The sequence below is a fragment of the Nocardioides sp. LHG3406-4 genome (assembly GCF_049897745.1).
GTDB lineage: Bacteria > Actinomycetota > Actinomycetes > Propionibacteriales > Nocardioidaceae > Nocardioides.
Map to the genome: position 1 here is coordinate 450975 of NZ_JAFCWV010000001.1, position 447440 is coordinate 898414.

A 447440-nucleotide genomic window follows, 5' to 3' on the forward strand; every position below is an offset into this window, starting at 1 on the left:
GGCGGGCGACCCGGACACCAGCGCACCCAGCTCCTCCAGCAGCTGGACCCCGGCCGACACGTTGCGCTTGTCCGGCGGCTCGACGAACGGGAAGCGGGCGATGTCACCGAGCCCGAGCGACGTCATCTGGAGGATCACCGAGGCGAGGTTGGTGCGCAGGATCTCGGGCTCGGTGAACTCCGGCCGCGCCCCGAAGTCCTCCTCCGAGTAGAGCCGGATCGCGATGCCCGCCTCGACCCGACCGCATCGCCCCGACCGCTGGTTGGCCGACGCCTGGCTGATCGGCTCGACGGGCAGGCGTTGCACCTTCGTGCGCACCGAGTAGCGGCTGATCCGCGCGACGCCGGTGTCGACGACGTACCGGATGCCGGGCACGGTGAGCGAGGTCTCGGCGACGTTGGTGGCGAGTACGACGCGGCGCACGGTGGCGGGGTGCGAGGAGAAGACACGGTGCTGCTCCGCGGCCGACAGCCGGCTGAACAGCGGCACGATCTCCCACTGGCGGCCGGGTGTGGACGGCAGCTCCGCGAGCGCGTCGGCGGTGTCGCGGATCTCGCGTTCGCCCGGCAGGAACACGAGTACGTCGCCTGGCCCCGCACCCGAGAGCTCGCGCACGGCGTCGACGATCGCCTCGGTCTGGTCGCGCATCACCGCCTCGCCCTCGTCGTCCTCGTCGGGCAGCTCGAGGAGCGGCCGGTAGCGGACCTCCACCGGGTAGGTGCGCCCGGACACCTCCACGACGGGCGCGTCGAAGTGCTCGGCGAACCGGTCCACGTCGATCGTCGCGGAGGTGATGATCAGCTTGAGGTCGGGACGCTTCGGGAGCAGCCGCTTGAGGTAGCCCAGCAGGAAGTCGATGTTGAGGCTGCGCTCGTGCGCCTCGTCGATGATGATCGTGTCGTACTTGCGCAGCTGGCGGTCGCGCTGCAGCTCAGCCAGCAGGATGCCGTCGGTCATCAGCTTGACGCGGCTCTCCCGCGAGGTGCGGTCGGTGAAGCGCACCTGGTAGCCGATCAGGTCGCCCAGCTGCGTGCCGAGCTCCTCGGCGATCCGCTCCGCCACCGACCGCGCGGCGATGCGCCGGGGCTGGGTGTGCCCGATGAGCTGGTCCTTGCCGCGGCCCAGCTCGAGGCAGATCTTCGGCAGCTGGGTGGTCTTCCCCGACCCCGTCTCGCCGGCGATGATCACGACCTGGTGGTCACGGATGGCCGCAGCGATGTCGTCGCGACGCTGGCTGACCGGCAGCTCGGCGGGGTAGGTGATCTTCACAACCCGCCCATTGTCGCGTACTCCGGCAAGGGGGTTTCATCGGCGCCGCGGATGGCGGGGCTCCCCGGGAGTCACCGGATATCCGGTGACTCCCGGGGTTAGTGGCCTGTGCAATGGGCACGAACCCCACGACTCGCCCACGAACCTCGGTCGCGAACCATCGGACTAGCCACTCGAGGGCAGCGGCCCGGTTACCCCGTACGTCTCGACGAGCGTCGTGGCCATCGACTCCCATGGCGCGCGTAGGCGTTGGGCGTTGGGCGTTGGGACAGCACGAGCTAGACGGCGTCGGCCGCGGGCATCTATTCCCAGCCCGAGACGTCGACGTCCCGCGGGTGGTGGACGTGGAGACCCCGAGGAAGGTTTGCGTCTGGAACGACACGACCGACGCACGGTGCCGGACCCGAACACGCCGTCGACGGCGAGGCCGGCGCCGTACGTGTCGAACTGGGTCTGTGCCGCCCGGGTGGTGGAGGTGTCGGTCGGCACCTCCGCCGACGGGTCTAACGGGTCAGGTGTTCGCGGGATGCGTACGCCGCAACGACGCCGCGCCGCGACCGTGCAGCCACCAGCCGGCGGCGACCAGCAGCGCGCCGAAGGCGAGGAAGCCCAGGTCCCAGGAGAGCGGTGCGCCCAGGTCGTCTCGCACGTGGTGCACGCCGAGGAGGTGGTGGTCGACCAGGCCCTCGACCACGTTGAAGACGCCCCACCCGGCGATGACCAGCCCGAAGTGGTAGCTCCAGCTCGGCGCCAGCCGGCCCTGCTGCCAGTGCGCGATCGTCACGACCGACCCGGCCAGGACGAGCAGCCACGCGGCGATGTGGAAGAATCCGTCGGCCATCGTGTTCACCTCCAGCCCCGCGACCGTGGTCACCGGGTTGCCGGCCGTGTCGCTGACCATGTGGTGCCACTGCAGGATCTGGTGCAGCACGATCCCGTCGACGAAGCCGCCGAGTCCGAGCCCGAGGAGCAGGCCGGCGCCTCGCGAAGGAGGCGCCGGCGCCGCATCCACGGGCCGGGCCGTCAACGACTGGTGGCCGTGGTGGTCTTGCCGCGCAGGGCCTGGCGACCCAGCAGGCCGAGGCCGATCATGCCCACGCCCAGCACGAAGTGCAGCCAGTCGTCGGCGGTGTTGAGCGGCACGAAGTTGGCCTCGCTCAGCTTGTCGATCACCAGACCGTAGAGCCACAGCACGAGGTAGATGATGCCGCCGCCGATCAGGTAGGACACGGCTCCCTTCGTGCTCCGGGCCAGCGCCAGGCCCGCCACACCGAACAGCAGGTGGACGACGTTGTGCAGGATGCTGATCTGGAAGATCCCGAGCAGCTCGGCACCGCTCTCATGCCCGGCGAACTCCATCGAGTCGTAGTTGGTCGTGATGCCCGGGACGAAGCCCAGGACTCCGACGAGCAGGAAAACGGCGCCCACCGCCGTGGCGGCCAGGCGGACGGTCTTCCCTGCGTCGGTGCGTGCTCTGCGGTCGTAGTCGGCCATGGGTCTCACGTCTCCTTCGGGAGTGGTGTCCACCGGTACCCCGGGACGTGGGACGCATGCCAGACCCGGGTCAGGCCTGCGGTCGCGAGATCGGGATGCTCAGGGGATGGATCCCCGGCCGGCGTGCGCGGTACAGCCCGGCAGGCCGGCCCGGCCCCTGCGAGGGCCGCATACGACCCGTCTCGGCCACGAAGTCCTCGGTCTTGGTGACCTTGCGCTGGAAGTTGCCCGGGTCGAGGGGATGTCCCCACACGACCTCGTAGACCGAGCGCAGGTCGGAGAGGGTGAACTCCTCGGCCACGAAGGATGTCGCCAGCGTGGTGCGCTCGAGCTTCGTGCGCACCCGCTCGACGGCATCGGTGACGATCTGCTTGTGGTCGAAGCCGAGCCGGCCCCGGCTGCGGAGCAGCGGCTCGACGGCGTGCCATCCTGCCTCGCTCGCGTCGTCGCCGGCCCGGGCCGAGAGTGGCTCCGGCACGATCGCGACGTGGGCCACGCTGACGATGCGGCCGCGCGGGTCGCGACCGGGGGCGCCGTACGACGCCAGCTGCTCGAAGGGCACGTCGGTCAGACCTGTCTCCTCCCGCAGCTCGCGCCGCGCGGCGTCGGTGAGATCCTCGTCGGGGTCGACGAAGCCGCCAGGCAGCGCCAGCTTGCCGGCGTACGGCTCGTTGCGTCGCTTGACCAGCAGCACCTGCAGCTCGTCGTCGTGCACTGTCAGGATCGCGACGTCGACGGTGACGTAGAAGATGGGATGGTCGCTGGAGTACTTCGCCATCTCGAGACCATAACTAGTCTGCTCGACAATTTGAAGGTCGCGCGACGATCGGTCCCGCACTCAGGCTGCTGTCAGTTGACCTGGGTCGCGACGTGCAGCAGCTCCCCGAAGCCCATCCGCTCGATGAAGCGCCGCTGGGCCTCCGCCATGACCTCGTTGACCCGCTCCACGCCGGCGTCGGTGAAGTCGACCACGGTGCGGAAGGGCCGCGTGCCCGGCTCCAGAGCGAGAACCCGGACGATCTCCTGGGCGACGGCCCGCGGGTGCGCGTCGACACCCGGGGTGAACAGCTGCTCGGTGGCCTCGACGTTGCGCTCGACCAGCGAGTCCAGCTCGGCGTAGCCCTTGTTCCGCTCGGGATCGCCGGCGTGGCTGGCGTTCGGGAAGTGCTCGGTGCCCTGGGTGAAGGGGCCAGGCATCACGATCGTGGTCTCGATGCCGAGCGGGTTGAGCTCGTACGACGTCACCTGCGCAAGCGCGTCTGCAGCGAACTTCGACGCGACGTAGGGGCCGAGGAACGGCGGTACGACGGCCGACGTGGTGCTGCCGACGTACACCAGGGTGCCGGCCCGACGCTCCCGCATGTGCGGGAGCGCGGCGCGGTTCACCCGCTGGATCCCCAGGGCGTTGATGTCGAAGAGGTGCGCGATGTCCTCGGCCGTGAACGCCTCGACGTACCCGACGAAGAGGTGACCGGCGTTGTGGACGACCGTGTCGAGGCGGCCCGCTTGGTCGAGGACGGTGGCCACTGCAGCGTTGGCGGACTCCTCGGACTGGACGTCGAGCTCGACGACACGCAGGTCCACCTCGTCGCGGCGGGCCTCCTCGAGAAGCTCCGCGACTCGCGGGGCGTTGCGGCCGCGAATGTCGCGCATGCTCGCGTAGACGGTGTGCCCGGCGTGGGCCAGGGCCCGGGCGGTGAGGTTGCCGATGCCCGTGCCGGCACCGGTGACGAGGACGACGGATGGCGAGGCGGGTGACTCTGGTGACATGGCTTGTTCCTTCTGCTCTGCTGGTCGGGATGGGGGTGGGTCAGTGGACGTGGGAGTTGAGCATCGCCGTGACCTGGTCCTTGGCGCCGTTGACCTCGGCGTAGCGCAGGGGCTTGACCCGCTCGACGAGGATCTCGGTGGCCTCGGGCTGGTTCTGAAGGAGAGCAATGGCCTCGTCGATGAACTCGTCGAGGGGGAGGAAGGCCTCGTTCTCGGACTGGCCGGGCATCAGCTCGGTGCGCAGGGCGGGTGGGACCAGCTCGATGACCTGGACGGTCGTGTCGGCGAGCTGGGTGCGGATGCTCTGGGTGAACAGGTGGATGAAGGCCTTGGAGCCGTTGTAGGACGGGGTGACCCGCAGCGGGATGTGGGCGAGCCCGGAGGAGACCGTGATGATGGTGGCGGCCTCGCGCGTCTGCAGGTGCTCGACGAACGCGGCGATCAGTCGCAGCGGGCCAAGGACGTTGGTCTCCACGGTGCGTTCGGCCTCAGCGAGGAACCCGGCGGTGTGCACGTCCTCGGCGACCATGATCCCGGCCATCGCGATGAGCACGTTGACCTCGGGGTGTGCGGTGAGGACCTGGTCGCGGGCGGCCAGCACGGAGTCGGGGTCGGTGGTGTCGATCTCGACGGTCGCGAGCCCGTGCTCGGCGGCGAGCTGCTCGAGGAGGGTCACGCGGCGTCCGCCGATGATGACGGTGTTGCCGGCCTCCTGCAGCCGCAGGGCGAGCGCCAAGCCGATACCGGAGGTGGCTCCGGGGATGAAGACGGTGTTGCCTGAGATGTTCATTCTGTGGTGCCTCTCGGTAGGTGTTGGCACCACCATGCGGGGGGGATCTTCAGCGGCGGGAGAGGAGCTGTTGTCCTGGGATCGGCGGTCCCTGGCTGCGGTTCCGCAAAGGCCGCATGATGGGGACATGGACCGTGAGCAGCTCGCCGACTTCCTCCGCCGTCGCCGCGACGGGCTCCGTCCCCCCGACGTCGGCCTGCCCGTCAGCGCACGCCGCCGGACCGTGGGGCTGCGCCGCGAGGAGGTCGCCGCCCTGGCGGGGATGTCGACCGACTACTACACCCGGCTCGAGCAGGCACGCGGACCCCAGCCCTCGGAGCAGATGCTCACCGCGCTCGCCCGGGCCCTGCGCCTGTCCACCGACGAACGCGATCACCTCTACCGCCTCGCCGGGCACCACGCACCACGACGTCAGCCGCTCGACACCCACGTGGCACCGGCCCTGCAACGCGTTCTCGACCGGCTTGACGACACCCCGGCGCTGATCTTGTCGAGCCTGGGCGAGACCTTGCTCCAGAACCGGCTGGCCGGGGCCCTGTTCGGCGACCACACCCAGTACGTCGGGATGGCTCGCTCGGCCGTCTACCGCTGGTTCACCGACCCTCAGTCCCGGGCGCTCTATCCGCCAGAAGACCATCCGCGACAGGGCCGCGCCCAGGTCGCGAACCTCCGCGTCGCCTATGGCTCCGCGGGCCGGTCGTCACCGGCCGGGGCCATGGTCCGCAAGCTGCTCCGCGCCAGTCCCGAGTTCGCGGAGCTGTGGGAGCGACATGAGGTAGCCACCAGGTTCGAGGACCACAAGACACTCCTCCACCCCCAAGTCGGAGCCATCGAGCTGGACTGCCAGGCCCTCCTCACCGAGGACCAGTCACAGGCCCTCCTCGTCCTGACCGCTCCCCCACGCACCGAAGCCTCCGAGAAGCTCGCCCTGCTGGCAGTCCTCGGCCACGAGCAGTTCACGGCCTAGCGACCCGTCGCCCTCCTCGCGCGACCCAGCCTCACGAATCCATAACGAACGCCGATCACGGCTCGGGCCAGCGGCACAATCACACCCATGCCGGGCACCGCGACCGCACGAGCGGGTCTGCTCCTGTGCCTGCTCGCGGCTGTCACCGCCTGCAGCGTCGGCGACGCGAAGCCCGGCGGCGTACCGGCCGAGTCGACGGTGGTGCCCATGCCGGTAGGCCCGCTTCCGCCGCGGCCCCTGCCCTCGCAGCCGGCTGCCCGGGACCCGAGGTGGCCCCGCAGTTCCCACCGGGTGGGCTGCTGCCCGCGGGTGCGACGCAGGTCCGCATCTGCAACCTCCGCGGCGATCGGTGGACCATCAGAGGGCGACCTGTGGAGCAGGACTTCGGGGCACCGCGCGATGCGCTGACCACGAACGTCGACCGGGTCGTGGATCTGGTCAACGCCGGCACCGAGGCTCAGGGGGAGCTCATCTGCGCCGGTGTGGGTGGGCCTACGCAAGTGCTGTGGTTCAGCTACCCGGAGACCGACCTGGCGGTCACGTTCCACGACGGCGCGTGCGAGGACCTCGACCGCGGCGGGACGGCCGTCACGGGTGGCGACGCTGTCGCCGCGGAGCTGAGTCGACTGCTGTGGGAGCAACGCACCACCCGAGCGCCGCCGACCCTGAACGTGCGGGCCGACTGCTCATCCGGCCAGAATCGCGACACGCCCCTCATCCTCGACGAACGAGTCGACGCCGTGGATGCGGTCATCTGCGAGTACACCGCGGACGTCCACCAGGCGCGTCTCGGCCCCGACGAGCTGGCCGCCCTGAACGCTGAATTCCACGCGGAGGAGCACTCCTCGCCCGGGCCAGCGTGCGAGACACGCATGCTGCGGGGCGTCACCGTCTGGGGGGATCGCTTCTCCTGGTTCGGGTCCTGCTGGGACTTCGAGATCCCAGGCGCCTATCCGCGGGATCTGCGCTGGCAGCCTGGCCCCCAGCTGCGGGCCGCCCTCGACTCGCTGCCGCTGGACCCGCCCAGGAGGTAGGACGGCTCCGCGAATCTGAGTGGCGGCGCCCTCACCCGCGTGCGAGCCTCCGGCCCATGGAAGCTGCTGAGTTCTACACGGGAATCGTCGTGGACGCCTACGCCAAGCTGAAGTCGTCGACGTTCGACCCTGGGCCGTACCTGGAGTTCGTCACGGCTCACGGCCAGCCTGCGCTGGAGATCGGGTGTGGCGACGGCCAGCCGCTCCTCGACCTGTGTGCCGCCGGGCTCGACGTCGATGGGGTCGACTCGTCCCTCGACATGGTCGAGCGATGTCGCGCGAACGCAGCTGAGCGTGGCATCACCACCGGCATCTTCCACCAACGGGCCGAGAGCCTGAGCCTGAGCCTGGACCGACGCTACGCGTCCATCTACTTCGCGGGTCCCACCTTCAACCTGCTGGCCGAAGACGAGACGGCTCTTCGCGCTCTCCGGGCCATCCGTGACCACCTCACCGACGACGGCACGGCGCTGATCCCGCTCTGGGTGCCGGGCCCCACACCAGAGGACGAGCTGGGCGTCACTCGGTCCACTGATGAGGAGTCAGGCGTCGAGCTCAGGTACACCCCGCTGTCGGAGACCTATGACCAGGAGCATCGGACGCGCATCACGGTGACGCGGTACGAGCGGGTCACCGCAAACGGGACCGAGGTGGCATCGCGGGACTGGATGATCCACTGGCACACGCCTGACTCGATGCGTCGCATGTGCGCCGAGGCCGGGCTGGACGTGATCGGCCTGGTCGACGACGACACGAGTCGGGACGCGTCCCACGAGTCCGAGAGCTTCACGGCCACCGTGCGACGTACAGGTCCGGCCCTCGCTCTCTGAGCCGTTCCACGGCGACCCAGGTCGTCACTGGTCACGAGCCGGCGCGCCGGATGGACGGTTGTGCCGCCGGCAGGTCGACCTCTCCGGCAGGACCTGCGGGGTCCGGCTCGGACCCCTCCTGTGCCGAGGCTGCGGCCCCGCCCGGGCCACGCTCCTCCTAGCTCTGGCGGGTGTTGGTGGCGGACCGGGGATCCGGTAGCAGGTCCTCGATCTCGCGCTTGAGGGAGTCGGTGGCCTGCACGACGCGGCTGACCTGGTCGCGAAGGCTCCCGCAGCTGCCCTGGCCGAGGGCGAGATCGCCGAGAAGGGGTGAGAGCGCGTCGACCTCGTCGTGGATCCTGGCCAACGCGATCTTCGCGATGACCACGTCGGTTCGCTCAGCCTCTCGCCTACGGGCTCGGCTGGCTCTGCGGCTGAGGTTCCTGCAAACCGTGCACAACAGCGCGCTGCCGACGACTGGGTGATCGCCCGCCAGACATACAGGCTTCTCGTCGAGCTTGCGCCGTTGGACAGGCAGTCTCCTGGGATCGAGGCGCAGTCGGTCCAACGGGATGTGCGCAACGTAGGGGTACTCGGGATCTGCTGCGAGATCGTCCCCGGTCACGACAGAGCGTGGCATGACGCCCGAGGCCGGGTGCCCCGGTCGCCGTAGGAAGGACATGTTCTCGACGCTAGTTGCGTGGGATGCGGTCGACCACGGTCTTGACGCGATCTTGACGGGAACCGCCAGCTTCTTGACGCCTCGGGCTGGAAGAGTCCAGACATGGCCATCGTTCACAACGCCGTGTACTGCGATGACGGTCGCAAGCTGTCACCCGAATCGCTGGAGGTCACCTACGAGCTGCTGCGCGACAGCGATGGGATGGGTTGGATCGGGCTCTATCGCCCGACGGTCGAAGAGGTCGAGTCGGTCGGTACTGAGTTCGAGATCCATCCGCTCGCGATCGAGGACACGGTCTCGGCCCATCAGCGGCCGAAGCTCGAACGCTACGGCAACGTGCTGTTCACGGTGCTCCGTCCCGCGAGGTACGTCGACGGCGAGGAGCGGGTCGAGCTCGGCGAGCTCCACGTGTTCACCGGCTCCGACTTCGTTGTGACGGTGCGCTACGCCGAAACCCCGGATGTGGCTGCGATCCGCGGCCGGATGGAGGCCGACCACGAGTTGCTCGGCTTGGGACCGGAGGCGGTGCTCTATGCAGTCCTGGACCAGGTCGTCGACGAGTACGTGCCGGTTGTCGACAGGCTCGAGACTGACATCGACCAGATCGAGGCTGAGGTCTTCGCCGACCACCCCGGCGTGTCTCGGCGTATCTACTCCCTGTCCCGCCAGCTCGGCGTCTTCCACCGGGCGACGCATCCGCTGCAAGCGATGCTGGCAAGCCTGACCGAGGGCTTCGACAAATACGGAGTCGACGAGGAGCTTCGGCGATCTTTGCGCAACGTCGAGGACCACGTGCTCCGGGTCGTGGAGCGGGTCGAGGGGCTCCGCGGCCTTCTGCAGAACATGCTCAGTGTCAATGCCACGCTGGTCGCACATCGGCAGAACCTCGAGATCGAGCGGCTGACCGTCGCGAGCCTGCGACAGAGCGAGGAGGTCAAGCGGATCTCCTCGTGGGGCGCCATCTTGTTCGCACCGACGCTGGTCGGCACGGTCTACGGGATGAACTTCGACCACATGCCCGAGCTGGGCTGGCAGCTGGGCTACCCGTTCGCGCTCCTGCTCATGGTCGTGGTGGGCGCCGCGCTGTACGCGGTGTTCAAGCGCGTCGGCTGGCTGTGACGACGCGGGAGCGGCTGCCTGGCACCCCGCGAGATCGTCCACGCCCGCAGCGGTGAGGTCTCGTCTGATGTGGAGGATCAAGCGGCTCGGGTGGCATGACGGGACGCCTCAAGCAGGCTGGCGGCGAGCGCGACACACAGACCTGCCGAGGTTCCATGGCTCGTCGAGCCCGGTTCCTGTATGCGCTGGACCAACCGCTCGAGCACGTCGATGAGCTCACAGCCGCAGAGCAGGTAGTCCGAGTCCATCACCGGCGTCGAAAGTCCGTCAGCCAGGTCGTTCAACCGGTGAGCCCCTGCTCGTCGCAGAGCGTCGACGTCCGGTTGGTCCGGGGCCGGCAGCGATTCGCGGTGGGCAAGGACCCGGCGGGCCAGGTGGATGAGGAGGTCCTCGATATGGCTGATGTCCGCGACCAACTGCAACGAGTTGAAGGCCTGGACGAGGCAGTGACCGTGGACCTCGCCGATGGCGACCTCGCGTCGTACGTAGGTCTGGGCGGCGCCCACGGCCGAACGTCTGGCGCGCGAACCGCGGAGAACGCGCCGCGCCGCGTCGGGGTCGCTGTCCAGAAGCGCGGCGAGAGCGTCGGACCAGGCCTGAGCAGTGAGCCGGAGGAGCTTCTCGGCAGAACGGCCCGAGGAGGTCTGGGAGTAGTTGTCTGGTGTCGTCATACGACCATGCTGGCCATGGGTGAGGTGGTCGCGACTGCCGCTGATGACACCTTGTCGCAACATTGACGCGGTCCTAGCTCTGGCCCCTTGGCTGCTTCCGAGACCGGCAGCCACACTCGAAATCCCGCGACTCCGTTGCCTCGACCAGGCCCGGTCCTCGCACGTCTCTGAAAGGATCTCAGTGTCAGGCTCGAGTCGTGTGGTGGTTCCCCTTCGCAGTCTCGATCGCGGCGCCCGCGTGCTTTGGACGGCTCGTTCTCCGGACGGCTCCCGCATCGGCGTCGCTTTCACATCCCGGCGTCGGCTCGAGGAGACGATGGGTCCGAGCTGGGCCAGCGATGAGCTGAGCCTGGGGGCTCTCCGTGCGCTGCTGGCCCCCCTGGGCATCGGTCTCGTGCAGGTGGACCCGAACCTGATCGTGCCCCGGATGCAGCCATGGCCGGCCGCGGCCGGAATCGGACCTGAGGTCTCTGAGGAGCCGCACGCCGTCCCGGGCCGGTGCGCTGTGACCGGCACCCCACGTGCAGCAAGAGCGCGTTAAGCGGCGCTAAGACGGCATCAAGAAGTCCGGTTCTGAGTCTTCGCGGGTCTTGGCTGGCTGCATGAACTTTGAAAGCGGTCTCTTGATCGTGGCGGTCGTCGCGGTGGCGATGTACCTCCTCGCGGCCCTGATCCTCCCGGAGCGTTTCTAGTGTCTGACACCGTCAGCGGCCTGCTGTCCATCGCGGCGCTGCTTCTTCTCCTCGCCCTGTTGTACGTCCCGCTCGGTGACTACATGGCTCGCGTCTACTCGGGCGTGAAGCACTGGAGGGTCGAGCGCGGCGTGTACCGCCTCACCGGCGTGAACCCCGATGTGGAGCAGAGCCCCAGGTCGTACGCCGTGAGCGTCGTCGGCTTCTCCGCGGTCGGCGTCGTGCTGCTGATGGCCCTCCAGATCGGACAGGCCCATCTCCCGATGGCCCGGGACCTTCCGGGCGTTCCGTTCTGGATGTCGTTCAACACCGCGGCCTCGTTCGTGGCCAACACCAACTGGCAGTCCTATGGCGGTGAGTCGACGCTGGGCTTCACGGTGCAGATGGCCGGTCTGGCGGTCCAGAACTTCCTTTCCGCCGCGGTCGGCATGGCAGTCGCCGTGGCGCTGATCCGCGGGTTCGTCCGGGTCCGCAGCGGTTCACTGGGCAACTTCTGGGTCGACCTGACCCGTGGAACGCTGCGCATCCTGCTGCCGATCGCGTTCGTGGGCGCACTCTTGCTCATCGCCGGGGGCGTGGTGCAGAGCTTCTCTGACACCGCCATGACCACCTTGGCCGGGCACAACCAAGTGCTGACCGGCGGACCAGTGGCCAGCCAAGAGGTCATCAAGGTGCTCGGCACCAACGGGGGCGGATTCTTCAACGCCAACTCGGCTCACCCCTTCGAGAACCCCAACGGGTTCACCAACCTTCTGGAGATCCTCCTGATCCTGGTCATCCCGGTCGCACTGACGCGGACGCTGGGCACCATGCTCGGCCACCGCCGTCAGGGGCTCGCGGTCCTGGCTGCGATGGGAACGATGTGGGCGATCTCGCTGGTCGTCGTCACCGCTGCCGAGGTCGGGGCCCACTCGAACGCGGCTCAAGCGGCCGGCGCAGCCATGGAAGGCAAGGAGACCCGGCTCGGCGAATGGGCCACGGCGTTGTTCGCGGTGGCCACGACGGGCACCTCGACAGGTGCGGTGAACGCCAGCCATGACTCGTTGACGCCTGTAGGGGGCGGCATGGTCCTGCTGAACATGATGTTCGGCGAGGTCTCCCCCGGCGGCGTCGGCACCGGCCTGTACGGCATCTTGATCATGGCGATCCTGGCGGTCTTCATCGCCGGTCTCATGGTCGGTCGGACCCCAGAGCTCCTGGGCAAGAAGATCGGGTCTCGGCAGATGACCTACGTCGCTCTCTACACCTTGACCACCCCGGCGCTGGTCCTGGTCGGGACCGGGGTGGCGATCGCCCTGGGCTCCACCCCTGACGCGATGGGCAATCCGGGCGGTCACGGGTTCAGCGAGGTCCTCTACGCCTACACCTCGGGCGCCAACAACAACGGCAGCGCCTTCGGCGGGATCACCGTGACGTCGGACTTCTTCCAGATCACCATCGGCTTGGCGATGCTCCTGGGCCGGCTGGTGCCGATCGTCATGGTCCTGCTCCTAGCCGGCTCCCTGGCCGACCAGGGCAAGGTCCCGGTCACCGCGGGCACCCTGCCCACCCACAAGCCCTTGTTCGTCGGGCTCTTGGTCGGCGTCATCTTGATCATCACCGGCCTGACCTACTTCCCGGCTCTCGCCCTTGGACCCATTGCGGAGGCACTCGCATGAGCACGACCACACCCACGACGCCGACCGAACCGGATCCCGGTCCCGTGGAGTCACCGGAGACGGTGGTGCGCCGACCGGCTACCGGAATGACGCTGCGAACGTTGACCGCTCAGAGTCTCGAGCAGCTCCCCGAGGCCATTCGGAAGCTCGACCCTCGCCACATGTGGCGATCCCCGGTCATGTTCCTGGTCTGGCTCGGGTCCGTCGTCACCACCGTCGCAGCGATCGCCGATCCCAGTGTGTTCAGCATCTCGCTGGCGGGCTGGCTCTGGTTGACGGCGATATTCGGCAACCTGGCCGAAGCTGTCGCCGAGGGCCGCGGCAAGGCTCAGGCCGCATCGCTGCGGGCCGCCCGAAGTGACACGATCGCCAGACGCCTCGATGAAGACGGCACCGAGACCGAGGTCCCCGGAACCCAGCTCAACGTCGGCGACCGCGTCGTGGTCGAGGCGGGTCAGGTGATCCCGGGCGACGGTGACGTGATCGAGGGCATCGCCTCGGTCGACGAGTCGGCCATCACCGGCGAGTCCGCACCGGTGATCCGGGAGGCCGGTGGCGACCGCAGCGCGGTCACCGGCGGCACGAAGGTTCTCTCGGACCGCATCGTGGTCCGGATCACCGCCGCATCCGGAGAGACCTTCCTGGACAAGATGATCTCGTTGGTCGAAGGCACCTCACGTCGCAAGACCCCCAACGAGATCGCGCTGTCGATCCTCCTGGTCAGCCTCACGCTGGTCTTCCTGGCTGCGGTCGCCACGTTGGCACCGATGGCCGCGTACGCCGGGGCCCCGCAGGACCTCGTGGTGCTGGTGGCGCTGTTGGTGTGCCTGATCCCGACCACCATCGGGGCGCTGCTCTCGGCGATCGGGATCGCCGGCATGGACCGCCTTGTGCGGGTCAACGTGCTCGCGATGTCCGGCCGCGCGGTCGAGGCAGCTGGAGACGTCAGCACCCTTCTGCTGGACAAGACGGGCACCATCACCTACGGCAACCGGCAGGCAGCCGGGTTCCTCCCCGCCCCGCGCACCGGCCAAGACGACCTGCGCGACTCGGCTCGGCTGTCCAGCCTGGCCGACCAGACGCCCGAGGGCCGCAGCATCGTCGAGCTCGCCCTAGCCCTCGGCGCAGATGACACCGACCTGCCTCACGGCGCGGCGTTCGTCGAGTTCACCGCCCAGACCCGCATGTCGGGAATCGACCTGTCCGACGGCACCCAGATCCGCAAGGGAGCCGCATCCGCGGTCGCCGCCTGGGTCGGCACCAACCCCCCGGCAGAGGTCACCGACACCATCGACGACATCTCCCGCCAGGGGGGCACCCCGCTCGTGATCGCCCGCAAGCGCTCCGTGGGCGAGGCGGAGGTGCTCGGCGTCATCCACCTCAAGGACGTGGTCAAGGAAGGCATGACCGAACGGTTCGCCGAGCTGCGCTCGATGGGCATCCGAACCGTGATGATCACCGGCGACAACGCCCTGACGGCGAAGACCATCGCCGAGGAGGCCGGGGTCGACGACTTCCTCGCCGAGGCCACGCCCGAGGACAAGATGGACTACATCCGCAAGGAGCAGGCCGGCGGCCGCCTGGTCGCGATGACAGGTGACGGCACCAACGACGCCCCGGCCCTGGCCGCCGCAGATGTCGGGGTCGCGATGAACAGCGGCACCGCCGCCGCCAAGGAGGCCGGCAACATGGTCGACCTCGACTCCGATCCGACGAAGCTGATCGACATCGTGGAGATCGGCAAGCAGCTGCTGATCACCCGCGGGGCCCTCACGACGTTCTCGATCGCCAACGACATCGCGAAGTACTTCGCGATCATCCCGGCCATGTTCGTCGTCGCGTATCCCTCGCTGGACGCACTCAACGTCATGGGCCTGGCGACGCCACAGTCGGCGATCCTCTCAGCAGTGATCTTCAACGCGCTAATCATCGTCGCGCTGATCCCGCTCGCCTTGCGAGGTGTCCGGTTCCGCGCCGCGTCGGCCACCGAGATCCTGCGCCGCAACATGCTGGTGTTCGGCCTCGGCGGAGTCGTGGCGCCGTTCCTCGGCATCAAGCTCATCGACCTGCTCGTATCCACCATCCCAGGAATCGGCTGATCATGCTCACTGACCTCACTCGCCAATCACTCGCCGCGCTGCGAATCCTGATCGTCTTCACCGTGCTCCTCGGCATCGCCTACCCCGTCGTGGTCTTCGGCGCCGGCCAGGCCTTCGGGGATCGTGCCGACGGCCAACCCCTCCGACACGACGGACAGATCGTCGGCTCGCGACTGCTGGGCCAGAACTTCGAGGGCGCGGGGTGGTTCCACTCCCGGCCCTCCGCCAACGACTACGACGCCCTGGCCTCCGCCCCCAGCAACCTGGGTCCGTCGAACGCCGACCTGATCGACCTGATCGCGCAGCGCCGCGCCGCCGTGGCCGCCACGGAGTCCGTCGATGAGTCCGAGGTCCCGCCCGACGCGGTCACCGCATCCGGCTCTGGACTGGACCCGCACATCTCGCCGAAGTACGCCCAGCTCCAGGCCGCCCGCGTGGCTAAGGCCAACGGTCTCGACCCGGAAGCCGTGAAGGAGCTGATCGATGAGCACACCACCGGACGGGCTCTCGGCTTCCTCGGCGAGCCTGGTGTCAACGTCCTCGAGCTCAACCTCGCGATTGAGCTGGCTGCACAGGAATGACCTGCAGCGCGTGAGCTCGGCGAGGGTACACACTGACCTCATGGATCGGGGCCGCATGGATCGAGGCAGGCTCCGCGTCTACCTCGGGGCGGCGCCGGGGGTCGGCAAGACCGTCGCGATGCTCGAAGAGGGCGGTCGCAGGGCGGAGCGGGGCACCGACGTCGTGGTCGGGTACGTCGAGACCCATGGCCGATCCAAGACCACGGCCGCGACGCAGGGCTTGGAGGTGATCCCGCGGCGCACGGTCGCCTACAAGGACACGATCCACGAGGAGATGGACCTGCGCGCGATCCTGGCCAGGCGGCCTGCGGTCGCCTTGGTCGACGAGCTTGCCCACACCAACGTCCCCGGCAGCGGGAACGAGAAGCGATGGCAGGACGTCGAGGCTCTGCGCGACGCCGGGATCGAGGTGATCACCACCGTCAACATCCAGCACCTCGAGTCCCTCAACGACGTCACTGAGGCGATCACCGGGGTCCGTCAACGCGAGACCGTTCCCGACCACCTCGTCCGGGCGGCGGACCAGATCGAGCTGGTCGACATGAGCCCCCAGGCGCTGCGGCGCCGGATGGCCCACGGGAACATCTACTCCGCCGACAAGGTCGACGCCGCCCTGTCGCAGTACTTCCGCGAAGGCAACCTGACCGCGCTGCGCGAGCTGGCGCTGCTGTGGCTGGCCGACCGGGTCGACGAGGGGATGGAACGCTATCGCCAGCAACACGACATCGACTCCACCTGGGCCACCCGGGAGCGGATCATCGTTCCGGTCAGTGGAGGTCCGGAGTCCACGACGCTGATGAGGCGCGCGGCTCGGATCGCGTCTCGGGTCTCGGGAGGTGAGTGGCGGGCCCTCTACGTCACCCGTCGTGACGGGCTGACCGGGGTCTCCCCAACCATGCTGACCAAGCTCCGCAACAAGGCCACGGAGCTCGGCGGCACGTTCCATACCGTGGTCGGCGACGCCCCCGCCGAAGCCATCTTGGACTTCGCTCGCGCCGAGAACGCCACTCAGGTCGTCATCGGCGCGAGCCGCCGAGGCCGCCTCTCCTCCCTGCTCCGACCCGGGGTGGGAGAACGCGTCGTCGCGGGGTCGGGCGACATCGACATCCACATCGTCACGCACGACTACGCACGCCGCAGTGCCCCGAGTGCGCGGGCACCCGACAGCCTGGGCCGCCGGCGCCGGATCGCCGGCTACCTCTTCGGGCTCACCGCGCCACTGCTCCTCAGTCTGCTGTTGTGGTCGACCGGTGACCTCCACGGCCTGCCCTCGGAGGCGATGGCCCTCATGGTTGTCGTGGTCGCCACCGCCCTCATCGGCGGCCTGATCCCAGCCGTGCTCTCCGCACTCGTCAGTGGCGTGCTGCTCAACGTCCTGTTCACGCCGCCGCTCTACACCCTCACCATCGAGGAGCCAGAGAACGCCTTCGCGATCCTGCTCTTCGTCGCGGTCGGCATCGCGGTGGCCACCGTCGTCGACAACGCCGCTCGCCGTACCACCCAGGCAGCCAACGCACGCGCCGAGGCCGACGCTCTCACGGTGCTCTCGCACAGCCTGCTCACCGCCACCGGCGACACCGACGGGCTCCTGGCGTCGGCGTGCGAGCTGTTCAACGCACGCGGGGCCGCCATCATCCGCCGCGACGACGACGGCACGGAGAGGTTCGTCGCCAGCTGCGGCACCCCACCCCGCTCGCTCGAGGCGGCCGACATGAACGCCGTGATCGACGACCGGACCGCTCTCGCGCTGTCCGGCACCAACCTGCCGGCCTCGCAGCGGGGTCTGCTCAACGCCTATGCCGCCTACGCCAAGGTCATCGCCGAGCGTCGACAGGCTACGGCCGCCGAGGTCGAGCGGCTGCGCCTGGCCGAGGTGGACCGCACCCGGACCGCGCTGCTCGCCGCCGTCTCGCACGACCTGCGCTCACCGCTCGCCGCTGTCAAGGCCGGCGTCGACAGCCTGTGCAGCCCCGACGTGGCCTGGTCGCCCGAGGACGAAGCGGAGCTCCTGGCGACGATCCAGGAGGCCACCGACCGGCTCACGTCCCTGGTCACGAACCTGTTGGACATGAGCCGCATCCACACGGGCTCGGTCAACGTCGCGATCACCGAGGTCACTCTCGCGCGGGCGGTGCGCACCAGCCTGGCTCCGCTGCCGAGCGGGGAACGGATCGACCTCGCCGTCGAGGAGGACCTCGTGGTCCTTGCCGACCCCGGCCTCCTGGACCGGGTTCTGGCCAACATCTGCGAGAACGCGCTGAAGTACACCCCGCCGAACGCTCAGGTGCGCATCGATGCCACGCCGATCAGCGGGCATCGGGTGGCCCTCCGGATCGCCGACACCGGGCCCGGGATCCCTGACCACGACCACGCCCGGCTCTTCACGCCGTTCCAACGGCTCGGTGACGTCCCCCAACAAGACGGAGTGGGACTGGGGCTCGCTGTCGCGCGGGGGCTGACAGAGGCGATGGGTGGCACCATCACCACCGAGGAGACCCCGGGTGGCGGACTCACGTTCATCCTGGAGCTGCCGAGCACCACACCTGACCCCGGACCCGCCGTGAATTTTCGACCTAGCACCACAACCGCTCGCAGCGGCCGAGAGGAGAGCCCGTGACCTTCGTCCTCGTCGTCGACGACGACCCCGCGATCCGCCGTACCCTCAGCATCAATCTGCGTGCCCGGGAGTACGACGTGGAGACCGCCGGAGACGGCCGTTCGGCCCTCCAGATCGTCGACGAGCGCATGCCGGACATCATCCTGCTCGACCTCGGACTGCCTGATCTCGATGGCGTCACCGTCCTCAAGCGACTCCGCAGCTTCTCCGACGTGCGCGTCATCGTGGTCTCGGCTCGCACCGACTCCGACGACAAGGTCGAGGCCCTCGACGTCGGAGCCGACGACTACATCACCAAGCCCTTCTCCCTCGAGGAGCTGCTCGCCCGCATCCGCGCTGCCACCCGTCGCGCGGGCACCCAGGAACCACCACTGCGGGTCGAGGTCGACGGTCTCATCCTCGACATCAGCGACTCGCGAGCCGAGCGAGACGGCCAGGAGGCCCACCTGACTCCGACCGAGTGGAAGATCATCGAGCACCTCGTACGCCGACGTGGGCACCTCGTGCGACAGACCGAGCTCCTGCACGCGGTCTGGGGACCGACCTACGGACGACAGACCAACTACCTGCGGGTCCACATGGCCAGCATCCGCCGGAAGCTCGAGCGCGAGCCGGCCAACCCCACCCTGTTCATCACCGAGCCCGGCATGGGATACCGGTTCGCGCCCACCGTCACGAGCACTGCCTAGCGGGCGCCCCCCGGCAGGATTCCTGTCCGGCGACGACAAGAGCTCGTCAAGACGCACTAAGGGCGCATCAAGAGCGGCAGCCTCAACCGGTCGCGGGGCTAGCGTTCCGTTGTGACCACGTCGCCTCCTCGACCTCTCGGTGATCCGATGCAGATCGGGCTCAACCAATGGGTTCTCGGTATGAGGACGTCGATCGGGTCGCGTCGTTCAGCCACGCCCAGCAGGCCCGGAGCACACGCTGCGTACTGGAGCCTGCTGGGCTGGCAGCCAGCACTCCTCGATCCCCCTCGGCGGAGTCGGTGAAGGACCCGGCGAGCCAGGCCACCTGCCGGCCACCCGCGAACTACGCAGGAAGGGGCGCCCGGCCTTCTCAGGCTGCCTCCGAACCCTCGCTGCTCGCCGAGCCGGGCATCCGGTTCGCGATCGCCAACACAGCTCTCGTCCTCACCCTCTTCGCCACCGCGGTGGGCAACGCCTCCCTGCTCGCAACCACGACCATCACGGCGATCGTCGCGACACTCGCGACTGCCGGCCTCGCGCTCCGCTGGCGACTGCCCATTGCAGTCGTCGCGTGGGCCCTGCTGACCGGGTTCGTCGTCAACAAGTACGGCGAGCTCACCTTTCACAGCCCCGACGTCACACGACTCGTCCTCTTCATGACCGTCGTACCCGCGATCGCCACCTTGATCCCGACCGCGCCACGAACAGCCCCCAAGACCGGCACCGTCACCGGCCTCCACGCCGAGGTCGGCGCCACCGTCACCCAGGGCGCCGTCATCTGCGAGCTCAAGGACTGACGAGCGCGACCAGCTGCGGCAGCGAGAGCGTCAGCGCCCGCAGCAGCTCGTCCCTAGGATCGATGGCATGAGCCTGAAGACCGTCACCGACAAGGTCGTCGTCATCACGGGCGCCGGCTCCGGCATCGGCCGCGAGCTGGCCCTCCGCGCAGCACGCGGCGGGGCGCTGCTGGCCCTCTCCGACTGGAACGCCGACGGCCTCGCCGAGACCGTCGACCTGGTCAAGGCCGCCGGGGTGCGCGACGTGCGAGCCGACGTGGTCGACGTCTCCGACCGGGCCGCGATGGCGCAGTGGGCCGCGGCGGTCGCCGACCAGCTGGGCCGGGTCAACCTGGTGGTCAACAACGCCGGCGTCACCGCGACGGGCGACTTCGAGCACCTGAGCTACGACGACTTCGACTGGATCGTCGGCGTCAACCTGATGGGCGTCGTACACGGCACCAAGGAGTTCCTGCCGCACCTCATCGCCTCCGGCGACGGCGCCATCGTCAACGTCTCCTCGCTCTTCGGCCTGGTCTCGATGCCCGGGCAGTCGGCCTACAACGCCACCAAGTACGCCGTCCGCGGCTTCACCGAGGCCCTCCGCGAGGAGATGCTCGTGGCCGGTCACCCCGTCACCGTCACGTGCGTGCACCCCGGAGGCGTCAGGACCGGGATCTCCCGCAACGGCCGGAAGAACCCCGGCGAGGACGCCGAGGCCATCGACCGGCTCTTCGAGAGGAGGCTGGCCCGGATGCCGGCTGAGAAGGCGGCGCGGATCATCCTCGACGGCGCGCTGGCCGGGAAGGCGCGCGTGCTGGTCGGCGCCGACGCCCATCTCCTGCACCATTTCGCCCGGCTCACCGGATCGCGCTACCAGGACGTCGTGGCCCGGCTGAGCAGCCGGGTCGTCCCGCCCAAGAAGTAGATTCGCCCGGGTGACCCTCTCCCCCGGCGACCTGGTCCGCTGCGAGATCACCAAGTGGGGCGACCATCCGCACTGGGCCTACCCCGGCGTCTACCTCGGGACCGACCAGCACGGCGACTGGATCGGCTTCCCCGAGGGCACCGAGTTCCACCGGCCGGGTGCGGACTACACGGCGCCGTACGACCAGGTCGGGCTCCTGCCGCACGTCGACCTGGCCGAGCGCGGCTGGATGGCGGCGTTCCACTCTCCGCAGGGCCCGGTGCAGGTGTACGTCGACATCGCGACGCCGCCGGTCTGGGACGGCTCGGTGGTCCGCTCCGTCGACCTCGACCTCGACGTAGTGCGTGGCGCCAACGGGCGGGTCTGGGTCGACGACGAGGACGAGTTCGCCCAGCACCGGGTGTCGCTGGGCTACCCGGAGGAGCTGGTGCGGGCCGCCTGCGCGAGCTGCGACCACGTGCACGCGGCGGTGCGCGACAGGCTGCCGCCGTACGACGGGAGCCACCTGCTCTGGCTGGCCCGGCTCAGCGCTTTGGCGGGGTAGTCCGGGGCAAAATGGGGCTGAAACGGCTTTGAGAGCCCTGAAATGCACCGGACTACCCCGCCCGGCGGCGGGTCAGCGGCGACCGCGCGTCCGCAGGGGACCCACCAGCCGCGGGCCCGCGAGGCGGTCCTCGAGGCGCCGCGCCTCCCGCCGGAGCGGCTGCGCGACGTACTCGCCGAGGATCACGCCGGAGGCCAGCGCGATCGCGACGCCCGCAGCCGTCACCATGGCCAGCAGGCCCAGGGACACCCGGCCGCCGCCCTCGGCGAGCAACGACAGGCCGCGATAGATGGAGAGCCCGGGGAGCAGCGGCACGACGGCCGACACCACGATCACCAGGGGCGGCACCCGCACCCGTCCGGCCACGAAGTAGCTCACCAGCCCGATCACGAACGCCGCCGAGCCCGCGGCCCACGTGCGGCCCAGGCCCGCCTCGTCGACGAGGCGGTAGACGCCCGCGCCCCCGGCGGCGAGAGCCGCGATCGGCAGCAGCGCCCGCATCGGGGAGTACGACGCGAACGCGAACGCCGCGGCGCACACCGCCGAACCGACCACCAGCACCCAGGTCGCCTCCCAGCCCGAGTAGCCGGGCTCCAGCCGGCCCACGTCGACCCCGATCGCCTTGCCCAGCGAGAGCCCACCGCTCACCCCGGCGATGATGCCGGCCGTCGCGAGCAGGGCCTCCATCAGGCGCGCGGCGCTGGTGACGTAGAAGCCGGTCAGCGCGTCCTGCAGGGCGCCCATGAAGCCCACCCCGGCGAGCAGCATGACGATGTTCGCGGTGACGACCAGCGATGGGTCGACGTCGATCTCGGTGGCCGCGGCCGCCAGAGCGAAGAGCGTCGCCACCACTCCTCCCGCGACCTGCAAGTAGAACGTCGGCAGCCGACGCCTCGCCATCACGAGCTGGAGCCGGTCGATGCTCATGGCGGCGAGGCTCGCGATGCCGGCGACGACCAGGCCTCCACCGAGGAAGAACGCGACGCTGGCGCACATCACGCCCCAGGCGAGGGTGATCAGCCAGCGCGGCGTCGGGTGGCCGACGGAGACGATCGTGGCCATCCGGGTGCGGGCGAGGTAGACGTCGGCCCGGTCGTCGAGGACGTCGCGCACCAGGTGGTCGACGGCGGTGAGGTCGCGGTAGTCGATGTCGCGGTGCTTGACGTTGCGGATCATCGACAGCGCGGGCTCCTCCTCGTCGTACTGATAGCTCATAGCCAAGGACGTGAACGTCACGTCGATCTCGGGGTTGCGCAGGCCGAGGTGGTGCGCGACAGAGCCCATGGCCGCGGTCACGTCGGCCGCGCCGGCACCCGAGGAGAGCAGCACCTCGCCGATGCGCAGGCACAGGTCGATGGTGAGGTTGAGTTCCTTGACGTCGCTCATCGGAGGCGACGCTACCGAGCCCTGCGTCGGCGGCTCAGTAGCCGCCCTCGGGCGGCACCATCTCCAGGCGTACGCCGAGCAGCCGGACCGGCTTGACCTGCTCCACCCGCTCGAGCAGCGACACCGCGACGTCGCCCAGGGCGTCCGGGTCGTTGGTCGCCTCCTTGAGCGTGCGGACCCGGGTGACGGTGAAGAAGTTGGGGTACCTCACTTTGAGGTGCACGCGCGCGGCGGGCCGGCCCTCCCGGTCGATGTCGGCGACGACGCGCGTCGTCAGAGCGCGTACGGCGTCCGGGATCTCCGGCCACTCGAGGTCGCGCTGGTAGGTCTCCTCGCGCCCGTGGGCGCGGGGCACCCACGGCTCGTCGCTGACCGGGCTGGTGTCGACACCCCGGCCCAGTCGGTGGAACCACGGCCCCATCGTCGGGCCGAGCTCGGCGGCCAGCGCCGCGACGTCGGTCTCGGCGAGCTGGCGCACGGTCTCGATGCCGAGCGGGCTGAGCCGCTTCGCGGTCTTCTTGCCGACACCCCACAGCGCCGTGACCGACCGGTCGCCCATCTCGTCGAACCAGGTCTCGCTGCTGATCCGGTAGGCGCCCCGGGGCTTTCCGAAGTCGGTGGCGATCTTGGCCTGCAGCTTGTTGTCGCCGATCCCGACGGAGCAGTGCAGTCCGGTGGCGGCGAGCACCTGCTCGCGGATCTGCCGCGCGAACTCGAACGGGTCGCGCCCACCGGTGGCCACCGCGCCACGGGCCGCCACGAACGCCTCGTCCCAACCGAGCACCTCCACCACGACCGAGTCGCCGTCCCAGGTGAGGGACTTCAGGGTCGCCATCACCCGGGCCGAGGCGACGTCGTACGCCTTGTGGTCGACCGGCAGGATCACCGCCTCGGGGCACTTGCGCGCGGCGATCCGCAGCGGCATGCCCGACCCGACGCCGTACTCCCTGGCCTCGTACGACGCGGTCGACACGACCGCCCTCTCGGTGGGGTCGCCCCGGCCGCCGACGATGACAGGCAGGCCGGCGAGCTCGGGACGGCGCAGCACCTCGACCGCGGCGATGAACTGGTCGAGGTCGACGTGCAGCACCCAGGACGCGGTCATCGCGGTGGCGGAGGCAGTGCGTCGGACGCCTCCAGGGGACCCATCCCCGTCAGCAGCAGCAGGTCAGCGACCACCGCCCGCAGCTGGGCCAGCACGACCTCGGCGGTGAGGATGTCGGAGCGCTCGACCTTGCCGGTCGCCTGACCGACCTCGAGCAGCGCCGGCCGGGCCGCCTCGGCCATCCGGTTGGCGGCCAGCTCGTCGGCGGCCACGTCGGCCGCCGCCGCCAGCTCGCGGGCCACGATGGCGTAGGAGCCCGGGACCGGTCGGCGGTGGTACGCCGCGACGGCGGTGTGCCGCACCAGCACCCGCGTCGAGCGCAGCGCCCGGTCGAGCGGGTCGACGAGGTCGGCCATCCGGCGTACCTGTCCCTTGTGGCGCACCCGGAACGGCGAGGACGCCACCACCGAGAGGCCCTCGTCGGCCGCCGACTGCAGCTCGTTGATGAGGTAGTCGGTGGCCCGCGCGTCGGCCAGCAGCTCGAGGGCCGGCTCGACCTCGCCGTCGAGCATGATGTCCGCCGACGCCCGGAGCAGCTCGGCGACCTTGCGCACCACCACGGCCGCTTGCTCCCGTGGGCGCCGCAACGGCGCGGCAGGCACCACGGTGGCCGCGACGAGTGCCACCGCACCGCCCACCAGCGCGTCGGTCCAGCGCGTCAGCGCCTGGCCGGGATCGGGCACCAGGGTGCTGATGACGATCGACTGCACCGCGGCCTGGGTGACGAAGAGCTGGCCGCCGTCGAGCAGGAACGCGGTCGTCATGGCGAGCGCGACGATCAGCATGAGCTGCCACCAGCCGGTGCCCAGCCAGGCGACGAGCAGGTCGCCGAGCAGCACCCCGAGCGCCACCCCGATGGTGACCTCGGCGACCCTGCGCAGCCGCTGGCCGTACGACGTGCCGAGGCTCACCACAGCCGCGATGGGGGCGAAGAACGGGGTCTGGTGCCCGAGCAGGTCGGCCGCGATGAGCCACGCGGCCCCAGCGGCCAGCGCGCACTGGGCGATCTGGAACCGCTTGGCGCGCCACCGGTCGACGCGCGTCCGGACCGAGGTGCGGCTGCGGCTCCAGGCCCGATCCAGCGGCGTCGCCTCCATGGGGCCGATCGTGCCAGACGGAGGAGGTCCTTGTGGCGCAACCACGTGGCCGCGAGGATCACAAGATGGTGACCCCGATCGACCCCACTGGCCTGGGCTTCCTCCTGGCCGAGAACCGTGCCATGCCGATGCACGTCGGCGGGCTGCAGCTGTTCCGCAAGCCGGAGGGCGCGGGCCGGGGGTACGGGCGGGAGCTCTACGAGCACATGAGCGGCACCGAGCGCATCGCCCCGCTGTTCCTCAAGCATCCGCACCGGTCGCTGCGCACGGCCGGTCACCTGGTGTGGGAGCAGGACGAGCAGTTCGACATCGAGCACCACGTGCGGCACAGCGCGCTGCCCAAGCCGGGGCGGGTGCGCGAGCTGCTGGACCTGTGCGGCCTGCTCCACAGCTCGCGGCTCGCGTGGGAGCGCCCGCTCTGGGAGGCACACGTGATCGAGGGCCTGCGTGACGGTCGGGTCGCGATGTACACCAAGGTCCACCACTCACTCGTCGACGGGGTCGCCGCCATCCGGCTGATGGCCAGCGTGCTGTCGCCCGACCCAGCCACGCGCGGGATGCCGCCGCCCTGGGGCTACCGCGAGGAGCCGGCCGCCGAGGCGGCCGACGTCGCCGACATCCCCGGCCAGGCCCTGCGTACGGCGCTGGGCATCACCGCCGAGGCCGCCGGCATGCCCGCCGCCCTGATCAAGACCCTCACCAAGAGCGTGCGCAACGAGGCGTCCGCGGTGTCCCTCTACGCCCCCCGGACGATGCTCAACCAGCAGGTCACCGGCTCGCGGCGCTTCGCCGCGCAGGACTGGCCGATCGAGCGGATCCGCGGCGTCGGGAAGGTCACCGGCACCACCATCAACGACGTCGTCATCGCCATGTGCTCCGGCGCGCTGCGGTCCTACCTCCTGGACTTCGACGCGCTGCCCGAGCAGAGCCTGGTCGCGATGGTGCCGGTCGGGCTCAACGCCAAGCAGTCGCACATCGCGTCGACTGAGGGCGGCAACGCCCTCGGGTCGATCATGGTCAGGATGGGCACCGAGCTCACCGACCCGGGAGCCCGGCTGCGCTCGGTGCACGCCTCGATGAAGGACGGCAAGGAGGCGTTGTCGTCGATGACGCCCGTGCAGATCCTCGCGATGAGCGCGCTCGGCCAGGCGCCGGCGATCCTGACGCCGCTCCTGCGCATGCAGGGCATCGTGCGGCCGCCGTACAACGTGATCATCAGCAACGTGCCGGGTCCGCGCACCACGCAGTACTTCAACGGAGCGCGGCTGGTGGGCACCTACCCGCTCTCGATCCCGATCCACGGCATGGCGCTGAACATCACGTGCACGTCGTACGCCGGCCTGATGTGCTTCGGGCTCACCGGCTGCCGCCGCACCGTGCCCCACCTGCAACGGCTGCTGGGCTACCTCGACCACGAGCTCGGGGCACTGGAGCGGGCGGCCGGGGTTTCGTAGTCGTCGTCGTCGTGATCCCCGGATATCCGGGGATCACCACGGTTTGCCAGCGTTGCGACGCCCACGAACCGCAAGGAACGACGGCAGAGGTGGCTGGCCGCAGCGTTCAGGTGGGCATCTTGTCGCGCGCCTCGACCAACCCACCACCGAGTCGTACGTCGACGGCGCGCAGCCGGGCGCGGGTGATGTCGGCGACGGTGGCGAGTCCGGCGAGCTCCGCATTGGAGCCGGGACGCGTGGGCTGCCCGACCTCGATGGAGATGCACTGGCGACGCCCACCGTCGTCGGTGTTGGCCAGCGCGACGGCGTGGCCGGTCGTGCCGCTGCCGGCGAAGAAGTCGAGGACCGTCGCGTCGGCCGGCATCGTGCCGAGGATCCGCCGGATCAGCCCGGTCGGCTTCGGCGACTCGAAGACGTGGCCGACGATCTCCTTGAGCTCCGCCACAGCTGTGTCGGTCGACCCGATCTCCTGCGCCAGCCAGATCGTGCGCAGCTTCTTGCGGCGGCCTCCCGGGACGTCCGGGTGCAGCCAGTCGCGCTGGAAGACGTCGACGCGCTCACCCTGCCGACCGCGGATGGTGCGGCACACCAGGTCGTCGGCACGCTCGTCGATGCGCGGGCGCGACCAGCGCCAGACCGCGGGCCCGCCGTCGCCGAAGACCGGCCAGACCTCGAGGCCGCCGTCGAACGGTGCGGTCGCGACCCGGCCGCCGTGCGGGTCGCCGTACACCGGGAAGTGGAGGGTGCGGGCCGTGACGGGGTTGAACTTCTTGTTGGTGTTGCGCAGCGGGAGGTTGCGGTAGCGGCGCCCGTCGGCTGCGGTCTCCGGGAAGTCGGCGGGGTCGACGGTGTCGGTGGTGCTGGCGTCGAGCACGCAGCGCCGGGCGTCGCGCGCGTAGGCGAGCAGGTACTCGTGGCTCGTCGCGAAGCCCCCGCCGAGCTGGCGTCCCTTGGCGTTGAGGTTGACCACGATCTGGGCCAGGAAGTTCGCCTCGCCGAACACCTCGTCTATCAGCAGGCGCAGGTGCGCGACCTCGTTGTCGTCTATGCTCAGGAAGATCGCGCCGGTCTCCGCCAGGGTCTCGCGGGCGGCCTCCAGCCGGGGCCGCATCATCGCGGTCCAGGCAGCATGGCCGCCGTAGCGGTCCGCGTAGGCGAAGTCGTTGCCCGTGTTGTACGGCGGATCGGCGTACGCAAGGTCGACCGAACCCGGCGCGATGGTCGCCAGCACGTCGAGGTTGTCACCCTCCACGAACACGTTCCACGGCCTCGGGTCCACGCGGCGACCCTACTGGCGACACACATGGTCCAGCGGTTGCCGGCGGTCGCCATCTGGGTTGTTTACTCTGGAGCGCATGCCTTCCCTCAAGCGCTTTGTCCTGCCCGCCCTCAGCCTGGCCACCACGGCCTGCGTCGTCGCTTCGCTCGGAGCGGCCGCCCCCTCGTCGGCCGGACAGACCACGCCGGCTCCGCCGACGGCCCTCGCCGACGGACAGCGAGCGCCCGGCACCGGCACGGCCGAGCACCCGAAGCACAGCAGTGACGGGATCGCCGGATGGGTCGCCCAGGACCTGCCCGCCGGCCGGCGAAAGGTCACGATCGCCAACGAGGTCTCGTGGGACATGGCGCCCGGCATCAACTTCCGCCAGTGGGACCAGATCGACGGACGACAGCCGGTCGGTCAGATCCGCGCCCAGCTGCTCACCATCGACATCAACAACCCCGCCAACGAGCTCGATCTCGTGGCCCCCGCGAAGGTGCCGGTCCGCAAGCCGGTGAGCGAGCTGGCCGCCAAGGCCGGCGCCGTGGCAGCGGTCAACGGTGACTTCTTCGACATCGGTGACACCGGTGCCCCGCTGGGAGTCGGCAAGGACCGCGAGCTCGGCATGCGCCACGCTCCCAAGGCCGGCTGGAACAACTCCTTCTACGTCGGCGCCGACGGCCACCCCTATATCGGCCCGCTGCCCTACAAGGGCAAGCTGAAGCAGCACCCGAAGCTGAAGTTCTCCAACCACAACTCGCCGAGCATCCAGGCCAACGGCATCGGCGTCTTCGACAAGAACTGGGGTCCCACCCAGGGCTCGTCGGTCACCGCCGGTCAGAAGCGGGTCCGCGAGGTCGTCGTGGTCGGCGGCCGCGTGCGGTCCAACAAGACCAAGGTGTCGGAGGGGCTGAGGATCCGCGGCAAGGGGCTGGTCTTCGTCGCTCGAGGCATGGCCACCAAGATGCTCAAGAAGGTGAAGGTCGGCGAGAAGGCCACCGTCGTCGAGTCGCTCGCGTCGTCGCCGACGATGGCGATCAGCGGCGACCGTCCGCTGCTGACCAACGGCTCGCGCGTCGTCATCAACGACGTGCTGGCCCACCCCCGCACCGCGATCGGCATCGACGCCGACGGCGGCAAGGTGCTCATCTTGGTGATCGACGGACGCCAGTCGTTCAGCCGTGGCTACACGATGGTCGAGCTGGCCAACATGATGGCGGCCCTCGGTGCCGAGAACGCGCTCAACCTCGACGGCGGTGGGTCGTCGACCATGGTCGGGCACACGCCGACAGGTCAGCTCGCCGTACTCAACTCCCCGTCGGACGGCCACGAGCGCCTGGTGCCCAACGGCATCGGCGTCTTCTCGCGTCCCGTCAGCTGACGATCGGGCCAAGCTTGACGGTGTCGACGACGAGGATCGCCACCGACGTCATCGTCGCGAAGCACTGCACCTGACGCTTCGACATCACCGGAGAGACCTGTACGGCGCCGTCGACCCGCTCGACCCGCAGAGCCGTGGGCCGGTCGCAGCCGATGACGAGTACGGCGCCGACCAGCGTCTGGTCGGCGTCGATCTCGGGCGCGGTCGCCACCGCTGCCCGGATGTCCTCGGCCATCCGGGCGCCGGTGAACTGGGACGCGAACTCCTCCACCGCCGCCTCCGAGTCGAGGGGCACGGGCGTGGTCGAGACCGTGCCCCCCTCCTCGGTGTTGGTCAGCATCGCGACCTGGCTGAACGGGACGGGACCGTCGTCGCCGATCTCGGGAGAGGGCTCGTCGGTGGGCTGCTCTGACGGCTCTGACGCCTCCGTGCTCGGCTCGCCCGCCTGGGAGGTCTCGCTCGACGGGTCGGTCGCCGAGTCGTTCGGGTCCTGGGCGCAGGCAGCGAGACCCAGCGTGAGCAGGGTCGCCAGGCCGAGGCTGGGGATGCCGAGATTTCGTCGCATGGTGTTCCGACGTTAGCGAGTCGCGTCGAGTTCCCGGACGGGCGAGTTGTCCACAGGGGAGCCTCGGACGGTTTAACCGAGGCGACTTTGACGCATATTCTCGGGATTCTGGTTCTGACTCTCGGGAAGCAGGTACTCATGACCCGGCCCTCGAAACGGCCCTCGGCACGGCCCTCGACACGGCGGAGACTCGCCGCCCTGGCGGCCCTGGCGCTCCTGTTCGCCGGCTGCGGCGACGACCCGGAGCCGAAGATGCCCCCCTCGTCGGATCCCTCTCCGAGTACAACGACGACTCCGTCGCGCACCGCCGACGCCGCTGTGGAGCCGACGCTCCCGCCCGAGGCCAAGGGGAACGACGAGGCTGCGGCGGAGGCGTTCATTCGGTACTACTGGTCCCTCGCCAACTACGTGCAGGCCACGGGGCACGTGAAGGCGTTCCGCGAAGTGGCACTGCCGTCCTGCGTCACGTGCTCGCGCTCCGCTGACTACTTCGAGAGGTCGTATCGCAAAGGTGGATACCTGCGCGGTGGTGAGTACTCGATCACCCGCGTAAAAGTCGATCCCGGCGCAGAGGGCGCGGGAGTCCGCTCCTTCGTCGCCGAGGTGAGCCTGACAAGCGCCCCTTCAACCGAGCGTGCGACGGCCTCAGCGTCACCCATCGAGCACGACGCGACCAATCAATCAATCGTGATGAGCCTCCTGAGCAGTGGCTCCGGTTTCAAGGTCGCAAGTTGGGAGGGGAAATGAGGGCGCTCATCCGGGGGCTTTGCCTACTTTTCGCGAGCGTGGCAATCCTGTGTCCAAGCGGGTCCATGGCCGACGACACTGGCACTGAAACAGGAGACGGAGGCGTCATCGCCAAGGGCAGGGAGGGCGGCGAGCCGGGCGATTCCTCAGACACGGACGCTTCGAAGACACCGCCCTCGCAAGAACCCGGGACGTGGTCCGAAGTAGGCAAGGCCTGCGAAACCTTTGGCGCCGCGACGTGTCACGAGGTCAAGCGTTGCGCTGATGGCTCGATCCCCGATCTCTGGGTCAAGACCTACCGTGACGAACTCTTGGACCAATACGAGCAGTGTCCGGGCGACCCCGACCCAACCAACACGCCGCCCGTCGATCCCCGCAAAGAGCTGGAGAGGGTCGCTCTCCCCGAGGCCGTGATCACGGTCCAGCCACCCGACGGCGAGACGTTGGTCAACCTGCCGACCATCTTCTCGACCCAGGCGCAGACCTATACAGCCCCGCCCCTCGACGTACTCGGCCAGCAGGTCGTCTTCACCCTCACTCCCGAGACCTTCGTGTGGCATCACGGCGACGGCACCCAGCAGACCACCGACACGGCCGGCAGGAAGTACCAGGACGGCGACGAGCCGACGGACCTCATCCACCACATGTACGTGAAGACGGCCCAGGACCTCCCGGTCAGCGTCGACATCACCTGGTCGGCCACCTGGACCCTCAACGGCGAGGCTCAGGGAGCAGTCGACGGCACCGTCACCAAGGTCGGAGCGGCCCAGCAGCTCGACGTGCTCGAAGCGAAGCCGACTCTCGTCAACTGAGCTATCGGGCCAGGTCCACGCCGGCGTCGGCGGCGAGCACCTTGATCAGCGCCGACGCGTTCTCCTCGCCCCAGCCGCTCTCGACCGCACGCTCGATGGTTGTCACGGTCGCCTCGGTGCCCGGGACCTTGACCTCGAGGTCCTGCGCGAACTGCTTCACGAGTCGCCCGTCCTTGAGCATCAGCTTGAGCGCGAAGCTGGGCGAGTAGTCCCCCGCCACAACCGCCGACCCGACGCCGTCGAAGATCGGCGAGCGGAAGTCGGTGACCTTCAGGACGCCGAGCACGTCGTCGAGGTCCAGGCCGGCCTTCTTAGCCAGCGACAGCGACTCCCCGAGCGCCTCCAGCTGAGCGGCGACGATGAGGTTGCCGACGAGCTTCATCTTGGCGCCGTTGCCGGAACCGCCCATGTAGTGCACCGTCTCGCTGATCGCATCGAGCACATCGCGGGACGCATCGAAGGTCTCGCGGTCCCCTCCCGCGACGACCCACAGCCCGCCAGCGGCGGCCTCGCCCTTCGACCCGAAGACGGGGGCGTCGAGGAAGCGCACACCCCGGGCGGCGAAGGCCTCCGCCTCGGCGGCACTCTGGCCGGGCGAGATCGTGGACAGGTCGATGACGATGGAGCCGGTGTCGACCGACTCTGCGAGGCCGCCGGGAGCCAGGACGACCTGCTGCACCGCCTCGTCGTCGGCGAGGCAGTAGAGCACGAAGTCGGCGCCGGCCACAGCCTCGGGCAGGCTAGCGGCGCGCTGGGCGCCGATCAGCTGGGCGTCGTCGCTCGCGACCGGGCTGCGGTTCCACACGGTGACCTGATGACCCGCGCGCACGAGGTTGGCCACCATCCCGCGGCCCATCGTCCCGAGGCCGGTAAACGCAATCGTGCTCACAGTTGATCTCCATTGATAGAGGTTGAAGGGCTCGGCCCGTCGGGCACGGCCACGCGGATGATCGGAATCGGGTAGTCGGCGGCGCGGATCGGGTCGAAGAGCTCGTCGGTGATCCCCGCGGTCATGTCTTGCAGCGAGAGGACCTCGAAGAGGGCCTGGCGCTCGAACTTGGAGCTGTCGGCCACCAGGAAGGACGACGTGGCGATCTCGTGCATGGCGCGCTTGAGGGCGACCTCGTAGCCGTTCGTGTTGGTGATGCCGTTGGCGTTCACCGCGTCGGCACCGAACACGGCGACATCCACCTTGAGCCGCTCGAGCTGCTTGATCGCGTTGTCCCCCCACAGCGTGTAGACCTGCGGCAGGAGCTCGCCGCCGAGGACGACGAGGTGGGAGCTGGCCTGGTCGGCGATCTCGACCCCGATGCGCAGGTCGTTGGTGATGATCGTGAGGCCCTGGTGGTTGGCCAGGTGGCGAGCCACCTCGAGCGTCGTCGAGCCGCTGTCGAGGAGCACGGTCTGCCCTGAGCCGATCCGGTCGGCCATCGCCGCGCCGATCGCTGCCTTCTCCGCTCGGTGCTGACCCTCCTTCACGCTGAAGGCGGTGTCCTGGCGGACGACGGGGTCCGCGGCCGACACACCCCCATGGTTGCGACGGACCAGACCGCTGGCCTCCAGCTTGCTCAGGTCGCGCCTGATCGTCGACTGGTCGACGCCGAACGTGTCGGCGAGCGTGGTCACGTCGAGGTACCCGGACTCCCGGATCTGCGTCAGGATCGCGCTCCGTCGCGGACTGTTCAAGGGGGCACCTCCTCATGGGCGTGGCCAGTGTAGGGGACGAATACGGGCACGCGCCTGCACGAACCTGCACGTTTAGCGCGCGTTCATGACCGAATTCCGTCAGAAACGTTGACATTCGGGCAACAGCGGGAGCACGCTACGAGTCCCTAGGAGCGCCCGCCTGGCGTCGTACGACGACACGACAGGTCGCGGGGAACGTCTGTCCACGAGCGGCACGCTCGCCCATGAAGGAGTCAGGAAATGATGAAGCGCACGGGCTACCAGGCCCTCGTCGTCGGTGCGGCGACCCTCGCCCTCGCCGCATGCAGTACGACGGGCGGCTCGGGTGGAGCAGCGGACACGTCGGGTGACCTCGCCCCCGAGGACATGTCGATGGTCACCGTCGTCAAGCTCACCGGCGTCGGCTGGTTCGACCGGATGGAGGAGGGGGTCAACGCCTTCGCCGACCGGACCGGGATCGACGCGCGGCAGCAGGGCGCGGACGACGCCAGCCCGGAGAAGCAGATCCAGATCATCCAGGACCTGCTCCCGCAGAACCCCACGGCCATCACGGTCGTCCCCAACTCCCCCGAGGCGCTGGAGAACGTGCTGGCCTCGGCTCGCAAGCAGGGTGTCGTCGTGGTGTCGCACGAGGCGGCCGGGATGGAGAACGTCGACGCCGACATCGAGGCCTTCGACAACGACTCCTACGGACGTCTCATCGGCGAGAACCTGGCGGACTGCATGGGCGGCAAGGGCCAGTACGCCGCCTTCGTCGGCGGGCTCACCGCCAAGACCCACATGGACTGGGTGGCCGGTGGGCTGGCCTACATGAAGGAGAACGCGCCGGGCATCACACGCGTCTCCGACCCGATCGAGTCCAAGGAGGACGAGGGTGTGGCCTACGACCGGGCCAAGGAGATCCTCGCCAAGTACCCCGACATCAAGGGCTTCCAGGGGTCGGCGGGCACCGACGTGGCCGGCATCGCTCGCGCGGTCCAGGAGGCCGGCAAGCAGGACTCCATCTGCGTGATGGGCACCTCGATCCCGTCCGTGGCGAAGAAGTACCTCGCTGACGGCTCCATCGACAAGGCCTTCCTGTGGGACCCGGCTCTCGCCGGCGAGGCCCAGCTCGCCGCGGCCGAGCTGATCGCCCAGGGCAAGAAGATCGAGGAGGGCACCGACCTCGGCGTCAAGGGCTACGAGTCCCTGAAGCCGATCGAGGGCACCACCAACGCCTTCAGCGGTGAGGCCACGTTGATCGTCGACAAGGACAACGTCGACGACTTCGACTTCTGAGCGCGCACGATCGAGTGGGGCCCACTGCCGTCGCACGCAGTGGGCCCCTTCCTTGAGGGAGCATTGTGATGAGTGCAGAAGAGCCGGCCTCGGGCCAGGCCGGGGCGCCTGTCCTGGAAGTCCGCGACATCGTGAAGACGTACGGCGGGGTGACGGCGCTCGGCGGCGTCTCGCTCGCCCTCACCGCGGGCCACGTCCACGCCCTCGCGGGCGAGAACGGGTGCGGCAAGTCGACGCTGATCAAGATCATCAGCGGAGCAGAGCGACCCGACTCCGGTGAGATCGTGATCGACGGGGTGTCGCACTCCCACATGGCGCCGAAGGATGCCATCCGACTGGGCATCCAGGTCATCTACCAGGACTTCTCCCTGTTTCCCAGCCTCACCGTCGCCGAGAACATCGTGCTGACGTCCGCGGTCGCGAACCGGCGCAAGGTCTTCTCGCCCGGCGCCAACCGCCCCGCAGCCCAGCGCATCGTCGACGAGCTCGGCCTGACGCTCGACCTCGACAAGGACGTCGAGCGCCTGTCGGTCGCGGACAAGCAGCTGACCGCCATCTGCCGCGCGCTGGTCAACGACGCCCGGGTGATCATCATGGACGAGCCGACGACAGCGCTCACCCACTCCGAGGTCCAGCGGCTGTTCGGGCTCGTCCGCAAGCTGCAGGATCGCGGCGTCGCGCTGGTCTTCGTCAGCCACAAGCTCGAGGAGGCGCTGCAGGTCGCGCAGGACGTCACCATCCTGCGCAACGGTCAGCTCATCATCTCCGGGCCCGCCGAGGACTTCGACCGCCGTTCGGTCTCGCGCTACATGACCGGGCGGGACATCGACGAGTCCCGGCTGGTGAACGAGCCTCGCTACGACCGCGACCCGGTCCTGAGCGTGCGCGACCTGTCGCTGCCGGGTGCCTTCCAGGACATCAGCTTCGACCTGCATCCGGGCGAGATCCTCGGCCTGAGCGGGCTGCTCGGCTCGGGCCGCTCGGAGATCGCCGAGGCCCTCTTCGGCGTCATCCAGGCGGAGTCCGGGACGACAATGGTCGACGGCCGGCCGGTGACCATCCGCAGCATCCCGGACGCCATCCGGGCCGGCATCGGGTACGTGCCCGAGGACCGGCTGACGCAGGGACTGTTCCTGGACAAGTCGATCGCCGACAACGTCATCGCCAGCTCGCTGAACCGGCACCGGCGGCGGGCCGGGCTGCTCGACCGCAGCCGGATCGCGCGCACCATCACCGAGCAGTTCCAGAGCCTGCGCATCAAGGCCCCCAACGTCGCCGCCCCGGTCCGGAGCCTGTCGGGCGGGAACGCCCAGCGGGTCGTCCTGGCGAAGTGGCTGGCGAACCACCCGAAGGTGCTGATGCTGAACGGCCCGACGGTGGGCGTCGACGTGGGCTCCAAGGAGGAGATCCTGACCATCCTCCGCGCCCAGGCCGCCGCCGGCATGGCGATCATCGTGATCTCCGACGACGTGCCCGAGCTCGTCGCGGTGTGCAACCGGGTCCTCGTGGTCCACCAGGGCAGGCTGTCCGCCACCTTCACCGGTGACGAGATCGAGCTCGACGCGATCCAGGGAGCGATGGCCGCATGAGCTCCCTGCGCTCCTTCCGCCTCACTTCGCTCCGGGGCGCGAACAACGAGGGCGCCCTGGCCCTGATCCTGCTGCTCATCGTCGTCGTGATGTCGATCGTGAGCTCCGACTTCCTGAGCGCCGGCACGATCTTCTCGATCCTGCGCTCCTCGATCGTGCCGACCGTGCTCGCGCTGGGCGTCCTGATCGTGATCATCTCCGGCGGCATCGACGTCTCGTTCCCGGCGATCGCGATCTTCGCCGCCTACACCACCGTCGTACTCGTGGAGAACGGGAGCGTCCCGGATCTGGGCGTGGTCGGGATCCTCGTCATCTCGCTGGGGATCGGGGCCCTGCTCGGGTTGGTGAACGGTGGACTGATCTCCCGGTTCAGACTGCCCACCCTGATCGTGACCCTCGGGACACAGGGCATCTTCAAGGGGGTTCTGCTGGCCTACGTCGGGTCCCGCTACATCGCCGACCTGCCCAGCGGCATGAGCAGCTTCTCCACGATGAGCCTGCTGAAGGTGCCCTCCGGCGGTGAGACCGTGTCGCTGCACGCGCTGGTCGTGCCGGTGATCGTGCTGTGCATCGCGGTCAACGCGATGCTGCGCAACACCATGTTCGGGCGCGGCATCTTCGCCATCGGGGACGACATCGAGGCGGCTCGCCGCGTCGGCTTCTCCGTGGTGAACGTCCAGCTCGCCGTCTGTGTCCTCGCCGGCGTCCTCGCCGCGTTCGGCGGCGTTCTGCACGTGACGCTCACCCGCAGCGCCAACCCGCAGGACCTCCTTGGCACCGAGCTCGACGTGATCGCGGCAGTCGTGCTCGGGGGCGCGTCCATCTTCGGCGGCCGCGGCTCGGTGCTCGGCACCGTGCTGGGTGTCCTCCTGGTCCAGCTGATCAACAACAGCCTCATCCTGGTGGGCATCCCGTCGACCTGGCAGCGCACCGCGGTGGGGCTGCTGCTCGTCATCGGTGTCGGCGTCCAGGCGATCAACGCCCGCCGTGCCTCCCGGAGAGTCTTCGTCCACAAGGAAGCGGTGCCGACGTGACGAACGAGCCCGGACGCCCACAGTCCGACTCCGAGGCGGCGACGGCGAGCGTCGACGCGCACCAGCGTGTCGACAACGCGGTCTCCGCGGCCATCGGCCGGTTCCACGTCCAGCACGGAGTCGTGCGGATGATCGTGCTGACGGTCGTCGCGTTCGCGATCTTCGCCATCGCCCGGCCCACGATCTTCCTCAACCCCCTCAACCTCCAGAACATCGCCATCGCGGCGCCTGAGATCGGTCTGCTCGCGCTGGCGATCATGCTGGCCATGCTCACCGGCGGCATCGACCTGTCGGTCGTAGCGATCGCCAACATGACCGCGATCACCATCTCCGTGCTGTCCACCGAGTTCGGCGAGTCCGCAGGTCCAGGCGTCGTACTCCTCATCGTCCTGGCTGGCCTGCTGGTCGGCCTGGCCGGCGGGCTCCTCAACGGACTTCTGGTGGCCAAGGTCGGCATCACGCCGATCCTTGCCACGCTCGGCACGATGCAGATTCTCAACGGCCTGGCCCTCGTGTGGACGGGCGGCAAGACGCTGTACGGCGCCCCGCAGGCGCTCACCACCTTCGGGCAGACCGCGGTCGCAGGGGTGCCGGCACTCTTCGTGGTGCTGGTGCTGGTGGCCGTCGTGCTGGCCGTCGTCATCAACCGCACCGCGCTCGGCTCGAGCATCCTGCTGCAGGGCGCCAACCCGGTGGCGGCCCGCTTCTCCGGCATCCGCACCGAGCGCACCCTGATGCTCACCTACCTTCTCAGCAGTGCCCTGGCCGCGGTCGCGGGCATCCTGTTCGTCAGCCGCAACCCCACGGCGAGCGCCGACTACGGGTCGTCGTACGTGCTGCTCGTCATCGTGATCGCCGTCCTCGGCGGCACCAACCCGAACGGCGGATTCGGCACGGTGCTCGGCGTCGTGCTCGCCACCTTGACGCTGCAGATCGTCTCCAGCGGGTTCAACATCCTCCGGCTCACGTCCTACGACTACGCCATCGCCCAGGGTGCGATCCTCATCGTCGTGATGGTGCTCGACCAGATCACGACGAGGCGCCGTCGTTCCGCCGTACCCAAGTCTCCGAAGTCCACCATGAACGTGCCGCTACAGGGGTTGAGGAAGTCATGAAGAAGATCATCAACAGCCCGGAGACCTTCGTCGACGAGTTCATCGAGGGCATCCTGCTGGCCCACCCGGACCTGGTGAAGACCCCGGGCGAGGACCGCCGGGTGCTCGTGCGCGCGGACGCCCCCGTCAGCGGCAAGGTGGGCATCGTCACCGGGGGTGGCTCCGGTCACCTGCCGCTGTTCAAGGGGTACGTCGGCGAGGGTCTCTGCTCGGGCGTGGCCATCGGCAACGTGTTCTCCTCGCCGTCCTCCGAGCAGGTCTTCGAGACCACGAAGGCGGTCGACGGCGGAGCCGGGGTGCTCTACCTCTACGGCAACTACGGCGGGGACGTGCTGAACTTCGACCTCGCCGCCGACCTGGCCGAGCTCGAGGACATCGAGACCGCGACGGTGCTGGGCACCGACGACGTGGCCAGTCAGCCGAGGGAGCGCCGGGCCGACCGCCGGGGCGTCGCGGGCATCCTGTTCGCCTACAAGTGCGCCGGGGCCGCGGCCGAGCGCGGCGACAGCCTCGCCGAGGTGGCCGCCATCGCGCAGGCCGCCGTGGACAACACCGGGACCATGGGGATCGGGCTCTCGCCGACCATCCTCCCGACTGCCGGGAAGGCCACCTTCGAGCTCCCCGACGGGGAGATGGAGATCGGCATCGGCATCCACGGCGAGCCCGGCATCCATCGAGGCCGTCTCGAGACTGCCGACGAGATCGCGGACCGGCTGACCCGGCCGATCTTCGAGGACCTGGGGCTGAGCTCGGGTGACCGCGTGGCGGTGCTCGTGAACGGCCTGGGCGCCACCCCGCTGGAGGAGCTCTACGTGCTCTACCGCCGCGTCAGCCAGCTCGCGGGCGAGGCGGGCGTGCAGATCGAGAAGAGCTACGTCGGCCAGTACGCCACCAGCCTCGAGATGGCCGGCGCGTCCATCTCCGTGCTCAGGCTCGACGACGACCGCCTGGCGCTGCTCAACGCGCGCGCCGAGTCCCCGTTCTTCCGGGAGGGCTGACATGCAGGCACCTGAGCTCAAGTCGGCGATCACCGAGTCGATGACGCAGATCGCCACCCACTCCGACGAGCTGCGCGACCTCGACGCCGCCCTCGGCGACGGGGATCTCGGCATCACGATCTCCTCCGGCGCCAAGGCGGTGGTGACAGCCCTCGAGACGCTGGACGACACCGTCACGCCCGCCGAGATCGCCAAGGCGTGTGCCAAGGCGTTCGCCAACGCCAACCCGTCCACGATGGCCGCGCTGGTCGCGGGAGCGCTGCTGGCTGGTTCGAAGGCGTGGGCCGACAAGCCCGAGATCGGCCAGGTGGAGGCAGTGGAGTTCGGCCGGGCCGCCGCGGAGAGCATCTCCAAGCGGGGCAAGTCCGAGGTCGGGGACAAGACGGTCCTCGACGCCCTGGTGCCTGCCGTCGAGGCGCTCGCGGCAGCGCCCGACGGGGTCGCCGGCCTGCGGTCGGCCATCGCGGCGGCCGAGAAGGGCGTGGTCGACACCAAGGGCCTCCAGTCCCGGCGCGGCCGGGCGTCCTGGCTGCAGGAACGCAGCATCGGCCTGCAGGACCCCGGGGCCACCGCGCTGCTGAGGTTCCTCGAGTCCTGGCCGACGCCCCGGGCCTGAGCCGAACGCCGTCAGCCGGCGAGCACCGGGTCCGCGACGCCGTCGGCGATCAACGCGCGGTCGCCGACGTAGAGGTGGCACCCGGGCGCACGCAGGTCCTTCACGATGTCCCAGTGCAGCGACGACTCGTTCGTGCCGCCGCACTGGGGGTAGGCGCGACCCAGCGCGATGTGCACGGTGCCGAGGATCTTCTCGTCGATCAGGAGGTCGCCGGTCACGGTCCTGACGGCGGCGTTGGTCCCGATCCCCAGCTCTCCGACGCGGGACGCGCCCGGGTCGGTGGCCAGCAGCTCGCGCACGAGCGCCTCCCCTCGCTGGGCGGAGACGCCGGTGACGACGCCGTCGGTGAACTCCAGGCGGAGCCCCTCGATCTCGGATCCGGCGAACCAGAAGAGGCCGGGGAACGTGATGTGGCCGTGCACGCCCGTCTCGAGCGGGGCCGTGGCGAGCTCGCCGTCGGGCAGGTTCGCCTCGCCGGCGAACACCACCCAGGTGCGGCCGCCCACGGGGAGCGTGAGGTCGGTGTCCGGGCTGAGGATGCGGACCGTGTCGCTCGCGCCGAGCTCGGCCGCCAGGGTCTCCCAGGCGCCCCGCTTGGTCGCCCAGTCGTCGATGCAGCCGGCGAAGAACTCGTCGAGGAGGTCGTCGTAGTCGACGCCGATGAGCGCTGCCCACCCCGGAGTCGGGACGCGGACGAGCGCCCAGCGCGTCTGCTGCCAGCGCAGCGCGGACACCTCGCCCTTGCCGCGCCGCTGCAGGGCCAGCCGCTCGGCGTCGACCGGGCCCGGCACCGGGACCGCCATCGAGCGGAAGGAGACGTGGACGTCGGCCCAGAGCATCGACGACACCTCCAGCGGAGCGGGGGTCGCCAGCGTCTCGGCCAAGGCGAACGCCACCGCCGAGCGGTCGAAGCGCTCGTCGGTCAGCAGCACCTGGGGGATGCCGCCCCGGCGGTAGACCTCGTCTACGAAGGCCTCCACCGCTGGCATGGCGTCGGGGTCGGTGAGGAAGATGCTCACCTTCGACCCGCTGGCGACCTGCGTGCCGTCGGCGATCTGGCTGGCGAGCTGGGCCCAGCGGCTGGTCACGAGTTCTCCCTGTTGCCTGCTCGAGCGTGGATGAGGTCACGGGTGGCTCGGTAGAGCGCCTGGAAGTCGGAGTGGTCGGCGCGCAGCGACTCGCTGTCGGGGCCTGGCGCGACGGTGCGACCCGTCCGGCACCAGGCCAGCACTGCCGCCCGGTCCTCCAGGAAGCCGACGCCGTACGCCGCGAGCAGCGCGTCCCCGAAGGCGGCACCGGTGGTGTCGGCGATGGTCTGGCTCGTCTCGGCGATGTCGCTGACGGTCTGCAGGAAGAGCGGGTTCTTGGTGCCCCCGCCGACGGCGAAGACGCGGCTCGGGCGCCGGCCCGCGTCGTCGTACGCGGCGAGTGCGTCGGCGACGGAATGGCCCACGCCCTCGATCACCGCCCGGGCGACGTCGGCCCGGGTGTGCTGCAGCGTCAGTCCGGCGATCACCCCCCGACTGTCGGGATCATGGAGCGGGGTGCGCTCTCCGCTGAAGTAGGGGAGCACGAGCAGGCCGTGCGCGCCCGGGACCGACTCCTCCGCGAGGGCCAGCAGCGCGGCGAACATCTCGTCGTTGCTGCGGGTCCCCGAACGCAGGTCCAGCAGGTCGGCGAGCCAGTGCGTCAGCGTGCCGGCGGTCGAGGTGCCGGCCGCGAGGACGTAGGTGTCCGGGAAGACGTGCGGCGCCGACCAGAGCACGTCGTTGGGCGCCGGCTCGTCGAGCATCTGGATCATGTACGTCGAGGAGCCGTACATGAGCATCATGTCCCCCGGCTCCACCACCGAGGAGCTGACCGCCTCGGCCGGCGCGTCGGTGGTGCCCACGATGACCGGCGTGCCGACGGCGATGCCCGTGGCCGCGGAAGCCGCCTCGGTCACCTGGCCGGCCACCTCCGTCGCCCAGGCCAGCCGCGGCAGGCGCGGCTCGGAGACGACGTCCTCGCAGCCGGTCAGGTCCCAGCGCCGGCTGCCCAGGTCGTAGAGCGGGTGGAAGTACCCCGCGGTGCCGTGATCCATGACGACCTCGCCGGTCAGCCGGGCGACGAGGAACGTCTGGCTGGTCATGAAGTAGGCGGCCCGCTCGTAGACCTCCGGCTCGTTCTCCTTGAGCCAGAGGATCTTCGGGCCCGCCGACTGGCTGGTCAGGTGGTTGCCGCTCCGCGCGAAGATGGCGTCCCGCCCGAGCCGCTCGGTGAGGCTGGCGATCTGCGCCGTGGCGCGCGTGTCGACGCCGTACAGGATGGCGGGTCGGAGGGGGACGAGGTCGGCGTCGGTCGGCAGCACGCACGGCCCGATGGCACTCACCCCCACCGCCGTCACCTTCACCGGGAGGTCGTCGCCGCGACCCGTCACGGCCGGGTCGGCCAGCAACGAGCGGGAGACCTCGCACAGGCCCCGCCACCACACCGTCTCGGCGTCGTGCTCGGCACGGCCGGGCGCGGGGGCGGACATGGTGTGGGGCAGCCGGGCGGTGGCCACGACCTCTCCGGTCTGGTCGACCAGCACGCCCTTGGTCTCGAACGTCCCCACGTCGATCCCGAGGAAGAGGTCGGTCGCCACGGCCGCCATGGCTAGAGAGCTCCGCGAAGCTTGTGGACCTCACCCATCAGCTGCTCGACCCGGTGGGCGTCGACCGGGTTCTCGAAGACCCCGGACTCCTTGAAGAAGGTGCCCACGATGGCGGCGTCGGCGATGGAGAGCTGCTCGGCCACGTTGTCGGCGTTCACGCCGGTGTTCACGATGACCGGGGTCTGCCCCGCGTTGTCCTTCACGGTCTGCAGCACGCTGCTGTCGGTGGCCGCGCCGGCGGTGAGGCCGGACACGCACAGCCCGTCGGGGCGGCAGTTGAAGACGGTCGACTTCGTCAGGGAGGCGATGTCGCGCTCCGCGAGGTAGGCAGCGGACTCCGGCACGATGTTGAAGAGCAGGCGTACGTCGTCGCCGGCGACCGCGCTGCGGTGGCGCGCCGTCGCGCCGACGTTGGTGTTCCACACGCCGAAGTCGGAGGCGTAGACGCCGGTGAAGATCTCCCGGACGAACGTCGCGCCGGTCGCGACGGCCAGGTCGATCGAGGCGGTGGCGTCCCACAGCACGTTGACGCCGAACGGGACGCGGATGCTGTCGCGCAGCTGGCCGATGATCCGGGCCATCGTCACGTAGGTGATCGGCTCGACCTTCGTGAGGTAGGGCAGGCTGAACTCGTTGGAGATCAGGATGCCGTCGACCCCGCCCGCCTGGAGGTTCTCGATCTCGCGGGCCGCGAGCTCGACCACCCGGTCGACCCCGCCCGCCCGGTCGTAGCCGGGGTCCCCTGGCAGGGCCTGGAGGTGGCACATGGCCACCACGGGCTTGGGGGCCGGGAACACATCAGAGAGCCAGCTCACGGTGGCACACATCCTTACCGTCACGAGGGTGCAGAAACGAACACAGAATTGATCGAATGCTACATTAACTGTGTTCGGCTGACCATTGCCTGGAGGACCGGAACGATGAAGAACCTCCGCCACGACCGCATCCTCGACATCCTCCAGTCCGAGGGTCGCGTCGAGGTGAGCGAGCTGTCGCGACAGCTCGACGTCTCCGAGATGACCACCCGCCGGGACCTGCTGGAGCTGGAGTCCCTCGGCTCCCTACGGCGCGTGCGCGGCGGCGCGGTGCGGGAGCTGGGCCGCTCGTTCGAGCCGGGCTACCGCACCCGCCAGCACCACGCGCTGGTCAACAAGAAGGCGATCGCCGCGGCCGCGGCCGAGCTCGTCGCCGACGGCGACGCGATCGCGCTCGACGTCGGCTCCACCGTGCTGCACATGGTCGACCAGCTCGTCGGCCGCAGTGGCCTGAGCATCGTCACGTCCAACCTCCGGGTGGCGTGGGCGGTGGCGAACAACCACGCCCTGGAGCGCTCGGTCCGGCTCATCCTGGCCGGCGGCGTCGTCCGCCCCGACGAGCTCAACATGACCGGCAGCTCCGCCCAGGAGCACTACCGCCGCCTGCGCGTGGACACGGCGTTCATCGGGGTGGGCGGGGTCAACGCCACCGCCGGCCTGACCGACTACAACCTCGAGGACGCCGAGCTCAAGCGGGTGCTCGTCGACTCCGCGCGACGCGTGATCGTCCTCGCGGACTCCTCCAAGCTCGGCCACGAGACCTTCGCCCATGTCGCCGACCTCGGACAGGTCGACGCCCTGGTGACCGACGCGATGGCCGACGCCGAGGCCGTCGAGGAGCTCCGCGGGACCGGCCTGCACGTGGTCCTGGCACCGGTCCCCGCCGCCTGAGTCCTCACTGGGCCGGCCGTGCTCGTCGGGCGGCAGCTAGCCTCCTCGCATGCCTCGCTTCACCCGCGCCGAGCTCGAGTCCTACCGCGGGGCGGAGGTCCCCGACCTGCTGGGACCGGGGCTGCGGCTGCTGTTCGTCGGCATCAACCCGGGTCTGTGGACCGCCGCCACCCAGACCCACTTCGCGCACCCGGTCAACCGGTTCTACCCCGCTCTGCTCAAGGCCGGCATCATCGACCGCCGGATGGACCCGGCTGCCGGGATGACCGACGCCGACCGCGACTACCTCCGAGGGCGCGGCATCGGCATCACCAACCTCGTACGCCGCGCCACCAGCCGCGCCGACGAGCTCACCGCGGACGAGCTCCGCGCCGGGGCAGCGGCGCTGACGGCGCTCGTGGAGGAGATGCGGCCCAGCGTCGTCGCGGTGGCCGGCATCACGGCGTACCGACAGGCCTTCGGCGACCGCAAGGCCACCGCCGGGCGTCAGCCGCAGCGGCTGGGTGGGGCGGAGCTGTGGGTCGTGCCCAACCCGAGTGGCCTCAACGCGCACCACACCGTCGCCACCCTCGCCGACGCGTACGCCGAGCCCGCTCGCGCCGCCGGGATCCTGTGAGGCTCACCCGGGGAACTGCTGGTCCTTGCCCAACACCGTGAGCCCGCCCTCGACGTGGAAGCCGCGCTCCCGGTCGAGCGCCTGGTCGACGCCGACCGTCTCGCCCGGCGGCACGACCACGTTCTTGTCGAGGATCGCGTTGCGTACGACGGCGCCGGGGCCGACGCGGACGCCGTTGAGGAGCACCGAGTCGTAGATCTCGGCGCCGGCGTCGACGTAGACCTCCGGCGACAGGATCGACTTGCAGACCAGTCCCCCGGTGAGGACGGTGCCGGGCGACAGCAGCGACTCCTCCGCGACGGTCTGGCGCCCGTCGGCGGCCGGCGCGAGCTTGACCGGCGGCTGGGGCCCGTAGGACGTCATGATCGGCCAGTCGAAGTTGTAGAGGTTGAAGACGGGCAGCGGTGACACGACGTCCATGTGGGCGTCGTAGTACGACGCGAGCGTCCCGACGTCGCGCCAGTAGCCGCGGTCGCGGTCGGTCGACCCCGGGACGTCGTTGTCCTTGAAGTCGTAGACGTCAGCCTCGCCGTTGCGGACGAAGGCCGGCACGATGTCGCCGCCCATGTCGTGCTTCGAGCCGTCGAGGGAGGCGTCGTAGGTCACCGCCTCGACGAGCGACTTCGCGTCGAACACGTAGTTGCCCATGCTGGCCAGCACCTCCCCGGGGCTGTCCGGCAGCCCGGTGGGATCGCTGGGCTTCTCGAGGAACTCCCGGATGCGACGCGGGTCCCCGGGGTCGACGTCGATGACCCCGAACTGGTCGGCCATGCCGATCGGCTGCCGGATCGCGGCGACGGTGCATCGCGCCCCCGAGTCGACGTGCTGGGCGACCATCTGGCTGAAGTCCATGCGGTAGACGTGATCGGCGCCCACCACGACGACGATGTCGGGCTTCTCGTCGCGGATGAGGTTCAGCGACTGGTAGATCGCGTCGGCACTGCCGAGGTACCAGTGCTTGCCCAGCCGCTGCTGCGCCGGCACCGGAGCGACGTAGTCGCCGAGCATCGTCGCCATCCGCCAGGTCTGCGTGACGTGACGGTCGAGGCTGTGCGACTTGTACTGCGTCAGCACGACGACCTTCAGGTAGCCGCTGTTGACGACATTGGACAGCGCGAAGTCGATCAGCCGGTAGATCCCGGCGAACGGCACCGCGGGTTTGGCCCGGTCAGCGGTCAGCGGCATCAGCCGTTTGCCCTCTCCACCGGCGAGCACGATCGCGAGCACGTTCTTCCGCAGCATGGCGTCACCGTCGCATCCGCTCCTCGTCTTGTCGAGAACGGGTCCGAGTACGTTGCACCCATGCGCGTCGACCTACTGACCAAGGAGTACCCGCCGGAGGTGTACGGCGGCGCCGGCGTGCACGTCGCAGAGCTCGCCCGTGCGCTTCGGCGACGTGGCGACCTGACGACCCGGGTGCACGCCTTCGGCAGCCCCCGCGACGAGGCCGGCACCGCGTCGTACCCCGACCTGGCCGAGCTCGCCGGCACCAACGGTGCCTTGCGCACCATGGGCGTCGACCTGGCCATCGCGGACGCCTGCCTCGGGGCCGACCTCGTGCACTCGCACACGTGGTACGCCAACTTCGCGGGCCACGTCGCGGGCCTGCTGCACGGCATCCCCCACGTCGTGACCGCCCACTCGCTCGAGCCGCTGCGGCCGTGGAAGGCCGAGCAGCTGGGTGGGGGCTACGCCGTGTCGTCGTGGATCGAGCGGTCCGCGTACGAGTCGGCGGCCGGGGTCGTCGCGGTGTCCGCCGCGATGCGCGACGACGTGCTCCGCTGCTACCCCGCCGTCGACCCGGCCTTGGTGCAGGTCGTGCACAACGGCATCGACACCGACGAGTGGGCGCCGTTGCACGACCCCGACCGGGTGCGCGAGCTCGGCGTCGACCCAGACCGTCCGTCGGTGGTCTTCGTCGGCCGGATCACCCGGCAGAAGGGGCTGCCGTACTTCCTGCGCGCCGCCGCCCGGCTGCCGCCCGACTGCCAGCTCGTCCTCTGTGCCGGAGCCCCCGACACCCCCGAGATCCTGGCCGAGGTGGAGGCTCTCGTCGCCGACCTGGCCGCCACCCGCACCGGCGTCGTGTGGATCCGCGAGATGCTGCCGCGCCCCGACGTGGTCGCCCTGCTGTCCGCGGCCACCACCTTCGCGTGCCCGTCGGTCTACGAGCCCCTCGGCATCGTCAACCTGGAGGCGATGGCCTGCGAGACCGCTGTGGTCGCGACCGCCACCGGCGGCATCCCCGAGGTCGTCGTACCCGGGGAGACGGGGCTGCTCGTCCCCATCGACCAGGCCACCGACGGGACGGGCACCCCGCTCGACCCCGAGCAGTACGTCGCCGACTTCGCCGCGGCCCTCAACGAGGTGGTGGGGGACCCCGGCCGTGCCGCGGCCATGGGGCGGGCCGGCCGCCGGCGCGCCATCGACGCCTTCAGCTGGGATGCGATCGCCGCGCGGACCGTGGAGATCTACCGCTCCCTGCTGCGGACGTGACCACTCGTTCGACCATGCCCCGGGCATGGTCGAACGAGTGGTCGACGGGCGTCAGCGCCCCGCCAGCTCGTATGTCGCCTCCTCCTCGACGGCCTCGTCGCGCCGGGGGCTGCGCACGGGCCACCACGCCCGCTCGCCGAGCAGCACCAGGATCGCCGGCAGCATCACCAGTCGGATGACCGTGGCGTCGATGAGGATGGCCGCGGCCAGGCCGACGCCCATCATCTTCATCTCCATCATGCTGAGGGTCGCGAAGATGGCGAAGACCGACACCATCACGGCTGCGGCGCTGGTGACGACGCCCGCGGTGTCGGTGATCCCGCGACGCACGGCCACCGGGGCCGGCACTCCCGCGCGCACGTGCTCTCGGATCCGGCTCACGACGAACACCTGGTAGTCCATCGACAGGCCGACGAGCACCACCATCACGAAGACGGGGACCCAGTCGATGACGAACCCCGGGCTGGTGAAGTCCAGCGCCCCGGCGAACCAGCCGTGCTGGAAGACCAGTGTGAGGACGCCGAACGCCACCCCGACCGAGACCAGGTTCAGCACGGTCGAGACCAGCGCGATCGCGACGCTGCGGAACGCCAGCCCCATGACGAGCAGGGTCAGCAGCAGCACCATGCCGATCACCAGGGGCAGCCGATCGCGCAGGAGGTCGACGAAGTCCAGCGACTCCGCAGCACCCCCACCCACGGCGTACTCCGCGTCCAGTCCTTCCAGCGCCGCCGGAGCCAGCTCTCCACGCAGCGAGCGGAGGGCCGCGTCGACCTTCGGGTCCGACTCCTCGTAGGGCATGGCCAGCTCGAGCACCGAGGTCGTGCCGTCGGCCGACACCTGGACCGGGTCCCGGCCGGACCCCACGAAGTCGCCGGACGCGATGGCCGCCTCGTTCACCTGCGCGAGCGACTCCGCGACGGTTGCCTGGTCGGAGACGGCTGCTCGGACCACGAGCTGCGCCGACGTGCCTTCGACGGGGAACTCCTGGGCGATCCGGTTGAAGGTCTGCACCTCCGGGATGGAGGCGGGCAGGGTCTCGAGGTTGGCCGTGTGCATCTTCATGCCCAGCGCGGGCCCGGCCAGCAGGATGACGGCCACGCCCGACACGACGAGGGCGGCGACCGGACGGCGTACGACGGGGGCGATCACGCGGCTGCTGATCCCGCCCCGTCCGATGCGCCGGTTGAGCCGCCACAGCAGCGGGACGCGCGGCCGGTCGACCCAACGGCCCAGCTTCACCAGCAGCGCGGGCAGCACGGTGATCGAGCCGAGGACGGCGATGGCCACCACCAGGATCCCGCCGGAGGCCAGCGAGTTGAACGTGGTGTCGCCCAGGACGAAGAGCCCGGCCATCGACGCGATGACCGCGCCACCCGAGACGAGGATCGAGTGACCCGAGGTCTCGGCCGCGATCTCCACAGCGTCCAGCGTCGTTCGTCCAGCAGCACGCTCCTCACGCTCTCGCTTGAGGTAGAAGAGCGAGTAGTCCACCCCGACGGCCATGCCGATCAGCACGATCATGCTGCTGACGGTCGGCTCGGAGTGGACGAGGTGCGAGAGCGGGGCGGTCAGGCCGATCGTGGCGGCGACGCTGGTGGCCGCCAGCAGCACCGGGATCCCCGCCGCGATCAGGGCGCCGAAGGCGAGCAGCATCAAGATCAGCGTGATCGGGAGACTGATGCGTTCGGCGGCGGACAGGTCGTCGGCCACCCGGTCGTTGATGCTCTCGTCGAGCGTGAGGTCACCCGCCTCGCGAACCTGCAGGCCCGGGTACTCCTCCTGGACCTGCGCGGTCACGTCGGTCAGCTGCGTCGTCTCCTCGTGGTCCTTGGCGAGCTGGACGGCGATCAGCATGGCCGACCGGTCGCCGTTCCACTGCGCCTCGGACACCTGGTCGACTCCCGCGACGGCGGCCAGGTCAGCGCGCAGGGCGATGCCGGCGGACGTCGCGTCCTTCTCGTCCAGGGCGGCGTCACCGGGCGAGGTGACCAGCACGTACTCGGTGGTGGGCGACTGTAGCCCGGCGGCCTCGATCATGGTGTCGGCACGGCCGGACTCGCCGAGGCGGTAGTCGGCGTCGGTGGTCTCGGCGACGGGGATCGCGACCGCCAGGCCGACGGCGACGACCACGAACGCGAGCCAGGCGAGGATCGCGCGCCAGGGATGCAGTGCGCTCCAGCGAGCGGCCCGGATGGGGACCGCGGTGAGGGGGTTGGACATGGCGTTCTCCTGAGGTCGAGGTCGGTACGCCGTCCAGCCTCGGGCGCGCACGGACGCCCGTCAGGGGCGCCAGGACCCGTTCACCGGTGGTGCCAGCACCACCGCGGGCGGCCCCGGACTCGGGGAGGATGGGTCCATGAGCGCCACCTGGACACCCCCGAGCCGGCTGCGGCTGACGGCGTACGCCGCCGCCCAGGTGCTGACCGGGCTCGGTGCCCTGGTGCTGCTCGTCCTGACGATCCTCGGCGGCTGCCTCGTCGTCATCGCCTGGGGGATCCCACTGCTCTTCGTCGCGATCCCGGCCACCCGGTGGCTCGCCAACAGGAACCGGGCCATCGCCGCGGACGTGCTGGGCAGCCCGATCCCTCCGCAGTACCGCCCCCGCCCGCCCGGTGGGCCGATCGCCCGCGTGGTGGCCTGGGCCTCCGACCCGATGACGTGGCGTGACCTCGTCTGGCTGCCCGTCGCGGGCACCGTGGGCCTGCTCGTGGGAGTGCTGTGCCTCGTGCTGCTCCTGCTGGTGGTCACCGGCCCGCTGTGGTGGTTCGGCATCCGGCCGATCATGCGGGCTCGGTGTGCCATGGACCGCTGGTTCCTCTCCTACGGCCACACCGAGTGGCTCGAGCAGCGGGTCCAGGTCCTCACCGAGACGCGTGCGGACGCCCTGGACCACTCGGCTGCCGAGCTGCGCCGCCTCGAGCGAGACCTGCACGACGGTGCCCAGGCCCGGCTGGTCGCCCTGTCGATGAGCCTGGGCTTGGCGGACGCGATGTTCGAGTCCGACCCGGAGCAGGCGCGGGCGATGGTCAGCGACGCCCGGGAGACCACCACCGCGGCCCTCGGCGAGCTCCGTTCGGTGGTCCGTGGAATCCACCCGCCCGTGCTCGCCGACCGCGGCCTGGGCAGCGCCGTCGAGGCACTCGCCCTGGACATGGCGGTGCCAGTGGAGGTGGCCTCCCAGCTGCCCGCGCGGCCGTCCCCACCCGTGGAGTCCGCCGTCTACTTCGCGGTGGCCGAGTGCCTCGCCAACATCGGGAAGCACTCCGGCGCCGAGCGTGCCTGGATCCGGCTCTCGCACGACAAGGGGATGCTGGCGGTGCTGGTCGGCGACGACGGCCGGGGCGGCGCCGACCTGGCGGCCGGCACCGGGTTGCGGGGGGTGATGAGGCGACTGTCGGCCTTTGACGGCACGATGGTCGTGTCGAGCCCGACCGGCGGGCCGACGCTGGTCCGGCTGGAGGTCCCGTGCGACTTGTCCTCGCCGAGGACCATGCCCTCCTCCGGGCCGGCCTGACCCAGCTGCTGGAGCTCAACGGCTTCACGATCCTGGCTGCGGTCGGCAACGCCGCCGAGCTCGACCAGGCCCTCCGCGACCCCGACGCCGAGGGCGCGGTGGTCGACGTGCGCCTTCCGCCATCGCACACCGACGAGGGACTGCGCGCCGCCGTCGCCGTGCGTGCCGCACGCCCGGGCTTCCCGGTCATGGTGCTCTCGCAGTACGTCGAGCATCTCTATGCCCGTGAGCTTCTCGCCAGTGGCGAGGGGGCGATCGGCTACCTGCTCAAGGATCGCGTCTCCGACGTGGCGGAGTTCGTCGACGGCGTACGCCGGGTGGCCGCGGGCGCCACCGTCCTGGACCCCGAGGTGGTCGCGACGATCATGGCCCGGCGGCAGGTCGAGCCGATCGACCGGCTGACCGCTCGCGAGCGCGAGGTGCTCGCGCTGATGGCCGAGGGCCGCAGCAACGCCGCGATCGCCGCCGGCCTCGTCGTGAGCGAGAAGGCCGTCGCCAAGCACATCAACAGCATCTTCGCCAAGCTCGACCTGCCGCCTGCGCCCGACGACCACCGCCGGGTGCGTGCGGTGCTGACCTGGCTCAAGGTCTGACTATCGCTCCCTGCTCTCACCGGCCGTCATGAGCACGGCGTCGGTGTGGACCCGGTTGCCGCGCACCGAGACGAGGTAGAACCGGTCCTGCTCCGTCTCGAACCACACCCGGCCCTCCACGCTGTGCTGGAACGTCAGTCCCAGTCGGGCCAGTCGGGCACGGCGGGCGGTCGGGCGGAGGAACGTGTGCACGAGGAAGCGCAGCCAGGCAGCGGCGGTCTCCACCGACTCGCCGTCGCGGATGACCAGGCAGCAGCCCTCGACGCAGGCCACCCACGGACTCCATCCGTGGGGGCGGCCGGGCCAGAGACGGCGTACCCGCGGTGCCGCCTCCGCCGCGCGGTTCCCGTCGTGACGGACCAGCGGCTCCCGACTGAAGCCGGCGACGAAGGCGACCTCGTCGGAGTTGAGCGGCGGGTGCACCTGCAGCCGGCCCACGGGCTCGAGCGGTCTGGTCATCGTGTCGTCTCCAGTCGTCGGTGTGCGTGGTGACACCCTTCCCAGCCTTCGGTCTCCCCGAATCCGCCGGACTGCCGACTGTGGATAACCTCGCCGGTCGCGCGCCGATCTGGTGCACCGTGTGGGCATGAGCAGCTACCGACCCCACATCAGGAACGAGTACGACCTCGAGCGGGCATGGCGCATCATCGCGCCGCCACAAGAGCCTCGACCGCACTCCCTCTGGATCATGCTGATCGGCGAGGGGCGCCGGGCCTTCACCCAGCTGACCCAGGTCGAGGATGCGTTCACGGTCCCGCCGCCGGAGAGCGGCCACGTCCTTCCCGACTTCGTGAGGGAGCTCGTCGACGCCGTCCCGGCCGCGGTCGAGCGCATCGCGTTCCTCCGCACCCGACCCGGCCACTTCGGGCCCACCAACGAGGACCTCGCCTGGGCCGAGTGCCTGTACGCCGTCGCCGGCGAGGTCGCCCTGCGCTGCGAGACGGTCTTCTTGGCGACCGACCTCGTCTTGGTGCCGATGCCGCCTGCCGAGCGATCCTCGCTGGTCTCGGCCTAGGTCCGCGGGCCACACTTGTCGGCGTGGACCCACGCGACCGGCAGCTCGAGGAGACGATCCTCGCCCTGCTCGCCCGGACGAGACCCGGCGGGACGATCTGTCCGTCGGACGCCGCTCGCGCCGCCGGGAGCGAGGCCGACTGGCGCGAGCTGATGGAGGCTGTTCGTCAGGCGGCCGCCCGCCTGGTCGATGCCGGGGAGGTCGAGGTCACCCAGGGCGGCCGCGTCGTCGACCTGGAGTCGGCGAAGGGACCGATCCGGATCCGTAGGGCCTGATGGCTCAGTAGGGCCAGCCCGCCGGCGCTGCCCGACGGTGACCGTGTGCGGCGCATGGGGACCACTTCCCGAGATGGAGGAGGCATGTCAGTCGTGACGCCCACGATGCCATGGAGGTCCCGGCTCACGCGGTGGGGGCGCTGCCGAACCACTTCTCGTAGACGGTGTCGTACCCGCCGTCGGCCCTCAGGTCCGCCAGCACGTCGTTGATGGTCCGGAGCAGCTCGACGCTGCCGTTCTTCTTGACGGCCATGCCGTACTGCTCGCCGGTGTCGAACTCCGCGGCCACGCCGAAGTCCGGGTTGGAGGAGACGGCGTCGCCCACGACGGTGTTGTCGTAGACCGCGGCGTCCACGTCGCCCTGCTCGAGGGCTGTGCCCATGGCCGCAGCGTCCGCGAACGGCACGATCTCGGCGTCACCGGGCGCATTGTCGGTGACGTAGAGCTCTCCCGTGGTGCCGCCCTGCACGCCGATCCTCCTGCCCTCGAGGTCTGACAGCGCGTGCACGCCCGACCCCTTCTCGACGACCAGGGCCTGCGAGGCGTTGAAGTAGGGACTGGAGAAGTCGACGACCCGGGCACGGTCGCCGGTGATCGTCATAGCCGAGATCGCGACGTCGCACTCACCCGAGTTGAGCGACTCCCCGGACTGGATGGCGTCGAAGTCGGTGTCGACGATCTTCGCCTCGACGTCGAGCCGCTGTGCGACCTGGCCGACCAGGTCGATGTCGAAGCCGACGGGCTTGCCGCCCTTCTCGAACTCGAAGGGCTCGTACGGCATGTCCGTGCACACGGTCAGTGAGCCGGCGGTCATGACGGCTGGAGCCAGGGCTGCCGCTGCGGTGCCGTCCTTCGCGCAGCCGGCGGCACCGAGCAGGAGGACCAGCGCGACAGCGCCGGCGTACGCATCGCGGGACGGCATGTCAGACCACCTTCGCTGAGAGCGACGAGGTGAGTCGCTGCAGGGCGTACTCGGTGACGCGCACGAGCGCCCGTTTGGCGGACTCGCGGTCCCGGGCGTCGATGCCGATGATCGGTACGTCGTCCGGCAGGGCCAGCGCGTAGGCCACCTCGTCGAGGGCGTGGCGCTCGGCGCCGTCGAACTGGTTGACGGCCACGATGAACGGCAGCCCCTTGGACTCGAAGTAGTCCAGCGGCGAGAAGGAGTCGTCGAGACGAGCGGTGTCGACGAGCACGATGGCGCCGATGGCGCCGAGGCACAGGTCATCCCACATGAACCAGAACCGGCGCTGGCCCGGCGTCCCGAAGAGGTAGAGCACGAGGTCGTCGGCGAGGGTCAGCCGGCCGAAGTCCATCGCCACGGTGGTGGTCGCCTTGGCGGGCACCGCCCCCAGGTCGTCGACGCCCACGGACTCGTCGGTCACCAGAGCCTCGGTGCGCAGCGGCACGATCTCCGACACCGAGCCGACCAGGGTCGTCTTGCCCACGCCGAAGCCGCCGGCGATGACGATCTTCGTCGACGCAGCGGCGCGCGTGGCGCTAGAAGGCGCGTAGTCCACGGAGAGTCCTCTCGATGAGCTCGATCCGCTCGTCCTTCGACGAGCTCTCGGTGATGGTGGCCTGGACCTGGACGAAACCCTGCTCGACCAGGTCGCTGAGCAGGACCCGCGCGACACCGATCGGCATCGCGACCAGGGCCGACACCTCGGCCACCGAGCGGGTGTCGCAGACCGTCAGGATCCGGAGGGCTCCCGGGCTGAGGTCCGCCTCGACGTCGCGCGGCTGGCGTCGCAGGGTCGCCTCCAGTGGGAGGTCCACGGTCGCACGGGTGCGTCCGGCCGTGATGGTGTACGGCCGGATGAAGCGGGCCGGCGACACGACCTGGTCGCCCGCCCTCTCATCAGGCGCCATGAGCACTCATGTCCGGCCTCATGTGGCCACCCGGGCTCGAGCCTGCACCATCTGGCCGACCCGCTCGACCAGCAGGGCCATCTCGTACCCGACCTGGCCGATGTCCGCGGCCTCGTGGGTCAGGACGGCGAGGTTGGAGCCGTCACCCACGCTCATCAGCATCAGGTAGCCGTGCTCCATCTCCACGACGGTCTGGAGTACGGCGCCCCCGTCGAAGAGTCGGGCGGCGCCCACGCCGAGGCTGGCGAGCCCGGAGGACACCGCCGCGACCCGCTCCGCGCGATCGAGCGGGATGCTGGCGCTGCCGGCCATCAGGAGGCCGTCGGCAGACACGAGGATCGCGTGCGCGACATCGGTCACCTCGTTCACGAACCGGGTCACCAACCAGTCGAGGTTGCGCTCGTCGGCCGGAGTCGAGGCGTCCTGGCTGTGGAGGTCGGTCATGCGGGGCCTGCTTCCGTCTGCTCGGGGTCGGGAGCGGTGGCAGCGGCCAGCCGGCCTCGTGAGACGCCTGCCGCGTGGGCCGTGAGACGCGCCCGGACGGCCTCCGGGTCGCGAGCGGTGGTGCCGGCTGGCCTGGTGACGCCGCCCGGCACGAGCTGGCTGCCGGGACGGCGTACGGGAAGACCGCCAGGGGTGAGCGCCGACTCGGTCGACGCCTCGGCCACCACGTCTGCGCGCTCCCAGCCGGCTTCGACCTCGGAGGACGACCACGTCTGGTCGCTGCCGCCGGCGCTGAGCCAGGCCGAGCGCATGGACCGGAAGATCGGGGTGTCGACCTCCGTGACCGGAGCGGCTACGGGGGCCTCGACCACCGCGAGGGCCGCGACGACCGGGGCGCTGGGTGCGGTGGCAGCGCTGGGTGCCGTGCTAGCGCTGACGGGCGTGGGCGTGGGCGTCGGTGTCGGCGCCGGTGCGGGTGCGGGGGCAGGGGCAGGCTCCGCGGGACGCTCCAGGGTCGCGCCGCGCTGGCGCCGCGGCAGGCCCGTGACGCCGTTGATCCTGGCCTCGATCGAGTCGAGCTCGGGCTGCGAGACCGGGGCCGCCACAACGGGGGCGGGCTCCTGCTTCTCAGGCACCGGTGGGCTGACCTGGCGCACCGCCGCCGCCTGCAGGCGAGGAGCAGCTCCCTGGGCAAGGTCAGGGAGGATGGCCGCGGGCAGGAACACCGTGGCCGTCGTACCGCTGCCGGGATTGCCGCGCAGCGACACGTCGACGCCGTACCGCTGGGCGAGCCGGCTGACCACGAGCAGGCCCATCCGCCGCGCGGTCTCGGGGGTGACGTCGCCACCGGAGTGCAGGGTCTCGTTGATCTGCGCGAGGTAGTCGGCAGGGATGCCGAGGCCCGAGTCGACGATCTCGACCGTGACGCCTCCGGCCGCCGTGGTGGAGGCCAGCGTCACCGAGGACGACGGCGGCGAGTACGACAGGGCGTTGTCCACGAGCTCGGTGAGCAGGTGTACGACGTCGGCCGCGGCCTCGTCGTCGATGCGCAGGCTGCTCGTCGCACCGATTCGCACGCGTTGGTAGTCCTGCACGCCGGAGGTGGCTGCCTGCAATGCGTCCCCGACGGTGAGGCGCTCCTCGCCGCTGCTGAGCGTGGGGGCGTCGGCGAGGATCAGCAGGCTGTCCGCCGTACGCCGCATGCGAGCAGCCAGGTGGTCGAGGCGGAAGAGGCTCTCGAGCCTCGTGGGGTCCTCCTCGTCCTTCTCCAGCGCCTCGATGAGGCCGAGCTGCTGGTTGATGAGCGAGGTGTTGCGGCGCGACAGGGTCACGAACATCTCGCCGACCTGGGCACGCAGCCGGGCCTCCCCGGATGCCAGCAGCACGGCCTGGCGATGCATGTCGTCGACGGCGCGGGCGAGCTGGCCGATCTCCTCGTGCGTCGTGACGTCGATCGCGACGATCTCGCCCGGGTCCTCACCGGCACGGATGCGGGCGACGGCCTCAGGGAGACGCTCGTGGGCCACGGCGAGCGCGCCCTCACGCACCCGGCGGATCGGCTTGAGCAGCAGACGGGAGACCAGGAGCGCCAAAAGGATCGCGGCGAGCAGCGCGCCGATCGTGATCGCTGCGTTGATCTCGGCGCTGCGGCGTGCGCTGCTCGCCGCGTCGGCCAGCTGCGTGTCGATGCCGCCCAGCAGCGAGGAGACGAGCCCGTCGTACTCCGCATAGGCCTGCTTGCCGCCGAGGTCGGACCCACCGGTGCGGATCGTGCGGAACCGCTGGGCGTTCTCGGTGCGCAGCGTCGAGATGCCGGACTCGGAGTCGCCCAGGGCGCTGGCCAGGCGGTCGATCGCGGAGCCCTCGACACCGAGCTCGGCGAAAAGCTCGAGCGAGCCGGTCCGGCCGGTCCGCTCAGTGGCGACCAGCGCCTGCTGCATCGCCAGGGAGAAGCGCCCGGCCAGAGTCTGCGACAGCAGCTCGAGTCGCGGCTCGGGGTCGATCTGGGCATTCACGATGGTGGTGATCAGCTGGGTCACGCCGGACTGCAGCTGCCGCAGCTGCGCGATCCACGTGCCCGGGCTGAGCGTCTGCGTGTCCTCGCGCAGAGCGCGACTCAGGTCGAGCACGACGTCGACCTGGTAGCGCTGCTCCTTCGTCAGGTCGGCTGAGTCCCGCGCGTCGGAGATGCCGACAGCGGCGTTCTGCAGGTCGATCAGCGCACCGCCGAGGTCGGCCTCGCTGGTCTCGGTCGCGGTCTGCGCGGCGACCATGGCCCGCTCCGCCGCGGTGAGGTAGTCGACGGCAGGACGCAGCACGGTGACCTGGGAGGCACTGGCGGACGAGTTCGCCGACTCCTGGAGGTCGCTGTTGACCCGCAGCCCGCCGAGGGTGGCGGCGAGCAGGAGGGGTACGGCGAGGGCCAGCGCCACCTTGCGGCGCAGCGGCCACGCGGAAACGGCGAAAGGCGACGACTGCCCGTGGCGTGAGGGGCGCTCTCTGCTCATCGTTCCCCAGATGACTCGAGTCAGGCGCCGCCACCGGGCGACGGGCCCCAAGGCGGGGTCGACCCAAGATAGGTTTGGCGACAGTCGCCACGCCGGGGAACCGCGATTTTGGTCCGTCCGGTCATCCGCACTAGTCCGAACGGGTCATGGCCAGACCACCCGTCCCCCAATTTCTGGACGCGCCCGAGCCCACGGCGCCCTAGCCTCCGAAGATGAGACCCCTGCTTGCCGTGCCATGCGCCATGCTGACCGCGAGCACGGTGCTGGTGGCCTGGCCGTCGTACGCCATCTCGTCCCCGCCTGGCTCGTCCCCGCCCGACTCGTCCCCGGCATCCGACCTGGCGTCCGACCTGCCGCGGGACATCCACGGCACGGTCACCATCCACGTCAGCGCCGTCAGCCCCGATGGCAGCGACGACCGGACGTTCCGCCTCACCTTCCTCGGCGGGATCGACTCCCCCGGCACCCTCACCGCGCCTGTCGACGTGGCCACCTTGGGCTTCAGCACGACCTACCCGAGCACCGATCCCGAGACCGGCGAGGAAGACGTGTGCCGTCAGCAGACCTTCGTCGGCTTCAGGGCGGGCGAGACGTCACCCGCCGGGCGCGGCTGGATCGACGTCTCGGTCCCGAGGATCGACCAGGGCACGGGCAGGGCCGACGCCTTCCTCTCCGTCGTGCCAGGAGAGCCGTACGGCGAGGTCGGCACCGGCCCCTGCGGCGAACCGGACGAGCACACCGACGTCGTCCCCCTCGTCGGCGCCGAGCAGCACATCGAGGCGGCCAGCCTGCTCGGCCACGGCATCGGCCACCAGACCCAGCAGGACACCGCTTCCCCGGGCGGCATCGTGCTCACGTACGTCGACGGCGCCTGGCGCTCGAAGGGCTCGCGCTCCTCGACCTCGACCGACTACGGCACCCGCACGGTCACCGTGTCGTGGGACATCTGGTCGAGCGAGCCCAGCACCACCTGCACCGTCCCCTCGAGGAGGATGGTGCGCGGCAAGACCGTGACCACGGCCCGCAAGGCGCTCAGGAGGTACGGCTTCACCAAGAGCCGGGTGACTCGCATCCCCGCGTCATCAGTGCCGTCGGGTCGGGTGCACGGCCTGAGGTCGGGACCGGAGCGCATGTGGAGGTGCGGGAGCAAGGTCACGATCTACGTGGCACGGTGACCGAGCCGGCGCCGCTGGCTTCTGCCACCGCGCACGCGTGCTGAGCGCCACCAGCAGGACGGCGGCGCCCGGGTAGAGTCTCACCACAGACTCCCCTGGCGACGGCGCCAGGACGCGCACCCATGGTGCGCGCACCGCCCACTCTTCGTCACGCCGACGGCCTCGGTCCTGCACGCACTGACCCGCCGTTCGACGGTCCACGAACGGAGCACGCCCGTTGAGCACCGCCCTGTCCCGACCGGAGACCCACGTCGAACCGACGGTGATGAACGCACTGCGATCCCCGAGGTTGCTGCGAACCGAGGTCCTGGCCGGACTCGTCGTGGCGCTCGCGCTGATCCCGGAGGCGATCTCGTTCTCCATCATCGCCGGGGTCGACCCGCGCATCGGTCTCTTCGCCTCGTTCACCATGGCGGTCTCGATCTCGTTCCTCGGCGGCCGACCGGCCATGATCTCGGCGGCCACCGGTGCCGTCGCACTGGTCATTGCCCCGGTGATGCAGGATCACGGCTACCAGTACCTGGTCGCGACCGTCATCCTCGGCGGCGTCATCCAGGTCTGCCTTGCGGTGGTCGGAGTCGCGAAGCTGATGCGGTTCATCCCGCGCTCGGTGATGGTCGGGTTCGTGAACGCCCTGGCGATCTTGATCTTCGAGGCCCAGATCGACCACCTGGTCGACGTGCCGTGGCTGGTCTACCCGATGGTCGCTGTCGGCATCGCCGTCATCGTCGGGTTCCCGCGCATCAGCAGGGTCATCCCGGCGCCGCTGGTCGCGATCGTCGCCCTGACCGGGTTCACGGTCCTGGGTGCCGTCAACGTGCCCAACGTCGGTGACGAGGGCGAGCTGCCCAGCAGCCTGCCCTCTCTGCTCCTCCCCGACGTGCCGTTCAACCTCGACACCCTGCAGATCATCGCGCCGTACGCCCTCGCCATGGCGTTGGTCGGGATCCTCGAGTCGCTCCTGACCGCGAAGCTGGTCGACGACATCACCGACACCCACTCCGACAAGACCCGCGAGGCCTGGGGGCAGGGCACCGCCAACATCATCACGGGGTTCTTCGGCGGCATGGGCGGCTGCGCCATGATCGGGCAGACGATGATCAACGTGAAGGTCTCCGGTGCGCGAACCCGGGTGTCCACGTTCCTTGCCGGAGTCTTCCTGCTCATCCTCGTCGTCGGCTTCGGCGACGTCGTGGCGCTCATCCCGATGGCCGCGCTGGTCGCGGTCATGATCATGGTCTCGGTCGGCACGTTCGACTGGCACTCCATCCACCCCGCCACGCTGCGTCGGATGCCGAAGTCCGAGACGGTTGTCATGGTCGCCACGGTCGTCGTGACCGTGGCGACCCACAACCTCGCCATCGGCGTCATCGTCGGCGTACTGGTCGCGATGACCCTCTTCGCCCGCCGGGTCGCGCACCTGACCGAGACGCACCGCGACATCACCGAGGCCGCCAACGGGGACCCGACCGCTGTGTACCGGGTGACGGGTGAGCTGTTCTTCGCCTCCAGCAACGATCTCTACACCCAGTTCGACTACGTCGGCGATCCGGATCTAGTCGTCATCGACCTCACCGACGCCCACATCTGGGACGCCTCCACCGTCGCCTCGCTCGACGCCATCACGACCAAGTACGCACGCAAGGGCAGGCACGTCGAGATCATCGGCCTCGACCGGGCCAGCGCAGACCGGCACGCGCGCCTCACCGGACAGCTGTCCTCCCACTGAGCGAAGCGTCTCCGGCTCCAGGTCGGCGATGCCGCCGGGTTGACGGGCTCGGCTAGGTTGCGAGGATGCTTCCCGGCCTCGACGACCAGGCGACCGCGCACGCCGAGCAGCGGCTGCTCTACGAGCAGGAGATCTGGATCACGACGGTGCGGCCTGACGGACGACCGCAGGCATCCCCGGTCGGCTTTCTCTGGGACGGCGCCAGCTTCCTCATCCTGAGCCAGCCTGAGAGCCAGAAGGTCCGCAACCTGCGCGGCAACCCCCACGTCGCGCTGCACCTCGAGATCGACAGGCAGGCCGAGCGTGATGGCGGCGTCGTCACGCTCGAAGGAGTCGCCGAGCTCGACCCCGAACCGATCGGCGAACGCGACCGCCGTGTACACGGAGAAGTACGAGCAGTCGCTGCGCTCGGCGGAGCTGACGCCCGATGACCTGTTCGCCGAGTACTCAGCGGTGATCCGGGTGACTCCCACGCGAGTCCGCACCTACTAGACACATCCGGCAGGGCTCCTGGCCGACCTGCTCAGCGACGGCGACGAAACGTCCGGACACTGACCCAGCAGCCGAGACCGCACACGATCACGCCTGATCCAACAGCGACGGGAGTGACCCAGGGCTGCTGCGGAGTGCTGGCATCCGCCAGCAGTGGAGCGGCACCGAGCGCGACGGCCACGATCATCATCGCCAGCACTGTCACGTAGCCGAGCACCACGCTGCCGGCCAGGCCGACGATCAGGACCAGCGTCCGTCCCAGGGTTCGCAGGGCTTCTCGAGCTGGTCGTCGGATTGCTCAGCGAGATCCTCATGCCCTGGCATTCTCCTCGTGTGTCGGGTGGATGAGGCCACGCTCCTCCCTTGCCTGCCTGCGCGCATGCGCCGCAGTACTCACCTGGGGGCTGCGCTTCATGTGATCAGGGCAGGCCGGGTGCCGCCACGGTGACGGGCCGGAGGCCGGCCGCGTCCCGGCCCGGCGTCATCCCGAACTCCCTGCGGTACTCCCGGGTGAACTGAGACAGGTTGTCGTAGCCGACGGAGTACGCCGCCCCGGTGGCGTTCTCAGCGCCGCTGGCGAGAAGCAGCCGGGCCTGCTGCAGGCGGATCCGCTTCTGGAACTGGATGGGGCTCATCGTCGTCACGGCCCGGAACTGCCGGTGGTACGCCGACGTGCTCAGGCCCGCCTGATCGGCGAGCTCCTCCACGCGGAACGGCTCGGCGTAGTGCGTGCGGATCCACCGAATGGTGCGGCCGACGTGGGTCAGGCTGCTGTCGGCGAGGCCGATCTGGCGCACGATCGCACCCTGCGGGCTAGCCAGGAGCCGCCACATGATCTCCCGTTCGACCAGTGGCTGCAGGACGCGCGCGTCTGCCGGCTCGTCGAGGAGCCGTACCCGCCGAAGCACCGCGTCGAGCAGCCCGGCAGGGGCGCGGGCGACGCCGATCCCCGGCCGGGCGGCGCCCGCACCTGCGGGGGCCGTCTGATCCAGCAGCAGCGACGCCACGATCTCGGGTCGGAGGTCCAGGCCGACGCCGAGGAAGGGTGCCTCCTCGCTCGCCTCGGCGAAGAAGCCCGTCACGGGCAGGTCGACCGTCACGACGACGTACTCGCCCGCGCCGTAGTCGAAGACCTGCTCCCCCACGGCCAGGCGCTTGACCCCCTGGGCGACGAGCGCCAGGACGGGCTCCGCGATCGAGGAGGTGGGCGCCGTCGGGGCGCGAACGACGCTGAACGCCAGCCCCGCGCCACCGTCGCCACCCTCGCTCCCGCGCGAAGCATGCCGCAGGATCAGCGTCCGCAGCTCCGCCAGCCGGGTCCCGATGTCCACGGTCCGAAGGTACCCAGCCTCAGTACCGGACGTCGCTCTGCAGGAGCGGGGGGTAGACCTCCGACGGTTCTCCGTCGACCGTCGCCCCGGCGAACTGGAGCATCGCCCGCAGAGCGCCGTGCATCGGGGCCGGGTAGTCGAGCGTGGGCAGTGACACCGAGTCGAGGCGCGCGACCTGCTCCTCCTCAAGCGCGACGTCGAGGCCCGCGAGGTTGCCCTCGAGGTGGTCGAGCCGACGCGCCCCGACGATGGGCACGACTGTGCCCGGCCGCCCGCGGAGCCACGCGAGCGAGACCGCCGCTGCGGTGGACCCGAGCTCGTCGGCGACCTCGCCCACGACATCGATGACGGCGTACTCCTCCTCCGTGGGTCCGCCCACGAAGGCGGTACGTGCGGAGTCGGCGACCTGGGCGCCGCGCTGGTACTTGCCGGAGAGGAAGCCGTTCTTCAGCGGGCTCCAGGGCGTCAGCGCCAGCCCCTGGTCGAGCGCGAGCGGGGCGATCTCGCCCTCGACGGTGCGCGCCAGCAGGGAGTACTCCACCTGCAGCGCGACCAGCGGCGTCCAGCCACGCAGGCTCGCCATCGTCTGGGCCTGGGCGGTCACCCAGGCGGGAACGTTGGAGAAGCCGAGGTATCGGACCTTGCCGGACCGGACGAGGTCGTCGAGCGCCTGCATCGTCTCCTCGATCGGCGTGTGCCGGTCCCAGTTGTGGAGCCAGTAGAGGTCCACGTGGTCGGTCTGCAGCCGACGCAGGCTCTCCTCGAGCTGGGCAACGATCGAACGGCGCCCGGCACCACCACCGTTGGGGTCGCCCGGGTGCATGTTGCCGAAGAACTTCGAGGCCAGCACCACCCGGTCGCGCAGCCCGGGGCGAGCGGCGAAGTAGTCGCCGAGGATCCGCTCGGAGTGGCCGTTGGTGTAGAAGTTCGCGGTGTCGACGAAGTTGCCGCCGAGCTCCAGGTAGCGCGCCAGGATCCGCTGGGACTCCTCGACACTGCAGCCGGCGCCGCCGGGGTCCTCGCCGAACGTCATGGCGCCGAGGGCGAATGGGCTCACCCGCAGTCCGGAACGGCCCAGGGTCACGTAGTGGTCGAGCGGCATGGGAACGCCTTCCGAAGGTTCTGGTCCGATGGGTCGGACCGACTTCCTCCAGCCAACATCCGGTGCGCCTGCACGACGTAGACACATCCGCGCTCTGACTTGCACATTCCTCTCGCGCAGGGGAGGCAACCGGGCCGAAGGGGTCCGGAAATCTCCGGAAGCCGCTGCGAATGGCTTAGTGCGCGAAATGCGGAAGGCACGCGGCTGTGAATCTCTGTCGCCGTCGACTTCGCAGCTCTTCGGATACTTCCGCGAAATTCCACCGGCCTGGCTATTCCTCTGGACGACCCGCTTTCAGCGCTTTCCTGTCGGGGCCAAGTTCAGCTATTGCCAGGAGCCTGCTTCGGTCTGCTGTCGAATTCCGCACGAGCCGCGTCGATGGCGGCCATATTGGCGAGACTCCACTGAACGACGGGTCGCGTGGCATCGAGCAGCGTCCTGCCCATCGGGGTGAGCTCGTAGGTGACGTTGGGCGGCATGACGGCGTAGACGGTCCGGGTGAGGACCCCGTCTCGTTCCAGACCACGCAGGGTGACCGTCAGCATCCGCTGGCTGATGCCCTCGATGGAGCGCTTGAGCTCCGTGAACCGCTTCGGGCCGGCGCCGAGAGTGTCGACGACACCGAGTGACCACTTGTTGGCGACCAGATCCAAGACCTCGCGCGCTCGGCACCCGGGGCCCCCATCGGAATCGAGACGAGGTGTCGGGAGAGCAGCAGGGGCCGCGTCGGACATGGTCTACCTCCGTGGTTACCTCCGAGGAACCGAGGCATTGAAAAGTGCCTGATTGACCTCGCTCCTGAATGCTCCCAAGATGCTTGTGAACGATAGCAACGCTGGCGCCGGCGCCCGAAGAAGGGCTTGACCGGCTCGAGATCGGGACGTCACGCACTTTATCCGAGACGCAAAACCGCCTCCGCCTGCCCAAGACAAGCCAGTTCGTCCAACGCCTCAGAAAGTAGCCCTCTTTGTCCTCGATCGCCTTGACCGCATCCCAGGATCATCCGTTCAAAGCCTGCACGAGACCCACGGCCGCGGAGGGCCTCGGGGCGCGGTCGGACAGACCAGAGCTCAGATGCAGCGCTGTGCTCGCTCTTCGCGTCGAAGCGGTGAGCTACGCGTGAGGTTCGAGCTCGGTGCCTACAGCTTCGGCGTTGCGGGACGCGACTCCGAGGGCACGATGGTCACCAGTGCGCAGGCGGTGCGGAACGTCCTCGAGCAGATACGCGTCGCCGAGCAAGTGGGTCTCGACTTCTTCGGGGTCGGGGAGCACCACCACGAGCAGGTGCCGGTGTCCGCTCCCCTGTCGGTCATCAACGCCGCGGCTGCGATGACGTCGACCATCGTGCTGTCGACCGCGGTCAGTGTGCTCTCAACCGACGACCCGATCCGGCTGTACCAGCAGGCAGCCACCGCTGCCATCGTCAGCGGCGACCGGGTCGAGATCATTGCCGGCCGCGGCTCCTCCACAGAGTCCTTCCCGCTGTTCGGTCACAACCTCGACGACTACGACCGCCTCTACGCCGACAAGCTCGGTCTGCTCCTGGCGATCAACTCCCAGGAACGGGTCAGCTGGGAAAGCCCGTTCCGGCCACCCCTGGAGGAGGCCTTGGTGGTCCCTCGCCCGGAGAAGCCGCTCAAGGTCTGGCTCGGCACCGGCGGGAACCCAGGTTCGACGGTGCGGGCCGGCACTGCAGGCCTGCCCGTCTCCTACGGCGCGTTGAGCGGCACGCCCGAGCACTGGGGCCAGCTGGGGACGATGTATCGCCAGAGCGCCGCTCAGGCAGGTGTCGACCCGCAACGCATGGAGATCTCCCTCGCCAGCCACGGGTTCGTCGGCCGTGAGGGCCGCGCGACCAAGCAGCGCTTCCAGCAGCACGAGATGGCGTCGTTCGCGCTCGCGGGCCGGTCCCTCCCGTCCAGGTGGGAGTCGGTCGAAGCGAACTACTCCCCCGGCGGAATGGTCTTCGCCGGCGACCCTGTCGAGATCGCCGAGCGGATTATCGACCTCCACCAGCATCTCGGTCATCAACGTCAGTTCCTGCAGATGGACATCGGAGGCATGCCACACCGAGACGTCCTCGCCTCGATCGAGCTGCTCGGCACAGAAGTCGCGCCACGCGTACGCGCTGAGCTCGGCGTCAGTGACGACCTATGACGCGCATGGCCGCGTCGTGAGTGACACCTCGGCTGGCCTTGTGGTTCGCGACTACCGACAGGCGCTGGGCCAGTATCCGACCGGGGTCATCGTCATCACGACGCGCGGCTCCACCGGGTCCCGGATCGGGGTCACGGCGAACTCGTTCACGTCCGTCTCACTGGATCCGCCGTTGATCTCCTGGAGCCCTTCGAGGACCGCCTCGGATCTCCCCCAGCTGACCCGCGCACCCTACTTCGCGGTGAACGTGCTCGCAGCCGAGCAGCGCCATCTCGCGCGCCGATTCGCCCTGTCTGCCACGCAGGTGCGGGACAAGTTCGAGGACGTAGCCGTGACCGACGGCATCGGCGGGCTGCCCTTGATCGAGGGCGCGGTGGCGCGGTTCGAGTGCCGCACCGTCCGTCACATCGAGGCAGGTGACCACCTCATCATCCTCGGCGAGGTGCGACGGTACGACGTGAGCGGCGGTACGCCGCTGGTCTTCCACTCCGGTGACTACCACGTCGTGACGTCACACCCCGGCCCGTGACCGCCGGGCCTCGCCGCGAGGAGGACCGCGGCGTACTCCAGCGACGCCGCGCCGCGGTCGCCTCGGCAGGTGGGCGATCTCGCGCTCCGGGTCAGTCCCACGTCATGGTGATGGCGCGCTCGAAGCTCACATAGCCGGCCCGGCTGAAGGCGGCCGCCATGGGTGTGTTGTCGACGTCTGTCGCGGCGCGGATGCGGGGCACGTCGTGGGCCGCCAGGATGCGGGTGCCTTCTGCGAGGATGCCGTCGACGTAGCCGCGGCCGCGGTGCTCGGGCAGGACGCCGAGGTAGGCGATCACGGCGTGGTAGGCGTTGCGAGCGGGTACGACGAACCCGACCGGGTCGCCGCCTTCGCCCAAGGTCGCCACGCGCCACCACTCCCGTGGACTGGTGTATCGGGCCAACTCCTCGTCGTGGTGCCGTCTCGCTGCCAGCGCCGGCGTACCGTCACGCAGGTCGGCGCGGCTTCGAACGTCGAGGGTGCCGGCCAGGGCACGCGCCATGAGATCGAGCAGCTCGTCACCCTCCACATCACGGAACGCCAGGCGCGCATCGCCCGCGGGCACCGGCGTCTCCGGCCGCCACTCAAGACGCAGCCGCTCGTTCGACGACGTAGCGCCGGCGCGCTCGACGATGCCCTTGAGCGACTCCACCATCGCCCGCTCCGAGGGGTCGTCGCGCCATCCGGCGGAGAGGTACCTGCCGTACTCCGGAGTCGGCGACGCCGGGTCCAGGACGGACGCCGCGGCGGCGAGGAGCAGCGCCTCTGCGACCGCGGCCGCGTCCTCGACACCGGGGTCGAAGTCGAGGACGTCGAGCAGCAGCGGGCTGGACTCGTCCGGACGGCCCCACCAAGCGACCCTGGCCACGAGCCGGCCGCCTCGCAGGGCTACCCACATCCAGTCCGGGCGGCGTCGCCCGGCGTCGAGGTCGTCGGGGAGCTCGTGGTTGAGGGTGTAGGGAAGCTGGTTGAACAGCTCCACCTCGTCCACCCCGGTCAGGGAACGCAGCACGAGGTCGTCGCGGTCGGTCGTGCCCAGCGCCCGCAACGCGGGTGTCGCCAGGCCCGGTGGGCCGTACATGTCAGTCATGCGGTTTGCCTCGGTTCCTCGCGGTGTCGCGGTCAGCCGATCCTAGAGATGACGGCCTGAGCGCCGGCGACAGCCTGGTGGCTCGTGTCGCCTGTGCGGAAGGACCCGCGGGCGTAGATGGTCGTGGGCGCGGTGACCTCGATGATCTGGCTGCCGTTGGTCTGCCCGGCGTTGTCGGCGGCGGGGTTGTCGGGCAGGTCTGCGGTGAAGAGCGTGCCGGGGATGTTGGTGGCTGATCCGCCGTCGGGGCCCCGGTAGAGGGTGACTACGCCGTAGTTCTCGGGGTGGGCGGGGTTCAGGCTGTAGAACTGCGCCGTCACGTCGACGAGGTACCGCCCGGCCGTGAGGTCGAAGGTCAGCAGGTCGACCTCGGAGTCACTACCTCCGTCGAGCTGGTCGCCCGGCAGCGGCACGACCCAGTACCCGCTGTTCTGACTGGCGCCCGGAGTGGTGGCATCAGTGATGGCCAGCGACACGTCGTTGACCCCCGGCGTGCCGTTCGTGCCGGCGGCGCCGGTCTCGCCCTTGTCCCCCTTGTCGCCCTTGTCGCCCTTCGGGCCTACGGCGCCCTGCACGCCCTGCTCGCCCTTGTCGCCCTTCGGGCCCACGGCGCCCTCCTCACCCTCGGCGATGGCCACGCGCAAGCCCGGCTTCAACTTGTGCATGCCGACGCTCTGCGGAGCGATGTTGCGACCGGTGATGGTCTGCTTCGCGATCTGATCGCCCGTGACGAGCTTGCCGGCGACGGCGCCGGTGGCGCTACCTGCGACGAAGAGTCCGGCAGCGGCAACCACGGACAGAGTGACCTTGGTCGAACGGTTCATTGGGTTCCTAGGATGGGCGAGGTGAACGACGTGGCGACGCTAGTTCTTCCGGACGCGCTCCGCCGGGGAATCGGACGAGAAGGACCTCGTTCAGGTGCCCATCGACCAGTGGCCTAAAAGAGATCACAGGCCGAGCATCACCGGCGGGTCCGGGACGTCACCGGCGATCAGCGCCGCCAGCGGTGTGGCGAGGTCACGGGGTGAGAACAGGTCGGCTCCGCCGTACTCGGCGATGTCGTCGTGCCGCCACCATCGCATCCCGCTGATGTGCTCGGCGGCGAGGTCGTCATCGGACAGCGCACCACGAGGATCGAAGCGCGTGGTGCGGATGAGGAAGTAGTCGTTGACCACCCCGTCGTACCCGTCCGCATGGTCGGGTACGGCGACCTCCTGGTGCCAGACGTGAGGCACGTGGGCGTCGACGTCGACGACAAGCCCCGTCTCCTCGTGCAGCTCTCGGCGCAGTGCCGCCAGCGGCAGCTCACCGGGCTCGATGCCGCCGCCGGGGGCCGCCCATACGCCCGGAGCGCCCGTCGGCACAGCCGGATGCGGAAAGCTGAAGCGGCACAACAGGACACGGTCATCGTCGGCCAGGATGATCGCCCGGACGGCACGTCTCAGCCTCGCCGTGACAGGCGTCTCGCTCATGGACAGATCCTCAGGGGACCAGCGGCCGGGCCGCAAGCCGGTCGCGCTCACTCGGGTCGGGCGTTCCGCTGCGGTCACCGATCGCGGCATGGGCGGACGAGTCCGATCCTCCCCGCGATATAGCGTGAAGTCATGTACACCCCAACGTTCAACCGCGCCGACGATCAAGCGGAACTGCGGACGTTCGTTGCCCGGGCGCGCGCGGGCTGGTTGGTGACGAATGGCAAGGACGCTGCGCCTTCCGCCACCTATCTCCCCGTGCTGTGGCGAGACGACCGAGTGATCGCGCACTTCGCGAAGGCCAACTCCCACTGGCGTGAGATCTCACCCGATACACCTGCACTCGTCATCATCACCGGCCCAGAGGCTTACGTGTCACCGTCCTGGTACGCAGCGAAGGCCGAGCACGGCAAGGTCGTACCGACGTGGAACTACAGTGCCGTCCACCTGGCCGGTCTGGCGCGAGTGCATGAGGACACAGAGTGGCTTCGCATGGCCGTGGAGGAACTGACCAATGAGCATGAGCAGAGCCGCGAGGAACGCTGGGACGTCACCGACGCGCCGAGCTCCTACATCGACGGACAGTTGCGAGGAATCGTCGGTGTCGAGTTGACGGTGACGCGCGTGGAGGGAAAGGCGAAACTCAGCCAGAACCGTTCGCGAGCCGACCGCGAGGGTGTCGTCGCGGGGCTACGTGAGAGTGGCCGCGCGGAAGAACAGGGGGTCGCGGAGCAGATGGCGTCGAGGCTCGAGGAAGGCTGAGGCCCCCACACGCTCATCGGCGGATCCGGATGCGCTGATGTCGACAACCCTGTCAGGTGAGGCACCGGCCCGAGACGTCAGACGACAGAGAATTGATCTGAAAACGACAGGTGATCGGACACGTGATCAGACAGGTGATCAGACAGGTGATCAGACACCGCGTGATCAGTTGAGTCACTCTGACTAGAACTTCAGCGTCGAACTGAGGCCCCGAGGGGCGATCCCTCGGGACCTCAGTCATCCGGATATGCCGAGGCGCGGGCACACGTCGCCGTAGCGCCTCTCCGCCCACCAACGGCGCTGCGCCCGTTCGTGTCGTCCACTAGGCACGGGTTGGCTGACCAGTACACGTTCTACAAATTCGCCTCCCTTGTCGCTCATGGCAGTGCAGGTGGAACGGTCGGCACCCGACGGTCACTCAATGCCGACGTCGTTACGCACCGAACAGGCCCCGCTCTCGCGCTCGCTCCCATCGCGCTGTGGGGAGGGGTCCGCGGACACCGAAGCCTCCTGTCAGCGGTCGAGGCTCGCAAGCCCGACCTACCCGCATCCGAGTTGGAAGACGCGCTCCTAGCCATAGACGGCGTGTGGCCCGACTACTACGCAGCACTGAGCGACCTCGATGCCGAACTATGGCCAGACACGCCAACACAGCCGCCCACAGCCGTATTCGCCTATACCCAGACCGGCAAGGAGCGGTGGTACCTCCACCTGCCACAGGCCGGGGTACTCATCGAATCGAAGCCGACCGACCCAGCCTGAACGACGCACAAGCGGAGGCTTGCCGACGACTCGTTGCAGACGCACCCAGCCACCCAGCCTTCACGCCTACCCAACGTTGGGTGACGGCCACCTTCTGGGAAACAGCGATCACACCCAAGCACGACGGTCGAGTGCTTCCTGACACCCGTTGCTCACGACGCACCCTGACGGCTGGGAACTCCGCCCCTACGAGGAAAGTGAGTAGCGGGCCGAGCGGCTCATCCGACCTGTCGTCCGATACGTCATCCGACTGTCGTCCGACACCCGAGAGACCCGTTCTCTCGGGCCGAACTGCGTTCAGCCAGTCCCTACTTCTCCTCTGAGCGCCTGACCGATTGCGGACCTACACTCGCTTTTGTGGGGGATGACATGACGACACCGACGGGCTGGGACCAGAGCGAAGATCCAACGCTTGACTCGCCCGCACTTGGTGCTATCTCACTCGTCATCGCCGTGCTGAGCGCCTTGTGTGCTCTCACGTACTTCTTCAGCGTCCTGTCTTACTTGGGTGCAGCGATGCTTTGCCCTTGGGCCTTCTCTCGCGCGGTGTGCCTCGGAGCCGAGGGCTCGGCACCGGCGCCGTTGTGCTAGCCGCCACGGCTTGCGTTGTCGCGACCGCCGTTCTGGTCACTGTGGATGGCTGGGGCTCGCCTCATCCGATGTGTCGTCCGATACGTCACCCGACTGTCGGCCGACAGAGAACGTAGAAGGGCCCGAGGCGTCGCGCCCCGGGCCCTTCTAGGTGTCATTCGCTTCTGAGAGTCGTGCGACTCACTCGCGAGCTCACATCCGCTGTCGATTCTCATCCGATTGTCACTCGGATTCTCACCGGTGACGCAACGGACGCGAGGCGACTGTGAGTGAGGTGTGATTGCGCCGAAAGTCGCGTCTCAAGGATGTCGCCGCGGACGGCGAGACGCACGCACATGCCGATGAGAGTGTGTCCAGAACTCGGCGGGTGCGTCCGCGTGCTGGGTTGTCCTCGGCGGTGTCAGGCGCGGTCTGGCGTTCGGCCAGCCAGCCAAGCAAACGTTCCCGCTGCTACAGCGGCGACCGTCGCGAGGGTGAGGCCGAGTTGCTCGATCTCGACGCGGCCGATGTTGGTCAGTACAAGCAGCACGGCCGGGCAGCACACGGCAGCGACACCCGCGGCCAGCAGTCGGGCGGTCGGGCGGTTGTAGCGGGTCGTCTCGCGACGGATCACGAACATCAGTACGGCGCCTGCGACGAACCCGGTAATAGTCCCCAACGTCAGGCCCAACAGCCCGCCGAGGACCGCCGCCCCGTCGGAGTTTCCGACGAGTGGACCGATGCCTTCGGTGGGCGTTGCCAGCCAGCCGGAGACCGCCCCCGATCACCGTTCCAACCAAGACCCCCGTTGCAGGACCGGCGAGGAGCCACCACGCATCTGGCCCAGTGCCCCGGTTGTCATTCATGCTCCGAACCCTAGCCTTGCGCAACGACGAGTGACGCAAACGCCGTCGGGACGTCAGACGCTCAAGAAATCGTTTGGATCTGCCGCAGTGCGCGACCTGACGAAACGCACTCATCTGCCGCTGATGGTGCGCGGATCATGTCTAGGAGGCCACCTCCTCTTCGTCGAAAGGCCCCGGAACCAAATGGTTCCGGGGCCTTTCGTTGCCTCAGGGCCGGGACTCACTCGCGCGAATCCGGGACTCAGTCATGCGAATCTAGGACTCAACCGTGCGAATCTCGGGACTCAACGGTGAGAACTGTCATCAGCTGCAGCCGCTGGTGCTCCCGCATCCCTCGCACACGTAGCAGGAGCCGGCGGGGCGCATCTTGGTGCCGCAGGTGAAGCAGAGCGGGGAGTCGACGGCGGTGCCGGTGATCTTCTCCAGTAGCTCAGCGGAGGTGTGGGCCTCCTTGGCGGGCTCCGCGGGTACGGCGCGCTGCTCGGCACCGTGGGTGTCCTTGGTCTCGACGACCTCGGCGTCCACGGGCTCGGTGTCGACGCGGGCCTGGCGGCTCTCCTCGACCAGCGGGTCGGGGGTGTCGGCCTTGAGCGACTCGGCCTCGCTGATCTCGGCGAGCGGCTCGTAGGAGCCGGTCTCGAGGTGACGGCGACGCTCCTCGGCGGAGTAGATGCCGAGCATCGAGCGGTCCTCGAAGGACAGGTAGTCCAGAGCCAGGCGGCGGAAGATGTAGTCCATGATCGACTGCGACATCCGCACGTCCGGGTCGTCGGTGAGGCCGGCGGGCTCGAAGCGGAGGTTGGTGAACTTCGAGACGTAGGTCTCCAGCGGGACGCCGTACTGGAGACCGATCGAGACGGCGATCGAGAAGGCGTCCATGACACCGGCCAGGGTCGAGCCCTGCTTGCCGAGCTTGAGGAACACCTCGCCGAGCTGGCCGTCGTCGTGGGCACCGGAGGTCATGTAGCCCTCGGCGCCGCCCACGGTGAACGACGTGGTGCGCGAGACGCGAGACTTCGGCAGGCGCTTGCGGGTCGGGGCGTAGACGACCTTCTCGACGACCGTGGGCTCCGCGGGAGCCTCGGCGGACTTGCCGTCGTCGGCCTTGCCCTTGTTCTCGCCCTTGCCGCTGGACATCGGCTGGCCGACCTTGCAGTTGTCGCGGTAGATCGCGGTCGCCTTCAGGCCGAGCTTCCAGCTCTGCAGGTAGACGTCCTCGATCTCCTCGACCGTCGCGGTCTCAGGCAGGTTGACCGTCTTGGAGATGGCACCGGAGAGGAACGGCTGGCAGGCCGCCATCATCCGCACGTGGCCCATCGGCTTGAGGGAGCGCGCACCCATCGCGGTGTCGAAGACCTCGTAGTGCTCGGTCTTGAGGCCCGGCGCGTCGATGACGTGACCGTGCTCGGCGATGTAGGCGACGATCGCCTCGACCTTCTCGGCGTCGTAGCCGAGCTTGGTGAGCGCCCGCGGGATCGTCTGGTTGACGATCTGCATCGAGCCGCCGCCGACGAGCTTCTTGAACTTCACCAGGGAGAAGTCGGGCTCGATGCCGGTGGTGTCGCAGTCCATCATGAAGCCGATGGTGCCGGTCGGTGCGAGCACCGAGGCCTGCGCGTTGCGGAAGCCGTGGGTCTCACCCAGCTTCTGCACGTCGGCCCACGCCTTGGTGGCGAGCTTGTGGACCTGAGCGTCGGGGATCGCGAGGGTGCGGACCGCGTCGTTGGCGGCCTGGTGCTTGCGCATCACGCGCTTGTGGGCCTCGGCGTTGCGGGCGTAGCCGGCGTACGGGCCGACGACGCCGGCGATCTCGGCCGAGCGCTTGTAGGAGACGCCGGTCATCAGGGAGGTGATGGTCGCAGCCATCGTGCGGCCGCCGTCGGAGTCGTAGCCCAGGCCCATCGCCATCAGCAGCGCGCCGAGGTTGGCGTACCCGATGCCGAGCTGGCGGTAGTCGCGGGTCGTCTCGCCGATCGCCTCGGTCGGGAAGTCGGCGAAGCAGATGGAGATGTCCATCGCGGTGATGATCACCTCGACGGCCTTCACGAAAAGCTCACCGTCGAAGGTGTCGTCCTCCTTGAGGAACTTCAGGAGGTTCAGCGACGCCAGGTTGCACGAGGAGTTGTCGAGCGACATGTACTCGGAGCAGGGGTTGGACGCGGTGATCCGGCCCGTCTCCGGGTTGGTGTGCCAGTCGTTGATCGTGTCGTCGTACTGGAGGCCGGGGTCGGCGCACTCCCACGCAGCCTTGCTGATCTTGGTGAACAGCTCCCGGGCGTCGACGGTCTCGATGACCTCGCCGGTCGAGCGCGAGCGCAGGCCGAACGACGTGCCGTCCTCGACCGCGCGCATGAACTCGTCGCTGACCCGGACGGAGTTGTTGGCGTTCTGGTACTGCACCGAGGTGATGTCGGCGCCGCCGAGGTCCATGTCGAAGCCGGCGTCGCGCAGCGCGCGGATCTTGTCCTCCTCGCGCGCCTTGGTCTCGACGAACTCGACGATGTCGGGGTGGTCGACGTCCAGGACGACCATCTTGGCCGCCCGGCGGGTCGCGCCGCCGGACTTGATGGTACCGGCGGAGGCGTCGGCGCCGCGCATGAAGGAGACCGGGCCGGACGCGGTGCCGCCGCTGCTCAGCAGCTCCTTGGAGGAGCGGATGCGGGAGAGGTTGAGGCCGGCACCGGAGCCGCCCTTGAAGATGAAGCCCTCCTCCTTGTACCAGTTGAGGATCGAGTCCATCGAGTCGTCGACCGAGAGGATGAAGCAGGCGCTGACCTGCTGCGGCGAGGGGGTGCCGACGTTGAACCACACGGGAGAGTTGAAGGAGAAGTACTGGTTGACCAGCAGCCAGGTGAGCTCGTGCTCGAAGAGCTCGGCGTCGGCGGGGGTCGTGAAGTAGCCGTGGTCCTCACCGCCCTTGCGGTAGGTCTTCACGACCCGGTCGACGAGCTGCTTGAGGCTCCACTCGCGCGCGTCGGTGCCGACGGCGCCGCGGAAGTACTTGGTGGTGACGATCGTCGAGGCGTTGACGCTCCAGAAGTCCGGGAACTCCACACCGCGCTGCTCGAAGACGGTCTCGCCGCTCTTCCAGTTGGTCTGGACGACGTCGCGACGCTCCCAGGTGAGCTCGTCGTAGGGGTGCACGCCCTCGGTCGAGAAGACCCGCTCGATGCGCACTCCCGCCTGCTTACGTGAGCCCTGACTCGATGAGTCCTGCGCGGCGCCGGTGTTCACCGTCTCGGTCATTGTTCTCCTCGTGATCCCGTGAATGGTTCATCAACTGTGACGGCCGTGACGCGGTCGCCGATGTGGTGCGCCCGGCACGCAGCTTCCCCACTACGTGCCGGGCAGTCTGTGGTCAGCCCGTCTCCACCAGGACCGCGTCTGCGGCCTCGGGTGCGGGGGGTACGGCGCGCTCGGCGCGCAGCATGGCGATCTCGTCCTCGAAGTCGTCGGCGGACTCGAAGGCGCGGTAGACACTGGCGAAGCGCAGGTAGGCCACCTCGTCCAGCTCGCGCAGCGGTGCCAGGATCGCCAGCCCGACCTCGTGGGCGGGCACCTCGGCGAACCCCTCGCTGCGCAGGGTGTCCTCGACGGCCTGGCCCAGGCAGGCCAGCTGGTCCTCGGAGACCGGACGGCCCTTGCAGGCCTTCCGCACGCCGGTGATGGCCTTGTCCCGGGTGAAGGGCTCGGTGGCGCCGGAGCGCTTGAGCACGACCAGCTGCATCTGCTCGACGGTGCTGAAGCGCTTGCCGCAGTCCTGGCAGGTGCGCCGGCGGCGGATCTGGCCGCCGTCGTCGGAGACGCGCGAGTCGATGACCCGGGTGTCGGTGGTGCGGCAGTACGGGCAGTGCATCTCGCGGCCTCCTCTCGCATGCGACGCGCTCGTCACCCGGGCGCCCTGAAACACCCTGATGTAGGTGTAACGCCTGTGGAAGACGGTCTGTTTCCTGTGGAAGAACTGGCACGTGCTGTGAGCCGGACACCCGGTGCCTGTGCACTAGATGTGGATAACTACAACGGTGTAAGTCCTAGATGTAGTGGTAACCGTACGTCGCGCGCCCAGGGTTGGCAAGAAGGACGCGCCGAGATTTCGGACATCTCCGACGGCGCACGAGAAGCCGCAGGTCAGGGGCCCGATGGGCACTCGTGACCGGTCTGGGACGGCGGCGTGTCGTGCGCCTCGCGGGCATCGGACACAATGGCTTCCGTGACGGGGAAGCGGGGCGGGTCGCGCCGGGCGGAGAGGCCCGCGCGGGCGTTCCGACCGGCCGTTCTGGTGCACTCACTCGCCATCACCCTCCTGGTGGTCGCCTGGGGCTATCTGGTCTACGTCGCCATCGACTTCGGCGGCTCCGCGCGCGCCGGGGAACGCTCCGCCTGGTGGCTGCTGGGCCTGGCCTCGCTGGGCGCGGTGGCCTGCCTGTTCGCCGGGCTGATGCTGGTCAGCCGCCTGCAGAGGGTGCTCGGGTGGTCCCGGGCCGACAAGGTGGACGACGAGCACGCTGCTCCGCGGCCGCCCGGCGGCCGGCGAGCCGCCCGCTGAGCCTGACGCGCCTGACCTGACGCGCCCGACCTGACGCGCCCGGACGCCGCGAAGGGCGGGCCGTGATGGCCCGCCCTCCGTCTTCCCCGGCCCACCAGCCGGGGTCGAAGCGGCTGGTGGAGTATTCAGTTGTAGGTCTGGGTGATCATCTGGAGGGTCAGTCGGAGGTGGGGACCCGCAGCTTCTGACCGGCGGTGACCATCGCGGTCTCGAGCGCGTTGAGCCGCTCGATCCTGGCGACCATGTCGCGGGTGCTGCCGTCGCCCGCCGCCTCAGAGGCGATGCCCCACAGCGTCTCGCCCTGACCCACCATGACGACGCGCGTCGGCTCGGGCGTGCCGGCCTCGTCGGTCGCCACCGAGCCGGACCCGAAGAGCACGCCGAGCATCAGCACCACGGCCAGCGCCGCCAGGAGGACGACGAGACGTCCGCGCCGGGTGAGGCGCAGGTGGCCGGCGGTGCGTCGTGACGGCGTACGCACGTCGCGGACCGGCGTCAGCGTCAGGGCCGGGCTCAGCGTGGTGGTCATGGTGCTCATCTGGACCTCCTGGGGAAGGGGGTGATCTGCCTGTCGTGATCTGCCTGTCGTGATCTGCCTGTCTCGTCTCAGTCGATGTCTAGTGGCGAGCACCGACACTCTCGGTGGCTCGATCAGACGTTCGATCGAACATGTGTACGACGTTAGAGCATGTGTTCGAACGAATCAAGCATCTGCCCGAACGAGTGTTCGAAGCGTGTCGCGGCGGGTCGAGGGCCAGATCACGACACGCCTGTTCGAACACTTGTTTGAAGTCGGGTCGGGATCGGTCTACGGTGAGGCGACCGGCGAGACGAACCACCAGCTGTCACCCAGGAGGACCCATGGCCAAGACGAGCGGCACCGGCAAGAAGGTGCTCGAGCTGCCCGACGGGCCCCCTGACGCCACCGGACTGACCCCCCGCCAGCAGCGCGTCCTGGCCACGATCAAGGACTCCATCGAGATGCGCGGCTACCCGCCCAGCATGCGCGAGATCGGCGAGGTCGTCGGGCTGACGAGCTCGAGCAGCGTCGCCCACCAGCTCAAGACGCTGGAGGAGAAGGGCTTCCTCAAGCGCGATCCCAACCGCCCCCGGGCCCTCGAGGTCTTCCTGCCCGAGGTGATGGCCGCGCGCCGGTCGATCTCCCACGTGGAGGAGACCGCTGTCGACGAGTCCGGCATCGGCGACGCCATGCCGGCGGCCACCTACGTCCCCATGGTCGGACGCATCGCGGCCGGTGGCCCGATCCTGGCCGACGAGCGCGTCGAAGAGGTCATGCCGCTGCCCCGTTCGCTGGTCGGCGAGGGCACCCTCTTCCTCCTCCAGGTGTCCGGCGACTCGATGATCGACGCGGCCATCTGCAACGGCGACTACGTCGTGATCCGTCAGGAGCAGACCGCCGAGAACGGCCAGATCGTGGCCGCCCTCATCGACGGGGAGGCCACCGTCAAGACGCTGCAGCGCAAGGACGGCCAGGTCTGGCTGCTCCCCCACAACGACGCCTACGACCCGATCGACGGCACCGACGCCAGCATCCTCGGCATCGTCACGGCGGTCCTGCGTCGGGTGTGACGCACCCTTCGGCGCCGGTACGCCGCGGCGTTCCGGCGGCTGTCGGCGGCTGCACATAGGGTGCCCTGGTGAGCGCTCAGGACGACATCTCGGACCACCCGGACAGCCGGGTGCGCGAGGTGCTGGCCCAGGCGGTCGCGGCGCTCGGCGGTGAGCAGCGAGACGGTCAGGTGCAGATGGCCGAGGCGGTCGTCGAGGCCATGGAGGGCGGCGAGCACCTGCTCGTCCAGGCCGGCACCGGCACCGGCAAGTCGCTCGGCTACCTGGTCCCGAGCCTGCTCCACGGCAAGCGCGTCGTCGTCGCGACCGCGACGCTCGCCCTCCAGCACCAGCTCGTCGAGCGCGACCTGCCCCGGCTGGTCGAGGCGGTCGGCGGCACCCTCGACACGTCGTACGCCGTGTTGAAGGGCCGTTCCAACTACGCCTGCCTCCACCGGATCCGCGAGGGCGTCCCCGACGACCAGGGCGTGCTCGTCGACGTGCCGACCGGGTCCCTGGGCGGCGAGGTGGTCAAGCTGCGCGAGTGGGCCGAGGAGGAGAGCAAGGCCGGCGGCAGCGGCGAGCGCGACAACGCCCCGCGGCACACCGACCGGGTCTGGCGGCAGGTCAGCGTCAACCACCGCGAGTGCCTGGGCGCCACCAAGTGCCCCTTCGCGCAGGAGTGCTTCGCGGAGCGGGCCAAGGAGAAGGCCCAGCGGTCCCACCTCATCGTCACCAACCACTCGCTGCTCGCGATCGACGCGATCGAGGGGGTGCCGATGATCCCCGACTACGACGCGGTGGTGATCGACGAGGCGCACGAGCTCACGGCCCGCGTCACGCAGGCCGCCACCGACGAGCTGTCGGCCAACGACGTCGAGCGCGCCGCCCGCCGGGCGCAGCGCCACATCGAGGGATCCCAGGCCGACGACCTCGCTGACGCGGGCGACGCTCTCGCCGACGCGCTCTCGCGCACCGAGCCGGGCCGCATCGACACCCTGGGCGAGCAGCTCGCCGACGCCCTCGCGCTGGTCCGAGACGCCGCCCGCGCGCTCGTCTCGGCCTTCCCGAAGGAGGCCGCCGGTGCCGGCGAGGCCGACGCCGGCCGCACGCAGGCCAAGGGCTTCGCACAGGACGTCTTCGCCACCGTCGAGCGCATGGCTGCCCACGTCGAGGCCGACGTGCTCTGGCTCAACGAGGCCCGCGACCGGATGCCGGCCCGGCTCTGCGTCGCGCCGTTGCAGGTGTGGGGCCCGATGCGCGACAAGCTGCTCACCGACAAGACCGTGGTCTTCACCTCCGCCACCTTGATGCTCGGCGGCGACTTCAGCGCGGTCGCCACGTCGCTCGGGCTCAAGCCCTCGGAGCGAGTGCTCTCCGAGCCAGTCGAGCGCGCCGACGGCGTGCTGCCCTGGCGCGGCATCGACGTCGGGTCGCCGTTCGACTACGGCCAGCAGGCGATCCTCTACGTCGCGCGCCACCTGCCGCCACCGGGCCGTGACGGCCTCGGCACTGCGCAGCTCGACGAGATCGCCGAGCTGGTCGACGCCGCGGAGGGCCGCACCCTGGGCCTGTTCTCCTCACGCCGGGCCGCCGAGGCCGCGGCGGAGGCGATGCGCGAGCGGCTCCCCCACCTCACGACCCTGGCCCAGGGCGACGCCCAGTTGCCCGAGCTGGCGCGGCAGTTCGTGGACGACCCGCACACCTGCCTCTTCGGCACCCTGTCGCTGTGGCAGGGCCTCGACGTGCCCGGCGAGACCTGCCAGCTCGTGATCATCGACCGGATCCCGTTCCCCCGCCCCGACGACCCGCTCATGTCGGCGCGCCAGCGGGCCGCCGACAAGGCCGGCGGCAACGGCTTCATGCAGGTCGCGGCCACCCACGCGGCTCTCCTGCTCGCCCAGGGGTCCGGCCGCCTCATCCGCACGACCACCGACCGCGGCGTGGTCGCCGTACTCGACCCACGACTGTCAACCGCACGCTACGGCGGCTTCCTCAAGGCGAGCCTGCCCCCGATGTGGACGACCACCGACCCGGCGGTGGTGCGCAAGGCGCTGTCGCGACTGGCGTCTGGCTGACCTGCCCACGCGCGTCGGCTCGGCACAGTCCGGGGGGTAGTCCGGTGCAGATCAGGGGTGCTGAGCTGCACACAGGCCGATTTTGCACCGGACTACCTCGCGGGCGCCGGCACCAGGGCGCGGGTCAGCGCTTGCGGTTGAGCTGCCGGTCGACGCGGCTCTCGGACTGACCGAAAATCTTCGCCAGGAGCGGCACGCGGAACTTCCAGGCCACGACTGCGCCCACGACGACGAGCAGGATGATGAGCAGGGTCATGGGAGGAGAGTACGCCGCGGCCCGAGCACAGAGGCTCAGATCACTGCGCCGGAGTCCTCGGCCCGGCGGGTCCGGCCTACCTTCGCGGCCCGCGACATCGGCCACCGCTCCTGGAGGTAGGTCACCATCGGGGTCGCGGTGAACACCGAGGAGTAGGTGCCGATCACGAGACCGAGCAGCAGGGCGATCGCGAAGTCGCGCAGCGAGTCGCCGCCGAGCACGGCGAGCGCGGCCAGGATGAACATCGCGCCGAGGCCGGTGTTGACGGTGCGCGGCATCGTCTCCACGGCGGCCTTGTTGGCCAGCATGCTGAAGGTCTCCTCGGGACGTGAGCCCTGCCAGCGCTCGCGGACCCGGTCGAAGACCACGACGGTGTCGTTGACCGAGAGGCCGATGATGGTCAGCGCGGCGGCCAGGAAGATGCCGTCGATCGGCTTCCCCAGCCACGCGAAGACGCCCGTGACGATCACGACGTCGTGGAACATGGCGAGCACCGCCGCCAGGCCGAAGGTCCACTTGAACCGGAACGCGAGGTAGACCATCTGCACCAGCAGCGCGATCACGAAGGCGATCAGCGCCTTGTCGCGCAGCTCGGAGCCGAGCGAGGCGCCGATCTGCTCGTCCCGCTCCTTGGTGGCCCCGTCGGCGGCCGAGCCGATCGCGTCCTCGATCGCGATGGCCTCGTCGTTGGTGATCTCGCCGGTGCGCACGCTGATCTTGTCGTCGTCCGACTCCTGCACGGTGGCCTCGGGATAGCCCGCGTCAGCGACCACCTCGCGGGCGCGGTCGGCGGAGATCGGGGTGCCGGTGGAGTACTCCAGCACCCGGCCACCGGTGAACTCCACGCCGAGGTTCAACCCCTGGCTGACGATGCCTGAGACCGCGAGGACGAGCGCCGCCCCCGAGAGAGCCAGCCACAGCCCGCGACGCGACATCAGGTCGGGGTCGCGCCGCTCGAGCCAGGTACGCACCCTGCCGACCGAGCCGATGCCGCTGAAGGCCGGACGCTGCTCGACCCAGCGGTTGGCGACGCCGATCTCGGTGAGCACGCGCGCGATGATCAGCGCGGAGATCATGGAGGCGATCACACCGATCGACAGGGTGACGCCGAAGCCCTTGATCGGGCCGGAGCCCAGCAGGAACAGCAGGCCGGCCGCCAGCAGGGTGGTCACGTTGGAGTCGATGATCGCGCTCCAGGCCTTGTTGAAGCCGATCATCAGCGCCCGTCGCAGGCCGGCCGACGGGTTGGCGGCGTACTCCTCCCGGGCACGCTCGAAGACCAGCACGTTGGCGTCGATGGCCAGCCCGATCGCCAGCACGAAGCCGGCCAGGCCGGGCAGCGTGAGCGTCGACCCGAGGCCGACGAGCATGGCGTACGCCAACAGGGCGTACGACGTCAGCGCGAGCGTCGCGAGGAAGCCGACGAAGCGGTAGACCAGCGCGATGAAGAGCCCGGTGACCAGCAGTCCGAGCAGTGCCGCCTGCCACGACGCCTCGATCGCCGCCGCGCCGAGGGTCGGTCCGACGATCCGCTGCTCGATCACCTCGACCGGGATCGGCAGGGCACCGCCCTCGATGAGTACGGCGAGGTCCTTGGCCTCGTCGAGCGTGAACGAGCCGGTGATGTCGGTGGACCCGGTGATGTTCCCGCCACACGGCACGTTGACGGACGGTGAGGAGATGATCTCGCCGTCCAGCACGATCGCGATGCGGTTGGGGTCGCCCTGGGCGCACGCGGCGGTGGCCGACAGCGTGCCGAAGGCCCGGGACCCGTCACCGGAGAAGTCGACGGCCACCGTCCAGTCGGCGCTGTTGTCGCGCCGCACCGCCTCGGCGCCGGTGATGTCGTCGCCCTCGAGGGCCGTGGGCCCGACCTCGATGAGCTCGCCGCCCTCACCCGAGAGGACCTGGTTGCCCTGCTTCGACGGCTTCGTCTGCGCCGGGAGGCCGCCCTTGACCACCGGGTGCACGGTCAGCTGCGCCGTGCGCCCGATCGTCTCGACCGCCTGGCGCGGGTCCTGCACGTCGGGCAGCTCGACGATGATGCGGTTCTCGCCGGCCCGCGTAAGCGTCGGCTCGGAGATGCCGAGCGCGTCGACGCGGCCGCGCAGGACCTCGATCGCCCGGTCGGTCGCCTCGGCGTCGGCCACGACGCCGGACGGGGAGTCGGAGGCCTGCAGGGTGATCTGGGTGCCGCCGCGCAGGTCGAGCCCGAGCCGCGGCTCCTGCGTCAGGGCCAGGACGGCGCACCCGCCGAGGAGGCCGATGACGAGCAGGAGTCGGACGAGCGCACCACGAGACATGGAGCGCATCCTTCCTCAGCGAGCGGGGCGGCTCAAACCACCACACGCACGCAATGAGGGGCCCGGCAGCCGCCGGGCCCCTCATCTCGTGAGGACTACCGCTTCTTGGAGACCACGCCTGCGGCGCCACCACCGCGGCGGACGGGTTCGGCGACCGCGGTGACCTTGCCCTTCTTACCGAACTCCAGCGCGGTCGCGGCCCCGATCTCGGCGGCGCTGGTCAGCGCGTCACCGGCGGGGACGAGCTTGTGACCCAACGGAGTGAGCAGCGCGCCGTACGCCGTGATGAAGGCCGGCTCGGAGCTGACGGTGGCGGTGTTGCGCTGGGTGGCTCGCGGTGCCGCGATCGCCTCCTGGATCGTCATGCCGCGGTCGACGCGGTTGAAGATCATCTGCAGCACCGTCGTGATGATCGTCGACCCGCCCGGCGAGCCGAGCGCGAGGAAGGGCCTCTTGTTCTTCAGCACGATCGTCGGCGACATCGACGAGCGCGGGCGCTTGCCCGGCTGGATCCGGTTGGGGTCGGCCGCGTCGTAGGTCGTGGAGAAGTCGGTCAGCTCGTTGTTGAGCAGGAACCCACGCTTGGGTACGACGATGCCCGAGCCGCCGGTCTGCTCGATGGTGAGGGTGTACTCCACGACGTTGCCGTCCTTGTCGGAGACCGTCAGGTTGGTGGTGGAGATGTTCTCGGTGTCGGAGTCGACGGTGCCGCGCGTGCCGGGGGCCGGCGAGCAGACGCCGTCGTACGACGCCACGTTGCCGGCCGCGACCGGCTTGGTGAGCGCCTTCGCCGGGTCGATCGCGCAGGCGCGCTCCCTGGCGAAGGTGTCGCTGAGGAGGTTGCCCATGGGCACGTCGACGAACTTGGGGTCGCCGACGTACTTGCCGCGGTCGGCGAAGGCCAGCGCGCTCGCCTCGAGGTAGCGGTGGAGCGCGTCGGTGTCGGACATCGAGGCGATGTCGAACTGCTCGAGAATGTTGAGCGCCTCGCCGATCGTCGAGCCACCCGACGACGACGGCGCCATGCCGTAGACGTCGTAGCCGCGGTAGCCGACCTTGCTCGGCTTCTGCGTGAGGGCCTTGTACTTCTTCAGGTCCGCGCGGGTCATCGAGCCGACCGGCACGGGCAGCTTGGTGGTGCTGGTCTTCGGCGGCGCGGTCACCGCCTTCACGATCTCGCCGGCGAGCTTGCCGCCGTAGAACGCCTTGATGCCCTTGTCGGCGATGGAGTCGTAGGTGCGGGCCAGCTGCTTGTTGGTGAACTTGGAGCCGACAGCCGGGGCGTCGCCGCCGGGCAGGTAGAGCTTGCGGGTGGAGGTGAAGGCGTCGAAGCGCACCTTGTTGTCGAGCGTCTGCTGCCGGAAGGTGTCGTCGATGCGGAAGCCCTTGCGGGCGACCTTCGTCGCCGGCGCCATGGCACCGGCCAGGTCGAGGGTGCCCCACTTGCGCAGCGCCTTGTCCCACGTCGCCGGGGTGCCGGGCACGCCGACGGAGACGCCGCTGGTGACCAGCTCGGGCGTGAAGTTGTAGGCCTTGCCGGTCGCCGGGTCGATGAACGCGTCGCCCTTCATCGCGCCGGGAGCGGTCTCACGGCCGTCGATCGTCGACACCTTCTTCGTCTTCGCGTTGTAGTAGACGAAGTAGCCGCCACCCCCGATGCCGGCGCTGTAGGGCTCCGTCACGCCGAGCGTGGCCGCGGCGGCGACCGCCGCGTCGACGGCGTTGCCGCCCTGCTGGAGCACCTTGAGCCCGACCTTGGTGGCGGTGGGGTCGACGCTGGTGACCGCGCCGCCGTAGCCGACGGCCGTGGCCTTCTTGGTCGCCTTGGCAGCCTGCTGGCCGGACGGCGCGACCGAAGAGTCGCGCTGGCCCGCGGCCGTGGCCGAGGACTGGACGGCGCTGAGGCCGAGCGATCCGGCCAGCGCCAGGGCCAGGCCGGGGACGAGAATGGTGCTTCGCATGGTGAGTGCCTTCCGAGTGGTGGTCCGTTCACCTTCCCGCTACGACGGGGGTTTGTCGAGGCAACCCTCCGTACGCCGGACACCGCGGGCCCGCGAGCTGGTCGTCGATCGGTGAGCTGCGGTCCCTCGTCACGCAGTGAGACGCACGGACGCCGAGGACCGGTGGCGCGACCCGGTCAGACGGCGTACGCCGCCAGCTCGCCCGCGAGGTCGTCGTTGGCCCGGCCCGTGACGTGGGTGCCGTCGGCGGTGTGCTCCAGGGTGGCGATCTCACCCTGCTGGTGGATGCGGTTGAGCAGGTCGCCGCGCTCGTAGGGCAGCAGCGCGTCGAAGGCGACGTCCGGTCGCGGCAGCTCGTTCTCGATCACCGCGAGGGCGTCGGCGATGCCGGCGCCGGTGCGGGCGCTGACGACGACCGAGTGCGGCTCCCGCTGCTGCAGCCGCGCGATCACCATCGGGTCGGCGGCGTCGGCCTTGTTGATGACCACGAGCTCGGGCACCCGGTCGGCCTTGATCTCCGCGAGCACCTCGCGCACCGCGGCCAGCTGGCCCTCCGGGTCGGGGTGCGAGCCGTCGACGACGTGCAGGATGAGATCGGATTCGGCGACCTCCTCCAGGGTCGAGCGGAAGGCCTCGACGAGCTGGTGGGGCAGATGCCGCACGAACCCGACGGTGTCGGACATCGTGTAGACGCGGCCGTCGTTGGTGGTCGTACGCCGCGTCGTGGGGTCGAGCGTCGCGAAGAGCGAGTCCTCGACGAGCACCCCCGCGTTGGTCAGCCGGTTGAGCAGGGACGACTTGCCGGCGTTGGTGTAGCCCGCGATGGCGACGCTGGGAATGCGGTGCCGCTCCCGCTCCTGGCGCTTGGTCTCGCGGGTCCCCTTGAGGTCCTTGAGCTCGCGGCGCAGCTTGGCGATCTTGGTGTTGATGCGTCGCCGGTCGGTCTCGATCTTGGTCTCACCGGGGCCTCGGCCGCCGATGCCGCCGCCGTCGGCGCCGACCCGGCCACCGGCCTGGCGGGAGAGGCTGCCACCCCAGCCGCGCAGTCGCTGCTTCATGTAGTTGAGCTGGGCCAGCTCGACCTGCGCCTGGCCCTCCTTCGACTTCGCGTGCTGGGCGAAGATGTCGAGGATCAGCGCCGTGCGGTCGATCGCCTTGACCTTGAGCTTGTCCTCGAGGTTGCGGAGCTGGCTCGGCGCGAGGTCGCCGTCGAGGATCACCGTGTCGGCGCCGGTCGCCTGCACGATCTCCCTGACGGCGTCGACCTTGCCGCGACCGACGTACGTCGCCGGGTCGGGCCTGCCGCGGCGCTGGTAGACAGCCTCCAGCACCTCGGAGCCGGCCGTCTCGGCCAGCAGGGCGAGCTCGGCCATGGAGTTCTCGGCGTCCTGCACGGAGCCCTCGGTCCAGACGCCGACGAGCACGACCCGCTCCAGGCGAAGCTGGCGGTACTCGACCTCGGTGATGTCCTCGAGCTCGGTGCGCAGGCCGGCGACGCGGCGCAGGGCATGGCGCTCGGCCAGGTCCTGGGCGCCGGTGGAGTCGTCGTGGGTGCGGGCCTCCGGGTCGGGCCCGTCGGCGGAGACGACCTCGTAGGCGTCGTCGTCCCAGCCCTCGGTGGCGGTCAGCTCGGTGTCGAGCGAGAAGTCAGGTGCGTTCGTCATATGTCGTCGAGTCTAGGCGGGCGACGGAAGCCGGGCGAGGGCATTTCGTCCCGTCACGGGAGCAGGGCCGCGAGCGCCGGCTCCGCGGCCTCGCGCGGCAGGTGCCCGAGCATGACCAGCTCGGCCATGCCGTGCACCGTGGCCCACAGCGCCGCCGCCAGCGCCTGCGGGTCGCGACCCACGAATCCCGGCTCCTGCACCAGAGCCTCCACCTCCCCCGCCAGCAGCTCCTCGTTGCGCGCGATCAGCGGTGCCATCTCGACCGACGGCTCGCCGGCGGCGCAGTACTCCGGGTCGAACACGAGCGAGAAGGCTTGCGGGTGGTCGGCGGCGTACGCGACGTAGGCGGCGCCCAGCGCTCGGACGCGGGCGGGCGGGCCGGTCGCTGCAGAGACTGCGCCTTCCTGCGCCGCCAGCAGGTCGGCCATGGCCCGCACCCCGAGGGCGCCGAGCAGCGCGGCCCGGTCGCCGAAGTGGTGGTAGGGCGCGTTGTGGCTCACCCCAGCCCGGCGCGCGACCTCGCGCAGGCTGATCTTCGCCGCCGGCTGAGTCTGCAGCAGCGACAGCGCGGCGTCCTCGAGGGCGGACTGCAGATTTCCGTGGTGGTAGCTGGCTCCGGATCTTGACACGCGCAACATTCTACCGCAGTGTGGTCACTGTCCAGATTGTTGACAGTGTCCAGATACCGCAAAGGAACCCGCCATGACCAACACCCTCGTGATCGACGGCCACCCCGACGCCGGCTCTCTCACCGCGGCCCTCGCGCAGCAGTACGTCGCCGGCGCCAGCGGACCGGACAGCGGCAGGGTCGCCACCTTGACCCTGCGCGACCTCGACATCGACCCGGTCCTGCACGGCGGCTACCGCCGCGGTCAGCTCGTGGAGCCGGACCTCGCCCGGGCCCGCGAGCTCATCGAGTGGAGCGAGCACATCACCGTGCTCACCCCCGTCTGGTGGGGCTCGGTGCCGGCCCTCCTCAAGGGCTTCTTCGACCGGGCGCTCGTCATCGGGTGGGCGTTCCGCTACCAGGACAACGGCCGACCCGAGGGGTTGCTCGGCAGCCGCACCGGACGCCTCATGGTCACCTCGGACTCACCGCGGTGGTACCTCCCGCTGGTCGGCGACACCACCGTGCGCCAGGTGAAGGGCAGGACAATGGAGTTCTGCGGGATCAAGCCGGTCAGGCTCACCCGCTTCACCGACGTGCGCAACGCCACCGACGCGCGGCGCGACGCGTGGCTCGAGCAGAGCCGAGCGCTGGGTGCGAGCGACGCGGGCGCGACCGCAGCGCTGGGCGCGCAGGTGCCTACGGCTGCCTGAGCCGGGTCACTTGGGGGGCATCCGGATGCCGCCGTCGACGCGCACGGTCTCGCCGTTCATGTAGGAGTTCGTCACGCACTCGATGACCATGCTGGCCAGCTCGTCGGGCTGGCCGAGCCGCTTCGGGAAGAGCACCGACTCACCGAGCCTCGCCTTGAACGCCTCGGCCTGCTCGCCCTCGCCGTAGATCGGGGTGTCGATGAGGCCGGGAGCCACGGTGTTGACGCGCACCCCGATCGCGGCGAGGTCGCGGGCCACCGGGAGGGTCATGCCGACGATGCCGCCCTTCGACGAGGAGTACGCCGCCTGGCCGATCTGGCCGTCGAAGGCCGCCACGCTGGCCATGTTGACGATCGCGCCGCGCTCGCCGGTCTCGGTGGGCTCGAGGGTGCCCATCGCGGTGCCGGCGACCCGGATGGCGTCGAACGTGCCGATCAGATTGATGGCGATGACCCGCTTGTAGAGGTCCAGGTCGTGCGCGGAGTCGAGGGTGCCGTCGCGTCCGACCGTGCGGGCGGCCGGGCCGATCCCGGCGGAGTTGACCAGCACGCGCAGCGGACCCAGCTCGCCGGCCCGCCTGACGGCGTCCTCGATCTGCTGGGTGTCGGTGACGTCGACATGGGCGAACACGCCGCCGATCTCGGCGGCGAGGGCCTCGCCCTTCTCGTCCTGCACGTCGGCCACGACGACGCGCGCGCCCTTCGCGGCCAGCTGCCGGGCTACGGCTGCGCCGATGCCCGAGGCGGCGCCGGTGACGAGGGCGGATGCTCCGGTGATGTCCATGCCGCAGAGATTAGTGGCGGCAGGCCTAGAGGTCGGTGGTACCCCGGGCCACCACGACGGCCGGGCCCGTCAGCAGCACGCGGTCGTCGGTCGTCCACGTGACGGCGAGCTCGCCGCCGGGAACGTCGACTCGGTAGGTCACGGGACGGTCCACCCCGTCCGCCAGGGCGCTGGCCACCATCACCGCAGCCGCGCCGGTGCCGCAGCTGCGCGTCTCGCCGGCTCCTCGCTCGTGCACGCGCATCGCGACGTGCCGGTCACCGCGGCGTACGACGAACTCCACGTTGACGCCGCGGGGATAGACCTCGCGGTCGTGCTCGGGCGGCGCGAGCAGGTCTCCGGCGTCGGCCAGGTCGTCGACGAACGCCACCGCGTGCGGGTTGCCCATGTCGACGTGCAGCGCCGGCCAGGCCCGCTCGCTGACGCCGACCTTCGTCTCGCCCAGCGTCCGCGGGCTGCCGAGGTCGACGGTGAGCAGGTCGCCGTCGCCGTGCACGGTCTTCACCCCGTCGCGGGTGCCGATCTCGACCGGCAGTCGCACCAGCCCCTCCTCGACGAGGTGACGGGCGAAGACTCGGATGCCGTTGCCGCACATCTCGCTCGTTCCGCCGTCGGCGTTGCGGTAGTCCATGAACCACTCCGGCCCGTCGAGGCCCAAGGCGGCCGACCGGACCACCCGGAGCACCCCGTCGCCGCCCAGCCCGGCCCGGCGGTCGCACAGCGCGCGCACCCGGTCGGCGTCGAGGTCGCCGTGCACGCTGCCGTCGTGGTCGGGCAGCAGCACGAAGTCGTTTTCGGTGCCGTGGCCCAGGAGGAAGGGATAGGTCACCCGCTCAGTGTCCCACCGTCACCTGACGAGGGTGTATCGGCCGCACACGAGCTCGCGGTTGCGCACCACCTCCTCCAGCTTCAGCTCGAGGCGACGCGGGAGCAGCGGCGCGCCGGAACCGAGGGTCACCGGCGCCCACTGCACCCACACCTCGTCGAGCAGCCCGGCATCGGCGAACTGCCCGACCAGCTCGCCCCCGCCGACGATCCAGACGCCCAGCCCGCCAGCCGCCTCGACCATCTCGCGGTGCACGGCGGTCACGTCGCCCTGGGTGAAGGTCACGTGCTCCGTGGGCTGGAAGTCGCGATGGGTGAAGACCCACGTCGGCTTGGCGGACCACTCGCCCGGGTCGTTGTCGAGGATCCACTGCCAGGTCGTGGCACCCATCGCGCACGCACCGACGAGGGGGCGGAACGTCTCGAACCCCATGTCCTTCTCGTGGTCGACGTCGCGGCTCAGGAGCCACGACAGCGAGTTGTCGGCGTCGGCGATGAACCCGTCCACGGAGGATGCCGTGTAGTAGTAGGTCGTCATCGCACCAGCGTGCACCACCCCACCGACAGTCCTGATCGGTCAGCCGAGCGCTGCCGCGACCGCGCGCTCGGCGCGATCCGGGTCGTCGTACCGGATCCAGACGATGCGCGGGTCCTTCCGGAACCACGAGTCCTGGCGGCGCGCGAAGCGACGGGTAGCGACGAAGGTCCGCTCCCGGGCCTCGGCCATGCTCAGCTCCCCACGGAGGTACGCCGACACCTCGCGGTAGCCGATGGCGCGGCTCGCGGTTCGGCCCTCGGCGAGGCCCTCGGCGAGGAGTCGCTCGACCTCCTCGACGAAGCCGGTCTCGAACATCTCGTCCACCCGCGCCGAGATGCGCGCGTCGAGGGCGGGCCGGTCGATGTCGACGCCGATCTGCACGGTGGCCGGGTCGGCGTACTCGAGATCCGGCAGGCTGGCGCTGTAGGGCCGGCCGGTGATGGCGATGACCTCCAGGGCGCGGACGATGCGGCGGCCGTTCTCGACGAGGATGCGTCCGGCCGCCTCGGGGTCGAGCACTCGGAGCCGGTCGTGGAGTGCGGCCGGGCCCGCTGCCGCGAGCTCTGCCTCGAGCTCGCGTCGCATCGACTCGTCGGTGCCCGGGAACTCGAAGCGGTCGAGGATCGCCCGGGTGTAGAGCGCCGAGCCGCCCACCAGGACCGGGGTCCGGTCGCGCGCACGGATCTCGGCGATGGCCGCCCGGGCCCAGCGCTGGAACTCCGCCACCGTCGCCGGGTCACGCACGCCCAGGGTGTCGAGCAGGTGGTGCGGGATGCCGCGCCGCGCGGCGACCGGGTGCTTTGCCGTACCGATGTCCATGCCGCGGTAGACCTGCATCGCGTCGGTGTTGACGATCTCGCCGTCGAGGCGCCCGGCGAGGTCGAGGGACAGGTCCGACTTCCCGGAGGCCGTCGCGCCGACGACGGCGACGGTCCGTCGAGAGTGCGCAGGGTGGGCCACGCTGGCTAGTCTCTCAAGTGCGGCGCCCATCGGGGCGACGCCGACACTAGGAGGGTTCATGGGATTCCTCGACAACGCCAAGGGCAAGCTGTCGAAGGCCGTCGACGACCACGGCGACAAGATCGCCGACGGGATCGACAAGGCCTCCGCGGCGATCGACAGCCGCACCGGCCGCAAGCACAGCGACAAGATCGCCTCCGGGGCAGCCAGGGTCAAGGACGCGCTCGACCGGCTCGACGGCAAGAACGACGACATCCGCGACACCACCACGCCGGGGCCGTCGGAGCCGCACGACCCCACCCTGCCGACCCACCCCGCACCGGCCGACCCGACCGACCCCATCCCGCCGGGCCCGCCCACCGACCCGTCCAACCCGACCGGGGCATCGCGCGGCCAGTAGGGCGTCTACCCTGCGCGGCATGCGCTTCGTCGTCGTGCCCGCCGCCTACGTCTACCTGCTCCGCGACATCGGCACAGGTCCCGAGGTGCTGCTCCAGCTGCGCCAGGGCACGGGCTACATGGACGGTCACTGGGCCGCCGCGGCAGCCGGCCACGTCGAGCGCGGCGAAACGGCGTACGACGCGGCCCACCGGGAGGCGCGCGAGGAGCTCGGGATCGACGGCATCGAGCTGGTCTTCGAGACGACCATGCAGCGCACCCGCCACGCCGACCCGATCGACGAACGGGTCGACTTCTTCTTCAGCGCGCGGTCCTGGGCCGGCGACCCGGTCATCGTGGAGCCGGACAAGTGCGCCGAGCTGCGGTGGTGCCGACTCGACGACCTGCCGGAGCCGGTGGTCCCCCACGAGCGTGTCGCGCTGGAGCATCTGGGTACCGGCACGCCGTACCTCACCCACGGTTTCTAACCCAAGGAGCAGTCATGGCAGACGACACGAAGCTCGGCCCTCAGCCAGATCCCGTGGTCGAGCCCGGGGAGCCCAACCCCGGCGGCGCCGACGCCGTCGACGAGACCCCTGCACCCCCGCTCCCCCGGGATCTGGGACCCGAAGGCAACCCGGCGGTCGAGGACGTGCTGCCGGAGGCGGTCGCCGAGCCCGACGACAAGTCCCAGGCACCCGAGGGAAAGGCTGCCGACCATGAATCCGGCACCGAGTCCGGCACCGAGTCCGAACCCCAAGCGGGCCAGGAGGCCGAGGACGGCTCGGTCGAGCCCCCGGCCTGACTCTCGTAGCCGAGCGGGAGCAACGACCCGTGCGAGCCCACCTCAGGCGGAGCGGCAGGCGTGGCAGAGCTGATACTCCCGCTCGGCTACTGCTGCCACCAGCACGGAGCGGACCTGCTCGGCGTCGAGCATCACGTCCTCCCACGTGAACCGGAGGACCAGCCAGCCTGCCACCGCCAGCGCGTTGTAGCGCCGTGCGTCGCGGACCAGCGCCGTCCGGCCGCCGTGCCACTCGAACGAGTCTGCCTCGATGGCCATCCGCAGCCGGGCGTCGACGAGGTCGGGCCGGCCGAGGAAGCGCCCGTCGCGGATCGGGACCTGTGGCTCCACCCGGAGGCCCTCGACCTCGTTGCAGATGGCCCGGAGCCCCGACTCGAACGGGTTGGCGGCGCGGCCGTCGGCGCCGCGCGCCGCGCGGCGCGCGGCGGAGCCTGGCCGACGCCGGTCCGCGGGCATCACGCGAGAGCGCCGCGAGGCGGCTAGGCGGGAAGCCGTCGCGCAGCGCGGAGTCGGCAACCGCCAGCGCCTCGGCGTAGGGCAGGGTGCGCAGGCAGTCGACGAGCGTCCGGTCGGCTGAGGTCACCAGGCCGTCGACGTCCTCCGGCGCGAGCCTCGACCAGTGCAGTGCGATGCCACGTCGCTGCTCCTCGGAGACCCGGCGGTTGCTGGCCACCGTGACGTGCGGGAGTGCCGGTGGGCGCAGGACCTGCCAGCCCAGGGCGAGTGCCGCGCTGAGGTGCGACACGGCCCCGCTCACCCGGTGCGCGGCGGCCAGCGATCGGTCGACCTGCGGGAGGGCGTAGCGGCCCCGCGCCAGCACGGACACGTCTCCGGCGGCGACCGCGGCGTCGACCTCCGCGCGGGGGCAGACGCGAAGGAGGGTGCCGCGCGTAGCTACGCCGCCCATCCGTTCGAGATGCTCCACGACCGGCATCGACCGAGCATGCCGCGAGGTCAGCCCGGTGCGTGCGCCTCATCCACAGGCGGGAGCGGCCGGCAGCGGCGTGGGTACGCCGAGCGCCGGCATGCCCAGCCCGACGGCAGCCGGGCCGGAGGGCGCCGAGGTGCGCGCCTCCCAGGCATCGCCCGATCGAGTACGACGCACGGCGAGCACCGCCCCGTCGGCGACCAGGTGGTGCGGTGCGGCCTTGGTGATCCGCACCTCGACCATGTCCCCCGGCCGGACGCCCTCAGCGCCCTCGGGGTTGAAGTGCACGAGGCGGTTGTCGGGGCCGCGGCCGGAGAGCCGATGCATGGCGGCGTCCTTGCGGCCCTCGCCCTCTGAGACCATCAGCTCGACGGTGGTGCCGACGAGCTTCTTGTTCTCGTCCCACGCGATGTCGTTGACGAGCTCGACGAGGCGGTTGTAGCGATCTGAGATCACCGCGGCCGGCACCTCGTCCGGCATCGTGGCCGCCGGCGTGCCGGGACGCTTGGAGTAGATGAAGGTGTAGGCGCCGGAGAAGCGGGCGCGGCGAACGACCTCAAGCGTCTGCTCGAAGTCCTCCTCGGTCTCGCCCGGGAAGCCCACGATGATGTCGGTGGTGATCGCGGCGTGCGGCATGGCCTCCCGCACCCGCTCGATGATGCCGAGGTACTTCGACTGACGGTAGGAGCGCCGCATCGCGCGCAGCACCCGGTCGGAGCCCGACTGCAGCGGCATGTGCAGCTGCGGCATCACCGTGGGCGTCTCGGCCATGGCCGCGATCACGTCGTCGGTGAACTCGGCTGGGTGCGGTGAGGTGAACCGAACGCGCTCGAGCCCGTCGATCTCGCCACATGCACGCAGCAGCTTGGAGAACGCCTGCCGGTCGCCGAACTCAACGCCGTACGCGTTGACGTTCTGGCCGAGCAGGGTGACCTCGCTGACGCCCTCGGCGACCAGGGCCCGGATCTCGGCGAGGACGTCGCCGGGCCGGCGGTCCTCCTCCTTGCCCCGCAGCGAGGGGACGATGCAGAACGTGCAGGTGTTGTTGCAGCCGACGGAGATCGAGACCCACGCGGCGTACGCCGACTGCCGCTTGGTCGGCAGCGTCGAGGGGAAGACCGACAGCGACTCGAGGATCTCGACCTGCGCCTCCTCCTGCACCCGCGCGCGCTCGAGCAGGGCCGGCAGGGAGCCGATGTTGTGGGTGCCGAAGACGACGTCGACGTACGGCGCCTTCTCGGTGATCGTCGCGCGGTCCTTCTGTGCGAGACAGCCGCCGACGGCGATCTGCATGCCGGGGCGGGCGGCCTTGACAGGCGCGAGGTGCGACAGGTTGCCGTAGAGCTTGTTGTCGGCGTTCTCGCGGACCGCGCAGGTGTTGAAGACGACCACGTCCGCCTGCTCATCCGGCGCAGCGGCGGCGTACCCCGCCTCCTCCAGCAGGCCGGTCAGCCGCTCGGAGTCGTGGACGTTCATCTGGCACCCGTAGGTGCGCACTTCGTAGGTACGCATCGCGCCACCAGAGTACGGCGATTGTGGATTCCCCTTCGAATCGTGCCGTGCGCTGCTACCTTGCCGCCTCACCACTCATCCGGAGGATCCATGCCACACTCCACGCCCACCGTCATCGGCGCGCTCCTGCTCGCTCTCACTCCGCTCGCGTTCGCGTCCAGCAGCGCATCGGCTGCGGCCGTGCGCTGCGACGGCAAGCGGGCGACGATCGTCAGCGGCGCCGAGCAGGTGACCGGTATGGCGAAGCGGGTGACCGGCACGGCGAAGGACGATGTGATCGTCGTGACCGGGCGCGGATCCGCCGTAGTCGCTGCGGGCGCGGGCGACGACACCATCTGCCTGCGGACCCGCGGCACCACGCTCGTGCGCGCGGGGAACGGCGACGACACCGTCCTCTCACAGGAGCGTCGAGGGCGTCCTGACGTTCTTCTCGGGCCGGGCGACGACACCTACTCCGGGAGCGGCGGCTCCGACCTGGTGCGCGAGACCCACGCCCGCGGAGGGCGTGCCGGCGGGGTCGACACCATCCGCACACGGGGCGGCGACGACTTCGTCATGATCGGCCCTCGCCGGGGAGCCAACCTCGACACCGTCGACCTCGGCAGCGGGGACGACTCGCTCATGGTCGTCGGCAAGGCCGGCAGCGGGGCGCGGCTGACCGGTGGTCCGGGCACGGACGTCCTCAGCCTGTACGTCGCCCGACGCGCCCGCCTGGCCGTCGACGCGCAGCATGGCACGGCGACGGTCGCCGACGAGTCGTACCTCCGCTGGTCCGCCTTCGACGCCTACGAGCTGTTCGCGAAGGGCACCCAGTCCTTCACCGGGAGCACGGGCGACGACACCGTCGGCTTCATCGGCCCAGGCTCGATCTCCGCGACCATGGGCGGCGGCGACGACACCGTCGCTACCTCGCCCATCATCGGCCACGCGGCAGGATTGGTCGACGGTGGCGAGGGCGACGACGCCTTGAAGTACCTCACCGAGTCCGACATCGTCGGCGACACGACGACCGGACAAGTCACGGCCGGTGGGACGACGTTGACAATGGCGTCGGTCGAGCGCCTGGCCGCGCGGACCTCGGGCAGCGTCTCGCTGACGGGCTCCGACGGCAACGACGACCTCCGCGCAGAGGGGTGCGCGGTCACGCTTCGTGGCGGGGCCGGCAACGACCACCTCGTGTCCGGGCAGGACCCGGAGGACGACGCATTCACCATCGCCTTCAGCTCAGCCGAGCCCCAGCGGTGCACGGCACCCACCAGCAACGTCCAGGGGGAGGCCGGCGATGACGTCCTGGTCGGCAACGACGTCTACTCCTCCTGGTCCGGACGCCGCTCCCGCCCGAGGCAGACCGTGCTCGACGGAGGGGACGGCGTTGACGTCGCCGTGGGCATGACGTCGCGCGGCCGCACCACCTGCATCGCCGAGACCCGTGTGTCCTGCGGTCCTGAGCGCGCGCAGTCTCTAGGCCAGGCGCCCGCGCCCACGACACCGTCGTCTCTCCCGCATTACCGCCGATACCTGGACTGACTCGTGGGGGGCGGGACGTAGGAATCCGGGGTGTAAGCGCAGGCCTGCACCCCCGGACCTGTCTCGAGTGCAATGCGCCCTCGCCGACCGCCGTGGAGTCTCGACGGAAGCGTCCGGATGGTCACGATTCGCACATGTTGACCGTGAGGAGATGTCCGATCGGGTCCCGTGTGGATAGGTTGCGGCCATGACTGTGCTTCAGCAGGAGCCGGCCGGCGCCGGCCACGGCGAACCCCTGGTCGTGCTCGAGGGCGTCGACAAGTACTTCGGGTCGCTGCGCGCGCTGGCCGACATCAACCTGTCCGTGAACCACGGCGAGGTCGTCGTCGTGATCGGTCCGTCCGGCTCCGGCAAGTCGACGCTGTGCCGCGCGATCAACCGGCTCGAGACGATCGACGCCGGCACGATCACCCTCGACGGCAAGCCGCTGCCCCAGGAGGGCAAGCAGCTCGCGGCGCTCCGTGCCGAGGTCGGGATGGTGTTCCAGAGCTTCAACCTCTTCGCCCACAAGACGATCCTCGAGAACGTCACCCTCGGCCCGATCAAGGTGCGCGGCCTCAAGAAGGCAGACGCCGAGAAGCACGCACACGACCTCCTCGATCGCGTCGGCGTGGCCCACCAGGCCGAGAAGTACCCCGCCCAGCTCTCCGGCGGCCAGCAGCAGCGCGTGGCGATCGCCCGGGCTCTCGCGATGGACCCGAAGGTGATGCTCTTCGACGAGCCGACCTCCGCGCTCGACCCGGAGATGATCAAGGAGGTCCTCGACGTCATGGTCGAGCTGGCCAGGGGCGGCATGACCATGATCGTCGTCACCCACGAGATGGGCTTCGCACGTACGGCGGCGGACCGCGTGGTCTTCATGGCCGATGGTGCGATCGTCGAGGAGAACACCCCTGAGGAGTTCTTCACCCACCCGACGTCCGACCGTGCCAAGGACTTCCTCGGCAAGATCCTCAAGCACTGACAAGTCGAACACATCAAGGGAGATGCACATGCGATTCACGAAGATCAAGGCCGCTGTGGCGGTAGCCGGGTTGGCCCTGAGCCTCACGGCCTGCGGCGGTGACGACGGCGGCGGCAGCGACACCGAGGTCGCCTCGGACACCGACTTCGAGTCCGGCACCACCATGGCCGACATCGCTGAGCGCGGCACCGTGACGATCGGCACCAAGTTCGACCAGCCGGGCTTCGGCCTGAAGAACCTCGAAGGTGACCCGGAGGGCTTCGACGTCGAGGTCGGCAAGATCATCGCGGGCGCCCTGGGCATCGCCGAGGACGACATCGAGTGGAAGGAGACGCCTTCCGACGTCCGTGAGCAGGTCATCGAGGACGGCGAGGTCGACTTCGTCGTGGCGACCTACACGATCAACGACGAGCGCAAGGAGCGGATCTCCTTCGCCGGTCCCTACTACGAGGCCGGCCAGATGCTGATGGTGATGTCCGACAACGACGCCATCACCGCTCCCGAGGACCTCAAGGCCAACCCCGACGCCAAGGTCTGCTCGGTCACCGGCTCCACCCCGGGCGAGAACATCAAGCAGTACCTCGCGAGCGAGGACCAGCTGGTGCTCTTCGACGTCTACGACAAGTGCGCCGACGCCCTCAGCAACGGCCAGGTCGACGTCGTGACCACCGACAACGTCATCCTCGCCGGCTTCGTCGGCGAGTCGGACGGTGAGTTCAAGCTGGTGGGCGACCAGTTCACCGAGGAGCCCTACGGCATCGGCATCACCAAGGGCGACACCGACTTCTGCGAGTTCATCAACGACACCCTCGCCGACAACGAGGACGCCTACACCACGGCGTGGGAGGAGACGGCCGGTCAGGTCGAGGGCACGGAGACGCCCACGCTCCCCGAGCCCGACCCGTGCGCCTGATCCATTGATCCACTGGTCGGGTGGCGCCTCTGGGCGCCACCCGACCTCCTCATGAAAGGCACGCGGTGGACGCGGTCACCGACAACCTCGACCTGTTCTGGTCCGGCTTCCTCCGGTCTCTGGGCATCTGCCTGTGGGCCCTGATCGGCTCGCTGGTGCTCGGCACGCTGATCGCAGCCTGCCGGGTCTCGCCGGTCTCGGCGCTGCGTGCCTTCGGCACGGCCTGGGTGACCGTGATCCGCAACTGCCCGCTCACCGTCGTGCTCTTCTTCATGGCGTTCGGCCTGCCGGAGGTGGGCGTCAACGCCTCGTTCTACCTCTTCGGCATCACCGCGCTGGTGATCTACACCAGCGCCTTCGTCTGTGAGGCGATCCGGTCGGGCATCAACTCTGTGCCGACCGGCCAGGCGGAGGCGGCCCGCGCCATCGGGCTGACGTTCACCCAGTCGCTCGGACAGGTGATCCTGCCCCAGGCGCTCCGCAGCACCGTTCCGCCACTCGGCAGCGTCCTGATCGCGATGTTCAAGAACTCCGCCGTGGTGGGCGCCTTCGGTGTGGGCCGGGACCTGTGGGCCGTCTACAAGAACCTGACCGGCGCCCAGGGCTACGACGGGCTCCCGGTCATGACCGGCGTGGCGATCGGCTACCTCTGCATCACCATCCCGGCCGGGCTCTTCCTGGCCTACGCCGAGCGCAAGGTGGCGATCGCCCGATGAGCAGCGTCCTGTACGACCAGCCCGGACCCCGAGCCAGGCGTCGCGCCCTGATCGGCACCGTCGTCGCCGTCCTGGCCCTGCTCGCCCTCGCGGCGCTGGTCGTGAAGCGTCTGGCCGACCGCGGTCAGTTCGAGGCAGAGCTGTGGTCGCCTCTCTTCAGCCCCTCCGACGAGAACTTCGACGCGGTCTGGCGGCTGCTCGGCCAGGGACTGGTGAACACCCTGGTCGCCGCCGCTCTCGCGATCAGCCTGTCGTTGGTGATCGGCACGCTGCTCGGCACGGCCCGGATGATGCTCGGCCGGGGTGTGCGCATCCCCCTCGTGGCCTTGATCGAGCTGTTCCGGGGCCTCCCGGTGGTCGTCACGATCCTCTACGTCTACGTGTTCATCCGCCAGCTGAAGCTCGACATCAGCGGCCTTCCCGGCGAGGACGGCCTGTGGTTCCTCGTCATCGCCCTGACGCTCTACAACTCGGTCATCATCGCCGAGATCATCCGGGCCGGGGTGGCCTCACTGCCCCGCGGCCAGGGGGAGGCGGCGCTGGCGATCGGGATGACGCAGCGCCAGGCGATGACCACCGTGCTGCTGCCGCAGGCCTTCCGGACCATGCTGCCCGCGCTGATCAGCCAGCTCGTCGTGGTCCTCAAGGACACCTCGCTGGCCGCGGTGGCCGCCGGCCTCTACACGGAGCTGCTGAGGCAGGGAAACCTGATCTCCCTCAACCTCGACAACCCGATCCAGGTGCTGCTGGTCGTCGCCGTCATCTTCATCGCGCTCAACTACGCGCTGTCGCGGCTCGCGACGTACGTCGAGCGGCGGCTCAGCAGGTCTCACGGTGCGCGGACGGCGATGGTCAAGGTCGAAGAGGTCGTCCCGCAGACCTGATCAGCCCAGCAGGGCCAGGTCCTCGCCGGTCAGCGTCAGGTCAAGCGCCTCGACACAGCCGAGCACCGACTCAGGCCTGCTCGCTCCCGGGATCGGGATGACGCACGGGTCGATCGCCAGCTGCCACGCCAGCGCCACCTGCTGCGGCGTCGCGTCGTACCGCAGCGCCACCTCGGCGAACGACGCGTGCTCGGAGCCGAGGCCCGACGCGTGCCGCATGCCGCCCAGCGGGCTCCAGGGCAGGAAGGCCAGTCCCAGCTCGGCGCACAGGCCGAGCTCGGGGCGCGAGGACCGGAAGCTCGGGGAGAACTCGTTCTGCACCGACACCAGGTGGTCGCCGAGGATCGCGTGCGCGGCCCGGATCTGGCCCGGGTCCGCGTTGGAGAGCCCCACCCGGCGTACCTTCCCGTCGTCCGCCAGCTCCTTGAACGCGCCGATCGTCTCCTCGTAGGGGACGGCGGGGTCGGGCCGGTGGTGCTGGTAGAGCCCGATCGACTCCACGCCGAGTCTGCGGAGCGAGCCCTCGACCGCCTCGCGGATCCACTCCGGCCGGCCGTCGACCGGCCAGTCGGCGCCGTCGCGCCGGATGCCGCCCTTGGTCGCGACGAGCACCTCGCTCGTGTCCGCGCCGTACGACGCCAGCGCCGCCGCGATCAGCTCCTCGTTGTGCCCCAGGCCGGTGCCGTCAGGTGCGTAGCAGTCGGCAGTGTCGATCAGCGTGATGCCGGCGTCGAGGGCGGCGTGGATCGTGACCTCGGCGCGGGCCGTCGCGTCGGGGCCCTGCGTCGAGAGCTGCATGCCCCCGAGACCGAGGGCGCTGACCTGGAGGTCGCCGAGGCGACGGGTGGGGAGGCTCATGGGCCCGACCCTAGCCACCCGGGCCGCTCGCTCATGTAACGCGTAGTTATGTGCATTGGGACCCCCGCACACCGGGCGCTCAGTGCACATAACTGCGCGTTACATGGAGCGGGGGGCGGCAGGCTCAGGAGCCGCGCAGCCAGGCCAGGATCCGGGCCGCGGTGTCGGCGGGCGAGAGCTCGCTGTTGTCGATGCGCAGGAAGCGGTGCCGGTCGAGGAGGTCCTCGGCGAGGGTACGGCGGCCGGGCACGGTGCTCATCACGTGGCGCTCGAGCTCGCGCACGTTCCCGTCGGACCACTCGACGTCGCGCTTGGAGGCCTTCGCCGCGAGGCGGTGCTCGGTGCGGTTGCGCTCCAGCCGGGTGTCGAGCGGCGCGGCCAGCTCGACGAACGCGACCTGCTTGCCCGCCACGACGTACGGCGCGATGTAGCGCTCGACCACGCGGAGGTCGCCCTCGTCGTCGAGCGGCCAGACGAACGTGAAGACCAGGTCGGTGTCGGAGGCGGCGGCCTCCTCGAGGATCCGCATGCGGAACTCGTCGTTGAGGACGTCGAAGGGCGGCGTGCCGTAGCCGAAGAGCTCCAGCAGCGGCTCGATCGTCATGTGGTTGTGGAAGAGCCGGAAGTCGCTCTGGTCGGCCACCGCGCGACCGACCGTCATCTTGCCGACAGCCGGCGGGCCGAAGATCACGAGCAGCATGCGCGCGATGGTGTCACGAGCGCTCCAGCACCTCGACCCGGTTTCCGTGGGCGTCGAAGGTGTGGATGCGGCGGTGCCCCTCGAACGTGTGCTCCTGGGACCGGTCGACGTCGAAGCCGAGCCCAGCCAGCCGTTCGGCGATCGCATCGAGGCGGTCGACCACGAGGGCGGGGTGCGCCTTGCGGGCCGGGGTGAACGGGTCCTCGACCCCCACGTGGATCTCGGCCGCGACGCCGCCGTGGTCGTCGTACGCACGGAACCAGGCGCCGCCGCGGCCCCGCAGGTCGGCCGGCTTCTCCACCTCGGTCAGGCCGAGCCCGTCGGCGTAGAAGCGCCGGGCGTCGTCCTCGCCCCCGGGCGGGATCGCGACCTGGACGTGGTGGAGAGCGATCACGCCGGCACCCGCGCCACCGCGAAGACGCGGCGGAAGGGCAGGGCCACGCCGTAGGGCCGCTGCGGGAACGCCTGCCGGAGACGCCTCTTGAACTCGGCGACGAACTGCTCGCGCAGGTCGTCGGGCAGCGCCGCGAGCACGGGGCGGGCGCTGGTGCCGGAGACCCAGTCGAAGACCGGGTCCTCCCCGGTGAGCAGGTGGAGGTAGGTCGTCTCCCACGCGTCGACGGTGCAGCCCAGCGCGGTGAGGGCGGCGACGTAGGTCTCGGGGTCGTGGCTCGCCGGCTCGGCGGTGCCCGCCGCGAGCTCGCGGTAGGGCTCCTCAGCGGCGAGCTCGGTCCGCAGGGTGTGGCTGGGCTCGTCGAAGTTGCCGGGGACCTGGAACGCGAACCAGCCGCCGGGGGCGACCTGCGCGACCAGACCGGCCAGCAGCTCGAGATGACCGGGCACCCACTGGAGCGTGGCGTTGGAGACGAGTACGTCGACCGGCTCGGCCGGCCGCCAGTCGCGCAGGTCGGCCACGTCGAAGTCGATCCCGGACCCGGCTGCGCGGGCCTTGTCGATCATCTCCGGGCTCGAGTCGACGCCGACCACGTGCGCCTCGGGCCAGCGGGCGACGAGCAGGGCGGTCAGGTTGCCCGGGCCGCAGCCGAGGTCGACGACGGTCCGCGGATCACGCGCTCCGACGCGGGCCAGGAGGTCCACGAAAGGTCGGCCGCGCTCGTCGGCGAAGGCGAGGTAGCGGTCCGGATCCCAGCGATAGGCCATGGCTCCATCGTGCGCGCAAGGTATCTTGATGTCAAGATTCTCGACGCATCTGGTTCAATGCACCAATGAGGGACGAGGTCGACACTCTGGTCGAGGCGTGGGCGCGTGAGCGCGGCGACCTCGACCTCGCCCCTGTCGAGGTGTTCAGCCGCATCGGCCGGCTGGCCCGCCGCCTCGACCTCGCCCGCAAGGACGCGTTCACCGCACACGGCATCGAGAGCTGGGAGTTCGACGTGCTGGCCGCCCTGCGGAGGGCCGGGGCGCCGTACGAGCTGTCCCCAGGACGGCTCCTGCGCGAGACCCTGGTGACCAGCGGCACCATGACCAACCGCGTCGACCGGCTCGTCGCGCGCAGCCTCGTCGATCGCCTGCCCGACCCCCGCGACCGCCGCGGCGTGCTGGTCCGGCTCACTCCCGAGGGCAAGACCGCCGTCGACGGCGCCTTCGAGGCGCTGCTCGAGGCGGAGAGCCTGCTGTTGGCCGACCTGTCCGCCCGCCAGCGCACCGAGCTCGCCGCCCTGCTGCGCGCCCTGCTCGCGCCGTTCTCACCCCCGGAGCCGTGACCGCGACAGCCGTCACCGTCCCGTCAACCGATCACTGCAGCGACTCGGAGGCCTCCAGCCACTCGTGCTCGACGCGCTCACGCTCGTCGTGCAGCGCGGCGCGCTGCTGGCCGAGCTCGGCCAGGCGCTCGTAGTCGGTGAGGTGCTCGGCCATCTCGAGCTCGAGCTTCGCCTCCTGCTCGGCAATCCGCTCGAGCTGGCGGTCGAGGCGGGCCAGCAGCTTGCGCGCCGTACGCTCCTCGGCACTGCCGGGCTTCGCCCGGGAGGTCGGCTGACCCTCCGTGACGCTCGGCGTGTACGACGTCTTGGCGGCCGCGGCGGCACGCAGACCGGCGGCCCGGCGCTCGAGGTACTCGTCGACGCCGCGCGGAAGCATCGAGATCTGGCCGTCACCGAGCAGCGCCCAGACGGAGTCGGTGACGCGCTCGAGGAAGTAGCGGTCGTGCGAGACGACCACCAGCGTGCCCGGCCAGCCGTCGAGGAAGTCCTCGAGGACGTTGAGGGTGTCGATGTCGAGGTCGTTGGTGGGCTCGTCGAGCAGCAGCACGTTGGGCTCGGTGAGCAACAGGCACAGCAGCTGGAAGCGCCGGCGCTCACCACCGGAGAGGTCGCCGATGCGCGCGGTGAGCCGGTCGCCGGTGAAGCCGAAGCGCTCGAGCATCGCGGTGGCGGTGATCTCGCCGTCGACCGTGCGGGTGACCCGGCTGATCGACTCGACGGTCGGCAGCACCCGCTGCTCCGGGTCGAGGTCGTCGAGCGCCTGGGTGAGGTGCTGGAGGGCGATGGTGCGGCCGTGCCTGACACGTCCGGCGTCCGGTGACAGGTCACCGGCCAGCAGCGAGAGCACCGACGTCTTGCCGGCGCCGTTGACGCCGACGATGCCGACCCGGTCGCCGGGACCGAGCCGCCAGGTGGCGTGCGAGAGCAGCTGCTTGTCGCCGCGGCTGAGGTCGGCGTCCTCGATGTCGATGACGTCCTTGCCGAGCCGCTGGGTGGCGAAGCGCTGCAGCTGGAGCCGGTCGCGCGGCTCGGGCACGTCCTCGATCAGGGCGGTGGCGGCCTCGATGCGGAACTTCGGCTTCGACGTGCGGGCCGGGGCACCGCGCCGCAGCCACGCGAGCTCCTTGCGGGCGAGGTTCTGGCGGCGTACCTCGGAGGAGGAGGCCTGGCGCTGCCGCTCGGCACGGGCCAGCACGAACGCGGCGTAGCCGCCGTCGTAGGAGTCGACCACGCCGTCGTGCACCTCCCACGTCGTCTCGCAGACGGCGTCGAGGAACCAGCGGTCGTGGGTGACGACGACCATCGCGGACGTGCGAGCCACCATGTGCTCGGCCAGCCAGGCGACGGCCTCGACGTCGAGGTGGTTGGTGGGCTCGTCGAGGATGACCAGGTCGTGGTCGCCCAGGAGCAGGGCAGCCAGGCTGCACCGGCGGCGCTCGCCGCCCGACAGCCCGAGGACGGCCCGGTCGAGAGAGACACCGGCGAGCAGCACCTCGACGATCTCGCGGGTGCGGGAGTCGGCGGCCCACTCGTGGTCGGCCTTGCCGCCGAGCACGGCCTCGCGCACGGAGTGGGTGTCGAGAAGCTCGTCGCCCTGGTGGAGGTAGCCGATGTGCAGGCTGCTCGCGTGCGAGACACGGCCCGTGTCGGGCTCCTCGAGCCCGGCCATGATCTCGAGCAGGGTGGTCTTGCCGTCGCCGTTGCGGCCGACGATGCCGATGCGCTCACCCTGCGAGATCCCGAGCGAGACCTCGGTGAGCAGTGGACGCACGCCGTAGGACTTCGAGACGCGTTCCAGGTTCAGGAGGTTGGCCATGTCCCTCCGATCCTGTCAGGGCAGCCGTGACCCCGCGGGGCCGGGGTTTGGTCCCACCCCTCCGAGGGTAGTTGCCGAGCACGGCAGAGGAGGTCCCGATGGCACTGGAAGTCGACGACGCCGAGCGCGTCGACCTGGCGACGGGCGACGTGAGAGACCTCCTCGACGTCCTGACGTTCCGCCCCGCCGATGCCTGAGCGTCTCCGGCTGCCGGTGGCGGCCGCCGTACTGGCCCTGGCGCTGGCGGGTTGTGGCGACGGGCCGTCGGTGACGGTCGAGCAGGCCACCACCGACTACACCGCGCTGGTCGACGACGTCGCGCAGGCGCTGGTCGACGACCTGGGCGTCACCAGCATGCCGCCGGCCGCCGGGAGCCTGGCGCCGGGGCCCGAGGAGGGCACCTGCTGGTTCAGGTCGCAGACCTACACCATCCCGGAGCGGCTCGGCATCGACGTGCCGATCGACGACGTCCGCGCCACGGTGGCCGACGTCGTCGAGCCCGAGGGCTGGGAGGTGATCGACGGAGAGATCCCCGGTGGCTACGAGGGACTCGACGCCGAGGGTCCTGACGACGCCACCCTGGAGCTGCGCGCCAAGAGCGTCACAGAGCTGCGGATCGTGGCGCTGGTCGACGGCGACTGCGAGCGCGAGGCGCTGCCGGTGGAGTGAGCGGGCCGCGGGTCAGTAGTCGACGAGGTGGGCGCCGGCCACGGGCCCGTTGGCGGTGAGCACCACCTCGCCGGCGCCGTCGAGACCGGCGGCCACCTCACGCGCGTGGTCGCCTGAGCCGCACAGGAACACGCAGGTCGGGCCGGAGCCGGAGACGATGCCGGCGAGCGCTCCGGCCCGCTCCCCCGCAGCGAGTACGTCGCGCAGCTCGGGCCGCAGGTCGAGGGCCGCGTCCTGCAGGTCGTTGTGGAGCAGCCCGGCGATCGCCTCGACGGGGTCGGCGAGGAAGGCGACGAGCCGGTGCGGCGGGGCCGGCTGCGCGGAGGCGTCGGGACGCAGCGCGTCGAAGTGGCGGTAGACCGACGGGGTCGACAGGCCCTCGTGCGCCGTGACCACCACCCACCAACGGGTGACGTCACCGCCGCGGACCGACTCGACCACCTCGCCTCGGCCGGTGCCGAGCGCGTTGCCGCCCATCAGCGCGAACGGCACGTCGCTCCCCAGCTCGGCGGCCAGCCGGAACAGGTCCTCGTCGGAGGTCTCGACGCCCCACAGCCGGTCGAGCGCGACGAGCGCAGCCGCGGCGTCGGCCGAGCCACCCGCCATCCCGCCGGCGACCGGGATGTCCTTGCGGATCACCACCTCGGCGTGGGCCGGACGGCCGTGCAGACCGGCGAGCAGGGTCGCGGCGCGGAAGACGATGTTGTCGTCGCCGAGCGGCACGTCGGCCGCGTCGACGTACGGCGCGGGCTCGAGGGCCAGCGACCAGGAGTCGGCCGGCCTCACGGTGACGTCGTCGTAGATCCCGATCGCGTGGTAGACGGTCAGCAGCGGGTGGAAGCCGTCGGCGCGGGGCGCGCCCACGCCGAGGTGCAGGTTGATCTTGGCGGGGGCGCGCACCGTCACCGAGGCCGGTGTCGCGGAGGTCACCGGAAGATCCCCTCGGCGATCCGCGCGAAGTCGGTCACGCCGATGACCTCGCCGCGCGCCTGCGGGTCCACACCGGCGGCGTGGAGCGCAGCCTCGGCGGCCTCGGCCGAGCCTGCGAGTCCCTTGAGGGTGGAGCGGAGCGTCTTGCGGCGCTGGGCGAACGCCGCGTCGACCACGGTGAACACCTGCTCCCGGGTGGCCGTGGTGACCGGCGGCTCACGTCGGGTCCAGGCGACCAGGCCCGAGTCCACGTTGGGCGCGGGCCAGAAGACGTTACGGCCGACGGTGCCGGCGCGGCGTACGTCGGCGAACCAGGCGGCCTTGACCGACGGCACGCCGTAGATCTTGCTGCCGGGGCCGGCCGCCAGCCGGTCGGCCACCTCGGCCTGCACCATCACCAGGCCGCGTTCGAGCGACGGCAGCAGGGTGAGCATGTGCAGCAGGACCGGGACGGACACGTTGTAGGGCAGGTTCGCCACCAGGGCCGTCGGGGGCGGGCCGGGAAGCCCCTCGACGCGCATCGCGTCGGCGAGCACCACCTCGAACCGGTCGGCCTGGTGGGGCGCGAAGTCGGCGATGGTCTGCGGCAGCAGGCCGGCCAACGCGGGGTCGACCTCGACGGCGACCACGCGGCGGGCCACGTCGAGCAGGGCGAGCGTGAGCGACCCTAGGCCCGGTCCGACCTCGACCACCACGTCGTCGGCGGTGATGCGGGAGTCCCGGACGATCCGCCGCACGGTGTTGGCATCGATCACGAAGTTCTGCCCGCGCTGCTTGGTGGGGCGCAGGTCGAGGCTGGCAGCCAGCGCACGAACGTCCGCCGGGCCGAGGAGTCTCGGCCCGGCGGAAGCGTCGTGGTTCACGCTGGTCAGGGTAGTGGTGAACCCTGCCGAGGCGTTGATCAGCGCGGCAGGCCGAGCTTCGCGGAGCAGCCCGGCCAGGCGCCGTACCCGCCGGAGGCGTCACGGAGCTTCGTGGCGATCGCGATCTGGGTCTCGCGGCTGGCCTGGCTGGGCAGCCCGCTGCCGCCGTAGGCCTGCCAGGTGCCGAGGTTGAACTGCAGGCCGCCGTAGTAGCCGTTGCCGGTGTTGATCGCCCAGTTGCCGCCCGACTCGCACTGGGCGAGGGCGTCCCAGACGGTGTTGCCGCTGGCGAAGTTGGGGCCGTCGGACCGGGTGCCGACGTTGACGATCGCGTCGGTGGGCTTGCGGGTCACCTCGGCGTCGACGACCTTGCGCGACACCAGCTCGCCGTTCTCGAAGCGCAGCTTGTAGGTGACGTCGCGCAGGCCGGGGCGGCCCTCACGCTCGGTCGAGGACTCGCCCTCAAGCATGGAGGAGTCGTCCTTCTTGATCGTGGCGAAGTCGATGACCTCGTCCTTGACCGCCTTCGTGACGACCTTGATGCGGGTGACCGACACCTTGTCGCCGTCGGTGATCTCCTTGCCGAGGGCCGGCTTGACCTGGTCGTCCGCGTCGACCGCGACACCGAGCTCGTCGAGGGCGTCCTCCACGGTGAGGGCGGTGACCCCGACCTCGCGATGCTTCTTGTCCGCGACCTTGACGGTGAGCTTCTTGGGGGTGATGACCTCGACGGCCATCCCACCGCGCTCGATGTCGGCTCCGCGGCTCACCGAGAGGTCGGCGCTGTGGAAGCTGCGACCGATCTGGCTGAGGGCCTCGCTGACGTTGGTCGCGGTCACCCAGTGGGTCTCCTCGTCGCCGTCCACGTTGAGCTCGAGTGGGCGGCCGAAGCGCACCGCGATCTCGGCACCGTCGCTGACCTGCTGGTCGAGCGAGGGAGCCACCACGTCGTGGGGGCCGACCTCGACGCCTTCATCGGCGAGGACTTCTCCGACCGTCCCGCCCATGGCGCTGACCTGCCGGGTCTCGCCGTCCAGGGACAGGGTCACCGACCGCGTCAGGGCTGCGTAGCCGACCGTCGTACCGGCGACCGCGGCGATCACGAAGCCGACCAGGACGGCCAGTACGGTCTTGCTCTTGCTGAGGTGTGCGATGCGTGAGCGCACGATTCTCCGAACGTCGAACTCCCCGGGCCTCGGGACCAGTGCTCCGCTCGTCCGACCGCGCGCAGCACTCACCGGTGGGGGAGTGGGGAAGCGAGCGGGGGTCTCGCGGAGGCGGCCGACTCATACTCCGAGCTCAACCTCGGGGCCACCTGGTGCACTGGCTGAAATCGTCCCGATCCCGGCCATCAGTCACAGAACGATAACGGCGAAGGGGTGGTATGCAAACTCGAACGCCGATACTCGTGCGCTGCGTCACGCCGCTCGGGCGGGGCGGATGTTCGCCCGGGCGGCACAGAACGTCTGCGGTTTGGGACCAATCCACGGCATTTCGGCGCCCAAACCTGCGGTTTGTGACCAAACCGCAGGTTCGCGGCCGCTCACCAGGTCCCGCCGAACGCCCTCTCGGTGTTGGCGTCCACGGCCGCGCACAGCTCGCCGAGGTCCCCGCCGCGGACCTCGGCCATCAGCCGCATCGTGTGCGGCACGAGGTACGACGCGTTCGGGCGGCCGCGATAGGGCACCGGTGTGAGGTACGGCGCGTCGGTCTCGACCAGGATCCGGTCCTGCGGCGCCATGGCCAGTGCCCCGCGCTGCGGGTCGGCGTTCTTGAACGTGACGGTGCCGGCGAAGCTGAGATGGGCGCCGCGGTCGAGACAGGCCCGGGCGAACGCCGCGTCACCGGAGAAACAGTGCATCACCCAGCGCTGCGGCGCACCCTCCTCGTCGAGGACGCGCAGGACGTCGGCGTGCGCGTCGCGGTCGTGGATGACCAGGGTCTTGTCGAGCCGTTTCGCCAGATCGATGTGGCGCCGGAAGCTGTCCTCCTGCGCGGCGAGTCCCTCCGGGCTGGTGCGGAAGTGGTCGAGCCCGGTCTCCCCCACCGCGCGCACCTTGTCGTGGGCCTGTGCGAGCCGCTCGATCTCGGCCATCGCGTCGTCGAGGCTGCCGGCCGCCGCGAGCTTGGGTGCCTCGTTGGGGTGCAGGGCCACGCCGGCGATCAGGGCGTCGTGGGTGGCCGCCGCGTCGACGGCCCAGCGCGCACCCGGCAGGTCGCAGCCGATCTGCACGATCCGGGTGACGTTGACGGCCCGGGCGGCCTCGATGGCCGCCGCGGGGTCGACCCAGTCGCCGTCGGCGATGTCGAGATGGCAGTGGTTGTCGACGACGGGATGAGGGAGGGGCTCGGGAGCCGGCGGCCGCTCCCGGTCACGTCGGGCGCCGGTCGTCTCCTCGGTCGCGGCGCGCTCGCGCAGCGGCCGGTCCTGGGTCCCGCTCATGAGCTGTGCACCAGGTTGTAGACCTCGCGCTTCGGCACCCCGGCGGCCCGGGCCACCTCCACGATGGCGTCCTTGCGACTCACTCCAGCCTCCTCCATGTGGGCCACGGCCGACCGCAGCGACTCCGGGTCGTTCGCGACGGTGGGTCCGCCCGGAGCCCCGGCCACCACGATGGTGACCTCGCCGCGCACTCCCCCGGCCGCCCATTCGGCGAGCTCGCGCAGGCCGCCGCGGCGTACCTCCTCGTGGGTCTTGGTCAGCTCCCGACACACGGCCGCGGGCCGGTCGTCGCCCCACGCCTGCGCCATCGCCGCCAGCGCCGCCTCGGTGCGGTGCGGCGCCTCGAAGAAGACGAGGGTGCGCTCCTCCGCGGCCAGCGCGGTCAGCCGCCGGGCTCGTTCGCCGGCCTTGCGCGGCAGGAAGCCCTCGAAGCAGAAGCGGTCGACGGGCAGGCCGCTGACGGCCAGGGCTGTCAGTACGGCGGAGGGCCCGGGCACGGCGGTCACCCGCACGCCCTGCTCGACGGCCGCGGCCACCAGCCGGTAGCCCGGGTCGGACACGCTCGGCATCCCCGCGTCGGTCACCAGCACGACCCGCTGCCCGGCCAGCAGGGCCTCGACCAGACTCGGGGTGCGGGCCGACTCGTTGCCCTCGAAGTACGACACGACCCGCCCGCTGATCGTGACGCCGAGGTCGGCGGTGAGCCGCCTGAGCCGGCGGGTGTCCTCGGCGGCGACGACGTCGGCGCCGGCGAGCTCCGCGGCGAGCCGGGCCGGGGCGTCCCCGGCCTGGCCGATCGGCGTACCCGCGAGCACCAGGACTCCGATCCCGCCCTCGTCGCTCATGCCCCCATCCTGCCCGGTCGGGTCCCGGCCCGCGGATACAGTGCCGGTCGTGAGCACCGGCGCGCCCCCTGAGCAGGAGACGGTCGCGCTCTCCCGGACGGTCTCGGGCGACGAGGTCCCGCTCGCGACCGAGCGCGCTCGGGGCTGGCGCTTCGCCGAGGACCCGATCGTCGGCTGGACCGGCGCCATCGCGATCACGGTGCTCGCCCTCTTCCTGCGCGTCTGGCGGCTCGGCACACCGCACCAGTTCTCCTTCGACGAGACCTACTACGCCAAGGACGCCTGGTCGATGCTCCACTTCGGCTACGTCCGCACCTACGTCGACGAGGCCGACCGCACGATCCTGAACGGTCAGACGACGGGCATCTGGAAGGACGAGCCGTCGATGATCGTCCACCCCGAGCTCGGCAAGTGGCTGATCGGGCTCGGCGAGAAGGCCTTCGGCATGGACCCCTTCGGCTGGCGCATCGCCGCCGCCGTGGTCGGGTCGCTGATGGTGCTGGTGATGTGCCGCTTCATCCGCCGGGTCACCGGCTCGACCTCTCTCGGCCTGGTCGGCGGCCTGCTGCTCTCCTTCGACGGCCTGCATCTGGTGCTCTCCCGGCTCGGGCTGCTCGACATCTTCCTGGCCTTCTTCCTGCTGTGCGGGGCGCACTGCCTCGTGGCCGACCGCGCCTGGTTCCGGCAGCGTCTCGCGCGTCGTACGACGTCTGCGTCCGGCTGGGGAGGCCGGGTCCTGTGGCGGCCGTGGCTGGTCGGCGCCGGGGTCTGCTTCGGGCTCGCGATCGGCACCAAGTGGACCGCGCTCTACCCGATGGCCGCGTTCGGCGTGCTGGTATGGCTGTGGAGCGCCGGTGCGCGGCGCAGCCACGGAGTGCGCTGGGCGACGGCGAGGTCGGCCCTGGTCGACGGCGTACCCGCCTTCTTCTCCCTCGTCATGGTCGCCCTCGTCGTCTACGTCGCGACCTGGGGCGGCTGGCTCGCCCACGCGGGAGAGTACGAGCGGTCGACGCTCAGCGACTCGCAGTACACGCAGTACGGCGGCGGCAAGCAGTGGCCCACCGCGACCGAGCCGGACGCCTCGGGCCTCGGGGAGGTGTCGCAGTCGCTGCGGTCGCTGGCGCACTACCACCGCGACGTCTACATGTTCCACGCGCACTTCCTCAACGACAGCACGCACGTCTACGCCTCCAAGCCGAGCGGCTGGCTGCTGATGAACCGCCCGGTGGGCGTCGACGCCCAGCTCGACATCAAGCCCGGCAGCCAGGGCTGCGAGGCACCGCCGGGCAGCGACTGCCTGCGCCAGGTGCTGCTGCTCGGCAACCCCGTGCTGTGGTGGGGCGGCTGTCTCGCGCTGCTCCTCGCGGTGGTCATGTGGGCCGGTGCGCGCGACTGGCGCTTCGGCGTGGCGGTCGTGGGCGTCGCCTCCACGTGGCTGCCCTGGCTGATGTACGACGACCGGCCGATCTTCATCTTCTACGCCATCTGCTGCCTGCCCTTCGTCGTGCTGGCGATCACGCTGGCCATGGGCAAGCTCATCGGCGCCTCACGCACGCCCTCACCGCGTCGTACGGCCGGGGTGATCGTCGCCGGCTCGTTCTTCGTGCTGGTGCTCGCGAACTTCGCCTGGTTCTGGCCGATCTGGACCGACGTCCTGCTCACCCACGACGAGTGGATGGACCGGGTCTGGTTCAAGCGCTGGATCTAGCGCCCACTGATTGGGAGCCGACTCCGAGCGGGTGCTATCTTTTCGGACGCACATGGGGCTGTGGCGCAGTTGGTAGCGCGTCTCGTTCGCAATGAGAAGGTCAGGGGTTCGAATCCCCTCAGCTCCACAGATTGCAGCAGAAGCGGCAGGTCCCTGACCTGCCGCTTCATGCATTTCCACACTCTTCGCCCTGCGAATCTCAGGGCGGCGATTCGCCGAGATCGCGGTTCCGTCCTGCTGCGGGCCTCGCCGAGCACACGCGTCCCGCACGCACGCGAGTTGGGGCAAGACATGCCCGCTCACCGCGTAAGACCGCCTTCGAGTCCGAACACAGGAAGATGTCCAGCTCGCGCCGACAGGGTGCGGGCGCATCGAGGAGGACCCCCATGTCTGCTGCACTTCCCACCACCCAGGCGTCTGACGGGGAACCGGTACCTGCCGAGGACATGCTCGCAGCGCTGACGAGCGCCGAGCTGGTGTACAGCGATGGAGCGACTCAGACCTTCGACCCGAACGGCTCGACGATCTACGTCGAACACGGTCAATCCACGACGGGCGAATGGGCCGTGGTCGAGGACGGTCGCTTCTCGTCGTTCTGGCCGCCCTCCTACCGTGCGACGTACGACGTGCGCTGGCTCGTCAAGGACGGTGGCGTCGTGGGCCTGAGCTTCACCGACGCCCACGGTCAACGCTACGACGGTCTCTACCGTTGAGCATGGCTGGAGGCTCGACGGTAGGTGACCGTCGCCCCTCTCACGTAGGAGGCCGGCGGGACCCGTGGCGCTCCCCGGCCCGGGACCAGAAGACGCAGAGGGGCGCCATGAGCTCCGGGGAGAGACGCATCAGCGACTGCACAGACCACCCAGGCCAGCGAGTCTCAGCCCGAATCCCGTCCACTGCCGAGGCGTCTCGCCGGCTCGCCGAAGCGTCCACCACAGGCACATCCAGGAGAGTGAGATGCACCATGCCATGACGCTGCAGGAGAGGTCGGCGGCGCGCGCCGCCGAGCTCCCCGGCGCGGAGCGGACCCAGCAGTCCACTGGGGACTGGGAGACCTGGAAGGTCGGCGGCAAGGTGTTCATGCTGCAGACCGCCATGCCGGGTGAACCGGTCGTGATCCTCAAGGCAGATCCCGCCGACGTGGTGTCGCTGCGCGTAGCTCACCGGGAGATCACGCCGGGCTACCACATGAACAAGATGCACTGGATCACCCTCCACCCTGGGGGCGGCCTGGCCACGGAGCTCGTCGACGACCTCGTGACCGAGTCGTACCTGCTCGTCGTCCAAGGGCTTCCCGCGCGGCACCGGCCCGTGGACCCCGAGACGTTCCGCCGTACTCTCCCGCGCAGCTGAACGGGGCGGCCCACGGTTGCGGCCGGACGTACGCCGGCACGACGCCCTCGACGGAGGAGACCACGGTCGAGGGTGCGGGCACCTGGCGGGTCCAGGTCAGCCTGCGTCGCAGCGAGTTCGAGAACCCCGTCGCCGTCGTCGCGTTCGAGGTGACGGACTGAGGATCGGGCTTCGAGGCCCTCACGATCGACCGCGACCGATCCCCGCGCCCGACTCAGGAGGCCACGGGTCCCGTGCTGTCCTGGTTGTGGAGCACCAGCCACTGGCCGCGCTCGCGGACGAAGGTGACACCGATCGCCAGCGGCTCGGGCGTGCCGCCAGGGGTCATCGTGAGCACGGAGTCGAACAGGACGAACGCGGTCTGGCACCGGTGCTTGACCGTCCGTACGACGTCGAGGGTCTGGGTCCAGGCGGGGTTGCCGAAGAAGGCCTCGACGAAGTCGGCGGAGGCCTTCTTGCCGACCAGGGTGGTGCCCTCCGCGAGCACCACGGTGACGTCGTCTGCGAGCAGGGCGTTGAAGCCGTCCGCGTCCTTCTCGAAGGTGGTCACCCGGTAGTCCTCGACCGCCGCCTCGAAGGAGCGCTCGCACCCCTTGGCGTGGTCGTGCGTGGAGGCCCCGGAGGCGGCGCCCGGGTTGGCAGCGACCACCGTGGTCGACAGGGCGGCGACGGACATCGTGGCGAGGGCGAGGATCAGCTTGGCGCGCATGTGGATCTCCTTGGGTGCGGGTAGTTTGCGGGACCCGACGAGGCTCGACCGATCCGGGGTCGCGGCGCGAACGATTCGACCTGGATCGAACCCTCGCGGCGTCCGGCGGCTTCCTCCTAGACTCACGGAGTGATCGAGGTGGAGCTGGACAGCGCGAGCCTCGCTCGCGTCTCCGTCCGCCCATCCCCGGTGCACGAGATCCTCGGCTGGCTGCGCACGGCCCGCCTCGGGGAGCGGCACCCGGTCCTGGGCCGTCCCCCGGACGCGACCAGGCGGCTGGTCGCGGACCCGGACGTCGCCCTCGTGGCGTCGATGATCTCCGGCACGGGCTACCGACCCGACTTCCTCACTCCACGGGCGCCGGCGCTGCTGGGTCAGCGGTCCGCGGGGCCGGTGGACCTCAACGTACAGCTGGAGCAGGTGGCGACCGCGCCCGCCGACCGGGTCGCGGAGCAGGTCGCGCTCTGGCTCGGGGCCGACCCGGCCGACGCCGGCCGGGTGCGCGCCGCGGCAGAGGACGGCACGCTGGCACGGCGCGCCGCCGAGGGGCTGGCGAGGTTCCGCGACGAGACGATGGCGGACTGGTGGGGCGATCTCCAGGGCCTGGTGCGCGACGAGGTCACCCGGGTCTCCAGGAGCGCGGCTCGCTTCGGCATGGGCACCGTCTTCGCCGGCATCCACCGACAGGTCAGCTGGGACGGCGCCTGCCTCCGGATCGACATGCCGTACGCCGAGCACGTGCGCTTCGTCGACCAGGAGCTGGTGCTCTCGCCGTCGGTCACGTCGTGGTCCCACCTGATCGTCCAGGTCTGCGGCGACGACGCCAGCCTGGTCTACCCGGCCAGCCGCGCGCTGCGCTCGGCCCGGGACGCCGCCGCGTTGGGCGACCTGCTGGGCCGTACCCGGGCGGGCATCCTGCGCGACCTGGTGGTCGAGCGGACGCCCACCGATCTCGCCTCCAGGCACGCCCTGGCCAAGCCGACCGTCTCCCACCACCTCGGCGTCCTCGTGCGCACCGGTCTGGTCTACCGGGAGCCCGACGGCAAGCAGGTGCACTACGGGCTCACCACCCGGGGCCGCTCCCTGGTGGATGGCTGAGTGGACGGCTGAGTGGACGGTTGATCCCCGGCCAACAGACCACTAGAAATCTTGACTGCCTCCAGAACGCGGGTCAGACTGCGGCGGTGGCCGCCACCTCCCGCTACGAGCAGATGCTGCGCGAGGCCGCCCTGCGGGTGACTCGTCCTCGCGTCGCGGTGCTGACGAAGGTGCACGGGAGCCCGCATGCCGACACGGACTCGATCATCCGTGCGGTGCGGGCCGATCTGCCCGACGTGTCACACCAGACGGTGTACGACGTGCTGCGTGCGCTCACGGAGGCTGGCCTCGTCCGGCGCATCCAGCCGGCCGGGTCCGTGGCCCGCTACGAGGCTCGGGTCGGGGACAACCACCACCACGTCGTGTGCCGTACGTGCGGAGCCATCTCCGACGTCGACTGCGCAGTCGGTGACGCGCCGTGCCTGACCGCCTCCGACGACCACGGCTACGCGATCGACGAGGCCGAGGTCGTCTACTGGGGCCATTGCCCCGAGTGCAGCCCGGCCGGCTGAGCAACCCGAGACAGACCCACCCATCCGGACCCAACCATCGAGACCCAACCATCCAGGACCACCGAGAAGGAGACGCACGACGTGTCTGAACACGGCAGCGAGAGTGAGAACCCGGTCATCGACTCCCCCACACCGAAGGGGACCCGGCCCCGGACCAACAAGGACTGGTGGCCCAACCAGCTCGACCTGCAGGTGCTCCACCAGCACTCGCCGGCGTCCAACCCGCTGGGCGCGGGGTTCGACTACGCCGAGGCCTTCAGCACGCTCGACGTCGAGGCGCTGAAGAGGGACGTCACCGAGCTGATGACCACCTCGCAGGACTGGTGGCCCGCCGACTTCGGCCACTACGGCGGCCTCTTCATCCGGATGAGCTGGCACTCCGCCGGCACCTACCGCATCGCCGACGGCCGGGGCGGGGCCGGCGACGGCGCCCAGCGCTTCGCCCCCCTCAACAGCTGGCCCGACAACGCGAACCTCGACAAGGCCCGCCGGCTGCTGTGGCCGGTCAAGAAGAAGTACGGCACGGCGATCTCCTGGGCCGACCTCCTGGTCCTCGCCGGCAACGTCGCCCTCGAGTCGATGGGCTTCAAGACGTTCGGCTTCGGCTTCGGGCGGGAGGACGTCTGGGAGCCGGAGGAGATCTTCTGGGGTCCCGAGGACGCCTGGCTCGGCGACGAGCGGTATGCCGGGGACCGCGAGCTCTCCGGATCGCTCGGCGCCGTGCAGATGGGCCTAATCTACGTCAACCCGGAGGGCCCGAACGGGACGCCCGACCCGCTGGCCGCGGCCCGCGACATCCGAGAGACGTTCCGCCGGATGGCGATGAACGACGAGGAGACCGTCGCCCTGATCGCAGGAGGACACTCCTTCGGCAAGACCCACGGGGCCGGACCGGCCGACCACGTGGGCCCCGAGCCCGAAGCCGCACCGCTCGAGGAGCAGGGCCTGGGCTGGCGCAGCACCTACGGCAGCGGCAAGGGCCCGGACGCGATCACCAGCGGCCTCGAGGTCACCTGGACCACCACGCCCACCCGCTGGAGCATCAACTTCTTCGAGAACCTCTTCGGATTCGAGTGGGAGCTGTCGAAGAGCCCCGCCGGGGCACACCAGTGGGTCGCGAAGGACGCCGAGGCCACGATCCCGGACCCCCACGACCCGCAGAAGAAGCGGCGCCCGACGATGCTGACGACCGACCTCGCCCTGCGCGTCGACCCCGCCTACGAGAAGGTCTCCAGGCGATTCCTGGAGAACCCCGAGCAGTTCGCCGAGGCCTTCGCCAAGGCCTGGTACAAGCTCCTGCACCGCGACATGGGACCCGTGTCCCGCTACCTCGGCCCGTGGGTGGCGGAGCCGCAGCTCTGGCAGGACCCGGTGCCCCCGGTCGACCACGAGCTCGTCACGGCCGACGACGTCGCCGTACTGAAGGAGAGGCTGCTGTCCTCGGGGCTGTCCGTCTCCCAGCTCGTCTCCACCGCCTGGGCCTCGGCGGCGAGCTTCCGGGGCACCGACAAGCGCGGCGGCGCCAACGGCGCGCGGATCCGGCTGGCGCCGCAGAAGGACTGGGAGGTCAACGAGCCGGCGCAGCTGGCCCGGGTGCTGCCGGTGCTCGAGCAGGTGCAACAGGACTTCAACGCCGCCCAGTCCGGGGGCAAGCGGGTCTCGCTGGCCGACCTGATCGTGCTCGGCGGGTGCGCCGCGGTCGAGCAGGCGGCCAGGAACGCCGGCGTCGACGTCCAGGTTCCGTTCACGCCCGGGCGCACCGACGCCTCGCAGGAGCAGACCGACGTGGAGTCGTTCACCGTGCTCGAGCCGCGGGCCGACGGCTTCCGCAACTACCTCCGGGTCGGGGAGAAGCTGCCGCCCGAGACGCTGTTGCTCGACCGTGCCTACATGCTGGAGCTGAGCGCGCCCGAGATGACGGTGCTGGTCGGCGGCATGCGGGCGCTGGGCACCAACGTCGACGGCACCCGGCACGGCGTCTTCACCGAGCGCGCCGAGGCGCTGACGAACGACTTCTTCGTGACCCTGCTCGACCAGGACACGGAGTGGAAGGCGTCGGCCTCGAGCGAGAACGTGTTCGAGGGCCGCGACCGCGCCAGCGGCGAGGTCACCCGCACCGCCACGGCCGTGGACCTGGTCTTCGGCGCGAACTCCCAGCTCCGGGCACTCGCCGAGGTGTACGCGAGCGACGACGCCGAGGAGAGGCTGGTGCACGACTTCGTCGCCGCCTGGGTCAAGGTGATGAACCTCGACCGGTTCGACCTCGCCTGAGCATCAGCGTCCAGGTCGGCCCTCGCGGCCGGCCTGGACGCGCGCGTGGGTGCGGGTTAGGAACCCACGGCGCGGTGGTCGTCGGCGGCAGCCTTGTCGGCCTTCGCCTGGTCCTCGGCCGAGCGCGCGAGGGCGGAGTCGACCTCGCTGCGACCCGAGCTCCACACGCCGGTCGAGTCGAGGTCGATGGTCTGCACGCTGCGTCGTACGGCGGCGGGCTTCGAGACGTAGGTCGGCAGCGTCACCGGCACCATGTCCCACATCGACGGGTCGGTTGACACCAGGGACGAGGCGGTGACGGCCTCCTCGGCGATGTCGGAGCCCAGGTCGGCACGCACGGGCGGGATGCCGGCCGAGGTGTCGTCGTCCTCGTCGGCCACCTCGGGCGCGGTCCGCGTGGCGGGGACGAAGGCGGCGCGCTCCCGCTTCACCATCAGCCGGCAGGCGACCAGCCAGGCCACGAGCAGGCCGGCCGGGATGGCGACGTACGCCCACGCGATGACGGACGCAGAAGCCACGGCGATCACGGCGAAGTTGACGAGCAGGATCAGGGTGAGCACGTTGCGACGGCGGCGGGCGGCGCGATTGGCGGCGGCGCGCTGCGTGTCGGCGGTGACCGCCACCGGCGGCTGGCCCTTGGTCTCGACCACGGGCACGGACACGGAGCGGCCGGGAGTGACGACCAGGCGGGCGTCGCGGCGGCCGACGGGCTCCCGCCGGGCCAGCACCCGCATGGTCTGGGAGAAGCGGTCGACCGAGCGGCTGCGCTGGACCTCGTCGTGGTGCCGGAGCGCCTTGGGGACGAGGTACACGCCCCACGCGACGGCAAGGGCCACGAAGATGAGAGCGCTGAGGTCCACGGTCTGAGGTTATGAGCGACAGCGCAGGTTGAGACGGATGTCAACAGGTGTGTCGCAGGGCAACCTGTGTGACTGATGTGATCGCGACCCTGGGTAGTCCGGTGCAGATCAGGGCTCCGAGGCCGCTCACAGCCCCGATTTGCCCCGGACTACCCGTCGGACAGTCGCGACAGCAGGCCGTGCGGGGCCTCCTCGACGGTCACCGCGTAGATGCGGTGGTCGCGCCAGTCCCCGTCGATGTGCAGGAAGCGCGGCGCGTAGCCCACCTCCCGCAGCCCGAGCTTCTCCACCACCCGCAGCGAGTTGGTGTTCTCGGGCCGGATGCAGATCTCGATGCGGTGCAGGCCCGCCGTCAGGAAGCAGTGGTCGATGACCATCGCGACCGCCTGGGGCATCAGCCCTCGCCCGGCGACCGCCTCGTCGATCCAGTAGCCGATCGACGCGAACTGCGCCGACCCGCGCACGATGTTGTTCACCGTCACCTGCCCGACGAACCGGCCGTCGACCTCGATCGCGAACGGCATCGCCATCCCGTCGCGGGCCAGCCTGCGCAGGCGACGCACCAGGGCACGGTACGACGACGGCCGGGCGCCGGTGGTCGGCCCGGGTGGCACGGTCGCCTCCCAGTGCCGCAGCCAGTCTGCGTTGCGCTCGCGCACCTCGCGCCATGCCTCGCCGTCGCCTCTGCTCAGCGGCCGCACGGTGATCGCGCCGTGCGTCAGCCGCGCCGGCCAGCCGGGAGCCACCGGGAGCTCACGCACCAGCCGCATGGTCGCTGCCGACTACCTGCTCGACAGCGTGCACCAGCACCGGCTCGAGCACGGCCAGGCCGTCCTTCACGCCGCCGCGCGACCCGGGCAGGTTGACCACCAGGCACTGCCCCGCGACGCCCGCGAGACCGCGCGACAGCATCGCCGTCGGCACTCCCTTCGCCTGCCCATGCGCCCGGATCGCCTCGGCCATGCCGGGCACCTCGCGGTCGAGCAAGGGCCGGGTGGCCTCGGGGGTGCGGTCCGTGGGGGTGAGGCCGGTGCCGCCGGTGGTGAGCACGACGCGGGCCCCGGCGTCGATCGCGGACCGGATCGCGGCTGCCACCGGTTCGCCGTCGGGCACCACCGCCGGCTCGCCGCACGAGAAGCCGGCACCGCGCAGGAAGTCGACGATCAGCGGGCCCGTCTCGTCGGCGTACACCCCGGCCGCGGCGCGGTTGGAGGCGACCACCACGGCGCCCGGCAGGGTCACCGGGACCAGTCCCCGGACGTGCCGCCGGTCTTGGTCTCGACGCGTACGTCGGTGATGACGGCGCCCTTGTCGACCGCCTTCACCATGTCGATGACGGTGAGCGCCGCGACCGAGACAGCCGTCAGCGCCTCCATCTCGACGCCGGTGCGGTCGGTGGTGGTGACGGTGGCGCGGATGTCGACGGACTCGTCGGTGACGACGAGGTCGACGCCGACCGACGAGAGGGCCAGCGGGTGGCAGAGCGGGATCAGCGACGGGGTCTGCTTGGCGCCCATGATGCCCGCCAGCCGCGCGACCGCGAGGGTGTCGCCCTTCGGCACCCCGGCGCCACGCAGCAGCTCCACGACGGCGGCCGACACCAGCACCCGACCCGACGCAGAGGCGGTCCGGGCGGTGACCGGCTTGCCCGACACGTCGACCATGCGGGCGGCGCCGGACTCGTCGACGTGGGTCAGCCGGTCACCCATCAGAACTCCTCGTCCAGTCGCAGGACCTGAACCATCTCACCTGCAGTCATCGACGTGGTCTCCTCGGGTACGACGATCAGCGCGTTGCTCGCGGCCAGGTCGCCCAGCAGGTGGGACCCGTGCCCGCCGACCGGACTCACGAACGGGCCACCGCGGTCGACGGCGTACGCACCGCGGACGAACTGCCGCTTGCCCGCCGGCGAGGAGAACGGGTGGGTGAGCCGGGCGCGTGCCGACGGACGGGAGTAGGGCAGCTTGCCCATCATCCGGCGCAGGGCGGGGAGCACGAAGGTCTCGAAGGAGATGTAGGCCGACACCGGGTTGCCGGGCAGCGTGAAGATCGGCGTGCGGTCCTCGCCGACGACGCCGAACCCCTGCGGCTTGCCCGGCTGCATCGCGACACCGCCGAACCACACCGTGCCGAGTGACGACAACGCCTCCTTGACGACGTCGAAGTCGCCTTCGCTCACCCCGCCGGAGGTCACCACGAGATCGGCCCGCACGAGCTGGTCGGTGAGCGCGTCGGTGAACGCCCGCGGGTCGTCCGGCACGATGCCGACGCGGTAGGCGATGGCGCCGGCCCGGCGGGCCGCCGCGGCCAGCAGGAACGAGTTGCCGTCGTAGATGGAGTCGTGGCCGAGCTGGGTGCCGGGCTCGCGCAGCTCGGAACCGGTGGAGATCACCACGACGCGGGGCCGCGGCCGCGACCGCACCGTGGAGCGCCCGACGGCGGCGAGCAGGCCGAGGTGCCGCGGGCCGAGCACGGTGCCGTGCTCGATGAGCACCTCGCCCTCAGCGACGTCCTCGCCGACGCGGCGGATGTGCTGGCCCTCGGTCGGCGCCTTGGTGATGACGACGCGCGCGACGCCGCGATCGGTCCACTCGTAGGGCACGACGCTGTCGGCGCCGGTGGGCATCGGCGCCCCGGTCATGATCTTGACGGCGGTGCCGGGCGACATCGCCATCAGTCGCGCCTGGCCAGCGCCGATCTCCCCCACTACCGGCAGGTGCACAGGGCTCTCGTCGCTGGCGGTGGCGACGTCGCGCACGCACACGGCGTACCCGTCCATGCCGGAGTTGTCGAAGCTCGGCAGCGAGATCGGCGCGACGACGTCCTCGGCGACCGCGAGGTCGAGCGCCTCCATCAGCGGCTGCGGGAAGTCCTGCAGCGGTGAGACCGTCGACAGGATGCGGTCGAGGAACTCCGGGACGGGGGTGAGGTCGGCCTGCGGCGTCACTCGGAACCCTGCCGCAGCTCGGTGCCGCCGGGGACGCGCTGGGCGGAATCGGCGTCGAGGCTGACGTCGCCGACGACCTTGACCCCGTGGCCGAAGGTGAAGTCGCCGTCGATCGTGAGGGACTTGGCGTCGCGCAGCGACGGGGCGCCGTCGGGGAACCGCTTGTCGAAGTCGCCGACCAGCTTGTAGAAGTCGCCGTCGAGCTCGACGTACGGCACGGCGTCGCTCGCCTGGTCGAGCACGAAGTCGCGGCCGAGGTCGTAGATGTCGGAGCGCAGCACCAGCAGGTCGTTGGTCGTCTTGACGGGCACGAACCGGTCGCGGCCCACCTCGATGGTGCGGGCTCCGTCGAACACCTCGATGGCGGCGCCCATGGCGGTCTCGATCTGGATCACCTCGGGGGTGCTCGGGTCACCCGGGTCGACGTGCTTGACGTTGCGGATCAGCGGCAGGCCGAGGATGCCGTCGCGCGCGTCGAGCGCCTCCTGCATGGCCCGCAGGTCGAACCACAGGTTGTTGGTGGAGGTGTACTTGTGCCGGTCGAGGTCGGCCAGCGCCTTCAGGTCCTTCGGAGGCGTCTGCGCGCTCTCGCGGAGCACGACGCGACCGTCGTTGAGGCGCTTGGCGAAGTGGCCGCCCTTGCGATCGGAGGGGCTGCGGCGAACCGCCTCGATCGCGAACGGCGCGCCGGACGTGGCGAACCAGCCGGCCACCCGGGCGTCCGGCACCGCGCCGAGGTTGTCGGAGTTGGACACGAAGACGTGGCGGTAGCCCGCCTCGATCAGCCGGCCGAGCAGCCCGGTGCCGCGCAGCGCGGTGTAAAGGTCGCCGTGACCGGGCGGGCACCACTCGAGGTCGGGGTCCTTCGGATAGCTCACGGGGAGCAGCCCGTCGACGAGCAGCTTGGGCTCCTTGTTCTGCAGGAACTCCAGTGGCAGGCCCTCGACGGGGAGATCCTCGTATCGACTGAGCGCGGCCATGGTGTCGCCGGAGGTGCGGAAGCTGTTCATGAAGATCAGCGGGAGCGGCGCGTCGTACTCGCCGCGCAGGTGCAGCACCTGGCGCGCGATGATGTCGAGGAAGGACAGGCCGCGGCGTACGCAAAGCAGCGACTTGGCGCGGTCCATGCCCATCGAGGTGCCGAGGCCGCCGTTGAGCTTGATCACCGCGGTGTGCTTGATCGCCTCCGCGGCGTCCTCGTCGGCGACGTCGACGTCGGCGAGCGACTCCATCTCCAGGGGCTCGATCGTCGACTCCGGGATCATCCCGGTCTCGCCGTGCTCGAGGAGCCGGTAGTAGTGCGCGAACGTCTCGATGGCGACCTCGTCGACGCCCGCGTCGCGCATCTTGGTGCGCGCGATCTCCAGGCCAGTGCTACCCATGCACTCGATCGTAGGCTGACCGCGTGAACCTGACACCCGGGCCCCCGTCGGCAGCCAAGGTGGCGCTGCGCGACCAGGTCCTGGCGGCCCGGCGACGCCGACCCCTGGGTGAGGCCGCCGACGACGCCGCCCGCATCGCGCGGCACCTGCTGGCCGCCCCGGAGGTACGCCGCGCGGCCACCGTCGCGGCGTACGTCGGCGTCGGTCGCGAGCCCGGCACCGGGTTGCTGCTCGACGCGCTCGGCGAGGCCGGCAAGCGGGTCGTGCTGCCGGTGCTGCTGCCCGACGGCGACCTCGACTGGGCCGTGTACACCGGCTCGGCGGAGCTGGTCGCGGCCGGGCGGGGGCTGCTCGAGCCCGTCTCGCCACCGCTCGGCGTCGACTCCGTCGCCACCGCCGATGTGGTGGTCGTGCCGGGGCTCGCCGTCTCCTCCACGGGCATGCGGCTGGGCCGCGGCGGCGGGTCCTACGACCGCGCGCTCGCCCGGGTGCCGGTCGGCACGTTCACTTGTGTCGTGGTGTACGACGACGAGGTCGGCCGCGACGTGCCCGCCGAGGCGCACGACCGCCGAGTCGCGGCGGCGGTGTCGCCGTCGGGGGTGGTGCGGTTCTGAGGCTGACCTCCCTATTGGGGTCACCGGATATCCGGTGACTCCCGGGGTTAGCGCCCTCTGCGTTGGGCACAAACCCCACGACTCGCGCACGAACCCCGGCGGCCAGCGCGTCAGTCGCCGGCCGACGGGACCAGCACCAAGGTGTCGTCGGCCGCCTCCTCGACCGCCTCCCGGCTGAACAGCCACGGCAGCGTCCGGCCCTCGACGAACAGCTCGGTCTGGTCGTCGTAGTGGTCGCTGGCCGGGTGGCCCGAGACGCCGGTGAGGTTGACCCAGCGCGAGTCGTCGAAGTCGGCCAGCGAGACGACCATCCGCATCGAGGGCGCGCTCGTGACGGCGTACCCGTCGGTGGCGTCCCAACCCGTCGCGTTGACGACGCTCGAGCCGCCGCCGACCTCGGCGCCGTCGCGGTTGACCAGCCGCTCGATCGCCCCGATGCCAGACTCCCCCAACGTCGAGCTGTGCAGGTTGAGCCGGTGCAGGTGGCCCCAGGTCCAGTCGTCGGCATTGCGGGCCTGCCGCTCGGTCATCTCGTCGCGAGCCTCGATCATCGCCTGGCGCAGGATGTCGTCGCGGGTCTCGACGTCGTCGGTGGTGAGGTCGTCCCACCACGGTCCGGCCGGCGCGGTCAGCAGGCCCTCCATCACACCGAACCAGCGGTCGCCGCCCGTGGGCCAGATCCGCTCGCGCAGCTCGTCGTGGAAGGTGAGCCTCAGCAGGTTGCTCCAGACCACGTTGAAGTACGCCGCCGCGCCGCTGTCGGCGTGGTCCTGGAAGTCCCACTCCCGCAGCAGCTGCTGGCCACGTGAGTAGTAGCCGCGGGGCAGCTCGACGTCGAGCAGGTACGGCACCAGCGTCGGCGCCAGCGGGTTGTGCTCGTCGAGCTGGATCTGCGCCATCTCGCTCACCGACAGGTCGCCCTCCGCCTCGATCAGGTCGCGGATGCGCTGCGAGCGGTAGCCGCGGTCCCAGTCCGTCGTCAGCTGGTAGGGGTAGTCGGACCCGACCACGGCCTGGTTGGCCGTCACCACGAACCCCTCGTCGGGGTCGAGCACGCTCGGCAGGGCCGTGAACGGCACGTAGTCGCCGGTCCAGTCGTTCTCCGGCAGCCAGCCCGGTGCGGGCAGCCGGCCGTCGTTTCCCGACTTGCGGATCGGCACGCGACCCGGCGCCTGGTAGCCGATGTGCCCCGCGCGGTCGGCATACACGAGGTTCTGCGCGGGTACGTCGAACCTGCTGGCCGCCTCGCGGAAGGACTCCCAGTCGCTGGCCCGGTTGAGGTCGAAGATCGCGTCGGCGGTCGGTCCGGGCTGCAGCGCCGTCCACTGCAGGGCCACGGCGTACCCGTTGCCCCGGTCGGCTGTGGCCTCCGGGTCTTCCGGGTCGGCGGGCGCGTTGGCGCCGACGCTGCTGATCTCCGGCGAGACGTCGGAGAGCAGCGGCCCGTGGTCGGTGGAGCGGACCTGGAACGTGAAGTCCTCGCCGTCGCGCACCTTGATCGTCTCGGTGTGCTGCTCGAGCGGCCGCCATTCGCCGTCGTACTTCCACTCGCCCGCCCGCACCTGCTCGAGATAGAGGTCGGACACGTCGGGACCCAGGTTGGTGAAGCCCCAGGCGATGTCGGCGTTGTGACCGATGATGACGCCGGGCACGCCCGAGAACGTGAAGCCGGCGACGTCGAGGGTGCAGTCCTCGTCGATCGTGCGGCAGTGCAGCCCGAGCTGCATCCAGATGCCCGGCTGGCTGATACCCAGGTGCGGGTCGTTGGCCAGCAGGGGCATGCCGGTGGCCGAGTGCTCGCCGTCGACGACCCAGCTGTTGGAGCCGATGCCGTCGCCCTTGCCGAGCAGCGCGGGCAGCGCGGCGACGTCGTCGCTGAGCCGCTCGAGCTCGTCGACGGCGGCCGCGGGGTACGCCGGCCGCTGCGGCTTGCGGGTGGCGTTGCGGGTCGCGTCCTGCTCGTAGACGCCGTCGACCACGGCGCCCTGGGTGACGATCGGGCGGTGGGCCTGCTCGTCGTAGGGCGGGTAGAGCTGGTCGACCTCGGCCGGGTCGTGGTCGAGGCCGGCGATGACCCGGTCCATCTCGTCGGCCATGTTGCCGCGCAGGTCCCAGGCCATCGCCTTGAGCCAGGCGAGCGAGTCGACGGCCGTCCACGGCTCCGGCGTGTAAGTGAGCCCGCCGAGGCGGAGGAGGGTGTACTCCACGGCGATGCCTGCCGGGTCGTGCTGGTCGAGGTAGGCGTTGACGCCCGCGGCGTACTGCTCCAGCGCCTCGCGGGTCTCGGGCTCCAGCAGCGCGACCTCCTCCTCGGCGACCGCCCGCCAGCCCATGGTGCGGATGAACTTGTCGGTCTCGAGCCCGGTCTCGCCGAACAGCTCCGAGAGCCGGCCGGCGGTGACGTGCCGGCGTACGTCCATCTCGAAGAAGCGCTCCTGGGCGTGCACGAAGCCCTGCGCGCGCATCAGGTCGGCGTCGGAGTCGGCGTAGATCTGGGCGATGCCCATGTCGTCGCGGACGACCTCGACCCGGGCCTGGAGTCCCGGCACCGCGAGCTCCCCGTCGGTCTGGGGCAGCGGCGTGCGGTAGAAGACCCAGCCGACGACCAGGCCCGCGACCAGGACGAGGACGAGCCCGAGCGCGACGTAGACAGCCCACCTGGCGGCCGTGGGCCAGCCGCGGAACACCCGCCACCAGGGCGTGGCGGACGGGGAGGCGTCGCTGCCGGGTGGGGTGGGGGGCGGGGTGGCCGCGTGCTGGGTCATCGCCGGACATTGTGCCCGGTAAGACGCCTGGTTCCGGTCACGTACGATGGACTGCCGTGCCGACATATCAGTACGCATGCACCGTCTGCGGTCACGCGTTCGAGCAGTTCCAGAGCTTCAGCGACGACGCGCTGACCCATTGCCCCGAGTGCGACGGGCGGCTGCGCAAGGTCTTCAACGCCGTGGGCGTGGTGTTCAAGGGCTCGGGGTTCTACCGCAACGACAGCCGTTCCGCCGAGTCGAGTACGACGAAGACGGCGGCCACCACCTCCTCCGACTCCTCGAAGTCGGACGCCAAGCCGGCCACGCCGTCGAAGTCGTCCGACTCCGGCTCCTCGAGCTCCGGGGCGTCCGGGTCGTCGGGGTCGAAGGCCACCTCCGACTGACCCCTGTGGACGAGCGCCGCCGGGCGAGGGCGATTCCGCCTAGCGTCGGGGCATGGCTGCCACGTTCACCGACCTGCGCGACCGTGGGGGCGAGCGCGCCCGCGGGATGCGCCGCCTCCTTCGCCGCCGGGTGCTGGCCCACCGCAGGCTGCTCGCGTTCCTCTGTGCCGCCGCGGCGGTCCTGGTCGGCGTGCTGGCGACCCGGCCCCCGGCGCCGCCGAGCGACGTCGTGCTCGTCGCCGCGCGCGACCTGCCGTCCGGCACGGTCCTCGCCGCCGCCGACCTGACCGAGGTGGCGTACGCCGACGGCACGGCACCCACCTCCCTCGACCCGCGACCACTCGGCCGCACTCTGGCGGCGCCGTTACGCCGCGGCGAGGCGGTGACGGACGTGCGGCTGGTCTCTCCCACGCTCGCCGAGGGCTACCCCGGCCTCGCGGCCTACCCGGTACGCATCCCCGACGCCGATGCCGTGGCACTGCTGCGGGTCGGTGACCGGATCGACGTCCTCGCCACCGACCCGGAGTCCGGGGAGGCCGACGTCGTGCTCACCGACGCGCCCGTGCTGGCGCTCCCGGCCACCGATCAGTCGACCCGCACCGAGGGCCTGGCCGGACGGCTAGTGGTGCTGGGGGTGCCCGAGACGCGACTGGCCGACGTCGGCGGGGTGGCGGCGACCCAGTTCCTCAGCGTGGTCCTGAGCCGCTAGCCTCCTGGTCGTCCTGCCTCGGCACGCTCCCACGGGGAGCGACTAGGAGCCCTCATGAGTGGATTCAAGAACTTCATCCTGCGCGGCAGCCTCGTCGACCTGGCCGTGGCGGTCATCATCGGCACCGCCTTCGGTGCCGTCGTGGCCAGGTTCACCGAGTGGCTGACCGGCCTGATGCCCAACGGTGCCGGGTCGGAGTACTTCAGCACGGGCGAGCAGACGTTCGGGGCCTTCCTCAACGCCGTCATCTCGTTCGTGCTGCTGGCCGCGGTCGTCTACTTCTTCGTGGTGCTGCCCTACACCAAGGCCAAGGAGAGGTTCTTCCCGAACGAGCCGGCCGGCACGCCCGCCGACATCGCCCTGCTCGAGGAGATCCGTGACCTCCTCAAGGCGAGCCGCAGCGTCTGACCGACCCCTGAGACTCGCGCGATCAGCCGTGGTGCGGCGGCACCTGGGCGCGCAGCCACTCCTCGGCGCTGGACTCCTGTCGCGGCGCCTCCGGCTCGCGCTCGTCGTTCGTGGTGTCCGGGAGGACGTCGCCGAACACCTCCGCCAGCCGCTTGCGGCGTGCCCACTCGGGCTCGGGGACGTCGTCCCCGGTCATGCGCAGAGGCCGTTCTCGGCGGCGTTCTCAGCAGCCTCCTGGGACTCCTGGTCCGACGGTGACGTCGTCCCCGACGGCGAGGTGGTGTCCGACGGCGACTCCGAGCCCGACGGCGACTCCGACCCGGAGGGAGACTCGGTCGACGAGGGCGACTCGCCCTTGCCCGGCGCGGTCGCGGCGTTGATCGCGCCGGAGGTGAGGCGCTTGCTGAGCGGCTCGTCGTTGCGGATCTTGCGCCACAGCGACTTGGCCTCCGGCGTCCAGACGACGCGGCCGCTGAACTCGGGCCGCTCGTCGTACTTGAAGGGGACGGTCAGGAACTGGATGTTGTCGAGGCCGATGCTCTGGAACTGGACGCCCAGGCCGCCGATCTTGCTGAGGTTCTTCAGGCCGGGATCGACGGTCAGTGACTTGGTGACCGCCCGCAGGAACCCGATCAACCGGTCGGGCCGGGCCAGGGTGCCGCCGGAGATGACCTTCTTCGCCATCGCGGCGATGAACGTCTGCTGACGCGTGATGCGGCTGATGTCGGAGCCGTCGCCGACCTCGTGACGCACCCGCACATAGCTCAGTGCCTCGGCGCCCTTGATGTCGCGCCTGCCGGCCGGGATGGAGATGTTGTGCGCGGGGTCCTCGATGTCCTCGGGGATGCAGACCGGGACGCCGTGGATGGCGTCGACCATGTCCCTGAAGCCGTTGAAGTCGAGGACGACGTAGTGGTCGATCGCGATGTGGGTGAGCTCTTGGAACTGCTCGATCGTGCAGGCCTGCTGGCCGAGGCTGTAGGCGGCGTTCCACATCTGGTCGGTGCCGCCGGCGATCTCGTTGTTCTTGCCGCAGTCAGGGCGGGTGACGAGCGAGTCACGCGGAATGCTCACGCCGTACGCCCGCGAGCGGTCGGCCGAGAGGTGCAGCAGGATCGTCGTGTCGGAGCCGGCCGCGCCCACCTCACCGTCGATCTGGTTGCCCTCGCCCTCGCGGGTGTCGGACCCCATCACCAGGACGTTGATCGGCTGCTTGGGTCCCTCGACCTTGACCTTCTCGGGAGTGTTGTCGACCTCGCCCATCACGTCGACGACGTTGAGGTTCCCGCTGAGGCTGCGGTAGAAGTACACGACGGACAGGCCGGTGACCAGCGCCAGCACCACGAGCGAGGAGAGCAGCACGTAGGCCACCGTGTGCTTCTTCTTGCCGCGCCCGCGTCTCTTGGGGCGTCTCGTGGGCGCGGCGGGACGCTCCGATGGCTCGTCTGTATGTGCGTCGGACACGCGGGTGCACCTCGGGCTGCTGACAGGCCGGAGAAGACCGGCGGGGCTGAACTGGGGTCGAACCTACGCGACCTCGGCAAACAGTGTGCTAGCCCGGCCGCCGTACGCCAATTCCGCCGTGCTATCGCTCGGTCAGCGCGAGCGAGGGTCCGCGGGGCCGGTGCCCCACGGACCCTCGTTCGGAGCGGCCCGGCCTCAGCTGGTGATCGCGGTCGGCTGGTCGCTGCTCTCGCCGATCTCGATCTTGCGGGGCTTGGCTCGTTCGGCGACCGGGACCAGGAGGCGCAGCACGCCCGCGTCGTAGCTCGCCTGGATGTGCTCGAGGTCGAGGTTGTCGCCCAGGACGAGCTGCCGGCTGAAGGCACCCCTGGGCCGCTCGGAGGCGAGCATCTCCCAGTCGCCGTTGCGGCCGACGCGCTCGGCCCGGACCGTCAGGACGTTCCGCTCGATGTCGAGGTCGATGGAGTCCTTCACGACCCCGGGCAGGTCGAACTCGATGACGAACTGGTCGCCCTCCCGCCAGGCGTCCATCGGCATCACCGCCGGACGATTGGTGGTGCCCAGCAGCTGCTGAGTGAGGCGGTCGAAGTCGCGGAAGGGGTCGGTGTTGCGAAGCAGCATGGGAAGCTCCTCTCGTCTTGGTGTCAGATGACCTGTAACATCTGATAGAGATTTTGTACCACTCACATGTGAGTAGTTCAAGCCCGGAGGAGATGCGATGTCCGAGCCGTACGTCGGGGTCTACGCCATCTCGGTCGCCGCCTCGATGGTCTCCATGGAGATCCAGAACCTGCGCGTCTACGAACGCCGGGGCCTGGTCACGCCCGACCGGACGCCGGGCGGCACCCGCCTCTACAGCCCCGACGACATCGAGGTCCTCACCCGGATCCGCGACCTGCTCGCAGAGGGGCTGAACCTGGCCGGCATCGCCCGGGTGCTCGAGCTGGAGGACGTCGTCCAGCGACTGCGCGAGCGCCTCGGGGACGAAGAGGCCGCATCCGCGTGAGCGCTCGAACAACGGCGCTCGAACGAGGTGGTGGTGCCCCAGGCCAGAGTCGAACTGGCGACCTTTCGCTTAGGAGGCGGCTGCTCTATCCACTGAGCTACTGGGGCCTGGCCGTCTCTCCGACCGGCCGAGGGAACATCTTGCCACGCAGCCGCGAGGTCGCCCGCGCGGACCCACGCCCCGCGGTAGTCCGGTGCAGAATGCGGCTCGCGGGGGTCCAGGAGCCCCGAAACGCACCGGACTACCGGGCGAGACCGGGTCAGGCGACGACCTCGAAGGTGATGCCGTCGGCCCGCAGGCGATCGATCAGCGCCTGGCCCATGGCCTGTGCGGTGGTGACCTGGCCGGCGGTGGGCGGCAGGTCGTCGAAGGCGAGGCACAAGGCGCTCTGCGCGAGCATCTTCGAGGTCTCGGTGTAGCCGGGGTCGCCGCCGGAGACCTTCGTGCGCACCGTCTGGCCGCCGGCCTCGCCGACGAAGTGGACGGTGAACCACGATGCGTCGCGCCGGGCCGCGTCGGGCCCTTCCCCGCGCGGCACCCGCCTGAGGGCCAGCTCGCGCAGCGGCCTCACCTGGGCGGCGAGGCCGAGTAGCCCGGCGCCGAGAGCGCCGCCGACGGCGTACGGCAGGGTGCGGGTGCCGGCGAAGTGCGAGTAGCGGAACCTCGGTCCGTACGCCGGCAGGGCGGCGCCGCTGCGCGCGACGATGATCGGGTCGATCGTCGGGAGCGGCAGGAGCCAGTAGCCCAGCACGGGGTCCCGGTGCGGCCGCGCGCCAGTCGGCTTCGACGACCGCCCCTCGGGGCGAGGCTCGGCGGAGCGGCGCGCGCTCCGGGCCTCCCTCATCTCCCCACGCCGGGAGAAGGAGTGCATCGCCGAGTGGAAGGTGCCGCCCGAGAACGTCGCCTTGAGCCGGACCACCCCACGCAGCGAGATCGCCTGGTCGTCGGGCAGATGGCCGACGGTGAAGAGCGCGCCGAGGTCGTGCGGCACCGAGTCGAAGCCGCAGGCGTGCACGAGGCGAGCGCCCGAGTCGACGGCCGTCTCGTGGTGGGCGGCCCACATCAGGTCGACGAACTCCGGCTCCCCGGTGAGATCGACGTAGTCGGTGCCGGCCGCCGCGCACGCGGCGACCAGCGGCTCGCCGTACTCGAGGTAGGGGCCGACGGTGGTGATCACGACGCGGGCGCGCTCGGCGACGGCCGCGAGGGTGTCGGGGTCGGTGACGTCGGCGTGGAGGAGCGGCAGCTCGTCCCAACGCTCGTCGAGGGATGCGAGACGGTCGCGCACGGTCTCCAGCTTGTCGGCGTTCCGGCCGGCCAGCGCCCACCGCAGCCCGGGGGGCGCGTGGGTGGCGAGGTAGTCGGCGGTGAGTCCGCCGGTGAAGCCGGTCGCTCCGAAGAGCACGATGTCGAGCTCGCGGGCCGCAGGCATCCCGTCATCGTCGCAGCCGCGGAACCGCGACGGCACCCCGACCGTCCGAGTGCACATGAGACGACGGGTGATCGCGGCAGTGACGGGTACGGCGGCCCTGGCCACTGCGTTCGGTGCGGGCGTGCTCGTGGCGACCGGTGATGCCGGAGTGTCGTCGCCCCCAGGTGTGCGCACCCCACCGGTGCAGCTGGTCAACGCCGATCTCACGGCGCCGGACTCCTGCGAGGACCTGCTCGACTCCTACGTCCAGCGAGCGATCGACCGGGTCGGGCCGTGGGGGTGGGGCGGTGGCGGCGTCGTCTACGCCGCCGAGGGCGAGCGCGCCGCCGCGTCCGACTCTCTCGGGGCCGCGCCGACGACCACCCGTGCCACCAACGGCGACACCGGGACCAACGTGCAGGAGGCCGGGGTCGACGAGCCCGACGTGGTGAAGACCGACGGCGAGCACGTCTTCCGGATCAACGACGACGAGCTCACGACGTACGACGCCACCGGCGAGGAGGTCGTCGAGCTCGCCAGCCTCGACCTCGACGGCATCGCCGATGCCGAGATGCTGCTCGTCGGCGATCGGCTGGTCGTGACCGGCGCCAACCTGCCGCGCCGCGACGGCGACACCCGCATGGTCGTGGTCGACGTGAGCGACCCGGCAGCGCCCACGGTCTCTGGGACCTGGGTGTACGACGCTGCGCTGGTCACGATGCGACTCAACGACGACGTGGTGCGGCTGGTGCTCAGCACGGGGTTGCCGGAGCTCGACTTCGTGACGCCCGAGGAGGACCGGGGCGAGCCGAGCGCGCGCCGCGAGAACGAGGCGGTGGTGCGCGACAGCACCCTCGACGACTGGCTGCCGAACGTCGTGGCGGTGACCGACGACGACACCGTCGACCCGGCGACCGGCGAGCTCGTCGCGGACTGCTCCGAGGTGGCGGTGCCGGCCGACGACGAGGCCGCCCTGGGCACGATGACCGTGGTCGCGCTGGACCCGGGCGGGACGACCGACCGGACGGTCTCGGCAGTCGCTACCGACGCGCAGACGACGTACTTCTCCGCGGACCGGATGTATCTCGCGACCAGCGCGGGCTGGGGCTGGTGCTGCGTGGAGAGCCTCACCAGCCCGTTCTCGGACTCCACCGTCCCTCAGGTCGACGGCACCACCCAGCTCTTCGCCTTCAGCCTCGACGGCGCGACCACCGAGTACGTCGCCTCCGGCGAGGTCGACGGCGAGATCCGCGACCGCTGGGCGATGGACTCCGCCGACGGGGTGCTCCGCCTGGCCCTCGGTGCCACGTCGGCGACCGGGAGCTTCAACTCCGTGGTGACCCTGCGCGAGGACGACGACGAGCTCGTCGAGGTGGGCCGTCTCGACGGGCTGGGGCCCCACGAGGACATCCGCTCGGTGCGCTGGTTCGACGACCTCGCCATCCTCGTGACGTTCCGCCAGGTCGACCCGCTGTACGCCGTCGACCTCAGCGACGTCGAGGAGCCCGAGTCGCTCGGGATGCTCAAGATCCCGGGCTACAGCGAGTACCTGCACCCGCTCGGCGCGGACCGGATGATCGGCGTCGGGCAGGACGCCACGCTGGCGGGCACGACGACGGGCGCCCAGGCCGCCCTCTTCGACGTCACCGACCTCACCGACCCGCGCCGCCTCGACACGGTGGAGTACCCCCGGATGTCCCAGGCCGGCGCCGCGACCGACCCGCGCCAGTTCACGTGGCTGCCCGAGCAGCGCATCGCGCTGACGGTCGTCTCGAAGGGCTGGGAGGGTCGCACCGGCTGGGTCTCGGTGCTGCGGCTGGGAGACGGCCGGATGGAGGGTGAGCTGCTGCCGGTGGAGTACGGCGACGAGATCGCCGAGGTCCGGATGGTGCCGTTGCCGTCGGGCCGGGTCGTGCTGGTCACCGGCGACGGGCTGTCTTTCCTGGACCTGTAGAGCCCTCGCTCCCGTCGTACTCTGGGGGCATGTGCCGCAACATCAGACCCCTCAACAACTTCGAGCCGCCGGCCACCGGCGACGAGGTGGCCGCCGCCGCGCTGCAGTACGTCCGCAAGGTCAGCGGGACCACCAAGCCGTCCCAGGCGAACAAGGAGGCGTTCGACGCCGCCGTGCACGAGATCGCGCACGTCACCCGGCACCTGCTCGACAGCCTGGTCACCACCGCCCCGCCGAAGGACCGCGACGTCGAGGCCGCCAAGACGCGCGCCCGGGCGGAGCTCCGGTACGCCCGGTGACACTCCCCCGGGTCGTCGACTTCCTGGCCGGCCGGCCACTCGTCGTACTCACCGGGGCGGGGCTGTCGACCGACTCGGGCATTCCCGACTACCGCGGCCCGGGCTCGGTGCCGCGGCAGCCGATGACCTTCCAGGAGTTCCGCTCGGGGCCGGCGGCGCGCCGCCACTACTGGGCGCGCAGCCATGTCGGCTGGGGGCGGATGGGCACCGCGGCCCCCAACGCCGGGCACCTCGCGCTGGCTCGCCTCGACCCCGAGCTGCTGATCACCCAGAACGTCGACGGGCTCCACGAGCGGGCCGGGTCGCAGCGGCTCGTCGCCCTGCACGGCCGGGTGGCCGACGTCATCTGCCTCGACTGCCGGGAGACGTCGCCGCGGGTCGCGATGCAGGAGCGGATGGCCGCCCTCAACCCGGGCTGGGCCGAACGGCACGCCGACGTCGCCGCCCGCCCGGACGGTGACGTGGACCTCGCCGAGACCGCGGACTTCATAGTGCCCGACTGTGCGGGGTGCGGCGGCGTGCTGAAGCCGGACGTGGTGTTCTTCGGCGAGAACGTGCCGCCCCCGCGCGTGGAGCGGTGCTATGCGGCGGTGGAGGCACTCGGCGAGGTCGGCGCCCTGCTGGTGGTCGGGTCGTCGCTGACGGTGATGAGCGGGCTGAGGTTCGTCAAGCGCGCGGCGAGCCGGGGCACTCCGGTCGTCATCGTCAACCGGGGGGCGACTCGCGGCGACGCGCTGGCGTCGTACACCGTGGAGGCGGGGTGCAGCGAGTTCCTGACCGCGCTGGTCGACCGCGCCGGCGAGCCGCGAGTGGGTGCCGCAGGACGTGGCCGGTCGGCGGAGCTGTCGGCCTGATCGCCGCGGCTCCGTTGGTGCTCCCGACCGCAGCCTTGCCGTCGTTCGTTGCGCTTTGCCGGCGTTGCAACGCCGTCGAAGCGTCGTGATCCCCGGATATCCGGGGATCACGACCACCGCGCTCGCCTCAGAGCGCCCGCACGAAGATGTGGTCGGCCGCCTCGAGGTCGACCTCGGCGGTCTCGCCGCCGGAGCCGACCAGGACCCCGCCGGCGGTGGCGATCACGGTGACCGTCTTGTCGGGCAGCGCGCCGACGCGGCGCAGCGCGCTCATCAGCACCTCGTCCTTCTGCATCTCCTCGGAGATCCGGCGGATGTGCACGCGCGACTCGGCGCCTCCGGCCGCGGTGGCGAGCGGCTGGACGCCCTCCATGAACTCCTCGCCGAGGCCGGACTCGCCGAGCTCGCTGAGGCCCGGGATCGGGTTGCCGTACGGCGAGGACGTGGGGTGGTCGAGCAGCTCGATCAGGCGCCGCTCGACCGTCTCGGACATGACGTGCTCCCAGCGGCAGGCCTCCGCGTGCACCAGCTCCCAGTCGAGGCCGATGACGTCGGTGAGCAGGCGCTCGGCGAGCCGGTGTTTGCGCATGACCCGGGTCGCGAGCCGCAGACCCTCGTCGGTGAGCTGGAGGTGGCGGTCACCCTCGACCGTGACCAGGCCGTCGCGCTCCATGCGGGCCACCGTCTGCGACACGGTCGGGCCGCTCTGGTGCAGCCGCTCGGCGATGCGGGCACGCAGCGGGACGATGCCCTCTTCGACCAGCTCGTAGATGGTGCGGAGGTACATCTCGGTGGTGTCGATCAGGTCGCTCACCAAGCCATTGTGTCCTATGCCCCCGCATCGGGTGGGCCCCCAGGTGGCAGGGTTGGGACCGTGACCGAGCTGATCGTGCCCACCCGCTACTGCGGCCCACCGTCGTCGGGCAACGGCGGCTGGACCGCCGGCGCCCTGGCCGCGCTGGTGGACGCCGAGCGCCGCGGTGCCCCCGCCGACGCGTGGCCCGCCATCGAGGTCTCGCTCCGCAGGCCACCGCCTCTCGAGACGGAGATGGCGGTCACCGTGCGTGACGGCGTCACGCTCGCCCTGCACGACGGCGCCACCGTGGCCGAGGCGAGACCGGTGGAGGCCGCCCTCGAGACCGTGGAGCCCGTCGAGGTCAGGCTCGCCCGGGCCGCCCGGGCGGCGTACCCGGGGCTGCGCTCCCATCCGTTCCCCACCTGCTTCGTGTGCGGGACAGCGCGTGAGGAGGGCGACGGGCTGCGGATCTTCCCCGGCCCGGTCGCGCCCGCCGGCGCTGCGACCCGCGTCGCGGCGACCTGGACGCCGCACCCGAGCCTGGCTCAGGACCAGCCCGCCGACCCCGACGACGTACGCCGTACGTCGCTCGCCGTGACCTGGGCCGCACTCGACTGCGTGGGCGGCTGGGCGGGTGACCTGGAGGAGCGCCTGATGGTCCTCGGCCGGATCACCGCGCAGGTCGACACCCTGCCGGTGGTCGGCGACGAGCACGTGGTCGTCGGCCAGGCCCGGGGACGCGAGGGCCGCAAGACCTTCACGGCGGCCGCGCTCTACGACCCCGACGGCCGGGTGGTCGCCCGGGCCGAGCACGTCTGGATCGCCATCGACCCGAAGGACTTCGCATGACTCCGCCCGACCCGACGGCAGAGCACCACCAGTGGTGGCGCGACGCCGTGGTCTACCAGGTCTACGTCCGCAGCTTCGCCGACAGCGACGGCGACGGCATCGGCGACCTGCCGGGCATCACGTCCCGGCTGCCGTACCTGCGGGATCTGGGGGTCGACGCCGTGTGGATCACGCCGTTCTACACCTCCCCCCAGCACGACCACGGGTACGACGTCGCCGACTACCGCGACGTCGACCCGCTGTTCGGCTCGCTGGCCGACGCCGACGAGCTGCTGGGCCGCGCCCACGAGCTCGGCCTCAGGGTGATCGTCGACCTGGTGCCCAACCACACGTCCAGTGAGCACGCGTGGTTCCGCGCGGCCGTGGCCGCGGGGCCAGGCTCTCCGGAGCGGGCCCGCTATCTCTTCCGGGCGGGCCGCGGTCCCGACGGCAGCGAGCCGCCCAACAACTGGCTGTCGGTCTTCGGCGGCCCGGCGTGGACCCGGCTGCCCGACGGGGAGTGGTACCTCCACCTCTTCGACGCCACCCAGCCCGACCTCGACTGGCGCAACCCGGAGGTGCCGGCCATGTTCGAGGAAGTGCTGCGATTCTGGCTCGATCGGGGCGTCGACGGCTTCCGTATCGACGTCGCCCACGGCCTGTTCAAGGAGGAGACGCTGCGCGACCAGGTCAGGCCGGCCGGCGAGACCGCCCCGGCACCCGGGTCCGCACCCGCGCCGGGCGACAGCATGGTGGCGCGCACCCTCGCCGACGAGCCGATGTGGGACCAGCCGGAGGTGCACGAGATCTACCGCTCGTGGCACCGGATCCTCGACGAGGCGGGGCCCGACAAGATGGCGGTCGCCGAGGCCTGGACCCAGACGCCCGAGTCGATGGCGCGCTTCGTGCGGCCCGACGAGCTCGACCAGGCCTTCAACTTCTCGTGGCTGCTGGCCGACTGGTCGGCCGAGGCCTTCCGCGACGTCATCACCGGCACCCTTGAGGCCGTGGCCCCAGTGGGCGCAGCCCCGACATGGGTGCTCAGCAACCACGACGTGGTGCGCCACCCGACGCGGTACGGCGGCGGTGCGCAGGGCCTGGCCCGCGCCCGCGCGGCGACCCTGACGATGCTCGCGCTGCCGGGGTCGTCGTACGTCTACCAGGGCGAGGAGCTCGGCCTGGCGCAGGTCGACGTGGCTCCCGAGCACCGCCAGGACCCGTCCTGGTTCCGGACCGGCGAGCCCGGGCGCGACGGCTGCCGGGTGCCGATCCCGTGGTCGGGCGCCGAGCCGCCCTTCGGTTTCGGGCCCGGGCCGGATCAGCCGTGGATCCCGCAGCCCGCGGGCTGGTCGGCGCTGACCGTCGAGGCGCAGACCCGTGCGGAGGGGTCGACGCTGGAGTTCTACCGGGCGGCGCTGGCGGCGCGGCGTACGTTCGCGGCCACCGCCGGTGAGGACGTCGAGATGATCGGTGACGACGAGGCGGTGCTGGCGTTCCGGCGCGGGCCGGTGACGGTCGTGCTCAACTGCGGTACGGCGCCGGCGGCGCTGCCCCCCGGGGACGTGTTCGCCGCGTCGGGTGACCTCCCGGGCGGGGTGCTACCTCCGGACACCGCGGTCTGGCTGCGCTGAGCCGACGAGCTCGGCCGCGTCGAGCGAGGCGTTGTAGCGCGCCATCAGGTCGGCGAACCCCTCGAGCTCCTCGTCGTCCCAGTCGCTCAGCCGCTCGTCGAGGAACTGGCGTCGCAGCGCGTTGACCTCGTGGTGCCGGCGGCGCCCCTTCGCGGTGACGCGCAGGATGCTGGCGCGACCGTCGTCGGGGTCGGGGCGGCGCTCGACGAACCCGAGCTCCACGAGGTGCTGCACCTGCCGGCTCACGGCGCCCTTGTCGATCGCGAACTTCTCGGCGATCGCCGAGGACCGCTGCGGTCCCAGGTCTGCGACGTACCCCAGGATGAGGTAGGCCGCCGGCTGGAGGTCGGGGTGCACCATCAAGGCACGCGCGGTGATGACCCGCCTGACCCGGCGGATCAGCACCCCGACCTCGCGCTCGATGCCCAGGAGCGCCTCAGTGCGGCTCATCGGCCCTGCAGCTCCGCGGTCGCCTCGGGGGCAAACTCGTCCTCGCGCAGCACCGTGGTGCGCAGCGGGACCTCCTTGATGAGCAGCACGAAGACGAACGCGGCCAAGGCGAAGGGCACCGACACCAGGAAGATGTGGCCGATCGCGGTGCCGAACGCGTGCTCGAAGAGCTCGCGCACCGGGGCGGGCAGCGTGGACAGGTCGGGGATCGAGTTGCTCTCCCCGGCCTCCTGCTCGATGCCCAGCTTGGCCAGGCCGCGCGCCACGGAGCCGGCCACCTGGTGGCTGAGCACCGCGCCCAGCACCGAGACGCCGACCGAGCCGCCCATCGAGCGGAAGAAGGCCACCACCGAGGAGGCGGCGCCCATGTCGGACTGCGCGGTGATGTTCTGCACGGCCAGCACGAGGTTCTGCATCGTCGCGCCCAGGCCGAGCCCGAGCACGGCCATGAAGAGGCCCACGACCACGAGCGGGGTGGTCTCGTCGATGCTCGCGAGCATGGCCAGGCCGGCCACGACGAGCACCATGCCGCCGACGAGGAACCTCTTCCACGCGCCGGTCTTGCTGATCAGCCGGCCGCTGACGATGCTCGAGACCAGCAGACCGCCGACCATGCAGATGGACATCAGGCCGGCGTGCGTGGGCGACATGCCCCGGGCGAGCTGGAAGTACTGGGACAGGTAGACGGTCGCGCCGAACATGGAGATGCCGATCAGCACCGACGCCGCGGTCGCGAGCGAGGTGGTGCGGTCCTTGAAGAGTCGCAGCGGGATGATCGGCTCCACGGCGTACCGCGCCTCGACGAGCACGGCGAGCGCGAGCACGATCACGCCGGCCGCGACGAGCGCGAGGCTGGTGCCCGAGCCCCAGGCGAACTGGCCGCCGGCGAGGGAGACCCAGACGAGCAGCAGGGACACGCCGCCCACAAGGAGGGTGGCGCCGGCGTAGTCGATGTGGACCTCGCGACGGATCACCGGCAGGTGCAGCGTCTTCTGGAGTACGGCGAACGCCGCGACCGCGACCGGCAGCGCCATGAAGAAGCACCAGCGCCAGCCGACGGTGTCGACGAGCAGGCCGCCGATGAGGGGGCCGGAGACGGTGGCCATCGCGAACGTGGCACCGATGTAGCCGGAGTAGCGACCACGCTCGCGCGGGGTCACCATGCTCGCGATCACGACCTGGACCAGGGCGGTCAGGCCGCCGACACCCAGGCCCTGGATGGCGCGGGCGCCGATCAGCACCTCCATCGACGGCGCGAAGCCGGCGATCAGCGATCCGATGGAGAAGATGACCAGCGCGGACTGGACCAGGATCTTCTTGCTGAACAGGTCGGCGAGCTTTCCCCAGATCGGGGTGGTCGCCGTCATCGTCAGGAGCGTCGCCACCACGACCCAGGTGTAGCCGGTCTGGCTGCCCCCCAGGTCGGTGATGATGCGCGGCAGCGCGTTGGAGACGACCGTGCTGGAGAGCATGGCGACGAACATCGCGAGGAGGAGACCCGAGAGGGCCTCGAGCACCTCACGGTGGCTCATCCGGCCCGCTTCCTCCGCCGGCTCGGGGGCCGGGGAGGGAGCGACTGATGCGGAGGACGGGGGTACTGCCTGGGACACGGGTTCTCGATTCACGATCTTGAGTACGGAGGCCTGACACCTGCAAAAAGGTTGTCGAGCGCAACTATATTCCCAAACCCCTGAAACACCCACTCGGCGACGTGTATACAAGGGCCCATGGCTGTCATCTCGGTCTGCGTCGTCGACGACGCAGAGATCATTCGCTTCGGGATCAAGGCGGTGATCGAGTCCGTCGATGACGTCAAGCTGATCGGCGAGGCCGCCACGGCCGCGGAAGGACTCGCCCAGATCCTGCGGCTGCAACCCGACGTGGTGATCATCGACGGCGACCTCCCCGACGCCAAGGCCTCCGACCTGGTCCGCGCCCTGCGCGAGCGAGCGCCGGACGTCGCGACGCTCGTGCTGACCAACGACAAGGACGACGACGCAGTCGTCGACGCGATCCTGGCCGGAGCGGCGGGCTACGCGCTCAAGCGCATCGGCGGCAGCGCCCTGCTGGGCGGGGTGCGCGCGCTGGCCGCCGGCCAGTCGATGCTCGACCCGCATGCCGTGACACACCTGCTCAACAGGATGAAGGGGCCGGTGCACACCACGGGTGAGCTGGCCTCGCTCAGCTCGCGCGAGCGCCGCATCCTGTGGCAGATCGGTCAGGGCCTGACGAACCGGCAGATCGGCGAGCAGCTGCACATCGCGGAGAAGACGGTCAAGAACAACGTCACCCAGATGCTGGCCAAGCTCGGGCTCGAGCGCCGCACCCAGGCCGCCGTACTCGCCTCGCGGCTATCGGACCAGTTGGAGGAGCAGGGCGCCTGACGGCTCGCCGACGCAGGGGCCGACCAGGGGCCGATCAGGAGTTCTTGCGCCTGGCGAGCGACTCCCGCAGCGAGGCGACGATGTCGTCGGTGGGCGACGCGGCCTGCTTGTTGGTCTGCTCGAGCTCGGCGAGCAGCTCGGCGCGGTGCACCTTCACGTCGCGGGGGGCGTCGATGCCGACCCTGACGATGTCGCCTCGGACCTCGAGGATCGTGATGGCGATGTTGTCGCCGACCACGACGCTCTCACCAATGCGACGGCTCAGAACCAGCATAGGTGCACGCTACGCCACCAGGGGCGCGGCGAGCTGCAGGGCCGGGTCGTCGAGGATGACCTGGGCCCCCTTCAGGGTGCGAGTGTTGACCAGGATGGGGGCAAGCAGGTTGGCCGTCGTGTCGGAGAGCGACGTGCCTGCGCTGAGAACGACGAGCACGAGCACGTCCTCCACCGCCTCGATGCCGAGCTCGGCGACGGTGGCGTCGTCGACGACCGGCGCGTAGTCGGGGAAGAAGCTCACGGCCGACACCACGAGGAAGCGCATCTGGGGGTCGTCGAGCGACCGCAGGGCGCAGAGCACGCCGTCGTCGTCGAGCTGCATCAGGGCGAAGCGGCTCAGGTGCGGGAAGCCCGGCACCGGCCGGCTCATCTCGATCACCGGCAACTCGGGCATCTGACTCCTCACCTGCTCGCTGACCTGCGTGCGCGCCATGATGGCACTCCTCATCGGAGGAAGTCGATCAGGCTCGGCTGCATCACCCGAGCGGTCGCGGCCAGGGCTGCCTGGTACGCCGTCTCCTGGAGCTTCAGCTCCATCAACGCCTTCGGCAGGTCGGTGTTCTCGACCTCCGACAGCGAGGTCTTGATGGAGAGCTCGGCGTCGAGCGCGGCCTGCTCGGCTGCCTCGACACGGACGGTGCGACTGCCGACGTCGGCCAGCGCGGTGGTCACCCGGCCCAGGCCGGTCTGCAGGGCGTCCAGGCCGACTGCGGTCGCGGCCGAGTCGCCGGTGCGGATGGCCCCGGCCAGGGCGCTGAGGTCGTCGAAGAGGTTGGCGCCGTTGGGACCGATGATGCTGGCGCCGTCGACATTCACGTCGATGCGTACCCCGGGAGCCACGGCACGGGTCACCCCGCCCGCCACGCCCACGAAAGCGCCGCTGTCGTCGTAGGCCTTGGAACCCGCGGTGATGCCGCCGAAGATCGGCCGGTCGAGGTACGTCGTGTTGGAGACCTTGATGAGGCTGTCGCGGATCCCCTCGATCTCCACGGCCAGGGCGTTGCGGGCGTCAGCGCTCAGCGCGCCGGTGTTCGCGCCCTGCAGCCCGAGCTCGCGGGCCTTGCGGATCTGGAGGCTCATCGAGGAGAGCGTGCTGTCGGCTGTGTTGAGCCAGGCCAGACCGTCAGCGGTGTTGCGCAGGTACTGCTGCTGCTCGCCCAGCTCCTTGCGCAGGTTCATGGCCGAGGCGGCGTCGATGGGCGAGTCTGAGGGCCGGTTGATGATGCGCCCGGTCGAGATCTGCTCCTGGACCCGTGCCAGGCGGGTCAGCCCGAGCTGCATGCCGGCGAGCGAACGCTGCGACATCATGGTCTGGGTCATCCGGGAGATCATCGGCCCACCAGCCCGGTGCGGTTGATGAGGGTGTCGAGCACGGCGTCCACGGTCGTGATCACCCGGGAGGCTGCCTCGTAGGCACGCTGCGCGGAGAGCATGTTGATCATCTCCTCGTCGATGTTGACCCCGGCGAGCTGCTCGCGAGAGCCGTCGACCTGGGCGGTGAGCACCTGCTGGTTGGCGGCCAGCCGGTGCACGGAGGCGACGCGCGCGCCGAACCCGCTCACCAGCGTCTTGTAGGCGTCCAGGCCGGCCGTCGCCTCGGAGAGCTCGTGGGCGTTCGAGCCGTCGAGCCCACCCCCGGGCAGGCCCGATGCCGCCAGCCCGCCAGGGGCGGTGATGGCGACGGTGAGCGACGCGGCCGCGTCGGCCGGGTCGTAGGAGAACAGGGGCTGGCCGGGGTTCCCGGCGGCGTCGAACCCCGCGGCGTGCTGGGCGTTGACCTCGTCGGCGAACGTCTTCGCGACCCCGTCGAGGCTGGCGAGGTAGTCGGGCAGCGTGACGTTGAGCAGCTCGGCGACGGCACCGGTCTCGCCGAGGACGGCGCCGTTGACCGGGATCGTGGTGACGCCGTCGGAGACCCGGAACGTCACGGGCGAGCCGTCGGCACTGCCGTCGGCAGCCACCCCGGACGCGATCTCGAGGCGGTTGGCCGTCGAGCCGGCGACCAGGGACACCCCGCCGACGGTGACGTCGACGCCACCGTCGCTGCGGATCTTGGCCGTCGCGCCGGTCAGTTCGGAGAGCCGCAGGGACAGCGCGTCGCGCTGGTCGAGCAGCACGTTGGCGTCGGAGCCCGTCAGGCTGGCGGTGGCGATGCTCTTGTTGGTCTCGGCCAGGTCGGAGGCGATCACGTTGACCTCGTCCACCGTGACCTGGAGGCGGAACCGCTGGTCGGAGGCCTCCTCGGTGATGTTGCCGGCCTGGTTGCGCAGCGCGGCGACCACCTCGGCTGCGCGCGAGAGCACCTGGGTGCGAGCCGCGTCCTGGTCGGGGTGGTTGGCGAGGTCCTGCCAGCCGGTCCCGAACTTGGCCATCGCGGCCGAGACACCGGCGTCACCGGGCTCGCCGATCCCCGACTCGACGCGGTCGAGCACGGAGGAGATGCGGTCCAGGTAGGCCTGGTTGGAGTGCTCGGTGCGAGCCCGCGCGTCGAGCAGCGGGTCGACCATCCGGCTGATGCTGTTGACGGCCACGCCGTCGCCGGAGCCGGCGTACCGCGACCACATCGAGAGCTGCGGCGGAGCACCGACCGAGCCCGCCTCGATGCGGCGGCGGGCGTAGCCCTCGGTGGCCTGGTTGGCGATGTTTCCGGCGGCCACGTCCATCGCCACCTGGTTGTAGCGCAGCGCGCTCAGGCCGGTGTTGAAGGACGAGAAGGACCCGGACACGTCACAGGGTCCTGTCGAGCAGTCGCGGAGGCGTGCTGGTGACCACCGCGGCGCCTTCGGGGGTGTAGCCGTCGACGGCCTCGCCGAGCGCCATGATCGTCTCGTGGGCGGAGCGGTAGCCCACCGTGATGAGCTCGCGGTTGGAGTCGGCGAGCGCGGTGATCTCCCGGGTCAGCGACTCGAAGGCGTCGCCGTGCTCGTTGAGGAGCTCGTCCCAGGGGGCGTCGGCGGCCCGCGCCAGCGCGCGGAGGCTCGGGTTCGACTCGAGCGCGACGGAGGCGGCGGCCTCGTCGGCCGCCACGGCTCGCAGGACCTCGGTCTCGCGCAGCGTGGTGAGGACGGCCTCGACCTCACGGGTCGCGTGCATCAGCCAGCGGGAGTTGCCCGTGACCAGGACGAGTCGCTCCACCTCGAGCTTGTAGAGCAGCGTGTCCAGGAGCTCGCGCTCACGCCACAGGATGAGCGACAGCTTCTCCACGGCGTTCTCCTCTCTCGGCGGCCCTCGTGGTTCGGGGGCGGGTGCACCCCTTCCATCGGGCACCGCGCGGCACTCCTGAGCACTTCCGCACCCGAGTTTCCTGCCCCACCCGGATCATGGCCGCCGGGACCTTGGGCCCGACCTTGTGTCCAGACTCCCTAATATTGGGTATTGCCCCTCGGCGGACCCCGGGCGTCCGGCAGCGTCTGCGCCTGTGACCGAGACGTTGGCCCAGCCGAACCCTTCCCCCGCGGCGTTGTCGACCGATGAGCTGATCACCGCCAACATGGCGGTCGTCGGCCACATCGTGCGCGAGACGATGGGCCGCCTCCCGTCGTACGTCGACCGCGACGACCTCACCTCTGCCGGGCTCACGGCGCTCGTCACCGCGGCCCGGTCCTTCGACCCCGAGCGGGGTGTCCCGTTCGCGCGCTACGCCGCGACGCGCATCCGCGGCGCCGTCCTGGACGAGCTGCGCGGGATCGACTGGGCGTCGCGCACGGTGCGCCGCCGGGCCCGCGAGCTCGACGCCACCCGCTCCGCCCTGGCCGTGTCCCTCGGCCGCCCCGCGACCCCCGAGGAGGTCGCCAGCGCCACAGGCCTGACCGCCCGCGACGTGGCGGCGAACGAGGACGACATCGCCCGGGCCCAGGTCCTGTCGCTCCAGGGGTCCGAGGACTCGACGCTGGACGACCTCATCCCCAACCACGGCCCGAGCCCGGAGGCGATCCTCGAGCACCGCGAGCGACTGACCTACATGGTCGGCGCCATCGCCGAGCTCCCCGATCGCCTGCGCGTCGTCGTGGAGGGCTACTTCCTCGCCGAGCGGCCGATGGCAGAGATCGCCGAGGAGCTCGGCGTGAGCGAGTCACGCGTCTCGCAGCTGCGGGCCGAGGCGCTCGTCCTGCTCCGTGACGCGATCAACCACGGCCTCGAGCCGGAGCTGGTCGTCCCCAGCTCCCGCCCGGGTGGCTGCGTCGACCGCCGCCGCCACGCGTACTTCGACGCGGTGGCCACCCGGCACGCGGTGTCCTCCGGTCGCCGCGCCGTACCCGCGGCGCTCGACGCCACGGCATGACCCGGCATCCGGAGGCGCTGCCCGCCGGTCCCAGAACGCGGCCGACGGATCCCGGCGAGAAATCTCCAGAAAACTTCTCATGGCCTCCCGCACCGGGCCGATGAGGTAGCCGGAGCCCACGGACGGGCTCCGCGAAAACATTCCAGGAAGGAAACACATCATGTCGCTCCGAATCAACCAGAACATCGACGCCTTCAACTCCTACCGCAACCTGTCGGTGACCCAGGGCCAGATGTCGAAGTCGCTGGAGAAGCTGTCCAGCGGATTCCGCATCAACCGTGCCGCGGACGACGCTGCCGGTCTGGCCATCTCCGAGGGCCTCCGCTCGCAGGTCGGCGGCCTCAAGGTCGGCGTCCGCAACGCCCAGGACGGCATCTCCGTCGCCCAGACCGCGGAAGGTGCCCTCACCGAGGTCCACTCGATGCTGCAGCGCATGAACGACCTCTCGGTGCAGTACGCCAACGGCACCCAGAACGCGGACTCGCAGGCTGCCCTGTCCTCCGAGTTCACCCAGCTGCAGAACGAGATCGTCCGGATCACCGACAACACCAAGTTCAACGGTGTGGACCTCTTCGCCGGCACCGACCTGAAGTTCCAGGTCGGCTCCGACGCCGCGGACGCCATCACGGTGACCGGTGCCGACGCCCTCAAGGCCGTCGACACCTCCGCCGCCGTGATCACGGACAGCGCCACCGTCCAGACCGCGATCACCGCCATCTCGACGCAGCGTGCCTCGCTCGGTGCCTACCAGAACCGGTTCGAGCACACCATCAACTCGGTGAACGTCGCGATCGAGAACCTGTCCGCGTCGGAGAGCCGCATCCGCGACACCGATATGGCCTCCGAGATGGTGAACTTCACCCGCTCGCAGATCCTGTCGCAGGCCGGTACGGCGATGCTCGCGCAGGCGAACCAGGCGCCCCAGGGCGTCCTCTCCCTGCTCCGCTGATCCTCGGTCGCCGCCTGAGGGTGGCGGCGGCTGAACCAGCGGTGTCCAGGCTTCGTGGGGAGCCGCGACACACCCGCAGCACCCGTTCCCGGCGAGGGGCCACTCGCCCCTCGCCGGGAGCCTGCATTTCAGCCCCTCCCCTGCAGGGGCGCAGCTCCGAGATCGCATCCAGAGACCACAGCCAGTGCCGAGACCCGGGAGGACGACATGCCAGCTGCGAGCATCGGCGGCCTGAGCAGCGGCCTGGACACCGCCGGAATCATCGCCCAGCTCATGCAGCTCGAGTCCATCCCGCAGGACCGGCTCAAGGCCAAGCTCACCACCGAGCAGTCCACGCTCAAGACGATCCAGGACCTCAACGCGAAGTTCGCGGCGATCACCACCGCGGCCGCCGACCTGACCAAGCCCGGCGCCTGGTCCCCGCTCAAGGCCACCAGCTCGCACGAGGGCGTCACCGTCAGCACGACCACCGGCACCGCGTCCGGCAACGTCAGTCTCCGGGTCGACCAGCTCGCCCAGGCGCACTCACTCCGTTTCGCGGGCGCCGCGACGACCAGTGACGTCGTCGTCTCCGGCGGCACCACCGTCGATCTCACGATCAACGGCGTGACCAAGACGCTCGACACCGGCGACGGCACCCTGGGTGGCCTCGTCAACTCCCTGAACGCCTCCGGCACCGGCGTACGCGCGAGCACGATGAAGCTCGACGACGGCACCTACCGGCTGACCGTGCAGTCCGCGGCGACGGGCGCCGCGTCGGCCTTCACGCTCACCTCCTCCGACGGCAGCGCCCTGCTCGGTGGGGCGACCGTCCAGGCCGGCCAGGACGCCGCGATCACCGTCGGGTCCGACGTCATCCACTCGACGAGCAACACCTTCCCCGGCCTGCTGTCGGGCGTCGACGTCACGATCAGCAGCAAGGCGCTCGGGCAGACGGTGACCCTCGACATCGCCGGCGACGCCACCGCCGCCCGCGACAAAGCCAAGGGACTGGTCGACAAAGTCAACGAGCTGCTGACGCAGATCGAGAAGCTGACGGCGTACGACCCCGCCACCAAGAAGTCCGGCGCGCTGGGTGGCAACAACTCGATCCGTGACCTGCGCAACCAGCTCCTCACCGCGGTCTACCCCGACTCCGGCAGCACGATGGCCGGCTTCGGCGTGCAGACCGACCGCTACGGCAAGCTCGTCTTCGACCCTGCCGCGTTCGACAAGGCGTACGCCGCCGACCCGGCCGCGACGTCCGCGTCGTTCTCGGACTTCTCCAGCCGCATCGAGGCGGTCGGCAAGGGCGCCAGCGACAAGTTCGACGGCAGCCTCACACAGATGGCCTCCGGCGCCACCCAGCAGATCGACCGCCTCCAGGACAGCATCGACGCCTGGGACAACAGGCTCGAGCTGCGTCAGCTGACCCTGACCCGCCAGTACACCGCCCTCGAGACGGCCCTGTCCCGGCTCGACAGCCAGTCCAGCTGGCTGTCCGGACAGCTCGGCTCGTCGTCCGGTTCCTCGGAATAAGGAAAGAGACATGACGCCCAACGCACGCGCGACCTACCTCGACGCGTCGATCGCCACCGCCAGCCCTGCGCGGCTGCTGGTCATGCTCTTCGACAGGCTGCAGCTCGACATCGGCCGCGCCCTCGAGGCCCAGGGGAACGGCGATCACCAGACCGCCCACCACGAGCTGCTGCATGCGCAGGACATCGTGCTGGAGCTGCGCGTCAGCCTCAAGCCCGAGCTGTTCGACGGCGGCCCCGCGCTGGCCCAGCTCTACGACTACCTCTACGCACAGCTCGTGCAGGCGAACGTGAGGCGCGATCCCGCTGTGACCGCCGAGTGCCAGCAGCTGGCCGGCCAGCTCGGTGACACCTGGCGCGAGGCCGCGATGCAGCTGGCGGTGAGCGCGTGACGGCCATGGCGCTCCACACACCGGAGATCGAGCTGACCTGGGCCACCGAGCTGGACCGGCTCGAGCTCGAGCTCTGCCAGATCGAGCGTCACCAGCTCGACAGCGCCACCGGCACCTTCGACCACCAACCCGCACTGGGGTGGGAGGAGCCGCGCGACCTCGGCCCCATCCCGCCGGCGCTGATGCCCCGTGCCCGGCAGATCCTCGTGCGCCAGCAGCAGCTCGCCGCCGGGCTGACCGACGCCCTGCAGCGCGTCATGCGCCAGCAGCGGTACACCGCACGGGTCACCCAGGCCGTCAACGCCGCACAGCTCCCCGTCTACCTCGACATCACTGCCTGAGACGTCGCCGGGACCTGCCGGCCAGCCGCCTCCGACCCCGGTCCGAGGCGGCTGGCCGGCTTCCGCACGTGCGAATGCGCCCGGGCCCGACCCCGACTTCGGGTGGATCCCGCGGGACCTTGGTCCCCTGCTTCGTCCGCCCCGGGCCATCTTCGGATGTTTACCCTCAATTGGGGATGAGCACGGCCGAAGATCCCAACTGAGCACGGATCGCTCACTCCCGCCGAAGGACCGGCACCCCCCTCGCTTCTCAGAGAGGTACGTCGTGTCCTTCGCGATATCCGATGCCGTCAGCCACGTGCTCAACAGCGCGCTGGACGGCGTCTCGCTTCGGCAGAACGTCATCGCCGACAACATCGCCAACGTCGACACTCCCGGCTTCCGCGCCTCCTCGGTGGACTTCGAGACCTCGCTGCGCTCGGCCATCGCGACCGGCGACATCGAGACGTCCCAGACCACGGCGACCGAGATGCCCACCGACACCCCGATCGGGGCCAACGGCAACAACGTCGACCTCCGCAAGGAGACGCTCGCCGCGATGCAGTCGCAGTTCCAGTACCAGATGATGAGCCGGGCCGTCTCCGACCGGCACAACCTCCTCCGCGCCTCCCTGAGCAGTCAGTGATGGGCGCCTTCGAGTCCCTGCGGATCGCCAACACCAGCCTGGGCATGCACCAGACCTGGCTCGACTCGCTCGCCGACAACATCGCCAACGCGAACACCATCACCGGCACCGACGAGGACGCCTTCCAGGCCCAGATGGTCATCGCCCGCGCCCGCCCCGACGGAGGCGTCGACGTGGCCGGCATCGCGGAGGGCGACCCGGAAGGCCGGCTGGTCTTCTCCCCCGACCACCCGTTGGCCGACGCGGACGGCTACGTCCGGTCGCCTGACATCGACCTCGGGTCGCAGATGTCGCAGCTGGTGATGGCCCAGCGGGGCTTCCAGGCGGCGGTCCAGGTCACCAAGACAGCCCAGGACGGCTACAACGCCGCCCTCCAGATCGGAAGGTCCTGATGAGTATCGGAGGCATCGAGGGTGTCGGCTTCACGCCGTTCACCGCTCCCGTCGCCGGCAGCGAGACGGTCACCCTCGGGAAGTCGTCGTCGGCCGAGGGCCCCAACAAGGCCTTCGGCGACATGCTGGTCGACGGCCTGCAGAACCTCGAGAACGTCACCGACCGAGCCGACGGCCTCGCGGTCCAGGCGGCCACCGGCGACCTGTCGAACATCCACGACTACACCGTCGCGGCCTCCGAGGCAGCGGTCACGACCCAGCTCACCGTCGCGGTGCGTAACCGCGCGGTCGAGGCCTTCAACGAGATCATGCGGATGCAGGTCTGATGCGCCACAACATCACGCGGTCCCTGAGCCGCTACCAGAGCACCTTCAACTCCTTCGCCCCCGGGCAGAAGGTCGTCGCCGTCGTCGGCACCCTCGGCCTGCTGCTGGCAGGCTTCATGGTGTTCCGCTGGGCATCGACCCCCGACTACAGCCCGCTCTTCAGCAACATGTCGTCGAAGGACGCCTCCGCGGTCATCGAGAAGCTCGACGCGGACGGCGTCCCCTACGAGATCAGCGGTGGCGGCGGGACCGTGATGGTGCCCCAGGACAAGGTCTACGCGACCAGGATCGCGCTGAGCGGCGAGGGCCTGCCCACCAGCTCCGACGGCGGCTACTCCCTGCTGGACTCGCAGTCGATCTCGGCCTCGCAGTTCCAGGAGCAGACGGCCTTCAAGCGGGCGATGGAGGGCGAGCTCTCGCGCACCATCGGCGCCATCGACGGCGTCGAGACCGCTGTCGTGCACCTGGCCATGCCCGAGAAGCAGGTCTTCGCCGACGAGCAGGACCCGACCACCGCCTCGGTGCTGGTCGCCACCGCCGCCGGAGCCACCCTCCAGCCCAACCAGGTGCAGGCGATCGTGCACCTGGTGGCCTCGTCCATCGACGGGCTCGACCCGGCCAAGGTCACCGTCGCCGACGCGACTGGCCAGGTTCTCTCCGTCGACGACGGCACCGGCAGCGGCAGCGCCAGCACCCGCAGCCAGCAGGTCGAGGACTACCAGGACCAGATGACGACGAAGATCCAGCAGATGCTTGACCGCGTCGTCGGCTCGGGCAACTCCAAGGTCACCGTCTCGGCCAACCTCGACTTCGACAAGTCGGTGCAGGAGTCCAAGTCCTACACGACCAAGGAGAACGCCAAGCCGCTCTCCGAGTCGGTGCAGACCGAGGAGTACAAGGGTCCCGGCGGATCCAGCATCGGCGGCGTCGTCGGCCCCGACGGCCAGATGGAGCCGACCGGCGGCGCCGGCAAGGACGGCGCGTACAAGAAGGAGTCGAAGACCTCCGACAACGCCGTCGACACCGTCGTCGAGCACCGCGAGTCGGCACCGGGCGCACCCGAGCTGGTCTCCGTCTCCGCGGTGCTCGACTCCGCCGCGGCCCGCGACATCAGCACCGAGGACGTCGCCGCGCTCATCGTCGCCGGCGCCGGACTCGACGAGGCGCGTGGGGACCTCGTGGAGGTGCAGGCGATGCCCTTCGACCGCACCGCCGAGGAGGCCGCGAAGAAGGAGCTCGAGGACGCCGCAGCCGCCGAGAAGAAGGCCAACATGAACGAGGCGATCCGCAACGGCGCCCTGGGCGGCGTCGTCGCGCTGATCCTGGCTCTGGCGTGGTTCAAGGGCCGCAAGCGGGCCAAGGCGCGCGACCAGGCCACCACGTACGTCGTCGAGCAGCTCCGCAACGAGTCGGCAGCTCGCACGGCGACCCCGGTCGAGCCGCCGCCCGCGGTGCTAGCGCTCGAGTCCACCGAGCAGGCCAAGGCCGAGGAGATGCGCGCCGAGCTGGCCGCCCTGGTCGAACGGCAGCCCGAGGAAGTCGCCTCCCTGCTCCGCGGCTGGCTGGTGCAGAACTGATGTCCGAGGGAACAGTCGCCGTCGCCAACGCCGGGGTCCGCAAGGCAGCGATCGTGCTGATCCAGCTGGGCCGCGACCGGGCCGCCTCCGTGATGGCGCACATGTCGGAGGCCGAGGTCGAGGCCGTGTCGGCCGAGATCGCCCGCCTCGACAACGTCAACGCCGCCGAGAGCGGCCAGATCCTCGAGGAGTTCCGCGACCTGCTCACCGCTCGCGCGCACATCCAGCAGGGTGGCCTGGCGTTCGCCCAGCAGATCCTCGAGCAGTCCCTCGGTGCCGAGCGCGCCGCGGAGATCATCGAGCGCCTCAACGCCGCCGTCGTACAGATGCCGTTCCAGTTCCTGCACCGTGCCGACCCGGCCCAGCTGCGCTCCTTCATCGCCGACGAGCACCCGCAGGTCATCGCGATGGTGCTGGCGCACATGACGGCCGAGAAGGCCTCGCTCCTGCTGTCGGGCCTGCCGCCCGAGCAGCAGGCGCAGGTCGCGCACCGGATCGCGGTCATGGACCGCACCTCGCCCGAGATCATCCGCACCGTCGAGGCCACGCTGGAGCGCAAGCTCTCCTCCATGCTGCAGCCGACCGAGACCTCGCGCGTCGGCGGCGTCGACCCGCTGGTCAACATCATCAACCGCTCCGACCGGGCCACCGAGCGGCAGATCATCGAGGGCCTCGAGAACCTGGACCAAGTGCTGGCCGAAGAGGTGCGCAGCCGGATGTTCATGTTCGAGGACATCACCATGATCGACGACCGCTCCGTGCAGCAGATCCTGCGGGGCGTCGACACCGCGACGCTGTCGCTGGCGCTCAAGGGCGTGGCCGAGGAGGTCCGCTCGAAGATCACCACGAACCTGTCCCAGCGCGCCGCCGAGGGCCTCGTCGAGGAGATCGAGCTGCTCGGACCGGTGCGGCTCGTCCAGGTCGAGGAGGCACAGCAGGCGGTCATCCGCACGATGCGCCAGCTCGAGGAGAAGGGCGAGATCTCGATCCGCCGAGCCAACGAGGAGGAGTACGTTGTCTGAGGCGCTGGCGGCTGACTTCCGTCCCACCACGACCGGCATCCCGCAGGACGCCGACATCTCCACGATCGCGACGGTCGCGACCCTGCCCGAGCTTCGCAAGGGGCACTGGACGAGGTACGGCAACAGCGGCGTGCTCGCCGACGAGGTCACCGAGCACGCGCTCGCCGCCCTCGCGGAGACCACTCGCGCCGCCGCCCGCTCGCAGGGTTACGCCATCGGGTGGACCGAGGGTCGTCGCGATGCCGAGGCATCGGCGTACGTCGCCGCGCGCCGGCACCAGGAGGAGGCCGACCTGGATCGTCAGCGCCACGAGGCCGAGCACCGCGCGGCCCTGGACGTGCTGAAGAGGACCACCGCCCAGCTCGTGACCGCCATCGACGAGTGCCGTCGCGACGTCGACGAGCGCGCCACCGACCTCGCCTTCGAGCTCACCCGCACGATCGTCGGCGCGGCACAGGAGCGCGAGACCGACGGAGACGTCGTACGCCGAGTGCTGGCCGCGACGCCGCAGCAGACCGGCGTCACGGTGCGGGTCAACCCCCGCACCGGCGCGCAGGCCGACCTGTCGGGACTCACCAGCCAGGGCATCACCGTCGTCGTCGACCCCACCCTGGACCAGGGCGACGTGCTCATCGAGACCGACGCTCGCGTCGTCGACCTGCGCGTCTCCACCGCCATGGCCCGCGTCGGGGAGGCCCTCCGGTGAGTGTCCTCACTGAGTCGGTGCGCCGGGCAGCGCTCGATGCCGCCCGGCCGATCGTGCTCGGCCGCGTGACGCGCGTGCTGGGCCTGCAGGTCCAGGTCAGCGGGCTGGCCGCCGCCATCGGCGACGTGGTCTCGATCGGTGAGCGCAACCCCGTGCTGGCCGAGGTGGCTGCCAGCGGTCCGGCCGGCCTCACCTGCCTGCCGCTCGGCTCGACGACCGGTCTCACGGCAGGTGTGTCCGTGCGGCACACCGGCGGCCCGCTGGCGATCCACGTCGGTGAGCAGCTGCTCGGCCGAGTGGTCGACGGCATCGGCCGGCCCGTCGACGGTGGTCCGTCCCTCACCGGGCTCGAGACCGTGGGCGTCAACCTCACTCCTCCCCAGGCGCTGCAGCGGCCCCGCATCGACCACCAGATCGGCACCGGCGTCCGGGCTGTCGACGCTCTCACCCCGCTCGGCCGCGGCCAGCGCCTCGGCATCATGGCCGGCTCGGGTGTCGGCAAGTCGAGCCTGCTCTCGATGGTCGCCCGCGGGACCGACGCCGACGTCTCGGTCATCGCCCTGGTCGGCGAGCGTGGCCGCGAGGTGCGCGAGTTCATCGAGAACGACCTGGGTCCCGAGGGCCTGGCCCGCTCCGTCGTGGTGGTGGCGACATCTGACGCACCGCCCGTCGAACGGCTGCGCGCGGCCTTCGTCGCGACCCGCATCGCCGAGTGGTTCCGCGACAGCGGACGCCACGTGATGCTGATGATGGACAGCCTCACCCGCGTCGCCATGGCCCAGCGCGAGATCGGGCTCTCGGCCGGCGAGCCGCCCGCCACGCGGGGCTACCCGCCCAGCGTCTTCGCCCTCCTCCCCCAGCTCCTCGAGCGGGCCGGCACCTCGCCGGAGGGCAGCATCACCGGCCTCTACACGGTGCTCATCGAGGGCGACGACCTCCAGGACCCCGTCGGCGACACCGCCCGGTCGATCCTCGACGGCCACATCGTCCTCTCGCGCCGGCTCGCCACCTCGGGCCACTTCCCCAGCATCGACGTGCTCGAGTCGATCAGCCGGGTCACCTCCGCCGTGACGACGGTCGACCAGCGCGCCGACGCGACACGGATGCGCCGCCTGATGGCCGCGCACCGCGACGTCCGCGAGCTCGTCGAGATCGGTGCCTACGTCAGCGGCGCCGACGCCGACGCCGACGCAGCCATCGCCGCGATGCCTGCCATGGACGCCTTCCTGCGCCAGGAGATGGGCGAGGCGAGCCCGCTCGCGACCACCTGGGCGCGGCTGCACGACGTCGTCGGCCATGGGCCCGGGGCAGCCCGATGACCGCGAAGCACGACGCCGGCCTCCGGGCCGTCGCGCGAGTCCGAGATGTCCGCGAGCGCGACAGCAGGCACGGACTGTCGACCGCCATCGCGGAGCACGCGGCTGTCGAGGCGGGAGTGCGCACTCTCGAGGGCCAGCTCGCCGCACAGGCGTCCTTCGTCTCGGGGACCTCGGTGACCTACCTGGCCGACCGCAGGCACGCCCTCGCGGTGGGCGAGGCGCTGATCGGCCGACGCGAGGACCTTCGCGTCTCGGCCTCCGTCATGGCCGCGGCCACCGCGCACTGGCGCAGCGACCGGTCCCGCCTGGAGGCGGTGACCATGCTGCTCGAGCGTCGTGCGGAGCAGCGTCGTGCAGAACGTGCCCGCATCGAGGCCCACCACCTCGACGACATCGCCGGCCAGGGCTGGCTGCGCCGCAGGCAGGCCATGGACGAGGAGGGCGACGCGTGACCATCAACGACGTGACCTCCCGGATCTCCCAGATCCAGTCGCAGATCAACCTGCTGACCCCGGCCAGCAACCCGGTGTCGAGCGCCGCCTTCGCCAACGCCCTCAGCGCGACGTCGCTGACGTCGACGGCGAGCGGCGGGATGGCCAGCGCCGGGGCCACCGCCGACGGGTTGGCCGTGGTCGAGGAGGCCAAGCAGTACGTCGGTGTCCCCTACGTGTGGGGCGGCACGAGCCCGACCGGCATGGACTGCTCCGGACTCGTGCAGCTGGTCTACAAGGAGTTCGGCTACGACCTGCCGCGCGTCTCCGCCGACCAGGCCAGAGCGGGCCGGCCCGTGGCGAGCATGGCGGAGGCCCGCCCCGGCGACCTGATCGCGTGGGACAACTCCAGCCGCAACAGCGGCGTCGACCACATCGCCATCTACATGGGCGACGGCAAGATGATCGAGGCCCCGCGCACGGGCCTGGACGTCCGCATCGTCGACGTGCCCTCCACGCCCGACGTCATCCGTCGCATCCTGCCCGACGCGGCCCCGGTGACGTCGACCTCGCCCACGACGACGGCGAGCGTCTCCGGTGGCGGCGTCCCCAGCTTCGTGCCGTACGCCGACGCCTTCAACACCGCGGGCCGCACCTACGGCATCGACCCGATGCTGCTGTCGGCGGTCGCCCGCCAGGAGTCCGGCTTCGATGCGGCCGCCGTGAGCTCGGCCGGCGCCCAGGGCCTCATGCAGCTGATGCCGGCGACCGCGAAGGGCCTGGGCGTGACCGACCCGTTCGACCCCACCCAGTCCGTGGCCGGTGCCGCGCGCCTCCTCAAGGACCTGATGAGCCGCTTCGGCAGCACCGAGCTCGCGCTGGCCGCCTACAACGCCGGGCCGGGTGCCGTCCTGAAGTACGACGGCGTCCCGCCGTACGCCGAGACCCAGAACTACGTCCGTTCGATCATGACGACCATGGAGGCCACCACATGAGCGGGATCTCGATGATGCCCGCGGCGCCAGTCGCCGTGCCCACCCCCGCGCCGGCGGCCTCGAAGGCGGGCGATGCCGCCGCGGAGCCGGGCGTGTTCGCCAGCCTGATGGCCGGGCTGCTCGGGGAGGACACGGCAGTCGCCACCGGCGACGCCGGAGGTGCCGGCGGTGCTGCGACCGACGAGACGGACCAGACCGTCGCGGACGCCGACTCGGTGCTCGTGGCCGCGGCCGTGCCGGTTGCCAACCCGGCGGCTGCCGCCATCGCGACGCCCGTCGCGGTCGCTCCGGCCGCGCCGGGCACGGCGGATTCAGAGGGCTCGACCGAGTCCACGACGTCGACCCTGCCCCAGGTGGCCGCCGACGGCGGGGTCGAGGTCACGCGCACCTACGGCTGCACCACCGGAATGGTCGTCAAGGGCGGCCCTCGGGCTCCCGAGCTGCCTGGCCTGCCGGGTACGCCGGGTCAGCCCGCGGCCTCGACCCAGCCGGGCCAGCCGGGCGGCGTACCCGCGACCGGACCGGCGCCAGAGGGCGCCGGCGACGGCACGGCTTCCCCGGGCACCGCCCAGGCCGTCCCCGCCACCGCGGCCACCGCCGTCCCGGCGCCCGCCACCGCCACCGACCCGGGTGCAGCCGCCCCTGCTACCGCGGCCCCGCAGCCCGTCGTGCCGAACGCGGCGGTGACGCCTCCGGCGGTCACCGCGCCGCTCACCGCGGCGGGGCCGGTGCATGCCGGCCCGCACCACATCCCCGACCAGGTCACGGCCCAGGTCTTCCCCGAGATCGGCCGGCTCGCGGTGCGTGCGAGCTCGGGCGGAGAGGGCATTCACCGGATCACCCTCAACCTGCACCCGGAGACCTTGGGCGACGTCCGGGTCACCCTGTCGGTGCGCGGCGGGGAGATGAAGATCAACATCCACGCGGCCACCGAAGCCGGGCGGATCATGGCCGAGGGCCTCCCCGAGCTCCGCCGGCTGCTCGGCCACGCGGGGGCCGACGCGATCGTCGCCGTACGCGACACCGGCGCCGGAGGCGCCACTTTGAGCACTGCCGACCAGGGGAGCAACCGCTCCGACCTGAGCCGCAGCGGGTACGACGCGCACCAGCAGCAGCGCGACGCCCAGGGCCGAGACGCACGGACGCGTGAGGGCCACTTCGCCACGGATGGCTCGAACAGCGGACCACGGGGCTCAGCCTCCGGTCCGCTCAACCAGGTCCGCGCCAGCCGCTCTGCGGGTGTCGACGTGACCGTGTGAGGAGCCACCGTGTCGATTCCCCCCGTGGAAAGCGTCACGACCGGCATGTTCGGTCCCGTCGAGAACGCCGGGACCGCCAGCACCGCCGGTGAGGACAAGGAGATGTTCCTGAAGCTCCTGGTCGCCCAGATGAAGTACCAGGACCCGATGAACCCCACCGACTCCAGCCAGTTCCTGGCCCAGTCTGCACAGTTCACGGCCCTGGAGAAGATGCAGGCCGTCGCCGACCAGACCGGACAGCTGCTGGCCGCCCAGGTGGCGTTCGGGGCAACCGGCCTCGTCGGCCGCCAGGTCACCTACCTGGACGAGGCGGGGGCGACCGCGTCCGGGCTCGTCTCCGGCGTCACCTTCGGAGCCGACGGTCCCGTGCTCGACGTGGCCGGCAAGACGGTTCCGCTCGGGTCCGTCCAGTCCGTCGCCACCGCCGGTACCGCGCCCACCACGCCGCCCACCACCCCACCCACCCAGACCATCTCCGCCTGAGCGGACAAGAAAGGAACCACCATGCTTCGCTCTCTCTTCGCCGGCATCAGCGGCCTCCGCGTGAACCAGACCATGCTCGACGTGACCGGCAACAACATCGCCAACGCCAACACCACCGGCTTCAAGGCCAGCACCACCGTCTTCAAGGACACGCTGAGCCAGATGCTCACCGGCGCGTCGGGCTCGACCGCCGACCAGGGTGGCACCAACCCCATCCAGATCGGCCTCGGCGTGCAGCTGGCCTCCACCAATACCAACTTCAACCAGGGCTCGGCCCAGAGCACCGGCCGCGCCACCGACTTGATGCTCCAGGGCGACGGCTTCTTCGTCGTCGAGTCCAACGGCCAGCAGGTCTACACCCGCGCCGGCGCGTTCAACTTCGACGAGACCGACTTCCTGGTCACCCCGGCCGGAGCCCGCGTGCAGGGCTACGCCCTGGACGCCACCGGCGTGCCCACCGGTGGACTCACCGATGTCACCCTCGGCACCGCCGGCCTCACGCCGCCCGTGCCCGCGGGCGTCGAGCTGAAGACGTACACGATCGGCGCGTCGGGCATCGTCCGCGGCGTCTTCTCCGACGGCGTCCAGCGCGACATGATGCAGATCGCGATCGCCGACTTCAACAACCCGATGGGCCTGGAGAAGGTGGGCGAGACGAGCTTCCGCGAGTCCGCCAACTCCGGCGCCGCGCAGCTCGGCGTGTCGGGCCAGGGCGCCCGCGGCACCCTGCTGGCAGGCTCCGTCGAGATGTCGAACGTCGACCTGGCAGCCGAGTTCACCAACCTGATCCTCGCCCAGCGCGGCTTCCAGGCCTCCAGCCGCGTCATCACCACCTCCGACCAGGTGCTCGAGGAGCTCGTGAACATCAAGCGCTAGCTCTCGGCGCCTCCTGGGGGCGCGGCCGGCTCCACGGGGGGTCGGCCGCGCCTCTTTTCAATTGGCTCGTCATCGTCTTCCGAGGACCCGTCGCACGCGGGCTACTTCGCGCTCAACGGCCCGCGTCGAGAGCCCGGTGACCGTCCACATTCCCGGACAGCGCGATCATGGGCGGTCGCTCGTAGTAGCCATCGAAGAAGTTGGAGTCGTTGTCCGTCGCGTAGCTCAACGCGAAACTGCCGTAGTGGTCGGCCGCCACAGCTCTTCATCCCCGTTCCGGGTGACCCTATTCGGAGCTGCGGCCGACGTTCTCCCGCTGCTCGCGTGCTCGCGCCCTGGGTCGCGGTCCGTGGCGCAGGGCCAACCAGATCGCGATCACCGCGGCGGCAAGCAGTGCGAACAAGAGCATCGTGAGGACGACGAGTTCACCGACAGTGGGAAGGAGGGGGTCTGGTTGACCGCTCTCGTCGGCGAGGATTCGCAGAGTCAGCATGGCGACGAAGGTACGGCAAGATGCCCGCCGAGCGGCGCAGCCGGATCCACGTCACGGGCAGGCCGTCGTACCAGCTGAGCGGGTGCTGCACCGTGCAGACCACGAGCGGGCAGCGACCGCGACCCGAAGGCGGCGGGTTCATCCGATCGGGCGTCGGGCGTTCTCCACGTTCGCCTGGTGAGGGCCGGAGAGCCAGTCCTGGTCCAGGCGCGCGTCGACCGGTTCCTGCCCTCGCCGCAACGCGTCGATGTAGGCATGGTCGGCAGCCAAGCGGGCAGCTACCTGGGGAGCCTCGGCAACGGCGCCGTGGCCGGGTACGACGACATCGACGTGCCTGGCAGCCTCACCCAGCCGGTCGAGCGCTGTCTCGTAGGCGCGCGCCTGATCGGGGCGGCGAGGGTCCAGGAGCGGGATCAGGACGTCGGAGAGCATGTCGCCGGCGAGCAGGACGCCGCGGTCCGCGAGGAGCAGCGCGGCGTGGCCGATGGCGTGCGCCTCATGCTCGACGATCGTGCCCGGCACGGGTCCGCCGGCCGCCGGCAGCGGGGTGACGAGCCCGATCAGCTCGAGGGGAACGCCCGAGGCGCTGCCCGCCGCCATCGTCTGCGCTCGCTCTCGCGCTTCAGTCGCAGCGTGGGCGCCGGCGGTAGTGGCGTAGCGGGGCGCGTCGCCAAACCGCGGATGCCAGAGCAGGTGGTCCCAGTGGGGGTGGGTGGAGAACCCGGCGACCACCGGAAGGTCGAGCCGGTCGAGGTCATCGGCGAGCTCGTCCAGATCGGACCCGTCGATGCCGGGATCGACCAGGACCAGCCCATCCTCCACGCGCACTACGACGGTATTGCTCCAGACCCATGCGCTCTGACGGACCCAGACGCCGTCGGCCACCTGACTCAGCATCGATGGATGCTGACAGGTGCGTGCACCCAGGCGCAATCACGCTGGGTCGTGAGAGCGCCCCGGCCGCTATGGCTAGGAGACGAAGGACGTCGCCGCGTCACCGAAGTCGACCGTGCGGACCTCCCTGCCCCCGGCGGCGAGCTCGGCCGAGGCACGTGCGACTGCCGTGCGACACCGTTCGGCCGCTGCGTCCAGGCCCAGGTGATCGAGCATCATGCCCGCGGACAGGATCGCTGCCGCCGGGTGCGCGCGACCGGATCCTGCGATGTCGGGCGCCGAGCCGTGAACGGGCTCGAACATGCTGGGGAAGGCGCCGTCCAGGTTCAGGTTCGCGCTGGCTGCGAACCCCAAGCCACCGGCGATGGCTGCACCGAGGTCGGAGAGGATGTCTCCGAAGAGGTTGTCGGTCACGATGACGTCGAAGGTGTCTGGTCTCTGGACCATGTGCAGCGTCATCGCGTCGACGTGGGCGTAGTCGACCTCGACGTCGGGGAAGGCAGCGCTCTCCGAGTCGCTCACCGACGACCAGATCCGGCCGGCGTCGACGAGGATGTTGGTCTTGTGGCACACGGTGACATGCCGTCGCCGGCTCGTGGCGAGACTGAAGGCGTAGTTGATGGCCGCCCGGGTCGCGGCGTGCGTGGTGACCGAGGTCTGCACCGCGGTCGCGTACGGCGTGCCGGTCTGTGCGGCACTGGAGCCGCCGGCGTACAGACCCTCGGTGTTCTCCCGGACGATGACCATGTCGCAGCGGTCGGGCGTCAGGTCCCGTAGCGGACTGGCCACTCCCTCGAGCAGCTTCACCGGGCGGACGTTGACGGACTGGCGGAAGTGACGGCGGATGCCGACGATGACGCCCCGCTCGAGAATGCCGGGCGGCACGCGTGGGTCGCCCAGCGCGCCGAGAAGGATCGCGTCGGCCTTCGCCAGTCGGGCGAGGTCCTCGTCGTCGAGCACGTGACCCGACTCCAGGTAGCGTCGCGCTCCCAGGTCGACGGCCTCGGGCTCGAGCGTCACACCGTCGACCCGGGCCGCTGCCGTGGCTACCTTGAGTGCTTCGTCGGTCACCTCGGGGCCGATCCCGTCGCCGGCGATGACGGCGATCGTCCTGGTCGACATCAGGCGGCCCGATCCGTGGTGATGGTGAGCCCGGCCTGTTCCAGGTCGTGCGCCAGGCGGAGCAGCGAGCTCTCGGCGTACCAGCCTCCGACGAGCATCACGCCGACCGGCAGACCCCCGGGACCCGGGACTGGCACGGACAGTGCTGGGTGCCCGGTGTGGTTGTACGCGCAGGTGTTGGAGATGAGCGCCGGATCCAGGGCCATCCGCACCGATTCGAGGTCGGGAACCGTGGTCGAAGGCAAGGATGGCGCCTGGATGCAGGTCGTCGGCATCAGCAGCACGTCGACGTCCGAGAGCAGCGCGTCGTACTGCCTGCGCAACGCCACCGCCACGTTCTGGGCCCGCGCGTAGTAGGCGCCCCCGTACTTGTCCCACAGGTAGCCGCCGACCGAGGCGGCGAACTTCACGCTGGCGAAGAGCCGGTCTCCGCGCTGCTCGAGGCCTGCCGAGCCGACCAGGCCGATGCGCTCGTCGTAGAAGCCCTTGCCGATCGGGCCGACGCCGCCGGACCCGAGCATGTACTGGGCGGCGCCCTGCAGCAGCAGCGAGCCGTGCACGTCCATGGCACTGCTGTGCAACGGGACGGACACAGGGGTGACGTCGTGCCCGAGCTCCGCGACCGCTCGAGCGACGGTGCGGACCGTCTCGTCCACGTCGGGATCGGACAGGTCCTGACGGTCGAAGCCCTCGGCGAGGATGCCCACCCGCAGGGGCCCCCGGGTCTCGCCGAGCCGGCTGACGTAGTCCTCGTCATCGTGGTGACTCTGCCGTGGGTCCAGCCCGTCGAAGCCGGCGATCGCTGTGAGCAGCCTGGCCACCGCCTCCACGCTGCCCCCGATGGGGCCGAGGTGGTCCAGGCTCGGGTCGATGGGTGCGCACCCGGTGTAGGGAATCAGCCCGTACGTCGGCTTCATGCCGTAGACGCCGCACAGACTCGCGGGGATGCGGATGCTTCCGCCCTGGTCGGCGCCGATGCCCGAGTGCACGGCACCGGAGGCCACCAGTGCCGCTACGCCGCTCGAGGACCCGCCCGCCGAACGCGACGGGTCGCGAGGATTGCGGACCTGTCCCGTGGCCGCCGAGACGCTGGCGCCCGAGAGGCACATGTCCTCCGTCGTGGCCAGGCCCCGGATCCGGCCTCCTGCGTCGAGCACCCGGGTCACGACGGTGGCGTCGAAGGCGGCGGTGTTGCCCTCCAGGATGGTCGAGCCTGCGGTCATGGGCTGACCGGCCACGGGGATGATGTCCTTGAGCACGATGTCGTGCCCGGCGAGGACCCCGTTGTCGGCGCCCTCGACGTCACAGCGCCACACCCAGCCGTTGTGCTCGTTCTCCGACGCTTGGGGCCGGGCCCCTGCGGTGCGGGGATAGCCCGACGGCAGCTCGAAAGCCTCCACGCCGCCCAGTCGGTCGCATCCGTCGAACGTCCCGCGTCCGAGGGTCGCCAGCAGCTCGGCCTCCTCGTCCGAGAGTCGCACTCCTCGGCGGGCGGCGGCATCCAGCAGCTCGCGCGGATGCGGGTCGTAGATCACCATCGTTGTCTCGTCCTTCGTCTGAGCAGGGAAAGTGCCGGAGCCTCGTGTCACATGGGCGGGGTGTAGCGCCCGTCCTGGGCGGTCCACCCGCCGTCGACGGTCAGCATCGAGCCGGTCACGAACGTGCTGGCGTCGCTCACCAGGTAGACGACCGCGCCGGTGAGCTCCGACGGCCTCGCCCAGCGCCCCAGGGCGGACTTGGCCGCATAGGCCCGGTTCCAGTCCTCGTTCGCCCGCAACGGCTCGGTGAGCGCGGTCTCGACCACGCCCGGACGGATGGCGTTGGCTCGCACGTTCTGCGGCCCGAACTCGCAGGCGGCCGTCCGGAGCAGCATCTCCAGCCCGGCCTTGGTGGCGGCGTACACCCCTTGCCCCTGCTCGACCGTCGTGGCCCGGATGGAGGAGAACCCGACGATGCTGCCGCCGCCGTTGGCGGCCATGCGTGGTCCGAAGGCGCGAAGCAGACGGAAGGAGGCGCCGAGATTGAGCTCCGTGACGCGCTGGAAGTCCTCGTCGGTGTAGTCGCTGATGAGCTTCCGCACGTTGATCGCCGGGGTGAACACCAGCGCGTCGACGGCCCCGACGCGCTCGGCGAACGCGTCGACGGCCTCACCGTCGAGGAGGTCCACCGCGTGCCCCTCGCTGCCGTTGCCGAGGGTGGGAGCCAGCTCGTCGACGGACGACTGGTCGCGGTCGGCAGCAAGGACGCGCGCCCCGTGAGCGGCCAGCGCGTAGGCACACTCCCGCCCGATGCCGCTGGCCGCGCCGAACAGCACGACCGTCTTGCCGGTGAGGTCGAACAGGCTGCGGTACGCGTCGATCTCCCGAGCCTGCGTGGGACCGCCCACAGCAGACGTGGTCATGACCGGATCACCGCCATCTTGGTGACGGTGAGCTCCTCGATGGCGTAGCGAGGCCCTTCGCGTCCGATGCCCGAGTCCTTCACCCCTCCGTACGGCATGGTGTCGGACCGGAATCCTGGAACCTCGTTCACGATCACTCCTCCAACTTTGAGGCGGCGGATTGCCGTCATTGCGGTGCTCAGGGACGCGGTGAACACGCTCGCGTGCAGGCCGTAGCGAGAGTCGTTGACCACGTCGAAGGCCGTGTCGAGGTCCGGCACCGACCGCGCCACGACCACCGGCCCGAACACCTCCTCGCTCCAGACGACGTGGTCGGTGTCGACGTCACGCAGCACGGTCGGCACCAGCGCGTCCACAGCACCTCCCGCTACGACGCTCGCACCGTGCTCGAGGGCGTCTCCGATCCACTCGCGCACCCGCGTCGTGGACGTCTCGTCGATGAGTCTGCTCACCTGGGTGGCCTCGTCGCGGGGGTCACCCACGCGCACCTCCGTCGCCCGGTCGGCCACCAGCTTGAGGAAGTCGTCGTAGACCGGCTCCTCGACGATGAGTCGCTGCACCGAGATGCACGCCTGGCCGGAGGCGTAGAAGCCACCGTTGACTGCAGCGTCGGCAGCAGCCTCGAGGTTCGCGTCGGCGGCCACCACCAGCGCCGCATTGCTGCCCAGCTCCAACAGCACCTTGCGAGGAGCCGCGGCACGAGCGATGCGGTGCCCGACGGCAGCCGAGCCGGTGAAGGAGACCGCGCCGATGCGCGGGTCCGTGGTGAGCGCCTCACCCACGTCGACGCCCCCGGTCACCACCTGCACCAGGGCCGGCGACGCGCCCACCGCGCTCGCGGCGTCGCGCAGCACCTTGGCGAGCCACAGCGTGGCCAGCGGGGTCTGCGGCGCCGGCTTGCAGATGACGGGACAGCCGGCGGCCACCGCCGGTGCGACCTTGTGCATGGCCAGGAGGAAGGGGTAGTTGAAGCCGGCGATCCCGACGACCACCCCGATCGGCACACGCTGGTAGTACGCGACGAGCCCGTCGCCCGAAGGCAGCAGGTCGACCGGCACGGTCTCGCCGTGGAGGCGCATCGACTCCTGGGCCGAGAGAAGGAGGGTCAGCAGCGCCCGCTGGACCTCGACGCGGCAGTCCCGCAGGGGCTTGCCGGTCTCGAGGACGAGCAGCTGCTCGAGCTCGGCTGCCTTCGCGGCGATGGTTGCGTGAGCTCGCATCAGCAGCTCGTGCCGCAGCCGGGCCGGAAGGTCGGCTGCCTCGTCCTCGACCGCCAGCGCCGCCTCGATGGCCTTGCGTGCCAGGTCGGCGGTGCCGGTCGGGGCGCGCGAGATCTCCGACCCGTCGTACGGGAAGTGGACGGGCTCGGTGGTCGGTGTGTCGATCCAGTCGTCGCCGATCGGGAGCCCGGTCGGGACTTCAAGCGGAAGGTGCATGGGGAGCGTCTCCTGACGGATTCGTCGAGAAAGTCGGGTGGTGGTCTGTCGGACGGTCGTCGCGCTTGGCCGGGCGGAACTTCAGGACGGGAGACGCGGCGAGCAAGGCCTGGGTGTACTCGTGGCGCGGGTTGCCGTAGACGTCGACGGTGCTACCCGTCTCGACGATGGACCCCTCACTCAGGACAGCCACGGTGTCGCACACACGGCGGACGACCGCCAGGTCGTGCGAGACGAAGACCATGCTGACGCCGGTCTGCTCGGTCAGCTCGTTCAAGAGGTTGAGGATCTGGGCCCGGACGGAGACGTCGAGCGCGCTCACCGGCTCGTCGGCGACCAGGACGGAGGGGGCGGGCGCAAGCGCCCGGGCGATGCTGATGCGTTGGCGCTGTCCTCCGGAGAACTGGTGGGGGTAGCGGTCGGCGGCGCGCTGAGGGAGCCCTACGGCGTCCAGCATTTCCTTGACCCGCCGGTCGACGGTGGCCCGGTCCCGCCCGATGAGCGCCTCCGCGATCACGGCGCGCACGGTCATGCGGGGGTCCAGGGAGCTCATGGGGTCCTGGAAGACGAACTGGAGGTTGCGTCGCAGGGCCTTCAGCTTGCGTTCGGGCTGCGACGAGATGACCTGTCCGTTGAAGAGGACCTCGCCCTCGGATGGACGGTCGAGCGCCGCGAGGATGCGGATCAGGGTCGACTTGCCGGAGCCGGACTCTCCGACGATCCCGAGCTTCTCCCCCTTGTATAGGCGGAAGGAGACGCCCTTGAGGGCGTGCACGCCCTGCTTTCCACCCCGGAGGCTGCCGCTCCTGCCGTAGACGCGGTGCACGTCTCGCACCTCCACCACAGGGGCGTCATCGGTCGACATCAGTTGGCACCTTCCCGGTCCGTCGGGTGCCAGCACGCGACTTCCCGTCCCATCGTGATGGCGCGCGGTGGCATCTCGAGACACCGCTCGGTCTCCCGCGGGCAACGGTTCCGGTACACGCAGCCGGCGGGGAACTGCCCAGCCGCCGGCACGTTGCCGGGAATCGTCGACAGCACCGGGCTGTCGACGCTGTCGCTGAGGTCGGAGCACTCCAGCAGACCCAGCGTGTAGGGGTGCTGCGGGCGGGTGAAGACATCCTCGATCGTGCCTGCCTCGACGATCGTGCCGCCGTACATGACGAGCACGCGGTCGCAGATGCCCGAGACGACCGCCAGATCGTGGGTGATGAACAGCAACCCGCTGTCCTGAGCGACGACCTCGGCGGTGATCAGGTCGAGGACCTGGGCCTGCACCGTGACGTCGAGCGCGGTCGTCGGCTCGTCACAGATGAGCAGGGAAGGTCGGTTGGCCATCGCGATCGCCAGGACGACCCGCTGGCGTTGTCCCCCCGACAGCTGGTGGGGGTAGGCGTCCGCGGCCCGCGTCGGGTCGGGGAGCCGCACCTCGCCCAGCATGCGCACGGTCTCTGCGCGCGCATCCCTGCGGGACATCGAGCGCTGGTGCAGCCGCAACACCTCGGCGACCTGCTTGCCGATCTTCTGGGTCGGGTTCAAGGCGGTGAGGGGTTCTTGGAAGACCATCGAGATGCGATCGCCGCGAAGGCTCGCGAGCTTCTTCTCCGAGACGTCCAGCAGATCGACCCCCGCGTCGGACAGCTCGGCCGAGCCGGTGCTCGTGAGCCCCTCGGGGAGGAGGCCCATCAGAGCCAGGCTCGTGAGCGACTTGCCCGAGCCTGACTCGCCGATCAGCGCGACCCGCTCTCCGCGGTTGACCGCAAAGCTCACGTCCCGGACCAGGCTGAGGTCGGGTGTGTTGATGGCAAGTCCACGGACGTCCAGCACGCGATCGGCGTCCCGGCCGGTTCCTGCCTGGCGCCGTGTCGAGTCGCTGCTCAAGGAGGTGCTCACCTTCGGTCGTCCAAACGGGGGTCGAAGTGGTCTCGAAGACCGTCACCCAGCAGGTTGAAGCCCAGCACCGCCACGCAGATCGCCCCTGCCGGCCAGAGGCTGAGCAGTGGGTGGCTCGACAGCGCCGTCTGCGCCTGCTGGAGCATGAGTCCCCACGAAGGGGTCGGTGGCGTCGTTCCGAAGCCGAGGAAGGAGAGGCCGGACTCGGCCAGCACGGCGACGCCGTACACGACCGATGCCTGCACCAGCAGGATGCCCGAGATGTTGGGGAGCACGTGGCGGACGACGATCGACAGGCGACCGTGACCGGCCACACGGGCCGCCATCACGTACTCGCTGGACAGCACCTGGAGCGTGCCGGCCCGCGCCAGCCTGGCGAAGCCTGGCGCCACGGCGATCCCGATCGCCAGCATGGCGGTCTGGGTGCTGCTGCCCCAGATCGAGCCGAAGGCGATGGCGAGCAGCAGCGCCGGGAACACGAGCAGCAGGTCGATGACCTTCTCAGCGACCACCGAGACGAAGCCTGAGCTCATCGCTGCGAAGACCCCGAGCGGAACTCCGATCAGGCCTCCGACGCCGACGGTGATCAGACCGACCAGCAGGGCGATGCGGGCGCCTGCCAGCAGATTGCTGAAGACATCGCGCCCCAGCGCGTCGGTTCCGAGCCAGTGCTCGCCCGACGGCGACAGGAACCGGGACGCAGCATCCACCTGCACGGGGTTGTAGGGGGTCCAGACGAACGAGAGCAATGCCGCCACGACGACGGCGGCGACGATGGTGCCGCCGATCATGGCGCTCAGGGACAGGGAGCGGCGCTTGCGGGTGGCCGAGCCGCCCAGCTCGATGCTGCCGCCTTCGGAGATGTTGGCAGAAGTGACGCTCATGTTGCTTTCCTCAGTCGCGGGTCGACGCAGACGTAGAGCAGGTCGACGATCAGGTTGACCGTGAGGATCACAGCGACGATCAGCATCACGATCCCCTGCACCAACAGCTGATCCCGGTTCGTCGCCCCGGTCAGGAGCAGGTCGCCCAGGCCAGGAATCACGAAGACCTTCTCCACGATGATCGTGTCGACCAGGAGCGCCGCCACCATCAGCCCCAGCACCGTGAGGACCGGAACGAGCATGTTCCGCAGTCCGTGTCGCAGGAAGGCGCGCCCCCGGGTCAGGCCCTTGGCCCGCGCCGTTCTCATGTAGTCCTGGTTGAGAACCTCGAGGGTCGCGGATCGCACGTAGCGGCTGAGCAGTGCGGCCTGGACCAGGCCCAGCGTGACGATCGGCATGCAGATGCTCTTCAAGAACGGCACGAGGCCCTCCGTGGGCACCGTCCACCCGCCTGAGGGCAGGACACCCAGCTTCACGGCGAAGATCGTGACCAGGACGATCGCGAGGACGAAGCTGGGTACGGCGATGCCGATCACCGAGCCGGCGACGAGCAGCGTGCCGGTGAAGTGCCGGCGACGGACCGCTGCCAGCACGCCGATCGGGATCGCCACCAGGACCGAGAGGATGAGGCTCAGCACCACCAGCCACATGGTGACCTGTGCCCGCTCGGCGATCTGCGGGCCGATCTCGGCACGGGTGATGTACGACGTCCCGAAGTCACCGCGTGCGACTCCCGAGAACCACGTCGCGTACTGCTGCACGAGAGGCTTGTCGGTGCCGAACTCCTCGCGGGTCTGGGCAAGCGCCTCCGGCGTCGCGTTCACGCCGAGCGCGACCTGTGCAGGATCGCCCGGCACCACCGCCATCAGCCCGAAGATGAGGACGGACGCGACCCACATGGTCACGACGAACGTCGCGATGCGCTTGCCCAGACGAAGGATCACGACATCAGCTCCAAGCCAGCTTGCTGACGTCGAGGCCTTCCGAGATGGCGTTCTTCGGCATGCCCTCGAGGTCGGAGCTCACGATGCTGACGTTGGCGGCGAGGTAGAGCCAGTCGGAGACGGCGTCGTCGGAGAGAAGCTGCATCGCTGCCGCGTAGTCCTCCACCTGCTCCTCCGAGGTCCCGGTGTCGCCCTTCTTCATGAGCTGCTGGAACTCCGGGCTGTCGTACCGGAAGTAGTAGTCGGGGTCTGCGTAGATGGCCAGGTCGCGCGACTCGACGTGTCCGATGATCGACATGTCGTAGTCGGCCTTGGTGAAGACCTCGTCCAGCCACGTAGCCGGGAACTCCATCGTCTTGATGTTGGCCGTGATGCCGATGTTCGCCAGGTCGGACTTGACCACCTGAGCGGCGGACACGGCTGCCGGCAGCGTGGGCACGTCGAAGTCGAAGCTCGCGTTCGACACCCCCGCCTCGGCCAGCAGCTGCTTGGCCTTCTCCGGGTCGTAGGGATAGTCGCCCGAGAGGTCCTTGAACCACGGGTCGGTCGGCGGGACCATGCTTCCCGTGAGCTCGCCGTACCCGTTGGCCACTGCAGTCCGCAGCGCGTCCCGGTCGACGGCGTAGTTGACCGCCTGGCGGACTCGCTTGTCGGCGAAGAGACCGGTCTCGTTGTTCATGGACAGCACCCACTTGGTGGTGCTCGTGCCCTCGACGATGTCGAGCTCGTCGTCGTCCTTGAACTGGTCGATGACGTTGTAGTCCGGGATGTTGTAGATCACGTCGAGGCCGCCGGACTGCAGCGCGGCGATCTGGGCGTTGACGTCGTCGAAGTACTTCAGCGTCACCGTCTTGACCGCCGGCGCATCGCCCCAGTAGTCGTCACGGCGCGTCAGCGTGATCGACGTGTCTCGGTTGAAGTCGCTCATCTCGAACGGCCCCGTGCCGATCGGGGAGTTCGCGAGGTCGTCCACACCTTCGCTGTCGAACATCGCGCCGACGCGCGTGGCCATGTTGTAGAGCCAGTCGTTGCTGGGATTCGCCAGCGTGACGGCGACCTCGGTGGGTGAGACCACCTCGACCTTGTCGACGACGTCCATCTTGTTCTTCAACGAGATCGTCCACGCGTCGCTCTTCACCCGCTCGATGCTGAACTTGACGTCGTCGGCGGTGAAGTCGGCGCCGTCGGAGAACGTCACGTCCGGCTGGAGGTGGAACGTGTAGGTCTTGCCGTCCTTGGAGAGGTCCCAGGACTCGGCGAGCGCAGGCACGATCTCACCGTCGTCGTTCAGGGCCACGAGGCCCTGGTACACGTTGCCGAGCAGCGCCTGGGGGATGGCTGCCCCGTCCGTCTTCGTGAAGTCCAGGTTCGCCGGGGCGCCGATGTTGAGGGCCACGGTGACGGTGTCCTTCTCGCCATCGCCGCCGGCGCTGCTGCTGGAGCCGGCGCCCGCCGAACATCCGGCAAGGACGCCGAGGGTGAGGACGGTGATCCCTGTCGTAACCCAAGATCGCCTAGTCGCCATGACACGCCTTTCGCTCGTGCTAACTGGTCAGGCCAGCACACTTAGTGGTGCACATCACCCTGACATGGCGATCGGTGCCGGTCAATGAGTTGACCCCGAAAACTTACTACTGGTCTGTCCAGTGAACTAGCCGTACGCTGTGTCGACGACCGACAGCGGATAGCCGAGGAGACGGGGAGGCTGGTTGGTGGTGACGCACTCTCTCGACCTGGCCTATCTCGATGCCCTGACGATGGGCGAGCGGTTCCGCTCCCGTGACCTCTCCCCGGTCGAGGTCGTCGACGCCGTGCACACGGTGGTCGAGGCTCGAGAGCCCTACCTCAACGCGTTCCACGTCCGATCGCTCGAGGACGCTCGCGCCTCAGCCGAGGCGAGCGAGCAGCGGTGGAGGGACGGCACGCCACTCAGCGCCCTCGACGGGGTTCCGATCACTCTCAAGGAGAACATCGCCAGGGTCGGCGTGCCGATGGCGTTCGGGAACGCGGGCGTGACCCCGAAGACGCCCGACCGGTCCGCGCCGACGACCCTGCGAGTCGAACGGGCCGGCCTGGTGCTGCTGGGTTCGACGGTGATGCCCGACTGGGGAATGCTGTCCTCCGGCGTCTCGAGCCTGCACGGCGTCACGAGAAGCCCCCTCGACCTCCGGTGGACCACGGGTGGATCGAGCTCCGGAGCGGGAGCCGCGGCAGCCGGTGGGTACGGGCCGATCCACATGGGGACCGACATCGGCGGATCGATCCGTCTGCCCAGTGCTTGGCTGGGACTGTGCGGCCTCAAGCCGAGCTTCGGCCGAGTCCCACTCGACTCCCCCTATCTCGCCCGGGTCGTGGGACCGATGGCCCGCACGGTCCGCGAGCTGACGGCCATCATGGAGATCGTCGCGGGATTCGATCCCGTCGACTACACGGCCCTTCCTCCTGCGGAGATCGACTGGAACGAGCGCGACTGGGATCCCCAGGGCCTTCGCGTGGGACTGCTGCTGGACGCCGGATGCGGCGGACCGACCGATCCCGTCGTGCGCGCCGCGGTGGAGGAGTGTGCCCGCGTCTTCGAGGGGGCCGGCGCCGTCGTGGAACCACTGCTCCCCTTCATGTCGCAGGAGCTGCTGGACGCCCTCGACCTGTTCTGGCGGGTGCGTTCGTGGGTCGACCACCGCGCCCTCGGCCCGGAGGCGCGGAACAGGGTCCTGCCCTACGTCGCCAACTGGTGCACGGCCGGCTCGGACACCTCCGGGGCCGACGTGATGCGCTGCTACCAGGCGATCATGGAGATCCAGCAGCTGACCACGCGCGCGACGGAGCGCTTCGACGTCGTCCTCTCCCCGGTTGCGCCCGTCAATGCCTTCGCGGCCGAGGAGCCGATGCCGTACCACGGCGACCAGGCGACGATGCATCACATCGGGTTCACGGCGCCCTACAGTCTGTCCGGGCAGCCCGCGGTCTCCGTCAACTGTGGCTTCACCGACGACCGTCGGCCCATCGGGGTCCAGCTCGCAGGTCGCAGGTTCGACGATGCCGGCGTGCTCAGAGCCTCGGAGTGGTACGAGCAGGCTCGACCCCCAAGCGCGGCTCCCGCCTGGCCCAGCGATCAGGTCGTACCGTCCCATTGGTCCGCGCACCACGCACAGACACAGGAACGCCGATGAGCACTCACAAGAAGTTCGAGCAGGTGAAGTCGGTTCGGCTGTATCAACGGATCGTGGAGCAGATCGAGGACGCGATCGCTCGCGGGGAGCTGCAACCCGGCGCCCGCCTTCCCAGCGAACGTGAGCTGGTCGTCCAGTTCGGGACGAGCCGACCGACCGTCCGGGAGGCGCTGCGCGTGCTCGAGAGCAACGGGGTGGTGCGGTCGCGTCCCGGGGACCCCAACGGTCCCGAGATCCTCCCCTTCTCGCCTGTGACTCTGCAGAAGCAGCTGACCCGCATGCTGAACTCCGAGGGCCTGAACACCGCGTCGCTCATCACGTTCAGGATGATCCTGGACGGTTGCGGCAGTCAGCTCGCCGCGCAGCTGCGCACGGATGCCGAGCTCGAGGTGATGGAGCAGCGGATAGCTGCGATGGCCGATGCGATCGACGCGGGGTACGAAGCCTTCGGCGAGGCCGACATCGCCTTTCACGACGCGATCGCGGCCGCTACCCGCAACGCCCTGCTGCCGGTGTGCAACGACGTCGTGCGCTCGGTGGTCGTCACCCTGATCTCCGACAAGGTCGCGAGCTCCCAGAACAGCAAGGCCCTGATGCTGGAGTCGTTGGAGCACCACCGCGAGGTGCTGGCCGCCATCCGGGACGGGGACGGCACCGCGGCGTCCCGCATCTCGTGCCGCAACCTCTACGACTACTACAACGGATATGTCTCCGCGGAGGATCGGCCGGCCCTCGGGGCGATGCTGCATCCTGACGATCTCGCGGAGAGGCAGGGCACGACCGGAGGCTAACCTTGAGCTCGGCCCCAGCCGCGGTCTGGCCGACGCGCTTCATCCGGTCGACGACCACGGGTTGCGCCTACGCGGACAGCATCGCGTTGCTCGGATCCGCAAGGATCTCACCGGTGCGGACGAGCACGGCGGACCCCAGCTGGCCGTCCACCAGGCGATGGTCGAACGACAGGGCGAGCTGAGCGACCTCGCGGATCTGGATCTCGTCGTCGACGACCCAGGGCTGCCGCCGGACGGCACCGAACGCCAGGATCGCGGACTCCCCGGGGTTCAGGATCGGGGTGCCGCCGTCGACGCCCAAGGCGCCGATGTTCGTGATAGTGACGGTTCCGCCCCTCAGGTCGCCGGGCTGCGTCCTGCCCGCCCTCGCCGTCTCGATGAGCTGCTCGAGAGCATCGGCCAGCGCCGGGAGCCGCAGTGCGTGCGCGTCCTTGATGTTCGGCACCAGCAGGCCGCGCGGCGTGGCGGCCGCGATGCCGAGATTGACGAAGTCCTTCCGCACGATCTCGTGCGTGCTGTCGTCCCAGCTCGCGTTGATCTCGGGGTAGGCCCGTACTGCCAGCACGAAGGCGCGGGCGACCAGCAGGAGCGGGTTCACCCGCACCCCGTGCCAGGCACGATCCTTCTTGAGCCGACGCACCAGCTCCATCGACCGAGTGACGTCGACGGTCAGCCACTCGGTCACATGGGGAGCGGTGAAGGCCGACCGCACCATCGCCTCGGCGGTCGCCTTGCGCACCCCCTTCACGGGGATGCGCGTCTCCCGCGGATCCTCGTCCTGGCGAAGCAATGCAGGCTGCTCCGGGCTGGGCGCGGAAGCGCGTTCCACATCCTCTGCCGTGATCAGAGCCCCGGGGCGAGCGAGTGCCTCGAGATCGACGCCGAGGGTGCGCGCGAGCATCCGCACGGGCGGCGTGGTCCGCGCGCGGTTCCCTTCGGCGCCGTCGGTCACAGCACCGGGAGAGCCGGCGGGCGACGGGCCGCCGGCCGCACTGCGCGTCGCGCCGAGCCGCCGTAGCCGACCCGCTGCCTCCTTCGGCCCCGGCCCGACCAGCACCTGCGGCTTCTCGTCCGGCTCGGTGGCGTCGGCCGGAGCCGTCGGCGTGCCATCACCGATCACGATGAGGGGCGTGCCCACGTCTGCGGTGGCGCCGGCGTCGACCAGGATCTGCTCCACGACTCCCGCGAACGGGGACGGCAGCTCCACGACCGACTTGGCGGTCTCGATGTCGACGAGCACGTCGTTGATCTCGACCTCGTCCCCGACCGCGACGTGCCACGCCACGACTTCTGCCTCGGTGAGTCCCTCACCGACGTCGGGCAGCTTGAATGCCTGCGATTCGCTCATGCTCGTGCCTCTGTTCGGGAGAGGAGGTGCGTGGACACGACGTCCCGATCAGAACGACAGTGCTCGGTCGATCGCATCGAGCACGCGGTCGACATCGGGGAGGAAGTCGTCCTCGACCTTCGCGGGTGGGTAGGGCAGGTTGTAGGACCCGACCCGCAGGACCGGTGCCTTGAGGGCGTAGAAGCAGGCCTCCGTCACCGTGGCGGCGATCTCGGCGCCGATCCCCAGATAGGTCGATGCCTCGTGGACCACGACCATCCGGCCGGTGACCTCGGCACACCGCCGCAACGCCGGGACATCGAGTGGGGCGAGCGTGCGCAGGTCTACGACTCCCACCGAGAACCCGTCCTCCGCGGCAGCGTCGGCGGCGGCCAGGGCGGTCTTCACAGTGGGGCCGTGAGCCACGAGAGTGACATCGGTGCCGGTCCGCCAGACACGGGCGCGATCGAGCGACGCGGGCTCGGCCTCGAGGTCCACCTCGCCCTTGTCCCAGTAGCGACGCTTCGGCTCGTAGAAGATCACCGGGTCGTCACTGCGGATCGCGGCGCGCATCATGCGGTAGGCGTCCGCCGGGCTCGAGCAGGAGACCACCCGCAGCCCGGCCGTATGGGCGAAGTAGGCCTCGTTGGACTCACTGTGGTGCTCGACCGCGCCGATGCCGCCCCCGACCGGGATCCGGATGACCACGGGGAGCTTCACGCGCCCGGCAGACCGCGCTCGCATCTTCGCCAGCTGGGACACGATCTGGTCGAAGGCCGGATAGACGAATCCGTCGAACTGGATCTCGCAGACGGGCCGGTATCCCCGAAGAGCGAGCCCGATCGCCGTGCCGACGATGGCGGACTCCGCGAGGGGCGAGTCCACGACCCGATCCGCTCCGAACTCCTTCTGAAGCCCGTCGGTCACCCGGAAGACGCCACCGAGGGCACCGACGTCCTCTCCCATGACGATGACGCGATCGTCCTCGGTCATCGCCCGGCGCAGACCTGCGTTGACGGCCTTGCCGAGGGTGAGCGTGGTCGTGGTCGTGGTCGACGGACCCTGGGTCGCCGCGGTCACGTCAGGCCCCCGCCATCGACTCGAGGTAGCGCCGTCGCCCCGCACGTTCCTCCTCGACCATCGGATGGGGCTCCGCGTAGGCGTGGGCGAACGCGGCGTCGAGGTCGGGGTCCTCGATGGCCCGGCACGCGGCCCTGACTTCGAGCGACAGCTCCTCGAGCTCGTCGTCGAGGTCGGTGAAGTAGCTCTGAGGGACGCCGAGGCCGTCCATCAGCGTGCGGACCCGGCGCAGGGGGTCCTTGGCCTCCCAGGCCTCGAACTCAGCCGGGTCCCGATAGCGGTTCGGGTCGTCGGACGTGGAGTGCCCAGCCATCCGGAAGGTGACCGCCTCGATGAGCGCCGGTCCCTCGCCCGACCTGACCAGCTCGGCCGCCGCCTGCGTCACGGCATGGACTGCGAGGACGTCGTTGCCGTCGACATAGAAGCTGCGCAGCCCGAACCCTGCCGAGCGCTGGTGCAGCGGTGCGGCGTACTGGAGCTCTGTGGGGGTCGAGATGGCCCACTGGTTGTTCTGGCAGATGAAGAGGACGGGCAGGCTGCGGGCCGCCGCCCAGTTGAACGCCTCGTTGACGTCGCCCTGGCTCGCGGCGCCGTCGCCGAAGTAGGTGGTGACGACGTGCTGGCCACCGTCCAGCTTGGCGCCCATGGCGTAGCCGGTGGCGTGCAACGTCTGGGTGCCGAGGACCAGGGAGTAGAAGTGGAACCGGTGATCCTCGGGGTCCCAGCCCGCGTGCGTAGCCCCGCGCCACTGGCTGAGCAGCTCGGCCGGCGTCACGCCGCGGACCATCGCGGCCGGGTGCTCGCGGTAGGAGGGGAAGACCCAGTCGGCCTCTCGCAGTGCGCGCATGGAGCCCACCTGGGCCGCTTCCTGGCCCCACGACTGGAGCCACAGGCCGAGCTCCCCCTGCCGCTGCAGGGCGAGCGCCTCCTGGTCGAGGCGCCGGGCACGGGCCATGTCGCGGTAGAGCACCTGCACCAGGTCCAGGTCCATCTCGTAGCGGCGGCCCAGCTCGGTGAGCTGGCCGTCCGGCGTCACGAACTGGACCGCGTCCACCCGGCTCGGCGTCCACTCGGTCTCGAGCTCCTGCGCGGTCAGGGGCGGCCGAAGGCTTCGTGCTGTCCGGCTGGGCGCGGCGTCGGCCACGACCTCGTGCTTGAGATCGGTCATCGGGGCTCCTTGTGCCTGTAGGCGGGATCTTGTCTCCGCGCGCCCCACCGCGGCGGGGTCTCCGACCGCAGGGGAACGACCGGCGTCGGCTGGGCAGTCGACGAGGGCGGCGCGCGCAGTGGGGCGGGGCTCTATCCGGCGGACTCGTGCACGACTGCGCTCAGCCTGCGCACGGGCACCAGCTCGACGTCGGTCACGTGGATGAGGTTGCCGAGGGTCGCGGCCACGGTCCTGGCTTGTCGAGCGGTCGTCGTGATCGTCGCGTCGAACCGCCTGCTGTCGGCGACGGGCGCCGTCAGCTGGGCGGTCAGCACCTCCACCCCCCGTCGATGGAGGACGGAGACCAGGGCGAGGAGGACCGACGGATCTCGGCCGCACAGCGTCACCGCGACCGAGTAGGACGCCTGTGCCTCGACGCCGGCGCCAGCGCCAACTCCAGGGCCAGCTCCAGGGCCAGGGCCAGGGGAGGTGTACTGCGGAAGGTGCACAGAGACGCTCCGATCGGGCCAGGAAGTGACAGTTGTTCGACATTAGTCGTGCTAGTTGCCATCCAAAGTCTCTGAGAGCGTGGCAAACTCGTCAAGTCATCCTCATACAACGTTACGCTTTGCCAAGCTAGCCACCCTGAAACGAGCCGGAGGTCTACACAATGCCAACGCTCGACCGGCTGGACGTCGAGCTGTTGTCGAGGCTCATCGACAATGCCCGAGTGGGAGTCGCCGAGCTCGCCTCGGCGCTGGGGGTGAGTCGCGCCACCATCCAGCAACGGATGCGTCGGCTCGAGGAGGAGGGCATCCTCATCGGCTTCCAGCCGATCATCGACCTGTCGGTCGTGGGCATGTCGGTCCAGGCTCTGGTGAGCCTCGAGATCGACCAACGCGAGATGCCCGCCATCATCGCGGGACTGCGCCGGCTGCCGGAGGTGCTCGAAGTCAGGATCCAGGCCGGCCGGGAGGACCTGCTCGTCCACGTCGCCATCGCATCACTCGAGGAGCTGCAGCGCCTCACAGCTGCGATCGTGGACCTCGACGGGGTGCGCAAGACCACGTCCACCTTCACGGTCTCGACCCCGATCCGTCACCGCGTCCTGCCGCTGCTGAACGAGATCACGAAGGACGCCGGCTGGGGTCGGTCGACGCCGGCGCCTCACTAGCCTCGCGGTGCGCAGCGCGGGCCGAGCACGGCGGCAAACGCGACCGGTCGCCCCCGAGGACGAGCCCAGGTCGACCCCGGATTCCCTCAAGTGCCCCGCGCCCCTGCCGATGGAAGCGGTGCGAGGGAACCACGGACGGTTCCTGGTACAGCACAAGGATGGTGCACCCGATGATCACGCTCACGCGTCTCTCCGGCTCCGAGTTCGCCCTGAACTCCGACCTGATCGAGCGCGCCGACTGCACGCCGGACACGGTCATCACCATGATCGACGGCAAGAAGTACGTCGTGTGCGAGTCGCTGACCGAGGTCGTGGCCGCCATCCGGGCGCACCGGGCTGAGACGATCGCGCTGTCCGCCCTCGTCGCCGAGAACCCGCACGCCCTGCTGGCCGGCCGGATGGCACCGGCCCCCGCACCCGGGTCGGCGCCGCCGCACCTGGCCGCGGTCGCCGTACTCCCCCACCCTGCCGCAGAGGGCGATGACCACGACTCCGACCGCGACGAGGCCGGGGAGCTCTGATGGACCCGGCATCCGCGGTCGGCATCGGCCTGGCCTTCGTCGTCATCATCGTCTCGAACATGCTCGAGGGTGGAAACCCGATGAGCCTCATGCTGCTGCCCCCGCTGCTGCTCGTCTTCGGCACGACGCTCCTGATCAGCATGGCCGGCAGCACCATCCCCGACACCAAGCGCTCGATGGCCGCGCTCAAGACCGCCTTCACCAGCAAGGTGCCGCCCGCCCACGAGGTGGTCCCGACCGTGGTCGCGCTGGCCGACAAGGCCCGCCGCGAGGGCCTGCTGGCCCTGGAGGAGATGACCGCCGAGATCGACGACCCCTTCCTCGTCCGGGGCGTGAGCATGGCCATCGACGGCACCGATCCCGAGGAGGTCCGCGAGATCCTCGAGTCGTCGGTCTACGCCAAGCGCGCCGCCGACAAGCAGGCAGCGAAGTTCTTCGCCGACGCCGGTGCCTACGCGCCGACCATCGGGATCATCGGCACCGTCATGGGCCTGGTGCACGTGCTGGAGAACCTCGCCCAGCCCGAGGAGCTCGGTCACCTGATCGCGGCCGCCTTCATCGCCACGCTGTGGGGCGTGATGTCCGCCAACGTGCTGTGGCTGCCGATCGCCAGCCGGCTCAAGCGCCTCAGCGAGCTCGAGGTCACCCGCATGGAGCTGGTGATCGAGGGCGTCGCCGCCATCCAGTCCGGCTCCAACCCGCGCGTCGTCGCGGCCAAGCTCTACTCCCTGCTGCCCGAGGGCGCCGAGGACCAGGCCGGCAAGTCGGCTGCGAAGAAGGCGGCCTGACATGGCCAAGAAGCGCGTCATAGAGGAGGAGCACGACAACCACGAGCGCTGGCTCGTCACGTACGCCGACATGGTCACCCTCCTGATGGTGCTGTTCATCGTGATGTTCGCGATGAGCGCCGTCGACCAGCGCAAGTTCAACGAGCTCAAGAGCGGCCTCGCCGCGGGATTCGGCCAGCCCGAGGCGATGCTCGACGGCGGAGCGTCGATCCTCGAGCAGCCCGGCTCCGCGGCGGCCGAGTCGATCGTGCCGCAGGCCCAGGCGGCCGACATGGCGCCCGAGGCACGAGACGCGGTCACCCGCGCGGTGGCCCAGAGCGACCGCCTCCAGGAGCAGCGCAAGTACGCCGACGCCCAGGCCGAGGTCAGCCGGCTCGAGGAGGTGCTCGAGCGCCTCCAGAAGGCCCTTCGGGCGCATGGCCTCGAGAACGACGTCCGCACCACCATCGACGAGCGCGGCCTGGTCGTCAGCCTGGTGTCGCGCCACGTCGTCTTCGCCCCCAACGTCGCCAACCTGACCGCACGCGGGCAGAAGGTCGTCGACACCCTGGCTCCGGTGCTCAAGGACATCCCGGACAAGCTCCAGATCGACGGCCACACCAACCAGGTGAAGGTGAAGCCGGCGCTCTACCCGACCGACTGGGAGCTCTCCGCCGCCCGCGCCGTCACCGTGCTGCGACGGCTCGGTGAGAAGTGGCGGATCCCCGGCCAGCGCCTCACGGCGTCCGCGTTCGGCCACGAGCGCCCGCTCGTCGACCCCTCGAAGCCCGGCTCCCAGGCCGTCAACAAGCGCGTCGACATCGTCATCCTCACCTCACTGCCCGCCGAGACCCGGGAGCTCATCCGCGAGGTCGTCGACAAAGATCCCGATCCAGGAGCCCAAGGAGCACAGTCATGAGCGTCACCAACCTGGCGCCCAACGCCACGTCCGCGGCCGCACCCGAGGACGAGCCGAAGAAGAAGGGCGGCAAGAAGAAGAAGCTGTTGATCCTGCTCGCGCTGGTCGTGGTCGGCGCAGCCGCCTGGTTCTTCCTCCTCAAGCCACCCGCAGCCGCCCCGGCCCCCGAGCCGGGCGAGACGGTGGCCCTGGAGCCGATCCAGCTGAACCTCGAGGGCGGCCACTACCTGCGCCTCGGGATGGCCCTCCAGCTCACCGCCGACGTGCACGAGGAGGTCGACGGCAGCAAGGCGCTCGACGCCGCGATCGACCTCTTCAGCGGCCGCGAGGTGGCTGAGGTCAACACCGGCAAGCAGCGGGAGGACCTCAAGACCGAGCTGCTCAAGCGACTCAAGGAGGCCTACCACCACGACGTGCTGGACGTGTACTTCACCGAGTTCGTGACGCAGTAGGGAGGTTTCTCCTCAGGTCTAGTCCATGGGGGCCGATACGGCCTCCGTGAACCCCTCAGCGCCCGCTCCCGCGAGCACGCCCGTCGGCTCTCGCGCGCGCCGTCGCGCCCGCACGGTGCCAGCCGTGGCGTACGACTTCCGGCGTCCGATCCAGCTCTCCCGAGAGCACTCCCGCATCCTGCAGCTGGGCTTCGACGGCTTCGCGCGCCAGGCGACGACGGTCTTCACCTCGGCGCTGCGCACCGTGTGCCAGGTGCAGCTGCTGACCATCGACCAGCGCAGCTACGCCGAGTACGTCGACTCGCTCAACGCCCCGACGTACCTCACGAAGTTCTCGGCCGACCCCATGCCCGGGCACGGTGTCCTCGAGATCCCGCTCCCGGCGACGATGGCCTGCGTCGACCACATGCTGGGCGGCCCGGGCATGGACCACCAGCCGGTCCGCCCGCTGACCGACATCGAGGGCGCGATCGTGCGCACGTTCGTCGAGCGCCTCCTCGGCGAGATGACCTACAGCCTCGCCGGCATCCTGGAGCTGGCGCCGACCGTGACCGGCATCGAGTACAGCCCCCAGTTCGCCCAGGTGGCAGGCGCCGCCGACGTGATGGTCGTGGGCACCTTCTCCCTGCGCATCGACACCCGGACCTCCCCGATGACGATCTGCCTGCCCTTCAACGGGCTGCAGCCCCACCTGGCCCGGGCGGCCGCGCCGGCGCCGGTCTCCGACCGCGAGCGCACCCAGCGCGCGCACGCCGCCGAGCTGCTCGCCGAGGCCTTCAACGACGTCCCGGTCGACGTGGCGGTGCGTTTCCGCAGCACGCGCCTGGATCCCGGTGCCCTCAGCAACGTGGCGGTCGGCGACGTGCTGCGGCTGACGCACCCCGCGTCGGCGCCGCTCGACGTGGCCGTCGACGACACGCCCTTCGCCCACGCCACTGCCGGCGCAACCCGCAACCGACTCGCGGCGCTCATCGTCGCGACCCCCAAGGAGAACCGATGACCGCGCCCACCACCGAGGCCCCCGCAGGTACGGCGACCGCCGCGGCCGTCGCCGCCGCCACCGCAGCCGCCGGCGTACTGCCGTCGGTGCACCCCCTCGTCGCCGGTGAACCGCATGTGGGTGACGACGCCGTCGCCGCGTCCTTCGCAGGCGGCGCCGTGGCCGGCGTCTCCGGGGGTGGCCGCATCGGCATCCTGGTGGGTGCCGACCTGGTCGACGCCCTCTCCTCGAGCCCGGTCGCGGGCCTCGACCTGGCGGCCGCCGTACAGCCCGCGTTCGACGCCGCGGCCACGTCGCTGGGCCACCGTGCCGAGGTGGGGCGCCAGCTGTCTCCGGCGGAGGTCGTCGCCGACCTCGGCGAGCCGTTCACCGTCGTCAGCCTGGCCGCCTCCGACGACGTCATCGCCGCCCTGCTCGTCCCGACCAGCCTGCTGAAGGGTGCGGCCGAGCCGGGAACCGCTGCCGTGCACCCGGTGTCGGCCGCCGCCGACGTCCCTCCCCGGGGCATCGAGCTGCTGCACGGCGTCGACATGGAGGTGACGGTGGAGCTGGGTCGCACCCGGATGACGGTGCGCGACCTGCTCGCGCTCGCGCCGGGCGCCGTGCTCGAGCTCGACCGCGCCGCCGGCAGTCCCGCCGACCTGCTGGTCAACGGACGCCTGATCGCGCGCGGCGAGGTCGTCGTGATCGACGAGGACTTCGGCCTGCGCGTCACCGAGATCGTCGACGAGAAGGCCGCGGTCTGAGTCGTGCTTGAGCTCGTTGTCCGGCTCGTCTTCTCCCTGGCGGTCGTGGTCGGACTCCTCCTGCTGCTCGCGCGCTTCAGCGCGAAGCGGTTCACCAGCGGTGCCAGCTCACCGATCCGGGTGCTGCACCGCCAGTCGCTGAGCCGCAACGGCTCGGTGGCGCTGGTCGCCGTCGGCGACCGGGTCCTGGTGCTCGGCACCACCGACCAGCAGGTCAGCCTGCTCACCGAGCTCGACCCCGACGAGGTCGACATCCCCGAGCCGACCAGCATCTTCCGGCCTAAGGCCGGCGAGGCCTCGATCGCGCTCGACCACGCGGATGACGCGGTCGCCGGCGGCCGTCCGGCCACGCCGGTCGCAGGCTCGATCCTCTCCCCGCAGACATGGCGGCAGGCCATCGAGGCTGCCACCCGGCGGGTGTCATGACCCGTCTGCAGCGCCTCGGGTTCCTGCTGCTCGTGGTGGTTGGCCTCTCCGCCCTCCCCCTCGCGATGTCCTCGCTCCTCGGTGACGCGGCCTCGGCCGCCGTGCCGTCGACCTCGGTCTCCGCCTCGACCCTCGAGACCGCGGCCGCCGCCCTGCCGATGGCTCCCGACGGACCCCGCGGCCCCCAGGGTCCCAACGACACGTCGGTGCGCATCGACCTCGGGGGCCTGACCGACAAGCCGAGCACCTCGGTGACCGTCGTGGTCGCCATGACGCTGCTGTCGCTCCTGCCGGCGCTGCTGCTCACCTGCACCAGCTTCACCAAGATCCTCGTGGTGCTGGGCCTGACCCGCAACGCGCTCGGCCTCCAGCAGATCCCCAACAACCAGGTGCTGGCCGGGCTGGCGCTGTTCTTGAGCCTGTTCATCATGGGGCCGGTGCTGTCGCAGATGAACGACGTCGGGCTCCAGCCCTATCTCGACGGCGACAAGGGCACCAACCAGGCCTACCAGGACGGCATCGAGCCGCTCCGCACGTTCATGCTCGACCAGTCGGGCGACGACGAGCTGAGGCTGCTCACGAGCGTCGCCGGCCGGGACCTGCCCGAGGACCGCTCCGAGGTCGGGATGAGCACCCTGGTGCCGGCGTTCGTGCTGTCGGAGCTGAAGCAGGCGTTCATCATCGGCTTCATCATCTTCATCCCCTTCCTGGTGATCGACATCGTCGTGAGCGGGGCGCTGATGGCGCTCGGCATGATGATGATGCCGCCGGTGATGGTGTCCCTTCCCTTCAAGCTGCTGCTGTTCGTCCTGGTCGACGGCTGGGCGCTGATCATCAAGTCACTCGTCACGAGCTACGGATAGGCGTGCCCTCATGACCGACACCGTCATCATCGAGCTCGCGCTGCGCACCATGCTCGTCTCGCTCAAGCTGTCCGCGCCGATCCTGCTGACCTCTCTCGTCATCGGCTTCGCCATCTCGCTGTTCCAGTCGATGACCCAGATCCAGGAGTTCACGCTCTCCTTCGTCCCCAAGCTGATCGGCGTGGGCGTGGCCCTGCTGATCTGCGGCAACTGGATGCTGCACACCCTCATCACCTTCACGCTCGACCTGTTCGAGGCGCTGCCCTCGATGCTCGCCTGACGGCCGGCGACCGATGACCATCACCCTCGACGGGCAACCCGCGCTGGCCCTGCTGCTGGCCTCGGTGCGCATCGTGGCCTGGATGGCCGTCGTACCCCCGTTCTCGTCGCGCTCCGTGCCGGCGATGGCGAAGGTGGTGCTCTCGCTCGGCCTGGCGCTGGCCGTGGCGCCCGAGCTGGCCGACTCCGCCATCCCGGTCGACACCTTCGGATTCATCGTCGCGGTGGTCACCCAGGTCGCGATCGGGGTGTCGATGGGCTTCGTGACCTTCCTGCTCTTCGCGGCCATCACCACCGCCGGCGCGCTGATCGACACGTTCGGCGGCTTCGCGCTCGCCGCCGCCTACGACCCGCTCTCGATGAACATGAACACCGTCTTCGGCAAGTTCCAGCAGATGCTCGGCACGATGCTGCTGTTCGCCACCGGCGGGCACCTGATCGTCGTGGGCGGCCTGCTCAGCACGTTCGAGATCCTGCCCCTGGGAGGCACGCCCGACGTGTCCAACGGGCTCGGCATGCTCACCACGGCGATGCGGATGTTCTTCGCCACCGCCGTGCAGATCGCGCTGCCGATGATCGCCGTGCTCTTCCTCGCCGACGTGGGTCTGGCGCTGCTCACCAAGGTCGCACCGCAGCTCAACGCCATCAACGTGATGTTCCCGGCCAAGATCGGGCTGACCCTGCTGCTCGTGGGGCTGTCCTTCCCGGTCCTGCCGGAGGCGGTCGCCCAGCTCGTCGAGCTCTCCAACGAGGCCATGGCCACGATCGCGGGAGCCACCTGATGAGCGAGGAGAAGACTGAGAAGCCCACCGACCGCAAGCGCAAGCAGTCGCGCAAGGAGGGGCAGGTCCCCCGCACCCAGGAGCTCGGCGGCTGGGCCTCGATGCTGCTGGTCGGACTGGCCCTGCCGCCGCTGATGAGCCGGGAGGTGGGCGCGCTGACCCACCTGATGACCACCGCCCTCACCGCGACCGCCGACGTCGACCGTGCGCTGGCGCTCGAGATCCTCGGTCAGGGGCTGTGGCACGTGCTCTTCACCCTGGTGATCCTCGGCGCGGCCGTGATGGTCGTCGGCGTCGCCGCCACGCTCTCGCAGGGCGGGTTCTACCTGGCGACGAAGTCGATGCAGCCGAAGCTCTCCAAGCTGTCGCTGCTGCAGGGCGCCAAGCGGATCTTCGGCGCCCAGGCGGCGTGGGAGGGCGTCAAGATGGTCATCAAGAGCGCCCTGGTCGGCGTCCTGGTCTACATGGCCATCCGCTCCCTCATGCCGCTGATCGGCGGCATGGTCCCGATGTCGATCGTGATCGACCAATTCTTCGGCAGCGCGCTGAGCCTGATCCGCAACATCGCGGTCGCCGGGCTGGTGCTCGCCGTCGCCGACTACGCGATGGCCCGGCGCCGGGTGGGCAAGCAGACCCGGATGAGCAAGCAGGAGGTGAAGCAGGAGCACAAGAACACCGAGGGCGACCCCCTCCTCAAGAGCGCCATCCGCTCCCGCCAGCTCGCCGCCGCCCGCAACCGGATGATGTCGGACGTGCCGACCGCAGACGTCGTACTCGTCAACCCGACGCATGTGGCGATCGCACTGCAGTACGACGCCGAGCGCGGCGCGCCCAGAGTGGTCGCCCGCGGCGCCGGTGAGGTGGCCACGAAGATTCGCGCGAAGGCGACCGAGGCCGGCGTGCCGCTGGTGCGCGACGTCCCGCTGGCACGCGCGCTCTACGGCTCCACCAAGGTGGGCCAGGAGGTGCCGCCCGAGCTGTTCAACGCGGTCGCCCAGGTGCTCGCCTTCGTCATCAGCCGTCGCAACTCCGGCCGGACCGGCGGGGAGCACAACTCCCCGCGCGCGGCCGGCGAGCTGCCCCCGGTGCCCCGGGTGAGGCCTCGTCGACCGAATCCCTCAGGTGGGTCCGGCAGCGGCCGATAGGAGTGCCGGACACACGGACGGTGTCTCGAACGCGCCATGGATGGCCGCCGTATCGGCGACTTGAAAGGCAGCCCCGTGCCCCGCAAAGGCTTGACCCAGCTCGCTGTCCCGGTCGGGATCGTCTTCATCGTCGTGATGCTGGTCGTCCCGCTGCCGTCCATGGTCCTGGACCTGCTCATCGCGCTCAACATCACCGCGGCCCTGCTGGTGCTGCTCACCGCGATGTTCGTCCACCGCCCGCTCGACTTCGCGGCGTTCCCCGCCGTGATCCTCGTGCTCACCCTCTTCCGGCTGGCCCTCAACGTCAGCGCCACCCGCCTGGTCCTGCTCGACGGCTACGCCGGCAAGGTGATCGACACGTTCGGCCACTTCGTCGTCGGCGGCTCCCTGATTGTCGGCCTCATCGTCTTCGTCATCTTGCTGATCATCCAGTTCGTGGTGATCACCAACGGTGCCGGCCGGGTGGCCGAGGTCGGCGCCCGATTCACCCTCGACGCGATGCCCGGCAAGCAGATGGCCATCGACGCCGACCTCAACTCCGGGCTGATCGACGAGAACGAGGCCCGGCGCCGGCGCACCGAGGTGCACCAGGAGGCCGACTTCTACGGCGCGATGGACGGTGCCTCGAAGTTCGTCAAGGGCGACGCGGTGGCCGCCATCGTGATCACGCTGGTCAACCTCATCGGCGGCTTCGGCGTCGGCATGGCGCAGAAGGGCCTGTCCTTCGGCGACGCCGTCCACACCTACAGCCTGCTCTCGATCGGCGACGGCCTGGTCTCCCAGATCCCCGCCCTGCTGCTCTCGGTCGCCACCGGCCTCATCGTCACGCGCAACTCAGGCGAGGACGACATGGGCTCGGACATCCTGCGCCAGATGGGCGCCAACAAGATGCCGCTGCGGGTGTCGGGCTTCGCCGCGTTCTCCCTGTGCCTGATCCCCGGCCTGCCCAAGATCCCGTTCCTGATCGCCGGCGGCATCATGCTGCTCTTCTCCACACGCGTCCCGGAGAAGCCCGACCCGGCGGCCGACGCTGCTGCTGCCGCCGCGGAGCTGGTGCCCTCCCCCGACTCCCCCGAGCTGCTGGCAGCGGAGATCCTGGTCGACCCGCTCGGCCTGGAGCTGGCCGCCGACATGATCGACCTCGTCGACCCGGCCGCCGGCGGTGACCTGCTCGACCGCGTCAAGGCACTGCGCCGCAAGGTCGCCGGCGACATCGGGATCGTCGTACCCCCAGTGCGCACCCGCGACAACATCGACCTGCCGATGCACCACTACGCCATCAGGCTCTTCGGCGTCGAGGTCGCGCGCGGAGAGGCGCCGGCCGGCACCGTGCTGGCGATCGGCGACATGCTCGGCGCGTTGCCGGGTACGCCGACGGTCGAGCCGGTCTTCGGCCTCGAGGCCAAGTGGATCCCCGCGTCCATGCGGCACCAGGCCGAGCTCGGTGGCGCCACGGTCGTCGACCGGGCGTCCGTCATCACCACGCACCTGGCCGAGATCGTCACCACCCAGGCGGCCCGACTGCTCGGCCGCGAGGACGTGCGGGTGCTGACCGACATGGTCAAGCGCAGCCACCCGATCGTCATCGAGGAGCTCACCCCCGTGCAGCTCAGCCTCGGCGAGGTGCAGCGAGTGCTGCAGTCGCTGCTCGACGAGAAGGTCTCGATCCGCGACCTGGTGCAGATCTTCGAGGCCCTCTCCCTGAAGGCACCCAGCACGCATGACCTCGACGCACTCGTGGAGGCGGCGCGCAACACCCTCGGGCCCGCCATCGTCGCGCCGTACGTCGCCGACGGCACCGTGCACGTCATCAGCCTCGAGCCGGCGCTCGAGCAGCGGATGCTCGAAGCCTTGCGCGGCACCGAGCACGGCCCCGTCATCGCCCTGGACCCGACCCTCGGACAGCAGGTGCTCATGGACATCACCCGGCTCGCCACCGAGGCAGAGAACCAGAACCTGCGCCCGGTGCTCACCTGTGCGCCGCAGATCCGCCCGGCTCTGCGGCGGATGGTGCGGCCCACCTTCGACCGGTTGCCCGTGCTCTCCTACCCCGAGCTCCTCGGGGCAGGCAACGTCCGCTCCCTCGGTGTCATCGCCGTCGAGGCGCACGCGGTGATGGCATGAGGACCTCATGAGCCCGCTGTCGCCGATGGTGCTGGGCGCCGCCGCCCTGGTCACCTCACCGGCCATCTACGACACGGTGGTCGAGCAGTCGCTGCCGCTGGACCAGGCGCTGATCCGCTACCTCGTCGCCGTGGCGATCTGCTGGGCACTGCTCAGCGTGCTCACGGAGTTCGCCCTCAAGCCGCCTCCCGCAGCACGAGCGGCCGGTGCCGACGACGCGGAGACCGCCGTGCTCGACATCGCGGCACCCGCGGAGAAGCCCGCCAGCTAGCGGAGCCCGCGAAATAGCAGCGACCCGCAGGCTTGTCCCTCTCCACCTGGATCGCCGGGAGGTGGGACTCCCCGGGGGATGAGCTCCGGGGACCTGCGGGTCGGGCAACTGCTTGTGGATTACCAGCGGCACCCTGCGAACAGGTCGCGCGCCTTCCACTGGCAGGCGCTGCTAGCGAGCAGTCACCTCACGCATCCGAAAGTTCTTCATGTCTCGGACCACCTCCTTTCCGTGTGGGACAACCGTACGGCGCGATGCCGACGAGGCCAAGGGATTTATCCCCACCAGGTGGTAGAACGGCCCGATGGCCCGCACCATCACCCGAGACAACCTCGGCGCCTGGCTCATCAAGGCCGCTCCGGACACCGGCATCGACCTGCCCGCCATCGTCGAGCGCGGTGGCCAGCGCGTCACCAGTCGGTGCGTGGCTCGCGGCTACCGGTCGAGGCTGATGGCCGAGGGCGACGTCGTCCTCTTGTGGGTCTCGGGCGACGGACGGCGGCTGGCTCGCGGCATCTGGGGCGTCGGCCACGTCGTGGGGCCGGTCCATGACGACGGCGACGACACCATCGGGGGCAGCGAGGTGCCGCTCGACATCCCTCTGCTCGCCGACGCGGTCCCGGCCGGCGCCCTGGTCGCCGCCGGCATCGACGACCTCGAGGTGCAGCGCATGCCCCAGGGCTCGAACCCGTCGTGGGTCTCGAAGGAGCAGCTAGCCAGGATCGCGCCCCTGCTGCCGCCTGAGGCCGGTCAGGTGGTCGCCGCGGCGAACTGGGCGTTGTAGAGCCGCGCGTAGGCCCCGTCGTCGGCCAGCAGCGACTCGTGCGTGCCCTGCTCGACGATGGCGCCGTCCTCCATCACCAGGATCAGGTCGGCGTCGCGGATCGTCGAGAGCCGGTGCGCGATGACGAACGACGTGCGGTCGCTGCGCAGGGCGGCCATCGCGTGCTGCAGCAGCAGCTCGGTGCGCGTGTCCACCGACGACGTCGCCTCGTCCAGGATCAGCAGCGCCGGGTCGGACAGGAAGGCGCGCGCGATGGTGACCAGCTGACGTTCCCCGGCCGAGAGGTTGGACCCCTCCTCGTCGATGACCGTGTCGTAGCCGTCGGGCAGGGAGTGCACGAAGCGGTCGACGAACGTCGCCTCCGCCGCTTCGAGGATGTCCGCCTCGGACGCCCCCGGACGGCCGTAGGCGATGTTGTCGCGAATGCTGCCCGCGAAGAGCCAGGTGTCCTGCAGGACCATGCCGACCTGGCTGCGCAGCGCACCCCGCGGCATCGACGTGACGTCGACCCCGTCGAGCAGGATCCGGCCGGCCTGCGGGTCGTAGAACCGCATCACCAGGTTGACCAGCGTCGTCTTGCCGGCCCCGGTGGGGCCGACGATCGCGACGGTGTGACCCGACTGCGCCACGAGCGACAGGTCGGTGATCAGCGGCGTCGCCTCGTCGTACGAGAAGGAGACGCCCTCGAACCGGACCTCACCGCGCCGCTCGCTCTCGTCCGCCGGTGCGCCGTGGGCGTCGGGGACCTGCTCCTCGGCGTCGAGCAGCTCGAAGACCCGCTCGGCCGAGGCCACCCCCGACTGCAGCACGTTGGTCATCGAGGCGACCTGCGTCAGCGGCTGGGTGAACTGGCGGGAGTACTGGATGAACGCCTGTACGTCGCCCAGGGACATCGTCCCGCTGGCGACGCGCAGCCCGCCCAGCACGGCGATCACGACGAAGTTGAGGTTCCCGATGAACATCATCACCGGCATGATCAGCCCGCTGACGAACTGGGCGCCGAAGGAAGCCTGGAAGAGCGCGTCGTTCTGCTCGTCGAAGGTGCGCTCCACCTCCTTCTGGCGACCGAAGACCTTCACCAGCGCGTGGCCGGAGAACGTCTCCTCGATGTGCGCGTTGAGGGCGCCCGTCTGCCGCCACTGCGCGACGAACAGCCCCTGGGACCGCTTCATCACCGCGCCGGTGACCCACATCGTGATCGGCACCGTCACCAGCGCGACCAGCGCCAGCAGCGGCGAGATCCAGAGCATCATCGCCAGCACGCCGACCACCGTCAGCAGCGACGTGAGCAGCTGGCTCATCGTCTGGCTGAGGGTCTGGGACACGTTGTCGATGTCGTTGGTGACCCGGCTGAGGAGCTCGCCGCGAGGCTGCTTGTCGAAGTAGCTCAGCGGCAGCCGGTTGACCTTGTCCTCGACGTCGCCGCGCATCCGGCGCACGGTGTTCTGCACGACGTCGTTGAGGAGGTAGCCCTGCAGCCAGGCCAGCAGCGACGCGGCGACGTACAGGGCCAGGACGAGCAGCAGCACCCGGCCGACGGCGTCGAAGTCGACTCCCCGGCCCGGGACCAGGTCGCGCATCGACTCGATCATGTCGGCGCGGCGGTCCTCGCCCTGGCCGCGCAGCGCCTGGACCGCCTGCTCGCGCGTGCTCCCGGCGGGCAGCTGGCTGCCGAGGAGGCCGGCGAAGATGAGGTCGGTGGCCCGGCCCAGCACCTTGGGGCCGATCGACATCAGGAAGACGCTGCCGATGGCGAGGCCGACCACCGCGAACGCCTTGGCACGCTCCGGGCGCAGCCGCCCGAGCAGACGTTTGGCCGACGGCTTGAACTCCGACGCCTTGCCGCCGACCATGCCGCCGCCGAACGGTCCGCGCCCCGGGCCACCCGGCCCGGCCTGCACGCGCTCGGTCTCCTTCAGCTTGCCGTCGCTCGTCATGCCGCCTCCTCCGCGCTCAGCTGGGACGCGACGATCTCCTGGTACGTCGAGCAGTCCGCCAGCAGCTCGTCGTGGGTGCCCCGGCCGACCACCTCGCCGTCCTCCATCACGAGGATCAGGTCGGCGTCGCGGATGGTGGACACGCGTTGCGCCACGATCACCACCGTGGCATCGCGGGTCTCGGGTCTCAGCGCCGCGCGCAGCCGGGCGTCGGTCGCCAGGTCGAGGGCGGAGAACGAGTCGTCGAAGAGGTAGATCCCGGGGCGCCGTACGAGCGCCCGGGCGATCGCGATCCGCTGCCGCTGCCCGCCGCTGACGTTGGTGCCCCCCTGGGTGATGGGGGCGTCGAGGCCCTCGGGCATGGCCTCGACGAAGTCGCGGCCCTGGGCGATCTCGAGGGCGCGCCACAGCTCGTCGTCGGTCGCGTCGGGCTTGCCGTGCAGGAGGTTGCTCCGGACCGTCCCGGAGAAGAGATAGGCCTTCTGCGGCACCAGTCCGAGCGCTCCCCACAGCACGTCGGGGTCGAGGTTGCGCACGTCGACGCCGTCGACGAGCACCCGCCCGCCGGTGGCGTCGAAGAGGCGCGGCACGAGGTTGACCAGCGTGCTCTTGCCCGCGCCCGTCGAGCCGATGATGGCCACGGTCTGGCCGGGCGTCGCGGCGAAGGACACGTCGCGCACGACGGGCACGTCGGCCCCCGGGTAGGTGAACTCGACGTGGTCGAGCTCGAGCCGGCCCCGCCCGCCCACGAGGGTCACCGGCTCGGCGGGCGGGACGACCGAGGTCTCCGTGCCGAGCACCTCCATGATCCGCTCGGCGCACACGGACGCGCGCGGGATCATCATCATCATGAAGGTCGCCATCATCACCGACATCAGGATCTGCACGAGGTAGGCGAGGAACGCGGTCAGCGACCCGACGTCCATCTGGCCGCTCGCGACGCGGTGACCGCCGAACCACAGGACGGCGACCGACGAGGCGTTCAGGATCAAGATGACGACCGGGAACAGCAGCGCCTGCCAGCGTCCGGCGCGCAGCGCGACCGCCGTGAGGTCGTCGTTGGCGGCGGCGAAGCGCTCGGTCTCGTGGGCCTCGCGCACGAACGCCCGCACGACCCGCACCCCGGTGATCTGCTCGCGCAGCAGCCGGTTGACCTCGTCGATCTTCTCCTGCATCGCGCGGAAGCTCGGCACCATCCGCACGACGATCAGCGACACCGAGACGAGCAGCGCCGGGATGCACACGGCGAGCAGCCACGAGAGCCCGAAGTCCTCGCGCATCGCCATGAACACGCCGCCCACCATCATGATCGGCGCGGCCACCATCAGCGTGCAGGACATCAGCACGAGCATCTGCACCTGCTGCACGTCGTTGGTCTCGCGGGTGATCAGCGACGGCGCGCCGAACTGCTGGAGCTCACGCTGGCTGAACGAGCCCACGCGGTGGAAGATCGCGGCGCGCAGGTCGCGGCCGAAGGCCATCGCCGTACGCGCGGAGAACCAGACGGCGGCGACCGAGCACGCGATCTGTGCGAGGGCGACGACGAGCATCACCCCACCGGTGCGCATGATGTAGCCGACGTCGCCCACGGCGACGCCCTCGTCGATGATGTCGGCGTTGAGGCTGGGCAGGTAGAGCACCGCCACCGTGCCGACGAACTGCAGGCCGACCACGGCCAGCAGCCAGGTCCGGTAGGGCTCGAGGTGCTCGCGCACGAGGCGCACCAACATGTCAGTCCTCCTCGAGGAGTACGCCGTGGAGCAGGGCGTCCACGATCTGGGTGGGGGTCAGCGGACGGCCGTCGGAGATGCCGTGGTGGCTGGCGCTGAAGGTCAGCAGGTTGATGAGGTGCACGACCTCGTCGACCGGCCGGCGGAGCCGGGCGGCGTCCGGCTCGAGGAGGGCGGCCAGGAGGGCGCGCAGCGTGCGGCGCCCGGCCTCGTGCGCCTCGTGGTCGTGCTGGGGTGGCGACACCATCCCCACGGCGGCCATCAGGCCGAACACCGCCAGGTAGCGCTGCTGCAACGCGGTGACGTAGGCGACCAGCTTCTGCTCGAGAGGCAGGGCGGGATCGATCCCCCGGACCCGTGCGGGCAGCTCACCCGGCTCGAAGGCCTGCGCGATGGCCGCCTCGACGAGCTCGTCCTTGGAGCCGAAGACCCGGAAGATCGTGCCCTCGGCCACGCCCGCGGCCTCGGCGATCAGCCGGGTCGTGACGTTGCGGCCGTGCTGGTAGAGCAGCGGCCGGGTCACGGCGATCAGGGCGGCGCGACGGTCGTCGGGCTCCATGCGGGGGGCGCGGGGGGTCACCCGCAGCACTATAAGTGAGTGAGTGCTCACTCACAACTGGTTTTCGTCGACGGACGGTCCTCAGGGGGCGAGCCGGTGGGTGGTCCAGCCGGTGCTGTCGGGAGTACGCCGGTAGACCAGGCGGTCGTGCATCCGCCCGGGACGTCCCTGCCAGAACTCCACCTCGGTCGGGTGCACGGCATAGCCGCCCCAGTGCGGGGGCGGCGGCACCTCGACGCCCTCGAACCGGGCGGTCACCTCGTCGTAGGCCGCGGCGAGCTCGTCTCGCGAGGCGACCTCCGACGACTGCTGCGAGGCCCAGGCGCCGAGCTGCGACCCCCGTGGCCGGGTCGCGAAGTACGCCGCCACCTCGGGCTGCGGCAGCGACCACGCCTCGCCGGTCACCCGCACCTGGCGCTCCAGCGCATGCCAGGGGAAGAGCAGCGCACAGCGCGGGTTGCCGGCCAGGTCGACGCCCTTGGCCGAGAAGCGGTTGGTGAAGAAGTGGAGGCCGCGCTGGTCGAGGCCCTTGAGCAGGACCATGCGCGAGGAGGGCTGGCCCTCCCTGGAGACCGTCGAGACCACCATCGCGTTGGGCTCGTGGACCCCGGCGGCCATCGCCTCCTCGAGCCACCGGCGGAACATCTCCATCGGGTCGGCGGCCAGGTCGGCCTCGGCGAGCCCGCCGGCGGCGTACTCCGCGCGCAGCGCGGCCAGGTCCAGGTTCATGCCCTCAACCCTAGGGTGCCGTGCATGCCGGCCACGGGGGGCGCGTGCCAGGGTGGTGGACATGGGCAGCGACGACATCGGCCGCTGGGACGCCGAGGCGGCCCGCTTCGACGAGGCGCCCGATCACGGCCTGCTCGACCCGCAGACACGCGACGCGTGGCGAGAGCTGCTCCTCGAGCTGCTCCCGCCGGCGCCGGCGCGCATCGCCGACCTCGGGTGCGGCACCGGCACCCTGGCGCTGCTGCTGGCCGCCGAGGGGTATGACGTCGACGGAGTCGACTTCTCCCCCAGGATGATCCAGCAGGCACGCGCGAAGGCCGGCGTCACCTCCGGCGTGCGGTTCGTGGAGGGCGACGCGTCCGCGCCGCCGCTGGACCCCGCGTCGTACGACGTCGTCCTCGGCCGACACGTCCTCTGGGCGATGCCTGCACCAGAGGACGCGCTCGGTCGGTGGGCCGACCTGCTCGCACCGGGCGGCCGGCTGGTGCTGGTCGAAGGCTCATGGCACACGGGTGCCGGCCTGACCGCACGCGAGACGGAGGCCCTCGTCTCGTCGCTCGGCCGCACCGCCACGACCAGGCGCCTGACCGAGTCGGTGCTCTGGGGACGGGAGATCGACGACGAGCGCTACGTGGTGGTCAGCCCCGCAACCGGGTGACCAACTCTCACGGGCTACCCCGGCCCGAGACCCGACTCGATCGCGAAGACGACCAGCTGCGCCCGGTCGCGGGCGTGCAGCTTCACCATGGCACGGCTCACGTGGGTGCGGACGGTGTCGGGGCTGACCACCAGCTCCTCGGCGATCTCCTGGTTGGACCGGCCGGTCGCCACCCAGCCCGCGATCTCCCGTTCCCGCTCGGTGAGGTCGTCGAGGCGAGGATGCGGCTGGGCGGGGCGGCGCACCGTCCCGAAGTGCTCGATCACGCGCCGGGTCACCGATGGCGCCAGCAGGGACCCGCCGTCGGCCACCACGTGGATCGCCTCGAGCAGGGCGGCCGGCTCGGCGTCCTTGAGCAGGAAGCCGCTGGCCCCGGCGCGCAGGGCCTCGAAGACGTACTCGTCGATCTCGAAGGTGGTCAGCATGACCACTCGGACGGCGGTCAGGTCGGCATCGGCGGTCACCTCGGCGAGCAGGCCGAGCCCGTCGAGCACGGGCATCCGGATGTCGCAGAGCACCACGTCGGGACGGGTGCGGCGCAGCATCTCCAGCCCCTCGCGACCGTCGTTCGCCTCGCCGACGAGCTCGAGGTCGGGCTCGCTGCCGACCAGCGTCGCCAGCCCCATCCGGACCAGCGGCTGGTCGTCGACCAGCGCGACCCGGATCACGGCGACTCGATCCGAACCGTGGCCCGGACGCGAAATCCCTCGGCCGAGCCGCCGGCCTCCAGAGTGCCGCCGAGTGCCTCGACGCGGGAGCGCATGCCCGAGATGCCCATGCCCCCATCCTGCCCGGCCGTGACCGTGCCGTGGCCGTCGTCGACAACGGTGACGACGAGCCGGTCGCCCCGTCGCCCCAGCGCGACAGTGGCTCGGGTGGCCCGTGCGTGGCGGAGCACGTTGGTGAGCGACTCCTGCACGACGACGTACGCCGCATGGTCGATTGCCGCCGGGAGCTCGCCCGGATCGGTCGTCAGGTCCACTGCCAGCCCGCCCGCACGCACCCGGTCGACGAGGGCGGGGATGGCGTCCACGCCCGGGAGCGCCCGCCGGGGCGCCCGCTGGCCCGACATCCGCGCCAGCTCGGACCGGAGCTCGTCGAGCGCCTCCCGGCTCTGGTCGCGGATCGCCTCGAGGCTGGCGCGGGCTCGGGCGGGCTCCTGGTCGAGGACGTGCAGCGCCACGCCCGCCTGCATCGCGATCACGGCGAGTCCGTGGCCGACGCCGTCGTGCAGGTCCTGCGCCATCCGGAGCCGCTCCTCGGCGGCCGCCCGCTGGACGCGGTCGGCGCGCGCCTCCCGACGGGCGCGAAGGGCCGTCCCGACCGCTCCACTGGCCGCCACGAGGGCCGCCTCCCCCAGCATCTGCCACGCCGTCTGCTGCCAGTCGACGTCGCTGCTGGCCGCGCGCACCCCCTGGCCGACTGCGATCAGCGTCACCGCGGCAGCTGACCACGACCACCACTCGCGCGGCGGGCGGGCGTTGGCGACGACGAGGGTGGTCAGGGGCACGGTGAGGTAGATCGGGCCGTCTGAGTAGCCGAGCGCGAAGTACGTCGCCACGATCAGCCCGTTGCCGCCGATCGCGAGCGCCGGCCACCGGTGCAGCAGCAGGGTCAGCGCAGCCAGGACCGCGACCGTCACGGCGGGCACCAGCTGGCTGCGCCCGGTGCCGTCACCGGCCCCGTTGGCGCCTGCCGTGCCGGCTGCGACCAGCACGGCCAGCGGCAGCACCCACCACGAGCGCGTCAGTCCGGTCATGCCACGAGGCTAGGGCGGATCGGGGCCGGCGGCGTCAGCGCTGCCGCCGACACGGCGTACGCAGTCCTGCGTACGCGGGTGCCGCCTCCGGGCGGACGCGCCGCACCACGAGGGCGACGACGGTGGAGCCATGACCGATCTAGTGGTGGAGACAGACCGACTGACGAAGAAGTACGGCGACCGTCTGGCGGTCGACTCCGTCAGCATGACCGTGCGGTGCGGCGAGGTGTACGGCTTCCTCGGTCCCAATGGGGCCGGGAAGACGACCACGCTGCGGATGATGCTGGGGCTGATCCGACCGACGTCCGGCACAGCCAACATCCTGGGGCGGCCCGCGGGTGGGCCTGAGGTGACCAGCCGGGTCGGCGCGCTGATCGAAGGGCCCGGCTTCTTCCCCTACCTCTCCGGACGCGACAACCTCCGAGTGCTCGCTCGCTACGGCGGTCTCGCCGAGTCGGAGGTCGACGAGGCGTTGAGGCGCGTCGACCTGACCGACCGCGCAAACGACCGGTTCAAGCGCTACTCGCTCGGCATGAAGCAGCGACTGGGCGTCGCCGCGGCGCTGATGGGCGAGCCCGAGCTGATCGTGCTCGACGAGCCCACCAACGGCCTCGATCCCGCCGGCATGGCCGACATGCGGGCACTGGTGGTCGAGCTCGCGCGGGGCGGCCAGACGGTGCTGCTGTCCAGCCACCTGCTCGCCGAGGTCCAGGAGATCTGCGACCGGGTGGGCGTCATCAACGGCGGCAGGCTGCTGCGCGAGTCGACCGTGGCCGAGTTGCGGGGCGACACGACGCTGCGGATCCGCGCCACCCCGGACGACCGGGCGCTCGCGATCGCGATGCGCGTCGCCGGCGACGACGGCGTGCGAGTGACCGCTCAGGGGCTGATCCTCGACCTGCCCGCCAGCGCTGCACCCGACCTCACCCGCCAGCTGGTGGCCGCCGATGTGGACGTCCACGAGGTGGCACCCATGGAACGAACCCTGGAGGAGGTCTTCTTCGAGATGACCACCGCCGTCGTCGACGAGATGGAGACCGTGTCATGACTGCACCGATCACTGCACTGACCACTGGGCTGACCACTGGGCCCTGGTCGAACCTGGCCCGCAGCACCCAGGCCGAGCTGCTGCGGATGCGCAAGTGGCCTGCCGTCTGGGTCACCCTCGGGGCCTGGCTGGCCCTGGCGCTGATGTTCGGCTACCTGTTCAGCTACCTGTCCTACAAGACCGGCGACCTGACCTTCGCCGACGAGGGTTCCACGCGGGCGGCCCTGCTCGCCGGCCTGCTCCCCGGGGCGGTCCCCGACGTGCTCCTCCGGGGCATGCCGATGTTCGGTGGCGCCCTGATGATGGTGCTGGGTGCGATCGTCGCCGGCAACGGCTACGGCTGGGGTACCTGGAAGACCGTCTTCACCCAGGGCCCGTCACGCACCTCGTCGGTGCTCGGCTCCCTGGCTGCGATGAGCATCTTCATCGTGGGGACCGTGCTCGCGACGCTGGCGCTGTACGTCGGCGTATCGCTGCTCATCGCGACCACCGAGTCGCAGGCCGTCGTGTGGCCTGCCGCCTCCGAGCTGGCGCAGTCCGTCGGCGGCGGGCTGCTGGTGCTCGAGATGTGGGCGCTGGCCGGCTTCGCGCTCGGCACCCTCGCACGTGGACCGGCGCTCTCGGTCGGCCTGGGGCTGGTCTGGGCGCTGGTGCTCGAGAACCTGCTCCGTGGCGTCGGCGCCCTGCTGGGGCCGGTGGAGTCGTTCACGACCGTGCTCCCCGGCACCGCGGCCGGGTCGCTGGTCGGCGCCTTGATCGGGGGAGGCACCAGCTCGGCCGACACCCCCGGTGTGCTCGACGTCCTGTCCGGCACCCAGGCCACGATCACGGTGCTGGCGTACGTCGTGGTGCTGCCGCTTGTGGCGCTGGTCCTGGTGCGCCGTCGCGACGTGACCTGAGGTGCGTCGTGGTCAGCCCGGCGGCTGGGTGAGGTACCAGCTGGTCCGTGCCTTGCCGCCCTGCCTGCTCAGCGAGAAGTGCATGTGGTCGCGGTGCCGCAGGGTGTCCGAGCAGGTGCGCACCTTGCGGCACGACGAGCTCTTGTAGCGCTTGGGCTCGAAGGCGTCGTACGACGCGTACATCCGGTCGTTCCAGATGATGTACATGATGCCCATCTCCCGAGCCAGCGCGTGCGGGTTGCCCTCCGCGTCCGGTGCGAGCAGCGCACCGAGGATGGCGTCCGCCAGCGCCACGTCGGCGGGGTTGCTCGCGGAGAGCACCCAGTCGAAGGCCCGACCCTCCGAGTGCTCCGAGACGCCTCCGCTGCACGGTCGGCTGATCGCGCCCCAGCCACCGCCGTGCGCCGTCAGCCAGGTCGCGAGCGCGACCGCCCCCGGCTTGTCGTGGTGCGAGCAGTTGCGCTGCGGCTGGTAGCGCGCGTAGTCGTCGATGACCCCGGCATGGGCCGGCGTCGCGAGCCCGGAGAGCAGCGTCGTCACCAGAGCCGTGACGGCGATGCTCAGGGCGCGCGTGATCTTCCCCTGGTGCATGGTGGTCCTTCCTGCAGCCGCTTCCCAACGGCAGCCCAGAACCTACGAGCCCGTGGCGCTCCCCGCCCCCGGAACGGCGGAATTCGGACCGATCGGACCAGTCCACGCCCCGGGTGACACAATGGAGTCTGCTGACAGCGTCGTCAGATGACACCCGATCCCGACCTGCAAGGAATCCCGGTGACCGACGCCATCACGATCCCCGACAGCCTCAAGCCCTCCGACGGCCGCTTCGGCTCAGGGCCCTCCAAGATCCATCCCGCCCACCTCGACGCCCTCGCCGCGACCGGCACGTCCCTGATGGGCACGTCCCACCGTCAGGCCCCGGTCAAGGACACCGTCGGCCGCGTGCGCGAGGGCCTCGCCGCCCTCTTCAGCCTCCCCGAGGGCTACCAGATCGTGCTCGGCAACGGCGGCGCGACCGCCTTCTGGGACATCGCCGCGTTCGGACTCGTTCGCGAGAAGAGCCAGCACCTCGCCTTCGGTGAGTTCTCCACGAAGTTCGCCGGCTCGACCAAGGCGGCGCCGTGGCTCGCCGACCCGTCGGTCATCAAGGCCGACCCGGGCTCGCTGCCCGAGCCGGTCGCCGAGGACGGCGTCGACGCCTACGCCTGGGCGCACAACGAGACGTCCACCGGGGTGATGGCGCCGGTACGCCGTCCCGCCGGCATCGCCGACGACGCCCTCGTCCTGGTCGACGCCACGTCCGGCGCGGGTGGCCTCCCCGTCGACCTGAGCGAGGTCGACGCCTACTACTTCGCCCCGCAGAAGTCCTTCGCCTCCGACGGCGGCTTGTGGCTCGCCGCCATGTCGCCCCGGGCCCTGGCCCGGGTCGAGGAGATCGCCGCCACCGACCGCTACGTGCCGCCGTTCTTCGACCTGCCGACCGCGATCGACAACTCCGCGAAGAACCAGACCTACAACACCCCGTCGGTCGCCGCGCTCTTCCTGATGGCCGAGCAGCTCGACTGGATGAACGCCAACGGCGGCCTGAGCGGGATGGTCGAGCGCACCACCGCCTCGTCCGACGCGCTCTACGGCTGGGCGGAGAAGCAGCCCTTCACCACGCCGTACGTCGCGGAGCCGGCCCATCGCTCCCTGGTCGTCGGCACCATCGACTTCGACGACGCCATCCCGGCGGACGCGGTCGCCAAGACGCTGCGCGCCAATGGCATCGTCGACACCGAGCCCTACCGCAAGCTCGGCCGCAACCAGCTCCGCATCGCGATGTACCCGGCCGTCGACCCGGCCGACGTGCAGGCTCTCACCGCCTGCATCGACTACGTGGTGGAGCGCACCAGCAGCTCGTAGGCCTCGGCACCGAAGGCGACCATCCGGGCCATCTCCACATCAGTGGGGGTGGCCCGGAGCGTCTCCACCGCGGCGTCGACGGCGTCGTCGAGCGGCCAGCCGTAGATGCCCGCGCTGACCAGCGGGAAGGCGACGGTGCGGGCCCCGAGCTCGTCGGCGACGGCGAGCGCGCCGGAGTAGCAGCTCGTCAGCAGCCCCCGGTCGGTCTGGCCTGCCCGTCGGTTCGGACCGACCACGTGGATGACCCAGCGGGCGGGCAGGTCCCCGGCGGTGGTCCACCCCGCGCGGCCGGTGGGGAGCCCGTCGGGGAATCGCCGCACGCAGTCCTCCAGCACGGCCGGGCCTCCGGCAGCGTGGATCGCTCCGTCGACCCCGCCGCCACCTCGCATCCGTGAGCTCGCGGCGTTGACCAGCGCGTCGACGTGCTGCTCGGTGATGTCGCCCTGCACGACCTCGATCCTCATCGCAGCAGGCGCAGCACAGCGCGCTCCAGGGCCGCCTGCCGCTCGTCCGGGCTGTCGAAGGTGCGCCGGGTGGTGCCGGAGAGGGTCCGTCCCTGCTCGTAGGCGTCGATCACGCGCGGGTCGACGTACGCCGACCGCGCCAGGGCGGGCGTGTTGCCGAGGAAGGACGCCACCTCCTTCATCGCCCCCGCGACGGCCCGCTTCCGCGACGCCTCGCTATCACCGAGCTCGGGGGTCTCGGCCAGCGCGGCGGCGGCCAGCACGGTGGCGTGCCAGGTCCGGAAGTCCTTCGCCGTGACCTCGAGTCCGGTGCTCGCCCGGACGTAGGCGTTGACCAGCTCCGGCAGCAGGGAGCGCCACGACCGGCCGTCCTTGTAGGACAGCAGCCTCGGGTCCTCACCACGGCGACGGCGCATCACCTCGATGGTCTCGATCACGACCCGGTCGTCGATCTCGATCTCGTGGTCGACCCCGGACTTGCCCATGAAGGCGAAGACGAGCCGGTCCTGGCGGCGGCGGACGTGGCGGCGCTCAAGGGTGGTCAGGCCGAAGCTGCCGTGGGAGTCGGCGTACACGTCGTTGCCGATGCGGAAGTAGCCCAGGTCGAGCAGTCGTACGGCGGCGGCGCACGCACGCTCCAGCGGCATGCCCTCGCGGCCCAGGTCGGCGACGACGAGCTCGCGGGCCCTGGCGAGGGCCTTGCCGAAGAGCTGCATCCGCTCGAACTTCTCGGCGTCGCGCCGCGCCCGCCACTGCGGGTGGTAGAGGTACTGCCGTCGTCCGGCGTCGTCGGTGCCGACCGCCTGGAGGTGGCCGTTCTCGTACGGCGTGATCCACACGTCCTGCCACGCCGGCGGGATCACCAGGTCCTTGGCCCGCTGCGCGTCGTCGGCGCCCAGCCGCTTGCCGTGCTCGTCGACGTAGGCGAATCCCCGGCCCGCGCGGCGCCGGGTCCAGCCCGGCTGGTCGGGCGACGTCCTACGCAGCCGAGTCATGAGGTCAGGATATTGGGCCGACCAGCTGGGTCCCGATCAGCGCGGCCGTCGCGAAGCGCGAACGCCTGCGAAGACGACCAGCCCGAAGAGCACGAACCCCGTCACCCAGGGCAGCACCGGCCGACCCTCGGCCGCCGGGGCCGTGGCGTCGGCCTCGGACGCGTCGCTGGGCGACGCGCTCGGACTGGCCGCAGGAGCCGCCATCGCGCGACGTACGTCGTCCGGCAGGGTCACCTTCAGCACCGGCGCGCGCTGGCCCTCCGAGCTGACGAAGACCTCGCCGTCGGGTGACACCGCGATGCCCTCACCCTGCTGTTGCCGCGGCAGCTCGAACGAGCCGACGGACTCCAGCGATGGCCAGCTGTAGACCAGCGCCTGCGTGTAGGTGCGCACGATCAGGTGGCGGCCGTCGGGGAAGAACGCGGCGTCGGTGACGATGCCGGTGACATCGCCGACGGCGGCCAGCCGGTTCGGCCCGTCGGCTGTCAGCTCGCGCGGGGCGGCGTACAGCTGACCGCCGAACACGGCCTTGCTGATCACGAACAGCTGGCCGGTGCGCGGGTGGGTGACCAGAGCCTCGGCGTCGCGGGCTCCGTCGGGGTAGCGAAGCTCGTAGCCCTCGCCGGGCGACCCGTCCAGCGGCACGCGCCGCACCGAGACGCTGCTCCGGGAGTTGGTGTTGTCGCCGATGTCGCCGACCCACACGGCGTCCCGGCCGGCAGGGGCCACCGCCTCGACGTCGTCGGCCTCCCCCGGCCAGGTGACCTCGTCGGTGGTGTCGCCCGTGGCCGGGTCGACGACGAAGACCCGCGCGGAGTCGCCGCTGTCGTTGACGGTGACGAACCTGTCCCCCACCAGCGCCAGCCCGCTCGACTCCACGATGTCGGGGTCGGTGAAGTGGAAGACCACGTCTCTCTCGTCGGCCTCCGGGGGCCCGCCCGTGGTCGCGAAGCCGAGTACGAAGGGGATGGCGACGGCGAGTGCCGCCGCCCCGCGCTGGAGCGCGTCAGGCACGCGCATCGAGGAGTACGGCGAGCCGCGGGTCCAGTCCCCACGTGGCCACCAGGTCGTCGTACTCGTCGCGGACGCCGCCGCCCTTGACCGGGGAGCCCGCCCGCACCGCGCGGAGCATCGTGTTGCGCGGCGTGTGCTTGCTCTCGACGAACTGCATGACGTCCACCCGGTAGCCCTGGATGCGCATCAACGAGGCCCGGATCCCGTCGGTGAGGGTGTCGGCCAGCCGCTCGCGGAGGATGCCGTGGCGGGTCAGGGCGGCGTACGGCGCCGGCGTGGGCGTGCGGCGCAGCTGCGCCGCGACGTCGTGGTGGCAGCACGGTGCGGCGAGGACCAGCGAGGCCTGCCACTCCACGGCTCGTGCCAGGGCCTCGTCGGTGGCGGTGTCGCAGGCGTGCAGGGCGAGCACCACCTCGGGAGCCGGATCGAGCTCCGCGCCGAGGATGCTGCCCACGACGAAGTCGGCGTCGACGCCGAGACCCTCCGCGAGCTCCGCGTTGTGGTCGCGCGACTGCTCGCGGACGTCGACGCCGGTCAGCCGCACCGGCAGCCCGCGCACGTCGGCGAGGTAGCGCTGGGCGGCGAAGGTGAGGTAGGCGTTACCGCAGCCGAGGTCGGCGATGCGCAGGGGGTCCTCCGCCGTCGGGCGTCGGAGGTGCCCCTTGGCGAGCGCGTCGGTGATCGAGGTGTCGAGCAGGCGGAGGAACTCCTCGACCTGGCGGTACTTCGCCTGCCGACTGGGCTTCATCCGCCCCGATGCGTCGGAGAGCCCGAGCGCCACGAAGACGGGGTCGTCCTCGGCCAGGAGCCGGTCCTTGTCGCGGTCGTGGTCGCGTTCTGGTGCGACCGCTTCCACCCGGTCGGTGGTGTGCACCACGGCCTCGAGCCGCTTGGTCACCCGCACCTGGTGCTGCTGGGTCGTGGTCTCGACGTGCCAGTTGGCGAAGGGCTCGTCGAGGAGGTCGTCGACCGCGTCGCGGGCGGCGTCCCCCGCCGGGTGGTTGGCGGTGTGCGCCTGGGTGTCGTCGTAGGAGGTGACCTGGAGGTGCCGGCCCCCCTTGAGGTCGACGTAGCGGAACTCCACCCGCCGCCAGCGCGGTGTGGTGCCCTTCTGCCGACCCGAGGCGACCGCCTTGACGAGGACGTCGGGGTCGAGGATGTGGCTGCGCATCCGGGCGAGCACGCGCAGCAGCGGCTCGCTCATCGGTTCAGCACCGCCGTGACCACGACGACGACCAGCAGACTGACCAGCGCCAGCGGGATGAGGAGGCGGCGATGGCGGGGGTTCACCCGACGATTCTAGGGCCGTGGGTGGTCTCCTCGGGATTCCACCACTGCCGGAGGCGTCGCCGACGCCCGCGCGACGAAGCGCCGCGAGAACCTGCACTCACGGGCTCACTCACCGGGCAGCCGCTTGTAGAAGCGCATCCTCAGCACCGTCGCCACGACGAAGCCCACGACGAACAGCGCCAGGAGCAGCAGTCCCCAGGGCCACAACGACGGGGTCGGGTCCTCGGCCACCACCATCGTCAGGACCGAGACGGCGGCGAGCAGCAGCATCACCAGGGCGCCGAGGTGGTACATGTCGTCCTGGAGCCGTCGTCGCGCCACCCGCTGGTTCTCGGGGCGCTCCCAGAAGTCCTGGTCCGGCAGGGTCACCATGCTGAAGGGCAACCGCCAGGCCGACATCGCGAGGGCGAAGAACAGCACGCCCACGCCGATGCCCACCGCACCCATCTCGAGCACGGCACGAGTCGGCGTACCCCAGCGGTCGGGCGTGCCGTCTGCGCCGAAGTGCAGCGGCACCAGGTCGGGCAGCACGAACCACTCGACCACCAGACAGGCTGCCCAGATCGTGACGGCGAGCCAGTAGAAGCGCCGACCCGTCACCAGTTCTCCATGGAGCCTCGGAAGATGCCGGCCAGGTCGTCGGCGCCGGCCTCGCGGGGTGCGGTGGCCAGCAGCCTCGTCTGCTGCAAGGTGCCGTCGACCAGGTCGTCGACGTCGGCCTCCCCGTACCCGACCTCCGCCAGGCCACTGGGGAAGCCGATGTCGCGCATCAGCGTCCGGAGCACGTCGGGAAGAGTGCCGCCGTCACCGGTGGTGACCGTGGGATCGAGCAGCGCGGCGGCGCGCAGGTGACGGTCGGGCGCGGCCTCGAACGTGAACCCGAACGCTGCCGGCGCGGTCAGCGACACGGCCATGCCGTGCGGCACGAGCGGCTCGGCGTCGGGGTACCCCTCGGGGCGGAAGTCGCGGACCCGCCCGGCGATCGGGTAGGCGTTGGCGTGCGGGAGGTGCACGCCGGCGTTGCCGAAGCCGAGCCCGGCGAAGGTCGCCGCCATCGCCATCTGCTCCCTCGCCGGCCGGCCGGAGTCCTGGGCACCGTCGCGTACGGCGATGCGCAACGCCCCGGACAGCATGGCCAGCGCCTTCTCCGACCACAGGTCCGCGATCGGGTTCGCCCCGCAGTAGGGCACCCGCTGCTCCGGTGACTTCGCGTCGAAGTCGGAGTACCAGCGCGCGGTGTAGCTCTCCAGGGCGTGGCAGAGGACGTCCATCCCCGCGGCGGCGGTCACCATGGCCGGCTGGGTCGTGGTGAGGTCGGGGTCGACGACCGCCAGGGTCGGGCGCAGCCGCGTGTGGCTGATCCCGGTCTTCACCCTCAGCGAGAGCACGTCGAGCACGCAGATCGCGGTCGCCTCGCTCCCGGTGCCCGTCGTGGTCGGCACCGCAACCAGCGGCAGCAGCGGTCTCGTCGGCACCCGGCCCTCGCCCACTGGCGCGTTGAGGTACTCCGACAGCTCACCGTCGTTGGTGGTGAGCAGGTTGACCGCCTTCGCGGTGTCGATGCTGCTGCCGCCGCCGACGGCCACGATCGCGTCGAACGGGCCGGTGTCGCGAGCCGCGGCCACCGCCTCCTCGATCGAGGCGTCCGTCGGCTCCACGTGCACCCGGTCGTACGTCGTCACCTCAAGCCCGGCGGCTGACAGCTGCTCCGCGATGCGCGCCGGGTGCCCGGTCGCCGCGACCCCGGCATCGGTCACCAACAGCACCCGGCGGACGGCGTACTGGCTGAGGTCGAAGGCGATCTCGGCGGAGGCCCCCGAGCCGAACTTCAGCGCCGGTGCGGCATAGGTGAAGACCGTCTCCCTCATGCGCTCAGTATGCCGACTCCGGGTCCCCGCCCAGTCGCAGCGCGTGCTGCACCACGTCGAGCACCGGCACCACCCCCGACTCGATGTCCGCGAGCGGCACCCACGCGACCGCATCGGTCGTGCCGCCCACCTCGACGACGTGCGGCTCCACGCCGTCGGCCACGCTGGCCTCGAAGATGAGGTGCACGCCGTGGTAGTCCTCGAAGCGGCCCGACGGCGCGACTCCGGAGAAGTGCAGGTCGTGCACGTCGAGCAGCTCTCCCACCTCGCACGCCACCCCGCACTCCTCCTGCACCTCGCGCGCCAGGGCCGCGATCGGGCGCTCACCGTGGTCGATGCCACCCCCCGGCAGAGCCCAGCGGCCGGGAAACGCTGCGCGGTCCGAGAGCCGGGTCAGCAGCACCTCGTCGTCGGTCGAGCGGGCCGAGACCCGGCGGATGAGCGCGTACGCCGCGACCCGTTGCAGCTGGAACGGCTGGTGGTCGGCCAGCGCCTCGAGCACCATCGGCACGACCGGCACGGCTCCCGACATCACGTCGGCCAGCGGCAGCCAGGCCGCCTCCACCGTCGACCCGTCCACCTCGACCACGCGCGGCTCGGGTGCGTCGGGGGCGACCCACCCGTCGTAGACGATCCGGATCGCCTGGGCGTTGACCAGCCGGCCCTGGCGGCGTACTCCCTGCAGGTGCGCGGAGTAGACGTGCGAGGTGCCACTCACCTCCGCGTCGAGGCCGGTCTCCTCGTGGATCTCGCGCAGCACCGCCGCCCGGGGGTCCTCGCCGTGCTCGAGGCCACCGCCCGGCAACGTCCACAGCTCGTCGGGTGTGACGCGAGCCGCCAGCCGGCTCAGCAGGATGTCGTCACCCCGCAGGATCACGGCGTACGCCGCGACCCGTTGCACCTGCGGAAGATCCTCCATGTCGACGACCTTATGCCGTGACTACGCTGACCGGGTGGCAGCCGGCGACGGGCGTGACCCTTGGCTCGACAACGTGAAGATGGTGCTGGTCACCATCGTGGTGGTCGGGCACGCCGTCGTTCTGCTGCCGTCCAGCGACCTGGGTTCGCAGGCCTACGACTTCATCTACTACTTCCACATCCCGGCCTTCGTGCTCGTCACCGGCTACCTCTCGCGCTCGTTCCGCTGGAACCGGCGGTACCTCTTCAGCGCCGCCACCACGCTGCTCATCCCGTACGTCGTCTACGAGTGGGCGATGGTGAACTTCCGCGTCCACGTCACCCACGAGGTCGACAGCCTCGACCGGATGTGGCTCAACCCGCACTGGCCGATGTGGTACCTCATCGTGCTGCTGATGTGGCGCCTGCTGACGCCGATCCTCAAGCTGCACTGGGTGTTCGTGCCGATCGCGGTGGGCGTCAGCCTGCTCGCCGGGCTGCGCGACACCGAGCTGTTCGACATCAACCGGATGCTGGGCCTGCTGCCGTTCTTCGTGCTGGGCCTGCACCTGCCGAAGGCGGCCCTGAGCGCCGCGAAGGCGAGATGGACCGGTCTCCTCGGTGTCGTCGTGCTCCTGCTCATCTGGCAGCTCGCCGCCCAGACCGACGACCACTGGGGCACCCAGTGGCTCTACTACCGCGCGTCGTACGACGATCTCGGCGCCACCGCCGGCGACGGCATGTGGATCCGGCTGCGCCTGATGCTGATCGCCGTGGCCGGCGTCCTCGCCGTGCTGTCACTGGTCCCGCGCCGGCGCTCGTTCCTCTCCGCGATGGGCGCCTGGACGATGGTCGTCTACCTGCTGCACGGGTTCGTCATCAGGTACGTCGAGGCGCAGGACTACCAGGACTGGCTGCCCGCCCACGAGTGGGCGAGCCTGCTCGTCACGGTCGCGCTCGCCGTGCTCCTGGCGATGCTGCTGGCCTCGCCGCTGCTGGCGCGCCGCCTCAACTTCCTCGTCGACCCGGTCAACGCCGTCCTCGCGCTCAGGCGAACGGCGGACGAGCGTCGCGCGCCAGCGAGCGACGCCCCGCCCAGCGCCACACCCGCGCCGCCCGGTCGCGATCCTCGTCGGTGACGAGGTTGCCCATCCAGCGCAGAGCGAGTGTCATCAGCCAGTCGGAGCGCATCCCGGCGGGACCGAGCGCGGGCAGCAGTCTCGGCACGGTGACGAGGCCGGCGAGGCGCCGGGCGATGGAGAACGACTCGCCGTAGTGCTCGCGCAGCAGGACCGGCCACACGTCGCCGAGCTCGTCGCCTGCCGCCAGCACCTCGGCCACCAGCCTCCCGCCCTCGAGGCCGTAGTCGATGCCCTCGCCGTTGAGCGGGTTGACGCAGCCGGCCGCATCGCCGACCAGCGCCCAGTTGCGGCCCGCCACGTGGGACACCGCGCCACCCATCGGCAACAGGGCCGAGGTCGGCATCCGCAGGTCGCCGGTCAGCTCGAACTCGTCGCGGCGCTCGTCGGCGTAGAACGACATCAGCGGCTTGATCGCGATGTTGGCCGGGCGCTTGGCGGTGGCCAGCGTGCCGACGCCGAGATTCACCTCGCCACTGCCGAGAGGGAAGATCCAGCCGTAGCCGGAGAGGATCTCGCCGTCCTCGCCGCGCAGCTCGAGGTGGGAGCTGATCCACGGGTCGTCCGCCATCGCGGAGTCGACGTAGGCGCGGCCGGCGACGCCGTACACCGTGTCGCGGTGCCACTCGCGCCCCAGCAGCTTGCCCAGCGGGGAGCGCACGCCGTCGGCCACGACGAGTCGCCGGCACTGCACCTCGACGACCTGGCCGTCACGCTCGATCTCGACGGACCGCACCCGCTCGCCGTCCATGTGTACGCCGACCGCTCGGGCGCCGTCGACGGCCGCGGCGCCGGACTTGATGGCGGTGGTGCGCAGGTGGTCGTCGAGCTCCGTGCGGGCGACGGCGGAGCCCCAGTCGGGCAGTGAGCCACCCGGCCACGGCAGGAGCAGGGTCTGGCCGAAGCCGTGGGCGCGCAGGCCCTGGTTGACGGTGTGCGCACGCAGCCAGTCGCCGAGGCCCAGGCGCTCCAGCTCCCCGATGGCGCGCGGGGTGAGCCCGTCGCCGCAGGTCTTGTCCCGAGGGAAGACCGCGGCGTCGACCAGCAGGGTGTCGAGACCCGCGCGAGCCGACCACGCCGCCGCGGCGGAGCCCGCCGGACCGGCACCGACGACGAGCACGTCGGTGCTGAGCGGCAGGTTCGCGGTCACCCGCCGATTCTCTCAGCCGCGCCCCGACGCACCCAATCCAGCCCGCCCCCACTGCCGCCGGTTGAGGTGAGAAGCCGCCCCGCCACCGCCGCTGGTTGAGGTGCGAAGGCGCCCCGGCGCCGCCGCCGCTGGTTGAGGTGCGAAGGCGCCCTGGCGCCTGAGCCTCGAAACCAAGGCGGTGAAGTCCTTGGTTTCGAGGCTCGCTGCGCTCGCACCTCAACCAGCTGACCCCACCCGCGGCATGACACATGTCAGCACGACCGATGACAGCGCGCACTACTGCGGGCGTCCCGTGACCGGTTGGCTGGTGAGCATGAACCACGCAATCGACGTACACGAGCTGCGCCGGGTCTACGGAAGCGGCGCCCAGGCCTTCGAGGCCGTGCGCGGGGTCGACCTCCAGGTCGAGCCCGGCACCGTCCACGCCCTCCTGGGAGTCAACGGCGCCGGCAAGACCTCGGTACTAGAGGTCGTCGAGGGTCTCGCCAGTGCGTCCGGCGGCACAGTGCGCGTGCTCGGCCTCGACCCGGTCGCAGACCGTCGCGAGGTACGCCGTCGCGTGGGCGTCCTGCTCCAGCGCAGCGGCTTCCCGGGCGACCTCACCGTGCGGGAGACCCTGCGGATGTGGGCCGCCACGGTGACCGGCCCGCGACCTGTCGGGGAGTCGCTCAAGCTGCTCGACCTGGCAGGGCGTGCCGACGTACGCATGCGGGCCCTGTCGGGTGGGGAGCAGCGTCGCGTCGACCTCGCCTGCACGCTCACCGGTCGACCGGAGGTGCTCATGCTCGACGAGCCGACCACCGGCCTCGACCCCGAGAGCCGGCACCGTGTCTGGGAGCTGATCGAGTCGCTGCGCGACGACGGCGTGGCCGTGCTGCTCACGACCCACTACCTCGACGAGGCCGAGGCGCTCGCCGACCGGATCTCGATCATGCGCGCCGGCCGAATCGTGATGTCCGGCACGCGTGAGGAGATCGTGGCTGGGCAGCCCTCCGTCATCTCCTTCCGCACGCCGCCGTACGACCTGCCTCCGCTCGCCTCGGCCACGGTCCAGCAGGACGCCACTCGCACGACGGTGCAGGCCGACGACCTTCAGCAGACCCTCACCACCCTGCTCGGCTGGGCTCTTGAGCACGACGTCCGGCTCGCAGACCTCTCTGCCCGCACCGCCTCGCTCGAGTCGATCTTCCTGGGCATCGCCCAAGGATCCGGGCAACGCGCGACGGACGACACCCACGTCACCGAGGAGGTGGCCCGATGACTGCCCGAGTGCTGCTGGGTCTCGCCCAGTCCAACGCCCTGCTCATGGGCCGCAACATGCTCACCGTCGTCTACGCGGTGGTCGTGCCGCTGGCGCCGTTGGCCCTGCTGGTCGCCATCGGGGAGCGGACCGGTGAGGCCGGCGCCATCCCGGTCAGCCTGTGCCTGCTCATGGCTCTGCTCTTCCCGGTCTACTACAACCTGCTCTCGATGTTCGTGACCCGCCGCGACGAGCTCGTCCTCAAGCGACTGCGCTCGGGCGAGGCGACCGACGCCGAGATCGTCGTCTCGATGGCACTGCCGGGGGTGGCGCTCGTGTTCGTCGTGGCCGCCGTTGCGGCCGTCCTGGCCGGCGTACTCGGCTTCGGCCTGCCCGGCAACCCCATCCTCCTGGTCGTCGGGCTCGCGATCAGCTGCGGCGCCTTCGCCGCGCTGGCCCTCTGGACCGCCGCGTGGACGAGGAACGCGGAGGCGGCCCAGCTCACCAGCGCCCCCGTCCTGTTGCTCGCGATGGCCGGCACCGCCCGGGCGGCGTTCCCCGAAGATGCCCAGCCCTGGCTCGACCTCCTGCCCGGGGCCGCCCTCGAGGATCTCGTCCGGGTCGCCTGGTTCGGCCTCGAGCCCGGCATCTCCGGCACTGAGACGATCGCCTGGTCGGCCACCTGGGCGGAGGCCCTTCCGGCGCTGGGCTGTCTCGTCGGCTGGACCGTCGTCGGCGTCCTGCTCGCCGGCCGGGCCATGCGCTGGGAGCCACGTGACTGACGCGGTCCTCCCCGCACGGCCTGTCAGGATGGGCGTCGTGAGGACCGCAGGCTGGTGGGCGCGCCGTACCCAGGTCGAACGCGTCGTCGTCTACACCCTGGGTTCCGTCTACGTCCTCTACTGGTTCCTCCTGGCCCTGGCCGGGCTCGGCGCCGTCTCGGCGATGCGGTCGCCGCTGGCGGTGACGCTCGGGTCGGCGGGCACGCTGGCCCTGGGAGTGGCAGGCACGCTCGTGCTCCGCAGCTCGACCCGCCTGCACCCGCACACCGCGCCACTGCCGTGGCGCCCGATGTCACTGCTGCTGGCCCTGGTGCTCGTCGCGACGGGACTGAGCCTCCTGCTCCCCCAGGACCCACGGACCGGCTTCTCGCTCGTCATCGTGGCCGCGCTCGCGTGGGGGGCCGGCGGACTGCTCGATACCCGCATCCGCACCGGAGTCCTGCTCGCGTGCGCCGCCATCGCCGGCCTGCTCAGCGGCAGCATCGGCTTCGCGCTCTACGGCCTCGCCGCCTCCGCCTTCTTGGTGTTCACGGTCCAGAGCTCGCTGTGGCTGATGGGCGTGGTCACCTCTCTCGAGCGTGCCCGCGACAACGAGGCTGAGCTCGCCGTCGCCCGCGAACGGCTCCGCTTCTCCCAGGACGTCCACGACGTGATGGGGCGACGACTGTCGACGATCGCCGTCCAGGCCGAGCTCGCGGCCGCCCTCGCGGCCCGCGGCGACAGCAGGGCCACCGACCAGGTCCTCGAGATCCGCTCCACCGCCCACGAGGCGCTGCGCGAGGCCCGCGAGCTCGCCCGGGGCTACCGGCCGCTGCACCTGCCGACCGAGGTCGAGGGCGCGGTGTCCCTCCTGGGCTCCGCCGGCATCGCCGCCGAGGCCGAGCTGGACGGCGTACCTGCAGACCGCCACGAGCCGGTGGCCCGGGTGATCCGCGAGGCCGTCACGAACGTGCTCCGCCACTCGCGGGCCAGCCGCGTCGAGATGACGTACGCCGACCAGGAGCTGGTCGTCGCCAACGACGGTGTGATGCCTGAGCGGCCCAGCGGCGGTGACGGCAGTGGCCTCGCCACCCTGGCCGACCACCTGGCCCAGCACGGTGCCCGCGTCACCTCCGGAGCCGACGGCGACCGCTTCGTCGTCCGCGTCTCCTTCGCACCGGCCGCCAGCGAGGTCGAGGCATGATCCGCGTCCTGCTCGCCGACGACGAGCACCTCATCCGGGTGGCGCTCGCCCAGATGCTCGATCTCGAGGAGGACATCACGGTCGTCGGCCAGGCGTCCACGGGACCGGAAGCCGTCGCGCAGGCCAGGATGCTGGGTCTCGACGTCGCGGTGCTCGACCTGCAGATGCCGGACCTGGACGGCATCGCCGTCGCCGCGCGGATCGCCGACCTGCTCCCGGGCTGCGGCTGTCTCGTCGTCACCAGCCACGGCCGCCCCGGTCTCCTCAAGCGCGCCCTCTCGACCGGAGTCCGAGGCTTCCTGCCCAAGACCACCTCGGCGCAGACCCTGGCCGCCGCGGTTCGCGAGGTCGCCGCCGGCGGCCGCTACGTCGACCCCGGTCTGGCAGCCGAGGCGATGGCCCTGGGCGACTCGCCGCTCACCCCCAGCGAGACCGCCGTACTCGAGGCCGCCGCGGACGGTGCGCCCGTGGAGGAGATCGCCCGCCGGACCCACCTGGCCGGCGGCACCGTGCGCAACTACCTCTCCAGTGCGGCCACCAAGCTCTCCGCCGCCAACCGCCACGAGGCCGTCAACACCGCTCGACGGATGGGCTGGATCTGAGGCACGTGCCAAGACTGCCCCACATGACACCGACCCCGGCGCCCATGACGGGCGCCGGGGTCGGTGGTGGGACTGACTAGTTCTGGTACGACCCGAAGTCGAAGTCGTCCAGGGCGACGGCCTGGCCGGTGCCGGCGCCGAAGTCGTAGTCGTAGGAGTCGTAGCCGGTGACGGAGTACGCCGCGGCCCGGGCCTCCTCGGTGGGCTCCACCCGGATGTTGCGGTACCGCTCGAGGCCGGTACCAGCCGGGATCAGCTTGCCGATGATCACGTTCTCCTTCAGGCCACGCAGCGAGTCGCTGCGTCCGTGGATCGCCGCGTCCGTGAGCACCCGGGTGGTCTCCTGGAAGGAGGCCGCCGAGAGCCACGACTCGGTGGCCAGCGACGCCTTGGTGATGCCCATCAGCTCGGCACGACCCGAGGCCGGCTTGCCGCCCTCGGAGACCACGCGACGGTTCTCCTCCTCGAAGCGGGCACGGTCGACCAGGTCGGACGGCAGCAGGTTGGTGTCACCCGACTCGATGACCGTCACGCGACGCAGCATCTGCCGCACGATGATCTCGATGTGCTTGTCGTGGATCGACACGCCCTGGCTGCGGTACACCTGCTGGACCTCGTCGACGAGGTGCTGCTGGGCCCGGCGGATGCCGAGGATCCGGAGCACCTCCTTCGGGTCGGGGGTACCGACCGTCAGCTGCTGGCCGACCTCGATGTGGTCGCCGTCGGCGACCGAGAGGCGCGAGCGCTTGGAGACGGGGTACTCGATCGGCTCGCTGCCGTCGTCGGGAGTGACGATGACCTTGCGAGCCTTGTCGGTCTCCTCGATCTCGATGCGGCCGGCGGCCTCGGAGATCGGGGAGAGGCCCTTGGGCTGACGGGCCTCGAAGAGCTCGACCACGCGGGGCAGACCCTGCGTGATGTCGTCCGCGGAGGCCACACCACCGGTGTGGAACGTACGCATCGTCAGCTGCGTGCCGGGCTCACCGATCGACTGGGCGGCGATGATGCCGACCGCCTCGCCGATGTCGACGATCTTGCCGGTGGCCAGCGAGCGGCCGTAGCACTTGGCGCACGTGCCGGTCTTGGCGTCACAGGTCAGCACGGAGCGGACCTTGACCTCCTCGACGCCGGCGGCCACGAGCTCGCCGATCTTGACGTCGCCAAGGTCCTCGCCCGCCGCGGCGAGCACGTCGCCGGTGTCGGGGTGGGTGACCTCGCCCGCGGCCGAGCGGGCGTACGCCGAGGTCTCGGCGTTGTCGTCCTTGCGGACCACGCCGTCCTCACCGCGGACACCGATCACCTTGGGCAGGCCGCGCTCGGTGCCGCAGTCCTCCTCGCGGATGATGACGTCCTGCGACACGTCCACCAGACGACGGGTCAGGTAGCCCGAGTCGGCGGTACGCAGCGCGGTGTCGGCCAGGCCCTTGCGGGCACCGTGGGTGGAGATGAAGTACTCCAGCACCGACAGGCCCTCACGGAAGTTGGCCTTGATCGGGCGCGGGATGATCTCGCCCTTCGGGTTGGCCACCAGACCACGCATGGCGGCGACCTGGCGGATCTGCATCATGTTTCCGGACGCGCCGGAGTCGACCATCATGAAGATGGGGTTCGTCCGGTCGAACGTCGCCTCCATGGCCTTGGCCACTTCGTTGGACGCCTGGGTCCAGATCTCGATGAGCTCCTGACGACGCTCGTCGTCGGTCACCAGACCGCGCTCGAACTGCTTCTGCACCTTGTCGGCCTGGGCCTCGTAGCCCTTGAGGATCTCGGCCTTCTCCGGCGGCGTGGTGACGTCGTCGATGGAGACCGTGACACCCGAGCGGGTCGCCCAGTGGAAGCCGGCGTCCTTGAGGGCGTCGAGCGAGGCAGCGACCTCGACCTTGGTGTAGCGCTCGGCGAGGTCGTTGACGATCGCGCCGAGGGCCTTCTTGCCCACCTCGTAGTTCACGAAGGGGTAGTCGACCGGCAGGGTCTCGTTGAAGAGCGCCCGGCCCAGCGTGGTGTCGACGGTGAGGGACGTGCCCTCCTCCCAGTCGGCGCCGAGCTCGAGGTCGAGCGGCGGCACGACGCCGTCGAGACGGATCTTGACCTTGCTCTGCAGCGAGATCTCCCCCCGGTCGAAGGCCATGATCGCCTCGGCGGGCGACGAGAACGCGCGGCCCTCGCCCGGCTCGCCGTCGCGGTCGGTGGTGAGGAAGAACAGCCCGATGATCATGTCCTGGGTCGGCATGGTCACGGGGCGGCCGTCGGACGGCTTGAGGATGTTGTTCGTCGACAGCATCAGGATCCGCGCCTCGGCCTGGGCCTCGGCCGACAGCGGCAGGTGCACCGCCATCTGGTCACCGTCGAAGTCGGCGTTGAACGCCGTGCACACGAGCGGGTGGATCTGGATGGCCTTGCCCTCGATCAGCTGGGGCTCGAAGGCCTGGATGCCCAGACGGTGCAGCGTGGGCGCGCGGTTGAGCAGCACCGGGTGCTCGGTGATGACCTCTTCGAGGACGTCCCACACGACCGGGCGGGCGCGCTCGACCATCCGCTTGGCGGACTTGATGTTCTGCGCGTGCGAAAGGTCGACCAGACGCTTCATGACGAACGGCTTGAACAGCTCGAGCGCCATCTGCTTGGGCAGACCGCACTGGTGCAGCTTGAGCTGCGGGCCCGACACGATGACCGAGCGGCCGGAGTAGTCGACGCGCTTGCCGAGCAGGTTCTGGCGGAAGCGACCCTGCTTGCCCTTGAGCATGTCGGACAGCGACTTCAGCGGCCGGTTGCCCGGGCCGGTGACCGGACGACCGCGGCGACCGTTGTCGAACAGCGAGTCGACGGCCTCCTGCAGCATCCGCTTCTCGTTGTTGACGATGATCTCGGGCGCACCGAGGTCGAGCAGCCGCTTGAGGCGGTTGTTCCGGTTGATGACGCGGCGGTACAGGTCGTTGAGGTCGGAGGTGGCGAAGCGGCCACCGTCGAGCTGCACCATCGGACGCAGGTCCGGCGGGATGACGGGTACGGCGTCGAGCACCATGCCGATCGGCTGGTTGCCGGTCTTGCGGAACGCGTCGACGACCTTGAGGCGCTTGAGGGCGCGGACCTTGCGCTGGCCCTTGCCGTTCTCGATGGTGTCGCGCAGCGACGCCACCTCGGCGTTGATGTCGAAGTCCTGGAGGCGCTTCTGGATCGCCGTGGCGCCCATGTGGCCCTCGAAGTACTTGCCGAACCAGTTCTTCATCTCGCGGTACAGCAGCTCGTCGCCGAGCAGGTCCTGCACCTTGAGCGCCTTGAACGTGCTCCACACCTCGTCGAGGCGGGAGAGCTCGCTCTCCGAGCGCTTGCGGATGGCGGCCATCTCGCGCTCGGCGCCGTCCTTGGTCTTGCGGCGCTGGTCGGCCTTGGCACCCTCGGCCTCGAGGGCCGCGAGGTCCTCCTCGAGCTTCTTGGCGCGCTCGTCGATCATGGAGTCGCGACGCTTCTCGAGGCGGTCGCGCTCGAGGCCGACCTTGTTCTCGAGGGTCGACATGTCCTTGTGGCGGGCGTCCTCGTCGACCGAGGTGATCATGTACGCCGCGAAGTAGATGACCTTCTCGAGGTCCTTCGGGGCGAGGTCGAGCAGGTAGCCGAGGCGCGACGGCACGCCCTTGAAGTACCAGATGTGGGTGACGGGGGCGGCGAGCTCGATGTGGCCCATCCGCTCACGACGCACCTTGGAGCGGGTGACCTCGACGCCGCAGCGCTCGCAGATGATGCCCTTGAAGCGCACGCGCTTGTACTTGCCGCAGTAGCACTCCCAGTCCCGGGTGGGACCGAAGATCTTCTCGCAGAAGAGGCCGTCGCGCTCGGGCTTGAGCGTGCGGTAGTTGATGGTCTCCGGCTTCTTGACCTCGCCGTGGCTCCACCCGCGGATGTCCTCCGCGGTGGCCAGGCCGATCTGAAGCTGATCGAAGAAGTTCACGTCCAGCAAGGTGTGGTCCTTTGGTTGCTGTTTGAGTCAGTGGTTAGCGACTGGGTTCCCGGCCGGGCGCTGGTTGAGGGGTTGCGCCGGCAACCTCTCGAAACCACCGCCCGGCGGGGAGACACTCAGACTTCTTCGACGCTGCTGGGCTCGCGACGCGACAGGTCGATGCCGAGCTCCTCGGCCGCCCGGAAGACGTCTTCCTCGGCGTCCTTCATCTCGATGGCGGTGCCGTCCTGGGACAGGACCTCCACGTTGAGGCAGAGCGACTGCATCTCCTTGACGAGAACCTTGAACGACTCGGGGATGCCGGAGTCGGGGATGTTCTCGCCCTTGACGATGGCCTCGTAGACCTTCACGCGGCCGGGGACGTCGTCGGACTTGATCGTCAGCAGCTCCTGGAGCGCGTAGGCGGCGCCGTACGCCTCCATCGCCCAGACCTCCATCTCACCGAAGCGCTGGCCACCGAACTGGGCCTTACCGCCGAGCGGCTGCTGGGTGATCATGGAGTACGGGCCGGTGCTGCGGGCGTGGATCTTGTCGTCCACCAGGTGGTGCAGCTTGAGGATGTACATGTAGCCGACCGACACCGGGTCCGGGAACGGCTCGCCGGAGCGGCCGTCGAACAGGTCGGCCTTTCCGGTCGCGTCGATCATCCGGACGCCGTCTCGAGTGGGGTACGTCGCGCCGAGCAGGCCGGTGATCTCGTCCTCGCGGGCACCGTCGAAGACCGGGGTGGCCAGCTTGGTGCCGGGCGCCGCCTTGTCTGCGTGGATCGAGATCAGGCGGTCCTTCCACTCGGCCGAGCCCTGGTCGTCGTGCAGGTTGAGGTCCCAGCCCTGCTTGGCCAGCCAGCCCAGGTGCAGCTCGAGGATCTGGCCGATGTTCATCCGTCGCGGCACACCCAGCGGGTTGAGCACGACGTCGACCGGGGTGCCGTCCTCCATGAACGGCATGTCCTCGATCGGCAGGATCTTCGCGATGACGCCCTTGTTGCCGTGGCGGCCGGCGAGCTTGTCGCCCACCGAGATCTTCCGCTTCTGCGCGACGTAGACGCGCACCAGCTGGTTGACACCCGGGGGCAGCTCGTCGCCGTCCTCGCGGTCGAAGACGCGGACGCCGATGACCGTGCCGGACTCACCGTGCGGGACCTTCATCGACGTGTCGCGGACCTCGCGGGCCTTCTCGCCGAAGATCGCGCGGAGCAGCCGCTCCTCGGGGGTGAGCTCGGTCTCGCCCTTGGGCGTGACCTTGCCGACGAGGATGTCACCGGTGGTGACCTCGGCGCCGATGCGGATGATGCCGCGCTCGTCGAGGTCGGCCAGGCCCTCCTCGGAGACGTTCGGGATGTCCCGGGTGATCTCCTCGGGGCCGAGCTTGGTGTCGCGGGCGTCGACCTCGTGCTCCTCGATGTGGATCGAGGTGAGGACGTCCTCCTGAACCAGGCGCTGGCTCAAGATGATGGCGTCCTCGTAGTTGTGGCCCTGCCACGGCATGAAGGCGACGAGCAGGTTGGTGCCCAGCGCGATCTCGGCCTTGTCAGTGCACGGGCCGTCGGCGATCGGCGTACCGACCTCGAGGCGTGCGCCCTCCTTGACCAGGGGGCGCTGGTTGATGCAGGTGCCCTGGTTGGAGCGCTTGAACTTGGCCAGCTTGTAGGTCTCGTAGGTGCCGTCGTCGTTCATCGTCTCGATGAAGTCGGCCGACACCTGCTTGACCACGCCCGCCTTGGCCGCGACGACCACGTCACCGGCGTCGACGGCGGCGCGGTACTCCATGCCGGTGCCGACCAGTGGCGAGTCGCTGACGACCAGCGGCACAGCCTGACGCTGCATGTTGGCGCCCATGAGCGCGCGGTTGGCGTCGTCGTGCTCGAGGAACGGGATCAGCGCGGTGGCCACGGAGACCATCTGCCGCGGCGAGACGTCCATGTAGTCGACGTCGCCGGCCAGGATCTCGGAGACCTCACCACGCTTCTGGCGGACCAGCACGCGCTCCTCGAGGAACTTGCCGTTCTTGTCGATCGGCGCGTTCGCCTGCGCGATGACGTAGCGGTCCTCGTCGTCGGCGGTGAGGTAGTGGATCTCGTCGGTGACCTTGCCCTTGACGACCTTGCGGTACGGCGTCTCGACGAAGCCGAACGGGTTGATCCGTCCGTAGGAGGCGAGCGAGCCGATCAGGCCGATGTTCGGGCCTTCCGGGGTCTCGATGGGGCACATGCGGCCGTAGTGCGACGGGTGGACGTCACGGACCTCCATGCCGGCGCGGTCGCGGGAGAGACCACCCGGGCCGAGGGCGTTCAGCCGACGCTTGTGCGTCAGGCCCGCGATCGGGTTGGTCTGGTCCATGAACTGGCTCAGCTGCGAGGTGCCGAAGAACTCCTTCAGCGCCGCGACGACCGGGCGGATGTTGATCAGGGACTGAGGCGTGATGGCCTCGACGTCCTGGGTCGTCATCCGCTCGCGGACCACGCGCTCCATGCGCGCCAGACCGGTGCGGAGCTGGTTCTGGATCAGCTCGCCCACGGTGCGCATGCGGCGGTTGCCGAAGTGGTCGATGTCGTCGGCGGAGACCTTGATCGGCTTCGCGTCGGGACCCATCACGACCTTGCCGGACGGGTCGACCATGTCGACCGGCTCGGCGGGGGCGCCGCTGGCGTGCAGCTGCACGATGAAGCGGATGGCCGCGACGATGTCGTTGATCGTCAGCGTCTGCTTGTCGAAGGCCTCGGCGACGCCGAGCTTCTTGTTGATCTTGTAGCGACCGACCTTGGCCAGGTCGTAGCGCTTGGGGTTGAAGTAGTAGTTCTTCAACAGCGTCAGCGCGGCCTCACGCGTGGGCGGCTCGCCCGGGCGCAGCTTGCGGTAGATGTCGAGGAGGGCGTCGTCGGGACCCTGGGTGTTGTCCTTCTCCTCGGTCAGCTGGATCGACTCGTACTGACGCAGCTCGGCCATCGTGGCCTCGTAGTCGTACGGGTCGCCCTCGTAGCCCTCTTCGTTCGCCAGCGCCTGGAGCGCCTTGAGGAGCACGGTGACGTTCTGCTTGCGCTTCCGGTCCAGGCGTACGCCGACCAGGTCGCGCTTGTCGATCTCGAACTCGAGCCACGCACCGCGCGACGGGATCATCTTCGCGGTGTAGATGTCCTTGTCGGAGGTCTTGTCGGGGCTGCGCTCGAAGTAGGAGCCGGGCGACCGGACCAGCTGCGAGACGACGACACGCTCGGTGCCGTTGATGATGAAGGTGCCCTTGCGGGTCATCATCGGGAACTCGCCCATGAAGACGGTCTGGGCCTTGATCTCACCGGTGGTGTTGTTGGTGAACTCGGCCGAGACGTAGAGGGGGCGGGAGAAGGTGAAGTCCTTCTCCTTGCACTCCTCCTCGGTGTACTTGGGGTCCACGAAGACCGGGTTCTCGAAGGAGAGCGACATCGAGTCGTTGAAGTCCTCGATGGGGGAGATCTCCTCGAAGATCTCCTGGAGACCGGACTTGGACGAGACGTCCTCGCCGTTCGCCTGACGGCTGGCGACGGTCTCCTCCCACTGCTCGTCACCGATCAGCCAGTGGAAGCTGTCGGTCTGGAGAGCCAGGAGAGCGGGGACTTCGAGAGATTCTTTGATCTTCGCGAACGACATGCGGTTCGTCGTGAAGGTGTTACCAGCGGAGCTGCGCGCGGCCAAGAGTCGTCCTTCGAACAAGCTGGAAGGGTGAATGGCGCCGACCAACCACAACGACACCCCTCCGGACAGGGTGAAGCGCATTTGAGAGCAGGCGCAAAGAGGAATCGTAGCGCATCAGTGCGCGCTCCACAATCCCCGGTCCCGGCCGGGAGCAGGGAGCGCCGTAGCGCCACCAGCTCGACCGTCGGTCTCGCGTTGCCGACGATGATGAACCGCGGAAGCGGTCAGGTCAAGCACATCGCCCAAAACCGGCGCGAGCCGTCCGCTCAGCCCTGGGTCTGGAGCTCGTCGACGAGCCACTCCCCGTCGACGTCCTGCATGGTGACCGTCACGTAGTTCTGGTAGACCACGGGCTCGGTCGTCTCCTTGTTGGTCGTCTCCTGGTCCACGAACAGCACCACCTCGACCCGGTCGTCGCCCGAGCGCGCCAGGCCGCTGCTGACCAGCTTCGCGACCACCACGGGCTGCACTGACCCGGCGTTCTCCTCGACGATGGAGAACGTCTTGTCGTAGAGCGGCTTGTACTTCGAGGTCAGGTAGGACTGCGCGGCCGCGCGGTCCTGGTCGAGGTGGCGGTAGTCGTAGGAGAGGATCGGCACGATCGCCTCCTCGGCCGCCTTCTGCGCCGCCGCCGCGGACTCCTCGGAGTCGCTGCCGCCACGCAGGAGGAAGAGCGCCGCAGCCGCGCCGGCCACGGTCAGGACCGCTGCCGCGAGCGCGACGAGGAGCCAGCCCGACACGCCGGTCGAGGTGTGGGCACTCGCCGGGCCGCCGGTTGAGGTGCGAGGGCGCTCTGGCGCCTCCGGGCCGCCGGTTGAGGTGCGAGGGCGCTCTGGCGCCCGAGCCTCGAAACCAAGGTCCGGCTCCTCCGCCTCGGCGAGCTCGGCGTCGTACGCCGCCCGGCGGGTGGGGTCGAGCAGCACCTCGGCGGCCCGGTTGAGCGTCTGGAAGCGCCGGTCCGTGGGCTCGAGGTCGGCGATGGCCGCCTTCCAGGCCGCCCGGACCTCGTCGGCGTCGGCCGTCGGATCGACGTCGAGCACGTCGTACCAGCTGGGGCTCGCGCTCATGGGGTGGCCCCCGGCGAGGGCTCGATCGACTGGAACGACTCGGGCGGGGACTCCAGCGCACGGGAGGCGGTGTCCCAGTCGTCGACCAGCCACTCGCCGTCGATCTTCACCAGCTCGACGACGTAGCGGAACGGCACCGGCTCGGAGTCGACGCGCTTCTTGCCCTCGGCCAGCGACTGGTCGATGCGGCCGGCCACCAGGGCCTGCGCCGAGTCGGAGTCGATGTCGGCCACGCCGGTGGCGAAGACCTCGCCCTTGCGCGCGATGCCGGCCTGCACCACGGTCTGCTCGGCGATCGAGACGTTCTTGTCGAAGTCGGCGGCGAACTTGGGGGTCAGCAGCTCGCTGACCCCGTCGCGGTACTCGGGCATCTGCTCCTTGTCGTCGAGCAGGTCGGGCCCGTAGGTGTTGATCCGCAGCGCGAACTGCTGCGCGGTCGACATCACCTGCTCGCGCTCGGCCTGCACGTCGTCCTCGTCGCCGCGCAGGAGCAGCCAGACGAGGATTGCTGCGCTGACGACGAGCAGCACCGCGAGGACACCCGCCAGCAGCCGGCGGAACGTGGTCGCGGTGGGGCGGTCGTCGGAAGCGGGGGGCATCAGTCCTGGGCCAGCAGGGGCTGGAGGAACAACCACTTCCACGACTCCTCTCCGAAGGCCTGCGGCGCCACGCTACCGGTGGACTGCAGCCGTGCGATCTTTCGCTCGTCCCACGTCACCTGCCCGGTCTCCGGGTCGTACGCCGCGACTGCAGGCGCACGGTAGGCGGCCCCGGCGCGCGGGGCGTTCTGCGCCCCTCGGGCGTTGGACTGGCCGGCCGGCTCGGCACAGTGCGCCGACATGTTCATCGACCGGTTCTCGCCGTCCTGCGGCGGGCGGGTGTCGGTGCTCTCGTAGCCCGCGTGGCACACCGGAGGGTTCTCGGTGAGGACCATGCCGAAGTGGGCGTCGAAGTTGCCCGTGTGTGCGTCGCGCGACACGACGGTGAACCCGCCCTCCACGACGTACGGGTAGACGACCAGCAGCTGCTCGACACCGTCGAGGTGCTTGACGACCACCTCGCCGGTGGTGACGAGGTTGTTGATCAGCTCTGCCAGGTCGACGCGGTTCTCCTCGAGGAACGTGCGCAGCTGGTTGGCGGTGGCGCTGCCGTTGTCGATGACCGCGCGGAGGTCCTTGTCCGACCCGGCGAGGGCGCCGCTGAAGAGCGACAGGTCCTTGGCGAACGCGCGGATCGGGCCCTCGGATGCGATCTGGCCCTTGAGCACGGTGTTGGCGTCGCGGATCAGCGCCGTCGTGATGTCGAAGTTGTCGTTGGCCTCGTCGATGAACGCGGTGCCGGAGTCGATGATCGTCTGGAGGTCCTGCCCGGTGCCGCCGAAGGCGGTGCCGAACTCCGACACCACCGTCTGCAGCGACTCCTTGTCGACGCTCTCGACGGTGTTGGTGAGGTCGGTCAGCAGCGTGTCGGTGGCGATCGGGATCGCCGTGTCGTCTTGGGCGATCTCGGACCGGTCGGTCAGGAACGGCCCGTGGTCGACCGTGGGCTGGAGCTCGACGTACTGCTCCCCCACCGCCGACCGGTTGCCCACCAGCGCCTCGGTCTCGGCGGGGATGCGGTCGAAGTCCTTGTCGACGGCGAGGTGGATGTCGACGCCGTCGTCGGTCAGCACCATCTTCGAGACCTGGCCGACCCGCACGCCGCGGTAGGACACCTCGGCGCCCGCGAAGGCGCCGCCGGAGTCGGCGAAGTGCGCGACGACGGTGTAGGTGTCGTCGTAGAACACCCGGTCGAGGCGAGCGTAGCGAGCGCCCACGAAGGTGACGCCCATCAGGGTGATGACGACGAAGACGAGCAGCTGGAGCTTGGTACGACGCGTGATCATCGGCTGGCCGTCCTTCCGGGGCTCGTCACCATCGCCGGCACGAGGAGCCGGACCAGCGAGGGATCGTAGGTGGCCATCAGCTCACCGAACGTGGGGCCGGCACCCGGTGGGCGCTGCGGCCCGGCCGGCGGCCGGCCCAGGCCCGGCAGGCCGGGCAGGCTCGGCAGACCGAGGGTCGGAATCGGGAGCGTGGGAAGCGGCGGGAGCGGGCCGTTGGAGGGCAGGCCGGGGATCGCGTTGAGCTGCTTGCAGACGTCCTTGTTCTGGTTCTCCGGCTTCTGGCACTCGTCTCGCAGCTTGGTGAGGTCACGCAGGTTGTTCAGCACCTTCTGGCACTCCGGGCTGAGGAGGCTCCCGCTCTGGAGGCACGCCAGCACGTTGTCGATGATGATCGTCGGGTCGAGGATCGTCGGCAGGTTGGTGGGCAGGGTGGGCAGGTCGGTGGTGTCGCCGACCTGGAGGAGGTCGAGGTCGAGCTGGATGGACAGGTTGGTGTAGTCGCCCATGTGGAGGTTGCGGGCGACCTGCGGGTCCCGGCCGACGACCTCGTCGACGAAGGGGTAGGTCAAGAACACGTTGAAGGCGTTGGCGAAGTTGTCGCCCGACGCCGCGAACTGCGTCAGCACCGGGGCGAGCTGCTCGAGGGAGTTGACCGTCGACGCCTTCGACTGCGAGATCACCTGCACCCCGACCGAGCTGAGCTCGTCGAGTGCCTCGAGCATCCTGACGAGGTCGGCACGCTGCTTGTCGATCGAGTCGAGCGCCGAGGGCAGCTCGTCGAGGGCTGCGTCGATCGTCGGCTGTTCCTCGCGCACCGAGAGCGCGAGCCGGTTGAGGCTCTCGATCGCGTCGACGATGTCGGCCTTGTTGTCGTCGAGCTGGGTGACCAGGGTGCGGATCTGGGTGAGCACGGACCTGGCCGACCCCTCGCGCCCCTCGAGGGCGAGGTTCAGCTCGGAGGTGATGGTCTTGAGCTGGGCCACGCCGCCGCCGTTGAGGATCAGGCTCAGGGCACCCAGCACCTCCTCGACCTCGGGGTTGCGCCCGGTGCGCTCGATCGGGATGACGTCGCCGCTCTCCAGCGGGGCCGAGCTCGCACCGGCTGCGGGCGGCTCGAGGCTGACGAACTTCTCGCCCAGCAGGCTGGTCTGCCGGATCTGGGCCGTGGCGTTGGCGGGGATCTTCACGTCGTTGCGTACCTGGAGCGTGACCTTGGCGGCGTAGCCGTCGAGCTCGATGTCGGTGACCTTGCCGACGCTCAGGTCGTCGACCTTGACGGTCGACTGGGGCACCAGGTCGAGGACGTCGGTGAACTCCACGGTCACCGTCAGCGGGTCGTCGCCGACGTCGGGGCCGCCGGGCAGGGGCAGCTTGTAGACGTCGAAGTCGCAGGCCGACGTGGCGAGCACCATGGCCAGCAGGAGCAGCAGCGCCCGGACAGGTCGACCCAGCCTCGACGGAGTCATCGCTCCACCTCCACGAGGCCACCGAGCGTCGGGTCGGTCAGCGGCTGCGAACGGGTCGCCACACCGCCGAGCGCGGCCGACCTGGGGAGCGCATCCTTGATCAGGTCGCACACCCGGCCGCTCTTGTCGGCCTGGCCGGTGAGCCCGCAGAGCAAGGTGGCGGGATCGGCGGAGATCTGGTTGATCAGCTCGCCGATGTTGGCCCGGGTGTCGAGAGTGCCGGCCTGAGGGTTGTAGGTCAGGGCCAGGTTGTTCAGCGCCAGGGGCGCGGTGCGCAGCACCTCGTCGAGGGCGTCGCGCTGCTTCACGAGGACCTTCGACACCCGGTTGAGGCCCTTGATGTTGCGGCCCAGGATCTCGCGGTTCTCCTGCACGAACGACGACACCTGGGTGAGGGCGCCGGCGAGGTTCTTCAGCGATGCCTTCAGCTCCTGGCGCTCCCCCGCGAGCATGTCGGACACCTGGGCGATCGAGGTGTTGAAGTCGCGGACCGTCTGGTCGTTGTCGGCCAGGGTCTTGATGAAGGCCCCGAGCTGCGCGGTGCTGCCGAACAGCTCCTCCTTGTTGTCGTCGAGCGTCTTCGTCAGCTTGCCGAAGTTCTCGATCGTGGTGTTGAACGCCTCCCCCTGACCGCCGAAGTTCTCGGCCGTGGTGTCCAGGAGGTCCGACAGCGCACCCTGGCGGTTGGCCCCCGTCGGTCCGAGCGCGACCGTCAGGCTGTCGATGCTGCTGTAGATCTGGTCGAGCTCCAGCGGGACGGCGGTGTGCTCGACGTCGAGCTCGACGCCGTCGGCCAGCACCTCGCCGCCGGTGTAGACGGGGGTGATCTGCACGAACCGGTCACCCACGATGCTCGGCGAGATGACGGCCGCCTTGGCGCCGGCGGACAGCTTGGTGTCCGCGTCGTACTCCATCGTGACGACGACGTCGGTGCCGGAGGGCCGGACCTCGGTGACCGTGCCGACCGAGACCCCGAGCACGCGGACGTCGCTGCCCTCGTAGACCGAGATGACCCGCGGGAAGTGCGCCACCAGGGTCTTGTGCTTCTCGCCGCCGAACATCGTCAGCGCGGCCGCGACCACCAGGGCGCCGATGACCGCGGGCACCAGGAGCTTCCTCAGACCGTCCATGTCAGCCCACCTGCGGAACGGGAGGGAGGTTCTGGATGTAGGTGTCGAACCACGGTCCAGTGCCGAGCGTGTTCGCGAAGACGCGGTAGAAGGGCGCCATCAGCCGCAGGCTGTTGTCGAGGTTGTCCTCGTTCTTGTTCAGCACCGCGACGACGCTCTCCAGGTGGGTGAGGGCGGGCTTGAGGTCGGCCCGGCTCTGCTCGACCAGCGCGGTGAGCTCCCGCGACAGCGTCGAGGTCGAGGTCAGCAGGTTGTGCACCGACTCGCGCCGAGCGACCAGCGCCCGGAACAGCACGTCGGCGTCGTGCATCAGCCCGACGATGTCCTGGTCGCGCTTGTCGAGGACCGTCGCGACCCGGTCGAGGTTGGTGAGCAGGCTGTTGAGCTGGGTGTCCTTGGCGGCGATGTTGCTCGAGAGCCTAGAGACGCCGTCGAGCGCCGCCTTGAACTCGTCGGGGGTGTTGCGCGTCAGGTCGGCGAGCGTGGTGAGCGACTCGGCGAGCTGGTCGGTGTCGATCTCCTCCGCCGTGTCGGCCAGTCCGGAGAAGGCCTCCACCACGTCGTACGGCGAGGTGGTGCGCTCGACGGGGATCTCGGACTCCTCCTCCAGCTGCCCGGGGCCGGCCGGCTCGATGGCGAGGAACATCGCGCCGAGGAGGGTCTTCACCTTGATGGACGCACGGGTGTCGGCGCCGAACTCCGCGGCGCTGTCGACCTTGAAGGTCACCTGGACGTGGTCCCCGTCGAGCTCGACGCTGTTGACCTTGCCGACCCGGACCCCGGCGATGCGCACCTCGTCGTTGGGCTTGAGGCCTCCGGACTCGGAGAAGGCGGCGTAGTAGGTGTCGCCGCCGCCGATGACCGGGAGGTCGTCGGCGCGGAAGGCCGCCATGATCAGCGCGGCTATGACGGCCAGGCTGGCCGCCCCCACGATCACCGGGTTGCGCTCACGGAAGGGGATCATCGCAACGAGCACCTGTCCGATCCGGTGTTGTAGTCGACGGGCAGCTGCTGGCCCGCGGGCAGCTTGATCCGGCCCTTGAACTCGCAGAGGTAGAAGTTGAACCACGAGCCGTAAGTCGCGGTGCGGCCGATCTTCTCGAGCTTGATCGGCAGCACCTGCAGCGCCCGGTCGAGCTCGCCCTTGTTGCGGTCGAGGTTGCCGGCGAAGGCGCGCAGCTGCTTGATGTCCTCGACGAGGGGCGGGCGGATGTCCGACACCAGGCCGGCGGTCTCGACCGAGAGCGCCGAGATCGCGTCGAGCGAGCCGAGGATGGCCTGCCGGTCGTCCTTGAGGCCGCCCACCAGCTGACGGAACGAGCCGATGAGCTGGGAGAGCTGCTCGTCGCGGTCACCGAGGTGGTCGAGGACCTGGTTGAGGTTGTCGATGAGGGCGGAGATGACCTCGTCCCGGTCGGCGAGGGTCGACGTCACCGAGGCGGTGTGCTGGAGCAGGCCCTCGAGTGTGCCGCCCTCTCCCTGGAAGACCTGCACGATCTCGTAGGACAGCTGGTTCAGGTCGGAGGGAGACAGGGCCTGGAACAACGGCTTGAAGCCGTTGAACAGCACGGTCAGGTCCAGCGCCGGCGAGGTGCGGGAGACCGGGATGGTCGATCCCGGGGAGAGCCTGCCGGTGCCGCCGACCTCCTGGCGGAGGGAGATGTAGCGCTGGCCGACCAGGTTGCGGTAGCGGATCGCGGCGTTGGTGGCACCGGTGATCGCCGTGTCGGGCTCGACGGCGAAGGTCACCAGGGCCCGCGTCCGGTCGACGATCTCGACGTCCTTCACCACGCCGACCTTCACGCCGGCGATGCGGACGTCGTCGCCCTTGACGACGCCCGTCGCCTCGGTGAACTCGGCCTTGTACTCCTTGGTGCCACCGAAGGACACGTTGCCGATCGTCACGACCAGGACCCCGGTCGCGACGGTGGTCACCAGGATGAAGATCAGCAGCTTGGTCAGGTCGCCGGCGGTGCGCCGGTCGAGGAGCTTCATCACGGGCTCCCTTCGGCGAGGCCGACCTGCGCGCCGCGGGCCATCGGCCCGAGGAGGAGCACGCCGATGTCGGGTACGTCGGAGGCGGCCGAGCCGAGTGCCGGACCCATGAGCTCCTTGAGCACCGCCGACTCCTCCGGGCTCCCGGCGTAGCCGTAGCCACCGGTCCAGGTCGTTCCGTAGCCCGGCGCGACCCGCGAGATGCCCTTGCCCGTCGGCTCGTCGACGCCGTCGTCGAAGTCGGGCTGGAAGCGCATGGGATTGGCCTGGGAGAACGATGGAGCCGGCAGGCTCCCGCAGTGGGGCCCACTCTTGTCGGCGTACCGCGGCCGGTCCGCAGCGGTGTAGCCGCGTGGCTGGTTGGGCAGCAGCTCGAGGTTGATGTGCAGTGTGAAGTTGCGGAAGGCCTGGGCCTGCAGCGCACCGGCGCGGACGATGCCGTCGAGGAGGCAGGGGTACTCCGGGGCGTACTTCGCCAGGACGGTGAGCTGCTGCTCGCTGACCTGCCCCAGCCGGATGATGTTGTCGCCGTTCTCGTCCAGGAACGTCCGGGTCGTGTCGGAGAAGGCGCCGATGTCCTTGAAGAGCGCGTTCAGCTTGTCCTCGCGGCCCTCGAGCGTGCCGGTGGTCTTGATGGTGTCGCGCAGGATCGTCGCAACCTCCGGCAGGACGTCGCTGTAGATGTCGGAGACCCGGGAGGTCAGCCTGAGGTCCTCGACGAGCGGCAAGATCTGCGGGTTCATCCGCTTCAGGTACAGGTCGACGGTCTCGAGGCTCTCCCCGAGCTGGTCGCCCCGGCCCTCGAGCGCGGTCGCCAGCGCGTTCAGCGTCGTGTTGATCTCGGCCGGCTGGACCGTGCGCAGCAGCGGGTAGAGGTCGGAGAGGACCTCCTCGACCTCCGTGGACACGTGGGTGCGCGGGATGGTCTCGTCGATGCCGATCGGCTGGCGGACCGGCTGGTCGGGAACGATGAGGGAGACGTACTTCTCGCCGAACAGCGTCTTCGGCACGATCGAGCCGGTGACGTTGGCCGGGATGGTGTCGCGCTGGTCGGGGTAGATGCCCAGGGTGAGGCGGGCGCCGTCGGCGTTGCTGTCGAACGCCAGCACCTCACCGACCTGGACGCCGCGGATCTTGACGTCCGCGCGGGTGGGCATCTGGAGACCGATCTTCGAGGTCTGGAGGTAGACCTCGTCGTAGTCGGTGAACTTCTTCGTGAAGACCGCGTAGGTCAGCCACACCCCGCCCAGCAGCAGGCACAGGAAGGCGATGCCGAGCACCTTGAGGCTCCGCAACGGGTTCATCGGCTCACCCGGCCAGTCTGACGGTCGTCGTGGTGCCCCAGATGGCCATCGACAGCAGCAGGTCGATGACGTTGATCGCGACGATGCTCGTGCGGACGGCGCGGCCGACGGCCACGCCCACGCCGGCCGGGCCGCCCGAGGCGGTGTAGCCGTGGTAGCAGTGGATCAGGATGACCGTCACGGCGAACACCAGCACCTTGCCGAACGACCACAGCACGTCGCCCGGGGGCAGGAACTGGTTGAAGTAGTGGTCGTAGGTCCCGGCGCTCTGCCCGAAGAACTGGGTGAGGGTCAGCCGGGTCGCGAAGTACGACGACAGCAGGCCGACGACGTACAGGGGGATGATCGCGATGAGGCCGCCGATGATGCGGGTGGTCACGAGGAACGGCAGGGACGGGATCGCCATCACCTCGAGCGCGTCGACCTCCTCGGAGATGCGCATCGCACCGAGCTGCGCGGTGAAGCCGCAGCCGACGGTCGCGGCCAAGGCGATGCCGGCCACCAGGGGCGCGATCTCGCGGGTGTTGAAGTAGGCCGAGAGGAAGCCGGAGAAGGCGGCGGTGCCGATCTGGTTGAGGGCAGCGTAGCCCTGGAGGCCGACCTCCGTGCCGGTGAAGAAGCACATGGCGGTGATGACGCCGACCGTGCCGCCGATGACCGCGAGCGAGCCGGAGCCGAGGGTGACCTCGGCGAGGATGCGCAGGATCTCCTTCTTGTACCGCTTGATCGTGCGGGGGGTCCACGCGATGGCACGGAGGTAGAACGCCAGCTGGCCGCCCAGGTCGTCGATGATCTGGACGGGGCGCTCGTAGACGGACTTGATCGAGGCCATGGTGCTAACCCGTCTTCGGTGGCACGAGCTGGAGGTAGATGGCGCTCATCACGAAGTTGACGACGAACAGCAGCATGAAGCTGATCACCACGGACTCGTTGACGGCGTCGCCCACGCCCTTAGGACCACCGTCGGCGTTCATGCCCTTATAGGACGCGACGATCGCCGCGATCAGGCCGAAGACGAGCGCCTTAGCCATGCCCTGCCACAGGTCGGGCAGCTGCGCGAGTGCGGTGAAGCTCGCTAAATAGGCCCCTGGTGTGCCGTCCTGCAGCACGACGTTGAAGACGTAGCCGCCGGCGACGCCGACGACGCTCACCAGGCCGTTGAGGAACACCGCGACGAGCATGCAGGCCAGGACGCGGGGCACCACCAGCCGCTGGATCGGGTCGATGCCGAGCACCATCATCGCGTCGAGCTCCTCGCGGATCTTGCGGGCGCCCAGGTCGGCTGCGATCGCCGACCCGCCGGCTCCGGCGATGAGCAGCGACGTGGCGATCGGACCCGCCTCGCGTACGACGGCGAGCACCGCCGCCGAGCCCGTGAAGGACTGCGCGCCGAACTGCTTGATGAGCCCGCCCACCTGGAGCGCGATGACCGCGCCGAAGGGGATCGCGACCAGGGCGGTCGGCACGATCGTCACCGAGGCGATGAACCACGCCTGCTGCAGGAACTCCCGCAGCTGGAACGGCCGCCGGAACAGGCCCCGGCCCACGTCGAGACCGAAGGCGAACAGCTTGCCGGCGGTCCCGATGGGCGCAAGGGCCCGGGACGAGGTCATGGACGACACGTGGGTCAGCCCCTCTGCGCCAGGCCCGCGTTGAGCTCGAACGAGCCGGGGGGCGGCGTCACTCCGTTGTCGCGGCACCACTCGCCGGGCGCTCGCTGGCTGCGCCGCGGGATGCCGTTGGAGGGCTCGAGCTGCATCGGGATGGGTGGCAGTGGCGGCATCTCGAAGCCCTTCTCGGCCGCGAGCTCGTCGGCGTCCTTCTCCTCCGACATCCCGATCGGGCCGACGGTCTGGGCGTTGAGGAACTGGCGCACCACCGGCTCCTCCGACGACAGGAGCATCTCGCGCGGACCGAACATCGCCAGGTGCCGGTGGTAGAGCAGGCCGATGTTGTCGGGCACCGTGCGGGCGGTGTTGATGTCGTGGGTGACGATCAGGAACGTCGCGTCGATCTGGGCGTTGAGGTCGATGAACAGCTGGTTGATGAAGGACGTGCGGACCGGGTCGAGGCCGGAGTCGGGCTCGTCGATCAGCAGGATCTCCGGGTCGAGGACCAGCGCCCGGGCCAGCCCGGCGCGCTTGCGCATGCCGCCGGAGATCTCACCGGGCAGCTTGCCCTCCGCTCCGAGCAGGCCGACGAGGTCCATCTTCTCCATGACGATGTCGCGGACCTCCGACTCCGACTTGCGGGTGTGCTCCCGCAGCGGGAAGGCGACGTTGTCGTAGAGGTTCATCGAGCCGAACATGGCGCCGTCCTGGAAGAGGACGCCGAACAGCTTGCGGATCTCGTACAGGTCCTTCTCGGAGCAGGTCGCGATGTCGGTGCCCTCGATCAGGATCGAGCCGGCGTCGGGCTTGAGCAGGCCGATGAGCGTCTTGAGGAAGACCGACTTGCCGGTGCCGGACGGGCCGAGCATGACCGAGACCTCGCCGGCGGGGATGTCCAGCGTGACGTCGCCCCAGATGAGCTGCTTCCCGAAGGACTTCGTGAGGCCGTCGACCCTGATCTCAACGCCCATGGCGTCAAACTCCCTCTCGACTCGAACCTCACGGCGAACGCTCCCCCGACACGGTGCTCACCGGGAGGCTCCTGGTGCTGGCGACTGCGGCCCAGCGGTCCTACGCCGATCCCTCCTCAGCACAACGCCGACACCGCGGCGAGGTTACGCCGCATTTGGGTCCGCGTCACCGCAACGACACACAGTGTCGCGCCGGTTGACACGATCGCCTACCGACTGGTAACCACCCTGTGACCTGCGAAGAACCGGATCCGCGGCAGGCGGCAGGAGAGACGTCCGGGTACGCGACAGGGCGGCCACCCGGTGGGGTGACCGCCCTGCGGTGCCGCGAGTGCGCGGCGGGGTCCGACGGACCGACTAGCGGATCGTCACTTGACGGTGACGGAGGCGCCGGCCGCCTCGAGGGCGTCCTTCGCCTTCTCCGCGGTGGCCTTGTCGACCTTCTCGAGGATCTCCTTGGGAGCCGACTCAACGAGGTCCTTGGCCTCCTTCAGACCGAGCGAAGTGAGGGCGCGCACCTCCTTGATGACGTTGATCTTCTTGTCGCCGGCGGCGTCGAGGATCACGTCGAACTCGTCCTGCTCGGCGGCGGCTTCGCCACCGGCAGCGCCACCGGCGGCCGGGGCGGCGGCCACGGCGACGGGAGCAGCGGCGGTCACGCCGAAGGTCTCCTCGAACTGCTTCACGAACTCGGAGAGCTCGATGAGGGTCATCTCCTTGAACGCGTCGAGGAGCTCGTCAGTGCTGAGCTTCGCCATGATGGCGGTTCCTTCCATTCGGTGGCCGGTCCGCGAGTGCGAGCCGACCGGGTTTCAGGTGGTGGGTAACGACGTACGACCGGGTGCGGTCAGGCGTCGCTGGATTCGGCGGTCTCGGCAGCCTCGTCGGTCGCCTCCGCGGCGGGGGCGGCATCCTCGGTGGGAGCGGCCTCCTCTGCGGGAGCGGCCTCGTCGGCGGCCGGGGCCTCCTCGGCAGCGGCCGCTGTACCGGCACCACCTGCGAGGATCGAGGGGTCCGCCTCAGCCTTCGCCTGCAGGGCGCCGGCGAGCCGGGCAGCCTGCGAGAGCGGGGCGTTGAGGAGGTAGACGGCCTGGGAGAGCGACGCGAGCATGGCGCCCGCGAGCTTGCCCATCAGCACCTCGCGCGACTCGAGGTCGGCCAGCTTGGCCACCTCTGCCGCGTCGAGCGCGTTGCCGTCCAGGACTCCACCCTTGATGACAAGGGCGGGGTTTGCCTTGGCGAAGTCACGCAGACCCTTGGCAGCCTCGACGACATCGCCACTGATGAAGGCGATGGCGGTGGGGCCGTTGAGCAGGTCGTCGAAGCCGGAGATCCCCGCGTCCTTGGCGGCGATCTTGGCGAGCGTGTTCTTGACCACGGCGTAGCTGGCGTTCTCGCCGAGGGAGCGCCGCAGTTCCTGCAGCTGCTTCACGGTGAGACCGCGGTACTCGGTCAGCACAGCACCGGCGGCACCGTTGAACGACTCAACGATCTCCGCAACGGCAGCAGTCTTGTCTGGCCGCGCCATGGGTCTCCTTCCGGACGGAGAGACCACCGCGCCGACCCCGTGAGATGACGAACGCCCCGAGCACAGGCTCGAGGCGTGGACTTCGCAGCGGACTGCGGGGTCTTGCTCTCACCTGCGCAGGTCGTCCGCTCTCGCGGAACCTTCGGTCGGGCTGCATGCACAGCCTGACTACCGGCGGTCTCTGGTTTCGTCGAGAAGAGTACGCCGCGACGGTGGGCGCGCAAAATCCGGGCCGGCCGATCAAGTCTGCCCCATCAAATCCGCCGATCGGCCCCGCCGTACTCCCCGGCATGTTGAGATCGTACGATGGACCCGAAGCTGACCTCCCTGAGCCAGGTGCTCGAGCGGGTCGATGGACGGCTGCTCGACCCCGAGTCCGACGCGCAGGTGTGGCCGACCGGCTTCCCGCTCCTCGACCAGGAGCTCGGAGGCGGCTTGCGGCCGGGCACGCTCAACCTGCTCGGCGGCGCCCAGGGCGAGGGCAAGACCACGTTCGCGCTGCAGGTCGCGCGCAGCTGCGCACGGTCCGGACGGCCTGCACTCCTCCTGTCCTTCGAGCTCGAGGCCGAGGCACTGCTCCAGAAGGTCATCTCGGCCGAGGCCGCTGAGGCGGCGAGCAGCTCGATGCCGCTCAGCGTCCGCCAGGTGCGAGCGGCGTTCGAGGGGACCGACGGCGCCGGTGGACTGCCCGAGCGCCTGGGCGAGCACGCCGGCGGCCTCGAGGCCCTGGCGGCCGTGAGCGATTACGCCCCGCGCCTGCACATCCACCGGTCCACCACGACCCAGACGAGCCTCGACGTGATCGCCGCCGCCATCAAGGACGTGCTGGCTGAGCACGGCGTCCCGCCGCTGGTGGTCGTCGACTACCTGCAGAAGGTCAGGGTCTCCGAGCACCTCGACCAGGACGAGCAGGTCACGCAGGTGACCGAGCGCCTCAAAGACCTGAGCATCGAGTTCGAGTGCCCGGTGCTCGCCGTCTCCGCCTCCGACCGGGCCGGCCTCGAGCCCGGCACCCGGATGCGCGCCCGCAACCTGCGCGGCTCCACCGCGCTGGCCTACGAGGCCGACGTCGTGCTGATCCTGGCCAACAAGGCCGACGTGGTCGCCCGCCACCACCTCGTGTACGGCGCCAACAACGGCGAGCACTTCAAGGGCTGGTCGGTGGTGACCGTGGAGAAGAACCGCGGCGGTCGCACCGGCGGCGAGGTGGAGTTCCGCAAGCACTTCGAGTGCGGCCGGTTCGTCCCCGACGGCCGGGCCGTGACGGAGAAGCTGGTCGACGAGCGGGTCTTCACCGAGTAGCAGCGCCCCCGGCATGCCGACGGCCCGGCCACCGTGAGGTGACCGGGCCGCCGGAGGGTACGCCGGGCGTCAGGCCTGGGGCGCGTCGTCGTCGGAGGCGACGTTCTTGGTGCGGTTGGGGTCGACCTGGACGCCGGGGCCCATGGTCGTGGAGACGGTGACCTTCTTGATGTAGCGGCCCTTGGAGCTGGCCGGCTTGAGCCGGAGCACCTCCTCGAGCGCCGCGGCGTAGTTCTCGGCGAGCTGGACCTCGGAGAAGGAGGCCTTGCCGATGATGAAGTGCAGGTTGGCGTGCCGGTCGACGCGGAACTCGATCTTGCCGCCCTTGATGTCGGTCACGGCCTTGGCGACGTCGGGCGTCACGGTGCCGGTCTTGGGGTTCGGCATCAGGCTGCGCGGGCCGAGCACCCGGCCCAGGCGGCCGACCTTGCCCATCATGTCGGGGGTCGCGACCACGGCGTCGAAGTCGAGCCAGCCGCCGTTCACCTTCTCGATCAGCTCGTCGCCGCCGACGAAGTCGGCGCCGGCCTCACGGGCGGCCTCGGCCTTGTCGCCGTTCGCGAAGACGAGGACCCGGGCGGTCTTGCCGGTGCCGTGCGGGAGGTTGACGGTGCCGCGGACCATCTGGTCGGCCTTGCGGGGGTCGACGCCGAGGCGCATGACCACGTCGACGGTCTCGTCGAACTTCTTCTTGCTGCCGCCCTTGGCGAACTTGATCGCGGACAGCGGGGAGTAGAGCTCGTCCTGGACGAACTGCTCTGCCGCTGCACGGTAGGTCTTGCTGCGCTGCATGAGGTTCTTCTCTCTACGAAGGTGTGGTCAGGTGAGCCAGCGCGGCTCTGCCACAGGTGTTTGGTTTCGAGACGCGTCACGCAGCCCCTCGCTCCGCTCGGGTCTGCCTCGACGCTCCTCAACCTTCGAGCCTCGTCCTGGCCTTCGCAAGGTCAGGCGCGGGGCTCTCGCTGCTGGGGAAGGTCAGTCGGTGCGGACGCCCATGGAGCGGGCGGTTCCCTCGACGATCTTCATGGCTGCGTCGATGTCGTTGGCGTTGAGGTCGGGCAGCTTGGTCTGGGCGATCTCGCGCACCTGGTCCTTGGTCAGCTTGCCGACCTTGTCGGTGTGCGGGGTGCCCGAGCCCTTCTTCAGGCCGGCGGCCTTCTTGATGAGCTCCGCGGCCGGGGGGGTCTTGGTGATGAACGTGAACGAACGGTCCTCGTAGATGGTGATCTCGACGGGGATGACGTTGCCACGCATCGACTCGGTCTGCGCGTTGTAGGCCTTGCAGAAGTCCATGATGTTCACGCCGTGGGGACCGAGGGCGGTACCCACCGGAGGCGCCGGAGTCGCTGCGCCAGCCTGCAGCTGCACCTTGACGAGGGCAGCGATCTTCTTCTTGGGAGGCATTGCCTTCTTCTCTTTCTCTCACGTGGTCATGACGGGGCGTTCCCCTGCCACTGGTGTTGCTGGTTCTGTTGCTGGTCTATCTCTTGCCTGGTCTATCTCTTACTGGGTCTCTTGCCGGGTTTCGCGACGTGTCCCGCACCCTCGCTTCGCTCAGGTGTACGTCGACACTCCTCAACCTCTTCGTCCTGCGTGGCCCTCGCAAGCTCGGGCCACGGGACTCAGACTTTCTGAATCTGGTTGAAGCTCAGCTCGACCGGGGTCTCCCGGCCGAAGATCTCGACGAGGGCCTTGACCCTCTGGGACTCCGCGTTGATCTCGGTGATCGTGGCGTGGAGCGTGGCGAACGGCCCGTCGACGACCATCACCGAGTCGGAGACGTCGAAGTCGGCGACCTCCACCGGCTTGCGGGCGGCGGCGGTGGAACCGGCCGGCGTACCGGCGGCGGCCTCGGCCTCGGCCTCCGCGACCGCGACGGCGGCCGGGGCGAGCATGTCCTCGACCTCGCTCATCGACAACGGCACCGGGTGGTGGCTGTGGCCGACGAAGCCGGTGACCGACGGCGTGTGGCGCACGGCCGACCAGGACTCGTCGGTGAGGTCCATGCGGACCAGGACGTAGCCGGGCAGGACGGTGCGGGTGACCATCTTGCGCTGGCCGTTCTTGATCTCGGCGACCTCTTCGGTCGGCACGACGATCTCGTGGATGTAGTCGACCATGTCGAGCGCCTGGATGCGGTTCTCGAGGTTCTGCTTGACCCGCTTCTCCATGCCGGAGTAGGTGTGCACGACGAACCACTCGCCCGGCTTGGCCCACAGCTCCCGGCGGAACGCCTCGAGCGGGTCGTCGGGGGCGGGAGGCTCGGTGCTGGCGTCCTCGTCAGCCGAGTCGGCGTCCGTCTCGTCGCCCGTCTCGTCGGCGTTCTCGTCGACGGGGGCCTCGTCCACGGCGGCTTCGTCGGTCGCGCCCGCGTCGGCGTCCTGGGCGTCGGGCGCCTCGACGTCGGCGCTCGTGGGCTCCTCACCCTGCTCGCCCTGGTCGGCGGTCTGCTCGGTGGCCTCGGCAGGCTCCACGCCAGCGTCGACGATCTCCTCGACCGGCTCGTTCTGCTCCGACACGTGCTGCTCCGTCACTTGTTGACTCTCGCCCTCGTGGGCGAATGGGACTGCTGACTGGCTCACTAGTTGCCGCCGGCGAAGACGGCGAAGATGAGCCGGCCGAAGGCCAGGTCGAGGACCGAGACCAGCGCCATCATGAAGACCACGAACACCATGACCACGATGAAGTACGTGATCAGCTGCTCCTGGGTCGGCCAGACGACCTTGCGAAGCTCGGCGACCACCTGGCGATAGAACGTGGCCGGGCTCGTGCGCTGCTTGTCCTTGCCGCCACCACGTGGCTCGCGGACCGCGCTGCTCTCCGACACGTTGCTACCTCTCAGGTTGACCGTGACTCTGGGACTGACTCTCGGGACTGATTCACTGCGACTTCACTGCGACCAATGACTGCGTTGCAGGGCACGAGGGACTTGAACCCCCAACCTTCGGTTTTGGAGACCGATGCTCTGCCAGTTGAGCTAGTGCCCTCCGGATGTCCCCGTGGCCTTCGACCGCCGGATCCACACCGTGGAGAGGGCAGCGCGAAACCCTTGGGAAACCACCGAGGCAGAACTCTACCGGGGGGCTGAAGGAGAGTCGAACCGGCGTGCCCAGCCCTCGGCTCCCCCCGATGGGCGTCGGTCGGCCGGCCCTACGATGGTGCCATGAGCGAGCAGCCCACCAGCACCGTCAACCCACGCGACCGACGGGTCTCGACGCGCATCGGCGCGATCGCCGAGTCCGCGACGCTCAAGGTGGACTCGAAGGCCAAGGCGCTGAAGGCCGAGGGCCGCCCGGTGATCGGGTTCGGCGCCGGCGAGCCCGACTTCCCGACACCCGGCTACATCGTCGAGGCGGCCGTCGAGGCCTGTCGCGACCCGAAGAACCACCGCTACACCCCGGCCGGGGGGCTCCCCGAGCTGAAGAAGGCGATCGCCGCGAAGACGCTGCGCGACAGCGGCTACGCCGTGGACCCCGCGCAGGTGCTGGTCACCAACGGCGGCAAGCAGGCGATCTACGCGGCGTTCGCGGCGATGCTCGACCCGGGTGACGAGGTGATCGTCCCCGCGCCGTACTGGACGACGTACCCCGAGTCGATCCGGCTCGCCGGCGGCGTGCCCGTCGACGTGCTCGCCGATGAAACGCAGGACTACAAGGTCACCGTCGAGCAGCTCGAGGCCGCGCGCACCGAGCGCACGAAGGTGCTGCTGTTCGTCTCGCCGTCCAACCCGACCGGCGCCGTCTACACCGCCGACGAGATCCGCGCCATCGGCCAGTGGGTCGAGGACCACAATCTGTGGGTGCTCACCGACGAGATCTACGAGCACCTCGTCTACGACGGCGCCGACACCGGCTCCCTTCCGGTGCTCTGCCCGTTCCTCGCCGACAACTGCGTGGTCGTCAACGGCGTGGCCAAGACCTACGCCATGACCGGCTGGCGGGTCGGCTGGATGATCGGCCCGACCGACCTGGTCAAGGCCGCCACCAACCTCCAGTCGCACGCGACCTCCAACGTCTCCAACGTCGCCCAGCGCGCGGCGCTCGCCGCTGTGTCGGGCGACCTGTCGGCGGTCGAGGAGATGAAGACGGCCTTCGACAGGCGGCGGCACACCATCGTGTCGATGCTCAACGAGATCGAAGGCGTGCTCTGCCCGATGCCGGGAGGCGCGTTCTACGCCTACCCGTCGGTGAAGGGGCTGCTCGGCAAGGAGTACGCCGGACGTGTCATCGAGACCTCCGCCGAGCTGGCCGAGTACATCCTCGAGGAGGCGGAGGTCGCGGTGGTGCCCGGTGAGGCGTTCGGGTCGCCCGGCTACGTGCGGATGTCCTACGCCCTCGGCGACGACGACCTCATCGAAGGCGTGAGCCGCCTCCAGAAGCTCTTCGCCTGAGTTGATCCCCACCGCGCCCGACGAGCCGGGCATGGAGACCCGCGACGTCCGGACGCTGCCGAAGGCGCACCTGCACCTGCACTTCACCGGCTCCATGCGCCACGGCACCCTGCTCGAGCTCGCGGAGCGCGACGGCATCCACCTGCCCGACTCACTCGTCGAGGACTGGCCGCCACGGCTGTCCGCGGCGGACGAGAAGGGCTGGTTCCGCTTCCAGCGGCTCTACGACGTCGCCAGGTCGGTGCTGCGGACCGAGGGCGACGTACGCCGCCTGGTCCGGGAGGCCGCCGAGGACGACGTGCGCGACGGCGGCCGGTGGCTGGAGATCCAGGTGGACCCGAGCGGCTACGCCGCCAGGTTCGGGGGCATCACCGCGTTCACCGACCTCGTGCTCGACGCGGTCGCCGAGGCCTCGCGGGCCACCGGCCTCGGCATGGCCGTCGTCATCGCGGCCAACCGCACCCGCCATCCCCTCGACGCGCGGACGCTGGCCCGGCTGGCGGGGCAGTACGCCGGGCGGGGCGTGGTCGGGTTCGGCCTGTCCAACGACGAGCGGCGCGGGCGGACCTCGGAGTTCGCCGGCGCGTTCCGCATCGCGGAGCAGGCCGGCCTCCTGCTCGCCCCGCACGGTGGTGAGCTCCTCGGCCCCGACCACATCGCCGTGTGCCTCGACCAGCTGCACGCGGGCCGCCTGGGCCACGGCGTACGCGCCGCGGAGGACCCCGACCTGCTCGCGCGGATCGTCGACCGCGGGGTGGCCCTGGAGGTCTGCCCGGTGTCGAACGTGGCCCTGGGCGTCTACTCCGACCTGACGTCGGTGCCGCTGCCCGAGCTGCTGGCCGCCGGCGCCACCGTGGCGCTCGGCGCCGACGACCCCCTGCTCTTCGGCTCCCGGCTGGCCGGCCAGTACGCCACCATGCGGGTCGCCCACGACCTGAGCGACGCCCAGCTCGCCGAGCTCGCACGGATGTCGTTCCGGGCGTCCTGCGCGCCCACCGACGTCGTGGAGAAGGGCTTGGCAGACATCGCGACATGGCTGCGCTCTCCTGAGAGGATGGGGTCGTGACGCCACCCGACGAGCCCCGCAACCTGCCGGAGGACTACCTCCGGGAGAACCGGGAGGCGAACCAGCCTGCCCAGCCGGCCCAGCCAGCCCAGCCTTGGCCGCAGCAGAACCCGTACGAGCCGACGTCGCCGTACCCGCAGCAGGGCGCCTACGGCCAGCCACCGCGGGGCTACGTCGGTCCCGGCTACGGCCAGGCGCCACCGGTGCCCGGCTACGCGTACGGCGGACCGGTTACGGCCCCGCCGCACCCGTCGGCGATGACCGCGATGGTGCTGGGGATCATCGGCCTCGGCGGCATCATGTTCTGCGCCGGACTCACGCTCGTGCTGTCGCCGTTCGCGTGGGCGATCGGCCGCAAGGCGGTCCGAGAGATCGACGCCAGCCCCGGCACCCACTCCGGCCGGGACCAGGCCAAGGGCGGCGAGATCATGGGCATCATCGGCACGGTGCTGCTGGCCCTGGGCGTGATCGCGGTGACCCTGCTGATCATCGGCATCGTGGCGGCGACGGACTCCGACTTCGACCAGAGCCCGGTCTCGCCGGTCGACCCGTCCGTGCAGACCGACAGGTCTTAGAGCGTCAGCCCGACCAGGACCGGCTCGTTGACGAGCCGTACGCCGAAGCGCGCCTGCACAACGTCGCGCACCTCGCGGGCCAGGGCGACCAGCTCCGACGCGGTGGCGCCACCGCGGTTGGTGAGGGCCAGCGTGTGCTTGGTCGAGAGGCTCACCCGGCCGGTGCCGTGCCCCCTGGCGAACCCGGCGCGCTCGATCAGCCAGGCAGCGCTCGTCTTGAGCGTGCCGTCGGGCTGCGGCCAGCGCGGCGCGTCGGCGGGCAGCGCAGCCGCCTGCTCGGGGGTGAGGAACGGGTTGGTGAAGAACGACCCCGCGCTCCACGTGTCGTGGTCGGCGGCGTCGAGCACCATGCCCTTGCCTCTGCGCAGCGCCAGCACCGCCTCACGTACCGCATCGATCGGGGCGCGCTCCCCCTGGCCGATGCCGAGCCGCGTGGCGAGCTCGGCAAACCGCACCGGCGCTCCGAGGGTCCCCTGCGGGAGCTGGAAGGTGACGTCGAGGACGACATGGCGGCCGGGGTCGGCCTTGAACCGGCTGTGCCGGTAGGAGAAGCCGCAGTCGGCGCTGGCGAAGCTGCGGACGCCGTTGAGCCGGCGGTCCCACACGCGGACCCGGGCGATCGTCTGGGAGACCTCCTGGCCGTAGGCGCCGACGTTCTGGATCGGGGTGGCCCCGACCGACCCGGGTATCCCGGAGAGCGCCTCGATGCCCACCCACCCCGACTCGACGGCGTGCGCCACGACGGTGTCCCAGCTCTCCCCTGCAGCGACCGTCAGGGTCACACCCGAGCAGGACGGCGCGTCGCCCGGCTCCGCGTCGGCCACCAGGCCACGGGTCGCCACCTTGACCACCGTGCCGGGGAAGCCCTCGTCGGCGACGACGAGGTTGCTGCCTCCGGCGAGGACGAGGACCGGCTCGCCGGCGGCGTCGGCCGCGGAGACCGCAGCCACCAGCTCGGCCTCGCTCGTCGCCTCGACCCAGTGCCGGGCCGCGCCCCCGAGCCGCAGGGTCGTGTGGTCCCTGAGCAGCTCGGGCGCGTGCGGCTCAGCCACGCACGACCGCTCTGGGCATGCCGAGCACCTTCTCGCCGCCGCAGGTGACGGTCAGGGTCACCGTGGTGAGCCCCTCGGACTCCCCGCTGACGACTCCGGCGACCTCGATCTCGACGCCCGGATCCTCGGGTACGACGACGGGCTGGGTGAACTTGCAGCCGAAGCTGACGACCTCGGCGCTCGGGAACCACCGCTCGACGGCACGGGCAGCCAGCGCCATGGTGTACATGCCGTGCGCGATGACGCCCGGCAGGCCGACCTGGCGGGCGACGGCGTCGTCCTGGTGGATCGGGTTGTCGTCGCCGCTGGCCCGGGCGTAGCGCACCAGGTCGGCACGGGTGACGGTGAAGGTCTGGGTGGCGAGGCCGCTCATGCGTCCGCTCCTCTGTGCACGAGGGTGGCGCTGGTGGTGCAGACGAGCGCTCCATCGGCGTCGGTGACCTCGGAGGTGGTGCCGATGATGTCGGCGCCGCCGATGTGGCGCAGGCTGCTGACGGTGAGCGTCGCGGAGAGGACGTCGCCGGGGCGGATCGACCGCTCGTAGGCGAACTTCTGCTCGCCGTGGACGATCCGGAAAAGGTCGATCCGCTCAGCCTCGAGGAACGCGTTCATCGCGTCGAAGGCGAGCACGATCGGGTACGTCGCGGGCGCCGGGCCGCCGGCGTACGTCCCGCCGGTCGAGGCGACGAAGGTGGCGATGCCCTCCTCCGTCACCGAGAACGCGGGGGTGGGCGGGAAGCTGCGCCCGACGAGGGACTGGTCGACCGGCATGGCCGCCAACCTACCGCGCTGGAATTCAGTGCTGAAATGCGCCGACCCGCCGCGGACGCCGCGGCGGGTCGAGATGCTCGGGTGCGCTGGGTCAGCGGGTCTCGCGGTGCACGGTGTGCTTGCGGTCACGCGGGCAGAACTTCTTCATCTCCATGCGGTCGGGATCGTTCCGACGGTTCTTCTTGGTGATGTAGTTGCGCTCCTTGCACTCGACGCATGCGAGCGTGATCTTGGGGCGAACGTCAGAGCTCTTGCTGGCCACGGGAAGTCCTTCGTCGAATCGGGTGGTGCTGTGCCGGGGGTCCGGCTGCGGTGCGTCACATCTGTACTGAGTAGCGGGGGCGGGACTCGAACCCGCGACACCACGATTATGAGCCGTGTGCTCTAACCACCTGAGCTACCCCGCCACCGGGACGGGTGACTCGCCAACAATAGACGCGAACCCAACCCAGAGCCCCTTTACGGAATCGAACCGTAGACCTTCTCCTTACCATGGAGACGCTCTGCCGACTGAGCTAAAGGGGCAACGACGGAGAAGAATACACAGGCGCCACGGAGACATGAAATCGCACTCGGGGACGCCCGTCGAGCCCCCGAAGCCAGCCCCGGAGCCGGCCCTGGATCCGGCCCGGGAGTCAGCCCTGGATCCGGGCGAACGGACGTGCTTCCTCCAGCTCGTAGGCCAGCTGCAGCAGCAGGGCCTCGCGGCCCCAGCCGGCGCTGAACATCATCCCCTGCGGAAGCCCTGCGGCGGTCGTCTGGAGGGGCAGGGAGATGGCCGGGTCGCCGGTCGCGTTCTGCAGCGGCGTGAAGGCCACCCAGTCCTTCAGCGCGTCCAGGACGTCGTCGTACGGCCCCATCGGGTCGAGCTCGCCGACCGCGGGGGTCTGGGTGGCCAGCGTCGGCGTCAAGGTGACGTCGTACGTAGCGTAGTGGCGGGCCGAGCGGTACTTCGAGGCGCCGACCGAGGCGATGGCGAAGGGCAGCCGGTGCAGGTGCCGGCGGCAGTGGCGGGCCAGCCCGACGGTGAGGTTGTCGAGGTTGGCGGGATCCCAGGTGGGGCCGTAGGTGCGCTTGCCGCCGGCGACGACCGCCAGCGCGAGCATCGACCAGTAGAGGACGAAGTGGTCGGCGAACGAGTCGGGCACGGGCGGGTCGATCTCCTCCACCTCGTGGCCGAGGTCGGCGAGCAGGGCCGCCGTCTGGAGGGTGAGGTCCCGCACCTCCGGGCTGGCGGAGCGGCCGACGCCGGTGGTCGTCACCGCGACCCGCAGCCGCTTGCGGCCGGGCCTGGTCACGTCGCCGATGGGCGCGAGGCGGTGGTTGCGGAAGACCTTCTCGGCCTCGCGGTAGAACGCCGCCGTGTCGCGGACCGACCGGGTGACCACCCCGTCGGAGACGATGCGGACCGGCATGTCGCGCATCAGCTTGTCCTGGGCCAGCCGGTTGCGGGTCGGCTTGAGGCCGACCAGCCCGTTGACCGACGCCGGGATGCGGATCGAGCCGCCGCCGTCGTTCGCGTGCGCGATCGGCACGGCGCCCGCGGCGACCAGGGCCGCCGACCCGGCCGAGGACGCGCCGGCGTAGTGGTCGCGGTGCCACGGACCGCGTACCGGGCCCTGCCGGGGGTGGTTGACGATGCCGTTGAAGCCGAACTCCGAGAGCCGGGTCTTGCCGAGCGGCAGCAGGCCCGTGGCGAGGTACATCCGCGCGAAGTCGCCGTCGGCCGTGGCGGGGCCGGCCACGAACGCGTCGGTGCCGTGCTGGGTCGGCATCCCGGCCACGTCGACGTTGTCCTTGACGAACGTCGGGACCCCGGCGAAGAAGCCGCCGCGCGGCGCGAGACCCTCGGCGCGGGCCCGGTCGAAGGCCTCGTGGGCGACCGCGCCCACCTCGGGGTCGACCGTCGTCGTACGCGCGATGGCGGCCTCGACCAGCTCCGGTACGCCGACCGCCCGAGCCGCGACGGCCTGGGCGAGACCGACCGCGTCGAGGTCGGCGAGTGCGTCGTCGGCGAAGGCGTGCAGCGGGCGCATGGGGGTCAGCGTAGGGCGGGGTGGGTGGTGGTGATCCCCGGATATCCGGGGATCACCGCGCTTCGCCGGCGTTGCAACCCCCACGAAGCGCAAGGAGCGCCAGCAAAGATGCCGATCTCGGGCGCTAGCGCAGCAGCACGAGAAGCACCGGCAGCAGGAGGCTGGTCGCCAGGGCAGTGAGCCCCATGGAGAGCCCGGCGAAGGCGCCCTCGGTCTCGTCCTCCGCGAGCGCGCGGCTGGTGCCGATGCCGTGGGAGACCGCCCCGAGCGCCAGCCCTCGCGCACGGCGATCGCGGATGCGAGCCAGGGTGAGCACCGCCGGGCCGGCCACCGCACCGAGGACTCCGGCAGTGACCGTCAGCACCGCGGTCACCTGCGGCAGACCGCCCTGCTGCCCCGACAGCGCGATGGAGACGGGTGTCGTGACGGCCTTCGGCGCCATCGTCGTCGCCAGCAGGTCTCCCCCACCGCACAGCCGCACCAGCGTGTACGCCGTCACGACGGACACCACGGCCCCGAGCGGGATCGCCACGAGCATGGGCAGGGCGACGCCGCGCAGGCGTCGTACCTGCCGGTGGAGGGGTACGGCGAGGGCCACCGTCGCCGGGCCGAGCCAGAAGGACACCAGCTCGGTGCCGTCGCGGTAGTCGGCGTAGTCGACGCCGGTGACCAGCAGCACGCCGCCGACCAGCACGATGGCGACCAGCACCGGCTGGGCGAGGGAGTGGCCACCAGTGCGGTCGCGTAGCCGACAGCCGAGCCAGTAGGCGGTCAGGGTGAGGAGCAGGAACGACAGCGTGCTGGTCACGCGCGCCGACCCAGCAGCGAGACCAGGGCGCCGACCGTGAGCAGCCCGGCCAGCCACGAGGCGACGAGCGCCACACCGATCGGCACGGCATCGGCCCGGAGCAGGGAGAGGTAGGCGACGACGCCGACACCTGCCGGCACGAACAGCAGCTGGAGGTGGCGAAGCAGCACCCCGGACACTCGGACGACCCCTGCGTCGTCGGACGGCCTCCGCCACTGCAGCACGGCGAACAGGACCACCATGCCGACGACGGGACCTGGGACGGGGAACCCGGTCAGGTCGACCACGACCTGCCCGACCAGCTGGCATGCCAGCAGGGCGATGAGCCCGCCGAGCATCAGTCCGCGGAGGTGCCGCGGCGGAAGCAGCCGACCAGGTGGGGGTCGATGATGCCGACCGCCTCCAGGAGCGCGAACATCGTGGTGGGGCCGACGAACACGAACCCCTGCTTCTTCAGCGCCTTCGAGAGCGCCAGCGACTCGGGCGAGGTCGTGGTCATCTCCTCGGTCGTGGCGGGCGCAGGCGCGACGTCGGGCGCGAACGACTCGATGAAGGCGGGCAGTCCGCCGCGCTCGCGCAGCGCCACGGTGGCCTTGGCGTTGGTGATGGTGGCGGCGACCTTGAGGCGGTTGCGCACGATGCGCGGGTCGGCCATCAGGCGGGCCTCGTCGGCGTCGTCGTACCGCGCGATGACCTCGGCGTCGAACCCGGCGAACACCTCACGGAAGGCCTCGCGCTTGCGCAGGATCGTCAGCCACGACAGGCCGGACTGGAAGGCCTCGAGGGTGAGGCGCTCGAGGTATGCCGCCTCGCCGGAGATGCGCATCCCCCACTCGGTGTCGTGGTAGTCCCGGCTCAGGGTTTCTCCGGTGGCCCACGGGCAGCGCGCCAGGCCGTCCTCGCCCACGATCGGTCCGCTCACCCCCGCAACCTATCCGTTGAGTTGCGGCTCCGTCTCCGTCGAGTTGCGCCTGGGTCTCCGTCGAGTTGCGCCTGCGTCTCCGTCGAGGTGCGCCTCTCGCACGGAGCGGGGCACGCAGGCGCGACTCAACGGGAACGCGGGCGCGACTCAACAGGCACGCGGGCGCGACTCAACGGGAACGCGGGCGCGACTCAACAGGCACGCGGGCGCGACTCAACGGGAACGGAGGCGGGCGTTGGGGAGGGGCGGGGCCGGGATCGGGGGTATGTCGCTGACGACGCCGAAGCGGCCGTCGACGATGCCCGCGGCGGTGATCTGGGCCTGCCACTCGTCGCGGTAGCCGACGATCTCCTCGTGGGTGCGGCCGACGAAGTTCCACCACATGACGATCGACTCACCGAACGGCGGACCGCCGAGCACGATCACCCGCGCGTCGTCGTGCGCGGTCAGCACGAGCGAGGCGCACCCCGGGGCGGCGTAGGCGAGTTCGCCGGGCTTGACCTCCTGCCCGTCGAGGTCGACGGCCCCGTGGTCGACCAGGACCCCGTGCTCGAAGCCCGACTCCACGTCGAGGTCGAGCCGGGTCCCGGCGGCGAGGGTGACCTCGGCGCCGAGCAGCGGTGTGTACGTCGTCACCGGAGAGGTCTGCCCCAGCAGGGAGCCGAGGAAGACCTGAGCCGCCCACCCGTCGCCGTCGGCGACCGGCGGGACGTAGTGGTCGAACCCGGGCCCGACGTCGCGGGCGTCGTCGGGCAGCGCCACCCACAGCTGTACGCCGTGCAGCTCGCGGGTGTCCGGAGTCGAGATCTCGGAGTGGCTGATTCCCCGGCCGGCGGTCATCAGGTTGAGCTCGCCCGGTCGCACCATCGCCTGGTTGCCGGCACTGTCGCGGTGCTCGATCTCGCCGGTGAAGAGCCAGCTCACCGTCTGCAGCCCGGTGTGCGGATGCGGGGCGACGCTCATGCCGCCGGTCTCGGCGACCGGGTCGGGTCCGTAGTGGTCGGCGAAGCACCATGCCCCGATCAGCGAGCGATGCCGCGCCGGGAGGGTACGGCGTACGCGCATGGCCCGGGGGCCGCCCAGCGGCACCTCCCTGGGCGTCACCAGCTGGATGTGGCCGGTGGTGTCGCCGGCTTCGGCCCGGATCTCGGCGGGGTCCCGCTCTGGGTTCGTCATCAGCTCAGGTGGTGGGGGTCGTCGTCGCGGCGCGAGCCGGATCCCTGGTCGGGCGACCCCGCGCTCCCGGTGTCCGGCGGCGTGCCCGGCCGCTCGAGCCGCACGACGACCGCCTTGGAGGCCGGCTGGTTGCTGCCCTCGGCCGTCGAGTCGAGCGGCACCAGCGGGTTGGTCTCGGGATAGTAGGCCGCCGCACACCCGCGCGGCTGGTCGTAGGAGACGATGCGGAACGCGCGCGCCACCCGCTCGGAGCCGTCGCGCCACTCGCTCACCAGGTCGACGACGTCGCCGTCACGGTGGCCCAGCGCGGTGATGTCGTCGGGGTGCACGAACACCACCCGACGGCCGCCCTTGATGCCGCGATAGCGGTCGTCGAGGCCGTAGATCGTGGTGTTGAACTGGTCGTGCGACCGGAGGGTCTGCAGCAGCAGCCGGCCCTTCGGCACGCCCAGCACCTCGATCGGGGTCGAGGTGATCATGGCCTTGCCCACCTTGGTCTCGAAGATGCGGTTGTCGCGGGGCGGGTGGGGCAGCACGAACCCGCCGGGCCGGTCGACCTTCTCGTCGTACGACGCGCAGCCGGGCACGACGCGGGCGATCCGCCTCCGGATCTCGGTGTAGTCGTCGCGCATCGCCGCCCAGGGCACCGGGGAGTCGGGCAGCGTGGCCAGAGCCAGCGAGCAGACGATGTCGACCTCCGAGCGGAGGTGCTTCGACGCCGGCTCGAGTGGACCGTGCGAGGCGTGCACCGCCGACATGGAGTCCTCGACCGTGACGCGCTGTGCCCGGCCGCCGGTCAGGTCCTTCTCCGAACGGCCCAGCACCGGCAGGATCAGGGCCTCGCCGCCGGTGACGACGTGGGATCGGTTGAGCTTGGTCGACACGTGCACGGTGAGCGCCGCGCTGCGCATCGCCGCCTCGGTGACCTCGGTGTCGGGAGCCGCCCCGACGAAGTTGCCGCCCATCCCGAAGAAGACCCGCGCCTTCCCGTCGCGCAGCGCCCGGATCGCCTCGACGGTGTCGTAGCCACGCTCGCGCGGCGGCTCGAAGCCGAACTCGTCGCGCAGGGCGTCAAGGAAGTGGTCGGGCACCCGCTCCCAGATGCCCATCGTGCGGTCGCCCTGCACGTTGGAGTGGCCGCGGACCGGGCACAGGCCGGCGCCGGGCTTGCCGATGTTCCCCTGCAGCAGCGCGACGTTGACGATCTCCTTGATGGTGGCGACGGCGTTGTGGTGCTGGGTGATGCCCATCGCCCAGCAGGTGACGGTGGCGTCCGACTCGGCGAACATCCGGGCGACCTCGGTGATCTGGTCGCGGGTCAGCCCGGTCGACCGCGCCACCTTCTCCCAGTCGAGCGTCGCCACGTGGGCGACGTACTCGTCGAAGCCGGCGGTGTACCGGTCCAGGAAGTCGCGGTCGAGGGCGTTCCACTCGATGAGCAGCGAGCCGATGGCCTGGAAGAGGGCGAGGTCGCCGTTGAGCCGGATCGGCAGGTGCACGTCGGCCAGCGCGGTGCCGGCGCCGACGACGCCGCGGGGGCGCTGCGGGTTCTTGAACCGGACGAGCCCGGCCTCCTCGAGGGGGTTGACGGAGATGATCTTCGCACCGTGCCGCTTGGCCTCCTCGAGGGCGGAGAGCATGCGCGGGTGGTTGGTGCCGGGGTTCTGCCCGACGACCACGATCAGCTTCGCCCGGTGGATGTCGTCGAGGCTGACCGACCCCTTGCCGATCCCGATGGTCTCGACCAGGGCGGCCCCCGAGGACTCGTGGCACATGTTCGAGCAGTCGGGAAGGTTGTTGGTGCCGAACGAGCGCACGAACAGCTGGTAGGCGAAGGCCGCCTCGTTGGAGGTCTTGCCCGACGTGTAGAACACTGCCTGGTCGGGGTCCTCGAGGCGGTTGAGGTGGTCGGCGATCATCGAGAAGGCGTCGTCCCACCCGATCGGCTCGTAGTGGGTGCCGCCGGCGCGCCGCACCATGGGCTCGGTGAGCCGCCCCTGTTGGCCGAGCCAGTACTCCGTGCGGTCCTCCAGGTCGGCCAGGGAGTGCTCGGCGAAGAAGCGCCGGTCGAGCAGGGTCCGGGTGGCCTCCTCGGCGACCGCCTTGGCGCCATTCTCGCAGAACTCCGCGGTGTGCCGGTGGGACGGGTCCGGGTCGGGCCACGCGCAGCCCTGGCAGTCGAAGCCGTCGGTCTGGTTGAGCTTGAGGAGGGTCTGCGCGCTCCGGCGGACACCCATGGCCTTGACGGCCCGCTTCATGGACACCCCGACGGCGGTCACCCCGGCCGCGACGTGCGGGGCGGTCTCGACCTCGAGGTCGGACTCGTCGATGTCCTTGGTCGGTCCAGTGCGACTCATCTCACCATCTTCACTCCGATCCCTCCGGAGGTAAACGCGGGGTCGGAATACCCGGGACGTGAGGCGGTTGGCCACCATGTGTCCGCACTCTTCGAGCCCCTTGCCATCGGCGCGATCGCCGCGCCCCACCGGGTGCTGATGGCACCCCTCACCCGGCAGCGCGCGGCCCAGCCCGGCGACCTGCCCACCGACCTGATGCGCGACTACTACGTGCAGCGCGCGGGAGCCGGGCTGATCGTCTCGGAGGGCACGCAGATCTCACCCGAGGCCAAGGGGTACGCCGGCACCCCCGGCCTCCACAGCGACGAGCAGGTGGTGGCCTGGCGGCGCATCACGGACGCCGTACACGAGGCGGGCGGCCGGATCGCGGCGCAGCTGTGGCACACCGGCCGCGTCTCGCACCCGTCGCTGCACGACGGGGCGCTGCCGGTCTCGGCCAGTGCCGTGGCCCACGACGGTCGCACCTCGCTCTTCGACGGGGACGGCGCCGTGGTGCGCGTCGACTGCCCGACACCCCGGGCGCTGGCGACCGACGAGCTGCCCCGGCTCGTGGAGGACTTCGCGCACGCCACGCGGCAGGCGCGGGCGGCCGGCTTCGACGGGGTGGAGATCCACGCGGCGCACGGCTACCTCCTGCACCAGTTCCTGTCCCCGGTGTCGAACCGCCGCACCGACGGGTACGGCGCGACCACGACCGGCCGGGTCCGGCTGCCGCTCGAGGTGGTCGACGCGGTGGTCGACGCGTGGGATCCCGGGCACGTCGGCATCCGCATCTCCCCGCTCGGCGCGTTCCACGGCCTGACCGACGACGAGGGCGCGGAGACCGGCCTCCACCTCGCCGCCGAGCTGGCGCTCCGCGGCCTGGCGTTCCTGCACCTCTCGGAGCCCGACTGGGCCGGCGGAGCCGCGCTCGACGACGACTTCCGCGAGAAGCTGCGCACGGCGTTCCCCGGCGTGATCGTCGGGGCCGGGAACTACGACCGGCCGAAGGCGGAGCAGATGCTCGACCGCGGGTACGTCGACGCGGTCGCCTTCGGACGGGCGTACATCGCGAACCCCGACCTCCCCGAGCGGTTGCGGCACGGCTGGCCGCTCAACGACCTCGACAAGCCGACGGTCTACGGCGGCGGCCCGGCCGGCTACACCGACTACCCGGCGTACGCCGTCGACTGACGGCTGGGCTGCGGGTTATTGCGTCGCACGATGGGCGTGCGGCACCTAGTCTGGACCTTCAATGCAGGACTTCCCACCACGGATCGCGACGTTCTTCACCGGCACGGACGACGCCCCCACATCCGACCCTGACACCCGGTCGCCCGCGGCGTTCCTCAGGTGGATGGTGCGGCAGCAGTGGCAGGTGGTCCTGCTGGCGTCGCTGGCCTGCCTGCTGTGGCTCCTGCCGCTGACGTTCGGCCCCTACATCTTCGGACGCGCGGTCGACGAGGGCATCCTGGCAGGGTCGACGACGCACCTGCTGGCGTGGTCGGGAGCCATGCTCGCCGTGGTCGTGGTGGGCGGCATCTTCGGCGTGGTCTTCCACACCCTCATCGTGCGCACCTGGCTGATCAGCCTGTACGGCACGACCCAGATGGTCACCCGCAAGATCGCCCAGATGGGGCACGTGCTCCCGCGCCGCTCACCGACCGGGGAGGTGCTCAGCGTCGCGTCGAGCGACTCCGACGAGTTCGGCGCACTGACCGAGATCGTCGCGCGCGCCGCGGCGCAGTTCGTCTCCTACCTCACGGTCGCGGCGATCGTCTTGTCGATGTCGTGGCAGCTCGGCGTGCTCGTGCTGGTGGCCGCTCCGGTGCTGCTGGGTGCGGCTCTGCCGCTGCTCCGGCCGCTGCACCGCCGCCAGCAGGTCGAGCGGAGCCGCAACTCCGAGCTGACCTCGATGGCCACCGACATCGTGGCCGGGCTGCGCATCCTGCGCGGCATCGGAGGCGAGCTGACCTTCGGCCGCAACTACGCCAACCAATCGCAGCTGGCCCGCAAGGCCGGCGTCTCCTCGGGCATCTGGCAGGCGGCCGTCGAGGCGGTCGGCGTACTGCTGTCGGGCATCTTCCTGGTGAGCCTGGTCTGGCTCGGCACCCGGCAGGTCAACTCCGGCCAGCTCAGCGTGGGCCAGCTGGTGAGCTTCCTGGGCTACGGCCTCTTCATGGTCGGCCCGATCCGCACCTTCTTCGAGCTCGCCCAGAAGTCCACCCGGGCGTTGGTGAGCGCTCGCAAGGCGATCGCGATCTTCGAGCAGCGCCCGCCCTGGCGCGAGGCCGCCGAGCCGGTGCCGCTCGACGGCAGCGCCGAGATCGCCGACGAGCTCAGTGGCTTCACCGCACGACCCGGGCAGCTCACCGTGGTGGTGAGCGCGGTACCCGAGCAGAGCGCCGCCCTGGCCGACCGGCTCGGTCGCTACCTCCCGCCCGACACCGACCCCGTGGGCGAGGACGACGGCGCCGGCCTCAAGGGCCGGGCCGCGCGGCGGGCCCGTGCCGACCGCGAACGGCGCCGCGCCCGCATCGCCGCACGCGACGAGGAGGCCGCCACCCGTGAGTGGGGCGTGCGGCTCGGCGGCGTCGACCTGTCGGCGGCGCGCCTCGACGACGTACGCCGCCAGGTCCTCGTGAGCGACACCGGCAGCGGGCTGTTCGCGGGCACCCTCCAGGACGCCATCGACCCGCACGGCCGGCTGACCCGCGAGCAGGCCGAGGAGGCGCTGCGGGTCGCGAACGCCGAGGACGTCTACGACGCGCTGCCCGAAGGCTGGCAGGGCCAGCTCGACGAGCGTGGCCGCGGACTCTCCGGCGGACAGCGGCAGCGGGTCGTGCTGGCGCGCGCCCTCGCGGTCGATGCCCCGATCCTGGTGCTGGTCGAGCCGACCTCCGCGGTCGACGCCCACACCGAGGCCCGGATCGCCGAGCGGGTGAGCGAGCTGCGGCGCGGCCGGACCACGGTGGTGTGCACGGTCTCGCCGTTGTGGCTGCACCACGCCGACCGCGTCGTACTCCTCCAGGACGGCCAGGTCGTGGCCGACGGCGAGCACGCCGACCTCCTCGAGAACGACCCGGTCTACCGCGGCGTCGTGGCGCGGGCGCTCGACGAGGAAGGGGTCTCCCCATGACCGACCTCCTCGCCACCTCCCCCGACACCTGGCGCGACCGCGACCTCGACCCGCCGGCCATCCCACCCGAGCTGCGCCCGCCGGTCGACGCGAGGCCTCGGGAGCGGCTCACCGCGCTCCGACAGCGGCACGACCTGCGCCGACAGCGGGCGGAGGACGTCTACTCCGCCTCCCGCAACCCCGAGCGCGGCTGGCCGGTCTCGGGCAACCGCGCGGTGCTGACGTTCTTCCGCGACCTGCTGCGCAGCAGGCGCGGGCTCTTCACCGCCCTGGTCGCGTTCAACGCGCTCGCCGCAGCCACCGGACTGGTGGTGCCGCGGCTCCTGGGCGAGCTGGTCAACACCACGGTCGACGGCAGCGGCGGACTGCCACTCGGAGAGCTCGCCCTGGTGATCATCGGGGTGGTGCTGGCGCAGTCGGCCTTCACCTTCGTGGCGCAGCGCACCTCGACGCTGTTCGGCCAGGACCTCCTGTCGACGGCGCGCGAGTACATCGTTCGCACCATCCTGCGACTGCCGCTCGGTGCGGTCGAGACGGCGAGCACCGGCGACCTGGTCACCCGCGTGACCCGCGACGTCGGCACGATGAGCCGGTCGGTGCAGTTCGGCCTGCCCATGGCGATCATCTCGCTGCTGACCGTGACGCTCTCGATCGGCGCGATGCTCCTCAACTCCGTCATCCTGGCGGTGCCCGCGCTCGCGACGTTCGCCACCTCGACCTGGGCGGTGCGCAGCTACCTGCGACGCGCGCCGAAGGGCTACATCACCGAGGGCGCGACGTACTCCCGTATCAACACCACCCTGACCGAGACCGTCGAAGGCGCCCGCACCCTCGAGTCCCTGGGCCTGTCCGGCCTGCGGGTGCGCGCCGGCGACGACGACATCGAGGTGTCCTCGCAGGCCGAGCGCTACGGCATGACGCTGCGCAACATCCTCTTCATCTCACTCAACTTCGCCTTCCAGCTGCCGCGCGTCATCACCCTCCTGGTCGGCGCCTACGCCTACAGCCGGGGCTGGGTCGACCTGGGTCAGATCACCGCCGCCGTGCTGTACGTCGAGGCGCTGGCCGACCCGCTCGACCGGCTGATCGGCGAGGTCGACCGGCTGCAGGTCGGCGCGGCGTCGACGAGTCGGCTGCTCGGCATCGCGGAGGTGAGGCCCGACCGCGAGGCCGGGGACCGGCTGCCTGAGGGGGTCGAGCTCGTCGGCACCGACCTCCGGTTCGCCTACCGCCAGGGCCACGACGTACTGCACGGCGTGGACCTCAGCCTGAGCGTCGGGGAGCGGCTGGCCATCGTCGGTCCGAGCGGCTCGGGCAAGTCGACGCTGGGCCGTCTGCTCTCCGGCATCAACCGGCCACGCACCGGGTCGGCCACGATCGGCGGCGTCGAGCTGGTCGACCTGCCGCTGGAGGTGCTGCGCACCGAGGTCGCGCTCGTCACCCAGGAGCATCACGTCTTCATCGGATCGGTGCGCGACAACATCGTGCTGGCGCGGGAGGACTCCGACGACGACGCCGTGCGCGAGGCCCTGAGCGCCGTCGGGTCGCTGCTGTGGGTCGAGCGCCTGCCACAGGGCCTGGACACGGTCATCGGGTCCGGGCGCTACGCGCTCACGCCCGCCCAGGCCCAGCAGGTCGCGCTGGCGCGGCTGATCATCGCCGACCCGCACACGCTGGTGCTCGACGAGGCGACCTCGCTCATCGACCCGCGCACCGCGCGCACGCTCGAGGGCTCGATGAACAACCTCCTCGCCGGCCGCACGGTCGTCGCGATCGCCCACCGGCTGCACACCGCGCACGACGCCGACCGCATCGCGGTGGTCATCGACGGGCGCATCGTCGAGCTCGGCAGCCACGACGAGCTGGTCGAGCTCGACGGCGAGTACGCCGCGCTCTGGCGCGCCTGGACGTCGTAGGCCGCTCGCCGGGCACGTCGGTACTAGCACCAACGGACACTCGAGAACTGAACGCGACCGCGCCTAGCGTCGTATTGGTGAGTGGGGCCCATCCGGGGCTCCGTCTCCACCGACGAGAGGTAGGTCGCCATGGGAATCCGTCCTTACACCCTGAGCAGCCGACGGGGCCGCCACGGCCGCGGCCGCGGGCATGGAACGAGCACCCGCACGCGCACCGGAAGCCGCACCGGCACGGGCACGCGCACCCGCACCCGCACGGGGCACTGATCCCAGCTGCCCCCAGGGCCGGGCGGGAGCGCGTCGACCGCGCCCCCGCCCGTCCACCTGTCTCGATGTTCCGCCCTCCCAGGTTGGAGACCGCGTGACCACCCACGTCCCGGCGCCCGCGCCGGCCGCCCGGCTGCGCGAGATCGTGCGCGCCTTCTGGCCGTACGCCGCGCCACGGCGTCTCGGGATGCTGGCCGGCATGGCGCTCGCCGTCGCCGGCCCGCTGTTCACCGCTGCCGAGATCTGGCTCTTCAAGGTGGTGGTCGACGACATCCTCGTGCCGCGGGACTTCACGCTCTTCCCCGTCGTCGCGCTGACCTACCTCGGCCTGACGCTGGCCCAGGCGCTGGTCGGCGGGGCCGACCGGATGCTCTCGACCTGGCTCACCCAGCGGTTCCTCATCGACCTGCGGCAGAGCCTCCTGCGCCATCTCGGGTCGCTGCCCCTCGACTTCTTCTCCCGGAGCCGGGTGGGCGACCTGCTCGCGCGGGTCTCCGGCGACGTCTCCGCCATCGAGGGCTTCCTGGTCTCGGGCAGCACGCGGGCGCTGACCTACCTGGTCGAGCTCGTGGTGTTCACCGCCGCTCTGTTCTGGCTCCAGCCGACGCTGGCCCTCGTGTCGCTCTGCGCCGCTCCGCTGTTCTGGCTGTCGTCGAGGCACTTCTCCCGCCGGATGCGCGAGGTCTCTCGCGAGCGTCAGCGCCGCTCCGGGTCGATCAGCACCGCGATCGAGCAGACCATCGGCACCATGCCCCTGGTGCAGGCCTACGACCGGGTGGACGACGAGGTCGTGCGGTACGGCGTGGAGGCCGAGGCCAAGTACCGCGCCGAGATGGCCTCCGCGCGCCTTCGTTCGCTCTACGCCCCCACCGTGGACCTCATCGAGCTGGTCGGCGCGCTCGTGGTCATCGGCGTCGGCGCGTGGCTGCTGTCCCGGGGCCGGATGACGGTGGGCGAGCTGCTGGCCTTCCTCACCTATCTCAGCCGGCTCTTCGGGCCGATCCGCGGGCTCGGCAGCACCCTCACCTCGGCGTACTCGGCAGCGGCGGGAGCCGAACGCGTCCTCGAGCTCCTGCGCGCGGAGCCGCTGCCCGCAGACCGGCCCGACGCCGTGACCGTGCAGCGCAGCCGCGCCGACCTCGCCTTCGAGCACGTCACCTACGCCTACCCCGGATCGGACACCCCCGCGGTCCGGGACGTGACGTTCCGCGTGCGGCCGGGCGAGGTGGTGGCAGTAGTGGGCGCGAGCGGGGCCGGCAAGTCCACCGTGGCACGGCTGCTGACCCGCAGCGTCGACCCCACGGCCGGTCGGGTGACCCTCGACGGGCGCGACGTACGCGACGTCACTCGCACGAGTCTTCGCGCCCAGACGGCGGTGGTGCTGCAGGAGACCCTGCTGCGCGACGGCACGGTGCGCGAGAACATCGCGTTCGGACGGCCGGGCGCCGACGACACCGCGATCGAGCGGGCCGCCGTGCTGGCCGACGCCGACGAGTTCGTACGCCGGCTCCCCGACGGCTACGACACCCAGGTGGGTGACCGCGGTCGGCGGCTGTCCGGTGGTCAGGCGCAACGGGTGGCGATCGCGCGCGCCCTCCTGCGCGACGCGCCGGTGCTGCTGCTCGACGAGCCGACCTCGGGCCTCGACGCGGGCAGCACCGGCCGGGTCGTCGCCCCGTTGCTCCGGCTGATGGACGGCCGCTCGACGCTGATGATCTCCCACAACCTCACCACCACCCGGCACGCCACCCGGATCCTCGTCCTCGAGGATGGCCGGCTGGTGGAGCAGGGCACCCACGAGGAGCTGCTGCGGGAAAGCGGGGTCTACGCCGACCTGTGGCTGCTGGCACATCCGGGTGAGCTGTCCGCCCCCAGGGTGAAGGCATGAGCGCCGTCGACGTCGTCGCGCACGAGCCACCGGTGCTCTCGCCCGGCGCGGAGCTCGTGCCGGGGCTGCGGGTGATCGACCTGCTCTCGCGCGGCAGGGCGCTCGACGTCTACGAGGTGTTCTCGGCCGACCTGCTGTGCAGCGTCGTGGCGAAGACCGCGCGACCCGACCGGGCACACGTCCAGCGGGTGCGCGACCGGCTGCTCCTGGAGGGCGAGCTGCTGCTGCGCTTCGCCCACCCGCACCTGCCGCGCGCCTTCGGCGTCATCCGCGAGCCGGTGCCGGTCGTCGTACTCGAGACCATCGCCGGCCCGACGCTGGAGGAGATCGTCGACACCCGCTCCCGGCGGCTGCCGGTCGCCGACCTGGCGCACCTGGGGCGGCAGCTGTGCTCGGCCACGCACTACCTCCATCGCGCCGGCTACCTGCACCTCGACATCCGGCCCGGCAACGTCGTGGTGCGCGACGGGGTCGCCGTACTCATCGACCTCAGCATCGCCCTGCCGCCCGGTCCCGTACGCCGCGGCCTCGGGTCGAGGGAGTACCTGGCTCCCGAGCAGGCGCATGGTGGCGTGGCGAGTGCCGCGACCGACGTGTGGGGCATCGGGGCCACCCTCTTCGAGGCTGCCACCGGCGCGGCGCCGTTCGCACCACTCGACGAGGCGGAGGACACGGCGTGGGACGAGGGAGCCTTCCTCCAGGTGGCCCGCCCGGCGCCGAGCCTCGCCGCCTTCAGCCGTCGCCTGCCCGCCACCCTGAGCGGCGTCATCGCCGCCTGCCTGTCTCCGGATCCGTACGACCGCCCCACGGTGCCGGAGATCCACGAGCAGCTGGGCCTGCTCGTCACCGAGGGCTGAGCCTGCGGCACCCCGTTGAGTCGCGCGTCCGTACCCGCCGAGTCGCGCGTCCGTGCCCGTTGAGTTGCGCCTCACGCACCGTTGAGTCGCGCCTGCGTACCCGCCGAGTTGCGCCTCACGCATCGCTGAGTCGCGCCTGCGTACCCGGCCAGAACGATGACGCGACTCACTGGGCACGGAGACGCCACTCAACGGGTACGGGGGCGCAACTCACTGGGCACGGGGGCGCAACTCAACGAGCACTCAGGAGTTGCTGAAGACGGCGGGGCCGCCGTCGTCGGTCTGGTCGGAGGCGGACGGGCCACGGCCGGCCCAGGTCCAGGCGTAGTCCGGGTCCTCGCACGCGAGGCCGCCCTCGCCGAGCTCGAGCGGCGCGAAGGTGTCGACCATGACCGCCGACTCGTCGAAGAACTCCGCGCCCAGGGACGCCTCGATCGCCGACGGCTGCGGGCCGTGGGCGTAGCCGCCAGGGTGCAGCGAGATCGAGCCGATCCCGATGCCGGACCCCTTGCGGGCCTCGTAGTCCCCGCCGACGTAGAACATCACCTCGTCGGAGTCGACGTTGGAGTGGTAGTACGGCACCGGGATCGCGAGCTCGTGGTAGTCGACCTTGCGGGGCAGGAAGTTGCAGATCACGAAGTTCCAGCCCTCGAAGACCTGGTGCACGGGCGGCGGCTGGTGGATCTTGCCGGTGATCGGCATGAAGTCCTCGACGTTGAACGTGTAGGGGTACAGGCAGCCGTCCCAGCCGACCACGTCGAACGGGTGCGTGGCATACGTCATGGTGGTGCCGACCACGGCGCCCCCAGCTCGGTGCTTGACCAGCACCTCGACATCGGCGCCCTCGACGAGCAGCGGCTCGGTGGGGCCGTGCAGGTCGCGTTCGCAGTACGGCGCGTGCTCGAGGAACTGCCCGAAGCGCGAGAGGTAGCGCTTGGGCGCATGGATGTGGCTGTTGGCCTCGATCGGGTAGAGCCGGGACGGCTCGCTCGGCACCCACCGGTGCGTGGTGGAGCGCGGGACCACCACGTAGTCGCCGGTGCGGTACGGCACCACACCGAACACGGTCTCGACGGTGCCGGCGCCCGCCTCGACGTAGACGCACTCGTCGCCGATCGCGTTGCGGTAGAGCGGCGAGGGCTCGGTGCCGGTGACGACGTAGCCGATCCGCACGTCGTTGTTGCCGAGGATCATCCGCCGCCCGGTGACGGGGTCACCGCCGGCGGACCCGAGCTCGTGCAGCCTGAGGTGCCGCGCCTTCAGCGGGTGGTTGGGCGTGCGGGTCTGGTCGGGCAGCTCCCACACGACGCTGTCGACGAGCGCCGACGGCACCCCGCGGTGGTAGAGCAGGGCCGAGTCGGATGAGAAGCCCTCCTCGCCCATCAGCTCCTCGCGGTAGAGGTTGCCCTGGGGGTCGCGATGCTGGGTGTGCCGCTTGGGCGGGATGTCGCCGACGGTGCGATAGAAGGCCATGAGATCCTCGCATTCCGATTATCGGACGCTTGCGTCCGCTATCCGCGTCGAGGTTAGAGTAACTCTCGTGTCAAACCCTCCCCCGTCGCGTTTCTGGCCGTCGTGGTCCGGCCTCGTCGACGACGCTGCGACCTTCCCGCCGGGCAACGCCGCCCTCGACGACGCCGTCGAGGCGTACGCCGCCCGGGAGGGCGAGTGGTACGCCGACCTCGTCGGCTCGCTCGTCGTCAAGGACACCGACATCGGGTCGGTCGGCCGAGCCCTGCCGCTCTCGGTGGTGGTCACCGGGGGCGCGGGTGCCGTGGCCGGCGCCCTGAAGCTCGTGGAGCGCCGCGACCACCGGCTCAAGGGCCTGGAGATCGCCCTGCGCGACCCCGACGACCTGGCCGGCAACGCCCGCCGGGTCGTCGCCGCGGTCGACGCGGCCCGCGGCGAGGGGCTGCTGGACGAGGAGGCGCCGGTCTTCGTGGAGCTTCCCCAGGGCGAGGTCACGTGGGGCTGGCAGGCGGCCGCCGACGAGGTGGCGTCGGCCGAGCTCCGGCTGAAGTTCCGCACCGGCGGCGTCGAGGCCCATCTCTTCCCCACAGCAGCCGAGCTGACGACCTGGGTGGACGCCGCGCTCGATCGCGAGACCCCGTTCAAGTGCACGGCCGGGCTGCACAACGCCGTACGCCATCGTGACGACGAGACGGGCTTCGAGCACCACGGCTTCCTCAACGTCCTGCTCGCCACCCGGGCGCTGTTCGACGGCGCGACCACCAGCGAGGCCGTCGAGCTGCTCGAGTCGCGCGACGGCGCCCGACTCGCCGAACGAGCCGACGGCATCGACCTGGCCGGGGCCAGGCGATGGTTCACCTCCTTCGGCTCCTGCTCGGTGCGGGAGCCCCTCGACGACCTGCTCGCCCTCGGACTCCTCCAGGAGACGCCATGACCACCAGCTGGGTCGAGGGAGCCACGGGCTCCGGGTTCGACGTCGACCACCTGCCGTACGCCGTCTTCGAGCGGCCCGGCGAGGAGCCCCGCGTCGGTGCCCGCATCGGCGACTTCGTGGTCGACCTCGCCCCGGTCGCGGCCGGCGACATGCTGGCGGTCGGACACCTCTTCGAGGCCGCGTCGCTGAACCCGCTGATGGCCGGCGGCCGTCCGGTGTGGGAGTCGGTGCGGCAGTGGCTGACCGGGATGCTCACCGACGAGACCGAGCGCGACCTCATCGAGCCGAGCCTGGTGCCGGTGTCCGACGTGGCGCTGCGGATGCCGTTCGAGGTCGGCGACTACGTCGACTTCTACGCCTCGCTCGACCACGCCTCCAACGTCGGCCGCATCTTCCGTCCCGACCAGGACGAGCCGCTGCTGCCAAACTGGCGGCACCTCCCGGTCGGCTACCACGGCCGGGCCGGCACCGTCGTGCCGTCGGGCACCGACATCATCCGGCCGCAGGGGCAGCGGAAGGCACCCGCGGACGACCTCCCGACGTTCGGCCCGTCGATGCGCCTCGACGTGGAGGCCGAGCTCGGGTTCGTCGTCGGCACCGGCTCGGGGCTGGGCAACCGCATCCCCACCGAGGCGTTCGCCGACCATGTCTTCGGGGTGGTCGGGCTCAACGACTGGAGCGCGCGCGACATCCAGGCGTGGGAGTACGTCCCGCTCGGGCCGTTCCTGGGCAAGAGCTTCGCCACGTCCATCTCCCCGTGGGTCACGCCGCTCGACGCGCTGGACGCCGCGTGGGTCGACCTCCCCGGGCAGGACCCCGAGCCGCTGCCCTACCTCTCACCCGGCGCCACCCGCGGACTCGACATCGAGGTGGAGGTCGTGCTGAACGACGAGGTCGTCTCGCGGCCGTCGTACTCCTCGATGTACTGGTCGCCCGCCCAGATGCTCGCCCACCTCACCGTCAACGGCGCCTCCACCCGCACCGGCGACCTGTGGGCGTCGGGCACCATCAGCGGGCCCGAGCGTCACCAGCGCGGGTCGTTCCTCGAGCTGTCGTGGGGCGGCAAGGAGCCGTTCACCGCGGTCGGTCGCGAGCGGACCTTCCTCGAGGACGGCGACGTCGTGGTGCTCCGCTACTCCGCGCCCGGTGCGGCCGGCGGGCGCCTCACCCTCGGCGAGGTCGCGGGCACGGTCGTCCCGGCCCGCGACTGACTACGCTCGGCGCGTGATCCAGTACGGGCAGTACCCCGACCCCGGGCACGTCGTCGCGCACCTCTCCGATCCGCACCTGCTCGCGGGCGGTGTCCGGCAGTACGGCGCCGTCGACACCGAGGCGCGCCTGCGGGCCGCGCTGGGACGGCTCAGCCACCTGACCCCGGCGCCGCAGGCACTGGTGTTCACCGGCGACCTGGCAGACAAGGCGGAGCCCGCGGCGTACGCCCTGCTGCGCGAGATCGTCGAACCGCTCGCGGCCGACCTCGGCGCCGAGGTCGTCTGGACGATGGGCAACCACGACGAGCGGGCGGAGTACGCCGCCGGGCTCTTCGACGAGGACGGCGGGGACGGCGGGGACGGCGCCGGCCCGCAGGACCGCGTCCACGACGTGGGCGGCCTGCGCATCATCGCTCTCGACACCAGCGTCCCGGGCTTCCACCACGGCGAGCTGACGGGCGACCAGCTCGTCTGGCTGGCCGAGGAGCTGGCCACGCCGGCGCCGCACGGCACCCTGCTCGCGATGCACCACGCGCCGATCCCGGTGCCGATGACCCCCGCGGCGGGGATCATCGAGCTGCTCGACCAGGACCTCCTGGCCACCACGATCGCCGGCACCGACGTGCGGGGCATCCTCGGCGGCCACTTCCACTTCTCGTCGTACTCCACCTTCGCCGGCGTCCCGGTGAGCGTCGCGTCGGCCACCTGCTACACCTCGGATCCCGCCCCCGAGGGCCGGTTCATCTCCGGGGTCGACGGCCACCAGTCCCTCACGATGCTGCACGTGTACGCCGACCGCATCGTGCACTCGATCGTGCCCGTGGCCGCGGCGCCCGAGGTCAGCGGCTTCCCCTCCGACGTGTCGGCCCAGGTCGAGGCCCTGTCGGCCGACGAGCGGCGCGACCTGCTCTCCCGCAAGGACTCGCCCTTCTACGTCACCGACGCGGGCAAGGTGATCGAGTAGCGCGGTTCCGCTAGCCCTGGGTGGTCAGGGCCGCGAAGCGGTCCAGGTAGAGGGGCCAGCCGGCGTCTCCCTCGATGCCGTCGCGGACGGCCTCCCAGCCGGGTCCGTGCCGGTCGATGCCGCGGTGCTCCAGCTCGACGCGGGTCCGCTCGGGCCCGTCGGCCACGAACCTGACCTCGACCTCGCTGGCGTTCGCGGCGTCCGACTCGAGCTGCCAGGTCGGACCGATGTCCCAGCTGAACACCACCCGGCTCGGGGGCTCGTAGGCGAGGACCCGAGCCCACCGGCACTCGCTGCCGTCCTCGCCCACGTCGTAGATGTGTCCGTCCACCCGGGGCTCGAACATTGTGCGGGCGATCGGGACACCCAGCAGGTTGTGCTCGCGGGGCTTGAAGTCACCGAACCGCTCGGTGAACACGGCGAACGCCTGCTCCAGCGGGACGTCCACGACGACGTGCTTGCGCACCGATGCATCTGCGGCCTGGGTCATGTCTTCTCCTGGGTGGGTTCCTCGGTGGTCTTCACGTAGCCAGTCAGGGCCCTGCTCCAGAAGGTGTCGAGCTGGTCGCGCAGGGCGGCGACCCCCTCCGGGTTGAGCCGGTAGATGCGACGCGTGCCCTCCGCGTGCTCGGCGACCAGCCCGGCCTCCTTGAGCACCTTCAGGTGCTGGGAGACCGCCGGACGGCTCACGGGCAGCTCGTCGGCGAGCTCGCCGACCGCGCGCGGGCCCTCAGCCAGGCACTCGAAGATCGCCCGCCTGGTCCGGTCGCCCAGGGCACTCAGCCCGTCGACACCTTGGTTCGTGCTCACGAACGGTAAGTTACTGCTTACCTTCGCTCCAGCGCAAGGCCCTGGACCTACACGCCTTCCTCGCCGATTCCCGGGTGTGCCCACGCCTTGCCGGCCCGCATCTGCTCGACGGCGCCGGGGTGCACCCGCTCGAGGTGCGCGATCCCCCGCCGGCGGTAGCGGAGGATCTGGACGATGCCGAGGCCCCAGAACACGTACTGCACGGCCATCGCGGCCCGGAAGTCGGCCAGGACGTAGGCGTCCATGCCCCCCTCCTGACGCAGGTCGAGCACCACGCCGATGAGCGCCATGCACACCAGGGACGCGATGAAGCCACCGACGTTGACGATGCCGTTGGCCCGGCCCAGGGCATGCACCGGCGTGAACGACCGCGCAAGGTCGAAGGCGACCATGGAGGCCGGGCCGCCGGACGCGGTGGCGAAGGCGAGGAGCACGACCAGCCAGCCCGGAGCCGGCGACGCACGCATCAGGACGACGGCCCACACGGCCATCATCGTGAAGACGACGCCGAGCACGATCCACGACCGGTAGAACGGGAAGCGCGCCACCAGCGCGCCGAGCGCGAAGCCGCTGACGATGACCCAGCCGGTCATCGCCATCAGCAGCGTGCCGGCCGCGGCCTCCGACCAGCCCTGCCCGCGCACGAGGAACGGGAAGCCCCAGAGCAGCGCGAAGACGGTGACGCTGAACTGCGACGTGAAGTGCGACCACATGCCCAGCCGGGTGCCGGGGTTGCCCCACACCAGCCGCACTGACTGCGCCAGCGCGCGCAGCTTGAGGGTGACCACCGCGCTCCGGCGGTAGGGCGAGTCCTTGACGAGCATGACGACCAGCACCATCAGCACCACACCCATGCTCGAGGCGACCGCGAAGGCGCGGGTCCAGCCGAGCTCGCGCAGCAGGAACGACAGCGGCGCGGCCGCCACGATCGCGCCCAGCTGGCCGGCGATGCCGGTGACCTGGGTGACCATCGGTGCCTGGCGGACGAGGAACCAGACGGTCACGAGCCGGATGACGCTCACGAACACCACCGCGTCCCCGGCGCCCAGCACGGCGCGGGCCAGCAGCGCCGCGGGGAAGGACGTCGCCAGGCCGAACCCGAGCTGCCCGGCCGTCATGAGCACCAGACCCGCGAGCAGGAGCCGGCGCGAGCCGAAGCGGTCGAGCAGGACACCCACCGGCACCTGCAGGGCGGCGTACACCAGCAGCTGGAGCACGGTGAAGAAGGCGAGCTGGGTGGCCGCGACGTCGAAGCGCTCGGCCGCGAGCAGCCCGGCTACACCGAGCGAGCTGCGGTGGAACACGGCGAGCACGTAGACCGAGAGCGCAACGACCCAGATCACCCAGGCCCGGCGCCGGCCGATGTCGTGGACCTGCTCACGCTCCACGACCTCAGGCACGGCCACAGTCTCGCACCGGCGAGACCGCATCGACGCATGCACGTGCCCGGCTGGGGATGCCGGCGGTGGGCACTCCGTCGAGCCGCCCAATCCGGCCGTTATGGTGTGCGCCGAAGATGGAGCAGTCGCTGCGCCCGGCACTGCTTGTGGACGACGGCGACTGGAGCACTCTCGTGACCCGCCCGACCAGCCTGGCGCTCCCGGCGGCGAGGGGCTGGTTCCTGAGGCTGCTCTTCGTCACCGTGGTGATCCAGACGGCGGTGTACGTCGTGCGCCCGATGGTGTCCTACCAGGCCCTGGCCCTCGGGGCCGACAACACCCAGCTCGGTCTCGTCGCGGGCGCCTACGCCAGCCTGAGCCTCTTCGTGGCGGTCCCGATCGGTCGATGGGTCGATCGGTGGGGCGAACTGCTGTTCGTGTTCCTGGGGGGCGCGGTGATCGGCGGCGTGGCTCTCTCGCTGGTCTTCATCCACAGCCTCGTCGCGCTGGCCATCAGTCAGGCCGCCCTCGGCTTCGGGCACATCGCCTGCGTGGTCGGCAGCCAGACCCTGGTCGCCAACCAGGGTCCACCCGAAGAGCGCGACGCTCGCTTCGGCCTCTTCACCGTGGCCGTCTCGACCGGGCAGCTCATCGGACCGGCTCTCGGCGGCCTTCTGGGCGGCAGCGGTGGAGCGGGGTTCGACGGCACCTTGGTGTTCGGCACCACTGCCGCCCTCACCCTGCCGGGTGTGCTGCTGGCGATCTGGATGTGGCGCCGGACCGCTCGTCCTCCTCGCGCGCACCCCGAGCCCACGCGACCACGCGAGTCCTCCTGGCGGGCGACCCATCGGGTGCTCCGGATCCCGAGCATGCCGCACGCGATGATCGCCAGCCTGACCGTGCTCACGACGATCGACCTGATCGCGGTCTACCTGCCGGCGTACGGCGAGGCCCACGGCATGGCGGTCGAGACCGTGGGTCTGCTCCTGGCGGTGCGCGCGGCCGCCTCGATGGCCTCGCGCCTGCTGATGCTGCGGCTGATCCGATGGCTGGGCCGCAAGCGCCTGCTTCTGGCCAGCATCGTCCTGCCCGCCCTGGCACTGTTGGTGCTGCCCTTCCTGGAGGCGCCGGTCGCACTGGGGATCGTGCTGCTGGTGGCGGGGCTCGGTCTCGGTCTCGGCCAGCCCGTGACCCTCTCGTGGGTCGCGGACCGAGCGCCGCGCGACGTCCGTGGCCTGGCCATCGGGGTCCGCCTCAGCGGCAACCGCTTCGGCCAGGTGGTGCTGCCGCTCGGTGTGGGTGTGATCGCGGGCGGAGCCGGACTGACCGCCGCCTTCATCGCCATGGGGGCGATGCTCGGAGGCAGCGCCGCAGCGGTCCTCGGCGCGGACTTCGGGTCCACCGAGGCAGAGCTCTGAGCTCCCGGAGACGAAGAACACCCCCGGTCGGCGAGGACCGGGGGTGTCTCGTGGCAGGTGCAGGATTCGAACCTGCGTAGGCATAAGCCGACGGATTTACAGTCCGTTCCCATTGGCCGCTCGGGCAACCTGCCAGGGTGGTTGCGGCGGGGCCGTGTGGCGCCGCCGCGAGCAGGACGAAACAATAGCGCAGGCACGACGCCGAAAGAAAACAGCACCGGGAGGACACCCATGGCCGACTCGTCGTTCGACATCGTCAGCAAGCTCGACCGCCAGGAGGTCGACAACGCCCTGGGGCAGGCGGCGCGGGAGATCGCCACCCGCTTCGACTTCAAGGGCACCGGGGCCACCATCGAGTGGCAGGGCGAGCAGGCCATCGAGATCACCGCCTCCGCCGACGACCGGGCGACCGCGGTGCTCGACGTCTTCAAGGACAAGCTGATCAAGCGTCAGCAGAGCCTGAAGATCCTCGACGCCTCCGAGCCGCGTGCGTCGGGCCAGCAGTCGAAGATCTCCATCGCACTCAAGGAGGGCATCAGCTCCGAGGACGCGAAGAAGATCTCCAAGCTGATCCGCGACGAGGGGCCCAAGGGCGTCAAGGCCCAGGTCCAGGGCGACGAGCTGCGGGTGTCGTCGAAGAAGCGCGACGACCTGCAGGCCGTCCAGGCCCTGGTGAAGGCGCAGGACTACGACTTCGCGGTGCAGTTCACCAACTACCGCTGAGCCCGCAGGTCAGGCGCCGGTGACCTGCACCTGGCGATCCGCGAACGCGCCACAGCGCCAGGCTCGTCACGACATGATGACGCGCATGGACAACGTCGACCTGCACCTCTCTCAACTCGCTACGTGGCTGGTCCGGACCGTGGGGTCGGCCTTGCTCTGGGCCACTTTCATCCCGCTGGTGCTCGGTGCGATCGTGCTGGGAGTCAAGGCTCCCGAGATGCTGTGGTTGGCGATCATCAGCGGGCCGCTCGTCTTCGGCTGGCGGCTCGCGGCGGCAGAAGCTCCGATGCCCGCAGAGATGCCCGTGAAGATCCCTGACGAGTAGTCGTCGACGGTCCGCTGCTCACCCCACCGCCTTCATCCGGGGTACACGGAGCCGGGCAGGTGCGGGGCGGTGGCGATCTCGATGTTGTGAGGTCGCAGCGTCGCGCCTCCCAGGGGCGCAGGACTACGACTTCGCGGTGCAGTTCACCAACTACCGCTGAGCCGGCCCGGTCAGCGACCGGTGACGTACGCCGTCGCCGCCGCGTTCCAGCCGCGGCCGACGTCGTCAGGCTCGGGTCCGGCCCGGTCCGTACGGCGAGGAAGAGGTCGCCCTCCTCCGGCTCCGCTCCCGCCGACGTGCGGTAGTCGTTGAAGACCTCGAGGGTCGAGCCCCGCCCGGCGGCACCGACGGCGTCCAGCTGTGCGCGCAGCATGGGCCACAGCCGGCCGCCGTACTCCGCGGGCGTGAGCCGCCGCGGGGGCACGACGCCGGGCAGCCGGATCGTGGTGACACCGTTGACGACACCGGTCGGGAGCGTCGGGTCCAGCTCACCGGTCACGACGGGCCCGAGGGAGAGCTCGCGCACCTCGACGTCCGGCGCCTGATCGATGCTCGACGAGAAGGCGTCCCAGGCTGCGACCTGCTCAGGCGTCAGGGGGTTGCCGCCCAGCACCGCCACGGGGCCGTGGCCCCGCACCCGCTCGGAGTCCCCCGTGCTCACGATGGTGGGAGCATCGGCCACGAGGTCGCTGTGCAGGAGCGTGGTGGCGATCTCCCCGACCCGGACCGGGTCGAAGCCGGGGACCCTGACCTTCAGGTCCTGGTCGTGGTCGACGACGACGGTCGCGTCGGGCACCAGGCCGGCGGCCTCGACGAGCCAGGCCGCGCGTACGCTGATCGGTGCCTCGTCCGCGACCGCCGCCCCGGCCCGGACTCCCCACCAGACACCGGATGGCACGGCCTGGCCGGCGGCGGGAGAGCCGGGGTCGACCCATTCCGTGGTCCCGGCGCCCAGGTAGACCGCCCCGGCGACTGGGGCGTTCTCGCCCACGGCGTACTCCTGCTCGTGGTCGAGGACCTCGTCGACGACGGCGCTGATCTCCTCGGCGGTCGCGCCCGCCTCCGCGTCCACCACCACCTGCGTGACCTCGACGTCCTCCTCGACGCTTCGGCGCTCGATCGTGGCCGCGGTCATCCCGGGCAGCTCAGCGAGCCGCTCCTCGTCCGAGGAGGCTCCGGCTCCCTCCCCGGGTTCGCCGCCGGACCCGGCACACGCTGTCAGCGACACGGCGAGCGCCAGGAGGACGGCGGCGCGCCGTGATCCTGCCCGAGACATGCCCCATGCTTACCCCACCGCCTTCATCCGAGGTACGACGACCGCGCCGGCCGACGGGGTCAGCCAGACCGTGCCGCCCTCCTCGATGCCCAGTGAGCGCGCGTGGGTGCGCGTCAGCACGACCGTGACGTCGTCGCCGTCGACCGTCAGCACGGACGCCCGCACCTCGAAGCCGATGCGCAGCAGGCGGGACACCTCGCCCTCGACGGAGCCGGGCAGGTGCGGGGCGGTGGCGATCTCGATGTCGTGCGGTCGCAGCGTCGCGCCTCCCAGGGAGGTGACGTCGCCGAGGAACGACATGACGAAGTCGTTGGCCGGCTCGTCGTACAGGGCGTCGGGGGTGCCGACCTGCTCGACCCGGCCCTCGTTGATGACCACGATCTCGTCGGCGACCTCGAGGGCCTCCTCCTGGTCGTGGGTCACGAAGACCGTCGTCACGTGCACCTCGTCGTGCAGCCGGCGCAGCCACTCACGCAGCTCCTTGCGGACCTTCGCGTCGAGGGCGCCGAACGGCTCGTCGAGGAGCAGCACCTTCGGCTCGACGGCGAGTGCCCGGGCCAGCGCCATCCGCTGACGCTGGCCTCCCGAGAGCTGCGAGGGCAGCCGGTGCGCGAACTGCGAGAGGTGCACCAGCTTGAGCAGCTCGTCCACCCGCTCGGCCACCTCAGCCTTGGGGCGCTTGCGTATCTCCAGCCCGAACGCGACGTTGCGCGCCACGGAGAGGTGCTTGAACACGGCGTAGTGCTGGAAGACGAAGCCCACGTTGCGCTTCTGCGGCGGCAGCCTCGTGGCGTCGACCCCCTCGATCGACACGCTGCCGGCGTCGGCGGTGTCGAGGCCGGCGATGATCCGCAGCAGCGTCGACTTGCCGCCGCCGGAGGGCCCGAGCAGCGCGGTCAGCTGGCCGGTGGGCAGGGACACGGTGACGTCGTCGAGAGCGACGAAGTCACCGAACCTCTTGGTGAGGCCGGAGACGTCGATGGACATCAGTGTGACTCCTTGGGTCGGAGGAGGGAGACGACGACGATGCAGAGCACCGAGACGAAGGCGAGCAGGAAGGATGTCGCATAGGCCGACGACTGCTCGAAGTTCTGGTACTTCTGCTCGACGACGAGGGTGGCGGTCTGGGTCTGCCCGGTGAAGTTGCCCGAGACGATCTTCACCGCGCCGAACTCACCGAGCGAGCGAGCCAGGGAGAGCACGACGCCGTACACGACCGCCCACTTGATGCTGGGCAGCGTGATCCGCCGGAACGTCTGCAGCGCGTCGGCCCCGAGCGAGCGGGCCGCCTGCTCCTGGTCGTCGCCGATCTCGTGCAGCACCGGCACCACCTCGCGGATCACCAGCGGCAGCGCCACGAAGCAGGTGGCCATGATCATGCCCGGCGAGTCGAAGATGACCTGGAGGCCGTTGCTCTCCAGGGTCGGACCGAACCAGCCGGTGCGGCCGTTGTAGACCAGCAACAGGGCGAGGCCGACGACGACCGGCGAGACCGACATCGGCAGGTCGACCAGCGCAGAGAGGAGCCGCTTGCCCGGGAACTCGAAGCGCACCAGCAGCAACGACATGCCGACGCCGAAGACGAGGTTGATGACCACGGCCCACAGCGCGACCTCGCCGGTGAGCAGGAGGGCGCCCTGCACCGACTCGTCGGTCACGGTCTCGCGCAGGGTGGTGATGCCGTCCTCGAACGTGTGCCGGACGACGAGCGCCACCGGCCACGCGACGAGCAGGAAGACGTATCCGACCGCAAGCAGCCGCAGCGCCCACTTGACGGGGGCCGAGGCCCTAACCACGACGGGCCACCCGTCGCTGGAGGATGTCGAGCACGACGATGACGAACAGCGCGACGGCCAGCATGATCGTCGCCAGCGCGGCAGCGGAGGCGTTGTTGCCGTTCTCGATGAAGGTCAGCACGCGCACCGACACCACCTCCGTCTCGAACGGCAGGTTGCCGCTGAGCAGGACCAGCGAGCCGTACTCCGAGATCGCGCGGGCGAACGACAGCGCGGCACCGGCGGCGACGGCGGGCAGCAGGCTGGGCAGCACCACCCGCCGGAACGTCGTGAGCGGCGAGGCGCCCAGGGACGCGGCCGCCTCCTCCACGTCGTGCTCGAGCTCCTCGAGCACCGGCTGCACGGTGCGTACGACGAACGGCAGGGTCACGAACGCCAGCGCCAGCCACACGGCCCTGGTGGTGTTGGCCCACTCCAGCCCGAGCGGGCCGCCCTTGCCGTAGAGACCGAGGAGCACCAGGCCGGCCACGATCGTCGGCAGCGCGAAGGGGATGTCGATGACCACGTCGAGGGCGCGCCTGCCCCAGAACCGGTCGCGGACCAGCACCCAGGCGATGACGGTGCCCAGCACCGCGTTCATCGCGGTGACCATCAGCGCCTGTCCGACGGTCAGCCGGATCGCGGCCCAGGTCTGCGCGTTGCCCAGCGTGTCGGCGTACTGTCCCCAGCCGTTGCTGCCTGCGGTGACCACGATCGCCGACAGCGGGAGGAGCACGAGCAGGCTGAACCACGTCATGGCCAGTCCGAGGCCCAGCGCCGAGCCGCGACCGAGCGTGCTGTGGAAGGCAGACCCCCATCCCGGGCGGCTGCGCTCCGTCCGGGACGGGGTGAGGACCGCTGCGGTCATGCGGTCTTGCCCGTGTCCTGCTGCAGCTGCGGGATGATGCCGAGCGCGCCGCCGTCCTCGCCGTCGGCGAAGAACTTGGTGGCCGCGTCGGCCCAGCCGCCGAAGTCGTCGTCGATGGTGAGCAGAGTGCCGGGAGTCGGGAACGGGTCGGCCGGGTCGTTGGCGCCCTCGACCTCGGTCGCGACCCCGTCGATGACCGGGCGGAAGCCGCTCTTGGCGTACTCCTCCTGCGCGACCGGGCCGAGCAGGAAGTCGAGGAACGACTGGGCCGCAGGCTGGGCGTCAGTGGTGACGGCCCCGGGGTTCTCGATCAGCAGCGTCTCGGGCGGGATGATGTAGTCGACGGCCTCGCCGTTCTGCCGGGCCAGGATCGCCTCGTTCTCGTAGGACAGCAGCACGTCGCCGTTCCCGGAGGTGAAGGCCGTGGTCGCCTCGCGGCCGGAGCCCGGCAGGGCGATAGTGTTCTCGAGCAGCTTCCGGGTGTACTCGGTCGCCTCCTCCTCCGTGCCGCCGTCGGCGGTCACGTGGCCGTAGCCGGCGAGGATGTTCCAGCGTGCCGAGCCCGACGAGCCCGGGTTGGGCGTGATGATCTCGACCCCCGGCTCGACCAGGTCGTCCCAGGTCCGGATGTTCTTGGGGTTGCCCTCACGGACGACGAACACGACGACCGACGACGTGACGATGCCCTTGGTCGGGCCGTCCTTCCAGTCCTTGCCGACCAGACCGGCGTCGACGAGCCGGGTGACGTCGGTCTCGAGGGAGAAGTGGACGTAGTCGGCGTCGAGCCCACCTGCCACCGCGCGCGACTGGTCGCCGGAGGCGCCGTACGACGTCTTGAAGGTGACGTCCTTACCCGCGTCGGTGTCCTCGAAGTCCTCGAAGACGGGCTTGTTGGCGGCCTCGAGCACCGAGTAGCCGACCACGCTGAGCGGGTCGTTCCCGGAGGAGGCGCCGCTGCTGGCGGAGCACGCGGTGGTGGCGAGCAGGCCGACTACAGCCGCGGCGAGTGCGATCCGGCCGCGGCCGGTCTTGAGCTGGGTCTTCATGGCTTCCTCACGTCAGGGGGTCCGCCGAGTCCGGACCGATCTGTTCTAAGTCGCGTACTTTACTCGATAATGCTGGCTTACTCGTCATTGAACGTCGCAGTCTGAGACGTGTCGCGCATTACGCCACGCGGTCGTCCACGTCGGGAGACGATGGGGATCGGGTCGACAGCGGCGATATCGTGGGTGGTTGCACCACGACCGCAAGGACGAGAACCAGAGAGAAGGCGTCAGGTGACCCCGCCGTGACCAAGCAGGTCAAGCAGCTCGACCGCGTCATCATCCGGTTCGCAGGCGACTCGGGCGACGGCATGCAGCTGACCGGCGACCGCTTCACCCAGGAGTCCGCGGCGTTCGGGAACGACCTCTCGACGCTGCCCAACTTCCCGGCCGAGATCCGCGCCCCGCAGGGCACGCTCCCCGGCGTGTCGAGCTTCCAGGTGCACTTCGCCGACCACGACATCCTCACCCCCGGGGACGCCCCCGACGTGCTGGTGGCGATGAACCCCGCAGCGCTGCGCGCCAACCTCGGCGACCTGCCCCAGGGCGCCACGATCATCGTCGACACCCACGACTTCAGCGGCCGCAACCTCAGCAAGGCGGGCTACACCACGTCGCCGCTCGAGGACGACACGCTCGCGGCGTACGCCGTCCATCCCCTCGACCTCACCGGCATGACCGTGGCGGCGGTCAAGGAGTTCGGCCTGTCCCGCAAGGACGCCGCGCGCGCGAAGAACATGTTCGCCCTCGGCCTGCTCTCCTGGATGTACGGCCGGCCCACCGAGTCGACGCTGGAGTTCCTGAGCCGCAGGTTCGCCAAGGTCCCCGACATCCGCGACGCGAACATCACCGCGTTCAAGAGCGGCTGGAACTTCGGCGAGACCACCGAGGCGTTCGTGGTGAGCTACGAGATCAAGCCGGCGCCCATGCCACCGGGCACCTACCGCAACATCACCGGCAATCTCGCCCTGTCCTACGGCCTCGTCGCCGGCGGCGTGCAGTCGGGGCTGCCGGTCTTCCTCGGCTCCTACCCGATCACGCCCGCCTCCGACATCCTCCATGAGCTGAGCAAGCACAAGGCGTTCGGCGTCACGACGTTCCAGGCCGAGGACGAGATCGCGGGCGTGGGCGCCGCGATCGGCGCCTCCTTCGCCGGCACGCTGGGCATCACCACCACCTCCGGCCCCGGCCTCGCCCTCAAGTCGGAGGCCATCGGCCTCGCCGTCATGACCGAGCTGCCACTGGTCGTCATCGACGTGCAGCGCGGCGGTCCCTCGACCGGGCTGCCCACCAAGACCGAGCAGGCTGACCTGCTGCAGGCGATGTTCGGCCGCAACGGCGAGTCACCGGTGCCGATCGTGGCGCCGCAGTCGCCGGGCGACTGCTTCGACGCCGCCCTGGAGGCGGTGCGCATCGCGGTCACCTACCGCACCCCGGTGCTGCTGCTGTCCGACGGGATGCTCGCCAACGGCTCGGAGCCGTGGCGGGTCCCGGAGCTCTCGGAGCTGCCGGAGATCGACCCCGGCTTCGCGACGACGCCCAACCACGCGCTCGACGACGGGGCGGCCGACTTCTGGCCCTACCTGCGCGACGAGCAGACCCTGGCCCGGCCGTGGGCGATCCCCGGCACCCCCGGGCTCGAGCACCGCATCGGCGGTCTCGAGAAGGGCGACGGGCACGGCAACATCTCCTACGACCCGTCCAACCACGACTTCATGGTCCGCACCCGCCAGGCCAAGGTCGACCGCGTCGCCGACTCCCTGCCGCCCCTCGAGGTCGACGACCCCACGGGCGACGCCAAGGTCCTGGTGCTCGGCTGGGGCTCCACCTACGGCCCGATCGGAGCCGGCGTACGCCGGGTGCGCAAGGCCGGCTACCGCGTGGCCCAGACGCACCTGCGCCACCTCAACCCCTTCCCGCACGACCTGGGCGACATCTTGGGCCGCTACGACAAGGTGCTGGTGCCCGAGATGAACCTCGGCCAGCTGTCGATGCTGCTGCGGGCGAAGTACCTCGTCGACGTGGTCGGCTACAACCACGTCCGTGGGCTGCCGCTGAAGGCCGCGGAGCTGGCCGAGGCCATCGGCGAGCTCGTGGCGCAGGCCGAGGGCATCGACGTCAACCTCGCCACCACCGCCCCTGAGGAGGCGCTGTCGTGACCACCACCGACCTGCCGTTCCCCGGCCTGACGTCGGGCATCGACTCGGTCCCCACCCTGCAGCCTGGCGAAACCCCCCAGACCGGCAAGGACTTCACCTCCGACCAGGAGGTGCGCTGGTGCCCGGGCTGCGGTGACTACGCCGTGCTCAAGGCGGTCCAGGGCTTCCTCCCCGACCTCGGCCTGCGCCGCGAGAACATCGTCTTCGTCTCCGGCATCGGCTGCTCGTCGCGGTTCCCCTACTACCTCGACACCTACGGCATGCACTCCATCCACGGCCGCGCGCCGTCGATCGCGACCGGCATCGCCACCGCGCGCGAGGACCTCTCGGTCTGGGTCGTCACCGGCGACGGAGACGCGCTGTCGATCGGCGGCAACCACCTGATCCATGCGCTGCGCCGCAACGTCAACATGACGATCCTGCTCTTCAACAACCGCATCTACGGGCTGACCAAGGGCCAGTACTCCCCGACCTCCGAGCCGGGCAAGGTCACCAAGTCGACGCCGATGGGCTCGGTCGACCACCCGTTCAACCCGGTGTCGCTGGCCCTCGGGGCAGAGGGCACGTTCGTCGCGCGCACCATCGACTCCGACCGCAAGCACCTCACCTCGGTGCTGTCGGCGGCAGCCGCGCACCGGGGCACGTCGTTCGTGGAGATCTACCAGAACTGCCCGATCTTCAACGACGGCGCCTTCGACGCGATCAAGAGCCCGGACACCAAGGCCGACGCGATCATCCCGCTGGTGCACGGCGAGCCGATCCGCTTCGGCGTCCAGTCCGCCTCCGGGGAGGGCTCCAAGGGCCTGATCCGCGACACCGAGACCGGCGGGGTCAAGGTCGTGACGGTGGCCGACGTGCGCGAGGACGCCCTCCTGGTGCACGACGCCCACAACCCCGACCCGACGATGGCCTTCGCGATCTCGCGGCTGACCGACTCGGGCTACCTCAACCAGTCGCCGATCGGCATCTTCCGCCAGGTCGAGCGGGCGACGTACGACGATCAGGCACGCGCGCAGATCAGCACCGCCCGCGGAGACGCCTCGGGCGATCCGGCCCAGCGTCTCGGCGCCCTCATCGGCGGCGGCGACACCTGGACCGTCGTCTGAGCCGGCCGGCACCCGCGGACTCCCAGACATGACGAAGGCCCCGCCGAGCGGCGGGGCCTTCGTCGTGTCCTCAGCGTGGACGCGTCACTTGACGAACGTGGCGATGACGTCGCTGTACGACGCGGCGTAGCCGCCCTGCTCGTTGACCTTGATGCGCCACTTCCACTTGCCCTTGAGCGGCGCGTAGATCTTCGTGCTGTAGTTGCCGTAGGCGCTCGTCGTGATCTTGTCGACGGTCTTGAAGTCGCACCCACGGCACTTCTTCTTCTGCACGAGGGCCTTGCCGTTGGGGTAGGCCTCGATGTTCCCGGTGAGCTTGAAGGACTTGTAGGTCTTCGGCTGCGTGTCATGGGTGATGACGCGCTCCGGCAACGAGCCGGTGGCGCCGGCCGGAAGGGCCGACGAGCCGATCAGCACGGCAACGAACAAGGCGATCAGTGCGCGGACGATCCGCATGTAGCTTCCCCCTGGGAGTCGATGGTCGTGAGGGGCGGCCTGCAGCCGCCCGCCAGTAAGACCGCTTCATCGTAGAGGCATCACGCGACATATGCTCCGAGAGTGCTGGAATCGCGTCGAGGACTCGGCTTCGGCACCGGCGCCTACCTCCTCTGGGGCGCGTTCCCCCTCTACTGGCCACTGCTCGAGCCGGCCGGCGCCATCGAGATCCTGGCTCACCGCATCCTGTGGTCGGCGGTCACCATGGGCCTGCTCGTCGTGGTGCTCGGGCGCAGCGCCCACGTTGCCGCCGTGGTGCGCGACCGGCGACGACTGACGCTGCTGGCGCTCGCCGCCGGGGTGATCAGCCTCAACTGGGCGACCTTCATCTACGGGGTGAACAACCACCGGGTCGTCGAGACCTCGCTCGGCTACTTCATCAACCCGCTCGTGACGGTGCTCCTGGGCGTCTACGTGCTGGGCGAGCGGCTCCGGCGGGTCCAGTGGATCGCCCTCGGGATCGCCGTGCTCGCCGTGGTGGTGCTGACGGTCGACTACGGGCGACCGCCGTGGATCGCCCTGGTGCTGGCCGGCAGCTTCGGTGCCTACGGGCTCGCCAAGAAGCAGGCGGACACCGGCGCGGTCGAGTCGTTGGCGGTCGAGACGGCGATCTCGGGACCGTTCGCCGCGGCGTACGTCGGATGGCTCGTCGCCAGCGGCTCCTCGAGCTTCGGCAGCCACGGCGGGGGTCACGCACTGCTCTTCACCACCACCGGCATCGTCACGGCCATCCCGCTGATCCTCTTCGGGGCAGCCGCGACCCGGCTCCCGCTGGTGGCGATGGGTCTTCTGCAGTACCTCGCCCCGATCGTCCAGTTCGCCCTCGGCGTGCTGTGGTTCCACGAGGACATGCCGCCGGAGCGCTGGGTGGGCTTCGTCCTGGTCTGGCTCGCGCTGGCCATGTTCACCGTCGAGAGCCTGCGCCACCGGCGCCAGCTCCGGCTGGCAGTGGAGTGTGCCCCGGTCTGAGCGAGGGAGGCGGCGGGCAGGCCCCTGCGGGCCCACCCGCCGTTGCGCCTCGTGGACGTGGTCGGCGGCCTCTGCGGGACGCTCGTCACGCACCTCCTCGGCGCATCCCTCCCCCGGTCAGTGCCCGAGACCGGTCTTGTCCACCGCACGGTGGAAGCGCATCCCCGCCAGGCCGCCGAGGAGGGCGCCGCCCAGGGTGACCACGACCGCGACGACCAGGGCGATGACTCCCCCGGTCGTCAGGGTCCCCTCGTCGACAGGAAGGCGCGGGAAGCTGTTGAGCTCCTTCAGCACGTTGAACTCGGCACCTGCCAGCGCTCCCACCGCGGCGACGACGAGCGCGATCGCGATCGCCCACAGCCACACGGCAAGGCCCTGCTTGAGGCCGTTGAAGCGCGCCATCCGCCCTGCGACGTAGCCACCGCAGTAGTAGGCGACGAAGAGGACGACAAGCAGCACGATGCCTCCGACCAGGCCGACGGTGTCGGCCTGCGCCTGCGCGGCGTCGGCGGCCTGGCCCACCTCGGTCCCGGTGGCCACGCCGACGGCTGCGCCGGCCGCCGCTGCCAGGGCAGTGAGGAGGACCGCCATGCCCATGGCCGTCAGCCACCCGAAGAACGCGGAGCCGAGCTTGATCCCGCCGTGCTCCTCCTTCTCACGACTCAGAACCGCGCGCCGGGAGCCGGGCGTGGCCTCGCCGTCGCCGAAGGAGTCGGCGTGGTCGGGGCCGGGCTGCACCCGGTTGGCTCCGCCGGTGGTGCCCCTGTGGTCAGCCATCGGCGCGGCCGCCCTCGGGTCGCCTGGTGGCCTCGGTCTCGTCGAGCTCGATCTGCTCCTTGCGAACGGTCTCGTCGACCTGCTGCTCCTCGGTCACCGTGTCCTTGTCGACGCGGACGCGCTCGACGGGGACGGTCTCCTTGCCGACGACCACCCGCTCCTCGTTGAGGACCACCTCGTGCTCCTCGGTCGTGATGTCACCGCCGGACATCGCGTCGCCACGGTTGGCCTCGGTGATGGGCTCACGCTCGAGCCGCACCTCCTCGCGGCTGACCGGCACGGTCGTGGTGACGTCCTCGGTCACGACGTACTTGCGCAACCGGACCCGTCCCGCCTCCCGGGTCTCCTTGCCGACGTGGAGCTGTTCCTCCGAGCGGGTCATCGCCGAGTCGGTGTCGGCCCCCGAGGTGTCGTGGCCCGCCCCCCGGTCGACGGAGCCGTCGTACGACGTGCCGTAGTCGAGGTCGCCCCAGCCGTAATAGGCGTACAGCGCCCCCTCCTCCTCTTCGCTGAGGTGACCGTCCGAGTCGTCGATGCGCGGCGCGTCCTTGACCTTGTCCTTGTCGTAGGGGACGCGCAGGTCGTCGCCCGTCATCTCCGCTTCGCGCAGCGGGACGAACGACTCGCCGCCCCCGAACATCCCGGTCTTCACCGTGACCCACTCGGGCTGGCCGGTCTGGTCGTCGGCGAACAGCTGGCCGACGCCGCCGATCTTGTTTCCATCGGTGTCGACGACGTTCCCGCCGCCGCTGAGCAGTCGTTGAGCCTGGTCCGTGGTGAGCATGAGTCCTCCTCCGTCGGGTGTAGCAAGTCGGTGCACCGGTCGGTGTCACCGAGAGGCACTGCTGGGGTTTCAGTACTGCCGGGTGCCGTCCACCGGCTGGGCGCCGTACGCCGCCGGGTCGTAGCTGGTCGCACCGGTGGTCGGGCTGTCGTCCTGCGTGTACTCCCGCGCCCGGTCCGTGGCCTGCCGGGCCTGCTCCCGGACGCTCGGGGCCTTGGCTGCGTGCTCCTTGATGCGCGGAGCCTCCTCCTCGGCATTGCTGAGGTAGCCCTCCCAGCGCTGCTGCATGGGCTTGACCAGGCCGCCGCCGACTCCGACCACGATCACTCCGACGACCGCCGCCAGGATCGCGATCAGCACGGGCAGGGTCACGGTGGTGGCGACGCCGACCTGGTTGAGCGCGGCCACGACACCGAGGAACAGGATGAACACCGAGGCGGCGTTCGCCACGACCTTGCCGTAGGACAGGCCGCCGAGCGTGCCCTCGATCAGCACCTTCACCGCGGCCGCGATGGACGAGGCGACCACCACGATGATGATGGCGACGATGATGCTGGGCAGGAACGTGATGACCTGGGTGAGCAGGTCGCTGATCGGGTTCGGCCCGAAGACGCCGAACGCCAGCTGCAGCACGAACAGCATCAGCGTGTAGTAGACGAGCTTGGCGATGATGTCGCTGGCGTCCATCTTGGAGTTCTCGAGGGCCCTCTTGACCCCACCTCGCTCGACCGCGCGGTCGAAGCCGACCCGCTCGAGCAGCGCGCTCAGTGCCTTGCCGATCAGCTTCGCGACGATGATCCCCACGATCAGGATGATCAGGAAGAGCACGAGCTTCGGTACGAACTCGGCGATCGTGCTCAGGCCGTCACTCAGGCCGTCTTCTAGGGCGTCCATGAACTCTTCCTCCGTGTCTGCGGACCCGGCGGTGGCGGGCAACGGCCCGCGACCTGCCCGAGAGTGCTTCACCAGGCTGACGAGCGCGTCGCGCCACCGAGGTCCGGGGCGCCACGTTTGTGGCTTACGTCGTAAACGGAACCATAGCCCGATAATAAATACAACTGCATAAACTCCCGATAAACGGGTAGTCAGCAGCCCGGCGGGGAGGCCCGCCGGGAGATCGGCCGCTCAGGCCTCCACGTGCTCGCTGCGGATGAGCGTGAGGCGTCCCAGGAGCTCTTCGAGCGCCTCCTCGAACTCCGCAGCCGCGTGGTCCTCCGAGAGGCCGGGCCGCAGCCGCCGCACGGTGGGGAACGCGGCCAGGCTCATGGATCCGTCGGCGTCGTCCTCCAGCACGTCGAGCGGTCCGACGTCCGCCCCGTGGGTGGACACCTCGAGGAGCAGGTGACCGAGGAGGAAGCTGGTGAACGCCCGGTAGCCGGCGACGGCAGCCTCGTCGGTGAAGCCTTCGTCGGTCAGGCCCGACAAGAAGGCCTCCACCCAGTCGAGGCTGCGCAGGGGTGGCCGCAGCCACGGCGCCTCGGTCGGGCGCGACGCGACGAGCGGGAAGGCCTTCGGATGGCGCAGCGCCACCCGGCGTACGCCGTGGGCCAGCCGCTGCAGGAAGTCCTGCCAACCGTCGCTGGGTGCCTCGGGGACCTCGTCGTCGACCTGCATGCCGGCCACGAGCCTCTCGACGACCGCGTCGAGCAGCTCCTCCTTGCCGGAGACGTAGCGGTAGAGCGCCATCGCCTCGACGTCGAGCATCGCGCCGAGCCGGCGCATCGTGAGGCCGGGCAGGCCGTGCTCGTCGATGAAGGCGATGGCGGTGGCGACGATGAGCTCGTGGTCGAGCGGCCTCGACTTCGACGGCAGGGGCCTGCCCCGCACGAGTGCCGCGTCGACGTCCGTCGTGTCCTCGGTCGCTGCCATAGTCCTCCACCTCTTCGAGGCGAGCCTAGACCTCTCGGCCGGGAGGGGCAGGTCAGGCGGTGCGGTCGGCCACGATGTCCGCGAACGCCTCGAGGGCCTCCCGGACCGGGCCCTCGGGCAGGACCGAGAGCAGCGCCTTGGCCTCGGCCGTCCGGGCGGCGACGTAGGAGCGCGCCTGCTCCATGGCCGGATGCCGGCGCAGCAGCTCGAGCGCCTCGGCGTGCAGGGCGTCGTCGGACAGGTCGGCGTCGAGGAGCTCCAGCAGCCGGGCGTCCGCGGGGTCGGTCGACGCGCGGGCCATCAGCACGGGCAGCGTCGGGACGCCCTCGCGCAGGTCGGTGCCGGGCGTCTTGCCCGACGCCGCCGAATCCGACGCGACGTCGAGGATGTCGTCGCTGAGCTGGAACGCGGCGCCGACGATCTCGCCGTACTTCGTGAGCGCCTCCTCCGCCTCGGCACTCGCGCCGCCGAAGCGGGCGCCGTAGCGCGCGGAGGTGGCGATCAAGGCGCCCGTCTTCCCGGCCACGACGTCGAGGTAGTGCTCGAGCGGGTCCTCCCCGGGCGCCGGCTCGACGGTCTCGAGGATCTGGCCCTCGACCAGCCGGGTGAAGGTCTGGGCCTGGATGCGGACGGCGTCGGCACCGAGGTCGGCCGTCAGCTCCGACGACTTCGAGAACAGGAAGTCGCCGGTGAGGATCGCGACGTGGTTGTCCCAGCGGGCGTTGGCCGAGGCCGCACCGCGCCGGAGGTCGGCCTCGTCCATGACGTCGTCGTGGTAGAGCGACGCGAGGTGCGTCAGCTCGACCACGCAGGCCGCCCGGATCACCCGGTCGGAGTCGGTCGTGTCGCCCACCTCGGCTGCGAGCAGCACGAGCAGCGGGCGGAACCGCTTCCCGCCGGCGTCCATCAGGTGGCTGGCCGCCTCGGTGATGAACGGAGCCCGGCTGCGGACGTGCTCGGAGAGCGCCTCCTCGACCTCGCCCATGCGCCTCGCGAGCCGCTCGGCCATGGCCGCGTCGGTGACGGGCAGGGCGAGTCCGGCAGCTGCGTCGAGACTGGGGTCGGTGGTCACCTGATGAATTCTCCCGCACGTGCCGCGAGGTCCAGCAGCGGACCCGGCAGTACGCCGAGCATCAGGGTCGCCGCGGCCCCCACCGCGATGGTCGTGGCGGTCAGCACCGACGGGTGCGCCACGCTGGGACCGTCGCCGACGGGGTCGGTGAAGTACATCAGCACGATGACCCGGACGTAGAGGTAGATGGCGATGATGCTGGCCACCACGGCGGCCACCACGACCGGCCATGCCCCGGCGGCGAGCGCGACCGAGAAGACCGCCCACTTGCCGACGAAGCCGGACGTCAGCGGGATGCCGGCCATCGCGAGCAGGAAGAAGGCGAACACGCCGGCGACGACCGGCGACTCCTTGCCGAGCCCCGCCCAGCGGCTCAGCGCGGTCGCCTCACCGGCCGAGTCCCGCACCAGCCCGACCACGGCGAACGCACCGAGGGTGGCGAGGCCGTAGGTGGCCAGGTAGAACAGCACGGCCTGCAGCGAGCTGATCTCGCCGGGGCTGAGGTCGCCGGTCGCCTGGACGCCCAGGACGCCGGTGAGGATGAAGCCGGTGTGCGCCACCGAGGAGTAGGCCAGCAGCCGCTTGATGTCGGTCTGGGTCAGCGCGAGGACCGCGCCGACCATCATCGTCAAGATGGCGATGACCCACATCATCGGCTGCCACGACCAGCGGTCGGCACCGAAGGCGACGTAGAAGAGGCGCAGGATCGCGCCGAAGGCGGCGACCTTCGTGCCGGCCGCCATGAAGGCGGTGACCGGGGTCGGGGCTCCCTGGTAGACATCGGGGGTCCACGCCTGGAAGGGGGCGGCACCGACCTTGAAGAGCAGCCCGACCGCGAGGAGCCCGATGCCGACAAGCAGCATCGCGCGGTTGTCGACGTCGTTGCGCACGGCCTCGCTGATCTCGGCGAACTGCATGGACCCGGAGAAGCCGTAGATCAGCGCCGCGCCGTAGAGGAAGAAGCCGGAAGAGAACGCGCCGAGCAGGAAGTACTTGAGCGCGGCCTCCTGGCTCAGCAGCCGACGGCGCCGGGCGAGACCGGTCAGCAGGTAGAGCGGCAAGGAGAGGACCTCGAGCGCCACGAACATGGTCAGCAGGTCGTTGGCCGCCGGGAAGAGCAGCATGCCGAAGACAGCGAACATCAGCAGCGGGTAGACCTCGGTGTGGTCGAGGCCGCGCGTCGAGGCGGTGCGCTCCGCGTCGGTGCCCGGCAGCGCGGCGGCCTGTCCGGCGAACGCCGAGACTCCCCCGTCGAGGTGCCGCTCGGCGAAGAGCAGCGCGCCGAGGACCGCCAGGATCAGGATCAGCCCCCACAGGAACAGCGTCGGACCGTCGAGGGCGAGGGTCCCGCCGACGGCGAGCACCCCCCGGGCACGGCCGTCGGCGTACGTCGGCACCTCGCGGGCCACGAAGCCCACCATCACCAGCGCGGCGACGAGTCCGCCGACCGCGAGGATGCTCTGCGAGAGGTAGCGGTGTGCTCGCGGCACGAAGGCCTCGATGAGCACGCCGGCGCACGCGACGCCGAAGACGATCAGCAGCGGAGCCAGCTCGAAGTACTCGACGTCCGGCTTCACGAACTCGTTCACTGGTGCGCCCCCTCGGCGACGTCGTGGTCAGCGGCGGGCACGGTGGGTGCCTCGTCGGTGACACCGACCTGTGTCAGCGTCGTCTCGACGTTCGGGTTGATGATGTCGAGCAGCGGCATCGGGTAGAAGCCGAAGAGCACGAGCGCCAGGATCAACGGCGCCAGGGTGCCGACCTCGCGACGGTCCAGGTCTCGGAAGGTCTCGATCTCGGGACCGGCGGGCCCGGTGAACGTGCGCTGGTACATCCACAGGATGTAGACCGCCGACAGCACGATCGCGGTCACGGCGACCGCACCGGCCCACCACGCATGGCCGAAGGCGGCGATGATGACCAGCATCTCCGACACGAAGGGCGAGAGACCCGGCAGGCCGCAGGCGGCGAGGCCGGTGATCAGGAACAGCCCGGCCAGCACCGGCGCCCGCTTCTCGATGCCGCCCATCTGGCTGATCAGCGAGGTGCCGCGGCGGCGGATGAGGAAGCCGGCGACGAGGAACAGCGCCGCGGTGGCGATGCCGTGGTTGACCATGTAGAGGATCGCGCCGCTGCCGCCCTGGCTGGAGAAGACGAAGATGCCCAGCACGATCAGGCCGAAGTGCGACAGCGAGGTGAGGCCGATCAGGCGCAGGATGTCGTCCTGACCGATCGCCACCAGGGCGCCGTACACGATCGAGATCAGCGCGAGCACGACGACGACCGGCGTCGCCCACTGCGAGGCGTCGGGCAGCAGGCCGAGGCAGAACCGCAGCATGCCGAAGGTGCCGATCTTGTCGAGGATGCACACCAGCAGCACCGACGTGCCGGTGGTGGCCTTCTCGGTCGTGTCGGCCAGCCAGGTGTGCACGGGGAACATCGGCGCTTTGATCGCGAACGCGACGAAGAAGCCCACGAACAGCCACTTCTGGGTGTCGCCCGCGATGTCGAGCCCGGCGAGGTCCTCGAGCAGGTACGACGGCGTGCCCTGGTTGGCGGACACGACGTACAGCCCGATCACCGATCCGAGCATGACCAGGCCGCCGGCCAGCTGGTAGATCAGGAACTTCGTCGCCGCGCGGCCGCGACCGGCTCGGCCGAAGCCGCCGATCAGGAAGTAGGCCGGGATCAGCGTCGCCTCGAACACGACGTAGAAGAAGAAGACGTCGGTCGCGGTGAACACCGCGAGGCTCATGGCCTCCAGGGCGAGGGTCCACGCGAAGAACGCGCGGGTGTTGCCCTCGTCGGAGTCACGCCACGAGGCCAGCATCACGATGGGGATCAGGACGACGGTCAGCAGCACCATCAGCAGGCCGAGGCCGTCGACGCCGACGGCGTAGCTGGCGCCGAACGCGCCGATCCACTCGTGCTTCTCCTCGGCCTGGAAGCCGCCGCCGGCCGAGAAGTCGAGGGCCACGACCACCGCGGGCACCAGCGCCAGCAGGGCGAAGGCCACACCGACCTGCTTCGCCAGCGGGGCGCCCGGACGGCTCGGCAGGAACGCCGTGACGACGGCACCGACCAGGGGCACCAGGATCAGCGTCGTCAACCAGGGAAAGTCGTTCATTTTCTGGGTCCCCGTTCACAGCGGAGCGAAGCGAGCATTCGAATGGGGTGAATCATGCGAGGTTCACCGCCAGCAGTGCGAGCACGACGAGCAGGACGCCGCCGAGCAGTGAGAGTGCGTAGGACCGGACGTAGCCGTTCTGGACGCGGCGCAGGACACCCGAGAGCCCGCCCAGGGTCGAGGCGCCGCCCTCGACGACACCGTCGACGCCGACCCGGTCCATAGTGGTGAGCCCACCCACCAGCCGGTAGCCGGGACGCACCACGAAGGCGTCGTTGAAGGCGTCGCCGTAGACGTCGGCGCGCGCGGCCCGGGTGACGAAGGAGACGTCGCGCGGAGCGGTGCGCGGCACCTCACGGCGGCCGACCAGCAGCCAGGCGACGGCCACGCCGACAGCCACCACGGCCACGGCGAGCAGGGTGACGACGATGGGCGCCAGCGGCGGCTCGTGGTGCTCGGCGACGCCCGTCACCGGGCTGAGCCAGTCGACGATCCAGTCGCCGAGGAGCAGCACGCCACCCAGGACCGACAGTGCGGCGAGTACGACGAGCGGGATCGTCATCACCTGCGGGGACTCGTGCGGGTGCACGCCCTTCTCCCAGCGCTTCTTGGTGAAGAAGGTCATCAGCATCAACCGGGTCATGTAGAACGCGGTGATGCCGGCTCCGGCCAGGGCGGCCAGGCCGACCACCCAGTTGTCCGCGAGCGCGGTCTCGATGATCTTGTCCTTGGACCAGAAGCCCGAGAAGCCCGGGAACCCGATGATGGCGAGGTAGCCCATCGAGAAGGTCAGGAACGTCACCGGCATCGCCTTGCTCAGCGCGCCGTAGTGACGCATGTCGACGTCGTCGTTCATGCCGTGCATGACCGAGCCGGCGCCGAGGAACATGTTGGCCTTGAAGAAGCCGTGCGTCAGCAGGTGGAAGATCGCGAACGGGTAGCCCGCGGTGCCGAGGCCCGCGGCCAGCATCATGTAGCCGATCTGGCTCATGGTCGAGCCGGCGAGCGCCTTCTTGATGTCGTCCTTGGCGCAGCCGATGACCGCGCCCCACAGCAGCGTGACGGCACCGACGACCACGACCGCGGTCTGCGCGGTGGGCGCGAGCTCGAAGATGAAGTTGGAGCGGGTGACGAGGTAGACGCCGGCGGTGACCATCGTCGCCGCGTGGATGAGCGCCGACACCGGGGTCGGGCCCTCCATGGCGTCGAGGAGCCAGGCCTGCAGGGGCACCTGGGCGGACTTGCCGCACGCGCCGAGGAGCAGCAGCAGGCCGATCGCGGTGAGGGTGCCCTCGGAGGCGCCGCCCGCAGCCTCGCTGATGGCCGAGAAGTCGGTGGTGCCGAACGTCGCGAACATCAAGGCGATCGCCAGCGACAGGCCGATGTCACCGACCCGGTTGATGACGAACGCCTTCTTGGCGGCGGCGGCGGCGGAGTGCTTGTGCTGCCAGAAGCCGATCAGCAGGTACGACGCGAGGCCGACGCCCTCCCAGCCCAGGAACAGGCCGAGGAAGTTCGCCGACAGCACCAGCATCAGCATGGCGGCCACAAAGAGGTTGAGGTAGCCGAAGAAGCGGCGACGCCGCTCGTCGTGCTCCATGTAGCCGATGGAGTAGACGTGGATCAGCGAGCCCACACCGGTGATCAGCAGCAGGAAGAGGGCCGACAGCGGGTCGTAGAGCAGGTCCATGCCCACGTCGAGCCCGCCGGCCTGGAACCAGGTGTAGAGGTGCTGCCCGATCTGGCGCTCGCCCTCGTCCCGGCCGAGCAGGGTCACGAACAGCACCAGGCTGAGCGCGAAGGACGCGACCGCGGCGGCGACGCCGATCAGGTGCCCCCAGCGGTCCAGGGCGCTCCGGCCGCCAGGCCGGGTGAGCGCCCCGCCGACGAGCAGGATCACCGCTCCGGCCAGCGGCAGCGCGATCACCAGCCACAGCAGGGAGAGGACGCCGTCTGCCGAGCTCGGGTCGACCACCGGGATGGCGCCCTCTTCTAGTCCGATCAACATGTGTGCAAGCCCCTCAGTACTTCAGCAGGCTGGCGTCGTCGACCGAGGCCGAGCGACGGGTCCGGAAGATGGTCATGATGATCGCCAGGCCGACCACGACCTCGGCAGCCGCGACGACCATCACGAAGAAGGCGGCGATCTGCCCGTCGAGGTTGCCGTGCTGCTTGGCGAACGCGACGAAGGCCAGGTTGCAGGCGTTCAGCATCAGCTCGACGCACATGAACACCACGATGGCGTTGCGCCGGGTGAGCACCCCGACGCAGCCGATGGTGAACAGGATCGCGGAGAGGACGACGTACTCGGTCATCGCTCGTCCTCCTCGGTGTTGGCCGGGGCGCCGCCCTTGCCGCTCGTCTCGGGCATCGACGCCGGGTCGACGCCGAGCTGGCGCTGCACCTCGGTGATGTCGTCGGCCATCGCCGGCGCGGAGCGCACCGTGCCGCGCGCCGCGAGCACGCGGGAGACCGAGACCTCGGACGCGGTGCCGTCGGGGAGCAGGGCCGGGGTGTCGACGGCGTTGTGGCGGGCGTAGACACCGGGTGACGGCAACGGGCCGGGGTGCTTGCCGCTGGCGGCGTAGTCCTGCATGCGCTGGGCGGCGAGCGAGGCCTGGGTCGCCTTGGGCTCGAGGCGCTCGCGGTGGGCCAGCACCATCGCCCCGATGGCGGCGGTGATGAGCAGCGCGCTGGTGGCCTCGAAGGCGAAGACGTAGTGGCTGAAGAGGATGTTGGCGAGTCCCTGGATGTTGCCCCCCTCGTTGGCGTCGTCGAGCCCGACGACCGCGCCGAGCGAGATCTGGCCCAGCCCGACGACGAGCACCAGGCCGAGCAGGAGGCCGGCGACGACGGCCATCACGCGCTGGCCCCTGATCGTCTCGACGACCGAGTCGGACGCGTCAACGCCGACCAGCATGAGCACGAAGAGGAAGAGCATCAAGATCGCGCCGGTGTAGACGATGATCTGCACCGCGAAGAGGAACGGCGCGTCCAGCACGGCGTACAGGACGGCGAGGCTGATCATCACCACGGCGAGGAGGAGAGCCGCGTGCACGGCCTTCCGGACGAACAGGATGCCGAGGGCGGCGACGACCATGATCGGAGCGAGGATCCAGAAGGCCATCAGTGGGCACCTCCCGCGGGGGTCTCCTGCGCGCCGGGGCTGGAGAAGTTGCCGCGGTAGTAGTCGCCCTCGTCGCTGCCCAGACGCATGGGGTGCGGCGGCTGCTCCATGCCGGGCAGGAGCGGGGCGAGCAGGTCGCTCTTCTCGTAGATCAGGTCGGCCCGGTTGGTGTCGGCCAGCTCGTACTCGTTCGTCATCGTCAGCGCGCGGGTCGGGCACGCCTCGATGCACAGGCCGCAGAGGATGCAGCGCAGGTAGTTGATCTGGTAGACGCGGCCGTAGCGCTCACCTGGGCTGAACCGCTCGCCGCCCTCGCCGTCGGTGTTCGAGCCACCCTCGACGTAGATGGCGTCCGCCGGGCAGGCCCAGGCGCAGAGCTCGCACCCGATGCACTTCTCCAGGCCGTCGGGCCAGCGGTTGAGCTGGTGCCGGCCGTGGAAGCGCGGCGCCGTCGGCATCTTCTCGAAGGGGTACTGCTCGGTGACGACCTTCTTGAACATGGTCCGGAAGGTGACCCCGAAACCCGCGACGGGGTCCCAGAACTGCTCCTTGAACGTCTTGGACTCAGGCTCGGCCATCAGATCTCCTCACCATCGGCGCTCACGGAGGAGGCCGTCGTGGTCGTGCGGAAGGTGAGCGGGGCTGCGGCGCCTCGGACGGCGCCGCTCTCGGGCATGGGCGGGACGGGGAAGCCACCGGCGTAGGGGTCCGGCGGACCGGCCGGCGCCTCGTCGCGGTCGACGGAACGCCTCTTGTCCAGCACGTCGCCGAGGAAGAAGACCATCAGGAACACCGCGAACAGCACACCGATGGCACCCATCACGTAGCGCTGGTCGAGCGCATCCTCACCCGACAGCACGCGGATGGTCGCCACGGCGACGATCCACACCAGGGAGACCGGGATGAGCACCTTCCAGCCGAAGGCCATGAACTGGTCGTAGCGCAGCCGCGGCAGCGACCCGCGCAGCCAGATGAAGAAGAAGATGAAGGCGAGCACCTTGCCGAAGAACCACAGCACGGGCCAGTAGCCCTCGTTGGCGCCGTCCCAGATCGAGATCGGCCACGGTGCCCGCCAGCCGCCCAGGAACAGCGTGGTGGCGAGTGCCGACACGGTCGCCATGTTGATGTACTCGGCGAGGAAGAACAGCGCGAACTTCAGGCTGGAGTACTCGGTGTGGAACCCGCCGACCAGCTCGCCCTCGGCCTCGGGAAGGTCGAAGGGAGCGCGGTTGGTCTCGCCGACCATCGAGATCACGTAGATGACGAAGGACGGCAGCAGGATGAGCGCGAACCAGCCCGGCACGGGCACCTCGAGGCCGAGCACGTCGAGGGTGTTGGTGCTCGCCTGCGCCTCGACGATCCCGGACGTCGACATCGAGCCGGCGTAGAGGAACACCGCGACGAGGGCGAGCCCCATCGCGACCTCGTAGGAGATCATCTGGGCGCTGGACCGCAGGCCGCCGAGCAGGGAGTACGTCGACCCTGAGGACCAGCCGCCGAGCACGATGCCGTAGATGCCGACCGAGGCGATCGCCATCACGAAGAGCACCGCGACCGGCATGTCGGTCAGCTGGAGGGGCGTGGTGCGGTCGGTGAAGGGCAGCCCCACCTCCGGCCCGAACGGGATCACCGAGAACGTCACGAACGCGGGGATCACCGCGATCACGGGCGCGATCAGGAAGACCACCTTGTCGGCGGCCTTGGGGATGATGTCCTCCTTCAGCGCCAGCTTCACACCGTCCGCGAGCGACTGCAGCAGGCCGAAGGGGCCGTGCACGTTGGGGCCGATGCGGTGCTGCATGCGCGCCACCACCCGGCGTTCCCACCAGATGTTGAAGAGCGTCAGCAGCACCAGGACGATGAAGATGACGACGGCCTTGATGATGACCAGCCACCACGGGTCCTTGCCGAAGGCGGACAGGTCGTCGACCATCGGCAGGATCGAAGGCGTGGCGAGGATCGAGGTCGCGCTCATGCCCCTGCTCCCTTCACGGTGACCGAGCTGCCGGGTGACGCGAGGTCTGCCAGCACCCCTCGGCCCACGGAGTTGGCCGGCACCCACACGACGCCGTCGGGCAGGTCCGCGACCTCGACCGGCAGCGTGACCGAGCCGCGGTCTCCGGTCAGGGTCGCCTGCGGGACGGCGCCCGGGTCGAGCATGCCGAAGAGGTCGTCGTACGCCGTCTGGCCGAGGCGGGCGACCGGCCGGCGGGCGGTGGCGCGCAGGTGGGCGTCGGCGTCCTGCATCGAGCCGTTGTCGATCATCTGCTTCCAGGTGGCCAGCCTCAGCGAGCCCGCCTTGGCGCGCGGCACCTTCGCAGGCCTGCCCTGCTCGAACGCCGGCCGGGCACCGTCCCAGGGGCCGAGGGACGACATCTCCGCGCGGACCGCCTCGACGGTGCGGAAGCCGATCGGCGCGTCCAGCTCATCGGCGATGCCGGAGAGGATGCGCAAGTCGGGAAGCGACGCGGGGTTGCTGAACACGGCCTCGAAGGCGCGCACCCGGCCGTCCCACGTCACGAACGTGCCGGCCTTGTCGGTGACCGGCGCGACCGGGAAGACCACGTCGGCGGCCCGGGTCACGTCGGTCTCGCGCAGCTCGAGGGCGACCACGAACGCGGCCGCCTCGATCGCCGCGCGGGTGGCCGCAGGGTCGCGGGTGTCGTCGGGGTCGACGCCGCCGATGACCAGGCCGCGCACGTCACCGGACACGAGCCCGGCGACGATCGCGTCGGCGTCACGGCCGGCCTTGTCGGGCAGCGAGTCGACACCCCAAGCGGCAGCCGCGTCGACGCGGGCACGCGCATCGGTGACCGGTCGCCCACCGGGCAGCAGGGTCGGCAGGCAGCCGGCCTCGACCGCGCCGCGGTCACCGGCCCGGCGCGGCACCCAGGCCAGCCGGGCGCCGGTGCGGCCGGCCAGCTCCACGGCCGCGGCGAGCGCTCCCGGCGAGGTCGCCAGCCGCTCGCCGAGCATGATGACGCTGTGCGCGTCGACGCCGACACCGGTGCCGCTGGAGTCCAGGCCGGCCAGTGCCGCAGCCTCGTCGCCCGGCGCGGTGGGCACGAGCTGGCCGCCGAGCTTGGTCAGGCCGCGGGTGGTGTACGGCGCGACGGAGACGACGCGGGTCGTGCCCTTGGTCGCCTTGCGCAGCCGCAGGAAGATCGTGCCGGCCTCGTCCTCCGGCTCGAAGCCGACGAGCACGACGACCGAGGCCTTGTCGAAGTCGGCGTACGTGACGTCACCGGAGAGCGCGACGTGCGACCCGAGGAACGACGTCTCCTCCGCCGACAGCGGACGGGAGCGGAAGTCGATGTCGTTGGTGGCCAGCGCGACGCGGGCGAACTTCGCGTAGGCGTAGGCGTCCTCGGCGGTGACGCGCCCGCCGGTGAGCACGGCGCCGGCGCCGGCCTCACGCAGGCCGCGTGCGGCCACGGCGAAGGCCTCGGGCCACGACGCGGGACGCAGCTCGCCGGTCTCCTCGTCGCGCACGGAGGGGTACGACAGCCGGTCGGCCGCCTGGGCGTAGCTGAACGCGAAGCGGTCCTTGTCGGTGATCCACTCCTCGTTGACCTCGGGGTCGTTGCCGGCGAGCCGCCGCATGACCTTGCCGCGCCGGTGGTCGACGCGGATCGCCGCACCGCACGCGTCGTGCTCGGCGATCGAGGGGTTGGAGACGAGGTCGAAGGGCCGCGACCGGAAGCGGTACTCCGCCGAGGTCAGCGCGCCCACCGGGCAGATCTGGATGGTGTTGCCCGAGAAGTAGGACTCGAAGGGCTCCTTCTCGTAGATGCCCACCTGCTGGAGCGCTCCCCGCTCGATGAGCGCGATGAACGGGTCGCCGGCGATCTCCTCGGAGAAGCGGGTGCACCGGGCGCAGAGCACGCAGCGCTCGCGGTCGAGCAGCACCTGCGCCGAGATGTTGATCGGCTTCGGGAACGTGCGCTTGACGCCGTCGTAGCGCGACTCACCGCGGCCGTTGGACATGGCCTGGTTCTGCAGCGGGCACTCGCCGCCCTTGTCGCAGACCGGGCAGTCGAGCGGGTGGTTGACGAGCAGGAACTCCATGATCCCCTGCTGGGCCTTGTCGGCGCCCGGGGAGGAGATCTGGGTCCTGACCTCCATGCCCTCCGTCGCGACGATCGTGCAGGAGGCCTGCGGCTTCATCCGGCCGGGCGGGCCCTGCATCTGCTTGAGGGTCCCGTCGGGACCGGGCAGCGCGACCTCGACGAGGCACTGGCGGCAGGCGCCGACGGGCGCGAGCAGCGGGTGGTCGCAGAACCGCGGAATCTGTACGCCGACCTGCTCGGCGGCGCGGATGACCAGGGTGCCCGGCGGCACGCTGACCGAGATGCCGTCGATCGTCAGCGTGACCAGGTCGGTCTTCTCAGGGGTGGTCGTCATCAGGCAGTCGCTCCTGCCGGTGCGAAGAGGGTCGCGGCCGCCGGGTCGAAGGGGCAGCCACCGTTGGTGAAGTGCGCGACGAACTCGTCGCGGAAGTACTGGATCGACGACTGGATCGGGCTGACCGCACCGTCGGCGAGCGCACAGAACGAGCGCCCGAGGATGTTGTCGCACTGGTCGAGCATGATGTCGAGGTCGGCCTCGGTGCCCTGGCCGTTCTCGAGCCGGGCCAGCGTCTGCACCAGCCACCACGTGCCCTCGCGGCACGGCGTGCACTTCCCGCAGGACTCGTGCTTGTAGAACTCGGTCCAGCGCAGCGTCGCACGGACCACACACACGGTCTCGTCGAAGATCTGCAGGGCGCGGGTGCCGAGCATCGAGCCGGCCGCGCCGACACCCTCGAAGTCGAGGGGCACGTCGAGGTGCTCGGCCGTGAGCATCGGGGTCGAGGAGCCGCCCGGCGTCCAGAACTTCAGCTGGTGGCCGCCGCGCATGCCGCCCGCCAGGTCGATCAGCGTCCGCAGGGTGATCCCGAGCGGGGCTTCGTACTGACCGGGCTTGTTGACGTGGCCGGAGAGGCTGAAGATGCCGTAGCCCTTGGAGCGCTCGGTGCCCATGGAGGAGAACCAGGCGGCGCCCTTGTCGAGGATGCTGGGCACCGAGGCGATGGACTCGACGTTGTTGATGACCGTGGGGCTGGCGTAGAGACCGGCGACGGCCGGGAACGGCGGGCGCAGCCGCGGCTGGCCGCGGCGACCCTCGAGGGAGTCGAGGAGCGCGGTCTCCTCGCCACAGATGTAGGCACCGGCTCCGGCGTGCACCACCAGGTCGAGGTCGTAGCCCGAGCCGTGGATGTCCTTGCCGAGGTGGCCGGCGGCGTAGGCCTCCTCGACGGCGCTCTGAAGCCGGCGGATGACGTGGAGAACCTCGCCACGGACGTAGATGAACGCCGTGTTGGCGCGGATCGCGAACGAGCTGATGATGACGCCCTCGATGAGGGTGTGCGGGCTGGCCATCATGAGCGGGATGTCCTTGCAGGTGCCCGGCTCCGACTCGTCGGCGTTCACCACGAGGTACTTGGGCTTGGGGTTGTCCTGCGGGATGAAGCCCCACTTCATGCCGGTGGGGAAGCCCGCGCCGCCGCGGCCGCGAAGACCGGAGTCCTTGACCGCGGCGATGACGTCCTCGGGCGCCATCTCGAGCGCCTTCCTCAGCCCGGCGTAGCCGCCCTGGTCCTCGTAGGAGGAGAGGGTCCAGCTCCGGTCGGTGCCCCAGTTGTCCGTCAGCACGGGGGTGAGTACGTCGGTCACTGGGAGCCGCCTTCCTGCGCGGGTGGGGCCGTCGTGGCTGCGGAGTGGGGCGCCGTCCAGCCCTGGTCGCGAGCGATGCCCAGGCCGACCAGCGAGGCCGGGCCGGCCGACGGGCCCTCGTCGGCGAGGCCGTCGTTGAACCCGGCGAGGACGCGCTCGGCCTCACGCCAGGTGCAGATCCGCGGCCCACGGGTCGAGCGGACCTCGACCCCGGCGCGCAGGTCGTCGACCAGCTGCGTGGCGGACTCCGGCGTCTGGTTGTCCATGAACTCCCAGTTGACCATCACGACCGGTGCGTAGTCGCACGCGGCGTTGCACTCGATGTGCTCGAGGGTGATGGCCTGGTCGTCTGTCGTCTCGTCGTTGCCGACGCCGAGGTGGTCCTTGAGGCGCTCGAAGATCACGTCGCCGCCCATCACCGCGCACAGCGTGTTGGTGCACACGCCGACGTGGTAGTCGCCGACGGGCTTGCGCTTGAACATCGTGTAGAAGGTCGCGACCCCGCTGACCTCGGCCGCGGTGAGGTCGAGGATCTCCGCACAGGTCTCGATGCCCTCGGGCGTGATCCGCCCCGCCGCGGACTGCACGAGGTGCAGCATCGGCAGCAGGCCCGACCGCTTGTGCGGGTAGCGCGCCGCGATCTCCACCAGCTCGGCGTACGTCGTCTCGTCGATGCCCGACGCGAGCTGTCGGTCCTCGCCCGGCTGTCCGTCTGCCTGTCCGTCTGCCTGTGTCGAGGTCATCGGTCGACTCCTCCCATGACCGGGTCGATGGACGCGATCGCCACGATCACGTCTGCGACCATGCCGCCCTCGCTCATCACGCTGGTCGCCTGCAGGTTGGTGAACGACGGGTCGCGGAAGTGGGCCCGGAACGGGCGGGTTCCGCCGTCGGAGACCACGTGGGCGCCGAGCTCGCCGCGCGGCGACTCCACCGGCACGTAGGCCTGTCCGGCAGGCACCCGGAAGCCCTCCGTCACCAGCTTGAAGTGGTGGATCAGCGCCTCCATGGACTCGCCCATGATGTGCTTGATGTGGTCGAGGCTGTTGCCCATGCCGTCGCTGCCGATGGCCAGCTGGCTCGGCCAGGCGATCTTCTTGTCGGCGACCATGACCGGCGCGCCCTCCAGCCCGGCGAGGCGCTCGACGCACTGCTCGACGATCTTGAGCGACTCGTGCATCTCGGCCAGGCGCACCCGGAAGCGGCCGTAGGCGTCGGCGGTGTCCCACGTCTGGACGTCGAAGTCGTAGGTCTCGTAGCCGGAGTAGGGCTGCGTCTTGCGCAGGTCCCAGGCGTAGCCGGTGGCTCGCAGCGGCGGTCCGGTGAGGCCGAGCGCCAGGCAGCCGGCCAGGTCGAGGTGGCCGACGTTGTCGAGGCGGGCCTTGAAGATCGGGTTGGCGTTGCAGAGGGCGGCGTACTCGGGCAACCGCTTCTTCATCAGCGCGATGAAGTCGCGGATCTCGTCGAGGGCGCCGGGCGGCAGGTCCTGGGCGACTCCGCCCGGGCGGATGAACGCGTGGTTCATGCGCAGCCCCGTGATCAGCTCGAAGAGATCGAGCACCAGCTCACGCTCGCGGAATCCGATCGTCATCACCGTCAGCGCGCCGATCTCCATGCCTCCGGTGGCGATCGCCACCAGGTGGGAGGAGATGCGGTTGAGCTCCATGAGCAGGACCCGCATGACCTGGGCCTTCTCGGGGATGTCCGCCTCGATGTCGAGCAGCCGCTCGACGCCGAGCGCGTAGGTCGCCTCGTTGTAGAACGGGGAGAGGTAGTCCATCCGGGTGCAGAACGTGGTGCCCTGGACCCAGGTGCGGTACTCCATGTTCTTCTCGATGCCGGTGTGGAGGTAGCCGATGCCGCAGCGGGCCTCGGTGACCGTCTCGCCCTCGAGCTCGAGGATCAGGCGGAGCACGCCGTGGGTCGAGGGGTGCTGCGGCCCCATGTTGACGACGACCCGCTCGTCGGCGGAGTCGCCCAGGCCCTCGGTGATGGAGTCCCAGTCCTGGCCGGTGACGGTGAACACCTTGCCCTGGCTGGTGTCGGAGGGCTGTGCGTAGAGATCTTCGGTGGTAGCCATCAGTTGTATGACCTCCGCTGGTCCGGCGGCGGGATGCTGCCGCCCTTGTACTCCACGGGAATGCCGCCGAGGGGGTAGTCCTTGCGCTGCGGGTGCCCCGGCCAGTCGTCGGGCATGAGGATGCGGGTGAGCGCGGGGTGCCCGTCGAAGACGATGCCGAACATGTCCCAGGTCTCGCGCTCGTGCCAGTCGAGAGTGGGGTAGATGCTCACCAGCGACGGGATGTGCGGGTCGGTGTCGGGGGTGCTGACCTCGAGCCGGATCCGGCGGTTGTGAGTCATCGAGAGCAGGTGGTAGACGGCGTGCAGCTCCCGGCCGGCGTCGTCGGGGTAGTGCACGCCACTCACGCCCGAGCAGAACTCGAAGCGCAGCAGCTCGTCGTCGCGCAGCATCTGGGCGACGAACGGGAGGTCCTCCCGGCGCACGTGGAAGGTGATCTCGCCGCGGTGCACCACGACCCGCTCCACGGCCGCGTCGAGGTCGGTCTGGCCCAGCCGTGCCTCGAGGGCGTCGGCGACCTCGTCGAACCAGCCGCCGTAGGGGCGTTGGGTCGAGCCGGGGTAGACGATCGGCGAGACCAGCCCGCCGTACCCGCTGGTGTCACCGGTGCCGCGGGTGCCGAACATGCCGTGGCGTACGCCGACGGCCTGCTCGACGGTCGCGCCCTCCGGCACCAGGTCGGCGGCGCGGGTGCGGTCCTCGCGGGCAGGGCTTCGCTGGGCGCCGTCCTGCGGCACCGCGGGGGTGTCGGCGGTGGGGGCGACGGAGACGGGCTGCTCGTTCTTGGAGGCGGTGGTGGAGTCGGTCTTGCTCTCGTCCTTGTTTTCGTCGCTCACCGGAGCAGGCCCCTCATCTGCGAGGTCGGCAGCGCGGTCAGGGCTGCGGACTCCTGCTCCTCGATCTCAGCGCGGCGGTTGGCTCCGAGCTTGGTGTGCTGGACCTGGTCGTGGAGCTTGAGGATCGCGTCGATCAGCATCTCCGGGCGGGGCGGGCACCCCGGCAGGTACATGTCGACGGGCACGACGTGGTCGACGCCCTGCACGATCGCGTAGTTGTTGAACATGCCGCCAGAGCTCGCGCAGACGCCCATCGCGAGGACGTACTTGGGCTCGGCCATCTGGTCGTAGATCTGGCGCAGGACCGGGGCCATCTTCTGGCTCACCCGGCCGGCCACGATCATCAGGTCGGCCTGTCGGGGGCTGGCCCGGAAGACCTCCATGCCGAAGCGGGCCAGGTCGTACTTGGGGCCACCGCTCGTCATCATCTCGATGGCGCAGCACGCCAGGCCGAAGGTGGCCGGCCAGAAGGACGCCTTGCGCATGTAGCCCGCGACGCCCTCGACGGTGGTCAGGAGCACGCCACTGGGCAGCTTCTCTTCTATACCCACGATTACCTCAGTCCCATTCCAGCCCGCCGCGACGCCAGACGTAGGCGTAGGCGACGAACACGGTGGCGATGAACAGCACCATCTCGATCAGGCCGAAGAACGCCATCGCGTCGAAGTGCACGGCCCACGGGTACAAGAAGATGATCTCGATGTCGAAGACGATGAAGAGCATCGCGGTGATGTAGTACTTCACCGGGAAGCGCCCGCCGCCCACCGGCTGCGGGGTCGGCTCGATGCCGCACTCGTAGGAGTCGAGCTTGGCCCGGTTGTACCGCTTCGGGCCCACCAGCGAGCTCATGATCACCGAGAAGATCGCGAAGCCCGCCGCGAGGAGGGCCAACGCCAGGACTGGCGTGTAGAGCTCCATGCCGTGCGTTCCCTTCCGTCGTACCGCCCCGCCTAGGACCCCGGTCAGGTGACCCTGCAGATGACCTGCAAGCGACCGTGCAAGTCACGCTGCATGTGACCTTGTGAAAGTCTTCACGAGTGGCTCGGCCACAGTCTAGGCGCACGTCCGGGTTCCGTCATCCCGGGGTCCGCACCGCTCGAAAGCCCCGCTGACCTGGGCATTTTGTCAATGCCGCCGTTGCGTAATTGGCGGCGCGGAGGGCCCGCCTCAGGCGGTGGCTCGGTGCAGCGCGACCACGCCACCGGTGAGGTTCCGCCAGGCCGGATCGCGCCAGCCGGCCTCGGCGACCAGGGACGCCAGGCCGGCCTGGTCGGGCCAGGCGCGGATCGACTCCGCCAGGTAGACGTACGCGTCCGGGCTCGACGACACGGCGCGCGCGACGGTGGGCAGCGCCCTCATCAGGTACTCGATGTAGACGGTGCGGAACGGCGCCCACGTGGGGTGGCTGAACTCGCACACGACGAGCCGGCCGCCGGGTCGCGTCACCCGGTGCATCTCGCGCAGCCCGGCGAGCGGGTCGACGATGTTGCGCAGCCCGAAGGAGATCGTCACCGCGTCGAAGGTGTCGTCCGCGAACGGCAGCCGGGTGCCGTCTCCGGCGGTGAACGGCAGCGCCGGTCGGGCCGCCTTCCCCACCCGGAGCATCCCGAGCGAGAAGTCGCACGGCACCACGAGGGCCCCGGCGTCGGCGAACGGCTGGCTGGACGTGCCGGTGCCGGCGGCCAGGTCGAGCACCCGCTCCCCCCGCTGCGGCGCGACCGCGTCGATCACGTCGCGGCGCCAGCGCCGGTCCTGCCCGAGGGACAGCACGTCGTTGGTGACGTCGTACCGCCGGGCGACGGCGTCGAACATGCGACGGACGTCGGAGGGTTGCTTGTCGAGTTCTGCGCGAGCCACGGGCCGGAGCCTACGTCGACCGGCTCGACGACTGCCGAGGAGCAACCAAATGCCCGGCATCCGCGTCTACCTCAGTGACACTGGACGCCGACGAACACAGGTCAACGGATGGGAATGCGATGAGGGCGCTGCGCGCGCTGACGGTGACCGTGCTGACGGTCGCGGTGCTGGCGGCCACCACCGTCGGCGCCGCTCTCGCCGTGCGCTGGTACGCCGACCGGCAGAGCGAGCCGGCGGCCGCGAGCGACGTCGTACCCGAGCCGACACCCACGCCGACGACGCCGGTGGAGGTGCAGCCCGCCACCCCGACCGCCCCGACCACACCGCCCCCCGCCCCGGAGGCGCCCGAGCTCGTCCTCTCGCAGGGCGACGACGGCGAGCAGGTGCGCGAGCTCCAGCACCGCCTGTTCCAGCTCGCGTGGTGGCCCGAGCTGACCACCGGGCGCTACGACGGGGAGACAAGGGAGGCGGTCCGCGGGTTCCAGCAGAAGCGCGGCCTCGAGACCACCGGCCAGGTCGACGAGAGGACCTGGCGGCGACTCACGTCGATGACCGAGACGCCGACGCACGACGAGAAGTTCAACGTGCTGCGCCCTGGCCCGGCGCTCCTCGCGCCCGGTGCGAGCGGCGAGCAGGTGCGCGGCGTACAGGCCCGTCTCAAGCAGATCGCCTGGCTCTTCGGCGACGTGAGCGGCACCTACGACGACGCCACCGTCAAGGCCGTGCGCGGGTTCCAGGCCAAGCGCGAGATCCCCGCGACCGGCGACATCGACCAGCGCACGCTCGACCGGCTCACCGCGATGACCTACACGCCGACCTACGAGCAGCTGCACAACATCCAGCCCAAGCCCGCCGCCCTGGATCCGCGCTGCCGGAGCGGCCGCGTGCTCTGCATCGACAAGAGCTCGCAGTCGCTGCGCTGGGTGGTCGACGGCGAGGTGGTGGAGACCTTCGAGGTCCGCTTCGGCTCCGACGAGCTGCCCACGCGCGAGGGTGACTTCTCGGTGTTCTCCAAGTCCCGCGACCACGTCTCCAGCCTCTACGACACCTCGATGCCGTTCGCGATGTTCTTCTCCGGCGGCCAGGCCGTGCACTACTCGCCGGACTTTGCGGCCAACGGGTACGCCGGCGCCTCGCACGGCTGTGTCAACGTGCGGGACTTCGATGGGGTCGCCTGGCTCTTCGACCAGGTCCGGATCGGCGACCGGGTGATCGTCTACCGGTCCTGACGGGAGCTCAGGAGCGCAGGCGTAGGCTCTGGGCTCGTGACGAGCAGCGCGACCCCCGGCGACTCCGGGGCCGAGTCCACCGGCCGGCCACTCGTCGTACACACCGTCCGGGTCGACCCTGCGGCGGTGCCGCACCTGCTCGACCGGCTCCCCGAGGGCGACGCCAGCACGTGGCTGCGCAAGGGCGAGGGCCTGGTCGGCTGGGGTACGGCGGCCCGCATCCGCACCACCGGGTCGACCCGCTTCGCCGACGCCGACAAGTGGTGGAGCGAGCAGGTCGTGCGCGCCCAGGTGACCGACGAGGTCGGCGAGCCCGGCACCGGACTGGTCTGCTTCGGCTCCTTCGCCTTCGCCGACGAGCCCGGCGACTCGGTGCTGACCGTGCCCCAGGTCGTCTTCGGCCGGCGCGGTGAGACCACCTGGCTGACCACGGTGGGCCCGGCCGAGCTCGACGCCTTCGCCCCGATGGCTGCCGCGTCGGCGCCCGCCGAGGTGAGCTTCGCCGACGGCGCCCTCAACGGCGAGCAGTGGATGACGGTGGTCGCCGACGCGGTGGCCCGCATCAACGCAGGCGACCTCGAGAAGGTCGTCCTGGCACGTGACCTCATCGCGACGGCGACCGAGCCGGTCGACGTGCGCTGGCCGCTGCGCCGGCTCGCCGCGGACTACCCGATGTGCTGGACCTTCCACGTCGACGGCCTCTTCGGCGCCACCCCCGAGATGCTCGTGCGCCGCGAGCGCGGGCTGGTGACCTCGCGCGTGCTCGCCGGCACCATCCGGCGTACGGGCGACGACGGGCGCGACCTCGCGCTCTCCGCCACGCTCGCACGCAGCTCGAAGGACCTGGAGGAGCACGAGTACGCCGTGCGCTCGGTCGCCGACGCCCTCGAGCCGCACTGCTCCTCGATGAACGTGCCGGAGACGCCGTTCGTCCTGCACCTCCCCAACGTCATGCACCTGGCCACCGACGTGGCGGGCGTCGCGCACGACGCCGCCACGGTGTCGAGCCTGCGGCTGGCCGAGGCACTGCACCCCTCCGCCGCGGTCGGCGGCACGCCGACACCTGCGGCGGTCGCGCTCATCTCCGAGATCGAGGGCATGGACCGCGGCCGCTACGCCGGGCCGGTCGGCTGGATGGACGCCACGGGCGACGGCGAGTGGGGCATCGCGCTGCGCTCCGCGCTCCTCGACGGTGCCACCGTGCGGCTGTTCGCGGGCTGCGGAATCGTCGGCGACTCCGATCCGGAGGCCGAGCTCGCCGAGTCGCAGGCGAAGCTGGTGCCGGTCCGCGACGCCCTCACCATCCGCTGACCTCACAGCGCCTGATCCGTCGCGGTGCCCTTGTCGCAGCGGTGAGTCAGCCACATTCTGCGGACCTTCGAATGTGGCTCAGTCACCGCTGAGGCGCGGCGCCCCGTGCGGGGCGGTGTCGTAGCCACATTCGTCCGTCGCAGCGGTGGCCCAGCCACGTTCTGCGGCTCCGAGAATGTGGCTCAGCCACCGCTCAGCCACGAGTCCCCCGGCACCGGTGACCCAGCCACACTCCACCGCGCCACGAATGTGGCTCAGCCACCGCCGAGGCGCGTCGCCCCGGCACCGGTGTCGTAGCCACATTCGTCCGTCGCTGCGGTGACCCAGCCACACTTCACCACGCCACGAATGTGGCTCAGCCACCGCTCAAGGCGACGAGCCGGGAGACGTCAGGGCGAGCCGAGGTCCAGGTCCCGGCCGTCGCCGGGGCGGGCGTACTGCTGACCGGCGTCGCCGAGGAAGCGCCCGAGATGGGTGTCCAGGATGCCCAGCCCCACGGGCGAGTAGACGCGGTCGTGGATGGCCAGGTTGCGCGGCGCGCCCACGGCGAGGGCGAAGTCGATCGCCTCGGACACCTTCTGCCACGGCGCGCAGATCGGCGCGCACAGCACGTCGACGTCCTCGCCGGGCAGGGTGAACGCGTCGCCGGGGTGGTAGACCCGGCGGTCCCCGAGCGTCAGCACGTAGCCGGAGTTGTGGACGCGCGGCAGGTCGGAGTAGATGACGGCGTGCAGCTCGCCGACCGCGCGCACCGGCACGCCGGCCGCCTCGAAGCCGGACCCCGGGGCGACGACGGTCACCCTCTCGATCAGGTCCGGTGCGTCCTCCCGGATCCGGGCGGCCACCGGCTCGATCGTGAAGATGGGCGCGTCGCACGCACGTAGGTGGGCCGGCAGGTAGTGGTCAGGGTGCTCGTGCGTGAGGAGTACGGCGTCGGCGCCGTCGGTGGCACCGGCGTCGGTGAAGGATCCGGGGTCGAGGACCAACGACCGTCCGTCGTACTCGATGCGCACGCAGGAGTGACCGAGCTTCGTCAACCGCATGCCGCACAGTATGGCTCCCCCGATCCCAGCAGACTCGTCTCCCGGCGGCCTGGGCTCTCTGGAAGGCTGGGCGCATGCTCCATCCACCACCCGGTGTGAGCCTGCGGCTCGCCACGCTCGAGGACGTCGAGGCGTGCGCCCGGCTGCACCTGGAGTGCTGGCGGGCGGCGTACTCCCCCATCGTGGACAGCGCGCGGCTCGAGGCCGCCCTCGACCTCGAGCGCTCGGCGCGGAACTGGCGCACCCAGATCGAGGGCGGGCGGGAACGACTGATCGCCGTGCGGGACGACCGACCGGTCGGCTTCGTGTCGTCGGGGCCGGGCCGGGACGACGACCCGCCGACCGAGCTGGAGCTCTACGCGCTCTACGTCGCCGAGGCCGAGTGGGGCCGCGGGATCGGGCGGCTGCTGCTCGCGGAGGAGCTGGGCGGTGACTCCGCGTCGCTGTGGGTCTTCGAGGACAACGCCCGCGCGCGCGGCTTCTACGCCCGGCAGGGGTTCGCGCCCGACGGCGCGCGGAAGAAGGACGACGAGCTCGACGCCTGGGAGATCCGGATGGTGCGCCGGGTGGACCGGCCGGTTCGCGCCTGACCGATCGGACCAACTTTCGGCCGACTCCGGCCGGTGAAGCAAAGGGAAACCGGCCGGGCGGTTATGGTGGAACGCGTCGCCGCCACTGGTTCATGGGGCTGGCGGCCTGACCATCACCCAACGCCCGAACAGGACTCATTCATGTCTGGACGCCGACTCATCGTCGGGAGCATGGCCGCACTCTTGATGCCCGCCTCGCTGCTCCTGGCCTCGCAAGCCAACTCCGAGACGGAGCCCCCCGCACCGTCATCCCTGGCCACCAAGGCCCAGGCCCAGAAGGCCAAGACCCGCGTCGCCATCCAGGTGATGCCGCAGATCAGCCAGTACGGCAAGAAGGCCGCCAGCCCGGGCTCCGCCAGGGCCGCCGTCACCGTCAAGGTGAAGCCGCAACGCCCGGGCACCAAGGTGCTCCTGCAGGTGAAGGCCGGTTCGGCCTGGAAGAAGGCCGGCAAGGCCGTCACCAGCAAGAAGGGCGTGGCGAACTTCAACACCGCCGCCACCCGCAGCGGCAAGCCCGTCACGCTGCGCGCCAAGGTCGGCAAGGTCGCCACCAAGCCGGTGAGCAACGCGAAGTGGATCACCCCCCTCTTCTCCGACGGCTTCGACGGCACGACCCTGGGCACCCAGTGGTCCCACCGGATCCCCGACTACAACCCGGAGGGCTTCCGCGCCTGCTCGAAGGGCGGCCCCGAGGCCGTCCGCGTCGGCGGTGGCACCGTGCGCCTCAGCGTCATCAAGGACCCCACCCGCTCCGACCTGTGCACCGCCAAGCAGGACGGCCGGGTCCTCGGCAAGTACGCCTACCGCCTCAACGGCCACATCTCGACTGAGGACCAGGTCTCCTTCAAGTACGGCTTTGCCGCCGCGCGCATGAAGTTCCAGAAGATGCGCGGCCAGCACGCCAGCTTCTGGCTGCAGCCCGACACCGAGGTTCCGGGTGGCGCGGAGATCGACGTCATCGAGTGGTTCGGCAAGGGTGCCGCCCAGGGCGGTCTCACCAGCTTCACCTACCACCGCGACAGCAAGGGCAAGCTGATCAAGACCGGTGACTGGATCAAGGACTCCGAGAAGTTCCTGGCCAACAAGAAGGACGACTGGTTCAAGGCCTACCACGTCTTCTCCGTCGAGTGGACGCCCAGCGCCTACATCTTCCGCATCGACGGCAAGGAGACCTACCGCAGCACGAAGGGCATCTCCAACCAGCCCGAGTTCCCGATCCTGTCCCTGCTCAGCTCGGACTACGAGATCCCGAACATCGGCTCGGACAGCAAGCTCCCCCAGCACTCGTACGTCGACTGGGTGCGCATCTGGCAGTCCTGAGCCCCGGCTCAGCGGAGCAACACCTCGCACCACAGCGACATCGCGTCGCACCCTCGGGTGCGGCGCGATGTCGCATTCTGCCGCCGTCGCTCGAGCCTCAGAGGGCGGCGCCGTGGACGTGGACGCGCACCCCGCCGTGGCTCACCGTCTCGCGCTCGAAGGTGAGGCCGATCCTCTCCGCCACGCGCTGGGAGGGGACGTTGTCGGGGCGCGTGATCGCGATCAGTCGGCCGATCCCCCGGGCCCGCGCGAGGTCGCGGCACGCGGCCGCCGCCTCGGTGGCGAGCCCGCGGCCCTGGAAGGCCGGCAGGAGGTGGTAGCCGACCTCGAGGTGCTCCTCACCGTCGACCTGCTGCCAGGTCAGGCCACAGTCCCCCACGAATGCGCCCGTGCCGTCGTGCAGGATCCACAGCCCGAACCCGTCACGCGCATAGTTGGCCTCGTTCCACCGGATCCAGTCCAGGGCCTCGGCCCGCGTCTTCGGCCGTGGGTAATGCGTCATCACTGTGGGATCCCCCAGCAGGCGCGCCATGTCGTCCAGGTCGTCCGGCCGCATCCGGCGGAACGTCAGGCGCGACGACGTGGGCGCGTGCTCGGCCAGGCTCATGGTCAGGCGGTCTGGTGGTGCACGTAGCACCACCGCCACTCCTCGCCCTGCTCGGCGGTCTCCATCACCGGATGTGCCGACTCGTGGAAGTGGGCGGTGGCGTGCTGGCCGGGCGACGAGTCGCAGCAGCCGATCTCGCCGCACTCCAGGCACTGGCGCAGCGCGACCCACCTGGTCCCGTCGATCAGGCACTGGGCGCACATGGGCTCGGGCTCGGTCTCGACCGACGGGTAGGCCACGAGCTCGGGGCACTCCTCGTCGTGGATGCCGCCTCCCGGCAGGTTCCTGCGGTCGCTGCGCTCCTCGGTGGCGACGTCCAGCATCGACTCCTCGATGTCGAGCATCGACAAGACGTCAGCGACCACCTCGGAGGCGACGGTCCCGCCGGAGCGGATCTCCAGCACGCGCTCGCGCTCGGCCTCGATCATCGCCAGGCGCACGCGGGCGTACAGCTCGCTCGGCGCCTCGATCTCGGACGTCGTCGACAGCCGCTCCCAGGCGGCGAAGTTCCGTTGGTCGATGCGCTGGCGGATCAGGCCGACGACGTCGTGCGGGTCGTCGTACTCGAGATGCTCGAGCTTTTCGAACCCCGCCTTGGACGCCTGCTGCAGCAGGGTCGCGCGGGCCAGGGCGTCGGAGGCGGGATCGGGCGCGGGTACGTCGAGGCGCCTGGCCAGCCACGGGAGGGACAGCCCCTGGATGAACAGGGTGCCGGCCACCACGGTGAAGGCGACGAGCAGCAGGACCTCGCGGTGCTCGACGTCGGAGGGGATGACGAAGGCGGCGGCCAGCGTCACCACGCCACGCATGCCGGCCCAGCCGAGGATGAAGGTGTAGGTCCACGGTGGCCGGGCGTCGTAGCGGTCCGGCCCCGGGCGCACGAGGAGGAGCCGGGCCGGGAAGACCCATGCCATCCGCAGCACGATCACCGCGACCAGGGTGGCACCGGAGACGACTCCCACCCGGCCCCACGAGACCCCGCCGATGCTGACGTCGTCGATGATCCAGCGCGCTTGGAGGCCGATGAGCAGGAAGACGGCGTTCTCGAGCATGAAGGAGACGGTGCGCCAGTTCATCCGCTCGGCGATCCGGCTCTGCGCGGTCTGCACGATCGGCGCCTTGTGGCCCAGCAGCAGACCCGCGACCACCACCGAGACCACACCGGAGGCGTGCACGCGCTCGGCGCTGATGTAGGCGGCGAACGGCACGACGAACGAGATGGCCGTGTCCAGCACCGGGTCCTCCACCCGCTTGCGCATGCGGGCGACGACGTAGAAGAAGACGAACCCGATGAGGACCCCGCCGACCGCCGCTCTGATGAAGTCCTCCGCCACCTCGAAGGCCGCCACCCCGCCCGCGCCGGCCCCGATCGCGGTGCGCAGCGCGACCAGGGCCGTCGCGTCGTTCATCAGGGACTCGCCCTCGAGGACCGTGACGATCCTGCGCGGCAGGCCGATGTTGCGCCCGATCGCCGTGGCGGCCACCGCGTCCGGCGGCGCGACGACGGCCCCGATCGCGAAGGCGGCGGGCCAGCTGAGGTCGGGCAGGAGGGCGTGCACCAGGACGGCGACGCCGGTGGTGGTGAAGACCACCAGCCCCACCGAGAGCAGGAGGATCACCCGCCGGTTCGCGTTGAAGTCGACCAGCGAGGTCTGTACGGCGGCGGCGTAGAGCAGCGGCGGCAGCAGGCCCAGGAGCACGACCTCCGGGCCGAGCTGGATCTCGGGCAGCATCGGCAGGAAGGACCCGGCGATGCCGACGGCGATCAGGAGCAGGGGTGCCGGGAGGGAGAGTCGGCTCGCCACCGCCGTGCCGGTGAGGACGACGACTGCCAGGGCGACGAGCAAGAATGCGATCTCCACCGAGCCAGTGTGCCGGACGTCGGCGACCCTGACCGCAGGCGACCACCGCTCAGCTCAGGCGGGCTCCGCCACCCACAGCATCGGATCGCCCCAGCCGAGCTCATCGACCCCGTGCTTGCCGAACGCCAGCACCACCAGGGTGCGCCGGTGGGCGGCGAAGGTCAGCACGTGCGCGATCATCCCGCCGTAGGTGAAGACCTCGGCGGGCTCGCACAGCGCGTCCACGAACGTGTCGTCCAGCCGGGCGGAGTCGACGACGTCGCGCACGTGGGCGAGGTACGTCGGCCCCTCGGCCGCCAGCCGCTGCCGCAGCGACGACAGCGACTCGTGCTCCTCGACCGACCAGTCGTAGTCGCGGGAGGCCATCGCGGCGTTCCACATGCCCATCTGCCCGACCAGCCGTGACAGCAGCGAGCGGATGGTCTGCCGATCGTCGTCGACGCTGACCTCGATGGGCTCGTCGAGCTGCTCCTCGCTCAGTCGCTCGGCCAGCCGGATCATCTCGCCGGTCAGCCAGATGTGGTGCTCGACCATCTTCGTCATCAGTTCCATGGCAGTGACCTCGTCTCGCGCGGGCAGCCGCAGGCTGCCGGGTGGGTGGAAGTGGACGTCGCTCGGCGCCTCGATCTGGATGTGTCCCGGCTTGCGCCGCCACGACGCCGGCGGGACGCCGTACGCCTTGGCGAAGGCCCGCGTGAACGCCTCGTGGGAGCCGTAGCCCGCCTCCACGGCGATGTCGATCAGCGGCGCGGTGGTGGTGATCATCCGGTACGCCGCCCGCTCGAGGAGGATGCGCCGGCGGAAGGCCGTCGGCGGCTCGCCCGCGACCGAGCGGATCATCCGGTCGAAGTGGAACCGGGAGAAGCCCAGCCGGGCCGCCCACTCCGGACCGGGGGCGATCGCGGCGTCGTCGGACCCGGTCGAGGCGAGCGCCTCGGTCAGGTGGTCGACGAACCCGGCGAAGGTGTCGGTGGCAACGCTCATGGGATGAGGGTGTCGCGTCGTCGCGGCTGCGCCTTGATCACGCTTGCCCAGATCGCTCCCGGCCTGGTCATGCTGGGCCGGCGCGGTCGGGGGCCAGGGACCCGACACCGGACTTGTAGTGCGTCTCGTACCTGAAGCGCAGGTTCTCGGGCGACGGCGGAAGCAGCACCGAGGCGACCTGGCCCACGATGTCGCCCTCGAGGTGCACGCTCAGGTGCACGTTGCGGTCGGCCGGGACCTCGAAGGTCACCGGACCCCACACGACGACGTACTGCCGGCCGTCGATGCTCACGATCGGGCGGTACCTGCTGGCCACGATCGAGTTGCCGGTCGTGAGACCGACGGTGACGGTACGTCGCGGCCCGGTGTGCCACTCGACGTACGGGACGACGCCGGGCGTGGAGGAGAGGGACTGCGTGTCGGTCTGGGTCATGGGGCCATGATGCCCAGCCGGACGGGGGATCATGTGCGTCACGACCCCGCAAGGCTCGACGGCACCGCGTAGGTCAGCTCGACGCCGTCGGCCCAGGTGGAGCACGCGCAGCCGTCCGGGTCGGGCAGCGCCTCGATCGCGGTGCGGAGGATGCCGCCGAGCCTGTCGAGGTTCTGCTTGAACATCGCGAAGACCTCCTCCTGCCCGACGCCCTGGCCCGACTCGGCACCGGCGTCCATGTCGGTGACCAGCGCGATCGCGGCGTAGCACTGGCGCATCTCGCGGGCCAGCATCGCCTCGGGCGCACCGGTCATGTTGATGAGGTCCCAGCCCTGGTCGGCGTAGTGGCGCGACTCCGCCCGCGTGGAGAAGCGCGGACCCTCGATGACGACCATGGTCCCGCCAGGGGTGATGTCGGCACCGGCCGTGGCCAGGGCACCGCTCACACCGGGGCAGTAGGGGTCGGCGAAGGGGAGGTGCACCGCGCCCGTCTCGACGTACGACGAGACCCGGCGATGCGTGCGGTCGACCAGCTGGTCCGGCACGACGATGTCGCCCGGCTCGACGCGCGTGCTCAGGCCGCCGACGGCGCAGGGCGCGAGCACCTGACGCACGCCCAGAGAGCGCAGCGCCCACAGGTTCGCGCGGTAGTTGATCGCGTGCGGCGGGTGCTCGTGGTGCGGCCCGTGGCGCGGCAGGAACGCCACACTGCGACCGGCCACGGTGCCGATCGCGACGGACGCCGACGGGTCGCCGTACGGCGTCCTGATCCGGTGCTCGCTGGCGTCGTCGAGGAAGGAGTAGAAGCCGGTGCCGCCGATGACTGCGACGTCGGCGCGCTGGATCGGTGCGGTCACGCGGCCACTCTGCCAGGTGCGAGCTCGCGAGCCTCGAGACCTCTACGGCACCAGCGCGCGGATCCTGGCGTCGAGGTCGCGGCGGTTGTCGCGGCGCACCCGCACCTCGACGATCTCGATGCCGCCGTTGGGTGAGGCCAGCGCCTGCTCGAGCTCGGGCAGCGACTCGACGCGCCAGTGCGGGGTCCCGCTCGCGGCGCACAGCGCGGCCAGGTCGACGTGGTGCGGGGTGCCGAAGAGGCGGTCGTAGGCACCGGCGTACGCCGCGTCGCCCTGCTCGAGCATCGCGAAGATCGAGCCGCCGTCGTCGTTGACGACCACGATGGTCAGGTCGGGCCGCTCCTCGGCCGGCCCCAGGAACAGCCCGCTGGCGTCGTGCAGGAAGGTCACGTCACCCATCACGGCGAAGGCCCGGTCCGACGGCCGGCCCAGCGCCGCCCCGATCGCAGTGGAGATCGTGCCGTCGATGCCGGCCAGCCCGCGGTTCGCGACGACCTTGCGTCGGGCGCCGACGGCGTACCTCGGCACCATCAGGTCGAGGTCGCGGATCGGGCTGGAGGCGCCGACCACGAGCAGTCCGCCGGGCGGCAGGGCCGTGGCTACAGCCCCCAGCACCTCGTACGGCGTGAGGTCGGGCTCGGCGGCCAGCAGCGCGTCGAGCTGGGTGGCGACCGAGGCATCGGCCGCGTGCCACTCGCCGATCCACCCGGGCTCCCCCGGATCGCAGGCGAGCGCGTCGAACTCGACGTCGACCTCGAACGGCCGCTCGGCCCAGACCCCAGGTGAGCGCTGGGCCCACACCTCGACGTCCGAGCGAGCTAGCAGCCGGGTGACCGGGCGCGACAGCGTTGGGTGACCGTAGACGACGACGCGCTCGATACGGCCGCCGAGCTCACCGTCGAGCAGGAGCCGGTAGCAGCGCAGGGCGCTCTCGCCGGTGCGCGAGCCGCTGGACGGCTCGGCGAACAGCGGCCACCCGGCCCGCTCCGCCAGCACCCGTGCGGGCGGTCCGGCGTCGTCGCCGGCCACCACGACGGTGAGCGGCCCGGCCGGGATCGGGGTGCCGTCGCCGTACTTCGGCCACCGGCGCTCGCGCGCCGCCGGCACCTCGGGCAGCCAGCCGCCCTCGTCGTCGTCGGGCAGCAGCGGGTCGTCGAGCTGCACGTTGAGGTGCGTCGGCGCGTCGTCGGCAAGCTCGAAGTCCCCGGACCCGGCCGCGAGGTCCTGCGTCCGCACCAGCGGCCCGAAGACGCCCACCTGGTCGGTCGTCTGGTTGGCGTTGGTGCCGCGCAGCGAGGCCGGCCGGTCGGCGGTCACGGCGATCAGGCCGACCGCCGCGTGCGCCGCCTCGAGCACCGCGGGGTGGAGGTTGGCGACCGCCGTGCCCGACGTGCACAACACCGCGGCCCGGGCGCCGACCTTGCTCAGGCCGAGGGCCACGAACCCGGCCGAGCGCTCGTCGAGACGCGAGTGCAGCCGGAGCCGACCGGCCTCGGCGGCGGCGTACACCGCGAACGACAGCGGTGCGTTGCGCGAGCCCGGGGCGACGACGACGTCGGTGACGCCGGCCTCGACGAGGGTGGCGACGATGCCCCGGGCGAGATCGGTCGACGGGTTGCTCACGAGGGGCGATCCTGCCGTACGCCGCGCACCTCGCTGAGGCGGTGCTCCCAGTGCACTCGTCGGTCGGCAGCGGCGGCGAGCCGGGCCAGCGCCTTCTCGTCGACCACCGGGACCGTCACCGGCAGCCAGCCGTCGACGGGCAGCAGCGGCTCGACGACCACGTCCTCGTGGAAGAGCTGCACGGTCGCCAGGCCGCACGCGTGCTCGAGGCTCGGGAGCGCGGCGGCCAGCGCCACACCGGCGGCGATGCCGACCGACGTCTCGAGCGCGGAGGAGACGACGACCGGGAGCCCGATGTCCTCGGCGATCCGCAGGCACGCCCGCACCCCGCCGAGCGGCTGCACCTTGAGCACCGCGATGTCGGCGGCCTCGAGGTCCCGGACCCGGTAGGGATCGGTCGCCCGGCGGATCGACTCGTCGGCGGCGATCGGCACGTCCACGCGACGGCGGACCCGGGCGAGGTCCTCCACGTCGGCGCACGGCTGCTCGACGTACTCCAGCCCACCCGCGGCGCGGTCGAGCACCGGGATCGACGACACGGCCTGGTCGAGCGACCAGAGACCGTTGACGTCGATGCGGACCTTGCCGGCCGGGCCGAGCGCATCGCGCACCGCCTCGACGCGGGCCTGGTCGTCGGCGAGGGTCTGGCCCGGCTCGGCCACCTTGACCTTCGCGGTCCGGCAGCCACCGGCCGTGACGATCTGGTGAGCGCGGACCGCGTCGACCGCCGGGACGGTGACGTTGACCGGCACCCGGTCGCGCACGGCCGTCGGCCAGTCACCGGCCGCAGCCTCCTCGGCGCAGCGCAGCCACGGCTCGGCGACCTCGGGCGAGTACTCCAGGAAGGGGCTCCACTCCCCCCACCCGCCGCCCTCCCCGCGCAGCAGCACCCCCTCGCGGACGGTGATGCCGCGGAAGCGGGTCCGCATCGGGATAGAGAAGACGTTCATGCGAGCTCCCGCAGTGCTATCTCTCTGAGGGCGACCCGGTCGACCTTGCCGTTGCCGAGCAGCGGCAGCGCATCGAGTACGACGACCTGCCGCGGCGCCCACGACCGCGGGTGCTCGGCGGACACCCAGTCGCGGGCCTCGTCGAGCTCGATCCCTCCCGTGACGAAGGCGACCACGCGCTGGCCCCACTCGACGTCGTCGACGCCCAGCACCTCGCAGCTGCCCACGCGGGGGTGCGCGCGCAGCCGGGCGGCGACGGCTGGCAGCGGCACGTTGACGCCCCCGCTGATCACCACGTCGTCGAGCCGGCCGAGCACCTGGAGCCGACCGTCCTCGTCGAGTCGGCCGGCGTCGCTGGTGAGGTACCACCCGTCGACCAGGGTCTCGGCCGTGAGCGCCGGGTCGCCGTCGTACCCGGAGAAGAGCGTCGGGCCTCCGATCCGAACCCGCGAGTCGGTGCCGACGGCCACCGCCACGCCGTCGAGCGGCAGCCCGTCGTACACGCAGCCGCCCGCGGTCTCGCTCGCGCCGTACGTCGCGACGAGGCGCAGTCCTGCGTCCTCGGCACGGCTGCGCAGCGCCGGGTCGATCGGGCCGCCCCCCAGCAGGATCGTGTGCATGCCGCGCAGCGCGGCGACGTCGTCGGGCGAGTCGAGCAGCCGGTGCAGCTGGGTGGGCACGAGCGAGGTGAGCTCCGCGTCGCCCCAGCCGTCGAGCGCCGGCTCGTGCCCGGCGACCAGCGAGCGGACCACGACCTGGACGCCCGCGACGTACGACGACGGCAGGACCAGCGCCCACCGACCCGCGTGGCCGAGCCGGCGGGTCGAGGCGGTCACGGAGGCGAGCACGGCGTCGCGCGTCAACACCACGCGCTTGGGGGTGCCGGTGGAGCCCGACGTGGTGATGAGCAGCCGCTCGGGGTCGTCGGCGCCGAGCCAGCGCGTCAGCGCCGCGACAGCAGCCGCCGGGTCGTCGGGCGGGCGCAGGAAAGTCACGCGAGGCACGCTAGTCGCAGTGGAAGAATCCCCCGCGATGACCTCACGACTCCCGGGTTGGCTGGTGATCGCCGGCATCGTCGTCCTCGCGACGGTCGACATCCATCCGTCGGCGTGAGCCGCCGAGGGCCACCTTGCCCGGGCGAAGCCGCCTGCGAAGGCGGCGCCACCCGCCTGATTGGATACCCCGGTGACCACCACCGCCGACTGGATCGCCGGGGCGCGCCCGCGCACCCTGCCCGCCGCGATCGCCCCCGTGCTCGCGGGCACCGGCGTTGCGACGTACACCGACGGGCTGGTGTGGTGGAAGGCGCTGCTCGCCCTGGTCGTCAGCCTGGCCCTGCAGGTGGGCGTCAACTACGCCAACGATTACTCCGACGGGATCCGCGGGACCGACGACGCTCGGGTGGGCCCGATGCGACTCGTCGGATCTGCAGCGGCCACCCCTCGGGCCGTGAAGACCGCGGCCTTCCTGGCCTTCGCGGTCGCCGCCGCCGCGGGCCTGGCGCTCGCCGCCACCACGGCCTGGTGGCTGGTCGCCGTGGGCCTCGCGTGCGTCCTCGCCGCCTGGTTCTATACCGGCGGCTCGAGGCCCTACGGCTACCTCGGCCTCGGCGAGGTCATGGTGTTCGTGTTCTTCGGCCTGGTCGCGGTGGTCGGCACGGCCTACGTCCAGACCGAGGCCTGGCTCTGGCCCGCGCTCTACGCCGGCGTCGGTGTCGGCGCTCTCGCCTGCGCGATCCTGGTGGCCAACAACCTGCGCGACATCCACACCGACGTCGAGGCCGGCAAGCGGACCCTCGCCGTACGCCTCGGAGAGCGGCGCACCCGCTACCTCTACCTGCTGCTCGTCCTCGCCGCCGCCTTCGCGATCGTCGCTATCGCCGCTGCCACGACGTGGTGGGTGCTGGGCGCGCTGGCGTTCCTGGTCATCGTCCTCCCACCCGTGCGCGCCGTGCTCGGCGGCGCCAGCGGCCCCGCACTCATCCCCGTGCTCGCCCAGACCGGCCTCGCCCAGCTGTGGTGGGCCGCGCTCGTGGTGGTGTTCCTGCTGGTGCCGTGAGCGTGCTGTTGGGATACCCGGGTACCCGGGTATCCCGTCGCCTAGCGGGGGTTGCAACCCCCGTGAAGCGTCAGGACGCCCCGCGAAGTTTCGCTGTCATGCTCCCCGAGGAGTACGTCGTGCGAGCAAGCGTCGGATGCGCCCAGCGGTCGTCGCCGGCCGCGCCAGATCCGCCCACGTGATGCGGATGCACACCCACCCAGTCAAGAGGCAGACGCGCTCCTCGCGTCGCTTCTCCCGCATGAGGAACTCATCGAGGGTCTCGCCCTCGAGCCTGAACCTCTGATACTTCTCGCGCCCGTCGAACTCGAGGAACACGCCGTACTGCGGCCAGGCGAAGTCGAGTCGTGCAAAGAGTGCGCCGTGCTCGTCGTACACCTTGACCTGCGGAGTGGGCCGCGGCAGGTGCTGGCCCCAGCACATGAAGAGAGTGCGCGACTCCCCTACAGACTCGATACGTGGGTCAGCCAGGCGCATCACGATCTCGGCGGACAAGCTGTGCGGCCAGAACCGGAGATCCGAGGCGAGTGCCGTGACCTCGTCCACCGTGGTGGCTCCGGCGTTCAACAACCCGTTGACGACGACCAGAGCTGACTCGACGGACGAGACCGTCGTCATCTCGACCGCGACCCGGGACGCCATCGTCACGCGCACATCTCGCAGCTCGACGACGTGATCGTCGGGAAGCACGCCGCAGTGCCTCACGACGTTCGCCTCTCGTCGCCCGGTCTGACCGTCCGTGCGGGTGACGTGCACCTCGAGAAGGTTGGCGTTCCAGACCGGCACTCCCAGCTCGATCGCCGCCGAATGGTGGCTCAGGACCGTCGTGGGGTGCGACGCACGCAGCACAGCCCTGCACAGGACGCGATGCTGGTCGGCGTCCGAGAGCGAGCGCCACATCTCGCCGGAGCAGTAGGCACCGCGGCGCACCCGATGCCACACACCACCACGAACGAGGGCGCGAATGGCACGGTCGCTGTACCCCTCGGCCACTGCCTCGCGCCGTAGGAAGACCGCGTCTGTCAGATCCACGAGATCAGCGTTCATGGGCTCCACCGTGCCCAGATGGCCGTCGCCCGGCACCTGGCCGTCGTCGAACCTGTGGAAAACCTCCACACCAGCCCGAGCTTCACGGGGCGTTCGTGCGCCTTACGAGGGTTGCAACCCCCGTGAAGCGTCGCGATACCCGGGTACCCGGGTATCGCGACCGCAAAGCCCCTACTCCGCGTCCTCGCGCCCCCGGCGCGCCTCGAAGGCGGAGGTGGCGCGCTGCGCGCGCAGCTCGACCCGGCGGGCGAAGGCCTCGCGCTGGCGGTTGAGCAGGAAGTACGACGCGATGCCGGAGACGATGAACGCGAGGACCACCGACCAGACGGCGTTGACGCTGTCCTGGCCGGACACGAGCGACCACACGCCGATCACGACGAGCAGGGACGCGACGAACACGACGAGGCGCATGGCGGTGTAGACGACGAACTCCTTCACCCCACCAGCCTAGGCGGTGCCGCCCACCCCGCGCTCGGTGGAGCCGAAGGGGAGACCCCATCCTCACCAGACACGACATACATTGGTGGGGTGCTGAAGTTCCTGCTGATCGTCTTCATCGTCGCTCTCGCGGTGTACTTGCTGGTCCGCGTGATCGAACGGCGAGGCGTGCAGGGCATGCCCCAGCGCTCACGGAAGCCGCGCAAGCCGCAGCGGCCCGCCTCCCCCGACGACGACCCAGACTTCCTGCGCGACCTCGACCGGAAGAACCGGAAGAAGCGTCAGAGGGACGAACCGGACTCCACCTGAGCCACGACGCTCGAGGGCGGCGAGATCGGCGCCGCGCCCTCGGCGTACGAGTGCTGGGACGTCGTGGAGAAGTAGTTGATCCCGATGAAGTTGAACCACAGCGTGGCCAGCCCGAGCACCGCCACCCACGCGGCGTTGCGGCCGCGCCAGCCCGCGGTGGTGCGGGCGTGCAGGTACGCCGCGTAGACGACCCAGGTGATGAACGCCCAGACCTCCTTGGGGTCCCAGTTCCAGTAGGAGCTCCACGCCTGGTGCGCCCAGATCGGGCCGGTGATCAGCACCGCGAACGTCCACACCGGGAAGCCGAAGGCGTGCATCCGGTAGGAGATGCGGTCCAGCCCACGCAGGTCGGGCACCCGCGCGAGGTAGCCGGTGGCCCGGTCCTGGTGCTTGCTGCGTGACTTCAGCAGGTAGAGCAGCGACGCGATGCCGCCGAGGGTGAACGCACCGGTCGCGACCACCGCCGACACGACGTGGATGACCAGCCACGGCGAGTAGAGCGCCTCGGTCAGCGGGGCGACGGGGTCGTAGAGCCAGATCACGGCGGCCATCAGCACGCTCACGACGAAGCCGACGACGATCGGGGCCATCCACTCCAGCCGGAACCGGCGGTAGAGCACCAGGTAGAAGAGCGCGACGAAGAAGCTGCCCGACACCGTGAACTCGTACATGTTGCCCCAGGGCACCCGGTTGGGGTCGGCGGCCATGCCCCGGCCGACGAGCCCGACGAAGTGCACCGCGACGGCGATCACGGTGAGGAGTACGCCGAGCCGCCCGAGCATCGCGGTCCGGCCGGTCGTCACCTCGGTGTCGGCCGGCAGCCTGCGCAGCGCGGCCCACTGACCGAGGTGGCACAGCAGTGCGAGGAAGTAGACGACGCCGGCGACGGCCACCGCCTGGTTGCTGAGGGTCTCCCAGGACTGGTCGCTCACGCGTCCTCCTTGATGGCTTCCATGATGTCGGTGAGCTCCTCGGCAACGTCGCCACCGTCGGTACGGTCCAGGCCGCCAAGCTGGACCAGTGTCTGCACACCCTCGCGCCGGACACGAATCCAGACCCGCCGCGGGCGGATGAACAGCGAGCCGAGCAGCCCGAGCAGCGCCAGGCTCACCCCCGCCAGGGCGACGAGCTTGCCCGGCGTACGGCTGATCTGGATCTTGTTCCAGCGCTCCAGCTTGTCGAAGGTGACCGACCCGGCGCCGTCCGGCAGCTTCACCGTGTCGCCGATCCTCATGTCGAGCCGGAACATCGACCCGTCGGGCTTGGTGACGAGGTGGGCCCGGGACTTGTCGAGGACGTAGACCGACTGGGCGGCACCGGTGTCCATGCTCAGGTCCCCTGTGTAGACCTGCATCGACAGCAACGGGTCGAGCGCGTCGCCGAAGGCGGAGTAGGGCCCGCCCTGCTTGCCTGGCGTGAACGCGAAGGTGGGGTAGAGCTCGCCCTCCAGCCCGATCTGCGTCGGCCGGGCGTCGGCCGCCCGCACGACCCCGAAGGACTGGAACGTCTGGTCGGTGGGCAGGAACACCGTCGGCCCGCTGTAGGTGACGTCGCCGTTGCCGTCGGTGATCGTGATGACCGGGGCGTAGCCGTGGCCGATCAGGAACACCTCGGTGTCACCGATGCTCAGCGGGTGGTTGACCTTGAGGTCGTAGGTCTTGTCCGGGGCGTCGGGCGACTCGCGGTAGGTCAGGTGCGAGACGAACTTCTGCGCCATCCCCTTGCGTGGCCCGCTCGTCAGCCAGTCGACGTCGAAGTCGGTCACGTCGAACGAGAAGGGCTCCATCCACTCCGGGCGGAACAGGCTGCCCGGCAGGAAGTCGTCGTAGCTGCGCACGTCGTTGGCGAAGCCGTTGCCGACGACGACGATCGTGCCGCCCTTGTAGCCGAACAGGCTGCCCACCCCGAACCCCACGAGCACCACGACGACCGAGATGTGGAACAGCAGGTTCCCTGCCTCGCGCAGGTAGCCCCGCTCGGCGGCCACCACGCCCTCGGCGGCATCGACCCGGAAGCGGCGCTTGCGCAGCACCTTCGCCGCCCGCGCGACCACGTCGTCGACCCCCTCACCCGTCGTGTACGACGCCTGGTGCGGGAGCCGCTCGAGGTGCCGTGGCGCCTTGGGCGGCCGGGCCCGCATGGCCCGCCAGTAGACGAAGGAGCGCGGGATGATGCAGCCGATCAGGGAGATCATCAGGAGCAGGTAGATCGCGGCGAACCACGGGGAGTCGTAGACCGAGAACAGCCCGATCTTCTCGTAGATCGGGGTCAGCGTCGGGTGCGCGTCCTGCCAGCGGGAGGTCTTCAGGGAGTCGACGTCCGACTGCGGGATGACCGACCCGGGCACCGCCGCCAGCGCGAGCAGCAGCAGCAGGATCAGCGCGGTCCGCATGGAGGTGAGCTGGCGCCAGGCCCAGCGCAGGGTCTCCCGCAGGGTCAGCTCACTGGGGCGCCGACCGGGGTCGGCGCCGCGGGCGGGGTCGCTCATACGGGTGCCTCTGTTCCGAGGATGAGGTTGACCTGCAGCCAGGTGACCAGGTCGCCCCACCAGCCGGTGACGAGCAGGATGCCGACGACGACGAGCATGAGGCCCCCGATGCGCATCACCCAGACCTGGTGGCGGCGTACCCACGCGAACGCACCGAGCGCGCGCCGGTAGGCGAGCCCCGCCACGACGAACGGGATGCCGAGCCCCAGCGCGTAGACGCTCGAGAGCAGGGCGCCCCGGCCCGCGGTGGCCTCGTTGATGGAGAGGCTGCTGATCACGCCCAGCGTCGGGCCGATGCACGGTGTCCAGCCGAGGCCGAACAGGATGCCCAGCAGGGGCGCGGCGGCGAGGCCCACCGACGGCACCTGGTGGACCCGCCAGTCGCGCTGCAGCCCCGGCACCAGGCCGGCGAACGCCAGCCCGAGCACGATCGTGAGCGAGCCGAGCACGACGGTGATCTGGCGCTGGTAGTCGATCAGCCAGTAGCCCAGGGCACCCGACAGCGTGCCGATCGCGACGAACACGGCGGAGAAGCCGAGCACGAACAGCACCGAGCCGAGCAGCATCCGGCCGCGGTGCCGGTCCGCCTCACCCCCGGCCAGGTCGGCACCGGAGAGGCCGGTGGCGTAGGAGAGGTAGCCGGGCAGCAGCGGGATCACGCAGGGCGAGAAGAACGAGACGAGGCCGGCGACGAGAGCGACCGGCAGCGCCAGCAGGAGGGAACCGGAGGCCGCCTGCCCGGAGAACCACTCACCCATCTTCGGTGGCCACCTCGTCGACGAGGTCGGTGAGGGTCTGGGTCGAGGGGAGCCGGCCGAGCACGGACGCGGCGACCCGGCCCTTCCGGTCGAGCACCACGGTCGCGGGGATGGAGCGCGGCGTGAGCGTCCGGTAGAAGGCCAGCAGCGCCTTGTTGTCCGGGGAGTAGATCGAGGGGAACTCGATGCCGTTGTTGCGCGCGAAGCTCTGGGCCTGGGCCTGGTTGGAGTCGCGGATGTTGATCCCGAGGTACGACGCGACGTCGGCGGTCTGCTCCGCCGCCGCCACCAGGTCGGGAACCTCGGCCCGGCACGGAGGGCACCACGAGCCCCAGACGTTGATGACCACGACCTTGCCGCGCAGGTCGTCGAGGTCGACCTCGTTGCCGTCGAGGTCGGAGCCGGCGAGCTCGACGGGGTCGCCCCGGTCGGCACGGTCGACCTGGCTGACGGTGCCGTCACCGGTGATGTAGCCCTTGCCGCCGGTGCCGGACACCGACGTGCAGCCGGTCAGTGCCGACAGGAGGCCCAGCAGGAGGGCCAGCAGGACGGCCGGCACCAGCGTGACGGTGCGGGTCATGAGGGACGCTTCGGGTCGGGAGCGCCACCGGCGGAGAAGGGGGCGGACTTGTCCTTGACCGGGATGAGGTCACCGGCCGGCTCGGAGTAGCTGACCTGCGAGAGCGTGTCGCCGGTGAAGTGCAGCGACGTGAGCGAGCAGAGGGTGCACTGGCGGCTGCGCGGGTGGTGCAGGTAGCGACGCTTCTCCACGTGCAGCCGCGTGGTCCAGATCGGCAGCTGGTGCGACACGACGACCGCCTCGTGGCCCCTGGCGGCGTCGCGGGCCGCGTGCACGGCCGCCATCATCCGCGCCGCCATCACGTCGTACGGCTCGCCCCACGACGGCTTGAACGGGTTGTACAGGTGCCGCCACAGCCGGGGCCGCTTGATGATCGTCATCGCGCCCTCGCCGAAGTTGAGCCCCTCGAACCGGTTGACCGACTCGATGACCCGGTCGTCGGTGACGATCGACAGCCCGCGACGCTCGGCGAGGGGTGCGGCCGTCTCCTGCGCCCGCTCCAGCGGGGAGACGCGCAGGTGCACGATGTCGCGGTCGCCGATCGAGTCGGCGATGCGCTGGGCCATCGTGTGGCCCAGGTCGGAGAGGTGGAAGCCCGGGCGACGCCCGTAGAGCACGCCGTCGGGGTTGTGCACCTCGCCGTGCCGGAGCAGGTGCACGATGGTCTTCTCGAGCGTGGCCATCAGCGTCCTTCCTGGGAGGTGACCGCAGCCGCCGCGCGGGCGGCGGCCGGCAGGGCGTCGAGCACCGTCTGCACGGCGCGGTCGTCGTGGGCCGAGGAGAGGAACCACGCCTCGTACGCCGACGGCGGGAGGTAGACCCCCGCGTCGAGCATGGCGTGGAAAAACGCCGCGAACGCCGCGGTGTCCTGGGTGGCGGCGTCGTCGAAGCAGCGCACCGGCGAGCCGGTGAAGAACACCGAGAACATCGTGCCCGCGGCTTGGACGACGTGGGGTACGCCGGCCGCTGCGAGCGCGTCGGAGGCGGCCTGCCGGATCGTCGTGCCGGCGGCGTCGATGTGGGCGTAGACGTCGTCGGTGGCCAGGCGCAGGGTGGCCAGCCCGGCCGTGGTGGCGACGGGGTTCCCCGACAGTGTGCCGGCCTGGTAGACCGGTCCCTCCGGCGAGAGCCGGGACATCACGTCGCGGCGGCCGCCGAACGCGGCGGCCGGGAAGCCTCCGCCCATCACCTTGCCGAAGGTCATCAGGTCGGGGGTCCACCCCTCGTGGGCGCCGTCGAGGCCCCAGCCGCCCTGCCGGGTGGCGCGGAAGCCGGTCATCACCTCGTCGGAGACGAAGAGCGCGCCGGCCTCGCGGCAGGTGAGAGCGAGGAACTCGTTGAACCCCGGCTCGGGCGGCACCACGCCCATGTTGCCGGGCACCGCCTCGGTGATCAGGGCCGCGATGCGCGGGCCGTGCTCGGCGAACGCGGCCTTCACGGCGGCCCGGTCGTTGTAGGGCAGCACGAGCGTCAGCTCCGTCGAGGACGCCGGGACGCCGGGGCTGCCGGGCACCGCGAACTCGTGGTGGGTGGCGACGCCCGACCCGGCCGAGGCCAGCAGCGAGTCGACGTGGCCGTGGTAGCAGCCGGCGAACTTCACGATCACGTCGCGGCCGGTGAAGCCGCGGGCCAGCCGGATCGCCGACATCGTCGCCTCGGTGCCGGAGGAGACGAAGCGCACCGCCTCGACGGGCGTCCGGTCGACGATCTCCTCGGCGAGCTCGACCTCGGGCTCCGTCGGGGTGCCGTACGACGTCCCGCGGGCGACCGCGGCCGAGACCGCCGCCATCACGTCGGGGTGGGCGTGACCCAGCAGCATCGGCCCCCAGGAGCAGATCAGGTCGACGTACTCACGGCCGTCGACGTCGGTCAGCCACGCGCCGCGGGCCGACCGGATGAAGCGCGGTGTGCCCCCCACCGCGTTGAACGCACGCACCGGCGAGTTCACCCCGCCCGGGGTCACCGCACGGGCGCGGTCGAAGAGAGCGGCCGAGGCCGGAGCGGGAGACGGGGTCACCCGTTCATTGTCTCGTAGCACCCCAGGAGCGGGCACGACGGGTGGACGCGCCGCCCCGCTCGGCCTACATTCGAGGTGGCCGGCATTCCCGGCCCCCGCGTTCGGCGTCACGGGCGGGCGAGCACACCGTCTCTCTCGTAACTCCCCGTGACACCATTCGTTGGGTCATCGTCGCCCGCTCGCGCGGGGCGACGACGGGGGACCGCAACACTCGGCATCAGGGGAGCCAATGTCGGCATCACGCTTCGGACGGATCCAGAAGGCCACGGCGATCGTGCCGCTGGCCCTGCTCTCGGCCGCGTGGACGGCGAGCCTGGCCGGGGTGGGCGCGGGCACCGCCTCAGCGGACGGGGAGGGGACCACGCTCCCCGACGGCACCCGGGTGCCCAGCCAGGCCGTCGAGGCCCCGGCCAGCATGTCGGTCCCCGGTGTCGTGGCCCCGGGCATCGGCGGCAGCAGCGCCCGGAGCGTGGTGGCGTCGGCGTCCCCCAGCGGCATCCCCGCGGCGGCGCTGGCGGCCTACCAGCGGGCCGAGGCCGTGATCAACTCCGCCGACAAGAGCTGCCACGTCTCGTGGCAGCTCATCGCGGCGATCGGTCGGGTCGAGTCCGACCACGGCCGCTACGCCGGCAACGTCCTCGACGACAACGGGCTGGCCAAGCCCGGCATCTACGGCGTCCCGCTCAACGGCCGGGGCGACACCCAGGAGATCGGCGACACGGACGCCGGCCAGTACGACAACGACACGACCTTCGACCGCGCGGTCGGCCCGATGCAGTTCATCCCGTCCACTTGGGCCGTGGTGGGCGTCGACGGTGACAGCGACGGCAAGCGCAACCCTCAGGACATCGACGACGCGGCGCTCGCGACCGCGGTCTATCTCTGCTCGGGCGACGAGGACCTCTCCGGCGAGGCCGGTCAGCGGGCCACCGTCTACCGCTACAACCACAGCAACGACTACGTCGACCTGGTGCTGTCGATCATGCACGCCTACCTCGACGGCGACTACCTCTCCCTGCCCAACACGACGACGGCCGCGCGCGTGTTCCTGCCCGACACCACCGGCCCCGGCGGCCGGGGCAGGGGCGGTACGGGAGACGGCAGGAGCGGCGCGGACCGGGACGGCAAGGACAAGGACAAGGGCGACAAGGGAGACCGGGGCGACGGCCGCGACGACCCGACCGCGCCTCCCACCGCCCCACCGACCAAGCCGCCCGCCGACCCGCCGACGAACCCGCCCACCAAGGACCCCGGCAACCCGCCGACCAAGGTGCCCACCAACCCGCCCACGGTGAGCGTGCCGACTGTCCTGCCGACCGACCTGCCCACGCTCACGGTGCCCTCGGTCGGGCCGGTCCTGACCTACGCCCAGGCCCAGGCCCAGTGCATCGCCTCGGGCATCTCGGTGCTCAACGTCCAGGCGCTGACCACCTGCATCAACAACCTGCTCCACCCCTGACGGCTCGGCAGGCGCGCCGCTTTGGCCCCCGTCGGGCCGGGGGTGCGGCTCAGCGAGCGAGCAGCCGGGCGGCCTCGGCGGCCCAGTAGGTCAGCACCACGTCGGCGCCTGCGCGCCGGATCGACGTGAGCGTCTCGAGGATCGCCGCCTCCCGGTCGATCCAGCCGTTCGCCGCGGCCGCCTCGACCATGGCGTACTCACCCGAGACGTTGTAGGCCGCGACCGGCACGTCGACCGCGTCGCGCACCATCCGGATGACGTCGAGATAGGCCAGGGCGGGCTTGACCATGACGATGTCGGCGCCCTGGTCGATGTCGAGCAGGGCCTCGCGCACGCCTTCGAGGGCGTTGGCGGGATCCTGCTGGTAGGTGCGCCGGTCACCGTCGAGGGACGAGTCGACGGCCTCGCGGAAGGGACCGAAGTAGGCGGAGGCGTACTTCGCGGAGTAGGCGAGGATCGAGACGTCGGCGTGCTCGACGCTGTCGAGAGCGGAGCGCACCACCTCGACCTGACCGTCCATCATGCCGCTGGGTCCGACCATGTCGACGCCGGCACTCGCCTGCGCGACAGCCATCCGGGCATAGGCCTCGAGGGTCCGGTCGTTGTCGACCTGGCCGTCGACGGTGAGCAGCCCGCAGTGGCCGTGGTCGGTGAACTCGTCGAGGCACAGGTCGCTCATGACCGTGAGCCCGTCGCCCACCTCGGCGACGACGTCGGTGATGGCGAGGTTGAGGACGCCGGCCGGGTCGATCGCGCCAGACCCGACGGCGTCCTTGTGCTCGGGGATGCCGAAGAGCATCACGCCGCCCAGCCCCAGCTCGGCCGCCTCGGCCGCGGCCCGGAGCAGCGAGCTGCGGGAGTGCTGCACGACGCCGGGCATCGAGCTGACCGGTCGGGGCTCCGAGAGCCCCTCGCGGATGAACAGCGGCAGCACCAGCTGGCGGGCCTCGAGCGACGTCTCGGCCACCATCCGCCGCAGCGACGGCGTACGGCGCAGGCGGCGTGGCCGGATCACCGGGCCGGTGGTCACCGGCTCGATGTCGGGCGCTCCCCCGGCGGCCACTACTTCGAGCTGACCTTCCGGCGGCCCGAGGGCTTTCGCTCGGACGGCCGCGTGACCGGCTGGCCGGCGTCCAGCATCGCCAGGCGTCGGGCCGAGCCGAAGTCGGCGAGCGCGTCGACCAGCTCGTGCACGTCGGGCCGTGGCGCGAGCACGTCGACCCGCAGCCCGTGCTCCTCGGCCGTCTTGGCGGTGGCGGGCCCGATGACCGCGATGATCGTCGACGGGTGCGGCTTGCCGGCAATGCCGACCAGGTTGCGCACCGTGCTCGACGAGGTGAAGACCACGGCGTCGAACTTGCCGGTCTTGATCGCGTCCCGCGTCGGCGCCGGCGGCGGGGTGGCCCGCACCGTGCGGTAGGCCGTGACGTCGTCGCACTCCCAGCCCAGGTCGATGAGACCGGCGACCAGGGTCTCGGTGGCGATGTCGGCGCGCGGCAGGAAGACCCGGTTGATGGGATCGAGCAGGTCGTCGTACTCCGGCCAGTCGGCCAGCAGGCCGGCGGCGGACTGCTCGCCGGACGGCATCAGGTCGGCCCGCAGGCCCCACCCGGCGATCGCCTCGGCGGTCTTGTCACCGACAGCGGCGATCTTGAGCCCGGAGAAGGCGCGGGCGTCGAGGCCGTACTCCTCGAACTTCTCGCGGACAGCCTTGACGGCGTTGACCGACGTGAACGCGATCCACTCGTAGCGGCCCTCGACCAGGCCGCGCACGGCCTTGTCCATCTGGAGCGGGTTGCGGGGCGGCTCGACCGAGATGGTCGGGACCTCCTCGGGCACGGCGCCGTAGCCCCGCAGGCGGGTGGAGACGGTGCCGGCCTGCTCCTTGGTGCGGGGCACCAGTACGCGCCAGCCGAAGAGCGGCTTGGTCTCGAACCACGACAGCGTCTGGCGCAGGTCGACGACGTCGCCGACCACGATGATCGCCGGCGGGGCGACGCGAGCGGCTCGCACGTCGGCGGCCACCTGCTCGAGCGTGGAGACCAGCGTGGTCTGCTCGGTGGTGGTGCCGACCCGGGTGACGGCGACCGGGGTCTGCGGCGAGCGACCGGCGGTGACGAGCGCGGCGGCGGTCTCGCCGATGCAGCCGACGCCCGAGAGCAGCACGAGCGTTCGCTCGTCGGCGTACTGGCTCCAGTCGACGGGTCCGCCGCAGGTCACCACCGCGATCTCGCGGTTGGTCTTGGTCGTCAGCGGGATGCCGGCGTACGCCGGGACCGCCGAGACCGACGAGACGCCGGGCACGATCTCGAAGCCGATGCCGGCCTTGACGCAGGCCTGCGCCTCTTCGGGGCCGGAGGAGTAGAGGAACGGGTCGCCGGTCATCAGGCGCACCACGCGGGACCTCTTGCCGTGCCTGACGACGACCTTCGACCGGTTGGCGTGGGTGAGCGGCTGCCCGTCGTCGCCGAAGCCGCCGTCGACGAACTCCGGGCCGGCCGGTGGCTCACCAACAGGCTGGACGGCTGGCTGGCCGTCGGCCTCAGGGTCGGTGTCGGCCGGTGCAGGCAGGCCGAGCAGCGTGCGCACCATCTGCTCGTGCTCGGGGGCCTCGGTGACGACCACCTCGGCCTCGCGCAGGAGCTCGACGGCGCGCACCGTCAACAGACCGGGGTCACCGGGGCCAGCGCCGACGAACGCCACCCAGCCACGAGTGCTGGTGGTCTTGTCGTTCGTGCCGGACTTGGCGGGAGCGGTGGTCTTGCCTCGAGTCATGCGTGCTGCTTCCTCACTGTGCCTTCATTGCTTCGGGCGTTGAACCGGGCGCTGCTTCGGGCGTTGGATCGGGCGCTGCTTGGGGCGCTGCTGGTGCCATCAGGGCTGCTGCTCCGTCGGCGAGCATCTCGCCCGCCAGTCGGGAGCCGACGCCCACCGCGTCCTCGGGTGCACCGGTCGCGCTCATCCGGACCGACAACCCACCGTCGAGGGACAGGGCGATCGCCCGGACCCACAGCTCGTCCCCGTCCTCGCCTTCGACGACCTCGGCCAAGGCTCCCAGCGGTGCAGAGCACCCGGCCTCGAGTGCTGCCAGCACGGCCCGCTCGGCCTCGATGGCAACCCTCGTGTGGGGATCGTCCAACGTCGCGAGCGCTTCCACCAATTCGGCGGCGTCGGCGCGGCACTCGACGGCGAGCGCGCCCTGGCCCGGAGCGGGCAGCATCTGGAGCGGGTCGAGGACCTCGGTGACTTCGTCGAGACGGCCCAGGCGAGCGAGGCCGGCACGGGCCAGGACGACGGCGTCGTACGTCCCGTCGGTGACCTTGCGGATGCGGGTGTCGACGTTGCCGCGGATGCCCACGACGTCGAGCCCGAGGCCGAGCGCGTGGAGCTGGGCGGCCCGACGAGGGCTGCCGGTGCCGACGCGCGAGCCGGGGGGCAGCTCGCCCAGGGTGAGCCCGTCGCGGGCGACGACGACGTCGCGCGGGTCCTCGCGGGCGGGGACGGCGGCCAGTGCGATGCCTGCTGCCGGCCCGGTCGGGAGATCCTTGAGCGAGTGGACGGCGAGGTCGACCTCGCCTGCGAGCAGGGCCTCGCGCAGCGCGCTGACGAAGACGCCGGTGCCCCCGAGCTGGGCCAGCGGCGCGCCGGTGCGGTCTCCCTCGGTGCTGACCTCGACGAGCTCCACCTCACGGCCGAGCCGCTCGCGGACCATCGCGGCCACCAGGCCGGACTGGGTGGTCGCCAGGGTCGAGGCCCGGGTGCCCAGACGCAGGGGCACAGGGGGGATGGTCATCGCTCGCCCTCCCCGCGCTCGACGCCGGCGCGCGTGACCGCCTCGACCGCGTCGGGATCGAGCGAGAAGAGCTCGGCGAGCGCGGCGGCGTAGGACACCGCCCCGGTCTCGTTGGCCAGCTCCTTGACGCGGACGGTCGGCTGGTGGAGCAGCTTGTCGGCGACCCGGCGCAGGGTCTGCAGGACCTCCGCCCGGATGCCGGGGTCGAGGTCGGCGAGCCGGGCGTCGAGGCGCGCCATCTCGGTGTCGACGACCCCGGTGGCCATCGAGCGCAGCGCCACGACGGTCGGGGTGACCTGCGACTGCCGGCGAGCGGAGAGGAAGGCCGAGATCTCCTGCGCGACGATCTCGCGGACGCCGGCCACGTCCTTGGCGGCCGGCACGTCGCGCAGCTGGTCGGCGAGCATGGCCAGGTCGGTGAGGCGGACGTTCGGCAGCTCCGTGACCGCCGGGTCGACGTCGTGAGGCAGGGCCAGGTCGATGATCTCGAGCGGCTCGTCGCGGCCGCCGCGGGCGGCCTCGACCGTCGCCTTGGTGACGAGGAGGCCCGAGGCGCCGGTGCAGGTGATGAGTACGTCGGCCTCGGCCAGCGCGCCGGACAGTGACTCCAGCGGCAGCGACCGGGCGGCGTACTCCCGGGCGAGCCGGTCGGCCTTCTCGCTGGAACGGTTCACGACGGTGATCGACGCGGCCCCCAGACGCGAGACGGTGGCGGTGGCGAGCGACGCCATCGCCCCGGCCCCGACGACCACGACGTGCGCGCCGGCGACGCCTCCGCGCACACCGGTGGCGTGGTCGAGGGCCGCCGTCACCAGCGACGGAGCGGCACCGTCGATGTCGGTCTCGGCGTGGGTGCGCTTGCCGACGCGCAGCGCCTGCTGGAAGAGCAGGTTGAGGGCCGGGCCGAGAGTGCCGAGCTCCTGGCCGGCACGCAGCGCCTCACGTGCCTGCCCGAGGATCTGGCCCTCGCCGACGACCATCGAGTCGAGGCCGGCGGCGACGTGGAACAGGTGCGAGACGGCACCGTCGTCGTAGTGGACGTAGAGGTGCGGCACCAACGACTCGGTCGGCTCGTCGGCGCGGTCGACGATGAGCCGGCTGACCTCCTCGACGCTGCCGTGGAAGCGGTCGACGTCGGCATAGATCTCGAGGCGGTTGCACGTCGCGATGACGGCTGCCTCGCTCACGTGCTCGCTCGCCGCCGCGTCGAGCGCGAGCTTGCGGGCGCCGTCGGCGTCGAGCGCCAGCCGCTCCAGCAGCGCGACCGGGGCGGTCTTGTGGGAGATGCCCACCACGAGCACGCTCATGCGATCACCTCGGCGGCCGATGACTTGCGCTGCTCGTGGTAGGCCAAGATCTGCAGCTCGATGGACAGGTCGACCTTGCGTACGTCGACACCGTCGGGCACCGAGATGACCCCGGGCGCGAAGTTGAGGATGCTGGTGATGCCGGCCGCGACCATCCGGTCGGCGACGTCCTGGGCGGCGATCGCGGGAGTGGCGATGACCCCGATGGCGACGTCCTGCTCGGCCACGATCTGCTCGAGGTCGTCGAACGGGCGGACGTCGACGCCCGCGACGACCTCCTCGTGCCGGCTCGGGTCGGCGTCGAGCAGCGCCACGACGCGGAAGCCGCGGCTGCGGAAGCCGGAGTAGTTGGCCAGCGCGTGGCCCAGGTTGCCGATGCCGACGATGACGACGGGCCAGTCCTGGGTCACCCCGATCTCGCGGGCGATCTGGTAGCGCAGGTACTCCACGTCGTACCCAACACCACGGGTGCCGTAGGAGCCCAGGTAGGAGAGGTCCTTGCGGAGCTTGGCGCTGTTGACGCCCGCGGCCTGGGCGAGCTCCTCGCTGGAGCAGGTGGCCGTGCCGGTGTCGACGAGCGTGGTCAGGGCACGGAGGTAGACCGGCAGTCGCGCGACCGTCGCCTCGGGGATGTCCCGGGCCGGGTCGGCGGAGTTCCGTGCGCTCACTGGTGCTTCTTTCCAGCAGACCGATCCCGGACTAGCGACGGTCCGTTTCAGGTCGGTCGGCGCATTCACTGTAGGAGTTTGTGAACGTGAGAACAAACTGAGCGGGCCGCGTGTGACCAGACCCACCCCGACCCCTCGGGGCTACCCCCGGTCGGTGGCCAGGGCGGCGCGGAGGCGAGCGGGGTCGACGCGCCAGAAGTCGTGCTGGCGGCCGTCGACGAAGGTCACCGGGACCTCCTCGCCGAAACGGTCCTGGAGAGCCGCGTCGGTGTCGACGTCGACCTCGTCGAACTCCTCGCCGAGCTCCGCGCAGACCGCGGCGACGACGGCCCTGGCCTCGTCGCAGAGGTGGCAGCCGTCGCGGCCGTAGAGGGTGACCCGGGCGGTCACTCGAGCAGGCCGTGCGCGCGGCGGCGCTCGAGGCCCCGCAGCCGCCCCTTCTGCACCTTGCCGGTGACGGTCAGCGGCAGCTCGTCGACGACCTCGATCCGGGCCGGCTGCTTGAACCGCGCCAGCCGCGTGCCGACGTGGGCTCGGACGGCCTCGGCGACGTCGGCCGACGGCGTCGCGGGTACGACGTAGGCGATCACCGCCTCGCCGGTGCTCTCGTCGGGGGCGCCGATCACCGCCGCGTCGGCGACCGCGGGCACCTCGCGGATGACGTCCTCGACCTCGGAGGGGTAGACGTTGAACCCGGAGACGATGACGAGCTCCTTGAGGCGGTCGACCAGGAACAGGTCGCCGGTGGCGTCGAGGAAGCCGACGTCCCCCGTCGCCCACCAGCCGTCGGCGTCGGGGCCGCCGGCGCCGTCGGGCCAGTAGCCGCTGAAGAGGTTGTCGCCGCGGATCGAGATCTCGCCCGGGTCCTCACCGGCCGGCGTCGCGCCGCGGTCGTCGACCAGCCGGATGTCGATGCCGGGCAGGGCCGCACCGACCGAGCCCGGCTGCGCCACCTGGCTGCACAGGGTGCTGGTGACGACCGGTGCCGCCTCGGTGAGGCCGTACCCCTGGTGGATGTCGATGCCCGACGTCGCCTTGAACCGCTCGATGACCTCCGAGCTCAGCGGGGCCGAGCCCGAGAGCATCAGGCGGACCGGACCGAGCCGCTCGGCGAGCCGCTCGACCTGCAGCCAGTGCGCGAACACCGGCGGCGCGACCGGGACGACCGAGCAGGCCTCGTCCTCGATGAGGTAGAGCGTGCTCTGCGGGTCGTAGCGGTCGACCAGCAGCAGCTTGGCGCGGTGACGCAGCACTCCGCCGAGCACCGCGTTGAGGCCGTAGACGTGGAAGAGCGGCAGCACGCCCAGCACCACGTCGTCGCCGTGGATCATCGGCGGCTCGACCCGGGCCACCTGGTCGATGTTGGCCAGCAGCGCCCGATGGGTCAGCATCGCCCCGCGCGGGCGTCCGGACGTGCCGCTCGTGTAGAGGAGCGCGGCCAGCTTCTCCGGGTCGCGCAGCGGAGGCACCGCCCTGGCCTCGGGCGCCAACAGGTCGTCGTACGACGTCTCGCCCTCGGTCGTGGCGACGCCGACGAGCACGACGTGGGGCCGGGACGGCAGCCGCGACGCGGCCTCGCGCACGGTCTCGGCGGTGTCGGCGTCGGCGATCACGACCCGGGACCCGGAGTCCGCGAGCATCCGCTCGAGCTCGTCGGCCGTGGACCGCGGATTGACCGGTACGGCGACCGCCTGGGCCCGCAGCACCCCGAGATAGGACGTCACGAACTCGAGGCGGTTGCCCAGCACGACCATGACTCGGGACCCGGCGAGCGCGCCGAGGTGACCGAGGCCGGTCGCGAGCCGCGCCACCTCGTCCTCCAGCGCCTCCCAGGTGAGGGACCGCCCACCGGCCTCGACGACGGCCAGCCGCTCAGGACACTCGTCACAGGCGAGCGCCACGAGCTCTGAGACGTCGGTGATGCGCGGCATGAGGTGATACTTCCACACCCGAGGGGCCCCCGATCTGGCCCTAGGCTGTGGCCGTGAGCCCGCCCGAGAAGCCGCGACGCGCGTCCAACCTGCAGCGCCGATCGAAGCTCGCCGGCGAGGCCGCAGCCGCCGCGGCGGAGGTGGAGACGGCCCTCGACCACCCCGTCGACACCGACAGCGCCGCCTTCTTCGACGTCGACAACACCGTCATGCAGGGTGCGAGCATCTTCCACCTGGCCCGTGGCCTGCACCGCCGCGAGTTCTTCACGACGCGCGAGATCCTGGGTGCGGCCTGGAAGCAGGCCTACTTCCGCATCGTCGGCGTCGAGGACCCCGAGCACGTCGCCGACGCGCGCAGCTCGGCGCTGAGCTTCATCGCCGGCCACACCGTCACCGAGCTCGAGGAGCTGGGCGAGGAGATCTTCGACGAGGCGATGGCCCACCGCATCTGGCCGGGCACCCGCGCCCTCGCGCAGCTGCACCTCGACGAGGGGCAGCGGGTCTGGCTGGTGACCGCGGCCCCCATCGAGATCGCCCAGATCATCGCCCGACGCCTCGGCCTCACCGGGGCGATGGGCACCGTCGCCGAGCACGAGAACGGCGTCTACACCGGCCGCCTCGTGGGCGAGATGCTCCACGGGCCCGCCAAGGCCGAGGCGGTCAAGGCACTGGCCGCCCGAGAGGGCCTGGACCTGGCGCGCTGCTCGGCGTACTCCGACTCGGCCAACGACCTGCCCATGCTCTCGCTCGTCGGCGACCCGGTCGCGATCAACCCCGACGCCACGCTTCGCGCGCACGCCCGCCAGCAGGGCTGGCGCATCCGCGACTACCGCACCGGGCGCAAGGCCGCGCGTGCCGGGCTGATGGCCGCCGCGCTCGCCGGCGCCGCGGCGGGCACCGTCGCCGCGGGCATGGCGCTCAAGGAGCGGCGCGGGCACTCCTGAGCCTTCCGGGCGAATCTGCGCCGAAACGGTTCACATCGAGCGCAAGCCCCCCTACTCTTGGGTGGGCCGTGGGGGACGGCCGTGGGAGGACGTACACATGCTGGGAGAGCACGATCTTGCGCGTGGTCTCGACGCGCTTCGATGGGCCGTCCTCGCCGTCAGCAGTCCCCGGCTCTCGCCGGCCGGGCCGTCCATCCTGTACGCCGAGGCGGCGATGCCGTCCGAGCGCGAGCCGGCTCTCGCCGGCGGCAGCGGACCGGGCGGCTTCGGCGACGCCGACCTCGCCGCGTCCTCCGAGGAGTCCGAGGCCGACCGCACCCGGCTGATCGCCCTGGTCGAGCTGGCGCGCACCGGTGACAAGGAGGCGTTCGGCCTCCTCTTCGACCACTACCACCCGTCGGTGCACCGCTTCCTCTACTACCGGACGCGCTCGGTGACCCTCGCCGACGACCTCGCCTCCGAGACGTTCTTCCGGGCGCTGCGCGCCATGAACGGCTTCCGTTGGCAGGGCAAGGACTTCGGCGCGTGGCTGATGACCATCGCGCGCAACCTCGCCACCGACCACTTCAAGTCCGGACGCACCCGGCTGGAGATGACGACCGACGACATGGCCGCCCATGACGACGTCACCGACGGCCCCGAGGACGAGGTGCTCGCCGGGCTCACCAACGAGGTCCTGCTGCGCGCCCTCAAGGACCTGCCCGCCGAGCAGCGCGACTGCCTGGTGATGAGGTTCCTCCAGGGCTTCTCGATCGCCGAGACCGCGGCGGTCCTCGAGCGCAGCGAGGGCGCCGTCAAGCAGCTCCAGCTGCGCGGCGTACGCAACCTGGCCAAGCGCCTGCCCGAGGAGGTGCTGTCCTGATGCGAGCAGCGGTCTGGACGTCCCGTCCCCTCTGCGTAACCTCCGAGGACCACCCGTCGTTGGATCGGTCGAACGCACTTTCGGACGATCGAGCCGGAAGCCAGGCAGCTCAGCGAGGACGGCGGCGATGACACTTGTCTTCACTGCCCGTCGGCAGGCCGAGGAGTTCGAGAGCGCCTTGTCGGGGAGCCTCGACCTCTCGAGCGTGACCGGGCGCGACGCGGCCGCTCTCGCGCCCCTGCTCGAGCTCGTCGGCCAGATCCGCGCGGTCGCTCCACCGACCCCGCGTGCCGACTATGTCGCCGACCTGCGGGCCCGGCTGATGGCCGAGGCCGACTCGGTGCTGGTGCAGGTCGAAACGGCCTCCGAGGCCCGACTAAGGCTCCCGGCCCCAGCCACCGGCGTACGCCGCCGCCAGCGCCGCATCGCGGCCGTGCTCGGCGGAGCGGCGTTGGTCGGCGCCACCGCCTCGGTGGCCGTGGCAGCCCAGGGCGCGCTGCCGGGCGAGACGCTCTACCCGGTCAAGCGGGCGATCGAGGACGTCCGCACCGACGTGACCATGGACGACCGGTCGAAGGCCTCCATGCTGCTCGCGAACGCCACGGACCGCCTCGAGGAGGTCGACCAGGTCGCACGCGACGGCAGTCCCAGCGGGGTCGCCGCGCTGCCGGGCGCGCTCGACACCTTCTCCAGCCAGGCCACCCAGGCGGGCGACCTGCTGCTCGACGACTACCGACGCACGGGCCGCGAGCGCTCCGTCACCGAGCTGCGCGACTTCAACGGCACCAGCATGACCATGCTCGCGCGGGTCGAGGAGATCCTGCCCGCCGGCTCCCGCGACGAGCTGGTGCAGGCCGCCCGCACCCTCGCCGCGCTGGACGCCCGGGCCGCCACGGCGTGCCCGACCTGCGACGGTGCCGGCGTCTCCGAGATCCCCACGGTGCTGGCCTCCGCCGGGATCTCGGGTGCGGTGAGCCTGCCGGCCTCCCTGCCCGGCAGCGAGCCGCCCCGGCCCACCGACGTCCCCGGCGGCGACGCCGCCGACGGCGGCCGGCACACCGGCGACCGGGGGGACACCGGAGCCACGGACACCTCAGACACCGGCGACACGGGCGACACGGGCGACCCGCGGGTCGACACCGGCGACATCGGGGACAAGACCGGTGACACCGGTGACACCGGTGACACCGGTGACAAGGGACGCGACACGGGTGACAAGACCGGCACCCCACCGGTGCCGAACCCACCCGCGCCGCCACCCACGCAGCCGCCCGGCAGCACCACGGACATCGGCAAGGACACCGCCGACACCGCGACCGACGTGATCGACACCATCACCGGCCCCCTGACCGGCACCGGCACCAACGACGGCGGGGTCGTCGGTGGCGTGGTCGACGGCGTCGAGGACGTCCTCCAGGGCACCGGCGAGGTTGTCGACGGCACGCTCGGCGGGCTCTCCGGCACCCTCGGTGGCATCACGGGCGGGCTCGGCAATCTCACAGGCGGGCTCACAGGCGGGCTCACGGGCGGTCTCGGCGGCCGGCACCCCTGATCAGGGGAGGGTCAGCCGAAGACCGACTGCCGGTCGAGCAGCAGGGTGTAGAGCGTCTGCTGGATCGTCTCGCGCACCTGATCGGTGACGTTGAAGACGAGCATCGGGTCCTCGGCCTCGGCCTCACCGTAGGAGTCGGTGCGGATCGGCTCCCCGAACTCCAGCAGCCACTTCGACGGCAACGGCACCAGGCCCAGGGGGCCGAGCCACGGGAAGAGCGGCGTGATCGGGATGTACGGCATGCCGAGCAGCCGCGCCAGGGACGGGAGGTTGCCGACCAGCGGGTAGATCTCCTCGGCGCCGACGACCGAGAGCGGCACGATGGGTACGCCGGTGCGCAGCGCCGCGGAGACGAACCCGCCACGACCGAACCGCTGCAGCTTGTAGCGCTCGGACCACTGCTTGCCGATGCCCTTGAAGCCCTCGGGCCAGACGCCCACGAGCTCGCCGTCGTTGAGCATCCGCTCGGCGTCATCGTTGCACGCGAGCGTGGCGCCGCCCTTGCGGGCCATGCTGCTCACCATCGGCATCTTGAAGAGCAGGTCGGCGCCGAGCGGGCGCAGGAAGCGGCCGGTGCGGTCGTGGATGGCGACCATCGTCATCAGCCCGTCGACCGGGACCGTGCCGGAGTGGTTGGACACCACCAGGGCGCCGCCGTCGGTGGGGATGTTCTCGATGCCACGCACCTCGATGCGGAACCACTTCTCCGCGATCGGACGCAGCGCCGCCAGGAAGAACCGCTCGGTGAACTCCTGGTCGAAGCCGTACTCGTCGACGGTGTAGCCCCCTTCGAGGCGCCGGCGCAGGAAGGCGAGGAACTCGGCCAGGCGGCGCTCCCACTCGTCGCCGAAGAGCTCCGCGGCGGCCTGCTGGAAGGCGCCGAGCCAGTCGCCGACCGGGATGCCGGCCAGCGGGTGGCGGTCGCTGGCGGTGGTCGCACTGGTCTGCGGCTCGGGGCTCGCGGGCTTCGCGGAGGCGCGGGGCCTCCGGGGCTCGGCCGGGTCCGACGCCGGCGGCGTCGGCCTCTCGACGGTCGGCCTCTCGACGGCCGGCTTCCCGGGGACCGGCGCCGGCGCCGGCTTGCGGGCCGGCTTGCTCTTCGCGGGAGCCAGGCTGCGGGCGGCCGACGAGGGCTTGGCCTTTCCGGTGCCGCGGCCGGGCCGCCCGGAGGTGCCGATCGGGATGATCTGCGCGTCGTGCTCAGACACTGACGACACCCCCGGCGGTGCGCCGCGGGGCGCCCAGGGACACCCCGAAGTCCGCGAAGGCCATCTCGGTGGTGAAGCTCGGGGTGAACTCCAGCTCGGCGCGCATCCGCGTGGTGTCGACGCCGCGGCCGTAGGTGAGGAAGCCGATCTGCTCGGGCGAGAAGTCGGCCAGCCGTGCCGAGCGCAGCAGGCTGCCCGTGCGGCCCACGGCGAAGCCGGGCAGCGGCACGCTCGGCTTCTCGATGCGTCGCAGCGCCTGCGAGAGCATGAGTACGCCGTCACCCGCGACGTTGAAGGTGCCGCTGACCTCGCGCGTGGCAGCGTGCCGGAGCACCGCCAGCAGGTCGTCCTCGTGGAGGAACTGGAGCCGTGGGTTGAAGCCGAGCACGGTCGGCACCAGGGGCAGCCGGAAGTAGGAGGTGATCGGGCTGACGACGTGCGGGCCGATCACGTTGGCCGCGCGGAGCAGGGTCACCGCGACGTCGGGACGGCGGCGGGCGAACCCGCGGACGTAGCCCTCGATCTCGTAGACGTCCTTGGCGTAGCCGGAGCGGGGCAGCGACTTGGGGCCCATGTCCTCGGTGAACATGGCCGGGTCGCGGCTGCTGGCGCCGTACACCGTGGTAGTCGACTTCACGACCAGACGCCGCACGCCCGGAGCCGCCTGGCAGGCCGCGAGGAGCTGCATCGTCCCGATGACGTTGAGCTCCTTCATCGTGTTGCGGCCACCGGCGCTGCCGGGGGTCGCGATCACGCTCATGTGGACGACGGTGTCGACGTCCTCCTTGGCGATGACCTTGGCGATGACGGAGTTGCGGATGTCGGCGCGGACGAAGGAGACGGCGCCGATGTCACCACGCGGCGGGACGACGTCCACGCCGATGACGCGATCGATGGAGGGGTCGGCCGTGGCCGCCCGCGCGAAGCGGCGCCCGATGTCCCGGGAGACACCCGTGACCAGAACGACCCGCCCCATGATCGGGACAGACTTACTTTCCGAGCTTGCGACGCTGCACGCGCGTCTTCTTCAGGAGCTTGCGGTGCTTCTTCTTGGCCATGCGCTTGCGCCGCTTCTTGATGACAGAACCCACGGGAAACCTTTCAACAAACGTGTGTGGCGGTTCCGGCAGGAGGCCAGACCGACCTGCACAGCCTACTTGCCGTGGCTCAGGGCGGAGAATCCGGTCTCCGCGGCACGGGACCGGAACGCCCCCCGTGGGTCAACCCGCGTTGAAGAAGCTCTTGTGGAGGTACTCGTTGACGTCCTCCTCGGTCACTCGGAACGAGCGCCCCACACGAACGGCAGGGAGCTCGCCGTTGTGGACGAGGCGGTAGACCGTCATCTTCGACACCCTCATCATCGAAGCGACTTCGGCAATCGTCAGGAACTTCACGTCCGACATATCAGCTGCAGCCATGGTGCACCGATCCTTGCTCGCGGCACGGCACCGGCTTCCCCGCCGGTGTCACAAACGTGGCGCACGTGGTGAGACTAGGGCCTCCTGTGACCGGGGGGAAGGGTGTGACTGAAGAAACTTGAGTTGCGACGGCGTGTCGCGTTGCAAATGGCCCATTCGAGCCAGGCGTCCATCCCCTCGTTGGGCCCTTCCCTGGACCCCTCCGGGGCTCCCCTCGGGCTGCGAGTCAGGGAAACGGGTCGAGGCCGTGCAGCGGGAACACCGCGAGCCTGGTTCCGTGGATCGCCCGGTCCAGCCAGGTCGCCGGGTCGTACCCCAGGCTCCAGTCCCGCCAGGCCGGGTCGCGGCCGTCGGTCATCCGGTGCGGCGCCGTACGCCCGGTCACGGTGGCTACGTGGTCGCGCCACTGCGGCGGGGTGGGGGTGTCGGGAGCCAGCGCCCGGCCCGAGACGATCGCGAGCAGATGGGTCCAGGCTCGCGGCACGACGTCGACGATCGCGTACCCGCCGCCGCCGGTCGCCACCCACCGGCCGTCACAGACCTCGTGGGCGAGCTCGTGGAGGGCGAGGTACGCCGCCCGCTGCCCGTCGACGCTGAGCATCAGGTGCGCGAGCGGGTCCTCCATGTGCGAGTCGCAGCCGTGCTGGGTCACCAGGACCTGGGGTTCGAACTCCCTGAGCAACGGGGGCACGACGGCATGGAAGGCGCGCAGCCAGCCACCGTCGCCCGTGCCCGGCGGGAGGGCGACGTTGACCGCCGTGCCCTCCGCGTCGGGCCCGCCCGTGTCGTCCGGGAAGCCGGTGCCCGGGAAGAGCATCTGCCCCGTCTCGTGCAGGGAGATCGTGAGCACCCGCGGGTCGTCGTAGAAGATCGCCTCGACGCCGTCGCCGTGGTGCACGTCGACGTCGACGTAGGCCACTCGCTCGGCGCCCTGGTCGAGGAGCCACTGGATGCCGACCGCCACGTCGTTGTAGATGCAGAACCCGCTGGCCCGGTCGGGCATCGCGTGGTGGAGGCCGCCGGCGACGTTCGCGCTGTGCAGGGACTCGCCGCTCCACACCTGGCGGCAGGCCTCGGCGGTGGCCCCGACCACGTGCGCGGCCGCCAGGTGCATCCCCTCGAAGACGGGGTCGTCGTCGGTGCCGAGGCCGTGCTCGAGGTCGGTCTCGCCCGGAGTCGTCCCACAGCGGGTGACCGCCTCGATCAGGCCGCGGGTGTGGACCGTCGCGACGAGGTCGTCGTCCGCCACGGGCGCGGGTACGACGCGCAGGTGCTCGAGGACGCCGAGCTCGTCGGCCAGCCGCATCGTGAGGTCGACGCGCACCGGCGACATGGGGTGGGCGGGGCCGAAGTCGTACTCGGTGAGGGTTTTGTCGAAGACCACTGTCGCCGGCCCCGCGCAGTCCACCATGGCCGCGAGGCTACTCCGCGGTCGCCATCGGGTGGTTCAATGGACACGTGCCGAACACCTGTATCCAGCTGTGGTGGGCCGCCTGAGGCGGACCACCCTTCGAGCACACCATCGAACAGGCCGCCCACGGGCGGCCTGTCGTGATTTCCGGCGAGGTCTCCGGGGGCGCCCCGACCCAAGGAGACCCCCATGACCACCCTCTCGCTCATCCAGCCGACCGGCCGGCTGACCCTCGGCAACCTGCTCGGCGCGCTGCGCCCGATGGTCGAGCGGCAGGCCGACGCCTTCTACGGCATCGCCGACCTGCACGCCCTGACGGTCCGCCACTCCCCGGCTGCCCTGCGAGCCCGCACCGAGGAGATCGCCGCGCTCATGCTCGCCGTCGGCCTGGACCGCTCGACCCTGTTCCTGCAGAGCCGGGTGCCGGCGCACGCGCAGCTGGCCTACCTGCTCGAGTGCACGGCGTACACGGGCGAGCTGAACCGGATGATCCAGTTCAAGGAGAAGGGCCGCGGCAACGACGCCACCCGCACCTCGCTCTACACCTATCCGGTGCTGATGGCCGCCGACATCCTGCTCTACCGGGCCGAGCAGGTGCCGGTCGGCGACGACCAGCGGCAGCACGTCGAGCTGACGCGCGACCTCGCCCTGCGCTTCAACGCCACCTACGGCCCGGTGTTCACCGTGCCGGAGATGGTTGCGCCGGCAGCCGGCGCGCGGGTGATGTCGCTCTCGGACCCCTCGGTCAAGATGGGCAAGAGCAACGCCGACGAGACCGGCACGGTCTACCTGCTCGACCCGCCCGACGTCGTACGCCGCAAGGTGGCCCGCGCGGTGACCGACTCCGACGTCGGCGCCGACGCGGTCCGCCACGACCGCGCAGCCAAGCCGGGCGTCACGAACCTGCTCGAGATCCTGGCCGCCTGCGGGGGCTCGCCGGCCGGCATCACGACGTATGGCGCTCTCAAGGCTGCCGTCACCGACGCGGTCGTGGGGCTGCTCGACCCGCTCCAGAAGGCGTACGCCGACCTCGCCGACGACGCTGCGCACGTGCGGTCGGTCTTCGCGGCAGGTGAGCACCGCTGTCGCGAGGTGACGGGACCAGTGCTGGCTGCCGCCGGGTCGGCGATGGGGCTCGCGTGAGGCGTGCATCTGGCGCTTCGGTGCCACACTGGAGGGATGAGCACCCCTGAGATCAACGCGTCCGCGCTGGGCCTGGACTTCCCCCAGTCGCTGGCCGTCTACGCGACGTATGCCGAGGCGCAGAAGGCGGTCGACCACCTGGCCGACCAGGAGTTCCCGGTCGAGAACTGCATGATCGTCGGCACCGACCTCAAGCAGGTCGAGCGCATCACCGGGCGGCTCACCTTCGCGCGGGTGGCCATGCTGGGTGCGCTGTCGGGTCTGTGGCTGGGTGCGTTCGTCGGGCTGCTCTTCGCGATCTTCGTCGACGGCAACCTGGTGACGATGCTGATCTCGACGGCGCTCTTCGGGCTGGTCTTCGGAGCGGTGTGGGCCATCGTCGGCTACGCGTTCACCCGCGGCGAGCGGGACTTCTCCTCCGTGAAGGCGGTGGTGGCCACCCGCTATGAGGTGCTCGTCGAGCACAAGCACCGCGAGAGGGCGCGCGAGATCCTCGCGGCCACCCCCGGCCTGCTGCCCGACCCCTTCGCGGGCTAGGCGCCCTCGGCCAGCTCGCGCGAACGGTCGCGAGCGGCCTCCATGGCCGCGAGGAACGCGGCCCGGACCTTGTGGCTCTCCAGCTCGCGCAGCGCGGCCGCGGTTGTGCCGGCCGGGGAGGTGACCTGCTCCCGGAGCACGGCGGGGTGGGTGCCGGTCTCGCGCAGCATCATCCCCGAGCCGACCACGGTCTGGATGACGAGCTCGGTGGCGGTGGCGCGCGGCAGGCCCAGGTGCACGCCGGCCTCGATCATCGACTCGACGACGAAGAAGATGTACGCCGGCCCGGAGCCGGAGATCGCGGTGACGGCGTCCATCTGCTTCTCGGGGACGCGCAGCACCTTGCCGCACGACGCCATCAGCGACTCGGCCTCGGCCAGGTGCGCCTCGTCGCAGTGCTTGCCCGGGGAGATCGCGGCCATCCCCTCGTCGACCAGGGCGGGGGTGTTGGGCATGACCCGGACGACGGCCACGCCGTCGGGCACGCGCGACTCGATGTAGGCCGTGGTGATGCCCGCGGCCAGCGAGACCACGAGCTGTCCGGGGCGCAGGTCCGGGGCGATCTCGGTGAGCAGGGCGTCCATGTCCTGCGGCTTGACGACCAGGGCGAGGGTCTCGGCCTTGCGCGCCGCGTCGCGGTTGCTGACGACGGCGACGCCATACCGCTCCTCGAGCTCACGGGCGCGGTCGGGTCGCTTCTCTCCGACCAGCAGGTCGTCGACGCGGCGCCCGGCGCGGACGAGCCCGGACAGCAGGGTCTCCCCCATCACTCCGGCGCCGAGGATCGAGGTCTGGGTCATGGCGCCATTGTGGACCGGATCACTTCTTGGAGACGAGGGACCTCAGGAACATGGACAGGTTCTGCGGGCGCTCGGCCAGCCGGCGGATCAGGTAGCCGTACCACTCGACGCCGTAGGGGACGTAGACGCGCACCGTCTCGCCGCTCTCGGCCAGCCGTCGCTGCTCGTCGGGCCGGATGCCGTAGAGCATCTGGAACTCGTAGGTCCCCTGCGCCCGGCCGTAGCGGCTGGCGAGGCTCGAGGCGATCTGCACCATCCGCGGGTCGTGCGTGGCGATCATCGGGTAGCAGTCACCGGCCAGCAGCACCTTGAGACAGCGCACGTAGGACCGGTCGATGTCGACGCGCGACTGGAAGGCGACGTCCTCGGGCTCGAGGTAGGCACCCTTGCAGAGCCGCACTCGCGAGCCCTCGTGCGCCAGCGCCCGACAGTCGGCCTCCGTGCGGAAGAGCGCCGCCTGGAGCGCCGCCCCCGTCTCGGGGAAGTCCTTGCGCAGCTCGCGCAGGATCTGCAGCGTCGAGTCGGTGGTGCGGTGCTCCTCCATGTCGATGGTCACGGTGGTGCCGGCGTTGCGCGCCGCACGGCAGATGGCGCGGGCGTTCTCGAGCGCGACCTTGTAGCCGTTCACCGGCAGGGACTGGCCCACGGCCGACAGCTTGACGCTGACCTCCGACTTGCGGGAGAGGCCGCGGGTGGCGAGCTGCTCCAGCAGGTCCTTGTACGCCGCCACGGTGGCATCGGCCTGCTCGGGCTCCGCGACCTCCTCGCCGAGGAAGTCGAGGGTCACGGTGAGGCCGCCGTCGATGAGCCGCGCGGCCGCGTCGGCGGCCGACCGGGTGGACTCGCCGGGGACGTAGCTGGCGACGATGCCCGACGAGACCGGCAGGGTGGACAGGAGCCGCTTGGCCTGCCTCGACCGGGAGAGCAGCAGGATGGGCTGGCGGAGCAACGACATGCACTGAGTCCTTCGTGGGTCTCGCAGTTCGACCGCGAACGCACAGCCGACGTCCGGCCGGCAATCGCAGCGGTCTCTCGCTTCGTCCCACAGGTTACGCCGTGCGCCTGCGCAGCGTGACGGCCCCGAGGCCCAGTCCGGCGGCCGTGAAGCAGGCGATGACGGCGACGTCCTGCCACACCTCGGCGGCGCTCGCGCTGACGACGAGGTGCTGCATCGCGTCGACGGCGTACGACAGCGGCAGCACGTTGCTGACGGCCTCGAGCACGTCGGGCAGCACCGGTCGGGGCACGAACAGCCCGCAGAGCAGGATCTGCGGCACCACCACCGCGGGCATGAACTGCACGGCCTGGAACTCCGTGCGGGCGAACGCGCTGACGAAGAGCCCCAGCGCCGTGCCGAGCACCGCGTCGGCCACGGCGACGACCGTCAGCAGCCAGACCGCGCCGTCGATGTCGAGGCCGAGCAGGCCGACGCTGACGCCGACCGCGAAGGCCGACTGGACGGCGGCGATCAGCCCGAACGCCAGTGCGTAGCCGAGGAGGAAGTCGAGGCGTCCCATCGGCATCGAGAGGAGGCGCTCGAGGGTGCCGCTGGAGCGCTCGCGCAGGGTCGTGACGCTGGTGACGAGGAACATCACGATGAAGGGGAAGAGGGCCAGCAGACCGGGCCCGACCTTGCTGAAGGTGCCGCCCGGGGTGTCCTCGAACATCCACCAGAGCAGGGTCATCAGCAGCGTCGGCAGCACGACCAGCATGGCGAGCGTGCGGTGGTCGCGGCGGATCTGGGTGAGCACCCGTCCAGCCACCGCGAGCGTGATCTCGAGACGGGCGCGGGGCGCCGTCCTCGGACTCGCGACCCGGGTGCTCATGCGGCCTCCTCGACGATCTGCAGGAACGCCGCCTCGATGTCGTCCGAGCCCGACTTCTCCTTGATCTCGGCCGGTGTGCCGTCGGCGATGATCCGCCCCTCGCGCATCAGCAGCAGCCGGTCGCACCGGTCGGCCTCGTCCATGACGTGGCTCGACACCAGCACCGCCCTGCCTTCGTCGGCCAGCCGGTGGAAGAGCCCCCAGAGGTCCCGGCGCAGCACCGGGTCGAGGCCGACGGTGGGCTCGTCGAGGACGAGCACGTCGGGCTCCCCCAGCAGCGCGACGGCCAGGCTGGCCCGCGAGCGCTGGCCGCCGCTGAGGGTGCCGACGGTCTGGTCGCGGTGGCGCGCCAGGTCGACGGCCTCGATGGCGGTGCCAATGCCGGCGGCGTCGACACTCAGCACCCTGGCGAAGAACCGCAGGTTCTCGGCGATCGAGAGGTCGTCGTACACGCTGGCGGCCTGGGTGACGTAGCCGACCCGGTCGCGAAGGGTGCGGTCGCCCGCCGGGGTGCCGAGGATCGTGACGGTGCCGCCGCGGACCTGCTGCACGCCGACGATCGAGCGCATCAGCGTGGACTTGCCGCAGCCGCTCGGGCCGAGCAGGCCGGTGACGCCCGGACCGACGCCGACGGTGATGCCGGGCAGCACGTCGCGGCCGCCGCGCACGACGTGGAGGTCCTGGATCTCGATGACGTTATTCATCATGTGTTGAATTGTGCTCCTGGTCCTCGGGATCTGGCAAGGCCCCGCGAACTGCCGCATCCTGGATGCCTCAACCCGCCGGATCAGGAGGACGCCATGCCGATCATCACGCAGGTGAAGGTGCACCATCCCGTGAAGAGCCAGCTCGTCGGCCGGAGGTTCGTCGTGGCGGGTGTCGGCTCGGGCTTCGAGGGGACGATCGGCCTGCGGGTGCTCGACTCCCGCGGCCGCGAACTCGCCGTCGGGTCCGCCCAGTCCGCCGGCGGGATGGCCGGCATGGGCGAGTTCAGCGCCACCCTGACGATGGCGTCGCCTCCGCGGAACGGCGCCCGGGTCACGCTGCAGGCCTTCGGCGACAACCCCGGGCTCCCCGACGAGGGACCGTCGCCGGGGTTCGACCTGGTCGAGGTGCCGCTGATCGTCTTCCCCGGCCTGCAGGGCTGGATCCTCTACCGCGTGGCCTCCGGCGACACCCTCACGTCGATCCGCCGCGACCTGCGCCCCTACACCTCGGCGACCGTCGCGCACATCGTTGCCGCCAACCCGCGGATCGACGACCCCGACGTGATCAAGGTGGGCTGGAAGCTACGGGTGCCGCAGCTCGGCTGAGGCGCCCTCAGGGCAGGGGGCCGGTGAGGTAGCGCTGGATCGTCGGGGCGTACGTCGCCACCACCAGGTCGCCCGGCATGGAGGCCAGGGGCTCGACCTGCAGGACGTAGCGCATCAGGATCAGCCCGATGACCTGGCTGGCCACCAGCGGCATCCGGTGCTCGGGCCGGTCGATCCCGAGCGCCAACCCGATCGGCTCGATCACCACCGGCAGGAAGCCGTCGCTCAGCAGCCGGTGCCCCGCGGGATCCATCACCGCTCTGGCGACCGCCAGCAGCGAGGGCCGCAGCTCCGGGTCGTCCCACACCGAGAGGAACGCGGTGAGGAATCGCTCGGCCGCACCGTCCGGACCTCCGGCGACGACCGGCGCCACCACCACCCGAGGGTCGATGGGGATGTCGAGGGCGGCCAGGAACAGGTCGTCCTTGGTGCCGAAGTAGTGGTGCACCAGCGCCGGGTCGACCCCCGCCGCCGTGGCGACGGCGCGGATCGTCGTACCCCGGAAGCCCTTCTCGGCGAACGACGCCTGCGCCGCCTTGAGGACTGCCGCGCGAGTGTCGGGGGCGCCCGGACGGCGGCCCCGCGACGCGGGACGAGCGCGGGCGGGCATGGCGACGAGGGTACGCCGGGACGATGCGCGCAGGTCGGCGTTCGACCGGTCGATCCCGGTTAGCGCGCCGGGACCACGAAGTGGGCTCGGGCGAACTCCAGCGACTCGCGCAGGTCGGTCTCGCGCTCGGCGCGCGTGGTGCAACGGCGGGTGTTGATCTCGACCACGATGTCGCCGCCGAAGCCACCGGCGGCGAGGTGGGCGAGCAGGTCGGCGGCCCCGGTGGTGCCGCGGCCCGGGACCAGGTGCTCGTCCTTCGCCGAGTCGGTGCCGTCGGTGAGGTGGACGTGGTGCAGGCGGCGGCCCATCCGGTCGGCCATCGCGATCACGTCGGAGCGCGCGATCGAGGCGTGGGAGAGGTCGAGGGTGGTGTGCGCGTAGGACTCCTCGGAGGGGTCCCAGCCGGGGACGTACATCTCCATGCCCTTCGAGACCCGCCGCCGCGACGACGCCCGCCACGGGTACATGTTCTCCACGGCGAAGACGATGCCCGTGGACTCCTCCAGGGCGGCGATGCCGTCGACGAACCCCGCAGCGTAGTCCCGCTGCCACCGGAACGGGGGGTGCACGACGACCGTCGGGGCTCCGAGCTCGGCCGCCATCTCGGCGGACCGCTCGAGCTTGCCCCACGGCTCGGTGCCCCAGACCCGCTGGGTGAACAGCAGGCACGGGGCGTGCACCGCCCGCACCGGCATGCCGTGGTGCTCGGCCAATTGCGCGACTGCCGACTTCTGCTGCGACAGCGCGTCGATGCCCACCATCACCTCGACGGCGTCGTAGCCCAGCGAGGCGGCGTACCCGAAGGCGTGCGCCGTCGACTCGGGGTAGACCGAGGCGGTGGAGAGTCCGACGGTGACCGTCACGGCACCCTGATCCGGTCCAGGCGCTCAAGGATCACGCCCTCGCGCAGCGCCCACGGGCAGATCTCCAGCTCGGGCAGGTCGAAGATGTCCATGACCGCCTCCGCGACGAGCGCGCCGGGCACGATCTGGTGCGTGCGGCTCGGCGAGACGCCGGGGAGGGAGGCGAGCTCGGCCGGTGGCATGGCCATCAGCTTGGGGATCCACTCGGCCAGCTCGACGGCCTCCAGTGCCCGCGGCACGAGGGGTCCGTCGGCGGACGCCGCCGCCCCACAGATGCGGGCCAGCGACCTGAAGGTCTTCGACGTCGCGGCGGCCCGGTCGGGGGCGCCGGGGCGCAGCACGTGGCCGGCATCGCGGGCGATGTCGGTGCGGATCTGCCGGCGCAGGCGGCGTACGGCGTCGTCGTTGGGGGCTGCGCCGCCCCCGAACCACTCACGCGCGAGCCGGGCCGCACCCAGCGGCAGCGACCACGCCACGTCGGGGGCCTCGTCGGTGCCGGCGGCCACCTCGAGCGAACCGCCGCCGATGTCGAAGACGGCCAGCCGACCGGCCGACCACCCGAACCAGCGGCGTACGGCGAGGAAGGTCAGCCGCGCCTCGTCCTCGCCCGAGAGCACCTCGATCTCGGCGCCCGTGCGCTGGGCCACGTGGGCGAGCACGTCGTCGGAGTTGACCGCCTCCCGCACCGCGGACGTGGCGAAGGCGAGCATCTCCTCACAGCCCTTGTCCTCGGCCACCGACATGGCCGCGGCGGCAAACCCGGTGAGCGCGTCGATGCCCTCGGTCGTGACGGCACCGTCGGCGTCGAGGTGCTCGGCGAGGCGCAGGGACTCCTTGTAGGAGGAGGCCGGCAGTGGGGCGGCGCCGCGGTGGGCGTCGACCACGAGCAGGTGGCCCGTGTTCGAGCCGATGTCGAGGACGCCCAGGCGCATGGGTCCAACCTAGTGGACAGTAGGTTGGACGCGTGCCTGAAGTGGATCCGGTCTTCCCACGCGCGTTCGTGGAGTTCGCCGATCCCGCCGACGCCGAGCAGGTGTTCCGGTGCGATCTCACCTGGCTGACGTCCAGCTACATGTGCATCTTCGGCCAGGGCTGCCAGGGCATCTACGCCGACTCCCCCGACACGGGCTGCTGCACGCTCGGCGCGCACTTCTCCGACAGGGCCGACGAGAAGCGGGTCGCAGCCTTCGTCGACCAGCTCACGCCCCTCACGTGGCAGTTCCACCCCGGCCGCCTCGTGCGCAAGAAGGACTGGGTCGAGGTCGACGAGGAGGGCGACCGCAAGACGCTGGCCGTCGACGTCGACGGGCAGCGCAGCTGCGTCTTCCACAACCGCGCCGACTTTCCCACCGGCGCCGGCTGCGCGCTGCACGGGCTGGCCCTGATGCAGGGACGCAACCCGCTCGAGACCAAGCCCGACGTGTGCTGGCAGCTGCCCATCCGGCGGACGTTCCGCACGGTCGAGCGGCCGGACGAGACGTCGTACACGGAGGTCACCATCGGGGAGTACGAGCGCAGCGGCTGGGGGCCGGGCGGTCACGACCTCGACTGGTACTGCACCGCCAACACCGAGGCGCACGTCGCGCCCGAGCCCCTCTACATCACCAACGAGCCCGAGCTGACCGAGCTGATGGGGCCGGCGGCGTACGACGAGCTGGTCCACCACTGCGAGGCGCACCTGCGGTCGCGGTCGCTGCTGGCGATCCACCCGGCCGACCCGCACTCAGGGGGGCGCGCCTAGGTTCACGGGGCTTCGGTGCGCTTCACGGGGGTTGCAACCCTCGTGAAGCGTCGGGATACCCGGGTACCCGGGTATCACGACGGGCACCCCCACACGTCTCGACATCAAGACACCCGACCCCAGTGTCAGCGCGCGGGGATGCCCAGTTGAGAATGCCTGCATGCGCCTGGACCACCTCTCGTTCGCCGCCGGACCCGACGGCCTCGCCAGCACTGCCCAGCGCCTGGGGGAACTTCTCGGTCGTGACTTCACCGATGGTGGAGTCCACCCACGCTTCGGCACCCGCAACATGATCCTGCCGCTCGCCGAGGGCACCTACCTCGAGATCGTCGAGGTCCTCGACCATCCCGCCTCCGACAAGGCGCCGTTCGGGCAGGCGGTGCGCGCGCGCTCCCTGCTCGGTGGCGGCTGGCTCGGCTGGTGCGTCTCGGTCGACGACCTCAGCGACGTCGAGCGCCGCCTCGGTCGCGAAGCGGTCAAGGGCAACCGGCACCGCCCCGACGGCACCGAGCTGCTGTGGAAGCAGATCGGCGTCAACGGGCTGATCAGCGACCCGCAGCTGCCGTTCTTCATCCATTGGGAGGTGCCGGCCGAGCTGCACCCCGGCCACGGCTCCGACGGGGAGTACTCCCTGGCCTGCCTCGAGATCGCCGGCGACCCGCAGCGGGTCAGCGAGTGGCTCGGCCAGCCGGTCGAGCAGCCTCTCGAGGACTTCAAGGTCGACTGGGTCGCCCCGCACGGCACGCCCGGCATCATCGCCGCGCAGATCCAGACCCCGGCCGGGCTCGTCCGCATCTGACCCAGCTGCAGGCCGCGACGAACGAGCGGCGTGTGTCGTGAGGGCAGGAAGAGCAAGCTCCCGCGGGGCCATCCCGAGCCCCAACATCTGGCACCACCCCGCGACGTACGAGCTCGAGAACCGCGCCGCCGACCCGCAGGAGCGCATCCTCGAGGCGATGCGCTCGGTGAGCGACTGGTCCGGACGCGACGTGCTCGACCTCGGCTGCGGCACCGGGTTCCACCTGCCGACCTGGGCGGGTACGGCGCGACGCGTCGTCGGCGTGGAGCCCCATCCCGACCTCGCCGCCCTCGCGCGGCGGCGTACCCGCGCCCTGGCGAACGTCACGGTGCTGCCCGGCCTGTCCGAGGACATCCCCCTGCCGGACGCGAGCGTCGACGTCGCGCACGCTCGCTGGGCCTACTTCTTCGGGCCGGGCTGCGAGCCGGGGCTGCGCGAGCTCGACCGGGTGGTGCGCCACGGCGGCACGGCCTTCGTCATCGACAACGACGCCCGTCGCTCGACGTTCGGCGCCTGGTTCCGCCGGGGGTACCCGATGGTCGATCCCGAGGCGGTCGAGCGCTTCTGGTCCACGCACGGCTGGACCCGCATCGAGGTCGACATGGGCTGGGCATTCGCGAGCCGCGGCGACCTGGAGAGCGTCGTACGCATCGAGTTCAGCCGCGCCGTGGCCGACGAGATCCTGGCGGGCCACGATGGCCTCGAGGTCGACTACGCCGTCAACGTGTGGTGGCGGCACTTCTGAGGTCAGTGAGCGGGCCCTCCTGCTCGAGGTGTCTCAGTAGTCGATGAATCTGATGACCGGCGCCGGGCCGAACATGGGATCCACCTCCGGATCCAAGGTCAGCCGGGCCTCGGGACCGGCCTTTTCGCAGGCACCCGTGCTGACCGCGCAGCGCACGACCTGGATGGTCTGCTTCCCGGCGCCCTCACCCCCGTTCAAGGGGATGAGGAGCGTGTCGTCGGTCTCCCAGCCGACGGCGCCGAGCCATTCGAGGTCGTCGTCGGCCAGCACGTCGGCCGGAGCGTCCAACGACACCCACTTCCCGTTCCGCACGTCCCAGATCTCCGGCAGGTCGTCGGTCAACAGCCAGCGTCCGTCGGGCGACAGGTCGAGCGCCTCGCCGAGATAGCGGCCCATGCAGTGGGTCGCCTCTTCCTCCCAGGCGACGGGGGTGACCCGCGAAAGGGTCGCACAGGTGTTGCTCTTCTCGCTGTAGTCGTAGGTGAGTGCGTAGCCTGCGGCACCGTGACCGATGGAGAAGATCAGGCTCTCGGGGCCGCCCAACTCGACGGTCGAGCCGTCGGGTCGCAGCAGCCACTCGGTGCCCAGGCCCTCGAACGTCGGCGCCCCCCGGTAGACGAGGCCCTCGTCGGTCCAACCGCTGATCCGCAGCCCTGTGGCCCACGTCGTGCTCGGCTCCTCGACCACCGCCGGGTCGTGCGGGATCTCGCTGAGATCAAGGGTCTCGACGTTCACGACCCGGTTGCCGTACGCCACCTGCACGCCGTCGGGCGAGACGAAGGCGGGTGACCAGCCGCCACCCTGATTGTCCCGGTACGCCGGCAGGGCGCGCAGCCCGCCGTCGGGTGTGAGCACGGCGGGCGCCATCTCTGGTGCGTCGGTGCGCAGCATGACCAACCAGCCGCCGGAGACCCTCTGCGCGGGTCGGGACTTGTCGACGTTCCCAGGCACCTCGACCATGGCCGTGCCGTCTCGCAACCCGGCGTCGGTAAACATCGGCAGGCCGGGCTCCAGCCCCTCAGGCAGAGAGCGCGCCCACGCCAGCTGCGCTGACGGGTCCGCCGCCGCGCTGCCGGTGACGGGCCCGAGCTCACGGTCTGGCCCCATGCCAGGTACCACCAGCAGCCCAGCGACCACAGCGACGGCGCTGCCGGCCACGAGCGCCGACGTACGGCGACGGCGGCGACGCCGACCCGCCTGCAGTGCCTGGTCAGCGAATCCGACGGCGGCCTCGACGCCGTCCACGGCGGCCCGGAGGTCGCGGGTGAACCGGTCCTCGATCTGGGTGTTCATAGCATCTCCTGCTTCGCGTCGTCGTCGGCTTGGATGGCGATGCGCAGCGCCGCGAGTCCGCGCGACGCATGTGCCTTGACCGAGCCCTGGCTGCAACCGAGCGTCCGGGCGATCTCGGCCTCCGAGAGGTCCTCGTAGTAGCGCAGCACCAGCACGGTGCGCTGGCGGGGCGACAGCGAGGCGAGCAGCTGCCATACGGCCTGCCGTTCGCCGACAGCATCGACCGCACTGGCCGATCGGTGCGTTGTCTCGGGCACCTCGTCGACGAGCAACTCGGGCCGGCGGGCCCGTCCACGCGTCCGGTCGATCGCGGCCCGCGTCATCGTCGTACGGACGTAGGCCTCCTGTGCGCCCTGCTTGCGGATCCGCCACCACGAGACGTACGCCTTGGCGAGAGCCGCCTGCACGAGATCCTCTGCCGCATGCCGATCACCCGCCGAGAGCAGGGTCGCGGTCCGCAGGAGGGCCGACGAGCGCGCCTGCACGAACTCAACGAAGTCTGCGTCCTTGTCCACCGAGATCCTCTCTTTGGCTTCTCAGTGGGAAAGACGACAGGACCGCCGGCGGGGTTGACGCCCCATGGTCAGCTCGAGCCGCGCACCGACAGCGTGGGGGTCAGCAGCACGCCGGGCTGGGCGACCCGCGGGGTGGCGAGCAGACCCTGCAGCGCCTGCACGATCTCGACCGCGACGTCCTCGAGGGGCTGGCGCACCGAGGTGAGTCCGGGTGGCACGACCTGGGCTACCTGTGAGTCGTCGAAGCCGACCACCGCGATGTCGCGGCCGGCGACTATCCCGCGGTCGGCCAGCGTGTGCAGGACGCCCATCGCCAGGGTGTCGGAGGCGCAGACGAAGGCCGAGGGCTGCGCCTCGTCGAGGAGTACGGCGCTGGCGCCGCGCCCGCTCGCGATGGTGTCCTCCACGCGGCTGGCGAGCCCCGTCGTGCTCAGGCCGCGGCCGTGCATCGACCGGAGCCAGCCGGCCCGGCGGTCCTCGCCGATGAAGGAGTCCTTCTTCCAGCCCATCCAGGCCACCCGGGTGTGCCCCTTGTCGAGCAGGTGCTCGGTGGCCAGGGCGGCGCCCGCGGCGCCGTCGACGTCGACCCACGCGTGGGTCGCACCGGGCTCCTCCCACGGCCGCCCGAAGGCGACGAACGGCGCCCGCTGCTCGCTGAGCCACGCGGCCTGCGGCGCACCCAGGTAGGTGTCGGTGACGACGAACGCGTCGACCGCCGTGGAGCGCAGCAGCCCGTCGTACGCCGACAGCGGCTCGGTGTCGTCGTCGGCGAAGAGGAGCACGTGGTAGCCGGCCTGCGCCGTCGCCTCGACCAAGGAGTGCACGAACCGGTCCATCAGCGCGTTGGCCGTGCCCTCCTGCGCGGGCGTGAAGCGCAGGCCGATCAGGTGGGAGGAGCGGGTGCGCAGGCTCCGGGCCGCGCGGTTGGGCGAGTAGCCGAGGTCGTCGATCGCCTGCCGCACGCGCTGGAGGGTGTCGGGGCGCAGGAGCTCGGGGTTGTTGACCGCGTTGGAGACCGTCTGCCGCGAGACACCCGCGCGCTCGGCCACGTCGGCCAGCGTCGTCGGGGCGACCGGAAGGTTGCCGACGGGTCGGCTCCCCCTCAGCTCCGGATGCGACATCCCGACTCCTTGATCGTTCCAAAAGCGTCGTCAGCATAACCCTGCGCGTCCTCGCCGAACTGTCGGCGGGCTGGCCTAGCGTGCGGGCATGAGCAAGGTGCGGCTGTCCTACGCGTGCAGCAACTGCGGTGCCGAGTACGGCAAGTGGTTCGGGCGCTGCTCCAAGTGCAACGAGTTCAACACCCTCGAGGAGGGCAAGCGGGAGCTCAAGGTCGTCGGGCTCAAGTCGTCCTCGACCGGCACGCCTCCCGCCCGGGCAGCCCGCCGCGTGTCGGAGATCAGTGACGACGAGGTGGGCCGCCGCCTCAGCACGGGGAGCGGCGAGTTCGACCGGGTGCTGGGCGGCGGGCTCGTGCCCGGTCAGGTCCTGCTCCTCTCCGGGGAGCCCGGCGCCGGGAAGTCCACGCTGCTGCTCACCACCGCCGACACCGTCGCGGCCACGACCGGGCGTCCCGTCCTCTATGTCTCCGGCGAGGAGTCGATCCAGCAGATCGCCACCCGGGCTCGACGGGTGAGCGCCACGAGCGAGCACCTCTACCTCGCAGACACCAACGACCTCGGCGAGGCGATCGGGCATCTCGACGCGCTGGGCCCCGACGTGGCCTTGGTCATCGTCGACTCCGTGCAGACCCTGGCGTCCTCCGACGTGGACGGACGACCGGGAGGCGTCACCCAGGTCATGGAGGTGGCCACCACGCTGACTCGGCTGGCGAAGGCGCGAGGCATCGCGTTCTGCCTCGTCGGCCAGGTCACCAAGGACTCCACCGTCGCCGGGCCCCGAGCGCTCGAGCACGTCGCCGACACCACGCTGTCGATCGACGGAGACCGCCACACCCCGCTGCGGCTCCTCCGAGCCGTCAAGAACAGGTTCGGACCAGCAGACGAGGTGGCCTGCTTCGAGCAGACCGACACCGGGATGGTCGAGGTGGCCGACCCGAGCAGCCTGTTCCGCGGGGTGCGCGCCGAGCCGGTGGCCGGCACGTGCACCACCGTCACCGTCGAGGGTCGGCGGCCCCTCCTCGCCGAGATCCAGGCTCTCGTGTCCTCGACCAACGCACCCAACCCGCGCCGTGGCGTCCACGGTCTCGACTCCTCGCGCGTCTCGATGCTCATCGCCGTCACCGAGAAGGTGGCGGGGCTGCGGCTCTACGACAAGGACGTCTTCGCCGCCACCGTCGGAGGGATGCGATCGAGCGATCCCGGAAGTGACCTCGCTGTCAGCCTCGCCATCGCGTCGGCGGCGAGCGGCATCCCCTTCCCGCTCGACGTCGCAGCCATCGGCGAGGTGTCCCTGTCAGGCGACATCCGGCGGGTGACCTTGATCGGGCAGCGCATCAACGAGGCCGCACGACTCGGATACCAGCGCATCCTGGTGCCGACCGGCACGCGCGACTCGGTGCCGCTCGGCAGGGCGAAGTCGGCGATCGTGGAGGTGGCGACGATCCACGAGGCGTTCGCCACGCTGCGGGCGCTCCAGCCCGGCAAGCCGGGGTGATCGACCAGGTGTCCCGCACACCGGGGACCACCGGCCGGCCCACCTGCGTCCCCTAGACTGACGGCCGCGGCACGCTCAGTCCGGGGCGACACGTTGCGCCGCGACAACGTGGGATGGGGGGCACCGTGGTCGGCACCGAGCGCTCTGAGGAGACGCTGCGCCTGCGTGCGACGCTCGCGTCGATAGCCCCGGGAACCCCGCTGCGGGACGGCCTCGAGCGCATCCTCCGCGGCCGCACAGGCGCGCTGATCGTGATCGGCCACGACAAGCTGGTCGAGTCGATCGCCACCGGCGGGTTCGTCCTGGACGTGCCCTTCACCGCCACCGGCCTGCGCGAGCTCGCCAAGATGGACGGCGCGGTCATCCTCGACAAGGACATCACCCGGATCCAGCGCGCGGCCGTCCACCTGATGCCCGACCACACGATCCCCTCCGAGGAGACCGGCACGCGGCACCGCACGGCCGAGCGGGTGGCCAAGCAGACCGGCTTCCCCGTCATCTCGGTGAGCCAGTCGATGCAGATCATCGCGGCGTACGTCGGGGACACGCGGCACGTCCTCGAGGAGGCCGGCCAGATCCTCTCCCGCGCCAACCAGGCGCTCGCCACACTGGAGCGTTACAAGCTCCGTCTCGACGAGGTCTCCTCCACCCTCTCGGCCCTGGAGATCGAGGACCTGGTCACCGTGCGCGACGTGGCCGTGGTCGCCCAGCGGCTGGAGATGGTCACCAGGATCGCCCGCGAGATCGAGGACTACGTGCTCGAGCTCGGCACCGACGGCCGGCTCCTGTCGCTGCAGCTCGAGGAGCTCGTCACCGGGGTCGACGCCGAGCGTGAGCTGGTCATCCGCGACTACCTGCCGGGCGGCCGGCGCGGCCGCACCCCGGAGGCGCTGCTCGCCCAGCTCGAGGCGCTCTCCCCCACCGACCTCGTCGACCCCGGCTCGGTCGCCCGGGCCCTCTCCCTCGGCAGTGGTGAGCATCTCGACGGTGCGGCCGCCCCGCGCGGCTACCGCCTGCTGGCCAAGGTGCCCAGGCTACCCAGCGCAGTGGTCGACCGGCTCGTCGAGCACTTCGGCGGCCTCCAGCAGCTGCTGTCGGCAGGCATCGACGACCTCCAGGCCGTCGAGGGCGTCGGTGAGCTCCGGGCTCGCAGCGTGCGCGAGGGGCTCTCCCGGCTGGCCGAGTCCAGCATCCTCGAGCGCTACGTCTGACGTCGTACTCGCTGGGTAGTCCGGTGCGAAATGTGGCTCCGCGCGCCCAGAAACCCCGCTTTTGCACCGGACTACCCCCCGGGCAAGCTCGCGGTCAGCCGCCGTTCGGCTCGACCGCACCCGAGGGCGAGGCGTCGCCCTTCTTCTTGCCCTTGGTGTCCTTCGGGGGCTCGGCGGTCTTCGTGACCGTGACCGGCGCGGGGACCCCGAGCTCGAACTGCACGTCGACCGGCTCACCGGCGTACGTCGCGGCGAACAGGTGGTACCACCCGGCGGCGGCCCACTCGGTCAGCTTGGAGCACTCCTCGTCGGAGCGGCGGCCGCTCCACACCACCGGCACGGTCGTGTCGTAGTCCTTGTAGAGGGTGACGTCCTGGGTCGGGATGGACTTGCGACACTCGCGGCTCGCCCAGATGTCGTCGTCGCCCGAGGTGATCTTGAGGGTGAGGGTGTCGGCGGAGACCTGCCACGTGCACGCCGGCGTCACCTTGGTGCGCAGGTTCAGCAGGAACTGAACCTGGCCGCCCGCCGTGGCGCCGTCGGCGGTCGGCGCGATGGCGACGTCCTCGTTGGTGCAGACGCCGGTCGGGGTCGGCATCACCGGCGCCTCCGGGGTCTCCTCCACCTTGCTCGCCTTGGTGCGCTTCTTCTTCCTGCCCGGGTCGGCGGGCGGCGACCCGGAGGGCGGCGCGGCCGTGTCGGTGGCTGACGACGTGGCTGGCGACGTGGCAGGAGTCGCCGGCGGGCTGGCCGGGTCGCCGGTCGAGCTGCCGGCCGATGACGAGGCCGCCGCACGCGTCGCCTTCGGCGGATCGGACTTCGCGTCGGAGCCACCGCCGAGCACTCGCGCGATCCCGAAGACCAGGAGGAACACCACGCTCAGCAGCAGCACCCGGCGAACCCAGTACACCCGAGGGGGCAACGGACCCTTCGGTGTGGTCAGCGCGGTCATGGCCGCCACGCTAGCCAGCCGGGCAGGCCGGATCGGGTTGCCACTCCGGGCGCCGTACCATCGGCCGCGATGAGCGACCTGCACGCGCCGATCCTGCGGTGGTACGACGCCCACCAGCGTGACCTGCCGTGGCGCCGGCCCGAGGCGACCGCGTGGTCGGTGCTCGTCTCGGAGCTCATGCTCCAGCAGACGCCGGTGGCCCGCGTGCTCCCGGTGCACGACGCCTGGCTGGAGCGCTGGCCGCGGCCCGCCGACCTGGCCGCCGAGCCGGCGGGCGAGGCCGTGCGTGCCTGGGGTCGGCTGGGCTACCCGCGCCGCGCCCTTCGACTGCACGCGGCGGCCCAGGCCATCGTCGAACGGCACGGCGGTGAGGTGCCCGCGTCGTACGACGACCTGCTGGCGCTGCCGGGCGTCGGCGACTACACCGCGGCGGCCGTGGCCAGCTTCGCCTTCGGCCGCCGGCACGTCGTGCTCGACACCAACGTGCGCCGGGTCTTCGCCCGCACCGGCGGCGGCGTGGAGTTCCCGCCGCCGTCGGTCACCCGGGCCGAACGCGACCTCGCCACCGAGTTGCTGCCGGACGACGCAGCCACCGCCGCCACGTGGGCCGTCGCCGTGATGGAGCTCGGCGCACTCGTGTGCACCGCTGCCACGCCCCGTTGCGCGGACTGCCCGGTCGCCGACCTGTGCGCGTGGCGGCTGGCGGGCTTCCCGGCGTACGACGGACCTCCGCGCCGTGGACAGGCCTGGGCCGGGACGGATCGCCAGTGTCGCGGCCGGATCATGGCCGTGCTCCGCGAGACCGACGGCCCGGTGCACCGCTCGCGGCTGGACGCGGTGTGGCCCGACGCCGACCAGCGGGCCCGCTGCGTCGTCTCGCTCCTGACGGACGGCCTGTTGGTCGAGGCGGCCCCGGGGAGCTACGCGCTGCCCTAGCCTGGGTCAGCGCGCGACGCGGCGTACGAGCAGGCCGTCGAGCTCGATGTCGGGCTGCGGCCCGTCCGGGACAGCCAGCTCCGCGACCCGCACCCCGCCATCACCCGGGGCGAGCGTGACGACGACGTCGCCGTCGTCGAACACGTGAGCGCCGCCCTCCGCGGGCGGGAGGCCGGCGTGTGCCAGCAGCGCACCGAGCCCCTGCGGGTCGGGGCACTCCAGGGTCACCGCGACCAGCACCGGACCGTCGGCCGGACCCGCGGGCATCGGTGTCTCCCACTCGATGAGGAACGGGATGTAGGGGTGCAAAGGGATCGGGGCGAGATCGCAGATGCGCCACCGGATGACGTCCCCCGCCGGTGTCGTGCGCGAACCGTCGTGGATGTCACCGGCGTCGAAGCCTGCGGCGACGACCGCGGCCCGCACCTTCTCCATGTCGGTCACCCGCAGCGCCCAGCTGAACGGCCCCGAGGTCTCGAGCACCCGTCGACCTGCCTCACTGGTGGCGTCCGGCGCGGCGGTGATGAGCTCGACGAACGCCGCACGCGGCCCACGCACGAGCGAGTTGCTCGTGCCACCGGGGTGCTCGCCGCCGACCGTGGCGGTCAGGCCGGCCCGGCTCCAGCGCTCGCGGGCCCGGCCCGGATCGCTCACGGACACCAGGAGGTGGTCCACGAAGGTCATGTCGATTCTCCGCTCTGCCCGTCGCCGGGCTCGTCGTGATGGAAGTCGTCGGGGCGGTACGGCGCCTGCGCCAGCAGGTAGGCGAACGGCTCAGAGCCGTCGGTGTTGTCCACCCGGTGGGTCACGCCGGGCGGTACGGCGAGGAAGCCCCCTCGCCCCAACCGGTGTGCGGTGCCCGATCCGGCCCTGGTCGTCAGGTGCAGGGTCGCCGTACCCCGCAGGGCGACGAAGTGGTCCCACCTGTCGGTGTGGTGGTGCGCGGCAAGCTGCCGACCCGGCGGCACGACCTGCACCGCGAAGCCGATCTCGTCGGTCGCGTGCACGGTGGCGACGCCCACGTCGTCGACCCACTGCTGCGGGGTGAGCGCCGCGAGGTCGGCGACGAAGACCGGTGTGGGGTCGTCCGTCGGGTCGGTCATGCGCCCGGCTCGAGCACCAGCTTGCCGACGAACCCGCGCTGCTCGAGGAGCTCGAAGGCCTCGCGGCCGCGCTCCAGCGGGAGGGTGCGGTCGATGACCGGCTTGAGGGCGCCGGAGCGGACCAGGTCGAGCAGGGCGTGCAGGTCCTCGCGGTGCCAGCCGTTGGACCCGACGATGTCCAGCTCGAAGGACCAGACGTAGCGCAGGTCGGTCTTCGGGTCGTAGCCGGCCGTGGCACCGCAGGTGAGCAGCCGGCCGCCGTTGCGCAGGCTTCGCAGTGACGGCACCCAGGTGTCGCCTCCGGTGAAGTTCACGACGACGTCGACCCCGCCCTCCCCCCAGACCCGGGGCTTGCCGTACCGCTCGTGGACGGCCTCCATGATGCCGTCGGTGGCGTAGTTGATGCCGTCGTGGGCGCCGATCTCCGCCAGCCGCGCGAGCTTCTCGTCGGAGGAGGCGGCGACGATGACGTGCGCGCCGGCGTTGCGGGCCAGCTGGACGCAGCAGGTGCCGACCCCGCCGGACGCGCCCAGGATCAGCACCTTCTCCTCGGCCGCGATCCGGCCACGGGTGTGCATCATCCGGTACGCCGTGCCGTAGGCGACCGGGATCGCCGCCGCGTCGGCGTAGGACACGTCGTCGGGCAGCGCGATCAGCGTGTGCGCACCGACCTCGCAGTACTCCGCCAGGCCGCCGTCGAGCATCTCGCCGATCAGCTTGGTCTTCTCCCGGTCGAACGGGTCCACGAGCACGCGGTCCCCGACCTTCCAACCGGTGACGCCCGGACCGACCTCGACGATCTCACCGGCCATGTCGATGCCCATGATCACCGGCAGCGGCACCTTGATGCCCGGCATGCCGCGCATGGTGAAGATGTCGTGGTAGTTCAGGGCACAGGCCTTGACCGCGATCACGACGTGACCCTCGTGGGCCTGTGGGTCGGGCCAGGCGGACTCCAGGGTCAGGTCGTCCACGGTGCCGTGCTGGTGCAGTACAAGGGCCTTCACGTCGGTCGGCTTCCTCTCGTCGGAAGTGCTGCTGCGGGTGCAGGTGGTGGGGCGGGGGCCCGGGCCGGGCGCGCTCAGCCCGGGTTGGCGGAGTAGCAGCCCCGGCCCACCGCGGTGAGCCGTCCGGCGTCGTCCAGCACGTCGACGTCGGCCACGGCGACGGTCCGGCCGGAGCGGCGCACGGTGGCGTGAGCGAGCAGGAACGGCCCGGTCGAGGGGCGCAGGTAGTCGACCCGGAAGTTGATGGTGGGTACGCCGGCGCCCACGACGGTGGCGACGGCGAAGTCACCGGCGGTGTCGATCAGGCTGGCGACGGCTCCGCCGTGGAACTGGCCGGTCCCGGCGGCGCGCTCGAGCTGCGGGAGCAGCGGCATCCGCAGGGTGACCCGGCCGCGCTCGACGTCGACCTCCTCGCAGGTGAGACCGAGCAGCACGGCCAGGGGGGACCCGGCGAGCCACTCCTGGGCAGTGGCGACGTCCAGTCGCCCGTCGTCCGCTGCCGGGGCCCGGTCGCTCATGGCGCCCATCCCTGGTCTGCCTCCAGCTGCTCGGCCGTGGCGAGGAGCTGCTTGACGTCGACCTTGTTGGTGCCTGCCAGCGGGAGCTCGGTGCGGAACGCGACGCGGCGCGGATGCAGGTGCGGTGCACCGTTGGCCAGCGCGTAGGCCTTGACGTCAGCCGCCGTGAGCTCGCTTCCCACACGCGGCACGACGAACGCGACGGGCACCTCACCACGATCGGCGTCGGGCAGCGGCACGACGACGGCCTGGTGGATGTCGGGGTGGTTCTCCAGCAGCGCCTCGACCTCGCCGGGGTAGATGTTCTCCCCGCCGCACACGAACATGTCGTCCGCCCTGCCGACGAAGTAGTAGAACCCCGCCTCGTCGCGGCGCACGATGTCGCGGGTGTTGTACCAGCCGTCGTCGAGCACCTCGGCGGAGCGTTCGGGCAGGTGGTGGTAGGCGTCCATCACCGCCGGGGTACGGGTGAACAGCACGCCCTGGTCCCGGTCGCCGCCCTCGAGGCGCAGCTCGACGCCCGACAGTGGGTAGCCCATCGCGCCGTCCGGGCTCGGCCGGCCGTCCGGGTGCGCCCCGAACATGGCCGGCCCGGCCTCGGTGGTGCCGTAGGACAGCGAGAGCCGGACGTCCGGCAGCAGCCTGCAGGTCGCGGTAAGCAGCTCGGAGGAGGTGGGCGCAGAGCCCAGGCTGAGCGACCGCACCGAGCTCAGGTCGGCCCGGCCGGCCAGGGCCTCCTGCACCGCACGGGACCACATCGTCGGCACGGCACTGACCTTGGAGACCTGGTAGTCGCGGATCGCGCGGACGTAGTCCTCGGTGCGGAACCGGGGCTGCAGCACGATCGTGTCGCCGAGCAGCAGAGAGGCGCTGCTGACCACGATGCCGTTCATGTGGAAGAGCGGCTGGGCGATGATCGTCGTCTCGGGCTCGCCGTCCGCCGAGGGGACGGCGAGCAGGTCGAGCGCCCAGAGCTGGCCGGCGTGACTGAGCGGGACACCCTTGGGGATGCCGGTGGACCCCGACGTGTAGAGCATCTCGGCGATCGCACCGGGCTCCGGGTCGATGCCGGGGACGTCGGCCGGGCGCACCACCTTCGCGAAGCCCTCGTCACCGGGATCGTCGAAGTCGATGACGGGCACACCGTCGGGCACCAGCGTGCGTCCGGAGTCGTCGACGAACACCAGCCGCAGCTCGGCGTCGCGCACGATGACGTCGAGGACGTTGGCCGGGAACTTGTGGCTCAACGGCACCGCGACCAGTCCGGCGCGCATGGTGCCGAGGTACGCCGCGAGGTACTCCGTGCGGTTGAGCGCCACGATCCCGACCCGCTCACCCGCCCGAAGACCGCGAGCCAGCAGGTGCTCGGCGACGCCGCCCGCGAGCCGGTCGAGCTCGCCGTAGGTGGTGGTCGTCGGCTCGGGCCCACGCAGATCGATCACGGCCGGTCGGCTCGCGTTCTGCGGGGTGGTCGCCAGCACGTCGCCGAGGTTGGTCACCTTCGACAGGCGCGACGGTTGAGTCGTCACGAACGGTCTTCTCCTAGCGATGCGGCTGCATCGTCGTCGCGGGTGTCACCCAGGTAGGCATCGACCACCCGGGGGTCGTTGAGCAGCTCGGCGCCGGTCCCGGTGTAGCGGTTGCGGCCGAGGTCGAAGACGTAGCCGCGGTCGGAGATCTCCAACGCGCGGCGGGCGTTCTGCTCGACCATCAGGATCGTCACGCCGGCGCCGCGGATCTCCTGGATCTGCTCGAACAGGTGGTCGACGTACTGCGGGGCGAGTCCGGCGGTGGGCTCGTCGAGCATCACCATCCGCGGCTCCGGCATCAGCGCCCGGCCCATGGCCAGCATCTGCCGCTGGCCGCCGGAGAGCACGCCCGCCGGCTTGCCGGCGGCCGTGCGCAGCTGCGGGAACAGCGTGTAGACGTGGTCCTTGCGCTCGCGGACGTACGCCGCCCGCGCGCGGGTCGCACCCAGGTCGAGGTTCTCGTCGACGGTCATCGACGGGAACACGTTGTTGAGCTGGGGCACGAAGCCCATCCCGAGCCGGGCGGTCTGATGGGCCCGTAGCTGGAGCACGTCCTGGTCGAGGAAGTTGATCGCGCCTCGGCGCTGCGGCACCCACCCCATGACCGCCTTGAGCAGGGTGGACTTGCCCGCGCCGTTCGCGCCGACCACGGTGACGATCTCGCGTTCGGCGACCTCGAGGTCGACCTCGGTGAGGATGTCGAGCCCCTGCCGGTAGCCGGCGGTGAGCTGGTGGACGACGAGCATCATGTCCCTCATGGGGTGACCGTCCGCTTCGATCCGAGGTAGGCGTCCACGACGGCCGGGTCCTGACGGACCTCGGCCGGGGTGCCGCGGGAGATGACGGCGCCCTGCGCCATCACCACGACGTGGTCGGCGTTGCGCATGACCGCTCCGATGTCGTGCTCGATGAACAGGAAGGTCGTACCGTCCTCGTCGCGGATCTGGTGGATGAGCTCCATCAGCCGCAGCCCGAGCGTGGGGTTGACGCCCGCCAGCGGCTCGTCGAGGAGCACCATGCGGGGCCGGGCCATGAGCAGCCGGGCCAGCTCGAGGAGCTTGCGCTGACCTCCGGACAGCGCCCCGCCGTACTCGTCGACCTTCGCGGCGAGCCCGACCCGCTCGAGCAGCTCGCCTGCCCGCTCGCGCGCCCGGGCCTCGGTGGCGCGCGAGGCACCCGGCCGCAGCAGGCCGAGCAGCCGCTCGCCCGGGTGCCGGTGGCTGGAGAGCAACAGGTTGTCGAGCACAGTCATGGCGACCATCACCCGGGGCAGCTGGAAGGTGCGCATCAGGCCGAGCCGGGCCACCTGGTGGGCGCGCCGGGTGGTGATGTCGCGGCCGTCGTACCGGATGGAGCCCTGGTCGACCGGCAGCGAGCCGCTCACCAGGTTGAAGGTGGTGGTCTTGCCGGCCCCGTTGGGTCCGATCAGAGCAGTGATGCTGTGCTCCTCGACCTCGAAGCTTGCGTCGGTGACGGCAGCAACGCCGGCGAAGGACTTCGCGACCGAGTCGACGCGCAGGATCTCAGCCACGGAGCACCATCTCCTGCTTGTTCCCGAAGAGCCCCTGCGGCCGGTACATCGCGGTGACGACCAGCACCACGCCGACGATGATCATCCGCAGGGCTGCCACCCGGTCGCTGCTCAGCGGCAGGTCGGCGAAGCGGGCGCCCTCGAGGACGACAAACATGAGCACGGCGCCGTAGGCGATGCCGAGGTAGCTGCCCAGTCCGCACAGGAGCAGCACCGCCGTGGCGGTGAACATCACGTCGAGGCTGAACGAGTTCGGGTAGACCACGCTGAGGTTGAGCGCCATCAGCACTCCGGCGACGGCGGCGCACATGCCGGAGATCGCGAGCGACTGCAACTTGTAGGCCAGGACGTTCTTGCCGAGGGCCTCGGTGGCGACCTCGTCCTCGCGGATGCCGCGCAGCACCCGGCCCCACGGAGTCCGCTGCAGCGTGCGCAGCGCCAGCGCGAGCACCAGGAAGGCCGCCCACGCCACCAGGGTCAGCGGCAGCGCGAACTGGTTGCCGAGGCCCAGGGGCTCGAGCCACTCCATGATCTTGACCTGGAGCTCGATCCAGCTGGAGTCGAAGCCAGAGAGGCCGTTGTTGCCGCCGGTGATGTCGACCAGGTTCTGAACGACGATCACGACGATGCTCGCGGCGGCCAGGGTGACGATCGCGAAGTAGTCGTCCGGCAGCCGTAGGGACGGCAGCCCCACCAGCACCGCGAACAGGGCGGACGCCACGACTCCCGCCAGGCAGGCGAGGAGGAACGGCCACTCTGCCTTGAGCACGAGGAGCGCCATCGTGTAGGCGCCGACGGCCATGAAGCCGGACTGGCCCAGGTTGGTGATCCCGGTGAACCCCATGTTCAGCTGGACGCCCAACGTGAACGTCGCGTAGATCGCGGCGATCGTGAGCACGCCGAGCCAGAAGTCGGGACTGCTGAAGCCGCTCATCGCAGCGCCGCCCGTCCGAGGAGCCCGTTGGGCCGCACGATCAGCGTGATGATGAGGACGGCGAAGCCCATCGCCAGCTTCCAGGGCGGGTCGATGAAGAGCGTCGACCACTCCTGCACCAGGCCGATCAGCAGACCGCCCGCGAGGGCGCCGAAGGCGCTGTGGATCCCGCCGAGGATGGTCGCCGCGAACATGCTCAGCAGCAGCATGAACCCGAAGTTCGGGGTGATCACCCCGACGGTGCCGGCGGTGAGCACGCCGGCGAGACCGGCGGCGCAGCCGGCCACGGCCCAGGTGACCACCGTCCAGCGCCCGGAGTCGACGCCCGAGGCCTCGGCGAGCTCCTTGTTGTCCGACAGGGCGCGGAGCTGGCGCCCCGCGCTGGTGTACTTGAGGACGCAGGCCATGGTCACCAGCGCGATCGCGCCGATCACCAGCGCCCACAGCTGGACGTAGCCGATGCGGACGCCGCCCACCAGCTCCACCGATCGCGAGACGTTGACGTCGATCCGGCGCGGCTCGGCGCCCGCGATGACCTGGACGAGACCACGGAGCGCGAAGGCGAGCCCGATGCCGACGAGCAGCTTCTGCAGCATGCCGGCGTTCTTGGTGCGCAGCGGCCGCCAGAGCGCGTACTCGGTGATCACGGCCACCAGCCCGGTGATCGCGATGGCGACCACCGCGGAGAGCACGAGGTCGAGTCCGGTCGTGGTCGCCACCAGCAGCGTGAGGTACGCCGCCACGGTGAGCAGGTCACCGTGAGCGAAGCTGATGATACGCAACACGCCGAACACCAGGGCGACGCCGAGGGCTCCGAGCGCGATCGTCGTGCCGGTTGCCAGTCCGTTCAGGGTTGTCTGGGTGACGGCGCGGCCGCCCTCGAGGGCGACCAGCACCGCCACCACGACCACGATCGCCACGGCCCAGAGCACCGGCCGCTTGGCCGAGCTCATGACGGACCTCCTTCCGGGGAGGTGATCGCGAACGGACCGCTCACTCGACGGTGATCTGGTTCTCGACGGTCAGCTTGCCGTCGATGAAGCGGAACTGCTCGTAGAGAGCGATCTCGGTGTCGCCGTCCTCACCGATCTGGATCGGCCCGGATGCGCCGGCGTAGTCGATGTCCTCGCCGGCCTGCAGCGCCTTGATGGCCTCGGGCAGATCGAGGTAGGAGTACTCCTTGCCCGGGGCGTTGGCCACATCGCGCACCTTCGCCGTGATGTCACCGGGGTCGGTGGAGTCGGCCGCCACGGCCGCCAGGTAGCAGAGCATCGAGGCGTCGAAGACCTGGGCGTCGAACGGGCCGCGCTCGCCCTCCGCGGTCGCGAGCTCGTCGAACGCCTTCGCCTGCGGGGTGTCGGTGACGACGCCTCCCTGGGTGCCTCGGGCCCCCTCGAGCGCCTCGGGGGAGATCGAGTCGGGGATCGGCGAGACGTTGAGGGCGTCTGAGACGAAGAGCTTGTTCGGGTCGTACTTGCCAGTGCGCAGCAGGGCGTCGGCGAGCTTGCCGAAGGTCTCGGGGTAGTCGGCGACGACGATCGCGTCCATGTCGTCCTCCGTCAGCTGCTGGGCCTCGGACTCGAAGCCCGGCTGGGTGGCCGAGTAGCCGACGCTGAGCGAGACCTCGCCGCCCAGCTCCTCCCACGCCTTCGTGAAGGACTCCTCGAGCCCGATGCCGTAGGAGGAGTTCTGGAACGCGAACGCGACCTTCTTGCCCTCGGCGCCGCCGAGGGTGTCGTGCACGACCTGGGCGAGCGCCCCACCCTGCAGCTGGTCGGGCGGGATGATGCGGGTGATGGTGCCCGCGTCGTCGACCTCGCGGAGCGCCGCGGCGGACGCCTCCGGCACCATCGTCATCTTGCGGGCCTTGGTGACCGCGTTGAGCACCGCGACGGACTCCGGGGTGGTGATCGGACCGATCAGGCACGACGCTCCGGCCCCGACGACCTTGCGAGCGGCGGCGACCGCGCCCTCGGCCTTCGACTCGGAGTCGGCGGTCTCGATGCCCACCGTCATGGCGCCGTCGATGTCGGCGACCTCGTCGTTGACGGCCTGGGCGGCGAGCTCCATGCCGCGGGTCATGGGCGGGCCGTAGCTGCCCAGGTCACCGGTCATCGCGTGGATGCCGCCGATGGTCAGCTCGTCGGCGCCGTCGGAGCCGTCGCCGGAGCCGTTGGAGCCGCACGATGCGAGCAGGGCGGCCACGGAGACCGCTGCCAGACTGCCGAAGAACCTCTTCACAGTGATGCCTTTCGTTGGTGGCGGTCCCGAGCGGAGGTGGGTGGTGCGTCGTGGTCGCCGATGAAGTCGCCGACGACGCGGAGCCACTGGTCGGTCTGCTCGACGTGCGGGGTGTGGCTCGCGTCGGCGAACACGTGTGCCCGCGCGTCCGGGATGCGCTCGACGTACGGCGCCCAGGTCTCGGGGGTGGCCTGGTCGTGCTCGCCCCCGATGACCAGGGTGGGGACCTCCACGGCGTCCAGGCGCTCCACCACTGACCAGTCCGCCAGGGAGCCGATCACGTGGAACTCGCTGGGGCCGTTCATCGCGTGGTAGACGGTCGGGTCCTCATCGGCCTGCGCCAGGCTGGCCGCGACGTCGGCCGGCAGGGGCAGGACCCGGCAGAAGTGCCGCGAGTACACGAAGGCGGTGGCGTCGCGGTACTCCGCTGAGTCCGTGGTGCCCGCCTCCTCGTGGCGGAGCAGCGTCTCGGCGACCTGCTGCGGCAGCTCGGCGAGCAGCTGGTGCGCGGCCTCGATCCACAAGGCCATCGACGCCGGGGAGTTGCAGATCGTGAGGCTGGCCAGCCCCGGCGGCCGGTCGACGGCGAACTCCGCGCCGAGCATGCCGCCCCACGAGTGGCCGACCAGGTGGTAACGCTCGATGCCGAGCTCGGTGAGCAGCGTGGCCAGCTCGTCCTTGAAGAGGTCGATGGTCCAGAACGACGGGTCGGCGTCGGGCAGGTGGGTGCTGTTGCCGCAGCCGAGCTGGTCGTAGTGGACGACGGCGCGGCCGCTGGCGGCGAGGCCGGCCATCGGCAGGTAGCCGTTGTGGGCCAGCCCCGGACCACCGTGCAGGACGACGACCGGAGTCGGCGCGGCCAGCTCGGTCGGGCCGCCGTCGGCCCGGTCGGCGCGGCCCCCGGGCAGGTCCCCGGTCACGCGGAACCACGTGCTGTGCCCGGCGAACGCGACCTCACCGGTGCGCACCCGGGGTGCCTCGCACTGCTGTGGGTCATCCATGCCGGCCTCCTGAAGGTTTGCGTAAGTTACTTGTATAGTCAGTGATCTGTCAACGGTATGGCAGAGCCGGCCGGAGCAGCGGGGCAAGATAGGCGGAACGGCCCGGACCCGGTGGCCGCGACGAAGGGATGAGGAGTCACGTGAGCCGTAGCCGTGTGTCGGGCGCGATCTCTGCGGGCGACGCGACCGCCGGGCGGCTCGATGCGCCACCGCCACGACGCGGGGACCAGTCGATCAGCGACTGGGTCCACGACGTCGTCCGCCGCGACATCCTCGAGGGTCGGCTCAGGCCCGAGGAGGTCCTCGTCGAGGGTGTGCTGGCGGAGCGCTTCGGCGTGAGCCGCGGCCCGGCGCGTGAGGCGCTGCAGCGGCTGCACCGCAGCGAGCTCGTCCGCGCGATCCCCCGCCTGGGCTACATCGTGACCTCGGTGAGCGTGCGCGACTACGACGAGATCTTCCAGACGCGGATCGCCCTCGAGCCGCTGGCCGCCGAGCTCGCCACGCGTCGGATCGCCGAAGGGCTCGTCGACACCACCACCCTGATCGAGGTGTCGCGGCACGACGAGCGGCTGCTCGACGAGAGCATCCGCGACGGCGGGGCGAGCCTGGCGCGGGCCAACCACGAGTTCCACCTCGAGGTCGCCCGCCTCTCGGGCAACCGCCGGCTGGAGCGCATCATCGACGGCCTCCACGACGACCTGCAGCGGGTGCTGGCGGCGCTCACCTACTCCCCCGCGATCCTGCGCTCGATGTGGAACCACGACTCGGACCTGGTCGCAGCCATGACCGCGGGAGATCCGGCCGCCGCCCGCGAGGTGATGTACCAGGAGCTCATCCAGGCGCACGCCCTGATGCGCGACCTCGCCATCGGCGGCGACCTCACCCTGGACCCCGGACGCCCCTGACCCAGGGCGCCGGTCGAGGCGTCGCGCTCCACGAACCGACCTGAAATGACGGAACGGCCCGCCCCTGCAGGGGCGGGCCGTCCTCGGTCGTCGTTCAGTCGGACTTCGGCACGTCCACGGGTCCGGCGCTGTCGTCGGGACCCTCGATGGGCGGCAGCTCGGCGTCAGCCGAGACGGCAGCCGTCTCGAACGGCGGCATGTCGGGCAGGGCGTTGACCTTCTGGCCCTCGAAGGTGAACGTCGCGGTCGGGCCCTCGCCCTCCACGTCGACGAGCACGATCTGGCCCGGACCGACCTCGCCGAACAGCATCTTCTCGGCCAGGACGTCCTCGATCTCCCGCTGGATCGTGCGCCGCAACGGACGCGCGCCCAGCACCGGGTCGAAGCCGCGCTCGGCCAGGAGGTTCTTGGCCGGCTGCGTCAGCTCCAGCTGCATGTCGCGGTCCTTGAGCCGCAGCTCCACCGCCGCGACCATGTTGTCGACCATCGAGACGATCTGCTCGCGCGACAGGGGCGGGAACACGATGATCTCGTCGACGCGGTTGAGGAACTCCGGACGGAAGTGCTGCTTGAGCTCGTCGGAGACCTTGGCCTTCATCCGGTCGTAGGAGCCCGCGGCGTCACCCGACTGCTGGAAGCCCAGGCTGACGGACTTGTTGATGTCGCGGGTGCCGAGGTTGGTCGTCATGATGATGACGGTGTTCTTGAAGTCGACGACCCGGCCCTGCGAGTCGGTCAGCCGGCCTTCCTCGAGGATCTGCAACAGGCTGTTGAAGATGTCGGGGTGGGCCTTCTCGACCTCGTCGAACAGCACCACCGAGAACGGCTTGCGCCGCACCTTCTCGGTCAGCTGGCCGCCCTCTTCGTAGCCGACGTAGCCGGGAGGCGAGCCGAAGAGCCGCGACACGGTGTGCTTCTCGCTGAACTCGCTCATGTCGAGCTGGATCAGCGAGTCCTCGTCACCGAAGAGGAACTCTGCGAGCGTCTTGGACAGCCACGTCTTGCCGACGCCGGAGGGGCCGGCGAAGATGAACGACCCGCCGGGACGCTTGGGGTCCTTCAGGCCGGCACGGGTACGACGGATGGCCCGGCTGAGCGCCTTGACGGCCTCTTCCTGGCCGATGACGCGCTTGTGCAGCTCGTCCTCCATCTTGAGCAGCCGGGTGGACTCCTCCTCCGACAGCTTGACGATCGGGATGCCGGTGGCCACCGCCAGCACCTCGGCGATGAGCTCCTCGTCGACCTCCGCCACCTCGTCCATGTCGCCCGCGCGCCACTGCTTCTCGCGCTCGGACTTCTTCAGGATGAGCTGCTTCTCCTCGTCGCGCAGTCGCGCGGCCGCCTCGAAGTCCTGGCCGTCGATCGCGGCCTCCTTGCGCTGGCGCACGTCGTCGATCTTGTCGTCGTACTCGCGCAGGTCGGCAGGTGCGGTCATCCGTCGGATGCGCAGCCGGGAGCCGGCCTCGTCGATCAGGTCGATGGCCTTGTCGGGCAGGAACCGGTCGGAGATGTAGCGGTCGGCCAGCGTCGCCGCCGAGACGAGCGCCTCGTCCGTGATCGTGACGCGGTGGTGCGCCTCGTAGCGGTCGCGCAGGCCCTTGAGCATCTCGATCGTGTGGGCGATCGACGGCTCGGCGACCTGGATCGGCTGGAACCGGCGCTCCAGGGCGGCGTCCTTCTCGAGGTACTTGCGGTACTCGTCGAGGGTCGTGGCACCGATCGTCTGGAGCTCTCCGCGGGCCAGCATCGGCTTCAGGATGCTCGCCGCGTCGATCGCGCCCTCGGCCGCACCGGCACCGACGAGGGTGTGGATCTCGTCGATGAACAGCACGATGTCACCGCGGGTGCGGATCTCCTTGAGCACCTTCTTGAGGCGCTCCTCGAAGTCACCGCGGTAGCGGCTGCCCGCGACCAGGGCACCCAGGTCGAGGGTGTAGATCTGCTTGTCCTTGAGCGTCTCGGGCACGTTGCCCTTGACGATGTCCTGGGCCAGGCCCTCGACGATCGTCGTCTTGCCGACGCCGGGCTCGCCGATGAGGACGGGGTTGTTCTTCGTACGGCGGGAGAGGATCTGCATGACCCGCTCGATCTCCTGCCCGCGACCGATCACCGGGTCCAGCTTGCCCTCGCGGGCGGCCTGGGTGAGGTTGCGGCCGAACTGGTCGAGGACCAGCGAGGACGACGGTGCCTCGGCGCCTGCCGCGCTCGACCCGGCGCCCGCGGACGTGGACTCCTTGCCCTGGAAGCCGGAGAGCAGCTGGATCACCTGCTGGCGCACCCGGTTGAGGTCGGCGCCGAGCTTCTGCAGGACCTGGGCCGCGACCCCCTCGCCCTCGCGGATCAGGCCGAGCAGGATGTGCTCGGTCCCGATGTAGGAGTGGCCGAGCTGAAGCGCCTCGCGCAGCGACAGCTCGAGCACCTTCTTGGCACGCGGCGTGAACGGGATGTGCCCGCTCGGGGCCTGCTGGCCCTGGCCGATGATCTCCTCGACCTGGGCGCGCACCGCCTCCAGGGAGATGTCGAGGGACTCCAGCGCCTTGGCTGCGACGCCCTCGCCCTCGTGGATGAGACCGAGCAGGATGTGCTCGGTCCCGATGTAGTTGTGGGAGAGCATGCGGGCCTCTTCTTGGGCCAGCACGACAACTCGTCGGGCTCGGTCTGTGAACCGCTCGAACATGTGCGCTCCTCGCCTCCGTGAGGCAGTGGGAAAACCTTCGTCGAACCCGCGACCACAGTCTCGGGCTCACTGAGTCCAACTCGGGTCAAAGCCTACGTGTTCCCGGGTCACGAAGCGCAGCGGTCCGCTGAGAGCGAACGCGACGCCCCCGACCGACCCCGCGTCCGGACGCCGGTCCGGACGCGGGGTCGGTCGGGAGCCGGTTGGGGAGCCGGTTGGGGAGTCAGTGGGCGGCGTCGTAGGCCTCGCGCACGTCGGCGGGGATGCGGCCGCGCTCGGGCACGCTGTGACCGTTGGCGCGGGCCCAGGCCCGCACCTCCTTGGCGTTCACGCCCGAGGTGCTGGCCGCAGCCGAACGACGTCCGCGGCGGCCGCTGCCGACCTTGCGTGCGTGGCCGACGTAGCCGCCGAGCGCGTCGCGGAGGGCTGCGGCGTTCGCGTCGCTGAGGTCGATCTCGTACGACGTGCCGTCCAGGCCGAACTGCACCGTCTCGCTGGCATCGCCGCCGTCGATGTCGTCGACCAGGATGATGCTGACCTTTTGCGCCATAACTTTTCCCTCAATTCACGCGAAGTCGGATGCTTGCAAAGGCTAATCCTGCCGCGTGGGACACAAAAAGCAAAACTCAAGGCCAATTCATGCAGCCGCATTCCGGATAAACGAGGCCGGATCGGCGATATCCGGCCGACGAAGCTGTTCGCCGATTTCGGTGCGGAAGTGCATTGTGCTTGTCTCACGCACGCCGTCGGCTCCGAGGAACACGGCCTCCCGCATATCAGTGACCGCTGCGGCCACCGACGGGTCGGCACTCGCGTCGACCGCACCTGCGATGTCCGCGTAGACCGCGAGCCCGTGGTTGCCGTCGCCGGCGCCCAGGCTGCCGGTGCGGACGTCGGCTCGCACCGTGGTGTGGCGAGCGCCGGCTGGGTTGTCCTCGCCGTCGAGCGAGGGGACCACGTCTGCGGAGTTCTCCAACGAGAGCACCGTCACGTCATGGGGAATTCCGGAGGTGGCCACCGGGGCACCCGCGGTGACGACGTGGGTGACGTGATATCCGAACCCGGGATCCGCAGCGAGCGCAGCGGCCTGCATTCCACCTTGGGAATGACCGACCATCATCACCGGATCCGACGGATTCACCGCCGCCTGCTCCAGCGCCTTCGCGACGGCCTGGCCGTAGGCCGTGTCGTCACCGGCAATGAGGTTGAGATTGGCTCCCATGTTGCGAATTGCGTGGTCGTCGAGGAAGTCGTCGGTGCCGGGCAGGTGGACGATCCACCTCGTGTCGCCGTCGGCGCCGGTGATCCGCTGCACGGAGATGGCGCCGTCGCCGTGCGCCTCGGTCGTGGCGAGGTCGCCGATGAGGTCCGCGATGCCGGCGGGCACGGCGTAGGGGTGATCGCCCTCGGTGGGCACCGCCACTCCGGAGTAGTCGCCGAACAGGAGCTGACCGAGGTCGTCGGCGGCTGAGCCGGTCGTCGGGTGCGGGCCGTCGAGACCCAGGGCGTGCATGAACGGCCCACTCACCGGGTGGAGGCCGAGGCCGTCGAGCAGCCCACCGCCGCCGTTGACGAACGTCTGCACCACCTCGGGGTGCGCCTCGAGGTAGGCGACGACGTCCTGCTGGAGGTCGGCCGCGCGGGCGGGGCTGGCCTGGCGGACGGCGAGGTAGCCGAGTGCGCCGGTGAGCGCGACCGGCACGAGCTGGACGCCGAGAGCGACGCCGACGCCGTAGGACATCGCGTCGTACACCTGCCGCTGCAGCTCGTCGGCGGTGCGGTAGAGCTCGACCACGGCCGCGAACGCCAGGCTCTGCGCCTCGATCGTCACAGCGCGGGCGACCAGCCCGTGCGGGCCGTAGGTCGCGGCCAGGATCGCCGCCTCGGCCGCGGCGAAGGTCTGGGGGGCGAGCACGGCCGAGAGCACCAGATCACCGTCGGCGGCCTCGAGCTTGTCGTCCCACGCCGCGTCGGACAGCGCGGCGCCGACCGACTGGTAGAGCGTCCCCAGCAGCGCCAGGTCGTCGTACGACGCGGCGACTCCGCCGGCTCCGCCGCTGACCGTGATCGGCACCTGCTCCCCGCTCACCGAGCCACCCCCGCCGCGACGGACACCGGCCGTGCGAGCCAGAGCGCCAGGTCTCGCGGCTCCCGCCGCCTCAGCTCCGCCGTCGCCCCGGGCCCGGGACGCAGCTCATGCCACCCGTCATCGAGGAGCAGCCACGAGGCGACGGCCGGCACCTGCTCGATGTCACGACCTCGCAGGAGCACCCGCAGCCGCGCGCGGCACCCGGCCTCCAGGGCCGCGACCACGGCGGCGGTGTCGGCGGGGCTCGCCACCTCGAGCCCGCGGTGGTCACCCAGCCGCACGCTGCCCGCATGGTCGGCCGCCAGAGCGCCGAGGAGCTCGGGACGGCCCTCGCGGGCGGCCTTGCACCCGGCAACCAGGAGCTCGCTGGGCATCGACACGAACGCCGGCACCGCGCACTCGTCGGCTCCCGCGCGAGGCAGGGTCACCGCCCGGACGAGCTGGGAGGTCCACAGCGCGGCGTCGAACCACGCCAGCTCGTAGTCGCGCCCGCCGGAGGTCGACAGCTGGGTGACCATCCCCCCACCCGCGGCGAACCACGCGCGGAGCGGCACCACGTCTCCTCGGCGGACCACCGCCAGGTCGAGCCGGACGAGGAGCGCGCCCCGGGCCAGCACCCGCAGGGCCGCCAGAGCGACCGGCGTGAGGACGCCGTCGTCGACGAGGCCCCTCGCGGCGAGCCCGGCCAGGGCGCCGCCCGGACCCTCGTCGGCGGCCGGCTCGAGCGCACGGCGTACGTCGTCGTGGGCGGCGCTCGGACCGGGCGACCCGAGCCGCTCACCCAGCCCGTCGAGCGGCAGAGGCTCGAGCCGCAGCGGCAGCGGCACGTCGCCGGCCAGCCGGGCGGCAACGACCAGCTCGGCGAGCGGCAGCAGCACCCGGCGCGGCAGCACGGGCAGCTGCCCGAACGGGCTCACGTGCGGATCCCCGGGAGGAGGGCGGGCATGTCGAGCCAGTCGCGGTGGCCGGGCGGCGGGGTCGGGGTCTGCGCGATGGCGCGGTCGGCCTCGTCACCGCCGCTGAGCGCGTCCTTGATGCCGCCGATCACCGCCTCGACTGCGGCATCCGCCCGGTCGAGCGCGCTCGCGATGATCGCGTGCGCCTGCTTCTCGATCGTGGCGATGAGGTCGAGGAGGTGCTGCACCCGGTCGGCGTGCGCGCGCACCCGCGCGCCGGCCTCGTCGTAGGCGTCTGCCACCGCGTGCAGCTCGTCGCGGCGGTCGCGGGCGCGCGCCCGCATCCGGTCGGCGGCGACCGACGCCCACTCGACCGTCTCGCTGCGTGTGTGCAGCTCCCGCGCCTGCGCCCGCAGCGCCTCGCCCCGCGCCTCCAGGCGCTCGGCCACGTCCCTGATCCTCTTCGGCTCCCCGTACACGACGCCCCCGCAGTCGTTGTGGTCGATCTGACCCGGACCATGCTGCCGGGGATCGGGACTCGGTGCCCCGCGTCGTCCACAGGGTCGGGCACAGGGGTCAGGAGTTGCGCTCGAAGACCAGCCGCAGGCCCTGCAGGGTCAGCCACGGGGAGTGCTCGGTGAAGCAGCGACACTCGGCGTGCACCAGCGGCGCGAGGTGACCGGTGGCGATCACCGTGACGTCGGCGGGCTCCTCGCCCAGCTCCGCGATCATCCTCGACACGATCCCCTCGACCTGCGACGCGACCCCGAAGAGCATCCCCGACTGCAGCGCCTCGACGGTGTTCTTCGCGATCACCGAGCGGGGCCGCACGAGCTCGACCTTGCGGAGCTGGGCGCCCCTCCGGCCCAGTGCCTCGAGTGAGATCTCGATGCCCGGGGCGATCGCGCCGCCGACGTACTGTCCGGCGGCGCTCACCACGTCGAAGGTCGTCGCGGTGCCGAAGTCGACCACGATCGCCGGGCCGCCGTAGAGCCGCAGTGCCGCGAGCGCGTTCATGATGCGGTCGGCGCCGACCTCGCGCGGGTTGTCCATCAGCACGGGTACGCCGGTGCGCACGCCGGGCTCGACGACCACCGACGGCACGTCCGCGAAGTGCCGGGCGAGCATCTCGCGCCACTCGTGGAGCACCGAGGGCACCGTCGCGCACACGGCGATCCCGGTCACCGCGTCCTTCTTGTCCGCGTCGGTGAGCAGGCCCCGGAGGAGGACCGCCCACTCGTCCGAGGTACGGCGCTCGTCGGTCGCCACCCGCCAGTGGCTCGCCACCTCGTCACCGTCGAGGAGGCCCAGGACGGTGTAGCTGTTGCCGATGTCGGCGGCGAGCAGGCTCATGTCTCCGAGAGGTCCATGCCGAGGTCGAACACGACGACCGAGTGAGTCAGCGCGCCGACGGAGATGAAGTCGACGCCGGTCTCGGCGACCTGGCGGGCGCGCTCGAGCGTGAGCCCGCCCGACGCCTCGAGGCTGGCCCGCCCGTCGGTGATCGCCACGGCCTCGGCCATCAGGGCCGGGGACATGTTGTCGAGGAGGATCTGCTCGCAGCCGGCGTCGAGGAGCTCCCGGAGCTGGTCGAGGTCGGTCACCTCGACCTCCACCGGCAGCCCGGGGAACGCCGCACGCACGGCCTGCAGGGCGGGCACGACTCCCCCGGCGGCGATCACGTGGTTGTCCTTCACCATCGCGAGGTCGGCCAGGCCGAAGCGGTGGTTGACGCCGCCGCCGCACCGGACGGCGTACTTCTGCAGGGCGCGCCAGTTCGGCAGGGTCTTGCGGGTGTCGAGCACCCTGGCCCGGGTGCCCTCGAGGGCGGCGACCCAGTGGGACGTCGCGGTGGCCACCCCGGAGAGGTGGCTGGCGAAGTTGAGCGCGGTGCGCTCCGCGGTGAGCAGCCCGCGGGTCGGACCGGTCACCGTCATCACCCGGGCGCCGGCGCTCACGTGCGTGCCGTCGGCGATCCGGCCCTCGACGGTGACGGTGTCGCCCATGACGACGTGGAAGACGAGCGCGGCGATGCCCAGACCGGCCACCACGCCCTCCTCGCGGGCGTTGAAGTCTGCTCGGCCGTGCGCGTCGGCGGCGATGGTGGCGACGCTGGTCGCGTCGACGGCCCCGGCGGGCAGGTCCTCGCCGAGCGCGCCGACGATGCCGGCGTACACCCGCTCGGGGTCGAGGTCGGCGTCGCGCAGCTCGTCCAGCAGCGTGGACGGCAGGTCGGCGTACGGCGTGAGGTTCATGCGGTCACTCCCGAGGCGGATTCGGACGGGGCGGTCGAGGGGGAAGCCTTCCAGACCGCCTGCACCCGGCCCAGCTCGTCGAGCCGGCTGTCGACGTGCCCCGCGCGGGGGTCCCGGTCGGGCCAGTCCTCGCGCCAGTGGGAGCCGCGCGTCTCGGTGCGGAGGAAGGCGGCCCGGGCGAGCGCCGCGCTGATCGTGACGAGGTTCGTCGTCTCCCAGGCCTCGACGCCGGGTACGGCGCCCCCGACCTCCAGCTCGTCCAGGAACTGCAGGGCCTCGTGCACACCGGCACTGTTGCGGAGTACGCCGACCCGCCGGGTCATCACGTCCTGGAGGGCCCGGCGGTGCGAGCCGGCGAACAGCCACGCCTCGCGATGGTCGGGAGCCGGCGCTGCCCAGCCGCGCAGCTCCCGAGGCAGCACCTCGGCGATGCGGCGTGAGAAGACCAGGCCCTCCAGCAGCGAGTTGGACGCCAGCCGGTTGGCGCCGTGGACGCCCGAGCAGGCGACCTCGCCGGTGGCGTAGAGCCCAGGGATGCTGGAGCGGCCGTGCAGGTCGGTCGCCACCCCGCCGGACGCGTAGTGCTGGGCCGGAGCCACCGGGATCAGCTCGGTGACCGGGTCGACGCCGTGCTCGCGGCACACGGCGAGGATGGTGGGGAAGCGCCGTTGCCAGAACTCCTCGCCCAGGTGGCGGGCGTCGAGCCACATGTGCTCGCGGCCGGTCTCGATCATCCGCCGGGTGATGGCCTTGGCCACGACGTCGCGGGGCGCCAGGTCGGCGAGCTCGTGCTGGCCCTGCATGAAGCGGTTGTCCTCGAAGTCGACGAGGAAGGCGCCCTCTCCGCGTACGGCCTCGGAGATCAACGGCTGCTGGCCCTGCGACTGGGGGCCGAGGTACATCACGGTCGGGTGGAACTGCACGAACTCCAGGTCGCGAAGCACGGCGCCGGCGCGCATCGCGATCGCCATGCCGTCGCCCGTCGAGACGCTCGGGTTGGTGGACTGCGAGAACACCTGGCCGAGGCCCCCGCTGGCGAGCACCACCGCGCGGCAGTGCACGGCGCCCACGCCGTCGCGCTGACCCTCGCCGAGCACGTGCAGGGTGACGCCCGCGACGCCGCCGTCTGGGGCCAGCAGCAGGTCGACGGCCAGCGCGTGCTGGATGACCTCGATGGCCGGAGCCCGCTCCACGGCGGCGATGAGCGCCCGCTGGATCTCCGCGCCGGTGGCGTCACCCCCGGCGTGCGCGATGCGGTCGCGGTGATGACCCCCCTCGCGCGTCAGCGACAGCTCGCCGTCGGGGTGGTGGTCGAAGTTGGTGCCGAGCGCGATCAGCTCGCGCACGGCCTCGGGGCCTTCGGTGACCAGGGCCCGTACGGCGTCCACGTCGCAGGCTCCCGCCCCCGCGACCAGCGTGTCGTGCTCGTGCTGCTCCGGGGTGTCCCCGGGGCCGAGCGCCGCGGCGATGCCGCCCTGCGCCCACTGGGTGGAGCCGGCGTTCAGCACGTCCTTGGTGACGACCAGGAGCTTGAGGGAGCCGTCCGCGGCGTGGATGCGCAGGGCCGCCGTCAGGCCGGCGATGCCCGAGCCGATGACGACCACGTCGGCCCGGGTCGTCCAGCCCGGGTCGGGCGCCGTCAGGCGCAGGGGGAAGCCGGGCGGGACCGGTCGACGTACGGCGGTGTCGGTCACGACGTCAGCGGTCGAGCAGGTCGCCGCGGACCAGGCCCGGGGCACCGAAGGTCTCGGCCGGGTCGAGCCCGGTGGCCAGGATCTTGTTGGCGGCGTCGACGAAGACGACGCTCGGCTGGAGCTCCGCGGCCTCCGCCGTCTCCAGCTGGCCGTAGCCGATGAGGATCACCACGTCGCCGGGGTGGACGAGACGGGCGGCGGCGCCGTTGATGCCGATGACGCCCGAGCCCCGCTCCCCGGCGATGGTGTAGGTCTCCAGGCGGGCGCCGTTGGTCACGTCGACGATGTGGACCAGCTCGCCGGGGAGCAGGTCCGCGGCGTCGAGCAGGTCCGCGTCGACGGTGACCGACCCGACGTAGTGCAGGTCCGCCTGGGTCACCGTGGCCCGGTGGATCTTGCTCTTCATCATGGTGCGCAGCATCAGCTGTCTCCTCTTCCCGCGGGGGCGCGCGTGGCCCCCAAGGTGATGGGCATGTTGTCGATGAGGCGGGTGTCCCCCACGCGCGCAGCGACCAGGACGCGTCCCGCGGTGCCCTCGGGCACGTCGTCCGGCAGCTCGGTCAGGTCGGCCGCGCGGATCACGAGGTAGTCGAGGTCGACGCCGTGCGCCTGGCGCATCTCCGCACGGGCGGCCTCCAGCGCGACGTCGACCCCCCAGCGGGCAGCGTCGCGGGCCTCGACCAGCGCGTGGTGCAGCGCCACCGCCCGGCGCCGCTGCTCGGGGTCCAGGTTGCGGTTGCGGCTGCTCATCGCGAGCCCGTCGGGCTCGCGCACCGTCCGGGCGCCGACGACGTCGACCCCCATGCAGAGGTCGGCGACCATCCGGCGCACCAGGGTGAGCTGCTGGAAGTCCTTCTGCCCGAACACCGCGACGTCTGCGCGCACCAGCCCGAAGAGCTTGGCGACCACCGTGAGCACGCCGCGGAAGTGGGTGGGCCGGGAAGCGCCCTCGAGGACCGTGGCCAGCGGGCCGGGATCGACCGTGATCTCGGGCTCCCCGCCGGGGTAGACCTCGTCGACCGCCGGCGCGAAGACCACGTCGACGCCCTCGGCCGAGCACACCTCCAGGTCGGCGCCCAGGGTGCGTGGGTAGCGGTCGAGGTCCTCGCCCGGTGCGAACTGCATCGGGTTGACGAAGATGCTCGCGACCACCGGGCCCTCGCCGACCTGGGCGCGGGCCTCACGCATCAGGCTGGCGTGGCCGTCGTGCAGGGCTCCCATGGTGGGCACGAGACCGACCCTGCGTCCCGCCGTACGCGCCTCGGACAGCAGGCCGGCGAGCTCCTCGCGGGTGTCCACGAGGATGGTGCCGGCGGTCATCTGTCGGCGGCCGTCCGGTCGACCGGTGGCACCAGCGCGGCGTCGAGCAGGGCCCCGATGCGCGCCGCCCGGATGGGCAGCAGCCGGCCGTCGGTGGCCGCCCGGTCGAGGGTGTCGCGGGCCATCGCGACGTACGACGGCAGCGTGTGCGGCGCGTGTGCGGCGAGCTCGTCGAGGTGGGCGGCGACCGTGTTGAGGTCGCCGCGGACGATCGGCCCGGTGAGGGCGGCGTCTCCGTGGTCGAGCGCGTTGTCGAGAGCGGCGGTGAGCAGGGGCCGCAGGGTGTCGGCGGGGTGCTCCGCGCCGGCGGCGGTCAGGAGCTCCATGGCCTGGGCGACCAGCGTGACCAGGTGGTTGGCACCGTGCGCGAGAGCCGCGTGGTAGAGCGTGCGCCTGTCCTCGGCGACCCACATCGGCCGGCCGCCGAGGTCGTCGACCAGCGCCTCGGTGACCTCGCGCTCCGCCTCCCCCGCCGTCACGCCGAAGACGCACCCGGAGAGCCGGGGCAGGTCGACGGCGGTGCCGGTGAACGTCATCGCGGGGTGCAGCGCGATCGGGCGGGCCCCCACGGCGACCGCCTCGTCGAGGACGGCCAGGCCGTGCCGGCCGGAGGTGTGCGCGACGTACTGGCCGGCGTGGATGGCGCCGCTCGCGCTCAGCATGGACACGACGTTGGCAAGCATGTCGTCCGGCACGGTGAGGAGCAGCAGGTCGGCGGACCTGGCCACGGCACTGGGCTTGTCGACCCGGACACCGGGCAGCAGGGCGCGGATGCGCTCCCGGGAGGCGTCGGACTCGCCCGCGGCGGCCACGACGTCGTGGCCCGCGGCGCGCAGGGCGGCGGCGAGGACGGCACCGACGCGACCGGCGCCGACGACGCCCACCTTGAGGTGGGGCATGTGCGAACCTCTCGTTTCAGTCCCGCCGACCACCCCTGCCGTACGGCGTACGGACGGGGCCGGTGTGGGTACCAGACGATGTGCTCGGAACTCTTCGGGGTTGAGGGTACGCCGTCCCGGCTGGGAACGGACGGGAAGGTGATCCAGTGCACCCCCGGCGGAGTGGGCGCTCAGCCGACGGCGTGCGCGGGGTCGTCGACGGCGAACGGGCGGGGTGCTCGCGGCAGCCAGTCGTGGGTCACGTAGTCGACGATGTGCTGGCCCTCGGGCGCGGTCAGCTCGACCACACCGTCGAGCACGATGCCTTCCTTGAGGCTGTTGAAGACATGCCACTCGCGTCGCTTGCGGCGGTTGCGCAGGCTGGTGGCGAACGACTCCGGGTCGGTCCAGTGGGCGAACTCGTCGCCGTCGAGGTACTTCAGCTCCACGCACAGCCCCTGCGGCAGCGCGAACATCTCGAAGCGGTCGGGCGTCGTGCGGATCTCCCACTCGGGCGCCTTGGTGTAGATGAAGTCGGGGCTCATCGGGAACCCCCACTCCTCGATGTTGCGCAGCCCGAGGTCGAGCCAGGCGCGCCGGTCGTTCTCGAGGTACAGACCGTGGCGCGGGACCCGGATCACGGCGTCCTGCATGCCGACCTGCCACGAGAGGTCGGCCATCGAGACCTCCCCCTCCGTGGACAGCACCATGTCGCCGTCCCACTTCCACGTGTAGCGGGTGGTGACGTGGGAGAAGCACCAGTTGTAGAAGTAGGCGAGCGAGTGCACCGACCGCTCGTGCTGGGCCAGGTGCTCGGCACCGGCGCGGGCCACGTCGAACGGGTAGTCCTTCAGCGTGAGCTTGTGCGCGAGCCCGGCACGCTCCGCCGTCGCCCGGGCGACGTCCGAGGTGCCGTCGGTGGAGCCGTTGTCGACCACGAGGACGGCGTCGCAGGCGCGCAGCAGTGGGGGCAGCACGAACGGCAGCGACGGCGACTCGTTCTTCACGCGCAGCACGGCGGTGGCGCCACGGCGCAGCCCGCCGGGCCGGCGCCACGGCCAGGTGATGTCGTAGTCGGTGTGGCCCTCGAGGTTGGTGATGCCCTCACCCTGGCCGTAGCCGATCACCGGTCGTCCCGGGCCCGGCCCATCGCCCGGCGTACGCCACGGCGTACGGACGGCGGGATCTTGGCCCGCACCTCGTGCGGCACCCGCTCCACCAGCGACGGCCTGTCGTCCTCGGCCGACTCGCGGGCCTGGGCGACGCGGGCGGCGACGACCGAGGACTTCGAGATGGCCTCGGCCTCCTCGTAGAGCTCGACGTAGGCGTCGCGCAGCTGGTCGAGCGTGGTGTGCACCGCGGGGACGTCGCCGCCCTCGTCGGCGAGCTGGTTGAGGGCCGCCCACGTCTCCGCGGTCAGCTCGTGCAGGCGCGGCGGCAGCGCGAGGTCGTCGAGGCCCAGGGTGACCCGGCGCAGGCTGGGGTCGATGAAGCGGTGCACCTCGCGGATCTGGTCGCTGCGGGTGTGGATCACCGACTGCACGTCGAGCTTGTGGCCCAGGGCCATCGTGGTCTTGACCCAGTCGTCGAGGAGGTCGGAGTAGCGCACGAACGCCCGGCTGGCCACAGGACTGGCACCGTCGACGGAGCCGAGGATGTTGTCGCGGGTGGCCCGCTCGGTGTGCAGCAGCATGTTGAGCCAGCTGGCGGCGAGGTGGGCCGAGCCGAGCTTGTTGGCGTAGTACTTCTGCTTGCTGCCCACGACCTCCGCCGGCGGGCGCAGCATCGTCGCGAACACCGGCGTGGCACCGGTGCGGATCGCGGCCACCCGCCACAGGCCGAGGAACCAGCTGAGCCGGGGGTCCTTGACCACCAGCTCGGGGTGCTCGGCGAAGTGGCCCTCGAGCCAGTCGGCGACCCGGATGCGCGCGGGCTCGCGGGTGGCGATGCGGCCGGTCTCGAACCACGCGCTGGGCCGGCTGTCGCTGACCTGGACACCCGCCTCCTTCAGCAGCCGGTCGTGCAGCTCCACGGCCCACTGCGGCTCGCCGAACCCCCTGGGGTTGGACGAGTCGGCCATCACCTCGGGCTTGGGCACGTGCATGCCCAGGAGGCTGAGGATCCCCGAGAGGGTGCTGGTGCCGCTGCGGCCGGCGCCGGCCACGAAGAGCACCTTGCGCGGCACGCCGTCGGGGTTCAGCTCGTCGATGGCTCTCACGGGTGGGGAGCCTACAAGACCCGATCGCTAGGCTCGCCGCCATGAAGTGGCCCGCCAAGCACGCCGCCAGGCGCAGGGGTAGGCGGGAGCCGATGCTGGGTGTCGTGGTGCCCGCCTACGGCGTGGAGCACTGGCTCCCCGAGGCCCTCGACAGCCTGCTCTCCTCCAGCCACCGAGCCCTGGACGTCGTGGTGGTCGACGACGGCTCGCCCGACGCCTCCGGTGAGATCGCCGAGGAGTACGCCGCCCGCGACGACCGGGTGCGCGTCGTACACACGGACAACGGCGGGCTGGGCGCCGCGCGCAACGTGGGCACGGCGCTCGTGCGGGGCGACTACCTGGCCTTCCTCGACTCCGACGACGTGGTGCCAGCGGCGGCGTACGCGACTCTCGTCGGTGAGCTCGAGAGGAGCGGCTCGGACTTCGCGACCGGCTCGATCCTCCGCTGGGAGGCGCCGCCGCCGGCCGGCGCCGGCCTGCACGAGCCCCCGTGGATGCACCGCCTGCATCGTCCGGCCCGCGAGGGCATCACCGCCCGGGAGCACCCGGAGATCCTCGGCGACGTCTTCGCGTGGAACAAGGTGTTCCGCCGCTCCTTCTGGGACGGCGCCGGGCTCGCGTGGCCCGAGGGGGTGCGCTACGAGGACCAGCCGACCACGACCCGGGCCTACCTCGCCGGCCGCTTCGACGTGCTGCCGGCGGTGGTCTACCACTGGCGGATCCGCACCGACGGCACCTCGATCACCCAGCAGCGCAGCTCGCTGCAGGACCTCGCCGACCGGTGGGAGACCAAGCGGCTGTCACTGGCCGCCGTCCGTGAGTACGACGACCCGTCGGTGTCGGCGGTCTTCCTCGACCGGGTCCTGGCCGGCGACCTCCACCGCTACTTCACCGGCATCCCCGGCTGCGACGACGCCTGGTGGGAGCTCCTCGTGGCGGGCGTGCTGGAGCTGTGGGGCGAGCGCTCGCTGGTGCACAGCGGCCTGCCGCCGGTGCACCGCCTCGTCGGGTGGCTGGTCGAGCAGGACCGGCGCTCGGACGCCGCGGCGGTGATGGCGTGGTTCGCCCGGCTGGACGGCCCGGCGCCCCAGGAGGAGCGCGACGGCGTCCGGCTGCTCGGCGTGCCCCTCGAGGTGCTCGACCCGACCGGCGTGGATCCGGACGCCTTGGCGATCCGGGCCCACGAACGGGCGTAGTCGCGGCGGGCACGCGTGACCTCGTCGCCGCGGGCGGTGAGTGAGCCACATTCTGCGTGCCCCCGACTGTGGCTGACTCACCGGCTGACTCACCGGGACCGGGGCAGAGACCGACGTGGGCCCGGCCGCACCGGCGGTCCGGGCCCACGAGCGGGGTCAGCTCAGAGCAGGCCCTCCTGGGAGAGGAAGTCGGCGGCGACGTCCTCCGGCTTCTCGCGGTCGACGGCGATGCGGCCGTTGAGCTCGGTGAGGTTCTCCGTCGTCAGCGCCGTCATCAGCGGGTTGAGGATGTCCTCGACGTCGGGGTGCTCGGCCAGGAAGTCGGCGCCGACCGCCGGCACGAGGTTCTGTGCGGGCTGGATGTGCTTGTCGTCCTCGAGGATCACGAGTCCCTGCGACTCCAGCGTGCCGTCGGTCGTGCTGGTCTCGCCGAGCTCCGACTCGCCCTTGAGCACGGACTGGTAGGTCTGGTCACTGGCGTAGCCCAGCGGGAGCACCTCGGTGACGTCGATGCCGTACTCGTCGGAGAGACCGCCCTCGCAGTCGAGGCGACCCTCGCAGTCGGGGGCCGCAGCCAGCGTGACCGACTTGCCCTCCAGGTCGGAGAGCTTGGTGACGCCCTCGGCCTCGCTGTACTCCTTGGTGACGAAGAAGGCGTTGGCGTCGGTCGCCGGGGAGACGTCGAGCAGGGTGATGCCAGCGCCCTCCAGGAGGTCGGCCCCGTCGGAGGCCAGCTGCTCGCCGTCACCGGCCTCGAACGGCTTCGCGTCGGCGCCGCCCTTCTGGGTGTTGAGGAAGTTGACGATGCCGCCGACGTACTCCGGCACGACGTCGACGCTGTCGGGGAAGGTCGGCATGTAGGCGTCGCGCGAGTCGACCAGCTTGACCTCGACGGTGTAGCCGCCGTTCTCGAGGAGCTGCTCGTACATCGAGGCGACGAGGGTGGCCTCCGGGAAGTTCTGCCCGGCGATGGTCACCGAGCCCTGGTCGGCGGCTGCGGACGACTCCGGAGAGTCGGCGGTGTCGTCGTTGGCGAGGTCGTCACCGGCACAGCCGGCCAGGAAGAGCGCGCCGACGGATAGGACCGCGGCGAGTGAGCGTCGTACGAGCATGGTGTTCCTTCTGTGTCCCGCGACGGCTGCCGCGCGTGTCCGGATGCTGCTGTCAGCCGACGGCGTCGGCTGGTGCGTCAACGGTAGGTGCACCCGCCGACATTCCCACCTCACGATTCGGTGACGAACCGCGCGGCGTGGCGACCAGTCGCTGCGCGGCCGCGGCCAGGAGCTCCAGCACCAGGGCGACGGCCGCGACCACGATGGCCCCCGCGATGCCCTTGCCGTAGTTGGAGCGGAAGAAGCCGTCGGTGATGACCCGGCCCAGCCCCGGCCCGGCCACGAGCGCGGCGATGGTGGCGGTCGCCCACACCTGCACCAGGGCCAGCCGCACGCCGGACACCACCAGCGGCATCGCCAGCGGCAGCTCGACGCGGAAGAACAGCTGGCGGCCGGTCATCCCCATGCCGCGTGCCGACTCGCGCACGTCCGGCGGCACCTCTCGCACGGCGACGTACGCGTTGGTGATGATCGGCGGCAGCGCGAACAGCGTCAGCGCGATGAGCGTCGCCAGCCCCGCGCGGCCGTAGGGACCGAAGGACTGGGTGCCCGGCCACTCGGCGACCACGAGGAGCGCGAGGAGCGCGAAGGTGGGCACCGCTCGCCCGACGTTGGAGACGTTGATCGCCACGAAGCCGCCGCGGCCCAGGTGGCCGAGCCACAGCGCCAGCGGCAAGCCGACGCACAGCGCCATCGCGAGCGCGGTGACGGTGAGCAGGAGCTGCTCGGTGAGCAGGTTGGCCATGCCTCCGGGACCGGTCCAGTTGTCGGCCTCGGTCAGGTAGCGCCAGGCCTCCGACAGCACGTTCATGCGCGCGCTCCCCTCGTCCACGGGGTGAGGACCCGTTGGGCGAGCACGAGTACGACGTCCAGGAGGACGGCCAGGACGACGCAGATGACCGACGCGGTCAGCAGCTCGGCCCGGAAGTTCGTGCTGACGCCGTCCCGGATCAGGTTGCCGAGGCCGCCGTACGCCACGAGGGAGCCGACGGTCGTCAGGGCGACCGTCGACACGGTGGCGACCCGCAGGCCCGCGATCAGGACCGGCAGCGCGAGCGGCAGCTCGATGCGGAGCAGCAGCTTGCTGCGGCTGTAGCCCAGCCCCACGGCGGACTCGCGGACGTCGTCGGGCACCGACCGCAGCCCCTCGAGCAGGCTGCGCACCAAGATCGTGAGGGCGTAGAGGGAGAGCCCCAGCACCACCGTCGTCGGGGTGAGGCCGGTGAACGGCACCAGCAGCGGGAAGAGCGCCAGCGACGGGATCGTGTAGATGCCGGTGGTGACCGCGAGGATGCCCGACTCCAGCCGCGGCAGGCGACGCGCGAGCAGGGCCAGTGGGAACGAGATGACCAGGCCGACGAGCACCGAGACGACGGTGATCCAGATGTGCTGGACCGTGGCGTCGACGATCTCCTGCCTGCGGTCGGAGAGGTACTGCCCGCAGACCCACTCGTTGGTGAGCCGGCTGTAACACGACGGGCCGGCGGCGCTCGTGAGCACCTGGGTGCCTGCCTCCGCGAGTAGGGTCACCGCATGGACGCTACGGCATCTCGGCCCGCCGCCGCCCCAACCCGACCAGCGTCGGAGCCCATGATCCGGCTCGAAGGTGTGGGGAAGACCTACGACGACGGGACGGTGGCCGTCCAGGAGCTGGACCTCGACGTCGACCGCGGCGAGATGATCTGCCTGGTCGGCCCCTCGGGCTGCGGCAAGTCGACCACGCTGAAGATGATCAACCGGCTCATCGAGCCGACGACCGGCCGGATCACCCTCGACGGTGAGGACGTCACCACCGCCGACCCGGTCACGCTGCGGCGCGGCATCGGCTACGTCATCCAGCAGATCGGGCTGTTCCCCCACCAGACGATCCTCACCAACGTGATGACCGTGCCCCTGCTCTACGGCGAGAGCAAGGCCACCGCGAAGTCGCGGGCGCTGGAGCTGATGGAGACCGTGGGCCTCGACACGTCGTACGCCGAGCGCTACCCGCACCAGCTCTCCGGCGGCCAGCGGCAGCGGGTGGGGGTGGCGCGCGCCCTCGCGGCGAACCCGCCGGTGCTGCTGATGGACGAGCCGTTCGGCGCCGTCGACCCGGTCGTGCGCACCCACCTGCAGGACGAGTTCCTCCGCCTCCAGCGCGAGCTCGAGAAGACCGTCGTCCTGGTGACCCACGACATCGACGAGGCGGTCCGGATGGGCGACCGCGTCGCCGTCTTCGAGAAGGGCGGACGGCTGGCGCAGTACGCCACCCCGGTGGAGCTCCTCGCCCGGCCGAGCAACGAGTTCGTGGCCGACTTCGTGGGCTCCACCAAGGGCCTGCGCCGGCTGACGGTCACCCCGCTCGACGAGGCGCACCTGGAGCCGATGGACGGCATCAGCGCCGGGCAGCTCGGTGCCGCCATCGACATCGACGCCACCCTCGAGGAGGCGCTGGCCGTGCTGCTGCGCGACGACAAGCCGATGATCGGGGTCAAGCGCGGCGCGTCCTTCGTCGGCGTGCTCACCCCCAACGGCATCCACCGTGCCCTGCGCGCCTCCCTCGCCGACCCCCCTCCCCGTTGAGTCGCGCCGCCGTACCGGTTAAGTCGCGCCGCCGTACCTGTTGAGTCGCGCCGCCGTACCTGTTGAGTTGCGCCTCAGGTCGGGCTCGCGGCGCGTGAGCCGCAACTCAACGGAGACGTTGGCGCAACTCAACGGGAACGGGGGCGCAACTCAACGGGGGACGGTGACCTCGCGGTGCCAGGACTGCGTGACGTACGACGTCCGCCAGCCCATGGCGACGTAGATGCCCTCGGCGCCGGTGGGCGAGTCGGCGTCGACCTCGAGCCCTACGCGATCCCGGCCGCGGGCGGCGGCGTCAGCGATGATCGTGTGCAGCAGCCCCTTGGCGACGCCACGGCCGCGGGCCGACTCCAGCACGCCGATGTAGTCGACGTACGACCCGGGTACGCCGCCCGGCGCCGCGACCAGCTCGGTGCCCACGAGTGCGCCGCACGGCTGGGGCGGGTTCGCATCGGTGAGCTCGGCCAGCCACCAGTGGTCCCAGCGATGGCCGGGGTCCTCGCGCAGCCGGTGGCAGAACTCCTCGAAGGTCTCCTCGTTCGAGTTGAAGTGGTCGGTGAACGCGCCCTCGAGCACGTCGTGCACCGCGCGCAGGTCGGTCTCGTCGGGCATCCCGTCGGCGCTGTGGCGGACCTGACGGAAGGACACGTCGCCGTTGCTCCACTGCCGCGAGTCGGGCACGAGCCCGGCCTCCTCAGGCAGCACCGGACGGCTCATCTGCCACCACGTGCGCACCTGCCGGAAGCCGGCCCCGCGCAGCCAGGCCTGCTGGCGCCGGTCGTCGGCGAACGCCCCGCTGTCGATCTGCTGTACGCCGAGCCCGCGCACCGCGCCGACGTGCTGGGCCTGGGCATCGGCCCAGGCGAAGAGCGCCGCCGAGCACTGGTCGGCCTCGTGGTCGGCGATGGTCCGTGCGACCAGGTGCACGAACAGCATCCGACCCTGGGCCCGGTCGTGGACGCCGCCCCACGCGACGATCTCACCGGAGAGGTCGCGGATCACGACGTTCTCCCGCGTGGCCGTGCCGGGAGCCGTGATCGCGATACGGAGGTCGTCCTCGGCCGCAGCGGCCCAGCCCCGCGCCGAGTCCTCGTGGGCGCGCAGCAGCTCGGTGAGCCGGGGCAGTGCGGACTCGTCGACGCCGCCGAGCGTCCAGCCCGCCGGTAGCGGCGGGGGCGCGGGGAACAGGCGGTCCGGGTGGCTCTCGAACCGGTTGTCGGCGGGGATCACCGGCTCATTGTGTGCCCTCGCCATCGACGTGGTGAAACGACGGGTCAGGCGTGCTTGCGCGCCTCGCCCGCGGCCTGCCAGGCGACCAGCTCGGCGCGCAGCGCGTCGATCTCGACCTCGAGCTCGGCCACCCGCACGATCGCCTCGGCGGCGCGGGTCTCGGACGCCTCCAGCGAGGTCGACAGCTCGGTGCCACGGTTCTCGGCCAGCTCGGCGCGCCGGGCCTCGGAGTTGAACTTGCGGGTCACCTCGGCTGCGTGCTTCTGGGCCGTGCTCAGCGCAGTCTCCAGGTCGGCGATGGCAGCCTCGCGCTCGGTGATGCGGGTCGTCATGTCCGCGGCGAACGCGGCGTTCTCCGCGGTGCGCTGCTCGGTGATCTTGCGGTAGGCCTGGGCCTGCTCGGCACGGTCGCGGGCGGCGTCGCGCCGGGTCTGCATCAGCTCGGAGTGGGTGATGCGGGTGGCGGCGGCGCCCAGCACGACAGCTGCGACGGCAGCGAACAGCTGGAAGGCGGCCACGTCGCCGACGAAGGCGGCGACCACCAGGACGGCAGCGACGACGAGCAGGACGACGGCTACGGTCAGGCGGGTGCTGCGCTGACGGCGCCGGGCGTTGGGGGAAGCCATAAGAGCAGGTTAGGGCGCGTCGTCGCTGGAACGGACGCGACACGCACGCTCGAGCAGTACGGCGGCCGCTGCGGTCGCCACGCCGCCCAGCGCCGCCACCGCCGACATGAGCACCCGGTCACCCGCCAGCTCGGCTTCACTGCCGACCCAGGAGACGGCGTACCCGGCGTAGCCGCCCGCCACCAGGGCGCCCACCAGCGCACAGGCCCGGGCGAGCACCAGCCGGTTGACCGCCTGCTGCGGCTCGAGCCGCTCACGGCGTACGTGCACGGCCCGCCAGGTCAGCCACGCGGTGCCGCCGAGGATGGCAGCGACGAAGTAGAGCACGAGTCCCTGCAGCAGGGTGAGCGTCGGTGCGGTGCCGGTGACCCGCTCCGCGACCGGGTGCCACAGGCGCCCGATCACGAGCCCGACGACGGCCCAGGCGGCGAGCGTCGACCAGCGGGTCGGGGCGAGATGGCGCCGGTCGTCCGGCCCGGACGGATCCCGTCCGGCAGGCGGCGCACCCGTCATGGGGTCACTGGACCTCGAGGATCAGGTCTTCACGCTTGGTGATGCCCGAGGTGTCGGCCTTGGCGAGCAGCTCCTCGACGAGCCCCGCACCCGGGATCTCGGCGTCGGGCTCGAGGTCGTACCACGGCTGGAGCACGAACGCGCGCTCGTGGGCGCGCGGGTGCGGCAGCCGCAGGAAGTCGTCGTCGGCGCGGCGGTCGCCCACCACGACCAGATCCACGTCGAGGGTGCGCGGGGCGTTGCGGACCTCGCTGCGCTCGCGGTCGAACGCGTCCTCGACGGCCAGCGCACGCTCCATCAGGCGGGCCGCCGGCAACGTGGTGTCCAGCAGCAGCACGGCGTTGAGATAGGGACTCGCGCCGTCGGGCGAGTCGACGGGGGCGGTCTCGTAGACAGGCGAGACACCAGTGAGCCAGACGTCCGGCGTGTCGGCCAGCGCGTCGACGGCGCCCTGCAGGGCGGCCATCCGCTCGCCGAGGTTGGAGCCCAGGGCGATGACGACCCGACGGATCGGGTGCATCTCGCCGGTGAGCGCCTCCGCCTCGGCGATGTACGGGTTGGGGGTCTCAGTCACTGCTCGGACCTCGCGTTCCTGGTGATCGTCAGCGCCACGTCCCGAAACGTGGCGTCAATCGGGGCCTGCGGCTTGTGGACCGTCACCCGGGCCCATTGAACACGAGCGTCCAAGAGGCAGACGTCCGCGATCCGCTGGGCCAGAGTCTCGATCAGGTCGACCGGGTCGTGCTCTACGGCGACCTTGACCGCGGCCACGACACTTCCGTAGTCGACGGTGTCGTGCAAGCCGTCGGAGACCGCTGCGGGCCTGGTGTCGACTCCGAGTGTCAGATCAATCACAAACGTTTGGCCCTCGCGCCTCTCGAACTCGAAGACGCCGTGGTGTCCCCGGCACTCGATGCCTAGCACGCTGAGCTCGTCCAGTGGCTCACCGGTCATGGGTGGCTCCTTCCATCGCCTGCCACACGGCAAGTGCGTCGCGGGTGGCACGGACGTCGTGCACGCGCAGGCCCCACACCCCACGCTGGGCCAGCAGCACGCCGAGCGCGGTGCTGGCGGCCTCCCGACCGTCCACCGGGCGGGGGGTGCCGTCGGGCGCGGCGAGCAGGGTGCCGAGGAACGACTTGCGGCTCGCCCCGACCAGCAGCGGGAAGCCGAGCTCGGCAAGCGCGTCGAGGCCGCGCAGCAGCTGCCAGTTCTGGGCACCCTGCTTGGCGAAGCCGAGGCCCGGGTCGAGCACGATCCTGGCCGGGTCGATGCCGGCCGCCGACATGGCTGCGAGGCGGGCCGACAGCTCGGCCCGGACGCCGGCGACCACGCCGTCGTCGTACGTCGTGAACTCACCCATGTGGTCGGCGTGCGCGCGCCAGTGCATCGCGATGTAGGTCGCGGCGCGGGCGGCGACCAGGTCGAGCATGGCCGGGTCGGCGAGCCCGCCCGAGACGTCGTTGACGATGGTGGCGCCGGCGTCGAGCGCGGCGGCGGCGACGTCGGCGCGCATCGTGTCGACGCTGACGACCGCGCCGGCCTCAGCGAGGGCTCCGATGACCGGGACCACCCGGGCCAGCTCCTCCTCGACCAGGGGGCGGGTCGCGCCGGGCCTGGTGGACTCGCCGCCGATGTCGAGGATGTCGGCGCCGGCAGCGTGGAGGGCCAGGCCGTGGTCGATGGCCGCGCCGGCCTCGAGGAAGCGCCCGCCGTCGGAGAACGAGTCGGGCGTGACGTTGACGACGCCCATCACCCGCGGCCGCCCGAGCGCGGGGCCGATGGGCTCGGTCACCTGGTCCCGGACCTCATGAGCATCATCGCCTCGGCCCGGGTGGCGGCGTTGTGCATGATGCCGCGGACCGCGGAGGTGATGGTGCGGGCGCCGGCCTTCTTGACCCCGCGCATCGTCATGCACAGGTGCTCCGCCTCGATGACGACGATGACCCCGCGCGCCTCGAGCAGCTCCATCATGGCGTCGGCGACCTGGGTGGTCAGCCGCTCCTGCACCTGCGGTCGCTTGGCGTAGACGTCGACGAGCCGGGCGAGCTTGGAGAGGCCGGTGATCTTGCCGGTCTCGGAAGGGATGTAGCCGACGTGCGCGACGCCGGTGAAGGGCACCAGGTGGTGCTCGCACATCGACCACAGCTCGATGTCGCGCACCAGCACCATCTCGTCGTGGCCGAGGTCGAAGGTCGTGGTCAGGACGTCCTCGGGCGCCATCCGCATCCCGCTCGTCAGCTCGGCGTACGCCTTGGCCACCCGCGCCGGGGTCTCGCGCAGCCCCTCGCGCTCGGGGTTCTCACCGATGGCGGCCAGCAGCTCGCGTACGGCGGCCTCGGCACGCGAGTAGTCGAACTCTGGGACGTCGCGCGGATCCCGATCGGGGTACATGACCGGGTCCGTCATCAGGCCGGGCCCTGCCCCGGTGGCACCGGAGGGGTCGTGTCGCCGGTCGCGCCGGGCACGCCACCGTGGACGTCGCCGCCGGCGCCCGGCGGCGTGAGGATCACGCCGCCCTCGGGCTCCTCGGGAGCGACGCCGTTGGCCACCCGGTCGCGGATCTCCTGCGGGATCTCGATGGGGGGGATCGCCGAGGGGTTGCGGTCGGGCGAGCCGGTCCAGGCGGGGCGCAGGGCACGGCGGCGCAGCGGCTCGAAGACCGCCGCGATCTGCGCCTTGTCGAGGGTCTCCTTGTCGAGGAGCTCGAGCACCAGGTCGTCGAGGACGTCGCGGTTCTCCTCGAGGATGTCGAAGGCCTCCTGGTGGGCGGTGGCCAGCAGCTTCTTGGTCTCCTCGTCGACCTTGGCGGCGACGTCCTCGGAGTAGTTGCGCTGGTGGCCCAGGTCGCGGCCGAGGAACGGCTCGGAGTTGGAGTCGCCGAGCTTGATGGCGCCGAGCCGCTCGGTCATGCCGTACTGGGTGACCATCGCGCGAGCCAGGTTGGTCGCCTTGTCGATGTCGTCGCCGGCACCGGTGGTCGGGTCGTGGAAGACCATCTCCTCGGCGGCCCGGCCGCCGAGCATGTAGGCGAGCTTGTCCAGCAGCTCCGAGCGCGTCTGGCTGTACTTGTCCTCGTCGGGCAGCACCATCGTGTAGCCCAGGGCCCGGCCGCGCGGCAGGATCGTCACCTTGTGCACGGGGTCGTTGCCGGGCAGGGCGGCGGCGACCAGCGCGTGCCCGCCCTCGTGGTAGGCCGTGACGAGCTTCTCCTTCTCGCTCATCAGGCGGGTACGACGCTGCGGGCCGGCGATCACGCGGTCGATCGCCTCGTCGAGCGACTCGTTGGTGATGAGCTTCTGGTCGTTGCGCGCCGTGAGCAGCGCCGCCTCGTTGAGCACGTTGGCGAGGTCGGCGCCGGTGAAGCCGGGAGTACGGCGGGCGACGCTCTTCAGGTCGATGTCGGAGGCCATCGGCTTCCCGCGCGAGTGGACGCGCAGGATCTGGTGGCGGCCGTTGAGGTCGGGGGCGTCGACCTGGATCTGCCGGTCGAAGCGGCCGGGACGCAGCAGGGCCGGGTCGAGGACGTCGGGCCGGTTGGTCGCCGCGATCAGGATCACGCCGCCGCGGACGTCGAAGCCGTCCATCTCGACCAGCAGCTGGTTGAGGGTCTGCTCCCGCTCGTCGTGGCCGCCGCCCATGCCGGCACCGCGGTGGCGCCCGACGGCGTCGATCTCGTCGATGAAGACGATGGCCGGGGCGTTCTCCTTGGCCTGCTCGAACAGGTCGCGCACGCGAGAGGCGCCGACGCCGACGAACATCTCGACGAAGTCGGATCCGGAGATGGAGTAGAACGGCACGCCCGCCTCGCCGGCGACCGCGCGGGCAAGCAGGGTCTTGCCGGTGCCGGGCGGACCGTAGAGCAGCACGCCCTTGGGGATCTTGGCGCCGACGGCCTGGAACTTCGCCGGCTCCTGGAGGAACTCCTTGATCTCGCCGAGCTCCTCGATGGCCTCTTCACAGCCGGCGACGTCGGTGAACGTCGACTTCGGCATGTCCTTGCTGATCAGCTTGGCCTTGGACTTCCCGAACTGCATGACGCCGCGTCCGCCACCGCCCTGGACCTGGTTCATCAAGAAGACGAACAGCAAGATGATCAGGGCGAAGGGCAGCAGGGTGGCCAGGATCGAGCCGATCAGGCTCGGCTTGGGGACCTCGGTCGTGTACTTCTCGATCTTGCCGGCGGCCACCTGCTCGCTGACGGCCTGCTCGATCTCGTCCTGGGTCTCACTGAGCCAGAACGTCGACACCTTGTCGGAGCCGTCGCGCACGCCACTGTCGAGGGTCGCCTTGATCTCCTGGTCGCCGTCGACGAAGGTCAGCTCCTTGACCTGGCCCGCGGCGATGTAGTCGTTCATCTTCGACGTCGTGATCTCGTCGTACCCGCCGCTGGGCGCGAGGTACTGGATGGCCAGCAGCACGCCGACGGCGGCCAGCACCATCCACAGCCAGGGACCCTTGAATATGCGCTTCACAGGCTTCTTTCGAGCAGACGAGTGAGGAAGAGATGATGACCGTACCTGTCACCACCCAACCCCATTCTCTCAGGAGGGTGGCTGACAGTGGGAGGCTCGGCCGCGCACGTCACGAGTAGATGTGCGGAGCGAGCGTGCCGATGTCACGCAGGTTGCGGTACTTCTCGCGGTAGTCGAGGCCGTAGCCGACGACGAACTCGTTGGGGATCTCCCAGCCGACGTACTTGGGCTCCACCGGCATGGTGTGCGACTCCGGCTTGCGCAGGAGGGTGGCCACCTCCACACTCGCCGGCCTGCGACTGGTCAGGCTGTTGACCAGCCACGACAGGGTCAGACCGGTGTCGATGATCTCGTCGACGATGAGGACGTGCCGGTCGGTGATGTCGGTGTCGAGGTCCTTGAGGAGCCGGACCACGCCGCTCGACTTGGTGCCGGAGCCGTAGGAGGAGATCGCGATCCAGTCCATCTCGACGTGCCGCGGCAGCGCCCTGGCCAGGTCGGCCATCACCATGACCGCCCCGCGCAGGATGCCGACCATCAGCAGGTCGTGTCCTTCGTAGTCGGCTGCGATGGCCGCGGCCATCTCGCCGAGCCGCTCCTGGATCTGCTCCTCGGTGAAGAGGACGTTGACCAGTTCGTTCTCCACATGGGACGCGTCCATGCGGCGCAGCCTATGTGACTGCCGCACTCATCGCCCGCCGGGCACCGGCTCGAAGACGACGGCGCCGTCGCGGCGTACGGCGCGCAGCGGACCGGGCAGGTCGATCCACTGCTGCCCGCGCCAGCCGGTCACCAGCTCGTCGACGGCCAGGACGTGCTCCCGGAAGAGCTCAGCGTCGATGGCTCCGGCGAGTACGGCGGCCCGGCGGAGCGCGCGGCGCCGGAGGGCGACGTCGGCGCCGGCCAGCGCCGAGAGCGAGACGTGCACGTCGCGGCCGGGCCGGGTCAGCGCGGTCTCGAGCAGTGCGTCGGTGAGCCGGTCGAGGTACTCCATGTCCTCGCGCAGCGCGTCGGCGGTGCGGGCCAGCGCCGCGGCGACGCCCGGGCCGAGCTCCTGCTCGAGCATCGGCAGCACGGTCGTGCGCACCCGGGAGCGGGTGAAGCGCGGGTCGTCGTTGAACGGGTCCTGCCACGGCTCGATGCCCTCGGCCGCGCACGCGGCCTCGGTCTGGGCTCGGGTGACGTCGAGCAGCGGTCGGCGGAAGCGGTCGAAGCCGCGGCGCATCCCCGCGATCGAGCGGCCTCCGGAGCCGCGGGCGAGCCCCATCAGCACGGTCTCGGCCTGGTCGTCGCGGGTGTGCCCGAGCAGCGCGACCGGGGTGTCGAACCGCTCGGCGATCTCCTCGAGCACGGCGTAGCGAGCCTCGCGCGCGGCGGCCTCGACTCCCTGCCCGGCCCCCTCCACGCTCACACGTGCGCCGATCGTCTCGTCCGCCCCGAGGGCGGCCATCTGGCCGACGACCCGCTCGGCCAGCTCCGCGGAGCCCGCCTGGAGCCCGTGGTCGACGGTGGCGCCGAGCACCCGCAGGCCGCGGGCATGCCCCTCGAAGACGGCGGCCGCCAGCAGCGCGAGCGAGTCGGCCCCGCCCGAGCAGGCGACCAGGACGGCCGCCCCCGGGTCGAGCGGGTCGAGCACGGGCCGTACGCCGCGTCGTACGGCCGCGACCGCGGGATCGAGGCTCATCCGAGGACGCGCGCGACCCAGGCGTCCGGGTCGTTGATCTCCGACTTGCCGGGGAGGTTCGCCGGAGCGGCCCAGACTGCGTTGAAGCCTTCCATGCCGACCTTGTCGACGACGCTCCGGACGAAGACGGCGCCATCGCGGTACTGCGCCATCTTGGCGTCGAGGCCGAGCAGTCGGCGCAGCATCCGGTCGAGCGTGCCGACGCCCTGACGGCGCTTGGTGAACTTGGCCCGGATCCGGTCCACCGTCGGGATCACCGAGGGGCCGACACCGTCCATGACCACGTCGGCGTGGCCCTCCAGCAGCGACATCACGCCGGTGACGCGGTCCATGATCGCGCGCTGCTCGGGAGTGCTGAGCAGCTCCACGACGTTGCCGCCGCCGGCGGCCCCGCCGCGCACCGCCTGGGAGACGCGGCGCAGGCCGTCGCCGAGCATGTCGCCGGGCTCGAACGACTCGAGGAGGGCGTTCATCTCGGCGAAGAGGTGGTCGCGCATCCACGGCACGGCCGTGAACTGCACCCGGTGGGTCTCCTCGTGGAGGCAGACCCAGAGCCGGAAGTCGTGGGGGTCGACCGCGAGCTCGCGCTCGACGTGCACGATGTTGGGCGCGACCAGGAGCAACCGGCCGCTCGGGTCGAAGAAGGGGTCGAACTGGCCGAGCACCTTCGTGCCGAGGAAGCCGAGCAGCAGGCCCACCTCCGCCCCGGTGACGCGGGAGCCGATGGCCAGCGACAGGCCCGAGGGCGGGCCCTTCTTGCTCGACAGCTTCTCCGACAGCGGGCCGATGATCGTGGCGAAGCCGTCGGCGTTCGCCTGCACCCACCCACGCCGGTCGACCACCAGCACCGGTGCGGTGCGCTCGTCGGCCACGAGACCGGTGAACTCGCGGACCAGGGGGCTGGACTTCTCCGCGCCCTCCCTCAGCTCGGCGACGACGGACGCCGCCGCGCCCGGCGCGATGTCGGGGCCGTCGCCTGCGACCTTCGCGCCGAGTGTCACCGCCAAGTCCCAGTCGACCATGTTGCTCATGCGAGCGAGGCTAGCCGGTGGCGCCCACGGGCGGTCCGGCCGAGCAGTGGCACGCGGCGAGCGCGGCGGCGACCTCGTCGAGGGCGACCCGCGCCGCCAGGCTCTTGTCGGCCTTCACCCGGTCGGCGGCCAGCACGAAGCTCATCGCGTTCCCGTCGAGATCGGTGACCACCCCGGCGAGCGAGTGCACACCGGTGAGGGTGCCGGTCTTGGCGCGCACCCGGCCCCGCCCCTCGGGTGCTCCCTTGTCGAACCGGTAGGTGAGGCTGCCGGTGAAGCCCGCCACCGGAAGACCCTCGATCACCGCGCGCAGCCCGGGCTGCTCCGGCGAGGCGGCGACCCGCAGCACGTGGTCGAGGGTCGCCACCGTGACGCGGTTGCGTCGCGAGAGCCCGCTGCCGTCGTACACCTGGTCACCGCTCGTGTCGATGCCCAGGCCCGTCAGGGACTGGAGCACGCCGGCGGCCCCGGCCTCGAAGGAGCCGACTCCCGAGACGGCCAGGCCCACCTGGTGGGCGAGCACCTCGGCCGCCTCGTTGTCGCTGACGTCGAGGATGCGCTGCACGATCGCCGACAGCGGTGCGGAGGTGACCGCGCCCAGCTCGACGGCCCCGTCGCCGGCGACGCCGGGCTCGGGCGCACCGATCACCTTCACGCCTTCTGCAGCGAGGGCCGCGGCGAAGACGTCGGCGGCGGTCCGGGCGGGGTCGGCCACCCGGCCGTAGCCACTGGGGTCGCGGCCCTCGTCGACCCACAGGGCCGTGATCGGCGACACGATGCCCTCGGGCACGTAGCCCGGCTCCCAGGCCGGGTTGTCGGCCGGCCCGGTGAACAGCGAGCTGTCATAGGTCAGCCGGACCTTCTTCGTCGTCAGGGCCGACGCGACCTGGTGGACGAGGGTAATCACGTCGGCACGCGACGGGTACGTCTTCGACGCCGGCGGCTTGCTCGCGAGGAAGGGGTCGCCGCCACCCACGAGCACGATGTCGTGCGGCCCGGCGCCCGCCACGACCCGCGTCGAGAACGTGGCGTCCGGCCCGTAGGCGGCGAGCGCCGCGGTGGTGGTGAGCAGCTTGGTGATCGAGGCGGGGGTGACCGCCCCGGTGCCGGCGCTGAACACGGGCTGCCCCCCGGCCAGGTCGCTGACGAGCGCGACCACGTGCTTGCCGAGGTCCTTGTCGCCGAGCCCTCCGGTCAGGGCCGCGGTCACCTCGGCCGGGTCGACCGCGCTGCCGACGACGGGGAGGGCGACCGGCTCGGGTGCCGGGAGCTCGGGCAGGTCCATCCCCGCCGGTGGGGCGACCGCGGCGGGGTCGGTGTCGGGGTCGGCCCCCCACCCGAGCCGGTCCCCCCAGTCGAGGCGGTACGCCGCCACGGCGGTGCCGACCAGCGCGAGCACCACGAGGGTCGCCAGCCAGTGGGCCCACGCGCCCGGCCCGGCGTACGCCCGACCGGCGGGGTGGTGTCCGTCACGTCGCGCCACCAGCGACCCCTCTCGACTACGTGTGTGGCGCCATTGTGCGCGACACTGAGCCGAGCATCGGGCGCGACCCCGCAGGGCACGTGTGCAGCGGTGCCCCTAATGCCTCAAGCGATGAGACCTGTGGAGGAAGACGTGCTCGAGTTCGACGTACTGGTGGAGATCCCCAAGGGCGAGCGCAACAAGTACGAGGTCGACCACAAGAGCGGACGCATCCGGCTTGACCGGATGCTCTTCACCTCTACGGCCTACCCCGCCGACTACGGCTACATCGAGAACACCCTCGGCCAGGACGGCGACCCCCTGGACGCGCTCGTCATCCTGCAGCAGCCGACCTTCCCGGGCTGCCTGATCGCCTGTCGCGCGATCGGCATGTTCCGGATGACCGACGAGGCCGGCGGCGACGACAAGGTCCTGTGCGTGCCCTCGCACGACCCGCGCCTGGAGCACCTGCGCGACATCAACCACGTCTCGAAGTACGACCGACTCGAGATCCAGCACTTCTTCGAGGTCTACAAGGACCTCGAGCCGGGCAAGTCCGTCGAGGGCGCCGACTGGGTCGGCCGCACTGAGGCCGAGGCCGAGGTCCGCGCGTCGTTCGAGCGCTTCAAGACCGAGGGCCACGGCGACGACGTCGAGAACCTCGCCGACGAGACGCTCGGCGAGGACGCCTGACCCCCGTCAGTCCCCGAGCAGGTCAGGCGAGCGCAGCATCTCGTCGGGCACCGCGAACGCGTCGACCAGGTCGACGGCGAGCGGGCGGACCTTCCGGCAGAGCCGGTTGACCTCGCGGCTGATCGCCTTCGACCGCTGCGTCGTGAGGCGCCCGTGCTCCATGAACCACGCCCGGTCGGCCTCGATCGTCGTCAGCGCGAAGAGGTCGCAGAGCAGGTTGAGCGCCACCAGGTTGTCGACGTCCTGCCCCGCTTCGCCGTCGGCGAGGGTGCGGACCTTCTCGACGAACGCTTCCAGCACCAGCCGCTCCACATGGGCTCGCGCGGCGGCGATGACGTGGTCCTGCACCCGGGAGAACACCTCGCCCGGGTTCAGCCCGTCGTCGACGCCGCGCCTGAGCCGGCGGGCCACGCCGCCGAGCATGTGCTCCTCGCGGAAGCGCAGCATCGCGAGCTGGTAGTCGGCGTCGAAGAGCCCGGCGTCCTGGTCCCAGGTGTCGCCACCGGGCAGCACGTCCTTGACCCTCTCGATCAGCTTGTGGACCGCGGTCCTCTCCAGCACGGTCTCGACCGCGAGGCCTGCGACGAAGCGCACCATCCCGAACTGGTCGAGGTCGGAGAAGTCGCTGCTGTAGTCGGTCAGCAGGCCCTTCGCCACCAGCTGCAGCAGCACGTGGTTGTCGCCCTCGAACGTCGTGAAGACGTCGGTGTCGGCCTTGAGCGCGGCGAAGCGGTTGACGGACAGGTAGCCCGCCCCTCCGCAGGCCTCGCGGCACTCCTGGATCGTGCGGGTGGCGTGCCAGGTGCCCAGCGCCTTGGTGCCGGCGGCGCGCGACTCGAGCTCCCGGCGGGCGTGCTCGTCGCCTGTGACCCCGGAGAACACGTCGTGCAGCTGCCCGGCCACGACCTCCTGCGCGAAGTGGAGGGCGTAGGTGCGGGCCAGCAGGGGCAGCAGGCGGCGCTGGTGCATGCCGTAGTCGAGGAGGAGGTCCTCCATGGGCGGGTCGGTCGCCTCGAACTGCCGACGCCGGGCGGCGTACCTGACGGCGATGGCGAGCGCCACCTTGGCGGCGTTGATGCCCGCGCCGCCGACGCAGACCCGGCCCTGCACGAGGGTGCCCAGCATGGTGAAGAACCGGCGGTTGGGGTTGTCGATCGAGGACTCGTAGCGCCCCTCGGCCGTGACGTCGGCGAAGTGGTTGAGCAGGTTCCCGCGCGGGACGCGCACGCCGTCGAACCACAGCCGGCCGTTGTCGACGCCTTCGAGGCCCATCTTGGCGCCGCAGTCCTCGATGCGCACGCCGGGCGCTGGCGCGCCGTCGACGCGGATGGGTACGACGAACGCGTGCACGCCGCGGCGCTCGCCGTCGACGTCGAGCTGGGCGAAGACGACGGCCAGCTCGGCGTGCCGTGCGGCGTTGCCGATGTAGTCCTTGCGGGCTGCGTCGTCGGGGGTGGTGAGGACGAACTCCTCGGTCGCCGCGTCGTAGGCGGCGACCGTGCCGAGCGCCTGCACGTTGGACCCGTGACCGGTCTCGGTCATCGCGAAGCAGCCCATCAGGCGACCGGTGACGAGGTCGGCGAGGTAGGCGTCGTGGTGGGCCTTCGTGCCCAGCTGGAGGATCGCGCCGCCGAAGAGGCCGAACTGCACGCCGACCTTGACCAGCACGGACAGGTCGCCCAGCCCGAGGGTCTCGAAGGCGGCCACGGACGCGCCGAGGTCGGCACCGCCGCCGTACTCCTCGGGGAAGCCCATGCCGGTCTGGCCGGTGCTCGCCATCTCGACCACGACGTCGCGCACCCGGTCGCGGAAGTCGTCGCGCGACATGGTCTCGGCGTCCTCGAGGATCGAGGCGTGGGTGGCGAGGTTCGCGCGCACGAGAGCCCGCACCTCGGCGTACTTCCCGTCGAGCACCCGGGTCAGCGCCGGGACGTCGATCTCGGGCTGCCGGTAGCCCTTCTCGGCGGGGGTCGTCTCGTCACTGGTCTCCGGCGGCAGGTCGTCGGCGGGCGGGGGTGAGAGCTCGGTGACGGCGTCGGCGCCCGCAGGGGAGGACATGGCGGTCACGGTACTCTCGGCGCGGATCCACGGAGCGACCCCCGAGACCGCCGGGGACGACCTAGGAGGGGACTGGTGAACGACGCGCCGTACGGCCGCCTCGCCTACGACTTCTCCATCGTCGGCTGCCAGAAGTCGGGCACCTCCACGCTCTCGGGCACCATCAGCCAGCACCGCCTGGTCTGCCGGCCGCCCCGCAAGGAGGCGCACTTCTTCAACAACGAGGAGTACGACTGGGCGCACCCCGACTACGAGCGCGACTACACCGCCCCGAAGCGGTCACAGGTGCATGCCATGGTCGGCGACTCGACGCCCGTCTACATCATGTGGCCCGGCGCCCTCGAGCGGATGCACGCCTACAAGCCCGACATGCCGCTCATCGCGGTGTTCCGTGACCCCATCGAGCGGCTGTTCTCGCACTGGACGATGCTCCGCACGCGGCATCCCGACTGGCCCGACTGGTCCGGCTTCATCCACGAGTTCCGGCCCAGCACGCTGCCCGAGTCGATCCCGACCGACGTGTCCGCGATGCGCTACAAGCACCTGTCGGGTGTTGCGCGGGGCTACTACGGGGCGCAGCTCGAGCGCGGGCTCAGCATCTTCCCCCGCGAGCAGTGGCTGCTGCTGGAGTTCCGCGAGCTGCTCGCCGACTACGACCGGACCATCGACCGCGTCACCGACTTCCTGGGGCTGCCTCGCTTCGAGCAGCTGCCCCCGCTGCGCAACCGGTACGCCGGCGCCGCGCTGGTCAGCGGCACCGCTCCGGTCGCGCAGGAGATCGCCGACCTGGCGGAGCTGTACGCCGACGACCTGGCGCTGTTCGCCCAGATCTCGGGCATCGACACCTCGGCCTGGCCGACGAGCCGGATCCTGGCCGGTGAGCTGGAGCCCGGCGAGCTCGCCGACCGCTTCGCGGCCCGGGTCGCGCCGCATCCCGCTGGTTGAGGGACCCCGGTCTCGCCGCTGGTCGAGGTGCGAGGAGCGCCAGCGACGAGCCTCGAGACCGAGGCTCGTCAGCGAACCTCAGGGGCGGGCGAAGAAGTTCGGCGCCCGCCAGGAGTACATGGACTCCTGGACGACGGGCCGGCCGGTGCGGGGTGCGTGGATCATCTGGCCGCCCCCGACGTAGAGGGCGACGTGGTAGATGGACGACGGGTTGCTCGAGGAGCCCCAGAACACCAGGTCGCCGGGCTGCAGCGCGGTCGACGCGATCCGCGTCGAGGCGGAGTACTGCGCGACGCTGTAGTGCGGAAGCGAGACGCCGCCCGCCTGCCAGGCGGCCATCGTCAGGCCGGAGCAGTCCCAGGCGTTCGGCCCGGTGGCACCCCATCTGTAGGGGTCCCCGATCTGGGCGGCGGCGAAGGCGATCGCGGCCGAGGCTCCGGCTGCGGGTGCCGGCGGGGTCGGGGTCGGAGTCGGAGTCGGGGTCGGAGTCGGGGTCGGGGTCGGCGTCGGCGTCGGGGTGGGGGTCGACGTCGGGGGCGGGCTCGGGGGCGGGGTCGGCTTGCCCTTCTTCTTGTCCGCATCCGTCGCGGCGTCCTCGGCGGCCTTCTTCGCCGCGTCGGCAGCAGCCTTCTTCGCCGCGTCGGCAGCAGCCTTCTCAGCGGCCTTCTGGGCCGCCTTCTCAGCCGCCTTTTGGGCAGCCTCCTCAGCGGCGGCCTTCGCGGCCGCCTCGGCGGCCGCCTTCGCGGCTGCCTCCTCGGCGGCCTTCGCCGCGGCCTCGGCGGCGGCCTCCTCCAGCGCGGTCTGCCGCTGCTGGGCCAGGTCGACACTGATGCCCTGCAGCTCCGCGAGCTCGGCGATCAGCTGGGTCTTCTCGGTGGCGATCGCCTGCGACTGAGCCAGTGCGGCATCGGCGGCCGACCGGGCGGCGTCGCGCGCGGCACCGGCCGTCCGCTCCAGCTCGGCCGCGTCGGCCCGGGCCTGGGTGGCCTGGTCGCTGGCGATGTCGGCGAGCGTGGCCGAGGCGCGGAACTGGTCGTAGCGCCCGTCCAGCGCGTCCTCGGCGTTGGCCATCGTGGCGCCGCGCTCGACCACGCCCTGGATGCCGTCGGCGCCGGCCATGGCCGACAGGCCGGTCACGCCGGGGGCCAGCTCGTAGCTGCGGACCAGCGCGTCGCCGTACACGTCGCGCTGGCGTCGTACGTCGGCTCTCGCGGCGTCGGCACGGCGGTCTGCCGCGCGGGCGGCCTTGCGGGCCTCCTCGAGCTGCCACAGGGCGCCGTTGTAGGACTCGGCGGCCACCGCGGCGGCGACCGCTGAGTCGTCGAGGCGCTGGTTGGCGAGCACCAGGTCGGCACGCACGCTGGCGACGTCGCGGGCCTTGTCGCCGGCCATCGCGCGGGCGTCGGCGATGTCCTGCTCGGTGGGCACGGAGCCCCCCGACGTGGAGTCGTCAGCGGCCGACGCCGAGGTGACCCCGCCGACGAGCGCCAGGCTCAGTACGGCGGCGCCGGCGCATGCTCGGACCCTGCTGTGTCGCATGTCTTCCCCTTGTTCGACTCATCGCAGTGCCCCGGCGGACTTCCCAATCCCCCAGGGCACTTCCAGCACGCTAGTGCTCATGAGTCACAAAAGGAACAAAATCCCCAAAATCCCCATCCGTTCACGGCGTGTCGGCTTGACGAACTACATGAATGTAATTCTGCAAGGTCGAGCTTTGCCGTCACTCCCTGCGCTTCGTGGGGGTTGCAACGACGTCACAGCGTGGTGATACCCGGATATCCGGGTATCACCACGCCCCGCGCCCTACGACGTCAGTCGACGTCGACGGGCACGGCCGACGTGGTCGACGTCGGATGGGCCGAGAGCCCGTGCCGGTCGAACTTCTGGCCGGAGGCGACGCCGCCGACGTAGAACGAGATGAGGGCGATCGCCACGCCGGCGATGTCGTCGGCGACGTAGTGCCAGCCGAAGTAGAGGGTGGCCACGACGGTGACCGCGAAGTTGGCCCAGAAGATGCACTTCAGCACCTTGTTGCGCAGGGTGTACTGCACCATCAGCGCGACCAGGAGGGTGATGGCGGTGTGCAGGCTCGCGAAGCCGGCCACCGACTGCACCGCGTTGGCCAGGTCGCTGTTCACCACGTTGCTGCGTCCGTAGTAGAGCGAGTCCATCAGCGCCGACGACCCGGTCTCGGGCAGGTCGGCATAGAGCCACGGGTAGTGGAAGCCGGGGCCGAGGGTCGGCAGCGCGTAGTAGGACGCCGTCCCGAGGGTCCACGCGATGCACTGCGAGGTCGCGAACCAGTAGCCGAAGGTGATGTTGCGCGACCAGATCAGCCAGGCGGTCAGCGCCAGCGGCACCAGCGGCAGGAACCACAGGTAGATCGTGGAGTAGAAGTGGGCGGTGATGCCGTCGCCGAACACCGTGTGCAGGATCGTCGCCGGCTCGTGACCGAAGAAGAGGGCCCGGTCGACCAGGTGGAGCTCGCGGTCGTACTTCTTCTCCCCCATCACGAACGGGAGGAACGACTTGAGGTTGCGGTAGCTGACGTAGGTGACGTAGAAGCACGAGACGCCGAGCACCATGAGGGTCAGCCGCTCACGGGTCCAGTGGAAGCGCACCCGCTCGCGGACCAGCCCGGGGATCGCGGTCGGGTTCATCCGCGACAGCCAGACCGTGCGCGGCAGGATGTCGAGCAGGAACGCCCCGAAGAGCAGGAGGGGCAGCCTCAGCCAGGCCGGTCCGAGGAAGCCCTCGGGGTCGAGCAGGCGGCGGTCGATCGAGATGGCGGTGATGACCGCGAGCAGGCCCATGGACGCGGCGATGCCGATGAGGAGTACATAGGCCCGGCGATACACGGCCGTCAGTCTAGGGAAGGGGTGGAGCCGGTGCTCCCCTGGGCACGGCCGCCGTGCGCGACCGGTCGATCCGCAGGTGCACGCGGTCCCCGGGAGCCACATGGCTGCCCAGCATCGCCACCGCGTGCTGGGTGCCGAGGCCGGGCACGTCCACGAGCAGCCTCAGCTGCTCCGGCGTCACCGACGCGGAGAGTACGACGCCGGCCACCGGCCCCGCGCCGTCGACCACCAGCGCGGAGCGGCGCAGCGCGACGTCCTGCCCGGCCGGCAGCCCGGCAGCCACCGCCATCCGGTCAGCCGGATCGCCGGTGAGCACGGTCGCGTAGCCGAGGAAGTAGGCCGTGTCGGCGTCCGTGGGGTGCTGCCACACGTCGCCGATCTCGCCGTCCTGGATGAGGCGTCCGGCGCGCATCACCGCGATCCGGTCGGCGACGGCGAAGGCCTCGTCGTGGTCGTGGGTGACCATCAGCGCGGTGGTGCCGGCCTTGGAGAGGATGTCGCGCAGGTCGCCCGCGAGCCGCGCGCGCAGCGTGGCGTCGAGCGCCGACAGCGGCTCGTCGAGCAGGATCATCCGGGGCTCCACGGCCAGCGCCCGGGCCAGCGCGACGCGCTGTCGCTCGCCGCCGGAGAGGGTGGCCGGCAGCCGTTCGGCGTAGCCCCCGAGGCCGACCAGCTCGAGCAGCTCGTCGACGCGGGTGGCGGTCTCGGCGCGCGGGGTACGCCGCAGCCGCAGCGCGTAGCCCACGTTGCGCGCCACGCTGAGGTGGCCGAAGAGCTGGCCGTCCTGGAACATCAGGGCGAACCCCCGGCGGTGCGTGGGTACGCCGGCCAGGTCGGCACCGTCGTAGGCGACCGTCCCGGCGGCGAGCGGCTCCAGCCCGGCCACCGCGCGCAGCAGCGTGGACTTGCCGCAGCCCGACGGACCGAGGACCGCCAGCACGTCACCGGCCGGCAGGTCCAGGCTCACGTCGCTGACGGCGACGAGGTCGTCGTACCGCACGGTGACGCCGGCCAGGTTCAGACCACTCATCTCAGAAGGCTCCCATCGACGGCACCCGCAGCCGCTCCACGGCCAGCATGACCACTGCGGTGGCCGTCGCGAGCACGACCGAGGCGGCCAGCGCCATGCCGTAGTTCATCTCGCCGGGCCGCCCGATCAGCTTGAAGATCACCACGGGCAGGGTGGGGTGGTCGTCTCGGGCGAGGAACGCGGTGGCACCGAACTCCCCCAGCGACGCCGCGAAGGCGAACCCGCTCGCGGCCAGCAGCGGCTTCCACACCGCCGGCACGTCGACGGTCCACAGCGCGCGCAGCGGGCCCGCCCCGAGCGAGGCGGCGGCCTGTCGCTGGCGGTCGTCGATGCCGGCGAGCACGGGCACGAGGGTGCGCACCACCAGGGGCAGCGCGACGAGCGCCTGCGCGATCGGCACGAGGAAGGGCGAGTCGCGCAGGTCGAGCGGCGGCCGGTCGAGGGTGATGAGGAACCCGAAGCCGAGCGTCACCGCCGACACCCCCAGCGGCAGCATGAAGACACCGTCGAGCAGCGACCGCACGCGTCGCTCACCGCGCGAGCGGGAGCGCCGGGTCACCACGAGGGCCACGCTCAGGCCCAGCAGCAGCGCGATCCACGTCGCGTCGACGGCGGTGCGCAACGAGATGAGCAACGCGTCGCCGGCCGACACCAGGATCGCCGGGTCGTCGCCGGTCCTGGTCAGCGCGCGGTAGTTGTCGAGGCTCCACCCGCCGCCCACCCGCAGCGACCCCGCGAGCAGCGTCGCGAGCGGTGCGGCGACCAGGACGAGGAGCACGACGGTCGCCGTGAGAGCGGGTACGTCGCGGCGCGAGACCCGTGCCGGCCTGGCTGCCTGGCGCGAGACCGTCGGGTCGGGCACCGCGCGCAGCCGACCGGTGACGACGAGCAGGCCGGTGACGACGACCAGCTGCAGCACCGACAGCGCCGCCGCCGACTGGAGGTCGAAGAGCGTCGTGGTCAGCAGGTAGATCTCGGTCTCCACCGTGCTGTAGCGCACGCCGCCCAGGGTCAGCACGATCCCGAAGGCGGTTGCGCAGAACAGGAAGACCACGCTGGCGGAGGAGGCGATCGCCGGTCGGAGCGCCGGCAGCGTCACCGTGCGCAGCACCTGGGAGGGCGTGGCGCCGAGGGCGGCGGCAGCCTCACCGGGCCGGGAGTCGAGCGACTCCCAGGCCGCACCGACACCGCGGATCACCACAGCGGCGTTGAAGAAGACCAGCCCCGCGATGATCGCCGTGGGCGTGCCGTCCAGCCCGAGGAAGGCGAGCGGGCCGCCCTCACCGATCAGCTGGCGGAACGCGACGCCCACCACCACCGTCGGCAGCACGAACGGCACCAGCAGCGCCGCGCGCACAACCCGACGGCCGGGCAGGTCGAGCCGGTGCAGGACGTACGCCGCGGGCAGCCCGACCGCCACCGACAGGATCGTGCCGAGCGTCGCCGACCAGAGGGTGAAGGCGAGCACCCGGTGCACCCGTGGCCGGCCCAGCACCTCGACCAGCCCCTGCGGGTCGAAGGCGCCGTCGGGCCACAGCCCGCGCGCGACCATGCCGCCGACCGGGAGCACGAAGAAGACCCCGAGCACGGCGAGCGGCAGGGCGGCCAGCCCGGCGAGGGTGAGCAGCCGGCGTGTCATGGCGTCAGCGGGTGGTGACGTCGGTCCACTCGGTCAGCCACTTCTCCCGGTTCGCGGAGATCTCCGCCGGGTCGATGTCGTACGGCGCCGTCGGCTGCTCGGCGAACGCTGCCCAGTCCTTGGGCAGCTCGACCGTCGAGGAGACCGGGAAGACGTACATCGTCTCCGGCAGCGCGGCCTGCACCTCGTCGCTGAGGAGGAAGTCGACCAGAGCCTCGGCCCCGTCCGGGTTCTTCGCGCCGGCCAGCACTCCGGCGTACTCGACGGAGCGGAAGCAGGTGTCCAGGAGCGCGGCCGTGGTCGACATTTTCTCGCCCTTAGGCACGGTGAAGGCGGGTGAGGAGTCGTAGGACAGCACGATCGGCCGGGTCCCGTGCTCGCCGCCCTGGGTGAAGTCCGTGTAGTAGGCGTCCGACCAGCCGTCGACGATCTCGGCGCCGTTGCCGAGCAGCCGCTCCCAGTAGGCCGGCCACTCGTCGCCGTACTCCGCGATCGTGCTCAGCAGGAACGCCATGCCCGGCGAGGACGTCGAGGCGCCGGGGGTGACGAAGAGGTCCTGGTACGCCGGCTTCGTGAGGTCCTCGAGCGTGACCGGCGGGGCGAGGTCCTTGTCGGCGAACCAGGTCTTGTCCACGTTGACGCAGACGTGCCCCACGTCGATCGGAGCCAGCCGGTCGGAGCCCTCGGGCAGCGCGTAGGCCTCGGCGCCCTGGGGCAGCGTCGGCTCGTAGGTGTCGAAGACGCCCTCGTCGAGGGTGCGCGACGCGAAGGTGTTGTCGATGCCGAACGCCGCGTCCCCGGTGGGGTTGCCCTGGGTGAGCGACAGCTTCGCCGACAGCGTGCCCGCGTCGCCGGCGGCCCGGACGACCAGCTCGTAGCCGCTCTCCTCCTCGAACTTCGACACCAGCTCGTCGGGCAGGGCGAACGACTCGTGGGTGACGAGCACGACCTTCGTGGGCTTGGACCCGTCGGTAGCGCTCTCGTCCGACTCGCCCCCGCTCCCTACGGCGCTGCAGGCCGAGGTGGCGAGGAGCGCCACGGTTGCGAGCAGGCCCGCGACGCGGCGGGTCGTGGAGCGGGCATGGGCATGGTGGGTCATCGGATGACTCCCTTCGCCGGTGCTAACCGGAGCAGGTTCGGAGGGTCTGCGGCTTCGACCGCACTCTCAGCACTGTGGGTGCTCCCCTGTCTTGTGCCGCCCAGCGTACGACGCTGCGCGGCCCGTCCACGCCCTAGGGTGCCGAGATGACGAGTCGTCGCCAGCGGCTCCTCGCGTACGCCTTCCCCCGCCCGCGCCGCAGCGGTCAGCGGTGCAGCCAGTCGCGGTAGCCGCTGACCCGGTCGGTGATCAGGTCGCCGACGCCGAGCCGCTTGAGCTGTCGCCAGCGGCTGTGGCTGTTCGCCTTCTTCGCGATGACGCGGCCACCGGCGTCGCGGACGGCGTCGACGCGGCCCCGGGTCATCTGGTCGACCGGGAGGGTCACGCCGTCGGCGTAGGTCAGTGCCTCGGCGACCTGGGCCCACTGTCGTACGAGCAGGGTGCTCGCGACGCCCGGGTGGGTGTCCTCGATCCGGCGCAGCGGCGACGGGTGGAAGGACATGGCGGTGACGCGGCGCTGCATGCCGGCCTTGACCACGGCCCGGCCGAGGCGGGCGACGTCGGCGCGGGGCCAGCGCTCGCCCTTGAACTCCATCAGCACGTTCGCGTGGTTGCGCTCCGCGAGCCGGAGGGCGGCGCCGAGCGTGGGGACCATCTCGCCCCCGCGGCTTCCCCGACAGTGCTTGCGCAGGTAGTGCATGGACCGCTGGTCGACCCGCCCCCGGCAGTCGGTGGTGCGCTCCAGCGTCGGGTCGTGGAGCAGGACGAACTGGCCGTCCTTCGTCATCCGCACGTCGAGCTCGACGGCCGATGCCTTGAGCCGGATCGCCCGCCGCATCGAGCGCAGCGTGTTCTCCGTGATGTCGCTGGTGGGTGCGCCCCGGTGTGCGGTGATGCGGAAGTCCCCGGGCTTCGACGCCTGCGCGGGCGTCGGCGCGACGACGGCCGTCCCGGCGAGGACGACGGCGATGATGAGTCCCCCGAAGCGCATGTGGCCGCATTCTGCCCCATGCCCTGGGGCGCTCGATGACAGACTCGGATCGTGGCCCATTCGTGGAGCGATCTCGCCGGGCGGGCGCTGGCGCGCCAGTTCCCCACGGGCGATGCGGACGCGACGGTGGCCACGATGCTGCACCGGATCGGACCGATCCAGTCGCAGACCGCGCGCTCGCCGTACCTCGCACTGGCGGCCCGCGCGCCCGGCACCACGCTGCAACAGGTCAGCGCGGCGTACGACGACCTGCAGATCGTGCGTAGCAGCACCCTGCGCGGCACCGTGCACACGGCAGCGGCCGCCGACCACGCGCTGCTCGAGTCGGCGACCCGGGTCGGCCAGCGCGCCCTGTGGAACCGCACGCTGCGGCCCGATGCGGTGTCGCTCGACCAGGTGTGGGCCGGCATCGAGGAGTTCGCCTGGAGCGAGTGGCGCACACCCGCCGAGCTCGACGAGCACCTGCGCGGCTGGCTGGCCCGCCACGACCCCGACGGCAGGCCGGCGATCGCGAGCAGCTACTTCGCCTTCGGCCACGGTGGGCTGCTGCGGCGGCCGATGACCGGAGGCTGGGAGGCGCAGGGCCGACCGGGCTACCGCGCGGCCGCTGCCCTGCTCGGCGACCGCAGTGCGGTGCTGAGTGACCCGGACTCCGCGATGGACGAGCTCGTACGCCGGCACCTGGCGTGCCACGGCCCCGCGAGCCGACGCGACCTCGCGTGGTGGGCGGGCGTCGGGCTCCGGGTGGTCGACGCGTCGCTGGCCCGGCTGGACCTGCCCCACGAGCTGGGCCCCGACGGCCTCGCGTATCACGACCTGCCCGCGCCGCCTTCGCCCGTCGAGCTGAGCGGGGTGCGGCTGCTGCCGGAGTTCGACGCCCTGCTGTGCGCCTACGACCCGCCGGCGCGAGCGCGGTTCGTGACGCCGGAGCACTACCGGCGGCTGTGGTCGCAGGAGAACGGGATGCTTCTCGCGCCGCTGCTCGTCGACGGCCGGCTCACCGGCCACTGGCGCATCCCGGGGACGGGCAAGCGGCGGGAGTGCGAGGTGTCGTGGTTCGGTGGCACCCGGCGCCCCAGCAAGGGCGAGCTGGCCGAGCCGATCGCCGCGCTGGAGTCGGCGTACGGCGTGACGGTGACCTCCTTGTCGGTGACCCGCGACTAGTGCGTGGCCTTCAGTCCCACGACGCAGCCGACGAGGCCGAGGATGAGCAGGAGCCGCACGGTTGACAGGGATTCGGCTCCGGTGAGCATCGAGTAGATGACGGTCAGCGCTGCGCCGACACCGACCCACACGGCGTACGCCGTGCCGACCGGGAGGTCCTTCATCGCGACCGCGAGGCCGGCCATGCTGCCGACGAGCGCGACGGCGAAGACGATGCTCGGCGTGGGGCGGGTCAGGCCGTCAGAGCGGCCCAGGGCGGTCGCCCAGACCGCTTCGAGGACGCCGGAGGCGAGCAGGATGAGCCACGACATCGGAGGGACCTTCCGGGCCGTCTTGTCGCTGTCCGGGTACGGCACCCCTCGTCCGGGAGCCAAAGCTGGCTCTGCGCCTAGGCTCGCACGTCAGCCCAGCCGGCGGTCGAGGAACGCGACGATCCGCTCCATCGAGGCGGTGTACTGCGGCCCGAAGGCGTGCCCGTCGTCGTACAGCTCGAGCCGGGAGTCGACGCCGGCCGCCACCATCGCGCGCTGGGTCGCGCGCGCCCACGCCGGTGGGCAGGTGTCGTCGTTCCTGCCCTGGACGATCAGCACGGGCTCGGTGATCCGGTCGAGGTAGGTGCGGGCCGAGACGCTCTCCCAGAGCTCGTCGTTCTCGCGGCTCCTCTCCTCGGGCAGGCCCCATCGCCGGTCGACGTACCGGACGAGCTCCTGCCGGTCGCCGTCGCGGTTGAACTGGTTGAAGTTGTCGGCCTCGAGCGTGCTCACCGGTGAGTAGGCGATGCCCGCCCCGACCAGTCCCGGCGCCATCTCCAGCACCTTGTAGACGACGCCGCCGCCCATCGAGCGGCCCATGACCGCCACCTTGTCGTCGTCGACCGGGACGTCGTCGGACCGGCGCAGCGCGTGGACGGCGTTGATGACGTCGACCGCGTAGGCCGTGCGGAAGTTGCGCATGGCCGACGGGTCGTCGCCCGACTCGGCGTGGTTGCGGTAGTCGACGTGGAGGGCGACGTACCCCGCCCGCGCCAGCGTGCCTCGCTCGCGCGTCATCCCCTGTCCGCGCACGTAGAAGGCGGGGTCGATGTAGCCGTGCGCCAGCACCACCGCGGGGAACGGCCCGCGGCCGGTGGGCACGTTGAGCACGCCGGAGATGCGCAGGTCCTCGCTGCGGTAGGTCACGTCGTACGACGTGTAGTCGGGCATCCGCTCGCGCACCGCGCCCAGCCGCAGGCCGCCGCCGGAGAATCCGCGGTCGAAGTACGCCGGCAGCGCGGGCGGCGCCGGCCGCGGGGTAGGAGCAGCGCTGGTCGTCGGGGCTGGCGCCGGCGACTCGGAGGTCATGGGGCTGGGGGTCGCGGACGGCTCAGGCGCCGCGCCCTCGCCGTCCGGCTGGTCGCTCGCCGAGCACGCGGTGGTGAGCAGCACGACGACCGTGCTCAGGGCACCGGCCCATCTGGCGGCGGTGGCGGTGGCGGCGGCCATGTGCCGACGGTAGCCAGTGCGGCAAGGGCGATGCCCTGACCGGGCCCTCACGGCGTACGGCGGTAGCGATGTGGTTACCGTGAGGCATGAGCTCGCGCACCGAGCAGGGCCTGTTCCTCGTCGCGCACGTCCTCTCCGACTCGGGGTCGGGTGCCCCTCCGGGGCTCCTGCCCGCGCGCGAGCAGATGGCGGTCTCGCTCGGCTGGCACATCGTGCTCGCCTGCTTCGGCGTCGCCTTTCCCACGATGATCTTCGTGATGCACCGGCGGGGCCTCGTGCGTCAGGACCCGGTGGCCCTGGGGCTCGCCCGACGGTGGTCGAAGGTCTCCGCGGTGCTGTTCGCGATCGGCGCCGTGTCCGGCACGGTGCTCAGCTTCGAGATGGGACTGCTGTGGCCCGGGCTGATGGGCCCGTTCGGCGACGTGCTGGGCTTCCCGTTCGCCCTCGAGGGGCTGTCGTTCTTCATCGAGGCCGTCTTCCTGGGCATCTACCTCTACGGCTGGGGCCGGATGCCGCCGCGCCGGCACCTCCTCATGCTCCTGCCGATGGCGGTCGCGGGCGTCGTGGGCACCTACTGCGTGGTGTCGGTCAACGCCTGGATGAACATGCCGACGGGCTTCCGGATCGTCGACGGCGCGGTCACCGACGTGGACCCGTGGGCGGTGCTCTTCAACTCGGGCGCTCTCCTCTCCTTCGCCCACATGTGGGTGGCGGCGTTCATGGTGGTGGGGTTCGTCGTGTCGGCGGTGTACGCCGCCGGGATGCTCCGCGGGCGACGCGACGCCCACCACCGCCTCGGGTTCCTGGTCCCGTTCGTGTTCGCGACGGCGGCGGCGCTGGCGCAGCCGGTCATCGGCCACGTACTGGGGATCCGGCTCGGCGAGACGCAGCCGTCGAAGCTCGCGGCGTTCGAGCTCGCCACCGAGACCGAGCAGCCGGCGCCGCTGAGGATCGGCGGGGTCCTCGTCGACGGTGAGGCGCGGTGGTACCTCGAGATCCCGAAGTGGGGCTCGTTCATCGCCCGCGGCTCCTTCGACAAGCCCGTCAGAGGGCTGGACACCTTCCCGGCCGCCGACCGGCCGCCGGTGAACATCACCCACCTGGCCTTCCAGTCGATGATCGGGATCGGGTCGCTCCTGGCGCTGGCGGTGACCGTCTTCTGGTTCCTGCGCTGGCGCGGCCGCGACCTTCTGCGCAACCGCTGGTTCCTGCGGTTCGCCGTCGTCGCCGGCCCCCTCGCCGTGATGGCGCTGGAGAGCGGCTGGATCGCCACCGAGGTGGGCAGGCAGCCGTGGACCGTGTGGGAGGTGCTGCGCACCGAGGACGCCGCCAGCGGCAACCCGGGACTGTGGTGGAGCTTCGCCGGCGTGTGCGTGGTCTACGCCGGGATGACGATCGGCGCCTACGTCGTACTCCGGTCCATGGCCCGCCGCTGGCGCGCGGGCGAGGAGGACCTGCCGAGCCCCTACGGTCCCGAGGTGGCGACCGTCGACGCGCAGGGTCCAAAGAACGGCCCCGAGAAGGGCCCAGGGAAGGGCCCAGGGAAGGGCTCAGAGAAGGGCTCAGTGACGTGAGCCTGCCCCTGCTCGTCGCCGCCGCGCTGTTCGCGGGGATCGTCGCCTACGGCCTCTTCGGCGGCGCGGACTTCGGCTCCGGCTTCTTCGACCTGACGGCCGGTGGCGCCCGGCGCGGCGCTGAGCTCCGCACGCTCGTCGACCACAGCATCGGGCCGGTCTGGGAGGCCAACCACGTGTGGCTCATCTACGTGCTGGTGACCTGGTGGACGGCCTTCCCGGAGTCCTTCGCGGCCGCCACCACGACCCTCTTCGTGCCCTTCATGCTCGCCCTGCTGGGCATCGTGCTGCGAGGGGCGAGCTTCGCCTTCCGCAAGTACGCCGCGACCCTCGGACAGGCGCGCCTGTTCGGCGCCGTCTTCGCGGGCTCGTCGCTCATCGCCCCGTTCTTCCTCGGCACCGTCGCCGGGGCGATCGCCTCCGGGCGCGTCCCCGCAGACGGCGGCGGCGACCTGTGGGGCTCGTGGCTGACAGCGACGTCGCTGTTCGGCGGGGTGATCGCGGTCGGCACCTGCACCTTCCTCGCCGGTGTCTTCCTCACCGCGGACGCCGCCCGCACCGGCCGGCGGGACCTCGAGGCCACGCTGCGCCGCCGTACCCTGGCCGTAGGCGTCGTGACCGGGGCGGTTGTCTTCGCCGCACTGCTCCCGATCAGCCGGGACGCCCCGACGCTCAGCGACGGGCTGACCGGCCGCGCTGCCCCGCTCGTCGTCGTCTCCGCGATCGCCGGCATCACCACCCTCGTGCTGCTCCTGCGCGACCGGCCCGTCGCGGCCCGCCCGGCGGCGGTGGTCGCCGTGGCGGCGGTTCTCCTGGGCTGGGGTGTCGGCCAGTACCCCTGGCTGCTCGTCGACGAGATCACGATCGAGGACGCCGCAGGCGCGGACGCGACCCTCGTCGCGCTGCTCGTCGCCGTCGGGATCGCCGTGGTCCTCGTGGTCCCGGCGCTCGCCTACCTCTACTCGCTCACCCAGTCGGAGACCTGGACCCACGACTGAGTCCCGGCACCTGCGGAGGAGGTGGCCTGCCCGGCGCGCTGCCTAGCGTCGTCCGCATGACCATCCGCATGATGGGGAGACGACCCCGCCGGCGCCGCACCCGAGCTCACGACCGAGGGAGGATGGCCGGCCACAGGCAGCGGAGCCGGCCACTTCGTCGCCTGGTCGTGGCCACAGTCACCACCGTCTTCGTCGCGTACGCCGCCACCGGGTGCTCCGCCGGCACCGACCTCGCCGGCCAGCACTCCGACGGTCGCGCGAGCGGGGTGGACTCCCCTGGGCGCGGAGGGCCGCTCACCCCGTTCGACGTCGACAGGCCGGCCATCGCGCGCCTGGATGCCGGCCTGCTCCGGGCCGTGCAGGCTGCGGCGCGTGACGCGGAGGACGACGGGATCGCGTTCGTGGTCACCAGCGGATGGCGAAGCAGGGCCCATCAGGAACGCCTCTTCGCGGAGGCGGTGACGACGTACGGAAGCGTGCAGGAGGCCAGCCGGTTCGTCGCCGCGCCGGACGCGTCGGCCCATGTCACGGGGCACGCCGTGGACATCGGTCCCACCGACGCCGACAGCTGGCTCAGCCAGCACGGCGCCCGGTACGGGCTGTGTCAGACGTTCGCCAACGAGATGTGGCACTTCGAGCTGGCGGCCACGCCGGGCGGCGTGTGTCCGGTCATGCTCCCGGACGGCAGCAGCAGGTGACCGGCTAGCCCCGACGGGGGCGCGCCCCGCTCTGGGGCAACGGGTCGTCGATGACGCCGAGGTCGTGGGCCGCGATGAGCGCCTGTGTCCGGGAATGGACGCCGAGCTTGCGGTAGATGCTGTTCAGCTGCGTCTTGACGGTGTTGAGCGAGACGTGGCGCCGGGTCGCGATCTGCGCCAGGGTCAGCCCGCGGGCCAGATGGTCCAGTACGTCGACCTCTCGCGGGGTCAGCTTCACCAAGGAGAGGTCGTCGGGATACACCTCGTAGATCCCGCGCCGGTCCAGGACCGCGAGCACACGGGAGAGCTCCTTGATGTCGGCGGCGAGGTCCTCCAGAGCCGAGCGCGGCGCATTCGCGAAGCTGCGGAATGCCTCACCGGAGGTGAGGCTGCGCCGGATCGCTCGCCGGACCGCCTCGATCGCGGCCCCGCGCTGACCCAGGCGCAGCAGTGCGGTGCCCTGGACGAGGAGGAGGTCGTCGCGCACGGGACCCAGCGTCGATCGGGCTCTGGCGCCCTCGCCGGCCACGGCGAAGGCGGTCTCGGGGTCTCCGGTGAGCAGTGCGAACCGGGCCCTCGCCACGGTCGTCAGGCAGTGGCCCGAAGCACTGGAGTCGAGGACCTGCCCGGCCCGGGATCCGCGGCCGAGGCTGATGAGGAGCTCGGCCTCGGTGGCGTCGAGGAGGTCGCGGGCGAGCGCTCCGGGCCCCAGCCAGTCGGCATTCGCCTCCCGGCCGGCGACGAGCTGCTCCAGGGCCTCGTGCCGGTCGCCCCACACCATCGCGAACTGCGCGCGGGCGTGGATGAGAAAGGCCCAGTACTCGTCGCGGAACCGTCCGTCCGAGGCGCCGAGCATCTCCATGACCCGGCGTGCCGGACCCTCCTCGAGACGGCCGACCGCGACGAGCAGTCGAGCGGTGAGCCCACCCGTGCTCCGGACGGTCTCGAGAGGCGAGTCGAGCCGCCGGCCGGCGCCCTCCCGCTTCAGCCAGGTCTCGGCCTTGGCGAGGTCGCCCTGGAAGGCGGCGTTGAGCGCCAGCTTGCCGGCGGCGTCGGTGGCTACGTGCGGATAGGGACTCCCGTTGGTGAGGTAGTAGGACCAGTAGAGGGCCGCTTCCGCGTCCTCGAGCTCGCCCGCGAGCTGATGGGTCAGGCCGACATGGAGGAACATGCCCGGCAGAAGGTCGGCCACGTCGGCGGTCCTGACCTTGCGCGCGGCGTGCGCCACCTGGGTCAGGCGGGTGGCGAGGTCCACCGCCTGCTCCAGCCCGTGGTAGGCGCGCAGCACGATGAGCTGGGCGAACCCCGAGTCGATGGCGTTGCGTGCCTGCGACGACCGACCGAGGGCGTCGAGCTCCTCGGGCGCCGCCGGCAGGGAGACGACGGACGCGGACCCACGGTCCGGAGCCCTGAGCACGAGACAACGCACCAGCTGCGCCCTCGGGCGCCCCTCGAGATCCGGTTGCCTCACCCGCCCGAACAGCTGACGGAGCAGGGGCTCGTGGTGGACGATCAGCCGCAACCACGCGCCCTCCACGACCTCGACCGCGAACCTCAGGTCGTGCTGCACCATCGCCTGCGCCACCGCGTGCTGCGGAAGGGCGTGCTCGCGGTACCACGCCGCCAGACCGCGGTCGAGCCGCCGTACGGCGTCGGCATCGCGAGCCGTCAGCTCTGCCCGCAGGGCGTCGCGCAGACCCGGCTCCCACGAGTAGACGACCTCGCCGTCCTCGATGGTCGTGGAGAGGAAGCTCTCGCGCTCGAGCCGGTCGAGCAGTCGTCCGTGGTCAGGCATGCCGAAGACGAACTGAGCCACCTCGGCGGTCAGGTGCACTGGGATACCGAGTGCCAGCACGGAGCGCCTCGCGTCCGAGCCGGGACGGGTGGAGAGCAGGAGCGCGAGCAGCTCATGGGCGCTCGACGAGGACCCTTCCGGTTCCGGTACCCAGCTGCCGAGTTCGCTGGCACCCAAGGTGGCATTCCTCCTACGTAGAAAGGCTCCCTCCTCCCGTCAGCAACCTACAACCCCGCGGGCTCTGAACCCGCCGAAAATCCCGCTCCGCAACCCCGAAATGGGTGAACTCGGCGGGTGAATTTGCCCCGAATCGCCCCGGCCGCCAGACGTGACGATGCGTTCGTGGGTACAACTAGCCTGCTGGGACCTGTCGGGAGGGCGGTGCCGCTCAGCTGCTCCCCGATGTTGAGAGAGGTTTCGATGTCCTCGGGCAATGCCGGTCGCCGTCCCCTGGCGGCGACTCCGCCGACCATTCCCCGGCTGCCCCACGTCCTGGTCGACCGGTCGTGCTTGCTCCGCCGCCTCGACCAGTTGGCGGCGCTGACCCTGCTGGTGGCCCTGCCCGGGACGGGTCGCACGGTGTTGGCTGCCGCCTGGGCTCAACGGCGCCGGGAGGCGGGAGACGTGGTGGCGTGGATCGATGCCACGGCGGAGCTCGCGACCCCGGAGCGGTTCTTCGGCGCCGTGCACGACGCCGTCGCCGCGACCGGCCTCGTGACGGCCCGGAACCGACACCTGTCCGGGGCCGGTGCGCAGACCTGGCGGGGGCTCGCTGACGCGCTCGGGGCCGAGCCGGCGGCCCGGGTGATCGTGGTCGTCGACGACTACGAGCACCTGACCGATCCGGGCATGGTCTCCTCTCTGGGCGCGCTCCTCCGGGCGGCCCCGCGCCTGCATCTGGTGGCGACGGTTCGGGTGAGGCGCGACTTCGACGTCTCCTCCCTGCGACAGGGGACGGCGCCGGTGGTGATCTGGTGTGCTGACCTCGCAGTCGCCGCCGCGGAGCTGCCGGCGTTCGCGCAGGCGTGGGGCCACACCATCACCAGGGCGCAGGCTCGGACGCTGCACGAGATGACCGGCGGCTGGCTGACCCCGACCCGCCTGCTGCTGGACCACTCCCCGGAGGCCTGGCGACCCGAGGAGCTGGACCAGCGCGCCGCGGCCGGCTTCCTGAAGGAGCAGGTGCTCGCCCCGCTGCTCGACACCAACAGCACCCGGCTCGCACAGCGGTTGGCGTTGCCCGCGACCTTCGGGTCCCGGGAGATCCGGGTGGCTGCCGCGGAGCTCGATCCCGGAGCCGCCCCGTGGTCAGGCTCCGCGGGTGCTGCCGACGACGCGTGGCACCTGGTCCGGGCCTTGGAGCACACCGGCCTGGCGCGACCCGTCGGCGCCCGATCCGGCTCAGCCGGGGACGCCCCCCGGTGGGCCTTCGCCTCCTTGGTCCGGTCGGTGCTGTCGGAGAGCCTCGCCGCCGCCGAGCCGGGTGAGGTGCTGGCGTTCCACCGGGCGATGGCGGACGACCTCCTCGGCCACGAGGACGACGTCGACCTCGAGCGCGCCCTCCTCCACTCGGCCTGCGCCAAGGAGTGGGACACGGTGGCCAGGATCTGGGGCCGCCATGCCCTGCGACTGATGATCGCCCACACCGAGACCACAGCCGCCGTCTTCACCGCCATCCCGTCCTCGGTCGTCCACCGGCACCCGTTCCTCCGGGCTGCCACGACGGTGGCGCAGGCATACCTGAAGCCGGAGGACGGGCTGCCGGGCCTCCTCCTGCACCGCCAGCTCGACGTCGAGGAGGCGATGACTCCCGACGCGCTCGCCGCTGCAGAACCCGACGAGCTGGCGGCCGTCACCGGCGCGGCCATGGCCTCCCGGCGTGCCGCCGGTGACCTTGATGCGGCCGTCCGGCTGGCGCAGTGGCTCTGCAAGGAGCTGGACTCCCGGCGGTCCGTCGGCGGGGCCGGCCCGTCCGGGCTCACGTCGGCGTGGTTCACGCTCCAGCGCGCCTTCACGCTGCTCCTGGCGGGGCACGACAAGCGGGCCACAGAGCTGACCCAGAGAGCCTACGAGACCGCCGGCTCCCCGGGCGCGGAGTACGTCGCGGCCGGGGCCGCGGGACAGCTCGCGTTCATCCACGCCCGCAACGGGGACACCTCAGCGGCCCGGGTCTGGCTCGACCGCTACGAGGCCCTGGACCTGACGCCGTACGCGTTCACCGAGCTCCTGGAGATCTGGCCGCGGCTGGCACGCGCCTGGCTTCGGCTGGACCAGCTCGATCCCGATGCCATGAGGGAGGAGGTCGACTCGTTCGGCGGCCGGATCCTGGCATCGGAGATGTGGTGCTACGCCGTGGAGCTCCGGGTCCGCGAGGCGCTTCTCGTCGGCGAGCCCATGAAGGCCGACGCCGAGCTGCGCCGCGCCCGCGTCATCCAGGCGGCCGCCATCGCGGCAGGCGGCGCCGCGGCCCGGATCGTGGACCGGTGCCAGGCCGATCTCTACCTGGCGATCGGCCAGCCCAACCAGGCGCTGCGGGTGCTCGACGAGGCGGCTACGCGCGCCGCGGGACAGGTCGCCCTCATCGACGGTCCCGGCATCGCCACGCCCTGGGTGCGTACTCAGCAGGCCCGGCTCCGGCTGGTCTCCGGCCAGCCCGAGAGGGCCCTCCGCCTGGCCGGCGCCTCGATGTGGTCGGACCTGTCTCACCGCGACCGCTGCGACCTGCTCCTCATCAAGGCCGCCGCCGCCCACCTCCTGGCGGACCACGACGGTGCGGACGCCGCCTTCCGGGACGCGATGACGTTGCTGGCCGGCATCGGCGGGCAGCAGCACCTCCGGATGGTCGACCCCGAGATCCTGGCCGCCCTCGCCGGCCGCGCGTGCCCGGCCGTCGCCGTACCCGAGGGCAGGAGGGTCTTCCCGCACCGGACGCGACTGGTCGACCTCTCCTCCCGCGAACGGTCGGTCCTCTACGCGCTGGCCCGCAACGAGGGCCTGCAGGCGATCGCGAACGCTCAGGTCGTGTCGCCGCACACCATCAAGAAGCAGATCGTCTCCCTCTACAAGACCCTCGGCGTCCACTCCCGCGAGGATGCGGTCCTCACCGGTCTCGAGCTCGGCTTCCTCCCCGAGCCCGAGCCCGGGTCGCCCCGCTCTCGCGGGCGAGCATCCGAGCTCTAGAGAAGCGTCTGAGCCGGGCTTCCCGCAAGGAGGACCCGTTGGCGACGCGGCTGGTGCGGTACCCGAGGATGTGCACCAAGTTGAGCAACCAGCGGCCGGCACACGTCCCTGACGACGCGCGCCCAGACGAACGGAACGACCGCGATGCGCAGGACACGCAAGGCGAGGGCCGTGGCAGCCGCGCTCGTGGCCCTCGGGATCACCGCTGGTACGGCAGCATGCGCCGCCGAGGCAGGCGGGCACGGGAAGCTGACCTACTGGGCTGTGAACATGGGTCCCACCCTCGAGGAGAACCAGCGCCTCCTGGACGACCAGCTGGCCGCCTTCACGAAGCAGACCGGGGTCGAGGTCGAGCTGGAGGTCTTGACCTGGGACGTGCTCTACACCCGGATCATGACCGCCATCAGCAGCGGGCGCGGCCCTGACGTGGTCAACATCGGCAACACGTGGTCGGCCACCCTCCAGGACACCGGGGCGTTGCTGGCCTTCGACGACGACGCGATGACGGCGATCGGCGGCAGGCGCAAGTTCCTCGCCCCGTGCCTGACCGCGACCGGCGCACCGGGCGAGCCGCCGGCCTCGATCCCGTTGCTGGGCCAGGCCTACGGTCTCTACTACAACACCGCCCTCTTCAGCGAGGCCGGGATCACCGAGCCCCCCGCCACCTGGGCGGAGTTCGTCACCGACGCGAAGACGCTCACCAAGCCGGGCCAGTGGGGCGTCTCCTTGCTTGGCGCGTCCTCGGCCGGCAACGCCCAGCTGGCGTTCCTGCTCGGCCGGCAGCAGGGTGCCCAGCTGTTCGACGCCGAGGGCGTCCCCCAGTTCGACAGCTCCGAGGCGCAGGCGGCCGTACGCCTGCTGCTGGACCTGATGGAGGAGCACGGTGTCGTCAACCCGAGCGACGCCGAGCGCACCGCCGTGAACGATGCGCTGGCCGAGCTCGCGAACGGCCGGGCCGGGATGGTGCTGAGCCAGTCCAGCGGCCGCACCTACCTCGACTCGGTCGGCTTCGAGGACTACGCGGTCGCGCCGCTGCCGGTGCTCTCGCCTCTCCCACCCGGTGGCGCGCCGGTGCAGAGCTTCGTCGCAGGCACCAACGTCGCAGTGTTCGCGGACACCCAGCACCGGGACGAGTCGCTGGAGCTGGTGCGGTTCCTGACCGACGACGACGCCCAGATCGCCCTCAACCACACGTTCAGCACCCTGCCGGTGGTCCATGGCGCGTACGACGACGGGGCGTTCGCCGATCCGGAGACACAGATGTTCGGCGACATCCTGAGCGAGCGGTCCGAGACGATGCCGATGGTGCCGGGCGAGGGGCAGATGGAGCTCCTCCTCGGCGGCGCGGTCAGTGAGCTCTGGGCGAAGGCGGCCACCGGGGTGGTGGCCGACGCCGACATCTCGGCGGCGCTCGCCGACGCCGAGCGCCAGATGCCTGTGGCGCACTAGTCCCGACGGATCTCGTCATGACGCCGCGGTCATCGAGCTCGAGCACGCGCACACACCGCCACCCGGGCCGGCTGCCGTACCTCCTGCTCCTCCCGGCGTTCGTGCTCGAGCTGCTGGTGCACGTCGTCCCCCTCGTACTGGGTGTGTGGATCAGCCTCCTGCGGCTGACGCCGCGCGAGCTGCGCGACTGGACCTCCGCTCCCTTCGTCGGCGCGGCCAACTTCCGCGCCTGGCTGGACCCCGGCGGCCCGATCGGCGCCGAGCTGCTGGCCAGCACGGGTCGCACGGTCCTGTACACAGCCCTGGTCGTAGGAGCCTCATGGGCCCTCGGGATGCTGGCCGCGCTCCTGCTTGCCACGCCCTTCCGGGGCCGGGCGTTCTGGCAGGCGTTCTTCCTGGTGCCGTTCGCCCTGCCGGCCTTCGTCACGGTGCTCGCCTGGCGGTTCATGCTCGACCGCGACGCAGGGATGCTCAACCATCTGCTCGTCGACGACCTGGGAGTCGTGGACAGCAGGCCCTTCTGGCTGATCGGCGACAACGCCTTCTGGGCGACCGTGGTCGTGTCGGTGTGGCGGCTGTGGCCGTTGGCCTACCTGGTGCTCGCCGCCGCGCTGCGCACGGTCCCTGCCGATCTCTACGCGGCGGCGCGGGTCGACGGCGCCACGGCGTGGCAGCGGTTCCGCTACATCACCCTGCCGATGACCCGGCGACCCAGCACGATGGTGCTGCTGGTGATGGGACTCTGGTCGTTCACCGACTTCAGCACGCCGTACCTGCTCTTCGACGCGCAGCCGCCGCCGGCCGCGACGCTGCTGGGCAGCCTCGTCTACCGCCATGCCTTCGTCGACTTCGACTTCGGCCTGGCCGCGGCACTCAACGCTCTCGTCGCGATCGTGCTGATCGTGGTCGGCGGGCTCTGCGCGTGGCGGCTGCTGCTGAGGAGGGCGGCGGATGGGTGAGACGACACAGCTCCGCTGGCTGCGACGGGTCGGCCTCGCCGGGTTCGCGGTGCTCGTCGGGCTGCCGTTGCTCGTCGTCGTGACCACGTCGCTCAAGCCGCTCGCCGACGTCGACGACGCGTTCCGCTGGCTGCCCAGCAGGCTCACGCTGCGGCCGTACGTCGACATGTGGTCGACGGTGCCGCTCGGTCGCTACCTCCTCAACTCCACCGTGGTGGCCGGCGCCACGACCCTGCTCGCACTCATGGTGGCCGTGCCCGCCAGCTACGCCCTCGCTCGGTCTCGGGTGCGTGGCCGCCGAACGTTCATCCTGCTGCTGGTCGCGACCCAGGCAGCTCCGGGGTTGCTCTTCCTGCTGCCGCTGTTCGTCCTCTACGCAGAGCTCGGCGACCGGTCCGGCTTGGAGCTGATCGGGACCTATCCCGGGCTCGTGCTCACCGACCTGACCTTCGCGCTGCCCTTCTCGATCTGGCTGCTCACCACGCACCTGGAGTCCCTGTCTCGCGAGGTCGAGGACGCCGCCAGCGTCGACGGTGCCGGCACCCTCGGCGTGATCCGGCACGTCGTACTGCCGACCGCCGCACCGGGCATCGCCGCCGTCGGAGTGTTCGCGTTCGTCCTGGCCTGGAGCGAGGTGCTCTTCGCCTCGATCCTCACCCAGGGTCAGAACCAGACCCTGCCCGTCGGCCTGCATGCCTACGCCAGCCAGTCCACGGTCTACTGGAACCAGCTCGCTGCCGCCGCCCTGGCCACGTCGCTGCCGGTCCTGCTCGGGGTGCTCCTCGGCCGGCGGCTGCTGGCGCGCGATGAGCTCTGAGCGCTACCCGGCGAGCGCCAGCCCGAGCGTCTCCGACAGCTCCTCGACCGTGGTGCCGAAGGTCTCGAGGACCGTGAGCCCCGCGGGACCGGTGGCGAACGTGGCGACCTCGGTGTATACCCGGTCGACGCACCCGACACCCGTGAGCGGGTAGGTGCAGTCCGGCACCAGCTTCGGAGTGCCGTCCTTCGCCAGCAGAGTCATCATGACGAAGACCTGCTTGGCCCCGATGGCGAGGTCCATGGCTCCGCCGACGGCGGGGATGGCGTCGGGCGCACCCGTGTGCCAGTTGGCGAGGTCGCCGTGCTGCGAGACCTGGAAGGCGCCGAGGACACACACGTCGAGGTGTCCGCCGCGCATCATCGCGAAGGAGTCGGCGTGGTGGAAGTACGACGCCCCCGGGAGCTCGGTCACCGGGATCTTGCCGGCGTTGATGAGGTCGGGGTCGACCTCGCCGTCCCGGGCGGCTCGACCCATGCCGAGCATGCCGTTCTCCGTGTGGAGGACCACCCCGGAGTCGGGGGCGAGGTGATCGGCGACCGTGGTGGGCTGGCCGATGCCCAGGTTGACGTAGGCGCCGTGCGGGATGTCCCGGGCGACGACGGCGGCCATCTCCTGCTTGGACAGGCTCATTGCTCGCTCCCGACTGCGACGACGCGGTCGACGTAGATGGATGGGGTGATGACGTGCTCGGGATCGAGTGCGCCGATCTCGACGACCTCGCTGACCTGGACCAGCGTCAGGGCCGCAGCCGCGGCCATGACAGGACCGAAGTTGCGGGCGGTCTTGCGGTAGACGAGATTTCCCGACCGGTCTGCGCGGTGCGCTCCGACGAGGGCGACGTCGCCGCGGATCGGCAGCTCCAGGACGTAGGTACGGCCGTCGATCTCGCGAGTCTCCTTGCCCTCGGCCAGTGGCGTGCCGACGCCGGTGGGCGAGAAGAAGGCTCCGATGCCGGCACCGGCCGCGCGCATCCGCTCGGCGAGGTTGCCCTGGGGCACGACCTCCAGCTCGATCTTCCCGGCGCGATAGAGGCCGTCGAAGATCCAGGAGTCGGACTGCCGCGGGAAGGAGCAGACCACCTTGCGGACGCGTCCCTTCGCCAGCAGGGCCGCGAGGCCGGTGTCGCCGTTGCCTGCGTTGTTGGACACGACCGTGAGGTCCTTGGCGCCCTGGCGGATGAGCGCGTCGATCAGCTGGACCGGCATGCCGGCCATGCCGAAGCCACCGATCAGCACGGTCGCGCCGTCCTCGATGCCGGCGACCGTCTCGTCCGCGTCGGCGCAGATCTTCGTGACGCTCATGCCGAGGGCACCTCGTCGGACGACACGTTCTCCAGCACGACCGCGAGCGCCTGGCCGACGCCGATGCAGATCGCGGCCACGCCCCAGCGCTGCCGATCGGTGCGGAGCCGGTGCGCGAGCGTGCCGAGGATCCGGCCACCCGAGGCGCCGAGCGGATGACCGATGGCGATGGCGCCACCGCGGGTGTTGACGACCTCGGCGTCCACGAGGCCCTCCTTCAGCCAGGCGTCCACGCAGGCCAGGGACTGGACGGCGAAGGCCTCGTTGAGCTCGACCGCCTCGACGTCGGACCAGGTGATGCCGGCCCGGTGCAGCGCCCGGTTCGCGGCCTCGACGGGCGCGTACCCGAAGTCCTGCGGGTCGAGCGCGTGCGCTCCGCGGCCGGCGATGCGGGCGACCGGATCCCGGCCGATGGTCGCCGCCGCCGCGTCGGAGCCGATGAGGACGGCTGACGCACCGTCGTTCAACGGCGAGGCGTTTCCCGCGGTGATGGTGCCGTCGGAACGGAACGCCGGCTTCAGCCCGGCCAGCTTCTCCACCGTGCTGCCGGGGCGGATCCCCTCGTCGCGGTCCAGATCGACCCCGTCGACCGGCACGACGAGGTCGGCGTAGAAGCCTTCGTCCCAGGCCTGCGCGGCGAGCCGGTGCGAGCGGACCGCGAACTCGTCCTGGCGCTCGCGCGAGATGCCGAACCGGTCTGCGAGCTGCTCGTTGGCCTCGCCGAGCGAGACCGTCCACTCCGCCGGCATCCGCTCGTTGACCAGCCGCCACCCCAGCGTGGTCGACACTGCGGTGACGTTGCCGGCCGGGAAGGCACGGGACGGCTTGGGCAGCACCCACGGCGCACGCGTCATCGACTCCACGCCGCCGGCGACCACCACCTCGGCGTCCCCGGTCTCCACGATCCGGGAGGCGGCCATGGCCGCATCGAGGCTGGAGCCGCACAGTCGATTGACGGTGTTCGCCGGGACGCTGGTCGGCATCCCGGCCAGCAGCACGGCCATCCGGCCGACGTTGCGGTTGTCCTCCCCGGCGCCGTTGGCGTTGCCCCACACGACCTCGCCGACACCCGCCGGGTCCAGCCCGGGGCTGCGCCCGAGGAGCCCGGTGATCGCGGTGGCGGCCAGGTCGTCGGGACGGACCGCGGCCAATGCGCCACCGAAGCGACCGAAGGGTGTGCGGACGGCGTCGTAGATGTAGGAGTCGCTCATGCGTTCACCGTAGAGCGGTCTAGCGATACTCTGAAGTACGCATATCACGCACTATTCGTAGGCAGGACGTCTCAATGGAGCTGCGCCACCTGCGCTACTTCGTCGCCGTGGCCGAGGAGCTGCACTTCGGGCGGGCCGCAGCCCGCCTGCACATGGCGCAGCCGCCGCTGTCCCAGCAGGTGCGGGCGCTCGAGGCCGAGCTCGGCGTGGCGCTGCTGCACCGCACCACGCGCCGGGTCGAGCTGACAGCGGCCGGATCGGCGTACCTGCAGCGGGCCCGGGCGGTGCTGGGCGAGCTCGACGACGCCGCCCACGAGGCCCAGCAGGTCGCCGCCGGCGTCGTCGGACGGCTCGTCGTCGGCTGCGTCGGCTCGGCGACGTACAGCCTGCTGCCGCTGCTCGCTCGCGGACTCACCCGCGAGCTGCCCGGCATCGAGTTCAGCTTCCGCGGCGAGATGCTGGTGCCCGACCAGGTTCTCGCCTTGCAGGGCAATGACATCGACATCGCCCTTCTCCGCCCGCCTGTCCACGACACCCTGATCCAGACCTCGATCCTGCGCCACGACCGCCTGGTCGTCGCCGTGCCGGACGACCACCCTCTCGCCGCACGGCGTCGGGTCCGCGTGGCCCAGCTGGCTGACGTGGACCTGCTGGTGCACGCGGGGCGCCCCCACTCCGTCATGCACGCCGAAGTCGTCCGGCTGTGCCGCCAGGCCGGGTTCGAGCCCCGGTTCCGGGCGGAGGTCGGGGAGACGTCGACGCTGATCACCCTGGTGGCGGGCGGGCTCGGCGCGGCCGTCGTCCCGGAGCCGGTCACCGCACTGCCCATCCAGGGCGTCGTCTACCGCCCGCTGGTGGGCGGTGGCAGGGTCGCCCTGGCTGTCGCGCACCGACGCGACCGCGAGGAGGCGCACCTGCGCCGCGCGGTCGAGGCGGTACGCCGGCTCGTCGATCCGAGCTGAGCCGAGCCCTGCGGCTAGGCGGACATGGCCTCGGACACAGCCCAGAGCCGGGCAGCGGCCCGCGGATCGAGGGCGTGGTCGGCGACGCCCGCAGCGTCGACGCCGCAGGCGGACGGATCGTCGACCACTGCCTGCTGGCTGTTCTCGAAGTAGCGGCCGCCGATGCCCTCGAGCAGGCCCGAGGTCGCGACGAAGACGCTGGTGGCCGCGCCCCGCTCCAGGGTCTTGAACTGGTAGGCGCCGGAGCTCCGCAGGCCGTCGAGCACCGCTGGGTCATAGTGCCGGGCGAGGTTGGAGTCGATGACGGCGCCGGGGTGGACGGCGTTGGCGAGGATGCCGTCGCCCTGCCAGGCCTCGGTAGCCCCGACGGCGAACAGCACGTTCGCGGTCTTGGACTGGGCGTAGGCCAGTGCCGGGTCGTAGGCACGGTGCTCGAAGTCGATGTCGTCGAAGACGACCGGAGACTCGAGGTGCGCCCGCGAGCTCAGGGACACGATCCGGGCGCCGCCCGCGGCGCGCAGCGCCGGGAGCAGGCCATGGGTCAGGCGGAAGTGGCCGAGATGATTGGTGGCGAACTGCAGCTCGTGGCCCTCCGCGCTGCGACGCAGCTCGGGAACCGCCATGACTCCTGCGTTGTTGACCAGGATGTGCAGCGGCCCTTCCCACTCAGCGGCGAGGCGGTCGATGGAGGCGCGGTCGAGCAGGTCGAGGTGTGCGACGTGCATGGCGGGGTTGCCGGTGCTGGCGGCGATGTCCCGGGCGACCCGCTCGGCGGCCGAGAGGTCGCGCGCGGCGATGGTGACCTCGGCCCCGGCGCTGGCCAGGGCGCGGGCGGTCTCGACGCCGATGCCGCCGGCCGCGCCGGTGACCAGAGCGCGGCGCCCGTGCAGGTCGACGTCGGCGACGACCTCAGCGGCGGTGGTGTCGAAGGTGAACGGCGAGGCGATACGGGGGTGGGTCATGAGTCCTTCTCTGTGGGGTTGGTTCGTGGAGTGAGCTGCGCGATCACGGCGCGAAGCCGGTCGGCGACCGCGTCGGCGCGAGCGAGGTCGCCCGCCTCCCTGGCGGCCCAGTACTGCACCTTCAGCTCGAGGTAGCTGTGACGCAGCTGCAGGCTGGCCAACTGGTCTGTGAGTCGATCGGCGTGGGTCTGGAACAACGCCCGCTGCTCGCCGGCGGCGGCGTCACCGCGCTGCTGGCCGTCGAGATAGGCCCGCATGTCGTTGATGCTCATCCCGACCGACCGCAGATTGGCCAGCGTCTCGAGCTGCTCGGCCAGCCCCAGGCTGTAGCGACGATGGCCGCTGCTCGGGTCGCGCTGGACGCGCGGCAGGAGGCCGATCCGCTCCCAGTACCGGATGGTGCTCTGCGGGAGTCCGCAGCGCGCCGACACCTCGGCGATCGTCAGTGCGTTGGTCACGTCCCGAGTATCGAGAACTTGAAGCGCTTCAAGTCAATTCGTCCAAGCTCGGCACGATCCTGGCTAGGGATCCCCGCGTCGAGGCCAGCGGCAGGGCCTAGTGGTCCGCGACGCGAACGATCGTCTTGCCCCGGGTCCGGTTGCCGGGCTGTAGCGCTGCGACCGCCTCCGGCAGCGAGTGAACGGCTCCCACCGAGGGGGTCAGGCGCCCGTCACGGACCCGCTGCGCGAGGTCGATGAGCCGAGCCCGGTCAGGCTCGACGACGAAGAAGACGGATCGCCCGTCCGCGGGCTGCACAGTCGGCGGCAGCGCGATGGTCACGAGCGTGCCTCCAGGTCGGACCAGACCCGCCGACCGATCCAGGATGTCGCCGCCGATCACGTCGAAGACGAGATCAACCGACCCGATGGCCTCCAGCTGCTCGTTCTCGAGGTCGACGAAGACGCTGGCGCCGAGTGCGGCGGCCCCCTCCCGATCAGCCGACCGGCCGGTCCCGATGACGTGGGCACCGATCTCGCGGGCGAGCTGCGCGGCGATCGATCCCACCGCGCCGACGACGCCGTGGATCAGCACGGTCTGCCCGGCCTGCAGGCGACCGTGGTCGAACAGCCCCTGCCACGCGGTCAGCCCCGAGATCGGGAGGGCGGCGGCGACGGTGTGCTCCAGGTCCGCAGGCAAGGGTGCCAGGTTGCGAGCCTCGACGGCGACGTACTCGGCGAGCGAACCGTTGCGCGCCCAGTCGGCCATGCCGAACACGCTCTGGCCGACACTCAGCCCGGTGGTTCCGAATCCGAGCTCGGCGACGACCCCGGAGAGCTCGTGGCCGGGCACGCTGGGCGTTCTGTCACGGCCGGAACGGTCGGCCCAGGTGGCGGGCCAGTCCAGCTCTCCCGGTGTGAAGCCGGCGGCATGCACCCTGACGACGACGTCGTTCTCGGCGGCATGAGGATAGGGGATGTCGGTGAGTGACAGGCCAGCAAGACCGGCCTCGGGATCCTGCACGACGATGGCTCGCACGCAGCCAGCTCCTTCCTCTGCCCCGTCTCGATGGTCAGGGAGACACGGTAGCCCCACCGAACTCCCCTCACCGGCAGCGATGTGCTCCGCCCTCAGGATGCCGCGACCGGTCCACGCACCCGTGATGGTGCGTGGACCGATCGCTCGTGAGCTCAGTCGAGGAGCTCGCGGCGTACGCGGCCTTCCGAACCCGAGGGGGCGTCGATCCCCAGGAGGTGGGCGATCGTGGGGGCGACGTCGATGTGCCCCACGCTCGCCCATCGGCCTCCCCGGTCCCGTACGCCCGCGCCGGCGATGAAGAACGCGGCGTCCCGCTCGTGGGTGGAGCCGTGGTGCCCGTCCTCGGGTGTCGCGATGGCACCGCTCGACGCGGCGTACCCCGGTGCGGTCTGGATGACCAGGTCGCCCACGCGTGGATCCATGTCCAGACGACGCTGGTCGTGGCGGTCGAGGATCTCCGCTGTGCCTTCTGTCGCCTCCGCAGCCTCGCGCACCTTCGCCAACGCCTCCTTGCTCCCTTCGACATCGCCGACGAGGTAGGCGTTGGCAGCCCCACCCGCGCTGGTCAGCACCACATCGGTGTCGGGTGCGAGGGGGCCACCGGCTGGCAGGTACTGCCCCTTCAGGCCGCGGACTGCCAGCTCCTGAAGCAGCTCGTCACCGAAGGTGCGGCTATGGGCGGTCATGCCGTGGTCGCCGGTCAGCACGATGGCAGTGCTGTCGCTGAGTCCGTTGCGCTCCAGCGCCGCGACGAGCCGGCCGACCTGGGCATCGACCTCGGCCAGCCCGGCGTCGATCTGGGGGGAGTTCGGCCCCTCGCTGTGACCCGTCGTGTCCAGCGTGTCGCAGTACACCGCGAGCAGGTTCGGGGTCTGCGGGACGGTCACCTGGGTCCCCCCGGAGTTGACGGGGCGGCCTTCGATCATCGCGATCGCATCGTCGAAGCGACGTGCGCACGGACCACCCGGCTGGGTGTACACGGCCTCTGGGTCGCCGTACGTCGCACCGTGGTTCTGCAGGATGAAGTACTGCGCGGCGCCGACGGTCCCGCCTGAATCGCGCACCGCCTCGGCGATCGTCGGGACCGCGAGGTCGCGGCTCTGGCCGCGGTAGGACTGCGTCTCACGGTCGAAGATGTAGGCCACGTTGCCCGTGGTCCGTGGCCACGCCCCGGACGCGAGGGTCGCGAAGGACGGGTTGGTGATCGACTGCGCTGGGGCGAGGGTGGTGCCCCGGCTGCCCCGGGCTGCCAGGGCATCGAGGTTGGGAGTGGGCACCCGACCGAAGTAGTCAGCGTCGAACCCGTCGAAGCCGATCAGCACGACGTGTTCGACGGTGTGCTCGGAGCTGCGCTCCGGAGCGGGTGCTGCCGGTGCGGACTGGGCTGTGGCCGCCAACGTGGCAGCGATGAGAGCTGGGCAGACGGCGAGCAGCAGGGGGCGGCGGGAGCGAAGGAGCGCACGCATGAAGTCCTCGAGTTTTCTTCCGGAGTGGCTGTCGCCTCGAACCTTGCCGGGACCCAGCGTCGCGCCGATGACACGCAGCCGACTGCCGCCCGAACACTGTGCGGAGGCACGCTCGCGCAAGCCTCTCCAGCGGCTCCGGTGTCCCTGAGGCCCGGGCGACAACATGCGCCTGGTGGGAGCGGCGCGAGCTCAGCGCTCTCGTGCGACGGCACTGACCAGCAGACCTGCTGGCCAGCGCCAAGTCGTCGGAGCCGCCTGTCGGAATCGAACCGACGACCTAGTCATTACGAGTGACTCGCTCTACCGACTGAGCTAAGGCGGCGTGCTGCCCGAGCGGTCGTGAAGGACCCTCGGGCAACCCGCAGGAGTATACGGACAGCCGTGGCGGCCCGCGAAACCGGCGGACCTCTCAGCAGCGGAGGCCGTCCTCGGGGACGACGTCGTCGACGAGGTAGGCCTCGACGGCCTCGTCGACACAGGCGTTGCCGGCGTTGTAGCCGGTGTGGCCGTCGCCGTCGCGGCTCACCAGGACGCCGGACTCCAGCTCGGCGGCCAGCGCCTCGGCCCACTTGTAGGGCGTGGCGGGATCGCGGGTCGTACCGACCACCACGATGGATGCGGCGCCGGCTGCCCGGATGTCGCGCGCCGGCTCGCTGCTGGTGACCTGGATGCCCCCACAGCCGATGAGACCCCAGGCGAAGATCCGGCCGAACGTCGGCGAGGCCTTCTCGAACGCGGCGTACTGGGCCGGGACCTCGGACGGCTCGATGGCGAAGGGATCGTCGAGACAGTTGATGGCGTAGATCGCCTCGGCGCTGTTGTCGGTGTAGCCCTCGGCGCCACGGGAGGCATACAGGTCGGCGAGCTCCATCAGCCCGGCGCCGTCACCGCCCTCGGCGGACCGCAGGGCGGCGGAGAGGAGGAACCAGTAGTCACGGTTGTAGAGCGGCGCCACGATGCCGTAGAAGGCGTTGCCGACGGTGAGCTCACGGTCGGTGTCGGTGGGCAGCGGCTGCGCGTCGATCCGGTCGACGAGGTCGACGATCGCGGCCAGGCCCTGGTCGACGGTGTCGCCGAGGAAGCACGAGTCGGTCGAGTCGATGCAGTTCTGGACGTAGGCACGGAGCGCCTTCTCGAACCCGGCCGCCTGGTCGAGGCTGAGCTGGCGGCTGCCGAGCGACACGTCGACGGCGCCGTCGAGGACGAAGTGGCCGACGCGGTCGGGGAAGAGGTCGGCGTACGTCGCGCCGAGCTTGGTGCCGTAGGACGCGCCGAGGTAGTCCAGCTGCTCGTCGCCCAGGGCTGCCCGCAGCACGTCCATGTCGCGCGCCGCCTCGATGGTGGTGACGTGGGCGACGATGTCGTCGGAGCGCTTCGCGCACCCGGAGCCGAACCGGTCGACCCAGCCGACGACCTCGGCGTTCTCGGCCGGGGTGTCGGGGACCGGGTCGGTGGCCAGGTAGGCGTCGAGCTCGTCGTCGGTGAGGCAGTCGACCGGGCTGCTCCGGCCGGTGCCCCGCGGGTCGAAGCCGACGATGTCGAAGTGGTCGGTGAGCCGGTCGCGGAAGACCCGGTCGGCCGCGGCGGCGTAGGACGTGCCGGGAGCACCGGGGCCGCCCGGGTTGACCACCAGCGACCCGACCCGCTCCTGCGGCTTGGCGGCGGGCACCTTGAGGAGCGAGATCTCGACCGTGTCTCCACCCGGGTCGGCGTAGTCGACCGGGACCGTCAGCGCCGAGCACTCGAAGTCGCCCTGGCACGGGGACCACTGGAGCCGCTGTCCGTAGAACTGGGCGAGCGCAGCGTCGGGCGGCGCGGTCACCTCGGCCGACGACTCCGACGTGTCGGTGCGGATCGGACGCCCGGGCGGCGGGCCCGAGTCGCCGTCCCCGCCACCGGCGAAGACCACCAGGCCGGTGATCACCGCACCCAGCACGAGCGCGAGGACGAGCAGCAGCGCGACGAGCCTCCTCACCGGGACGGTCCTCCAGACAGCCTCAGGGCCACCATCATCGACTCCAACGCGATCGCCGGCGGCACGTTGAACTCGAGCATCTGCTCACGCGCGGTGAAGATGGCCTCGATGCGCCGCAGGTGCTGCTCGGCTGTGGAGCGCCGCGCCAGCTGGGCGATGTCGCCGCGGATCTCCTCGTTGACGAGGTCGCCACGGGCCCCGGTCGAGACGGCGATCGCGTCGCGGTAGACGGACGCGAGATCCATCAGGCTGCGGTCGACGACGTCGAGCACGCGCCGCTTGGCACGGGTCTTCTGGCCCTTCTCGAGGGCTGACAGCGCCGGGGCGTACTCGCGCGGTCGGCGGCCGCGCTCCGCGACGCCGTACGCCGAGTCGAGATCGCGCTTCTCGCGCGCGTCGAGGTCGGAGGTGATCGCCTCGGCCTCCTGCTTGGTCACGTCGACGAGGTTGGCGGCGGCGGTCATGCAGGCACCCAGGGACGTGAGGGCGACCGGGATGCGCACGACCTCGGCGCGCCGGTTGCGGGTGTCCTCGTCGCGAGCGAGCGCCTTGGCCCGGCCGATGTGACCCTGGCTGGCGCGAGCGGCGTGGGCGGCGAGCGCGGGAGGCACTCCGGCAGTGCGCTCGAGGAACGCCGCGACGTCGGCCGCGGCGGGAGTGCTCAGCGTGACCAGACGGCACCGCGAGCGGATGGTGGGCAGGACGTCCTCCACGGTGGGCGCGCAGAGCAGCCAGACGGTGCGCTGGTTGGGCTCCTCAACCGCCTTGAGGAGGGCGTTGGCGGCATGGTCGGTGAGCCGGTCGGAGTCCTCGACCACGAGGACCTGCCAGCGCCGGCCGTTGGGGCTCAGGGCGGAGCGCCGGACCAGCTCCCGGACCTCGTCGACCCCCAGCGAGAGCTTCTCCGTGCGGACGATCGTGATGTCGGCGTGCGAGCCGGTCTGGGCGGTGTGGCACGAGTGGCACTCGCCGCAGCCACCGCGCTCGCACTGGAGGGCGGCCGCGAACGCCACCGCCGCGTTGGACCGGCCCGACCCGGGCGGCCCGGTGAACAGCCAGGCGTGGGTCATCCCATCGCCGTGGGCGGCCCGCGACAGCGTCTCGATGACCGGCCGCTGGCCGACCAGGTCGTCCCACACGGTCATCCGCGCACCCCCACGAGCGCGGCGACCCGGTCGCGGATGTCGGCTGCCAGCTCGTCCTGCGGGCGGCGGGCGTCGAGGACGACGTAGTGGTCGGGGTCGGCCGCCGCGAGGTCCAGGAACCCCTGCCGGGCGCGCTGGTGGAACCCCAGTGACTCCCCCTCGATGCGGTCGCGCTCCTCGAAGCGAGCGAGTCCGTGCTCCGGCTGCAGATCGAGTACGACGGTGACGTCGGGCCGCAGGTCCCCGGTCGCCCAGCGCAGGACGTGCTCGAGCTCGGCGGCGTCGATGCCGCGGCCGGTGCCCTGGTAGGCCAAGGACGTGTCGACGTAGCGGTCGGTGATCACGACGGCGCCGGCGGCCAGCGCCGGGCGCACGACCTTCTCGACGTGCTCGGCCTTGTCGGCGGCGTACAGGAGCGCCTCGGTGCGGTCGGCGAGGTGCCCGGTGGCCGGGTCGAGGACGATGCGACGGATGTCCTGGCCGACGGGGGTGTCACCGGGCTCGAAGGTGAGCAGCACGTCGTGGTCCTGCCCGCGCAGCCACTCGGCGAGCAGCCGCGCCTGCGTGGACTTGCCCGCGCCCTCGCCGCCCTCGAAGCAGACGAAGACCCCGGAGTCGGTGTGCTGGCCGGGGTAACTGGTCACGGGCACACCCTACGGTCGGGTGCCGACGGTCCTGGTCGTGACGTGGCTGCGGTCCAGAATCGCGAGCAGGGCGGAGTGCGTGTAGCCGTCGGCGGCGGCGAGCAGTCCCGCACCGGCACGCAGCGGCCCGCCGTCGAGATCGGTGACGACGCACCCCGCCGCCTCGCAGAGAGCGATGCCGGCGGCGAAGTGCACGCTGTCGCGCACGGTGCCCTCAGTGACGTACGCCGCGCGCCGCCCGGCGGCCACCCAGGCCAGGCCTAGCGAGGTCGACAGGACCCGCGGACCGAACCTTGCGCGGAACTCCCCATCGGCCAACAGGCCGAGGGCGCGCGAGGCTCGCCCGTCGAGGTTGATGTCGACGAGACGCGTCACCGGTGACGGCACCAGCTGCTCGTCGCCGCCCTCCCGCCGAACCCGGGCGCTGCGCCCGTCGGTCCAGAAGATTTCGCCCGAGAACGGCTCCGCCGCTGCGGCGACGTGGACGTCGGCGCCTTCGCGCAGCGCCACGTTGACCGCGACGAGCGGCGTCCGGGCTGCGAAGTTGAGCGTCCCGCAGAGGGGGTCGACCAGCCAGGTCCGGTCGGAGGGGGGTCCGCTGGTGCCGGACTCCTCGCCCACGAAGCCGTCGTCGGGCCGGGCGTCTCGCAGCAGGTCGAGGATGGCCTGCTCGGCCTCGATGTCGGCGTCGGTCGCGAAGTCGGTCGCCGACTTCGCGAGGTAGGTGTGCACCTCGCCGTACTTCCGGCGTACGACGGCGGCACCGGCCTCGGCCGCCGCGACCGCCACCTCGGGGTCACCGAGCGACCTCATCGTGATCAACCCTTCTTGGCCGGAGCCTTCTTCGCCGCGGACTTCTTGGTGGTGGACTTCTTCGCGGTCGCCTTCTTCGCGGTGGCCTTCTTCGCCGTCTTCTTGGCCGGCGCCTTCTTGGCCCCGCGCTTGGCGGTCTTCTTCGCCGGCCCCCTGGCGCGGCGCTCGGCGAGCAGCTCGGCGGCGCGCTCGATGGTGATCGCCTCGACGGAGTCCTCCTTGCGGAGCGTGGCGTTGTACTCGCCGTCGGTGACGTACTCGCCGAACCGACCCGCCTTCACGACCACCGGCTGGCCCGAGACCGGGTCGTTGCCGAGCTCCTTCAGCGGCGCCGCCGCGGCCCCGCGGCCGCGCTGCTTGGGCTGGGCGTAGATCGCCAGCGCCTCGTCGAGGGTGATCGTGAGCAGCTGCTCCTCGGAGGCGATGGTGCGCGAGTCGGTGCCCTTCTTGAGGTAGGGCCCGTAGCGACCGTTCTGCGCGGTGATCTCCTCACCGTCGGGGGCCTCGCCGACGACCCGGGGCAGCTCGAGCAGCTTGACGGCGTCCTCGAGCGTGATCGTGTCGAGCGTCATCGACTTGAACAGGGAGCCGGTGCGGGGCCGGGCCGACTTCGGCGCGTCCTCGGGCAGCACCTCGGTGACGTACGGCCCGAAGCGGCCGTTCTTGGCGACCACCTGGAGCCCGGTCTGCGGGTGCTCGCCCAGCGGCGTCTCCTCACCCGCCGGGTTGGCGAGCAGCTCGCGCGCCTTGGCGACCGTCAGCTCGTCGGGCGGGAGGTCGTCGGGCACGTTGGCCCGCTTGCCGGCCGGGTTGCCGTCGTCGTCGGGGCCCTCGAGGTAGGGCCCGTAACGGCCCACCCGCAACGAGATGGCGTCGTCGGGCTCGCCGACCGGGAACGTCGCCAGCTCGCGCGCGTCGATGTCGCCGAGGCCGGTGACCAGCGGGTGCAGCCCGGTGACGGTCTCGGAGCCGTAGTAGAACTCCCCGAGCTCGGTCGCCCGGTCACGCCTGCCTTGGGCGATGTCGTCGAGGACGTCCTCCATGCCGGCGGTGAACTCGTAGGAGATGTGCCGGGGGAAGTGCTCCTCGAGCAGCCGGATCACCGAGAAGGCGATCCAGGCCGGCACCAAGGCCGTGCCCTTCTTGTATACGTAGCCGCGGTCGATGATCGTCTTGATGATCGAGGCGTACGTCGACGGCCGGCCGATCTCGCGGTCCTCGAGCTCCTTGATCAAGGTGGCCTCGGTGTACCTCGCGGGCGGCTTGGTCTCGTGGCCGTTGGCCGCGATCGACGCGGCGGAGACAGCGGCGCCCTCGACGAGCTGCGGGAGCCGGGTCTCGGTGTCGTCGCTGTCCTTCGCATCGTCGCGGCCCTCGACGTACGCCTTGAGGAAGCCGTGGAAGGTGATCACCCGGCCGCTCGCGGAGAAGACGACGTCCTCGCCCGTGGAGGCTGTGCCGCCGATGCGCACCGACACGCTCTGGCCGACGGCGTCCTTCATCTGGGAGGCGACGGTGCGCATCCAGATCAGCTCGTAGAGGCGGAACTGCTCACCGGTCAGCCCCGTCTGCGCGGGCGTCCGGAAGGTGTCTCCGGCCGGGCGGATCGCCTCGTGGGCCTCCTGCGCGTTCTTCACCTTGGAGGTGTGCACGCGCGGGCTGTCGGGGACGTACTCCGCGCCGTACAGCTCGCGGATCTGGTCACGCGCCGCCCCGACCGCCGCCGACGACAGCGTCGTGGAGTCGGTGCGCATGTAGGTGATGAAGCCGTTCTCGTAGAGGCGCTGCGCGACCGACATCGCCACCGACGCCGTCATGCCGAGCTTGCGGCCGGCCTCCTGCTGGAGGGTGGTGGTGCGGAACGGGGCGTACGGCGAGCGCTTGTAGGGCTTCGACTCGACGGAGCGGACGTCGTACGTCGTGTCGGTGAGCGCCGAGACCAGGGCCTCGGCCCGCGGCCGGTCGAGGTGCACGACCTCCTTCTTCGCCGACAGCGTGCCGTCCTGGGCGAAGTCGGCGCCGCGGGCGACGCGGGCCCCGTCGACGGAGTGCAGCTTGGCGGGGAACATCCGCTGCTCGTGGCCGGAGCCGGCGTCGAAGGTGCCCTCGAGGTCCCAATACGACGCGACCTTGAACTTCATCCGGGTGCGCTCGCGGTCGACCACGAGCCGGGTGGCGACCGACTGCACGCGACCCGCCGAGAGGCCCGACATGACCTTCTTCCACAGCACCGGCGAGACCTCGTAGCCGTACAGGCGGTCGAGGATGCGCCGTGCCTCCTGCGCCTCGACGAGGTCGTCGTTGATCTGGCGCGGGTTCGCGACCGCGGCCAGGATCGCCGGCTTGGTGATCTCGTGGAAGACCATCCGGTGCACCGGGATGTTCTTCGGCTTCAGCTCGTCGAGGAGGTGCCAGGCGATCGCCTCCCCCTCGCGGTCCTCGTCGGTGGCGAGGTAGAGCTCGTCGGCGTCCTTGAGCAGCGACTTGAGCTTGGAGATGTGCGCCTTCTTGTCACGCGGCACGACGTAGTAGGGCTCGAAGCCGTTCTCGACGTCGACCGCCAGCCGGCCCCACGGCTTGTCCTTGATCGACGCCGGGGTGTCCGCGGCACTCTGCGGGAGGTCCCGGATGTGACCGATCGACGACTCCACGACGTAGTCGGGGCCGAGGTACCCGCCGATGGTCCTGGCCTTGGCCGGGGACTCGACGATCACCAACTTGTGTGCCACGTGTGATCCTTGCTGCTCGCGCCGGGCGGTGGGGGATGTTTCACCGCCTCGGCCGAACACGGTAGCGCGTGCGACTGTTCCCGCCACCGGGGCGCCCTGCTGGGCCATTCCGGCGGCCATCCTGTGGGCCATCGGGTGGGCCACCGGGTGGGCCAGTCAGGGAAGCAGCAGGGCGGAGTCGCCGAACTCGTGCCAGCGGTAGTGCCGGGCGACCGCCGCGTCGTACGCCGCCTGGGTGAGCGGCGGGCCGGCGACCGCCTCCACGAGCAACAGGTGGGAGGCCTGGGGATCGTGCCAGCCGGTGACGAGCCCGTCGACGACGCGAGGCGGGTCGGCGGGCGTGACGATGCGCTCGGTCCAGCCCCGCGCCGGGCCGATGCGACCGTCCTGGCCGACCGCGGACTCGAGGGCCCGGGTGACGGTGGTGCCGACCGCCACGACCCGGCCCCCGGCCGCGCGGGTGGAGTCGACCATCCGCGCGGTGGCGGCCGGCACGTCGAACCACTCCGGTTGCGGCCCCTCGCCCACCTCCTGCGAGGAGACGCCGGTGTGCAGCGTGATCGGCGCGACGCCGACGCCGCGGGCGATGAGCCGAGTGAGCAGGGCGTGGGTGAACGGGCGCCCGGCCGAGGCCATCTCTGCGCTGCCGGGCTCGGACGCGAACACCGACTGGTAGGCCGAGAGCGGGTAGCGGCGGTCGAGGTAGCCGTAGGCGATCGGCCGGCCGGCGCCGTCCAGGTGGCTTCTCAGGTCGCCGTGCGCGAAGGCCCGCCACAGCCGGCTGCCGGTGCCGGTGGGCGAGGAGCCCTCGTGCGGGTAGGCCGCGAGCAGCTCGAGCTCGACCGGCCCGCTCGCCACCCGGTCGCCCGGCCGGGCATCGAGGATCGCGCGGGCCGCGTCGGGCGCCGTACGCAGCTCGACGACCCAGAAGCCGTCCTCGAGCCGGCTCGCGACGTGTACGACGACCGCGCGCCCGCCCAGGGTGGCGTCGGCCTCCGCCGGGACCGTCGCGGAGGTGTTGACGACGACCAGGTCGCCCGGCTCGAGGTGCCGGGGCAGGTCGCGGAAGCGGGCGTGCACCACCCCGTCGGGGCGGGCGACCAGGAGCCGCACCTGGTCGCGAGCGAGGCCGCGGGCCTCCGGCGGCGCCGGGGCAGTCGCCTCCTCGGGCATGGGGAACCGCGTCGCCGGATGCTCGGTGAGGACGGTCACCGGGTCGCCTCGGCCGGGACGGCGATGTCGGCTGCCAGGTAGCGGCCCGGCGCCGGCCGGGCATGGACCAGCGCCAGCAGGTGCGGCACCACCGTCTCGGGCCACGGCCGGTCGGTGATGTCCTCTCCCGGGAACGCGTCCTGGTGCATCGGCGTCCGCATGTCGCCCGGGTCGAGCGCGTAGGTCGCGACTCCGGTCTCGGCGCCCAGGGTGAGCACCAGGTGGTCGAGCGCCGCCTTCGAGGCGCCGTACCCGCCCCACGTCGGGTAGTGGCCGACCGCGGCGTCGGAGGAGAGCGTGACCACCACGCCGGCGCGCGACCGGAGTGCGGGCAGCAGCGACACCGCGAGCTCGAGCGGAGCCAGCGCGTTGGTCTCGAAGATCGCCGCCAGGGACGGCGGTGAGAGCTGGGCCAGCGGGTGCATGGGCAGCGGGCCGAGGGTGCTGGCGTTGAGGACCAGCAGGTCGAGGCCGGCCCGGTCGTCGACCCAGGCAGCCAGCTCGGCGCGGTGATCGGGGTCGATGAGGTCGCCGGGCAGCGGGTGAGCCCCTGTCCCGGCCACGGCGTCGACGAGTCGGGTGGCCCCCCGTGCATCGGTGAGGACGGTCCAGCCCCGATCGGTCAACGCGTGCACGAGAGCACGGCCCAGCCCGGACGATCCGCCCGTGACGAGGGCTGTCCTGGATTCACTGATGGGGGTCATGAAACGATTGTTATAGTTCAAGTGAACTTGAGTTCAAGGGATGGAGCCAGATGGATCCACGCGACCTGATGTCCATGGGCGACGTGACCCGCCGTAGCGGCTTCGCCGCGTCGGCGCTGCGCTTCTACGAGGCAGAGGGACTGATCACCGCGACGCGCACCCCGGGCGGCCGGCGGCAGTTTGAGCGCAGCGTGCTGCGCCGGCTGGCCTTCATCCGGGCCGCCGCCAACATCGGCCTCACCCTCGACGAGATCCGCACCGAGCTCGACCAGCTGCCCGGTGGCCGGGTGCCGACCAAGGCCGACTGGCACCGCATCTCCCGGCACTGGCGCTCCCGCCTTGACGAGCAGATCGCCGCGCTCGAGAGCCTCCGCGACGGGCTCGACTCCTGCATCGGCTGCGGCTGCTTCTCACTGCAGCGTTGCCGCATCTCCAACCCCGGCGACTACCTGGCCGCGACCGACCAGGCGCCCGGGGCCGCCCGGCTGCCGGCTCTCCTCCGCCGCCCTCACCCGTCCCCGTGAGGGGGTTAGTCCGGGGCAAATCAGGGCTCACGACCCTCTCCAAGCCCTGGTTTGCACCGGACTACCCAGTCAGGAAGCCCTCGCGCACGAGCTCGGCGACGACCGGGAGGTACGTCGCCCGGAGCTCCGCCTCGTCGCGCTCGAGCAGCTGCGCCACGGCGTCCAGGATCTGGCCGATCGTCAGATCGCCGTCGCAGGCGCCCAGCACCGCCGCCTCGACGGTGTCGACCTGGCGGGCGCGGCGCAGGCCGCGCTGCTGGCGTACGACGATCGTCTCGGGGTCGTCGGCCCCCGGGGCCCCGGCCGACTCCTGGCGGACGTCGACCCGAGCGAGGAGCGTGGCCGCCGCCAGGTCGGGAGTGCCGGCCAGCAGGTCCCGCGCCCGGGCCCACTCCGCGATGGCTGGCGCGATCGGCTGCTCGACGTCGTAGCGCCACTCCAGGAAGTCGCTCGGGCCGGTGGCGGACTTTCGCAGGTTGACCCAGCCGAAGCCGACACCCTCGATGCCCTGCTCGTCGAACCAGCCCAGCCAGCTGTCGTAGCGGCCGCCGTAGCCCGGCGCGCCGTGCAGCCCGGCATCCTTGAGCCACAGCTCGACGTACGCCGCCGGGTCGAGCACCTCGCGCTGCACGACGAACGCCTCGCACGACTCGTCGACCCACGCGCCGAGCCGCTCCTCCCAGGGCAGGTCGCGCAAGATCGCCCAGTTGGCCAGCACCTGGCACCAGCCGCCGGGCGCGAGCATGCTCGGCGCCGTGCGCACGATGTGCTCGACCACCCGGTCACCGGGCAGGCCGCTGTCGCGGTAGACCAGTTGCTCGCCGGTGGCCGGTGAGATCACGAACGGCGGGTTGGTGGCGATCAGGTCGAACGTCTCGCCTGCCACGGGCTCGAAGAACGAGCCCGCGCGCACGTCGATGTTGTCGACCTCGTTGAGCTCCGCGTTGAAGCGGGTCATCCACAGCGCTCGCGCATTGACGTCGGTGGCCACGACGGCCACGCTGTGCCGGGCCAGGTGCAGGCCCTGCACACCGCAGCCGGTGCCGAGGTCGAGCGACCGGCCGACCGGGGCGCGCAGCGTCTGCTGCGCCAGGCTCGTCGAGGCCGGGCTGATGCCCAGCACGTGGTCTGCGCCGACGCGGTTGCCCGCGCCGTCGAGGCCGGGGGTCAGGTCGCTCACGATCCACAGGTCGCCCGGGTCGTCGTCGTACGGCGCGGCGTAGGGGCGTACGTCGAGGCGCGCGGCCACCTCCCCCGCCGAGCGCTCGATGAAGCCCTCGGCGCCGAGCTCGTCGAGCAGCCCCGGCAGGGCGCGCTCGGCGTCGGCGCCGGAGACCGTCGTCTGCAGCAGGAACAGCCGGGTCAGCGTCTCGACCGGGGAGCCGCCGGTCGTGGCTCGGAGTCCGGGCGTCGTCTCGTTGCGACCGAGCGCGGCGTGCGCGAGCGGTCCCAGCACCGCGGCGACCCCGTCGTAGGTGAAGCCCGCGGCGACCAGGGCGGCGCGCAGCCTCGCCGGCAGCGTCGTCACAGCGTGCGCTCGTGGTAGTCGTCGGGCCGGGTGCCGGCGCGCCACTCGTCGAGCGCTCCGCGGTAGATGCCGTGCCGCAGCTCGAGCTCGTACCCGTCGTAGTGCGGCAGGCCCATCTCCCGCGCCACGGCCAGCTCCGCCTCGACGTCGTAGGGCACCCTCGCGAACGACACCGACCAGGGTGCCTTCTCCTGCGAGCCGACCTCGCCCTCGAGGATGCAGTACATCGGGGTGGGGTCGCCCATGCAGTTGCCGACGGCGCCGGTGTTGAACGTGGTGCGCCCCTCGAGCTGGCACTCGTAGAGCGGGTCGTGCGTGTCGGCGTACCCGATCAGGTCGGGTACGGGGCCCTCCCCCACTGCGTCGATGGTGGCCGCGGTGTTGGCGAAGAGCCCCTCGAACTCCTCCTGCGTGCGCACGTAGCGCACCCGGCGGTGCACGGTCTCCTCGGAGGCGTGGAAGAGGCGCACCCGGCGGCCACTCAGCCAGAAGTCGTGGCAGAACGGCAGCGCGCGCAGCCACTCACCCTGGCCCGGCGCCAGCTGCGCCAGCCACCACTGCAGCGCCTCGTTGTCGTAGGTGCGGGCTGGGTCGGGCAGGAAGTCGTCCCAGTTGCCCAGGAGATTCACCTCGCACCGCTGCCGGCACAGCTCGACCACCTCGCGCCCGCGCGGGCCCTTGCCGACGTAGTCGCCGAGGTTGAGGACCCTGGTGATGCCGCGGCGGTCGATGTCGGCCAGCACCGCCTCGAGGGCGGTGAGGTTGCCGTGCACGTCCGAGATCAGTGCCATCCGCTCCATCCGGGCATCCTGCCAAATGCGCGAACGGCGCCCGGGGTGGCCCCGGGCGCCGTTCGACGTGCTGGATCAGGCTGTGGACGAGTCCACAGGCTGGTCGTCGCTGATCGCGACCGCACGCTGCTTGGAGATGTAGACCGCTGCCACGATGATCGCGACCGCCACGACGGCGATGACGATGCGCAGCCCGTCGTTCTGGTCGTCGCCCACGCTCATCGAGACGACGGCGCTCGCGATGAGCAGCGACACCAGGTTCATCACCTTGATGAGCGGGTTGATGGCCGGGCCGGCGGTGTCCTTGAACGGGTCGCCGACGGTGTCGCCGATGACCGTGGCCTCGTGGGCCGGCGAGCCCTTGCCGCCGTGGTTGCCGTCCTCGACGAGCTTCTTGGCGTTGTCCCAGGCGCCACCGGCGTTGGCCAGGAAGACGGCCATCAGGGTGCCGGTGCCGATGGCACCCGCGAGGAAGCCAGCCAGCGCCGTCACGCCGAGTCCGAACCCGACGGCGATCGGCGCCAGGACCGCCAGGATGCCCGGCGTGATCAGCTCGCGCAGGGAGTCCTTGGTGACGATGTCGACGACCTTGCCGTACTCCGGCCGACCCGTGCCCTCCATGATCCCGGGGATCTCGCGGAACTGGCGGCGTACCTCGAAGACCACGGCGCCTGCTGCCCGGGCGACGGCGTTGATCGCCAGGCCCGAGAAGAGGAACACCACGGCCGCACCGAGGAGGACGCCGACGATGACAGCGGGGTTGAAGACGCTGAAGTCGAGCAGGTAGGCCTCGTCGACGCCCACGTTGGCGTCCGCGAGCGACTCGAAGACAGACGTCGCGTAGGAGCCGAACAGCGCGGTCGCGGCGAGCACGGCCGTCGCGATCGCGATGCCCTTGGTGATCGCCTTCGTGGTGTTGCCGACGGCGTCCAGCTCGGTGAGGATCTGCGCGCCCTCCGGGCTGACGTCGCCCGACATCTCGGCGATGCCCTGAGCGTTGTCGGAGACCGGGCCGAAGGTGTCCATGGCGACGATGACGCCGACCGTGGTCAGCAGGCCACAGCCCGCGAGCGCGACCGCGAACAGCGACACCGTGAGTGCGGCACCACCGAGCAGGTAGGCGCCGAAGACCGCGGTGCCGATGACGAGCGTCGTGTAGACCGCCGACTCGAAGCCGACCGAGAGGCCGGAGAGGATGACGGTCGCCGCGCCGGTGAGCGAGGTCTTGCCGACGTCCTTGACGGGGCGGTGCTCGGTGCCGGTGTAGTAGCCGGTGAGCGCCAGGATGCCGGCCGACATCACGATGCCGATGACGACGGCGGCGGCGGCGATGAATCGCGGGTCGCCCTCGGCGCCGGAGAGGTCGCCGGCGATGTTGGTGAAGTCGGCGAAGCTGCTCGGCAGGTAGACGTAGGCGAGCACCACGCTGGCGACGGCGGCGATGCCCGACGACAGGTAGAACGACCGGTTGATGGTCTTCAGGCCGTTCTCGCCGGCCTTGGGCTTGGTGAGGTAGACACCGGCCACGGCGGTGAGCGCACCGATCGCGGGGATCAGCAGCGGGAACACCAGGCCCTTGTCGCCGAACGCCTGCGACCCGAGGATCAGCGCGGCGACCAGCGTGACGGCGTAGGACTCGAAGAGGTCGGCGGCCATGCCGGCGCAGTCGCCGACGTTGTCGCCCACGTTGTCGGCGATGGTCGCGGCGTTGCGCGGGTCGTCCTCGGGGATGCCCTGCTCGACCTTGCCGACCAGGTCGGCACCGACGTCGGCGGCCTTGGTGAAGATGCCGCCGCCGACGCGCATGAACATGGCGAGCAGCGCGGCACCGAAGCCGAAGCCCTCGAGCACGTGCGGGGCCTCGTCCTGGAAGAACAGCACGACGAGGCTGGCGCCGAGCAGGCCCAGGCCGACGGTCAGCATGCCCACCATGGCGCCGGTGCGCAGGCCGATCGTCATCGCGGGCTCGCGCCCGGTGGTCTCCGCTGCGGCGGCGACCCGGAGGTTGGCGCGCACCGCGAGGTTCATGCCGAGGTAGCCGACGGTGGCCGAGAAGCCCGCACCGAGGATGAAGAAGACGGAGCGGAAGATCCGCACGGCGGCGTCGTCTGCCGGGAGCACGAGCAGGGCGAAGAAGGCAATGACTGCGAAGATGCCGAGAGTCCGGAACTGCCGCGTCAGGTAGGCGTTGGCGCCCTCCTGGACGGCTTGGGCGATGTTCTTCATGTTGTCGGTGCCTTCACCGGCGGCCAACACCTGGGACCTGAACATCGCTGCCATACCGAGCGCGCCGAGCGCGATCAGGGCGACGATGATCACCAGGGTGAGATTGCCTCCAGTGAGGTCCGGCTCCACGACGGCGGGAAGGATCCCGGTCATGTGCGTCCTCCATGGGATGAGTCAGGGTGTGCGAATCGAGCCGGAGTCTACGCAAGGGTGACCGGAATCACGCAGTGGGGTGATCTGGGTCACCTCCCGGATTCCGCGTGACGAGCCGGCGTACGACGGCACGGCCACCCGCCGGGAGAGTGGCTCGGGCGCAGGCTCGGGTGCTGGAGTCAGGCGCTGGCGAGCGCGCTGGCGGCGTCGTCGTGGATGACGAACACCTTGGCCAGGCCGGTGATCCGGAAGATCTTGAGCAACCGGTCCTGGTTGCACACCAGGGTCAGCGAGCCGTCGTGAGCACGGACCTTCTTGAGCCCGCCCACGAGCACACCGAGGCCGGTCGAGTCGAGGAACTCGACGGCGGACAGGTCGACCACGAGGTCGTAGACGCCCTCGCCGACCAGCTCGGTGATCTTGTCGCGCAGTTTGGGCGCGGTGTAGACGTCGATCTCGCCCCCGACGGCGACGACGGTTTTGCCGTCGGCCTCGCGCGTCTCAAGAGTCAGGTCCACGTCGTGCTCCTCAGGCGGTGGTGCCAGGGCCATTCAGAACTCGGGGGCCCCGTCTCCCCCGAGTGTGCCGGAAAATATCAAACCACGACCGGGTCGCTCGTGCAGGCGTACCACCCACACGGCTCGGTGAAACGTCCCCGCCGTTTGCCACACTGCCACATGTGCCGAGCCCGGATCCACGACCACCCCGCGTCGTGGGCGACGTCATCCGCCGCCTGAGCGCGGTGCCCGGGCGCGAGGACCGACTCACCCATCTCGAAATCCTCACCCCGCGCGTGTCGTCCAGCGTCCCGTGGCCGTCGTGGACCCATCCGGTGGTGCGCGCCGCCTTCGAGGCACGCGGCGTCTCGACTCCGTGGCAGCACCAGGCCGCCGCCGCCGACGCGGCGTACGCCGGGCAGCACGTCGTGCTCGCCACCGGCACCGCGTCGGGCAAGTCGCTCGCCTACCAGCTGCCCGCGCTGTCGACCGTGCTCGACCGGCGCGGCGCGCGCGACGAGCGGGGCGCGACGGTGCTCTACCTCTCGCCCACCAAGGCGCTGGCCCAGGACCAGCTCGCGGGACTGCTCGACCTGCGCACCGGCGCGTGGGTCACGACGCACGACGGCGACAGCACCCGTGAGCAACGCGAGTGGGCGCGTGACCACGGCGAGTACATCCTCACCAACCCCGACATGCTCCACCGGTCGCTGCTGCCCGGGCATGCCAGGTGGGCGCGCTTCTTCGCCAAGCTGGAGTACGTCGTCGTCGACGAGTGCCACCACTACCGCGGCGTCTTCGGGGCGCACGTCGCGCACGTGCTCCGGCGCCTGCGCCGGATCTGCGCGATGTACGGCGCCTCCCCGACGTTCGTGCTGCTCTCGGCCACGGTCGCCGAGCCGGAGGTCTTCGCGAGCCGGCTCACGGGCCTCGACGTCCTGGCCCTGACCGCCGACCACTCCCCTCGAGGGCAGGTCGCGGTCGGGCTGTGGGAGCCGCCGTTCACGTCGTACGCCGGCGAGAACGGCGCCCCGGTGCGTCGGGCCGCCTCGTCGGAGACGGCCGACCTGCTGGCAGACCTGGTGGCCGAGGACATCCGCACCCTCGCCTTCATCCGGTCGCGACGGGGTGCCGAGCAGGTGGCGCTGAACGCAGCCGAGGCGCTGGCCGACGTTGACCCGTCCCTGCCCGGGAAGGTCGCGGCGTACCGCGGCGGCTACCTGCCCGAGGAACGGCGTGCCATCGAGGCCTCCCTGCGCCGAGGAGAGCTGACCGGCCTGGCGGCCACCAACGCCCTCGAGCTCGGCATCGACATCAGCGGTCTCGACGCCGTGCTGATGGCGGGCTTCCCCGGCACCCGGGCGGCGATGTGGCAGCAGATCGGCCGGGCCGGGCGCGGCGCCCAGGACGCACTCGCCCTGCTCGTGGCCCGCGACGATCCGCTCGACACCTATCTCGTCACCCACCCGGAGGCGCTCTTCGGCGCCCCCGTGGAGGCGTCGGTCTTCGACCCCGACAACCCCTACGTCCTCGCCCCGCACCTGTGTGCGGCGGCAGCCGAGGAGCCACTGACGGAGGCCGACCTGCCGTTGTTCGGGCCGCGTGCGCGCTCGACGCTCGACGCCGTGACCGAGGCCGGGCTGCTTCGTCGGCGGCACCAGGGTTGGTACTGGACCGACCGGCGTCGCGCGAGCGACCTCACCGACATCCGCTCGGCAGGTGGGTCACCCGTGCAGCTCGTCGAGGGCGAGACCGGCCGGGTGGTCGGCACCGTCGATGCCGGCAGCGCGCACGGCACGGCTCATCCCGGGGCGGTCTACGTGCACCGGGGCGAGACCTACGTCGTCGAGGAGCTCGACCTCGACGAGAACGTGGCCACCATCTCGCGTGCCGAGCCGGCGTACTCGACGACGGCTCGCGAGGTCACCGAGATCTCCATCGCCGACACCCGTGACCACCGGCGGTGGGGCGAGTGCCGGCTCAGCCTCGGCGACGTCGACGTGACCCACCAGGTCGTGTCGTTCCTGCGCCGTCGCCAGCCCGGCGGCGAGGTGATGGGCGAGGAGCCACTGGACCTGCCCGCCCGGACCCTGCGTACGACCGCCGTCTGGTGGACCGTGCCCGACCGGGCCCTCGAGGAGTCCGGCCTGGCCACCGCCGACCTGCCCGGGTCGGCCCACGCGGCCGAGCACTGCAGCATCGGGCTGCTGCCGCTCTTCGCGACATGCGACCGCTGGGACATCGGCGGCGTCTCCACCGCCAGGCACCCGGACACCGGCGAGCTGACGGTGTTCGTGCACGACGGCCACCCTGGTGGCGCGGGGTTCGCCGAGCGCGGCTTCCACGCAGCCGCATCGTGGCTGCGCGCGACCCGCGAGGCCATCTCGTCGTGTGCCTGCGACACGGGGTGCCCGTCGTGCGTGCAGTCGCCCAAGTGCGGCAACCAGAACAACCCGCTCGACAAGCAGGGCGCGGTCATCCTGCTGGATGTTCTGCTGAGCGGCGCGCCGCAGTAGCCTGCCGCCATGGTCATCCTCGGACTGCTGCTCATCATCCTCGGCGCGATCGCGATCCTGTCGGCCATCTTCGTGAGCGAGGGAACGGCCGAGCTGCTGGGCATCGACATGAGCTCGCTGGCGATCTTCCTGGTGGGCGTGGCTGCCGGGGCCGCGATCCTGTGGGGCTACTCCATCCTCAAGTGGGGAACCAGGCGGGGCATCGAGCACCGCCGCGAGCGCAAGAAGCTCAATCAGCTCTCCACCAAGCTCGAGGAGGTCGAGGCTGAGCGCAGGGCGGAGCGCGGCCCCGACGAGCGCACCAGCTGACCTCCTACGGCCCAGCCCGGGCCCGAGCGACGTGGTCGCGGCCGGCGCCGCGCCAGTCCGGACCGCGGACCCGGACCTCCACCCACACGTCGGCGCCCTCGACCCGGCACGAGGCGAGCGCGGCACCGTTGGCTTGAGCCACCGCCCCGGCCACGACACAGCCGTCGCCGCCCCGGCTCAGCGCATCCGCGGCAGCGAGAGCGGCTAGGTCGGCCGCGCTCTGCGCACGCCGGTGCGCGCCGATCATGCCGGCCACGGCGCTGAGCGCCAGCGCCACCAGCACCAGGACGCCCGCCACCGTCACCACCAGCACGCTCGCCGAGCCGCGCTCGTCGCGACTCATGACGATCCCTCGACCAGGGTCACTGCCTCGGCGTCGACCTCGGCCGACGGCAACGCCTCGAAGAGCCCGCCCGGCCCCGTGACCGTGGCCCGGACCCGCACGACCACCCGCCCGCCGTCGGTGCCGATCGAGATCCTCGCGCCGGCCGGGGCCACCGCCCGGCCGAGCGCGACGGCCTCGGCCTCGGAGTCGCCGCGGGCGAGTGCCCGCGCGGACTCCCGGGCAGCGTCGACGGCGCGGACCTGGGCGGTGCCGACGCCCAGCAGCCACGCGAGGCCGACCGTGAGGGCGAGCAGCAGCGGCAGTCCCATGGCCAGCTCGGCCGTGACCGCGCCCCGCTCGCCCCGCGGACGGCTCACCCCAGGCCCAGCATGTTGAACACGTGGTCGAACAGAGATCGCAGCATCTGGTCGCCGAAGCCTCCGGTGACCAGCTTGTAGAGCACCCCGGCGAGGCCGGCCCCTGCGGCTGTGCCGACGGCGTACTCCGCAGTGGTGATGCCCCGCTCGTCGCCCGCCCGCGGGCTCGCCAGTCGCGAGAACTGCATGTCTGACTCCTCTCGTGTGGCCGCCCGTTGCGGCCGTCGTCGAGCAGACTTCCGCGGCGGACGGACACGTGGCCGGCCTCGAGGTGCGGGCTGTGGAAAGCACCCGATCTCGCCCGCCTGTGGATGTCGAGCGGCCCGCTGGGCGGGCTCGTTCAGCCACCGGGCGCTCCGATGGAGGCGAGCAGGCCGGCGACGAGCGGCACGATGCCGAGCAGCAGGAACGCCGGCAGCAGGCACAGCCCCAGGGGCACGGCGGCGCGCACGCCGACCTGCCGGGCACGGTCCTCCGCGTCGGCCCGACCGGCCTCGGCCAGCTCGTCGGCCAGCCCCTCGATCGCCTCGCTGACCGATGCCCCCGACTCGTGCGCCCGGGCCAGCGTGCGACCGAGGAGCCCGAGCTCGGGGTCCGTGGCGAGCTCCTCCCACACGACCACCGGGTCGGTGCCCCAGCGGAGTCGTCGGCGTACGTCGTCGAACCGGTCGGCGGCCGGGCCGGGCAGTGCGGCGCAGACGATGGCCATCGCCTCCTCGGTGGCGGCGCCGGCGCGCAGGGGCCCGACGAGCAGGCCGACCAGATGAGGCAGCTGGCGCCGCGCCAGCTCGCGCCGGCGGCGTACGACGGCGGGCTCGGCGCGCGCGAGCACGACCCAGGCGACGACGGCGGCTGCCAGACCCGCCACGAGCCCGGTCGGGCCGCCGAGGAACGTCCACGCCCCGAGTCCGGCGCACAGCGACCAGACGACCCGCAGCAGCCGACCGCTACGACGCGGTGGGGCCCCGACGAGGGGCTTCGCCGGCGCGGCGCGCGGGACGGGTCTCTCCCACCGCTGGCCGAGCGCACAGGCACCGCCCGCCAGCAGCACCGCCAGCGCGGTCAGCACCGTCGCTCCACATCGTCGGCGATCGCCTCGATCCACCACAGGCCGGTGAGGCCGAGGCCGAGTCCGGCGCTGAGGCAGCCCAGCCCGACGGGGGTGCCGAGCAGGAAGGCCCACGGTGACGAGCCGGGCACCGCACCCCCGCCCACCAGCAGGGCCAGCAGAGGCAGGGCAGCGAGGAGCCGCGCCGTCGCGCGAGCAGAGGCGAGCTCCGACTCGACGACGCGGCGGGTGGCTCCGCCGGCCCGGAGACCGGCGGCCACCCGGCCCAGGGCCTCTCCCAACCCCACTCCGGATCGGTGGGACACCTGCCAGGCGGCTGCGACGAGCAGGGCATCGTGGGCGCCGGGCTGCCGGGCCAGCGCCCGCCAGGCGTGGGGCACGTCGGCGCCGAGGTCGTGGCTGCGGAGGACCGGGGCGAGGCCCGGCCAGACGCGGACCGCGCGAACGAGCCCCGCCCCTGGTGGCTGTCCTGCGGTCAGCTCGGAGGAGAGCACGTCGCAGGCCTCGAGCAGCCGGATCGCTCGCTGCCGAGCCTCGCGACGCCGCCGCCGTCGTCGCACCAGCAGCACGCCGAACCCCACGGCAGCCGCACCCACGACCGGCAGCACGAGGTGTCGTGGGTCCGGGCGCAGCGACGCCACGGCTCCCACA

General features: G+C 70.9%; 442 protein-coding genes, 7 tRNA genes and 2 riboswitches (2 of these 451 cut by a window edge). Of the genes, 164 read left to right on the forward strand and 285 right to left on the reverse strand.

Annotated features, from left to right (window positions below; genetic code table 11):
* From hrpA to ACP7BP_RS02160, 6 genes are all read right to left on the reverse strand, one after another.
* Positions 1 to 1269 carry the 5' end (the start) of an ATP-dependent RNA helicase HrpA gene (gene hrpA, locus ACP7BP_RS02135; RefSeq protein ID WP_426242036.1) on the reverse strand. Its footprint begins 2526 nt before the window's first position, so the window shows 1269 of its 3795 coding nt (coding positions 1–1269); it begins with the start codon at positions 1267 to 1269; its stop codon lies off the left edge, out of view.
* Positions 1270 to 1780: 511 nt separating this feature from the next.
* Complete coding sequence (locus ACP7BP_RS02140) at positions 1781 to 2281, reverse strand: DUF2243 domain-containing protein (RefSeq protein ID WP_426242038.1); 501 nt, start codon at positions 2279 to 2281, stop codon at positions 1781 to 1783.
* Positions 2282 to 2292: 11 nt separating this feature from the next.
* The gene (locus tag ACP7BP_RS02145) at positions 2293 to 2763 is read right to left on the reverse strand and encodes a DUF4383 domain-containing protein (protein ID WP_426242039.1); all 471 of its coding nucleotides are present in this window, start codon (positions 2761 to 2763) and stop codon (positions 2293 to 2295) included.
* 70 nt (positions 2764 to 2833) lie between these two features.
* Positions 2834 to 3541, reverse strand: coding sequence for an NUDIX hydrolase (locus ACP7BP_RS02150; RefSeq protein ID WP_426242041.1), 708 nt, complete (start codon positions 3539 to 3541; stop codon positions 2834 to 2836).
* Positions 3542 to 3612: 71 nt separating this feature from the next.
* Positions 3613 to 4533 carry an SDR family oxidoreductase gene (locus ACP7BP_RS02155; protein ID WP_426242043.1) on the reverse strand — a complete coding sequence of 307 codons (921 nt, stop codon included), beginning with the start codon at positions 4531 to 4533 and terminating at the stop codon, positions 3613 to 3615.
* Positions 4534 to 4573: 40 nt separating this feature from the next.
* Positions 4574 to 5323: an SDR family oxidoreductase gene (locus tag ACP7BP_RS02160; RefSeq protein ID WP_426242045.1), complete on the reverse strand. Its 750-nt coding sequence runs from the start codon at positions 5321 to 5323 to the stop codon at positions 4574 to 4576.
* A gap of 127 nt (positions 5324 to 5450) precedes the next feature.
* Between ACP7BP_RS02160 and ACP7BP_RS02165 the strand changes: the two genes are divergently transcribed.
* The 3 genes from ACP7BP_RS02165 (at position 5451) to ACP7BP_RS02175 (ending at position 8154) form a co-directional block, all read left to right on the forward strand.
* Entirely contained in the window at positions 5451 to 6290 is an 840-nt protein-coding gene (locus ACP7BP_RS02165) for a helix-turn-helix transcriptional regulator (protein ID WP_426242046.1), read from the forward strand.
* 269 nt (positions 6291 to 6559) lie between these two features.
* Positions 6560 to 7324, forward strand: a complete 765-nt coding sequence (locus ACP7BP_RS02170; RefSeq protein WP_426242048.1) for a hypothetical protein — start codon at positions 6560 to 6562, stop codon at positions 7322 to 7324.
* A gap of 56 nt (positions 7325 to 7380) precedes the next feature.
* Complete coding sequence (locus ACP7BP_RS02175; RefSeq protein WP_426242050.1) at positions 7381 to 8154, forward strand: class I SAM-dependent methyltransferase; 774 nt, start codon at positions 7381 to 7383, stop codon at positions 8152 to 8154.
* A gap of 157 nt (positions 8155 to 8311) precedes the next feature.
* Here ACP7BP_RS02175 and ACP7BP_RS02180 read toward each other — a convergent pair whose 3' ends face one another.
* The gene (locus ACP7BP_RS02180) at positions 8312 to 8521 is read right to left on the reverse strand and encodes a hypothetical protein (protein WP_426242052.1); all 210 of its coding nucleotides are present in this window, start codon (positions 8519 to 8521) and stop codon (positions 8312 to 8314) included.
* Positions 8522 to 8917: 396 nt separating this feature from the next.
* On the opposite strand from ACP7BP_RS02180, the gene ACP7BP_RS02185 reads away from it, so the two are divergent.
* Complete coding sequence (locus ACP7BP_RS02185) at positions 8918 to 9934, forward strand: magnesium and cobalt transport protein CorA (protein ID WP_426242054.1); 1017 nt, start codon at positions 8918 to 8920, stop codon at positions 9932 to 9934.
* Positions 9935 to 10011: 77 nt separating this feature from the next.
* On the opposite strand, the gene ACP7BP_RS02190 is transcribed toward ACP7BP_RS02185, so the two are convergent.
* Positions 10012 to 10605 (reverse strand): hypothetical protein, encoded by a 594-nt coding sequence (locus ACP7BP_RS02190; protein WP_426242056.1) that lies wholly within the window; start codon positions 10603 to 10605, stop codon positions 10012 to 10014.
* Between the two features lie 43 nt (positions 10606 to 10648).
* Here ACP7BP_RS02190 and ACP7BP_RS02195 point away from each other — a divergent pair, with 43 nt between their 5' ends.
* From ACP7BP_RS02195 to ACP7BP_RS02235, 9 genes are all read left to right on the forward strand, one after another.
* Entirely contained in the window at positions 10649 to 11146 is a 498-nt protein-coding gene (locus ACP7BP_RS02195) for an SAV_915 family protein (protein ID WP_426242059.1), read from the forward strand.
* 150 nt (positions 11147 to 11296) lie between these two features.
* A complete protein-coding gene (gene kdpA, locus ACP7BP_RS02200) occupies positions 11297 to 12955 on the forward strand; it encodes a potassium-transporting ATPase subunit KdpA (RefSeq protein ID WP_426242061.1) in 1659 nt (552 codons plus the stop codon).
* Between the two features lie 86 nt (positions 12956 to 13041).
* Entirely contained in the window at positions 13042 to 15054 is a 2013-nt protein-coding gene (gene kdpB / locus ACP7BP_RS02205) for a potassium-transporting ATPase subunit KdpB (protein WP_426243369.1), read from the forward strand.
* Positions 15054 to 15635, forward strand: coding sequence for a potassium-transporting ATPase subunit KdpC (gene kdpC / locus ACP7BP_RS02210; RefSeq protein ID WP_426243371.1), 582 nt, complete (start codon positions 15054 to 15056; stop codon positions 15633 to 15635). Before kdpB ends, kdpC begins: the two co-directional genes overlap by 1 nt.
* Before the next feature lie 55 nt (positions 15636 to 15690).
* Complete coding sequence (locus ACP7BP_RS02215; RefSeq protein ID WP_426242063.1) at positions 15691 to 18252, forward strand: ATP-binding protein; 2562 nt, start codon at positions 15691 to 15693, stop codon at positions 18250 to 18252.
* Entirely contained in the window at positions 18249 to 18941 is a 693-nt protein-coding gene (locus ACP7BP_RS02220; RefSeq protein WP_426242065.1) for a response regulator, read from the forward strand. Before ACP7BP_RS02215 ends, ACP7BP_RS02220 begins: the two co-directional genes overlap by 4 nt.
* Before the next feature lie 167 nt (positions 18942 to 19108).
* Entirely contained in the window at positions 19109 to 19738 is a 630-nt protein-coding gene (locus tag ACP7BP_RS02225; RefSeq protein ID WP_426242067.1) for a hypothetical protein, read from the forward strand.
* A 67-nt stretch (positions 19739 to 19805) separates the two neighbouring features.
* Positions 19806 to 20645 (forward strand): SDR family NAD(P)-dependent oxidoreductase, encoded by an 840-nt coding sequence (locus ACP7BP_RS02230; protein WP_426242069.1) that lies wholly within the window; start codon positions 19806 to 19808, stop codon positions 20643 to 20645.
* A 10-nt stretch (positions 20646 to 20655) separates the two neighbouring features.
* The gene (locus tag ACP7BP_RS02235) at positions 20656 to 21189 is read left to right on the forward strand and encodes a DUF402 domain-containing protein (RefSeq protein WP_426242071.1); all 534 of its coding nucleotides are present in this window, start codon (positions 20656 to 20658) and stop codon (positions 21187 to 21189) included.
* 72 nt (positions 21190 to 21261) lie between these two features.
* Here the strand turns inward: ACP7BP_RS02235 and ACP7BP_RS02240 are convergent, their stop codons facing one another.
* From ACP7BP_RS02240 to ACP7BP_RS02250, 3 genes are read right to left on the reverse strand one after another with little or no spacing between them, the layout of a single operon-like run.
* A complete protein-coding gene (locus ACP7BP_RS02240) occupies positions 21262 to 22575 on the reverse strand; it encodes a threonine/serine ThrE exporter family protein (protein ID WP_426242073.1) in 1314 nt (437 codons plus the stop codon).
* A 34-nt stretch (positions 22576 to 22609) separates the two neighbouring features.
* A complete protein-coding gene (locus tag ACP7BP_RS02245) occupies positions 22610 to 23680 on the reverse strand; it encodes a DNA polymerase IV (protein ID WP_426242075.1) in 1071 nt (356 codons plus the stop codon).
* Positions 23677 to 24777 (reverse strand): FUSC family protein, encoded by a 1101-nt coding sequence (locus tag ACP7BP_RS02250; protein WP_426242077.1) that lies wholly within the window; start codon positions 24775 to 24777, stop codon positions 23677 to 23679. Before ACP7BP_RS02250 ends, ACP7BP_RS02245 begins: the two co-directional genes overlap by 4 nt.
* A 65-nt stretch (positions 24778 to 24842) precedes the next feature.
* Between ACP7BP_RS02250 and ACP7BP_RS02255 the strand changes: the two genes are divergently transcribed.
* Positions 24843 to 26231, forward strand: a complete 1389-nt coding sequence (locus ACP7BP_RS02255; RefSeq protein ID WP_426242079.1) for a WS/DGAT/MGAT family O-acyltransferase — start codon at positions 24843 to 24845, stop codon at positions 26229 to 26231.
* A 106-nt stretch (positions 26232 to 26337) separates the two neighbouring features.
* On the opposite strand, the gene ACP7BP_RS02260 is transcribed toward ACP7BP_RS02255, so the two are convergent.
* Complete coding sequence (locus ACP7BP_RS02260) at positions 26338 to 27510, reverse strand: site-specific DNA-methyltransferase (RefSeq protein WP_426242081.1); 1173 nt, start codon at positions 27508 to 27510, stop codon at positions 26338 to 26340.
* 76 nt (positions 27511 to 27586) lie between these two features.
* Here ACP7BP_RS02260 and ACP7BP_RS02265 point away from each other — a divergent pair, with 76 nt between their 5' ends.
* Positions 27587 to 28873, forward strand: coding sequence for a phosphodiester glycosidase family protein (locus ACP7BP_RS02265; protein ID WP_426242083.1), 1287 nt, complete (start codon positions 27587 to 27589; stop codon positions 28871 to 28873).
* Here the strand turns inward: ACP7BP_RS02265 and ACP7BP_RS02270 are convergent.
* Entirely contained in the window at positions 28866 to 29438 is a 573-nt protein-coding gene (locus ACP7BP_RS02270; protein ID WP_426242085.1) for a hypothetical protein, read from the reverse strand. The genes ACP7BP_RS02265 and ACP7BP_RS02270 overlap by 8 nt on opposite strands.
* Positions 29439 to 29576: 138 nt before the next feature.
* Here ACP7BP_RS02270 and ACP7BP_RS02275 point away from each other — a divergent pair, with 138 nt between their 5' ends.
* Positions 29577 to 30185 carry a DUF6318 family protein gene (locus tag ACP7BP_RS02275; protein WP_426242086.1) on the forward strand — a complete coding sequence of 203 codons (609 nt, stop codon included), beginning with the start codon at positions 29577 to 29579 and terminating at the stop codon, positions 30183 to 30185.
* 311 nt (positions 30186 to 30496) lie between these two features.
* A complete protein-coding gene (locus tag ACP7BP_RS02280; RefSeq protein WP_426242088.1) occupies positions 30497 to 30997 on the forward strand; it encodes a hypothetical protein in 501 nt (166 codons plus the stop codon).
* Position 30998: 1 nt separating this feature from the next.
* On the opposite strand, the gene ACP7BP_RS02285 is transcribed toward ACP7BP_RS02280, so the two are convergent.
* Both ACP7BP_RS02285 and ACP7BP_RS02290 read right to left on the reverse strand, forming a co-directional pair.
* Complete coding sequence (locus ACP7BP_RS02285; protein ID WP_426242089.1) at positions 30999 to 31886, reverse strand: NAD(P)-dependent oxidoreductase; 888 nt, start codon at positions 31884 to 31886, stop codon at positions 30999 to 31001.
* Positions 31883 to 32683, reverse strand: coding sequence for a DeoR/GlpR family DNA-binding transcription regulator (locus tag ACP7BP_RS02290; protein ID WP_426242091.1), 801 nt, complete (start codon positions 32681 to 32683; stop codon positions 31883 to 31885). Before ACP7BP_RS02290 ends, ACP7BP_RS02285 begins: the two co-directional genes overlap by 4 nt.
* A 240-nt stretch (positions 32684 to 32923) precedes the next feature.
* Here ACP7BP_RS02290 and ACP7BP_RS02295 point away from each other — a divergent pair, with 240 nt between their 5' ends.
* From ACP7BP_RS02295 to ACP7BP_RS02320, 6 genes are all read left to right on the forward strand, one after another.
* Positions 32924 to 33961 carry an autoinducer 2 ABC transporter substrate-binding protein gene (locus ACP7BP_RS02295; protein WP_426242092.1) on the forward strand — a complete coding sequence of 346 codons (1038 nt, stop codon included), beginning with the start codon at positions 32924 to 32926 and terminating at the stop codon, positions 33959 to 33961.
* A 68-nt stretch (positions 33962 to 34029) separates the two neighbouring features.
* Positions 34030 to 35550, forward strand: coding sequence for a sugar ABC transporter ATP-binding protein (locus ACP7BP_RS02300; protein ID WP_426242093.1), 1521 nt, complete (start codon positions 34030 to 34032; stop codon positions 35548 to 35550).
* The gene (locus ACP7BP_RS02305; RefSeq protein WP_426242095.1) at positions 35547 to 36584 is read left to right on the forward strand and encodes an ABC transporter permease; all 1038 of its coding nucleotides are present in this window, start codon (positions 35547 to 35549) and stop codon (positions 36582 to 36584) included. Before ACP7BP_RS02300 ends, ACP7BP_RS02305 begins: the two co-directional genes overlap by 4 nt.
* Positions 36581 to 37699 carry an ABC transporter permease gene (locus tag ACP7BP_RS02310; RefSeq protein WP_426242097.1) on the forward strand — a complete coding sequence of 373 codons (1119 nt, stop codon included), beginning with the start codon at positions 36581 to 36583 and terminating at the stop codon, positions 37697 to 37699. The genes ACP7BP_RS02305 and ACP7BP_RS02310 overlap by 4 nt, the downstream gene beginning before the upstream one ends.
* Positions 37696 to 38697, forward strand: a complete 1002-nt coding sequence (locus ACP7BP_RS02315; RefSeq protein ID WP_426242099.1) for a dihydroxyacetone kinase subunit DhaK — start codon at positions 37696 to 37698, stop codon at positions 38695 to 38697. Before ACP7BP_RS02310 ends, ACP7BP_RS02315 begins: the two co-directional genes overlap by 4 nt.
* Position 38698: 1 nt before the next feature.
* Positions 38699 to 39313 (forward strand): DAK2 domain-containing protein, encoded by a 615-nt coding sequence (locus ACP7BP_RS02320; RefSeq protein WP_426242101.1) that lies wholly within the window; start codon positions 38699 to 38701, stop codon positions 39311 to 39313.
* Between the two features lie 11 nt (positions 39314 to 39324).
* On the opposite strand, the gene ACP7BP_RS02325 is transcribed toward ACP7BP_RS02320, so the two are convergent.
* Genes ACP7BP_RS02325 through ACP7BP_RS02335 form a run of 3 tightly spaced genes read right to left on the reverse strand, consistent with a single transcriptional unit; the run spans position 39325 to position 42763 of the window.
* Positions 39325 to 40401, reverse strand: a complete 1077-nt coding sequence (locus ACP7BP_RS02325; protein WP_426242103.1) for an aminopeptidase — start codon at positions 40399 to 40401, stop codon at positions 39325 to 39327.
* Complete coding sequence (locus tag ACP7BP_RS02330) at positions 40398 to 41939, reverse strand: FGGY-family carbohydrate kinase (RefSeq protein ID WP_426242105.1); 1542 nt, start codon at positions 41937 to 41939, stop codon at positions 40398 to 40400. Before ACP7BP_RS02330 ends, ACP7BP_RS02325 begins: the two co-directional genes overlap by 4 nt.
* An 11-nt stretch (positions 41940 to 41950) precedes the next feature.
* Complete coding sequence (locus tag ACP7BP_RS02335) at positions 41951 to 42763, reverse strand: BtpA/SgcQ family protein (RefSeq protein WP_426242107.1); 813 nt, start codon at positions 42761 to 42763, stop codon at positions 41951 to 41953.
* Between the two features lie 105 nt (positions 42764 to 42868).
* On the opposite strand from ACP7BP_RS02335, the gene ACP7BP_RS02340 reads away from it, so the two are divergent.
* Together ACP7BP_RS02340 and ACP7BP_RS02345 are read left to right on the forward strand one after the other, a co-directional pair.
* Positions 42869 to 43654, forward strand: a complete 786-nt coding sequence (locus tag ACP7BP_RS02340) for a DeoR/GlpR family DNA-binding transcription regulator (RefSeq protein WP_426242109.1) — start codon at positions 42869 to 42871, stop codon at positions 43652 to 43654.
* A 49-nt stretch (positions 43655 to 43703) separates the two neighbouring features.
* Positions 43704 to 44270 carry a mismatch-specific DNA-glycosylase gene (locus ACP7BP_RS02345; RefSeq protein WP_426242111.1) on the forward strand — a complete coding sequence of 189 codons (567 nt, stop codon included), beginning with the start codon at positions 43704 to 43706 and terminating at the stop codon, positions 44268 to 44270.
* 3 nt (positions 44271 to 44273) lie between these two features.
* On the opposite strand, the gene ACP7BP_RS02350 is transcribed toward ACP7BP_RS02345, so the two are convergent.
* Positions 44274 to 45512: a glucose-1-phosphate adenylyltransferase gene (locus ACP7BP_RS02350; RefSeq protein ID WP_426242112.1), complete on the reverse strand. Its 1239-nt coding sequence runs from the start codon at positions 45510 to 45512 to the stop codon at positions 44274 to 44276.
* 60 nt (positions 45513 to 45572) lie between these two features.
* Here ACP7BP_RS02350 and glgA point away from each other — a divergent pair, with 60 nt between their 5' ends.
* Entirely contained in the window at positions 45573 to 46766 is a 1194-nt protein-coding gene (gene glgA / locus ACP7BP_RS02355) for a glycogen synthase (protein ID WP_426242114.1), read from the forward strand.
* 51 nt (positions 46767 to 46817) lie between these two features.
* Here the strand turns inward: glgA and ACP7BP_RS02360 are convergent, their stop codons facing one another.
* The gene (locus ACP7BP_RS02360; RefSeq protein ID WP_426242116.1) at positions 46818 to 48989 is read right to left on the reverse strand and encodes an MMPL family transporter; all 2172 of its coding nucleotides are present in this window, start codon (positions 48987 to 48989) and stop codon (positions 46818 to 46820) included.
* Positions 48990 to 49125: 136 nt separating this feature from the next.
* On the opposite strand from ACP7BP_RS02360, the gene ACP7BP_RS02365 reads away from it, so the two are divergent.
* Both ACP7BP_RS02365 and ACP7BP_RS02370 read left to right on the forward strand, forming a co-directional pair.
* Positions 49126 to 50283 (forward strand): sensor domain-containing protein, encoded by a 1158-nt coding sequence (locus tag ACP7BP_RS02365; RefSeq protein WP_426242118.1) that lies wholly within the window; start codon positions 49126 to 49128, stop codon positions 50281 to 50283.
* Positions 50235 to 50876 carry a LuxR C-terminal-related transcriptional regulator gene (locus ACP7BP_RS02370; protein WP_426242119.1) on the forward strand — a complete coding sequence of 214 codons (642 nt, stop codon included), beginning with the start codon at positions 50235 to 50237 and terminating at the stop codon, positions 50874 to 50876. Before ACP7BP_RS02365 ends, ACP7BP_RS02370 begins: the two co-directional genes overlap by 49 nt.
* Here ACP7BP_RS02370 and ACP7BP_RS02375 read toward each other — a convergent pair whose 3' ends face one another.
* The gene (locus ACP7BP_RS02375) at positions 50877 to 51335 is read right to left on the reverse strand and encodes a hypothetical protein (protein ID WP_426242121.1); all 459 of its coding nucleotides are present in this window, start codon (positions 51333 to 51335) and stop codon (positions 50877 to 50879) included.
* 127 nt (positions 51336 to 51462) lie between these two features.
* Here ACP7BP_RS02375 and ACP7BP_RS02380 point away from each other — a divergent pair, with 127 nt between their 5' ends.
* Together ACP7BP_RS02380 and ACP7BP_RS02385 are read left to right on the forward strand one after the other, a co-directional pair.
* Positions 51463 to 51891: a hypothetical protein gene (locus tag ACP7BP_RS02380; protein ID WP_426242123.1), complete on the forward strand. Its 429-nt coding sequence runs from the start codon at positions 51463 to 51465 to the stop codon at positions 51889 to 51891.
* 23 nt (positions 51892 to 51914) lie between these two features.
* Entirely contained in the window at positions 51915 to 52166 is a 252-nt protein-coding gene (locus ACP7BP_RS02385) for a DUF3253 domain-containing protein (RefSeq protein ID WP_426242125.1), read from the forward strand.
* A gap of 124 nt (positions 52167 to 52290) precedes the next feature.
* Here the strand turns inward: ACP7BP_RS02385 and ACP7BP_RS02390 are convergent, their stop codons facing one another.
* Genes ACP7BP_RS02390 through ACP7BP_RS02410 form a run of 5 tightly spaced genes read right to left on the reverse strand, consistent with a single transcriptional unit; the run spans position 52291 to position 56989 of the window.
* The gene (locus ACP7BP_RS02390) at positions 52291 to 53088 is read right to left on the reverse strand and encodes an ABC transporter substrate-binding protein (protein WP_426242126.1); all 798 of its coding nucleotides are present in this window, start codon (positions 53086 to 53088) and stop codon (positions 52291 to 52293) included.
* Between the two features lies 1 nt (position 53089).
* The gene (locus ACP7BP_RS02395; RefSeq protein ID WP_426242128.1) at positions 53090 to 53686 is read right to left on the reverse strand and encodes a GTP-binding protein; all 597 of its coding nucleotides are present in this window, start codon (positions 53684 to 53686) and stop codon (positions 53090 to 53092) included.
* Entirely contained in the window at positions 53667 to 54038 is a 372-nt protein-coding gene (locus tag ACP7BP_RS02400; RefSeq protein WP_426242130.1) for a DUF742 domain-containing protein, read from the reverse strand. Before ACP7BP_RS02400 ends, ACP7BP_RS02395 begins: the two co-directional genes overlap by 20 nt.
* Before the next feature lie 18 nt (positions 54039 to 54056).
* Positions 54057 to 54482, reverse strand: a complete 426-nt coding sequence (locus tag ACP7BP_RS02405; protein WP_426242132.1) for a roadblock/LC7 domain-containing protein — start codon at positions 54480 to 54482, stop codon at positions 54057 to 54059.
* Positions 54479 to 56989 carry a sensor histidine kinase gene (locus ACP7BP_RS02410; RefSeq protein ID WP_426242134.1) on the reverse strand — a complete coding sequence of 837 codons (2511 nt, stop codon included), beginning with the start codon at positions 56987 to 56989 and terminating at the stop codon, positions 54479 to 54481. The genes ACP7BP_RS02405 and ACP7BP_RS02410 overlap by 4 nt, the downstream gene beginning before the upstream one ends.
* Positions 56990 to 57201: 212 nt before the next feature.
* Between ACP7BP_RS02410 and ACP7BP_RS02415 the strand changes: the two genes are divergently transcribed.
* The 3 genes from ACP7BP_RS02415 (at position 57202) to ACP7BP_RS02425 (ending at position 60324) form a co-directional block, all read left to right on the forward strand.
* Positions 57202 to 58164, forward strand: a complete 963-nt coding sequence (locus tag ACP7BP_RS02415; protein ID WP_426242135.1) for a hypothetical protein — start codon at positions 57202 to 57204, stop codon at positions 58162 to 58164.
* Positions 58165 to 58453: 289 nt separating this feature from the next.
* Positions 58454 to 59893 (forward strand): SulP family inorganic anion transporter, encoded by a 1440-nt coding sequence (locus ACP7BP_RS02420; RefSeq protein WP_426242137.1) that lies wholly within the window; start codon positions 58454 to 58456, stop codon positions 59891 to 59893.
* A gap of 65 nt (positions 59894 to 59958) precedes the next feature.
* Positions 59959 to 60324 carry a pyridoxamine 5'-phosphate oxidase family protein gene (locus tag ACP7BP_RS02425; RefSeq protein WP_426242139.1) on the forward strand — a complete coding sequence of 122 codons (366 nt, stop codon included), beginning with the start codon at positions 59959 to 59961 and terminating at the stop codon, positions 60322 to 60324.
* Between the two features lie 480 nt (positions 60325 to 60804).
* On the opposite strand, the gene ACP7BP_RS02430 is transcribed toward ACP7BP_RS02425, so the two are convergent.
* The 3 genes from ACP7BP_RS02430 to ACP7BP_RS02440 form a co-directional block, all read right to left on the reverse strand.
* Positions 60805 to 61716 (reverse strand): AraC family transcriptional regulator, encoded by a 912-nt coding sequence (locus tag ACP7BP_RS02430; protein ID WP_426242141.1) that lies wholly within the window; start codon positions 61714 to 61716, stop codon positions 60805 to 60807.
* A 19-nt stretch (positions 61717 to 61735) separates the two neighbouring features.
* A complete protein-coding gene (locus ACP7BP_RS02435) occupies positions 61736 to 62818 on the reverse strand; it encodes an aldo/keto reductase (RefSeq protein WP_426242143.1) in 1083 nt (360 codons plus the stop codon).
* Between the two features lie 320 nt (positions 62819 to 63138).
* On the reverse strand, positions 63139 to 63471 hold the full coding sequence (locus ACP7BP_RS02440; RefSeq protein ID WP_426242145.1) for a winged helix-turn-helix transcriptional regulator: 333 nt from the start codon (positions 63469 to 63471) through the stop codon (positions 63139 to 63141).
* A 466-nt stretch (positions 63472 to 63937) separates the two neighbouring features.
* Between ACP7BP_RS02440 and ACP7BP_RS02445 the strand changes: the two genes are divergently transcribed.
* Both ACP7BP_RS02445 and ACP7BP_RS02450 read left to right on the forward strand, forming a co-directional pair.
* On the forward strand, positions 63938 to 64975 hold the full coding sequence (locus ACP7BP_RS02445) for an LLM class flavin-dependent oxidoreductase (protein WP_426242147.1): 1038 nt from the start codon (positions 63938 to 63940) through the stop codon (positions 64973 to 64975).
* A 16-nt stretch (positions 64976 to 64991) separates the two neighbouring features.
* Entirely contained in the window at positions 64992 to 65504 is a 513-nt protein-coding gene (locus tag ACP7BP_RS02450) for a flavin reductase family protein (protein WP_426242149.1), read from the forward strand.
* A gap of 91 nt (positions 65505 to 65595) precedes the next feature.
* On the opposite strand, the gene ACP7BP_RS02455 is transcribed toward ACP7BP_RS02450, so the two are convergent.
* From ACP7BP_RS02455 to ACP7BP_RS02465, 3 genes are all read right to left on the reverse strand, one after another.
* Complete coding sequence (locus ACP7BP_RS02455) at positions 65596 to 66594, reverse strand: GNAT family N-acetyltransferase (protein ID WP_426242150.1); 999 nt, start codon at positions 66592 to 66594, stop codon at positions 65596 to 65598.
* A gap of 32 nt (positions 66595 to 66626) precedes the next feature.
* Positions 66627 to 67418 (reverse strand): hypothetical protein, encoded by a 792-nt coding sequence (locus ACP7BP_RS02460; RefSeq protein WP_426242152.1) that lies wholly within the window; start codon positions 67416 to 67418, stop codon positions 66627 to 66629.
* Positions 67419 to 67541: 123 nt separating this feature from the next.
* A complete protein-coding gene (locus tag ACP7BP_RS02465; RefSeq protein WP_426242154.1) occupies positions 67542 to 68066 on the reverse strand; it encodes an NUDIX hydrolase in 525 nt (174 codons plus the stop codon).
* A 132-nt stretch (positions 68067 to 68198) separates the two neighbouring features.
* Between ACP7BP_RS02465 and ACP7BP_RS02470 the strand changes: the two genes are divergently transcribed.
* Positions 68199 to 68828, forward strand: a complete 630-nt coding sequence (locus ACP7BP_RS02470; RefSeq protein ID WP_426242155.1) for an FMN-binding negative transcriptional regulator — start codon at positions 68199 to 68201, stop codon at positions 68826 to 68828.
* Positions 68829 to 70581: 1753 nt separating this feature from the next.
* Here ACP7BP_RS02470 and ACP7BP_RS02475 read toward each other — a convergent pair.
* From ACP7BP_RS02475 to nrdR, 3 genes are all read right to left on the reverse strand, one after another.
* A complete protein-coding gene (locus ACP7BP_RS02475) occupies positions 70582 to 70800 on the reverse strand; it encodes a hypothetical protein (protein ID WP_426242156.1) in 219 nt (72 codons plus the stop codon).
* A gap of 529 nt (positions 70801 to 71329) precedes the next feature.
* Positions 71330 to 74272 (reverse strand): vitamin B12-dependent ribonucleotide reductase, encoded by a 2943-nt coding sequence (locus ACP7BP_RS02480; protein WP_426242157.1) that lies wholly within the window; start codon positions 74270 to 74272, stop codon positions 71330 to 71332.
* Between the two features lie 112 nt (positions 74273 to 74384).
* Positions 74385 to 74882, reverse strand: a complete 498-nt coding sequence (nrdR, locus tag ACP7BP_RS02485; protein WP_426242159.1) for a transcriptional regulator NrdR — start codon at positions 74880 to 74882, stop codon at positions 74385 to 74387.
* Between the two features lie 354 nt (positions 74883 to 75236).
* On the opposite strand from nrdR, the gene ACP7BP_RS02490 reads away from it, so the two are divergent.
* The gene (locus ACP7BP_RS02490; protein WP_426242160.1) at positions 75237 to 75572 is read left to right on the forward strand and encodes a hypothetical protein; all 336 of its coding nucleotides are present in this window, start codon (positions 75237 to 75239) and stop codon (positions 75570 to 75572) included.
* A gap of 157 nt (positions 75573 to 75729) precedes the next feature.
* Here ACP7BP_RS02490 and ACP7BP_RS02495 read toward each other — a convergent pair whose 3' ends face one another.
* Positions 75730 to 76110 (reverse strand): LysM peptidoglycan-binding domain-containing protein, encoded by a 381-nt coding sequence (locus ACP7BP_RS02495; protein WP_426242161.1) that lies wholly within the window; start codon positions 76108 to 76110, stop codon positions 75730 to 75732.
* Positions 76111 to 76433: 323 nt separating this feature from the next.
* Between ACP7BP_RS02495 and lexA the strand changes: the two genes are divergently transcribed.
* On the forward strand, positions 76434 to 77162 hold the full coding sequence (gene lexA, locus ACP7BP_RS02500) for a transcriptional repressor LexA (protein ID WP_426242163.1): 729 nt from the start codon (positions 76434 to 76436) through the stop codon (positions 77160 to 77162).
* A gap of 68 nt (positions 77163 to 77230) precedes the next feature.
* The gene (locus tag ACP7BP_RS02505) at positions 77231 to 79219 is read left to right on the forward strand and encodes an ATP-dependent DNA helicase (protein WP_426242165.1); all 1989 of its coding nucleotides are present in this window, start codon (positions 77231 to 77233) and stop codon (positions 79217 to 79219) included.
* Positions 79220 to 79343: 124 nt separating this feature from the next.
* Here ACP7BP_RS02505 and ACP7BP_RS02510 read toward each other — a convergent pair whose 3' ends face one another.
* The 5 genes from ACP7BP_RS02510 to ACP7BP_RS02530 form a co-directional block, all read right to left on the reverse strand.
* Entirely contained in the window at positions 79344 to 79475 is a 132-nt protein-coding gene (locus ACP7BP_RS02510; RefSeq protein ID WP_426242167.1) for a hypothetical protein, read from the reverse strand.
* A gap of 35 nt (positions 79476 to 79510) precedes the next feature.
* Entirely contained in the window at positions 79511 to 81778 is a 2268-nt protein-coding gene (secD, locus tag ACP7BP_RS02515) for a protein translocase subunit SecD (protein ID WP_426242169.1), read from the reverse strand.
* A 95-nt stretch (positions 81779 to 81873) separates the two neighbouring features.
* Positions 81874 to 83739: a gamma-glutamyltransferase gene (gene ggt, locus ACP7BP_RS02520; RefSeq protein ID WP_426242171.1), complete on the reverse strand. Its 1866-nt coding sequence runs from the start codon at positions 83737 to 83739 to the stop codon at positions 81874 to 81876.
* A gap of 176 nt (positions 83740 to 83915) precedes the next feature.
* Positions 83916 to 85403 (reverse strand): GTPase HflX, encoded by a 1488-nt coding sequence (hflX, locus tag ACP7BP_RS02525; RefSeq protein WP_426242173.1) that lies wholly within the window; start codon positions 85401 to 85403, stop codon positions 83916 to 83918.
* 53 nt (positions 85404 to 85456) lie between these two features.
* Positions 85457 to 86032 (reverse strand): TetR/AcrR family transcriptional regulator, encoded by a 576-nt coding sequence (locus ACP7BP_RS02530; protein WP_426242175.1) that lies wholly within the window; start codon positions 86030 to 86032, stop codon positions 85457 to 85459.
* Between the two features lie 73 nt (positions 86033 to 86105).
* Between ACP7BP_RS02530 and ACP7BP_RS02535 the strand changes: the two genes are divergently transcribed.
* Entirely contained in the window at positions 86106 to 86723 is a 618-nt protein-coding gene (locus ACP7BP_RS02535; protein WP_426242177.1) for an NAD(P)H-dependent oxidoreductase, read from the forward strand.
* A gap of 6 nt (positions 86724 to 86729) precedes the next feature.
* Here the strand turns inward: ACP7BP_RS02535 and ACP7BP_RS02540 are convergent, their stop codons facing one another.
* Genes ACP7BP_RS02540 through miaA form a run of 4 tightly spaced genes read right to left on the reverse strand, consistent with a single transcriptional unit; the run spans position 86730 to position 89829 of the window.
* Positions 86730 to 87506: an SDR family NAD(P)-dependent oxidoreductase gene (locus tag ACP7BP_RS02540; RefSeq protein ID WP_426242179.1), complete on the reverse strand. Its 777-nt coding sequence runs from the start codon at positions 87504 to 87506 to the stop codon at positions 86730 to 86732.
* A gap of 25 nt (positions 87507 to 87531) precedes the next feature.
* Positions 87532 to 88335: a diaminopimelate epimerase gene (dapF, locus tag ACP7BP_RS02545; protein WP_426242181.1), complete on the reverse strand. Its 804-nt coding sequence runs from the start codon at positions 88333 to 88335 to the stop codon at positions 87532 to 87534.
* A gap of 18 nt (positions 88336 to 88353) precedes the next feature.
* A complete protein-coding gene (locus ACP7BP_RS02550; RefSeq protein ID WP_426242183.1) occupies positions 88354 to 88869 on the reverse strand; it encodes a dihydrofolate reductase family protein in 516 nt (171 codons plus the stop codon).
* A 39-nt stretch (positions 88870 to 88908) separates the two neighbouring features.
* Positions 88909 to 89829, reverse strand: coding sequence for a tRNA (adenosine(37)-N6)-dimethylallyltransferase MiaA (gene miaA, locus ACP7BP_RS02555; RefSeq protein WP_426242185.1), 921 nt, complete (start codon positions 89827 to 89829; stop codon positions 88909 to 88911).
* A 58-nt stretch (positions 89830 to 89887) separates the two neighbouring features.
* Here miaA and ACP7BP_RS02560 point away from each other — a divergent pair, with 58 nt between their 5' ends.
* The 3 genes from ACP7BP_RS02560 to ACP7BP_RS02570 are packed head-to-tail and all read left to right on the forward strand — an operon-like array spanning position 89888 to position 91012.
* Complete coding sequence (locus tag ACP7BP_RS02560; RefSeq protein ID WP_426242187.1) at positions 89888 to 90229, forward strand: antitoxin; 342 nt, start codon at positions 89888 to 89890, stop codon at positions 90227 to 90229.
* Positions 90230 to 90248: 19 nt separating this feature from the next.
* Positions 90249 to 90695 (forward strand): NUDIX hydrolase, encoded by a 447-nt coding sequence (locus ACP7BP_RS02565; RefSeq protein WP_426242189.1) that lies wholly within the window; start codon positions 90249 to 90251, stop codon positions 90693 to 90695.
* Between the two features lie 14 nt (positions 90696 to 90709).
* Entirely contained in the window at positions 90710 to 91012 is a 303-nt protein-coding gene (locus ACP7BP_RS02570) for a hypothetical protein (RefSeq protein WP_426242191.1), read from the forward strand.
* Between the two features lie 42 nt (positions 91013 to 91054).
* On the opposite strand, the gene ACP7BP_RS02575 is transcribed toward ACP7BP_RS02570, so the two are convergent.
* A complete protein-coding gene (locus tag ACP7BP_RS02575) occupies positions 91055 to 91468 on the reverse strand; it encodes an endonuclease domain-containing protein (protein WP_426242193.1) in 414 nt (137 codons plus the stop codon).
* Between the two features lie 517 nt (positions 91469 to 91985).
* The gene (gene miaB, locus ACP7BP_RS02580) at positions 91986 to 93452 is read right to left on the reverse strand and encodes a tRNA (N6-isopentenyl adenosine(37)-C2)-methylthiotransferase MiaB (protein WP_426242195.1); all 1467 of its coding nucleotides are present in this window, start codon (positions 93450 to 93452) and stop codon (positions 91986 to 91988) included.
* Positions 93453 to 93542: 90 nt separating this feature from the next.
* On the opposite strand from miaB, the gene ACP7BP_RS02585 reads away from it, so the two are divergent.
* From ACP7BP_RS02585 to ACP7BP_RS02605, 5 genes are all read left to right on the forward strand, one after another.
* A complete protein-coding gene (locus ACP7BP_RS02585) occupies positions 93543 to 94979 on the forward strand; it encodes a hypothetical protein (RefSeq protein ID WP_426242197.1) in 1437 nt (478 codons plus the stop codon).
* Between the two features lie 187 nt (positions 94980 to 95166).
* Positions 95167 to 95943: an amino acid ABC transporter ATP-binding protein gene (locus tag ACP7BP_RS02590; protein ID WP_426242199.1), complete on the forward strand. Its 777-nt coding sequence runs from the start codon at positions 95167 to 95169 to the stop codon at positions 95941 to 95943.
* Between the two features lie 28 nt (positions 95944 to 95971).
* Entirely contained in the window at positions 95972 to 96856 is an 885-nt protein-coding gene (locus ACP7BP_RS02595) for a glutamate ABC transporter substrate-binding protein (protein ID WP_426242201.1), read from the forward strand.
* Positions 96857 to 96921: 65 nt separating this feature from the next.
* Positions 96922 to 97572, forward strand: a complete 651-nt coding sequence (locus tag ACP7BP_RS02600; RefSeq protein WP_426242203.1) for an amino acid ABC transporter permease — start codon at positions 96922 to 96924, stop codon at positions 97570 to 97572.
* Positions 97569 to 98456, forward strand: a complete 888-nt coding sequence (locus ACP7BP_RS02605; RefSeq protein ID WP_426242205.1) for an amino acid ABC transporter permease — start codon at positions 97569 to 97571, stop codon at positions 98454 to 98456. The genes ACP7BP_RS02600 and ACP7BP_RS02605 overlap by 4 nt, the downstream gene beginning before the upstream one ends.
* Here the strand turns inward: ACP7BP_RS02605 and ACP7BP_RS02610 are convergent, their stop codons facing one another.
* The 4 genes from ACP7BP_RS02610 to ACP7BP_RS02625 form a co-directional block, all read right to left on the reverse strand.
* Positions 98457 to 99314, reverse strand: a complete 858-nt coding sequence (locus tag ACP7BP_RS02610) for an aldo/keto reductase (RefSeq protein WP_426242207.1) — start codon at positions 99312 to 99314, stop codon at positions 98457 to 98459. It abuts the gene before it with no gap.
* A 124-nt stretch (positions 99315 to 99438) separates the two neighbouring features.
* Positions 99439 to 100014 (reverse strand): AAA family ATPase, encoded by a 576-nt coding sequence (locus ACP7BP_RS02615; protein ID WP_426242209.1) that lies wholly within the window; start codon positions 100012 to 100014, stop codon positions 99439 to 99441.
* A gap of 13 nt (positions 100015 to 100027) precedes the next feature.
* Positions 100028 to 100408 (reverse strand): VOC family protein, encoded by a 381-nt coding sequence (locus tag ACP7BP_RS02620; RefSeq protein WP_426242211.1) that lies wholly within the window; start codon positions 100406 to 100408, stop codon positions 100028 to 100030.
* Positions 100405 to 101175 (reverse strand): trans-aconitate 2-methyltransferase, encoded by a 771-nt coding sequence (locus ACP7BP_RS02625; protein WP_426242213.1) that lies wholly within the window; start codon positions 101173 to 101175, stop codon positions 100405 to 100407. The genes ACP7BP_RS02620 and ACP7BP_RS02625 overlap by 4 nt, the downstream gene beginning before the upstream one ends.
* A 65-nt stretch (positions 101176 to 101240) precedes the next feature.
* Here ACP7BP_RS02625 and ACP7BP_RS02630 point away from each other — a divergent pair, with 65 nt between their 5' ends.
* On the forward strand, positions 101241 to 101738 hold the full coding sequence (locus ACP7BP_RS02630; RefSeq protein ID WP_426242215.1) for a MarR family winged helix-turn-helix transcriptional regulator: 498 nt from the start codon (positions 101241 to 101243) through the stop codon (positions 101736 to 101738).
* Between the two features lie 31 nt (positions 101739 to 101769).
* Here ACP7BP_RS02630 and ACP7BP_RS02635 read toward each other — a convergent pair whose 3' ends face one another.
* On the reverse strand, positions 101770 to 103554 hold the full coding sequence (locus tag ACP7BP_RS02635) for an ABC-F family ATP-binding cassette domain-containing protein (protein WP_426242217.1): 1785 nt from the start codon (positions 103552 to 103554) through the stop codon (positions 101770 to 101772).
* Between the two features lie 189 nt (positions 103555 to 103743).
* Here ACP7BP_RS02635 and ACP7BP_RS02640 point away from each other — a divergent pair, with 189 nt between their 5' ends.
* Positions 103744 to 104223: a hypothetical protein gene (locus tag ACP7BP_RS02640; protein ID WP_426242219.1), complete on the forward strand. Its 480-nt coding sequence runs from the start codon at positions 103744 to 103746 to the stop codon at positions 104221 to 104223.
* A 12-nt stretch (positions 104224 to 104235) separates the two neighbouring features.
* On the opposite strand, the gene ACP7BP_RS02645 is transcribed toward ACP7BP_RS02640, so the two are convergent.
* The 5 genes from ACP7BP_RS02645 to rsmI form a co-directional block, all read right to left on the reverse strand.
* On the reverse strand, positions 104236 to 105153 hold the full coding sequence (locus tag ACP7BP_RS02645; protein ID WP_426242221.1) for a 4-(cytidine 5'-diphospho)-2-C-methyl-D-erythritol kinase: 918 nt from the start codon (positions 105151 to 105153) through the stop codon (positions 104236 to 104238).
* Positions 105150 to 106025, reverse strand: coding sequence for a 16S rRNA (adenine(1518)-N(6)/adenine(1519)-N(6))-dimethyltransferase RsmA (gene rsmA, locus ACP7BP_RS02650; RefSeq protein ID WP_426243373.1), 876 nt, complete (start codon positions 106023 to 106025; stop codon positions 105150 to 105152). The genes ACP7BP_RS02645 and rsmA overlap by 4 nt, the downstream gene beginning before the upstream one ends.
* 29 nt (positions 106026 to 106054) lie before the next feature.
* Positions 106055 to 107182 carry a ubiquitin-like domain-containing protein gene (locus tag ACP7BP_RS02655; RefSeq protein WP_426242223.1) on the reverse strand — a complete coding sequence of 376 codons (1128 nt, stop codon included), beginning with the start codon at positions 107180 to 107182 and terminating at the stop codon, positions 106055 to 106057.
* Between the two features lie 377 nt (positions 107183 to 107559).
* Positions 107560 to 108459, reverse strand: a complete 900-nt coding sequence (locus ACP7BP_RS02660; RefSeq protein ID WP_426242225.1) for a TatD family hydrolase — start codon at positions 108457 to 108459, stop codon at positions 107560 to 107562.
* Positions 108456 to 109304, reverse strand: a complete 849-nt coding sequence (gene rsmI, locus ACP7BP_RS02665) for a 16S rRNA (cytidine(1402)-2'-O)-methyltransferase (RefSeq protein WP_426242226.1) — start codon at positions 109302 to 109304, stop codon at positions 108456 to 108458. The genes ACP7BP_RS02660 and rsmI overlap by 4 nt, the downstream gene beginning before the upstream one ends.
* 49 nt (positions 109305 to 109353) lie before the next feature.
* Between rsmI and ACP7BP_RS02670 the strand changes: the two genes are divergently transcribed.
* From ACP7BP_RS02670 to ACP7BP_RS02685, 4 genes are all read left to right on the forward strand, one after another.
* Entirely contained in the window at positions 109354 to 111012 is a 1659-nt protein-coding gene (locus ACP7BP_RS02670) for a dolichyl-phosphate-mannose--protein mannosyltransferase (RefSeq protein WP_426242228.1), read from the forward strand.
* Positions 111013 to 111066: 54 nt separating this feature from the next.
* Positions 111067 to 111139: transfer RNA gene (locus tag ACP7BP_RS02675), tRNA-Ala, on the forward strand.
* A gap of 259 nt (positions 111140 to 111398) precedes the next feature.
* Positions 111399 to 111725 carry a hypothetical protein gene (locus ACP7BP_RS02680; RefSeq protein ID WP_426242230.1) on the forward strand — a complete coding sequence of 109 codons (327 nt, stop codon included), beginning with the start codon at positions 111399 to 111401 and terminating at the stop codon, positions 111723 to 111725.
* A gap of 244 nt (positions 111726 to 111969) precedes the next feature.
* Complete coding sequence (locus tag ACP7BP_RS02685) at positions 111970 to 112365, forward strand: MmcQ/YjbR family DNA-binding protein (protein ID WP_426242232.1); 396 nt, start codon at positions 111970 to 111972, stop codon at positions 112363 to 112365.
* 214 nt (positions 112366 to 112579) lie between these two features.
* Here the strand turns inward: ACP7BP_RS02685 and ACP7BP_RS02690 are convergent, their stop codons facing one another.
* Positions 112580 to 113074, reverse strand: a complete 495-nt coding sequence (locus tag ACP7BP_RS02690) for a YybH family protein (RefSeq protein ID WP_426242234.1) — start codon at positions 113072 to 113074, stop codon at positions 112580 to 112582.
* Between the two features lie 129 nt (positions 113075 to 113203).
* Between ACP7BP_RS02690 and ACP7BP_RS02695 the strand changes: the two genes are divergently transcribed.
* From ACP7BP_RS02695 to katG, 3 genes are all read left to right on the forward strand, one after another.
* Positions 113204 to 114172: an ArsR/SmtB family transcription factor gene (locus tag ACP7BP_RS02695; RefSeq protein WP_426242235.1), complete on the forward strand. Its 969-nt coding sequence runs from the start codon at positions 113204 to 113206 to the stop codon at positions 114170 to 114172.
* Positions 114173 to 114285: 113 nt separating this feature from the next.
* Positions 114286 to 114684 carry a Fur family transcriptional regulator gene (locus tag ACP7BP_RS02700; RefSeq protein WP_426243375.1) on the forward strand — a complete coding sequence of 133 codons (399 nt, stop codon included), beginning with the start codon at positions 114286 to 114288 and terminating at the stop codon, positions 114682 to 114684.
* Positions 114685 to 114765: 81 nt separating this feature from the next.
* Entirely contained in the window at positions 114766 to 116955 is a 2190-nt protein-coding gene (katG, locus tag ACP7BP_RS02705) for a catalase/peroxidase HPI (protein WP_426242237.1), read from the forward strand.
* A 56-nt stretch (positions 116956 to 117011) separates the two neighbouring features.
* On the opposite strand, the gene ACP7BP_RS02710 is transcribed toward katG, so the two are convergent.
* From ACP7BP_RS02710 to ACP7BP_RS02735, 6 genes are all read right to left on the reverse strand, one after another.
* Positions 117012 to 117815, reverse strand: a complete 804-nt coding sequence (locus ACP7BP_RS02710) for a hypothetical protein (RefSeq protein ID WP_426242239.1) — start codon at positions 117813 to 117815, stop codon at positions 117012 to 117014.
* A 149-nt stretch (positions 117816 to 117964) separates the two neighbouring features.
* Positions 117965 to 118576 (reverse strand): GNAT family N-acetyltransferase, encoded by a 612-nt coding sequence (locus tag ACP7BP_RS02715; RefSeq protein WP_426242241.1) that lies wholly within the window; start codon positions 118574 to 118576, stop codon positions 117965 to 117967.
* Entirely contained in the window at positions 118569 to 119051 is a 483-nt protein-coding gene (locus ACP7BP_RS02720; RefSeq protein ID WP_426243377.1) for a MogA/MoaB family molybdenum cofactor biosynthesis protein, read from the reverse strand. The genes ACP7BP_RS02715 and ACP7BP_RS02720 overlap by 8 nt, the downstream gene beginning before the upstream one ends.
* 2 nt (positions 119052 to 119053) lie before the next feature.
* Positions 119054 to 119524, reverse strand: a complete 471-nt coding sequence (moaC, locus tag ACP7BP_RS02725) for a cyclic pyranopterin monophosphate synthase MoaC (RefSeq protein ID WP_426242243.1) — start codon at positions 119522 to 119524, stop codon at positions 119054 to 119056.
* Positions 119524 to 120762, reverse strand: coding sequence for a gephyrin-like molybdotransferase Glp (glp, locus tag ACP7BP_RS02730; RefSeq protein ID WP_426242245.1), 1239 nt, complete (start codon positions 120760 to 120762; stop codon positions 119524 to 119526). The genes moaC and glp overlap by 1 nt, the downstream gene beginning before the upstream one ends.
* Positions 120759 to 122144: a UTP--glucose-1-phosphate uridylyltransferase gene (locus ACP7BP_RS02735; protein WP_426242247.1), complete on the reverse strand. Its 1386-nt coding sequence runs from the start codon at positions 122142 to 122144 to the stop codon at positions 120759 to 120761. The genes glp and ACP7BP_RS02735 overlap by 4 nt, the downstream gene beginning before the upstream one ends.
* Before the next feature lie 23 nt (positions 122145 to 122167).
* On the opposite strand from ACP7BP_RS02735, the gene ACP7BP_RS02740 reads away from it, so the two are divergent.
* On the forward strand, positions 122168 to 122758 hold the full coding sequence (locus tag ACP7BP_RS02740) for a 5-formyltetrahydrofolate cyclo-ligase (RefSeq protein ID WP_426242249.1): 591 nt from the start codon (positions 122168 to 122170) through the stop codon (positions 122756 to 122758).
* Between the two features lie 110 nt (positions 122759 to 122868).
* Here ACP7BP_RS02740 and ACP7BP_RS02745 read toward each other — a convergent pair whose 3' ends face one another.
* Positions 122869 to 125523: a penicillin acylase family protein gene (locus tag ACP7BP_RS02745; RefSeq protein ID WP_426242251.1), complete on the reverse strand. Its 2655-nt coding sequence runs from the start codon at positions 125521 to 125523 to the stop codon at positions 122869 to 122871.
* 56 nt (positions 125524 to 125579) lie between these two features.
* On the opposite strand from ACP7BP_RS02745, the gene ACP7BP_RS02750 reads away from it, so the two are divergent.
* From ACP7BP_RS02750 to ACP7BP_RS02760, 3 genes are read left to right on the forward strand one after another with little or no spacing between them, the layout of a single operon-like run.
* Entirely contained in the window at positions 125580 to 125909 is a 330-nt protein-coding gene (locus ACP7BP_RS02750) for an FmdB family zinc ribbon protein (protein ID WP_426242253.1), read from the forward strand.
* Between the two features lie 52 nt (positions 125910 to 125961).
* Positions 125962 to 126618: an SAF domain-containing protein gene (locus ACP7BP_RS02755; protein WP_426242255.1), complete on the forward strand. Its 657-nt coding sequence runs from the start codon at positions 125962 to 125964 to the stop codon at positions 126616 to 126618.
* Positions 126619 to 126672: 54 nt separating this feature from the next.
* Complete coding sequence (locus ACP7BP_RS02760) at positions 126673 to 127026, forward strand: MscL family protein (protein ID WP_426242257.1); 354 nt, start codon at positions 126673 to 126675, stop codon at positions 127024 to 127026.
* A gap of 22 nt (positions 127027 to 127048) precedes the next feature.
* On the opposite strand, the gene ACP7BP_RS02765 is transcribed toward ACP7BP_RS02760, so the two are convergent.
* The 3 genes from ACP7BP_RS02765 to ACP7BP_RS02775 all read right to left on the reverse strand — a co-directional run bounded on the left by ACP7BP_RS02765 (position 127049) and on the right by ACP7BP_RS02775 (position 129111).
* A complete protein-coding gene (locus ACP7BP_RS02765) occupies positions 127049 to 127222 on the reverse strand; it encodes a hypothetical protein (RefSeq protein ID WP_426242259.1) in 174 nt (57 codons plus the stop codon).
* Positions 127219 to 128490, reverse strand: a complete 1272-nt coding sequence (locus ACP7BP_RS02770; protein WP_426242261.1) for an LCP family protein — start codon at positions 128488 to 128490, stop codon at positions 127219 to 127221. Before ACP7BP_RS02770 ends, ACP7BP_RS02765 begins: the two co-directional genes overlap by 4 nt.
* Before the next feature lie 195 nt (positions 128491 to 128685).
* Complete coding sequence (locus ACP7BP_RS02775; RefSeq protein ID WP_426242263.1) at positions 128686 to 129111, reverse strand: Hsp20/alpha crystallin family protein; 426 nt, start codon at positions 129109 to 129111, stop codon at positions 128686 to 128688.
* A 97-nt stretch (positions 129112 to 129208) separates the two neighbouring features.
* Between ACP7BP_RS02775 and ACP7BP_RS02780 the strand changes: the two genes are divergently transcribed.
* Positions 129209 to 129496: a MerR family transcriptional regulator gene (locus ACP7BP_RS02780; protein ID WP_426242265.1), complete on the forward strand. Its 288-nt coding sequence runs from the start codon at positions 129209 to 129211 to the stop codon at positions 129494 to 129496.
* A gap of 31 nt (positions 129497 to 129527) precedes the next feature.
* On the opposite strand, the gene ACP7BP_RS02785 is transcribed toward ACP7BP_RS02780, so the two are convergent.
* A tRNA-Arg gene (locus ACP7BP_RS02785) sits at positions 129528 to 129603 on the reverse strand.
* Positions 129604 to 129755: 152 nt separating this feature from the next.
* Positions 129756 to 130928: a saccharopine dehydrogenase family protein gene (locus ACP7BP_RS02790; RefSeq protein ID WP_426242267.1), complete on the reverse strand. Its 1173-nt coding sequence runs from the start codon at positions 130926 to 130928 to the stop codon at positions 129756 to 129758.
* A gap of 67 nt (positions 130929 to 130995) precedes the next feature.
* Between ACP7BP_RS02790 and ACP7BP_RS02795 the strand changes: the two genes are divergently transcribed.
* The 3 genes from ACP7BP_RS02795 to ACP7BP_RS02805 are packed head-to-tail and all read left to right on the forward strand — an operon-like array spanning position 130996 to position 134014.
* A complete protein-coding gene (locus ACP7BP_RS02795) occupies positions 130996 to 132861 on the forward strand; it encodes a beta-propeller domain-containing protein (RefSeq protein WP_426242269.1) in 1866 nt (621 codons plus the stop codon).
* A 29-nt stretch (positions 132862 to 132890) separates the two neighbouring features.
* A complete protein-coding gene (locus ACP7BP_RS02800; RefSeq protein WP_426242271.1) occupies positions 132891 to 133160 on the forward strand; it encodes a DUF2277 domain-containing protein in 270 nt (89 codons plus the stop codon).
* Positions 133157 to 134014 carry an NAD-dependent protein deacetylase gene (locus ACP7BP_RS02805; protein WP_426242273.1) on the forward strand — a complete coding sequence of 286 codons (858 nt, stop codon included), beginning with the start codon at positions 133157 to 133159 and terminating at the stop codon, positions 134012 to 134014. The genes ACP7BP_RS02800 and ACP7BP_RS02805 overlap by 4 nt, the downstream gene beginning before the upstream one ends.
* A 127-nt stretch (positions 134015 to 134141) precedes the next feature.
* Here the strand turns inward: ACP7BP_RS02805 and ACP7BP_RS02810 are convergent, their stop codons facing one another.
* The gene (locus ACP7BP_RS02810; protein ID WP_426242275.1) at positions 134142 to 134828 is read right to left on the reverse strand and encodes a metal-dependent transcriptional regulator; all 687 of its coding nucleotides are present in this window, start codon (positions 134826 to 134828) and stop codon (positions 134142 to 134144) included.
* Positions 134829 to 134888: 60 nt separating this feature from the next.
* Between ACP7BP_RS02810 and ACP7BP_RS02815 the strand changes: the two genes are divergently transcribed.
* On the forward strand, positions 134889 to 135659 hold the full coding sequence (locus ACP7BP_RS02815) for a hypothetical protein (protein ID WP_426242277.1): 771 nt from the start codon (positions 134889 to 134891) through the stop codon (positions 135657 to 135659).
* Complete coding sequence (locus ACP7BP_RS02820; protein ID WP_426242279.1) at positions 135656 to 137269, forward strand: alpha-amylase family glycosyl hydrolase; 1614 nt, start codon at positions 135656 to 135658, stop codon at positions 137267 to 137269. Before ACP7BP_RS02815 ends, ACP7BP_RS02820 begins: the two co-directional genes overlap by 4 nt.
* Here the strand turns inward: ACP7BP_RS02820 and ACP7BP_RS02825 are convergent.
* Both ACP7BP_RS02825 and ACP7BP_RS02830 read right to left on the reverse strand, forming a co-directional pair.
* On the reverse strand, positions 137237 to 137719 hold the full coding sequence (locus ACP7BP_RS02825; RefSeq protein ID WP_426242281.1) for a MarR family winged helix-turn-helix transcriptional regulator: 483 nt from the start codon (positions 137717 to 137719) through the stop codon (positions 137237 to 137239). The two genes, ACP7BP_RS02820 and ACP7BP_RS02825, sit on opposite strands and share 33 nt — an antisense overlap.
* Entirely contained in the window at positions 137716 to 139251 is a 1536-nt protein-coding gene (locus tag ACP7BP_RS02830) for an MDR family MFS transporter (RefSeq protein ID WP_426242283.1), read from the reverse strand. Before ACP7BP_RS02830 ends, ACP7BP_RS02825 begins: the two co-directional genes overlap by 4 nt.
* Positions 139252 to 139446: 195 nt before the next feature.
* Here ACP7BP_RS02830 and ACP7BP_RS02835 point away from each other — a divergent pair, with 195 nt between their 5' ends.
* Positions 139447 to 140103 (forward strand): LuxR C-terminal-related transcriptional regulator, encoded by a 657-nt coding sequence (locus ACP7BP_RS02835; RefSeq protein WP_426242285.1) that lies wholly within the window; start codon positions 139447 to 139449, stop codon positions 140101 to 140103.
* Positions 140104 to 140137: 34 nt separating this feature from the next.
* Here the strand turns inward: ACP7BP_RS02835 and csrA are convergent, their stop codons facing one another.
* The 5 genes from csrA to ACP7BP_RS02860 are packed head-to-tail and all read right to left on the reverse strand — an operon-like array spanning position 140138 to position 143583.
* The gene (gene csrA / locus ACP7BP_RS02840; RefSeq protein WP_426242287.1) at positions 140138 to 140377 is read right to left on the reverse strand and encodes a carbon storage regulator CsrA; all 240 of its coding nucleotides are present in this window, start codon (positions 140375 to 140377) and stop codon (positions 140138 to 140140) included.
* A 9-nt stretch (positions 140378 to 140386) separates the two neighbouring features.
* The gene (locus ACP7BP_RS02845) at positions 140387 to 140812 is read right to left on the reverse strand and encodes a flagellar assembly protein FliW (protein WP_426242289.1); all 426 of its coding nucleotides are present in this window, start codon (positions 140810 to 140812) and stop codon (positions 140387 to 140389) included.
* 11 nt (positions 140813 to 140823) lie between these two features.
* Complete coding sequence (locus ACP7BP_RS02850; RefSeq protein ID WP_426242291.1) at positions 140824 to 141699, reverse strand: flagellin; 876 nt, start codon at positions 141697 to 141699, stop codon at positions 140824 to 140826.
* A gap of 8 nt (positions 141700 to 141707) precedes the next feature.
* A complete protein-coding gene (gene flgK / locus ACP7BP_RS02855) occupies positions 141708 to 143105 on the reverse strand; it encodes a flagellar hook-associated protein FlgK (protein ID WP_426242293.1) in 1398 nt (465 codons plus the stop codon).
* 1 nt (position 143106) lies between these two features.
* Positions 143107 to 143583 (reverse strand): flagellar protein FlgN, encoded by a 477-nt coding sequence (locus tag ACP7BP_RS02860; RefSeq protein ID WP_426242295.1) that lies wholly within the window; start codon positions 143581 to 143583, stop codon positions 143107 to 143109.
* A 214-nt stretch (positions 143584 to 143797) separates the two neighbouring features.
* Between ACP7BP_RS02860 and ACP7BP_RS02865 the strand changes: the two genes are divergently transcribed.
* From ACP7BP_RS02865 to ACP7BP_RS02945, 17 genes are all read left to right on the forward strand, one after another.
* Positions 143798 to 144661, forward strand: coding sequence for a sigma-70 family RNA polymerase sigma factor (locus tag ACP7BP_RS02865; RefSeq protein WP_426242296.1), 864 nt, complete (start codon positions 143798 to 143800; stop codon positions 144659 to 144661).
* Between the two features lie 160 nt (positions 144662 to 144821).
* Positions 144822 to 145610 (forward strand): flagellin, encoded by a 789-nt coding sequence (locus ACP7BP_RS02870; RefSeq protein WP_426242297.1) that lies wholly within the window; start codon positions 144822 to 144824, stop codon positions 145608 to 145610.
* A 207-nt stretch (positions 145611 to 145817) separates the two neighbouring features.
* Positions 145818 to 147128, forward strand: a complete 1311-nt coding sequence (gene fliD / locus ACP7BP_RS02875; protein ID WP_426242299.1) for a flagellar filament capping protein FliD — start codon at positions 145818 to 145820, stop codon at positions 147126 to 147128.
* Between the two features lie 10 nt (positions 147129 to 147138).
* On the forward strand, positions 147139 to 147519 hold the full coding sequence (fliS, locus tag ACP7BP_RS02880) for a flagellar export chaperone FliS (RefSeq protein ID WP_426242301.1): 381 nt from the start codon (positions 147139 to 147141) through the stop codon (positions 147517 to 147519).
* Positions 147520 to 147524: 5 nt separating this feature from the next.
* Positions 147525 to 147860, forward strand: coding sequence for a hypothetical protein (locus ACP7BP_RS02885; protein WP_426242302.1), 336 nt, complete (start codon positions 147525 to 147527; stop codon positions 147858 to 147860).
* A 265-nt stretch (positions 147861 to 148125) separates the two neighbouring features.
* Positions 148126 to 148485 (forward strand): flagellar basal body rod protein FlgB, encoded by a 360-nt coding sequence (gene flgB, locus ACP7BP_RS02890; RefSeq protein ID WP_426242304.1) that lies wholly within the window; start codon positions 148126 to 148128, stop codon positions 148483 to 148485.
* Positions 148485 to 148877 (forward strand): flagellar basal body rod protein FlgC, encoded by a 393-nt coding sequence (locus ACP7BP_RS02895; RefSeq protein WP_426242306.1) that lies wholly within the window; start codon positions 148485 to 148487, stop codon positions 148875 to 148877. Before flgB ends, ACP7BP_RS02895 begins: the two co-directional genes overlap by 1 nt.
* Positions 148877 to 149203 carry a flagellar hook-basal body complex protein FliE gene (gene fliE / locus ACP7BP_RS02900; RefSeq protein WP_426242308.1) on the forward strand — a complete coding sequence of 109 codons (327 nt, stop codon included), beginning with the start codon at positions 148877 to 148879 and terminating at the stop codon, positions 149201 to 149203. The genes ACP7BP_RS02895 and fliE overlap by 1 nt, the downstream gene beginning before the upstream one ends.
* Positions 149203 to 150780: a flagellar basal-body MS-ring/collar protein FliF gene (gene fliF, locus ACP7BP_RS02905; protein WP_426242310.1), complete on the forward strand. Its 1578-nt coding sequence runs from the start codon at positions 149203 to 149205 to the stop codon at positions 150778 to 150780. The genes fliE and fliF overlap by 1 nt, the downstream gene beginning before the upstream one ends.
* A complete protein-coding gene (gene fliG / locus ACP7BP_RS02910) occupies positions 150780 to 151802 on the forward strand; it encodes a flagellar motor switch protein FliG (RefSeq protein WP_426242312.1) in 1023 nt (340 codons plus the stop codon). The genes fliF and fliG overlap by 1 nt, the downstream gene beginning before the upstream one ends.
* A complete protein-coding gene (locus ACP7BP_RS02915) occupies positions 151795 to 152508 on the forward strand; it encodes a FliH/SctL family protein (RefSeq protein ID WP_426242314.1) in 714 nt (237 codons plus the stop codon). Before fliG ends, ACP7BP_RS02915 begins: the two co-directional genes overlap by 8 nt.
* Positions 152505 to 153827: a FliI/YscN family ATPase gene (locus ACP7BP_RS02920; protein ID WP_426242315.1), complete on the forward strand. Its 1323-nt coding sequence runs from the start codon at positions 152505 to 152507 to the stop codon at positions 153825 to 153827. Before ACP7BP_RS02915 ends, ACP7BP_RS02920 begins: the two co-directional genes overlap by 4 nt.
* Positions 153824 to 154279, forward strand: coding sequence for a flagellar FliJ family protein (locus ACP7BP_RS02925; RefSeq protein ID WP_426242317.1), 456 nt, complete (start codon positions 153824 to 153826; stop codon positions 154277 to 154279). The genes ACP7BP_RS02920 and ACP7BP_RS02925 overlap by 4 nt, the downstream gene beginning before the upstream one ends.
* Positions 154276 to 155253, forward strand: a complete 978-nt coding sequence (locus tag ACP7BP_RS02930; RefSeq protein ID WP_426242319.1) for a transglycosylase SLT domain-containing protein — start codon at positions 154276 to 154278, stop codon at positions 155251 to 155253. The genes ACP7BP_RS02925 and ACP7BP_RS02930 overlap by 4 nt, the downstream gene beginning before the upstream one ends.
* Positions 155250 to 156512, forward strand: coding sequence for a flagellar hook-length control protein FliK (locus ACP7BP_RS02935; protein WP_426242320.1), 1263 nt, complete (start codon positions 155250 to 155252; stop codon positions 156510 to 156512). The genes ACP7BP_RS02930 and ACP7BP_RS02935 overlap by 4 nt, the downstream gene beginning before the upstream one ends.
* Before the next feature lie 9 nt (positions 156513 to 156521).
* On the forward strand, positions 156522 to 156995 hold the full coding sequence (locus ACP7BP_RS02940; protein WP_426242322.1) for a flagellar hook assembly protein FlgD: 474 nt from the start codon (positions 156522 to 156524) through the stop codon (positions 156993 to 156995).
* Between the two features lie 21 nt (positions 156996 to 157016).
* Positions 157017 to 157871, forward strand: a complete 855-nt coding sequence (locus tag ACP7BP_RS02945; RefSeq protein ID WP_426242324.1) for a flagellar hook-basal body complex protein — start codon at positions 157017 to 157019, stop codon at positions 157869 to 157871.
* A 112-nt stretch (positions 157872 to 157983) separates the two neighbouring features.
* On the opposite strand, the gene ACP7BP_RS02950 is transcribed toward ACP7BP_RS02945, so the two are convergent.
* From ACP7BP_RS02950 to ACP7BP_RS03005, 12 genes are all read right to left on the reverse strand, one after another.
* Complete coding sequence (locus ACP7BP_RS02950) at positions 157984 to 158130, reverse strand: hypothetical protein (protein ID WP_426242326.1); 147 nt, start codon at positions 158128 to 158130, stop codon at positions 157984 to 157986.
* Positions 158131 to 158157: 27 nt separating this feature from the next.
* The gene (locus ACP7BP_RS02955; protein WP_426242327.1) at positions 158158 to 158364 is read right to left on the reverse strand and encodes a hypothetical protein; all 207 of its coding nucleotides are present in this window, start codon (positions 158362 to 158364) and stop codon (positions 158158 to 158160) included.
* A gap of 138 nt (positions 158365 to 158502) precedes the next feature.
* A complete protein-coding gene (locus ACP7BP_RS02960; protein WP_426242329.1) occupies positions 158503 to 159261 on the reverse strand; it encodes an MBL fold metallo-hydrolase in 759 nt (252 codons plus the stop codon).
* 72 nt (positions 159262 to 159333) lie between these two features.
* Positions 159334 to 160380: a 3-isopropylmalate dehydrogenase gene (locus ACP7BP_RS02965; protein ID WP_426242331.1), complete on the reverse strand. Its 1047-nt coding sequence runs from the start codon at positions 160378 to 160380 to the stop codon at positions 159334 to 159336.
* On the reverse strand, positions 160380 to 161918 hold the full coding sequence (locus ACP7BP_RS02970) for an amidase family protein (RefSeq protein ID WP_426242332.1): 1539 nt from the start codon (positions 161916 to 161918) through the stop codon (positions 160380 to 160382). Before ACP7BP_RS02970 ends, ACP7BP_RS02965 begins: the two co-directional genes overlap by 1 nt.
* A gap of 47 nt (positions 161919 to 161965) precedes the next feature.
* On the reverse strand, positions 161966 to 162781 hold the full coding sequence (locus ACP7BP_RS02975; protein ID WP_426242334.1) for an SDR family NAD(P)-dependent oxidoreductase: 816 nt from the start codon (positions 162779 to 162781) through the stop codon (positions 161966 to 161968).
* Positions 162778 to 164217 carry an aldehyde dehydrogenase family protein gene (locus ACP7BP_RS02980; protein WP_426242336.1) on the reverse strand — a complete coding sequence of 480 codons (1440 nt, stop codon included), beginning with the start codon at positions 164215 to 164217 and terminating at the stop codon, positions 162778 to 162780. Before ACP7BP_RS02980 ends, ACP7BP_RS02975 begins: the two co-directional genes overlap by 4 nt.
* Positions 164201 to 165082: an ABC transporter ATP-binding protein gene (locus ACP7BP_RS02985; RefSeq protein ID WP_426242338.1), complete on the reverse strand. Its 882-nt coding sequence runs from the start codon at positions 165080 to 165082 to the stop codon at positions 164201 to 164203. The genes ACP7BP_RS02980 and ACP7BP_RS02985 overlap by 17 nt, the downstream gene beginning before the upstream one ends.
* Complete coding sequence (locus ACP7BP_RS02990) at positions 165082 to 166110, reverse strand: ABC transporter ATP-binding protein (RefSeq protein ID WP_426242340.1); 1029 nt, start codon at positions 166108 to 166110, stop codon at positions 165082 to 165084. The genes ACP7BP_RS02985 and ACP7BP_RS02990 overlap by 1 nt, the downstream gene beginning before the upstream one ends.
* On the reverse strand, positions 166107 to 166994 hold the full coding sequence (locus ACP7BP_RS02995) for an ABC transporter permease (RefSeq protein WP_426242342.1): 888 nt from the start codon (positions 166992 to 166994) through the stop codon (positions 166107 to 166109). The genes ACP7BP_RS02990 and ACP7BP_RS02995 overlap by 4 nt, the downstream gene beginning before the upstream one ends.
* A complete protein-coding gene (locus tag ACP7BP_RS03000) occupies positions 166991 to 167938 on the reverse strand; it encodes an ABC transporter permease (RefSeq protein WP_426242344.1) in 948 nt (315 codons plus the stop codon). Before ACP7BP_RS03000 ends, ACP7BP_RS02995 begins: the two co-directional genes overlap by 4 nt.
* A gap of 4 nt (positions 167939 to 167942) precedes the next feature.
* Complete coding sequence (locus ACP7BP_RS03005) at positions 167943 to 169463, reverse strand: ABC transporter substrate-binding protein (RefSeq protein ID WP_426242346.1); 1521 nt, start codon at positions 169461 to 169463, stop codon at positions 167943 to 167945.
* Between the two features lie 190 nt (positions 169464 to 169653).
* On the opposite strand from ACP7BP_RS03005, the gene ACP7BP_RS03010 reads away from it, so the two are divergent.
* Together ACP7BP_RS03010 and ACP7BP_RS03015 are read left to right on the forward strand one after the other, a co-directional pair.
* Positions 169654 to 171108, forward strand: a complete 1455-nt coding sequence (locus ACP7BP_RS03010; protein ID WP_426242348.1) for an amidase — start codon at positions 169654 to 169656, stop codon at positions 171106 to 171108.
* On the forward strand, positions 171105 to 171899 hold the full coding sequence (locus tag ACP7BP_RS03015) for a FadR/GntR family transcriptional regulator (RefSeq protein WP_426242350.1): 795 nt from the start codon (positions 171105 to 171107) through the stop codon (positions 171897 to 171899). The genes ACP7BP_RS03010 and ACP7BP_RS03015 overlap by 4 nt, the downstream gene beginning before the upstream one ends.
* Before the next feature lie 67 nt (positions 171900 to 171966).
* On the opposite strand, the gene ACP7BP_RS03020 is transcribed toward ACP7BP_RS03015, so the two are convergent.
* The 4 genes from ACP7BP_RS03020 to ACP7BP_RS03035 form a co-directional block, all read right to left on the reverse strand.
* Positions 171967 to 173247 carry a dihydrolipoamide acetyltransferase family protein gene (locus tag ACP7BP_RS03020; RefSeq protein WP_426242352.1) on the reverse strand — a complete coding sequence of 427 codons (1281 nt, stop codon included), beginning with the start codon at positions 173245 to 173247 and terminating at the stop codon, positions 171967 to 171969.
* Between the two features lie 48 nt (positions 173248 to 173295).
* Positions 173296 to 174306, reverse strand: a complete 1011-nt coding sequence (locus ACP7BP_RS03025) for an alpha-ketoacid dehydrogenase subunit beta (protein WP_426242354.1) — start codon at positions 174304 to 174306, stop codon at positions 173296 to 173298.
* 1 nt (position 174307) lies between these two features.
* Positions 174308 to 175474 (reverse strand): thiamine pyrophosphate-dependent enzyme, encoded by a 1167-nt coding sequence (locus ACP7BP_RS03030; RefSeq protein WP_426242356.1) that lies wholly within the window; start codon positions 175472 to 175474, stop codon positions 174308 to 174310.
* Positions 175475 to 175605: 131 nt separating this feature from the next.
* The gene (locus ACP7BP_RS03035) at positions 175606 to 175794 is read right to left on the reverse strand and encodes a hypothetical protein (protein ID WP_426242358.1); all 189 of its coding nucleotides are present in this window, start codon (positions 175792 to 175794) and stop codon (positions 175606 to 175608) included.
* Positions 175795 to 176123: 329 nt separating this feature from the next.
* Between ACP7BP_RS03035 and ACP7BP_RS03040 the strand changes: the two genes are divergently transcribed.
* From ACP7BP_RS03040 to ACP7BP_RS03110, 15 genes are all read left to right on the forward strand, one after another.
* Positions 176124 to 176627, forward strand: a complete 504-nt coding sequence (locus tag ACP7BP_RS03040; protein WP_426242360.1) for an Lrp/AsnC family transcriptional regulator — start codon at positions 176124 to 176126, stop codon at positions 176625 to 176627.
* Positions 176628 to 176797: 170 nt separating this feature from the next.
* A complete protein-coding gene (locus tag ACP7BP_RS03045) occupies positions 176798 to 177148 on the forward strand; it encodes a flagellar FlbD family protein (RefSeq protein ID WP_426242362.1) in 351 nt (116 codons plus the stop codon).
* Entirely contained in the window at positions 177148 to 177936 is a 789-nt protein-coding gene (locus tag ACP7BP_RS03050) for a flagellar motor protein (protein ID WP_426242364.1), read from the forward strand. The genes ACP7BP_RS03045 and ACP7BP_RS03050 overlap by 1 nt, the downstream gene beginning before the upstream one ends.
* A 1-nt stretch (position 177937) precedes the next feature.
* Positions 177938 to 178834, forward strand: coding sequence for an OmpA/MotB family protein (locus ACP7BP_RS03055; RefSeq protein WP_426242366.1), 897 nt, complete (start codon positions 177938 to 177940; stop codon positions 178832 to 178834).
* Positions 178831 to 179286, forward strand: coding sequence for a flagellar basal body-associated FliL family protein (locus ACP7BP_RS03060; protein ID WP_426242368.1), 456 nt, complete (start codon positions 178831 to 178833; stop codon positions 179284 to 179286). The genes ACP7BP_RS03055 and ACP7BP_RS03060 overlap by 4 nt, the downstream gene beginning before the upstream one ends.
* A 124-nt stretch (positions 179287 to 179410) precedes the next feature.
* The gene (locus ACP7BP_RS03065) at positions 179411 to 180286 is read left to right on the forward strand and encodes a flagellar motor switch protein FliM (RefSeq protein ID WP_426242370.1); all 876 of its coding nucleotides are present in this window, start codon (positions 179411 to 179413) and stop codon (positions 180284 to 180286) included.
* Positions 180283 to 181032, forward strand: a complete 750-nt coding sequence (gene fliN, locus ACP7BP_RS03070) for a flagellar motor switch protein FliN (protein ID WP_426242372.1) — start codon at positions 180283 to 180285, stop codon at positions 181030 to 181032. The genes ACP7BP_RS03065 and fliN overlap by 4 nt, the downstream gene beginning before the upstream one ends.
* A 3-nt stretch (positions 181033 to 181035) precedes the next feature.
* On the forward strand, positions 181036 to 181458 hold the full coding sequence (fliO, locus tag ACP7BP_RS03075; protein ID WP_426242374.1) for a flagellar biosynthetic protein FliO: 423 nt from the start codon (positions 181036 to 181038) through the stop codon (positions 181456 to 181458).
* On the forward strand, positions 181455 to 182321 hold the full coding sequence (fliP, locus tag ACP7BP_RS03080; RefSeq protein ID WP_426242376.1) for a flagellar type III secretion system pore protein FliP: 867 nt from the start codon (positions 181455 to 181457) through the stop codon (positions 182319 to 182321). The genes fliO and fliP overlap by 4 nt, the downstream gene beginning before the upstream one ends.
* A gap of 10 nt (positions 182322 to 182331) precedes the next feature.
* Positions 182332 to 182601, forward strand: a complete 270-nt coding sequence (locus ACP7BP_RS03085; RefSeq protein WP_426242378.1) for a flagellar biosynthetic protein FliQ — start codon at positions 182332 to 182334, stop codon at positions 182599 to 182601.
* Between the two features lie 13 nt (positions 182602 to 182614).
* Positions 182615 to 183382 carry a flagellar biosynthetic protein FliR gene (locus tag ACP7BP_RS03090; RefSeq protein WP_426242379.1) on the forward strand — a complete coding sequence of 256 codons (768 nt, stop codon included), beginning with the start codon at positions 182615 to 182617 and terminating at the stop codon, positions 183380 to 183382.
* Positions 183382 to 184527: an EscU/YscU/HrcU family type III secretion system export apparatus switch protein gene (locus ACP7BP_RS03095; protein ID WP_426242381.1), complete on the forward strand. Its 1146-nt coding sequence runs from the start codon at positions 183382 to 183384 to the stop codon at positions 184525 to 184527. Before ACP7BP_RS03090 ends, ACP7BP_RS03095 begins: the two co-directional genes overlap by 1 nt.
* Positions 184528 to 184602: 75 nt before the next feature.
* Positions 184603 to 186651: a flagellar biosynthesis protein FlhA gene (gene flhA, locus ACP7BP_RS03100; protein ID WP_426242383.1), complete on the forward strand. Its 2049-nt coding sequence runs from the start codon at positions 184603 to 184605 to the stop codon at positions 186649 to 186651.
* A gap of 7 nt (positions 186652 to 186658) precedes the next feature.
* Entirely contained in the window at positions 186659 to 186922 is a 264-nt protein-coding gene (locus ACP7BP_RS03105) for a hypothetical protein (protein ID WP_426242385.1), read from the forward strand.
* 304 nt (positions 186923 to 187226) lie between these two features.
* Positions 187227 to 187706: a hypothetical protein gene (locus ACP7BP_RS03110; RefSeq protein ID WP_426242387.1), complete on the forward strand. Its 480-nt coding sequence runs from the start codon at positions 187227 to 187229 to the stop codon at positions 187704 to 187706.
* Here the strand turns inward: ACP7BP_RS03110 and ACP7BP_RS03115 are convergent.
* Genes ACP7BP_RS03115 through pdxH form a run of 4 tightly spaced genes read right to left on the reverse strand, consistent with a single transcriptional unit; the run spans position 187673 to position 192661 of the window.
* A complete protein-coding gene (locus tag ACP7BP_RS03115; protein WP_426242389.1) occupies positions 187673 to 189643 on the reverse strand; it encodes an ABC transporter ATP-binding protein in 1971 nt (656 codons plus the stop codon). The genes ACP7BP_RS03110 and ACP7BP_RS03115 overlap by 34 nt on opposite strands.
* On the reverse strand, positions 189640 to 191373 hold the full coding sequence (locus ACP7BP_RS03120; RefSeq protein WP_426242391.1) for an ABC transporter ATP-binding protein: 1734 nt from the start codon (positions 191371 to 191373) through the stop codon (positions 189640 to 189642). Before ACP7BP_RS03120 ends, ACP7BP_RS03115 begins: the two co-directional genes overlap by 4 nt.
* Before the next feature lies 1 nt (position 191374).
* A complete protein-coding gene (locus ACP7BP_RS03125; protein WP_426242393.1) occupies positions 191375 to 191953 on the reverse strand; it encodes a TetR/AcrR family transcriptional regulator in 579 nt (192 codons plus the stop codon).
* A 60-nt stretch (positions 191954 to 192013) separates the two neighbouring features.
* The gene (gene pdxH / locus ACP7BP_RS03130) at positions 192014 to 192661 is read right to left on the reverse strand and encodes a pyridoxamine 5'-phosphate oxidase (RefSeq protein WP_426242395.1); all 648 of its coding nucleotides are present in this window, start codon (positions 192659 to 192661) and stop codon (positions 192014 to 192016) included.
* Between the two features lie 61 nt (positions 192662 to 192722).
* Here pdxH and ACP7BP_RS03135 point away from each other — a divergent pair, with 61 nt between their 5' ends.
* Positions 192723 to 193319: a class I SAM-dependent methyltransferase gene (locus ACP7BP_RS03135; protein WP_426242397.1), complete on the forward strand. Its 597-nt coding sequence runs from the start codon at positions 192723 to 192725 to the stop codon at positions 193317 to 193319.
* A gap of 14 nt (positions 193320 to 193333) precedes the next feature.
* Here the strand turns inward: ACP7BP_RS03135 and ACP7BP_RS03140 are convergent, their stop codons facing one another.
* Both ACP7BP_RS03140 and ACP7BP_RS03145 read right to left on the reverse strand, forming a co-directional pair.
* Positions 193334 to 193987, reverse strand: a complete 654-nt coding sequence (locus tag ACP7BP_RS03140; RefSeq protein WP_426242399.1) for a response regulator — start codon at positions 193985 to 193987, stop codon at positions 193334 to 193336.
* Entirely contained in the window at positions 193984 to 195078 is a 1095-nt protein-coding gene (locus tag ACP7BP_RS03145) for a sensor histidine kinase (protein ID WP_426242401.1), read from the reverse strand. Before ACP7BP_RS03145 ends, ACP7BP_RS03140 begins: the two co-directional genes overlap by 4 nt.
* A gap of 130 nt (positions 195079 to 195208) precedes the next feature.
* On the opposite strand from ACP7BP_RS03145, the gene ACP7BP_RS03150 reads away from it, so the two are divergent.
* Together ACP7BP_RS03150 and ACP7BP_RS03155 are read left to right on the forward strand one after the other, a co-directional pair.
* Positions 195209 to 196126 carry an ABC transporter ATP-binding protein gene (locus tag ACP7BP_RS03150; RefSeq protein WP_426242403.1) on the forward strand — a complete coding sequence of 306 codons (918 nt, stop codon included), beginning with the start codon at positions 195209 to 195211 and terminating at the stop codon, positions 196124 to 196126.
* Entirely contained in the window at positions 196123 to 197025 is a 903-nt protein-coding gene (locus tag ACP7BP_RS03155; protein ID WP_426242405.1) for an ABC transporter permease, read from the forward strand. The genes ACP7BP_RS03150 and ACP7BP_RS03155 overlap by 4 nt, the downstream gene beginning before the upstream one ends.
* A 12-nt stretch (positions 197026 to 197037) precedes the next feature.
* Here ACP7BP_RS03155 and ACP7BP_RS03160 read toward each other — a convergent pair whose 3' ends face one another.
* Positions 197038 to 197616, reverse strand: coding sequence for a hypothetical protein (locus ACP7BP_RS03160; protein WP_426242407.1), 579 nt, complete (start codon positions 197614 to 197616; stop codon positions 197038 to 197040).
* Between the two features lie 180 nt (positions 197617 to 197796).
* Between ACP7BP_RS03160 and serC the strand changes: the two genes are divergently transcribed.
* Positions 197797 to 198927, forward strand: coding sequence for a phosphoserine transaminase (serC, locus tag ACP7BP_RS03165; RefSeq protein ID WP_426242409.1), 1131 nt, complete (start codon positions 197797 to 197799; stop codon positions 198925 to 198927).
* On the opposite strand, the gene ACP7BP_RS03170 is transcribed toward serC, so the two are convergent.
* The 7 genes from ACP7BP_RS03170 to ACP7BP_RS03200 all read right to left on the reverse strand — a co-directional run bounded on the left by ACP7BP_RS03170 (position 198897) and on the right by ACP7BP_RS03200 (position 205477).
* A complete protein-coding gene (locus ACP7BP_RS03170; protein WP_426242411.1) occupies positions 198897 to 199391 on the reverse strand; it encodes an O-acetyl-ADP-ribose deacetylase in 495 nt (164 codons plus the stop codon). The genes serC and ACP7BP_RS03170 overlap by 31 nt on opposite strands.
* Positions 199388 to 200386, reverse strand: coding sequence for a DNA topoisomerase IB (locus ACP7BP_RS03175; protein WP_426242413.1), 999 nt, complete (start codon positions 200384 to 200386; stop codon positions 199388 to 199390). The genes ACP7BP_RS03170 and ACP7BP_RS03175 overlap by 4 nt, the downstream gene beginning before the upstream one ends.
* Positions 200387 to 200422: 36 nt before the next feature.
* Positions 200423 to 201400: a hypothetical protein gene (locus ACP7BP_RS03180; RefSeq protein WP_426242415.1), complete on the reverse strand. Its 978-nt coding sequence runs from the start codon at positions 201398 to 201400 to the stop codon at positions 200423 to 200425.
* Positions 201393 to 202604 carry a class I SAM-dependent methyltransferase gene (locus ACP7BP_RS03185; RefSeq protein WP_426242416.1) on the reverse strand — a complete coding sequence of 404 codons (1212 nt, stop codon included), beginning with the start codon at positions 202602 to 202604 and terminating at the stop codon, positions 201393 to 201395. The genes ACP7BP_RS03180 and ACP7BP_RS03185 overlap by 8 nt, the downstream gene beginning before the upstream one ends.
* Before the next feature lie 191 nt (positions 202605 to 202795).
* On the reverse strand, positions 202796 to 203290 hold the full coding sequence (locus ACP7BP_RS03190; protein WP_426242418.1) for a DUF1648 domain-containing protein: 495 nt from the start codon (positions 203288 to 203290) through the stop codon (positions 202796 to 202798).
* Positions 203287 to 204558 (reverse strand): hydroxyacid-oxoacid transhydrogenase, encoded by a 1272-nt coding sequence (locus tag ACP7BP_RS03195; RefSeq protein WP_426242420.1) that lies wholly within the window; start codon positions 204556 to 204558, stop codon positions 203287 to 203289. The genes ACP7BP_RS03190 and ACP7BP_RS03195 overlap by 4 nt, the downstream gene beginning before the upstream one ends.
* A gap of 4 nt (positions 204559 to 204562) precedes the next feature.
* Positions 204563 to 205477 carry an NUDIX hydrolase gene (locus ACP7BP_RS03200; protein WP_426242422.1) on the reverse strand — a complete coding sequence of 305 codons (915 nt, stop codon included), beginning with the start codon at positions 205475 to 205477 and terminating at the stop codon, positions 204563 to 204565.
* Positions 205478 to 205511: 34 nt separating this feature from the next.
* Between ACP7BP_RS03200 and ACP7BP_RS03205 the strand changes: the two genes are divergently transcribed.
* Entirely contained in the window at positions 205512 to 206594 is a 1083-nt protein-coding gene (locus tag ACP7BP_RS03205; RefSeq protein ID WP_426242424.1) for an acyltransferase family protein, read from the forward strand.
* Here ACP7BP_RS03205 and ACP7BP_RS03210 read toward each other — a convergent pair.
* Positions 206503 to 207744, reverse strand: coding sequence for a geranylgeranyl reductase family protein (locus ACP7BP_RS03210; protein WP_426242426.1), 1242 nt, complete (start codon positions 207742 to 207744; stop codon positions 206503 to 206505). The two genes, ACP7BP_RS03205 and ACP7BP_RS03210, sit on opposite strands and share 92 nt — an antisense overlap.
* 313 nt (positions 207745 to 208057) lie before the next feature.
* Between ACP7BP_RS03210 and ACP7BP_RS03215 the strand changes: the two genes are divergently transcribed.
* Genes ACP7BP_RS03215 through ACP7BP_RS03230 form a run of 4 tightly spaced genes read left to right on the forward strand, consistent with a single transcriptional unit; the run spans position 208058 to position 211551 of the window.
* Positions 208058 to 209005 carry an ABC transporter ATP-binding protein gene (locus ACP7BP_RS03215; RefSeq protein ID WP_426242428.1) on the forward strand — a complete coding sequence of 316 codons (948 nt, stop codon included), beginning with the start codon at positions 208058 to 208060 and terminating at the stop codon, positions 209003 to 209005.
* Positions 209002 to 209766 (forward strand): ABC transporter permease, encoded by a 765-nt coding sequence (locus ACP7BP_RS03220; RefSeq protein ID WP_426242429.1) that lies wholly within the window; start codon positions 209002 to 209004, stop codon positions 209764 to 209766. Before ACP7BP_RS03215 ends, ACP7BP_RS03220 begins: the two co-directional genes overlap by 4 nt.
* A 37-nt stretch (positions 209767 to 209803) precedes the next feature.
* Positions 209804 to 210949: a sensor histidine kinase gene (locus ACP7BP_RS03225; protein ID WP_426242431.1), complete on the forward strand. Its 1146-nt coding sequence runs from the start codon at positions 209804 to 209806 to the stop codon at positions 210947 to 210949.
* Positions 210946 to 211551 carry a response regulator gene (locus ACP7BP_RS03230; RefSeq protein WP_426242433.1) on the forward strand — a complete coding sequence of 202 codons (606 nt, stop codon included), beginning with the start codon at positions 210946 to 210948 and terminating at the stop codon, positions 211549 to 211551. The genes ACP7BP_RS03225 and ACP7BP_RS03230 overlap by 4 nt, the downstream gene beginning before the upstream one ends.
* 76 nt (positions 211552 to 211627) lie before the next feature.
* Here the strand turns inward: ACP7BP_RS03230 and ACP7BP_RS03235 are convergent, their stop codons facing one another.
* The 15 genes from ACP7BP_RS03235 to rplJ all read right to left on the reverse strand — a co-directional run bounded on the left by ACP7BP_RS03235 (position 211628) and on the right by rplJ (position 232130).
* A complete protein-coding gene (locus ACP7BP_RS03235; protein WP_426242435.1) occupies positions 211628 to 215506 on the reverse strand; it encodes a DNA-directed RNA polymerase subunit beta' in 3879 nt (1292 codons plus the stop codon).
* A 116-nt stretch (positions 215507 to 215622) separates the two neighbouring features.
* Entirely contained in the window at positions 215623 to 219129 is a 3507-nt protein-coding gene (gene rpoB / locus ACP7BP_RS03240; protein ID WP_426242437.1) for a DNA-directed RNA polymerase subunit beta, read from the reverse strand.
* Positions 219130 to 219440: 311 nt separating this feature from the next.
* Positions 219441 to 220241 carry a J domain-containing protein gene (locus ACP7BP_RS03245; RefSeq protein WP_426242439.1) on the reverse strand — a complete coding sequence of 267 codons (801 nt, stop codon included), beginning with the start codon at positions 220239 to 220241 and terminating at the stop codon, positions 219441 to 219443.
* Positions 220238 to 220840: a hypothetical protein gene (locus ACP7BP_RS03250; protein ID WP_426242441.1), complete on the reverse strand. Its 603-nt coding sequence runs from the start codon at positions 220838 to 220840 to the stop codon at positions 220238 to 220240. Before ACP7BP_RS03250 ends, ACP7BP_RS03245 begins: the two co-directional genes overlap by 4 nt.
* Positions 220840 to 222126 carry an MCE family protein gene (locus ACP7BP_RS03255; protein ID WP_426242443.1) on the reverse strand — a complete coding sequence of 429 codons (1287 nt, stop codon included), beginning with the start codon at positions 222124 to 222126 and terminating at the stop codon, positions 220840 to 220842. The genes ACP7BP_RS03250 and ACP7BP_RS03255 overlap by 1 nt, the downstream gene beginning before the upstream one ends.
* Positions 222123 to 223592: an MCE family protein gene (locus ACP7BP_RS03260; RefSeq protein WP_426242445.1), complete on the reverse strand. Its 1470-nt coding sequence runs from the start codon at positions 223590 to 223592 to the stop codon at positions 222123 to 222125. The genes ACP7BP_RS03255 and ACP7BP_RS03260 overlap by 4 nt, the downstream gene beginning before the upstream one ends.
* On the reverse strand, positions 223589 to 224722 hold the full coding sequence (locus ACP7BP_RS03265; RefSeq protein WP_426242447.1) for an MCE family protein: 1134 nt from the start codon (positions 224720 to 224722) through the stop codon (positions 223589 to 223591). The genes ACP7BP_RS03260 and ACP7BP_RS03265 overlap by 4 nt, the downstream gene beginning before the upstream one ends.
* A gap of 1 nt (position 224723) precedes the next feature.
* Positions 224724 to 225686, reverse strand: a complete 963-nt coding sequence (locus ACP7BP_RS03270) for an MCE family protein (protein WP_426242449.1) — start codon at positions 225684 to 225686, stop codon at positions 224724 to 224726.
* The gene (locus tag ACP7BP_RS03275) at positions 225683 to 226717 is read right to left on the reverse strand and encodes an MCE family protein (RefSeq protein ID WP_426242451.1); all 1035 of its coding nucleotides are present in this window, start codon (positions 226715 to 226717) and stop codon (positions 225683 to 225685) included. Before ACP7BP_RS03275 ends, ACP7BP_RS03270 begins: the two co-directional genes overlap by 4 nt.
* Entirely contained in the window at positions 226717 to 228021 is a 1305-nt protein-coding gene (locus tag ACP7BP_RS03280; RefSeq protein WP_426242453.1) for an MCE family protein, read from the reverse strand. The genes ACP7BP_RS03275 and ACP7BP_RS03280 overlap by 1 nt, the downstream gene beginning before the upstream one ends.
* Before the next feature lie 4 nt (positions 228022 to 228025).
* Positions 228026 to 228853, reverse strand: coding sequence for an MlaE family ABC transporter permease (locus ACP7BP_RS03285; RefSeq protein ID WP_426242455.1), 828 nt, complete (start codon positions 228851 to 228853; stop codon positions 228026 to 228028).
* 4 nt (positions 228854 to 228857) lie between these two features.
* Complete coding sequence (locus tag ACP7BP_RS03290; RefSeq protein WP_426242457.1) at positions 228858 to 229634, reverse strand: MlaE family ABC transporter permease; 777 nt, start codon at positions 229632 to 229634, stop codon at positions 228858 to 228860.
* A gap of 14 nt (positions 229635 to 229648) precedes the next feature.
* Positions 229649 to 230602 (reverse strand): ABC transporter ATP-binding protein, encoded by a 954-nt coding sequence (locus ACP7BP_RS03295; RefSeq protein ID WP_426242459.1) that lies wholly within the window; start codon positions 230600 to 230602, stop codon positions 229649 to 229651.
* Between the two features lie 368 nt (positions 230603 to 230970).
* Positions 230971 to 231360 carry a 50S ribosomal protein L7/L12 gene (gene rplL / locus ACP7BP_RS03300; protein WP_426242461.1) on the reverse strand — a complete coding sequence of 130 codons (390 nt, stop codon included), beginning with the start codon at positions 231358 to 231360 and terminating at the stop codon, positions 230971 to 230973.
* Positions 231361 to 231449: 89 nt separating this feature from the next.
* Positions 231450 to 232130, reverse strand: coding sequence for a 50S ribosomal protein L10 (gene rplJ, locus ACP7BP_RS03305; RefSeq protein ID WP_426242463.1), 681 nt, complete (start codon positions 232128 to 232130; stop codon positions 231450 to 231452).
* 306 nt (positions 232131 to 232436) lie between these two features.
* On the opposite strand from rplJ, the gene ACP7BP_RS03310 reads away from it, so the two are divergent.
* Positions 232437 to 233432: a DnaB-like helicase C-terminal domain-containing protein gene (locus ACP7BP_RS03310; protein WP_426242465.1), complete on the forward strand. Its 996-nt coding sequence runs from the start codon at positions 232437 to 232439 to the stop codon at positions 233430 to 233432.
* 69 nt (positions 233433 to 233501) lie between these two features.
* Here ACP7BP_RS03310 and rplA read toward each other — a convergent pair whose 3' ends face one another.
* The 5 genes from rplA to ACP7BP_RS03335 all read right to left on the reverse strand — a co-directional run bounded on the left by rplA (position 233502) and on the right by ACP7BP_RS03335 (position 236419).
* Positions 233502 to 234224: a 50S ribosomal protein L1 gene (gene rplA, locus ACP7BP_RS03315; RefSeq protein WP_426242467.1), complete on the reverse strand. Its 723-nt coding sequence runs from the start codon at positions 234222 to 234224 to the stop codon at positions 233502 to 233504.
* A 183-nt stretch (positions 234225 to 234407) separates the two neighbouring features.
* Positions 234408 to 234836 (reverse strand): 50S ribosomal protein L11, encoded by a 429-nt coding sequence (gene rplK / locus ACP7BP_RS03320; protein ID WP_426242468.1) that lies wholly within the window; start codon positions 234834 to 234836, stop codon positions 234408 to 234410.
* Positions 234837 to 235054: 218 nt separating this feature from the next.
* The gene (gene nusG / locus ACP7BP_RS03325) at positions 235055 to 235966 is read right to left on the reverse strand and encodes a transcription termination/antitermination protein NusG (RefSeq protein ID WP_426242470.1); all 912 of its coding nucleotides are present in this window, start codon (positions 235964 to 235966) and stop codon (positions 235055 to 235057) included.
* Positions 235967 to 236013: 47 nt separating this feature from the next.
* The gene (secE, locus tag ACP7BP_RS03330) at positions 236014 to 236259 is read right to left on the reverse strand and encodes a preprotein translocase subunit SecE (protein WP_426242472.1); all 246 of its coding nucleotides are present in this window, start codon (positions 236257 to 236259) and stop codon (positions 236014 to 236016) included.
* An 87-nt stretch (positions 236260 to 236346) separates the two neighbouring features.
* A tRNA-Trp gene (locus tag ACP7BP_RS03335) sits at positions 236347 to 236419 on the reverse strand.
* A gap of 176 nt (positions 236420 to 236595) precedes the next feature.
* On the opposite strand from ACP7BP_RS03335, the gene ACP7BP_RS03340 reads away from it, so the two are divergent.
* The 3 genes from ACP7BP_RS03340 to ACP7BP_RS03350 are packed head-to-tail and all read left to right on the forward strand — an operon-like array spanning position 236596 to position 239463.
* Entirely contained in the window at positions 236596 to 237822 is a 1227-nt protein-coding gene (locus tag ACP7BP_RS03340) for a pyridoxal phosphate-dependent aminotransferase (protein WP_426242474.1), read from the forward strand.
* Positions 237823 to 237853: 31 nt separating this feature from the next.
* Positions 237854 to 238888, forward strand: coding sequence for an adenosine deaminase (locus ACP7BP_RS03345; protein WP_426242476.1), 1035 nt, complete (start codon positions 237854 to 237856; stop codon positions 238886 to 238888).
* Entirely contained in the window at positions 238885 to 239463 is a 579-nt protein-coding gene (locus ACP7BP_RS03350; RefSeq protein ID WP_426242478.1) for a DUF4190 domain-containing protein, read from the forward strand. Before ACP7BP_RS03345 ends, ACP7BP_RS03350 begins: the two co-directional genes overlap by 4 nt.
* Here the strand turns inward: ACP7BP_RS03350 and ACP7BP_RS03355 are convergent.
* From ACP7BP_RS03355 to ACP7BP_RS03410, 12 genes are all read right to left on the reverse strand, one after another.
* Positions 239460 to 240515 carry a UDP-N-acetylmuramate dehydrogenase gene (locus ACP7BP_RS03355; protein ID WP_426242480.1) on the reverse strand — a complete coding sequence of 352 codons (1056 nt, stop codon included), beginning with the start codon at positions 240513 to 240515 and terminating at the stop codon, positions 239460 to 239462. The two genes, ACP7BP_RS03350 and ACP7BP_RS03355, sit on opposite strands and share 4 nt — an antisense overlap.
* Positions 240508 to 240888: a MaoC/PaaZ C-terminal domain-containing protein gene (locus tag ACP7BP_RS03360; RefSeq protein WP_426242482.1), complete on the reverse strand. Its 381-nt coding sequence runs from the start codon at positions 240886 to 240888 to the stop codon at positions 240508 to 240510. The genes ACP7BP_RS03355 and ACP7BP_RS03360 overlap by 8 nt, the downstream gene beginning before the upstream one ends.
* A complete protein-coding gene (locus ACP7BP_RS03365; protein WP_426242484.1) occupies positions 240885 to 241286 on the reverse strand; it encodes an FAS1-like dehydratase domain-containing protein in 402 nt (133 codons plus the stop codon). The genes ACP7BP_RS03360 and ACP7BP_RS03365 overlap by 4 nt, the downstream gene beginning before the upstream one ends.
* A 91-nt stretch (positions 241287 to 241377) precedes the next feature.
* A complete protein-coding gene (gene rpmG, locus ACP7BP_RS03370; RefSeq protein ID WP_426242486.1) occupies positions 241378 to 241548 on the reverse strand; it encodes a 50S ribosomal protein L33 in 171 nt (56 codons plus the stop codon).
* Between the two features lie 71 nt (positions 241549 to 241619).
* A tRNA-Met gene (locus tag ACP7BP_RS03375) sits at positions 241620 to 241693 on the reverse strand.
* A gap of 45 nt (positions 241694 to 241738) precedes the next feature.
* Positions 241739 to 241811: transfer RNA gene (locus ACP7BP_RS03380), tRNA-Thr, on the reverse strand.
* Between the two features lie 110 nt (positions 241812 to 241921).
* Complete coding sequence (locus ACP7BP_RS03385) at positions 241922 to 243322, reverse strand: amidase (protein WP_426242488.1); 1401 nt, start codon at positions 243320 to 243322, stop codon at positions 241922 to 241924.
* A gap of 124 nt (positions 243323 to 243446) precedes the next feature.
* Positions 243447 to 244130, reverse strand: coding sequence for an LrgB family protein (locus ACP7BP_RS03390; protein WP_426242491.1), 684 nt, complete (start codon positions 244128 to 244130; stop codon positions 243447 to 243449).
* On the reverse strand, positions 244127 to 244468 hold the full coding sequence (locus ACP7BP_RS03395) for a CidA/LrgA family protein (protein WP_426242492.1): 342 nt from the start codon (positions 244466 to 244468) through the stop codon (positions 244127 to 244129). Before ACP7BP_RS03395 ends, ACP7BP_RS03390 begins: the two co-directional genes overlap by 4 nt.
* Positions 244468 to 245052 (reverse strand): DNA-3-methyladenine glycosylase I, encoded by a 585-nt coding sequence (locus tag ACP7BP_RS03400; protein ID WP_426242494.1) that lies wholly within the window; start codon positions 245050 to 245052, stop codon positions 244468 to 244470. The genes ACP7BP_RS03395 and ACP7BP_RS03400 overlap by 1 nt, the downstream gene beginning before the upstream one ends.
* A 213-nt stretch (positions 245053 to 245265) precedes the next feature.
* Entirely contained in the window at positions 245266 to 246228 is a 963-nt protein-coding gene (locus ACP7BP_RS03405; protein ID WP_426242495.1) for a pirin family protein, read from the reverse strand.
* Complete coding sequence (locus tag ACP7BP_RS03410; RefSeq protein ID WP_426242496.1) at positions 246228 to 248585, reverse strand: FdhF/YdeP family oxidoreductase; 2358 nt, start codon at positions 248583 to 248585, stop codon at positions 246228 to 246230. Before ACP7BP_RS03410 ends, ACP7BP_RS03405 begins: the two co-directional genes overlap by 1 nt.
* A gap of 78 nt (positions 248586 to 248663) precedes the next feature.
* On the opposite strand from ACP7BP_RS03410, the gene nemA reads away from it, so the two are divergent.
* From nemA to ACP7BP_RS03435, 5 genes are all read left to right on the forward strand, one after another.
* Complete coding sequence (nemA, locus tag ACP7BP_RS03415) at positions 248664 to 249758, forward strand: N-ethylmaleimide reductase (RefSeq protein ID WP_426242497.1); 1095 nt, start codon at positions 248664 to 248666, stop codon at positions 249756 to 249758.
* A gap of 61 nt (positions 249759 to 249819) precedes the next feature.
* Complete coding sequence (locus ACP7BP_RS03420) at positions 249820 to 251703, forward strand: ABC transporter ATP-binding protein (RefSeq protein WP_426242499.1); 1884 nt, start codon at positions 249820 to 249822, stop codon at positions 251701 to 251703.
* A complete protein-coding gene (locus tag ACP7BP_RS03425) occupies positions 251700 to 253619 on the forward strand; it encodes an ABC transporter ATP-binding protein (protein ID WP_426242501.1) in 1920 nt (639 codons plus the stop codon). Before ACP7BP_RS03420 ends, ACP7BP_RS03425 begins: the two co-directional genes overlap by 4 nt.
* A 361-nt stretch (positions 253620 to 253980) precedes the next feature.
* Positions 253981 to 255774 carry an ABC transporter ATP-binding protein gene (locus ACP7BP_RS03430; protein WP_426242504.1) on the forward strand — a complete coding sequence of 598 codons (1794 nt, stop codon included), beginning with the start codon at positions 253981 to 253983 and terminating at the stop codon, positions 255772 to 255774.
* Entirely contained in the window at positions 255771 to 256631 is an 861-nt protein-coding gene (locus tag ACP7BP_RS03435) for a serine/threonine-protein kinase (RefSeq protein ID WP_426242506.1), read from the forward strand. Before ACP7BP_RS03430 ends, ACP7BP_RS03435 begins: the two co-directional genes overlap by 4 nt.
* A 243-nt stretch (positions 256632 to 256874) precedes the next feature.
* On the opposite strand, the gene ACP7BP_RS03440 is transcribed toward ACP7BP_RS03435, so the two are convergent.
* Positions 256875 to 258104: a homogentisate 1,2-dioxygenase gene (locus tag ACP7BP_RS03440; protein ID WP_426242508.1), complete on the reverse strand. Its 1230-nt coding sequence runs from the start codon at positions 258102 to 258104 to the stop codon at positions 256875 to 256877.
* A gap of 67 nt (positions 258105 to 258171) precedes the next feature.
* Here ACP7BP_RS03440 and ACP7BP_RS03445 point away from each other — a divergent pair, with 67 nt between their 5' ends.
* From ACP7BP_RS03445 to ACP7BP_RS03455, 3 genes are read left to right on the forward strand one after another with little or no spacing between them, the layout of a single operon-like run.
* The gene (locus ACP7BP_RS03445; RefSeq protein ID WP_426242510.1) at positions 258172 to 259035 is read left to right on the forward strand and encodes a hypothetical protein; all 864 of its coding nucleotides are present in this window, start codon (positions 258172 to 258174) and stop codon (positions 259033 to 259035) included.
* Entirely contained in the window at positions 259032 to 260246 is a 1215-nt protein-coding gene (fahA, locus tag ACP7BP_RS03450) for a fumarylacetoacetase (protein WP_426242512.1), read from the forward strand. The genes ACP7BP_RS03445 and fahA overlap by 4 nt, the downstream gene beginning before the upstream one ends.
* Positions 260247 to 260259: 13 nt before the next feature.
* Positions 260260 to 261210, forward strand: coding sequence for a metallophosphoesterase (locus ACP7BP_RS03455; protein WP_426242514.1), 951 nt, complete (start codon positions 260260 to 260262; stop codon positions 261208 to 261210).
* Positions 261211 to 261220: 10 nt separating this feature from the next.
* Here the strand turns inward: ACP7BP_RS03455 and ACP7BP_RS03460 are convergent, their stop codons facing one another.
* The 3 genes from ACP7BP_RS03460 to ACP7BP_RS03470 are packed head-to-tail and all read right to left on the reverse strand — an operon-like array spanning position 261221 to position 263420.
* On the reverse strand, positions 261221 to 261700 hold the full coding sequence (locus tag ACP7BP_RS03460; protein ID WP_426242516.1) for an SRPBCC family protein: 480 nt from the start codon (positions 261698 to 261700) through the stop codon (positions 261221 to 261223).
* Positions 261697 to 262020, reverse strand: a complete 324-nt coding sequence (locus ACP7BP_RS03465; RefSeq protein WP_426242518.1) for an ArsR/SmtB family transcription factor — start codon at positions 262018 to 262020, stop codon at positions 261697 to 261699. Before ACP7BP_RS03465 ends, ACP7BP_RS03460 begins: the two co-directional genes overlap by 4 nt.
* Before the next feature lie 47 nt (positions 262021 to 262067).
* The gene (locus tag ACP7BP_RS03470) at positions 262068 to 263420 is read right to left on the reverse strand and encodes an MFS transporter (protein WP_426242520.1); all 1353 of its coding nucleotides are present in this window, start codon (positions 263418 to 263420) and stop codon (positions 262068 to 262070) included.
* A 116-nt stretch (positions 263421 to 263536) separates the two neighbouring features.
* On the opposite strand from ACP7BP_RS03470, the gene ACP7BP_RS03475 reads away from it, so the two are divergent.
* Positions 263537 to 264817 carry an MFS transporter gene (locus tag ACP7BP_RS03475; RefSeq protein WP_426242522.1) on the forward strand — a complete coding sequence of 427 codons (1281 nt, stop codon included), beginning with the start codon at positions 263537 to 263539 and terminating at the stop codon, positions 264815 to 264817.
* Positions 264818 to 264868: 51 nt separating this feature from the next.
* Here ACP7BP_RS03475 and ACP7BP_RS03480 read toward each other — a convergent pair.
* Positions 264869 to 264951: transfer RNA gene (locus ACP7BP_RS03480), tRNA-Tyr, on the reverse strand.
* A 97-nt stretch (positions 264952 to 265048) separates the two neighbouring features.
* Between ACP7BP_RS03480 and ACP7BP_RS03485 the strand changes: the two genes are divergently transcribed.
* Entirely contained in the window at positions 265049 to 265540 is a 492-nt protein-coding gene (locus ACP7BP_RS03485) for a YajQ family cyclic di-GMP-binding protein (protein WP_426242524.1), read from the forward strand.
* A gap of 236 nt (positions 265541 to 265776) precedes the next feature.
* Here the strand turns inward: ACP7BP_RS03485 and ACP7BP_RS03490 are convergent, their stop codons facing one another.
* Genes ACP7BP_RS03490 through ACP7BP_RS03510 form a run of 5 tightly spaced genes read right to left on the reverse strand, consistent with a single transcriptional unit; the run spans position 265777 to position 270830 of the window.
* Positions 265777 to 267141, reverse strand: a complete 1365-nt coding sequence (locus ACP7BP_RS03490) for a hypothetical protein (protein WP_426242525.1) — start codon at positions 267139 to 267141, stop codon at positions 265777 to 265779.
* Positions 267142 to 267150: 9 nt separating this feature from the next.
* Complete coding sequence (locus tag ACP7BP_RS03495) at positions 267151 to 268128, reverse strand: sulfate/molybdate ABC transporter ATP-binding protein (protein ID WP_426242527.1); 978 nt, start codon at positions 268126 to 268128, stop codon at positions 267151 to 267153.
* Positions 268128 to 268937, reverse strand: a complete 810-nt coding sequence (locus ACP7BP_RS03500; RefSeq protein WP_426242529.1) for a sulfate ABC transporter permease — start codon at positions 268935 to 268937, stop codon at positions 268128 to 268130. Before ACP7BP_RS03500 ends, ACP7BP_RS03495 begins: the two co-directional genes overlap by 1 nt.
* On the reverse strand, positions 268930 to 269784 hold the full coding sequence (cysT, locus tag ACP7BP_RS03505) for a sulfate ABC transporter permease subunit CysT (RefSeq protein ID WP_426242531.1): 855 nt from the start codon (positions 269782 to 269784) through the stop codon (positions 268930 to 268932). The genes ACP7BP_RS03500 and cysT overlap by 8 nt, the downstream gene beginning before the upstream one ends.
* The gene (locus tag ACP7BP_RS03510; protein ID WP_426242533.1) at positions 269781 to 270830 is read right to left on the reverse strand and encodes a sulfate ABC transporter substrate-binding protein; all 1050 of its coding nucleotides are present in this window, start codon (positions 270828 to 270830) and stop codon (positions 269781 to 269783) included. Before ACP7BP_RS03510 ends, cysT begins: the two co-directional genes overlap by 4 nt.
* A 242-nt stretch (positions 270831 to 271072) precedes the next feature.
* On the opposite strand from ACP7BP_RS03510, the gene ACP7BP_RS03515 reads away from it, so the two are divergent.
* Positions 271073 to 272986 carry a 2-oxoacid:acceptor oxidoreductase subunit alpha gene (locus ACP7BP_RS03515; protein WP_426242535.1) on the forward strand — a complete coding sequence of 638 codons (1914 nt, stop codon included), beginning with the start codon at positions 271073 to 271075 and terminating at the stop codon, positions 272984 to 272986.
* Positions 272983 to 274092, forward strand: a complete 1110-nt coding sequence (locus tag ACP7BP_RS03520; RefSeq protein WP_426242537.1) for a 2-oxoacid:ferredoxin oxidoreductase subunit beta — start codon at positions 272983 to 272985, stop codon at positions 274090 to 274092. Before ACP7BP_RS03515 ends, ACP7BP_RS03520 begins: the two co-directional genes overlap by 4 nt.
* Positions 274093 to 274176: 84 nt before the next feature.
* Here the strand turns inward: ACP7BP_RS03520 and ACP7BP_RS03525 are convergent, their stop codons facing one another.
* The gene (locus tag ACP7BP_RS03525) at positions 274177 to 274548 is read right to left on the reverse strand and encodes a hypothetical protein (RefSeq protein WP_426242539.1); all 372 of its coding nucleotides are present in this window, start codon (positions 274546 to 274548) and stop codon (positions 274177 to 274179) included.
* A 102-nt stretch (positions 274549 to 274650) separates the two neighbouring features.
* Between ACP7BP_RS03525 and rarD the strand changes: the two genes are divergently transcribed.
* Complete coding sequence (gene rarD / locus ACP7BP_RS03530; protein WP_426242541.1) at positions 274651 to 275556, forward strand: EamA family transporter RarD; 906 nt, start codon at positions 274651 to 274653, stop codon at positions 275554 to 275556.
* 117 nt (positions 275557 to 275673) lie between these two features.
* Here rarD and ACP7BP_RS03535 read toward each other — a convergent pair whose 3' ends face one another.
* The 20 genes from ACP7BP_RS03535 to ACP7BP_RS03630 all read right to left on the reverse strand — a co-directional run bounded on the left by ACP7BP_RS03535 (position 275674) and on the right by ACP7BP_RS03630 (position 296799).
* Positions 275674 to 276333 (reverse strand): hypothetical protein, encoded by a 660-nt coding sequence (locus ACP7BP_RS03535; RefSeq protein WP_426242543.1) that lies wholly within the window; start codon positions 276331 to 276333, stop codon positions 275674 to 275676.
* A complete protein-coding gene (locus ACP7BP_RS03540; protein ID WP_426242545.1) occupies positions 276326 to 277117 on the reverse strand; it encodes a DUF2382 domain-containing protein in 792 nt (263 codons plus the stop codon). Before ACP7BP_RS03540 ends, ACP7BP_RS03535 begins: the two co-directional genes overlap by 8 nt.
* Before the next feature lie 69 nt (positions 277118 to 277186).
* Complete coding sequence (locus ACP7BP_RS03545; RefSeq protein ID WP_426242547.1) at positions 277187 to 278011, reverse strand: mechanosensitive ion channel family protein; 825 nt, start codon at positions 278009 to 278011, stop codon at positions 277187 to 277189.
* Positions 278012 to 278242: 231 nt separating this feature from the next.
* Positions 278243 to 278986 carry a TetR/AcrR family transcriptional regulator C-terminal domain-containing protein gene (locus ACP7BP_RS03550; RefSeq protein ID WP_426242549.1) on the reverse strand — a complete coding sequence of 248 codons (744 nt, stop codon included), beginning with the start codon at positions 278984 to 278986 and terminating at the stop codon, positions 278243 to 278245.
* Between the two features lie 52 nt (positions 278987 to 279038).
* Entirely contained in the window at positions 279039 to 280058 is a 1020-nt protein-coding gene (locus tag ACP7BP_RS03555) for a polyprenyl synthetase family protein (RefSeq protein WP_426242551.1), read from the reverse strand.
* The gene (gene nuoN / locus ACP7BP_RS03560; protein ID WP_426242553.1) at positions 280055 to 281647 is read right to left on the reverse strand and encodes an NADH-quinone oxidoreductase subunit NuoN; all 1593 of its coding nucleotides are present in this window, start codon (positions 281645 to 281647) and stop codon (positions 280055 to 280057) included. The genes ACP7BP_RS03555 and nuoN overlap by 4 nt, the downstream gene beginning before the upstream one ends.
* Positions 281644 to 283185, reverse strand: a complete 1542-nt coding sequence (locus tag ACP7BP_RS03565; protein WP_426242555.1) for an NADH-quinone oxidoreductase subunit M — start codon at positions 283183 to 283185, stop codon at positions 281644 to 281646. Before ACP7BP_RS03565 ends, nuoN begins: the two co-directional genes overlap by 4 nt.
* Positions 283186 to 283237: 52 nt before the next feature.
* Positions 283238 to 285193: an NADH-quinone oxidoreductase subunit L gene (gene nuoL, locus ACP7BP_RS03570; RefSeq protein ID WP_426242557.1), complete on the reverse strand. Its 1956-nt coding sequence runs from the start codon at positions 285191 to 285193 to the stop codon at positions 283238 to 283240.
* Between the two features lie 13 nt (positions 285194 to 285206).
* Positions 285207 to 285500, reverse strand: a complete 294-nt coding sequence (nuoK, locus tag ACP7BP_RS03575; RefSeq protein ID WP_426242559.1) for an NADH-quinone oxidoreductase subunit NuoK — start codon at positions 285498 to 285500, stop codon at positions 285207 to 285209.
* Positions 285497 to 286312: an NADH-quinone oxidoreductase subunit J gene (locus ACP7BP_RS03580; RefSeq protein ID WP_426242561.1), complete on the reverse strand. Its 816-nt coding sequence runs from the start codon at positions 286310 to 286312 to the stop codon at positions 285497 to 285499. The genes nuoK and ACP7BP_RS03580 overlap by 4 nt, the downstream gene beginning before the upstream one ends.
* Positions 286312 to 286890 carry an NADH-quinone oxidoreductase subunit NuoI gene (gene nuoI, locus ACP7BP_RS03585; protein ID WP_426242563.1) on the reverse strand — a complete coding sequence of 193 codons (579 nt, stop codon included), beginning with the start codon at positions 286888 to 286890 and terminating at the stop codon, positions 286312 to 286314. Before nuoI ends, ACP7BP_RS03580 begins: the two co-directional genes overlap by 1 nt.
* Complete coding sequence (gene nuoH, locus ACP7BP_RS03590) at positions 286890 to 288245, reverse strand: NADH-quinone oxidoreductase subunit NuoH (RefSeq protein ID WP_426243379.1); 1356 nt, start codon at positions 288243 to 288245, stop codon at positions 286890 to 286892. Before nuoH ends, nuoI begins: the two co-directional genes overlap by 1 nt.
* Before the next feature lie 38 nt (positions 288246 to 288283).
* Complete coding sequence (locus ACP7BP_RS03595) at positions 288284 to 290716, reverse strand: NADH-quinone oxidoreductase subunit G (RefSeq protein WP_426242565.1); 2433 nt, start codon at positions 290714 to 290716, stop codon at positions 288284 to 288286.
* Positions 290716 to 292026, reverse strand: coding sequence for an NADH-quinone oxidoreductase subunit NuoF (gene nuoF / locus ACP7BP_RS03600; protein ID WP_426242567.1), 1311 nt, complete (start codon positions 292024 to 292026; stop codon positions 290716 to 290718). The genes ACP7BP_RS03595 and nuoF overlap by 1 nt, the downstream gene beginning before the upstream one ends.
* Entirely contained in the window at positions 292023 to 292769 is a 747-nt protein-coding gene (gene nuoE, locus ACP7BP_RS03605; protein ID WP_426242569.1) for an NADH-quinone oxidoreductase subunit NuoE, read from the reverse strand. Before nuoE ends, nuoF begins: the two co-directional genes overlap by 4 nt.
* On the reverse strand, positions 292766 to 294106 hold the full coding sequence (locus ACP7BP_RS03610; protein ID WP_426242571.1) for an NADH-quinone oxidoreductase subunit D: 1341 nt from the start codon (positions 294104 to 294106) through the stop codon (positions 292766 to 292768). The genes nuoE and ACP7BP_RS03610 overlap by 4 nt, the downstream gene beginning before the upstream one ends.
* Complete coding sequence (locus ACP7BP_RS03615) at positions 294106 to 294843, reverse strand: NADH-quinone oxidoreductase subunit C (RefSeq protein WP_426243380.1); 738 nt, start codon at positions 294841 to 294843, stop codon at positions 294106 to 294108. The genes ACP7BP_RS03610 and ACP7BP_RS03615 overlap by 1 nt, the downstream gene beginning before the upstream one ends.
* Before the next feature lie 95 nt (positions 294844 to 294938).
* Positions 294939 to 295493, reverse strand: a complete 555-nt coding sequence (locus ACP7BP_RS03620; protein ID WP_426242573.1) for a NuoB/complex I 20 kDa subunit family protein — start codon at positions 295491 to 295493, stop codon at positions 294939 to 294941.
* A gap of 7 nt (positions 295494 to 295500) precedes the next feature.
* The gene (locus ACP7BP_RS03625) at positions 295501 to 295860 is read right to left on the reverse strand and encodes an NADH-quinone oxidoreductase subunit A (protein WP_426242575.1); all 360 of its coding nucleotides are present in this window, start codon (positions 295858 to 295860) and stop codon (positions 295501 to 295503) included.
* Between the two features lie 249 nt (positions 295861 to 296109).
* Positions 296110 to 296799 (reverse strand): demethylmenaquinone methyltransferase, encoded by a 690-nt coding sequence (locus ACP7BP_RS03630; protein WP_426242577.1) that lies wholly within the window; start codon positions 296797 to 296799, stop codon positions 296110 to 296112.
* Positions 296800 to 296918: 119 nt separating this feature from the next.
* Between ACP7BP_RS03630 and ACP7BP_RS03635 the strand changes: the two genes are divergently transcribed.
* On the forward strand, positions 296919 to 298028 hold the full coding sequence (locus ACP7BP_RS03635) for a L,D-transpeptidase family protein (RefSeq protein ID WP_426242579.1): 1110 nt from the start codon (positions 296919 to 296921) through the stop codon (positions 298026 to 298028).
* A gap of 36 nt (positions 298029 to 298064) precedes the next feature.
* On the forward strand, positions 298065 to 299339 hold the full coding sequence (locus ACP7BP_RS03640) for an isochorismate synthase (protein ID WP_426242581.1): 1275 nt from the start codon (positions 298065 to 298067) through the stop codon (positions 299337 to 299339).
* Positions 299340 to 299728: 389 nt separating this feature from the next.
* Here ACP7BP_RS03640 and ACP7BP_RS03645 read toward each other — a convergent pair whose 3' ends face one another.
* The gene (locus ACP7BP_RS03645; RefSeq protein WP_426242583.1) at positions 299729 to 300382 is read right to left on the reverse strand and encodes an MBL fold metallo-hydrolase; all 654 of its coding nucleotides are present in this window, start codon (positions 300380 to 300382) and stop codon (positions 299729 to 299731) included.
* A gap of 74 nt (positions 300383 to 300456) precedes the next feature.
* On the opposite strand from ACP7BP_RS03645, the gene ACP7BP_RS03650 reads away from it, so the two are divergent.
* Complete coding sequence (locus ACP7BP_RS03650) at positions 300457 to 300972, forward strand: GNAT family N-acetyltransferase (protein ID WP_426242585.1); 516 nt, start codon at positions 300457 to 300459, stop codon at positions 300970 to 300972.
* Positions 300973 to 301143: 171 nt separating this feature from the next.
* Positions 301144 to 302292 (forward strand): glycoside hydrolase family 16 protein, encoded by a 1149-nt coding sequence (locus ACP7BP_RS03655; protein WP_426242587.1) that lies wholly within the window; start codon positions 301144 to 301146, stop codon positions 302290 to 302292.
* Between the two features lie 97 nt (positions 302293 to 302389).
* On the opposite strand, the gene ACP7BP_RS03660 is transcribed toward ACP7BP_RS03655, so the two are convergent.
* From ACP7BP_RS03660 to ACP7BP_RS03695, 8 genes are all read right to left on the reverse strand, one after another.
* Positions 302390 to 302932: a GNAT family N-acetyltransferase gene (locus tag ACP7BP_RS03660; protein ID WP_426242589.1), complete on the reverse strand. Its 543-nt coding sequence runs from the start codon at positions 302930 to 302932 to the stop codon at positions 302390 to 302392.
* On the reverse strand, positions 302902 to 304761 hold the full coding sequence (locus ACP7BP_RS03665) for a Na+/H+ antiporter (protein ID WP_426242590.1): 1860 nt from the start codon (positions 304759 to 304761) through the stop codon (positions 302902 to 302904). The genes ACP7BP_RS03660 and ACP7BP_RS03665 overlap by 31 nt, the downstream gene beginning before the upstream one ends.
* A 54-nt stretch (positions 304762 to 304815) precedes the next feature.
* Complete coding sequence (locus ACP7BP_RS03670) at positions 304816 to 305745, reverse strand: helix-turn-helix domain-containing protein (protein WP_426242592.1); 930 nt, start codon at positions 305743 to 305745, stop codon at positions 304816 to 304818.
* A 67-nt stretch (positions 305746 to 305812) separates the two neighbouring features.
* Complete coding sequence (locus ACP7BP_RS03675) at positions 305813 to 306178, reverse strand: hypothetical protein (RefSeq protein ID WP_426242593.1); 366 nt, start codon at positions 306176 to 306178, stop codon at positions 305813 to 305815.
* A 38-nt stretch (positions 306179 to 306216) separates the two neighbouring features.
* Entirely contained in the window at positions 306217 to 307035 is an 819-nt protein-coding gene (locus ACP7BP_RS03680; protein ID WP_426242595.1) for an S-methyl-5'-thioadenosine phosphorylase, read from the reverse strand.
* A 42-nt stretch (positions 307036 to 307077) separates the two neighbouring features.
* Complete coding sequence (menD, locus tag ACP7BP_RS03685) at positions 307078 to 308658, reverse strand: 2-succinyl-5-enolpyruvyl-6-hydroxy-3-cyclohexene-1-carboxylic-acid synthase (RefSeq protein WP_426242597.1); 1581 nt, start codon at positions 308656 to 308658, stop codon at positions 307078 to 307080.
* The gene (locus ACP7BP_RS03690; RefSeq protein ID WP_426242599.1) at positions 308655 to 309608 is read right to left on the reverse strand and encodes an o-succinylbenzoate synthase; all 954 of its coding nucleotides are present in this window, start codon (positions 309606 to 309608) and stop codon (positions 308655 to 308657) included. The genes menD and ACP7BP_RS03690 overlap by 4 nt, the downstream gene beginning before the upstream one ends.
* Positions 309605 to 310603 (reverse strand): AMP-binding protein, encoded by a 999-nt coding sequence (locus ACP7BP_RS03695; protein ID WP_426242603.1) that lies wholly within the window; start codon positions 310601 to 310603, stop codon positions 309605 to 309607. The genes ACP7BP_RS03690 and ACP7BP_RS03695 overlap by 4 nt, the downstream gene beginning before the upstream one ends.
* Before the next feature lie 190 nt (positions 310604 to 310793).
* Between ACP7BP_RS03695 and ACP7BP_RS03700 the strand changes: the two genes are divergently transcribed.
* Positions 310794 to 311666: a 1,4-dihydroxy-2-naphthoate polyprenyltransferase gene (locus ACP7BP_RS03700; protein WP_426242605.1), complete on the forward strand. Its 873-nt coding sequence runs from the start codon at positions 310794 to 310796 to the stop codon at positions 311664 to 311666.
* Positions 311667 to 311762: 96 nt separating this feature from the next.
* Here ACP7BP_RS03700 and ACP7BP_RS03705 read toward each other — a convergent pair whose 3' ends face one another.
* Both ACP7BP_RS03705 and ACP7BP_RS03710 read right to left on the reverse strand, forming a co-directional pair.
* On the reverse strand, positions 311763 to 312698 hold the full coding sequence (locus tag ACP7BP_RS03705; protein ID WP_426242607.1) for a hypothetical protein: 936 nt from the start codon (positions 312696 to 312698) through the stop codon (positions 311763 to 311765).
* Between the two features lie 186 nt (positions 312699 to 312884).
* Positions 312885 to 313151, reverse strand: coding sequence for a DUF4229 domain-containing protein (locus ACP7BP_RS03710; RefSeq protein WP_426242609.1), 267 nt, complete (start codon positions 313149 to 313151; stop codon positions 312885 to 312887).
* 90 nt (positions 313152 to 313241) lie between these two features.
* On the opposite strand from ACP7BP_RS03710, the gene ACP7BP_RS03715 reads away from it, so the two are divergent.
* Positions 313242 to 313460: a hypothetical protein gene (locus ACP7BP_RS03715; RefSeq protein WP_426242611.1), complete on the forward strand. Its 219-nt coding sequence runs from the start codon at positions 313242 to 313244 to the stop codon at positions 313458 to 313460.
* On the opposite strand, the gene ccsB is transcribed toward ACP7BP_RS03715, so the two are convergent.
* From ccsB to hemL, 6 genes are read right to left on the reverse strand one after another with little or no spacing between them, the layout of a single operon-like run.
* Entirely contained in the window at positions 313433 to 314392 is a 960-nt protein-coding gene (ccsB, locus tag ACP7BP_RS03720; protein WP_426242613.1) for a c-type cytochrome biogenesis protein CcsB, read from the reverse strand. The genes ACP7BP_RS03715 and ccsB overlap by 28 nt on opposite strands.
* Positions 314389 to 315948: a cytochrome c biogenesis protein ResB gene (gene resB / locus ACP7BP_RS03725; RefSeq protein WP_426242615.1), complete on the reverse strand. Its 1560-nt coding sequence runs from the start codon at positions 315946 to 315948 to the stop codon at positions 314389 to 314391. Before resB ends, ccsB begins: the two co-directional genes overlap by 4 nt.
* Complete coding sequence (locus ACP7BP_RS03730) at positions 315945 to 316706, reverse strand: cytochrome c biogenesis CcdA family protein (RefSeq protein ID WP_426242617.1); 762 nt, start codon at positions 316704 to 316706, stop codon at positions 315945 to 315947. Before ACP7BP_RS03730 ends, resB begins: the two co-directional genes overlap by 4 nt.
* Positions 316699 to 317286 carry a TlpA family protein disulfide reductase gene (locus ACP7BP_RS03735; protein WP_426242619.1) on the reverse strand — a complete coding sequence of 196 codons (588 nt, stop codon included), beginning with the start codon at positions 317284 to 317286 and terminating at the stop codon, positions 316699 to 316701. The genes ACP7BP_RS03730 and ACP7BP_RS03735 overlap by 8 nt, the downstream gene beginning before the upstream one ends.
* On the reverse strand, positions 317283 to 317969 hold the full coding sequence (locus ACP7BP_RS03740; RefSeq protein ID WP_426242621.1) for a histidine phosphatase family protein: 687 nt from the start codon (positions 317967 to 317969) through the stop codon (positions 317283 to 317285). Before ACP7BP_RS03740 ends, ACP7BP_RS03735 begins: the two co-directional genes overlap by 4 nt.
* Complete coding sequence (gene hemL / locus ACP7BP_RS03745) at positions 317969 to 319303, reverse strand: glutamate-1-semialdehyde 2,1-aminomutase (protein ID WP_426242623.1); 1335 nt, start codon at positions 319301 to 319303, stop codon at positions 317969 to 317971. Before hemL ends, ACP7BP_RS03740 begins: the two co-directional genes overlap by 1 nt.
* Before the next feature lie 229 nt (positions 319304 to 319532).
* On the opposite strand from hemL, the gene ACP7BP_RS03750 reads away from it, so the two are divergent.
* Complete coding sequence (locus ACP7BP_RS03750; protein WP_426242625.1) at positions 319533 to 320762, forward strand: lytic transglycosylase domain-containing protein; 1230 nt, start codon at positions 319533 to 319535, stop codon at positions 320760 to 320762.
* A gap of 49 nt (positions 320763 to 320811) precedes the next feature.
* Here ACP7BP_RS03750 and hemB read toward each other — a convergent pair whose 3' ends face one another.
* The 7 genes from hemB to ACP7BP_RS03785 form a co-directional block, all read right to left on the reverse strand.
* Positions 320812 to 321825: a porphobilinogen synthase gene (hemB, locus tag ACP7BP_RS03755; protein WP_426242627.1), complete on the reverse strand. Its 1014-nt coding sequence runs from the start codon at positions 321823 to 321825 to the stop codon at positions 320812 to 320814.
* On the reverse strand, positions 321825 to 323537 hold the full coding sequence (locus tag ACP7BP_RS03760; protein ID WP_426242629.1) for a uroporphyrinogen-III synthase: 1713 nt from the start codon (positions 323535 to 323537) through the stop codon (positions 321825 to 321827). Before ACP7BP_RS03760 ends, hemB begins: the two co-directional genes overlap by 1 nt.
* A 13-nt stretch (positions 323538 to 323550) precedes the next feature.
* Positions 323551 to 324555 (reverse strand): hydroxymethylbilane synthase, encoded by a 1005-nt coding sequence (hemC, locus tag ACP7BP_RS03765; RefSeq protein WP_426242631.1) that lies wholly within the window; start codon positions 324553 to 324555, stop codon positions 323551 to 323553.
* Positions 324552 to 325862, reverse strand: coding sequence for a glutamyl-tRNA reductase (locus ACP7BP_RS03770; protein WP_426242633.1), 1311 nt, complete (start codon positions 325860 to 325862; stop codon positions 324552 to 324554). The genes hemC and ACP7BP_RS03770 overlap by 4 nt, the downstream gene beginning before the upstream one ends.
* Positions 325859 to 326530, reverse strand: coding sequence for a redox-sensing transcriptional repressor Rex (locus tag ACP7BP_RS03775; protein ID WP_426242635.1), 672 nt, complete (start codon positions 326528 to 326530; stop codon positions 325859 to 325861). Before ACP7BP_RS03775 ends, ACP7BP_RS03770 begins: the two co-directional genes overlap by 4 nt.
* A 141-nt stretch (positions 326531 to 326671) precedes the next feature.
* On the reverse strand, positions 326672 to 326920 hold the full coding sequence (locus tag ACP7BP_RS03780) for a glutaredoxin family protein (protein WP_426242637.1): 249 nt from the start codon (positions 326918 to 326920) through the stop codon (positions 326672 to 326674).
* A complete protein-coding gene (locus ACP7BP_RS03785) occupies positions 326917 to 328461 on the reverse strand; it encodes a class I adenylate-forming enzyme family protein (RefSeq protein ID WP_426242638.1) in 1545 nt (514 codons plus the stop codon). Before ACP7BP_RS03785 ends, ACP7BP_RS03780 begins: the two co-directional genes overlap by 4 nt.
* Positions 328462 to 328514: 53 nt before the next feature.
* On the opposite strand from ACP7BP_RS03785, the gene ACP7BP_RS03790 reads away from it, so the two are divergent.
* The 3 genes from ACP7BP_RS03790 to ACP7BP_RS03800 all read left to right on the forward strand — a co-directional run bounded on the left by ACP7BP_RS03790 (position 328515) and on the right by ACP7BP_RS03800 (position 331819).
* Positions 328515 to 329405: an HAD family hydrolase gene (locus tag ACP7BP_RS03790; RefSeq protein WP_426242640.1), complete on the forward strand. Its 891-nt coding sequence runs from the start codon at positions 328515 to 328517 to the stop codon at positions 329403 to 329405.
* A gap of 97 nt (positions 329406 to 329502) precedes the next feature.
* Positions 329503 to 330267 carry a sigma-70 family RNA polymerase sigma factor gene (locus ACP7BP_RS03795; protein ID WP_426242642.1) on the forward strand — a complete coding sequence of 255 codons (765 nt, stop codon included), beginning with the start codon at positions 329503 to 329505 and terminating at the stop codon, positions 330265 to 330267.
* Positions 330268 to 330394: 127 nt separating this feature from the next.
* Entirely contained in the window at positions 330395 to 331819 is a 1425-nt protein-coding gene (locus tag ACP7BP_RS03800) for a DUF5667 domain-containing protein (protein ID WP_426242644.1), read from the forward strand.
* 11 nt (positions 331820 to 331830) lie between these two features.
* Here ACP7BP_RS03800 and ACP7BP_RS03805 read toward each other — a convergent pair whose 3' ends face one another.
* The 5 genes from ACP7BP_RS03805 to ACP7BP_RS03825 form a co-directional block, all read right to left on the reverse strand.
* Positions 331831 to 333027: a 1-acyl-sn-glycerol-3-phosphate acyltransferase gene (locus tag ACP7BP_RS03805; protein WP_426242646.1), complete on the reverse strand. Its 1197-nt coding sequence runs from the start codon at positions 333025 to 333027 to the stop codon at positions 331831 to 331833.
* The gene (locus ACP7BP_RS03810; protein WP_426242647.1) at positions 333020 to 334003 is read right to left on the reverse strand and encodes an NAD-dependent epimerase/dehydratase family protein; all 984 of its coding nucleotides are present in this window, start codon (positions 334001 to 334003) and stop codon (positions 333020 to 333022) included. Before ACP7BP_RS03810 ends, ACP7BP_RS03805 begins: the two co-directional genes overlap by 8 nt.
* 13 nt (positions 334004 to 334016) lie before the next feature.
* Entirely contained in the window at positions 334017 to 334118 is a 102-nt protein-coding gene (locus ACP7BP_RS03815; RefSeq protein ID WP_008356322.1) for a 30S ribosomal protein bS22, read from the reverse strand.
* 129 nt (positions 334119 to 334247) lie between these two features.
* Positions 334248 to 334445, reverse strand: coding sequence for a helix-turn-helix domain-containing protein (locus tag ACP7BP_RS03820; protein ID WP_426242650.1), 198 nt, complete (start codon positions 334443 to 334445; stop codon positions 334248 to 334250).
* Positions 334446 to 334671: 226 nt separating this feature from the next.
* Entirely contained in the window at positions 334672 to 335856 is a 1185-nt protein-coding gene (locus tag ACP7BP_RS03825) for an acetoin utilization protein AcuC (RefSeq protein ID WP_426242651.1), read from the reverse strand.
* 189 nt (positions 335857 to 336045) lie between these two features.
* On the opposite strand from ACP7BP_RS03825, the gene trpS reads away from it, so the two are divergent.
* On the forward strand, positions 336046 to 336999 hold the full coding sequence (gene trpS / locus ACP7BP_RS03830; RefSeq protein WP_426242653.1) for a tryptophan--tRNA ligase: 954 nt from the start codon (positions 336046 to 336048) through the stop codon (positions 336997 to 336999).
* Positions 337000 to 337035: 36 nt separating this feature from the next.
* Entirely contained in the window at positions 337036 to 337536 is a 501-nt protein-coding gene (locus tag ACP7BP_RS03835; protein ID WP_426242655.1) for a general stress protein, read from the forward strand.
* Here ACP7BP_RS03835 and proC read toward each other — a convergent pair.
* The 4 genes from proC to ACP7BP_RS03855 form a co-directional block, all read right to left on the reverse strand.
* Positions 337533 to 338336, reverse strand: coding sequence for a pyrroline-5-carboxylate reductase (gene proC, locus ACP7BP_RS03840; protein WP_426242657.1), 804 nt, complete (start codon positions 338334 to 338336; stop codon positions 337533 to 337535). The two genes, ACP7BP_RS03835 and proC, sit on opposite strands and share 4 nt — an antisense overlap.
* A gap of 19 nt (positions 338337 to 338355) precedes the next feature.
* Positions 338356 to 339291 carry a proline dehydrogenase family protein gene (locus ACP7BP_RS03845; RefSeq protein WP_426242659.1) on the reverse strand — a complete coding sequence of 312 codons (936 nt, stop codon included), beginning with the start codon at positions 339289 to 339291 and terminating at the stop codon, positions 338356 to 338358.
* A gap of 94 nt (positions 339292 to 339385) precedes the next feature.
* Positions 339386 to 340162: an ABC transporter permease gene (locus tag ACP7BP_RS03850; RefSeq protein WP_426242660.1), complete on the reverse strand. Its 777-nt coding sequence runs from the start codon at positions 340160 to 340162 to the stop codon at positions 339386 to 339388.
* Positions 340159 to 340869, reverse strand: a complete 711-nt coding sequence (locus ACP7BP_RS03855; RefSeq protein WP_426242662.1) for an ABC transporter ATP-binding protein — start codon at positions 340867 to 340869, stop codon at positions 340159 to 340161. The genes ACP7BP_RS03850 and ACP7BP_RS03855 overlap by 4 nt, the downstream gene beginning before the upstream one ends.
* Before the next feature lie 93 nt (positions 340870 to 340962).
* On the opposite strand from ACP7BP_RS03855, the gene ACP7BP_RS03860 reads away from it, so the two are divergent.
* Positions 340963 to 341475, forward strand: coding sequence for a Gmad2 immunoglobulin-like domain-containing protein (locus ACP7BP_RS03860; protein ID WP_426242664.1), 513 nt, complete (start codon positions 340963 to 340965; stop codon positions 341473 to 341475).
* Between the two features lie 7 nt (positions 341476 to 341482).
* Here the strand turns inward: ACP7BP_RS03860 and ACP7BP_RS03865 are convergent, their stop codons facing one another.
* The 3 genes from ACP7BP_RS03865 to ACP7BP_RS03875 are packed head-to-tail and all read right to left on the reverse strand — an operon-like array spanning position 341483 to position 343880.
* On the reverse strand, positions 341483 to 342085 hold the full coding sequence (locus ACP7BP_RS03865; RefSeq protein WP_426242666.1) for a TetR family transcriptional regulator: 603 nt from the start codon (positions 342083 to 342085) through the stop codon (positions 341483 to 341485).
* A gap of 59 nt (positions 342086 to 342144) precedes the next feature.
* The gene (locus tag ACP7BP_RS03870; protein WP_426242667.1) at positions 342145 to 342948 is read right to left on the reverse strand and encodes a sugar phosphate isomerase/epimerase family protein; all 804 of its coding nucleotides are present in this window, start codon (positions 342946 to 342948) and stop codon (positions 342145 to 342147) included.
* Positions 342945 to 343880: a Ppx/GppA family phosphatase gene (locus ACP7BP_RS03875; RefSeq protein WP_426242668.1), complete on the reverse strand. Its 936-nt coding sequence runs from the start codon at positions 343878 to 343880 to the stop codon at positions 342945 to 342947. Before ACP7BP_RS03875 ends, ACP7BP_RS03870 begins: the two co-directional genes overlap by 4 nt.
* 32 nt (positions 343881 to 343912) lie before the next feature.
* On the opposite strand from ACP7BP_RS03875, the gene ACP7BP_RS03880 reads away from it, so the two are divergent.
* The 3 genes from ACP7BP_RS03880 (at position 343913) to ACP7BP_RS03890 (ending at position 346233) form a co-directional block, all read left to right on the forward strand.
* Entirely contained in the window at positions 343913 to 344689 is a 777-nt protein-coding gene (locus tag ACP7BP_RS03880; RefSeq protein ID WP_426242670.1) for a hypothetical protein, read from the forward strand.
* A gap of 160 nt (positions 344690 to 344849) precedes the next feature.
* On the forward strand, positions 344850 to 345488 hold the full coding sequence (locus tag ACP7BP_RS03885; protein ID WP_426242671.1) for a VOC family protein: 639 nt from the start codon (positions 344850 to 344852) through the stop codon (positions 345486 to 345488).
* A gap of 37 nt (positions 345489 to 345525) precedes the next feature.
* On the forward strand, positions 345526 to 346233 hold the full coding sequence (locus ACP7BP_RS03890) for a class I SAM-dependent methyltransferase (RefSeq protein ID WP_426242673.1): 708 nt from the start codon (positions 345526 to 345528) through the stop codon (positions 346231 to 346233).
* Positions 346234 to 346266: 33 nt separating this feature from the next.
* Here the strand turns inward: ACP7BP_RS03890 and ACP7BP_RS03895 are convergent, their stop codons facing one another.
* From ACP7BP_RS03895 to ACP7BP_RS03905, 3 genes are all read right to left on the reverse strand, one after another.
* A complete protein-coding gene (locus ACP7BP_RS03895) occupies positions 346267 to 347526 on the reverse strand; it encodes a hypothetical protein (protein WP_426242675.1) in 1260 nt (419 codons plus the stop codon).
* Positions 347523 to 348041 (reverse strand): SigE family RNA polymerase sigma factor, encoded by a 519-nt coding sequence (locus ACP7BP_RS03900; RefSeq protein ID WP_426242676.1) that lies wholly within the window; start codon positions 348039 to 348041, stop codon positions 347523 to 347525. Before ACP7BP_RS03900 ends, ACP7BP_RS03895 begins: the two co-directional genes overlap by 4 nt.
* A 68-nt stretch (positions 348042 to 348109) precedes the next feature.
* The gene (locus ACP7BP_RS03905) at positions 348110 to 349162 is read right to left on the reverse strand and encodes a LacI family DNA-binding transcriptional regulator (protein ID WP_426242678.1); all 1053 of its coding nucleotides are present in this window, start codon (positions 349160 to 349162) and stop codon (positions 348110 to 348112) included.
* Between the two features lie 88 nt (positions 349163 to 349250).
* Here ACP7BP_RS03905 and radA point away from each other — a divergent pair, with 88 nt between their 5' ends.
* Both radA and disA read left to right on the forward strand, forming a co-directional pair.
* On the forward strand, positions 349251 to 350657 hold the full coding sequence (gene radA, locus ACP7BP_RS03910) for a DNA repair protein RadA (RefSeq protein WP_426242680.1): 1407 nt from the start codon (positions 349251 to 349253) through the stop codon (positions 350655 to 350657).
* Positions 350658 to 350770: 113 nt separating this feature from the next.
* On the forward strand, positions 350771 to 351868 hold the full coding sequence (gene disA / locus ACP7BP_RS03915) for a DNA integrity scanning diadenylate cyclase DisA (protein WP_426242681.1): 1098 nt from the start codon (positions 350771 to 350773) through the stop codon (positions 351866 to 351868).
* A 94-nt stretch (positions 351869 to 351962) separates the two neighbouring features.
* Here disA and ACP7BP_RS03920 read toward each other — a convergent pair whose 3' ends face one another.
* The gene (locus tag ACP7BP_RS03920) at positions 351963 to 352820 is read right to left on the reverse strand and encodes a hypothetical protein (protein ID WP_426242682.1); all 858 of its coding nucleotides are present in this window, start codon (positions 352818 to 352820) and stop codon (positions 351963 to 351965) included.
* A gap of 69 nt (positions 352821 to 352889) precedes the next feature.
* Between ACP7BP_RS03920 and ACP7BP_RS03925 the strand changes: the two genes are divergently transcribed.
* The gene (locus ACP7BP_RS03925; RefSeq protein WP_426242684.1) at positions 352890 to 353756 is read left to right on the forward strand and encodes an A/G-specific adenine glycosylase; all 867 of its coding nucleotides are present in this window, start codon (positions 352890 to 352892) and stop codon (positions 353754 to 353756) included.
* Positions 353757 to 353762: 6 nt separating this feature from the next.
* On the opposite strand, the gene ACP7BP_RS03930 is transcribed toward ACP7BP_RS03925, so the two are convergent.
* The 11 genes from ACP7BP_RS03930 to ACP7BP_RS03980 form a co-directional block, all read right to left on the reverse strand.
* The gene (locus tag ACP7BP_RS03930; protein ID WP_426242686.1) at positions 353763 to 354440 is read right to left on the reverse strand and encodes a VOC family protein; all 678 of its coding nucleotides are present in this window, start codon (positions 354438 to 354440) and stop codon (positions 353763 to 353765) included.
* Positions 354437 to 354859, reverse strand: coding sequence for a cupin domain-containing protein (locus ACP7BP_RS03935; protein ID WP_426242687.1), 423 nt, complete (start codon positions 354857 to 354859; stop codon positions 354437 to 354439). Before ACP7BP_RS03935 ends, ACP7BP_RS03930 begins: the two co-directional genes overlap by 4 nt.
* Positions 354856 to 355866 carry a zinc-binding dehydrogenase gene (locus tag ACP7BP_RS03940; protein ID WP_426242689.1) on the reverse strand — a complete coding sequence of 337 codons (1011 nt, stop codon included), beginning with the start codon at positions 355864 to 355866 and terminating at the stop codon, positions 354856 to 354858. The genes ACP7BP_RS03935 and ACP7BP_RS03940 overlap by 4 nt, the downstream gene beginning before the upstream one ends.
* Positions 355867 to 355940: 74 nt before the next feature.
* Entirely contained in the window at positions 355941 to 356384 is a 444-nt protein-coding gene (locus ACP7BP_RS03945) for a PaaI family thioesterase (RefSeq protein WP_426242690.1), read from the reverse strand.
* Positions 356381 to 357913 carry a class I adenylate-forming enzyme family protein gene (locus ACP7BP_RS03950; RefSeq protein ID WP_426242692.1) on the reverse strand — a complete coding sequence of 511 codons (1533 nt, stop codon included), beginning with the start codon at positions 357911 to 357913 and terminating at the stop codon, positions 356381 to 356383. The genes ACP7BP_RS03945 and ACP7BP_RS03950 overlap by 4 nt, the downstream gene beginning before the upstream one ends.
* Positions 357910 to 358671 carry an ABC transporter ATP-binding protein gene (locus ACP7BP_RS03955; RefSeq protein WP_426242694.1) on the reverse strand — a complete coding sequence of 254 codons (762 nt, stop codon included), beginning with the start codon at positions 358669 to 358671 and terminating at the stop codon, positions 357910 to 357912. Before ACP7BP_RS03955 ends, ACP7BP_RS03950 begins: the two co-directional genes overlap by 4 nt.
* Positions 358668 to 359444, reverse strand: a complete 777-nt coding sequence (locus ACP7BP_RS03960; protein ID WP_426242696.1) for an ABC transporter ATP-binding protein — start codon at positions 359442 to 359444, stop codon at positions 358668 to 358670. Before ACP7BP_RS03960 ends, ACP7BP_RS03955 begins: the two co-directional genes overlap by 4 nt.
* Complete coding sequence (locus tag ACP7BP_RS03965) at positions 359437 to 360378, reverse strand: branched-chain amino acid ABC transporter permease (RefSeq protein WP_426242698.1); 942 nt, start codon at positions 360376 to 360378, stop codon at positions 359437 to 359439. Before ACP7BP_RS03965 ends, ACP7BP_RS03960 begins: the two co-directional genes overlap by 8 nt.
* On the reverse strand, positions 360375 to 361331 hold the full coding sequence (locus ACP7BP_RS03970; protein ID WP_426242700.1) for a branched-chain amino acid ABC transporter permease: 957 nt from the start codon (positions 361329 to 361331) through the stop codon (positions 360375 to 360377). The genes ACP7BP_RS03965 and ACP7BP_RS03970 overlap by 4 nt, the downstream gene beginning before the upstream one ends.
* 40 nt (positions 361332 to 361371) lie before the next feature.
* Entirely contained in the window at positions 361372 to 362619 is a 1248-nt protein-coding gene (locus ACP7BP_RS03975; protein WP_426242702.1) for an ABC transporter substrate-binding protein, read from the reverse strand.
* Entirely contained in the window at positions 362616 to 363620 is a 1005-nt protein-coding gene (locus ACP7BP_RS03980; protein WP_426242704.1) for a proline iminopeptidase-family hydrolase, read from the reverse strand. Before ACP7BP_RS03980 ends, ACP7BP_RS03975 begins: the two co-directional genes overlap by 4 nt.
* Before the next feature lie 140 nt (positions 363621 to 363760).
* Here ACP7BP_RS03980 and ACP7BP_RS03985 point away from each other — a divergent pair, with 140 nt between their 5' ends.
* A complete protein-coding gene (locus ACP7BP_RS03985) occupies positions 363761 to 364525 on the forward strand; it encodes a GntR family transcriptional regulator (protein ID WP_426242706.1) in 765 nt (254 codons plus the stop codon).
* Between the two features lie 94 nt (positions 364526 to 364619).
* Here the strand turns inward: ACP7BP_RS03985 and ACP7BP_RS03990 are convergent, their stop codons facing one another.
* The 13 genes from ACP7BP_RS03990 to ACP7BP_RS04050 form a co-directional block, all read right to left on the reverse strand.
* Complete coding sequence (locus ACP7BP_RS03990; RefSeq protein ID WP_426242708.1) at positions 364620 to 367202, reverse strand: ATP-dependent Clp protease ATP-binding subunit; 2583 nt, start codon at positions 367200 to 367202, stop codon at positions 364620 to 364622.
* A gap of 223 nt (positions 367203 to 367425) precedes the next feature.
* The gene (locus ACP7BP_RS03995; protein WP_426242710.1) at positions 367426 to 367752 is read right to left on the reverse strand and encodes a histone-like nucleoid-structuring protein Lsr2; all 327 of its coding nucleotides are present in this window, start codon (positions 367750 to 367752) and stop codon (positions 367426 to 367428) included.
* Between the two features lie 87 nt (positions 367753 to 367839).
* Positions 367840 to 369291 carry a hypothetical protein gene (locus ACP7BP_RS04000; protein ID WP_426242712.1) on the reverse strand — a complete coding sequence of 484 codons (1452 nt, stop codon included), beginning with the start codon at positions 369289 to 369291 and terminating at the stop codon, positions 367840 to 367842.
* Entirely contained in the window at positions 369288 to 370208 is a 921-nt protein-coding gene (locus ACP7BP_RS04005; protein ID WP_426242713.1) for a hypothetical protein, read from the reverse strand. Before ACP7BP_RS04005 ends, ACP7BP_RS04000 begins: the two co-directional genes overlap by 4 nt.
* Positions 370205 to 370636, reverse strand: a complete 432-nt coding sequence (locus ACP7BP_RS04010) for a hypothetical protein (RefSeq protein ID WP_426242715.1) — start codon at positions 370634 to 370636, stop codon at positions 370205 to 370207. The genes ACP7BP_RS04005 and ACP7BP_RS04010 overlap by 4 nt, the downstream gene beginning before the upstream one ends.
* A 127-nt stretch (positions 370637 to 370763) precedes the next feature.
* Positions 370764 to 371540, reverse strand: a complete 777-nt coding sequence (locus ACP7BP_RS04015) for a type III pantothenate kinase (RefSeq protein WP_426242717.1) — start codon at positions 371538 to 371540, stop codon at positions 370764 to 370766.
* On the reverse strand, positions 371537 to 372442 hold the full coding sequence (gene nadC, locus ACP7BP_RS04020; RefSeq protein ID WP_426242718.1) for a carboxylating nicotinate-nucleotide diphosphorylase: 906 nt from the start codon (positions 372440 to 372442) through the stop codon (positions 371537 to 371539). The genes ACP7BP_RS04015 and nadC overlap by 4 nt, the downstream gene beginning before the upstream one ends.
* Positions 372439 to 374136, reverse strand: a complete 1698-nt coding sequence (locus ACP7BP_RS04025; RefSeq protein WP_426242720.1) for an L-aspartate oxidase — start codon at positions 374134 to 374136, stop codon at positions 372439 to 372441. Before ACP7BP_RS04025 ends, nadC begins: the two co-directional genes overlap by 4 nt.
* Positions 374137 to 374140: 4 nt before the next feature.
* Complete coding sequence (gene panD / locus ACP7BP_RS04030) at positions 374141 to 374557, reverse strand: aspartate 1-decarboxylase (RefSeq protein ID WP_426242722.1); 417 nt, start codon at positions 374555 to 374557, stop codon at positions 374141 to 374143.
* Positions 374557 to 375456: a pantoate--beta-alanine ligase gene (panC, locus tag ACP7BP_RS04035; RefSeq protein WP_426242724.1), complete on the reverse strand. Its 900-nt coding sequence runs from the start codon at positions 375454 to 375456 to the stop codon at positions 374557 to 374559. Before panC ends, panD begins: the two co-directional genes overlap by 1 nt.
* On the reverse strand, positions 375453 to 376355 hold the full coding sequence (locus tag ACP7BP_RS04040) for a Rossmann-like and DUF2520 domain-containing protein (RefSeq protein WP_426242726.1): 903 nt from the start codon (positions 376353 to 376355) through the stop codon (positions 375453 to 375455). Before ACP7BP_RS04040 ends, panC begins: the two co-directional genes overlap by 4 nt.
* Positions 376356 to 376525: 170 nt before the next feature.
* Positions 376526 to 377461, reverse strand: a complete 936-nt coding sequence (locus tag ACP7BP_RS04045; RefSeq protein WP_426242728.1) for a hypothetical protein — start codon at positions 377459 to 377461, stop codon at positions 376526 to 376528.
* Positions 377458 to 378552 carry a sulfotransferase family protein gene (locus tag ACP7BP_RS04050; RefSeq protein ID WP_426242730.1) on the reverse strand — a complete coding sequence of 365 codons (1095 nt, stop codon included), beginning with the start codon at positions 378550 to 378552 and terminating at the stop codon, positions 377458 to 377460. Before ACP7BP_RS04050 ends, ACP7BP_RS04045 begins: the two co-directional genes overlap by 4 nt.
* 41 nt (positions 378553 to 378593) lie before the next feature.
* Here ACP7BP_RS04050 and ACP7BP_RS04055 point away from each other — a divergent pair, with 41 nt between their 5' ends.
* Positions 378594 to 379748 (forward strand): glycosyltransferase family 2 protein, encoded by a 1155-nt coding sequence (locus ACP7BP_RS04055; protein WP_426242732.1) that lies wholly within the window; start codon positions 378594 to 378596, stop codon positions 379746 to 379748.
* 161 nt (positions 379749 to 379909) lie between these two features.
* On the opposite strand, the gene ACP7BP_RS04060 is transcribed toward ACP7BP_RS04055, so the two are convergent.
* From ACP7BP_RS04060 to ACP7BP_RS04070, 3 genes are read right to left on the reverse strand one after another with little or no spacing between them, the layout of a single operon-like run.
* Positions 379910 to 380860: an ABC transporter substrate-binding protein gene (locus ACP7BP_RS04060; protein WP_426242734.1), complete on the reverse strand. Its 951-nt coding sequence runs from the start codon at positions 380858 to 380860 to the stop codon at positions 379910 to 379912.
* Between the two features lie 52 nt (positions 380861 to 380912).
* Complete coding sequence (locus ACP7BP_RS04065; protein ID WP_426242736.1) at positions 380913 to 381671, reverse strand: ABC transporter permease; 759 nt, start codon at positions 381669 to 381671, stop codon at positions 380913 to 380915.
* Positions 381668 to 382390 (reverse strand): ABC transporter permease, encoded by a 723-nt coding sequence (locus ACP7BP_RS04070; protein WP_426242738.1) that lies wholly within the window; start codon positions 382388 to 382390, stop codon positions 381668 to 381670. The genes ACP7BP_RS04065 and ACP7BP_RS04070 overlap by 4 nt, the downstream gene beginning before the upstream one ends.
* 60 nt (positions 382391 to 382450) lie before the next feature.
* Between ACP7BP_RS04070 and ACP7BP_RS04075 the strand changes: the two genes are divergently transcribed.
* Complete coding sequence (locus ACP7BP_RS04075) at positions 382451 to 383422, forward strand: ABC transporter ATP-binding protein (protein ID WP_426242740.1); 972 nt, start codon at positions 382451 to 382453, stop codon at positions 383420 to 383422.
* 150 nt (positions 383423 to 383572) lie between these two features.
* On the opposite strand, the gene ACP7BP_RS04080 is transcribed toward ACP7BP_RS04075, so the two are convergent.
* From ACP7BP_RS04080 to dacB, 12 genes are all read right to left on the reverse strand, one after another.
* The gene (locus tag ACP7BP_RS04080; protein WP_426242741.1) at positions 383573 to 384652 is read right to left on the reverse strand and encodes a GNAT family N-acetyltransferase; all 1080 of its coding nucleotides are present in this window, start codon (positions 384650 to 384652) and stop codon (positions 383573 to 383575) included.
* A 44-nt stretch (positions 384653 to 384696) separates the two neighbouring features.
* Positions 384697 to 385278, reverse strand: coding sequence for a hypothetical protein (locus ACP7BP_RS04085; RefSeq protein WP_426242743.1), 582 nt, complete (start codon positions 385276 to 385278; stop codon positions 384697 to 384699).
* A 9-nt stretch (positions 385279 to 385287) separates the two neighbouring features.
* Positions 385288 to 385791, reverse strand: a complete 504-nt coding sequence (locus tag ACP7BP_RS04090; protein ID WP_426242745.1) for a DUF3180 domain-containing protein — start codon at positions 385789 to 385791, stop codon at positions 385288 to 385290.
* A gap of 4 nt (positions 385792 to 385795) precedes the next feature.
* Positions 385796 to 386365 carry a 2-amino-4-hydroxy-6-hydroxymethyldihydropteridine diphosphokinase gene (gene folK / locus ACP7BP_RS04095; protein ID WP_426242747.1) on the reverse strand — a complete coding sequence of 190 codons (570 nt, stop codon included), beginning with the start codon at positions 386363 to 386365 and terminating at the stop codon, positions 385796 to 385798.
* On the reverse strand, positions 386362 to 386745 hold the full coding sequence (gene folB / locus ACP7BP_RS04100; protein ID WP_426242748.1) for a dihydroneopterin aldolase: 384 nt from the start codon (positions 386743 to 386745) through the stop codon (positions 386362 to 386364). Before folB ends, folK begins: the two co-directional genes overlap by 4 nt.
* Positions 386735 to 387544: a dihydropteroate synthase gene (gene folP / locus ACP7BP_RS04105; RefSeq protein WP_426243382.1), complete on the reverse strand. Its 810-nt coding sequence runs from the start codon at positions 387542 to 387544 to the stop codon at positions 386735 to 386737. The genes folB and folP overlap by 11 nt, the downstream gene beginning before the upstream one ends.
* A 38-nt stretch (positions 387545 to 387582) precedes the next feature.
* Positions 387583 to 388200 (reverse strand): GTP cyclohydrolase I FolE, encoded by a 618-nt coding sequence (gene folE / locus ACP7BP_RS04110; protein ID WP_426242750.1) that lies wholly within the window; start codon positions 388198 to 388200, stop codon positions 387583 to 387585.
* On the reverse strand, positions 388200 to 390266 hold the full coding sequence (gene ftsH / locus ACP7BP_RS04115; RefSeq protein WP_426242752.1) for an ATP-dependent zinc metalloprotease FtsH: 2067 nt from the start codon (positions 390264 to 390266) through the stop codon (positions 388200 to 388202). The genes folE and ftsH overlap by 1 nt, the downstream gene beginning before the upstream one ends.
* A 109-nt stretch (positions 390267 to 390375) precedes the next feature.
* Positions 390376 to 390927 (reverse strand): hypoxanthine phosphoribosyltransferase, encoded by a 552-nt coding sequence (gene hpt, locus ACP7BP_RS04120; RefSeq protein ID WP_426242754.1) that lies wholly within the window; start codon positions 390925 to 390927, stop codon positions 390376 to 390378.
* Between the two features lie 27 nt (positions 390928 to 390954).
* Positions 390955 to 391950: a tRNA lysidine(34) synthetase TilS gene (tilS, locus tag ACP7BP_RS04125; protein ID WP_426242755.1), complete on the reverse strand. Its 996-nt coding sequence runs from the start codon at positions 391948 to 391950 to the stop codon at positions 390955 to 390957.
* A complete protein-coding gene (locus ACP7BP_RS04130; RefSeq protein WP_426242756.1) occupies positions 391947 to 392981 on the reverse strand; it encodes a zinc-dependent metalloprotease in 1035 nt (344 codons plus the stop codon). Before ACP7BP_RS04130 ends, tilS begins: the two co-directional genes overlap by 4 nt.
* Before the next feature lie 10 nt (positions 392982 to 392991).
* Positions 392992 to 394464 carry a D-alanyl-D-alanine carboxypeptidase/D-alanyl-D-alanine endopeptidase gene (gene dacB, locus ACP7BP_RS04135; protein ID WP_426242758.1) on the reverse strand — a complete coding sequence of 491 codons (1473 nt, stop codon included), beginning with the start codon at positions 394462 to 394464 and terminating at the stop codon, positions 392992 to 392994.
* 111 nt (positions 394465 to 394575) lie between these two features.
* Between dacB and ACP7BP_RS04140 the strand changes: the two genes are divergently transcribed.
* Positions 394576 to 395136: an inorganic diphosphatase gene (locus ACP7BP_RS04140; RefSeq protein ID WP_426242760.1), complete on the forward strand. Its 561-nt coding sequence runs from the start codon at positions 394576 to 394578 to the stop codon at positions 395134 to 395136.
* A gap of 6 nt (positions 395137 to 395142) precedes the next feature.
* Here ACP7BP_RS04140 and ACP7BP_RS04145 read toward each other — a convergent pair whose 3' ends face one another.
* A complete protein-coding gene (locus tag ACP7BP_RS04145; RefSeq protein WP_426242762.1) occupies positions 395143 to 397194 on the reverse strand; it encodes an acyl-CoA dehydrogenase in 2052 nt (683 codons plus the stop codon).
* Positions 397195 to 397269: 75 nt separating this feature from the next.
* Between ACP7BP_RS04145 and ACP7BP_RS04150 the strand changes: the two genes are divergently transcribed.
* Positions 397270 to 398139 (forward strand): sulfotransferase, encoded by an 870-nt coding sequence (locus ACP7BP_RS04150; protein WP_426242764.1) that lies wholly within the window; start codon positions 397270 to 397272, stop codon positions 398137 to 398139.
* Positions 398140 to 398217: 78 nt separating this feature from the next.
* On the opposite strand, the gene ACP7BP_RS04155 is transcribed toward ACP7BP_RS04150, so the two are convergent.
* The 6 genes from ACP7BP_RS04155 to ACP7BP_RS04180 form a co-directional block, all read right to left on the reverse strand.
* Positions 398218 to 399678 carry a C40 family peptidase gene (locus ACP7BP_RS04155; protein WP_426242766.1) on the reverse strand — a complete coding sequence of 487 codons (1461 nt, stop codon included), beginning with the start codon at positions 399676 to 399678 and terminating at the stop codon, positions 398218 to 398220.
* A gap of 272 nt (positions 399679 to 399950) precedes the next feature.
* Entirely contained in the window at positions 399951 to 400997 is a 1047-nt protein-coding gene (locus tag ACP7BP_RS04160) for a phosphatase PAP2 family protein (RefSeq protein ID WP_426242768.1), read from the reverse strand.
* Positions 400998 to 401007: 10 nt separating this feature from the next.
* The gene (locus ACP7BP_RS04165; RefSeq protein ID WP_426242770.1) at positions 401008 to 402027 is read right to left on the reverse strand and encodes an ABC transporter ATP-binding protein; all 1020 of its coding nucleotides are present in this window, start codon (positions 402025 to 402027) and stop codon (positions 401008 to 401010) included.
* Between the two features lies 1 nt (position 402028).
* Complete coding sequence (locus tag ACP7BP_RS04170; protein ID WP_426242772.1) at positions 402029 to 403666, reverse strand: ABC transporter permease; 1638 nt, start codon at positions 403664 to 403666, stop codon at positions 402029 to 402031.
* Positions 403667 to 403670: 4 nt separating this feature from the next.
* Entirely contained in the window at positions 403671 to 404765 is a 1095-nt protein-coding gene (locus ACP7BP_RS04175; RefSeq protein ID WP_426242775.1) for a thiamine ABC transporter substrate-binding protein, read from the reverse strand.
* A riboswitch (TPP riboswitch) is annotated at positions 404757 to 404863 on the reverse strand. Its footprint overlaps the gene before it by 9 nt.
* A 107-nt stretch (positions 404864 to 404970) precedes the next feature.
* Positions 404971 to 405756, reverse strand: coding sequence for a glycerophosphodiester phosphodiesterase (locus ACP7BP_RS04180; RefSeq protein WP_426242777.1), 786 nt, complete (start codon positions 405754 to 405756; stop codon positions 404971 to 404973).
* A 51-nt stretch (positions 405757 to 405807) separates the two neighbouring features.
* On the opposite strand from ACP7BP_RS04180, the gene ACP7BP_RS04185 reads away from it, so the two are divergent.
* Entirely contained in the window at positions 405808 to 406920 is a 1113-nt protein-coding gene (locus ACP7BP_RS04185; RefSeq protein ID WP_426242779.1) for a winged helix DNA-binding domain-containing protein, read from the forward strand.
* Here the strand turns inward: ACP7BP_RS04185 and ACP7BP_RS04190 are convergent.
* Positions 406917 to 407231: a DMT family transporter gene (locus tag ACP7BP_RS04190; protein WP_426242781.1), complete on the reverse strand. Its 315-nt coding sequence runs from the start codon at positions 407229 to 407231 to the stop codon at positions 406917 to 406919. The two genes, ACP7BP_RS04185 and ACP7BP_RS04190, sit on opposite strands and share 4 nt — an antisense overlap.
* An 11-nt stretch (positions 407232 to 407242) precedes the next feature.
* Positions 407243 to 407306: riboswitch (guanidine-III (ykkC-III) riboswitch) on the reverse strand.
* A gap of 15 nt (positions 407307 to 407321) precedes the next feature.
* The gene (locus ACP7BP_RS04195; protein WP_426242783.1) at positions 407322 to 408401 is read right to left on the reverse strand and encodes an alpha/beta hydrolase family protein; all 1080 of its coding nucleotides are present in this window, start codon (positions 408399 to 408401) and stop codon (positions 407322 to 407324) included.
* An 86-nt stretch (positions 408402 to 408487) separates the two neighbouring features.
* On the opposite strand from ACP7BP_RS04195, the gene ACP7BP_RS04200 reads away from it, so the two are divergent.
* The 3 genes from ACP7BP_RS04200 to ACP7BP_RS04210 all read left to right on the forward strand — a co-directional run bounded on the left by ACP7BP_RS04200 (position 408488) and on the right by ACP7BP_RS04210 (position 411671).
* Positions 408488 to 409975, forward strand: coding sequence for a cytochrome ubiquinol oxidase subunit I (locus ACP7BP_RS04200; protein ID WP_426242785.1), 1488 nt, complete (start codon positions 408488 to 408490; stop codon positions 409973 to 409975).
* Positions 409972 to 410973 carry a cytochrome d ubiquinol oxidase subunit II gene (locus ACP7BP_RS04205; RefSeq protein WP_426242787.1) on the forward strand — a complete coding sequence of 334 codons (1002 nt, stop codon included), beginning with the start codon at positions 409972 to 409974 and terminating at the stop codon, positions 410971 to 410973. Before ACP7BP_RS04200 ends, ACP7BP_RS04205 begins: the two co-directional genes overlap by 4 nt.
* Before the next feature lie 167 nt (positions 410974 to 411140).
* Entirely contained in the window at positions 411141 to 411671 is a 531-nt protein-coding gene (locus tag ACP7BP_RS04210; protein WP_426242788.1) for a M15 family metallopeptidase, read from the forward strand.
* A 4-nt stretch (positions 411672 to 411675) separates the two neighbouring features.
* On the opposite strand, the gene ACP7BP_RS04215 is transcribed toward ACP7BP_RS04210, so the two are convergent.
* A complete protein-coding gene (locus ACP7BP_RS04215) occupies positions 411676 to 413526 on the reverse strand; it encodes a LuxR C-terminal-related transcriptional regulator (protein ID WP_426242790.1) in 1851 nt (616 codons plus the stop codon).
* A gap of 360 nt (positions 413527 to 413886) precedes the next feature.
* Here ACP7BP_RS04215 and ACP7BP_RS04220 point away from each other — a divergent pair, with 360 nt between their 5' ends.
* The 4 genes from ACP7BP_RS04220 to ACP7BP_RS04235 all read left to right on the forward strand — a co-directional run bounded on the left by ACP7BP_RS04220 (position 413887) and on the right by ACP7BP_RS04235 (position 419871).
* Positions 413887 to 416646: a LuxR C-terminal-related transcriptional regulator gene (locus tag ACP7BP_RS04220; protein ID WP_426242792.1), complete on the forward strand. Its 2760-nt coding sequence runs from the start codon at positions 413887 to 413889 to the stop codon at positions 416644 to 416646.
* A 171-nt stretch (positions 416647 to 416817) separates the two neighbouring features.
* Positions 416818 to 418095, forward strand: a complete 1278-nt coding sequence (locus ACP7BP_RS04225) for an extracellular solute-binding protein (protein WP_426242794.1) — start codon at positions 416818 to 416820, stop codon at positions 418093 to 418095.
* A gap of 17 nt (positions 418096 to 418112) precedes the next feature.
* The gene (locus ACP7BP_RS04230; RefSeq protein ID WP_426242796.1) at positions 418113 to 419054 is read left to right on the forward strand and encodes a carbohydrate ABC transporter permease; all 942 of its coding nucleotides are present in this window, start codon (positions 418113 to 418115) and stop codon (positions 419052 to 419054) included.
* Positions 419047 to 419871 carry a carbohydrate ABC transporter permease gene (locus ACP7BP_RS04235; RefSeq protein ID WP_426242797.1) on the forward strand — a complete coding sequence of 275 codons (825 nt, stop codon included), beginning with the start codon at positions 419047 to 419049 and terminating at the stop codon, positions 419869 to 419871. The genes ACP7BP_RS04230 and ACP7BP_RS04235 overlap by 8 nt, the downstream gene beginning before the upstream one ends.
* A 3-nt stretch (positions 419872 to 419874) precedes the next feature.
* Here ACP7BP_RS04235 and ACP7BP_RS04240 read toward each other — a convergent pair whose 3' ends face one another.
* Genes ACP7BP_RS04240 through ACP7BP_RS04250 form a run of 3 tightly spaced genes read right to left on the reverse strand, consistent with a single transcriptional unit; the run spans position 419875 to position 422386 of the window.
* Positions 419875 to 420504, reverse strand: a complete 630-nt coding sequence (locus tag ACP7BP_RS04240; protein ID WP_426242799.1) for a 3-oxoacid CoA-transferase subunit B — start codon at positions 420502 to 420504, stop codon at positions 419875 to 419877.
* A complete protein-coding gene (locus ACP7BP_RS04245) occupies positions 420501 to 421175 on the reverse strand; it encodes a 3-oxoacid CoA-transferase subunit A (RefSeq protein ID WP_426242801.1) in 675 nt (224 codons plus the stop codon). The genes ACP7BP_RS04240 and ACP7BP_RS04245 overlap by 4 nt, the downstream gene beginning before the upstream one ends.
* Positions 421172 to 422386 carry a thiolase family protein gene (locus ACP7BP_RS04250; protein WP_426242803.1) on the reverse strand — a complete coding sequence of 405 codons (1215 nt, stop codon included), beginning with the start codon at positions 422384 to 422386 and terminating at the stop codon, positions 421172 to 421174. The genes ACP7BP_RS04245 and ACP7BP_RS04250 overlap by 4 nt, the downstream gene beginning before the upstream one ends.
* A gap of 74 nt (positions 422387 to 422460) precedes the next feature.
* Here ACP7BP_RS04250 and ACP7BP_RS04255 point away from each other — a divergent pair, with 74 nt between their 5' ends.
* Positions 422461 to 423348: a LysR substrate-binding domain-containing protein gene (locus ACP7BP_RS04255; protein WP_426242805.1), complete on the forward strand. Its 888-nt coding sequence runs from the start codon at positions 422461 to 422463 to the stop codon at positions 423346 to 423348.
* Between the two features lie 14 nt (positions 423349 to 423362).
* On the opposite strand, the gene ACP7BP_RS04260 is transcribed toward ACP7BP_RS04255, so the two are convergent.
* The 12 genes from ACP7BP_RS04260 to ACP7BP_RS04315 all read right to left on the reverse strand — a co-directional run bounded on the left by ACP7BP_RS04260 (position 423363) and on the right by ACP7BP_RS04315 (position 436474).
* A complete protein-coding gene (locus ACP7BP_RS04260; RefSeq protein ID WP_426242807.1) occupies positions 423363 to 424310 on the reverse strand; it encodes an SDR family NAD(P)-dependent oxidoreductase in 948 nt (315 codons plus the stop codon).
* On the reverse strand, positions 424307 to 424768 hold the full coding sequence (locus tag ACP7BP_RS04265; protein ID WP_426242809.1) for a MerR family transcriptional regulator: 462 nt from the start codon (positions 424766 to 424768) through the stop codon (positions 424307 to 424309). The genes ACP7BP_RS04260 and ACP7BP_RS04265 overlap by 4 nt, the downstream gene beginning before the upstream one ends.
* A gap of 97 nt (positions 424769 to 424865) precedes the next feature.
* Positions 424866 to 425786, reverse strand: coding sequence for an NADP-dependent oxidoreductase (locus ACP7BP_RS04270; RefSeq protein ID WP_426242810.1), 921 nt, complete (start codon positions 425784 to 425786; stop codon positions 424866 to 424868).
* A 152-nt stretch (positions 425787 to 425938) separates the two neighbouring features.
* The gene (locus ACP7BP_RS04275; protein ID WP_426242812.1) at positions 425939 to 427252 is read right to left on the reverse strand and encodes an alkaline phosphatase family protein; all 1314 of its coding nucleotides are present in this window, start codon (positions 427250 to 427252) and stop codon (positions 425939 to 425941) included.
* 249 nt (positions 427253 to 427501) lie between these two features.
* Positions 427502 to 427574, reverse strand: a tRNA-Thr gene (locus tag ACP7BP_RS04280).
* Positions 427575 to 427661: 87 nt separating this feature from the next.
* Positions 427662 to 429227: an alpha/beta hydrolase gene (locus ACP7BP_RS04285; RefSeq protein ID WP_426242814.1), complete on the reverse strand. Its 1566-nt coding sequence runs from the start codon at positions 429225 to 429227 to the stop codon at positions 427662 to 427664.
* The gene (locus ACP7BP_RS04290) at positions 429224 to 430372 is read right to left on the reverse strand and encodes a DNA polymerase III subunit delta' (RefSeq protein WP_426242816.1); all 1149 of its coding nucleotides are present in this window, start codon (positions 430370 to 430372) and stop codon (positions 429224 to 429226) included. Before ACP7BP_RS04290 ends, ACP7BP_RS04285 begins: the two co-directional genes overlap by 4 nt.
* Positions 430369 to 431016 carry a dTMP kinase gene (gene tmk, locus ACP7BP_RS04295; protein ID WP_426242818.1) on the reverse strand — a complete coding sequence of 216 codons (648 nt, stop codon included), beginning with the start codon at positions 431014 to 431016 and terminating at the stop codon, positions 430369 to 430371. Before tmk ends, ACP7BP_RS04290 begins: the two co-directional genes overlap by 4 nt.
* A 9-nt stretch (positions 431017 to 431025) precedes the next feature.
* Complete coding sequence (locus tag ACP7BP_RS04300; protein WP_426242820.1) at positions 431026 to 431829, reverse strand: inositol monophosphatase family protein; 804 nt, start codon at positions 431827 to 431829, stop codon at positions 431026 to 431028.
* Positions 431830 to 431834: 5 nt separating this feature from the next.
* Positions 431835 to 434558 (reverse strand): type I DNA topoisomerase, encoded by a 2724-nt coding sequence (gene topA, locus ACP7BP_RS04305; RefSeq protein ID WP_426242822.1) that lies wholly within the window; start codon positions 434556 to 434558, stop codon positions 431835 to 431837.
* 156 nt (positions 434559 to 434714) lie between these two features.
* Positions 434715 to 435770, reverse strand: a complete 1056-nt coding sequence (locus ACP7BP_RS04310; protein ID WP_426242824.1) for an S-adenosylmethionine:tRNA ribosyltransferase-isomerase — start codon at positions 435768 to 435770, stop codon at positions 434715 to 434717.
* Positions 435767 to 436474: an SDR family NAD(P)-dependent oxidoreductase gene (locus tag ACP7BP_RS04315; RefSeq protein ID WP_426242826.1), complete on the reverse strand. Its 708-nt coding sequence runs from the start codon at positions 436472 to 436474 to the stop codon at positions 435767 to 435769. Before ACP7BP_RS04315 ends, ACP7BP_RS04310 begins: the two co-directional genes overlap by 4 nt.
* Positions 436475 to 436524: 50 nt before the next feature.
* Between ACP7BP_RS04315 and soxR the strand changes: the two genes are divergently transcribed.
* The gene (gene soxR / locus ACP7BP_RS04320) at positions 436525 to 436998 is read left to right on the forward strand and encodes a redox-sensitive transcriptional activator SoxR (RefSeq protein ID WP_426242828.1); all 474 of its coding nucleotides are present in this window, start codon (positions 436525 to 436527) and stop codon (positions 436996 to 436998) included.
* A gap of 61 nt (positions 436999 to 437059) precedes the next feature.
* Here the strand turns inward: soxR and ACP7BP_RS04325 are convergent, their stop codons facing one another.
* The 4 genes from ACP7BP_RS04325 to ACP7BP_RS04340 form a co-directional block, all read right to left on the reverse strand.
* Complete coding sequence (locus ACP7BP_RS04325) at positions 437060 to 438526, reverse strand: DUF7059 domain-containing protein (RefSeq protein ID WP_426242830.1); 1467 nt, start codon at positions 438524 to 438526, stop codon at positions 437060 to 437062.
* A complete protein-coding gene (locus ACP7BP_RS04330; protein WP_426242832.1) occupies positions 438523 to 439326 on the reverse strand; it encodes a metallophosphoesterase family protein in 804 nt (267 codons plus the stop codon). The genes ACP7BP_RS04325 and ACP7BP_RS04330 overlap by 4 nt, the downstream gene beginning before the upstream one ends.
* Before the next feature lie 66 nt (positions 439327 to 439392).
* Entirely contained in the window at positions 439393 to 441696 is a 2304-nt protein-coding gene (locus ACP7BP_RS04335) for a sodium-translocating pyrophosphatase (RefSeq protein ID WP_426242834.1), read from the reverse strand.
* A 179-nt stretch (positions 441697 to 441875) separates the two neighbouring features.
* Positions 441876 to 442214, reverse strand: coding sequence for an STAS domain-containing protein (locus ACP7BP_RS04340; RefSeq protein WP_426242835.1), 339 nt, complete (start codon positions 442212 to 442214; stop codon positions 441876 to 441878).
* 194 nt (positions 442215 to 442408) lie between these two features.
* Here ACP7BP_RS04340 and ACP7BP_RS04345 point away from each other — a divergent pair, with 194 nt between their 5' ends.
* Both ACP7BP_RS04345 and ACP7BP_RS04350 read left to right on the forward strand, forming a co-directional pair.
* Complete coding sequence (locus tag ACP7BP_RS04345; RefSeq protein ID WP_426242837.1) at positions 442409 to 444709, forward strand: DEAD/DEAH box helicase; 2301 nt, start codon at positions 442409 to 442411, stop codon at positions 444707 to 444709.
* Between the two features lie 9 nt (positions 444710 to 444718).
* Positions 444719 to 445018, forward strand: a complete 300-nt coding sequence (locus ACP7BP_RS04350) for a hypothetical protein (protein WP_426242839.1) — start codon at positions 444719 to 444721, stop codon at positions 445016 to 445018.
* A gap of 4 nt (positions 445019 to 445022) precedes the next feature.
* Here the strand turns inward: ACP7BP_RS04350 and ACP7BP_RS04355 are convergent, their stop codons facing one another.
* The 5 genes from ACP7BP_RS04355 to ACP7BP_RS04375 all read right to left on the reverse strand — a co-directional run.
* A complete protein-coding gene (locus tag ACP7BP_RS04355; RefSeq protein WP_426242841.1) occupies positions 445023 to 445361 on the reverse strand; it encodes an Rv3654c family TadE-like protein in 339 nt (112 codons plus the stop codon).
* Positions 445358 to 445720 (reverse strand): TadE family type IV pilus minor pilin, encoded by a 363-nt coding sequence (locus ACP7BP_RS04360; protein ID WP_426242843.1) that lies wholly within the window; start codon positions 445718 to 445720, stop codon positions 445358 to 445360. Before ACP7BP_RS04360 ends, ACP7BP_RS04355 begins: the two co-directional genes overlap by 4 nt.
* Positions 445717 to 445908 (reverse strand): DUF4244 domain-containing protein, encoded by a 192-nt coding sequence (locus tag ACP7BP_RS04365; protein ID WP_426242845.1) that lies wholly within the window; start codon positions 445906 to 445908, stop codon positions 445717 to 445719. Before ACP7BP_RS04365 ends, ACP7BP_RS04360 begins: the two co-directional genes overlap by 4 nt.
* Positions 445909 to 446060: 152 nt before the next feature.
* A complete protein-coding gene (locus ACP7BP_RS04370) occupies positions 446061 to 446789 on the reverse strand; it encodes a type II secretion system F family protein (protein WP_426242847.1) in 729 nt (242 codons plus the stop codon).
* On the reverse strand, positions 446783 to 447440 hold the 3' portion of the coding sequence (locus ACP7BP_RS04375) for a type II secretion system F family protein (protein ID WP_426242849.1). 125 nt of this gene lie beyond the right edge of the window; 658 of the gene's 783 nt are visible here — the last part of the coding sequence; its start codon lies beyond the right edge, outside the window; it ends in the stop codon at positions 446783 to 446785. The genes ACP7BP_RS04370 and ACP7BP_RS04375 overlap by 7 nt, the downstream gene beginning before the upstream one ends.

What these genes read in the sequence shown, in the direction of transcription:
- ACP7BP_RS02145 (WP_426242039.1), bottom strand. Translation starts at nt 2,763, where the DNA reads ATGGCCGACTACGACCGCAGAGCACGCACCGACGCAGGGAAGACCGTC.
- ACP7BP_RS02150 (WP_426242041.1), bottom strand. Translation starts at nt 3,541, where the DNA reads ATGGCGAAGTACTCCAGCGACCATCCCATCTTCTACGTCACCGTCGAC.
- ACP7BP_RS02155 (WP_426242043.1), bottom strand. Translation starts at nt 4,533, where the DNA reads ATGTCACCAGAGTCACCCGCCTCGCCATCCGTCGTCCTCGTCACCGGT.
- ACP7BP_RS02160 (WP_426242045.1), bottom strand. Translation starts at nt 5,323, where the DNA reads ATGAACATCTCAGGCAACACCGTCTTCATCCCCGGAGCCACCTCCGGT.
- ACP7BP_RS02165 (WP_426242046.1), top strand. Translation starts at nt 5,451, where the DNA reads ATGGACCGTGAGCAGCTCGCCGACTTCCTCCGCCGTCGCCGCGACGGG.
- ACP7BP_RS02175 (WP_426242050.1), top strand. Translation starts at nt 7,381, where the DNA reads ATGGAAGCTGCTGAGTTCTACACGGGAATCGTCGTGGACGCCTACGCC.
- ACP7BP_RS02185 (WP_426242054.1), top strand. Translation starts at nt 8,918, where the DNA reads ATGGCCATCGTTCACAACGCCGTGTACTGCGATGACGGTCGCAAGCTG.
- ACP7BP_RS02190 (WP_426242056.1), bottom strand. Translation starts at nt 10,605, where the DNA reads ATGACGACACCAGACAACTACTCCCAGACCTCCTCGGGCCGTTCTGCC.
- ACP7BP_RS02195 (WP_426242059.1), top strand. Translation starts at nt 10,649, where the DNA reads ATGACACCTTGTCGCAACATTGACGCGGTCCTAGCTCTGGCCCCTTGG.
- kdpB (WP_426243369.1), top strand. Translation starts at nt 13,042, where the DNA reads ATGACGCTGCGAACGTTGACCGCTCAGAGTCTCGAGCAGCTCCCCGAG.
- ACP7BP_RS02215 (WP_426242063.1), top strand. Translation starts at nt 15,691, where the DNA reads ATGGATCGAGGCAGGCTCCGCGTCTACCTCGGGGCGGCGCCGGGGGTC.
- ACP7BP_RS02225 (WP_426242067.1), top strand. Translation starts at nt 19,109, where the DNA reads ATGGGTTCTCGGTATGAGGACGTCGATCGGGTCGCGTCGTTCAGCCAC.
- ACP7BP_RS02230 (WP_426242069.1), top strand. Translation starts at nt 19,806, where the DNA reads ATGAGCCTGAAGACCGTCACCGACAAGGTCGTCGTCATCACGGGCGCC.
- ACP7BP_RS02240 (WP_426242073.1), bottom strand. Translation starts at nt 22,575, where the DNA reads ATGAGCGACGTCAAGGAACTCAACCTCACCATCGACCTGTGCCTGCGC.
- ACP7BP_RS02245 (WP_426242075.1), bottom strand. Translation starts at nt 23,680, where the DNA reads ATGACCGCGTCCTGGGTGCTGCACGTCGACCTCGACCAGTTCATCGCC.
- ACP7BP_RS02250 (WP_426242077.1), bottom strand. Translation starts at nt 24,777, where the DNA reads ATGGAGGCGACGCCGCTGGATCGGGCCTGGAGCCGCAGCCGCACCTCG.
- ACP7BP_RS02255 (WP_426242079.1), top strand. Translation starts at nt 24,843, where the DNA reads ATGGTGACCCCGATCGACCCCACTGGCCTGGGCTTCCTCCTGGCCGAG.
- ACP7BP_RS02265 (WP_426242083.1), top strand. Translation starts at nt 27,587, where the DNA reads ATGCCTTCCCTCAAGCGCTTTGTCCTGCCCGCCCTCAGCCTGGCCACC.
- ACP7BP_RS02270 (WP_426242085.1), bottom strand. Translation starts at nt 29,438, where the DNA reads ATGCGACGAAATCTCGGCATCCCCAGCCTCGGCCTGGCGACCCTGCTC.
- ACP7BP_RS02275 (WP_426242086.1), top strand. Translation starts at nt 29,577, where the DNA reads ATGACCCGGCCCTCGAAACGGCCCTCGGCACGGCCCTCGACACGGCGG.
- ACP7BP_RS02295 (WP_426242092.1), top strand. Translation starts at nt 32,924, where the DNA reads ATGATGAAGCGCACGGGCTACCAGGCCCTCGTCGTCGGTGCGGCGACC.
- ACP7BP_RS02300 (WP_426242093.1), top strand. Translation starts at nt 34,030, where the DNA reads ATGAGTGCAGAAGAGCCGGCCTCGGGCCAGGCCGGGGCGCCTGTCCTG.
- ACP7BP_RS02305 (WP_426242095.1), top strand. Translation starts at nt 35,547, where the DNA reads ATGAGCTCCCTGCGCTCCTTCCGCCTCACTTCGCTCCGGGGCGCGAAC.
- ACP7BP_RS02315 (WP_426242099.1), top strand. Translation starts at nt 37,696, where the DNA reads ATGAAGAAGATCATCAACAGCCCGGAGACCTTCGTCGACGAGTTCATC.
- ACP7BP_RS02320 (WP_426242101.1), top strand. Translation starts at nt 38,699, where the DNA reads ATGCAGGCACCTGAGCTCAAGTCGGCGATCACCGAGTCGATGACGCAG.
- ACP7BP_RS02340 (WP_426242109.1), top strand. Translation starts at nt 42,869, where the DNA reads ATGAAGAACCTCCGCCACGACCGCATCCTCGACATCCTCCAGTCCGAG.
- ACP7BP_RS02345 (WP_426242111.1), top strand. Translation starts at nt 43,704, where the DNA reads ATGCCTCGCTTCACCCGCGCCGAGCTCGAGTCCTACCGCGGGGCGGAG.
- ACP7BP_RS02350 (WP_426242112.1), bottom strand. Translation starts at nt 45,512, where the DNA reads ATGCTGCGGAAGAACGTGCTCGCGATCGTGCTCGCCGGTGGAGAGGGC.
- glgA (WP_426242114.1), top strand. Translation starts at nt 45,573, where the DNA reads ATGCGCGTCGACCTACTGACCAAGGAGTACCCGCCGGAGGTGTACGGC.
- ACP7BP_RS02360 (WP_426242116.1), bottom strand. Translation starts at nt 48,989, where the DNA reads ATGTCCAACCCCCTCACCGCGGTCCCCATCCGGGCCGCTCGCTGGAGC.
- ACP7BP_RS02365 (WP_426242118.1), top strand. Translation starts at nt 49,126, where the DNA reads ATGAGCGCCACCTGGACACCCCCGAGCCGGCTGCGGCTGACGGCGTAC.
- ACP7BP_RS02375 (WP_426242121.1), bottom strand. Translation starts at nt 51,335, where the DNA reads ATGACCAGACCGCTCGAGCCCGTGGGCCGGCTGCAGGTGCACCCGCCG.
- ACP7BP_RS02380 (WP_426242123.1), top strand. Translation starts at nt 51,463, where the DNA reads ATGAGCAGCTACCGACCCCACATCAGGAACGAGTACGACCTCGAGCGG.
- ACP7BP_RS02390 (WP_426242126.1), bottom strand. Translation starts at nt 53,088, where the DNA reads ATGCCGTCCCGCGATGCGTACGCCGGCGCTGTCGCGCTGGTCCTCCTG.
- ACP7BP_RS02400 (WP_426242130.1), bottom strand. Translation starts at nt 54,038, where the DNA reads ATGGCGCCTGATGAGAGGGCGGGCGACCAGGTCGTGTCGCCGGCCCGC.
- ACP7BP_RS02405 (WP_426242132.1), bottom strand. Translation starts at nt 54,482, where the DNA reads ATGACCGACCTCCACAGCCAGGACGCCTCGACTCCGGCCGACGAGCGC.
- ACP7BP_RS02410 (WP_426242134.1), bottom strand. Translation starts at nt 56,989, where the DNA reads ATGAGCAGAGAGCGCCCCTCACGCCACGGGCAGTCGTCGCCTTTCGCC.
- ACP7BP_RS02415 (WP_426242135.1), top strand. Translation starts at nt 57,202, where the DNA reads ATGAGACCCCTGCTTGCCGTGCCATGCGCCATGCTGACCGCGAGCACG.
- ACP7BP_RS02425 (WP_426242139.1), top strand. Translation starts at nt 59,959, where the DNA reads ATGCTTCCCGGCCTCGACGACCAGGCGACCGCGCACGCCGAGCAGCGG.
- ACP7BP_RS02435 (WP_426242143.1), bottom strand. Translation starts at nt 62,818, where the DNA reads ATGCCGCTCGACCACTACGTGACCCTGGGCCGTTCCGGACTGCGGGTG.
- ACP7BP_RS02455 (WP_426242150.1), bottom strand. Translation starts at nt 66,594, where the DNA reads ATGACTGACATGTACGGCCCACCGGGCCTGGCGACACCCGCGTTGCGG.
- ACP7BP_RS02460 (WP_426242152.1), bottom strand. Translation starts at nt 67,418, where the DNA reads ATGAACCGTTCGACCAAGGTCACTCTGTCCGTGGTTGCCGCTGCCGGA.
- ACP7BP_RS02465 (WP_426242154.1), bottom strand. Translation starts at nt 68,066, where the DNA reads ATGAGCGAGACGCCTGTCACGGCGAGGCTGAGACGTGCCGTCCGGGCG.
- ACP7BP_RS02470 (WP_426242155.1), top strand. Translation starts at nt 68,199, where the DNA reads ATGTACACCCCAACGTTCAACCGCGCCGACGATCAAGCGGAACTGCGG.
- ACP7BP_RS02475 (WP_426242156.1), bottom strand. Translation starts at nt 70,800, where the DNA reads ATGTTCGTGATCCGTCGCGAGACGACCCGCTACAACCGCCCGACCGCC.
- ACP7BP_RS02480 (WP_426242157.1), bottom strand. Translation starts at nt 74,272, where the DNA reads ATGACCGAGACGGTGAACACCGGCGCCGCGCAGGACTCATCGAGTCAG.
- nrdR (WP_426242159.1), bottom strand. Translation starts at nt 74,882, where the DNA reads ATGCACTGCCCGTACTGCCGCACCACCGACACCCGGGTCATCGACTCG.
- ACP7BP_RS02495 (WP_426242161.1), bottom strand. Translation starts at nt 76,110, where the DNA reads ATGAGCACCATGACCACCACGCTGAGCCCGGCCCTGACGCTGACGCCG.
- lexA (WP_426242163.1), top strand. Translation starts at nt 76,434, where the DNA reads ATGGCCAAGACGAGCGGCACCGGCAAGAAGGTGCTCGAGCTGCCCGAC.
- ACP7BP_RS02510 (WP_426242167.1), bottom strand. Translation starts at nt 79,475, where the DNA reads ATGACCCTGCTCATCATCCTGCTCGTCGTCGTGGGCGCAGTCGTGGCC.
- secD (WP_426242169.1), bottom strand. Translation starts at nt 81,778, where the DNA reads ATGTCTCGTGGTGCGCTCGTCCGACTCCTGCTCGTCATCGGCCTCCTC.
- ggt (WP_426242171.1), bottom strand. Translation starts at nt 83,739, where the DNA reads ATGCGAAGCACCATTCTCGTCCCCGGCCTGGCCCTGGCGCTGGCCGGA.
- hflX (WP_426242173.1), bottom strand. Translation starts at nt 85,403, where the DNA reads ATGACGAACGCACCTGACTTCTCGCTCGACACCGAGCTGACCGCCACC.
- ACP7BP_RS02535 (WP_426242177.1), top strand. Translation starts at nt 86,106, where the DNA reads ATGACCAACACCCTCGTGATCGACGGCCACCCCGACGCCGGCTCTCTC.
- ACP7BP_RS02540 (WP_426242179.1), bottom strand. Translation starts at nt 87,506, where the DNA reads ATGGACATCACCGGAGCATCCGCCCTCGTCACCGGCGCCGCCTCGGGC.
- ACP7BP_RS02550 (WP_426242183.1), bottom strand. Translation starts at nt 88,869, where the DNA reads ATGACGACCTACTACTACACGGCATCCTCCGTGGACGGGTTCATCGCC.
- ACP7BP_RS02560 (WP_426242187.1), top strand. Translation starts at nt 89,888, where the DNA reads ATGGGATTCCTCGACAACGCCAAGGGCAAGCTGTCGAAGGCCGTCGAC.
- ACP7BP_RS02565 (WP_426242189.1), top strand. Translation starts at nt 90,249, where the DNA reads ATGCGCTTCGTCGTCGTGCCCGCCGCCTACGTCTACCTGCTCCGCGAC.
- ACP7BP_RS02570 (WP_426242191.1), top strand. Translation starts at nt 90,710, where the DNA reads ATGGCAGACGACACGAAGCTCGGCCCTCAGCCAGATCCCGTGGTCGAG.
- ACP7BP_RS02575 (WP_426242193.1), bottom strand. Translation starts at nt 91,468, where the DNA reads ATGCCCGCGGACCGGCGTCGGCCAGGCTCCGCCGCGCGCCGCGCGGCG.
- miaB (WP_426242195.1), bottom strand. Translation starts at nt 93,452, where the DNA reads ATGCGTACCTACGAAGTGCGCACCTACGGGTGCCAGATGAACGTCCAC.
- ACP7BP_RS02585 (WP_426242197.1), top strand. Translation starts at nt 93,543, where the DNA reads ATGCCACACTCCACGCCCACCGTCATCGGCGCGCTCCTGCTCGCTCTC.
- ACP7BP_RS02590 (WP_426242199.1), top strand. Translation starts at nt 95,167, where the DNA reads ATGACTGTGCTTCAGCAGGAGCCGGCCGGCGCCGGCCACGGCGAACCC.
- ACP7BP_RS02595 (WP_426242201.1), top strand. Translation starts at nt 95,972, where the DNA reads ATGCGATTCACGAAGATCAAGGCCGCTGTGGCGGTAGCCGGGTTGGCC.
- ACP7BP_RS02605 (WP_426242205.1), top strand. Translation starts at nt 97,569, where the DNA reads ATGAGCAGCGTCCTGTACGACCAGCCCGGACCCCGAGCCAGGCGTCGC.
- ACP7BP_RS02610 (WP_426242207.1), bottom strand. Translation starts at nt 99,314, where the DNA reads ATGAGCCTCCCCACCCGTCGCCTCGGCGACCTCCAGGTCAGCGCCCTC.
- ACP7BP_RS02615 (WP_426242209.1), bottom strand. Translation starts at nt 100,014, where the DNA reads ATGCTGCTCGTGATCTTCGGCCCGCCGGCTGTCGGCAAGATGACGGTC.
- ACP7BP_RS02625 (WP_426242213.1), bottom strand. Translation starts at nt 101,175, where the DNA reads ATGGCCTATCGCTGGGATCCGGACCGCTACCTCGCCTTCGCCGACGAG.
- ACP7BP_RS02630 (WP_426242215.1), top strand. Translation starts at nt 101,241, where the DNA reads ATGAGGGACGAGGTCGACACTCTGGTCGAGGCGTGGGCGCGTGAGCGC.
- ACP7BP_RS02635 (WP_426242217.1), bottom strand. Translation starts at nt 103,554, where the DNA reads ATGGCCAACCTCCTGAACCTGGAACGCGTCTCGAAGTCCTACGGCGTG.
- ACP7BP_RS02640 (WP_426242219.1), top strand. Translation starts at nt 103,744, where the DNA reads ATGCCTGAGCGTCTCCGGCTGCCGGTGGCGGCCGCCGTACTGGCCCTG.
- ACP7BP_RS02660 (WP_426242225.1), bottom strand. Translation starts at nt 108,459, where the DNA reads ATGAGCGGGACCCAGGACCGGCCGCTGCGCGAGCGCGCCGCGACCGAG.
- rsmI (WP_426242226.1), bottom strand. Translation starts at nt 109,304, where the DNA reads ATGAGCGACGAGGGCGGGATCGGAGTCCTGGTGCTCGCGGGTACGCCG.
- ACP7BP_RS02680 (WP_426242230.1), top strand. Translation starts at nt 111,399, where the DNA reads ATGTCTGCTGCACTTCCCACCACCCAGGCGTCTGACGGGGAACCGGTA.
- ACP7BP_RS02685 (WP_426242232.1), top strand. Translation starts at nt 111,970, where the DNA reads ATGCACCATGCCATGACGCTGCAGGAGAGGTCGGCGGCGCGCGCCGCC.
- ACP7BP_RS02690 (WP_426242234.1), bottom strand. Translation starts at nt 113,074, where the DNA reads ATGCGCGCCAAGCTGATCCTCGCCCTCGCCACGATGTCCGTCGCCGCC.
- ACP7BP_RS02700 (WP_426243375.1), top strand. Translation starts at nt 114,286, where the DNA reads ATGCTGCGCGAGGCCGCCCTGCGGGTGACTCGTCCTCGCGTCGCGGTG.
- moaC (WP_426242243.1), bottom strand. Translation starts at nt 119,524, where the DNA reads ATGGGTGACCGGCTGACCCACGTCGACGAGTCCGGCGCCGCCCGCATG.
- ACP7BP_RS02735 (WP_426242247.1), bottom strand. Translation starts at nt 122,144, where the DNA reads ATGGGTAGCACTGGCCTGGAGATCGCGCGCACCAAGATGCGCGACGCG.
- ACP7BP_RS02745 (WP_426242251.1), bottom strand. Translation starts at nt 125,523, where the DNA reads ATGACCCAGCACGCGGCCACCCCGCCCCCCACCCCACCCGGCAGCGAC.
- ACP7BP_RS02755 (WP_426242255.1), top strand. Translation starts at nt 125,962, where the DNA reads ATGGCTGCCACGTTCACCGACCTGCGCGACCGTGGGGGCGAGCGCGCC.
- ACP7BP_RS02760 (WP_426242257.1), top strand. Translation starts at nt 126,673, where the DNA reads ATGAGTGGATTCAAGAACTTCATCCTGCGCGGCAGCCTCGTCGACCTG.
- ACP7BP_RS02765 (WP_426242259.1), bottom strand. Translation starts at nt 127,222, where the DNA reads ATGACCGGGGACGACGTCCCCGAGCCCGAGTGGGCACGCCGCAAGCGG.
- ACP7BP_RS02775 (WP_426242263.1), bottom strand. Translation starts at nt 129,111, where the DNA reads ATGCTGCTTCGCAACACCGACCCCTTCCGCGACTTCGACCGCCTCACT.
- ACP7BP_RS02780 (WP_426242265.1), top strand. Translation starts at nt 129,209, where the DNA reads ATGTCCGAGCCGTACGTCGGGGTCTACGCCATCTCGGTCGCCGCCTCG.
- ACP7BP_RS02790 (WP_426242267.1), bottom strand. Translation starts at nt 130,928, where the DNA reads ATGCCTGCGGCCCGCGAGCTCGACATCGTGCTCTTCGGAGCGACCGGC.
- ACP7BP_RS02800 (WP_426242271.1), top strand. Translation starts at nt 132,891, where the DNA reads ATGTGCCGCAACATCAGACCCCTCAACAACTTCGAGCCGCCGGCCACC.
- ACP7BP_RS02820 (WP_426242279.1), top strand. Translation starts at nt 135,656, where the DNA reads ATGACTCCGCCCGACCCGACGGCAGAGCACCACCAGTGGTGGCGCGAC.
- ACP7BP_RS02825 (WP_426242281.1), bottom strand. Translation starts at nt 137,719, where the DNA reads ATGAGCCGCACTGAGGCGCTCCTGGGCATCGAGCGCGAGGTCGGGGTG.
- ACP7BP_RS02830 (WP_426242283.1), bottom strand. Translation starts at nt 139,251, where the DNA reads ATGAGCCACCGTGAGGTGCTCGAGGCCCTCTCGGGTCTCCTCCTCGCG.
- ACP7BP_RS02835 (WP_426242285.1), top strand. Translation starts at nt 139,447, where the DNA reads ATGGCTGTCATCTCGGTCTGCGTCGTCGACGACGCAGAGATCATTCGC.
- csrA (WP_426242287.1), bottom strand. Translation starts at nt 140,377, where the DNA reads ATGCTGGTTCTGAGCCGTCGCATTGGTGAGAGCGTCGTGGTCGGCGAC.
- ACP7BP_RS02845 (WP_426242289.1), bottom strand. Translation starts at nt 140,812, where the DNA reads ATGGCGCGCACGCAGGTCAGCGAGCAGGTGAGGAGTCAGATGCCCGAG.
- ACP7BP_RS02850 (WP_426242291.1), bottom strand. Translation starts at nt 141,699, where the DNA reads ATGACCCAGACCATGATGTCGCAGCGTTCGCTCGCCGGCATGCAGCTC.
- ACP7BP_RS02870 (WP_426242297.1), top strand. Translation starts at nt 144,822, where the DNA reads ATGTCGCTCCGAATCAACCAGAACATCGACGCCTTCAACTCCTACCGC.
- fliD (WP_426242299.1), top strand. Translation starts at nt 145,818, where the DNA reads ATGCCAGCTGCGAGCATCGGCGGCCTGAGCAGCGGCCTGGACACCGCC.
- fliS (WP_426242301.1), top strand. Translation starts at nt 147,139, where the DNA reads ATGACGCCCAACGCACGCGCGACCTACCTCGACGCGTCGATCGCCACC.
- ACP7BP_RS02885 (WP_426242302.1), top strand. Translation starts at nt 147,525, where the DNA reads ATGGCGCTCCACACACCGGAGATCGAGCTGACCTGGGCCACCGAGCTG.
- ACP7BP_RS02895 (WP_426242306.1), top strand. Translation starts at nt 148,485, where the DNA reads ATGGGCGCCTTCGAGTCCCTGCGGATCGCCAACACCAGCCTGGGCATG.
- fliE (WP_426242308.1), top strand. Translation starts at nt 148,877, where the DNA reads ATGAGTATCGGAGGCATCGAGGGTGTCGGCTTCACGCCGTTCACCGCT.
- fliF (WP_426242310.1), top strand. Translation starts at nt 149,203, where the DNA reads ATGCGCCACAACATCACGCGGTCCCTGAGCCGCTACCAGAGCACCTTC.
- fliG (WP_426242312.1), top strand. Translation starts at nt 150,780, where the DNA reads ATGTCCGAGGGAACAGTCGCCGTCGCCAACGCCGGGGTCCGCAAGGCA.
- ACP7BP_RS02925 (WP_426242317.1), top strand. Translation starts at nt 153,824, where the DNA reads ATGACCGCGAAGCACGACGCCGGCCTCCGGGCCGTCGCGCGAGTCCGA.
- ACP7BP_RS02935 (WP_426242320.1), top strand. Translation starts at nt 155,250, where the DNA reads ATGAGCGGGATCTCGATGATGCCCGCGGCGCCAGTCGCCGTGCCCACC.
- ACP7BP_RS02945 (WP_426242324.1), top strand. Translation starts at nt 157,017, where the DNA reads ATGCTTCGCTCTCTCTTCGCCGGCATCAGCGGCCTCCGCGTGAACCAG.
- ACP7BP_RS02955 (WP_426242327.1), bottom strand. Translation starts at nt 158,364, where the DNA reads ATGCTGACTCTGCGAATCCTCGCCGACGAGAGCGGTCAACCAGACCCC.
- ACP7BP_RS02960 (WP_426242329.1), bottom strand. Translation starts at nt 159,261, where the DNA reads ATGCTGAGTCAGGTGGCCGACGGCGTCTGGGTCCGTCAGAGCGCATGG.
- ACP7BP_RS02965 (WP_426242331.1), bottom strand. Translation starts at nt 160,380, where the DNA reads ATGTCGACCAGGACGATCGCCGTCATCGCCGGCGACGGGATCGGCCCC.
- ACP7BP_RS02970 (WP_426242332.1), bottom strand. Translation starts at nt 161,918, where the DNA reads ATGGTGATCTACGACCCGCATCCGCGCGAGCTGCTGGATGCCGCCGCC.
- ACP7BP_RS02975 (WP_426242334.1), bottom strand. Translation starts at nt 162,781, where the DNA reads ATGACCACGTCTGCTGTGGGCGGTCCCACGCAGGCTCGGGAGATCGAC.
- ACP7BP_RS02980 (WP_426242336.1), bottom strand. Translation starts at nt 164,217, where the DNA reads ATGCACCTTCCGCTTGAAGTCCCGACCGGGCTCCCGATCGGCGACGAC.
- ACP7BP_RS02985 (WP_426242338.1), bottom strand. Translation starts at nt 165,082, where the DNA reads ATGTCGACCGATGACGCCCCTGTGGTGGAGGTGCGAGACGTGCACCGC.
- ACP7BP_RS02995 (WP_426242342.1), bottom strand. Translation starts at nt 166,994, where the DNA reads ATGAGCGTCACTTCTGCCAACATCTCCGAAGGCGGCAGCATCGAGCTG.
- ACP7BP_RS03005 (WP_426242346.1), bottom strand. Translation starts at nt 169,463, where the DNA reads ATGGCGACTAGGCGATCTTGGGTTACGACAGGGATCACCGTCCTCACC.
- ACP7BP_RS03015 (WP_426242350.1), top strand. Translation starts at nt 171,105, where the DNA reads ATGAGCACTCACAAGAAGTTCGAGCAGGTGAAGTCGGTTCGGCTGTAT.
- ACP7BP_RS03020 (WP_426242352.1), bottom strand. Translation starts at nt 173,247, where the DNA reads ATGAGCGAATCGCAGGCATTCAAGCTGCCCGACGTCGGTGAGGGACTC.
- ACP7BP_RS03030 (WP_426242356.1), bottom strand. Translation starts at nt 175,474, where the DNA reads ATGACCGATCTCAAGCACGAGGTCGTGGCCGACGCCGCGCCCAGCCGG.
- ACP7BP_RS03040 (WP_426242360.1), top strand. Translation starts at nt 176,124, where the DNA reads ATGCCAACGCTCGACCGGCTGGACGTCGAGCTGTTGTCGAGGCTCATC.
- ACP7BP_RS03045 (WP_426242362.1), top strand. Translation starts at nt 176,798, where the DNA reads ATGATCACGCTCACGCGTCTCTCCGGCTCCGAGTTCGCCCTGAACTCC.
- ACP7BP_RS03050 (WP_426242364.1), top strand. Translation starts at nt 177,148, where the DNA reads ATGGACCCGGCATCCGCGGTCGGCATCGGCCTGGCCTTCGTCGTCATC.
- ACP7BP_RS03055 (WP_426242366.1), top strand. Translation starts at nt 177,938, where the DNA reads ATGGCCAAGAAGCGCGTCATAGAGGAGGAGCACGACAACCACGAGCGC.
- ACP7BP_RS03060 (WP_426242368.1), top strand. Translation starts at nt 178,831, where the DNA reads ATGAGCGTCACCAACCTGGCGCCCAACGCCACGTCCGCGGCCGCACCC.
- fliN (WP_426242372.1), top strand. Translation starts at nt 180,283, where the DNA reads ATGACCGCGCCCACCACCGAGGCCCCCGCAGGTACGGCGACCGCCGCG.
- fliP (WP_426242376.1), top strand. Translation starts at nt 181,455, where the DNA reads ATGACCCGTCTGCAGCGCCTCGGGTTCCTGCTGCTCGTGGTGGTTGGC.
- ACP7BP_RS03085 (WP_426242378.1), top strand. Translation starts at nt 182,332, where the DNA reads ATGACCGACACCGTCATCATCGAGCTCGCGCTGCGCACCATGCTCGTC.
- ACP7BP_RS03090 (WP_426242379.1), top strand. Translation starts at nt 182,615, where the DNA reads ATGACCATCACCCTCGACGGGCAACCCGCGCTGGCCCTGCTGCTGGCC.
- ACP7BP_RS03095 (WP_426242381.1), top strand. Translation starts at nt 183,382, where the DNA reads ATGAGCGAGGAGAAGACTGAGAAGCCCACCGACCGCAAGCGCAAGCAG.
- ACP7BP_RS03105 (WP_426242385.1), top strand. Translation starts at nt 186,659, where the DNA reads ATGAGCCCGCTGTCGCCGATGGTGCTGGGCGCCGCCGCCCTGGTCACC.
- ACP7BP_RS03110 (WP_426242387.1), top strand. Translation starts at nt 187,227, where the DNA reads ATGGCCCGCACCATCACCCGAGACAACCTCGGCGCCTGGCTCATCAAG.
- ACP7BP_RS03115 (WP_426242389.1), bottom strand. Translation starts at nt 189,643, where the DNA reads ATGACGAGCGACGGCAAGCTGAAGGAGACCGAGCGCGTGCAGGCCGGG.
- ACP7BP_RS03120 (WP_426242391.1), bottom strand. Translation starts at nt 191,373, where the DNA reads ATGTTGGTGCGCCTCGTGCGCGAGCACCTCGAGCCCTACCGGACCTGG.
- pdxH (WP_426242395.1), bottom strand. Translation starts at nt 192,661, where the DNA reads ATGAACCTGGACCTGGCCGCGCTGCGCGCGGAGTACGCCGCCGGCGGG.
- ACP7BP_RS03135 (WP_426242397.1), top strand. Translation starts at nt 192,723, where the DNA reads ATGGGCAGCGACGACATCGGCCGCTGGGACGCCGAGGCGGCCCGCTTC.
- ACP7BP_RS03145 (WP_426242401.1), bottom strand. Translation starts at nt 195,078, where the DNA reads ATGACCGGACTGACGCGCTCGTGGTGGGTGCTGCCGCTGGCCGTGCTG.
- ACP7BP_RS03150 (WP_426242403.1), top strand. Translation starts at nt 195,209, where the DNA reads ATGACCGATCTAGTGGTGGAGACAGACCGACTGACGAAGAAGTACGGC.
- ACP7BP_RS03155 (WP_426242405.1), top strand. Translation starts at nt 196,123, where the DNA reads ATGACTGCACCGATCACTGCACTGACCACTGGGCTGACCACTGGGCCC.
- ACP7BP_RS03160 (WP_426242407.1), bottom strand. Translation starts at nt 197,616, where the DNA reads ATGCACCAGGGGAAGATCACGCGCGCCCTGAGCATCGCCGTCACGGCT.
- ACP7BP_RS03170 (WP_426242411.1), bottom strand. Translation starts at nt 199,391, where the DNA reads ATGAGGATCGAGGTCGTGCAGGGCGACATCACCGAGCAGCACGTCGAC.
- ACP7BP_RS03175 (WP_426242413.1), bottom strand. Translation starts at nt 200,386, where the DNA reads ATGACTCGGCTGCGTAGGACGTCGCCCGACCAGCCGGGCTGGACCCGG.
- ACP7BP_RS03185 (WP_426242416.1), bottom strand. Translation starts at nt 202,604, where the DNA reads ATGAGCGAGCCGCTGCTGCGCGTGCTCGCCCGGATGCGCAGCCACATC.
- ACP7BP_RS03195 (WP_426242420.1), bottom strand. Translation starts at nt 204,558, where the DNA reads ATGAGGGAGACGGTCTTCACCTATGCCGCACCGGCGCTGAAGTTCGGC.
- ACP7BP_RS03200 (WP_426242422.1), bottom strand. Translation starts at nt 205,477, where the DNA reads ATGGAGGATCTTCCGCAGGTGCAACGGGTCGCGGCGTACGCCGTGATC.
- ACP7BP_RS03215 (WP_426242428.1), top strand. Translation starts at nt 208,058, where the DNA reads ATGAACCACGCAATCGACGTACACGAGCTGCGCCGGGTCTACGGAAGC.
- ACP7BP_RS03220 (WP_426242429.1), top strand. Translation starts at nt 209,002, where the DNA reads ATGACTGCCCGAGTGCTGCTGGGTCTCGCCCAGTCCAACGCCCTGCTC.
- ACP7BP_RS03230 (WP_426242433.1), top strand. Translation starts at nt 210,946, where the DNA reads ATGATCCGCGTCCTGCTCGCCGACGACGAGCACCTCATCCGGGTGGCG.
- rpoB (WP_426242437.1), bottom strand. Translation starts at nt 219,129, where the DNA reads ATGTCGTTCGCGAAGATCAAAGAATCTCTCGAAGTCCCCGCTCTCCTG.
- ACP7BP_RS03245 (WP_426242439.1), bottom strand. Translation starts at nt 220,241, where the DNA reads ATGAGCGCGAGCCCCAGCTGGTACGACGTGCTCGACGTCGATCCGACG.
- ACP7BP_RS03250 (WP_426242441.1), bottom strand. Translation starts at nt 220,840, where the DNA reads ATGCCCCCCGCTTCCGACGACCGCCCCACCGCGACCACGTTCCGCCGG.
- ACP7BP_RS03255 (WP_426242443.1), bottom strand. Translation starts at nt 222,126, where the DNA reads ATGATCACGCGTCGTACCAAGCTCCAGCTGCTCGTCTTCGTCGTCATC.
- ACP7BP_RS03260 (WP_426242445.1), bottom strand. Translation starts at nt 223,592, where the DNA reads ATGACTCCGTCGAGGCTGGGTCGACCTGTCCGGGCGCTGCTGCTCCTG.
- ACP7BP_RS03265 (WP_426242447.1), bottom strand. Translation starts at nt 224,722, where the DNA reads ATGGACGGTCTGAGGAAGCTCCTGGTGCCCGCGGTCATCGGCGCCCTG.
- ACP7BP_RS03270 (WP_426242449.1), bottom strand. Translation starts at nt 225,686, where the DNA reads ATGATCCCCTTCCGTGAGCGCAACCCGGTGATCGTGGGGGCGGCCAGC.
- ACP7BP_RS03275 (WP_426242451.1), bottom strand. Translation starts at nt 226,717, where the DNA reads ATGAAGCTCCTCGACCGGCGCACCGCCGGCGACCTGACCAAGCTGCTG.
- ACP7BP_RS03280 (WP_426242453.1), bottom strand. Translation starts at nt 228,021, where the DNA reads ATGAACCCGTTGCGGAGCCTCAAGGTGCTCGGCATCGCCTTCCTGTGC.
- ACP7BP_RS03285 (WP_426242455.1), bottom strand. Translation starts at nt 228,853, where the DNA reads ATGGCCTCGATCAAGTCCGTCTACGAGCGCCCCGTCCAGATCATCGAC.
- ACP7BP_RS03290 (WP_426242457.1), bottom strand. Translation starts at nt 229,634, where the DNA reads ATGACCTCGTCCCGGGCCCTTGCGCCCATCGGGACCGCCGGCAAGCTG.
- ACP7BP_RS03295 (WP_426242459.1), bottom strand. Translation starts at nt 230,602, where the DNA reads ATGGGCGTTGAGATCAGGGTCGACGGCCTCACGAAGTCCTTCGGGAAG.
- rplL (WP_426242461.1), bottom strand. Translation starts at nt 231,360, where the DNA reads ATGGCGAAGCTCAGCACTGACGAGCTCCTCGACGCGTTCAAGGAGATG.
- rplJ (WP_426242463.1), bottom strand. Translation starts at nt 232,130, where the DNA reads ATGGCGCGGCCAGACAAGACTGCTGCCGTTGCGGAGATCGTTGAGTCG.
- ACP7BP_RS03310 (WP_426242465.1), top strand. Translation starts at nt 232,437, where the DNA reads ATGGACCCGAAGCTGACCTCCCTGAGCCAGGTGCTCGAGCGGGTCGAT.
- rplA (WP_426242467.1), bottom strand. Translation starts at nt 234,224, where the DNA reads ATGCAGCGCAGCAAGACCTACCGTGCAGCGGCAGAGCAGTTCGTCCAG.
- rplK (WP_426242468.1), bottom strand. Translation starts at nt 234,836, where the DNA reads ATGCCTCCCAAGAAGAAGATCGCTGCCCTCGTCAAGGTGCAGCTGCAG.
- ACP7BP_RS03340 (WP_426242474.1), top strand. Translation starts at nt 236,596, where the DNA reads ATGAGCGAGCAGCCCACCAGCACCGTCAACCCACGCGACCGACGGGTC.
- ACP7BP_RS03345 (WP_426242476.1), top strand. Translation starts at nt 237,854, where the DNA reads ATGGAGACCCGCGACGTCCGGACGCTGCCGAAGGCGCACCTGCACCTG.
- ACP7BP_RS03360 (WP_426242482.1), bottom strand. Translation starts at nt 240,888, where the DNA reads ATGAGCGGCCTCGCCACCCAGACCTTCACCGTCACCCGTGCCGACCTG.
- ACP7BP_RS03365 (WP_426242484.1), bottom strand. Translation starts at nt 241,286, where the DNA reads ATGCCGGTCGACCAGTCCCTCGTCGGGCGCAGCTTCCCGCCCACCCCC.
- ACP7BP_RS03385 (WP_426242488.1), bottom strand. Translation starts at nt 243,322, where the DNA reads ATGCGCCCGCTGCACGCCTTCGCCGACGACGCACTCGCCGACCTCGAC.
- ACP7BP_RS03395 (WP_426242492.1), bottom strand. Translation starts at nt 244,468, where the DNA reads ATGCTCGGCGGGCTCATCGCCCTGCTGGCATGCCAGCTGGTCGGGCAG.
- ACP7BP_RS03405 (WP_426242495.1), bottom strand. Translation starts at nt 246,228, where the DNA reads ATGACGAACCCAGAGCGGGACCCCGCCGAGATCCGGGCCGAAGCCGGC.
- ACP7BP_RS03410 (WP_426242496.1), bottom strand. Translation starts at nt 248,585, where the DNA reads ATGAGTCGCACTGGACCGACCAAGGACATCGACGAGTCCGACCTCGAG.
- ACP7BP_RS03420 (WP_426242499.1), top strand. Translation starts at nt 249,820, where the DNA reads ATGCAGGACTTCCCACCACGGATCGCGACGTTCTTCACCGGCACGGAC.
- ACP7BP_RS03425 (WP_426242501.1), top strand. Translation starts at nt 251,700, where the DNA reads ATGACCGACCTCCTCGCCACCTCCCCCGACACCTGGCGCGACCGCGAC.
- ACP7BP_RS03435 (WP_426242506.1), top strand. Translation starts at nt 255,771, where the DNA reads ATGAGCGCCGTCGACGTCGTCGCGCACGAGCCACCGGTGCTCTCGCCC.
- ACP7BP_RS03440 (WP_426242508.1), bottom strand. Translation starts at nt 258,104, where the DNA reads ATGGCCTTCTATCGCACCGTCGGCGACATCCCGCCCAAGCGGCACACC.
- fahA (WP_426242512.1), top strand. Translation starts at nt 259,032, where the DNA reads ATGACCACCAGCTGGGTCGAGGGAGCCACGGGCTCCGGGTTCGACGTC.
- ACP7BP_RS03460 (WP_426242516.1), bottom strand. Translation starts at nt 261,700, where the DNA reads ATGACCCAGGCCGCAGATGCATCGGTGCGCAAGCACGTCGTCGTGGAC.
- ACP7BP_RS03475 (WP_426242522.1), top strand. Translation starts at nt 263,537, where the DNA reads ATGGAGCAGTCGCTGCGCCCGGCACTGCTTGTGGACGACGGCGACTGG.
- ACP7BP_RS03485 (WP_426242524.1), top strand. Translation starts at nt 265,049, where the DNA reads ATGGCCGACTCGTCGTTCGACATCGTCAGCAAGCTCGACCGCCAGGAG.
- ACP7BP_RS03490 (WP_426242525.1), bottom strand. Translation starts at nt 267,141, where the DNA reads ATGTCTCGGGCAGGATCACGGCGCGCCGCCGTCCTCCTGGCGCTCGCC.
- ACP7BP_RS03495 (WP_426242527.1), bottom strand. Translation starts at nt 268,128, where the DNA reads ATGTCCATCGACGTCTCCGGCCTCACCAAGAGGTTCGGTGACTTCGTC.
- cysT (WP_426242531.1), bottom strand. Translation starts at nt 269,784, where the DNA reads ATGACCGCAGCGGTCCTCACCCCGTCCCGGACGGAGCGCAGCCGCCCG.
- ACP7BP_RS03510 (WP_426242533.1), bottom strand. Translation starts at nt 270,830, where the DNA reads ATGAAGACCCAGCTCAAGACCGGCCGCGGCCGGATCGCACTCGCCGCG.
- ACP7BP_RS03525 (WP_426242539.1), bottom strand. Translation starts at nt 274,548, where the DNA reads ATGCGGATCGTCCGCGCACTGATCGCCTTGTTCGTTGCCGTGCTGATC.
- ACP7BP_RS03535 (WP_426242543.1), bottom strand. Translation starts at nt 276,333, where the DNA reads ATGGCTGACCACAGGGGCACCACCGGCGGAGCCAACCGGGTGCAGCCC.
- ACP7BP_RS03540 (WP_426242545.1), bottom strand. Translation starts at nt 277,117, where the DNA reads ATGCTCACCACGGACCAGGCTCAACGACTGCTCAGCGGCGGCGGGAAC.
- ACP7BP_RS03545 (WP_426242547.1), bottom strand. Translation starts at nt 278,011, where the DNA reads ATGGACGCCCTAGAAGACGGCCTGAGTGACGGCCTGAGCACGATCGCC.
- ACP7BP_RS03550 (WP_426242549.1), bottom strand. Translation starts at nt 278,986, where the DNA reads ATGGCAGCGACCGAGGACACGACGGACGTCGACGCGGCACTCGTGCGG.
- ACP7BP_RS03565 (WP_426242555.1), bottom strand. Translation starts at nt 283,185, where the DNA reads ATGAACGACTTTCCCTGGTTGACGACGCTGATCCTGGTGCCCCTGGTC.
- nuoL (WP_426242557.1), bottom strand. Translation starts at nt 285,193, where the DNA reads ATGTTGATCGGACTAGAAGAGGGCGCCATCCCGGTGGTCGACCCGAGC.
- nuoK (WP_426242559.1), bottom strand. Translation starts at nt 285,500, where the DNA reads ATGACCGAGTACGTCGTCCTCTCCGCGATCCTGTTCACCATCGGCTGC.
- ACP7BP_RS03580 (WP_426242561.1), bottom strand. Translation starts at nt 286,312, where the DNA reads ATGGCCTTCTGGATCCTCGCTCCGATCATGGTCGTCGCCGCCCTCGGC.
- nuoI (WP_426242563.1), bottom strand. Translation starts at nt 286,890, where the DNA reads ATGGCCGAGCCTGAGTCCAAGACGTTCAAGGAGCAGTTCTGGGACCCC.
- nuoH (WP_426243379.1), bottom strand. Translation starts at nt 288,245, where the DNA reads ATGGTCGACGACCTGTCCGCCTTCGGCAAGGACCCGTGGTGGCTGGTC.
- ACP7BP_RS03595 (WP_426242565.1), bottom strand. Translation starts at nt 290,716, where the DNA reads ATGACGACCACCCCTGAGAAGACCGACCTGGTCACGCTGACGATCGAC.
- nuoE (WP_426242569.1), bottom strand. Translation starts at nt 292,769, where the DNA reads ATGACCTCGACACAGGCAGACGGACAGGCAGACGGACAGCCGGGCGAG.
- ACP7BP_RS03610 (WP_426242571.1), bottom strand. Translation starts at nt 294,106, where the DNA reads ATGGCTACCACCGAAGATCTCTACGCACAGCCCTCCGACACCAGCCAG.
- ACP7BP_RS03625 (WP_426242575.1), bottom strand. Translation starts at nt 295,860, where the DNA reads ATGGAGCTCTACACGCCAGTCCTGGCGTTGGCCCTCCTCGCGGCGGGC.
- ACP7BP_RS03635 (WP_426242579.1), top strand. Translation starts at nt 296,919, where the DNA reads ATGAGGGCGCTGCGCGCGCTGACGGTGACCGTGCTGACGGTCGCGGTG.
- ACP7BP_RS03645 (WP_426242583.1), bottom strand. Translation starts at nt 300,382, where the DNA reads ATGCGGTTGACGAAGCTCGGTCACTCCTGCGTGCGCATCGAGTACGAC.
- ACP7BP_RS03650 (WP_426242585.1), top strand. Translation starts at nt 300,457, where the DNA reads ATGCTCCATCCACCACCCGGTGTGAGCCTGCGGCTCGCCACGCTCGAG.
- ACP7BP_RS03655 (WP_426242587.1), top strand. Translation starts at nt 301,144, where the DNA reads ATGGCCGCACTCTTGATGCCCGCCTCGCTGCTCCTGGCCTCGCAAGCC.
- ACP7BP_RS03670 (WP_426242592.1), bottom strand. Translation starts at nt 305,745, where the DNA reads ATGAGCGTTGCCACCGACACCTTCGCCGGGTTCGTCGACCACCTGACC.
- ACP7BP_RS03675 (WP_426242593.1), bottom strand. Translation starts at nt 306,178, where the DNA reads ATGACCCAGACCGACACGCAGTCCCTCTCCTCCACGCCCGGCGTCGTC.
- ACP7BP_RS03690 (WP_426242599.1), bottom strand. Translation starts at nt 309,608, where the DNA reads ATGAACGTCTTCTCTATCCCGATGCGGACCCGCTTCCGCGGCATCACC.
- resB (WP_426242615.1), bottom strand. Translation starts at nt 315,948, where the DNA reads ATGAGCGACCCCGCCCGCGGCGCCGACCCCGGTCGGCGCCCCAGTGAG.
- ACP7BP_RS03730 (WP_426242617.1), bottom strand. Translation starts at nt 316,706, where the DNA reads ATGGGTGAGTGGTTCTCCGGGCAGGCGGCCTCCGGTTCCCTCCTGCTG.
- ACP7BP_RS03735 (WP_426242619.1), bottom strand. Translation starts at nt 317,286, where the DNA reads ATGACCCGCACCGTCACGCTGGTGCCGGCCGTCCTGCTGGCCCTCCTG.
- ACP7BP_RS03740 (WP_426242621.1), bottom strand. Translation starts at nt 317,969, where the DNA reads ATGGCCACGCTCGAGAAGACCATCGTGCACCTGCTCCGGCACGGCGAG.
- ACP7BP_RS03750 (WP_426242625.1), top strand. Translation starts at nt 319,533, where the DNA reads ATGTCGGCATCACGCTTCGGACGGATCCAGAAGGCCACGGCGATCGTG.
- ACP7BP_RS03760 (WP_426242629.1), bottom strand. Translation starts at nt 323,537, where the DNA reads ATGACTCGAGGCAAGACCACCGCTCCCGCCAAGTCCGGCACGAACGAC.
- hemC (WP_426242631.1), bottom strand. Translation starts at nt 324,555, where the DNA reads ATGACCATCCCCCCTGTGCCCCTGCGTCTGGGCACCCGGGCCTCGACC.
- ACP7BP_RS03770 (WP_426242633.1), bottom strand. Translation starts at nt 325,862, where the DNA reads ATGAGCGTGCTCGTGGTGGGCATCTCCCACAAGACCGCCCCGGTCGCG.
- ACP7BP_RS03785 (WP_426242638.1), bottom strand. Translation starts at nt 328,461, where the DNA reads ATGCCGCGCATCACCGACGTCTCAGAGCTCGTGGCGCTCGCCTGTGAC.
- ACP7BP_RS03795 (WP_426242642.1), top strand. Translation starts at nt 329,503, where the DNA reads ATGCTGGGAGAGCACGATCTTGCGCGTGGTCTCGACGCGCTTCGATGG.
- ACP7BP_RS03800 (WP_426242644.1), top strand. Translation starts at nt 330,395, where the DNA reads ATGACACTTGTCTTCACTGCCCGTCGGCAGGCCGAGGAGTTCGAGAGC.
- ACP7BP_RS03810 (WP_426242647.1), bottom strand. Translation starts at nt 334,003, where the DNA reads ATGGGGCGGGTCGTTCTGGTCACGGGTGTCTCCCGGGACATCGGGCGC.
- ACP7BP_RS03820 (WP_426242650.1), bottom strand. Translation starts at nt 334,445, where the DNA reads ATGGCTGCAGCTGATATGTCGGACGTGAAGTTCCTGACGATTGCCGAA.
- ACP7BP_RS03825 (WP_426242651.1), bottom strand. Translation starts at nt 335,856, where the DNA reads ATGGTGGACTGCGCGGGGCCGGCGACAGTGGTCTTCGACAAAACCCTC.
- trpS (WP_426242653.1), top strand. Translation starts at nt 336,046, where the DNA reads ATGACCACCCTCTCGCTCATCCAGCCGACCGGCCGGCTGACCCTCGGC.
- ACP7BP_RS03835 (WP_426242655.1), top strand. Translation starts at nt 337,036, where the DNA reads ATGAGCACCCCTGAGATCAACGCGTCCGCGCTGGGCCTGGACTTCCCC.
- proC (WP_426242657.1), bottom strand. Translation starts at nt 338,336, where the DNA reads ATGACCCAGACCTCGATCCTCGGCGCCGGAGTGATGGGGGAGACCCTG.
- ACP7BP_RS03845 (WP_426242659.1), bottom strand. Translation starts at nt 339,291, where the DNA reads ATGTCGTTGCTCCGCCAGCCCATCCTGCTGCTCTCCCGGTCGAGGCAG.
- ACP7BP_RS03850 (WP_426242660.1), bottom strand. Translation starts at nt 340,162, where the DNA reads ATGAGCACCCGGGTCGCGAGTCCGAGGACGGCGCCCCGCGCCCGTCTC.
- ACP7BP_RS03855 (WP_426242662.1), bottom strand. Translation starts at nt 340,869, where the DNA reads ATGATGAATAACGTCATCGAGATCCAGGACCTCCACGTCGTGCGCGGC.
- ACP7BP_RS03860 (WP_426242664.1), top strand. Translation starts at nt 340,963, where the DNA reads ATGCCGATCATCACGCAGGTGAAGGTGCACCATCCCGTGAAGAGCCAG.
- ACP7BP_RS03865 (WP_426242666.1), bottom strand. Translation starts at nt 342,085, where the DNA reads ATGCCCGCCCGCGCTCGTCCCGCGTCGCGGGGCCGCCGTCCGGGCGCC.
- ACP7BP_RS03875 (WP_426242668.1), bottom strand. Translation starts at nt 343,880, where the DNA reads ATGCGCCTGGGCGTCCTCGACATCGGCTCGAACACGGGCCACCTGCTC.
- ACP7BP_RS03885 (WP_426242671.1), top strand. Translation starts at nt 344,850, where the DNA reads ATGCGCCTGGACCACCTCTCGTTCGCCGCCGGACCCGACGGCCTCGCC.
- ACP7BP_RS03895 (WP_426242675.1), bottom strand. Translation starts at nt 347,526, where the DNA reads ATGAACACCCAGATCGAGGACCGGTTCACCCGCGACCTCCGGGCCGCC.
- ACP7BP_RS03905 (WP_426242678.1), bottom strand. Translation starts at nt 349,162, where the DNA reads ATGTCGCATCCGGAGCTGAGGGGGAGCCGACCCGTCGGCAACCTTCCG.
- radA (WP_426242680.1), top strand. Translation starts at nt 349,251, where the DNA reads ATGAGCAAGGTGCGGCTGTCCTACGCGTGCAGCAACTGCGGTGCCGAG.
- disA (WP_426242681.1), top strand. Translation starts at nt 350,771, where the DNA reads ATGGGGGGCACCGTGGTCGGCACCGAGCGCTCTGAGGAGACGCTGCGC.
- ACP7BP_RS03920 (WP_426242682.1), bottom strand. Translation starts at nt 352,820, where the DNA reads ATGACCGCGCTGACCACACCGAAGGGTCCGTTGCCCCCTCGGGTGTAC.
- ACP7BP_RS03925 (WP_426242684.1), top strand. Translation starts at nt 352,890, where the DNA reads ATGAGCGACCTGCACGCGCCGATCCTGCGGTGGTACGACGCCCACCAG.
- ACP7BP_RS03930 (WP_426242686.1), bottom strand. Translation starts at nt 354,440, where the DNA reads ATGACCTTCGTGGACCACCTCCTGGTGTCCGTGAGCGATCCGGGCCGG.
- ACP7BP_RS03935 (WP_426242687.1), bottom strand. Translation starts at nt 354,859, where the DNA reads ATGACCGACCCGACGGACGACCCCACACCGGTCTTCGTCGCCGACCTC.
- ACP7BP_RS03945 (WP_426242690.1), bottom strand. Translation starts at nt 356,384, where the DNA reads ATGAGCGACCGGGCCCCGGCAGCGGACGACGGGCGACTGGACGTCGCC.
- ACP7BP_RS03955 (WP_426242694.1), bottom strand. Translation starts at nt 358,671, where the DNA reads ATGAGGGACATGATGCTCGTCGTCCACCAGCTCACCGCCGGCTACCGG.
- ACP7BP_RS03965 (WP_426242698.1), bottom strand. Translation starts at nt 360,378, where the DNA reads ATGAGCGGCTTCAGCAGTCCCGACTTCTGGCTCGGCGTGCTCACGATC.
- ACP7BP_RS03970 (WP_426242700.1), bottom strand. Translation starts at nt 361,331, where the DNA reads ATGAGCTCGGCCAAGCGGCCGGTGCTCTGGGCCGTGGCGATCGTGGTC.
- ACP7BP_RS03980 (WP_426242704.1), bottom strand. Translation starts at nt 363,620, where the DNA reads ATGGATGACCCACAGCAGTGCGAGGCACCCCGGGTGCGCACCGGTGAG.
- ACP7BP_RS03990 (WP_426242708.1), bottom strand. Translation starts at nt 367,202, where the DNA reads ATGTTCGAGCGGTTCACAGACCGAGCCCGACGAGTTGTCGTGCTGGCC.
- ACP7BP_RS03995 (WP_426242710.1), bottom strand. Translation starts at nt 367,752, where the DNA reads ATGGCGCAAAAGGTCAGCATCATCCTGGTCGACGACATCGACGGCGGC.
- ACP7BP_RS04015 (WP_426242717.1), bottom strand. Translation starts at nt 371,540, where the DNA reads ATGAGCCTGCTCGCCGCCGACATCGGCAACAGCTACACCGTCCTGGGC.
- nadC (WP_426242718.1), bottom strand. Translation starts at nt 372,442, where the DNA reads ATGAACCTCACGCCGTACGCCGACCTGCCGTCCACGCTGCTGGACGAG.
- panD (WP_426242722.1), bottom strand. Translation starts at nt 374,557, where the DNA reads ATGCTGCGCACCATGATGAAGAGCAAGATCCACCGGGCCACGGTGACC.
- panC (WP_426242724.1), bottom strand. Translation starts at nt 375,456, where the DNA reads ATGACCGCCGGCACCATCCTCGTGGACACCCGCGAGGAGCTCGCCGGC.
- ACP7BP_RS04040 (WP_426242726.1), bottom strand. Translation starts at nt 376,355, where the DNA reads ATGCCCCACCTCAAGGTGGGCGTCGTCGGCGCCGGTCGCGTCGGTGCC.
- ACP7BP_RS04055 (WP_426242732.1), top strand. Translation starts at nt 378,594, where the DNA reads ATGAAGTGGCCCGCCAAGCACGCCGCCAGGCGCAGGGGTAGGCGGGAG.
- ACP7BP_RS04060 (WP_426242734.1), bottom strand. Translation starts at nt 380,860, where the DNA reads ATGCTCGTACGACGCTCACTCGCCGCGGTCCTATCCGTCGGCGCGCTC.
- ACP7BP_RS04065 (WP_426242736.1), bottom strand. Translation starts at nt 381,671, where the DNA reads ATGAACGTGCTGTCGGAGGCCTGGCGCTACCTGACCGAGGCCGACAAC.
- ACP7BP_RS04075 (WP_426242740.1), top strand. Translation starts at nt 382,451, where the DNA reads ATGATCCGGCTCGAAGGTGTGGGGAAGACCTACGACGACGGGACGGTG.
- ACP7BP_RS04085 (WP_426242743.1), bottom strand. Translation starts at nt 385,278, where the DNA reads ATGGCTTCCCCCAACGCCCGGCGCCGTCAGCGCAGCACCCGCCTGACC.
- ACP7BP_RS04090 (WP_426242745.1), bottom strand. Translation starts at nt 385,791, where the DNA reads ATGACGGGTGCGCCGCCTGCCGGACGGGATCCGTCCGGGCCGGACGAC.
- folB (WP_426242748.1), bottom strand. Translation starts at nt 386,745, where the DNA reads ATGACCGGTGAGCCACTGGACGAGCTCAGCGTGCTAGGCATCGAGTGC.
- folP (WP_426243382.1), bottom strand. Translation starts at nt 387,544, where the DNA reads ATGGGCGTCGTCAACGTCACGCCCGACTCGTTCTCCGACGGCGGGCGC.
- folE (WP_426242750.1), bottom strand. Translation starts at nt 388,200, where the DNA reads ATGACGGACCCGGTCATGTACCCCGATCGGGATCCGCGCGACGTCCCA.
- hpt (WP_426242754.1), bottom strand. Translation starts at nt 390,927, where the DNA reads ATGGACGCGTCCCATGTGGAGAACGAACTGGTCAACGTCCTCTTCACC.
- tilS (WP_426242755.1), bottom strand. Translation starts at nt 391,950, where the DNA reads ATGAGCCTCGATCCCGCGGTCGCGGCCGTACGACGCGGCGTACGGCCC.
- ACP7BP_RS04130 (WP_426242756.1), bottom strand. Translation starts at nt 392,981, where the DNA reads ATGAGCAACATGGTCGACTGGGACTTGGCGGTGACACTCGGCGCGAAG.
- ACP7BP_RS04140 (WP_426242760.1), top strand. Translation starts at nt 394,576, where the DNA reads ATGAGACCTGTGGAGGAAGACGTGCTCGAGTTCGACGTACTGGTGGAG.
- ACP7BP_RS04145 (WP_426242762.1), bottom strand. Translation starts at nt 397,194, where the DNA reads ATGTCCTCCCCTGCGGGCGCCGACGCCGTCACCGAGCTCTCACCCCCG.
- ACP7BP_RS04155 (WP_426242766.1), bottom strand. Translation starts at nt 399,678, where the DNA reads ATGCGACACAGCAGGGTCCGAGCATGCGCCGGCGCCGCCGTACTGAGC.
- ACP7BP_RS04165 (WP_426242770.1), bottom strand. Translation starts at nt 402,027, where the DNA reads ATGAGTGGTCTGAACCTGGCCGGCGTCACCGTGCGGTACGACGACCTC.
- ACP7BP_RS04170 (WP_426242772.1), bottom strand. Translation starts at nt 403,666, where the DNA reads ATGACACGCCGGCTGCTCACCCTCGCCGGGCTGGCCGCCCTGCCGCTC.
- ACP7BP_RS04175 (WP_426242775.1), bottom strand. Translation starts at nt 404,765, where the DNA reads ATGACCCACCATGCCCATGCCCGCTCCACGACCCGCCGCGTCGCGGGC.
- ACP7BP_RS04180 (WP_426242777.1), bottom strand. Translation starts at nt 405,756, where the DNA reads ATGCGCTTCGGGGGACTCATCATCGCCGTCGTCCTCGCCGGGACGGCC.
- ACP7BP_RS04190 (WP_426242781.1), bottom strand. Translation starts at nt 407,231, where the DNA reads ATGTCGTGGCTCATCCTGCTCGCCTCCGGCGTCCTCGAAGCGGTCTGG.
- ACP7BP_RS04195 (WP_426242783.1), bottom strand. Translation starts at nt 408,401, where the DNA reads ATGGCCGCCGCCACCGCCACCGCCGCCAGATGGGCCGGTGCCCTGAGC.
- ACP7BP_RS04200 (WP_426242785.1), top strand. Translation starts at nt 408,488, where the DNA reads ATGAGCTCGCGCACCGAGCAGGGCCTGTTCCTCGTCGCGCACGTCCTC.
- ACP7BP_RS04220 (WP_426242792.1), top strand. Translation starts at nt 413,887, where the DNA reads ATGTCCTCGGGCAATGCCGGTCGCCGTCCCCTGGCGGCGACTCCGCCG.
- ACP7BP_RS04230 (WP_426242796.1), top strand. Translation starts at nt 418,113, where the DNA reads ATGACGCCGCGGTCATCGAGCTCGAGCACGCGCACACACCGCCACCCG.
- ACP7BP_RS04235 (WP_426242797.1), top strand. Translation starts at nt 419,047, where the DNA reads ATGGGTGAGACGACACAGCTCCGCTGGCTGCGACGGGTCGGCCTCGCC.
- ACP7BP_RS04240 (WP_426242799.1), bottom strand. Translation starts at nt 420,504, where the DNA reads ATGAGCCTGTCCAAGCAGGAGATGGCCGCCGTCGTCGCCCGGGACATC.
- ACP7BP_RS04245 (WP_426242801.1), bottom strand. Translation starts at nt 421,175, where the DNA reads ATGAGCGTCACGAAGATCTGCGCCGACGCGGACGAGACGGTCGCCGGC.
- ACP7BP_RS04250 (WP_426242803.1), bottom strand. Translation starts at nt 422,386, where the DNA reads ATGAGCGACTCCTACATCTACGACGCCGTCCGCACACCCTTCGGTCGC.
- ACP7BP_RS04255 (WP_426242805.1), top strand. Translation starts at nt 422,461, where the DNA reads ATGGAGCTGCGCCACCTGCGCTACTTCGTCGCCGTGGCCGAGGAGCTG.
- ACP7BP_RS04260 (WP_426242807.1), bottom strand. Translation starts at nt 424,310, where the DNA reads ATGACCCACCCCCGTATCGCCTCGCCGTTCACCTTCGACACCACCGCC.
- ACP7BP_RS04275 (WP_426242812.1), bottom strand. Translation starts at nt 427,252, where the DNA reads ATGCGTGCGCTCCTTCGCTCCCGCCGCCCCCTGCTGCTCGCCGTCTGC.
- ACP7BP_RS04290 (WP_426242816.1), bottom strand. Translation starts at nt 430,372, where the DNA reads ATGACCGTGTGGGACGACCTGGTCGGCCAGCGGCCGGTCATCGAGACG.
- ACP7BP_RS04300 (WP_426242820.1), bottom strand. Translation starts at nt 431,829, where the DNA reads ATGAGGTCGCTCGGTGACCCCGAGGTGGCGGTCGCGGCGGCCGAGGCC.
- ACP7BP_RS04315 (WP_426242826.1), bottom strand. Translation starts at nt 436,474, where the DNA reads ATGACCCCCATCAGTGAATCCAGGACAGCCCTCGTCACGGGCGGATCG.
- soxR (WP_426242828.1), top strand. Translation starts at nt 436,525, where the DNA reads ATGGATCCACGCGACCTGATGTCCATGGGCGACGTGACCCGCCGTAGC.
- ACP7BP_RS04330 (WP_426242832.1), bottom strand. Translation starts at nt 439,326, where the DNA reads ATGGAGCGGATGGCACTGATCTCGGACGTGCACGGCAACCTCACCGCC.
- ACP7BP_RS04335 (WP_426242834.1), bottom strand. Translation starts at nt 441,696, where the DNA reads ATGACCGGGATCCTTCCCGCCGTCGTGGAGCCGGACCTCACTGGAGGC.
- ACP7BP_RS04350 (WP_426242839.1), top strand. Translation starts at nt 444,719, where the DNA reads ATGGTCATCCTCGGACTGCTGCTCATCATCCTCGGCGCGATCGCGATC.
- ACP7BP_RS04355 (WP_426242841.1), bottom strand. Translation starts at nt 445,361, where the DNA reads ATGAGTCGCGACGAGCGCGGCTCGGCGAGCGTGCTGGTGGTGACGGTG.
- ACP7BP_RS04365 (WP_426242845.1), bottom strand. Translation starts at nt 445,908, where the DNA reads ATGCAGTTCTCGCGACTGGCGAGCCCGCGGGCGGGCGACGAGCGGGGC.